This window comes from Halorhabdus tiamatea SARL4B (assembly GCF_000470655.1).
GTDB classification, from domain to species: Archaea; Halobacteriota; Halobacteria; order Halobacteriales; family Haloarculaceae; genus Halorhabdus; species Halorhabdus tiamatea.
Genome location: NC_021921.1, coordinates 2193039 through 2639814 on the forward strand (window position 1 = coordinate 2193039; position 446776 = coordinate 2639814).

At 63.7% G+C, this 446776-nt stretch carries 458 protein-coding genes, 7 tRNA genes and 11 pseudogenes (2 of these 476 only partly in view); 275 read left to right on the forward strand and 201 right to left on the reverse strand.

Translation table 11 applies throughout. From position 1 onward, the window contains the following. Positions 1-700: the 5' end (the start) of a cation:proton antiporter gene (locus tag HTIA_RS10760; protein ID WP_008525905.1), read on the reverse strand. Its footprint begins 1160 nt before the window's first position; only the first 700 of its 1860 coding nucleotides appear in the window; the start codon lies at positions 698-700; its stop codon lies off the left edge, out of view. A gap of 270 nt (positions 701-970) precedes the next feature. Here HTIA_RS10760 and HTIA_RS16670 point away from each other — a divergent pair, with 270 nt between their 5' ends. Continuing rightward, complete coding sequence (locus HTIA_RS16670) at positions 971-1144, forward strand: hypothetical protein (RefSeq protein ID WP_008525904.1); 174 nt, start codon at positions 971-973, stop codon at positions 1142-1144. A 46-nt stretch (positions 1145-1190) separates the two neighbouring features. Next, on the forward strand, positions 1191-2405 hold the full coding sequence (locus HTIA_RS10765) for a tyrosine-type recombinase/integrase (protein ID WP_008525903.1): 1215 nt from the start codon (positions 1191-1193) through the stop codon (positions 2403-2405). A gap of 2 nt (positions 2406-2407) precedes the next feature. Here HTIA_RS10765 and HTIA_RS16675 read toward each other — a convergent pair whose 3' ends face one another. From HTIA_RS16675 to HTIA_RS10790, 7 genes are all read right to left on the reverse strand, one after another. Further along, positions 2408-2557, reverse strand: coding sequence for a hypothetical protein (locus HTIA_RS16675; RefSeq protein ID WP_008525902.1), 150 nt, complete (start codon positions 2555-2557; stop codon positions 2408-2410). A 247-nt stretch (positions 2558-2804) separates the two neighbouring features. After that, complete coding sequence (locus tag HTIA_RS16680; protein ID WP_153802430.1) at positions 2805-2954, reverse strand: hypothetical protein; 150 nt, start codon at positions 2952-2954, stop codon at positions 2805-2807. After that, entirely contained in the window at positions 2951-3259 is a 309-nt protein-coding gene (locus HTIA_RS10770) for a hypothetical protein (protein WP_008525901.1), read from the reverse strand. The genes HTIA_RS16680 and HTIA_RS10770 overlap by 4 nt, the downstream gene beginning before the upstream one ends. Further along, on the reverse strand, positions 3256-3855 hold the full coding sequence (locus tag HTIA_RS10775; RefSeq protein ID WP_008525899.1) for a J domain-containing protein: 600 nt from the start codon (positions 3853-3855) through the stop codon (positions 3256-3258). The genes HTIA_RS10770 and HTIA_RS10775 overlap by 4 nt, the downstream gene beginning before the upstream one ends. Further along, positions 3852-4139 carry a hypothetical protein gene (locus HTIA_RS10780; protein WP_008525897.1) on the reverse strand — a complete coding sequence of 96 codons (288 nt, stop codon included), beginning with the start codon at positions 4137-4139 and terminating at the stop codon, positions 3852-3854. The genes HTIA_RS10775 and HTIA_RS10780 overlap by 4 nt, the downstream gene beginning before the upstream one ends. A gap of 112 nt (positions 4140-4251) precedes the next feature. Then, a complete protein-coding gene (locus tag HTIA_RS10785; RefSeq protein WP_008525896.1) occupies positions 4252-4503 on the reverse strand; it encodes a hypothetical protein in 252 nt (83 codons plus the stop codon). After that, complete coding sequence (locus tag HTIA_RS10790) at positions 4500-4724, reverse strand: hypothetical protein (RefSeq protein ID WP_008525895.1); 225 nt, start codon at positions 4722-4724, stop codon at positions 4500-4502. The genes HTIA_RS10785 and HTIA_RS10790 overlap by 4 nt, the downstream gene beginning before the upstream one ends. A 267-nt stretch (positions 4725-4991) precedes the next feature. On the opposite strand from HTIA_RS10790, the gene HTIA_RS10795 reads away from it, so the two are divergent. Beyond that, complete coding sequence (locus HTIA_RS10795; RefSeq protein WP_008525894.1) at positions 4992-5276, forward strand: hypothetical protein; 285 nt, start codon at positions 4992-4994, stop codon at positions 5274-5276. Here the strand turns inward: HTIA_RS10795 and HTIA_RS10800 are convergent. Then, positions 5273-5818 carry a hypothetical protein gene (locus HTIA_RS10800; RefSeq protein WP_020936354.1) on the reverse strand — a complete coding sequence of 182 codons (546 nt, stop codon included), beginning with the start codon at positions 5816-5818 and terminating at the stop codon, positions 5273-5275. The genes HTIA_RS10795 and HTIA_RS10800 overlap by 4 nt on opposite strands. Before the next feature lie 338 nt (positions 5819-6156). On the opposite strand from HTIA_RS10800, the gene HTIA_RS10805 reads away from it, so the two are divergent. The 6 genes from HTIA_RS10805 to HTIA_RS16415 all read left to right on the forward strand — a co-directional run bounded on the left by HTIA_RS10805 (position 6157) and on the right by HTIA_RS16415 (position 8897). After that, positions 6157-6438, forward strand: coding sequence for a hypothetical protein (locus tag HTIA_RS10805; RefSeq protein ID WP_008525892.1), 282 nt, complete (start codon positions 6157-6159; stop codon positions 6436-6438). Between the two features lie 159 nt (positions 6439-6597). After that, positions 6598-6828 (forward strand): hypothetical protein, encoded by a 231-nt coding sequence (locus HTIA_RS10810; protein WP_008525891.1) that lies wholly within the window; start codon positions 6598-6600, stop codon positions 6826-6828. Positions 6829-6832: 4 nt separating this feature from the next. Continuing rightward, positions 6833-6997, forward strand: coding sequence for a hypothetical protein (locus tag HTIA_RS16685; protein ID WP_008525890.1), 165 nt, complete (start codon positions 6833-6835; stop codon positions 6995-6997). A 3-nt stretch (positions 6998-7000) separates the two neighbouring features. Next, positions 7001-7156: a hypothetical protein gene (locus HTIA_RS16690; protein ID WP_008525889.1), complete on the forward strand. Its 156-nt coding sequence runs from the start codon at positions 7001-7003 to the stop codon at positions 7154-7156. Continuing rightward, the gene (locus HTIA_RS10815) at positions 7153-7377 is read left to right on the forward strand and encodes a hypothetical protein (RefSeq protein ID WP_008525886.1); all 225 of its coding nucleotides are present in this window, start codon (positions 7153-7155) and stop codon (positions 7375-7377) included. The genes HTIA_RS16690 and HTIA_RS10815 overlap by 4 nt, the downstream gene beginning before the upstream one ends. Before the next feature lie 287 nt (positions 7378-7664). Then, positions 7665-8897, forward strand: coding sequence for a hypothetical protein (locus HTIA_RS16415; RefSeq protein ID WP_008525885.1), 1233 nt, complete (start codon positions 7665-7667; stop codon positions 8895-8897). A gap of 502 nt (positions 8898-9399) precedes the next feature. Here HTIA_RS16415 and HTIA_RS15485 read toward each other — a convergent pair. The 6 genes and pseudogenes from HTIA_RS15485 to HTIA_RS17460 form a co-directional block, all read right to left on the reverse strand. Continuing rightward, complete coding sequence (locus HTIA_RS15485; RefSeq protein ID WP_008525883.1) at positions 9400-12396, reverse strand: tetratricopeptide repeat protein; 2997 nt, start codon at positions 12394-12396, stop codon at positions 9400-9402. 244 nt (positions 12397-12640) lie between these two features. Beyond that, on the reverse strand, positions 12641-13294 hold the full coding sequence (locus HTIA_RS15925) for a hypothetical protein (RefSeq protein ID WP_008525882.1): 654 nt from the start codon (positions 13292-13294) through the stop codon (positions 12641-12643). Between the two features lie 6 nt (positions 13295-13300). Next, complete coding sequence (locus HTIA_RS17190) at positions 13301-14431, reverse strand: hypothetical protein (RefSeq protein WP_242401901.1); 1131 nt, start codon at positions 14429-14431, stop codon at positions 13301-13303. 5 nt (positions 14432-14436) lie between these two features. Further along, a complete protein-coding gene (locus HTIA_RS17195) occupies positions 14437-15555 on the reverse strand; it encodes a hypothetical protein (protein WP_008525878.1) in 1119 nt (372 codons plus the stop codon). A gap of 266 nt (positions 15556-15821) precedes the next feature. Beyond that, positions 15822-16361 carry a potassium channel family protein gene (locus HTIA_RS17200; RefSeq protein ID WP_049816600.1) on the reverse strand — a complete coding sequence of 180 codons (540 nt, stop codon included), beginning with the start codon at positions 16359-16361 and terminating at the stop codon, positions 15822-15824. A gap of 222 nt (positions 16362-16583) precedes the next feature. Next, positions 16584-17249, reverse strand: a pseudogene (locus tag HTIA_RS17460) (pentapeptide repeat-containing protein); the annotation flags it as partial. A gap of 118 nt (positions 17250-17367) precedes the next feature. Here HTIA_RS17460 and HTIA_RS10845 point away from each other — a divergent pair. Together HTIA_RS10845 and HTIA_RS10850 are read left to right on the forward strand one after the other, a co-directional pair. Continuing rightward, the gene (locus tag HTIA_RS10845; RefSeq protein ID WP_008524214.1) at positions 17368-18708 is read left to right on the forward strand and encodes an ISH6 family transposase; all 1341 of its coding nucleotides are present in this window, start codon (positions 17368-17370) and stop codon (positions 18706-18708) included. 466 nt (positions 18709-19174) lie between these two features. Continuing rightward, positions 19175-19414, forward strand: a complete 240-nt coding sequence (locus HTIA_RS10850) for a hypothetical protein (RefSeq protein WP_021029503.1) — start codon at positions 19175-19177, stop codon at positions 19412-19414. A 119-nt stretch (positions 19415-19533) separates the two neighbouring features. Here the strand turns inward: HTIA_RS10850 and HTIA_RS10855 are convergent, their stop codons facing one another. Beyond that, positions 19534-19887, reverse strand: a complete 354-nt coding sequence (locus HTIA_RS10855; protein WP_008523844.1) for a hypothetical protein — start codon at positions 19885-19887, stop codon at positions 19534-19536. 178 nt (positions 19888-20065) lie between these two features. On the opposite strand from HTIA_RS10855, the gene HTIA_RS10860 reads away from it, so the two are divergent. Beyond that, positions 20066-21430: a hypothetical protein gene (locus tag HTIA_RS10860; protein WP_008523843.1), complete on the forward strand. Its 1365-nt coding sequence runs from the start codon at positions 20066-20068 to the stop codon at positions 21428-21430. Positions 21431-21555: 125 nt separating this feature from the next. After that, complete coding sequence (locus HTIA_RS10865) at positions 21556-22041, forward strand: hypothetical protein (protein WP_008523842.1); 486 nt, start codon at positions 21556-21558, stop codon at positions 22039-22041. 464 nt (positions 22042-22505) lie between these two features. Here the strand turns inward: HTIA_RS10865 and HTIA_RS10870 are convergent, their stop codons facing one another. Then, entirely contained in the window at positions 22506-22847 is a 342-nt protein-coding gene (locus HTIA_RS10870) for a hypothetical protein (protein ID WP_008523841.1), read from the reverse strand. A 243-nt stretch (positions 22848-23090) separates the two neighbouring features. Here HTIA_RS10870 and HTIA_RS17465 point away from each other — a divergent pair. Together HTIA_RS17465 and HTIA_RS10880 are read left to right on the forward strand one after the other, a co-directional pair. Next, positions 23091-23484: pseudogene (locus tag HTIA_RS17465) on the forward strand (toxin-antitoxin system TumE family protein). 24 nt (positions 23485-23508) lie between these two features. Beyond that, a complete protein-coding gene (locus HTIA_RS10880; protein WP_008523840.1) occupies positions 23509-23958 on the forward strand; it encodes an HVO_A0114 family putative DNA-binding protein in 450 nt (149 codons plus the stop codon). A 387-nt stretch (positions 23959-24345) separates the two neighbouring features. Here the strand turns inward: HTIA_RS10880 and HTIA_RS10885 are convergent, their stop codons facing one another. Then, complete coding sequence (locus tag HTIA_RS10885; RefSeq protein WP_008523839.1) at positions 24346-25179, reverse strand: hypothetical protein; 834 nt, start codon at positions 25177-25179, stop codon at positions 24346-24348. A 181-nt stretch (positions 25180-25360) separates the two neighbouring features. Then, positions 25361-25633, reverse strand: coding sequence for an HNH endonuclease (locus tag HTIA_RS10890; protein ID WP_008523838.1), 273 nt, complete (start codon positions 25631-25633; stop codon positions 25361-25363). A 62-nt stretch (positions 25634-25695) separates the two neighbouring features. Between HTIA_RS10890 and HTIA_RS10895 the strand changes: the two genes are divergently transcribed. The 3 genes from HTIA_RS10895 to HTIA_RS10905 all read left to right on the forward strand — a co-directional run bounded on the left by HTIA_RS10895 (position 25696) and on the right by HTIA_RS10905 (position 27058). Further along, positions 25696-26346, forward strand: coding sequence for a recombinase family protein (locus tag HTIA_RS10895; protein WP_008523837.1), 651 nt, complete (start codon positions 25696-25698; stop codon positions 26344-26346). A gap of 159 nt (positions 26347-26505) precedes the next feature. After that, positions 26506-26781, forward strand: a complete 276-nt coding sequence (locus HTIA_RS10900) for a ribbon-helix-helix domain-containing protein (protein WP_008523836.1) — start codon at positions 26506-26508, stop codon at positions 26779-26781. Continuing rightward, on the forward strand, positions 26771-27058 hold the full coding sequence (locus tag HTIA_RS10905; RefSeq protein ID WP_008523835.1) for a type II toxin-antitoxin system RelE family toxin: 288 nt from the start codon (positions 26771-26773) through the stop codon (positions 27056-27058). The genes HTIA_RS10900 and HTIA_RS10905 overlap by 11 nt, the downstream gene beginning before the upstream one ends. A 108-nt stretch (positions 27059-27166) precedes the next feature. On the opposite strand, the gene HTIA_RS10910 is transcribed toward HTIA_RS10905, so the two are convergent. Further along, positions 27167-27406 (reverse strand): type II toxin-antitoxin system HicA family toxin, encoded by a 240-nt coding sequence (locus HTIA_RS10910; RefSeq protein ID WP_008523833.1) that lies wholly within the window; start codon positions 27404-27406, stop codon positions 27167-27169. Between the two features lie 3 nt (positions 27407-27409). Then, positions 27410-27661 (reverse strand): type II toxin-antitoxin system HicB family antitoxin, encoded by a 252-nt coding sequence (locus HTIA_RS10915; protein WP_008523832.1) that lies wholly within the window; start codon positions 27659-27661, stop codon positions 27410-27412. 591 nt (positions 27662-28252) lie between these two features. Here HTIA_RS10915 and HTIA_RS15495 point away from each other — a divergent pair. From HTIA_RS15495 to HTIA_RS10965, 10 genes are all read left to right on the forward strand, one after another. After that, the gene (locus tag HTIA_RS15495; protein ID WP_008523829.1) at positions 28253-28765 is read left to right on the forward strand and encodes a hypothetical protein; all 513 of its coding nucleotides are present in this window, start codon (positions 28253-28255) and stop codon (positions 28763-28765) included. A 232-nt stretch (positions 28766-28997) separates the two neighbouring features. Continuing rightward, the gene (locus HTIA_RS10925; protein ID WP_008523828.1) at positions 28998-29390 is read left to right on the forward strand and encodes a hypothetical protein; all 393 of its coding nucleotides are present in this window, start codon (positions 28998-29000) and stop codon (positions 29388-29390) included. A gap of 51 nt (positions 29391-29441) precedes the next feature. Further along, a complete protein-coding gene (locus HTIA_RS10930) occupies positions 29442-29834 on the forward strand; it encodes a hypothetical protein (protein WP_020936363.1) in 393 nt (130 codons plus the stop codon). 7 nt (positions 29835-29841) lie between these two features. Then, entirely contained in the window at positions 29842-30645 is an 804-nt protein-coding gene (locus HTIA_RS10935; protein ID WP_008523826.1) for a hypothetical protein, read from the forward strand. A 17-nt stretch (positions 30646-30662) separates the two neighbouring features. Beyond that, entirely contained in the window at positions 30663-32375 is a 1713-nt protein-coding gene (locus HTIA_RS10940; RefSeq protein WP_008523825.1) for a hypothetical protein, read from the forward strand. Between the two features lie 4 nt (positions 32376-32379). After that, positions 32380-32946 (forward strand): hypothetical protein, encoded by a 567-nt coding sequence (locus HTIA_RS10945; protein ID WP_008523824.1) that lies wholly within the window; start codon positions 32380-32382, stop codon positions 32944-32946. Between the two features lie 2 nt (positions 32947-32948). Then, positions 32949-33491 carry a hypothetical protein gene (locus HTIA_RS10950; protein ID WP_020936364.1) on the forward strand — a complete coding sequence of 181 codons (543 nt, stop codon included), beginning with the start codon at positions 32949-32951 and terminating at the stop codon, positions 33489-33491. After that, entirely contained in the window at positions 33488-34306 is an 819-nt protein-coding gene (locus HTIA_RS10955) for a hypothetical protein (RefSeq protein ID WP_008523820.1), read from the forward strand. The genes HTIA_RS10950 and HTIA_RS10955 overlap by 4 nt, the downstream gene beginning before the upstream one ends. After that, positions 34299-35432 (forward strand): hypothetical protein, encoded by a 1134-nt coding sequence (locus HTIA_RS10960; protein ID WP_044950805.1) that lies wholly within the window; start codon positions 34299-34301, stop codon positions 35430-35432. The genes HTIA_RS10955 and HTIA_RS10960 overlap by 8 nt, the downstream gene beginning before the upstream one ends. 277 nt (positions 35433-35709) lie before the next feature. After that, positions 35710-36792 carry a hypothetical protein gene (locus HTIA_RS10965; RefSeq protein ID WP_008523817.1) on the forward strand — a complete coding sequence of 361 codons (1083 nt, stop codon included), beginning with the start codon at positions 35710-35712 and terminating at the stop codon, positions 36790-36792. A 545-nt stretch (positions 36793-37337) separates the two neighbouring features. On the opposite strand, the gene HTIA_RS10970 is transcribed toward HTIA_RS10965, so the two are convergent. The 12 genes from HTIA_RS10970 to xylA all read right to left on the reverse strand — a co-directional run bounded on the left by HTIA_RS10970 (position 37338) and on the right by xylA (position 52144). Continuing rightward, positions 37338-39092, reverse strand: coding sequence for a MarR family transcriptional regulator (locus HTIA_RS10970; RefSeq protein WP_008523816.1), 1755 nt, complete (start codon positions 39090-39092; stop codon positions 37338-37340). Next, positions 39085-39423, reverse strand: coding sequence for a hypothetical protein (locus HTIA_RS10975; protein ID WP_148290953.1), 339 nt, complete (start codon positions 39421-39423; stop codon positions 39085-39087). The genes HTIA_RS10970 and HTIA_RS10975 overlap by 8 nt, the downstream gene beginning before the upstream one ends. Positions 39424-39633: 210 nt before the next feature. Further along, positions 39634-39948, reverse strand: a complete 315-nt coding sequence (locus tag HTIA_RS10980) for a hypothetical protein (RefSeq protein ID WP_008523814.1) — start codon at positions 39946-39948, stop codon at positions 39634-39636. Positions 39949-40050: 102 nt separating this feature from the next. Further along, positions 40051-40368, reverse strand: a complete 318-nt coding sequence (locus tag HTIA_RS10985; RefSeq protein WP_008523812.1) for a hypothetical protein — start codon at positions 40366-40368, stop codon at positions 40051-40053. Next, entirely contained in the window at positions 40365-41150 is a 786-nt protein-coding gene (locus HTIA_RS16960; RefSeq protein ID WP_008523811.1) for a hypothetical protein, read from the reverse strand. The genes HTIA_RS10985 and HTIA_RS16960 overlap by 4 nt, the downstream gene beginning before the upstream one ends. A 62-nt stretch (positions 41151-41212) precedes the next feature. Beyond that, positions 41213-41287 (reverse strand) — tRNA-Glu (locus tag HTIA_RS10995). An 82-nt stretch (positions 41288-41369) separates the two neighbouring features. Beyond that, positions 41370-42731, reverse strand: a complete 1362-nt coding sequence (locus tag HTIA_RS11000) for a helix-turn-helix transcriptional regulator (RefSeq protein WP_008523810.1) — start codon at positions 42729-42731, stop codon at positions 41370-41372. A gap of 106 nt (positions 42732-42837) precedes the next feature. After that, positions 42838-45885: an FAD-binding and (Fe-S)-binding domain-containing protein gene (locus HTIA_RS11005; protein WP_008523808.1), complete on the reverse strand. Its 3048-nt coding sequence runs from the start codon at positions 45883-45885 to the stop codon at positions 42838-42840. 93 nt (positions 45886-45978) lie between these two features. Then, positions 45979-47493, reverse strand: a complete 1515-nt coding sequence (locus tag HTIA_RS11010; protein ID WP_008523805.1) for an MATE family efflux transporter — start codon at positions 47491-47493, stop codon at positions 45979-45981. A 102-nt stretch (positions 47494-47595) separates the two neighbouring features. After that, positions 47596-50133, reverse strand: coding sequence for a beta-mannosidase (locus HTIA_RS11015; protein ID WP_008523804.1), 2538 nt, complete (start codon positions 50131-50133; stop codon positions 47596-47598). Positions 50134-50248: 115 nt separating this feature from the next. Further along, complete coding sequence (locus tag HTIA_RS11020; RefSeq protein ID WP_008523803.1) at positions 50249-50707, reverse strand: universal stress protein; 459 nt, start codon at positions 50705-50707, stop codon at positions 50249-50251. Positions 50708-50827: 120 nt separating this feature from the next. Beyond that, positions 50828-52144, reverse strand: a complete 1317-nt coding sequence (gene xylA / locus HTIA_RS11025) for a xylose isomerase (protein ID WP_008523802.1) — start codon at positions 52142-52144, stop codon at positions 50828-50830. A 311-nt stretch (positions 52145-52455) separates the two neighbouring features. Between xylA and HTIA_RS11030 the strand changes: the two genes are divergently transcribed. From HTIA_RS11030 to xylB, 3 genes are all read left to right on the forward strand, one after another. Continuing rightward, entirely contained in the window at positions 52456-54381 is a 1926-nt protein-coding gene (locus tag HTIA_RS11030) for a HAMP domain-containing protein (RefSeq protein ID WP_008523801.1), read from the forward strand. A 341-nt stretch (positions 54382-54722) separates the two neighbouring features. After that, positions 54723-56693: a methyl-accepting chemotaxis protein gene (locus HTIA_RS11035; protein ID WP_008523800.1), complete on the forward strand. Its 1971-nt coding sequence runs from the start codon at positions 54723-54725 to the stop codon at positions 56691-56693. Between the two features lie 143 nt (positions 56694-56836). Further along, entirely contained in the window at positions 56837-58393 is a 1557-nt protein-coding gene (gene xylB, locus HTIA_RS11040) for a xylulokinase (protein ID WP_021029499.1), read from the forward strand. A 58-nt stretch (positions 58394-58451) separates the two neighbouring features. Here the strand turns inward: xylB and polX are convergent, their stop codons facing one another. Both polX and HTIA_RS11050 read right to left on the reverse strand, forming a co-directional pair. After that, the gene (polX, locus tag HTIA_RS11045; protein WP_008523798.1) at positions 58452-60194 is read right to left on the reverse strand and encodes a DNA polymerase/3'-5' exonuclease PolX; all 1743 of its coding nucleotides are present in this window, start codon (positions 60192-60194) and stop codon (positions 58452-58454) included. After that, positions 60191-60640: a DUF5788 family protein gene (locus tag HTIA_RS11050; protein ID WP_020936371.1), complete on the reverse strand. Its 450-nt coding sequence runs from the start codon at positions 60638-60640 to the stop codon at positions 60191-60193. Before HTIA_RS11050 ends, polX begins: the two co-directional genes overlap by 4 nt. Positions 60641-60759: 119 nt before the next feature. On the opposite strand from HTIA_RS11050, the gene HTIA_RS11055 reads away from it, so the two are divergent. Genes HTIA_RS11055 through HTIA_RS11080 form a run of 6 tightly spaced genes read left to right on the forward strand, consistent with a single transcriptional unit; the run spans position 60760 to position 65604 of the window. Beyond that, positions 60760-61737 (forward strand): rhomboid family intramembrane serine protease, encoded by a 978-nt coding sequence (locus HTIA_RS11055; protein WP_008523796.1) that lies wholly within the window; start codon positions 60760-60762, stop codon positions 61735-61737. A gap of 3 nt (positions 61738-61740) precedes the next feature. Continuing rightward, complete coding sequence (locus tag HTIA_RS11060) at positions 61741-62550, forward strand: endonuclease V (protein WP_008523794.1); 810 nt, start codon at positions 61741-61743, stop codon at positions 62548-62550. A gap of 42 nt (positions 62551-62592) precedes the next feature. Next, complete coding sequence (locus HTIA_RS11065) at positions 62593-63429, forward strand: SDR family oxidoreductase (protein ID WP_008523792.1); 837 nt, start codon at positions 62593-62595, stop codon at positions 63427-63429. Next, positions 63426-64745: a glycerate kinase type-2 family protein gene (locus tag HTIA_RS11070; protein ID WP_008523790.1), complete on the forward strand. Its 1320-nt coding sequence runs from the start codon at positions 63426-63428 to the stop codon at positions 64743-64745. The genes HTIA_RS11065 and HTIA_RS11070 overlap by 4 nt, the downstream gene beginning before the upstream one ends. Positions 64746-64788: 43 nt before the next feature. Then, positions 64789-65091 carry a hypothetical protein gene (locus tag HTIA_RS11075; protein WP_008523789.1) on the forward strand — a complete coding sequence of 101 codons (303 nt, stop codon included), beginning with the start codon at positions 64789-64791 and terminating at the stop codon, positions 65089-65091. Next, a complete protein-coding gene (locus HTIA_RS11080) occupies positions 65092-65604 on the forward strand; it encodes a hypothetical protein (RefSeq protein WP_008523787.1) in 513 nt (170 codons plus the stop codon). Between the two features lie 74 nt (positions 65605-65678). On the opposite strand, the gene HTIA_RS11085 is transcribed toward HTIA_RS11080, so the two are convergent. Together HTIA_RS11085 and HTIA_RS11090 are read right to left on the reverse strand one after the other, a co-directional pair. Beyond that, positions 65679-66377 carry an SDR family NAD(P)-dependent oxidoreductase gene (locus HTIA_RS11085; protein ID WP_008523786.1) on the reverse strand — a complete coding sequence of 233 codons (699 nt, stop codon included), beginning with the start codon at positions 66375-66377 and terminating at the stop codon, positions 65679-65681. A gap of 81 nt (positions 66378-66458) precedes the next feature. Then, on the reverse strand, positions 66459-67496 hold the full coding sequence (locus HTIA_RS11090; RefSeq protein ID WP_008523785.1) for an ArsA family ATPase: 1038 nt from the start codon (positions 67494-67496) through the stop codon (positions 66459-66461). Positions 67497-67616: 120 nt separating this feature from the next. Here HTIA_RS11090 and HTIA_RS15945 point away from each other — a divergent pair. Beyond that, positions 67617-67754: pseudogene (locus tag HTIA_RS15945) on the forward strand (type II toxin-antitoxin system PemK/MazF family toxin); the annotation flags it as partial. A gap of 123 nt (positions 67755-67877) precedes the next feature. Here the strand turns inward: HTIA_RS15945 and HTIA_RS11095 are convergent. Continuing rightward, entirely contained in the window at positions 67878-68165 is a 288-nt protein-coding gene (locus tag HTIA_RS11095; RefSeq protein ID WP_008523784.1) for a hypothetical protein, read from the reverse strand. 63 nt (positions 68166-68228) lie between these two features. Continuing rightward, positions 68229-70667: an ATP-dependent DNA helicase gene (locus HTIA_RS11100; protein WP_020936373.1), complete on the reverse strand. Its 2439-nt coding sequence runs from the start codon at positions 70665-70667 to the stop codon at positions 68229-68231. 128 nt (positions 70668-70795) lie between these two features. Between HTIA_RS11100 and HTIA_RS11105 the strand changes: the two genes are divergently transcribed. From HTIA_RS11105 to HTIA_RS11115, 3 genes are all read left to right on the forward strand, one after another. Further along, positions 70796-71812 carry a phosphotransferase family protein gene (locus HTIA_RS11105; protein WP_008523776.1) on the forward strand — a complete coding sequence of 339 codons (1017 nt, stop codon included), beginning with the start codon at positions 70796-70798 and terminating at the stop codon, positions 71810-71812. 81 nt (positions 71813-71893) lie between these two features. Next, positions 71894-72412: a CinA family protein gene (locus HTIA_RS11110; RefSeq protein WP_008523773.1), complete on the forward strand. Its 519-nt coding sequence runs from the start codon at positions 71894-71896 to the stop codon at positions 72410-72412. 72 nt (positions 72413-72484) lie between these two features. After that, positions 72485-72973, forward strand: a complete 489-nt coding sequence (locus HTIA_RS11115) for a metal-dependent hydrolase (RefSeq protein ID WP_008523771.1) — start codon at positions 72485-72487, stop codon at positions 72971-72973. Positions 72974-72981: 8 nt separating this feature from the next. Here HTIA_RS11115 and HTIA_RS11120 read toward each other — a convergent pair whose 3' ends face one another. Then, entirely contained in the window at positions 72982-73731 is a 750-nt protein-coding gene (locus HTIA_RS11120) for a PHP domain-containing protein (RefSeq protein WP_008523770.1), read from the reverse strand. Between the two features lie 106 nt (positions 73732-73837). On the opposite strand from HTIA_RS11120, the gene HTIA_RS11125 reads away from it, so the two are divergent. From HTIA_RS11125 to HTIA_RS11140, 4 genes are all read left to right on the forward strand, one after another. After that, positions 73838-74146 carry a DUF7565 family protein gene (locus HTIA_RS11125; RefSeq protein ID WP_008523769.1) on the forward strand — a complete coding sequence of 103 codons (309 nt, stop codon included), beginning with the start codon at positions 73838-73840 and terminating at the stop codon, positions 74144-74146. A 53-nt stretch (positions 74147-74199) separates the two neighbouring features. Continuing rightward, entirely contained in the window at positions 74200-74781 is a 582-nt protein-coding gene (locus HTIA_RS11130) for a GNAT family N-acetyltransferase (RefSeq protein WP_008523768.1), read from the forward strand. A 144-nt stretch (positions 74782-74925) separates the two neighbouring features. Continuing rightward, entirely contained in the window at positions 74926-76371 is a 1446-nt protein-coding gene (thiC, locus tag HTIA_RS11135) for a phosphomethylpyrimidine synthase ThiC (protein WP_008523767.1), read from the forward strand. 64 nt (positions 76372-76435) lie between these two features. Further along, positions 76436-76819: a DUF2237 family protein gene (locus tag HTIA_RS11140; RefSeq protein WP_008523766.1), complete on the forward strand. Its 384-nt coding sequence runs from the start codon at positions 76436-76438 to the stop codon at positions 76817-76819. Between the two features lie 22 nt (positions 76820-76841). Here HTIA_RS11140 and HTIA_RS11145 read toward each other — a convergent pair whose 3' ends face one another. Together HTIA_RS11145 and HTIA_RS11150 are read right to left on the reverse strand one after the other, a co-directional pair. After that, on the reverse strand, positions 76842-78194 hold the full coding sequence (locus tag HTIA_RS11145; protein WP_020936375.1) for a D-aminoacyl-tRNA deacylase: 1353 nt from the start codon (positions 78192-78194) through the stop codon (positions 76842-76844). 27 nt (positions 78195-78221) lie between these two features. Beyond that, positions 78222-79589 carry a sodium:calcium antiporter gene (locus HTIA_RS11150; protein WP_008523764.1) on the reverse strand — a complete coding sequence of 456 codons (1368 nt, stop codon included), beginning with the start codon at positions 79587-79589 and terminating at the stop codon, positions 78222-78224. Between the two features lie 151 nt (positions 79590-79740). On the opposite strand from HTIA_RS11150, the gene HTIA_RS11155 reads away from it, so the two are divergent. From HTIA_RS11155 to HTIA_RS11175, 5 genes are all read left to right on the forward strand, one after another. Further along, complete coding sequence (locus HTIA_RS11155; protein WP_008523763.1) at positions 79741-80538, forward strand: shikimate dehydrogenase; 798 nt, start codon at positions 79741-79743, stop codon at positions 80536-80538. Positions 80539-80562: 24 nt separating this feature from the next. Further along, on the forward strand, positions 80563-81162 hold the full coding sequence (locus tag HTIA_RS11160) for a helix-hairpin-helix domain-containing protein (protein ID WP_008523762.1): 600 nt from the start codon (positions 80563-80565) through the stop codon (positions 81160-81162). A 77-nt stretch (positions 81163-81239) separates the two neighbouring features. Beyond that, positions 81240-82736 (forward strand): aminodeoxychorismate synthase, component I, encoded by a 1497-nt coding sequence (gene pabB / locus HTIA_RS11165; protein WP_008523760.1) that lies wholly within the window; start codon positions 81240-81242, stop codon positions 82734-82736. Beyond that, positions 82733-83365, forward strand: coding sequence for an anthranilate synthase component II (locus HTIA_RS11170; protein WP_008523759.1), 633 nt, complete (start codon positions 82733-82735; stop codon positions 83363-83365). The genes pabB and HTIA_RS11170 overlap by 4 nt, the downstream gene beginning before the upstream one ends. After that, complete coding sequence (locus tag HTIA_RS11175; protein WP_008523758.1) at positions 83356-84261, forward strand: aminotransferase class IV; 906 nt, start codon at positions 83356-83358, stop codon at positions 84259-84261. The genes HTIA_RS11170 and HTIA_RS11175 overlap by 10 nt, the downstream gene beginning before the upstream one ends. Before the next feature lie 31 nt (positions 84262-84292). Here the strand turns inward: HTIA_RS11175 and HTIA_RS11180 are convergent, their stop codons facing one another. From HTIA_RS11180 to HTIA_RS11195, 4 genes are read right to left on the reverse strand one after another with little or no spacing between them, the layout of a single operon-like run. Next, positions 84293-85084: an ABC transporter permease gene (locus tag HTIA_RS11180; RefSeq protein ID WP_008523757.1), complete on the reverse strand. Its 792-nt coding sequence runs from the start codon at positions 85082-85084 to the stop codon at positions 84293-84295. Next, positions 85081-86055 carry an ABC transporter ATP-binding protein gene (locus HTIA_RS11185; RefSeq protein WP_021029496.1) on the reverse strand — a complete coding sequence of 325 codons (975 nt, stop codon included), beginning with the start codon at positions 86053-86055 and terminating at the stop codon, positions 85081-85083. The genes HTIA_RS11180 and HTIA_RS11185 overlap by 4 nt, the downstream gene beginning before the upstream one ends. A gap of 7 nt (positions 86056-86062) precedes the next feature. Continuing rightward, positions 86063-86764, reverse strand: coding sequence for a DUF7546 family protein (locus HTIA_RS11190; RefSeq protein WP_008523755.1), 702 nt, complete (start codon positions 86762-86764; stop codon positions 86063-86065). Then, complete coding sequence (locus tag HTIA_RS11195) at positions 86761-88194, reverse strand: heme o synthase (RefSeq protein WP_008523754.1); 1434 nt, start codon at positions 88192-88194, stop codon at positions 86761-86763. Before HTIA_RS11195 ends, HTIA_RS11190 begins: the two co-directional genes overlap by 4 nt. Before the next feature lie 127 nt (positions 88195-88321). On the opposite strand from HTIA_RS11195, the gene coxB reads away from it, so the two are divergent. Beyond that, positions 88322-89026, forward strand: coding sequence for a cytochrome c oxidase subunit II (gene coxB / locus HTIA_RS11200; RefSeq protein WP_008523753.1), 705 nt, complete (start codon positions 88322-88324; stop codon positions 89024-89026). Positions 89027-89132: 106 nt separating this feature from the next. Next, positions 89133-89579 (forward strand): MaoC family dehydratase, encoded by a 447-nt coding sequence (locus HTIA_RS11205; protein ID WP_008523752.1) that lies wholly within the window; start codon positions 89133-89135, stop codon positions 89577-89579. A gap of 135 nt (positions 89580-89714) precedes the next feature. On the opposite strand, the gene HTIA_RS11210 is transcribed toward HTIA_RS11205, so the two are convergent. Together HTIA_RS11210 and btuC are read right to left on the reverse strand one after the other, a co-directional pair. Further along, positions 89715-91007: an ATP-binding cassette domain-containing protein gene (locus HTIA_RS11210; protein WP_008523751.1), complete on the reverse strand. Its 1293-nt coding sequence runs from the start codon at positions 91005-91007 to the stop codon at positions 89715-89717. Next, positions 91004-92104 carry a vitamin B12 ABC transporter permease BtuC gene (gene btuC, locus HTIA_RS11215; RefSeq protein WP_008523750.1) on the reverse strand — a complete coding sequence of 367 codons (1101 nt, stop codon included), beginning with the start codon at positions 92102-92104 and terminating at the stop codon, positions 91004-91006. The genes HTIA_RS11210 and btuC overlap by 4 nt, the downstream gene beginning before the upstream one ends. Positions 92105-92165: 61 nt before the next feature. Here btuC and HTIA_RS11220 point away from each other — a divergent pair, with 61 nt between their 5' ends. From HTIA_RS11220 to HTIA_RS11235, 4 genes are all read left to right on the forward strand, one after another. Next, positions 92166-93386: a PGF-CTERM-anchored ABC transporter substrate-binding protein gene (locus HTIA_RS11220; RefSeq protein WP_008523749.1), complete on the forward strand. Its 1221-nt coding sequence runs from the start codon at positions 92166-92168 to the stop codon at positions 93384-93386. Between the two features lie 90 nt (positions 93387-93476). Then, on the forward strand, positions 93477-93755 hold the full coding sequence (gene srp19 / locus HTIA_RS11225) for a signal recognition particle subunit SRP19 (RefSeq protein ID WP_008523748.1): 279 nt from the start codon (positions 93477-93479) through the stop codon (positions 93753-93755). Beyond that, a complete protein-coding gene (locus HTIA_RS11230; protein WP_008523747.1) occupies positions 93755-93982 on the forward strand; it encodes an H/ACA ribonucleoprotein complex subunit GAR1 in 228 nt (75 codons plus the stop codon). Before srp19 ends, HTIA_RS11230 begins: the two co-directional genes overlap by 1 nt. An 84-nt stretch (positions 93983-94066) precedes the next feature. After that, the gene (locus tag HTIA_RS11235) at positions 94067-95134 is read left to right on the forward strand and encodes a presenilin family intramembrane aspartyl protease PSH (RefSeq protein WP_008523746.1); all 1068 of its coding nucleotides are present in this window, start codon (positions 94067-94069) and stop codon (positions 95132-95134) included. Positions 95135-95222: 88 nt separating this feature from the next. On the opposite strand, the gene HTIA_RS11240 is transcribed toward HTIA_RS11235, so the two are convergent. Continuing rightward, entirely contained in the window at positions 95223-95657 is a 435-nt protein-coding gene (locus HTIA_RS11240) for a DUF3054 domain-containing protein (RefSeq protein ID WP_020936379.1), read from the reverse strand. 292 nt (positions 95658-95949) lie between these two features. Between HTIA_RS11240 and HTIA_RS16870 the strand changes: the two genes are divergently transcribed. The 3 genes from HTIA_RS16870 (at position 95950) to fen (ending at position 97882) form a co-directional block, all read left to right on the forward strand. After that, entirely contained in the window at positions 95950-96117 is a 168-nt protein-coding gene (locus HTIA_RS16870; RefSeq protein ID WP_008523743.1) for a DUF7331 family protein, read from the forward strand. 177 nt (positions 96118-96294) lie between these two features. After that, positions 96295-96831 carry a GNAT family N-acetyltransferase gene (locus HTIA_RS11245; RefSeq protein WP_020936380.1) on the forward strand — a complete coding sequence of 179 codons (537 nt, stop codon included), beginning with the start codon at positions 96295-96297 and terminating at the stop codon, positions 96829-96831. A gap of 70 nt (positions 96832-96901) precedes the next feature. Then, a complete protein-coding gene (gene fen / locus HTIA_RS11250) occupies positions 96902-97882 on the forward strand; it encodes a flap endonuclease-1 (protein ID WP_008523738.1) in 981 nt (326 codons plus the stop codon). Between the two features lie 54 nt (positions 97883-97936). Here fen and rpsB read toward each other — a convergent pair whose 3' ends face one another. From rpsB to HTIA_RS11315, 13 genes are all read right to left on the reverse strand, one after another. Further along, positions 97937-98737 (reverse strand): 30S ribosomal protein S2, encoded by an 801-nt coding sequence (gene rpsB, locus HTIA_RS11255; RefSeq protein WP_008523736.1) that lies wholly within the window; start codon positions 98735-98737, stop codon positions 97937-97939. Beyond that, entirely contained in the window at positions 98734-99933 is a 1200-nt protein-coding gene (eno, locus tag HTIA_RS11260) for a phosphopyruvate hydratase (protein WP_008523734.1), read from the reverse strand. The genes rpsB and eno overlap by 4 nt, the downstream gene beginning before the upstream one ends. A gap of 2 nt (positions 99934-99935) precedes the next feature. After that, a complete protein-coding gene (locus HTIA_RS11265) occupies positions 99936-100112 on the reverse strand; it encodes a DNA-directed RNA polymerase subunit K (protein ID WP_008523732.1) in 177 nt (58 codons plus the stop codon). After that, positions 100112-100306, reverse strand: coding sequence for a DNA-directed RNA polymerase subunit N (locus HTIA_RS11270; RefSeq protein ID WP_008523730.1), 195 nt, complete (start codon positions 100304-100306; stop codon positions 100112-100114). Before HTIA_RS11270 ends, HTIA_RS11265 begins: the two co-directional genes overlap by 1 nt. Positions 100307-100320: 14 nt before the next feature. Next, positions 100321-100719, reverse strand: coding sequence for a 30S ribosomal protein S9 (locus HTIA_RS11275; RefSeq protein ID WP_008523729.1), 399 nt, complete (start codon positions 100717-100719; stop codon positions 100321-100323). Continuing rightward, positions 100713-101177 (reverse strand): 50S ribosomal protein L13, encoded by a 465-nt coding sequence (locus tag HTIA_RS11280; RefSeq protein ID WP_008523727.1) that lies wholly within the window; start codon positions 101175-101177, stop codon positions 100713-100715. Before HTIA_RS11280 ends, HTIA_RS11275 begins: the two co-directional genes overlap by 7 nt. Then, the gene (locus HTIA_RS11285; RefSeq protein ID WP_008523725.1) at positions 101174-101524 is read right to left on the reverse strand and encodes a 50S ribosomal protein L18e; all 351 of its coding nucleotides are present in this window, start codon (positions 101522-101524) and stop codon (positions 101174-101176) included. Before HTIA_RS11285 ends, HTIA_RS11280 begins: the two co-directional genes overlap by 4 nt. An 18-nt stretch (positions 101525-101542) precedes the next feature. Then, a tRNA-Leu gene (locus tag HTIA_RS11290) sits at positions 101543-101627 on the reverse strand. Positions 101628-101744: 117 nt separating this feature from the next. Further along, positions 101745-102488, reverse strand: coding sequence for a DNA-directed RNA polymerase subunit D (locus HTIA_RS11295; RefSeq protein WP_008523722.1), 744 nt, complete (start codon positions 102486-102488; stop codon positions 101745-101747). 1 nt (position 102489) lies between these two features. Beyond that, a complete protein-coding gene (locus HTIA_RS11300; protein ID WP_008523720.1) occupies positions 102490-102876 on the reverse strand; it encodes a 30S ribosomal protein S11 in 387 nt (128 codons plus the stop codon). 3 nt (positions 102877-102879) lie between these two features. Beyond that, complete coding sequence (locus tag HTIA_RS11305; protein WP_008523718.1) at positions 102880-103389, reverse strand: 30S ribosomal protein S4; 510 nt, start codon at positions 103387-103389, stop codon at positions 102880-102882. Continuing rightward, a complete protein-coding gene (locus HTIA_RS11310; protein ID WP_008523716.1) occupies positions 103389-103919 on the reverse strand; it encodes a 30S ribosomal protein S13 in 531 nt (176 codons plus the stop codon). The genes HTIA_RS11305 and HTIA_RS11310 overlap by 1 nt, the downstream gene beginning before the upstream one ends. 19 nt (positions 103920-103938) lie before the next feature. After that, positions 103939-104021 (reverse strand) — tRNA-Ser (locus tag HTIA_RS11315). Between the two features lie 164 nt (positions 104022-104185). Here HTIA_RS11315 and HTIA_RS11320 point away from each other — a divergent pair. The 3 genes from HTIA_RS11320 (at position 104186) to HTIA_RS11330 (ending at position 106692) form a co-directional block, all read left to right on the forward strand. After that, on the forward strand, positions 104186-105067 hold the full coding sequence (locus tag HTIA_RS11320) for a hypothetical protein (RefSeq protein ID WP_008523715.1): 882 nt from the start codon (positions 104186-104188) through the stop codon (positions 105065-105067). A 66-nt stretch (positions 105068-105133) separates the two neighbouring features. Then, the gene (locus HTIA_RS11325) at positions 105134-105976 is read left to right on the forward strand and encodes an SDR family NAD(P)-dependent oxidoreductase (protein WP_021029551.1); all 843 of its coding nucleotides are present in this window, start codon (positions 105134-105136) and stop codon (positions 105974-105976) included. Next, entirely contained in the window at positions 105973-106692 is a 720-nt protein-coding gene (locus HTIA_RS11330) for an acetoacetate decarboxylase family protein (RefSeq protein ID WP_008523713.1), read from the forward strand. The genes HTIA_RS11325 and HTIA_RS11330 overlap by 4 nt, the downstream gene beginning before the upstream one ends. 19 nt (positions 106693-106711) lie before the next feature. Here the strand turns inward: HTIA_RS11330 and HTIA_RS11335 are convergent, their stop codons facing one another. Next, complete coding sequence (locus HTIA_RS11335; RefSeq protein ID WP_008523712.1) at positions 106712-107926, reverse strand: alpha-amylase domain-containing protein; 1215 nt, start codon at positions 107924-107926, stop codon at positions 106712-106714. A 96-nt stretch (positions 107927-108022) separates the two neighbouring features. Here HTIA_RS11335 and HTIA_RS11340 point away from each other — a divergent pair, with 96 nt between their 5' ends. From HTIA_RS11340 to HTIA_RS11365, 7 genes are all read left to right on the forward strand, one after another. Next, positions 108023-109069, forward strand: a complete 1047-nt coding sequence (locus tag HTIA_RS11340) for an Mrp/NBP35 family ATP-binding protein (RefSeq protein WP_008523711.1) — start codon at positions 108023-108025, stop codon at positions 109067-109069. A 139-nt stretch (positions 109070-109208) separates the two neighbouring features. Then, complete coding sequence (locus HTIA_RS11345) at positions 109209-109568, forward strand: DeoR family transcriptional regulator (RefSeq protein ID WP_008523587.1); 360 nt, start codon at positions 109209-109211, stop codon at positions 109566-109568. Next, complete coding sequence (locus HTIA_RS11350) at positions 109565-110017, forward strand: type II toxin-antitoxin system VapC family toxin (RefSeq protein ID WP_008523586.1); 453 nt, start codon at positions 109565-109567, stop codon at positions 110015-110017. The genes HTIA_RS11345 and HTIA_RS11350 overlap by 4 nt, the downstream gene beginning before the upstream one ends. 114 nt (positions 110018-110131) lie before the next feature. Further along, a complete protein-coding gene (locus HTIA_RS11355) occupies positions 110132-111169 on the forward strand; it encodes a tyrosine--tRNA ligase (protein WP_008523585.1) in 1038 nt (345 codons plus the stop codon). Positions 111170-111181: 12 nt separating this feature from the next. Next, positions 111182-111826, forward strand: a complete 645-nt coding sequence (locus HTIA_RS11360) for a class I SAM-dependent methyltransferase (protein ID WP_008523584.1) — start codon at positions 111182-111184, stop codon at positions 111824-111826. A gap of 34 nt (positions 111827-111860) precedes the next feature. Continuing rightward, on the forward strand, positions 111861-112049 hold the full coding sequence (locus tag HTIA_RS16420; RefSeq protein WP_148290954.1) for a hypothetical protein: 189 nt from the start codon (positions 111861-111863) through the stop codon (positions 112047-112049). After that, positions 112035-112105: transfer RNA gene (locus HTIA_RS11365), tRNA-Gly, on the forward strand. Before HTIA_RS16420 ends, HTIA_RS11365 begins: the two co-directional genes overlap by 15 nt. Before the next feature lie 475 nt (positions 112106-112580). Here HTIA_RS11365 and HTIA_RS11370 read toward each other — a convergent pair. The 7 genes from HTIA_RS11370 to HTIA_RS11400 form a co-directional block, all read right to left on the reverse strand. After that, positions 112581-112910 (reverse strand): type II toxin-antitoxin system PemK/MazF family toxin, encoded by a 330-nt coding sequence (locus HTIA_RS11370; protein ID WP_008523582.1) that lies wholly within the window; start codon positions 112908-112910, stop codon positions 112581-112583. Positions 112911-112912: 2 nt separating this feature from the next. Then, positions 112913-113269 (reverse strand): MarR family transcriptional regulator, encoded by a 357-nt coding sequence (locus tag HTIA_RS11375; protein ID WP_008523581.1) that lies wholly within the window; start codon positions 113267-113269, stop codon positions 112913-112915. A gap of 169 nt (positions 113270-113438) precedes the next feature. Continuing rightward, positions 113439-113732: a stress response translation initiation inhibitor YciH gene (yciH, locus tag HTIA_RS11380; protein ID WP_004516073.1), complete on the reverse strand. Its 294-nt coding sequence runs from the start codon at positions 113730-113732 to the stop codon at positions 113439-113441. A gap of 85 nt (positions 113733-113817) precedes the next feature. Continuing rightward, positions 113818-116118 carry a transglutaminase family protein gene (locus tag HTIA_RS11385; RefSeq protein WP_020936386.1) on the reverse strand — a complete coding sequence of 767 codons (2301 nt, stop codon included), beginning with the start codon at positions 116116-116118 and terminating at the stop codon, positions 113818-113820. Next, positions 116115-117140 (reverse strand): DUF58 domain-containing protein, encoded by a 1026-nt coding sequence (locus tag HTIA_RS11390; protein WP_008523579.1) that lies wholly within the window; start codon positions 117138-117140, stop codon positions 116115-116117. The genes HTIA_RS11385 and HTIA_RS11390 overlap by 4 nt, the downstream gene beginning before the upstream one ends. A 1-nt stretch (position 117141) precedes the next feature. Beyond that, the gene (locus tag HTIA_RS11395; RefSeq protein ID WP_008523577.1) at positions 117142-118104 is read right to left on the reverse strand and encodes an AAA family ATPase; all 963 of its coding nucleotides are present in this window, start codon (positions 118102-118104) and stop codon (positions 117142-117144) included. 281 nt (positions 118105-118385) lie between these two features. Beyond that, positions 118386-119507 (reverse strand): pyridoxal phosphate-dependent aminotransferase, encoded by a 1122-nt coding sequence (locus HTIA_RS11400; RefSeq protein WP_008523576.1) that lies wholly within the window; start codon positions 119505-119507, stop codon positions 118386-118388. Positions 119508-119832: 325 nt separating this feature from the next. On the opposite strand from HTIA_RS11400, the gene HTIA_RS11405 reads away from it, so the two are divergent. The 9 genes from HTIA_RS11405 to HTIA_RS11445 all read left to right on the forward strand — a co-directional run bounded on the left by HTIA_RS11405 (position 119833) and on the right by HTIA_RS11445 (position 130745). Then, positions 119833-121311 carry an MATE family efflux transporter gene (locus HTIA_RS11405; RefSeq protein WP_008523575.1) on the forward strand — a complete coding sequence of 493 codons (1479 nt, stop codon included), beginning with the start codon at positions 119833-119835 and terminating at the stop codon, positions 121309-121311. A gap of 79 nt (positions 121312-121390) precedes the next feature. Continuing rightward, the gene (locus tag HTIA_RS11410; protein ID WP_008523574.1) at positions 121391-122515 is read left to right on the forward strand and encodes a citrate/2-methylcitrate synthase; all 1125 of its coding nucleotides are present in this window, start codon (positions 121391-121393) and stop codon (positions 122513-122515) included. 164 nt (positions 122516-122679) lie between these two features. Then, a complete protein-coding gene (locus HTIA_RS11415; protein WP_008523573.1) occupies positions 122680-123897 on the forward strand; it encodes an ABC transporter substrate-binding protein in 1218 nt (405 codons plus the stop codon). A 1-nt stretch (position 123898) separates the two neighbouring features. Next, positions 123899-125200 (forward strand): ABC transporter substrate-binding protein, encoded by a 1302-nt coding sequence (locus HTIA_RS11420; protein ID WP_008523572.1) that lies wholly within the window; start codon positions 123899-123901, stop codon positions 125198-125200. Between the two features lie 2 nt (positions 125201-125202). Continuing rightward, entirely contained in the window at positions 125203-126186 is a 984-nt protein-coding gene (locus HTIA_RS11425; protein WP_008523571.1) for an NAD(P)/FAD-dependent oxidoreductase, read from the forward strand. A gap of 2 nt (positions 126187-126188) precedes the next feature. Beyond that, a complete protein-coding gene (locus HTIA_RS11430; protein WP_008523570.1) occupies positions 126189-127343 on the forward strand; it encodes a FecCD family ABC transporter permease in 1155 nt (384 codons plus the stop codon). Next, positions 127343-128251 (forward strand): ABC transporter ATP-binding protein, encoded by a 909-nt coding sequence (locus HTIA_RS11435; RefSeq protein ID WP_008523569.1) that lies wholly within the window; start codon positions 127343-127345, stop codon positions 128249-128251. Before HTIA_RS11430 ends, HTIA_RS11435 begins: the two co-directional genes overlap by 1 nt. 455 nt (positions 128252-128706) lie before the next feature. Further along, the gene (locus tag HTIA_RS11440; RefSeq protein ID WP_008523568.1) at positions 128707-129534 is read left to right on the forward strand and encodes an MBL fold metallo-hydrolase; all 828 of its coding nucleotides are present in this window, start codon (positions 128707-128709) and stop codon (positions 129532-129534) included. 62 nt (positions 129535-129596) lie between these two features. Beyond that, on the forward strand, positions 129597-130745 hold the full coding sequence (locus HTIA_RS11445; protein ID WP_008523567.1) for a coiled-coil domain-containing protein: 1149 nt from the start codon (positions 129597-129599) through the stop codon (positions 130743-130745). 102 nt (positions 130746-130847) lie between these two features. On the opposite strand, the gene HTIA_RS11450 is transcribed toward HTIA_RS11445, so the two are convergent. Beyond that, positions 130848-131837 (reverse strand): glutathione S-transferase family protein, encoded by a 990-nt coding sequence (locus tag HTIA_RS11450; protein WP_008523566.1) that lies wholly within the window; start codon positions 131835-131837, stop codon positions 130848-130850. 133 nt (positions 131838-131970) lie between these two features. On the opposite strand from HTIA_RS11450, the gene HTIA_RS11455 reads away from it, so the two are divergent. The 3 genes from HTIA_RS11455 (at position 131971) to HTIA_RS16875 (ending at position 133741) form a co-directional block, all read left to right on the forward strand. Next, positions 131971-132501, forward strand: coding sequence for a 50S ribosomal protein L16 (locus tag HTIA_RS11455; RefSeq protein WP_008523565.1), 531 nt, complete (start codon positions 131971-131973; stop codon positions 132499-132501). A 43-nt stretch (positions 132502-132544) separates the two neighbouring features. Beyond that, on the forward strand, positions 132545-133414 hold the full coding sequence (locus HTIA_RS11460) for an ATP-grasp domain-containing protein (RefSeq protein ID WP_008523563.1): 870 nt from the start codon (positions 132545-132547) through the stop codon (positions 133412-133414). Between the two features lie 189 nt (positions 133415-133603). After that, positions 133604-133741, forward strand: a complete 138-nt coding sequence (locus HTIA_RS16875; RefSeq protein WP_008523562.1) for a hypothetical protein — start codon at positions 133604-133606, stop codon at positions 133739-133741. Between the two features lie 72 nt (positions 133742-133813). On the opposite strand, the gene HTIA_RS11465 is transcribed toward HTIA_RS16875, so the two are convergent. Further along, on the reverse strand, positions 133814-134212 hold the full coding sequence (locus tag HTIA_RS11465; RefSeq protein ID WP_008523560.1) for an Hsp20/alpha crystallin family protein: 399 nt from the start codon (positions 134210-134212) through the stop codon (positions 133814-133816). 225 nt (positions 134213-134437) lie between these two features. Here HTIA_RS11465 and gap point away from each other — a divergent pair, with 225 nt between their 5' ends. The 12 genes from gap to crcB all read left to right on the forward strand — a co-directional run bounded on the left by gap (position 134438) and on the right by crcB (position 145111). Further along, positions 134438-135448, forward strand: coding sequence for a type I glyceraldehyde-3-phosphate dehydrogenase (gene gap, locus HTIA_RS11470; RefSeq protein ID WP_008523559.1), 1011 nt, complete (start codon positions 134438-134440; stop codon positions 135446-135448). A gap of 66 nt (positions 135449-135514) precedes the next feature. Further along, positions 135515-136738 (forward strand): phosphoglycerate kinase, encoded by a 1224-nt coding sequence (locus HTIA_RS11475; RefSeq protein ID WP_008523558.1) that lies wholly within the window; start codon positions 135515-135517, stop codon positions 136736-136738. Between the two features lie 278 nt (positions 136739-137016). Continuing rightward, complete coding sequence (locus tag HTIA_RS11480) at positions 137017-139599, forward strand: efflux RND transporter permease subunit (RefSeq protein ID WP_008523557.1); 2583 nt, start codon at positions 137017-137019, stop codon at positions 139597-139599. Positions 139600-139679: 80 nt separating this feature from the next. Beyond that, the gene (locus HTIA_RS11485) at positions 139680-139970 is read left to right on the forward strand and encodes a UPF0175 family protein (protein WP_008523556.1); all 291 of its coding nucleotides are present in this window, start codon (positions 139680-139682) and stop codon (positions 139968-139970) included. A 1-nt stretch (position 139971) separates the two neighbouring features. Beyond that, positions 139972-140481, forward strand: coding sequence for a DUF3368 domain-containing protein (locus HTIA_RS11490; protein ID WP_008523555.1), 510 nt, complete (start codon positions 139972-139974; stop codon positions 140479-140481). Between the two features lie 74 nt (positions 140482-140555). Further along, positions 140556-141047, forward strand: a complete 492-nt coding sequence (locus tag HTIA_RS11495) for a metallophosphoesterase (RefSeq protein ID WP_008523554.1) — start codon at positions 140556-140558, stop codon at positions 141045-141047. 60 nt (positions 141048-141107) lie between these two features. Next, positions 141108-142061 (forward strand): aminopeptidase, encoded by a 954-nt coding sequence (locus HTIA_RS11500; RefSeq protein WP_021029548.1) that lies wholly within the window; start codon positions 141108-141110, stop codon positions 142059-142061. Positions 142062-142155: 94 nt separating this feature from the next. Beyond that, the gene (locus HTIA_RS11505; RefSeq protein ID WP_008523552.1) at positions 142156-142803 is read left to right on the forward strand and encodes an HVO_0476 family zinc finger protein; all 648 of its coding nucleotides are present in this window, start codon (positions 142156-142158) and stop codon (positions 142801-142803) included. A 4-nt stretch (positions 142804-142807) separates the two neighbouring features. Beyond that, complete coding sequence (locus HTIA_RS11510; RefSeq protein ID WP_008523551.1) at positions 142808-143491, forward strand: protein-L-isoaspartate(D-aspartate) O-methyltransferase; 684 nt, start codon at positions 142808-142810, stop codon at positions 143489-143491. A gap of 85 nt (positions 143492-143576) precedes the next feature. Next, positions 143577-144314, forward strand: coding sequence for a protein-L-isoaspartate O-methyltransferase family protein (locus tag HTIA_RS11515; protein WP_008523549.1), 738 nt, complete (start codon positions 143577-143579; stop codon positions 144312-144314). Between the two features lie 69 nt (positions 144315-144383). Further along, the gene (locus tag HTIA_RS11520; protein ID WP_008523547.1) at positions 144384-144764 is read left to right on the forward strand and encodes a CrcB family protein; all 381 of its coding nucleotides are present in this window, start codon (positions 144384-144386) and stop codon (positions 144762-144764) included. After that, positions 144761-145111, forward strand: a complete 351-nt coding sequence (gene crcB / locus HTIA_RS11525; RefSeq protein ID WP_008523545.1) for a fluoride efflux transporter CrcB — start codon at positions 144761-144763, stop codon at positions 145109-145111. Before HTIA_RS11520 ends, crcB begins: the two co-directional genes overlap by 4 nt. Before the next feature lie 56 nt (positions 145112-145167). On the opposite strand, the gene HTIA_RS11530 is transcribed toward crcB, so the two are convergent. Continuing rightward, entirely contained in the window at positions 145168-146259 is a 1092-nt protein-coding gene (locus HTIA_RS11530; protein WP_008523541.1) for a CapA family protein, read from the reverse strand. Between the two features lie 126 nt (positions 146260-146385). On the opposite strand from HTIA_RS11530, the pseudogene HTIA_RS11535 reads away from it, so the two are divergent. Further along, positions 146386-146877, forward strand: a pseudogene (locus HTIA_RS11535) (NAD(P)H-binding protein); the annotation flags it as partial. A 52-nt stretch (positions 146878-146929) separates the two neighbouring features. On the opposite strand, the gene HTIA_RS11540 reads toward HTIA_RS11535, so the two are convergent. Further along, entirely contained in the window at positions 146930-148171 is a 1242-nt protein-coding gene (locus HTIA_RS11540) for an RNA-guided endonuclease InsQ/TnpB family protein (RefSeq protein ID WP_008528732.1), read from the reverse strand. Between the two features lie 348 nt (positions 148172-148519). On the opposite strand from HTIA_RS11540, the gene rtcA reads away from it, so the two are divergent. Next, positions 148520-149539 carry an RNA 3'-terminal phosphate cyclase gene (gene rtcA / locus HTIA_RS11545; RefSeq protein WP_008526714.1) on the forward strand — a complete coding sequence of 340 codons (1020 nt, stop codon included), beginning with the start codon at positions 148520-148522 and terminating at the stop codon, positions 149537-149539. Between the two features lie 26 nt (positions 149540-149565). Here rtcA and HTIA_RS11550 read toward each other — a convergent pair whose 3' ends face one another. From HTIA_RS11550 to HTIA_RS11570, 5 genes are all read right to left on the reverse strand, one after another. Continuing rightward, a complete protein-coding gene (locus HTIA_RS11550) occupies positions 149566-150579 on the reverse strand; it encodes an aldo/keto reductase (protein ID WP_008526712.1) in 1014 nt (337 codons plus the stop codon). Positions 150580-150732: 153 nt separating this feature from the next. Further along, a complete protein-coding gene (locus HTIA_RS11555) occupies positions 150733-152322 on the reverse strand; it encodes a glycosyltransferase family 39 protein (protein ID WP_008526711.1) in 1590 nt (529 codons plus the stop codon). Between the two features lie 149 nt (positions 152323-152471). After that, a complete protein-coding gene (locus HTIA_RS11560) occupies positions 152472-153485 on the reverse strand; it encodes a deoxyhypusine synthase (RefSeq protein ID WP_008526710.1) in 1014 nt (337 codons plus the stop codon). A gap of 72 nt (positions 153486-153557) precedes the next feature. Then, on the reverse strand, positions 153558-154142 hold the full coding sequence (locus tag HTIA_RS11565; protein ID WP_008526709.1) for a SprT-like domain-containing protein: 585 nt from the start codon (positions 154140-154142) through the stop codon (positions 153558-153560). Positions 154143-154145: 3 nt separating this feature from the next. Then, entirely contained in the window at positions 154146-154913 is a 768-nt protein-coding gene (locus tag HTIA_RS11570; protein ID WP_008526708.1) for a Nif3-like dinuclear metal center hexameric protein, read from the reverse strand. Between the two features lie 179 nt (positions 154914-155092). Here HTIA_RS11570 and HTIA_RS11575 point away from each other — a divergent pair, with 179 nt between their 5' ends. Continuing rightward, complete coding sequence (locus HTIA_RS11575; RefSeq protein ID WP_044950811.1) at positions 155093-156199, forward strand: outer membrane protein assembly factor BamB family protein; 1107 nt, start codon at positions 155093-155095, stop codon at positions 156197-156199. Positions 156200-156243: 44 nt separating this feature from the next. Here HTIA_RS11575 and HTIA_RS11580 read toward each other — a convergent pair whose 3' ends face one another. The 5 genes from HTIA_RS11580 to HTIA_RS11600 all read right to left on the reverse strand — a co-directional run bounded on the left by HTIA_RS11580 (position 156244) and on the right by HTIA_RS11600 (position 160461). Further along, entirely contained in the window at positions 156244-157017 is a 774-nt protein-coding gene (locus tag HTIA_RS11580) for a hypothetical protein (RefSeq protein WP_008526706.1), read from the reverse strand. Between the two features lie 59 nt (positions 157018-157076). After that, positions 157077-157898: an agmatinase gene (gene speB / locus HTIA_RS11585; protein ID WP_008526705.1), complete on the reverse strand. Its 822-nt coding sequence runs from the start codon at positions 157896-157898 to the stop codon at positions 157077-157079. Then, positions 157899-158273 (reverse strand): translation initiation factor IF-5A, encoded by a 375-nt coding sequence (locus tag HTIA_RS11590; RefSeq protein ID WP_008526704.1) that lies wholly within the window; start codon positions 158271-158273, stop codon positions 157899-157901. A gap of 72 nt (positions 158274-158345) precedes the next feature. Continuing rightward, positions 158346-160088, reverse strand: a complete 1743-nt coding sequence (locus tag HTIA_RS11595) for an ABC1 kinase family protein (RefSeq protein ID WP_020936393.1) — start codon at positions 160086-160088, stop codon at positions 158346-158348. 16 nt (positions 160089-160104) lie between these two features. Then, the gene (locus HTIA_RS11600; protein WP_008526701.1) at positions 160105-160461 is read right to left on the reverse strand and encodes an Hsp20/alpha crystallin family protein; all 357 of its coding nucleotides are present in this window, start codon (positions 160459-160461) and stop codon (positions 160105-160107) included. Between the two features lie 113 nt (positions 160462-160574). On the opposite strand from HTIA_RS11600, the gene HTIA_RS11605 reads away from it, so the two are divergent. The 6 genes from HTIA_RS11605 to HTIA_RS11630 all read left to right on the forward strand — a co-directional run bounded on the left by HTIA_RS11605 (position 160575) and on the right by HTIA_RS11630 (position 169452). Beyond that, complete coding sequence (locus HTIA_RS11605) at positions 160575-161486, forward strand: hypothetical protein (RefSeq protein WP_008526700.1); 912 nt, start codon at positions 160575-160577, stop codon at positions 161484-161486. A 214-nt stretch (positions 161487-161700) separates the two neighbouring features. Then, positions 161701-163557: an ABC transporter substrate-binding protein gene (locus HTIA_RS11610; protein ID WP_021029570.1), complete on the forward strand. Its 1857-nt coding sequence runs from the start codon at positions 161701-161703 to the stop codon at positions 163555-163557. Positions 163558-163616: 59 nt separating this feature from the next. Continuing rightward, a complete protein-coding gene (locus HTIA_RS11615) occupies positions 163617-164627 on the forward strand; it encodes an ABC transporter permease (protein WP_008526696.1) in 1011 nt (336 codons plus the stop codon). Continuing rightward, positions 164608-165759 (forward strand): ABC transporter permease, encoded by a 1152-nt coding sequence (locus HTIA_RS11620; RefSeq protein WP_008526694.1) that lies wholly within the window; start codon positions 164608-164610, stop codon positions 165757-165759. The genes HTIA_RS11615 and HTIA_RS11620 overlap by 20 nt, the downstream gene beginning before the upstream one ends. After that, a complete protein-coding gene (locus HTIA_RS11625; RefSeq protein WP_008526693.1) occupies positions 165756-167966 on the forward strand; it encodes an ABC transporter ATP-binding protein in 2211 nt (736 codons plus the stop codon). Before HTIA_RS11620 ends, HTIA_RS11625 begins: the two co-directional genes overlap by 4 nt. Before the next feature lie 265 nt (positions 167967-168231). Then, positions 168232-169452, forward strand: a complete 1221-nt coding sequence (locus HTIA_RS11630; protein WP_008526690.1) for an RNA-guided endonuclease InsQ/TnpB family protein — start codon at positions 168232-168234, stop codon at positions 169450-169452. Between the two features lie 100 nt (positions 169453-169552). On the opposite strand, the gene HTIA_RS11635 is transcribed toward HTIA_RS11630, so the two are convergent. Then, a complete protein-coding gene (locus tag HTIA_RS11635; RefSeq protein ID WP_008526689.1) occupies positions 169553-169813 on the reverse strand; it encodes a hypothetical protein in 261 nt (86 codons plus the stop codon). 187 nt (positions 169814-170000) lie between these two features. Next, positions 170001-170768 carry a hypothetical protein gene (locus HTIA_RS11640; RefSeq protein ID WP_008526687.1) on the reverse strand — a complete coding sequence of 256 codons (768 nt, stop codon included), beginning with the start codon at positions 170766-170768 and terminating at the stop codon, positions 170001-170003. A gap of 117 nt (positions 170769-170885) precedes the next feature. Between HTIA_RS11640 and HTIA_RS16880 the strand changes: the two genes are divergently transcribed. Continuing rightward, positions 170886-171059 (forward strand): hypothetical protein, encoded by a 174-nt coding sequence (locus tag HTIA_RS16880; RefSeq protein ID WP_008526686.1) that lies wholly within the window; start codon positions 170886-170888, stop codon positions 171057-171059. 80 nt (positions 171060-171139) lie between these two features. On the opposite strand, the gene HTIA_RS11645 is transcribed toward HTIA_RS16880, so the two are convergent. Beyond that, positions 171140-171334 (reverse strand): cold-shock protein, encoded by a 195-nt coding sequence (locus HTIA_RS11645; RefSeq protein WP_008526685.1) that lies wholly within the window; start codon positions 171332-171334, stop codon positions 171140-171142. Between the two features lie 87 nt (positions 171335-171421). Beyond that, on the reverse strand, positions 171422-172612 hold the full coding sequence (locus HTIA_RS11650; protein ID WP_008526684.1) for a lycopene cyclase domain-containing protein: 1191 nt from the start codon (positions 172610-172612) through the stop codon (positions 171422-171424). A 126-nt stretch (positions 172613-172738) separates the two neighbouring features. Here HTIA_RS11650 and HTIA_RS11655 point away from each other — a divergent pair, with 126 nt between their 5' ends. Together HTIA_RS11655 and HTIA_RS11660 are read left to right on the forward strand one after the other, a co-directional pair. Beyond that, complete coding sequence (locus HTIA_RS11655) at positions 172739-173044, forward strand: hypothetical protein (RefSeq protein ID WP_008526683.1); 306 nt, start codon at positions 172739-172741, stop codon at positions 173042-173044. Next, a complete protein-coding gene (locus HTIA_RS11660) occupies positions 173041-173259 on the forward strand; it encodes a DUF7561 family protein (protein WP_008526682.1) in 219 nt (72 codons plus the stop codon). Before HTIA_RS11655 ends, HTIA_RS11660 begins: the two co-directional genes overlap by 4 nt. Before the next feature lie 137 nt (positions 173260-173396). Here the strand turns inward: HTIA_RS11660 and HTIA_RS11665 are convergent, their stop codons facing one another. Beyond that, positions 173397-173561 carry a hypothetical protein gene (locus tag HTIA_RS11665; RefSeq protein WP_158413125.1) on the reverse strand — a complete coding sequence of 55 codons (165 nt, stop codon included), beginning with the start codon at positions 173559-173561 and terminating at the stop codon, positions 173397-173399. A gap of 291 nt (positions 173562-173852) precedes the next feature. Here HTIA_RS11665 and HTIA_RS11670 point away from each other — a divergent pair, with 291 nt between their 5' ends. Continuing rightward, entirely contained in the window at positions 173853-174785 is a 933-nt protein-coding gene (locus HTIA_RS11670) for an alpha/beta hydrolase (RefSeq protein WP_008526680.1), read from the forward strand. 26 nt (positions 174786-174811) lie between these two features. Here the strand turns inward: HTIA_RS11670 and HTIA_RS11675 are convergent, their stop codons facing one another. Then, entirely contained in the window at positions 174812-175168 is a 357-nt protein-coding gene (locus tag HTIA_RS11675) for a DUF5811 family protein (protein ID WP_008526679.1), read from the reverse strand. Between the two features lie 94 nt (positions 175169-175262). After that, complete coding sequence (locus HTIA_RS11680; protein ID WP_008526678.1) at positions 175263-175742, reverse strand: pyruvoyl-dependent arginine decarboxylase; 480 nt, start codon at positions 175740-175742, stop codon at positions 175263-175265. Positions 175743-175936: 194 nt separating this feature from the next. On the opposite strand from HTIA_RS11680, the gene HTIA_RS11685 reads away from it, so the two are divergent. From HTIA_RS11685 to HTIA_RS17055, 8 genes and pseudogenes are all read left to right on the forward strand, one after another. Next, positions 175937-176974, forward strand: coding sequence for a 4Fe-4S dicluster domain-containing protein (locus HTIA_RS11685; protein WP_008526677.1), 1038 nt, complete (start codon positions 175937-175939; stop codon positions 176972-176974). Continuing rightward, positions 176967-177827 (forward strand): FAD/NAD(P)-binding protein, encoded by an 861-nt coding sequence (locus tag HTIA_RS11690; protein WP_008526676.1) that lies wholly within the window; start codon positions 176967-176969, stop codon positions 177825-177827. Before HTIA_RS11685 ends, HTIA_RS11690 begins: the two co-directional genes overlap by 8 nt. Further along, the gene (locus tag HTIA_RS11695; RefSeq protein ID WP_008526675.1) at positions 177824-178684 is read left to right on the forward strand and encodes an NADH-quinone oxidoreductase subunit B family protein; all 861 of its coding nucleotides are present in this window, start codon (positions 177824-177826) and stop codon (positions 178682-178684) included. The genes HTIA_RS11690 and HTIA_RS11695 overlap by 4 nt, the downstream gene beginning before the upstream one ends. Further along, on the forward strand, positions 178681-180000 hold the full coding sequence (locus HTIA_RS11700; protein ID WP_008526674.1) for a Ni/Fe hydrogenase subunit alpha: 1320 nt from the start codon (positions 178681-178683) through the stop codon (positions 179998-180000). The genes HTIA_RS11695 and HTIA_RS11700 overlap by 4 nt, the downstream gene beginning before the upstream one ends. A 33-nt stretch (positions 180001-180033) precedes the next feature. Further along, positions 180034-180456: pseudogene (locus HTIA_RS17215) on the forward strand (hydrogenase maturation protease); the annotation flags it as partial. 129 nt (positions 180457-180585) lie between these two features. Then, the gene (locus tag HTIA_RS11705; protein WP_008526673.1) at positions 180586-181728 is read left to right on the forward strand and encodes a CBS domain-containing protein; all 1143 of its coding nucleotides are present in this window, start codon (positions 180586-180588) and stop codon (positions 181726-181728) included. A gap of 260 nt (positions 181729-181988) precedes the next feature. After that, the gene (locus HTIA_RS17050; protein WP_008526672.1) at positions 181989-182189 is read left to right on the forward strand and encodes a hypothetical protein; all 201 of its coding nucleotides are present in this window, start codon (positions 181989-181991) and stop codon (positions 182187-182189) included. A 69-nt stretch (positions 182190-182258) separates the two neighbouring features. Then, complete coding sequence (locus tag HTIA_RS17055; protein WP_008526671.1) at positions 182259-182408, forward strand: hypothetical protein; 150 nt, start codon at positions 182259-182261, stop codon at positions 182406-182408. 277 nt (positions 182409-182685) lie between these two features. Here HTIA_RS17055 and HTIA_RS11715 read toward each other — a convergent pair whose 3' ends face one another. From HTIA_RS11715 to HTIA_RS11725, 3 genes are all read right to left on the reverse strand, one after another. Beyond that, entirely contained in the window at positions 182686-184914 is a 2229-nt protein-coding gene (locus HTIA_RS11715) for a CDC48 family AAA ATPase (protein WP_008526670.1), read from the reverse strand. Positions 184915-185029: 115 nt separating this feature from the next. Then, a complete protein-coding gene (metX, locus tag HTIA_RS11720; protein ID WP_008526669.1) occupies positions 185030-186253 on the reverse strand; it encodes a homoserine O-acetyltransferase MetX in 1224 nt (407 codons plus the stop codon). Further along, positions 186250-187548 (reverse strand): O-acetylhomoserine aminocarboxypropyltransferase/cysteine synthase family protein, encoded by a 1299-nt coding sequence (locus tag HTIA_RS11725; RefSeq protein ID WP_008526668.1) that lies wholly within the window; start codon positions 187546-187548, stop codon positions 186250-186252. The genes metX and HTIA_RS11725 overlap by 4 nt, the downstream gene beginning before the upstream one ends. A gap of 129 nt (positions 187549-187677) precedes the next feature. Between HTIA_RS11725 and HTIA_RS11730 the strand changes: the two genes are divergently transcribed. Continuing rightward, entirely contained in the window at positions 187678-187893 is a 216-nt protein-coding gene (locus HTIA_RS11730; RefSeq protein WP_008526667.1) for a hypothetical protein, read from the forward strand. Positions 187894-187926: 33 nt separating this feature from the next. On the opposite strand, the gene HTIA_RS11735 is transcribed toward HTIA_RS11730, so the two are convergent. Continuing rightward, on the reverse strand, positions 187927-188901 hold the full coding sequence (locus tag HTIA_RS11735; RefSeq protein WP_008526666.1) for an aldo/keto reductase: 975 nt from the start codon (positions 188899-188901) through the stop codon (positions 187927-187929). A 166-nt stretch (positions 188902-189067) separates the two neighbouring features. On the opposite strand from HTIA_RS11735, the gene HTIA_RS11740 reads away from it, so the two are divergent. The 5 genes from HTIA_RS11740 to HTIA_RS11760 all read left to right on the forward strand — a co-directional run bounded on the left by HTIA_RS11740 (position 189068) and on the right by HTIA_RS11760 (position 193853). Next, positions 189068-190180 (forward strand): pyridoxal-phosphate-dependent aminotransferase family protein, encoded by a 1113-nt coding sequence (locus HTIA_RS11740; RefSeq protein WP_008526665.1) that lies wholly within the window; start codon positions 189068-189070, stop codon positions 190178-190180. A 71-nt stretch (positions 190181-190251) separates the two neighbouring features. Beyond that, entirely contained in the window at positions 190252-190485 is a 234-nt protein-coding gene (locus tag HTIA_RS11745; RefSeq protein WP_008526664.1) for an antitoxin VapB family protein, read from the forward strand. Next, the gene (locus tag HTIA_RS11750) at positions 190482-190856 is read left to right on the forward strand and encodes a type II toxin-antitoxin system VapC family toxin (RefSeq protein WP_008526663.1); all 375 of its coding nucleotides are present in this window, start codon (positions 190482-190484) and stop codon (positions 190854-190856) included. Before HTIA_RS11745 ends, HTIA_RS11750 begins: the two co-directional genes overlap by 4 nt. Before the next feature lie 59 nt (positions 190857-190915). Then, complete coding sequence (gene ligA / locus HTIA_RS11755; RefSeq protein WP_008526662.1) at positions 190916-192997, forward strand: NAD-dependent DNA ligase LigA; 2082 nt, start codon at positions 190916-190918, stop codon at positions 192995-192997. Between the two features lie 103 nt (positions 192998-193100). Then, a complete protein-coding gene (locus tag HTIA_RS11760; RefSeq protein WP_008526661.1) occupies positions 193101-193853 on the forward strand; it encodes a pirin family protein in 753 nt (250 codons plus the stop codon). Positions 193854-193888: 35 nt separating this feature from the next. On the opposite strand, the gene HTIA_RS11765 is transcribed toward HTIA_RS11760, so the two are convergent. From HTIA_RS11765 to HTIA_RS11800, 8 genes are all read right to left on the reverse strand, one after another. Then, complete coding sequence (locus HTIA_RS11765; protein ID WP_008526660.1) at positions 193889-194725, reverse strand: ABC transporter permease subunit; 837 nt, start codon at positions 194723-194725, stop codon at positions 193889-193891. Between the two features lies 1 nt (position 194726). Then, positions 194727-195632 carry an ABC transporter ATP-binding protein gene (locus tag HTIA_RS11770; protein WP_008526659.1) on the reverse strand — a complete coding sequence of 302 codons (906 nt, stop codon included), beginning with the start codon at positions 195630-195632 and terminating at the stop codon, positions 194727-194729. 51 nt (positions 195633-195683) lie between these two features. Then, the gene (locus tag HTIA_RS11775; protein ID WP_008526658.1) at positions 195684-196514 is read right to left on the reverse strand and encodes an ABC transporter permease; all 831 of its coding nucleotides are present in this window, start codon (positions 196512-196514) and stop codon (positions 195684-195686) included. Next, positions 196511-197422 (reverse strand): ABC transporter ATP-binding protein, encoded by a 912-nt coding sequence (locus HTIA_RS11780; protein WP_008526657.1) that lies wholly within the window; start codon positions 197420-197422, stop codon positions 196511-196513. Before HTIA_RS11780 ends, HTIA_RS11775 begins: the two co-directional genes overlap by 4 nt. Positions 197423-197523: 101 nt before the next feature. After that, on the reverse strand, positions 197524-197751 hold the full coding sequence (locus HTIA_RS11785) for a DUF7123 family protein (RefSeq protein ID WP_008526656.1): 228 nt from the start codon (positions 197749-197751) through the stop codon (positions 197524-197526). Further along, positions 197748-198020 carry a hypothetical protein gene (locus tag HTIA_RS11790; protein WP_008526655.1) on the reverse strand — a complete coding sequence of 91 codons (273 nt, stop codon included), beginning with the start codon at positions 198018-198020 and terminating at the stop codon, positions 197748-197750. The genes HTIA_RS11785 and HTIA_RS11790 overlap by 4 nt, the downstream gene beginning before the upstream one ends. A gap of 103 nt (positions 198021-198123) precedes the next feature. Further along, complete coding sequence (locus tag HTIA_RS11795; RefSeq protein WP_008526654.1) at positions 198124-198387, reverse strand: hypothetical protein; 264 nt, start codon at positions 198385-198387, stop codon at positions 198124-198126. A gap of 157 nt (positions 198388-198544) precedes the next feature. Continuing rightward, on the reverse strand, positions 198545-199753 hold the full coding sequence (locus tag HTIA_RS11800) for an RNA-guided endonuclease InsQ/TnpB family protein (RefSeq protein ID WP_008526653.1): 1209 nt from the start codon (positions 199751-199753) through the stop codon (positions 198545-198547). A gap of 258 nt (positions 199754-200011) precedes the next feature. On the opposite strand from HTIA_RS11800, the gene HTIA_RS11805 reads away from it, so the two are divergent. The 4 genes from HTIA_RS11805 to HTIA_RS11820 all read left to right on the forward strand — a co-directional run bounded on the left by HTIA_RS11805 (position 200012) and on the right by HTIA_RS11820 (position 203966). Further along, positions 200012-200644, forward strand: coding sequence for a hypothetical protein (locus HTIA_RS11805; RefSeq protein WP_008526652.1), 633 nt, complete (start codon positions 200012-200014; stop codon positions 200642-200644). 73 nt (positions 200645-200717) lie between these two features. Beyond that, entirely contained in the window at positions 200718-202457 is a 1740-nt protein-coding gene (locus tag HTIA_RS11810) for an excinuclease ABC subunit C (RefSeq protein WP_008526650.1), read from the forward strand. A 270-nt stretch (positions 202458-202727) separates the two neighbouring features. Continuing rightward, the gene (gene msrB, locus HTIA_RS11815) at positions 202728-203141 is read left to right on the forward strand and encodes a peptide-methionine (R)-S-oxide reductase MsrB (protein ID WP_008526647.1); all 414 of its coding nucleotides are present in this window, start codon (positions 202728-202730) and stop codon (positions 203139-203141) included. 48 nt (positions 203142-203189) lie between these two features. Then, a complete protein-coding gene (locus HTIA_RS11820) occupies positions 203190-203966 on the forward strand; it encodes an RNA-binding protein (RefSeq protein WP_008528699.1) in 777 nt (258 codons plus the stop codon). 19 nt (positions 203967-203985) lie between these two features. Here HTIA_RS11820 and HTIA_RS11825 read toward each other — a convergent pair whose 3' ends face one another. Both HTIA_RS11825 and folP read right to left on the reverse strand, forming a co-directional pair. Next, positions 203986-204690: a 6-hydroxymethylpterin diphosphokinase MptE-like protein gene (locus tag HTIA_RS11825; RefSeq protein ID WP_008526639.1), complete on the reverse strand. Its 705-nt coding sequence runs from the start codon at positions 204688-204690 to the stop codon at positions 203986-203988. A 35-nt stretch (positions 204691-204725) separates the two neighbouring features. Next, a pseudogene (gene folP / locus HTIA_RS11830) lies at positions 204726-205565 on the reverse strand (dihydropteroate synthase); the annotation flags it as partial. Positions 205566-205740: 175 nt separating this feature from the next. Here folP and HTIA_RS11835 point away from each other — a divergent pair. From HTIA_RS11835 to HTIA_RS11865, 9 genes are all read left to right on the forward strand, one after another. Beyond that, positions 205741-206787: a VWA domain-containing protein gene (locus HTIA_RS11835; RefSeq protein WP_008525824.1), complete on the forward strand. Its 1047-nt coding sequence runs from the start codon at positions 205741-205743 to the stop codon at positions 206785-206787. A 140-nt stretch (positions 206788-206927) separates the two neighbouring features. Next, positions 206928-207260 carry a hypothetical protein gene (locus tag HTIA_RS15950; RefSeq protein ID WP_158413126.1) on the forward strand — a complete coding sequence of 111 codons (333 nt, stop codon included), beginning with the start codon at positions 206928-206930 and terminating at the stop codon, positions 207258-207260. A gap of 1 nt (position 207261) precedes the next feature. Beyond that, positions 207262-207525, forward strand: coding sequence for an HAD family hydrolase (locus HTIA_RS15955; RefSeq protein WP_008525820.1), 264 nt, complete (start codon positions 207262-207264; stop codon positions 207523-207525). A gap of 5 nt (positions 207526-207530) precedes the next feature. Further along, entirely contained in the window at positions 207531-207968 is a 438-nt protein-coding gene (locus HTIA_RS11840) for a hypothetical protein (RefSeq protein WP_008525818.1), read from the forward strand. Then, a complete protein-coding gene (locus HTIA_RS11845; RefSeq protein ID WP_148290958.1) occupies positions 207965-208417 on the forward strand; it encodes a hypothetical protein in 453 nt (150 codons plus the stop codon). Before HTIA_RS11840 ends, HTIA_RS11845 begins: the two co-directional genes overlap by 4 nt. 72 nt (positions 208418-208489) lie before the next feature. Beyond that, positions 208490-209794, forward strand: a complete 1305-nt coding sequence (locus HTIA_RS11850) for an IS4-like element ISHti13 family transposase (RefSeq protein ID WP_008528742.1) — start codon at positions 208490-208492, stop codon at positions 209792-209794. Between the two features lie 141 nt (positions 209795-209935). Then, a complete protein-coding gene (locus HTIA_RS16425) occupies positions 209936-211090 on the forward strand; it encodes a hypothetical protein (RefSeq protein ID WP_148290959.1) in 1155 nt (384 codons plus the stop codon). A 1720-nt stretch (positions 211091-212810) separates the two neighbouring features. Then, positions 212811-213344: a hypothetical protein gene (locus HTIA_RS11860; protein WP_008527173.1), complete on the forward strand. Its 534-nt coding sequence runs from the start codon at positions 212811-212813 to the stop codon at positions 213342-213344. Further along, positions 213341-214054: an RNA methyltransferase gene (locus HTIA_RS11865; protein WP_008527172.1), complete on the forward strand. Its 714-nt coding sequence runs from the start codon at positions 213341-213343 to the stop codon at positions 214052-214054. Before HTIA_RS11860 ends, HTIA_RS11865 begins: the two co-directional genes overlap by 4 nt. Here HTIA_RS11865 and HTIA_RS11870 read toward each other — a convergent pair. Both HTIA_RS11870 and gatE read right to left on the reverse strand, forming a co-directional pair. Continuing rightward, positions 214051-214500 (reverse strand): hypothetical protein, encoded by a 450-nt coding sequence (locus tag HTIA_RS11870; protein WP_008527171.1) that lies wholly within the window; start codon positions 214498-214500, stop codon positions 214051-214053. The two genes, HTIA_RS11865 and HTIA_RS11870, sit on opposite strands and share 4 nt — an antisense overlap. A 31-nt stretch (positions 214501-214531) precedes the next feature. After that, positions 214532-216427: a Glu-tRNA(Gln) amidotransferase subunit GatE gene (gatE, locus tag HTIA_RS11875; protein WP_008527170.1), complete on the reverse strand. Its 1896-nt coding sequence runs from the start codon at positions 216425-216427 to the stop codon at positions 214532-214534. A 253-nt stretch (positions 216428-216680) separates the two neighbouring features. Between gatE and HTIA_RS11880 the strand changes: the two genes are divergently transcribed. Next, on the forward strand, positions 216681-217394 hold the full coding sequence (locus HTIA_RS11880; RefSeq protein WP_008527169.1) for a hypothetical protein: 714 nt from the start codon (positions 216681-216683) through the stop codon (positions 217392-217394). 61 nt (positions 217395-217455) lie between these two features. Here HTIA_RS11880 and HTIA_RS11885 read toward each other — a convergent pair whose 3' ends face one another. Then, entirely contained in the window at positions 217456-218868 is a 1413-nt protein-coding gene (locus HTIA_RS11885; RefSeq protein WP_008527168.1) for a class II fumarate hydratase, read from the reverse strand. Between the two features lie 207 nt (positions 218869-219075). Here HTIA_RS11885 and HTIA_RS16430 point away from each other — a divergent pair, with 207 nt between their 5' ends. Next, positions 219076-219606, forward strand: coding sequence for a hypothetical protein (locus HTIA_RS16430; RefSeq protein WP_021029506.1), 531 nt, complete (start codon positions 219076-219078; stop codon positions 219604-219606). Here HTIA_RS16430 and HTIA_RS11890 read toward each other — a convergent pair. Next, positions 219603-220868: a hypothetical protein gene (locus tag HTIA_RS11890; RefSeq protein ID WP_020936402.1), complete on the reverse strand. Its 1266-nt coding sequence runs from the start codon at positions 220866-220868 to the stop codon at positions 219603-219605. The genes HTIA_RS16430 and HTIA_RS11890 overlap by 4 nt on opposite strands. A 271-nt stretch (positions 220869-221139) precedes the next feature. Between HTIA_RS11890 and HTIA_RS11895 the strand changes: the two genes are divergently transcribed. Then, positions 221140-221769 carry a DUF7437 domain-containing protein gene (locus HTIA_RS11895; RefSeq protein WP_021029507.1) on the forward strand — a complete coding sequence of 210 codons (630 nt, stop codon included), beginning with the start codon at positions 221140-221142 and terminating at the stop codon, positions 221767-221769. Further along, the gene (locus HTIA_RS11900) at positions 221762-222106 is read left to right on the forward strand and encodes a hypothetical protein (RefSeq protein ID WP_008527165.1); all 345 of its coding nucleotides are present in this window, start codon (positions 221762-221764) and stop codon (positions 222104-222106) included. Before HTIA_RS11895 ends, HTIA_RS11900 begins: the two co-directional genes overlap by 8 nt. Here the strand turns inward: HTIA_RS11900 and HTIA_RS11905 are convergent. Beyond that, positions 222094-223329: an RNA-guided endonuclease TnpB family protein gene (locus tag HTIA_RS11905; RefSeq protein WP_008527164.1), complete on the reverse strand. Its 1236-nt coding sequence runs from the start codon at positions 223327-223329 to the stop codon at positions 222094-222096. The genes HTIA_RS11900 and HTIA_RS11905 overlap by 13 nt on opposite strands. Positions 223330-223383: 54 nt before the next feature. On the opposite strand from HTIA_RS11905, the gene HTIA_RS16885 reads away from it, so the two are divergent. After that, a complete protein-coding gene (locus HTIA_RS16885; protein ID WP_008527163.1) occupies positions 223384-223521 on the forward strand; it encodes a hypothetical protein in 138 nt (45 codons plus the stop codon). A 95-nt stretch (positions 223522-223616) separates the two neighbouring features. Continuing rightward, complete coding sequence (locus HTIA_RS11910) at positions 223617-223874, forward strand: hypothetical protein (RefSeq protein ID WP_008527162.1); 258 nt, start codon at positions 223617-223619, stop codon at positions 223872-223874. Between the two features lie 11 nt (positions 223875-223885). Here the strand turns inward: HTIA_RS11910 and HTIA_RS11915 are convergent, their stop codons facing one another. After that, the gene (locus HTIA_RS11915; protein ID WP_008527161.1) at positions 223886-224167 is read right to left on the reverse strand and encodes a transcriptional regulator; all 282 of its coding nucleotides are present in this window, start codon (positions 224165-224167) and stop codon (positions 223886-223888) included. Positions 224168-224263: 96 nt separating this feature from the next. On the opposite strand from HTIA_RS11915, the gene pth2 reads away from it, so the two are divergent. The 13 genes and pseudogenes from pth2 to HTIA_RS11980 all read left to right on the forward strand — a co-directional run bounded on the left by pth2 (position 224264) and on the right by HTIA_RS11980 (position 232277). Further along, entirely contained in the window at positions 224264-224602 is a 339-nt protein-coding gene (gene pth2, locus HTIA_RS11920) for a peptidyl-tRNA hydrolase Pth2 (RefSeq protein ID WP_008527160.1), read from the forward strand. Between the two features lie 118 nt (positions 224603-224720). Continuing rightward, on the forward strand, positions 224721-225458 hold the full coding sequence (psmA, locus tag HTIA_RS11925) for an archaeal proteasome endopeptidase complex subunit alpha (protein WP_008527159.1): 738 nt from the start codon (positions 224721-224723) through the stop codon (positions 225456-225458). Further along, the gene (gene psmB / locus HTIA_RS11930; RefSeq protein ID WP_020936404.1) at positions 225455-226159 is read left to right on the forward strand and encodes an archaeal proteasome endopeptidase complex subunit beta; all 705 of its coding nucleotides are present in this window, start codon (positions 225455-225457) and stop codon (positions 226157-226159) included. The genes psmA and psmB overlap by 4 nt, the downstream gene beginning before the upstream one ends. A gap of 92 nt (positions 226160-226251) precedes the next feature. Next, positions 226252-227610 carry a tRNA pseudouridine(13) synthase TruD gene (gene truD, locus HTIA_RS11935; protein ID WP_008527157.1) on the forward strand — a complete coding sequence of 453 codons (1359 nt, stop codon included), beginning with the start codon at positions 226252-226254 and terminating at the stop codon, positions 227608-227610. Between the two features lie 94 nt (positions 227611-227704). Beyond that, positions 227705-227894: pseudogene (locus HTIA_RS11940) on the forward strand (transcriptional regulator); the annotation flags it as partial. A gap of 61 nt (positions 227895-227955) precedes the next feature. After that, positions 227956-229329, forward strand: coding sequence for an MFS transporter (locus HTIA_RS11945; RefSeq protein WP_008527154.1), 1374 nt, complete (start codon positions 227956-227958; stop codon positions 229327-229329). Between the two features lie 66 nt (positions 229330-229395). Continuing rightward, on the forward strand, positions 229396-230115 hold the full coding sequence (locus tag HTIA_RS11950; protein ID WP_008527151.1) for a DUF2103 domain-containing protein: 720 nt from the start codon (positions 229396-229398) through the stop codon (positions 230113-230115). 82 nt (positions 230116-230197) lie between these two features. Further along, positions 230198-230482 carry a 50S ribosomal protein L37ae gene (locus tag HTIA_RS11955; RefSeq protein ID WP_008527149.1) on the forward strand — a complete coding sequence of 95 codons (285 nt, stop codon included), beginning with the start codon at positions 230198-230200 and terminating at the stop codon, positions 230480-230482. Position 230483: 1 nt separating this feature from the next. After that, positions 230484-230618: a DNA-directed RNA polymerase subunit P gene (locus HTIA_RS11960; RefSeq protein ID WP_008527148.1), complete on the forward strand. Its 135-nt coding sequence runs from the start codon at positions 230484-230486 to the stop codon at positions 230616-230618. Continuing rightward, positions 230619-230858, forward strand: coding sequence for a KEOPS complex subunit Pcc1 (locus tag HTIA_RS11965; RefSeq protein ID WP_008527144.1), 240 nt, complete (start codon positions 230619-230621; stop codon positions 230856-230858). Between the two features lie 45 nt (positions 230859-230903). Further along, positions 230904-231521, forward strand: a complete 618-nt coding sequence (locus HTIA_RS11970; RefSeq protein ID WP_008527143.1) for a hypothetical protein — start codon at positions 230904-230906, stop codon at positions 231519-231521. 82 nt (positions 231522-231603) lie between these two features. Next, positions 231604-232008, forward strand: a complete 405-nt coding sequence (locus HTIA_RS11975; RefSeq protein WP_008527142.1) for a prefoldin subunit beta — start codon at positions 231604-231606, stop codon at positions 232006-232008. Continuing rightward, the gene (locus HTIA_RS11980) at positions 232005-232277 is read left to right on the forward strand and encodes a DUF3194 domain-containing protein (protein WP_008527141.1); all 273 of its coding nucleotides are present in this window, start codon (positions 232005-232007) and stop codon (positions 232275-232277) included. The genes HTIA_RS11975 and HTIA_RS11980 overlap by 4 nt, the downstream gene beginning before the upstream one ends. 30 nt (positions 232278-232307) lie before the next feature. On the opposite strand, the gene HTIA_RS11985 is transcribed toward HTIA_RS11980, so the two are convergent. The 3 genes from HTIA_RS11985 to HTIA_RS11995 form a co-directional block, all read right to left on the reverse strand. Continuing rightward, positions 232308-232559: a hypothetical protein gene (locus tag HTIA_RS11985; RefSeq protein ID WP_008527140.1), complete on the reverse strand. Its 252-nt coding sequence runs from the start codon at positions 232557-232559 to the stop codon at positions 232308-232310. Positions 232560-232641: 82 nt separating this feature from the next. After that, positions 232642-234450, reverse strand: a complete 1809-nt coding sequence (infB, locus tag HTIA_RS11990) for a translation initiation factor IF-2 (protein ID WP_008527139.1) — start codon at positions 234448-234450, stop codon at positions 232642-232644. A 149-nt stretch (positions 234451-234599) separates the two neighbouring features. Then, entirely contained in the window at positions 234600-235775 is a 1176-nt protein-coding gene (locus HTIA_RS11995) for an MFS transporter (RefSeq protein WP_008527138.1), read from the reverse strand. A gap of 210 nt (positions 235776-235985) precedes the next feature. Between HTIA_RS11995 and HTIA_RS12000 the strand changes: the two genes are divergently transcribed. Then, the gene (locus HTIA_RS12000) at positions 235986-236225 is read left to right on the forward strand and encodes a PRC-barrel domain-containing protein (protein ID WP_008527137.1); all 240 of its coding nucleotides are present in this window, start codon (positions 235986-235988) and stop codon (positions 236223-236225) included. A gap of 4 nt (positions 236226-236229) precedes the next feature. Further along, positions 236230-236694 carry an NOB1 family endonuclease gene (locus HTIA_RS12005; protein ID WP_008527136.1) on the forward strand — a complete coding sequence of 155 codons (465 nt, stop codon included), beginning with the start codon at positions 236230-236232 and terminating at the stop codon, positions 236692-236694. Here the strand turns inward: HTIA_RS12005 and HTIA_RS12010 are convergent. Next, a complete protein-coding gene (locus tag HTIA_RS12010; protein WP_008527134.1) occupies positions 236691-236888 on the reverse strand; it encodes a hypothetical protein in 198 nt (65 codons plus the stop codon). The genes HTIA_RS12005 and HTIA_RS12010 overlap by 4 nt on opposite strands. Before the next feature lie 60 nt (positions 236889-236948). After that, positions 236949-237719, reverse strand: a complete 771-nt coding sequence (locus HTIA_RS12015; RefSeq protein ID WP_008527132.1) for a CPBP family intramembrane glutamic endopeptidase — start codon at positions 237717-237719, stop codon at positions 236949-236951. 104 nt (positions 237720-237823) lie between these two features. Between HTIA_RS12015 and HTIA_RS12020 the strand changes: the two genes are divergently transcribed. Next, positions 237824-238369, forward strand: coding sequence for a hypothetical protein (locus tag HTIA_RS12020; RefSeq protein WP_008527130.1), 546 nt, complete (start codon positions 237824-237826; stop codon positions 238367-238369). A 31-nt stretch (positions 238370-238400) separates the two neighbouring features. Beyond that, positions 238401-238865: a DUF5812 family protein gene (locus tag HTIA_RS12025; protein WP_008527128.1), complete on the forward strand. Its 465-nt coding sequence runs from the start codon at positions 238401-238403 to the stop codon at positions 238863-238865. An 18-nt stretch (positions 238866-238883) separates the two neighbouring features. Here the strand turns inward: HTIA_RS12025 and HTIA_RS12030 are convergent, their stop codons facing one another. Further along, the gene (locus HTIA_RS12030; protein WP_008527127.1) at positions 238884-239948 is read right to left on the reverse strand and encodes a guanosine monophosphate reductase; all 1065 of its coding nucleotides are present in this window, start codon (positions 239946-239948) and stop codon (positions 238884-238886) included. 131 nt (positions 239949-240079) lie between these two features. Here HTIA_RS12030 and secF point away from each other — a divergent pair, with 131 nt between their 5' ends. The 6 genes from secF (at position 240080) to HTIA_RS12055 (ending at position 246075) form a co-directional block, all read left to right on the forward strand. Continuing rightward, entirely contained in the window at positions 240080-240940 is an 861-nt protein-coding gene (gene secF, locus HTIA_RS12035) for a protein translocase subunit SecF (protein ID WP_008527126.1), read from the forward strand. Beyond that, a complete protein-coding gene (locus HTIA_RS12040) occupies positions 240937-242460 on the forward strand; it encodes a preprotein translocase subunit SecD (RefSeq protein WP_008527125.1) in 1524 nt (507 codons plus the stop codon). The genes secF and HTIA_RS12040 overlap by 4 nt, the downstream gene beginning before the upstream one ends. 62 nt (positions 242461-242522) lie before the next feature. Further along, a complete protein-coding gene (locus HTIA_RS16890) occupies positions 242523-242687 on the forward strand; it encodes a hypothetical protein (RefSeq protein ID WP_008527124.1) in 165 nt (54 codons plus the stop codon). Between the two features lie 60 nt (positions 242688-242747). Beyond that, a complete protein-coding gene (gene lysA, locus HTIA_RS12045; protein WP_008527123.1) occupies positions 242748-244007 on the forward strand; it encodes a diaminopimelate decarboxylase in 1260 nt (419 codons plus the stop codon). Then, a complete protein-coding gene (locus HTIA_RS12050; protein ID WP_008527122.1) occupies positions 244007-245098 on the forward strand; it encodes a M20 family metallopeptidase in 1092 nt (363 codons plus the stop codon). Before lysA ends, HTIA_RS12050 begins: the two co-directional genes overlap by 1 nt. Positions 245099-245163: 65 nt before the next feature. Further along, the gene (locus HTIA_RS12055; protein ID WP_008527121.1) at positions 245164-246075 is read left to right on the forward strand and encodes a glycosyltransferase; all 912 of its coding nucleotides are present in this window, start codon (positions 245164-245166) and stop codon (positions 246073-246075) included. A gap of 90 nt (positions 246076-246165) precedes the next feature. Here the strand turns inward: HTIA_RS12055 and HTIA_RS15960 are convergent, their stop codons facing one another. From HTIA_RS15960 to HTIA_RS12070, 4 genes are all read right to left on the reverse strand, one after another. Beyond that, on the reverse strand, positions 246166-246360 hold the full coding sequence (locus HTIA_RS15960) for a hypothetical protein (protein ID WP_148290960.1): 195 nt from the start codon (positions 246358-246360) through the stop codon (positions 246166-246168). A gap of 707 nt (positions 246361-247067) precedes the next feature. Further along, positions 247068-248522: a proline--tRNA ligase gene (proS, locus tag HTIA_RS12060; protein ID WP_008527120.1), complete on the reverse strand. Its 1455-nt coding sequence runs from the start codon at positions 248520-248522 to the stop codon at positions 247068-247070. Between the two features lie 65 nt (positions 248523-248587). After that, on the reverse strand, positions 248588-249406 hold the full coding sequence (locus tag HTIA_RS12065) for a M14 family metallopeptidase (RefSeq protein ID WP_008527118.1): 819 nt from the start codon (positions 249404-249406) through the stop codon (positions 248588-248590). A gap of 74 nt (positions 249407-249480) precedes the next feature. Further along, positions 249481-249969 (reverse strand): hypothetical protein, encoded by a 489-nt coding sequence (locus HTIA_RS12070; RefSeq protein WP_008527116.1) that lies wholly within the window; start codon positions 249967-249969, stop codon positions 249481-249483. A 257-nt stretch (positions 249970-250226) separates the two neighbouring features. On the opposite strand from HTIA_RS12070, the gene HTIA_RS12075 reads away from it, so the two are divergent. Beyond that, the gene (locus HTIA_RS12075; protein ID WP_008527114.1) at positions 250227-252149 is read left to right on the forward strand and encodes a beta-CASP ribonuclease aCPSF1; all 1923 of its coding nucleotides are present in this window, start codon (positions 250227-250229) and stop codon (positions 252147-252149) included. A 54-nt stretch (positions 252150-252203) separates the two neighbouring features. On the opposite strand, the gene HTIA_RS12080 is transcribed toward HTIA_RS12075, so the two are convergent. Both HTIA_RS12080 and HTIA_RS12085 read right to left on the reverse strand, forming a co-directional pair. After that, complete coding sequence (locus tag HTIA_RS12080; protein ID WP_008527113.1) at positions 252204-253007, reverse strand: alpha/beta fold hydrolase; 804 nt, start codon at positions 253005-253007, stop codon at positions 252204-252206. Between the two features lie 91 nt (positions 253008-253098). Next, positions 253099-254580, reverse strand: a complete 1482-nt coding sequence (locus tag HTIA_RS12085) for a glycoside hydrolase family 43 protein (protein ID WP_008527112.1) — start codon at positions 254578-254580, stop codon at positions 253099-253101. 86 nt (positions 254581-254666) lie between these two features. Between HTIA_RS12085 and HTIA_RS12090 the strand changes: the two genes are divergently transcribed. Together HTIA_RS12090 and HTIA_RS12095 are read left to right on the forward strand one after the other, a co-directional pair. Next, complete coding sequence (locus HTIA_RS12090) at positions 254667-257021, forward strand: glycoside hydrolase family 95 protein (protein WP_008527111.1); 2355 nt, start codon at positions 254667-254669, stop codon at positions 257019-257021. Between the two features lie 93 nt (positions 257022-257114). Further along, positions 257115-258092, forward strand: a complete 978-nt coding sequence (locus HTIA_RS12095; protein WP_021029508.1) for an aldo/keto reductase — start codon at positions 257115-257117, stop codon at positions 258090-258092. A gap of 28 nt (positions 258093-258120) precedes the next feature. On the opposite strand, the gene HTIA_RS12100 is transcribed toward HTIA_RS12095, so the two are convergent. The 5 genes from HTIA_RS12100 to HTIA_RS12120 all read right to left on the reverse strand — a co-directional run bounded on the left by HTIA_RS12100 (position 258121) and on the right by HTIA_RS12120 (position 263739). Continuing rightward, positions 258121-258966 (reverse strand): endonuclease III domain-containing protein, encoded by an 846-nt coding sequence (locus HTIA_RS12100; RefSeq protein WP_008527109.1) that lies wholly within the window; start codon positions 258964-258966, stop codon positions 258121-258123. A 72-nt stretch (positions 258967-259038) separates the two neighbouring features. Continuing rightward, positions 259039-259452, reverse strand: coding sequence for a DUF371 domain-containing protein (locus HTIA_RS12105; RefSeq protein ID WP_008527108.1), 414 nt, complete (start codon positions 259450-259452; stop codon positions 259039-259041). Positions 259453-259542: 90 nt separating this feature from the next. Next, the gene (locus tag HTIA_RS12110; protein ID WP_020936408.1) at positions 259543-260685 is read right to left on the reverse strand and encodes a DUF373 family protein; all 1143 of its coding nucleotides are present in this window, start codon (positions 260683-260685) and stop codon (positions 259543-259545) included. Positions 260686-260749: 64 nt separating this feature from the next. After that, the gene (locus HTIA_RS12115; RefSeq protein ID WP_008527106.1) at positions 260750-261640 is read right to left on the reverse strand and encodes a coiled-coil protein; all 891 of its coding nucleotides are present in this window, start codon (positions 261638-261640) and stop codon (positions 260750-260752) included. A gap of 248 nt (positions 261641-261888) precedes the next feature. Continuing rightward, positions 261889-263739, reverse strand: coding sequence for a glycosyl hydrolase 2 galactose-binding domain-containing protein (locus tag HTIA_RS12120; protein ID WP_008527105.1), 1851 nt, complete (start codon positions 263737-263739; stop codon positions 261889-261891). Positions 263740-263918: 179 nt separating this feature from the next. Here HTIA_RS12120 and HTIA_RS16895 point away from each other — a divergent pair, with 179 nt between their 5' ends. Together HTIA_RS16895 and HTIA_RS12125 are read left to right on the forward strand one after the other, a co-directional pair. Next, positions 263919-264071 carry a hypothetical protein gene (locus HTIA_RS16895; protein WP_008527104.1) on the forward strand — a complete coding sequence of 51 codons (153 nt, stop codon included), beginning with the start codon at positions 263919-263921 and terminating at the stop codon, positions 264069-264071. Positions 264072-264133: 62 nt separating this feature from the next. After that, entirely contained in the window at positions 264134-264856 is a 723-nt protein-coding gene (locus HTIA_RS12125; RefSeq protein ID WP_008527102.1) for a diphthine--ammonia ligase, read from the forward strand. Positions 264857-264884: 28 nt separating this feature from the next. Here HTIA_RS12125 and HTIA_RS12130 read toward each other — a convergent pair whose 3' ends face one another. Next, the gene (locus HTIA_RS12130; protein ID WP_008527100.1) at positions 264885-265082 is read right to left on the reverse strand and encodes a hypothetical protein; all 198 of its coding nucleotides are present in this window, start codon (positions 265080-265082) and stop codon (positions 264885-264887) included. A gap of 330 nt (positions 265083-265412) precedes the next feature. Between HTIA_RS12130 and tnpA (HTIA_RS12135) the strand changes: the two genes are divergently transcribed. After that, on the forward strand, positions 265413-265844 hold the full coding sequence (tnpA, locus tag HTIA_RS12135; RefSeq protein WP_008527098.1) for an IS200/IS605 family transposase: 432 nt from the start codon (positions 265413-265415) through the stop codon (positions 265842-265844). After that, complete coding sequence (locus HTIA_RS12140) at positions 265841-267169, forward strand: IS200/IS605 family transposon protein TnpB (RefSeq protein WP_008527097.1); 1329 nt, start codon at positions 265841-265843, stop codon at positions 267167-267169. Before tnpA (HTIA_RS12135) ends, HTIA_RS12140 begins: the two co-directional genes overlap by 4 nt. A 47-nt stretch (positions 267170-267216) precedes the next feature. On the opposite strand, the gene HTIA_RS12145 is transcribed toward HTIA_RS12140, so the two are convergent. Continuing rightward, positions 267217-268185: a sugar phosphate nucleotidyltransferase gene (locus HTIA_RS12145; RefSeq protein WP_008527096.1), complete on the reverse strand. Its 969-nt coding sequence runs from the start codon at positions 268183-268185 to the stop codon at positions 267217-267219. Between the two features lie 173 nt (positions 268186-268358). On the opposite strand from HTIA_RS12145, the gene HTIA_RS12150 reads away from it, so the two are divergent. The 7 genes from HTIA_RS12150 (at position 268359) to HTIA_RS12180 (ending at position 275326) form a co-directional block, all read left to right on the forward strand. Then, a complete protein-coding gene (locus tag HTIA_RS12150) occupies positions 268359-268988 on the forward strand; it encodes a helix-turn-helix domain-containing protein (RefSeq protein ID WP_008527095.1) in 630 nt (209 codons plus the stop codon). A gap of 115 nt (positions 268989-269103) precedes the next feature. Further along, positions 269104-270018 (forward strand): cysteine synthase A, encoded by a 915-nt coding sequence (gene cysK / locus HTIA_RS12155; protein ID WP_008527094.1) that lies wholly within the window; start codon positions 269104-269106, stop codon positions 270016-270018. A gap of 102 nt (positions 270019-270120) precedes the next feature. After that, positions 270121-271692, forward strand: a complete 1572-nt coding sequence (locus HTIA_RS12160) for a DUF1508 domain-containing protein (RefSeq protein WP_008527093.1) — start codon at positions 270121-270123, stop codon at positions 271690-271692. Positions 271693-271799: 107 nt separating this feature from the next. After that, a complete protein-coding gene (gene dcd, locus HTIA_RS12165; protein WP_008527092.1) occupies positions 271800-272387 on the forward strand; it encodes a dCTP deaminase in 588 nt (195 codons plus the stop codon). A 58-nt stretch (positions 272388-272445) separates the two neighbouring features. Then, the gene (locus HTIA_RS12170; protein ID WP_008527091.1) at positions 272446-273345 is read left to right on the forward strand and encodes a thiamine-phosphate synthase family protein; all 900 of its coding nucleotides are present in this window, start codon (positions 272446-272448) and stop codon (positions 273343-273345) included. Between the two features lies 1 nt (position 273346). Then, positions 273347-274012, forward strand: a complete 666-nt coding sequence (locus tag HTIA_RS12175; protein WP_008527089.1) for a class I SAM-dependent methyltransferase — start codon at positions 273347-273349, stop codon at positions 274010-274012. A 78-nt stretch (positions 274013-274090) separates the two neighbouring features. Further along, positions 274091-275326, forward strand: coding sequence for a hypothetical protein (locus HTIA_RS12180; protein WP_008527086.1), 1236 nt, complete (start codon positions 274091-274093; stop codon positions 275324-275326). A gap of 23 nt (positions 275327-275349) precedes the next feature. Here the strand turns inward: HTIA_RS12180 and HTIA_RS12185 are convergent, their stop codons facing one another. The 5 genes from HTIA_RS12185 to HTIA_RS16900 form a co-directional block, all read right to left on the reverse strand. After that, positions 275350-276273, reverse strand: a complete 924-nt coding sequence (locus HTIA_RS12185) for a sulfide-dependent adenosine diphosphate thiazole synthase (RefSeq protein WP_008527083.1) — start codon at positions 276271-276273, stop codon at positions 275350-275352. Between the two features lie 95 nt (positions 276274-276368). Beyond that, a complete protein-coding gene (locus HTIA_RS12190) occupies positions 276369-276992 on the reverse strand; it encodes a trimeric intracellular cation channel family protein (RefSeq protein ID WP_044951167.1) in 624 nt (207 codons plus the stop codon). A 113-nt stretch (positions 276993-277105) separates the two neighbouring features. Further along, positions 277106-277753, reverse strand: a complete 648-nt coding sequence (locus tag HTIA_RS12195; RefSeq protein WP_008527079.1) for a chemotaxis protein CheC — start codon at positions 277751-277753, stop codon at positions 277106-277108. A gap of 58 nt (positions 277754-277811) precedes the next feature. Beyond that, entirely contained in the window at positions 277812-278561 is a 750-nt protein-coding gene (locus tag HTIA_RS12200; RefSeq protein ID WP_020936411.1) for a 4-phosphopantoate--beta-alanine ligase, read from the reverse strand. 115 nt (positions 278562-278676) lie between these two features. Continuing rightward, positions 278677-278814 (reverse strand): hypothetical protein, encoded by a 138-nt coding sequence (locus HTIA_RS16900; RefSeq protein ID WP_008528727.1) that lies wholly within the window; start codon positions 278812-278814, stop codon positions 278677-278679. A gap of 53 nt (positions 278815-278867) precedes the next feature. Here HTIA_RS16900 and HTIA_RS12205 point away from each other — a divergent pair, with 53 nt between their 5' ends. Beyond that, the gene (locus tag HTIA_RS12205; protein WP_008528728.1) at positions 278868-280145 is read left to right on the forward strand and encodes an IS200/IS605 family transposase; all 1278 of its coding nucleotides are present in this window, start codon (positions 278868-278870) and stop codon (positions 280143-280145) included. Positions 280146-280194: 49 nt separating this feature from the next. Here HTIA_RS12205 and HTIA_RS12210 read toward each other — a convergent pair whose 3' ends face one another. Continuing rightward, complete coding sequence (locus HTIA_RS12210; RefSeq protein WP_008527499.1) at positions 280195-281076, reverse strand: pantoate kinase; 882 nt, start codon at positions 281074-281076, stop codon at positions 280195-280197. A 97-nt stretch (positions 281077-281173) separates the two neighbouring features. Between HTIA_RS12210 and HTIA_RS12215 the strand changes: the two genes are divergently transcribed. Continuing rightward, entirely contained in the window at positions 281174-281476 is a 303-nt protein-coding gene (locus tag HTIA_RS12215) for a UPF0175 family protein (protein ID WP_008527500.1), read from the forward strand. Then, positions 281473-282006 carry a hypothetical protein gene (locus tag HTIA_RS12220; RefSeq protein WP_008527501.1) on the forward strand — a complete coding sequence of 178 codons (534 nt, stop codon included), beginning with the start codon at positions 281473-281475 and terminating at the stop codon, positions 282004-282006. Before HTIA_RS12215 ends, HTIA_RS12220 begins: the two co-directional genes overlap by 4 nt. Positions 282007-282049: 43 nt before the next feature. On the opposite strand, the gene HTIA_RS12225 is transcribed toward HTIA_RS12220, so the two are convergent. Together HTIA_RS12225 and aspS are read right to left on the reverse strand one after the other, a co-directional pair. Next, a complete protein-coding gene (locus HTIA_RS12225) occupies positions 282050-282463 on the reverse strand; it encodes a hypothetical protein (protein WP_008527502.1) in 414 nt (137 codons plus the stop codon). Between the two features lie 292 nt (positions 282464-282755). Beyond that, positions 282756-284060, reverse strand: coding sequence for an aspartate--tRNA(Asn) ligase (gene aspS / locus HTIA_RS12230; protein WP_008527503.1), 1305 nt, complete (start codon positions 284058-284060; stop codon positions 282756-282758). A 122-nt stretch (positions 284061-284182) separates the two neighbouring features. Here aspS and HTIA_RS12235 point away from each other — a divergent pair, with 122 nt between their 5' ends. The 3 genes from HTIA_RS12235 to HTIA_RS12245 all read left to right on the forward strand — a co-directional run bounded on the left by HTIA_RS12235 (position 284183) and on the right by HTIA_RS12245 (position 287570). Next, a complete protein-coding gene (locus tag HTIA_RS12235; RefSeq protein ID WP_008527504.1) occupies positions 284183-284653 on the forward strand; it encodes an Lrp/AsnC family transcriptional regulator in 471 nt (156 codons plus the stop codon). Positions 284654-284984: 331 nt separating this feature from the next. Then, positions 284985-285383 (forward strand): NAD-binding protein, encoded by a 399-nt coding sequence (locus HTIA_RS12240; RefSeq protein ID WP_242401902.1) that lies wholly within the window; start codon positions 284985-284987, stop codon positions 285381-285383. Between the two features lie 6 nt (positions 285384-285389). Continuing rightward, a complete protein-coding gene (locus tag HTIA_RS12245; RefSeq protein ID WP_008527506.1) occupies positions 285390-287570 on the forward strand; it encodes an amino acid permease in 2181 nt (726 codons plus the stop codon). Positions 287571-287601: 31 nt separating this feature from the next. Here the strand turns inward: HTIA_RS12245 and HTIA_RS12250 are convergent, their stop codons facing one another. After that, a complete protein-coding gene (locus HTIA_RS12250; RefSeq protein ID WP_008527508.1) occupies positions 287602-290136 on the reverse strand; it encodes a DNA topoisomerase I in 2535 nt (844 codons plus the stop codon). Between the two features lie 179 nt (positions 290137-290315). After that, positions 290316-290483, reverse strand: coding sequence for a hypothetical protein (locus HTIA_RS12255; protein ID WP_008527510.1), 168 nt, complete (start codon positions 290481-290483; stop codon positions 290316-290318). 86 nt (positions 290484-290569) lie between these two features. Here HTIA_RS12255 and HTIA_RS12260 point away from each other — a divergent pair, with 86 nt between their 5' ends. Next, positions 290570-291169 (forward strand): DUF5789 family protein, encoded by a 600-nt coding sequence (locus tag HTIA_RS12260; protein ID WP_008527511.1) that lies wholly within the window; start codon positions 290570-290572, stop codon positions 291167-291169. A gap of 9 nt (positions 291170-291178) precedes the next feature. Here HTIA_RS12260 and gatB read toward each other — a convergent pair whose 3' ends face one another. After that, positions 291179-292666 (reverse strand): Asp-tRNA(Asn)/Glu-tRNA(Gln) amidotransferase subunit GatB, encoded by a 1488-nt coding sequence (gene gatB / locus HTIA_RS12265; protein ID WP_008527512.1) that lies wholly within the window; start codon positions 292664-292666, stop codon positions 291179-291181. A 144-nt stretch (positions 292667-292810) separates the two neighbouring features. On the opposite strand from gatB, the gene HTIA_RS12270 reads away from it, so the two are divergent. Genes HTIA_RS12270 through HTIA_RS12280 form a run of 3 tightly spaced genes read left to right on the forward strand, consistent with a single transcriptional unit; the run spans position 292811 to position 297590 of the window. Beyond that, positions 292811-293080, forward strand: a complete 270-nt coding sequence (locus tag HTIA_RS12270) for a DUF7518 family protein (protein ID WP_008527513.1) — start codon at positions 292811-292813, stop codon at positions 293078-293080. Between the two features lie 54 nt (positions 293081-293134). Then, positions 293135-296701 (forward strand): chromosome segregation protein SMC, encoded by a 3567-nt coding sequence (gene smc / locus HTIA_RS12275; protein WP_008527514.1) that lies wholly within the window; start codon positions 293135-293137, stop codon positions 296699-296701. 10 nt (positions 296702-296711) lie between these two features. After that, a complete protein-coding gene (locus HTIA_RS12280) occupies positions 296712-297590 on the forward strand; it encodes a segregation/condensation protein A (protein ID WP_008527515.1) in 879 nt (292 codons plus the stop codon). Between the two features lie 229 nt (positions 297591-297819). On the opposite strand, the gene HTIA_RS12285 is transcribed toward HTIA_RS12280, so the two are convergent. From HTIA_RS12285 to HTIA_RS12295, 3 genes are all read right to left on the reverse strand, one after another. Beyond that, entirely contained in the window at positions 297820-298788 is a 969-nt protein-coding gene (locus HTIA_RS12285) for an AEC family transporter (protein ID WP_008527517.1), read from the reverse strand. A gap of 77 nt (positions 298789-298865) precedes the next feature. Next, positions 298866-299324 (reverse strand): hypothetical protein, encoded by a 459-nt coding sequence (locus HTIA_RS12290; protein WP_008527518.1) that lies wholly within the window; start codon positions 299322-299324, stop codon positions 298866-298868. Positions 299325-299358: 34 nt separating this feature from the next. Continuing rightward, positions 299359-300054: a phosphoribosyltransferase gene (locus HTIA_RS12295; protein ID WP_008527519.1), complete on the reverse strand. Its 696-nt coding sequence runs from the start codon at positions 300052-300054 to the stop codon at positions 299359-299361. Positions 300055-300170: 116 nt separating this feature from the next. On the opposite strand from HTIA_RS12295, the gene HTIA_RS12300 reads away from it, so the two are divergent. The 4 genes from HTIA_RS12300 (at position 300171) to HTIA_RS12315 (ending at position 304219) form a co-directional block, all read left to right on the forward strand. Then, positions 300171-301343: an alpha/beta hydrolase family protein gene (locus HTIA_RS12300; protein ID WP_008527522.1), complete on the forward strand. Its 1173-nt coding sequence runs from the start codon at positions 300171-300173 to the stop codon at positions 301341-301343. Between the two features lie 158 nt (positions 301344-301501). Continuing rightward, positions 301502-302404 (forward strand): PhzF family phenazine biosynthesis protein, encoded by a 903-nt coding sequence (locus tag HTIA_RS12305; protein ID WP_008527523.1) that lies wholly within the window; start codon positions 301502-301504, stop codon positions 302402-302404. An 81-nt stretch (positions 302405-302485) separates the two neighbouring features. Next, positions 302486-303535 carry a tyrosine decarboxylase MfnA gene (gene mfnA, locus HTIA_RS12310; protein WP_008527524.1) on the forward strand — a complete coding sequence of 350 codons (1050 nt, stop codon included), beginning with the start codon at positions 302486-302488 and terminating at the stop codon, positions 303533-303535. Positions 303536-303595: 60 nt separating this feature from the next. Continuing rightward, entirely contained in the window at positions 303596-304219 is a 624-nt protein-coding gene (locus HTIA_RS12315) for a YqaA family protein (protein WP_008527525.1), read from the forward strand. A 333-nt stretch (positions 304220-304552) separates the two neighbouring features. On the opposite strand, the gene HTIA_RS12320 is transcribed toward HTIA_RS12315, so the two are convergent. Further along, positions 304553-304627, reverse strand: a tRNA-Glu gene (locus HTIA_RS12320). Positions 304628-304757: 130 nt separating this feature from the next. Here HTIA_RS12320 and HTIA_RS12325 point away from each other — a divergent pair. Further along, positions 304758-305204: an NYN domain-containing protein gene (locus tag HTIA_RS12325; RefSeq protein WP_008527526.1), complete on the forward strand. Its 447-nt coding sequence runs from the start codon at positions 304758-304760 to the stop codon at positions 305202-305204. Positions 305205-305262: 58 nt separating this feature from the next. Continuing rightward, complete coding sequence (locus tag HTIA_RS12330) at positions 305263-306105, forward strand: TatD family hydrolase (RefSeq protein ID WP_008527527.1); 843 nt, start codon at positions 305263-305265, stop codon at positions 306103-306105. Between the two features lie 21 nt (positions 306106-306126). On the opposite strand, the gene HTIA_RS12335 is transcribed toward HTIA_RS12330, so the two are convergent. Continuing rightward, positions 306127-306840: a metal-dependent hydrolase gene (locus tag HTIA_RS12335; RefSeq protein ID WP_008527528.1), complete on the reverse strand. Its 714-nt coding sequence runs from the start codon at positions 306838-306840 to the stop codon at positions 306127-306129. A gap of 126 nt (positions 306841-306966) precedes the next feature. Here HTIA_RS12335 and HTIA_RS12340 point away from each other — a divergent pair, with 126 nt between their 5' ends. Further along, positions 306967-308085, forward strand: coding sequence for a S1C family serine protease (locus HTIA_RS12340; protein ID WP_008527529.1), 1119 nt, complete (start codon positions 306967-306969; stop codon positions 308083-308085). 65 nt (positions 308086-308150) lie between these two features. Here the strand turns inward: HTIA_RS12340 and HTIA_RS12345 are convergent, their stop codons facing one another. The 3 genes from HTIA_RS12345 to HTIA_RS12355 all read right to left on the reverse strand — a co-directional run bounded on the left by HTIA_RS12345 (position 308151) and on the right by HTIA_RS12355 (position 310820). Then, the gene (locus HTIA_RS12345; RefSeq protein WP_008527531.1) at positions 308151-309086 is read right to left on the reverse strand and encodes a hypothetical protein; all 936 of its coding nucleotides are present in this window, start codon (positions 309084-309086) and stop codon (positions 308151-308153) included. 19 nt (positions 309087-309105) lie between these two features. Beyond that, the gene (gene priS, locus HTIA_RS12350; RefSeq protein ID WP_008527533.1) at positions 309106-310266 is read right to left on the reverse strand and encodes a DNA primase small subunit PriS; all 1161 of its coding nucleotides are present in this window, start codon (positions 310264-310266) and stop codon (positions 309106-309108) included. Positions 310267-310334: 68 nt separating this feature from the next. Then, positions 310335-310820: a GNAT family N-acetyltransferase gene (locus tag HTIA_RS12355; protein ID WP_008527534.1), complete on the reverse strand. Its 486-nt coding sequence runs from the start codon at positions 310818-310820 to the stop codon at positions 310335-310337. A 200-nt stretch (positions 310821-311020) separates the two neighbouring features. On the opposite strand from HTIA_RS12355, the gene HTIA_RS12360 reads away from it, so the two are divergent. The 4 genes from HTIA_RS12360 to HTIA_RS12375 all read left to right on the forward strand — a co-directional run bounded on the left by HTIA_RS12360 (position 311021) and on the right by HTIA_RS12375 (position 316096). Next, entirely contained in the window at positions 311021-311833 is an 813-nt protein-coding gene (locus tag HTIA_RS12360) for a DUF502 domain-containing protein (RefSeq protein WP_021029816.1), read from the forward strand. Then, on the forward strand, positions 311830-312240 hold the full coding sequence (locus HTIA_RS12365; protein WP_008527536.1) for an archease: 411 nt from the start codon (positions 311830-311832) through the stop codon (positions 312238-312240). Before HTIA_RS12360 ends, HTIA_RS12365 begins: the two co-directional genes overlap by 4 nt. 157 nt (positions 312241-312397) lie before the next feature. Beyond that, entirely contained in the window at positions 312398-314566 is a 2169-nt protein-coding gene (gene katG / locus HTIA_RS12370) for a catalase/peroxidase HPI (protein WP_079980327.1), read from the forward strand. Positions 314567-314635: 69 nt separating this feature from the next. Then, entirely contained in the window at positions 314636-316096 is a 1461-nt protein-coding gene (locus HTIA_RS12375; protein WP_008527539.1) for an RtcB family protein, read from the forward strand. A gap of 12 nt (positions 316097-316108) precedes the next feature. Here HTIA_RS12375 and HTIA_RS12380 read toward each other — a convergent pair whose 3' ends face one another. After that, positions 316109-316561, reverse strand: a complete 453-nt coding sequence (locus HTIA_RS12380) for a type IV pilin (protein WP_008527540.1) — start codon at positions 316559-316561, stop codon at positions 316109-316111. A 134-nt stretch (positions 316562-316695) separates the two neighbouring features. Here HTIA_RS12380 and HTIA_RS12385 point away from each other — a divergent pair. The 5 genes and pseudogenes from HTIA_RS12385 to HTIA_RS12405 all read left to right on the forward strand — a co-directional run. Beyond that, positions 316696-317064, forward strand: a pseudogene (locus HTIA_RS12385) (mechanosensitive ion channel family protein); the annotation flags it as partial. Between the two features lie 86 nt (positions 317065-317150). Continuing rightward, positions 317151-318491 carry an ISH6 family transposase gene (locus tag HTIA_RS12390; protein ID WP_008524214.1) on the forward strand — a complete coding sequence of 447 codons (1341 nt, stop codon included), beginning with the start codon at positions 317151-317153 and terminating at the stop codon, positions 318489-318491. A gap of 21 nt (positions 318492-318512) precedes the next feature. Further along, positions 318513-319181: pseudogene (locus tag HTIA_RS12395) on the forward strand (mechanosensitive ion channel family protein); the annotation flags it as partial. A 244-nt stretch (positions 319182-319425) separates the two neighbouring features. Beyond that, a complete protein-coding gene (locus HTIA_RS12400) occupies positions 319426-319626 on the forward strand; it encodes a dodecin (protein WP_008524040.1) in 201 nt (66 codons plus the stop codon). Positions 319627-319711: 85 nt separating this feature from the next. Continuing rightward, positions 319712-320293, forward strand: coding sequence for a DUF2150 family protein (locus tag HTIA_RS12405; RefSeq protein WP_008524041.1), 582 nt, complete (start codon positions 319712-319714; stop codon positions 320291-320293). Here HTIA_RS12405 and HTIA_RS16435 read toward each other — a convergent pair. After that, positions 320234-320491: a hypothetical protein gene (locus HTIA_RS16435; RefSeq protein WP_148290961.1), complete on the reverse strand. Its 258-nt coding sequence runs from the start codon at positions 320489-320491 to the stop codon at positions 320234-320236. The two genes, HTIA_RS12405 and HTIA_RS16435, sit on opposite strands and share 60 nt — an antisense overlap. Here HTIA_RS16435 and HTIA_RS12410 point away from each other — a divergent pair. The 3 genes from HTIA_RS12410 (at position 320468) to hmgB (ending at position 325799) form a co-directional block, all read left to right on the forward strand. Then, a complete protein-coding gene (locus HTIA_RS12410; RefSeq protein ID WP_158413127.1) occupies positions 320468-322258 on the forward strand; it encodes an Ig-like domain-containing protein in 1791 nt (596 codons plus the stop codon). The two genes, HTIA_RS16435 and HTIA_RS12410, sit on opposite strands and share 24 nt — an antisense overlap. A gap of 18 nt (positions 322259-322276) precedes the next feature. Continuing rightward, positions 322277-324388, forward strand: a complete 2112-nt coding sequence (locus HTIA_RS12415) for a PKD domain-containing protein (RefSeq protein WP_008524043.1) — start codon at positions 322277-322279, stop codon at positions 324386-324388. A gap of 76 nt (positions 324389-324464) precedes the next feature. After that, the gene (gene hmgB / locus HTIA_RS12420; protein ID WP_008524044.1) at positions 324465-325799 is read left to right on the forward strand and encodes a hydroxymethylglutaryl-CoA synthase; all 1335 of its coding nucleotides are present in this window, start codon (positions 324465-324467) and stop codon (positions 325797-325799) included. A 148-nt stretch (positions 325800-325947) separates the two neighbouring features. Here the strand turns inward: hmgB and HTIA_RS12425 are convergent, their stop codons facing one another. Then, the gene (locus tag HTIA_RS12425; RefSeq protein WP_008524045.1) at positions 325948-326658 is read right to left on the reverse strand and encodes a helix-turn-helix domain-containing protein; all 711 of its coding nucleotides are present in this window, start codon (positions 326656-326658) and stop codon (positions 325948-325950) included. Between the two features lie 128 nt (positions 326659-326786). On the opposite strand from HTIA_RS12425, the gene HTIA_RS12430 reads away from it, so the two are divergent. Next, positions 326787-327449, forward strand: coding sequence for a metal-dependent hydrolase (locus HTIA_RS12430; protein WP_008524047.1), 663 nt, complete (start codon positions 326787-326789; stop codon positions 327447-327449). A 2-nt stretch (positions 327450-327451) separates the two neighbouring features. On the opposite strand, the gene HTIA_RS12435 is transcribed toward HTIA_RS12430, so the two are convergent. Next, positions 327452-328699 (reverse strand): ABC transporter permease, encoded by a 1248-nt coding sequence (locus HTIA_RS12435; RefSeq protein WP_008524049.1) that lies wholly within the window; start codon positions 328697-328699, stop codon positions 327452-327454. Next, entirely contained in the window at positions 328696-329667 is a 972-nt protein-coding gene (locus tag HTIA_RS12440; protein ID WP_008524051.1) for an ABC transporter ATP-binding protein, read from the reverse strand. Before HTIA_RS12440 ends, HTIA_RS12435 begins: the two co-directional genes overlap by 4 nt. 300 nt (positions 329668-329967) lie before the next feature. Here HTIA_RS12440 and HTIA_RS12445 point away from each other — a divergent pair, with 300 nt between their 5' ends. Further along, positions 329968-330501: an Rrf2 family transcriptional regulator gene (locus HTIA_RS12445; protein WP_008524053.1), complete on the forward strand. Its 534-nt coding sequence runs from the start codon at positions 329968-329970 to the stop codon at positions 330499-330501. 123 nt (positions 330502-330624) lie between these two features. Further along, on the forward strand, positions 330625-331788 hold the full coding sequence (locus tag HTIA_RS12450) for an NAD(P)/FAD-dependent oxidoreductase (RefSeq protein ID WP_008524054.1): 1164 nt from the start codon (positions 330625-330627) through the stop codon (positions 331786-331788). Between the two features lie 69 nt (positions 331789-331857). Here the strand turns inward: HTIA_RS12450 and HTIA_RS16905 are convergent, their stop codons facing one another. Continuing rightward, positions 331858-332031 carry a hypothetical protein gene (locus tag HTIA_RS16905; protein WP_008524055.1) on the reverse strand — a complete coding sequence of 58 codons (174 nt, stop codon included), beginning with the start codon at positions 332029-332031 and terminating at the stop codon, positions 331858-331860. 301 nt (positions 332032-332332) lie between these two features. On the opposite strand from HTIA_RS16905, the gene HTIA_RS12455 reads away from it, so the two are divergent. The 3 genes from HTIA_RS12455 to dinB all read left to right on the forward strand — a co-directional run bounded on the left by HTIA_RS12455 (position 332333) and on the right by dinB (position 334872). Beyond that, entirely contained in the window at positions 332333-332707 is a 375-nt protein-coding gene (locus HTIA_RS12455) for a DUF555 domain-containing protein (protein ID WP_008524056.1), read from the forward strand. A gap of 89 nt (positions 332708-332796) precedes the next feature. After that, positions 332797-333339, forward strand: coding sequence for a CBS domain-containing protein (locus HTIA_RS12460; RefSeq protein ID WP_008524057.1), 543 nt, complete (start codon positions 332797-332799; stop codon positions 333337-333339). Between the two features lie 300 nt (positions 333340-333639). Continuing rightward, positions 333640-334872: a DNA polymerase IV gene (dinB, locus tag HTIA_RS12465; RefSeq protein WP_008524058.1), complete on the forward strand. Its 1233-nt coding sequence runs from the start codon at positions 333640-333642 to the stop codon at positions 334870-334872. Positions 334873-334879: 7 nt separating this feature from the next. Here dinB and HTIA_RS12470 read toward each other — a convergent pair whose 3' ends face one another. Further along, the gene (locus HTIA_RS12470) at positions 334880-335233 is read right to left on the reverse strand and encodes a hypothetical protein (protein ID WP_008524059.1); all 354 of its coding nucleotides are present in this window, start codon (positions 335231-335233) and stop codon (positions 334880-334882) included. A 150-nt stretch (positions 335234-335383) separates the two neighbouring features. Here HTIA_RS12470 and HTIA_RS12475 point away from each other — a divergent pair, with 150 nt between their 5' ends. Further along, a complete protein-coding gene (locus HTIA_RS12475; RefSeq protein WP_008524061.1) occupies positions 335384-337123 on the forward strand; it encodes a helicase HerA domain-containing protein in 1740 nt (579 codons plus the stop codon). A 25-nt stretch (positions 337124-337148) separates the two neighbouring features. Here HTIA_RS12475 and HTIA_RS12480 read toward each other — a convergent pair whose 3' ends face one another. Further along, complete coding sequence (locus tag HTIA_RS12480; protein ID WP_049816601.1) at positions 337149-337556, reverse strand: type IV pilin N-terminal domain-containing protein; 408 nt, start codon at positions 337554-337556, stop codon at positions 337149-337151. A 258-nt stretch (positions 337557-337814) separates the two neighbouring features. Further along, positions 337815-338660, reverse strand: coding sequence for a sulfurtransferase (locus HTIA_RS12485; RefSeq protein ID WP_008524066.1), 846 nt, complete (start codon positions 338658-338660; stop codon positions 337815-337817). A 163-nt stretch (positions 338661-338823) separates the two neighbouring features. Here HTIA_RS12485 and HTIA_RS12490 point away from each other — a divergent pair, with 163 nt between their 5' ends. After that, positions 338824-339840, forward strand: a complete 1017-nt coding sequence (locus HTIA_RS12490) for an SGNH/GDSL hydrolase family protein (RefSeq protein WP_008524068.1) — start codon at positions 338824-338826, stop codon at positions 339838-339840. 25 nt (positions 339841-339865) lie between these two features. Here HTIA_RS12490 and HTIA_RS12495 read toward each other — a convergent pair whose 3' ends face one another. After that, the gene (locus HTIA_RS12495; protein ID WP_008524070.1) at positions 339866-340450 is read right to left on the reverse strand and encodes a permease; all 585 of its coding nucleotides are present in this window, start codon (positions 340448-340450) and stop codon (positions 339866-339868) included. Beyond that, complete coding sequence (locus HTIA_RS12500) at positions 340447-340959, reverse strand: hypothetical protein (RefSeq protein WP_008524071.1); 513 nt, start codon at positions 340957-340959, stop codon at positions 340447-340449. Before HTIA_RS12500 ends, HTIA_RS12495 begins: the two co-directional genes overlap by 4 nt. A 210-nt stretch (positions 340960-341169) precedes the next feature. On the opposite strand from HTIA_RS12500, the gene HTIA_RS12505 reads away from it, so the two are divergent. Beyond that, on the forward strand, positions 341170-341469 hold the full coding sequence (locus HTIA_RS12505) for a carboxymuconolactone decarboxylase family protein (RefSeq protein WP_008524072.1): 300 nt from the start codon (positions 341170-341172) through the stop codon (positions 341467-341469). 229 nt (positions 341470-341698) lie between these two features. On the opposite strand, the gene HTIA_RS16440 is transcribed toward HTIA_RS12505, so the two are convergent. The 3 genes from HTIA_RS16440 to HTIA_RS16695 all read right to left on the reverse strand — a co-directional run bounded on the left by HTIA_RS16440 (position 341699) and on the right by HTIA_RS16695 (position 342583). Next, positions 341699-341873, reverse strand: a tRNA-Trp gene (locus HTIA_RS16440). 41 nt (positions 341874-341914) lie between these two features. Next, positions 341915-342142 carry a DUF5795 family protein gene (locus tag HTIA_RS12515; RefSeq protein ID WP_008524074.1) on the reverse strand — a complete coding sequence of 76 codons (228 nt, stop codon included), beginning with the start codon at positions 342140-342142 and terminating at the stop codon, positions 341915-341917. 297 nt (positions 342143-342439) lie between these two features. Beyond that, positions 342440-342583, reverse strand: a complete 144-nt coding sequence (locus tag HTIA_RS16695; protein ID WP_008524075.1) for a hypothetical protein — start codon at positions 342581-342583, stop codon at positions 342440-342442. 42 nt (positions 342584-342625) lie between these two features. Here HTIA_RS16695 and HTIA_RS15965 point away from each other — a divergent pair. From HTIA_RS15965 to HTIA_RS12530, 3 genes and pseudogenes are all read left to right on the forward strand, one after another. Further along, a pseudogene (locus HTIA_RS15965) lies at positions 342626-343018 on the forward strand (RNA-guided endonuclease TnpB family protein); the annotation flags it as partial. A gap of 143 nt (positions 343019-343161) precedes the next feature. After that, on the forward strand, positions 343162-344244 hold the full coding sequence (locus tag HTIA_RS12525; protein WP_008524077.1) for an ABC transporter ATP-binding protein: 1083 nt from the start codon (positions 343162-343164) through the stop codon (positions 344242-344244). Continuing rightward, a complete protein-coding gene (locus HTIA_RS12530) occupies positions 344241-345101 on the forward strand; it encodes an ABC transporter permease (RefSeq protein ID WP_008524078.1) in 861 nt (286 codons plus the stop codon). The genes HTIA_RS12525 and HTIA_RS12530 overlap by 4 nt, the downstream gene beginning before the upstream one ends. 9 nt (positions 345102-345110) lie before the next feature. On the opposite strand, the gene HTIA_RS12535 is transcribed toward HTIA_RS12530, so the two are convergent. Further along, positions 345111-347813: an ATP-binding protein gene (locus HTIA_RS12535; protein ID WP_008524080.1), complete on the reverse strand. Its 2703-nt coding sequence runs from the start codon at positions 347811-347813 to the stop codon at positions 345111-345113. A gap of 122 nt (positions 347814-347935) precedes the next feature. Here HTIA_RS12535 and aroA point away from each other — a divergent pair, with 122 nt between their 5' ends. Next, on the forward strand, positions 347936-349222 hold the full coding sequence (gene aroA / locus HTIA_RS12540; protein ID WP_008524082.1) for a 3-phosphoshikimate 1-carboxyvinyltransferase: 1287 nt from the start codon (positions 347936-347938) through the stop codon (positions 349220-349222). 51 nt (positions 349223-349273) lie between these two features. Beyond that, positions 349274-349855, forward strand: a complete 582-nt coding sequence (locus HTIA_RS12545; protein ID WP_008524084.1) for a hypothetical protein — start codon at positions 349274-349276, stop codon at positions 349853-349855. A gap of 15 nt (positions 349856-349870) precedes the next feature. On the opposite strand, the gene mutS is transcribed toward HTIA_RS12545, so the two are convergent. Beyond that, the gene (gene mutS, locus HTIA_RS12550) at positions 349871-352564 is read right to left on the reverse strand and encodes a DNA mismatch repair protein MutS (protein WP_008524086.1); all 2694 of its coding nucleotides are present in this window, start codon (positions 352562-352564) and stop codon (positions 349871-349873) included. Positions 352565-352654: 90 nt separating this feature from the next. Between mutS and HTIA_RS12555 the strand changes: the two genes are divergently transcribed. Continuing rightward, positions 352655-355309: a CARDB domain-containing protein gene (locus tag HTIA_RS12555; RefSeq protein WP_008524087.1), complete on the forward strand. Its 2655-nt coding sequence runs from the start codon at positions 352655-352657 to the stop codon at positions 355307-355309. Here the strand turns inward: HTIA_RS12555 and thiD are convergent. Next, a complete protein-coding gene (gene thiD, locus HTIA_RS12560) occupies positions 355248-356636 on the reverse strand; it encodes a bifunctional hydroxymethylpyrimidine kinase/phosphomethylpyrimidine kinase (protein WP_008524088.1) in 1389 nt (462 codons plus the stop codon). The two genes, HTIA_RS12555 and thiD, sit on opposite strands and share 62 nt — an antisense overlap. A gap of 102 nt (positions 356637-356738) precedes the next feature. On the opposite strand from thiD, the gene HTIA_RS12565 reads away from it, so the two are divergent. Further along, positions 356739-357059, forward strand: coding sequence for a cupin domain-containing protein (locus tag HTIA_RS12565; RefSeq protein WP_008524089.1), 321 nt, complete (start codon positions 356739-356741; stop codon positions 357057-357059). A gap of 12 nt (positions 357060-357071) precedes the next feature. Here the strand turns inward: HTIA_RS12565 and HTIA_RS12570 are convergent, their stop codons facing one another. Then, positions 357072-358109 carry an AIR synthase family protein gene (locus tag HTIA_RS12570; protein ID WP_008524090.1) on the reverse strand — a complete coding sequence of 346 codons (1038 nt, stop codon included), beginning with the start codon at positions 358107-358109 and terminating at the stop codon, positions 357072-357074. Between the two features lie 125 nt (positions 358110-358234). Here HTIA_RS12570 and amrS point away from each other — a divergent pair, with 125 nt between their 5' ends. Then, a complete protein-coding gene (gene amrS / locus HTIA_RS12575) occupies positions 358235-359281 on the forward strand; it encodes an AmmeMemoRadiSam system radical SAM enzyme (protein WP_008524091.1) in 1047 nt (348 codons plus the stop codon). Between the two features lie 45 nt (positions 359282-359326). Here amrS and HTIA_RS12580 read toward each other — a convergent pair whose 3' ends face one another. The 8 genes from HTIA_RS12580 to HTIA_RS12615 form a co-directional block, all read right to left on the reverse strand. Beyond that, entirely contained in the window at positions 359327-360670 is a 1344-nt protein-coding gene (locus tag HTIA_RS12580) for a hemolysin family protein (RefSeq protein ID WP_020936425.1), read from the reverse strand. A gap of 47 nt (positions 360671-360717) precedes the next feature. Next, positions 360718-361680 (reverse strand): L-lactate dehydrogenase, encoded by a 963-nt coding sequence (locus HTIA_RS12585; protein ID WP_008524093.1) that lies wholly within the window; start codon positions 361678-361680, stop codon positions 360718-360720. Positions 361681-361825: 145 nt separating this feature from the next. Further along, positions 361826-363097, reverse strand: a complete 1272-nt coding sequence (locus tag HTIA_RS12590; RefSeq protein WP_008524094.1) for a geranylgeranylglyceryl/heptaprenylglyceryl phosphate synthase — start codon at positions 363095-363097, stop codon at positions 361826-361828. Positions 363098-363181: 84 nt separating this feature from the next. Continuing rightward, positions 363182-364726: a hypothetical protein gene (locus tag HTIA_RS12595; protein ID WP_008524096.1), complete on the reverse strand. Its 1545-nt coding sequence runs from the start codon at positions 364724-364726 to the stop codon at positions 363182-363184. 83 nt (positions 364727-364809) lie between these two features. After that, a complete protein-coding gene (locus HTIA_RS12600; protein ID WP_008524098.1) occupies positions 364810-365298 on the reverse strand; it encodes a hypothetical protein in 489 nt (162 codons plus the stop codon). A 1-nt stretch (position 365299) separates the two neighbouring features. Continuing rightward, on the reverse strand, positions 365300-365776 hold the full coding sequence (locus HTIA_RS12605; protein WP_008524100.1) for a hypothetical protein: 477 nt from the start codon (positions 365774-365776) through the stop codon (positions 365300-365302). 76 nt (positions 365777-365852) lie between these two features. Next, on the reverse strand, positions 365853-366779 hold the full coding sequence (locus tag HTIA_RS12610; RefSeq protein ID WP_008524101.1) for a polyprenyl synthetase family protein: 927 nt from the start codon (positions 366777-366779) through the stop codon (positions 365853-365855). 72 nt (positions 366780-366851) lie between these two features. Further along, on the reverse strand, positions 366852-368108 hold the full coding sequence (locus tag HTIA_RS12615) for a hypothetical protein (RefSeq protein WP_008524104.1): 1257 nt from the start codon (positions 368106-368108) through the stop codon (positions 366852-366854). Between the two features lie 211 nt (positions 368109-368319). Here HTIA_RS12615 and HTIA_RS12620 point away from each other — a divergent pair, with 211 nt between their 5' ends. The 3 genes from HTIA_RS12620 to HTIA_RS12630 all read left to right on the forward strand — a co-directional run bounded on the left by HTIA_RS12620 (position 368320) and on the right by HTIA_RS12630 (position 371418). Further along, complete coding sequence (locus HTIA_RS12620) at positions 368320-369693, forward strand: geranylgeranyl reductase family protein (protein ID WP_008524106.1); 1374 nt, start codon at positions 368320-368322, stop codon at positions 369691-369693. Between the two features lie 66 nt (positions 369694-369759). After that, positions 369760-370593, forward strand: a complete 834-nt coding sequence (locus HTIA_RS12625) for an aldo/keto reductase (RefSeq protein ID WP_008524107.1) — start codon at positions 369760-369762, stop codon at positions 370591-370593. Positions 370594-370680: 87 nt separating this feature from the next. After that, entirely contained in the window at positions 370681-371418 is a 738-nt protein-coding gene (locus HTIA_RS12630) for a hypothetical protein (protein WP_008524109.1), read from the forward strand. Between the two features lie 33 nt (positions 371419-371451). On the opposite strand, the gene HTIA_RS12635 is transcribed toward HTIA_RS12630, so the two are convergent. Further along, on the reverse strand, positions 371452-372207 hold the full coding sequence (locus HTIA_RS12635; protein WP_008524113.1) for a hypothetical protein: 756 nt from the start codon (positions 372205-372207) through the stop codon (positions 371452-371454). A gap of 114 nt (positions 372208-372321) precedes the next feature. On the opposite strand from HTIA_RS12635, the gene HTIA_RS12640 reads away from it, so the two are divergent. Then, entirely contained in the window at positions 372322-373473 is a 1152-nt protein-coding gene (locus HTIA_RS12640; protein WP_008524115.1) for a DUF63 family protein, read from the forward strand. Between the two features lie 26 nt (positions 373474-373499). Here the strand turns inward: HTIA_RS12640 and HTIA_RS12645 are convergent, their stop codons facing one another. Together HTIA_RS12645 and tbsP are read right to left on the reverse strand one after the other, a co-directional pair. Further along, positions 373500-375212 (reverse strand): YcaO-like family protein, encoded by a 1713-nt coding sequence (locus HTIA_RS12645; RefSeq protein ID WP_008524116.1) that lies wholly within the window; start codon positions 375210-375212, stop codon positions 373500-373502. Between the two features lie 37 nt (positions 375213-375249). Further along, entirely contained in the window at positions 375250-376068 is an 819-nt protein-coding gene (gene tbsP, locus HTIA_RS12650) for a transcriptional regulator TbsP (RefSeq protein ID WP_008524121.1), read from the reverse strand. 154 nt (positions 376069-376222) lie between these two features. On the opposite strand from tbsP, the gene glyA reads away from it, so the two are divergent. Beyond that, complete coding sequence (glyA, locus tag HTIA_RS12655; RefSeq protein WP_008524123.1) at positions 376223-377470, forward strand: serine hydroxymethyltransferase; 1248 nt, start codon at positions 376223-376225, stop codon at positions 377468-377470. Positions 377471-377554: 84 nt separating this feature from the next. Further along, entirely contained in the window at positions 377555-378448 is an 894-nt protein-coding gene (locus HTIA_RS12660) for a bifunctional methylenetetrahydrofolate dehydrogenase/methenyltetrahydrofolate cyclohydrolase (RefSeq protein ID WP_008524124.1), read from the forward strand. 16 nt (positions 378449-378464) lie between these two features. Here HTIA_RS12660 and HTIA_RS12665 read toward each other — a convergent pair whose 3' ends face one another. Continuing rightward, the gene (locus HTIA_RS12665; RefSeq protein ID WP_008524126.1) at positions 378465-379187 is read right to left on the reverse strand and encodes a DUF7117 family protein; all 723 of its coding nucleotides are present in this window, start codon (positions 379185-379187) and stop codon (positions 378465-378467) included. Between the two features lie 520 nt (positions 379188-379707). On the opposite strand from HTIA_RS12665, the gene HTIA_RS12670 reads away from it, so the two are divergent. Further along, a complete protein-coding gene (locus HTIA_RS12670; RefSeq protein WP_008524128.1) occupies positions 379708-379983 on the forward strand; it encodes a PadR family transcriptional regulator in 276 nt (91 codons plus the stop codon). 27 nt (positions 379984-380010) lie between these two features. Here the strand turns inward: HTIA_RS12670 and HTIA_RS12675 are convergent, their stop codons facing one another. Next, a complete protein-coding gene (locus HTIA_RS12675) occupies positions 380011-380340 on the reverse strand; it encodes a hypothetical protein (RefSeq protein WP_008524129.1) in 330 nt (109 codons plus the stop codon). A gap of 105 nt (positions 380341-380445) precedes the next feature. Between HTIA_RS12675 and HTIA_RS12680 the strand changes: the two genes are divergently transcribed. The 3 genes from HTIA_RS12680 to HTIA_RS12690 all read left to right on the forward strand — a co-directional run bounded on the left by HTIA_RS12680 (position 380446) and on the right by HTIA_RS12690 (position 383188). Continuing rightward, the gene (locus HTIA_RS12680) at positions 380446-381378 is read left to right on the forward strand and encodes an HhH-GPD family protein (protein WP_008524130.1); all 933 of its coding nucleotides are present in this window, start codon (positions 380446-380448) and stop codon (positions 381376-381378) included. A 170-nt stretch (positions 381379-381548) separates the two neighbouring features. Beyond that, positions 381549-382382 (forward strand): type IV toxin-antitoxin system AbiEi family antitoxin domain-containing protein, encoded by an 834-nt coding sequence (locus HTIA_RS12685; RefSeq protein WP_008524131.1) that lies wholly within the window; start codon positions 381549-381551, stop codon positions 382380-382382. Next, positions 382379-383188 (forward strand): nucleotidyl transferase AbiEii/AbiGii toxin family protein, encoded by an 810-nt coding sequence (locus HTIA_RS12690; RefSeq protein ID WP_008524132.1) that lies wholly within the window; start codon positions 382379-382381, stop codon positions 383186-383188. The genes HTIA_RS12685 and HTIA_RS12690 overlap by 4 nt, the downstream gene beginning before the upstream one ends. Positions 383189-383231: 43 nt before the next feature. Here HTIA_RS12690 and HTIA_RS12695 read toward each other — a convergent pair. Further along, a pseudogene (locus HTIA_RS12695) lies at positions 383232-383924 on the reverse strand (ABC transporter ATP-binding protein); the annotation flags it as partial. 30 nt (positions 383925-383954) lie between these two features. Between HTIA_RS12695 and HTIA_RS12700 the strand changes: the two are divergent. The 4 genes from HTIA_RS12700 to HTIA_RS12715 all read left to right on the forward strand — a co-directional run bounded on the left by HTIA_RS12700 (position 383955) and on the right by HTIA_RS12715 (position 389327). Continuing rightward, complete coding sequence (locus HTIA_RS12700) at positions 383955-384533, forward strand: NADPH-dependent FMN reductase (protein ID WP_008527273.1); 579 nt, start codon at positions 383955-383957, stop codon at positions 384531-384533. A gap of 191 nt (positions 384534-384724) precedes the next feature. Next, positions 384725-385309, forward strand: coding sequence for a YIP1 family protein (locus HTIA_RS12705; RefSeq protein WP_008524211.1), 585 nt, complete (start codon positions 384725-384727; stop codon positions 385307-385309). A gap of 73 nt (positions 385310-385382) precedes the next feature. Next, positions 385383-387560: an OB-fold nucleic acid binding domain-containing protein gene (locus tag HTIA_RS12710; protein ID WP_008524212.1), complete on the forward strand. Its 2178-nt coding sequence runs from the start codon at positions 385383-385385 to the stop codon at positions 387558-387560. A gap of 84 nt (positions 387561-387644) precedes the next feature. Beyond that, the gene (locus HTIA_RS12715; RefSeq protein ID WP_008524213.1) at positions 387645-389327 is read left to right on the forward strand and encodes a tRNA uridine(34) 5-carboxymethylaminomethyl modification radical SAM/GNAT enzyme Elp3; all 1683 of its coding nucleotides are present in this window, start codon (positions 387645-387647) and stop codon (positions 389325-389327) included. Here the strand turns inward: HTIA_RS12715 and HTIA_RS12720 are convergent. Both HTIA_RS12720 and HTIA_RS16445 read right to left on the reverse strand, forming a co-directional pair. Further along, positions 389324-390664, reverse strand: coding sequence for an ISH6 family transposase (locus HTIA_RS12720; RefSeq protein WP_008524214.1), 1341 nt, complete (start codon positions 390662-390664; stop codon positions 389324-389326). The genes HTIA_RS12715 and HTIA_RS12720 overlap by 4 nt on opposite strands. A 270-nt stretch (positions 390665-390934) precedes the next feature. Further along, positions 390935-391705, reverse strand: coding sequence for a helix-turn-helix transcriptional regulator (locus HTIA_RS16445; protein WP_021029783.1), 771 nt, complete (start codon positions 391703-391705; stop codon positions 390935-390937). 207 nt (positions 391706-391912) lie between these two features. On the opposite strand from HTIA_RS16445, the gene HTIA_RS16450 reads away from it, so the two are divergent. The 9 genes from HTIA_RS16450 to HTIA_RS12765 all read left to right on the forward strand — a co-directional run bounded on the left by HTIA_RS16450 (position 391913) and on the right by HTIA_RS12765 (position 400793). Then, positions 391913-392458, forward strand: coding sequence for a hypothetical protein (locus tag HTIA_RS16450; RefSeq protein WP_148290964.1), 546 nt, complete (start codon positions 391913-391915; stop codon positions 392456-392458). Between the two features lie 12 nt (positions 392459-392470). Beyond that, positions 392471-393259, forward strand: coding sequence for a hypothetical protein (locus HTIA_RS16455; protein WP_148290965.1), 789 nt, complete (start codon positions 392471-392473; stop codon positions 393257-393259). Between the two features lie 89 nt (positions 393260-393348). Continuing rightward, complete coding sequence (locus HTIA_RS15970; RefSeq protein ID WP_080503705.1) at positions 393349-394455, forward strand: outer membrane protein assembly factor BamB family protein; 1107 nt, start codon at positions 393349-393351, stop codon at positions 394453-394455. 104 nt (positions 394456-394559) lie between these two features. After that, positions 394560-394787, forward strand: a complete 228-nt coding sequence (locus tag HTIA_RS12740) for a hypothetical protein (RefSeq protein ID WP_020936432.1) — start codon at positions 394560-394562, stop codon at positions 394785-394787. 130 nt (positions 394788-394917) lie between these two features. After that, positions 394918-397041 carry a ribosome rescue protein RqcH gene (gene rqcH, locus HTIA_RS12745; protein WP_008528073.1) on the forward strand — a complete coding sequence of 708 codons (2124 nt, stop codon included), beginning with the start codon at positions 394918-394920 and terminating at the stop codon, positions 397039-397041. 49 nt (positions 397042-397090) lie between these two features. Next, entirely contained in the window at positions 397091-397933 is an 843-nt protein-coding gene (locus HTIA_RS12750; protein ID WP_008528074.1) for a carotenoid biosynthesis protein, read from the forward strand. Between the two features lie 90 nt (positions 397934-398023). Further along, positions 398024-399091, forward strand: coding sequence for an mRNA surveillance protein pelota (locus HTIA_RS12755; RefSeq protein WP_008528075.1), 1068 nt, complete (start codon positions 398024-398026; stop codon positions 399089-399091). Positions 399092-399164: 73 nt separating this feature from the next. Next, positions 399165-400325 carry a sensor histidine kinase gene (locus HTIA_RS12760; RefSeq protein WP_008528076.1) on the forward strand — a complete coding sequence of 387 codons (1161 nt, stop codon included), beginning with the start codon at positions 399165-399167 and terminating at the stop codon, positions 400323-400325. A gap of 63 nt (positions 400326-400388) precedes the next feature. Next, a complete protein-coding gene (locus HTIA_RS12765) occupies positions 400389-400793 on the forward strand; it encodes a PPOX class F420-dependent oxidoreductase (RefSeq protein WP_008528077.1) in 405 nt (134 codons plus the stop codon). A 16-nt stretch (positions 400794-400809) separates the two neighbouring features. On the opposite strand, the gene HTIA_RS12770 is transcribed toward HTIA_RS12765, so the two are convergent. Next, on the reverse strand, positions 400810-401592 hold the full coding sequence (locus tag HTIA_RS12770; RefSeq protein WP_008528078.1) for an MBL fold metallo-hydrolase: 783 nt from the start codon (positions 401590-401592) through the stop codon (positions 400810-400812). Positions 401593-401701: 109 nt separating this feature from the next. Between HTIA_RS12770 and leuS the strand changes: the two genes are divergently transcribed. After that, positions 401702-404395: a leucine--tRNA ligase gene (leuS, locus tag HTIA_RS12775; RefSeq protein ID WP_008528081.1), complete on the forward strand. Its 2694-nt coding sequence runs from the start codon at positions 401702-401704 to the stop codon at positions 404393-404395. A gap of 7 nt (positions 404396-404402) precedes the next feature. Here leuS and HTIA_RS12780 read toward each other — a convergent pair whose 3' ends face one another. Then, on the reverse strand, positions 404403-405014 hold the full coding sequence (locus HTIA_RS12780; RefSeq protein ID WP_008528082.1) for a TetR/AcrR family transcriptional regulator: 612 nt from the start codon (positions 405012-405014) through the stop codon (positions 404403-404405). 307 nt (positions 405015-405321) lie between these two features. On the opposite strand from HTIA_RS12780, the gene HTIA_RS12785 reads away from it, so the two are divergent. Further along, positions 405322-406662: an ISH6 family transposase gene (locus tag HTIA_RS12785; protein WP_008524214.1), complete on the forward strand. Its 1341-nt coding sequence runs from the start codon at positions 405322-405324 to the stop codon at positions 406660-406662. Here HTIA_RS12785 and HTIA_RS12790 read toward each other — a convergent pair. Further along, positions 406633-407448, reverse strand: coding sequence for a polyprenyl synthetase family protein (locus HTIA_RS12790; protein WP_020936433.1), 816 nt, complete (start codon positions 407446-407448; stop codon positions 406633-406635). The genes HTIA_RS12785 and HTIA_RS12790 overlap by 30 nt on opposite strands. A gap of 217 nt (positions 407449-407665) precedes the next feature. On the opposite strand from HTIA_RS12790, the gene HTIA_RS12795 reads away from it, so the two are divergent. Further along, the gene (locus tag HTIA_RS12795; RefSeq protein ID WP_020936434.1) at positions 407666-411274 is read left to right on the forward strand and encodes an MMPL family transporter; all 3609 of its coding nucleotides are present in this window, start codon (positions 407666-407668) and stop codon (positions 411272-411274) included. Between the two features lie 27 nt (positions 411275-411301). On the opposite strand, the gene glmU is transcribed toward HTIA_RS12795, so the two are convergent. Next, positions 411302-412483 (reverse strand): bifunctional sugar-1-phosphate nucleotidylyltransferase/acetyltransferase, encoded by a 1182-nt coding sequence (gene glmU, locus HTIA_RS12800; protein WP_008528488.1) that lies wholly within the window; start codon positions 412481-412483, stop codon positions 411302-411304. Between the two features lie 112 nt (positions 412484-412595). On the opposite strand from glmU, the gene metG reads away from it, so the two are divergent. Continuing rightward, positions 412596-414716 (forward strand): methionine--tRNA ligase, encoded by a 2121-nt coding sequence (metG, locus tag HTIA_RS12805; RefSeq protein WP_008528487.1) that lies wholly within the window; start codon positions 412596-412598, stop codon positions 414714-414716. Between the two features lie 64 nt (positions 414717-414780). Next, positions 414781-415062, forward strand: coding sequence for a DUF7312 domain-containing protein (locus tag HTIA_RS12810; protein WP_008528486.1), 282 nt, complete (start codon positions 414781-414783; stop codon positions 415060-415062). Positions 415063-415149: 87 nt separating this feature from the next. Here HTIA_RS12810 and HTIA_RS12815 read toward each other — a convergent pair whose 3' ends face one another. Beyond that, positions 415150-415500, reverse strand: a complete 351-nt coding sequence (locus HTIA_RS12815) for a helix-turn-helix transcriptional regulator (RefSeq protein WP_008528485.1) — start codon at positions 415498-415500, stop codon at positions 415150-415152. A gap of 119 nt (positions 415501-415619) precedes the next feature. Between HTIA_RS12815 and HTIA_RS12820 the strand changes: the two genes are divergently transcribed. The 4 genes from HTIA_RS12820 (at position 415620) to HTIA_RS12835 (ending at position 420640) form a co-directional block, all read left to right on the forward strand. Beyond that, positions 415620-416699, forward strand: coding sequence for a thiamine ABC transporter substrate-binding protein (locus HTIA_RS12820; protein WP_021029766.1), 1080 nt, complete (start codon positions 415620-415622; stop codon positions 416697-416699). Position 416700: 1 nt separating this feature from the next. Next, complete coding sequence (locus HTIA_RS12825; protein ID WP_008528478.1) at positions 416701-418494, forward strand: ABC transporter permease; 1794 nt, start codon at positions 416701-416703, stop codon at positions 418492-418494. Then, entirely contained in the window at positions 418487-419542 is a 1056-nt protein-coding gene (locus tag HTIA_RS12830; RefSeq protein WP_008528476.1) for an ABC transporter ATP-binding protein, read from the forward strand. The genes HTIA_RS12825 and HTIA_RS12830 overlap by 8 nt, the downstream gene beginning before the upstream one ends. A gap of 75 nt (positions 419543-419617) precedes the next feature. Then, positions 419618-420640: an AIR synthase-related protein gene (locus HTIA_RS12835; protein WP_008528474.1), complete on the forward strand. Its 1023-nt coding sequence runs from the start codon at positions 419618-419620 to the stop codon at positions 420638-420640. A gap of 27 nt (positions 420641-420667) precedes the next feature. Here the strand turns inward: HTIA_RS12835 and HTIA_RS12840 are convergent, their stop codons facing one another. From HTIA_RS12840 to HTIA_RS12855, 4 genes are all read right to left on the reverse strand, one after another. Further along, positions 420668-422164 carry a class I adenylate-forming enzyme family protein gene (locus tag HTIA_RS12840; RefSeq protein WP_008528472.1) on the reverse strand — a complete coding sequence of 499 codons (1497 nt, stop codon included), beginning with the start codon at positions 422162-422164 and terminating at the stop codon, positions 420668-420670. A gap of 84 nt (positions 422165-422248) precedes the next feature. Continuing rightward, on the reverse strand, positions 422249-423268 hold the full coding sequence (locus HTIA_RS12845) for a mandelate racemase/muconate lactonizing enzyme family protein (protein ID WP_008528470.1): 1020 nt from the start codon (positions 423266-423268) through the stop codon (positions 422249-422251). Beyond that, positions 423268-424221 carry a 1,4-dihydroxy-2-naphthoate polyprenyltransferase gene (locus HTIA_RS12850; RefSeq protein WP_021029765.1) on the reverse strand — a complete coding sequence of 318 codons (954 nt, stop codon included), beginning with the start codon at positions 424219-424221 and terminating at the stop codon, positions 423268-423270. The genes HTIA_RS12845 and HTIA_RS12850 overlap by 1 nt, the downstream gene beginning before the upstream one ends. A 363-nt stretch (positions 424222-424584) precedes the next feature. After that, positions 424585-425484, reverse strand: coding sequence for a 1,4-dihydroxy-2-naphthoyl-CoA synthase (locus tag HTIA_RS12855; protein WP_008528466.1), 900 nt, complete (start codon positions 425482-425484; stop codon positions 424585-424587). 105 nt (positions 425485-425589) lie between these two features. On the opposite strand from HTIA_RS12855, the gene HTIA_RS12860 reads away from it, so the two are divergent. Then, positions 425590-425901, forward strand: coding sequence for a PRC-barrel domain-containing protein (locus HTIA_RS12860; protein ID WP_008528465.1), 312 nt, complete (start codon positions 425590-425592; stop codon positions 425899-425901). Positions 425902-425912: 11 nt separating this feature from the next. Here the strand turns inward: HTIA_RS12860 and HTIA_RS12865 are convergent, their stop codons facing one another. Beyond that, on the reverse strand, positions 425913-427370 hold the full coding sequence (locus HTIA_RS12865) for a DHH family phosphoesterase (protein ID WP_008528464.1): 1458 nt from the start codon (positions 427368-427370) through the stop codon (positions 425913-425915). A gap of 141 nt (positions 427371-427511) precedes the next feature. Between HTIA_RS12865 and HTIA_RS12870 the strand changes: the two genes are divergently transcribed. Further along, positions 427512-427585 (forward strand) — tRNA-Lys (locus HTIA_RS12870). Positions 427586-427877: 292 nt separating this feature from the next. Here HTIA_RS12870 and HTIA_RS16700 read toward each other — a convergent pair. Both HTIA_RS16700 and HTIA_RS12875 read right to left on the reverse strand, forming a co-directional pair. Then, positions 427878-428036, reverse strand: coding sequence for a hypothetical protein (locus HTIA_RS16700; protein ID WP_008528463.1), 159 nt, complete (start codon positions 428034-428036; stop codon positions 427878-427880). Beyond that, positions 428033-429052 (reverse strand): LolA family protein, encoded by a 1020-nt coding sequence (locus HTIA_RS12875; protein ID WP_008528462.1) that lies wholly within the window; start codon positions 429050-429052, stop codon positions 428033-428035. The genes HTIA_RS16700 and HTIA_RS12875 overlap by 4 nt, the downstream gene beginning before the upstream one ends. A gap of 220 nt (positions 429053-429272) precedes the next feature. Between HTIA_RS12875 and tnpA (HTIA_RS12880) the strand changes: the two genes are divergently transcribed. The 4 genes from tnpA (HTIA_RS12880) to HTIA_RS12895 all read left to right on the forward strand — a co-directional run bounded on the left by tnpA (HTIA_RS12880) (position 429273) and on the right by HTIA_RS12895 (position 431747). Next, entirely contained in the window at positions 429273-429665 is a 393-nt protein-coding gene (gene tnpA, locus HTIA_RS12880; protein WP_020936439.1) for an IS200/IS605-like element ISHmu5 family transposase, read from the forward strand. Between the two features lies 1 nt (position 429666). Then, positions 429667-430923: an RNA-guided endonuclease TnpB family protein gene (locus HTIA_RS12885; protein WP_020936440.1), complete on the forward strand. Its 1257-nt coding sequence runs from the start codon at positions 429667-429669 to the stop codon at positions 430921-430923. A gap of 162 nt (positions 430924-431085) precedes the next feature. After that, positions 431086-431409 carry a helix-turn-helix transcriptional regulator gene (locus HTIA_RS12890; protein ID WP_008526785.1) on the forward strand — a complete coding sequence of 108 codons (324 nt, stop codon included), beginning with the start codon at positions 431086-431088 and terminating at the stop codon, positions 431407-431409. Then, on the forward strand, positions 431406-431747 hold the full coding sequence (locus tag HTIA_RS12895) for a hypothetical protein (protein WP_008526783.1): 342 nt from the start codon (positions 431406-431408) through the stop codon (positions 431745-431747). The genes HTIA_RS12890 and HTIA_RS12895 overlap by 4 nt, the downstream gene beginning before the upstream one ends. A 206-nt stretch (positions 431748-431953) precedes the next feature. Here HTIA_RS12895 and HTIA_RS12900 read toward each other — a convergent pair whose 3' ends face one another. After that, a complete protein-coding gene (locus HTIA_RS12900; protein WP_008526781.1) occupies positions 431954-432685 on the reverse strand; it encodes a DUF1028 domain-containing protein in 732 nt (243 codons plus the stop codon). Between the two features lie 175 nt (positions 432686-432860). On the opposite strand from HTIA_RS12900, the gene HTIA_RS12905 reads away from it, so the two are divergent. The 3 genes from HTIA_RS12905 (at position 432861) to HTIA_RS12915 (ending at position 435667) form a co-directional block, all read left to right on the forward strand. Continuing rightward, complete coding sequence (locus HTIA_RS12905) at positions 432861-434117, forward strand: Glu/Leu/Phe/Val family dehydrogenase (protein WP_008526780.1); 1257 nt, start codon at positions 432861-432863, stop codon at positions 434115-434117. A gap of 79 nt (positions 434118-434196) precedes the next feature. Next, entirely contained in the window at positions 434197-434688 is a 492-nt protein-coding gene (locus HTIA_RS12910; protein ID WP_008526778.1) for an SRPBCC family protein, read from the forward strand. A gap of 70 nt (positions 434689-434758) precedes the next feature. Continuing rightward, on the forward strand, positions 434759-435667 hold the full coding sequence (locus tag HTIA_RS12915; protein WP_008526777.1) for a DMT family transporter: 909 nt from the start codon (positions 434759-434761) through the stop codon (positions 435665-435667). Positions 435668-435672: 5 nt separating this feature from the next. Here the strand turns inward: HTIA_RS12915 and HTIA_RS12920 are convergent, their stop codons facing one another. After that, a complete protein-coding gene (locus HTIA_RS12920; protein WP_008526776.1) occupies positions 435673-436470 on the reverse strand; it encodes an RIO1 family regulatory kinase/ATPase domain-containing protein in 798 nt (265 codons plus the stop codon). 103 nt (positions 436471-436573) lie between these two features. Then, positions 436574-437107, reverse strand: coding sequence for a GNAT family N-acetyltransferase (locus HTIA_RS12925; protein ID WP_008526775.1), 534 nt, complete (start codon positions 437105-437107; stop codon positions 436574-436576). Between the two features lie 133 nt (positions 437108-437240). Here HTIA_RS12925 and nth point away from each other — a divergent pair, with 133 nt between their 5' ends. Beyond that, complete coding sequence (gene nth / locus HTIA_RS12930; RefSeq protein ID WP_008526774.1) at positions 437241-437927, forward strand: endonuclease III; 687 nt, start codon at positions 437241-437243, stop codon at positions 437925-437927. Positions 437928-437961: 34 nt separating this feature from the next. On the opposite strand, the gene HTIA_RS12935 is transcribed toward nth, so the two are convergent. Beyond that, entirely contained in the window at positions 437962-438459 is a 498-nt protein-coding gene (locus tag HTIA_RS12935; RefSeq protein ID WP_008526773.1) for a DUF7321 family protein, read from the reverse strand. Between the two features lie 158 nt (positions 438460-438617). On the opposite strand from HTIA_RS12935, the gene HTIA_RS12940 reads away from it, so the two are divergent. From HTIA_RS12940 to HTIA_RS12975, 8 genes are all read left to right on the forward strand, one after another. After that, a complete protein-coding gene (locus HTIA_RS12940) occupies positions 438618-439367 on the forward strand; it encodes a DUF7319 domain-containing protein (protein WP_008526772.1) in 750 nt (249 codons plus the stop codon). Positions 439368-439460: 93 nt separating this feature from the next. Continuing rightward, positions 439461-440093: a halocyanin domain-containing protein gene (locus HTIA_RS12945; protein ID WP_008526771.1), complete on the forward strand. Its 633-nt coding sequence runs from the start codon at positions 439461-439463 to the stop codon at positions 440091-440093. Continuing rightward, positions 440090-440488: a DUF7318 family protein gene (locus HTIA_RS12950; protein WP_044951190.1), complete on the forward strand. Its 399-nt coding sequence runs from the start codon at positions 440090-440092 to the stop codon at positions 440486-440488. The genes HTIA_RS12945 and HTIA_RS12950 overlap by 4 nt, the downstream gene beginning before the upstream one ends. Before the next feature lie 2 nt (positions 440489-440490). Beyond that, a complete protein-coding gene (locus HTIA_RS12955) occupies positions 440491-441360 on the forward strand; it encodes a Rieske (2Fe-2S) protein (RefSeq protein ID WP_008526769.1) in 870 nt (289 codons plus the stop codon). Between the two features lie 4 nt (positions 441361-441364). Continuing rightward, the gene (locus HTIA_RS12960; RefSeq protein WP_008526767.1) at positions 441365-442168 is read left to right on the forward strand and encodes a cytochrome b; all 804 of its coding nucleotides are present in this window, start codon (positions 441365-441367) and stop codon (positions 442166-442168) included. 2 nt (positions 442169-442170) lie between these two features. Further along, positions 442171-442971, forward strand: coding sequence for a cytochrome b family protein (locus HTIA_RS12965; RefSeq protein WP_008526764.1), 801 nt, complete (start codon positions 442171-442173; stop codon positions 442969-442971). After that, on the forward strand, positions 442968-443339 hold the full coding sequence (locus HTIA_RS17360) for a DUF7315 family membrane protein (RefSeq protein ID WP_008526762.1): 372 nt from the start codon (positions 442968-442970) through the stop codon (positions 443337-443339). The genes HTIA_RS12965 and HTIA_RS17360 overlap by 4 nt, the downstream gene beginning before the upstream one ends. Beyond that, entirely contained in the window at positions 443332-443595 is a 264-nt protein-coding gene (locus HTIA_RS12975) for a DUF7314 family protein (RefSeq protein WP_008526760.1), read from the forward strand. The genes HTIA_RS17360 and HTIA_RS12975 overlap by 8 nt, the downstream gene beginning before the upstream one ends. Before the next feature lie 70 nt (positions 443596-443665). On the opposite strand, the gene HTIA_RS12980 is transcribed toward HTIA_RS12975, so the two are convergent. Next, entirely contained in the window at positions 443666-444103 is a 438-nt protein-coding gene (locus tag HTIA_RS12980) for a DUF7313 family protein (protein WP_008526758.1), read from the reverse strand. Between the two features lie 118 nt (positions 444104-444221). Beyond that, positions 444222-445010: an NAD(+)/NADH kinase gene (locus HTIA_RS12985; protein ID WP_008526756.1), complete on the reverse strand. Its 789-nt coding sequence runs from the start codon at positions 445008-445010 to the stop codon at positions 444222-444224. A gap of 217 nt (positions 445011-445227) precedes the next feature. Here HTIA_RS12985 and HTIA_RS12990 point away from each other — a divergent pair, with 217 nt between their 5' ends. The 3 genes from HTIA_RS12990 to trpB form a co-directional block, all read left to right on the forward strand. After that, complete coding sequence (locus HTIA_RS12990; RefSeq protein WP_020936446.1) at positions 445228-445857, forward strand: halocyanin domain-containing protein; 630 nt, start codon at positions 445228-445230, stop codon at positions 445855-445857. Positions 445858-445972: 115 nt separating this feature from the next. Continuing rightward, positions 445973-446425, forward strand: coding sequence for a type IV pilin (locus HTIA_RS12995; protein ID WP_008526751.1), 453 nt, complete (start codon positions 445973-445975; stop codon positions 446423-446425). Positions 446426-446542: 117 nt separating this feature from the next. Further along, positions 446543-446776, forward strand: the 5' end (the start) of a protein-coding gene (trpB, locus tag HTIA_RS13000) for a tryptophan synthase subunit beta (RefSeq protein WP_008526750.1). 930 nt of this gene lie beyond the right edge of the window; the window shows 234 of its 1164 coding nt (coding positions 1-234); the start codon lies at positions 446543-446545; its stop codon lies off the right edge, out of view.

A 446776-nucleotide genomic window follows, 5' to 3' on the forward strand; every position in this document is an offset into this window, starting at 1 on the left:
TGACCAACACGATCAATCGCGCGTTCTGTGGGCCGTTGTCCGAGCGACTCAACCGTGTGAGGGCGACCCGAGCGAGACCCGCGATCACGAAACCGATCGCGATGCCTGCCCCGAACCGGAGGAGGAACTCCCCAACAATCATCTCGACGCCGCGCCGGGTGAGGACGACGTATTCGAAGGTGACGACGGCCAGGATCGCAGCCGTCACGTCGTTGACGACACCCTCGATCTCGAGGGTCGAGGCGACCCGCTCGCGCACCATCACGACGTCCATGATCGGTGTGATGACCGTCGGGCCGGTCGCGACCAGCAGTGACCCGATTAACAGCGAGACGTCCCACGGCGCACCGACGAGATAGTGGACGATCACAGTCGCTCCGAGCAGCGTCGCCGCTGCGCCGATCGTGACCAGTCGGAGCGTACTCCGTGGCGCTTCCTGTATTCGCTCGATTTCGACGGAGAACGCCCCCTCGAAGACGATGATGGCGACGCTCAGGCCGACGATCGCGGGAAGTGCCCCATCGGGGCCGCCGAACACCTCGGGCGTGACGAGTCCGAATCCTTCCGGGCCGACGACGATACCTGAGAGGATAAGGAACAACACGCTCGGAATTTGCAGCCGATCTGCGAGGATTTTCGAGCCGACGCCTAACCCAACGATGGTCGTGACGACGGCGATAATTTCGACCGGGGTGCTCACGCGCGTACTACCAGGCCGATTTCCATCAATATGGCGCTCACCCCGGCGGCGGACTGTGATATCCATTCGATTCGTCTCTGAACGCCGAAAAGACGCCCGTCGAAAGCCGACGCGTGGAATTCTGTATCGAGTCGCGATCGCTGTCCAGTCCTTCGTTGTCTGTCGACAACGGTCTTTGAGTACTAACAATGCAAAATTATCTTACACAATGGAATGAACCGGTATTTAGTGGTGAAAATTACGCTCGACTGGATCGTTGGTTGTATTGCGATGACAGAGGACGATTCACCACCGATGTCCCCAGCCCGTTTCTTCGAGGTCGTCCGATCGGCCGTCAACGACGGGTTCGAGGAGGCGATCGCCCAGCACGAACGCCGGCCGACGCCGTCGAAACTCGCTGAATTGCGAGCGACAGAAGTGCTCCGGCAGGGACCTCTACACTGAGTTCAATGCCATACATATAAATGGCTGGCTGGTATACGGACCGTCCATGTACGACGAGACTGATAAGTACGAAAACCTCCGCGAGCGTATCCACGACAGCGCCGACATCAGCGATGCCGATGCGGAGGCACTCGACGCCTTCGCGGAACGTCTCGATCTCCTCAACAGCGAGTACTCGGTCGCGCGGAAGGCCAAGCTGCTGAACCATCTCGTCATCATAGCAGAGTCCCACGGCGACCTCGCGGCCGTCCTCGAGGATCGTGACGCTGCCGAGAGTGCCGTCGCCTGGATCAACCGCCGCTACGACAACGAGGAGACCAACCGGGACTACCGCGTTGCACTCCGCGTGTTCGGCCGCCACGTCACCGACGGCGACGACGTGCCGCCGACCCTGGAGTGGATCCCCTCCGGTACCCCCTCGACGCACGACCCGACGCCCGACCCCAGTCAGATGCTCCGGTGGGAGGCCGACGTCCAGCCGATGCTCGAAGCGGCGGCGAACGATCGTGATCGCGCCGCGGTCGCGTTGCAGTTCGACGCGGGCCTGCGCGGCGGGGAGTTCGCCGGACTGTCGGTCGGTGATCTGACCGACCACAAGCACGGCCTCCAGGTCACCGTCGAGGGCAAACAGGGCCGCCGGACGGTCACGCTGATCCCCTCGGTCCCGTACGTCGAGCAGTGGCTCGCCGAGCATCCTGCCCCCGAGGATCCGGAGGCCCCGCTGTGGTGTCGCCTCGACCGCCCCGATGACACCTCGCAGGCCTTCAAGATCAAGATGCTCAAGCGCGTGGCCGACCGCGCGGGCGTCGACAAACCGGCGACGCCGACGAACTTCCGCAAGTCCTCGGCTGCCCACCTCGCCTCGAAGGGGATGAACCAGGCTCACCTCGAAGATCACCACGGGTGGGTCCGGGGGAGTGACGTCGCCTCCCGCTACGTCTCGGTGTTCGCCGAGGAGAGCGACCGGGAACTCGCTCGCGTCTACGGTGCCGATATCGAAGAGGAGGCCTCCGACGACGAGATCGCGCCCTTGGAGTGTCCCCGCTGTGGCGAGAAGACGCCCCGCGAAAAACCGCTCTGCGTGTGGTGCGGGCAGGCGCTGGAACCCGGTGCGGCCGAGCGGGCCGACCGCCTCGAAGAGATCGTCGTCGAGGAGGCCGCCAAGGCCGATCCCGCCGATGCCGAACAGTTCCTCGACCTCCGCCGGCAGATCGCCGACGACCCCGAGGCCCTGGCCGACGCGATCGACGAGCTGCGCTGAGGTCATTTTCCCTCCCTCTTCGCGTGCCGGTGGAGTGCACGCACGACCCGCTCGCCGTCCTCGGTGGCGGTGCCGTTTTCGAGGATTCGGGCGGTGAGCGCTTCGAGACTCTCTTCGTCGTCGGTGTCGCGATCGCGTGCGCTGGCGCTCACGGGCGACCACCCCCCGCATGCGGGTGGGGGGTCGTGACGTCGATCACGCCCGCCCACCTCCGCAGGCACTGTAACCACACTCCGGACACCACTCACAGCCAGCTTCGGGACGAAGCCGAGTGCTACCGCAGTTGGGACACGTCACTGTTGCTCACCTCGTGGATCGTTGAAACTGGTCAAGCTGTCCTGTCGATCTTCGCCTCGGCCCTTCAATGCCCGGAATGAGCCAATCTCACGCTCAGTGAACTCACTCACCTTCATCACCCCCGAGTGCCCGCGCACACACGGGACAGACCGGCGCTTCGCGGACGGCACAGTAACCCGCGGCCTGGCGACCACAGGCACACTCGTCGGGCGCGACCGCGACCGTGCGACGCTGGGGTGCGCGCCGGCTCACGCGTCGGCACCTCCGTTGGTGGCGAACAGCGATCGCCCGGCCAGCGCCGGGACGCCACACTCCTCACAGACGGCCAACTCCATCGTCTGGCTCGTCCGGTAGACGGCCGTGTGGGTCGCGTCCTGGCCGCACTTCTCGACCTCGTCGTCGGTCCACACCCAGTGCTGGCACGACTCGGCGATGGGCTCGGCGAAGACGCCGACGAACTCGGGTTCCTCGTCGGGCGTCGCCAGCCACGCCCAGTCCTCGTACGGCGGCTGCTCGCCGTCGGGGGCTGTCTCGGGAGCCGGCGTCTGGCCCCTCATGACAACATCGCCTCCTTCGCGCGCTTCACGCGCTTGAACGCCTCGCTACTCCCGCCGACGTCGGCGTGGGTCTCCTTGGCGCGCTCGCGGAACGCCTCGCGAACGGTCGCGGGATCGGCGTCCGGCTCGACGCCCAGGACTTCGTTCGGTGGCTTCTGGCCCGCGATTGCGTCTTCGTCACCGGAAGGAAGCCGCGCCGTTGCGAACTCGTCCTGGCCGGTCACGACCGGTCGGGATGCCATCTTCCGCTTCTCACGGACGTACAAGCCAATCGCGCGGGCGTTGTCCCGCCAGTCAGTGTAGTGATCGCAGGCGACGGCGTACTGGTCGCCATCCTTCGTCCATCGCACGACAACACTCGGTTCGTCCGGGTTCGCGTCCGCATAGGGCCGACCGTCGCTCTTCCGGTGTGGGGCAGCCGTCGAAATTCGGACATCGTCGGCATCGACGCGCTCGAGAAGTTCGTCCTCGAGTTCGGAAATGGCGTCGTGGAACGTGACCGAGAACTTCGACGTTCGAACGCGATCGGCGGGGTCCGTGCGCTCGAAGCCGGCCGGCCAATCGATCTCGCCCGCCGTGCAGTCAGTCGTGCTCATACGAAGGTCACCACCGAGCCGTTCACCAGAAACTCGTAGGGGTTACCACACTCGGGGCAGTCGAGCGGTCGCCCGGGCAGATGCAGGCGGTGCTCGTCGTCGACGTAGGCGGGCTCATCGAGCGTGATCGTCTCGGGATCGTGCTCACAGATCGGCTCGCCGTCAAACTCGACATCCCGGGCAGCGGTGGCACACTGCCACTCGATTTCGGTCTCGCCAGCGATCTTCTCGAACGGATCTCGGTAGGTCCGGCCGTCCGGGCTGGCGGTCTCCTCGGTACTCACGCCGATGCACCTCCGTCGAGATCACTGCGGTCCACACCGCAGGCGGGACACGTCGCCGACAGCGCCGGGATCTCTGTGCCGCAGGCTCGACACTGGACGGTCGTGGCCTCAGTCATGCTGTCTCACCGTCCTCACGGACGCGATCGAGCGCGACCTGCGCCCGCGCGACCTCGCCGCCGGCGTGGGCGATCGACTTCCGGATCTCTTCGAGGCGGTGGTTGACGCCCTCGATCGCCTCGGCCGACCACTCGCCCTCCGCCTCCAGTTGCGGGATCGACTCTTCGAGTTCGGCGAGCAGGACGTAGGCTTCGTCGACGCCGTCGTAGGCCTCCTCGATCGCGGGGTCAGAGTCGACGTCAGTCATCGCTGGCCACCTCCCAGGCCGGGCGTGGGTGGTTGCGATGGCGTCTGTGGCCCGTAGATCGCGGGCCGGGACAGTTGCTCGTCGACGTGTTGTCGGATGCGTTCGCTGCCTTCGTGGAGACACCACAGGCAGAACTCCCGGTCGGGATCGTACTGCCGGCCGCCACAGCCGGGGCACTCTACGGTCGGAAACTCGAAGGTCGTCGTGGGGTGGGCACCCATACGTGGGAGGGCGTCTGGGCGTCCCTTAGGGCTCGGCGTGTCGTTTCCAGGTTTCTGGAAGCCCCGTCGATCACCATCTCGTCTGGCGGTTCGAGGGGGTTCCGGGTCCGTTTCCGCATTGTGAGACACCCGCATGCGGGTGGGGGGTGTGGCCCGTGGTTTCGGGTGGAGGTGAACGATTCTACAGCAGTCCCAAGCGGCCGCACCTCCGCGACACGTGGCGGGTGGGTTTTTCACCCTGCCGGGAGTCACGCCGCCAACGGATCGATGTTCGGCGACGACCCGCCCAAGGTTCGACTGAGCCGGTGGTTCCACTCCGAGAGCTTCGCGAAGACGGCCGCCGCCGCGGTCGTGAAAATGGCCCTGGGCTATCTGCTGTGGATCTCGGTGCTCGGTGTCGTAACCACGATCGCGATCGTGGTTCCTCTCCCTCTCCTCGGTAATGCGCCGTTGTTCGGTCTCACTCACCTGGTAGCGGCGAACGCCACTGCGTGGACGGCCACGGGAGTTGGATTCTGCATGTTCACGTTGTCGGCTGACGACCTCGATTAGCTGATGACCGCGACGAGACTGCCGTCGCCGACGACGTCGAGGTCGATCCCACGGACCCCGATCGTTTCGAGGGCCGCGACGAGGCCCCGGATGAAGAGGAACAGTGGGGAGTGGCCCGTGAGACTCACCAGCGCTTTGTCGACCATCGGCACCAGCAGCGCGACGAGGACGCTGGCGGTCGGGACGAGGACGGCCGCCACCACGCCGGCCAGCAGCTGCAGGTTCATGTAGGTGGCCATCACGAAGAGTAGGGCCAGGAACTCTCGGGGGGCAAGGTCCGCCGACGTGTCCTCGTCGCTGTACTGCCGTTCGAGCAGTTCCTTGACACCGATGACGGTCCCACCGAGATACACGCCGAACAGCGCCGGGAACGCGATCGTCGGGCCAATTCCTTCGGCCAGGATGGCCCCGCCGAATGTGGGCAGGGTCACGATCGGCAACCAGATTAGTCCTGTGACGGCACTGACTGTCACCACGGCGAGGATGTCCCTGAGCGTCCCCGCGAACGTTCGGGGTGGCTCGGACTCGATCGCCGTGGCCATGACGGTTGTGAGTAGGGTGTGCATGGCTGAAAAAGGTACGGCTGGGGGTGGTTCTACAGCGATGCGACCTGTCTTTTCCCGCAGTCGTGTCGTGGGTCATGTGTGGTCGTGCGAGAGCGCGCCCACCCGGCCCGTGCGGCCGGGGTCACTCGTTTTGGCGACGTCGCGTCGGACAGGGGCGGGTGGGGCACTTCACATTCTAGTCGCAAACTAACGGAAATACTAATAACTTTGGTATAGTTATTGGAAATATGCGAGTAAAAGCCGAGAACTCGAATAGCTGTATTAAGATTGAAGATTCCGGTGTAAATATACGGGCGCGCCCGGATGGGGGAGGTATGACCAAAGAGGACCGCCGCCGGCAGGTCCTGGCGTTCATGAAGGATCACCCGCTGGCACTCTCTCCTCTCCTCCTTTACCGGAACATGAGGCTTCACCAAACAGTCACGTTCAGCGTCGACAGCCTCCGGAACTATCTCGAAGAGTTCGCCGAGGAGGGGCTGGTCCTGCGCGTAGAGAAAGAACCACTTGACGACGGACGGATTGTCGAAGCCGATTCCGGGACACGCGCCTACTACGTGATCTCCGACGAGGGCCGCGAGTATCTGGATGACGGTTGATTACCATTGATATCGTAACTTTACTATAGTTATGGTAAATATTAAGTACCTCCAGTCGTTACTGTAGGATGGAAACACCGGTCCCTCGGGGCGATTCGTGACGTAGAATCGCCCGCCTGCTGGAACAGGCGGGCCGGGTTCCGATGGAGTCCAGAACCCATGGCAACCAACGCAACCGACCGCCAAAACGCTGACGCACCGCCCGCTGACAACCGCACGCGCGTCCCCGTCGACGGGGGCGTGCTCGTCTACGAAGCGCGCGCCCTCGGCCGCGAGTTGATCGGCTTCGAGGACGTGGATTCGTGGGACGCACTCGCCGACGCGCTCGCCGCACGGGGCCACGATCGCGGCGCTGCGTTTCACAAGCCGGAACTCGACGCGGAGGTCTGAGACGATGACACAGACACTCCTCGATCACCTGGAGGTTGAGGACCTCCTCGGTGCGACCGTCATCGCCGATTCGACCGGCCGGGCGACGGTCTACGCCTGGAACGAGTGGCTCCACCCGGGCGACACTGCGGTTCACGATCTCGCCCGCGCGGTAGGAGCGGAGGCCTGACCGATGTACAAAGACACCGTCCACATCGAGTCGGTCCTGGGCGCGGAGATCCTCGTCGCCGAGTCCGGCGTGATCGCGATCGATCACTGGAGTGACTGTACGCACCCGTGCTCGCCCGCAGCCCGCGATCTCGCCCACGCGGTGGGGATCGAGGCATGACCGAGGGCGTAACCGTGACCTACCGCCCCGCTGACGACGCGAACCGTCGCGTCCGCTTCGAGCCACTGGCGCGGCCGGCCCACTCCGACGAGTGGTACCGCCGGGTCACCGAACGCTACGTCGACGGCGGCTGGCGCAAGGAGGGGAGCGAACCCGTCCGGCAGGTCGAGATCGAAGCCGGCGACGGCGAGAGCGTGGCGACCGTTTTCTCAGGCCCGTAGGCGCGATCGGGCGCTCGCCCGTCGTATTATACGCGCTCGCGATCGCGCGACTGTCCGTCTGGGAAGCGCGACCGCGCGGGACGGACTATCACGTGGTTGCGGGCGTGTGAGTGTCTGGAAATTCGTCTTCCTTCCAGAGGCTGTTCAGTATTATTCTGTCGAAGATGTAGATTGGTAGCGCCGTGCTGAATACAACGCGCATATCTCCACGAGAAAGTGTCGGTCCCGAATAGTTGAATCAGTCAGTACAGATAAAATATAACCGACAGCCAAGCAAAACCCTAAGCGTGACTAAAAAATGCCGTCTCTGCGGAGACCAAGCCACCCTTCAAAACAGCCACGTCATTCCCCGATTTGTATTTAGGTGGGTTAAGAAGACCGGTGCTACCCCGTTTCTGCGAAACTCAGAAAATCCAGATACGCGAGTCCAAGATTACCATGAGAAACTACTCTGTGAGGATTGTGAGCAGAGCTTCTCGGATTACGAGAGTAAATTCGCATCTAACATTTTCTATCCATTCATTGATGGAAAGTCAACGTCATTTGCATACGACGAGTGGCTCCAACGATTCATTATCTCTATCTCGTGGAGAGTGATTGTTTCCGAGCAGACCGACCTCTCTGAATTTGATCATATACATGCTGAGGCTATTCGAGAGGCTAAGGACCTATGGGCAGACATTTTGAGGGGAAACCTACGGCTGAGTACAGATGTATATACGCACTACATCTTCTTCCTCGATGATTTAGCTGACGCCAGTAATCCAGACGAGGTACCCGATAACTGGGAATTCTATATTGATCGAGGAATTGATGCAACCCCAGTCCACGGCCCTGGTACCACAGCTATCTATTTTAAATTGCCCCAGATGCTATTCTTCTCCTGCATCCAACCACCGTCAGATCCCCAACTGTCTGATTTAGAAGTAGAACGTAGTGGAGAAATTGGTCCGCCTCAAACACTGGGTCCTGATTGGGGAACCTTCTTAATTAACAGAGCAGATCGCGTCTCTAGTCGGTCCGTCTCTGAATCTGAGCAAGAGAAAATTAAAGAACGGATTCTGGAAAACCCCAAAGAAGCCCTCCAGTCCAATTCAGTTGAGGCGTTTAAGAAGCAGATGGAGAGAAAGATAGAGAACCACGACCCAACTAAACATTTTGGGGAAGAATGTACAGTCTGTCATACCCATCATCGAATTATAGAATTTCTGCCCAATCGTCCATTGAAGAAGCCAGAAGTTGAAAGAATGGCTGTGAAGAATCCGTTCCTCTCTGGGATCTACCTTGATGGTGAATTAGCTGTAGCAAACCAACCGGAGGACGTTGCTCCGTCATTTGTTCTTTCGTCGGCTGATGAAACGATCATTGTCACGTTATACCCCGATGAGGGATGGGTTGTGGAGCGGGAGATTCCACACCCAGAAGATTCGGACCCAGAAGAAATCGGTCAAATGATCGCTGAGGGCCACCGCCAGAATCTTGTCAAATGGGCTAAAGAGCAACGCGCGAATTCAATCTAATTGGTGTTTGATGAGAATCATGGAACTACAGTTGGCAATCTGATGTTCATTCAGAGCACTGGGTGAAAACAACCGGAGGGTACGCACGTTCAGCAATCATCTGGTTCGCCAGTTTCAGCACGGAATAATCGAGATTATCGTGATTAACACACACCCTATATTCAGCACGGTCTGTCTAACAGACTCTCGATATATCGACTTAGCATACAGCGAACCCCAGGCTATCACCTGACTCCCGGGGCTTGGAGACCTCCTCTCTCATCGAAACTCGCGAGCACGTTCAGGCGGTTTGTGGCCGCGATCGAGGCGCACCCGCGTTTGCGGGCGTGGACGTACTCGCGCCCGGTGTGGGTCCGCCTGGACGCTAGAATGCACGCTCACGACGGACACGTGCCCGCCCGGTGTACTGCGCGCGTTTGCGATCGCGCGGTGTCTGTGCGAGAAGCGCGGCCGCGCGACACCGGGTAACATGTTGTCGAGGGCGTGTGAGTGAATTGAACGATTATGACTTGCTGTCGGGCAACTCATTCAACCATGATTCGACAGTATCTGCTTGAGGATGGTCGATATCGCGGAAAATGAACAAACTCTGCTGGAGGTACTCATGGGCCTGCTCGTACTCACCTTGGCCCCGGGCGACTAGACCGAGATTCCCGAGGCTATTTGCTTCAGTCCAACGGTCACCCATTTCGCGTGCAAGTTTTAGACACCGTTGGTGGTACTCTCTAGCCTGATCAACCTCGCCAAGACTTCCGGCAACAAGTCCGAGATTCCCGAGAGTTTTCGCTTCATTGTTGCGGTCACCTAGTTCGCGTGCGAGTTGCAAACTTTGTTGAAAATATTCCCTGGCTTGTTCGTACTCTTCTAGTTCTAGAGCAACACTTCCAAGATTATTTAGGGTACTCACCTCGCCTGGTTGGTCGCCAAGTTCACGTTTAAGTTTCAGACTCCGCATGTGATACTCTCGGGCCCCCTCAGACTCACCTAGTTCATCACTGACTAGTCCGAGATTCCCGAGACAAGTCGCTTCGAGTCGACGGTCGCCAACTTCGCGGGTAAGGTCTAGACTCTGTTGGAAGTACTCGCGTGCCTGTTCATACTCGCCCAATTTTTGGGCAATAGATCCAAGGTTATTGAGAGTCTTGGCCTCGCCCTGACGGCGATCCAGTTCGCGTGCAAGGTCAAGACTACGCTGGTGGTACTCTTTGGCCTGATCGAATGCTCCAAGATTCCCCGCGATTATCCCGAGGTTACTGAGACTTTTGGATTCGCCCTTGACGTCGCCCAATTCACGTTCGAGTTCCAGAGCCTGCTGAATGTACTTTCTGGCCTTCTCGTACTCGCCCCGCATTTCCGCGACTATTCCCAGATTACCTAGGCTGTTGGCCTTGAGCTGGCGATCCCTTGTACTCTGTGCATCCTCCAGTAGACGTTCGTATTCTCCTCGTGCTTTCAGGTAAGTTCCATAGTCGAGTTGAGCATGGCCACGCAAATACATAACTAGCTGACACGTCTTATCCGAACAAGCCGTCGGCAAGTCGTATCTCGCAGTCGTTTCTGTACCGGCCAAGGGGGCCAACGTTGACCACCGCCTAGTCAATCCGAAGACCAATTTCACGTATTCGTCAGCTTTCGCTTCCAAGTTACGCTCAACAATCTTCAACATTGAAGACTCAGGGAACTCCTGTGATAGAGCCTCTCGGTGTGCCTCGTCGTCGAACAACGCAAAGAGCGAATCCATACAACGAGCCGCACGTGGCTCGGATCGCTCACGCCGCCGACTGTTCGCCCTTTGCTCCAGATAATCCCGGGCCACCGCCCGCAGATACAACGTTGACCAGAGGTCGTGGGTCGTTCGCACCTGCTCACTGTCGTCGTCTACCGGAAACAGGAACCACCCTTCCAGGGCCTTACGAATCCCCTCAATCTCGTCGTGAGTCTCGACGTCGTGGCCGTACTCGTACCCCAGCGCGTGGACTAACTCCGGATAGATGCCGATCCCGCTGGCGTTCAACAGATTGACCATCACACCCACGTCAGCCAGCAGATCCGCGTCGAAGCGCGAGAGATCACGCAACGCCTCCTCGCTCCCTGGATTCATCAGCGTCCGGTATCGCGACCGAACGTGGGTCTCCAGCCCGCTCTCGTTTTCACCCCGCTCTACGGCTCCGTCACCGAACGGGAGGTGGAACGAGAGCAGCAAGAACCGCCCGATGCCTTCGCCGCCCTCCGCACGGATTTCCTCGTACAACTCACCGGCCGACCGGTCGACAGTCCGGCCGGTCGCGCCCTCGAACGCGGCGATCGTCCGCTCGACGTCGGCCTCCGAGATCGCGGGTAGATAGTATCGCTCGATCGAACCCGCAACGCGAAGCTGTCGCCGTTCACCACTCTGGTCCAGCGTCTGGGCGTCGGAATCGCTGTCCAACTCCTCGGTCCGGGCGTCCAGCAGGAACGTCACGTCCGCGACGGCGTCGTACTCCTCGATCACGTCGAAAATCGCCCGCGCGTTCGCCCGGATCGCATCTTCGACGACCACCAGGACGTGCCCGTCCCCCCGATCGATAGCCTCTCGCAACGCCTCCGTACTCTCGAAGCCCCCACCTGCATCGCTGTCCCGATACAACACCTCTCCTAACTCGGAATGCTGGTACCACGCGACCGCGACCTGCTTGCAGAGCGTGCTCTTGCCAGCGCCGGCCCGGCCGACGACGAGCCGATCCTCTCCTTTCCGCAGCGCCGCCAACAGCTCCTCGTCGGCATACTGATCGTCGTGGCCATCCCGCCGTGCCGGAATGCCCGCCTCGACATCCGCCAGTGTGAACGTGGTCCGCCAGGAGGTCTCCGGGGTCGGCGTCGCCCGTTCGAAATACACCGGCGACAACTGGCGGAACCCTTCGTTCCGGGCGTCCTGTGTCAACAGTGCCGAAACGTCGGCCCCGATCTTCCCCACCCGTGCTTGGAGATCGCCGAGTACCTCGCGGATGTCCAGCTGTAGTTCCTGCTGAAACACATCGGCGAGATCCGTCTCGGCGATCCGTCCTTCGAAGGCGACGATCGCCTCCCGATAGGCGTTGCGGACCGCCGCGACGAGTTCCTCTCGCAGCTGGGGTGTCTCTGCGAGATCGAACCCTTGCACGGTGGCGATCGCGTCGGCGATGTGGATGGCGGCGTCTTCCTCGTCGGCGAAGAGATGGCCGACGTCGTCACGATCACAGTTGTCGTCGCCGATCTCTTCGGCATCCGATCCGATCACCTCCGCGACGACGGCCTCCCAGTCGTCGGTGACGCCCGCGAGTTCGTTCGTGTCCCGCCGGTCGTGTTCGGCCTTGATCGCGTCCTGCAGCTCCTCGGCGAACACCGACGCGACGTGTTCCCGGTCGTCGTCGTACTGCCGCCGCCGGAGCACGTCTCGGACCTTACCCTCCGTGACGTTGGCCCCCGCGGCGATCCCCGTTGCGAGTAGGTTGATGCCCAGCGATGTCGTGAGGGGATCCATCGATACGAGCGTCTTGACGTGTCTCGTATTTGAATATATGGGACGGTCCGGACAAACGCACTCGAAGTTACAGGCGGGGGCGTATTTACCCGCAGAGGGGACCGAACGACCTCTGGATACTCTAAGCCATGCTCACGACGCGAATGGGTGCCTGTCTGGAGTATTCTATCTAAGTAAGATCTGGTCTCTACCCACTCATATTGGTAGATCCATCAAGTAATTGCAATCTATAACTATCGCCCGTCTATGATTCTTGAGTGTCGGAATCCCCTTTCTCTGCTTCGTTATCATACTTCTTGTAAAGGATATAGTAAGAGATCCCCAGCATCACCAGTACTGAGCCAATGCCGATTACAAGGGCGCTTTCTCGACTTGGTGTCGTCACCAATAGTCCAACACTGGTAGAGAAGGACACAAGACCTACGATCAGGAAGTTGTACGTATAACGGAGTTTATCTGCCTTTGAAGAGAGGACACGATTGTTCTTTTTAATGTTCTTTGCCAAGTTCTTGGACACTATCCCAGGATATGATTCCCGACTAACATCACCTTCAGTCAATCCGTCTGAAAGGTGCGTCCCAGGACCATACCCCACTTTCACGTTGAGAATGCTGACTGCGGCGAAAACCAGTGATACCAGCAGCGAGACAACTCCTATTGTGAGGAAAAATATTACAGCAGGAGATAATGTTACATCGTTTCCCTTCCCCTGTGCTACAATTGAGAACCCAGTCAGGAGAATTCCAAGTATAATCCCGATCAGACGGGCCGCTCGCCAAGCGTTCGTGTCGATATTAGTAAGAGCACGTAACTGACTTTCAACCATTCGGTCATATTTCTCTGCCAAGTGAAGGTGGGGTTCCAAACCATCATTCTCTGGAGAGTCATTGCCGGTCATGACCAGTCAGTACTCTCCGATGGTAGGCTGTGTATAATCCTTTGAGTCGGTGTCATCGTCTGGACTCCCTGGTTCAGTCAGCTCTTGTAGATCGTCCGTGTCGAGTTCGACTTCGTTCTCACAGTGCCATCCTGCAAACAGCATCGCCAGGTCTGAAAACTCTCCACCACGAACGATGACGTCCTTGTACTCTCGGCGTTTCTCGCGGAGATTACGGAAGTCGATTTGGTATCGATTATCAGTCAGCTTCTGAGCTGTTTCGACAACACAAAGATATTCTAAGGTTTCTTCAACCCATTCCGAACTGACAGATCCATTAGGAATGTAGTCGTTATTGAGATTGTCCGTTAGAGAGTTGACCTCTACTTCGAATGTGAGTGTTTGGTCTGGATCCTCACGTTGCCATTCAATGCGCTGACTATCGTTGAGTTGGTCATAGAACACCCGATCCCACATATGGCAGGCGAGATAGAGACTCGGGGGTTGTTTGTTGCAGAGTACGCCAGTCGCTTTATTCCGGTCAAAATCTGAGATTGGAATTTGAATACTGGCTAAGCCCCCGTCTGAAGACATTTGGGTACTCATCTGAGAGTGATCTGGCAGCGATCCATCCCGAAAATTCTCTCCAACCAACGACATTCTCTCAAACTTATACTTTGGTATGGTGTCTTGGTCAATAAGGCTAAATTGTAATGGGACGAGATGAGGATCCCGAAGAAACTCATCGTCAAAAGAGTTGAGGTGAACTCGTGCAGATTGGGCTTGTTCATCTGTGATGTGCAGACAGATGTCTATGGTCTCTGGCGAAGTACCATTATGGGAGATATCACTCGTCTCAATAGTGGTGAATGGGGCTAATCGCTCTCGAAAAGCCTGTGCATCACTGGGAACCTCCTGTATCACATCAGCCACAATGCTGTACTCTGGGGTGAGCGATGCAGTGAATGTCGGCGTTCGTTCAGAGCCAGAGTCGCTCGTAATTGGTTTCGGAAACCATCGGAATTCGAAAGCGGATGTTATGCTGATATCACTTAGAAACTGCTCCCAAGCGGCCACAATATCGACAACTTCGTCATAGGAAGAGAACTCAGTGAATGCTTGCTCGACACAGCGTTCGTACTTGTCCTGTCCCTTCACTACGGTCACCCCTGAACGAAGTACTTTTCGGGGTCCTTACTGCGTTCCTTCCCTTCGGAGACAGTCCCTTCAAGAAACCCTTGGTTGATCCGGTTACAGATCCGGGATAGGGCCTTTCGGGAAGCATTGAACCCTGGGACAATACTCACACGACGGTCTGAAGTGAGGAAGACGTCAGCGTTTGTCCCATCTTCGTAGTCCAAGACTGACGCATGCATATACGGATTCTTATGATAAACGGTAATCGACGAGCGTTTCAGGCCCTCAAGTGCGTTAATCAAGCGAACGTTTTCTTCCCGCCCTTTGATCGACCCTTCCTCATATGTGATTTCTATCGTCTCAGCCTCTCGGGAACCGTATTCTCGTGCTTTATCGTTGAACAGGTCTCCCTTTTCCGAGAGAAGTGTCGCAAAGTTCGGGAGAATTTTATTGAAGTAGATACTTTCGCTACCACTCACGTAGCGCGAGGCCCCCTTCCGAGAAATCTGGCCCTGGAATTCGTGATTGGCCTGTCGAAGTTCGAACTCAATTTTATCAACGTAGTAGTTTTGCTGACTGACTTCCTCGGTGTTGAAAAGTTCGAAATACCGGCTGTTATCGAAGTATTTGACCTCGGTGTCGCCGCTTGGGGATTTCGTCACCCCCTTTGTCACGTAGAGGTTGCCGTTGATCTCATCATTGAGCTTATTCAATAACTGTTGGAGTTCATCGGTGGAAAGAAATGACGTCGAAATGGACGGTGGGAGGGCTTGGATGTATCTGCGGACTGCTTGGTTGAAGAATTCTCGGTCAGAGACTGAGAACGCTGTGTAGGCTTGCGTTTTGTTGTGGTTAAAAATATAGACTGAGCCCGACAGGAACTTGTAGCCGTCTTCATTGTACTCCTCGCCCGACCCTTTGATTCGGCGGGTCAAATCAAGTCGAAAAAAATCCTCACGATCCTCAATTTCAACAGAAAATCCTGTAGGGGCATCGCTCGCGAAAATCTGCTTTGGCTTCTCTTCTGCAATGAATGTGAGCGATCTGACCGGGTTCTCCTCCTGCTCGATTGCCTCACTGGCCCATGCGTACAGCGTTTCAAGGCTTTCGAGATCGGTGAACTGGTACAGATTGGTGTCTTGCACGGTCGCCCTCTTCTATGATTTGGGTTGGTTTCTGAATTCAGCGGCTCCCATTAGTTTCTTGCGCCTTAGGTGGATATAGAGTGTGCAAGAGTATCAAGGTGGGGTAACCATAGTGAAAGTGAATATGGAGCTGACATTTACATCGCCCGGGTTCAAGAAATCTGAGCAGCAAATACAATGGAGAGTATTGGAAAATGATTACCCTATTCGGTCTCTTCCTTCAGAATCTCGGCTACCTTTGATATTTAATATCATACGGCCCTGTGCTACCGCGCCACCCGCCGCCCAAGCACGAACACCAACAGGGCAACGAGGATCGCCCCGACCAGCGACTCCCCCGCGACGAGTACCCGCGACCACGCACTCGCGGGCGAGAGGTCCCCGTACCCGATCGTCGAGAACGTGATCACACTGAAGTAGACGTTCAACAGCACGTCACTGACGCCGGCCCACGTCCCCAGCTCCCCAAGCGACGCGATCGCGTGCGTCGTCCCGTCGGGCTCCTTGACCCCGCCGACGAACGGGAACGTCAGCCCCGCCAGGACGATCACACCAACCCACCACGCCAACAGGCGCTTGACGCTCTCACCGTGTTTCGACAGCGCCCACATGAGTGTCTTCACGTGCCGGCGCGGGTCGCCGCGCTCTTTCAGCAGCTTGCGTTCGGCTTCTTCCTTGCTGATGTGGTAATCTCGTGCCTCTTCCGATAATGCGTTCTCCTCGTGTAGTGCTTCGAGGCGACGGTAAACCCATCTCGAAGCAGCGAACCGGTTGACGCCGTCGGGGAGCGATTCTGATTTCGGCACCTTTTCTTTGGACTCGGTGCCTGGATTTTCTTCATAGACACAAGTCGGGCGCGAAGCGAACGACGAACCCCTCCCGAGTGCAGATTTCACTGACTGACCAATACGTGAAATTCGGGAGAGAGACTCACTGGAGTCATAGAACGTACTTTCACGGTCAAAAAATGTAGTTTGAGAATTGATGCGCGTGTCCTTAAAGACAGTTTCATAGAGTAGTGTGCTCGTGAATGTGGCATAACGACAGTCAGTATCCGCTAAAACGGTGTCTTGTAGGTTAGCATGCCGAAAGACTGCTCTACTCGCATTGGCATCGGAGAGATCGGCTCCCAGAAGATTACTGTCAGTGAAATCTACGCTTCGGATGTGGGCATTGAGGAACTTGGCATACCGGAGGTCGGCATTATGGAAGTTTGCGCTTAGAAGGTAGGCATTGAGGAAGCGGGCGTTCCGGAGTTTGGCAATGGGGAACTCAGCGTTCATGAGGTTGGCATCTGGGAACTTGGCGTTCCAGAGGTCGGCATCGGGGAACTCAGCGTTCATGAGGTTGGCATCTGGGAACTCGGCGCGTCGGAGATTAGCATCGGGGAACTCAGCGTTCATGAGATTGGCATCTGGGAACTCGGCGCGTCGGAGATCTGCAGCAGGGAATTGAGTTCTTGTAAGCGCTGCCCTCCCAAAATCAGCACCCGGGAGAGCCACTCCTTCAAATGTGGCTCCAATCAGTCCACATTCTACGAACGAAACCGGAGTGTTTGTCTCAGTCCCACGGAGGATTGCCCCATCCAGTCGTTCCGGTCCGTCTACTCGGTGAATGCGGAGTTCTTCACCGGTTTTGTCATTAATATCCGCATGCCAGAAACACCGGCTTGTCTCCTCATGCTCATCCCACACAGGCCGCCAGCAACTGACGGCCTCAATATATTGGTCGTGTCGCAAAGTCCTCTAGAGTTCAGTAACTGACTCCCCTGAGGAAGGGGACGCCTCTGGTGTCCACTCCGAGAGGTGCCCCATGCACGCCACAATCGACGTGCGGTTGACCGTTAGCATCGACGACGACAAAACGATACCGCTGGCCACGCTTGCCGAGTTCATCACCGATCAGAACATCGAATCAGTTCTTCTCGAAGGACTCGTCGAGAGCCTCGACGCGGCTCGCGTCGAGGCGCTCTGTGGTGAAAAACACGCCCACGGCAACGGTGACCAGCGCTACCAACGCGCCGGTACCGATACCCGCACGGCCGTCACAACCGCCGGTGAGCACGAATTCGACCTTCACTACGTCGAAGATACCGCCGCTGACCACGACGAACCCAGCTACTTCCGCCCCGTCGAAGATGTTCTTAGCTTCGACGGAGAAAACCGTTATCAGCAGGACATTGCGGCCAAGAGCGTCGATCTCGCTACCTCGCTCAGCTATCGTGACGCCGCTGACCACGGCGACGGCATCCTCTCGGAGATGCCGTCGCCGACCACGATCAACCGCCGCGCCAGAGAATACGGCAGCAAGCTCAAACAGTTCCTTCCAGACTGTGTCGCTGACACAGACGCTGATGCGGTTATTCCTGACGCCACGAAGTGTCACAGTCAAGACGACGACCGCTCGTACCACTCCGTCCAAGCCACGCTCGGCAAAGATACTGCCGAGGAGTCCCGCTCCCTGCTGGATCTCTCGGTCAACGCTGACTGGGACGAGACAGCCGCCGACCTCGACGACATCGACGCAGTCACTGACGACGCGACGGTCGTCAGTGACGCTGAGGAGGGTATGGTCACGGCCTTTACCGACGAAAATCGCAATCACCAACTTGATCTCGTCCACGTCGGCCGAACACTGGACTACAACCTCTGGGACGACGGCGTGTTCTCCTTGGATCGACGAAACGAGATCGTCTCGGAGGTGATCGACGAGGTGTTCCATCTGAAGAATTCGGTCGCCAAGCACCGGCCGGAAGAGGAGTTCGCGGCGATCCGCGAGCGGATCGCGCGAACGACCGAGCGTATCGAGAAGACAGCGTGGCAGTTGGATCAGTACGGGTCAGAGAAGGCTGCGGGGTATCTTCGGCGGTGGGTGCCGTCGATCGTGACGTTTGCCGAGCAGGCTGTCGAGGGGTTCGAGGTGCCGTGGACCTCGAACCCCGTCGAACGGCTGATGGGCGAAGTCAGCAAGCGATGCAAGAACCAGTGGATGCGCTGGACAACGGAGGGATTAGAGGCGATACTCCAGCTTCGGCTGGTGAAGTACGCTGATCCAGAGCACTACCAGGCGTTCCTTGATGAACTGCTCCAGCGATCGACCAAAACAGCAATGAGCTGTGACCTCTCAATTGAGAGTACCAGAGGCAAACTCTAGACCGCTTTGCGACACGACCAATATATTCATACCACGCAGATAGGGCATTATAATCATCTTCCGCACCAACATCCTCCGGCTGCAGAGTAAACCCACACCGGCCGTCGGGAACGGCCGCCTCGTCCGTGGCCATACCCCCTGCGTTCCACCGCCGGGGTAAAGAAAACTCTCCTCACCTTCAAAGACCAGCATGCACCCCAACCCTCGTCGATGCCCACCACTGACGATCTCCACCCTCGATACTGGCTGTAAATCGTCCAGACCCTCGACGAACTCGCCGATACCACACCCACGTGGCCGCTACCACCACGCGTCGTTCATGCCAAAACACTCATCGGCCGGATCGTCGCCAAGCAAAGCCTGCCCTGCGACGTGATCCACACCCAGCTCGATCGGATCTGGAGCGGCCCGACACCCACGAACCCGATACCGGACATACCACCAAAACACAACCACCTTTAGCCCCGTGCCGGAACCAGCACCCACGTCCCACGCCCTCCCAACCTTGGAAGTCGTCACCGGGACCGTCCTCGCCCTGCTGACGTACGGCCTTGCGACGACGGCCAACTACCTCAATGAATTCGCCTTCTTCGGCGCGATCTTCGTGGTGGGGCTGTTCGTCGCGATCCACGGCCTGTTTCAAGGCATCAAGAGTGCGGTCGCCACCGCCACGGCACCCGACGAGCAAGCAGCCGACCCCGAGTGATCGCAGCGACGCCCTCACAGACGCGTCCGCCCGGAGTACTACACGCGTTTGCTGACGCTCGGCTGCATGTCCAGGAAGTCCGCATACCGTAGGCAACCATCTGATCGCGAGCGTCGAAGCTACGCGGCCTCGGCTGTCGCCCGATACTGTTCGACGCCGTTCGCAGGCGAGAATGAGAAATCGACTCGACGACTGTTGTCGCCCTCGATCTCGACGGTCTGCTCGTGGCGGTTGATCGTGTTCCCGTTCGCGTCTTGGGTTTCGATTTCGACGGTCACGTCACCCGTGTCACCACGGTTCTCGACGAGCACGTACACGTCGACCTCGCCACCAAGCGCCCCGCTGAGACCAGCATTCGACTCGGTATCGACGACTTCTGGATCTGGCCCTCCCATAACCCCGTTACACCCGGCGATCACGCTCACACCGGCGGCGACACTGGTACCGAGGACGTCACGTCGTGTCACTCGCATACGCGAATAGGCATTCTTCTGTGACAAATAGCTGCCGAAGACTCGCCAACGGCGTGCGGACGCACTCGCTGACGCGATCGCGGCCAAGGCACTCAGACCGACCGACGACTGGCCCGCCGACGCCGAGAACCTATAGCCAAGACTTGAAATACACGGCCAGAGAACCCACCGCCTATCGATGCGCCGACGTGCCCTCCTGGCTACGCTCGCGACTGGCCTACCGACGCTGGCCGGGTGTCTCGACGATTCCGCTACGCCTGAACCGAACGAACCGACACGCGCCGAAGACGCGACCGCAGCGTGGTCCGAGGCGTACCTCGACGACGGGTATCGCGTGACGGTGACGATCGCCCTCAACGACAAAGCCCGTGCTGAGATCGAACGGCTGGGGGAAGGTACGATTCGGACGATCACCCAGAGTGGGACGTATACGGTCGCAGGCCCCGACACAGATCACGGCGTAGCCAAGGCGAGTGAGATGTTCACGCTCAAAACACCAGCGAGATCCTTCGACGGCATGATGTCGGCCTCCTCTTTCGTGGTTGGTTCACAGGTGACGCCCGACATCTCGGTCCCACCGATGCATCTGCTCGGTGTCAGTGGGAGTACGGATCCGGACCTGGAAACGGCCGATACGATGATCAAGACCTACACGCAGGAGTCCGTGGCTGGCCCTTCGTCACTCGTCCTCGAAATCCCAGAAACGCTCCACACGTACTACGAGAACCGGCGGCGCGTCCCGCAATACGGAGCCTACGTCTCGGACTCCTACGACGACCCGTATCTCGACAACCTCGTCACGGAGTTCGAAGACTTCGCGGCCCAACAAGGGACCGACACCGATATGGCCGTGATCGAGCACATGATGTCCTTCGTCCAGCATCTCGAATACACGACAGACGAGGTCGGCACCGGATACAACGAGTACCCGAAATACCCGATCGAGACGCTGGTCGACAAGGACGGCGACTGTGAAGACACGTGCATTCTCCTGGCGTCGCTACTGGAGCAGTTCGACTACGGGACGACCCTGCTGATTTTCCCCAACCACCAGCACATGGCGGTCGGTGTCCTCGGCGAGGCAGGGCTCGACGGCACCGCCTACGTACACGACGGCCAGCACTACTACTACGTCGAGTCGACCAACCCGGAGTGGGGTCTTGGCGAAGCGCCACCGGACTTACAGAATGCGACGCCGGAGTTCGCACCCGTCAACTCCAATCCCGTCTTCGTCTTTTCGTATGCCGTCACGATTTCGGACAAACGCCTGCAAGTCGAGGTGAAGCTGAAAAACGTGGGGGATGCACCGGGCCAGCCCACGGTCGAGACTCTCATCGAGGATAAATCCGAAACGGTGGTCGCCTCGGACCGAGTGACTGCCTCCCGGCTCGCCCCAGACGCTGAGACCACGAGCCAGTTGCATCCGGAACCACCGGATGGCAAACCGCTTCGTGTGAAGGTGCGGATTTCCAACGATGGCACCCCACACGATATGCTGACCAGCGAGTACCAAGAGCCGATCCCCGTCGACAGCTCGTCGTGAGACTGGCGTCGCTAGCGCCATCGCTTCCCGCCTACGCTGTTTCGAGAGGCGTCCGAAGACCCCTCTGTGAGCGAGCAACCAACCCACCACACAGATTTACGTCCCAGCCGCCCAACCGCTCCGCCATGGCCTCTATCCTGTCGGGGGTCGGGTTGGACGACTACCTCCACGATCGCGAAGAAGTCTATCACCGGACGGAGACGTACAATGCGGCCGTATCGGGCGAGTACATGGATTCGGTCGACCTCGCGTGTACGTCGCACCGAGTCGTGTTCACGACCGGCTCCAGAGTCGTCGATATCGACCTCCACAGCATCGATGCGATCGAGTACGAACCGCCGACGATCCCGCTCGACTACCTCGTCGGTGCGCTCGTAACCTTCGTCGCCGCCTACGCGTACTCGACGACGGAGATCTTCCCGGACCTGCTCCCGGATCTCGTCGACGTCGGCCTCTCGGCTCTGTTGTGGGTCGCTGGACCGGCGTTGATCGTCGGCGCACTCCTCACCTACGGCCCGACGCTGCTCCTCCGGACGTCGAGTAACACGTACACATTCAAACGCGGAGACTTAGAAGAGGTTCCACACGCGATCAGAGGCGCACAGCAGTGAGCACTGGCAGCAGGGCAAACTTCTCGTCCTGAAGCTACGCGTTCGGTTTACATACACGCCCCTCGACAGGTACTCTTGGGTCGGGGCGTGCCCCCGTTACCGGCCCGGCGATACGTTGCGATCTGCCCGGCCGGTCTCCCTGGCCGGTGCAATCAATTGCCAGTCTCCGGGTCCCCCGACCCGGTATTTTCCCTCCCCCGCATGCGGGTGCTCTGTCGACACCGTCCAGCCATGCGATTCGGCCACAAGATTCTTGCCGCTGTCGCCGGGACGTGGCGATGGACCGGAAGACTTCCACCCCCCACCCTCTCCCCAGAGGGACCCGAGTGGACCGGACGTTGTTTGAGTATACTCCGTTCGCGGTCCACCATTCCCGGTCCGTCTTTCATTACGACCAGCGGTGTGAGACACTCGTCGGCAGTCGCGGACGCGCCCAACAGAAACACGAGTTATACCGCCACTGATCAGACGCGCTCGACGTGAACCCCGCCACAACTCCGGCACGTATCGATCTCCGTCGACGGAGTCGTCCGATACGTCTCTCCACAGGACTTGCACACGTGGCTGACGTCTCCCTGTCCAGCTGCGCCGGCACTTCTGGGTTGGCTCGTCCGCCGGGTCGATGTCTCGCGACCCGGTTTGTCCCGCCCGACCAGGACGTAGATCAACACGCCGAAGATGCCGCCGATGAAGACGGCCAGTCCCCAGAGAAACCCACTCTGAGAGCTGTTGATACTCGCGTCGATCCCCACTGCGATCCCCAGCACCACCCAAAGCACCAGGATGAATCCGAGGAAACCCGCCATAGTGTGGTACTCGGCGAAACCCAGTTTAGAAGTTTCGAATTCCTATAAAGTGTCTGCGCTTGCCATGCACGGTGCTGTGTCCGACCGGCTCTTTCGCCATACCGCATGCGGGGGCCATTGTATCTGCGAGTGATCTGCCAATCACCATCGCGCGTGAGCTGCCGCAGGCCTCGCCAACGTGCCTTGGAATTGGTCTGCTGACCAATACTCTTATGCCGTTGGTCTGCGTACCAATGGTTGAGGATGGCCGCACCGACCGACGACGACCTGGATGGCGTAAGCGAAGCGAGGAAGTACCCCGATGGGACCGTCGTCCGCGTGTTCTGCATGCGGACAGATCGTGACGCGTACCCATCTGGGTGGGCCTACAAGCTCCACTACGGCGCGACCGAGCCGGATCCACCTCGCACGCTTGCCGATGGGACGATTCGTCGGTATCTCGAAAATCGAAGATTTTCGACGACTCGTCGAAACGGCGCTGCCGTTTCGAGACGACAACTCCCACGAAGACACTAAGGGACACGAACTGCACGTCGCACCGGATCCCGACCCGGAAATCATCGACTTCCCCGGGATGGTCGAACTCTGGGAACGGTTCTGGAGCGAGATCCCGAAGTCCGAGTTCGACGTCGAGTGAGGCCACTACACCACGGTGATCCCCATGAACGATACCACGCCGCCGCTGCATCCGATGGAGCGCGAACAGCTTCGAGCCGAAACGACCCTCATCGTGACTGTCAAGTCGGCCGACGAGTTCCACGACGACGTCACCGATGGCATCGAGGGACTCGAAGAAGGTGACGCGGTGGAGGCCACGCCGACGATCTCGTTCACGAGCTACGACGACCTGATGGCAACGCTGACGCCGCGCGTCCTCGATCTCATCGAGGCCATCCGCCAGGAAGAGCCAGCCAGCATCAACGAGACTGCACGCGTTGTCGATCGGGACGTGAAGAACGTCCACGAGGAACTCAGTCGACTCGCCCAGCTGGGCATCATCTTCTTCGAGGAGGACGGCCAACGGAAACGACCAATCGTCTGGTTCGACGAACTTCTCATCACTCTCCCGTTCGATCCAGCGTCTGGCGATACAGCTGCCGCAGCGCCGTGACTCTGGAGGATCGACGATAGCTGCGTAGTCGGCGTTCTGCAATCCATTCCGCCTCAATCCCACCCACGGTCACGAGAACGGGTCCGACCGGCATCGGCCCCTACTCGCTGACCCGTGCTACACGAGGTCGGCGAACCAGTCCGGCGCTCCCGTTTGCTCTGCCCAGCAGTGCTTGTGACACGGCTCACCCCGCGGGGTTCGGGATCACCTCGTCGAGATCGATTTAGTCGTCACAGAGAGCCTGTCATAGGACTGTTTTACAGGACCGTTTGTTCTATGCGAGGAGTGAAACAACTGTTCAGTGAGTATGCCCATCGATCATGGGATTCTGGCGGGACTCTGAATAACGAAATTGGATTAGCAACGACACGTACCCTGCATTACGGGTTAATCCGATACGCTCTGACCGAGAGTAAGTCGATAGACTTCGGCGTCGTACCCGACATACCAGCTGTGACCGTGTTCTTTCGATTCCCCGAGTAGATCACGAACCGTCTCATACTCGTCGGGCGGAATGTAGTAGCGCTCTGCGATTTGATTCTCCTCCCACCTCGGGATACCCTCAATCTCGTCGCTGCAGCCTGCGATCGTGAGTACTTCTCCGAGGTGCTCGTGTTCGTTGAGGTCCGTTTCGACGGCATCGATCACGACCGCGTCGTCGGGGACGGACTCGACGGCGTAGATATTGATCCATGCATGCTTCGTCGCGTCATAGTCGTAGCCGATGCCGAGTTCGAACGGGAGCGGACTCGCTCCGAGCGAGAGTCCGTAGACGTCGCCCTGGTATGTTACGTACCATTTCGGGCTGAGGCCCACGGTTTCGATCGATTCGTACTCGTTGAGCGACTCCTTGACGTTCGCGTATCTGTCTCCGTTGCCGAGTTTGACGCTTCCCGTCTGCTGCATTTCTCCTTCTTCGTCAATCTCGCTGATCCGGTCCTCAGCCTCTGAGCGAGTCTCTCTCGCGTGCTCCATCTCGGCTTCGATAGCGTCGTACTCGATGATACCCATTTCCTCGATATCGATGACTGCTGCGTCGTCGGGGACGGCCACGGGGACGCCAACGGTGAGTATCCCGAACTTGCCCTTGTAGGGCTCGCAGTCGAGATCGATCGGTTCGTTCGAACCGCCGTCATTCGTTCCGTCGAGGCTGCCGAGACAACCACTCGATCCGAGAAGCAAGCCCGTACTGCCCGCAACGAGGAGATCCCGTCGCTTCATAGTGTCTGATTGTTCGAATGATACAAATAACTACTCCAGAGTCAAAGAGCGATTTTGAGCTATCATGGGTTGTTATCTACACACTCTATATTGAGCACCGCTGATCGCATACACCCCTCTCCGAAGACACTCGCAGCCAGGTGACAGTGCTGTACACCGAGGTGTTTTTGACCTGCTGGTCTCACTCGGAGCCCCAAATTTCGTTGGCCTCTTCATGCAATTCCTCCTCGCTCATCTTTGCTTGTTCTGGCTCACGGCGAATGTCCCGTTTTTCGACGAGTTCCCAGAACGACCGGTCGTAGATATTCTCAAGGGCTTTGTGACAATTCGGGCAGACGGTTACTAAGTTCTCGTCGCTATCGGGCCCATTTCGACGAGCCGGAATGAGGTGGTGTTCTTCGAGTATCGATTCGTTCTGGTGGCCGCAGATCTGACAGGACTCGCTAGTGGGCATTGACTATAGTATGTGCCCATCTGGGCATTAACCTTTTCTTTAAATACTGTGAACTGGTGGGCATGAACGTCGCGACCTATCACCGCGTGTCGACCGCAGACCAGAACCTGTCTCGGCAGACGGATGCAACGGCTGAATACGTCGAAGCGAACTTTCCAGAGGCCAACGTGATGACGTTCGCTGATGCTGATACTGGTACCGACACTGACCGGGAGGCGTATCAGGACCTCATGGCTGCTGTCGACGAAGGCGAGATTGACGTGGTCGTCGTTACAGAGATGTCTCGGATCGCTCGATCGGTTCGGGATTTAGTGCGCACGGTTGAGCGGGTGCGCGAGAGTGACGTCGAACTCCATTTCATTGACGATCCGGTCGAAGTGCGTGCCGACGACGACGACCCAACTCAAACACTCATCTTGCAGGTGTTGGCTGCCGTCGGGGAATTCGAAGCCAAAATTACACAACGGCGGGTGCGTGACGGGATTGCAGCACGGAAACGGAACGACGAATATCACCATGGGCCGGCCCCACTCGGTTTCGAGAAAGACGATGGGAGGTTGATCGAATCGGTAGAGTATGATCGCGTCTGTGCCGTGCTTGATATGGTCGATGTAGGCGAACTGAGCCAGCGTGAAGCCGCTGACCGACTGGACTGTGGCCGGAGAACCATCCGTCGGGCACTCGAAGACCGGCGCGAGTTGTACGGGCTGTAGCCGCCACCAACGACTACATTGAGTACACCGGTCGGCAGCTGGCCGAGGAGGCCGACGACGTCTGGGGCTGATGACCTCTCTCTTGGGCCCGCTGCGTCTGCCTGATGATGGTTTGCTCCCCAAAACAGCTATTTGTACGCGCGATAGACACACGTACGTATGTCAGAAACCGACGCCAACGACCCCGATCCCGAGATCGACCGGATCAACCTCCGGATCTCGCGGTCGTTTCTCGACGTCGTCGACGAGTCCTGGCGCGAACGGGGGTTCAACAGCCGGAGCGAGTTCATCCGATATGCACTCCGCGACGCGGTCAACAACCCAGAAGGCGCGGGCTTCTGGAAGGACCTGGCGATCAGTGAAGCCGATCTCACCGATGGCGACGTGATCTCCAGCGAGGAGATGCGGGCGACCTACGGCCACGATGACGAGTGACGACGACGCGTGGGACTGGGCGTTCTCCCCACGGGCGGAGGATCAGTTCGCCCAACTCGACGACGACACCCAGGAACGCATCATGGACAAACTCGACGAAGTGGTCTCCTCGGAGTGGCGCGAACCCGGCGATTACCTGGAACCGCTGACGAACTCGCCGTTCAAGAAACTCCGCGTCGGTGACTATCGCCTCGGCTGCCGTCTCTTACACGACGAGCGTCTGCTTCGCGTCGAGAGTGTTCGCTCCCGAGGCGGGGCGTACACGGCCGACGACTAACCCCTTCCCGCTACCGACCCCTTCTCGCCGATCTCCCCAGTGCGAGCGACTACATCGAGTACACTGGTCGGCAGCTGGCCGAGGAGGCCGACGACGTGTGGGGGTAACTCACCGGTTCTTGTCGATCCACTCGCAAAACGCCGCGAAATCGTTGGCCCCACACTGATCAGCGATACTGTGGAGCGTTCCAGTATCGAGTTCGTCGTGCAGCGGCACCGTCACGTTCCGCACCTCGCCGTCGTCGGTCACATCCCGCATCTGAATATGACTCCCGGTCCGGGTAACGAACTCGTAGTCGTGTTTGCGGAGCACCTTCACGACGTCTCGTCCGGAGAAGCGTGCCGACATCGATCACTGCATGAAATCGGGAAGCTCTTTCGTCGGCTCGACTTCGTCGGGATCGATCCCGATCTCCTTGAGGAACGCTTCCTCGTCCTCGATTGGTTCCCCGATCTCACCCTTGTGTAGGGCCACAGCCTCGTCGAGGTTTTCCAGTGCCGCCTCACGACTCTCACCCTGACTGGCGACGCCGGTCTCCTCGTCGACCGCCGACCACCAGCCGGAGTCTTCTTCGATCAGGCGGATCTCTCGGCCCGTACTCATGGGTACAGATACGCGAACGGATCGGATAAGCGTTCGGCCCATCTCGCTACGGGCTTTCACAGCTTGAGAGGACGACATCTGAACACAAGCCTACCATACGCTCACAGGTTGGCGTCAACCGAACAGTTCCAGAAACTGCTTGATGAGCCAAACGACCGGCCGCACCAGATCAGCAGCAACATCTTGATAATCGGGGAAGAATAGCTGGAGCAACATCGCTGCGAGGAACTCAGCGGGGAAACTTATGCCGAGAACGACCGCCAACAACAACCCGTAGTTCGACTGTTCGAGTTGGAGTGCGACCCATCGAGTCCCCCACGTTCTTCGATGACCTCTCCGGTTTTGGTCCCTGGATTGAAGTCGTGGGTTTCGTCGCCGCCACTGTCTGGAGGGGATAGGAACTCACTGTCGTTCACCTATTGATACGCCCATGGCCACTACCGGGGACACATTGTGGCCTGATACCTTCAATTGCATTTTCTATTGATAGAAAAAAGCGTTCGGCATACTTGCAGAGTGAGCAGATGAACCGTGTTCAATTCAGAACCCGTAGCAAACTATTACAGTGCTACCGGACTCTCGTTCTCATAGATGGTCACTAAGAGAACGGCGAGATACTTCGCGAAGATTGGGTTTTACCTCCATTACAAACCACCACTCCGAGGGATCGTGCGGGGGGTTGGTGGGTTGGCAGAGCGCGGTCGCCAAACCGTCTCACAACTGGCCAAGCCGGTTGCGAAGCGTGCCGCACCGCGTCCGATTCAAGAAGACGAGTACGCCGGGACGATCGACAAGTCGCTAGACGAAATCGAGACACTCCTCAAAAAGCGTGGCTTCATCCGAAATCTCTTGTCCCGACTGAAAACGCGTGACGGCGATCCGGAAGTCGGTTCGTGGGTTTATCGAGAGGAACCACGAGCGGAGTACCAACTACACGTGATGCTGTTCCCTGGTGAAGGAGACACCGTCGACGTGTACGCCCACCATGAATATTCAAGTGTAAACTCGGACGTCGCGTACAAACATTTTAGCGGGCAAGCACTCGATCCTAAGCGGGGCGTCGAGATGGCTCGCGAAAAGCTTCCAATCGGCGGGGAGGGGTGACACACTACATTAGTCGATCGGGCACCCAGACCAGTGACGATTAACTGATCACCGGCCTCCCACGCCCGCCCGCCGGCCGACCTGTCTTTTACCGGACTAGCATCCAGCCCCGGGTATGCAGCACTGCAAGTGCTGTGGCACCCGACTGAACCGGTTCAAGGTCCGGGTGTTCGGCTCGACGTACTGTACCGACTGCGCACCGCTCTCGGCCGTAACGGGGGTGACAGCGTAGATGGCGTTCGGTAAGATCGATCTCAACGACGCGGTCGTGAGTCCGTTCTTTGTCCTCGCGAGTGGCGTCAGTGTCGGTCTGTTCGACCTGACGCTGTTCGGGTTGGACTTCGCCGACCCGCTGTTCCGGCTGGGATCGGGCACGACGCTGGACTTCTCGTTCGCGGCGCTGGTCGCGATCCTCGCCGTCGGGATCGCGTACCTCACGAACGGCCCCGAACTCGACAATCTCGGCCTGGTCGAGACGTGGACGGTCGCGATCACGGTCCTACTCGTGCTGGGCCAGCCGTTCGTCCCGCTGCTGGACTCGATCCTCCAGTCGAGTCCAGTCGTCGGTCTGGTCGCGCTCGTGATTCAGGCAGGTGGATTCTACACGCTCAGTTACCTCGGGTGATCCCATGCATGCCAGATACTCACACATTCACAGTTCGCGGAGGGATCACGCGTGACCCAGATGACCGTCGACGTCGAGGACTTGCTGGCGCTGCCCGTCTTCATCGCTGGGAATCTCGCCCAGTTAGACCTCTACGCCGCGGACCTGGGCTTGATCGACCTCGGCGCTCCGTTCCACACGGTCTCCGCTGGCGGCTACACGACCGAGCTATCGCTGGGCCTGGTCGTGGCGCTGGCGGCGCTGGGCTGGGTCCTGTACACGAACGACGTCGGCTTCTCCGGGTGGTCGGCCATGCAGTCCTGGCTGATCATCACCGTGGTCTGGCTGACGATCTCCCCACCGTTCGTCCCGTTCATGGGGGCACTGCTGGGGATGGAAGTCGCTGCCACGGCGGCGATCGCCGTCCAATCGATCGGCTACATCGCGCTGCTGTACATCGGGTGATTCATTCATGAAACTCAACTCCAAAAACGGTACGACACTGCGGTACGGTATCGGCCTCGGAACGCTCACACTCGCGCTCGTGCTCGTCGGCGCGATCATCGCGGGAGCGGCCGCAGGCGCGGTCGCGACGGACACGATCGCGGTCGACGACCCAGGCAACCAGTCCGTCGACGTCACGCTGGACTTCTCGGCGGCCACGAACGCGACGGTCGCCCTGGAGTCCGGTGAGACGACGTACGATTCGACGACAGTCAGTGGGTCGGCTGGCGGTACCCAGACGGTGACACTCTCCGCGGCGACCGCGCCCCAGGGCAACGTCACGCTAAACGTCACCGCGACCAACGAGACAGCCGTCTCGGTCAACCAGACGACCCTCGTCACCGAGCGGACGGTCTCCGTCGCGAACGCGACCACCGAGACCGTCGACGTCGACGTCGCCTACCAAGCCAACGGCACCACCGACGTCACGGTCCTCGACGACGCTGGGACGACGCTGCTGACGGACTCGATGACCTACGATGGAAGTGACGACGACGGCGTTCTCTCCCGGTCGTTCAACGATAGTGACGGGATTCAGAGCGGCAACCTAACGGTTACGCTCGCGACAAGCCCGGCGACAGCCCACGACTCGGTCGCAGTGGATGTCTCGCCGGTCAATGACGCCCAGACCGGCGGTGGCTGGGTGCCCGACGTGGGTGGGATCAGCATTCCCGCACCGAGCGTCGATCTCGTGCCTGGTGGAACGGCCACCCTCGCCGGCGGCGCGATCGTGCTCGTCCTGATCGGGGCAGCAATCCTCGGGCGGAACTAACGGGGTGATCTGATTTTATGAGCACACGCAGACACATTGCGGCAGTCGCGTTGATCGCGCTACTCGTGCTGTCGCCCATCGCCTCGACGATGTCGCCGGTTGGCCCGGTGGGAACCGCGACGGCGGATTCGGATGGCTGTTCGCTCATCGAGCAGATCTTCAATCCCGCGACCTGCACTGCGGCGGAGGCGATCAACGACTTCGCCCCGAGTGAAGAGTTCGCCAACAAGCTCGACGCGTACAACAATCTCCAGCAAGCCGAATCCTACATCGACAATGGGTTGACGTCGGCCGAGAACAGCGTCTACGACGCGGAAAACCAGGGCTGGCTCGAAGCCGAGTCCGCGTTCTTCGAAGCCTACCAGGCCGGCGACAACTACACCGAGGCCAAAGAAGCCGGACTTGACGCCCTCGCCGATCATTACGCGACCCGCCAGAAGCAGTTGATCGAACTCCAGAACAACGTCGTCACGGATCTCTACACCACGCTCAACGAGTCCAAGCACTTCTCGATGCCTGGTGACGTCAGCGCTCTCGAATACGGCATTCACACCTACTCCTACTACCCCCAGGTGGTGCTGTACACGACCGATCACGGTTATGGCTACACGCACAATTACCCGACGACCAACACGTACACGATGTCGATCGATATCGTGGGCGTCCAGGCACAGCCCCGTGAACTCGTCGACGGCACGACCAAGCAGACCACGACGTTCAAATTCGGCTCACCGAACGAAACCTACTACGGGCTGAATAGCGACGGCACGTGGCAGGAGATTTTCTACGACAGCAACAACGAATTCTCCTACTGGAGCCAATCGCACTACTCGCTGCTCGAGGGCGAGACAGAGGTACGGATCGCCCCTAGCTCTGGAACCGATTACGACGATATGTATTGGGCGAACATCTCGTCAGTGCGAGCGCTGCACTACCCCGATGACTACCCGCTGAAAACCGCCAAAACCAACGGGATCACGGATCCCTCGCGGTGGCACGACATCTGGACTGACTACGAGGAATCCTATCAAGAGCAAAAGGCCGCCTTCGAGACCTTCGCGAACAATAGCTATCACGAACTCGAAAACGGAGGGTCGGACTTCGCGATTACGGATCTCCTCTCACGACTCTCCCAGATGAACGAGTACAGCCTCGATCTGGGTGGCAACGCCACCTTTAACGAGGGTGTGATCGCGCTCTCCTCGCAGGGGCTCGCGGCTCCCGGAGCGAATACCAGCTACATGAACATCACCTACCAGACGAGTCCCGGTGGCAATCAGACCACCGTCGACGGGATGCTGATGTCTCAGGAAGAGCCCATCGGCGGGTGGGAGACCGACGTCTGGTACAACACGACGGACGTGCCTGGTGCGCAGATCGTCGTCGAACTCGACGGCAGCCAGCACCTCGTCCGCGGGGACTTCCGCTTGAACGGTGTCTTCGATTCCCAGGGTGTTGAGATCTCCGACCCGAATCTCTCCTCACCGGATCGCGATTTCCAGGCGACGAATCTCAGCGGCCTCCGCCAGGACATCCGGAACATGAGCGATCGCATCGCCGATATTCGCAACCAGACGGCGACACCAGGCGGTGGTGGCGGTAGTGGCTCGTTTGCGTGGCCGTCGATCGGTATTCCCAATCCGTTCGCCGCGCTGGGTGCCCTCGGCCAGTGGATCGTCCTCTTCGTGGTCGCGCTGGGCGCACTCTTGCTCCTCTCGGTGGTGAACTGAATCCATGTATCGCCGAGAGACTGGCATCGTAGCAGTACTCGCGGCTGTCCTGCTACTCATGGGGACAACGGCCGCGGTCCTGCCGGCGACGGGTGCAACGGCGACGACAGTGTCGTTAGACGGTGCCCTGTATCAAAACGAGCCAGGATCGGGAGAGTACCTGGTGAAGGCGAAACTCAACAACACGGGATCCGAGGCTCGGACTGTCACGGTCAACTGGACCATCGGTGGCACTCAGATCGCCGAGAAGACGGTCACCGTCAACGCTGGAGAGGATACCTATTACTCAAAAGCGCTGAACTGGACTCAGTTAGAGCCTCACGCTGGTCTCGATGGGACGTTCGTTGCCCATCTCGAGGGGACGGCCCAGAGCCACGAATTCGCCTATGAATCGATCCCGTACGAACCCTCGACGACGGAGTCACCGGGCGAAACGACCACGACCGAATCAAGCGTCGAGACGCCCATCGGTAGTACTGGCGCGATCCTCCCCGCGTCAGGAGTTCCGCTGTGGGCTCAGATTGGCGCGATCGCAGTTATCGTACTCCTGCTGCTGTCGATTCTCACGTAACCATGATCCGACATACTACTCTCACCCTGGCGGTGCTCGCGGCCGTCCTCCTCGTTGGACTGACGGGCCCCGTCGCCGCACAACAGGGCACGACGACACCCAACGCGACCGACGCGACCGAAACGGAACGCATCGACGCCCAGACCACACTGCTCGACTCGAGATACAATGCCACTACCGGGATGGCCTACGTCGAGATTCAAAGTGACGCCCTCCAAGAGATCGCCGTCACCGACGGGTCGTATCTGATGCAGGGTGGTGAAGCCACGACCCGGTCGGTAATGGTCAAACCAGGCGAGACCACGACGATCGAGATCCCTGCGGACATGGTTCGCGGGTACGTCTCGCTGTCGATCGGCACGTCCCAGACATTGTACGGTGAACTCATCGAGACCGGGCAAGGATCACTATTCACGGGCGAGGCCACGTGGGGGACGGCCCAAGCCGCGGGCGCGGCCGGATTCGCGGGCGGGCTTTCGATCGTGGTCGTACTCGCGTACTGGCGCGTTCGCGGGGGCAAGCAGGAGGTGGAGCAAGTCGTATGACCGACTCGAAGAACCCGCTGGTGGACGACTCGCGACCGGCCTGGCTCGAACTCGCGATCGCCTACCGCTACTGGATTGGCGGTGGATTGACGGTTACGTTCTTGACGCTCCTTCTCGGCGTCGTGGTCTTCGGCCTCGAACTGCCCGAGATTTCTCTCAACCAGCCGACGAAGGTGTTCCTCTTCGGCGGCCTGCTCGCAGCGATCAGCGGCGCGCTCCCAGCGGCGAAGATCATCGACTGGCTGTACGACCCACCGAAGCGGTACGTCGTCTCACTCGGCCTCAAAAAGTCCGAAACCCCGGCGATCTACGAACTGACACCGACCGCGTGGGAGTCAGTGTGGGTCGAAGAAGGCGATCTCTACCAGTGGGAGAACACGAACCACCCGGTCTACGAGGCCGAGAGCTTTGATCCCGAGAATCTGATCGCCGAAGGCACGTGGCGCGGATCGAAATCCGACCGTGAACTCCTCAGAGCCGAGAAGAAAGTCGAGGAACTCCGCGAAGAAATCGAGAAAGAGGCCGATATGTCCATCGACCTCGAACTGTCGATCGCCAGCCGGGTTCGCAAAGCGACGAAGGCGATCGGCCAGGTCATCATCGAGGACTACGCGGCCACGTCCACCTACGAGGGCGAGCGCGTCCGGGACGTCCTCAGCGACCTCCGCCAGGACGTCGAGGACGATACCGGCGATGGACCACACACGACCGGTGAGAAGCCAGTCGTCGGTGAGACCGAGCTGGAAGCGGCTGTCGACGGGCTCCAAGCGGCGGCCGCAGAAGCTCGGCCGGATGGGGGTGAAGAAAGTGGCTGACGCCGATTCGACGAAAGTCAGCGAACAGGTCACCTACGCCGCGGGCCAGTTGCGCGAGCGCCTGGGCGAGATCGACGAAGCGCTCCCGCACGCGGGCGTCGTCCAAGACGACGACCGGCGGGCGCTGCTGTCCTGGCTTGCAACGATCTACGGCGACGACATCACCGAGACGGAACTCTACCGGGACCTCGTCGCTACCGAATCCACCGACTCGCTGACCGAGGCCGTCCAACACGGGAACGTGAGCCAGATGCAGTACGCGGTCGGTCTTGTGAACGGCGACGACGACGCGAGCGAGACGAACACCCAGGCGTGGATGCGCGACGCTGTACTCGACGAGGCCTACGTTGGAATGGTCGTCGGCGGCATGGGCACGGGCAAGACCGCGTTCGCGGCCGACCGCGCGGACGACTGGCACATGGCCACTCGGGGCCGCGTCGCGACGAACGTCCGGAGTCTGGCCGAACGCAACGATGTCCCGGAGTTCGTCGACGACTGGGACGGCCTGGAGGCGTTCTTCAAAGAAGCGCGAACGGACGTGCTGTTCGTCCTCGACGAGACCGACCAGTATCTCTCGGGGAAGGGCGAGAACCAGCAGCGCGGGGACGCGCTCGCGAACGCGCTCAAACTCGTCCGCAAGGGCGAAGCGCCCGAAGGGACCCAACGCGGCATCCTGCTCGTCGGGCAGTCGATCAAGGGTGCGACCAAGGAACTGCGGCGGCTGGTCTCGATGAACGGACACCTCTGGCGGAAGACCGCCAAAACCACCGTCGAAGTGTACGACGACGTTACTTCGGGCGAACTCGACCGGATGCACCCCGTGAAAGTGATCCAGGGGGTGCAGGACGCCCGCTGGGACTTCCACAGCGGCGAGGAGTCGACGTTCGACTTCGACGGTGCCCTCGACGACGGCGACGGCGATCAGGACGGTAACGCCGGTGAACTCACGCGAGACCAGGCGATCGCCCAGGTGATCCGGGCCTACAAGCCCTGGAGCGATGACACCGGTGTCACGATGCGCGAGGCCGGCACTATTGTCGACAAGTCGGCGGGCTGGGTCTCCGATCGGATCAACGAGTGGCGCGGGGGCCAACACCGCGATCTCGTGAACGACCCGACCGCCTGAAAGCGCCCGCCCGCGTGGGTGTGGCTGTCGCGTTCACGTTCGTCGGGCGAGCATATATAGTATATAACACGGGCGCATGGGCGAAATTCTGAACGCCGGGGGTCCCGATTCACCGGATGGGGGAGGTCAGCTGCGATCAGCTGGCGATTGGGTGGGTTGGCCACGGCGATCGCCGTGATCGTGCCGCTAGGGTAGGATGAGTGTCGGCCAGATCCCGTCCGGGTCACCGTCGTGCCGAGCATAGCTTTTTCACCTCTCCTTATCAAATTTGATCACTATGGATTCGGGGCGATTGTCGTATCTGTTCACAGCGGTCGGCGTCGGGTTCGTTGCACTCGCGCTCACGCAGTTCCTCACGGCCGATCTTTCGACGATCCCTCGATTCCACATCGTGAGCAACCTCCTCGTTACCGGCGGCGTCGGTACTGGCCTGATCTACACTGGCTATTGGCACTCTCAGCGATCGTTCGAGCCAGCGCAAATCCGCCGTATCCTCGGCTGGACAGTCGGCGGGTGTGTGGTTCTCACTGCGGAAACGATCATCACTCAGCCCCTCGTGCAAGAACGGATAACTCGAAGCGAACTCGTCCATATTCTCCAGGTCAACGTCGGGACGGGCTTGCTGTTCGGCGCGATCGCCGGCTCCTACGGCGCGCGAGCACTCGCCAACGCGGAGACGGCCGCACGGGCCGAGGCCCGTCTCGAAGCACTCGAGAACGAGCAAGAGTACTGGAATCAACTGAATACGGTCCTGCGTCACTACATTCTCAACTCCGTGACGGTCATCAACTATCGCATCGACCAGCTCCGCTCAGCTGTTCGGGACGATGCACACCTCCATCTGGATACGATTGCAGATCGCATGCAAACGATCGCGACGATCGGCACGCACGTCGATCGCCTCGGGCCGTCTCTCCGGGAGGAAGAAGATTCGTGTTCGACTGTCTCTGACTTACAAGCCGTGTTCGAGGCGGCGATAGCACGGGCAGAGATCAGCGCGCCGGTCACGATCGATACACCGCCTGCGGGCAAGGTGGTCTGTGTTGGCGATGGCATCGAGAACGACCTTGCACTTCTCGTCGAGGCACTGGCGTCAGTGATGCATGAGGACGGCACGATCACGTGTACGTGTACTTCGACGGCTGACACGATCACGTGCCAAGTGACCGCCACCCCTGCGGAACTCCCACCAGCGGTCGAAGCCGCAATCTTCGAACCGATCGAGCGAAAGAGTGGCCTCAAACTCTACCTCGCCAAGGTGTCGATGGATACCTACGCTGAGCTGGAGTTGCGGCAAAACTGCGACGAGACCGTCCAGTTCGAAATTATCTTCGACAAGGCGACGGACGCGGAAACGTGAGAAGACCGGGATCAACGGCCGATCGAGCGGGTTCTAACCGACAATCGCCACAATCGTGCCGATACCGATCGTCAGCTCGAGTTGCGGACCTACCGTAAGGCCAGCTGGGACAATCCGCCCCCGATTGCCCCCACCACCGCATCCCCACGTTCACTACGTCTACCGGACACCAATACCGTTTGACCGGTCCACGAGCGCGCCGAGCGGTATGCGAGGCGCGCAATTGGACCTGCCCCTTAGGGGCAACTACCCTAAGGACAGGTGGGGACCGGGTGGCCCGGATGCAACGCCGAATTGCTGAAAAGAAGTCCTGACGACCGAGAAAACAGGCGCGTTGGGAAACGACCGCGAAGCGCAAAACCTGGCGATCGCGACGATCGGGTCGCCTCGAGGGCGCTGGCCAAGTAGAATACACGGCAAAATGATAGACAATATGAACACACAAGCAGAGATTAGAAAACAAACTGGTACGAACGCCGAAAAATCGAAGAACAGACGAGTGCAGCGGCTATCGACCCCGGGCGATTCCAGGGGGAAGACGATCGTCAACCGATCCAGTCGTAACCGTCGACGCGGATCTTTGCGTCCGTCGCGTCGATGTCGCCGCGTTCGAGGTACCGGCCGATATCGGCGGCCGAATAGACCAACTGATCGACGCGCACCCAGCGATCGCGATCGGCCTGCTCGTCGCTGGCCGCCTGGTCGCGATCGTCGTTCCCATCGGGAGCCTCACTGTCCTCGTCGGCCTGGGCCTGCTGCTCGCGCCGCTGTTCGCGCCGCTCCTCGGCAGCCTCGCGGATGTCCTGGAGATCACGATCGGGGTGGACTTCCTGCAGTTTCTCCCGGGAGTTGAGTCGTAACTCCTCGTTGTGGAAGACGACCAACCGCGGGTAGGTGGTCCGCCGGAGGACGTCTTCCTCCTCGAACTCCCGGACGATCTCGCGCACGTAATCGCGCGAGTAGCCGGTGGCCTCGACGAGCTGGTCGTAGGTCGCGCCGTCCTGGGTTGCGACCACCCAGAGGACGTCCCAGCGGGCCTTCGTGAGGCTACTGTAGCAGGTCTTCAGAATCCGACGCTCGCGTTCTTCGTTGGCTTCCTGCATGGCCTGTCGCCAGCCCGTCGGGACGACCGTCTCGATCATCTCCCGCTCGTCGGGCTGGTAGTAGTCGTCGGGCTGCAGGCGGTAGTGCTCGATCCCGCTGCGGATCGCGACGGTGTTGACCAACTGCCGCAGTGTCGCCCGCAGCGCCAGCCACTCGTCGACGTGGGGCAACTTCGTGCCGTCGTCCGTGCCGGCGAAGAAGGCCTCGAGCTTCGGCTCTGCGAGGCGACTGTCCCGTGGCGTCCCGGCGACGCGATAGACCTTCAGCCCCAGCTTGTAGCCCTCGCGCGCGGCGAAGCCGGCGAAGCCGATCCGGTCGAACATGTCCGAGACGACCCGTTCCTCGACGGCGGCCCCGTTCCGGTAGCGCCCGCCACCGTCGGCGTCACCCGACCCACCGAACTCGATTAGCGTCCGCATCGAGCGCAGCCGACTCACGACGGCACTCATCATCTCTGAGGGGATGCGGTGGTGAACCTCGCCCTTCCAGACTCGCCAGGAGTCTCGGTTCATCGTCTCCCACGCGGGCGACTCACGATCGAGCGCGGCCATCGCGAGCGTGACGATCTGGATCGTCCGGACGAGGGCCTCGTCGGCCTCGGCGTAGGTGGTCTGGGTCCGGAACTTCGTCCCCTCGCCGTACTGGCAGATCAGTGGGTTGCCGTCCTTGTGGACGAGAGCCTCGTTCTGGGGCTGGATCCAGGACTGGAAGGAGACGGGCGTGCGGAGCCCGTCGTCGATCGCGGCGGCGGGATCCGCGACGTCTGCCTCGGGATCGTAGCGGGCGACCTGCAGGCTGTACTCGTAGCGTTGTCCTTCGACGCCGTCGTCGCCGGCGCGCTCGCCGACCTTCCAGCCCTTCGATTTGAGCACGAGATGGGCTGGGAAATCGTCGTGCAACCAGTCAACCCGCTCGTGGACGTCCTCGAGTAGGACGTACGGCTCATTGTCGGGTTCGCCGACATGCTCGCGCCAGGCCCGCCACAGTCGCTTGTACGCGGAGTCCTCGCGATCGTCGGTGTGGTCGTTGATGACCACCTCGACACCCTGGCCGTGGGCGATCGGATCGGGGTAGTCGAGTTCGTCGTACGTGCCGGCGGCACAGGCGGGCGGCTCGTCGCCTTCGGTGGCGAGCGTAGTCTGTCCGGCCGGCCCGATGTCCTGTGTAGAGCCTGGGGTCGACGATGCCCTACTCATCGTCGATCACCGGCGGGAGCGCCACGGTCAGTTCGTCGACGCCGTCGAGAGTGGCCTCGACACGGCGGTAGGACTCCGGCGCGATCACGGCGGGGGCCGGGACGATCACGTCCTCGCGTCGGTGGTGCGGACACCGGTAGCCGAACACGGGGACCTCGTCGGCTTCGAAGGTGGGCGCGAGGAGTGTCGTCGGCACGCGGGGCGTCCCCCACTCCTCGAGTGCCTGCCCGCACAGCGGACAGTAGACGGCGAGGGTGTCGTACACCTCGACGTCGGGCGCGACGACCGCGACCCGCGGGAGCGCCTGCGGGTTCGACTGCGAGATCGTCACGCCAGCCACCCCCCAAGTCCGGTGGATTTACGGGACAACGGCTCTAAAACGTCGATAGCGAGCGTCATGGCGCACCCCCTCCTCCTTCGGTTGGAGGGAACGTCCACTGGACCGACACCCGCTCGCCCTGCTCGACATCGTAGAGTTCGGATGCGCGGACGAAGGTAGGGCTTCGTCCACAGTCGCCGCGGCCCGACTTTGGGTCGCGGGTCACGACTCGACACCTCCAGCAGCGGCGAATCTATCGAGCCCGGTCTGGACGTCCTCCGGGTCCATCGACGCCTCCGTCCCGTCGGACTGGAGTTTCAGGAACGCATCACAGTCCCAGTTCCAGCAGGACGTCCATGACGGCGATTTCGCTGGTGGAACGTAGATCCCGACATCCTTGGACTTGCCACAGACGGGGCACGCGACAGTCACGCGCTCGCCGAAGGGCAGCTCGATCACGGCGTCGACCCGTTCCTCGCGACGGCGGCGAGTCAAGGCGCGCGCGTCCTCGGGGATCTGGGTACTCTCACTCGCCACGAGAATCACCTCCCGAGCGTCGCAATCGTGCGGCAGCCTCGGCCCACGTCTCGCCCTCGCCGTCGGGCACGCCGATGTCGTCGAGATCGACGTCGTAGTGGCTCACCGCTCATCACCCCCCGCATCATGGTGGTTCTCCCCGTCCGCAGAGTGCGTCCGCTGAATGTACGCCGGATCGAGATCGTCGCCGATGTACCCCTGCTGTTGGAACCAGCGGTAGCTCTCGGCGTCCATCACCCCGGTCTCGTACCAGAGTCGATAGACGCGATCGGGCGTGAGCCACCGGAACGGTGCGAGATACGCGCGTTTGACGACTGCCAGCCGCCGCAGGACGGGCGCGGGGAGATACCGCTTGGAGACCTCGATGAGGGCCACGAACGCCAGCGCGTAGGCCAGTCCGATCACGAGACTGTCGATCACCGCTCACCACCCCCCGCATGCGGGTGGGGGTCAGACGGCCCGATCGCGCCCGCGAGCGGCCCCTGGTAGTATGCACTCGCTTGCTCGTCCCAGACCAGCCACCCGGCGGCCCGGGCGTCACGCAGGCCACGTTGCAGCGTTCGCTCACCGCTGACGTCGAGACGATCGGCGACGACCCTACTCGTCACCGGTGTCTCGCCGGTCAGCGCTGCGACGACGGCCCCGTGGTAGCCACGGACGCGTCGTGACGGTGAGGTAACACTATCGCGCCAATATTGTCGACCCCCCGGGGTGTGATCGTCGAAGAGTGCGGTCAGTGGCCCGGACTCGTACTGGTGGGCGCGTGGCCCGCGAGCGAGCCACCCCAGCGCCAGGGCGTCTTGCAACCCGCGCTGGATCGAGCGCTCGGTCGACTCGACGGCGAGCAGCGCGTGGACCTGCCGGCGCGTGAGTGGCGGCTCGTAGAACGACAGGTAGGTCGCCGCGATGTGGAAGGTCTGGATCCGGAGTGGCCGATTTGCGAGCGGCCCGTGCCAGAGGTGGCGTGCCGTGTCGTCGCGACGGCCGAAGCACTGCGGGTTTCCACACGGCCGGTAGTGTGGCGTTACGGCACTGACGGCGACGTCCCGGTACTCGTCGGCCTGCGCAATCTCGGCCTCCTGGCAGGCCGGCCGGGGATCGTCACTGTCGGGATCGGGTCGGTGGACACGATCGGCGTACTGTGACCGGGCGACGACACCACGCTCGGCCCGGATCTCGCCGGGCTGGACGGCCCGACTCACGCCGACGCACCTCCTGCGCCGACACCGGCGTTACTACTGCCGGATTTGAACAAAGAGGGGTATGCTCCGGCAGGGATTTGAACCCTGGTCCTTGCCGTGAGAGGGCAAGATGATTGGCCGGACTACACCACCGGAGCGCATTCTACTGTTGCGATGAAACGGGTTTAACGGTTCCGCTTTCGATCGATTACGCCACTCGATCCCACGCCCGTCTCCGTCTCACTTTTCGTCGTCGAGGTCCTCGAACGGCGAACGCGCGGCTTCCGGCTCGGACCCGGGAAGACTCACGATGTTCTCCCGGCCGACCCGGAGCTTCGTGACCTTCCCCTCGTCTTCCATCTCCGAGAGCAGCATGCTCACCTTGGACTTCGACCACTGGGTCGCCTCGACGATCTCCGTCTGTTTCATCCGGCCGCCGTTGTCTTCGAGCAGTTGCCGAACCCGGTCGTCGTCACTCACCAGCGCGGCGTCGGTGACTGCCGATCCGCCCGCGTCGGCCGCTGCTCCACCGTCTCCCGAGCCACCGTCGTCGGTTCCGGCGTCGCCGGCCGACCCACCGCTTTCCTCGCCGACGTCGAAATATCCCAGCCGCCAGGTTCCGATCACGACGACGAGCGTGATCGCCACGAGACCGACGACCATCCAGTCGACTCCGATACCACCCATCCCGTCGGCAGCGACCGTCGTCCCGTCGGTGTCAGCGTCAGGGCCGTCAGTGGTCGCGTTCGACGAGGTCGTCGTCCCGGTGTGTTCGCTAGTCGTCCGGTCTGTTGGCTGCTCTTCAGCCCCAGCCGTCGTCGTCACTGCGCTGGTGGCGGTCGTCGTCTCCGCGGCGACGGGATCGAACGCCACGCGCGGCCGCTGGTCCGCGAAGACGTACTCGCCGACCCACTCGACAGCGTCCGCTCCGGTCAGTGTTCCCGCGGTGGTGTTCGACGGCAGCGGGTCGACGCTGTCGCCGTCGATCGTGAGCGACGGGCCAGCCACGATGCGGAGTCGCTGGTCCGCGTTGATGGCGAGTCCCCCCTCGAAGACGTCGCCGACGACGCTGCCCCCGTTTCGGGGCTCGGCGAAGTTCGTCCAGACGAACGACATCTCGACGACCCCGAGGTTGTCGAAGCTCCCGGTGTAGGCGTCACGCGAGAACTTGGTGGCGTTCATCTCCCGTCCAGTCACGTTCGTCCCGGTCCGGGTCAACTCCTGGGCGCTGGCGACGAATCCCCGGTAGAGTTCCGTCTCGTTTTCGCGGAACTCGGCCGCGTAGGCATCGAAGTCCGCCTCGTTCGTGTCGTTTAGCTGCTGGGTGAACTGAAAACGCCACCGGGCCGAGCGGTTCTCGTAGACCGTGATCTCGAAGAGTGTTCGATCGAATCGGTCGTCACCGATGGCAAGTGGCGACTCTGTGGCCAGGGGGTCGTCCCGACTGTTTGCGTCCGGACCGGATTCAGGGACGGCGACGTTCTCCGTGGCTGCATCGACTTCCCCCGATTCGACCCCGAGCGACCCGCTCGCGATCACGATCGGGGCCGTCAACCCGACGATCACCAGCAGAGAGACAACCGCCGCTGCCCGTTCAGACATCTACCTCGAATTGACCCCACGACAGCATAAAAACACTGTGTCTCCGCCGGTCGAGACGGTATCTCGCCAACGTTTCAGAAGAGGTCGGTTTGAATCGACGGTTCTCTCAGGCTTCGAGGCCTTCAGCGAGTACTTCGATGGGGTGTGGCGGGTCGTCGCTTGCCCCCTCGTGTTCGCCGATCTGATGGCGACAGGAGGCCCCGGGAGCGATGACGCGCTCGCCGGAACTGTCTTCGATCTGGTCGAAGAGGATGTCGGCCATCGACTGGCTGAGCGAGTAGTGTTCGGCTTCGTAGCCGAACGACCCGGACATCCCACAGCAGCTACTGTCGAGTTCGTCGACGGTGAACCCGACGGTGTCGAGGACGTCGGCGGTGTAGTGGTCCTTCTTGATTGCCTTCTGGTGGCAGTGACCGTGGTAGGTCAGCGGGCGCGCGTTCGGATCGACGTCGAGGTCGCCGACGAGGTCGTGGGTGTCGAGGTACTCGAAGATCCCGTAGGTGTTGTTCGCGACCGTCTCGGCGTCGGGGCCGGACAGCAGATCGAGGTAGTCGAGCTGGAACATCACGGCGACCGAGGGCTCGACGCTGACGACGTCCCATCCCTCCCCGACCTTCGGGGCGAGCGTCTCGACGTTGTCCTCGGCGTGTCGCTTGGCCTTCTCGAGGAAGCCCTTCGAGTGGGCCGCACGACCGCTGTCGACGACGTCGTCTGGCACGTCCACGTGGACACCGGCCGCTTCGAGGACGCGAACGGCGGCTTTCCCGGCCTGCGGGCGGTTGTAGTTCGAGAACGTGTCGGGGAACAGCAACACCTTCTGGTCGGCCTCGGCTACCGAGACTGCTGGCTCGTGACTCGCGAACCAGTCGACGAACGTCTCCCGGTAGAAGGTGGGGAACGACCGCTCGCGGGCGATCCCGAGAACCTTCTCCTGGATGAGGCCCTGACCTGGCAGTCGCTGTGCCCAGTTGGAGATCGGAGCCAGCGCGCTTCCCAGCGGGAGCAGTCGGTCGACGTTCCCGAAGACCTTGTCCCGGAGGCTCGAGCCGTGCTCCTGGTGGTGCTGGTGGCTGACTTCCGCCTTGAGTTTGGCCATGTCGACCTCGCTCGGGCAGTCCTTCGCACAGCCCTTACACCCGACACAGAGGTCGAGCACCTCCGTCATGAACGCCTCGTCGGTGACGTCGTCGGGGAGGTCGCCGCTCATGGCCTGCCGGAGCATGTTCGCCCGGCCGCGTGTGGAGGTGATCTCCTCCTCGCTGGCCCGGAAGGTCGGGCACATCACCCCGCCGGTGGTGTCCTGGGGGCCGCGACAGCCGCCACACCCGTGACAGAGTTCGACCATGCCCTGCATGCCGTTGTCGTTGTCCCATTCGAGAACCGGATCGAACCCGAGTTCGAAGTCGTACTCCGGGCTGAACCGGAGGTTCTCGGTCATGTCGTGATCGCCACAGACGTTCCCGGGGTTGAGCAGCCAGTCTGGGTCGAAGGCGGTCTTCAGGTCCTCGAAGGTCCCCCAGAGGTCCTCGCCGTAGAGCTTGCGGTTGAACTGCGAGCGAGCGCGACCGTCGCCGTGCTCGCCGGAGACGCTGCCGCCGTACTCGACGACCAGGTCGGTCGCCCCCTCGGCGATGGCCTCGAACTGTTCGATGCCCTCGGTCGTCTTGGTGTTCACGAGCGGGCGGATGTGGAGACACCCTGGGCCAGCGTGGGCGTAGAAGGCCGCAAACGTCCCGACGTCTTCGAGGAGATCCTGGAAGTCCGCGACGTACTCGGGGAGGTTCTCCGGCGGGACGGCGGTGTCTTCGATGAAGCTGATGTGTTTCGCGTCGGTCGTCCGCCCCAGGAGGATCGGGTTGCCGCTCTTGCGGAGTTTCCAGAATCGCTTGCGTTCGTCGTCGTCGTGGGCCTCCTGGGCGTCGAATGCGTAGTGTGGGTCGTCGGTGATTTCGCTGGCCCCCTCGCTCGGATCCAGCTCGCTCTCGCCGTCGGGCACCCGATCGGCGATCAGGTCGGCGACTTTCTGGCGGCCTTCCTCGTCGCTGTCGGCGTAGAACTCCACCAGCAACATCGCGCCGGTCCCCTCGGGCACCATCTCCGCGACTAGCGGGCCGAACTCCTCGGTCTTGCCGGCGAGTTCCAGCAGTGTGTCGTCGAGCACCTCGAGTGCGGAGGGGTCGTGTTCGAGAATGATCGAGACGTCCTCCATCGCGTCGATGAGGTCCGCGTACGCCAGCAGCGCGATCGACTTGGTCTCGGGTACTGGCTCCAAGGAGACCTCCGCCTCGGTGATCACGGCGAGGGTTCCCTCGCTGCCTGCCAGCAGGCGTGCGAGGTTGACCGATCCGTCTGCGGCCTCGTCGACGAGTCGGTCGAGGTTGTATCCAGAGACGTTGCGCTTCAGATCCGGGAAGATCTCGTCGATGGTTTCGGTCTCTTCGTCGAGGATGCGGCTCACCTCGGCGTAGATGCGGGCTTCGAGGTCGCCGTCGGGGTCGGCTTTGTCATCGAGTTCCGCCAGCGTCACTTCGCCGAACTCCGTCACGGTGCCGTCGGCGAGGACGACCTCGACCGACTCGACGTAGGCGTCGGTTTTGCCGTACTTCAGCGAGTGTGACCCGGTGGAGTTGTTGCCGATCGCACCCGCGACCGCGCTCTTGTCGCCGTAGGCGGGATCCGGCGCGAACTTCAGGTCGTGCTCGGCGAAGGCCGCGTTCATGTCGCCGATGTAGGTTCCGGCCTGGACGCGAGCCCGGGCGGCGTCAGGATCCGTCTCGAGCACGTTGTCCATGTACCGGGTGAAATCCAGGACGACGGCCTCGTTGACCGTCTGGCCGGCGAGGCTCGTGCCGCCGCCGCGTGGGAGGACGGGGATCTCGCGGGCGGCGCAGTATTCGACGACGCTCGCGACGTCGTCGGTCGAGCGCGGGAAGACGACGCCGATCGGTAACACTTCGTAGGCACTCGCGTCAGTCGCGTACAGTTGCCGGGAGTACTCGTCGAAGCGAACGTCGCCAGCGATGCGCTCCTCGAGGTCGCTGACGAGGCCCGGCCGCTGGACGTCGTCGCTGACGTAATCGTACGTGGCCCGACTGTCGGCGGCCGGATCGATTCCGCCCGGCACCCCGGGTCCGACCTGGTCACTGGTTCCCATGGTCCTACACTGCGACCCGACCGAGATTAATGTCACGCTCTCTGTGCGAGGCGGTGGGGACGCCGACTTCGTCTCGAGGAAGGAGTGGAGTGGTCAGCCTGTCTCGACTGCGTCGGCCTCTCCGGGCGGGGGTTCGCCGTCGTCGGGACCGGCCTTCTCGATGACGGCTTCCTTCCAGGTCCCGCGAGTGAACCACAACACGGCGACGATCCCGCCGATGATGTCGCCGGCGGCGAACCCGATCCAGATGCCCAGTTCGTTCAGGAATCCGGGGTTGACCGCCAGCAGATACACCAGCGGGACACGGCCCAGCCACAGCGCGATGATCGAGAGGACCATCGCCGTCCGGGTGTTGCCCGCACCGCGGAACGCCCCGAGGATGACCTGGAACAGCCCCATGAAGCCGAACTCGACGGCCCTGACCTGGAGATACGTCGCGGCGAACGCGAGCGTGATCGCCGCCTCCTCGGTGCCAGTCCCGAGGAACACGCCGACGATCGGCTCGGGGAAGACGAAAGCGACGACCGCCGCGATCAGGAGCACGGCGACGGCAGCCTTCGCGGCGACCCAAGTGGCCCGCTCGGCGCGATCGGGCTTTTCGGCCCCCAGGTTCTGGCCGACCATCGTGTTGGTCGCCCGGCCCAGCCCCATCGACGGCAGGAAGACGATGGTCCCGATCCGGTTGGTGAGGCCGTAGGCGGCCACGACCGCGGGCGAGAACATCGACACCATCGCAGTCATCGTGATCTGGCCGAGTGCGGCAGCCGACTGTTCGGCCGTCGTCGGGAGGCCGAGGTCGACGATCTTCCGGATGACCTCGAGGTCCGGCCACAGGTGCTTGATCCGGACGTCGGGACCGTATCCGCCGAAGAACAGCAGGCCGATGCCGACGACTGCCGCAAGCCCCCGCGAGGAGACCGTCGCGAGTGCGGCCCCGCCGATCCCCAGCCCGCTAAAGCTCGTCAGGTCAGCGAGTGTCGCCCCGATCACGTCCAGTCCCGGCGGTGCGAACAGCGGGTTGCCGGCGAACCCGAAGATGAGAATCGGGTCGATCACGACGTTGAGGGCGACGCTGCCGGCCATGACGTACATCGGCGTCTTCGTGTCGCCGTACCCGCGCATGACTGTCGAGAAGACGAAGAAGGTAAACAGGAACGGCAGGCCGAGGTAGAAGATCTCCATGTAGTCGTTGGCCATCGGGATGATCCGCTCGGTCGTCCCCGCACTCGATGGCAACAGTGCGAGCAACTGACCAGAGAGCAGAAAGCCGAGGACGCCCAGAATCGCGGCCATACCGATGACGAAGGTTAGCTGATTGCCCGTCACCTTGCCCGCCGAGCCTTCGCTGTCCGCACCAGTGTACTGGGCGACCAGGATTGCGCCCGCGGAGTTGAACCCGCCGGCGACCGAGATAAACAGGAACACCAGCGGCCACGCGATGCTCAGCGCGCCGACTGCGTCGGCCGAGTAGTGTCCCAGCCAGATCGTATCAGTCACGTTGTACGCGACGTTCAACAGCTGAAAGACCACCAGCGGCCACGCGATATCGAGCATCGGGCGGAGCAGTCCCCCTTCCGTCACGTTCGTCTGCGGCCCGGAATCGTCCACGAAGAAATAGTTCAGCCGCTGTGGTCTAAATACCCTTCGAAACGCACGGCGGGCGAGCAAACCGCGGTTGGACGCAGTCACAGCCCCTCGGCGAGGACTCGGCTAGTACGTCTCTCTGAGGTGTCTCGTCGAGAGGTGTTGCCGGAGACGCGCTTCGATCAGGCCGTCGCGGTGGTTCTCACGCGCCTCGAAGGCGAGGGTCCGCGTCTCGCCGGGCCGCAGGTGGACGTAGTTGTCTGTGAACCACCCCGCGAGTGGTCCGGCGTCGAGCTCGACGAACAGTGCGGCCCCCTCGGGCGCGCTGACTGTCACTTCGTCGCCGTCGATCGTCACGTCGAGGTCGACAGTCGGCAGATCCAACGCCTTGTAGTCCTCGAAGAAGGCCGTCGCCGGATAGGACTCGCCCGGCCCGTCGTACTCGGCCCGGATCATCACGGAGGCGGGGTCGACGTCGTCGGGGAGGTCCGCCCGTTCGACCGTCGCGAGTGGCGTGCTTTCCTGTGGCTCGATGTCCACGTCGACGGCCCGTTCGTCGACGACCTCGCCGTCGAAGGTGACCACCTCGAGGTCGATCTCGCCGGCGAGCGGCCGCGGCTCGTCGCTGGTGAGCCACAGCGTCTGCGCACTGACATCCCCGAAATCGCGTTCGTCTTCGTCGTCGGCCTGGGCGTTCTCCCCGCCGGTGTCGTCCTCGAACTCGGGATGGAACGAGACGAGGACCGGTGCGAACTGCCGGCGGGCGGCGTACTGCTGGGCCTTCCACTGTCCGTCGTATTCGATGGACGCCCAGGAGGCGACCGGCCAGAGGTCGTTGAGTTGCCAGTACAGCGCGCCCATCGTCTTCGGCTTGCGCCGTCGCCAGTGTTCGATCGCGGTCGACATCGCCTCGGCCTGGAGAATCTGTGAGAGATAGACGAAATCTCCGAAGTCGAAGGGCACCCGGAAGTACGAGGCCAGTCGGGTGAGGATGGTCGCGTTCCCGTCGGGGTTGCGCTGGTGGTGTTCCATCAGCGGGGCGGTCGGGTTCAACTGGTCGTCCGGCAACACCGTCCGCAACGAGTCGACCGACGGGAACGACTGATAGCCGAACTCCGAAACGAACCGGGGCTCGGTCGTGTAGTAGTCTTCGAAGGGCTGACCTTCGTGCCAGACGTCCCAGTAGTGGACGTCACCCGACCCGAACGCGTAGGGATCGTCACTGTCGGGGCCGCTGGAGGGTGATCCGGGCCAGAAGGTCCGCGAGGGGTCCTCTTCGCGGCAGGTCGGCCCGACGGTCTCCTCGTAGAGCGCCTCGTAATCGTCGACGTGTTCGTCGTGGGCCGGGTGGTCGACGAACCAGTTGTAGAGGGCCTCCTCGTTCTCGTTGTTCGCACACCACACCGCGATCGAGGCGTGGTTCGCCAGCCGACGGACCTGATAGCGGACCTCTTGCTCGACGGTCTCCAGAAAGTCCTCGTCCGAAGGGTGGAGCGAACATGAGAACATGATGTCCTGCCAGACCAGCAGGCCGTGTTCGTCACACAACTCGTAGAAGGCGTCGTTCTCGTAGTAGCCGCCACCCCAGACCCGGAGCATCGTCATGTTCGCTTCCGCGGCGCTCTCGATGAGGTGCTCGTACCGGTCGCGGGTCACGTCGCCGTACATCGGGGCGATGGGGATCGTGTTGGCTCCCTTCGCGAAAACAGGGGTGTCGTTGACCTCGAACTGAAAGGACGCCCCTTCGGCATCGGGTTCGACCACGAGTTCGAGTTCCCGAAAGCCCAGCCGGTCGGTCACGGTGTGGCTGGTCGGATCACCGGCTCCATTTCGATCGGTGACCGTCACCGCGAGGTCGTACAGCGGCTGGTCGCCGTAGCCGTTTGGCCACCACAGCTCGACGTCTTCGACGCCGAGCGTGAGTGAGACGTCCTGCTCTCCTTCGTCCAGGTCGACCGTCTCGGTCGTCTCGCCGTCGGCGACCGACGCCGCCAGTTCGTACTCGCCCGCTCTCGGCGCATCGACGCCGACTCGGACGGTCAGGTCGACCCCCTCGCCATCGTGGTCTTGCTCGGTCGTCGTGTGGGTGATCCGTGGACTGGAGTACGCCACCAGCGAAACGTCCCGGTAGATTCCCATCGTCGGCAGGCTCGGCCCCCAGTCCCACCCGAAGTGACACTGGGCCTTCCGGACGAAGGGCCGACCCGGCTGTTCGACCGGGTAGTGGGTATGGGGAACCTCGTAGGGAGTGGACTCTTTCTGTTCGAGCGCGTACTCCACCGGCGACTGGAACTCGACTCGGATCTCGTTGTCACCCGGTTGCAGTACCTCGCCCACGTCGAACTCGTGGCCGACGTGCATGTTGACCGACTCGCCGACCACCTCGCCGTTGACTCGAACGGTCGCGACCGTGTCCAGGCCGTCGAATTGCAACAGGACGCGATCGTGCTCGAGCATCGACGGCTCGACCTCGAACGTCCGGCGATAGGTCCAGTCAGTCCGACCGACCCACTGGACGTCGAGTTCGTTGTCGGCCTCGAGCGGATCGTCGATCACGTCGTTCGCGAGCAGATCCGTATAGACGCCACCGGGAACGGCCCCGTCGCGCCATTCGCCGCCGGTTTCGCGGAACTCCCAGCGACCGTTGAGGAATTTTTTCTGCATATTTACACGGGTTCGATCCCTGACACCATGAATGTTGGTGCGTGAGACGCGACGGCTGCTCTCGGGAGAGACGAGCCTCTCTCGACGGTGACGCAGGCCGAAAAAGACCTCTCCGTCACTGGAGGTTGACCGTGACTTCGCCGTCGAAGTCGAGCAGGACAGACTGGACCGTGTCGCCGAACAGCGCTTTCCCGGTCGGCGAGCGCTTGCGGCCCGACAGGAAGATGTGCTCACACTCGAACTTCTCGGCGGCCTCGATGACTTTCGACGCGCGGTCGCCCTCGCCGGCGACTGCGCCGACGGTCTCGTACTCGAAGTCGGGTTCGGTGAAGACCTCCTCGATGGTTTCGTTCAGCGAGTTGTGGACCGTTTTCAGGATGTCCGAATCGGTGTAGGACGTGTTCTCGACCTCGCCGATCGTGTCGAGGGTCTCTCTGGCCTCGTCGAACTCCTCGGGATCGAGAGTCCCAAAGAGGTACAGCTTCGCGCCGAGTCCCTCGGCGATTTCGCCGGCCTTCTGGAGCATCTCAAGGCTCGCTTCGGTGTCGTCGACGACAACTAGTGCTCGTTCCATACGCGTGTCATCGTACAAAATACACTAAAGTGTTGCCCTCGCCGATTCGGACCGGCGTCTTCCCCGGCGTGTGAGGCCGCAAAAACAAACGACGTCGCAGATCAGATCGCCCGTGACCGCTCAGGATTCGAGGATGTAGCGGTTGAGGACCGACTTCAGCTTCTCCTGGCGTCCCGACTCCAGGTCGATACCGTCGTTGTTCAGGGCGTACTCCGCGAGCGACTCGAAGTCGGTCGACTCCGCGGCGATCTCGGCACCGATACCCTCGTCGTAGCCGTAGCGGTCGTCGAGGACGTCCTCGAAGACGTTGTCCTCGCGGAGTTCGTGAGCGACTTCGAGCCCACGGGCGAAGGTGTCCATGCCGGTGACGTGGCCGTAGAAGAGGTCGACCGGCTCGAAGGATTCACGCCGGACCTTCGCGTCGAAGTTGAGGCCGCCCGGCGCGAGCCCGTCGTTCTCGAGGACTTCCCACATCGCCAGCGTCGTCATGTAGACGTCGGTCGGGAACTCGTCGGTGTCCCAGCCGATGAGCTTATCGCCCTGGTTTGCGTCGACGCTGCCGAGCGAATCGTTGATCCGGGCGTACTGGAGTTCGTGGCGGAAGGTGTGGCCCGCAAGCGTCGCGTGGTTGGCCTCGAGGTTGAGGTTGAAGCGATCTTCCAGACCGTACTCACGCAGGAACGCCAGGACGTTCGCGGCGTCGAAGTCGTACTGGTGTTTGGTGGGCTCTTTGGGCTTTGGCTCGATGAGCAACTGGCCGTCGAAGCCGATGTCGTCGGCGTAGTCGGCGGCCATCCGGAAGAACCGACCCATGTTGTCGAGTTCCCGGCCCATGTCGGCGTTCAGCAGCGTCTTGTAGCCTTCGCGGCCGCCCCAGAAGACGAAGTTCTCGCCGCCGAGGCGCTCGGTGACCTCCATCGCTTTCTTGACCTGGCCCGCGGCGTGAGCGAAGACGTCAGGGTTCGGTGAGGTTGCCGCGCCGTGCATGAATTTGGGCTCCATGAACAGCTGGGAGGTGCCCCACAGCAACTCGACGCCCGTCTCGTCCATCTTCTCCTCGACGTGGTCGACGATCTCGTCGAGATTTTCGTTAGACTCGGCGAGGTTCTCGCCCTTCGGCGCGATGTCGCGGTCGTGGAAACAGAAGTACGGGACGCCGAGTTTCTCGAAGAACTCGAAGCCGGCGTCGACACGGGCGTGGGCCTTCTCCATCGGGTCGTCGATGTCGTCCCAGGGCCGCTGCATCGTCCCCGCCCCGAACGGGTCCGAGCCGTCCTCGGTCAGCGTATGCCAGAACGCCACCGAGAACCGGAGGTGCTCGGCCATCGTCTTCTCGCCGACCTGTTTGTCCGGCTGATAATAGCTATACGAAAGCGGATCTTCGGAATCCGGTCCCTCGTACGTGATCTCGTCGATTTCAGGGAAGTATTCAGTCATAATGTCACCTGTGCCGTGGTACAGACACACTAAAAATCCACGAAGTGGATACTTGAATATTGCGGTACTCTGTGATTCAATAGGTCGTTGACAGTGTTGCCACTGTCGCCCGGAATCGTGAGTCTTCTAAACGAGGTTTCGTCTCTACTCCCGGAGGGAATCTTCGCGCGCTGAATCTACCCCCTGCTCTTTTTTATTGATGCGAGTGGAGTAGAAATGTCCACGACGATAGTCGAATCTGTAGTATTGAGAATAAAAACAATGAATATAGCAGGCACCATCAGTACATAACAGGTAATTTATAACAAACTATGAGTGACGATCCAGACACTGAATCTACGGATGACGACGCAGGGGGTAGCGCAATCGGCCGTCTCTTGGCGACGGCCGTTCCGGACGTCATCAGGAAGCGCTTCGCGCTGAAGTTCGCCCTGGTCTTGGCGATCATGGGGTTGCTTCTTGCCGGGATCGGGTTCACGGCGACGGGTACCCTCTCCGAACAGGTTGAGGACAACGTCAACCAGGAGTACGAAGAGTTGGCGAACCGGCAGGCGACGATCGTCGAGGAGTGGGTAAAACGGAACACCGTTTCGGTCCAGTTGGCCTCCCAGAACAGTGGGTTACGGGAGGATCCCCAGCAGGCAGAACTGACGTTGAACCAACAGTCCGCACCGCTCACCGGTAGTGCTGAGAGCATGCATCTCGTCTCCTTCGCGGGCGACCAACCGCAAGTCATCGCTCGATCTACCGGGATGGCAGCGACTGACCTGCCGATCTCACTCTCAGAGACGCCACAATCCTGGATCCTGGACACTGACATCCAGAACGCGGACGCGGAAAGCGTCTCCATGTCAGACGTGTATCGGAAAGACGGGGACACGATCATCGGCTTCGCCAGTCGTGTCAAGAACTCAGGCAATCGGTTTCTGGTCGTCGAATATTTTGTCGATGAAGTAGGCGAGTCGATCGAGAACAGCCCGCGAACGAACCACTTCGCACAGGCCATCAACACCGACGGCACGGTCCAGATCGACTCGCGCATGACTGGGGAGAACGCCGACGACTCTCGCGTGGGAAGCGAGTACGGCAACAGCGAGACGGTAGCGCTGGCGTTCGAGCAGGCGACAGGAGATGACGACCGACGGTCCGGCGTCCGGATCATCGAGAACAATCCGTCTGTCATCGACGAGGAGTACGCCGTCGGGTACGCTTCAATCGAGGTTCGAGGGGTCGAAACGCAGTGGGCGATCGTTACCCACGCCCCGACCAGTGATCTGTTCGCCTTGGTCAACAGCGTCACGACAGGTGGGCAACTCGTCGTCGGCGTCGGGGTATTGCTGATCGTTCTCGTCGGCGCGTCGCTGGGGTACTCGACGGCGAGCGCACTCGACCGCCTCCGCGCGAAAGTCGAGGAGATGGAAGCGGGGAACCTCGACGTGCCGATTCACTCTACCCGGATCGACTCGATCGGCCGGCTCTACGACGGCTTCGCAAACATGCGAGATTCACTCCGCGAGCAGATCTCCGAGGCCGAGCAGGCCCGGAAAGAGGCCGAGGTCTCCCGGGCCGAAGCCATGGAGATGAGCGAGTATCTCCAGGAGAAAGCCGAGGAGTACAGCCAGACGATGGAGCGGTGTGCAGCCGGGGACCTGACTCGCCGGATGGACATCGACGGGGAGAACGAGGCGATGGACCGGATCGCCAGCGAGTTCAACGAGATGATCGACGAACTCGAGAAGACTACGGGCCAGCTCAAGAGCTTCGCCGACGAGGTCGAAGAGTCCAGCGAGATCGTGCTCAACTCCGCCGATAGCGTCCAAGAAGCCTCAGAGCAGGTGGCCGACTCGGTCCAGCGCATCTCCGACGACGCCTACGAGCAGCAAGAGCGTCTCCAGGATATCTCCGAGGAGATCGACGCGATCTCCGCACGGCTCGACGACTTCGCTGCTGAGCACCCCGATATCGACTTCGAAGACCAACTCGCCCAGATCGACGAGGTGGCCCGGACGGTCGCGGCGGTCGTCGATCTCGCCGAGGAAACGCTCGAAGAATCCGAGAGCGTCGCGGGTGCGGCCGAAGAACAGGCCGCGGAACTCAACGAAGTCTCACAGCGTGCCGACGACCTCATCCGGTACGCCGGGCCGTTGCACGACGTGCTGGATCGCTTCGAGACCCAGTCCGAACACGAGTTCTACTTCCCGACCGGGCCGCGTGACGAGGAGGAGAACGGCGAGTAAGGACATCAGGGAGAACGGAGCCCCTCCCACTCCCCTCGGTATCGTTTGATCGGCTGTTTTCGACCGACTGTGGCGGCTCGTATTCTTGCTCGGCCGTCTGGATGAGCGCAACGACGCCCGAGTATCGTTACTTGGTCACTTGACGGGTTCGACCACTGAGGGTGCTCGCGAGAGGGCAGCCTCTTCGCGCGCTGAATCGACCTCTCGACGCTTGTTTATTGCTGCGAGTGGGGGAGGGAGTAGATATATTAACAATGATTTTCGTATTTGTAGTACAGAGAATAAAAACAATGAATACGGATGGCATTATCGGTTTACAACAGCTCGATTTTTGACAAACAATGAGCCACGAATCAGACATCGAATCTACGGATGACGACGCAAGGGGTAGTGCAATTGGCCGTCTACTGGCGACGGTCGTTCCGGACGTCATCAGAAAGCGCTTCGCGCTGAAATTCGCTTTGGTCTTGGCGATCATGGGGATCATCCTGGCCGGGATCGGGTTCACGGCGACGGGCGCACTCGCTGATCAGGTCGAAGACGACACCCAAGAAGAGTATGAGCGCCTTGCTTCACAGCAGGCGTCGATCGTCGAACAGTGGGTGCAACGCAACGCGGTGACGGTCGACCTCGCCTCGACGAACGACGGACTGGGCGCTGATCTCTCCGAACGGGGGACGCTCAACCGTCAGTTGGCGCGGCCACTGTTCTCGGAGCTAGCTAACGGGTCACATGCAATATACCTCCTCTCGCCGAACAACCAGACCGAGATCGTCGCGATGCAGTACGCGGGTGACTCCATCGAGGAGGTCAACCGGGGACTTCTCCAGTCAGAGACCATCTCCGTCGCGGAGACGAGCCACCCATTGCTGAAAGACCTCCAGCTCGGTATCGGCGAGTATCCGCAGGTTCAGATGACCGAGGTGTATGAAGTCTCGGGGGAACCGGTCGTCGGCTTCATCAAGCGCGTCGAGCACAACGTCGCCAACCGGTATCTCTACATGGAGTTCCGCGTCGAGGACCTGGCCAGGGCCATCAAGAACGAGGGGCTGACGGAAGGCGACGCCGACACCCACTTCTCACAGGTGGTCAACGCCAACAACTCCGTCCAGGCCGACACTCGAGGGCCTGCAGACGGGGCAGCGTCGAACGTCCTCGGCACCTACGGCAACAGTGAGACGATTCAGAAAGCGATGGCTGCACCCGCCGACGGACAACAGCGGACGACCGGCGTCCGGATCGTCGGAAACGACCCCAGCGTCCTCGACGAGGAGTACGCTGTCGGGTACGCGTCAATCGACGGTGACGTGATCGACCCGCCGTGGGCGATCGTGACCCATGCGCCGACCAGCGACCTCTTCGGATTCGTCCAGACGATCTCGCAGTGGGGCAACATCGTGACGGTCCTGGCCGTGGTGTTGATCGGCGGCGTCGGAGCCATTCTCGGGTACTCGACGGCGAGCGCTGTCGATCGGCTCCGCCGGAAGGCCGAGGAGATCGAGGAGGGGAACCTCGACGTGCCGATTCACTCTACCCGGATCGACTCGATCGGCCGGCTCTACGACGGCTTCGACAACATGCGTGACGCGCTGCGCGAGCAGATCTCCGAGGCCGAGCAGGCCCGGAAAGAGGCCGAGGTCTCCCGGGCCGAGGCCATGGAGATGAGCGAGTATCTCCAGGAGAAAGCCGAGGAGTACAGCCAGACGATGGAACAGTGTGCGGCCGGAGACCTCACCCGTCGCATGGAGATAGACGGGGAGAACGAGGCGATGGACCGGATCGCCAGCGAGTTCAACGAGATGATCGACGAACTCGAGAAGACCACCGGTCAGCTCAAGAGCTTCGCCGACGAGGTCGAAGAGTCCGGCGAGATCGTGCTCAACTCCGCCGATAGCGTCCAGGAGGCCTCAGAGCAGGTGGCCGACTCGGTCCAGCGCATCTCCGACGACGCCTACGAGCAGCAGGAACGCCTCCAGGAGATCTCCGAGGAGATCGACGCGATCTCTGCCCGACTCGACGACTTCGCTGCTGAGCACCCCGATATCGACTTCGAAGACCAACTCGCCCAGATCGACGAGGTGGCCCGGACGGTCGCGGCGGTCGTCGATCTCGCCGAGGAAACGCTCGAAGAATCCGAGAGCGTCGCGGGCGCGGCCGAAGAACAGGCCGCGGAACTCAACGAAGTCTCACAGCGTGCTGACGACCTCATCCGGTACGCCGGGCCGCTGCACGACGTGCTGGATCGCTTCGAGACCCAGTCCGAACACGAGTTCTACTTCCCGACCGGGCCGCGTGACGAGGAAGGGGAGTAACGCCAAGCGTTCGGTTTCGAGGGTCGCTCGCCTGTTTTCGCGGGTTTCAGTCCGGTGGTCGTCTCTGCTGGCCGATTTCGAGTCTCGCCGACGCGAAGAACAGCAACATTTAACCCTAGAAATGGCGAGTACACAGACGTACAATGAGCCTTTTGATGGGACTCGACCTGGGGACCTCAGGCGTAAAGACCCTCGTCGCGAACGCCGACGGGGAGGTTCTCGCGACGAATACCGAAGCGTACCCGCTCTATCAGCCCGAAGTCGGCTGGTCCGAGCAGGACCCGGCCGAGTGGTGGGAGGCAACGCTCGACGGCATCGAGGCCGTCCTCGAGGATCCCGCCGTCGATCCGGCCGAGGTCGAAGCCCTCGGCCTCACCGGCCAGATGCACGGGTCGGTCTTCCTCGACGACGAGGGCGATGTCCTCCGTCCGGCGATCCTCTGGAACGACACGCGAACCTCCGCGCAGTGTGACGAGATCGAGGAGCGCGTCGGCGAGGATCGGATCATCGAACTCGCATCGAACCCGCCGTTCGAGGGCTTTACCGCACCGAAGATTCTCTGGGTCCAGCAGCACGAACCCGAGGTCTACGACCAGACCGAGTGGATCCTGCTGCCCAAGGACTACATCCGGTACAAACTGACCGAGGCGTTCGCCACGGACGTCAGCGACGCCTCGGGGACGCTCCTGCTCGACGTCGGCGAGCGCGACTGGTCGCCCGAAATCCTCGACGAACTCGACATCTCGCGGGACCTCCTGCCGGATGTCTACGAGTCCCCGGAGGTCACCGGTTCGATCACGGATGCCGTCGCCGAACGGACGGGACTGCCGGCCGAGACGCCGGTCGTCGCCGGTGCCGGTGACAACGCCGCGGGCGCTGTCGGGTCGGGGGTCGTCGAGGACGGCGACGTCTGGGGCTCGATCGGCACGTCCGGCGTCATCTTCGTCGCGACCGACGACGAACGAACGGACCCCGAGGGGCGGGTCCACACGTTCTGTCACGCTGTCCCGGGCAAGTGGCACGCGATGGGCGTGATGCTCTCGGCCGGTGGCGCGTTCAGCTGGTTCTCCGACACGCTCGGCGGGCCAGAGGCGGTCGTCGCCGACCAACTGGGCAACGATTCCTTCGAGGTGCTGACCGACGAGGCCGCGACCGTCGAGCCGGGGTCGGAGGGACTCATCTTCCTGCCGTACCTCAACGGCGAGCGGACGCCCCACCGCGACGCCGACGCCCGGGGGGTCTTCTTCGGGCTCTCGACCCGCCACGACAAATCCCACGTCGTCCGGTCGGTGCTCGAGGGCGTCACCTACGGCCTGCGTGACTCCTTCCGGATCGTGCGTGACGACCTCGGCGTCGACACCGGCCAGCTCAAGGCGGCCGGCGGTGGCGCCAAGAGCCCGCTGTGGAAGCAGATCCAGGCGGACATCTTCGACGCGGAGATCCTGACGCCGAACGTCGACGAGGGGCCGGCCTACGGCTCGGCACTCCTTGCCGGCGTCGGGGCTGACGTCTACGACAGCGTCGAAGACGCGACCGAGCGGGCGGTCGACATCGTCGACAGCGTCGAACCGATCGAACAGCACACCCGCGTCTACGACGAGTACTACGACATTTACGAGTCGCTGTACCCTGCGCTGGAAGACTCCTTCGCCAAGAACAGCGCCGCGATCGAATCCGCCCAGGACATCCTCGACGAGTGATCGCCCCGTAACCGTTGTTTTCTGGCACTGTCGAACCCGTCTTTTGGGCCGGACGGAGTCAGTCGAGGAACGCACGGAGGCCGTCAGCCGAGCGAGCATTGAGTACGTCACCGTCTTCCGCCCAGCCGCGCCGCGCGGTGTGGACGCCAAAGCGCCTGTAATCGAACGATTCGGGTCGGTGGGCGTCGGTGTCGATGGCGATTGTCGCCCCCGCTTCGATGGCCCGCTTGACCTGGCCCCCTTCGAGATCGAGTCGGTACGGGTTGGCGTTGACCTCCAGGGCCGTGTCGTGCTCGGCCGCCACCTCGGCGACGGCGGGCACGTCCACGTCGAGTCCGGGGCGGCGATTGAGCTGTCGACCCGTCGGATGGCCGATTACGTCCACCGCGGGGTGGCGTGCGGCTTCGATCAGACGATCGGTGCCGTCGCCGTCGAGGCCGGCGTGTGGCGAGGCGACGACCAGATCCAGCGTTTCGAGCACCTCGTCGCCGACCGAAACCTCTCCGGTCGCGCTGATGTTGGCTTCGACGCCGGCCAGCACTGTGATATCGTCGCGCGCCTCGTCGACTCCCTCGATTGCCGCACGCTGGTCACGGAGTTCGTCGTCCGAGAGGCCGACGCCGCCGACCATCCCCGGCCCGGTCGCGTGATCGGTGATGCAGACGTACTCGTCGCCCCGCTCGGCGGCGGCCGCGGCCATCTCCTCGATCGTGTTGTTGCCGTCCGACCAGTCCGTGTGGACGTGGAGATCGCCACTGAGGTCGTCTATCTCGACCAGTTCGGGGAGGTTTCCCTCGGCGGCGGCCGCGATCTCGCCGCGGTTCTCCCGCAACTCCGGTGGGATCCAGGACAGGTCGAGTGCGTCGTAGACGCCGGCCTCTGACTCGCCGGCGACGCGCTCGCCCGCCCGCTGATCGTCCGCGTCGTCCGCGACCGCCGAGACGTCGAAGACGCCGTACTCGTTGAGTTTCAGGTCCCGGTCGATCGCCCGGTTGCGCAGGTCGACGTTGTGGTCCTTGCTTCCCGTGAAGTACTGCAACGCCGCGCCGAACTCCGAGGGGTCGATAACCCGGAGGTCGATCCGGACGCCCCCCGACCGGACGCTCGCCTTTTGGTCGCCGGCCTCGATCACCCGGTCGGCCCCGTCCCAGTCGGTGAACGCCTCGACGACGGCGGGGCCCTCAGTGCTCGCGACCAGCGCGTCGACGTCGCCGATCGTCGGCTTCCAGCGGCGGAGCGATCCGGCGAGTTCACACTGCTCGACGGCCGCCACGTCCTGGAGATACTCACGCACGCGCTCGCCACGCGGCCGGGCCTCGCCCAGCAACTGGCGTTCGTGGGCTTCCCTGGCGAAGTCGATTCCGCCCAGGATGTTCTGCTCGGTCTTCGCGCCGAACCCGGAGACGTCCTGAATTTCACCCGCCTCGGCGGCCGCTTCGAGGTCGTCGAGGGTCTGGATTCCGAGTGCCTCGTAGAGCGTGCCGACCGTCTTCGGACCGACGCCCTCGACGCTCGTCAGTGCGTCCATTTCGACAGGTAACTCCTCGCGCAACGCTTCGAGTTCCTCGATCGTCCCAGTCTCGACGTACTCGACGATCTTGGCGGCGATCGCCTCGCCGACGCGGTCGATTTCTTCGACGGCCTTGACGCCCTCCGTGGCGAGGTCGGCGACGTCCTCGGGGTACTCGGCGACGTTCTCGGCCGCCCGGCGATAGGCGCGTGGCTTGTACTCGACGTCGTTGGCTTCGAGCAGGTCGGCGAACTCCTCGAGACGGTCGGCGAGTTCGGCGTTGTCCGTCATGGGCCACCTCGCGCCCGCCGGTCGCCCGACTCGCCGTCCTGGCCGAGTGCGTTCTGGAGGAACCGCATCCAGCGCTTGCGGTCGGCCGTCTTCGCGGTCTGTCGCTCAGCCTCGACGTCTGCAGGTTCGAGGTCTTCGAGCGCGCCCAGCGCGCGGTCGATCCCCACGATCGACTCGGCCAGGGTCTCGCCTTCGTCGTAGTTCAGTGCGTCCGTTTCGAGCCGTTCGACCCGTCGATTGCGCTCACGGCGAAGTTTCGTCTTGACGGCCTCGACCCGCTCGCGCTGGTCCGGCGGGACAGTCTCCTGGCGTCGGGTCTCGAAGACGAACGCCGACAGATCGAGGGATTCGCCGTCGATCTCGATCGTGTCGGGGATCGTCGCGCCAACGGTCGCGGCCTCGCGCCCGACGCGTTCGAGGAGCTGTTTGCGTTCGTACTCGTGCACGGTCGCCTCTCCGGGGCCGACGGACAAAAATCCACGTCAGGTGGACGAAGCGTCGGCGAAGGCCACTCGGATTCGGCCAAGCACAATCTCTTTGCCCACGGATCCGTTATGCGATGGCAATGACGACCTGTGACGTGTGCGGCACGGAGACGAATATGCCGTATCACTGCAATCACTGCGGGGGAACGTTCTGTGCGGAACATCGCCTCCCGGAGAACCACGACTGTCCGGGGCTGGACGACTGGAACGATCCCGAGGGGGTCTTCGACAGCGGGTTCGACGACAGCGTCTCGACGGGCCGCGATCCGAGTTCCTCGAAGAGCCTCCTCGATCGGATCGGGATCGATACCGGACCCGGCGGCCCGCTGGCGTATTTCCGCGGGAACATGACGTACGTCTTCTTGATCTTGATGGCGGTCACCTTCTTCGCCCAGGAGCTGTTCAAAGCGCTGTTCATCGGCTTCGATGTCAATGAGTTCGGGAGGGTCGTGACGACGACACCCGAAATGTGGGAACTCTATCGCAGTATCTTCATTCTGCAGGCCGAACACCCCGAGTACGTCTGGACGTGGTTCACGTCGATATTTTCCCACGGCAGCGTCAGCCACATCTTCCTCAACGGGATCGTGATCTTCTTCTTCGGCCGGCTGGTCGAGGACTACGTCGGTTCGCGTGATTTCACGCTCCTGTTTCTGGCCAGCGGTGTTCTCGCCGGCCTCGGACAGATCGTGATCATGCTCGTCCAGAGCGATATGGGGGGTGTCCTCGGTGCCAGCGGCGCTGCACTGGCGATCCTGGGCGTCTTGACGATCCTGAACCCCGGCCTGCGCGTGTATCTGTACTTCGTCATTCCCGTGCCGATCTGGTTGCTGACGATCGGGATGGTCGCGATCAACGTCCTCGGCATGTTCGGTACTGGCGGCGGTGGCGTCGCCAACGCTGCCCACCTGATCGGCCTCGCGATCGGTCTCGCCTACGGCCAGCACGTCCGTGACCGGATTCGGCTTCCCAACCAACTCCAACTCGGCGGCGGCGGTCGCGGCCCCGGCGGACCGGGTGGCCCGGGCGGTCCGGGTCGCGGTCGCGGGCCGTTCTGAGCGATGGAGCCAGTCTGCCCCGAATTCGTCCCCGATCCCTCGCTCTCCCGCGAGGAGATGGAATCTCTGCAGCGTGAAATCGCCGACGTTGCCGTCTTCGAGGACGCCTTCGCCTTCGATCCCGCAGCGATCGAGTTTGATTCACCAGTCGATTTGGGGGACGACGATCAGCACCGACTCACCGGCGACGGCCCGATCGTCGCGGGTGTCGATCAGGCGTTTCTCGACGATGGCGATCGAGCCCTGAGCGCCGTCGTCGCCCTGCAGGACGGACGTATCGTCGATCGGGCGTACGCTGTCCTCGACACCGAAATTCCGTACATCCCTGGATTGCTGAGTTTCCGCGAGGGTGGGGCGATTCTCGCGGCGCTGTCGAACCTCACTGTCGAACCTGACTTGCTCGTCGTCGACGGCAGCGGGCGTATCCACTTCCGGGAAGCCGGCCTGGCGACCCACATCGGCGTCGTGGTGGACGTCCCCGCCATCGGCGTCGCAAAGAACCTCCTCTGTGGCACGCCGGCCGAGCCGATCCCCGACCGGATGGAAGCGGGCGCACGCATCCCGATCGAGGCCGACGACAGTGTCGAGACCACCGAGTCCGGGACCGTCATCGGCCACGCGGTCCAGACCCGCCAGTACGACTCCGGGTCGACGTCGATCAACCCGCTGTACGTCAGTCCGGGCCACCGCGTGAGCGCGGAAACGACCGCAGACATCGTAGCCCAATGCGCTGGTGGGTACAAGCTACCCGAGCCCACGCGGCTGGCCGACCGGGCCGCCGATCGCCAAAAGCGTGCGGGCAGTCCGGACTGATCGACCGCCAGGGCTTACTTCTCCCCGCTCGACGGCGACCGTATGGAAGACCACATCGCACTCATCACCGGCTGTTCGTCTGGCGTCGGCCGAGCGAGCGCCGAACGCTTTCTCGAAGAGGACTGGACAGTCTACGCGACCGCTCGGGACACCGACGATATCGCCGACCTCGCCGACGCCGGCGCGAAGACGGCTGCCCTGGACGTCACGAACGCCCGCGCAGTCGAGCGGGTCGTCGACCGGATCATCGACGAAGAAGGCCGGATCGACTGTCTGGTCAACAACGCCGGAACCGGCCAGTTCGGCCCGGTCGAAGACGTGCCGACCGACGCACTCCACGACCAGTTCGACGTCAACCTCTATGGCCCCCACCGACTCATTCGAGCCGTCTTACCCCACATGCGCGAGCAGGCGGCGGGGACGATCGTCAACGTCTCCAGCCTCCAGGGTCGGCTTGCCGTCCCCGGTATGGGTGCCTACGCGGCTTCGAAGTTCTCCCTCGAAGCGATGAGCGACTCCCTCCGGGCCGAGGTCGGCCCCCACGGCGTCGACGTGGTCGTCGTCGAACCGGGCGTCGTGGAGACGTCGTTTGCCGACCGGACCGACGCGAGTCGCGAACGGCTCGAACAGTCCGGGGCGTACGACGCGATCTACGAGGGCCAGGACGACCGGCGGGCGATCGAGTACGACGGCGTCTTCGGGATCTCACCCGCGGAGGTCGCGACGGTGATCTACGACGCCGCGGCGATGACCGACCCCGATCCACGCTACGTGGTGGGTCACGGCGCGAAACTGATCCTGGCGTTGCGATACCTTCCCGATCGCTGGCGAGACGCCGCATTCGGTCTATTTCAGCGAGTGACCCGGCTCGGACGATGATAGCCGACCGCGATCGGCTGGCGACGACGCCGGCCCACGACGTCGCGCTGTCCTGCGTCGAAGCGGGGATCGAGGCGGCGACGCCCGAGCGCGTCCTCCGGGAGTCGATCTCGGTCGAGGAGGACGTCTTGACCGTCGCTGACAGCCAATACGACCTCGCGGCCTACGACTCGGTGGTCGTCCTCGGCGGCGGGAAGGCCGCCGACGTCGTCGCCCGCGAACTCGAACGCCACCTCGAGGGCTACCTCGATCGGGGGCTCGTCGTCTCGACGAAACCAGTTGCGACTGACACCGTCGAGACAGTCGCGGGAAGTCATCCGATCCCCGACGCCGACAGTCTGGCGGGTGCCCGGCGGATCTTCCAGCGAGCCCAGGGACTGGGCGAGGGGACGCTCGTCCTCGCGCCGATCACGGGCGGCGGGAGCGCGCTGCTGGCGTTGCCCGCCGGCGACATCACCCTCGTCGACCTCCAGGCCACCACCGAGGAACTCGTCGAGAGCGGCGCGTCGATCAACGAGATCAACGCCGTTCGCAAACACTGCTCGGCGATCAAGGGCGGCGGGCTGGCCCGGGCAGCAGCCCCGGCGACAGTCGTCGGCCTGCTGTTCTCGGACGTCGTCGGCGACGACCCCGGCGTGATCGCCAGCGGGCCGACCGCACCCGACGCGACCACCTACGAGGATGCCCTCGAGATCCTGGATCGCTACGACGTGGCTGTCCCCGCTGTGGTCCGCGAGCACCTCGAAGCTGGTGTGGCCGGCGAGCGCGCGGAGACGCCCACCGATCCGGCCGTCCTGGGCCACGTCGACAACCACGTCCTCGCCGACGCCTGGACGGCACTGTCGGCTGCTCGCGACATCGCCAGCGAGGCCGGGTACGAACCGCTCGTCCTGTCCTCGCGGGTTCGCGGCGAGGCGACCGAGGCAGCCCTTTCTCAACTCGCCATCGCTGAGGAGTCTGCAGCCACCGGAACACCCGTCGAACCGCCGACCGTGCTGCTCTCGGCTGGCGAGACGACGGTCACGGTCATGGGTAAGGGCGACGGCGGCCCGAACCTCGAATTCGCGCTCCGGGTCGCCGTCGAACGGTCTGAGGGGATCGTCTGTGCCAGCGTCGACACTGACGGCGAGGACGGCGGCACCGAAGTTGCCGGTGCGATCGTCGACGGCGAAACGCTCTCGAACCCACAGCGTGGTCGGGCCGCACTGCTGGAGAACGACGCACTGCCGGCGCTCGAAGAATCCAACGCGGTGATCGAGACCGGGCCGACGGGGACGAACGTCAACGATCTGCGGGTGTTCGTGATCGAGGCGTGACTCACCTCAAACGCTAAGTGGTTTGGCTCACATTGTACACATAATGAGCAGCGACAAGAAGCGCGTCCAGTTCAGAGCGCCGCATCGACTCGTCGATCGGACGGACGCACTCGCGGACGTTCTCGGCGAGGACCGGACGGACATTCTCGTGACGGCGCTTCGGGAGTACCTGCAGGACGCGACCCACGACGACGCGCTCACCCAGGAGATCGCGGCCGCCTACTACGACGACGAGATCTCTTTCGACCAACTCAAAGCACTCGTCGGTGCCGAAGAGGCCGCGAACCTCCGGGTGTTGAAACAGCAACTCGACCGGGACTTCGTCGACGAGGTCGCGGACGCATAGATGTCGGTCCTCGTCGCCGATGCCTCCGCACTCGTCAGCCTCGCGATCGTGGCGAAAGCGGATCCCGATCCACTCGCGCTGTCACTGGATCGATACGCGGTCGTCGTCCCGACGGTAGTCGTCGACGAACTCCGAGAGATCGCCGCTTACGATGACGAGCACGGTCGGGCGGCTACGGCCGTCCTCGACCGAACTGACGCGTTCGAGACGCGATCGGTCGATCTCGACGCCGACTTCCCGCTCGATGACGGCGAGAACGCCGCCGTCACCCTGGCGAACGATCTCGACGCGGCGCTGTTCCTCTGTGACGAGTTCAACCAGCTCGGGCTGATCCACGCGTCGCTCGCCGACACCCGGCTCGTCACGACCCCGACGCTGCTTTCGGTTCTCGTTCGGTCCGGACAGCTATCGTCGACGGCTGCACAGGGGCTCCTCGACGAGATCAGTGACGCCCGGAGCTGGGACGCCAATAGCTACGTCCAGCGCGCTCGCTCGCTGCTTGAAGAGCCATGACACAGACTCTGTCGTCTTCTTCGTCGCTTTCAACCACGAATCGAAGGGCAGACGACGGACCGTTTCCCGCTCGCTCAAAAGTCGATGACTTGCTTGTCTTTCCAGAAGAGGCCGCTCGGCGACCCCGGACCGAAGCGTGACAGCCAGATCGGCGTCTCGGCCCCTTTCTCGGGTTCGCGCGGGGCCTCCTCGCCGCCGAGGTCGGTCGCCACCCAGCCGGGATCGACGGAGTTGGCGATGAGTCCGTCTTCGCCGTGGGTCTGATCAAGCGAGACCGTCAGGGCGTTGATGCCAGCTTTCGAGATCCGGTAGGCCGGCATTTCGGATTCGATCGGGTCGGCGAGAATGCCCACGCCGGAGGAGACGTTCACGATCCGTGGGGCGTCCGTCTCCAGCAAGTGCGGAAGTGCGTACTTACTCAGTAGTGACGGCCCGCGGAGATTCACGTCCAGGATTCGATCGAAGGCCTCGCTGTCGACGTCCGTGAGACCTGCACCGGCCCCGCCGACGCCGGCGTTGTTGACGAGGACGTCGAGCTGGCCGCCGGCGGTGACTACCTCTTCGACCGCGCTCTCGATCATGGATTCGTCGGTCACGTCGATCTCGACAGCCTCGACACCGTCCGGAAGGGCCGCCGTCGGATCACGGACACCGCCGTAGACTGTCGCGTCGAGTTCGACGAGGCCGCTGGCGATTTCGCGACCGATACCTCGATTCGCTCCCGTGACGAGGGCAACCTGTCCATCGAGTGTTTCCAGCAGATTTGGCTCCATCGTCGGACGTTGGTCGTGAGTCGGTTTGGATGTTGTCACTGGCGGCTGCAGAGAAGGCGGATAAATCGACAGCGCGGCCGGCTACTCCTCGAGACAGGCGGCGACGACCCGCAGCAACTGCTCGCCACGGACTTCGTCGGCGAACAGCGGCACCCGCCGGACGTCGTGGCCCCGGAAGACGTCCTGGGAGCGTTCGAGCGCCTTCTGCTGGACGTCCCAGCGCCGCTGGCAGAACTCACACGTCTCCAGGTTCGGCGAGACGTACCAGTCGGTCTCGACGTCCGCGACGTCGGCCAGGTCTTCCATCACGCGGTTGACGACGATCGTCCCGACGGGGATGTCGAAGGCGGCCAGTCGCTCAAGGAGGCGCTCGGACTCCATGACGCTCAACTCCTCGGGCACCATGACGACCCGGAAGTCCGTCTTCTGGGGGTCCTGAAGGATCGTCCGGAGGCGCTCGATCCGCTCCCGGAGGACGCGCAGGTCGTCGAGGCCCTCCTCGATGTCCTCCTCGTCTGCGTCGCCGAACATCCCCGTGATGGTGCCCATCATCCCGCTCAGGCGCTCGCGGAAGGACAGCAGTTTCCCGACCATCGTGTCCATCACTTCGGGGAGTTCGAGCAGTCGGAGTGTGTGGCCGGTGGGAGCCGTGTCGACCACGACCCGGTCGAAGCGCTCGTCGTCGAGATACCGGATGAGCAGTCGAATTGCAGCCGCTTCGTCCGTGCCAGGCATCGCGTTCGTAAAGGGGTCGGTGACGTCCTCGCCAAGCAGTTGACCGAGGCCACCGAGTCCACCGCCCTCGAGGCCGAGCGGGTCGTCGCCGAGGGCTGCTTCGGGATCTATCTCGGCGGCGTAGAGGGGGATGTCCTCGCGGATCTGGGCCGGCTCGGCGGGGATGTCCGTCTCCAGCGTATCCGACAACGAGTGGGCGGGGTCGGTCGAGACGACCAGCGTGGCGGTCCCGTCGCGGGCGCTGGCGAGTGCCGTTGCCGCCGCCATCGTCGTCTTGCCGACGCCGCCCTTCCCGCCGTAGAGGACGTACTCCGGCCCCTCGATTCCGCTCGGGACGACCGACTCGTCGATCTCCTCGACGGCCTCGACGTCGATGTCGTTCATGGACGGTCTTTCCTGCCCGGCCTTACGAACTTCCCGGTCGTGGGACGCGCGTACGGGTCGACTTCGTCTGCTGTCCAGTACTCACCACCATGAGTTCGACGCCTGAATTCGAGTAGATACTCGGTCGCGCTCTGTAGTCAGATCCGGACGATCTCGATCGAGCACCGAGTCCGTGAGAACCTCGGGTCGATCCCGGCCGAGCGCATGGCGGAAGTGGATACCGCACTCGAATACAGCCTGGGTCTTGTCGAGATTTGATCGATCGCACTGACTACTTGCCGTGGGGTGGTATCGAACGGTGCATGAGTTGCTGCGGTGCAGTTTTGGTGAATCCGATCGAGATCGAGATGTACACGGACGGCACGACATTCCGAGAGCGCTTCAGCGGTGTTCGTTCGGATCGTAATCTTCACCGGGTTCGATCGGCGTGTCCGACTGAACCTTGTACGTTCGGGCTTTTTGATGACGCTTGTAGAAGTACACAAGGGGAAACGGGAGCACAAGCAGCGTCAACAGGTATCGTTGTCGGGCGAACGTATACCCGACAAGCGCAGTGGCGAGGAGGATTGACAGGTGGCCGTACACCCAGAGACTGTGAGAGACGGATTCCCAGTCCCCGTACAGATACGCATAAAAGAATTCCTCGATCCATCTCGTCAGCTGGGGCATACCGAAAGACGATAGTTCGACCATCTTAGGTGTGTTGGACGACTGAACGCAGCGATCGCCGACTCACCGCTCCGCCCAGAACCGATCGATCTGGTCGGGCAGGAACTCCGGACTCATGGTGACGAACTCCTCGCGTTCGGCCGGCGAGAGATACCCGTAGACCGAGTGGCGGGCGTCGGGTGTGTACCGCGCCCCGACGAAGGCCCGGACGCCGACCTCCTCAGCCCCGCGGATCACCCGGCCGATCGCCTGGCGGGCGCGCCTGACCGCCGGAATCGTCAGCGCGTACTCGAAGGCGTGGTCCTCGCCGAAGACGTCGCCGTAGGCGCGCTGGACGGCCCGGACGCGGGGCGAGCCGATGTTGACTAAGGGGACGCCGACGACCGCCGCCGCCCGGAGCTTCGCGCCGTCGTAGTCGACGCCCTCGGTGAGCGTCCCGCGGGTGCTCGTGACCAGCACCTTCCCCTCGCCGGCGAAGAACGATCCTTTGAGGTCCTCCGTCGCTTCGTTGCTGGAGGACTCGTCGACGAGGACGGGCTTCTCGACCGCGCCGTCGAGATACGCGCCGGCCCAGGTCGCCTCGCGGTAGTTCGGCATCGCGATCAGGACGTTGCCCGGGTTGCGAGCGATGGCCCGTAGGACGTGGGCGTACTCGTCTCGGGTCGAGTTCCACTCGTTGCCGAGCGGTTCCATCGTCGCTGGATCGCCACGATTTCGCGCGGTAAACGGCGTCGCGTCGACGATCCAGCTTGCCCGGTTCGCCGGCGGAAAGGAGAGGCCATAGGAACGGGTCAGGACGGAGCGACCGTCGTCCTGGTCTCCGGCTGGCTGGCCAGCGCCACCGCCCCCATCGCCACCCAGCGCGTCGAGCCCGGCCACGCGCGTGAACACGTCGAGCGGGGCGAGCGTCGCACTCATCAGGATCCCGCCGCCGACGTCGTCGAACGTCGACGCCAGCGATTCCGCCGGCAGACAATCGAACAGCGTCAGCCCGGCGGTGTACGTCGATCGCCAGCCTTCGATGCGCTGGTCGTCTCGTGGGGAGTGATCGAGTTCGATCTCCCGGAACGTCCTCGCGTGGTCGCGCTCCCACCACCGGCGGGCGATCACGCCGGCAGCGGCGACGACGGGCGTGCGCCCGATGCCGAGTTCCTCGCTCGCGTCCTCGACGGCCAGGCCGATCGTATCGAGTTGCCGGAAGAGTCCGCCGTCGTAGCCCGCCTGCTCGGCCCAGCGCGTGAGTTCGTCGGGTTCGGGCTCGTCGGGATCGCGGAGCGGGATCTCCAGGTCGTGGGCCGGCAACGCCGTCTCGTCGGCCCGCCAGCCTCGCCCCACTGCGTCGTCGAGATGGTCGGCGATCCGATCGTCGAGCCAGCCCAGCAGGTCGTCGTAGAAGTCCCGGGCACGCTCGACGGCCTCCAGGGGGACGTCCTGGCTGCCGAGGTGGGCCCGGACCTCGCGTTTGTGATCCCCGCTCTGGCGGGAAAGCGAGAGCAACTGGTGGCAGTCGTTGCGGGCCTGGACGATCGTCTGGCGACCGAGTCGGTCCGACAGCAGGTCCCGGACGCGCTCCTCTACGCGGTGGGCCTCGTCGACGATCACGAACGTCCGCTCGTCGAGGATGCCCTCGATTAACCCCCTGGAGGCGGGATCGAAGAGGTGGTTGTAGTTGCCGATCACCACGTCGGCGGCTCCGACGAGCGTCTGCATGGCGCGGTGGGGACAGGTCCCCCGTTCGACGGCCCCGGGCAGGTACTCATCGGCGGTGACGACCGATTCCGCGCCCGCGTCGAAGCCGATCGGTGAGCCCCGATTGCGGGCGTACCAGTCGGCCTCGAAGGGACAGTAAAGCGGCGGGTCCTCGCCGCCGATGTCGTCGGGGGCGGTCGGCTGGGTTCGGCGATAGGGCGACTCGGCCCCTGCTGTCGACAGCGCGCCCGCGACCGCCTGCTGACCGATCCCGCCGGGTCGGGCCGCTTTCGCCAGGTCGCTGCCCGTCTGTGGGTCCCACCAGACGTCGTCGTTCCGCGGGCGGATTACCGCGTCGGCGACGGGGCGATCGTCGCTCGATCCGTCGCTCTCGACGAGTTCAGCCGTGTTCTCTCGGAGGTCCTCACAGCGATCGTGAACCCCTGAATCCGGTGGAAACACGTCTTCCCGGCCATAGGGACAGAGGTCGCGCTTGCCAACGAGAGCGACGCCGGCGAGCGGTTCGTCGAGGCCGGCGTTGAGCTGTCGGAGGTCGGCGACGAACTGGCGGCGTTGCTGTTTGACCGGCGTCACCACGAGCAGGCGCTCGTAGTCGTCTTCGCGGACGAGTGTCGCACCGGCGGTGAGGGCGGCCATCGTTTTCCCGGTCCCGCACGGGCCTTCCATCGCGAGAAAGCCCTGTCGGCGACCGGCCGCGATCGCCGTCTCGATCGCGTCGGCCTGGTCGTCGTAGGGCTCTTCGAAGCCGAATCGCTCCCGCCAGGTCGCCTCCTCGTGTTCGCCCGTCCCCATCGATACGGGTACTGGACCCCGGTCGGGTTTGAACCCACGGATTCACGTGGGCGTCGCCTGTCACTGTGACCGCACTGGGCCCACACCGATAGGGATTTTTATACCGTGTGCCCTTCTACCCCCCATACGTGTCGTCGGCCGACGAGATCATCGAAGCCATACTCGCAGAGTCCGGGCCGGACTACGAGTCGTTCTCCTTCGAGGAGACACCGGGGGACACCCGGACCGACAGTCACTTCGTTACCGTCGAGTATCGCGGCGAGTCCTACGAGGTGGTCGTCAAACTCGCCCCGGAGGTCGATTCGACCTTCGCTGTCGAGCCGTTCCTCCACGAGTACGTCGCCGAACGGACCGACGTTCCACTCCCCGGTATCCTCGTCTTTAAAGAAGACCCAGAACAGGACGTTCCACCGTATTTCATCACCGAACGCATCCACGGCGACAACCTCGACGAACACTTCGAGGGGCTCTCCCTCGAGGAGCGGGGCCAACTCATGCGCCAGATCGGCGCGATCCTGGGTGACCTGCATTCGACGATCGCATTCGAGGGATACGGTCGGTTGGATCTCGAGAATGGCCGACTCGTCGTCCGAGACCTCTCCTGGGACTGGCAGGACTACTTCGAGGGGTTGACTGAGGGCCACATCGAGAAGCTAGGCGGGACGACCTTCGAGGACCTTCAGGAGACTGCTCGCGAACGCCTGGTCGATCGACTCTCAGCCGTGCCCCAGCAGGGCGTCCCGCGGCTCGTCCACGACGATTTCCGGCCGGGCAATCTCCTGATCGAACCAGACGGCCCCGAGATCACGGCAGTCCTCGACTGGGAACAGTCCCTGGCCGGCGATCCGGAGTATAACCTCGCGCAGGTCGAACTTCTCTTTATCGACTCGATCTTCCGGGACCGTGACGAGCGCGAGACTCTCCGAGAGTCCCTGTACGAGGGTTATCAGATCGAGACGGACTTCGAGGTAACGGAGAGCTACGAGGCCGTCAGGCCGCTGTATCAGTTCTCGACGCTCGTCTGGCGGATGGCCGGCTTCGATTCGATCTACGCCGACGCCTCGCCGCTGGCTCGAACCCGGGCCGAAGCCTACTACCGGGAACAGTTCACGACCCTCGCGCGGCGACTCGAGTCCGACCGGTAGGACCGTCGGAACGACGGGAGGGTCGATCGGAGCGACAATTCGGTGCGTGTGTTTTTCACCTGGGCCACCCACTGACCAGCCATGTCGAACGAGACCGAACGGCCGATCGAGGAGCGCGTCGGGACGGCCCTCGGCGAGCGCGGGGAGACCGTCGCGGTCGCCGAGTCCTGCACGGGTGGATTGATCGGCTCGCTGCTGTCTGATATTCCGGGGTCCAGTGACTACTTCGATCGATCGCTGGTGACGTACTCCTACGACGCAAAGCGCGCGGAACTGGCCGTCTCCCGGGAAGCTCTCGACGAGGAAGGGGCCGTCAGCGACCCCGTCGCGCGACAGATGGCCCAGGGCGTTCGCGACCGCGCGGACGTGACCTGGGGCGTCTCGACGACCGGCATCGCCGGCCCGACTGGCGGCACCGAGGACAAACCCGTCGGGACCGTCTTCATCGGTGTGGCCTACGCCGCGCCGTGGGACAGTGGCGAGTCGGCGACGCGGGTCCGCCGGTACAGCTTCGATGGAACTCGAACCGAAATCAAGCGACAGATCGCCGAGCAGGCACTCGCGGACCTGCTGGACGCGGTCGATGCAGGGCGTCTCTGATGGGTGGGTCGGTGACCAGCATCTCGCCGACATGAGAAACGCTTTCGGGGCCGGCCCCCGTCGCTTCGGTCGATGAACAAACGCGGACACGTTCTCAATGCCCTGCTTTTGAGTATCGGTCTCGGGTACGTGCTCGAACCGTCCGGTGACGTCGTCACCTTCGAAACGATCGCGGCCGTCACCGTCCCGGTCGTCCTGGGTGCGATGGTCCCGGACATCGACACGGCCTTTGGCCGCCATCGCAAGACGTTGCACAACCTTCTCGTCCTGGGAGTCGTCGCGGCCTATCCGGTATACTTCGGGAACCTCCAGTACGTCTGGATCGGGGTTTTGAGTCACTTCGTCCTCGACATTTTGGGATCGCGTCGCGGCCTCGCGCTGTTGTATCCGCTCTCGGACAACGAGTTCAACCTCCCGGTCGGCGTCCCGGTCGACAGCAAGTACGCCGACGCTGTGATGGCCGCCGTCACGGCTGTCGAACTCGCGACAGCGGCCGTGATCGTCTATCGAGTCCCTCAGTCTGCCCTCCAAGCCGGACTTCAGGCCGCCGGACTCGCGTGAGTGGCGGGTCAATAGACGCTCGCGTCGTCGAAGCGACCGTCGTAGACTGACTGTTCGGGGTGGGTCGCTTCCTGGCCCGACAGCAAGAGCCGATCGACCTTCTTGGCTGAGTTCTCCCAGCCCAGGTGTGCGAATTCGAGGGCCCGCCGGGCGTAGTGGTCGACACTCGATCGGTGTCGGGGCCTTCGGGACGCCCCATTCCGGAGGACTTCGACGAGGTCGGGCGCGTCGTCGATTTCCCGGTCGAAAGCCGTCCAGACTTCGCCGACGGTTCCCGGCAGGTGAGCGTACGACGACCCGAACGCAGGCAACTCGAACTCGCGTGCGATCGATGTCGCGCGGCGGTTGTGCTGGGGCCAGTGTTTCGGGTTGTAGGTCTCGACGGCGTCGATCACGTCCCGATGGCGCTCGATCTGTTTCGCTTCGAGACTGACCGTCAAAAACGAGGGATGAGGAACCAGCACGGCCGCGTTCTGGCGGTCGAACTCGGCCATCGCGGCCTCGAGCGTGATGAAGTCCGGGACTGGTTCGTCGAGGCCGATCGCGAGGACGTGCCGGCGATCCCGCCAGGTGCCGGTGAACACTTCGCGGCCGGGGACGACGAGCAGTTCGTCGTCGGAGTAGCGCTCGGCCGTCTTCTCGATGTCTTCCAGTTGCGTGAAATGTGGCGCGTAGACGAGGACATCCAGGCCACTGGCTTTGGCGCGTCGGACGACCGTTTCGTCGAGCACCTTGACGTGGAGATCGACGGCAGTCACGCCGTTGGGTTCTCTGCGGTCGAAGAAATCCGTTCTGGTTCGGCCGCGTCCGGTGGGTCGGTGTCGAAAGGTGGCTTTATGCCCCTCTCCCGATATACGTCAGGGTATGCCACGCTGGGAGTGTACGATCGAAGGCTGCGGGGAGACGTTCGATCGGGTCGAGGATCTGATCGTCCATCAGTCGACGGCTCACGAACGCATCGAGTGTGCGGTCTGTGGGACGGTCCTGCCCGACGGTTACTTCGCGATCCGTCACGCCTTCGAAGAGCACACGCGCGCGGAGTACGTCCGGTCGTACGACGCCAGCGCAGCCGACGTCCGCCACCGCGAGACCGTCAAGGAGACCATCGAGGAGGCGGCCGACATCCGCGAGGTCGTCGATCGGCTCGAAGGCGGCGACGGGCGGAGTTTTTGAGTCCTGGCCTCGGCCTGCAAATACTTTTGCCCCCGGCGGCGTAACCCATCGTCATGTACGTCCGGGACGCGAAAAACCGAGACGAAGTCTGGTTGTTAGACCGGATCGAGGAGATGGGCCTGGACGAGACGGCCTTTCGATCTCGCGATTACGTCATCGCGGTCGACGAACGCTCGAACGACCGGGCTGGATTCGGCCGGATCCGTCTCCACAAGAGCGACGACGGAGACGTCTGTGAACTCACGAGTATCGGGGTCCTCGAGTCCTGGCGCGACCAGGGTATCGGCGCTCACGTCGTCGAGCGACTGGTCCAGGAGGCCAGCGACCAGGACTTCGAGACGGTCTACTCGTTGACCGACGAACCTAACTTCCTCGTGCAGTTCGGCTTCGGCCCTCTCGATGCCGAGGATCTGCCGCCGTCGCTGCAAGACCGCCTCGAGACCAAACGCGAGACGATCGACGCCGACGTCGTCCCCGTCGAACTCGCTATCGAGGAATTCACGATGCCCGAACACCTCCGTGAGTCCTTCAAGTCCGCCGCCGAGAACGACGGCCCTGACGAACCCGAGGAGTCGGCCGAGGACTTCGGCATCGACCCCGACGAGGCCACGTACAAATACGACACCAGTCGGTAACGCGTCTGCTCCCGTGTGGCTGTCTTTCGACTGAGTTCTTCTCCGCTCTATTAGCCTCCCCAGACGCTGGTTCTGAAGCCAGTCGCTTGTCGTCTACTGTGCCACCACTAGATTATATAACCCGGTAGTACAATGATACACTCGATGACGGCAACCCAACTCCAGCGCGCACGCGACGGCGAGATCACGCCAGCGATGGAACGTGTCGCAGAGCGGGAGAACCGCGATCCAGTGTTCGTCCGCGAGCAAGTCGCATCGGGCGAGGCAGTGATCCCGACCAACCACGAGCACGACTCGTTGGACCCGATGATCATCGGGAAAGAGTTCTCGACGAAGATCAACGCCAACATCGGCAACAGTGAACCCGAGAGCGACGTCGAGACCGAGCGGGAGAAACTCCACACCGCGATCGAGTACGGGGCCGATACGGTGATGGATCTCTCGACGGGAGGGGATATTCCGGAACTCCGGGCCGGCCAGATCGAACACTCGCCGGTCCCGCTCGGGACAGTTCCAATCTACGAGGCGCTCAAGCAAGCGGGGTCGCCTGAGGAACTCACGGCCGACCTCCTTCTCGACGTGATCGAATCCCAGGCCGCCCAGGGCACCGACTACCAGACGATCCACGCGGGCATCCTCCGGGAACACCTGGCGCTGACCGACGGGCGAATCACGGGGATCGTCTCCCGTGGTGGGTCGATCCTCGCCGAGTGGATGGAGAGTCACGGCGAGCAGAATCCGCTGTACACCCACTTCGAGGAAATCTGTGCGATCCTCGCCGAGTACGACGTGACGATCAGCCTGGGCGACGGCCTCCGACCCGGATCGCTCGCCGACGCCAACGACGACGCCCAGCTGGCGGAACTGGAGACGCTGGGTGAACTGACCGAGCGCGCCCAGGCCCAGGGCGTCCAGGTCATGGTCGAGGGGCCGGGCCACGTCCCCTTAGACGAGATCGGCGAGCACGTCCGCCACCAGCAGGACGTCTGTGACGGTGCGCCCTTCTACTTGCTGGGGCCGCTGGTGACCGATGTCGCGCCGGGGTATGACCACATCACGAGTGCTATCGGCGCGACCGAGGCCGCCCGTCACGGTGCGGCGATGCTGTGTTACGTCACGCCCAAGGAGCACCTCGGATTGCCCGACGCCGAGGACGTCCGGGACGGTCTGGCGGCCTACCGGATCGCCGCTCACGCGGGCGACGTGGCAGCCGGGAAACCGGGCGCTCGCGACTGGGACGACGCCCTCTCGCAGGCCCGGTACAACTTCGACTGGCGCGAGCAGTTCACCCTCGCACTCGATCCCGGTCGCGCAAGGGAGTATCACGACCAGACCCTACCGGAGGACAACTACAAGGACGCCCGCTACTGCTCGATGTGTGGCGCGGCGTTCTGTTCGATGCGGATCGACCAGGATGCGAGAGACGGCGAAGAGATGGACGGACTGGACGCGGACGTTGATCTCGCAGACTCGCCCGCCGCTGAGGTGAACTTGCCGCCGACGGGCACCCACGACACCAGCGGTCTCCCGACCGTGCCCGAGGCGCTGTGTGACCACGCCGGGGGCGCGAGCGCGTCCGGAGACGACTGAGCGAAATCACGGCAAAACCCGTTCCGAAACCAACCGTTACCCGGACCTCGTGGTAATCACCGGTATGTCACAGAGCGATCCCGACGCCCAGCGGAACGTGGTGGGCGAGCCACTCGAACCCTGTAGCAACACACTCTCGACCGGGTATCAGCGCGACGGCCACTGCACCGCGGTTCCCGGCGACCGCGGTAGCCACCATCTCTGTGCGAAGATGACTCAGGACTTTCTGGAATTCTCGCGAGCGCAGGGCAACGACCTGATCACGCCGCGGCCGGAACTAGACTTCCCAGGATTGAATCCCAAAGATCACTGGTGTCTCTGTGTCGGCCGCTGGCTGGAAGCTCACGAAGCCGGCGTCGCCCCGCCGGTCGTCCTCGAAGCCACGAACGAAACAGTGCTGGAAGCAATCGATCTGGAGACACTGGAAGCCCACGCGATCGAGGAGTGAGGGGCCGACTGGCCGTTTCCAGTCAGACCGAGAACGTCGCTTCTCGCTCCCGACTAACTGCCTCGGGTTCGACGGTCTCGCCGTCGATTTCGACCGGTCGTCCGCTCGCGAGTTTGCCGAACTTCGGTCCCTCCGGGACGCCCGCTTTCGCTGCGAGTTCGGGGTCGAAGGCTTCTTTCCTCGCGACGACGCGCTTCTCTCCGACGGTCACCTCATCGTAGTCCGACCGTAGGACGTCTGCGAGCGCTTCGATCAACTCGTCGAGGTCGTCGCTGTCGGCGATAGCGGCACGGTCTCCGACGAGCGTGGCGCTCTGCTCCGTGGTGAACGCGAGCGCGACGCCTTCGACGGCCTCGCGGGTCGCCTCCCGGTCGATCCCCTGTGCTTCGTCCAGCAGATCCTTGGCCATCTCGATGACTTCGAAATCACCGTCGAACCCGCGGGCCGGGTCGCCGAATCGGAGTCCGTCGTCGACGGCTGTCAGTCGGTCCTCGACGCGGCGGGCGAAGGACAGCGGGACGCCCTCGACCGCTCGGAGCCACGTCTCGCCGACGATTTCGTAGCCAAGTTCGTCGATCGCTCGCTCGAGACGTGGGCGGTCCCCATCGATCAGGGCGTATTCGGCCCTGCTCTCCTCGAAGGCCGCCCGGAGGACGTCCTCGTTGTCGAGCGGATCGCCGAGTTCGTCGAGTCCCCAGTCGGCAGCGATGTGGCCCACGACCCAGTCGGTCTCGCGGACGATCCGCTCGAAGCGCGGGACGTAGTGGTTCCCGTCGAACCCGACGAGGTGCCGGCGGGCGCTGTCGTCACTGTCTTCTTGAGGCGCGTCGACCTCGACGCCACGCAGGTCGAGGATCGCGCGAGCGACCGCCCGGGCGGCGTCGGGGTCGTCCCACTGGTCGGGCCCGCTGCCGACCTCGACGAACATCGACGGTACGCCCACGTCGGTCGGGCCGTGGTGGGTACACTCCATGCCGATTTCGTAATTCTCCGGCGCGTGCTCGGCGAGCGCCTCGAGAACCTGGCTGTGTGCGTTCGGGGCGGCGCGAGCGAGGTCCCGGTCCGCGCCGCCGTACTCGGCCGGCCCGACGTTGCCGGTGTGGTGGGCGGTCAGCAACGGGCCGGTCTCCCCGGAGTGCCGGGACGCGAAGACGACGAGGTCGGGATCGTCGAAGGCCGCGGCGACGCCGTCGAGTTCGAGATGCCATTCCTCGAAGACGCGCATCTCGACGCCGTCGATCCGGTAGACGTCACCGCCGCCTTCGCCCGGAGATCGACTCTCGTCACGGCTTGTCGTCCAGTCCGTCACGTCGAGCAGCTGCTCGAAGATGTGTTCCGAGGCGCGATCCGCAGTCGAGACGACGACGGCGATCATGGATAGTCCTGCTTCGAGCGTCTTCCTTTACTCGATGTCGAAGTCGCTCCGGCGACCCAGCGCCGTCTGGACCACCTCGGCGGTCATGCCGAGCATCTCCCTGACTGCCTGGCGGCGACGGATGAACATCGCCAGCCCGACGAGGAGGTAGACGGCTGTGTACCCGAGCAGGATCTGGTGGCTGAGTGCTTCAGGGTGGGCCAGCGAGAGGACGTTCAACACCAGGAACTCGGCGACAACCTGGCTGACGAATAGCACGAGCAACGCCACGGCCTCACGGAGGCTGATGTTGAAGTTGACCAGGATCGCCAACGCGAAGAACGATTGGGCGGCCGTGATCCAGATCTCCAGGCTCTGCTTGTAGTCGAACTCGAGGACGCCGACCCCGCCCGCCGCGATCGAGTAGACGACCGCGAGGGTTCCGATCAACAGCGTCCACTGGTTGAGCTTCGAGGAGATCAGGGCGTTGAACCCGGCCGAAGACCGGGCTTTGTTGACCAGATAGACCACGACGATCAGCTCGGGGGATTCGCTGGCCAGCGGGGCGATCCACTGGATCATGAAGAAACTCGGGACGCCGTACTGGAGGCCGAGTTCTTCGAGGCCGTGGGCGAAGGGCTCGACGGCGATCAGGATCATGATGCCCGAGTAGACGAACAGCCCCAGCACGGTCGCGATCCGCTTTGGCTTGCGGTAGGACTGGAGGTAGCCCGGGACGCCGATCTGCTCTTCTTCCGTTTCGATGCCCGAACGAATGATGATCAGGATGTAGCTCACGTACAGGCCGACGAGGACGACGGTGTCGATCAGGTCGATGCCGCCGCCCAGCGGGACGAGAAACGCCCACAGCGTCGCCAGCCAGAGGAACGTGATCTCGGTCGTCAGCGCCTTGTCCAGGGTCACGACGTCGGCGAGGAAGCCGGATCGCTTCTCGACGTTGTCGTCCCGGACTGAGTAGGCGCGATAGACCGTGAACAGCGCGATCCCGGACCACCCCAACCCGATGAGAATCCGGTTGGCCCCGGTCATGTTCGCGATGGCGAGGTTGCCGGCCTCCGCGCCTGCGGCCGTTCCGGCTCCCGCGCCGGCGTTCCAGGCGTACAGTGCGTCGACGGCGTACTCCGGGGCCACCGCCAAGACTGCGAGGACGGCGAGTGCGAACGCCCGTGGGACGTCCTTCTCGGCCGTCTCGGCTCCCCACGCGAGCAGGAACGACGCGCCGACGACGGCCAGCCCGGTCACCAGGACGGTGAGGGCCGTCGAGAGGGCGATCCCCGACTCGATCGGGACAGCGTCGAGTCCAGCGGCGACCCGTGACAGTTCGACGACGACCCACGGCAGCGTCAGTGCGAGTGCAGCGGCGACTGCCGTCAGCGGATGGCGTAGACGAGACACACTGAGAGCTTACCCCTGCGAAAATAATGTCTTGCGGTGTCGAGTGGCCGTGTCACAGGGTGACACACTCGGTCGAAGTCGTCGCCCGACTCCTCCCCAGAGCCTCCCGTCAACCGTCGTGGTTTTGACGCTCCCGGTCGTCGGCCCCGCCATGGACGTCTACGGACTCCTGGGCAATCCAGTCGAACACTCGCTGTCGCCGCCGATGCACGAGGCGGCCTACGACGAACTCGGCATCGACGCACGGTACGTCACCTTCGAGCCCCCGGTCGACGCGGCACGCGAGGCCGTCGCGGCGGCCGAGACGCTCGGTGTCTCTGGACTGAACGTCACGATCCCGTTCAAACAGGACGTCCTCGGGGCGGTCGAGGCCGACGACCTGGCTTCCCGGATCGGCGCAGTCAACACCATCGACTTCTCGGGCGAACGGCCGACGGGGCACAACACCGACGCGCTCGGCGCGGTGCGGGCCTTAGAGCGCCACGACGTGGCGCTCTCCGGGCAGGCGGTCGTCGTCGGAGCGGGCGGGGCCGGGCGGGCGATCACCTTTGGCCTCGCCGACGAGGGCATGGACGTCGCGATCGCCAACCGGACCGTCGAGACGGCCCACGAACTCGCCACAGAGGTTCCGGGAGCGAGCGGCCACGGGCTCGACGCGCTCGACTCCCTTCTCGCAGACGCGGACGTCCTCGTCAACGCGACCAGCGTCGGCATGGACGAGGACCGATCGCCGGTCCCCGCTACGGCACTCCACGCCGGCCTGGCGGTCCTCGATGCGGTGTACAGCCCGATCCAGACGCGGCTCCTCCGGGAGGCGGCCGCAGCGGGTTCGACGACCGTCGATGGCGCGTGGATGTTGTTGTTCCAGGGCGTCGAGGCCTTCGAGCGCTGGACTGGCCGAGATGCGCCTGTCGACGTGATGAATGCGGCGCTGCGTGAACGCCTTTAAGTCCTGGCGTGTGTATCTACCCGTATGGCACTCTTCGACCAGATCAAGGAACTTCTCGGCCTGGGATCGGGGGGATCCAGCGCGGGGACATCGGAACAAGGACCAGGTAGTCGTGACGACGTCGCCGTCACGGTCGAGCACGAACCGGACACCGAAAGCGAGGACGCCGTCAAAGGAACCGGCCCGGAACCGACGAGTGAGACGGCCGGGGACACGTCGAGTGCGGGCGCGACGACCGACGGCGAGGCGGACACCGAGGCGGACGTGACGACCGACAGAGAGGCAGATACCGAAGCGGACGCGACGGAATCGACGGAGGGCGACGGAGACGAATCCGAGGACACTACCAAGACGGCGTCGTCTGGGGAGCCTGCGGCGGAGACAGCAGAGACCGAAGCACACACGGACGAGGCGGCAGAAACATCTGCGTCTGAACCGGCGTCGGCGAGTACCGAGGACGTCCAGTCGATCAATGGCATCGGGCCGGCCTACGCCGAACGACTCGCGGAGGCGGACGTCGAGACAGTCGGGGACCTTGCGACCGCTGACGCTGACGCCGTCGCCGAGACGACCGGTATCGCTCTCTCCCGGGTCGAAGGCTGGATCGAACAGGCCAGCGAGTGAGCCTTCGGATCTAGGTAGTCCAGCGATTCCTGCCCCGATCGTAACACGATTAGTGGCCCTCCGTGTGTGTTGGCGCAATGACGACCCCGGAACTCGTGACCGACCTGGCGACCTTCCGCGAGCGTGCGGCGGGAGCCGATCCCGGCGATCGTGTCCCGGTCGAAGCACGGGTCACAGTCGCTGATCCCTTCGAGGCCTACCGGCGTGCGCGCCAGGTATCGGGTGGTTGTTTTCTCGAGACCAGCGGCGGTACCGACGGCTGGAGTTACTTCGGCGTCGAGCCGTTCGAGTGGCTGACCGTCGATCCGGGCAGTGACACGATCGGGACGCTCGTCGATCGACTCGACGAGGAGCACCTTCACCGGCGGGGAACAGACGTCCCCTATCCGTGTGGGACCATCGGGTGGCTCTCGTATGACGTCGCCCGGGAGATCGAGGACCTCCCCGGGTCGGCCGAGCGCGACCGGGATCTGCCGCGGCTGCAAGTGGCCTTCTACGACACACTCGCCGCCTGGCAAGAGCCCGCCGAATCGCCGGTGACACTCCGCGTGACGGCGTGTCCGAGGGTCGAGAGCGACCCGGACGCGGCCTTCGAGCGGGGACGCGAGCGCGCACTCGATCTGGCCCGGCGGGCCGTCGACGGGGATATCGACGTTCAGGACCCGCCATCGGCGGGGACGGTCCGCTTCGAGAGCGATACCGGCCGGAATGCCTTCACCGACCGCGTCGACCGCGTCAGGGAGTACATTCACGAGGGCGACACCTTCCAGGCCAATATCTCCCATCGCCTGACTGCCCCGGCGGCGGTCCACCCTGTCGACGCTTTCGAGTCGCTTCGTGCCGGGAACCCGGCTCCATACTCGGCGCTGCTGGAATTTCCGGCCGCCGATCTGGTGAGTGCGAGTCCCGAACTCCTCCTCCATCGCGAGGGCGACCGGCTCGTCACTGAACCCATCGCCGGGACGCGGCCGCGGGGAGAGACGCCCGCGGAGGACCGCGATCTCGAGGCCGACCTCCGCGCGGACGAAAAAGAGCGGGCCGAACACGCGATGCTGGTCGATCTCGAACGCAACGACCTGGGGAAGGTCAGCGAATTCGGGAGCGTCGACGTCCGGGAGTACCGGCGGGTGGATCGCTACTCCGAGGTGATGCATCTCGTCTCGCTCGTCGAAGGACAACTTCGGGACGACCGGGATCTGGCCGACGCGATCCGCGCGGTGTTCCCCGGGGGGACGATCACCGGCGCGCCGAAACCACGGACGATGGCGATCATCGACGAACTCGAAGCGACCCGTCGCGGCCCCTACACCGGCAGCATCGGGATCTTCGGCTTCGACGACCGGGCGACACTGAACATCGTCATCCGGACGCTGGTCCGCCAGTCAGAGGCATACCACCTCCGGGTCGGCGCGGGGATCGTCCACGATTCGGTGCCCGACCGGGAGTACGACGAGACGCTCGACAAGGCCCGGGCGCTGGTGACGGCCGTCGGCGACGCGCTCGATCGGGACCTCTCGGTGGACGGCGTTCGTCCCACCGATCGAGGCGACCCCACTCCGGAGGGATCTGAATGACTGGTCCGATCCTCGTCGTCGACAACTACGACTCCTTTGCGTACAACCTCGTCCAGTACGTCGGGACGGCGCTCTCGAGTGGCGTTTCCCCCCACCTGCGACCTGCGGACCCCCGCGAAGCCGTCGTCGTCAGGCGCAACGACGAGATCGACGCAGCCGGAATCCGCGACCTCGATCCGGCCGGGATCGTCGTCTCTCCGGGGCCGGGGACGCCAGCGGATGCCGGTGTCTCGAAGGCCGTTTTCGAGCTCAACTATCCGGCGTTCGGCGTCTGCCTGGGCCATCAGGCGCTGTGTGCCGCCCGCGGTGCCGCGGTCACGCACGCCCCCGAGGTCGTCCACGGCAAGCCATCGACGATTACCCACGACGGCCGAGAGCTGTTCGCCGACCTGCCGGCGGGGATCGACGTCGGGCGGTATCACTCGCTGGCGATCGAACGCGAGGGACTTCCCGATCGCCTCGAAGAGACGGCCTGGACCGACGACGAGTCCCGCGTGGTCATGGGCGTCCGCGACCGCGAGCGGCCACACGTCGGCGTCCAGTTTCACCCCGAGAGCATCCTGACGGACGCGGGCCAGCAACTGGTGACGGCCTTCTGTGAACGCGCACTCGGGGGTGAGTGGGCGTGAGCGATTCTCCCGACGAGCGGCGATATCACGTCGACGGGGAACTCGTCCCGGCCGAAGAGGCGACCGTGAACGTGCGCGATCGCGGGTTCATGTACGGCGACGGGGCCTTCGAGACGCTCCGGGCCTACGGCGGCGAGGTCCTCGCCTGGGACGCCCACGCCGACCGCCTCGAACGCACCTGCGAGCGGCTGGGATTCGCTCGGGCGATCCCGCCACGGGACGACCTCCGTGATCGAATTGCTGAGACGCTCGCGGCCAACGACCTCGCCGACGCGTACGTCAAACTCTCGATCTCCCGGGGCGTCCAGGCCGGGAAACTCACCCCAGACCCCGCGGTCGACCCGACGATCGTCGTGATGGTCGATTCGCTCCCCCGGGGCGGCATCGACGGCGACCCGGTCTGGGACAGTCCGGCGACCGTCCGGACGGCCGAGACTCGGAAGATCCCCGACGATGCGTTGCCAGCGGCTGTGAAAACGCACAACTACCTCAACGGGATCCTCGCCCGACTCGAACTCCAGCAGGGGATCGACGGCGACCCGGCCGACGAGGCGCTGCTGTTCGACACCGACGAGTATCTCGCGGAAGGAGCGACGAGCAACGTCTTCTTCGTCGCGGGTGGCGTCCTCTACACGCCGACGGCCGACCAGTCGATCCTCCCCGGCGTGACTCGCTCGATGGTCCTGGACCTCGCCCGTGAGGAGGGACTGCCGGTCGAGACGGGCCGCTACGAGCGCGAAGAGCTGCTTGGGGCTGACGAGGCGTTTCTGACGAACACGACCTGGGAACTCCGCCCGATCGAGGCCGTCGACGGCGAGTCGATCGGTGCCGGCCCGGTGACTCGCCTGCTCGCCCGACTCTACGATCGGCGCGTCGAGCGATCGTGTTACGAGTAACGGTCTCGAACGGCGGTGCAGTCACGGTCGCTCAGTCCGTCCGGGGCAACGTGAACGCGCCGAGCCCGAACGTCACAATCGCGAGCACCGACAGGATCGCGAGGTTGACGGCCGGATCGGGGCCGGCGGGCCAGACGGCGACGACCGTTCCCTCGACGCCTGCGCCGGGGTCGGTCACGACCGCTCGGACACCTCGTGAAAAGTACGTGAGCGGCGAGAGCTCGATCAGCGGCCGGAACCACTCCGGGAGGAGTTCCGGCGGGACGAACGTCTCCGAGAGGAAGAGCAGCGGGAGCGCAAGCGTATTCGACGCGGCGATCACGCCGTCCTGAGAATCGGTGAAACTCCCGAGCAACGCGCCGATACCACAGAACAGCGCGACGCCGATGACGAGGAACGGAACCAGCCACGGCGAGGGGACGATCGTCGCGCCGGTGACGGCCACCATCACCGCGAGGACCAGCACGGCCGCGACGCCGATGATGGCGACGTTGACGATCGTCTGGGCCAGCAACCACTCCGCCCGCGACAGCGGCGTGGTCGCCAGCTTCTCGAAGCGACGGCCGTCGCGGTGGCGCGCGACCTCACTCCCCACCCTGGAGAGCGGTGTAAAGAGGACGACGACCGCGAGATACCCCGGGACGTAGTACGCCGGCGGTTCGGTGAAGAGGCCACCGCCGGTGGGCTGGGTCTGGACCAGCGCGCCGAAGATGAGGACGATCAGGAGCGGAAACAGGAACGTAAAGAAGACCGCCGTCCGGCGACGGAGAAACGCCCGCGTCGCCGCGCGGGTCTCGCTCGCGATCCGACCGAGTCGGCTCACGACGATCCCTCCGTGGGGGTTGCTGACGCGCTCGGGTTGTCGGCCCCCGTTTCGGTCTCGTCGTCGAGTCGCCGTCCGCCGCGGCCGACAGCAGTCCCCGTGAGTTCGAGGTAGACGTCTTCGAGGGCCGGCTCGCTCCAACTTAGCGACTCGGTTTCGATCCCCGACTCCGTGAGCGCGTCGACGACGTTGCCGATCTCGGTCGGGGCGACGTCGAACACCCGCAGATCCCCATCGGTGATCGCGGTTCGGTAGCCGAGGGTGGGCGCGTCTGCTTCAGCGAGCGGCGTGGGCGTCTCGATCGTCAACCGACTCTCGCCGCCGTGGGCGTCGATAAGTGCTGTGGGCGTGTCCACGGCGACCACCGACCCGTCGGCGAGCAGTCCCACGCGGTCGGCCAGCCGGTCGGCCTCGTGCATGTCGTGGGTCGTCAGAAAGATCGTCGTGCCGTCTGCGGCCAGCGCTTCGAGGAGATTCCAGAGCTGACGTCGCCCGGCAGGATCGATCCCCGTCGTCGGCTCGTCGAGGACGAGCAGATCGGGGTCGTTGACGAGCGCGCTCCCGACGCAGACCCGGCGTTGCTGGCCGCCCGAGAGATTTTCGTAGTAGGTGTCGGCGCTCTCGACCAGGCCGACGTCCCGGAGGACGCGCCCGGGTGCGAGGGCGTCGTCGTACAGCCCGGCGTAGTATTCGAGTAGCTCACGAGCCGTCAGGCGCTCGTGGGGCGAGAACGACTGGGGAAGCGAGCCGAGTCGCGACCGGTCGATCGCGCGCGGGTCCTCGCCGAACAGCGAGACTGTACCCTCGTAGTCGGTCGTCCCCGTGATCGCCCGGGCGAGCGTCGTCTTGCCCGCGCCGTTTGGCCCGACCAGTCCGAATATTTCACCAGCGTCGACCGACAGCGAGACGGAATCGAGTGCAACAGTGTCGCCGTAGGTTCGCCGGACCTCCTCGATCGCGATGGCACTCACGCTTCGATCACCACCGACCACTCCTATAGTCGATTCGGTTCCCGACAGTCGGTCGCCACGCGAGCAGGACGACCGAGACGACGAAGATCGCCGTCGAGAGGTCGTAGCCGCCGCCGAAGACGACCGTCGCGAGCGCCGTCGATCCACCGATCGTGCCGGCCAGCGGGACCACGACGGCGGCCCAGACGCAGGAGACACACGAGAAGAGTCCGAGGATCGCGGGCAGCACGCCGGCGGCCTCGACGACCAGTGTGTATACGAGGTAAGACAACGTAATGTATCCCAGGACCTTGTAGGGCAGCAGCGTCACCGAGAGGCCGGCGAGATCAGCTGAGACGACTGGGGCCCAGCCGGGCGGGAACACCAGCGGCCGGATCGAGAGGGTGGCGGCGTCGGTCATGGCCGTCGAGACAAGGCCACCGAGATATGTGAGGAGGAGGGCGTAGCCGGTAGCGACCGCGCCCCCGAACAGTTTCCGCCATCGTGGGGCGTCCGGTGGTCGGACTGTCGCGAGCGCCCACAGGGAGACGTTGATCCAGACGAACGGGTAGACGTACAGCCTGGACGACGCCAGATCGAACACCTGGGCGTCGGCGACGAAGAGATAGCCCAACAGGAGGAGTATCTCGACGTTGATCAGCGTCGCCCACCGGAGGACGCCACGCTTCGAGACCGTCGGGAGCCGTCCGGGGAGGGTGGCCGTACTCATATCGCCATCGCGTCGATCACGACCGCGACCAGCAGTGCCCCGAGGAAGGCGTTCGAGGCGTGAAAGGCCCGGAAGGCCGCGTTCGTCGTCCGTTCACGATGCAATCGGATAACTGCCCACAGGAAGACGGCCCCGACGGCCGCGACCGTCGCCCCGTAGAGGACGCCGAGGTTCGCGAGCGCGGCGAGTCCGCTGGCTGCCAGCAGCGTCGCGCCGAGATACAGCAGGATGTGCTTGTGAGTCTCCGTCTCGCCGCGGACGACCGGCATCATCGGGAAGCCGCCGCGCGCGTAGTCCTCGCGGTAGGCCAGCGCCAGGTTGTAGAAGTGCGCCGGCGTCCACAGGAAGATGATCCCCGCAAGCGCCAGTCCGGGGACGCCGATCGTCCCCGTCACGGCGACCCAGCCGATGAGTGCCGGTAGCGCGCCCGCAAAGCCGCCGATGACCGTGTTCTGGACGGTGTTTGGCTTGAGGACGAGCGTGTAGACGACGCTGTAAAAGAGGATCGCCGCGAGTCCCAGCGCAGCGGCGAGCAGGTTGATGGTGGCGAAGACAGCAAGCGAGAGGACGGACAGGGCGAATCCGAAGGCGACTGCGTTCCGGATCGGAATTCGATCCGTCACCACCGGCCGGTCGGACGTTCGCTGCATCCGCTTGTCGACGTCGCGTTCGAGGACGTGGTTGAAGGTTCCGCTGGCACCGATCGCGAGGACGCCGCCAGTCAGCGTGGCGAGGATCGTCCCCACCGTCAGCGCCGGCCCCGCCGCCAGTGCCATTCCGGCGGAGGCGACCAGACACAGCAGCCACATCAGGCGTGGCTTGGTCAGTCGAACGTACGCTCGCACCGTCGCGAGCAGGCCGGTCTGCCCGCCCGGGGGAGTCGCCCCGGCTTCCTCACTGCCGGCCGACTCCGTCACCTCCGGCGGCTGTGGGACGCCGTCCGGTCGGTCCGTCGGATCGCCGTACTCCGTCTCGAGGTGCCAGGCGAGTGCGAGGACCAGCGTCGTAAAGAGCGCCATCGCGGCCCCGAGGTGGACAATCGGCGCGATTCCGGTCCCGCCGGTCACCGTCACGACGGCTCCGAGGCCGACCTGGGCCGCGAACAGGACGACGGCGACCGCGAGCGCCACCCGGACGCGCCGGTCCTCGAGCCGTTGTATGCCGATCGCTGCAGTCCCGAGGACTGCGAGGCCGACAACGGCTGCGAGCAGGCGGTGGCCCCACGCGACCGCGAGCGCCGGCGAGTCGGCGGTCGGGAGTCCACAGGCCGGCCAGCTCGAGCAGGCGGCCGCGGCGTCGGTGATCGCGGCCGTCGCGCCGGCGATCACGAGCAGATAGACGCCGACGATCGTCCCGGCCAGCAGCGTCGACAGCGGGACGCCGTCGGTTTGGTTTCCTACCACTGTTCTGTGACTCTCCGTGGCGGGCATTAGTTAGGCTTCGCTCCGCTGCAACACTTGTCGGGTTCGAGCCCCGGGGTTCGTGTGCGGGTCGAAAGAATCGCCGAAATTCGCCGGATGAACGCTCTTTATGAGCAGCTACCCCGAAGCCCGAGCCATGACTGAGACGCGCAACGGCCTGGTGGCGACCCTGGTGGTGGTCGGGCTGGCGACGCTCGTCCCCTCCGTGGCCGCCCAGACCGGGGGATCCTCGACGACGGACGGCCTGATCTGGGGGCTCAACACCGAGTTGCTGGCGGTCGCGATTCCGATTACCATCCTGGTCGAAGCCATCCTGTTCTATACTGTCTGGCGCTTCCGTGCCGCCAAGAGCGAGGGGGCCAAACCGACCCAGGAGAACCGCCGACTCGAGGTCACCTGGACCGTCACGACCGCGATCGTCCTGCTGTTCGTCGGCGTCGCCTCCTACGGCGTTCTCGCCCAGGACCACGTCACCGACACAGGGCCGTCCGAAGACGCCCTCGAGGTCGACGTGATCGCCGAGAAGTACAGCTGGACGTTCCACTATCCCGAGCAGAACGTCACGACGATGGACACCCTCGTCCTTCCGGTCGATCAGGAGGTGCGGCTCAACGTCACCTCGACGGACTGGATTCACTCGTTTCACGTCCCCGATATGGGCCTGAAACAGGACGCCTTCCCCGGTGGGTCGAACCACCTGACGACAGAGCCGACCGAGACGGGGTCCTACCAGCTCTACTGTGCGGAGTTCTGCGGTGTCGGCCACTCGAGCATGCTCGGGACTGTCGAGGTCAAGAGCCAGGAGGGCTTCCAGGACTGGCTCGATCAGCAGTCCGAGTAAGGGCTCCCGGCTGAATTGATGAGTAGCGACTGATTTCTCCGGTTCAGTTCTCGCGGTCGATCGCGCTTCGGGGTTGTTTTGGGTCGCGGGTCACAACCTTCTCACGATGGTTCGGTACTACGAGGACTTCGCCGTCGGTGATTCCTGGACGTTCGGGACGCGAGACGTCACCGCCGCGGAGATCACGGACTTCGCCCGCCAGTTCGACCCCCAGCCGATGCACGTCGACAGCGAGGCCGCGAGCGATGGCCCCTTCGACGGCCTGATCGCGAGCGGGTGGCACACCGCCGCGCTGTCGATGCGCCTGCTCGCGGACGGCCTCTTTCTGGACGCCGCCGGCCGTGGCGGGCTGGGCGTCGACGATCTGGAGTGGCGGACGCCACTGCGGCCGGGCGACGAACTCACTGTCGACGCGGAAGTCGTCGCTCGTGAACCGCTCGACGACGAGCGCGGCGAGGTCGACTTCGCCGTCCGGACGACGAACAGCGACGACGAGGAAGTCCTCTCGATGGTCGTCAAAGGGCTATTTGCGCGGCGGGACGCCGAAGACTGATTTTCCCCACTCGATCCCACTCTCTCATACGGACAGTTGTAATTCGTTACCGCCCTGGGGATACCAGATGACGGGGTTCGAGGGGCGATCGGACGAGTATTCCATACATGCCGAAAATAGTTACAACTGTCCGTATCAGTCGTCTGCGGGCACTGCCTGTGGACTCGTCGCCTCGGCGATCGCCGGCACGAGCCCGTGGATCGACGCCGTGAGCGCCCGCGATTCGAGGTCGCGATAGCACGCTCTCGCGTCTGGGCCGGCGTGGTTCCGTTCAGTTGGCGGGCGCGTCTCGACCAGGATCGGGCGCGCGCTCGATTCGGCGAGGTCGAGGACGGTCGAATCGGGGCCGACGACGGGATCGGCCAGGACTGTCGCCGCGGCGCTCCGGCAGTGCTCGCGGGCCGCTTCGAGCGCCGCTTCGTCAGGGCTCGAAAGCGGCGGGACGGCGATCGCCTCGACACCGAGTTCCTCGGCGACCGACAGCGCGGCGTCGCCGCTGGGAAGCGGGCCGGCAGTCACCTCGAAGCCGGCCTGCCAGAGCGTCGTGATGACGCGGGCAGCGGTCGCGCCGTTGCCGAGGACATGAACCTGGGCGTCCCGGTCGCGTCGCGGTTCGGCGATGGCGGTCACGCTGGGGGTGCCGGTGACGGCGTCCGGCGTCACGGCCGTCCGGGTGTCGAAGGCGGGCTGGAGGTGCTCGTCCGTGAGGACTGTCTCGGGGTCGCCGACGGCCTGGACGTCCCCGTCGGCGAGCAACGCCAGGCGGTCACAGTACCGCGCGGCGAGATCGAGGTCGTGGATCGCCGCGATGGCCGTCTTGCCCCCCGCGACCAGATCGGCGACGAGTTCGAGGACCCGGACCTGGTGGTTGATGTCGAGGCTGGCGGTCGGTTCGTCCAGGACGAGCGCCGGCGTGTCCTGGGCGAGCGCGCGAGCCACGAACGCCCGCTGGCGCTCGCCGCCGCTGACGGCTGTGATCGGCCGGTCTCGGAGGGCTACCATTTCGGTCCGTTCGAGGGCACGATCGACGGCTTTCCGGTCGGCTTCGTCACCCGTCAGGTCGGTCCGGCCCCGGTAGGGTGTCCGTCCCATGCGGACGACATCCTCGACGGTGAACGCGAAGGAGACGGACGTATCCTGGGGGACCGTCGCGACACGGCGGCTCACGCCTCGGGGTCCGAGGTCGGCGACTGGGGTTCCGTCGAGGCGAACCGTGCCACCGGCCGGCTCGAAGACCCCGTTGATCGCCCGGGCGAGCGTCGTCTTGCCGGCCCCGTTCGGGCCGACGAGGCCGAGGAACTCGCCGGACGCGACCGAGAGCGAGACGTCTTCGAGGACATCGAGATCCCCAAACGAGACACTGATGTCCTCGACAGCGATCGTCGCTTCCGTGTCTGTGCGATCGGCGTGTGTTCGTTGTCCGGTCATAGTTCGTGTACCTCCCGGCGACCCAGCAGATAGAGGAAGAAGGGCGCACCGAGCGCCGCGGTAACGATCCCGACGGGCAGCTCGGCGGGGCCCGACCGCGCGACGGTGTCCGTCGCGACGAGGAAGGTCGCGCCGGCCAGTGCGCTCGTCGGCAGCAGAATCCGGTGGTCGGGACCGACGAGCAGGCGCATCACGTGTGGGACGATCAACCCGACGAAGCCGATGACGCCCGCGACGGCGACCGCCGCGGCCGTGAGGACACTCGAGAGCGCCAGCAGGATTCGTTTGGTCCGCTCGACGGCGATACCGACGGTCTGGGCGTCCTCCTCGCCCAGCATGAGTACGTTGAGGTCTCGGGCGTAGGCGAACAGCCCGACGAACGTCACCACCGCCACGGGGAGGGTCACCTCGACTTCGGCCCAGGAGCTGTTGTGAAGATGCCCCATCAGCCAGAAAACGGCCCGATCGAGACTCTCACCGGCTTCTAACAGGAGATAGGAGATCACGGCACCCAGGAACGTCTGGACGGCGACGCCGGCGAGCAACAGCGTCGCGACCGGCGTCCGACCGTTCTCGGTCGCGATCGCGTAGACGGCGAAGGCCGCTACGAGCGCGCCGACGAACGCAGCCCCCTGCAGTCCAAAGGGGACAGCCACTGGTACGGCGATGGTCGCCACGGCCCCGACCGCCGCGCCGGCCGAGACGCCGATGATCGACGGGTCGGCCATCGGGTTCCGGAAGAACCCCTGCATGACCGCCCCGGCACTCGCGAGCGCGAACCCGACGACTGCGCCGAGTGCGATCCGCGGCAGCCGGATCTGTCGGACGATCGTCTCGGCCGTGCCGGGGACGCCGAACGAGAACGGGTAGGTGTAATGGACGTCGACAACCGGGGCTGGCATCGACAGTCCGAGGACCGACGCCTCGCTGATTCCGACATCGAGGCCCGCCGGAATCCCGACAGCGTTGAGCGAGGCCTTCGCGACGGTCGATACGTCTATCGCGACCGGCCCGACGGTCGCACTCACGACTGTGACGACGACGAGTGCCACCGTCAACCCGGCCGTCCAGACGCCGATTCGGAGTCCGATCCGCATTGACGACAAGTTGAGTTGCATTAGATAAATATTTATTGGATAAGGCCGGACGCCGGAGTGCATGTCACGAACCATCGCCGGATTGTTTGCCGTGCTGTTGGTCGTCGGCGGCGTCGCGGGTGTCGCCGTTTCCCCCGCCGTTGGGGGGCCCGCCGCGACCGAGACGACTGTCGACTGTTCGTTCCCGATCACCGTCACCGACGCCAGCGGGGCGAACGTGACCGTGAGCGAGGAGCCACAGCGAGTCGTCACGCTCGCACCGAGTGCCTCCCAGGTCGTCTGGGAACTCGGTGCCGAAGACAGGGTCGTGGGGATGCCCGTCAACCCCTACACGAGCTACCTGAACGGATCGAGCGAGAAGACGAACGTCGTCGATGAGGAGGGCCAACCCCAGGTCGAGACGATCATCGGTCTCGAGCCCGATCTGGTGCTCGCGCCGAACGTCATCAGTCCAGATGCGGTCGGACAGCTCCGGGACGCTGGCGTGACGGTCTATCGCTTCGAGAGTGCGAGTTCGATCGGAGACGTCGTCGAGAAGACGCGACTCACCGGGCGACTGCTCGGCACCGACGAGACAGCCATGGAAGTCAGTGCCCGGACACGAGCGACCGTCGAGGCCTACCGGAACGCAACCGCGAGCCAGGAACGGCCGACGGTCTACTACGCCATGGGCGGTGGCTTCACCGCCGGCCCCGGCACCTTCATCGGCGACGTGATCGACGCTGCCGGCGGTGACAACGTCGCCCTTGCCGCAAACATCAGCACCTACGACACCATCAACACCGAAATCCTCGTCGAGGAAGACCCCGACTGGATCGTCGTCTCGGGGGAGTCGCCGATCCCGTCCGATCCCGCGCTCTCGAACACGACGGCAATTCGGGAAAAGCAGACAGTCCGCGTCGACGCCAACTTCATCAGCCAGCCCGGACCGCGGGTGACCCAGCCGCTACGGACGCTGGCGACGACGTTCCACCCCGAGGCAGCAGCCGACGTAACCGTCGATCCCGCAACGGTGTCGGCTCCGATCTGTGCGGCCGACGCCACGGAGCCGACGACGACCGAGTCAGTAGCGGAACCGACGACGGAGCCAACGACCGAGACGACGACTGCGTCACCCACTGAGACGACGGCCGAGCCGACGACGATCGATACGGTCACCCTCGACACGAACCAGACGACGGGTTCGACCACCGAGACCACGACCGCCACCGGTCCCGGATTCGGGGTCGTGACGGCGATCGTCGCCTTGCTCGGTTCTGGGCTGTTCGTCAGACGGGATTGACTCGCTTTTGGCTGCCTGTCGACACCTGGAGTCGGTGTCTCCCGACGGCGACCAGTAAGGGGTTTACCCCTGGGCCGACGACCGGGACACATGGTCGAAAACGTCATCTGGCCGGCTGCCCTCGACGCCGAGTTGACGCGCAGCGAGGGGCGACGGGTGCCCCAGGATCTCGCGGTCGAGGAGCCGACAGTCGACGAGATCGCACAGGCGGTCCAGCAGGTCGGCTACGACGCGGTGATCGAGCGCGAGAAGACCTACTCCCGCGAGTACGAGGCTCGCGGGCGCGTACTGGTCAAGGACGCCGACGACGCGACCAAGAGCGACCTCCTGGGAGCCGTGGCGGCCTACGTCGCCGCGCTCCGCGAGTGATGCGCCGGGCCGGGGAGGTTCGGGGGATCGCCCAGAGTGTGGCCGTCGTCCAGTGCCCCGAGGAGACTCACCCGGACATCGGGACGATGGTGATCGACGAATCGCTTGACACCGTCGGTCGCGTGGTCGACGTCTTCGGACCGGTCGAGCGGCCGTACCTCGCGGTTTCGCCGGTCGACAGCGTTCACCCGCCCGCCCTGGTCGGTCAGCCGCTGTACTATCGGTGAGGACTACGACAATCACTTGCCGGCCTGGACGGCCCGCGTTGCCGGACCGAAATCGCTTTTCCCGACGCCTCCCCCACGAACTGTATGGCTCGCGACCGCGGACTCACGCTCTCGATCTCGGTGATCGTCTCGATCTTCCTCGCCGTCCAACTCGGCGCACTCGCGCTGGTCGATCCCTTCCAGACGGCCGGGCTCCAGCCGGTCGAAGACCCACAGAACCCACTGAACACGCTACTGTACATCGGGGCGATCCTGGTGATGACCGGCGTGATGCTCGCCGCGTTCCGATACGACGTCCAGTGGGCGATCCGTGGACTCATCGTCGCGACCAGTGTGTACATCGCCCTGATCGTCTTCTCGATTCTGCTGCCGCCCGTCGTGACGATTCCCGTCGCCGGTGGGCTCCACGGCCCCGCCTGGCTCGGCGCGATCGGCCTTGGGATCGCAGTGTTCGCCTATCCCGAGTGGTACGTCATCGACGCCGCGGGGGCGATCATGGGCGCGGGGGCGGCCGGGCTCTTCGGGATCACGTTTGGCGTCTTCCCGGCGCTGGTGTTGCTTTCCGTCCTGGCGGTCTACGACGCCATCAGCGTCTACGGCACCGAGCACATGCTGACGCTCGCCTCCGGCGTGATGGACTTACAGGTCCCCGTCGTGCTCGTCGCACCGACGTCGCTCGGCTACTCCTTTCTGGACGACGACGGACCGATGGTCGACGATTCGAGCGAATCCGGCTCGGAGGCCGACAGTGACGAGGCCGATGTCGCTGCCGAGACTGCGGCCGACGAGGACAGCGACGACAACGAAGACGCGACCGACGAGAGCGACGACCCGCTTGAGGACCGCGACGCGCTGTTCATCGGCCTCGGCGACGCGATCATCCCCACAGTGTTGGTCGCCTCGGTCGCCTTCTTCGCCGGTCCGGCGGTCCCGACCGTCGGCCTCGGCGGTCTCTCGGTCGCGGTGCCCGCCGCCACCGCCGTGATGGGGACGTTCATCGGGCTGGCCGTGCTGTTGCGCATGGTCCTCGCCGGGCGAGCTCACGCCGGGCTCCCGCTGTTGAACGGCGGGGCGATCGCCGGCTACCTCGTCGGCGCACTCGCTACCGGGATGGGCCTGCTCGAAACACTTGGCCTTACGCCGTATCTGTGAGATCACGAGTCACGTTCCGGCATCCGACCGAAAGCAAACGAATCTCAGCTGAAAGTCCCCGCGTCGTTGCCCAGCCGACCGCCGTCCGTCACCGTAGCGTGCCACCGCCGAGCCAGTATGCCACAACCGCCCGCCAGGACGCCAACAGAACCAGTCCGATGACGATAGAGATCAGCAGAAAGCTCGGTGAGAACGACCCGTGGAACAACGACGATGCCCGGAGAAGCTGGCCGATCAGCGCCGCGGTGATCCAGGCCGGAACAGTCCAGGAGACCGCCCTCAGGACGGATCGACGTGCGTCAATCGTATAGAGGCTGCCGAGCATCGCAGCGACGACCCAGCCGACCAGAAAGGGGGCCATCGTGCCGACATGTCGCCCAACGTTCGTGAGTGATTCGCCATGGCCGAGGACTGCCCCGACGAGGACGAACGCCGCGATCGCGACGACGTCGCCGGCGGCGAGGATCGCGGTCGTCCCCGAGCGGTCGACCCGCTTTCGGAGCGTCGCGGTCACAGTACTCATACCTGCTTCGAGCGCGGCCGGAAACTTGGGCGTTCCCGTTTCGATCGATTGTTCGCCGCTGGGACGATAGCTCCCACGTCGTGAGGGCGCTACGATCGTGTAGACAGATTTCACACGGTTCGATGCCGCTCGGTCGTGGGACAGTTCCTCTTCAGCGCCGTCCTGTACCCCTCCGATTTTACTCCACGAACCGGGTTCTCCATTTTGATAATTTGAAAGATGTGTTTATATTTCTCGGTAGGAGAAACCTACCATAGCGTCAAGAGGTGCCACCAACGCCACCGTGATTCCCATGAGTGTAACGCCGGCAGACGAGACGTCAGAGTGCCAGCCCGAACCGTTAGCAGACCGTTACAGTCAGTTGCTCCTCGACGACGAGGACCCCATCATTTACGATCGTGAGAACCACGCTGCCTGGGTGCAGTCGTCTGGAGCGGTATCTCTCCTGGAGTACCGGTAGGATCCCGGACTCGACCGGTTGCGCCGGCAGACGCATCGGTCTCGTGCCCTCTCAATCTGACGCCGCCGAGTCGGGACACGAATGGACGGTAACCAGTTCTTACCGGTCCGGTCGACTGGCTTCCGCCGGGCGGCGTTCGGCGTCAATCACTTGTCGCTCCGCATCGGACATCCGGCTGTGGAATACTCGTTGCTCGGCTGGCCCGCCGACGCCCCGACGCTCGACCTCCATCACGAACGGTTCGCGTACGCGGGGAAGTTCGTCGTCTCCAGTACCGGAAAGGCCGTCGTGCGAGCGGACGGCTCGATCGTCGCGGCGGCCGCCTTCGATCCCGACCGAACCGACGAGGACTGTCTCCGGATCCGGTACGTGACTGTCCGCGAAGACCGACGTGGTGCGGGAATTGGATCCCGACTCCTCCGGTTCGTCGTCGTTCGAGCCCACGAACGGGGCTTCAACGAAGTGAAAGCCGGCGTCAACAATCCGCTGGCCTACGAGGCCTTCTACAAGGCCAGCCTGGCCTACACTGGCGAGCAGACGGGGCTGGCCGAACTCGTCGTCTCGACAGCCGCTGATCGGGACGCCGAGCGCTACCGTGCGGGACTTTCCACCTACCGAGACCGAGATCTCACCGAACAGGCGAACGCGTTTCTCGACGCCCGCGAAGACGGCGATCCACCGGCCGTCGTCGACGTGCCCAGCGTAGAGTCCTGACACAGTGCCGGTGACTGCCGACTCTGTCGAGGCGGGGGATTCAAACCCGTTTGGCGTGTTACTCCGGCTAATGGGAAACGCTGATCTCCGGGACATCGCCGTCATCAAGGACGTCTCCTTCGAGGAACTGGGCGGCTCGATCGTCGCCGTCGACGCCCACAACTGGCTGTATCGCTACCTCACGACGACGGTCAAGTGGACCAGCGACGATATTTATACCACTGCCGACGGTGAGGAAGTCGCCAATCTCGTGGGAGTGATCCAGGGCCTGCCGAAGTTCTTCGAGGCCGACGTCACGCCCGTGTTCGTCTTCGATGGCGCGGTCACCGACCTCAAAGACGACGAAGTAAAGCGCCGGCGCGAACAGCGCGAACAATACGAGGAAGACTTAGAAGCCGCCCGCGAGGAAGGTGATGCGATCCAGGTCGCCCGCCTCGAATCCCGAACCCAGCGACTCACCGACGTCATCATCGAAACGACTCGTAAACTCCTCGGGCTACTCGACGTCCCGATCGTCGACGCCCCGGCGGAGGGTGAAGCCCAGGCCGCCTACATGGCTCGACGGGGCGACGCCGACTACGTCGGCACGGAGGACTACGACGCCCTGCTCTTTGGCGCACCCTACACGCTCCGGCAACTCACCAGTTCGGGCGACCCTGAATTGATGGACTTCGAGGCGACGCTCGCCGAACACGATCTCTCCTGGGAGCAACTCGTCGACGTCGCGCTGCTCTGTGGGACGGACTTCAACGAGGGTGTCCGGGGCTACGGTCCCAAAACCGCGGTGAAAGCCATTCGCGAGCACGGCGACCTCTGGGGCGTCAGCGAGGCCGAGGACGTCTACGTCGAGAACGCCGACCGGATTCGGGATCTCTTCCTCGACCCGGCGGTTACTGACGAGTATTCGCTCGAGACCACGATCGAACCTGATCTGGCGGCCGCCCGCGCGTTCGTCACCGACCAATGGGAGGTCGACACCGACGAAGTCGCTCGCGGATTCGAGCGGATCGAGTCCTCTGTCGTCCAGACGGGACTCGACGACTGGACCTGACGGAAAATCGAGTCGAAACGCCGATTACTGCGAAAATCCGAGACTGCGTCAGACCTAGATCTCGCTCTCGAAGTCCGACAGCGAGTAGGCCGGCTCCGCACCGCGGCGATCGAGCGTCTCGTTGGCGAGCAACCAGTAGACGACGCTCAGTGCCTTGCGACCCTTGTTGTTGGTCGGGACGACCAGGTCGACGTTGCCGGTCGTGTTGTTGGAGTCACACATCGCGATGACCGGGATGCCGACCGTGATGGCCTCCTTGACGGCCTGGGCGTCGCCGATCGGGTCCGTGACCACGACGACGTCCGGTTCGATGTAGCCGTCGTAGTCCGGATTGGTCAGCGTCCCCGGGATGAAGCGGCCGGTCCGGGCGCGTGCGCCGACGGCGTCGGCGAACTTCTCGGCCGGGAAGCGACCGTACTGCCGGGAGGAGGCCACGAGGATCTGCTCGGGGTCGTAGTTGGCCAGGAAGTCCGCAGCCGTGCGGATGCGCTGGTCGGTCATACTCACGTCGAGCACGTACAGCCCGTCGGTCCGGACGCGGTGGATGAACCGGTCCATGTCGCTGGTCTTCTGCTGGGTCCCGATGTGGACACCGGCCGAGAGGTAGTCGTCGACCGGGATCAGCAGGTCTGCCTCCGACTGGGCGTCCGGCATGACGTTCTCGTCGAGCTGGGCCGGACTCTCTTCGGCCGCGTCGTTCGTTCCAGCGTCGTCCTGTGCCCCGACCTCGTCGTCGCCCGACGGCTCCTCGCCGTCCGCCTCGGGCGCGCTCTCCTCGGTTACCACGCCGGCGTCGTCGGGCTCCGAGGCGGCCTCGGTCTCGTCTGCCTCGATGTCACTTTCCTCGTCGCTCATGCGTTCTCTTCGATCCTGATGAGTTCGTTCAGCTTGGCCGTCCGCTCGCCGGCCACCGTCCCCGTCTTGATGTAGGGGGCGGCCGCGCCGACGGCCAGGTGGGCGATCGTCGTGTCCTCGGTCTCACCCGAGCGGTGGGAGACGACCGACTCGATACCGTTTCGCGAGCCGAGTTCGATCGCGTCGACCGCGTCGGTCAGCGTCCCGATCTGGTTGGGCTTGATGAGGATGGAGTTCGACGAACCCAGGTCGATGCCTTCCTGGAGGCGCTCGACGTTCGTCACGTAGAGGTCGTCGCCACAGATGAGCGTCTGGTCGCCGACGCGCTCGGTGAGTTCGGCGAAGGCCTCGAAGTCGTTCTCGTCGAGGGGATCCTCGACGTACGCGAGGTCATACTCCTCGACCATCTCGACGACATAGTCGATCTGCTCCTGGGTCGAGCGGTTGGGCTCTCCCTCGTAGACGTACTCCTCGCCGTCGTACATCTCGGCGGCGGCCATGTCCAACCCGAAGCTGATCTCGAAGCCGCGCTCGTCGCTAATGCGGTCGGTCGCCTCGGCGACGACCTCGAAGGCCTTGTCGTCACCGATCGGCGGGGCCCACGCGCCCTCGTCGCCCTTGTTGACGGGCACGCCGCGCTCCTCGAGGATCGAACTGATCTCGGCGTGGACCTCGGCGTTGGCGAAGACGGCTTCCGTCACGCTCGGTGCGCCGACGGGTGCCGAGAGGAACTCCTGGATGTTGGTCGCTTCTTCGGCGTGTTCGCCACCGCCGACGACGTTGCCCAGCGGAGTCGGGAACCGGTCGCCACGGAAGGTGCCACCGAGGTGCTGATAGAGGGGCGCACCCAGGACGTCGGCACCGGCCTTCGCGGCGGCCATCGAGATGGCGACCGCGGAGTTCGCGCCGATCTCCGAGAAGTTGTCGGTCCCGTCGGCGGCGTGCAGCGCCGCGTCGACAGATCGCTGATCGCCGGCGTAGACCTCGCCCTCGAGTCGGGGGACGGCCAGGTCGCGGGCGTTCGCGATCGCCTCGCTCGGCGGCAGTTCGATCGCTTCGTGTTCGCCCGTGGATGCGCCACTCGGTGCGGCGGCACGGCCGAAGCCACCGCTCTCGGTGGTGACGTCGGCTTCGACAGTCGGGTTTCCTCGTGAGTCCAGTACGCGTCTTAGTGTTACGTTCGTGATTAGCGTCATCGTTAGTTACCTCGATTGACCGTAAACGGCAGGACACCAGCGTCGTACTCCTCGGCCGCGATGAGGATCGGCTGGGTCTGATCGGTGTCGATCAGTACCGGTGCTCCGTATGCCACCTGCAGCGCTCTGGCACCGAGAATCCGGGCCTTTTCGTAGCGGTTGTATTGTTCGTTCGGCATTATTGGTAGGGGGAAACCACGTCGACCAGGTCCTCGTGGGAGACGAGCATCCGGCGACAGCAGTGCCGTTCGACGCCGAGGTCGTCTAGGACTTCCTCGGGATCCTCGTCGCCCTCGCGGGCCCGTTCTTTGAATTCCTCCCACTCGCTGCCGATCACATTGCCACAGGTGAAACATCGGACCGGTATCATCATGACGTATGATCACCTCAGCGGTAAGATTTTTGGTATCGAGCGCGCGCACCCGGGCCGCCCCACTTCTTGGGTTCGCTCTGGCGCACGTCGTTGACCAGTAGCGACCGGTCGAACTCCATGTACGCGTCACGGAGTTCCGCGTCGTTGGTGTGCTGGACGAGCCCGCGAGCGATGGCCGTCCGGGCAGCGTCTGCCTGTCCCATGACGCCGCCGCCCTCGAGGCGAACCTCGATGTCCACGCCCTCTCGCAGGTCGTCGTCCGCAATGCGGAACGGCTCGAGCATCTTGAGCTTCGCCAGCTCCGGGTCGACGAGTTCGACCGGGCGGGAGTCGATCCGAATCCGCCCGTCGCCGTCCGACACTGTCGCGCGGGCGACTGCCGTCTTCTTCTTGCCTGATGTATTCGTTACCATGTTACGTTTGCTCCGAGGTCTTCCGAAAGCTCGCCCAGCTGGACGAACTTGATGTTCGACAGTCGATCCAGCGACGTGCCCTCGAGGACCTCCGTCTCGACGGGGTCGCCGTTTCTGTCCTGGCCCCCCTCGTAGGGGTTGCCCAGGTACACACGGACGTTCTCGAAGGCCTCGCGACCGCGGGGCTTCTTGTACGGAAGCATCCCGCGGATGGCCCGCTTGAAGATGCCGTCCGGGCGGGTGGGATAGGCCGGCCCCCGGTCGGAGCCGACGTCGGTCCGGGTCTTGTACGTCTCGTAGACGTCCTCGTCGCTGCCGGTGATGACTGCACGCTCGGCGTTGACGACGGCGACCGTCTCGCCGTCGAGTGCGCGTTCGGCCACCTGGCTCGCGACGCGACCCATGATGCAGTCGCGGGCGTCGACGACGACGTCCGCGTCGATGGTCGCGATACTCATCGAATCACCCGTACGTTCGAACCGTCCGGATTGTCTTCGAGTGCCTGTTCGACGTTCAGTGTCTCGCCGACCTGGTCGATCTTCCGCTCGGCCGTCGACGAGAAGTCGACGGCGGCGACGGTGACGTCCTTCTGCAGGACGCCGCTGCCGAGAACCTTCCCGGGGACGACCACGGTTTCGTCTTCCTGGGCGTATCGCTCGATGCGACCCAGGTTGACCTCCGCGTGGGTGCGTCGGGGTTTCTCTAAGCGCTCGGCGACGTCACTCCAGACGTCACCGCCGCCGTCGCGGGCGACCGACTTGAGGTCGGCGATGAGACTACGCAGTCTCGGATTACTCTTACTCATGACGTTCCTCCTGAAAAGTGCAGGGAGCAGGATTTGAACCTGCGGACCCCTACGGGACAGCGCCCTGAACGCTGCGCCGTTGGCCAAACTTGGCTATCCCTGCGAACATTGTTCGGTTCTGTCTGGCCCGTAAAACCCCTTTCGGTCGAACCGATGGACGCCGCGCTCGCACCGCGAGGGGCAGGCGACGTCGTCGTGGGGGTTCGGGGCACGGTCATCGTTATAGCTGAATCGTTTCGGTCAGTTCCTCAGCGCGTCGCCGGAGCGTGCCGACGCCCTCCTTGACCAGCGTGTCCACGTCGAAGGAACCGTCGGTCTCGACGTGGAAGACGAAGGCGTCGGTCACGTCCTCGATCTCGACCTGCGTGTCGGGGTATCGCTTCGTCAGGTCGTGATCGAAGTCCTCGGTCGGGACGAGTTCGCCGTCGTCCTCGATGACGCCCCGGACGATCTCGGCGTCGTCGTCGGCGAACTCCTCGCGCTCGCCCTGAGGCTCGACACGCTGGAGGTGTCGGTAGGAGACGGCCACGCCGCCCTGGTGTTTGGCGTGCTCCCGTCCCGTATCGAGGACGGCATCGGCTTCGAGTTCCAGCCGCTGGTCGTCCTTGAGTTCGATGATCGGGACGTCCGGTTCGGCTGGCCCAACCATCTCGTCGTTTCCGACCAGGTCGCCGGAGTAGGCCGTATCGGGGCCTTCGACGTCGAGCGCCAGCGTGACCTCCTCGCCGATCTCGAACTCGCCGACGGGCGTCGTCAGCGGAACGAGCCCGAGTCGAAGCCCGATCTGCTCGTCGAACATCACGCTCGAGTTCTCGATGACCCGGACGGTGTCGATGCTGAACGTCGGCACGTCCGCGACCATCGCCCGGCGGACGCCGTTCGCGAACGCAGGGGTCACTCCCCGGACCAGAAACCGGGCCTCGCGTTCCCCGCGCTCGATGAACGTGACGTCGTATTCGGCCATGTTAGAATCCGCTGGATTTTGGGCTGCGGGTGCCGTCGTGTGGGATCGGGGTCACGTCCTCGATGCGACCGATTTCGAGGCCGGCGCGAGCCAGCGCCCGGATGGTCGCCTGTGCGCCCGGTCCGGGGTTCTGCTGCTGGTTGCCACCGGGACCACGCACGCGGACGTGAACGCCTTCGACGCCCTGCTGGAGGACGTCCTCGGCGACGGTCTCGGCCATCTGCATCGCGGCGTAGGGCGAAGCCTCGTCGCGGTTCTGCTTGACGACCGTCCCGCCACTGGACTTCGCCAGTGTCTCGGCACCGGTCTGGTCGGTGATCGTGATGACCGTGTTGTTGAACGATGCGTGCACGTGGGCGATGCCCCACTTGGATTGCTCTCCGGACATGGCTTATCGTTCCTCCGCGCGTTCGGGGTGGAGTTCGTCGGCCAGCGGACTGTTCTCGTCGAACTCGATGGCCGCTTCCTCCTCGACGGCGACTGTCTTCGACGGGATCGACACCCGCTTGCCGTCGACGGTGACGTGGCCGTGGGTGATGAACTGGCGGGCCTGCTCGGCCGTGTTGGCCAGTCCGTTTCGGTAGGCAACCGTCTGGAGGCGACGCTCGAGGACGTCGGTCACGTCCAGCGAGAGGACGTCGTCCAGTGCGTCACCCTCGTCTAAGATGGCGTAGCGTTTGAGCCGTGCGATGAACTCCTCGCTCTCCTCGGCTGTCCCACCGCTGCCCAGCAGCTTCCGGGCCTCACGACGGTAGGAACGAAGTTCCGACTGGGCGCGCCAGAGTTCCTCCTTGTTCTTGAGGCCGTACTGGCCGATGAGACTCTGCTCGTCGGCGATGCGCTCGCCCTGGAAGGGGTGGTTGGGCGTCTCGTAGAACTTGGTGTTTGAACCGAGTGCCATTATTCTTCATCCTCCTCGGCGGCTGCCGCTTCCTCGGCCTGCTCTTCTTTGATCGCCTCGACGTTGACGCCGATGGTCCCCTCGGTCCGGCCGGTGGACTTCGTCCGCTGGCCGCGGACCTTCTGGCCGCGCTTGTGACGAACGCCCTTGTAGGCGTTGACCATCTTCATGCGGTTGATGTCCTGGCGGCGGGTGAGGTTGAGATCGTTGCCGATCTCGTGGGTGGTCTCGCCGTCGAAGAAGTCGTTGCGGTGGTTCGCGAGCCACTCGGGCACGTCGTCGGCGAAGCCTTCGACGCGCTCGACGATCGCCTCGATCTCGTCGTCTTCGAGCCGGCCGAAGGTCTCGCGCCGGTCGATGTCGGCGTCGTTGGCGATGATGCGGGCCGCGCGTTGGCCGATACCGTTCATGTCTGTCAGGGCTCGCTCGACGGACTTCGTGCCGTCGAGGTCGGTCTGTCCGATGCGGACGAAATAGCGGAGGTCCTCGTCGTCCTCCACTTCGGCCGCGTCTGGGTCTTCTGCGCTCATATGTGGTGATCTCGTGAAACGTCGTGGCGGGGATTCGAACCCCGGAGGCTTTACGCCACATGGTTAGCAACCATGCGCCTTGGGCCGCTTGGCTACCACGACTCGCGGTCACGTACTCGCGCCCTCTCGGACTCGGGGCCGACCCCCTACACGATGCGTACTCTTCCGTACCTGTCGTCGGTATATAAACGCAACGAAAGGGTCGCCGACGTGATGTGAAGGTGTATCATAGCACTTATGCTCATCTTGGTACGATTATTGCTTATATGAGTGATCGGTCCGTCGACGAATCGGACGGTGGGTGGTCAGGCGACGGGTCAGATACGGCGCGGGAGGCTACTGAATCCAAGACTGGGTGGTCCGAGGACGGATCCGAGACGGAGACCGAACAGCAACGGCTCCCCGGCCGTCACATCCTGGCGACGCTCCGGTGGGCAGTGGGTGTCCTCCGTGCGTCGCCACTCCTGGTCGTGGTGGCGCTCGTAGCCAGCAGCGTGGAGTTGTTCATCTTTCAAAGCGAGATGGAACTGTTCGTCGCATTCAGTGGCCTGCCCCGGTGGGGGATATCGTTTTTCGGCATCGTGGCGGTAGGGGCCGTCGCAGGGGTGGTCGCCGTAGATGCGCTCGAGGATCGCCACCGGACCGTCGTCGCACGGCTCGGCGCTTTCTTGGAGTCGCTCCCGGCCGTTTTGTTCACGGCGATCATATTTGCGTTCCCGATACTTTTCGGCGTCTCTTTCCTGATTTCGGACGGCTACCTGCCCTATAAGCTGGTCATAGCAGTTCTCGGTGGGTATCTGCTGGCTGAGTTTCTCGTTGTCGTTCCCGCTGTCGTCCTCGACCGATCGATGAGACAGGGACGAACAGCGTTCGCCGAGTCGAGACTCGCTGCACTCGGGTTGCTCCTCGTCCTCACGCTCGGACATGCGCCGATTGTGCGTCTCTCACCGACGCTTGCCGAGCCGGTCCTTGCGATAGTTCTCGCCGTGTGGGCTGGGGTGGTGACCGCTGTCGTAACCCTCGCGTATACCCGGATATACGTCATCTATTGCCCCAAGAAGCAACGTCAATCCGGCCACCAAGGAGGCATGCCGCAGGAGATGGAGGGTCGTCACGGCATGTGGCAACAGCAAAGCGACGGAGCGTGATTTTGTCAGCTACTGTCCTCGCTTCGAGCGGAACGACTTTCGGCCAGGGCTGTGATCCCTGTCCCGATGGAAACCGTTCTCGTCACCGGCGCGAGCTCCGGGATCGGCCGGGCGACAGCCCGCCGGTTCGCGTCGGCTGGCTGGCGGGTGTACGCTGTCGACATCGATGCCGACGGGCTCGGCGACCTCGACGGGTGTGAGACCACCACCCTGGACGTGACCGACGGTGCGGCTATCGGGCGGCTCTACGAACGGATCCGCACCGAGGCCGGGGGCCTCGACTGCGTGGTCGCCAACGCCGGGTACTGCCAACCGGGACCGCTCGAAGACCTGCCGGCCGAACGGGTCGAGCGGCAGTTCGCCGTCAACGTCCAGGGGACGCTTGGGACGATCACAGCCGGCCTGCCGTTGCTGCGGGAGCGGGGCGGATCCGCTGTCGTCGTTTCCAGCACGCACGGTCGCGTCGTCACGCCAGGCATGGGCGCGTACGCGGGGTCAAAGCACGCAATCGAGGGAATGGCCGATGCCCTCCGGATCGAGGTCGCCGGGGGGTCCGTCGACGTGACGCTGGTTGCACCCGCCTGGGTCGACACCGGATTCAGCGCCGAATCAGATCGCCATCTGTCCGGGTTCGAGCGCTCGGCTCGGTACGCTGACGTCTACGACGCACTCGAGGGAGGGGCGCTGCTCGGTGGCGGGCCGCTCGCCGTTACCCCGGATCGCGTCGCGGCGACGATCCACGACGCGGCGACCGCAGAGACTCCGGCGGCCCGGTATCCCGTCGGGCTTCCTGCACGGCTCGTCCTCGCGACGCGGTGGCTGCCACGGCCCGTACAGGACCTCGGCCAGCGCGTGTCGATCCGAATGCTCGCTGCGCTCGAACGCGTCCGGGGGGCGATCACCGAATGACCGAGTCGATCACTGTCTCGACGGGTCAGACGTTCGAGCTTCCGGTCTCGCTTTCGGCGACGATCGCAGGGGCTGTCTTTCCCGCCGACCGGGCGGCCGTCGAGGAATTACTCCCCACTGGGCTGGAACCTGTCGGAACGCGAGCCGACCGTGCCGCGATGACCGTCCTCGTCGTCCGGTACGACCGCGTCGGCAGGGAGACGATCCCGCCCTACGACGAGGTCGGCGTCCTGTTTCCGGCTGTCGAAGCGGGAACGCGGACCGTCCCCTACGTCTCGTTGCTGCGGCGACCGGCCAGCGGCTACGTCCACACCTTGCCGGTGACGACTGAACCCGCCCGGGCGTTCGGCGTCGACGTCTGGGGCTATCCCAAACTCGTCGCAACTATCGACGTGACCGACGAGGGACGGACGCGACGGGCAACCGTCACGACAGCGGAGGGGACGCTACTTTCGGTCTCTATCCGGCGGCCGCCGACCGTCCCGGCGCGGCTCTCGGGCTACAATTTCACCATCAAGGACGACAAACGCCTCCGGGAACCCACGACGTTGCGGGGTCGCGTCGGGGGGTGGTTCGGCGGGAAGGGGGCGTCGCTGTCGTTCGGCGAGCACCCGACCGGCCGGCAGTTGGACGACATCGGTGTCGGCACGGAACCGCTCTTCCGGCTGGCCGCCGACTGCGAGTTCACGATCGGCGCGGGCGAACCGCTCGGCTGATTCGGGCGGCGGCGTCCCTTCAGGACCTCGACGGCGGCGCGTAACAGATCCATTCGGTGGGTGGAATCGAGAGTTCGACGGTTCCGTCGGCGTCAGTCGTGACGTCCTCCCCGGTGTCGGATCGCTCGCTGAGCTGCGTCGCCGCCCAGGACGTCTCGACCGTGACCGACCGTCGCTCCCTGGCGCGGTTGAGTCCCACCAGCAGGTTGCCCTCGCGCTCGAAGACGTACGTATTGCGGTCGACGTGGCGGGTGTGTGCGGGCCCCACGGCGAGGGTCCGGCGGATCGAAAGCAACCTCGCTATCGTGTCGTCTTCCGGGTCGAAGCGGCCGCTGTAGACTCGCGGATATCCTTCGTACGTGAGGATGAACGCGTGTGCGAGTGCCTCGTACTCGGGTGGCGAGCTGTCGTGATTGGAGACGAACGTCACCGTCCGCCCGGGGTGTCGATCGACGAGTCCGGCCCCGTCCAGGGCGCGGAAGTCCCCATCGCGGTGAAACACCTCCTCGTGCATGGTGAAATAGAGCGGGTAGTCCATGACCGTCATCCCCGTTTCGAGGTATTCCTCGCAGGTGTCGACCGAGCCGTGGAGGACTTCGCCGAGCGTGAAGAGCCCTCGCTCGCTCGCCCAGGGGTTCGCATGGTCCCGGAAGAACCATGCCGGGACGTGCTTGACTGCGTCCCAGCGGATGCCGTCGACGCCCAGCCGTGCGTACTTCTCGACGTACGCTTCCAGCACCTCCCGGACGTGTTCGGATTCCTGGCGGAGATCCGGGAGTCCCTCGAGATCGCGGTGCTTTAGTTCCCACTCGTCCGTATCGTCCCTGATCGGACCGCCGTGCCGGAAGTCGCCCCAGCCGAAGTGCGGGAACTGCGCGAAATCGACGCCCTCGGCCATGTGGTTGACGACCGCGTCGGCGATGACGGCCAGCCCCTGCTCGTGGGCGGTCTCGACCATCTGCTGGTACTCGCTCTCGGTGCCGAACGCGCTGTCGAAGTCCAGGTGGTCGATGGGCTGGTAGCCCCGCGGCTCCGGGTCCGCCCAGGTGCGCTTGCTCCGCTGGGCGGGCGGCACCTGGATCGCGTCGTATCCCGCCGCGGCGACGGCGGGGAGTGCCTCGCGGATCGCGTCCCAGGGCGTGTGATAGAACTGGTAGACGCCGCCGGATCCGAGGTCGATCGCGTCCTCGTTACGTGGTTTGCACCCGGTCGCGGGTGCACCGTAGACGGACATTGCCAGTCGTTCGTCACGGAGGACCGAAGAACTTCCGACCTTTCGCGCGCGGACGGGTCACAAGTCTTTTCGATCGCTGGTTGCCTATCTCGACACATGGACGAAGCCGAGTTGCGGGAACTGCTTGCATCGGTCGAAGACCCGGATCTCGAGGGAGACATCGTCTCGCTGGGCCTGGTCAACGACGTCGCCCTGGAGAACGGGAGCGCCCACATCGACCTCGCGCTGGGTGCGCCGTTCTCGCCGACCGAGACGACTATCGCCGATCGCGTTCGCGAGGTCATCGGCGACGCCGCGCCGGATCTGGCTGTCGAGCTCACCGCGTCGATCGACCGCGACACCGAGGGCGACGTCCTGCCGGGCGTCAAAAACGTCGTCGCGGTCGCGAGCGGGAAGGGTGGCGTCGGCAAGTCGACGGTCGCGGTCAACCTCGCGGCGGGACTCGCCGACCGGGGCGCGCGCGTCGGGCTGTTCGACGCCGACATCTACGGGCCGAACGTCCCGCGGATGCTCGACGCCCACGAGCGCCCCGAAGCCACCGAGGACGACCAGATCATCCCGCCGGAGAAACACGGCATGAAACTCATGAGCATGGACTTCCTGCTCGGCGAGGACGACCCTGTGATCTGGCGTGGGCCGATGGTTCACCAAACCCTGACCCAGCTGTTCGAGGACGTCCAGTGGGGCGACCTCGATTACCTCGTCGTCGACCTCCCGCCGGGGACCGGCGACACCCAGCTCACCCTGCTCCAGACCGTCCCGGTTACGGGCGCGGTGATCGTCACGACGCCCCAGGGCGTCGCCCTGGACGACGCCCGCAAGGGTCTGGAGATGTTCGGCAAGCACGAGACGCCCGTGCTGGGCATCATCGAAAACATGAGCTCGTTCAAATGCCCGGACTGCGGGAGCGAACACGCTATCTTCGGCGAGGGTGGCGGTCGGGAGTTCGCCGACCAGGTCCAGATGCCGTTCCTCGGCGAGATCCCACTCGATCCGGAGATCCGCGAACGCGGCGACGAGGGCCGACCCGCGGTCCTGGCTGATGATCTCGACGTGAGCGGTGCCTTCCGGAATTTCGTCGCCAACACGGCGAACAACCAGGGGATCGTCCACCGAAATCGACTTTCAGAGCAAAGCGAGTGAACGGGATTTGCCGTTCTGTTAGGTGTCCGGGACAGCCTCTTCCGCTGATTTCGAGAGTGATTCGGAGGACTATGACCACATTGGAGTGCCAACATGGCGTATCAACAAGACTTTTGCCAGATGGTGAGCAAAGACATGTATGAGCAACCGAGAACGATCGGACTCGGGGGAGTTCGTCGAGACTATCTCACGGTCCCGCGTATTGGACGTCTTTCGCTCCGTGAACGGGCCGGTTGTCACCTCCACAGATGTCGCCGAGCACTTGGAGTGCTCCACCGAGACGGCCCGGCGGAAACTCAGGGAACTCCACCGGGACGGCGTCGTCGATCGTCGAAAGAGCGGACGGACTGTCGTGTGGTGGATCACGGAGGAATACGACACTGACCCGGAGCCCGTCGATCCAGACGACCCGCTGTTCGCCGACAGGCCGTCGTTCGCGTCGGGACGTGAGGACCTCTCCGAGAGTGTCGACGACGTGTTGTACCGTAACGAGGCATGAGTCAGGTCTCTCGGTCGACGCCGCTGTTCGTGGATACGAATGCCTTCGTTGCGGTATTCAACGAGGACGATACACATCACGACGCGGCCACTGAGTTACTGGATGGGATCGGAGCAGGCGAATACGCCTATGGGCCGCTGTACACGAGTCGATACGTCCTCTCGGAGACGGCGACGACGCTGCTGTACGGTGTCGGCCACGCCGAAGCGGTCGAAGCCGTAGCGACTGTCAGAGACTCGTCTTCGATCAACCTGATCGACGTCGATCCGCACCGCTTTGACGTGACTGTCAAGCAGTTCGAACAGTACGACGATCAGTCGATTTCGTTCATCGATCACATGAACGCGACGCTTGCCGAGGAGTACGATATCTCGCATATTTTCGCGTTCGACGATGACTTTGCGACGCTCGGGTTGACTCGTGTCCCAGTCGATACTGGTGAAGTCTGAGGCGCATGCGTCGGTCGGAGCGCTCTATCGAGGTGGACAGACAACGGTGACGGCGACAAGCACGCTTCGACTGGGAAACGAATCGTTTTAGGGACGGACTTCGGACGAAGCCGTATGGACACGGACGAGCGAGTCGACCTGGCGACCCGCAACACCGCCGAGGTCGTCACCGAGGCGGAGTTACGCGAGCTGTTCGAGGACCGCGAGGAGCCGTCGGTCTACATCGGCTATGCCCCGACCGGCGAGATGCACATCGGTCACTTCACGACAATCCGGAAACTCGCCGACTTCCTGCACGCCGGGATGGACGTGACGGTGCTGATCGCCGATCTGCACGCCCACCTCGACGACGCAAAGAGCCCGTTCGATCTGCTGGAGGCCCGCACTGCCTATTACCAGGAAACAATCGAGGCGATGGTCGAGGCCGCCGGGGCCGATCCCGAACAGATTACGTTCGTGCGCGGACGTGACTTCGAACTCGACTCCGAGTACACACTCGAACTCCTGCGGATGACTGCCGAGACGACGATCGCCCGCGCCCAGCGGGCCGCAAGCGAGGTCGTCCGCGAATCGGACTCCCCGAACTTGGGTGGACTCGTCTATCCGCTCATGCAGACTCTTGACGTCGACGCTTTGGACGCCGACGTAGCTTACGGTGGGATCGACCAGCGCGGAATCTACATGCTCTCCCGCGAGATCCTGCCCGAACACGGCGGCGAGGCCCCGACCTGCGTCTTCGCACCGCTGCTCTCTGGACTGACGGGTGGGAAGATGAGTGCCTCCCAGGAGTCCTCGAAGGTCGCACTCACGGACGACCCAGCGACAGTCCAGGAGAAGATCGGCGATGCCTACTGTCCGATGGGCGAGGTCGAGGGCAACGGCGTTCTGGAGTACGTCCGCTATCTCGTGTTCCCCATCCTCGAGGAGCGCGAGGAGGCCTTCGTCGTCGAGCGGCCCGAGGAGTACGGCGGGAACCTCACCTATGACTCCTACGAGGATCTGGAGGGTGACTTCACCAGCGAGGAACTCCATCCCCAGGACCTCAAAAACGCCGCAGGCGAATACATCGGCGATATCGTCGATCCGATCCGGCAGCGTCTCGAATCCCAGCCCCAGTTGCTGGCCGAGGCCTATCCCGAACAATACGACTGATCGAGGCTCACGATGGATCGCTCCCGCGCGGACGTGCGTGAAACGTACGACCATATCGGCGAGCACTTCTCGAAGACGCGAGTCAATGCCTGGCCGGAAGTCGAGTCGTTCGTCGCCGACGCGGCCGAAGTGGATCTGGCGCTCGACGTCGGCTGTGGCAACGGCCGCCACGTCGAGACGCTCCAGCAGCGGGCCGATCAAGTGGTCGGCGTGGACGTGAGTCGATCGCTGCTCGACGCGGCGACCGAGCGCGTCCCGGATGGTCGCTTCGTGCTCGGTGACGCCTCGCACCTTCCGATCGCGACCGATCGCGTCGATCTGGCCGTCTACATCGCGACGCTGCATCACCTGCCATCCCGAGAAGCGCGCATTGCCAGCCTCGACGAACTCGCGCGAGTCCTGTATTCCGGCGGAGTGGCGCTCGTCAGCGCCTGGAGTACGGCCCACGACACCTTCGACACCCCAGCCGACGCCGAGACGGGCTTCGACACGACTGTCGAGTGGACGCTGCCCGGCGGCGAGACAGCCCCGCGGTTCTATCACATCTACGCGCCGGCGGAGTTCCGGGCCGACGTTGAATCGAGTGCGCTCTCGCTCGATGCGTTCGAGGTCTCCAGCGGAAACTGCTATGGGACCGTCAGTCCGGCGTCGCGCTGAAAGGAAACGCCCTTAACCTGGGACGGAGTTAGGTTTGGATGCGAACGTGGGACTCGACGCCGACGGATTGGCAGTCCCGCCGAACGAGCGCCGGTGTCCTGCCGAGCGAAGCGAGCAGGGCTCGGCAGACGAGCAACGCGAGTCTGCCGGTGGTGAGCAAATCCGGAGGATTTGCGAGCCTCGGCGCGCGAGGAACGCAGTGACGAGCGCGCTGGTGGTCTAGTGGTATGACAAGAGCCTTCCAAGCTCTCGACCCGGGTTCAATTCCCGGCCGGCGCATTTTGCTGCGAGCAAATCGCGAGCAGCAAATGCAACAAGAAAGAATTGAACCCTGCGAGTCGCAGCGCGAACGAAGTGAGCGACCGTCTGGCTCCGGTTCAATTCCCGGCCGGCGCACTCCCTGCGGTCGTGCGCCGCCCGTAGATCGCGAAGCCTTCGGCTTCGCTCACTCCCGGCCGGCGCACTTCTGGCGCTCGCAAATCCGCGAGCGCCGAATGGGTTTTGAGGGAATTGAACCCTGCGAGTCGCAGCGCGAACGAAGTGAGCGACCGTCTGGCTCCGGTTCAATTCCCGGCCGGCACACTCCCTGCGGTCGTGCGCCGCCCGTAGATCGCGAAGCCTTCGGCTTCGCTCACTCCCGGCCGGCGCACTACCTCTTTTTACTCGTTCGGGTGTCCTCGCTCACTACGTTCGCTGTGGACACCTCTCACTCGCAAATCCGCGAGCGCCGAATGTGCTTTTGCGGCAGTCCGATTTACAATACCCGAGTGAACGCCTGAATCTGGTCCGCCACCGTTCGCATTGTCCCCGTATCGACCTGCGCAACGCGTTTGACGATGTCTTGCTCAGGGAAGACGTGTAGCGACCACGGACTGACGTAACTCGGATCGGTCTTGAGTTCGCCTTCCGTCAGCGAGCGTTCCGCAATCGGGACTGCGTCATCGCGTTCAGTCGACGTGATAACAGCCACAGTGTATCGGTCGCCGACGAACGGTCGATCGGCGTTCGAGACGACGAGATACGGTCGTCGTCCGCGTTTGAACGTCGCTGGTGCGATGACCACGCTTCCCTGGGCGTAGGCCATTGCTACGCGTTGTCCCCGAGATCGGGGGCGTCCGCTACCCATTCATCGTCACCGTAGGCGTCGTCGCCGTACGTTTCCTGAATACTCTGGAGACTAACGGCGGAGGCAACTTCCGAAGCTGCCACATCGTCGGCGACCGCCCAGTATGAGTCGATCTTCCGGACGAGCCCACGTTCTCGCATCCGCGAAAGTGTCTTTTGGACGCTTGTGTGTGGGACGTCCGTGAGTTCCGAGAGTTCCTTCGGGCTGAAACCCATGTCCGGATGATCGAGGAGGACAGCCAGGAGTTCCTGGGCGTTTGTCCCCGGCTTGACCGGTGGTATCTCTGCGTCGTCGTCCGGATCCAGTTGAATCGGCATGTGCTGTCCGTCACTGTCAGTGTATGTCCGCAATCGTCATAAACATACTCCTCACGCGGCCGACTGTGGGCTCGGCTACGGGTCTGCGGAGTTGAGCTGGCCCGTCACGTTTTATCCGAAAAGAAAGATACGACTGGTCACCGACACGACACGTAAAACCGAGAGTCAGTTAGGCGACGTTGAATCCCTTATCACGGAGGAAATCCTCGACGCGGCCGGTGTGGTTGCCCTGGAGCTCGATCTGGCCGTCCTCGACAGTCCCCCCACACGCGAACTTCGATTTGAGGTCCGAAGACAGACTGTCCATGTCGACGTCTTTCGGATCGAACCCTTCGATGATCGTTACCTCTTTCCCGTAACGGCGCTCGTCGATGCGGATGTTGATCTCCTGGGACTCCTTGGCGACGTCTTCACAGACGCAGAGCTCCTCAGGCAGCCCGCACGTCGAGCAGACTTCCGACATTACAGTTTCCTGTTGGGAATCTTCCTATTAAACACTGTCGGGATTTTGCACGCAGATCGGCGCGAAAGCCCGGTTGATTGGACGTTCAATCGCCGCCGACGAGTTCGTCGACTAGCTCGATCGTCTCGTCGGCGGCCGCTCGATCGACGACGCCGGCGTATCGCATCTGCTCTCGGATTTCCGCGACCCGTCGGGCGCGCTCGTCGGCCTCCACAGTCGAGAGGTAGTCGTTGACTGTCTCGCCAGGACGCCGCTCGCGGTGGCGTCGTTCGAGGACGTACTCCAGGCGCTCGAAGGCACGGTCGACGTCCGTCGCCGGGTCCTCGCGGGGCTGCCAGCGGAGCCAGACTGCGCGGTAGGTCCGTTCCGCGAGACCGCTCCGGCGGACGACACTGGCGAACCCGAACACGACGAGTGCGGCGAGCGTCAACTGTTCGATCCCTGGAATCACTCCGTCGCTGTCTTCTCCGGGTCGCTCTTGGCTTCCGTTTTCGCTCGCGGTCGTCGTCGAGTTTTCGGGAGTGGACACGGTCACGTTCCCCCCTGTCGCGAAGTCGTCTCTGGTGAACGCGCTGTCCGGGCCGTAGTAATCCGGGATCGACATGTCCCTCTCGTCGAAAGACGGCTGGTCGCCGCCTCCGGTCGCCGTCTCTGTCTCGGTCGGGGTCGGCGTCCACTCGCCACCCCGGCTTCGGTTGGTGTCGACGTCGGTCTCGTTGGCTTGCCGGGCGGACTGGAGGTCCTGCTGGGCGGTCGAGTCCCGCGGGCTGGCCGGCGTCGGATCGAACCGGATCCAGCCGACCTCGGGGAAGTACACCTCGACCCAGGCGTGGGAGTTGTGTCCACGGACGACCCACTCGTCCTCGGCGACGCGCTGGCCGGACGTGTATCCGACGACGAACCGGGACGGGATGTCCTGGGTCCGCAACATTGTCGCCATCGTCGTCGCGTAGTAGGTACAGTACCCTCGGTCCATCTCGAAGAGGAACGAGTCGGCGACCGACCCGGACGGTTTCGAGACGTTCAGCGAGTACTCGCGGTTTGACTCGAGCCACTGCTCGATGATCCTGGCGGTGTCGTAGGGATTGTCCGCGTTCGCCGTCAGCCGTTCAGTGCGCTCGGCAACGCGTTCAGGTGTGCTGTCGGGGAGCTGGAGGTACTGGTTCGTGATCGACTCGGGATATTCACGGCCTGCGTTCCGAAGTTCGGTACCTGTCGCGATCGGCACCTCGCTGGTGACGCGATAGGTGTCGTTGGCGTCAAGTGGCGTCGACGGCTGAAGCCCGCCGAGTCTCGTCACTCGAGCGTTCTCGGCTACCGGTCCAGCGACGTCGCTAGGCCGCCAGACGGCCGGCATGGTTCCGATCGGCGACATCGCTCGATACGTCTGCTCGACGGTCCGTGACCGGCCGGCTGGCGAGCCGAGTCGTCGATCGAGTGGCCCTGTCTCGCCTCGCCTGACCCAGCCGTCGCCGGTATAGAGGTCGTAGGCCCCGACCCGCCAGTAACTTTCCTCGTCGCTTTCGACGAGGTACCGGACCTTCGAGGTGAGCTCCAGACTCCCCTGGATCGAGAGGTCTTCGCCGGCACTGAGAAGGCTCCCCTCGAGTGTCCCGTCACCGCCCGCGCTGTCCGCACTGATCGGGGCCGGTTCTGCCAGTCCTCCGTCGGGCGAAAACGAGAACGCGGCCCCGGCCGGAACGATCGTCACTGTCGCCGAGGCGACGATAGCGACGGCGACGACCGTCGCCACGACGTCCGCCTCGCTGACAGCGGCGCCGAGTCGGCCGAGTTCCCCAGCGCCGACGAGCGTCACGACGCCGACGACGCCGACCAGCGTCAGGTCCGTGCCGGCGTCGCCCGTGAGGACGAAAAACAGCAGCGTCCCACCGCCGACGATCGCGCTCGCGACGTGGTGGCGACGGACGGCGAGATACCACGCGAGGAATATCGGCGCGGGCGTCACGGCGATCACCCACGACTCGAGGTTGACGATCCCCAGAATCGAGTTGCCCGCGAGCAGGGCGATCGTATACTCGATGTGTGGCCACGGCGACAGCGTCGCCCCGGTGAGTCCTGCGAGGTACCACGCGAGCCCGCCGGTCAGCAACGCCCCCGCGACGACGACGGCGTTTCGGACGGTGAGATACCGGGCGGCGACGGTCGCGCCGACCAGCGTCGCCGCCACCACGAGCTGTAACGTACTCGGGTCGGCGATCACGTCGACGACATCGTGGACGACGCCGACGAACGACCCGATCACGAGGGCTGCCCCGCCCAGCGCGAGGAGCCGAAGGACGCCCACGTCAGACTCCCGATCGAGGACGCCCACGTCAGACTCCCGATCGAGGACGCCCACGTCAGACTCCCGATCGAGGACGCTCACGCGGTGGTCACCTCCGTGCGTTCGGATTCCAGCGACGCGACGGTGTTCCCATCACGGCCGTCGCCCGCCCGGATCTCTTCGAAGGTACTGTTCCGGCCGTCGACGTCGAGGGTAACCGTGCCGTCCTCGCCGGCGACGCGGACGTCAGCGTCGGCCCAGGTCTGCTCAGATACTGTGCCAGCCCCAGTTTCAGCCAGCAATCCCAGAAGCTCGGTCCGGTGGGCCACTCCCTGGGCGGGTTCGAGTGCTCCGTCGGGCGTATGCACCCCAACTTCCAGGCCAGCCCGTGCGAAGAACAGGGCGACACTCGCGACCGCGCTCGCGGTCGCGTCCGCGGTATCCCGATCGGCGCTCACGGCGATCCGGATCGCTCCCGTGACCTCCCGGCCGACGAACTCCGTGACGATGAGGTCGGGGAGCCGCTTGGCGGAGGACTTCCAGTCGATGTCCCGCAGGCGGTCGCCGGGGACGTACTCGCGCAACTGGTCGATCTCCTGGCGCTCCGGGCGACGCGCGCGCTCGAGTTCGGCTGTCAGGACGGTCGACCCCCCGACGTCGTGGATCGCCGGGTAGACGAGCACGTTCGTCGGGTCGCCGACCGTGACTTCGTGGGTGACCAGTCCGAACACGTCCCGGAGCGTGACCGCGAGCGGGCCGACCTCGTGTTTCCCCCGTTCGGTCAGCGTCAGTTCGTAAGTGTGCGTCGTCGGAAGGCTTCCCGAAACGGTGTTGTCCGTACTCGAGAGGCCGGCCGGATGCGGGTCCGTCGCCTCGACGATCGTGCCACGTGAGCCGGTGATCGAGACGGTGACCTCGCGGGTCTCATCGGGGAAGCCCGCCGGCAGGTTCGAGCGCTCGGCCGATGGCTGATCCGCCAGTCGAACCTGGGCGACCGCGGCGACGACAGCGACCACTGCCGGGACGGCGACGGCGTTCAGCGAGCGGGCCCCGAACAGCCACGCCATCACGACCGCGGCGACGGCGACGGCGAGGGTCACGCGACCGCGCGTTGTCAGTCTCATATCACTCGACCGGGATGGCCTCGATCGCGTCCGCGACTAGCTCCGCCGACGAGCGTTCTGTCGTCCCGCTCCGGACACGATGGGGCAAGACCACCGGTGCCTCTGTCTGGATGTCGTCCGGAACGACGTACTCCCGGCCGTGTAGCACTGCGCGACCCTGTGCCGCACGGAGCAACAGCAGCGAGGCCCGCGGACTCGCGCCGAGTTCGGCGTGATTGCGTGTATACCGAGCCAGCCGCGTGACGTAGGTGCGAATCGGATCCTCGACGGTGACGCCGGCGGTCACCGTTCGGATCGCCTCGAGGTCGGCGAGCGTGGCGACGGGTTCGACGGTCTCGATCGGGTGGGTGCCGACGACGTTCTCGAGCATCGAGGACTCCTCATCGGCGGTCGGATACCCGAGTTCGAGCTTCTTCATGAACCGGTCGAGTTCTGCCATCGGCAGGTCGTAGGTGCGGTCGCGTTCGACGGTGTTCTGGGTCGCGATAACGGCGAAGGGATCGGGGACGGCATGGGTCTCGCCGTCGATCGTCACCTGGCCCTCTTCCATGGCTTCCAGCAGCGCCGACTGGGTTTTCGGCGGCGCGCGGTTGATCTCGTCGCCGAGGACGACGTTGGCGAAGATCGGCCCCTCGCGGAACTCGAAGGTCTGGTCGCGCTGGTTGTAGACGTTCGCCCCGGTCACGTCTGAGGGCAACAGGTCAGGGGTGAACTGGACGCGCTTGAACGAGCAGTCGAACGACTCCGCGATGGCTCGTGACAGCATCGTCTTGCCGACGCCGGGGACGTCCTCGAGCAGGACGTGCCCGCGGCCAAACAGCGCCGTCAGAATGTGCTCGATCGCGTCGCGATGGCCCACGATGACGCGCTCGACGTTCTCGAGAACGTTGTCGGCGATCTCGCCGACGTCGTCGACGTCGAGTTCGTGCTGTACTCCCGTCGGTGTCGATTCGATATCTGTCATTGATAGGAGACTGCAATCCGGGAAGCGACGGGCGTGGTTGTCCCCCCAGTGAATTCCCTGTCGGTTGGTTCAGTCGCGACGACGGTCGAACGTCGCCGTGCAACCGTGGCGATGGGAACTATCCCGGGCACCCGACGGCTGTGAGCAAGTCCCATGATTGTACGTGATTCGTTATGGGGGTTAGCTACTTGGGGCTCACGGTCGGAGCGATCCGTGCGAACGAGCGCCCGTGCGGCCAATAAAGGCTGAGTCGTCCCGGCGATGACCACCTGCCGCGACCGTCACTGAACGGCAGCTGTCGCCGCTCGCATCACGTCGATCGCCTCCCGGAGCTGTTCGAGGTCGGTCGCATAGGAGATGCGGGCGTACCCCTCGCCGCCGTCGCCGAAGGCCCCGCCCGGCACGACGACGACGCCGCGGTCGATCACTTCCTCGACCCATCCCTCGGGCACTTTCGGCATCGCGTAGAACGCGCCCTTCGGCGTCGGCGTCTCCAGGCCCATGTCTTCGAGCCCGTCGAGCAGCACGTTTCGGCGCTCCTCGAAGGCCACGACCATCTCGGTGACGCGATCCTGTGGTCCCGAGAGCGCGGCCTCGGCGGCGTACTGGGCGGGTGCGCTCGCACACGCCTGGGCGTACTGGTGGACGCGCAGCATGCGCTCGATGCGGTCCTCGCTGCCCGTGATCCAGCCGAGTCGCCACCCGGTCATCGAGTAGGTCTTCGAGACGGCGTTGATGGCGACGACGTTGTCACTCTCGGTGAACTCGAGTGGCGAGCGATGCTCGCCCTCGAAGACGATGTGTTCGTAGACTTCATCGGAGATACAGAGCACGTCGTGTTCGTCGGCGATGCGGGCGAACTCGCGCATGTCCTCGGGCGATTGGACCGCGCCGGTCGGGTTGGCGGGGCTGTTGACCACAAAGGCGGCAGTGTCGTCGGTGATCGCCGCTTCCACGTCGGCCGGATCGAGCGTGAGGTCGTCCCGGAGCCCGACCGGTGTGGGCGTCCCGCCAGCGAGGTGAGTCAGCGCCTCGTAGGAGACGAAGCCGGGGTCGGGATAGATGACTTCCTCGCCCGCATTCACATGTGCTTCCAGGGCGAGGTGCAACGCCTCACTGCCGCCCGACGTGGCGATGACGTGCTCCGGATCGATGTCGAGGTCGTTGTCGCGGGCGTGTTTTGCGGCGATGGCCTCGCGCAACTCGCGGGTGCCCTTGTTCGAGGTGTAGGCGTCGGCCTCGCCCGCTCGGATCGCCTCGACGGCTGCCTCGCGGGCGTGCTCTGGGGCGGGGAAGTCAGGCTGGCCGAGGCCGAGGTTGATCGCGTCCTCGTCCGCTGCCTCGAAGACCTCGCGGATGCCCGAGATCGACACCTGCTCGACACGGTCGGAGAAGTGGGTCATACACGTCTCGCGGAACGCGGGGGCGATAATCCTTGCTACTGGGCACAGACGCTGTCGGTATTTGTACCCGAAACCTGGACGCAGCCCTCCGCGAAGTGACGAAAGGCCTATACTCCGTGTCGGCGTTGGTCGGCATAGCTCTCATGTCTGCCGCCCTGTGACTGGGCCTGACTGTCCAGGCCCACGGCCGGTTGCCCGCCCGGAAGCCGTTGCTTCCAGGCGCGTTCCCAGCGACGGGCGCGTATCCGACCGGGTGCCTGGGTGTCTGTCTCCGTAGCGTCGCGATTCGACCACCGATACGCAACGACACCCCCAGTGCATCTCAATGACACAGACGACGGACGATCGCTCCGATCGATTCACAGACGGTTCGATCCTGTGGCCACTGCTCGCGCTCGCCGGCCCGCTGACCGTCTCGCAGTTGCTACAGGTCGCGTACAACCTCACAGACACGTTCTGGGTCGGCCGCCTCGGGGCCGACGCCGTGAGCGCCCTCGCGTTCGCCTGGCCGCTGATCCTCCTGTTGATCAGCGTCGGCGGCGGCATGACCAACGCCGGGACGATCCTCGTCTCACAGCACGTCGGCGCTGGCAACGACGACCGCATCGGGTCGGTTGCCGGCCAGACGCTGGCGTTCGTGGGCGTGCTCTCGATTGCCATTGCGGCTGTCGGTGCCCTGGCAGTCCCATACGCACTCGATATCATCGGGACGACACCCGGTACGGCGATCCACGCCCAAGCGGTCGCCTACGCCCGGATCGTCATCCTCGGGAACCCGTTCACTGTCGGGTTCTTCGTCTTCATGGCACTGCTTCGCGGCTGGGGTGACACGAAGACGCCGATGTACCTCATGGGGTTCAGCGTCGTGCTCAACATCCTGCTCGATCCGGTTCTCGTCCTCGGCTTCGTCGAGAATCCGCTGTTCGAGTGGCTCGGGGCCGGATCCGTACAGGAGACACTGTACTCGATCACCGGGTTCGCTGGCCACGGGGTCACGGGCGCGGCCGTGGCGACCGTGTTTTCACGGGCCGTCGCCGCCGCGATCGGGCTCTGGCTGTTGTTCGGCGGCCGCGTCGGTCTCCAGCTTTCGATCGACGACCTGCGATTGCACGTCGAGACGGTCGGCAAGATCGTCCGTCTGGGCGTCCCGGGTGCCATCGATCAGAGCACGCAGTCGGTCGCCGCGATCGTCATGACGGCACTGATCGCCACCGTCGGGACCGACGCCGTCGCCGCCTACGGGATCGGCAACCGATTCGTCTCGCTGGTCTGGCTACCGACCGTGGCGATGGGGATGTCAGTCGAAACCGTGGTCGGCCAGAACCTCGGCGCGGGCCACCGCGATCGGGCCCGCCGGACGGTATACGTCGCGATCGCGATCCTGGCGGCTGCCTTTCTCCTCGTGGGAGCCGTCACATTCGTCTACGCTCGGCCGATCGTGGGGCTGTTCATCACTGGCCCGGACGCCGCCACGATCGTCGATCACGGCGCGACCTTTCTCCGCGTCGTCACGCCCACGTGGCTCGCCATGGCGTCCTATCACATGATGAACGGCGCGTTCTACGGTTCGGGGTCGACGCGCCTGGCGATGGGCGTCGGCGTGACCACGCTATGGGGTGCCCGGGCGGCGTTCGCGGCCCTGTTCGTACTCGTGCTCTCACTCGGTGCGATCGGCGCGTGGTCCGCCATTGCGCTTTCGAACGTCACGGCTGCAATCGTCGCGGCGATCGTGTTCTTCCGCGGCGATTGGCTGGCTGACGTGATCAGCGACGCAGGCGGGAGAAAGGAGCCAGACCAGCCATAGACGAGGTAATTCGACCGGACGACGGCGCGCGACATCGATTCGCCCACAGTTTTACCCCCCGGGCCAGTAGAGGTGAGCAATGAGTGACGAGGAGATCCACCCTGGACTCGCGGACGTGACGGTCACCGAGACGCGGCTGAGCGACATCGACGGCGAGGCCGGCGAACTCTGGATCGCGGGCTATCCCGTCGGAGAACTCGCGGCGAATGCCACCTATCCCGAGACGGTGTTCCTGCTACTGCACGACCGCCTGCCGGACGCCGAGGAACTCGCCGACTTCGAAGACGAACTCTGCTCGTATCGCACGCTGCCCGAACCCTGCTACAACGCCGTCGTCGAGGCGGCCGAACGCGGGGCCGGCCCGATGGCCGCCCTCCGGATGGGTGCGGCGACCGCGACCGCCGTCGAGCCCAACGACCCCGAGGCCGATGCCCTCCGGCTCATCGCCCGTCTCCCCACGATCACGGCGACCTACTGGCGTGTGCTTCAGGGCGAGGAGCCGATCGACCCCCGCCTCGACCTCTCGCACGCCGCGAACTACCTCTACATGTTGACCGGTGAGGAACCGACCGCGGCACAGGTCGCGGGCCTGGAGACGTACCTGACTACCGTCGTCGATCACGGCCTCAATGCCTCGACGTTTACCGCCCGGACGATCGTCTCGACGGAGTCGGAACTCGTCTCGGCGATCACCGGCGCGATCGGCGCGCTCCGCGGTGATCTCCACGGCGGCGCGCCGGACCTCGTCCTTGTGATGCTGGAGGAGTTGATGGACGCCGAGGACGCTCGCGCCGAACTCGAGGGTCGTCTCGAGGCCGGCGAGCGACTGATGGGCTTTGGCCATCGGGTCTACGGCGCGCGCGATCCACGCGCGGCGGTGCTTGAGGACGCCGCGGCGGCCTTCTACGACGGTGACGACGATTTCTTCGCGGCGGCAACGGAAATCGAGTCGATCGCGACCGACCTGCTCGCAGAGCATCGCCCCGACCTCGACCTGGAGACGAACGTCGAGTTCTACACCGCCGTCCTGCTCCACGGCGTCGGGATCCCGCCCGAGCTGTTCACGCCGACGTTCGCGATCTCGCGGGTCGCCGGCTGGAGCGCCCACTGTCTCGAACAACTCGAGGACAACCGGCTGATCCGGCCGCGAAGCTCGTTCGTCGGCGAGCACGACCGCCAGTGGACGCCCCTCGAGAAGCGATAGCACCGCCACCCTCGCTGGCGAAGTTGCGACGCCGCCCGCCTCCACCCCCAGCCGCTCTCTCGCCCCTGGACTCGTCACTGTTCCCACAGATCTGTCCTCCGTACTGCTGTTTAGGTCGTCCTAAAATCGTAACGCACTTAATTATTTAGGCTAGCCTAATCCCTATGGGTCGCGAATCACGGAGCGATGAAACGCCGACGCGTCGCGAGTATCTCACGTACGGCAGTGCACTCCTCGGGAGTGGATTGTTCGCTGGTTGTCTCGGAAACGGGGAGGAGACACCGTCTGGGTCAGGCGGTACCACGTCAACGACGGACACAGCGACAGAAACCGCATCGACGACCGAAGGGCCGACGACGGAGTCGACAACTGAAACCGACACTCCACGAGAGACGTCGTATTCAGTGTCGATGGTTCCGGTCGGCGACGTCACCTTCGAGGCGGTCCCCGAGACCTGGGTCGCCAACAACGGCAGCTGGGCCGACATGGGGATCGCGCTCGGCCAGGAACCGCCGGCGGGCGTCTGGTTGCCGAGTCGGTATCACACCCACTATTACGACGAGATTCCCGGTGTCTCGGTCGATACGTCCGGGATCGAGCGCCTGTCACAGGACGGCGTGAGCAAGGAGCGCTTCTTCGCGATCGACGCCGACGTCCACGTGATCGATCCGAACTTCATCACGAACCGCTTTCGGTGGACGGACGACGACGTCGCGGAGATCGAACGGGAGGTCGGCCCCTTCTTCGCCAACAGCAGCTTCTCTCGAAGCTACCCCTGGCACGACGACTACCGCTATTATACGCTCATGGAGGCATTCGAGAAACTCGCGGCCGTCTTCGACGAGCGCGAGCGCTTCGAGGCCTTCGAGGCGATCCACGACGACTTCCAGGCCGCCCTCGCACCCGTCGTCCCCGGACTCGGCGAACGGCCTGCCGGCGCGGTCCTCTGGGCCGGCGGCGACGAACCCGAGGAGTTCTACCCGTATGTGATCGACGAGGGAACGAGCTTCAAGCACCTGCGTGACCTCGGTGTCAGGGACGCACTCGCGAGCGCGGACGTCAAGGACTTTCACACCTCCCGGGGGGCGATCGACTTCGAAACCCTGCTGTCGGTCGATCCCGAGGTCCTCCTGCTACGAGGCCAGGAGGCCAAATCCCGCGACAAGTTCCGGGATTCCGTCGTCTCCTTCATGGCGGAACACCCGGTCGCAAGTCAGCTGACCGCCGTCGAGAACGGCGACGTCTACCGCGCGGGACCGCTCTACCAGGGCCCAATCACGAACCTCGTCGTGACCGAACGGCTCGCCGACGAGCTGTACGGCGTCGACGGGGTGCTGTTCGACCGCGAACGCGTCGCGAACGTCGTCAACGGGGCGTTCTGAGATGGCCGACGAGCAATCTCCGACGGACGGGGACGCCGGGCTGACCAGGCGGGCCTGGCTCGCGAGCGGCACGGCGCTGCTCGGTGGCGGCCTGGCCGGCTGTCTGGGCGGCGGGGACGGCACCGAGACGCCGCCGGAGAGCACCCCCACGGCGACCGATAACGCAGTGGATCCGACGGCGACCGCCACGCCGACCGAGACAACGCCGACTGACGAGGCCCAGACGCAAACCGAACCGGAGGACGGCGACGCCGCCGGTGCATATTCTGTCTCGATGGCACCGATGGGCGAGGTGACCTTCGAGGAGACGCCCGAAGACATCTTCACGATCATGAGCCCCTACGCGGAGATGGCGCTGGCCCTCGGTCGGGGCGACGATGTCAACGCCGTCTACGCCGTCGAGTACACGAACTCGCTGATGGACGCCATCACCGCGCCACTCGATGGCGTCTCCGTCGACTGGCGCGACTGTTTCGACTCCTGGAACCCGAGTCCCGAGAAACTCTACGACTTAGAGAGCGAGGTCCACCTCGCCGATCCCGCTCACGTGACCACGATGGGCAAGTGGGAGCCCGACGACGTCGAGGAGATCAGCGACCGCGTCGCGCCGTGGTTCGGCAACAAGTTCAGCGCCGAACACGGCCAGCCGCCCGAAGCCTACGCCCAGGACTACGAGTATTACACGCTCTGGGAGACCTTCGGGTACGTCGCCGCGGTCCTCCGGGAACGGGAGCGCTACGAGGCCCTGCGCGCCGAGCACGAGGCGCTGGTCTCGACGATCCGGGAGGGGCTCCCGCCGGAATCTGAGCGCCCGACGGTCACGATGGTCCTCCCCTCGACGAGCGACGACACGATGTGGGTCTACGACGTGAACGGGCCGGGGTATCACGCCGCCCACACCCGGCCGCTGGGCGCGGTCGACGCCTTTGCCGACGACGACGGTGTCACCAGTGGCACCCAGATCGACTACGAGGAACTACTCGAGGCCGATCCGGACGTCCTCGTGATCCTCGGCGGTATCGTCGACACCCACGACATGCCCGCGATCCGGGAGGCCCTCGCGGACGATCCCGTCGCGGGTTCGGTCTCGGCGGTCGAGAACGGCCGGATCTACGCTCAGGGCGGGCGACATCAGGGTCCCCTGTTGAACCTCTTCCAGCTCGAGATGGGCGCGAAGCAACTCTACCCCGAGGCCTTCGGCGCGTGGCCGGGCTACGAGTCCGGGCCGTACCCGGACCTCTCGGCCGACGAACAGCTGTTCGACCACCGGCGGGTCGCCGAGACGATCACCGGGGACAGGTAACGATGACCGAGAACGAGGCATCGAGTCACACGACGAGCGCCGAACGCGACGGGCAGGGCGGCGCGGCGACCACCGACCACGACGTGATCGTCGTTGGCAGCGGCCCGGCCGGTTGTTCGGCCGGCGTGTTCACGGCCCGGTACGGACTGGACACCCTCGTCCTCGACCGCGGGCAGTCGTCGCTCGGGCAGTGTGCCGTCGTCGAGAACTACCCCGGATTCCCCGCCGGAATCGGTGTGGAAACGCTGTCGGCACTTTTCGAGGATCACGCCGCCGAAGCCGGCTGTGACGTCGTCCCGGAACTGGTCGAACGGGTCGATCGCCCGGACGACGAACGGGTCGATCAGCGCCCGGAGGGTTCCGGATTCCTCGTCGAGACGGCGGCTGGAAACACCCACACCGCCGACCGGGTCATTGCGGCGACGCGCTACGGCGGGGCGTATCTCCAGCCTGTCCTCGAAGTGGACGCCTTCCAGACGCCCGACGGGGACGATGGCCGGACCAGACTCGATCGTTCATTTCCGGATCGTGACGGCGGGACGCCCGTCGACGGTCTCTTCGTCGCCTCGCCCTCGAAGGCGGCGGATCGCCAGGCGATCGTGGCCGCCGGCCGGGGCGCACGCGTCGGGATCGCGGTCGTCGAGGCCGTCCGCCGCGATCAGGGGTACCCGCCCGCCCTCGCCCCCCACTACGACTGGGTCCGTCCCGAAGAGAGGCGCGCTGAGGAGTGGGGCGAACGCGAGACGTGGCGGGAGGTGTTCGCCGAGCGATGGCCCGCTGATCGCGACGGTGACCGACGCCGCTACGTCGAACTCCGCGAGCGGGAGATCGACCGTCGGCTCGCAGCCTATCGATCCCCCGGCGAGATCGAAGCGACGGCCGAGCGTGGCCAGCGCCGGTTGCTCGAGCATCTCGACGAGGACCTCGTCCTCGAACGCGCCACCGAGATCGCGGCCGACCGGGACACCGTGGAGGTGGACACCTGACCATGGCGGGCGAACCGACGACGCGCGACCGGATCGCTGCGCGCCTGGGCCGGCTCTCCCGGGTCGATACCTCGCTGGTCACGCTCTGTCTGGCCAGCGTGATCGTGGTGCTGGTCGCCGGCTTCGTCCAGATTCGATACGGCGACTTCGCGATGACGTGGGGGGAGGCGTGGGCGGCGGTCTTCGACCCGAACGTCCTGTTCAGTCTCCAGGCCTGGCAGGGGTTCCTGCTCGGCGGCGAGTTGCCCGAACTGTCGAATCAGAGCCTGATCGTCTGGAACATGCGCATCCCGCGGGTGATCGTCGCCGTCTTCGTCGGGATGAACCTCGCCGTCTCGGGGGCGATTTTCCAGGCCGTGACGCGCAACGAACTCGCCAGCCCGTTCATCCTCGGGGTCTCCTCGGGGGCCGGGCTCGCAATCCTGCTCACGCTCGTCGCGATCCCGGCTACGACGATCGTCGTCCCGCTGGCCGTCGCCGAATTGCACGTCAGCACGTCGATGCTGTTGCCGGTGTTCGCCGCGGTCGGGGGCGTCCTCGCGTTCGTGATCGTCTACGCCATCGCCTGGAAGAACGGGACCTCGCCGGTCCGACTGGTGCTCGCGGGCGTGATCGTGAGCACGGTCTTCGGCAGCCTCCAGCGGGCCATGTTCTTCTTCGCCGACGATCTGGGGGTCGTCCAGTCGGCCATCGCCTGGATCACCGGCTCGCTGACCGGCACCGACTGGGAGCAGGTCCGCATGGTCCTGCCGTGGTCGGTGATCGCCCTCGCGCTGGCGGTGCTCGCCGCGCGGCAGCTGAACGTCCTCTTGCTCGGGGAGCGCACGGCGAGTTCGCTCGGCATGCGCGTCGAGCGTGTCAGATTCGCGCTCTCGGGGGTGGCCGTCCTCGCAGCGGCCGCAAGCATCGCCGTGGCGGGCATCGTCGGGTTCGTCGGGTTGATCGTCCCGCACATGGTCCGCAACATCGTCGGCAGCGACTACCGGAAGCTGATGGTCGGGTGTCTGTTCGCCGGGCCGGCGCTGATGGTCGCTGCCGACGTCGGGGCCAGACTCGCGTTGCCGGCTCAGATCCCCGTCGGCATCGTAACCGGGTTGATCGGCGGACCGTACTTCCTCTATCTGATGCGCAGACAGGAAGCCATGGGTGAAATCTGATGAGCGACACACCGCAGACGGACGGCGGAAGCCAGACGGTACAGCTTCCTTCGGGAACTCCCGGCGAGAGTGCCGACGTCACCGAGGACGGCAACAGTCACGGCGAGCCATCGCCGGATGCCAGCGAATTCGTCGGCGAGGACGTCGTTGTCGGGTATCCTGGCAGCGAGGAGCCGGTGATCGACGGCGTGACGATTCGCCTTCCGCCGGGGGAAGTGACGGCATTGATCGGCCCGAACGGCAGCGGCAAGAGCACGCTGTTGAAGGGGCTCGCCGACCAGCTCGCCATCGACGCGGGCACGGTCCTGCTGGATGGAGAAGACGTCCACACGCTCGAGACGAGAGAACTCGCCCGCAAGCTCGGGTTGCTCTCCCAGGAGAACGTCGCGCCAAACAGCCTCACCGTCGAGGACCTGGTCAGTCACGGTCGGTATCCCCACCGTGGCTTTTTCGACTCGCTGTCGGACGCCGACCGTGAGGCGATCGACGAGGCGATCGAACTGGCCGGCGTCGATCACCTGCGCGACCGTTCGGTCGGGAGCCTCAGTGGCGGCCAGCGCCAACTGGTCTGGATCGCGATGGTGCTCGCCCAGGATACGGATGTCCTCTTGCTCGACGAACCGACGACGTTTCTCGATATGCACCATCAACTCGAAGTCATGGAGATCGTCGAACGCCTCCGGGACGAGAGCGACGTGACGGTCGGACTCGTCTTACACGACATCGAGCAGGCCGCCCGGTACGCCGATCACGTGGTCGCGTTAAAAGACGGGACTGTCCGGGCCAGCGGAGATCCCGAGGCGGTGCTGACCGAGTCACTCCTCAGGGACGTCTTCGCGGTCGACGCGTCCGTGGCGACGACCGACCGAGGGCTCCAGATTACGCCAGTACGCCCGTATCACGGATGACGTCTCGAAGAAGTATGGGGTGGTGATTAGTGGAGACCACGACTCCATCGGGGGTTTGGGGGGTAGGGGGTTACTGTGAGTCACCAGACCGACTGAACGCCGGGTCACGTGACAGACGACGATGTACACGGTGCGCGGCGTTCCCTGGGAGACCCGTATCCAGGCAGACCGTCTCCGCCCGCGGGACAACGGCTAGGTGACCCGGCATATCGTTTCGAGGTCCAATGACCCATCTATTTAAATACGCCACGTTCTTATAAATGTTGTCCCCGGTGTGTCGAATACCGGTAGCGAAAAACTCGAATCGTCTTATTTGTGCGTAATCCCTGGATATCGGCCGCTCATTTATATTCTCACGCACTTAAATGGGGTCGGGACGCGTTCAGGGAGGTACCCAATCTCGAACGAGTAGACCGCGGCACAACGCTTACTCCGGCAAGCGCCGAAGGTGGCGTATGGTCTCTTCAGACTGGGGCGAGTGGTTGCCGGCCGCCATCGAGGGGTCGGCCCCGGACGGTGTCGCGATCTGGTATCTGGGCTGCAACGGGTTCGTTCTGAAAGGCGAGGGAGGGACGACACTGTTCGTCGACCCGTACCTCGGGACGGGTGACCCGCCGCGGACCGTTCGGATGATCCCCGTCCCTTTCGATCCCCGCGACGTGGCGGCGGCCGACGCTGTCCTGGCGACTCACGAGCACGTCGATCACGTCCACGGCCCGAGCCAGGCCCCGATCCTCGAAGCGACCGGCGCTGATTTCTACGCGCCAGAGGCGAGCCTCACGGTGGCCGACGAGGAGAACTGGACCGACGAGTGGGACGTGACTGGCGACCAGCTTTCGGCGGTCGGGATCGGTGACACTGTCGAGATCGGTGAGTTCACGGTCCACGTCGAGGACGCCGACGATCCCGACGCCGAGCAGCCCGTCTCCTACGTCGTCGAACACGATGCGGGAACCTTCTTTCACGGCGGTGACGCCCGGCCAGGTGCCTTCGAGTCGGTCGGCGAACGCTACGACATCGACCTGGGGGCCCTCGCCTTCGGCAGCGTCGGCATGGTCCCCGAGGCGATTGGCGAGGAACCCACGCGCACGCGATGGTACAACGACGAGAACACGATCGTCGAGGCGGCCAACGAACTCCAACTCGACGCGCTCGTCCCGAGCCACTGGGACATGTGGAAGGGGATGACGGCCGATCCGACAGCGTTGTACCATCACGTCCGGTCGTTCCCCTACCCGAAGCGGCTCGATGTTGTCGAAATCGGGGATCGAATCGATCTGTAGTCCGACACGCGTCAGTCACTCCGGAAGTAACTTTAATACGGATGGTTGACCCACGTATGAGTATGAGCAACACGCAGGCGTACGAGGAAGTGACGGTGTCGGACGAGGGGGTCACAGTGGTCAAACAGTTCGAGGCCGACGAGTTCCCGGTGCCGGCGATCGCGTTTCGCATCCAGTCCCAACGCATCGAACCCGTGACGGTCAAACTCACCGACGAAGTGCCAGAAGACGTTGCCGTCGAAGACCTGGGCTTTCACCCTGAATACGGGAGCGAGCACTGGACGATCGACGGGCAGACGATCATCTTCGAGCGCGAGATCGACGCCGACTCGGAGTACACGACCGTCTACGGTATCCGCGCGACCGGGACCGACGACGTCGAGAAGTTCCTGACCGAACCGGAGATCGACTCCGTCGATCCGCCACTCGACGACGAAGGGGATCTGGTCGACGATGCTAGCAGCGACGTGGTTCGGGACGTCATCGCCGGTGACAGTGACAGCGTCCCTGGTCTCGAGGACACCGACGACGAGGAGATCGAGACGCTCAACCTCGCCGACCCGAACGACTCCGGCGAGACGGGCGATAGCGAGACGTCCGACGGCGACGAGGGTGACGACGCCGTGGGGCAGGTCCAACCCGGCTCCGTCGCCAAGACCCTCGCCGCCGAAATTCGCCAGGACGCCGTGGATGACGCCGCGCTCAGGGTTCTCAAACAGGAGTTGGATCTCGGTGGGAGCGGGGGCGACACCGACGGGAGCGCCGTCGACGCCCGAATCCAGCACCTCCAGAGCGAGATGAGCGACCTCGCCGCCTACACGTCTGCACTCGAGGAGTTCTTGGCGGAGAACGGTCAGGGCGAGGAACTCATCGAGGAGTTCCAGGGCCGGCTCGACGAATTCCAGGGTGAACTCGACGGGGTTCGGAGCGAACTCGATTCGATGTCCGGCAACGTCGAATCGGTCGAGGAGACGGTCTCTTCGAACGCTGAGACCGTCTCTGAACTCGACGGCGACGTCGATTCCATCGAAGGGACGGTCGAGAGCCTCGACGACGAACTCGACGGTCTTCGGGAGGAAGTCGAATCGATGTCGGAGCAACTCGGCGAGGACGGCGACCTGGCCGATCGCCTCGACGACGTCGAAAGCGAGATCGAAGAACTCAAAGAGTGGCGCGAACAGCTGTCCTCGGTCATCGGCGGCGCTGAATAACGCGCCAACTTGACGCCTGCGATCTCTGATACACTCCGTTGTGACTTTTCCGGGACACGTCGAGCGTCGCTCGCTCGACTCAGCGCCAGTTCGGCGAAGCCGTCACCGCAGGCCGGCGGGCGCGTCGCCGGGGAGTTCGGCCCGGTCGTGGGGCGCTCCGAATTCAGGGGCCGGCCCCGTCGGGACGATCCGCTTGGGGCTCACGTCGGGGTGGGTCGTGTAGTAGTGTTCCTTGATGTGGTCCATGTTCACGGTCTCAGCTACACCTGGGAGTTGGTATACCTCACGCAGGTACGGCCAGAGGTTGTCGTACTCCCGAATCAGCCGGTGGTTACACATGAAGTGCGTGTGATAGACCTCGTCGAAACGGACGAGGGTGGTGAACATCGCAATGTCTGCCTCTGTGAGGCGATCGCCGGCGAGATAGCGCTGGTCGGCGAGCACTGAATCCCAGTGCTCGAGGGCGTCGAACAGTTCGTCGACGGCCTGGTCGTAGGCCGCCTGGGAATCCGCAAAGCCGGCCTTGTAGACGCCGTTGTTGATCGGTTCGTAGATCGCCTCGATGATTCGATCGACGTCCTCACGGTAGCCCTCGGGGTAGAGATCGACGTCGTTCTCGGCGAGGTCGTCGAATTCGGTGTCGAGCATCCGCATGATCTCGGCGGACTCGTTGTTGACGATCGTCTCCTCCTCTCGGTCCCAGAGAACAGGAACCGTCACGCGCCCGGTCATGTCGGGGTCGGCCTCGACGTAGATCTCCCGGAGGTAGTCACTCCCGTTGACCGTATCGGGGGTACAGCCGTCCTTCTCGGGGGTGAACTGCCAGCCGTCCTCGCCGCGGTAGGGATCGACGTAGTCGACGGTAATCGCGTCTTCGAGCCCTTTCAGTTTCCGCGTGATCAGCGTCCGGTGGGCCCACGGGCAGGCCCGGCAGACGTAGAGGTGATACCGGCCGGCCTCGGGCTGGAACCGTGCGTCCGGATCGTCCTCGATGCGATCCCGAAACGCCGTCGTCTGGCGCTCGAACGCGCCGTCCTCGTTGGTGGTCTGGTAGGCGTCGGTCCGCCACTCGCCGTCGACGAGCATGTTCATGATAGCTTTCCGTAGGGCCTACGAAGGGAAAAACGTCGCAGTGACGTCGATGTTACCGCCGTTGGGGTGAGTCTGCCGCCGGGCTTCGAAGCCCTTATTTGAACGCTTTCCCTCTCTTTGACCAAGAGAACTCATGTCTGAGAAACCTGCCTCGATGTACCGGGACATCGACAAGCCGAGCTACACCCGGCGCGAGTACATCACGGGCATCCCCGGCTCGAAGATCGCACAGCACCAGATGGGCGACACCGACGCCGATCCCGAGGACTACCCCGTCCAGATCTCGCTTGTCGTCGAAGAGACCGTCCAGCTCCGCCACGGCTCGATGGAGGCCTCCCGGCTCTCGGCCAACCGCCACCTCATCAAGGAACTCGGCGAGGGCAACTACACGATGACTCTCCGGAAGTTCCCCCACCAGGTCATCCGGGAGAACAAACAGGCGACTGGCGCGGGTGCCGACCGTGTCTCGGACGGCATGCGCCAGGCCTTCGGCAAGATCGTCGGGACCGCCGCCCGCGTCCAGGCCGGCGAGCGACTGTTCACCGCCTACTGTGACGTCGACCAGGCCGACGCCGTCAAGGAAGCCTTCCGGCGCGCGTACAACAAGATCACCCCGCCCTGCCGGATCAAGGTCGAGCGCGGCGAAGAGTTGCTGATCGCCTGAGGCCGGTCCGAACTGTTTTGCCGATCGCTTCCGGAGTGAGCGTATGCTCCGGCTCGCAGTCGCAACGCAGGCCGAGTCCTACGACCGGCTTCGGGAGCCACTCGCCGAGCGCGATATCGACGTCGTTGCGCTACAGACCACCGAACGGACGATCCCGATCGGCGGGGTCTCGTTTCCCGACGTCGACGTCGGGTACGTCTTTCCACCGCGGCTGATGGAGGGCGACGTCGCGGCCGCGGCACTGTCGGTCCCGTGGGTCAACGACCGGGCCGCCGTGCTTCGGTCCCGGAACAAGGCCGGGACGCTGCAACGACTGTCCGACGCCGGTGTTTCGGTCCCCGAGACGGTGCTGATCTCGGACCCGGTCGAACGCGAGGACTTGATCGCGGCGTTCGACCGCTTCGACCCGCCAGTCCTCGTCAAACCCAATTCCGCCTCGCGCGGTGCCGGCGTCACGCTCGCACACGATCTGGACTCGTTTCTGGGGATCGCCGACTACCTCGACCTGGTCCACGACTACCGGGCGGCCGACGACCAGTCGTTTCTCGTCCAGGAGTACGTTCCGGACGCCCACGATTATCGCGTGATGGTTCTCGACGGCGCGGTGATCGGCGCGGTCGAGCGCCGGCTACCCGAGGCAGTCGATACGGACCGCTGGAAACACAACGTCCACCACGGAGGGACGCCGACACCGGTCGAACTCGACGACGAATCCCGGGCAATCGCCGAGCGCGTCGCCGACGTGCTGGAGATCCCCCTTCTCGGCGTCGATCTACTCGCGACTGAGGGTCGAATCGTCGTCACCGAAACCAACGCGCGGCCGACGATCGACCCCGAGCACTACGCGGACGGGTTCTGGGATCGCCTGGCGGCGACGATCCGGCGGGTTGCCGGACGAGACGGTCACCGGTGAGTCTCCTGGCGTCTCGACGCGAGGGTGAGTTGTCAATTTTGGTATGAAAATGGCCATATTTCCATGGTTGTTATTAACAACCAAAGCAAGGCGGAAGCGTGGCACCGCTCGATATAACGGTATTATAAACAACAAGTAACATATTGGTACAAAAATATTATTATTAAATACGTAGAATGTGGTGGTGCCATGTCGGCCTTACAGCTACATCGGTGCCCGGCGTGTGGAAGCGAGCAACGAACGAAAGTCGACCAGCAGGCAGTGCCCGGCGGAACGGACTGGCGGTACTACGAGTGTGGGTCGTGTGGCTACGAGTGGCGCGAGTGAGTGATTCCATTCCCGTACTGCGCGCGCGGAAAACAGTCGATCGTCAAGTGGGTCGGGAGAGTGCTCGCTGCCTCAGGAGAGGTCGATATCGGCCGAATTCCCCGTGGTCTCGAAGGTGACCTCGAGGATGCCGTTGTTGTAGCTGGCGTCGGCGGAGTGTTCGTCGACGCGAGCGGGCAGATCGACGCGGTCGTGATACTCCCGCTGGGTACCGGTCGCGTCGATGGTGAGTGCTTCGCCGTCGCACTTGAGGTCGATCGCGTCCTTCTCGACGCCGGGGAGATCCGCGACGACGCGGAGACGCTCGTCCTCCTCGTAGACGTCGAAGTGGATGTCCTTCGATCGACCGGGGGCATCCGGTTCCCGCCGTTCGACGTGCATATCGAACTCCCCACTCATCATGTCGTTCATCATCCGCTCTAGCTCCGTGAAGAAATCGTCAAACGGATCGTCACGATCGTCTCGTCGCATACGAAACGGTAGGAGAGACCGCGTCAAAAGCCTTCTGACAGCCGAAATATCGACCGGGCCGTCGGTTTTTCTCGACGCTGATTGTACGTTCGTAGATTCCTTGCGGAATATAGTGGTATATACATCCTTCACGACACACAATCGTGAGAGTCTCGTCTTTCACAGCCGCATATCGAAAAACATTTACTCAATACAGACCCATCTTTCGATCGGAGTTAACTAACTATGAGTGCAAGCGATCCGGTCCGAATCGGGATCAACGGCTACGGTCGTATCGGCCGTTGTACCCTTCGTGCAGCCCTGGAGAACGACGACGTCCAGATCGTCGGGATCAACGACGTGATGGACTTCGAGAAGATGGAGTATCTCACGAAGTACGACAGCGCGCTCGGCACGCTGCCGTACGACGTCGATCTCGACGGCGACAGTCTGGTCGTCGACGGCAACGAGATCGACCTCCTGAACGTCCAGAGCCCCGAGGAACTCCCCTGGGACGACCTCGATGTCGACGTCGCGATCGAGTCGACGGGCATCTTCCGGACGAAGGACGAGGCCAGCGCGCACCTCGACGCCGGCGCAGAGAAAGCGCTGATCTCCGCGCCGCCGAAGGGTGACAAGCCCGTTCCGCAGTTCGTCTACGGCGTCAACGACGACGAGTACGACGGCGAGGACGTCGTCTCGGCCGCCTCGTGTACGACTAACAGCGTTTCGCCGCCGATGCACGTCCTGCTTGAGGAGTTCGGCGTCGACGCCGCCGAGATGACCACGATCCACGCCTACACGGGCAGCCAGGCCATCGTCGACGGCCCCAAGTCCAAGACTCGGCGTGGTCGCGCGGCCGCCGAGAACATCGTGCCGACGACGACCGGCGCGTCGACCGCGACCCCGCAGATCCTGCCCGAACTGCAGGGCAAGTTCGAGGCCATGGCGATCCGCGTCCCGGTCCCGAGCGGTTCGATCACCGAGATCGTCGTCGACCTGCCCGGCGACCCGGACGTCGATGAGATCAACGCTGCCTTCGAGGAGTACGCCGCGGGCGAACTCGAAGGCTCGATGGGCGTCACCGACGACCCGATCGTCTCGCGTGACATCGTGGGTCAGCAGTTCGGCTCCGTCGTCGACCTCAAGAAGACCTCGACCGTTCAGGGCGGCAAGCTCGCGAAGATCTTCGCCTGGTACGACAACGAGATGGGCTACACGTCCCAGATGATGCGTCTCGCCGAAGACATCGTCTGATCACCGGATCCACCCCGCCGTCGTGTACAGGGCCGCAATTTCTTCAGCAGACAACACGCACCAACCATGGCTGCATTCAACACACTCGACGACCTCGCAGATGGACAGCGCGTCCTGGTCCGCGTCGACCTCAACTCGCCGGTCGAGGACGGCGTCGTCCAGGACAATCACCGGTTCGACCGCTACGCCGAAACAGTTCGCGAACTCGCCGATCGGGACAACAAAGTCGTCCTGATGGCCCACCAGGGTCGGCCCGGCCGCGACGACTTCGTTTCCCTCGACCAGCACGCCGAGATTCTCGAAGAGTACGTCGGCAAACCGATCAACTTCGTCGAGGACATCTACGGCGACGACGCCATCGACGCCATCGAGGCCCTCGACGCGGGTGAGATCCTCCTCCTGGAGAACACCCGGATGGCCGACGACGAACTCCCGGAGAAGGCTCCCGAAGAACACGCAAAGAGCGACTTCGTCCAGACCCTGTCGCCGTACTTCGACGCCTTCGTCAACGACGCCTACTCGGCGGCCCACCGCGCACACGCCTCGACGGTCGGGTTCGCCTTAGAACTCCCGGCCTACGCGGGCCGCGTGATGGAAGCCGAGTACGAGTACAACACCGGCGTCGCCGAGCGCGCCCGCGAGACTGAGGGGCAGGTCACGATGGTCCTGGGTGGCAACAAGAGCGAGGACGTCATCAGCGTCGTCAACAACCTCGGCGACGCCATCGACACGTTCCTCATCGGCGGCCTGCCGGGCGAGCTGTTCCTCCGCGCGGAGGGCTACCCGGTCGGGATGGACGTCGGCGACATGGACCTGCTCGACGATCAGTGGGAGGAGACCAAGGACACCCTCGAAGACCTCGTCGAAAACCGCCGCGACGAGTTCGAACTCCCCACTGACTTCGCTTACGAGGACGCTGCGGACGAGCGCGCCGAGATCGCGCTCGCGGACATCGAGGAGAAGGAGACGGGCTACCTCGACATCGGTCACGACACGATCGAGTCGTACGTCCCGATCATCGAGGACAGCGAGGCCGTCTTCGTGAAGGGCGCGGTCGGCGTCTTCGAGGACGAGCGCTTCGCCGACGGGACGGTCGAACTCATCGAGGCCATCGGTCGCACCGACTGCTTCTCGGTCGTCGGCGGCGGCGACACCGCCCGGACGCTCTCGATGTACGGGCTCAGCGAGGACAACTACGATCACATCTCGATCGCCGGCGGCGCGTACCTCAACGCGCTCACCGGTCAGGAACTCGAAGCCGCCGAAGTGCTGATCGAGCAGGCGAACTGAGCGCTGAACGCCGCCGACGCCGTTTCCGTCGACGCGAGCTTTTTTTCGCCCCAATCTGCCGAACCGGTAGCGTTCGCCGTCCGTTCTGGAATACCTCTTCGAGAGACTGCCAGTCGACGTCGAGGGAAATATAGTAGGATTCTACAAACACTTAAGACGACGGCGCGAACGTCCTCCAACGACCCGAGCGCGTGGCGCGGCGACCCGGCCAGGGCAGTCCCCGCTTTCCGGGACCGCTATCCCCGCCGGCCACTCGGATCGACAGCCACAGACCACTCATGTCAGACACAATATCCCGCCGATATGCGGACTGGATCACGTCGCACAGCAAACTCGTCGTCGTCGCCGTCCTGGCGCTGACGGTCCTCGTCGCCGCTGGCGCGGCGGTCGGCGAGACGGACAGCGCGGGCGTCGGAGAGTTCCAGGTCGACACCGAGGAGACCGACGCCGCCGAATTCGTCCGGGAGAACTACGGGGGCAGTGAGGGGATCGCTGCACAACTCGTCGTTCGCGACGAGGGTGGGGACGTCCTCACCAGAGACTCCTTGCTCGCCGGGCTCCGATTGCAACAGGCGATTCGAGACGACGACTCGATCAGCGAAACGCTCGCCGAGCCGGGCCTGGTCGGTATCGAGAACGTCGTCGGGACGGCCGCCGTCTACGCCGACGCAACCGAAGGCGGTGGGCCACCACCCGCCGAGCCACCGTCGCTGTCCGCACAGATCACGGCTCTCGAAGATCGGAGCGACGCCCAGGTCGAGCAGTTGCTCGCCCGCGTGCTCGATCCCGAGGGATCGTCACTGACCGAACGTGATCCCTACGCGTTTCTGTCCCGGGATTACGAGCCGGGTGAGACGCGGGCCGAGGCCCGGCTGACCTTCGTCACGCAGGTCGGCGACGGCTCCGCAGACGAAGACCCGCAGGCAGCCTACGACGCCCAGGTCGAGATCGCCGGGATGGTCGAGGAGCGATTCGCGGACGCGTTCGTCTTCGGCCAGGGTATCCAGGACGACGCCTCCACGCGGGCGACGGGCGACAGCTTCACGATCATCACGCCGTTCGCGCTCGCACTCATCATCCTGGTGCTGGGGATCACCTACCGCGACGTGCTCGACATCTTGCTCGCGTTCGTCGGGATCGGCGTCGTGATGGCGTGGCTCGCCGGACTCATGGGCTGGCTCGCGATCCCGATGAACGTCATCCTGATCGCCGTCCCCTTCCTGCTCATCGGGTTGAGTATCGACTACGCGCTGCACGTCGTGATGCGCTACCGGGAGGCGCGTGCGGGAACGCTGGAGGAATCGACCGCGTCCGGTGGGGTCGACGATCGATCCATCCGGACCGCGATGGCGCTCGGGTTCGGCAGCGTCGTCCTGGCGCTGGGCGCGGCGACTGTCTCGACTGGCGTCGGCTTCCTCTCGAACGTCGTCAGTCCGCTGCCGGCGATCCGGGACTTCGCGGTACTCAGCGCGGGTGGGATCTTCGCCACCTTCGTCGCCTTCGGGGTCTTCCTCCCGGCGCTCAAGATCGAAGTCGATTCGTTCGTCGAGCATCGACTCGGCCGGAGCCGGGCCAAACCGGCCTTCGGCGTCGGGGGCGGGAGCGCCAACGCGATCCTGGAACGGCTCGGCTCGCTCACCATGCGCGCGCCGGTGGTGATCGTCGTCGTCGCACTCCTGCTCGGCACTGTGGGGGCCTACGGCGCGACGACCATCGACACGGAGTTCAACGAGGCCGACTTCCTGCCGACTGACGCGCCGGACTGGGCCAAGTCGCTTCCTGGACCACTCGCTCCCGACACCTACACCATCGCGGATGACTTTCAGTATCTCAGCGACAACTTCCAGCTTCGCGGGGAAGGCGGGCAGTCACAAGTGTTGCTACGCGGGGACGGGCTGGCCGAGGGGTCACTCCTGTCGGCACTCGACGATGCGACCGGGTCCGTCTCCGAAGACAGTTCGATCCAGCTCCGGCCGGACGGCCGGGCGGCACTCGACGGTCCTCACACGGCGATCCGATCGGCCGCGAGCGACAACGAGACGTTCGCGGCGCTGGTCGAGCGCTCCGACACGAACGGCGACGGCTTGCCAGACGAGGACGTCGAGGCCGTCTACACCGCACTCTTCGACGCCGACGAGGCGGCCGCCTCGCAGGTCCTGAGTCGGTCGGCCGACGGCGAGATCACGTCGGCACGAATCGTCCTGTCGGTTCGCTCCAGTGAGTCAGCCCAGACCATCGCCGACGACACGCGGACGTTCGCCGAGGGGATCGAAGCCGAGACGACTGGGATCACCGCCGCCGCGACGGGCTCGCCGGTCTCAACCGCGGTGATTCAGGACGCCCTGCTGGAGACGCTGGTCGAGGCCTTCGCAGTGACGCTGGTGGTCATCCTGGTGTTCGCCACCGGGCTGTTCGGCCTGCGCTATGGGTCGTGGTCGCTCGGCGCGCTCGTGCTCGCCCCCGTCGTGGTTTCGCTCGCGTGGCTGCTCGGCGCGATGGCGGCCCTCGACATCTCGTTCAACAGCGAGACGGCCGTCATCACCAGCCTCGCGATCGGACTCGGCGTCGACTACTCTATCCACGCGGGCGAGCGCTTCATGGCCGAGCGTGAGGAACGCGACACCGTCGCGGACGCACTCCGGCGGACGATCACCGGCACCGGCGGAACCTTGCTCGCCAGCGCGGCGACGACGGCCGCGGCCTTCGGCGTCCTGGCGTTTTCGCTCTCGCCGCCGCTGCAGCGATTCGGTATCGTGACCGGGCTCGCAATCATCTTCGCGTTCGTCGCCGTCGTCACGATGCTGCCCGGCCTGCTCGTCCTCCGGGAACGAGCGGTCTCCGGCGGGCTGCGTTCGGACTGAGTTCGTCAGTCCGTTTTGTCGCTCGTTTTTCGAGACAATCACCCGGAAGATTTGTATACATCGTGTGCAAAGTAAACACCATGGGAACGATCTCGGCGCGGGTCCCCGACGATCTCGAGGACGAACTTGAGACATACCTCGACGCGGAGCGCCTCGACCGGAGTACGGCCGTTCGGAAGCTTCTTGCGGAGGGGCTCGAAGACTGGCGACGCGATCGGGCGATCGAACGATTCGAGGCCGGTGAGATCTCCTTTTCGCGGGCGGCCGAACTCGCGGACATGTCGGTGTGGGACTTCACCCGTCTGCTCGAGGAACGGGACGTGACCTGGGTCGCCGACGATCACCTCGCGGACGATATCGACTCTCTCTGAGATGTACGTCTTCGATGCGACGCCGTTGATCTATCTCGCGACTGTCGATCGACTCGGGATGCTCACCGAGTTCGAAGACGATCGATTGGTTCCAGAACGCGTCTACGACGAGGTCGTCACGGTCGGCCTCGACGCGGGTCACGCCGACGCCAGGCGCGTCGAGCGCGCCGTCGAGGACGACGTACTGACTGTCGCGACGGTGGAACGAACGGAGCCCTTCGAACGCCTGGCAGCGAATGACAGTCTCAGCGAGGCGGACGCCGCAGTCCTCGCGCTGGCAGCGGCCCGGGACGGGACTGGCGTCATGGACGAACAGTACGGTCGTGACGTGGCCGCCGCCGAGGGAATCGAGACGCGCGGGACGGCATATCTCGTGCTTCGATCACTCAAGCGAGGCGCGATCACCGCGGAGGCGGCGCGCGAGACCATCGACGCGATGGTCGATGCCGGCTGGTACTGCGCCCCGGATCTGTACGCGAAACTCCTTCGGCGGATCGAGGACTTCGCCTGAGCCCGGTCCGGCGTCGACGGCGGGCATCCTGGTCGCAAACCGTTTTCCCCACCCCTTCCGTACCGCCAGTCGCCATGAAAATCGGCGTCATTGCGGACACCCACGACGCTCGCGACGTGATCGAGCGCGCAGTCGAACGGTTCACCACCGAGGACGTCGCGGCGGTCGTCCACTGTGGCGACATCGTCGCCCCGTTCTCGGCGACGCCCTTCGACGCGGACTTCGACTTCTACGCCGTCCGGGGCAACAACGACGGTGAGTGGGCGCTGGCCGACACCGTCGCGGAGTTCGGCACCTACCTCGGTGAGATGGGCGAGTTGACCTTCGACGGGGTTGACTTTGCGGTCTATCACGGGACCAGCGACGCCATCGTCGACGCGCTCGTCGAATCGGGCACCTACGACTACGTCCTGCACGGACACACTCACGAACGAGTCCGGGAGGAGCGAGACGGGACGGTGCGACTCAACCCCGGCGGGGTTCCGATCCCGCAGGCCCCGGCCCCGCCCGCTGCGGTCGTTATCGACACCGAGACGGGGGAGATAGAGACGTTCGAACTCGATTGACTCCAGCCCGGACGATCCGCGGACGAAACACACTATTTTCCCCCCGTCCTACCGGGGTCCATGAGTAACTCAGAGCTACGGGGTCCGGCCGAGACCGCAGTGACGCAGTGTTTGGCCCTCGATAGCGAGGAGTCGTGTCTGATCGTGACCGACGACGAGCGCCGCCCGATCGGCGAGGCGCTCTATGCGGTCGCGAGCGAGACGACCGACGAGGCGATGATCATCCAGTACCCGCCTGGCGACCAGCACGGCGAGGAGCCACCCGAACCGGTGGCGACGGCGATGGCGAGCGCCGACGTCGTGCTCGCGCCGACGACGAAGAGCCTGACTCACACCCGGGCACGGACCGACGCGACTGACGCAGGGAGTCGGGTGGCGACGTTACCGGGAATCACCGAGGAAGTCTTCAAAACCGGATTGGCCGTCGATTACGAGGAGATCCGCGAGGCGAGCGAGCGATTGCTCGAAGCTGTCGAGAACGCCGAAGCGCTCAGGGTAACGTCCCCAGCAGGAACCGACATCACGCTCCAGCCGGGCGACCGGGAGTGGCAACTCGACACCGGGATCGTCCACGAACCCGGCCAGCTATCGAACCTCCCGGCTGGCGAGATCTTCCTGAGTCCGGAGACTGCCGACGGGACGATTGTCGTCACGGGCACGATGGCTCCCCACGGCCTGCTCGATGCGGGCCATTCGATCCGACTCGAGGTCGAGGACGGCTACGTGACGGACATCGACGACGACACGATTCGCGAGCAGGTCGAGGAGGCGGCCGAGGACGTCGGCCGGGACGCCTACAACCTCGCGGAACTCGGCATCGGCACGAACGTCGGCGTCGCCGAACTCGTGGGATCGGTTCTCCTCGACGAGAAAGCCGGCGGCACGGTCCACTTCGCGGTCGGTGACGACGCGGGCATCGGCGGTGACACCGACGCACCGATCCACTTAGACGGCATCCTCCGGAACCCGACGGTCTACGCCGACGGCGAGGAGATCGACCTGCCGACGCCGTAGCGGACCGCTGGCGGCCACTGCACCGCGCTGACTGGGACCGTCACCCTGGGACGCTGACGGCGACCTTTTACGTTCGCGCCGAGTACCGCCACGTATGAGCGAATCTTCACAGCGAGTCGGGCTCCCCTGTCCGGCGTGCTCGCCGGACTTAGAGACGGTCCACGAGGTGCTCAAGGACGGCGGGCAGGCGACGGTCCGGTGTACGGAGTGCGATCACGTCCACAAGACCGCCCTTCCCGAGGCCCAGACAGTCCAGCGCGACGTCGTCGTCTCCCAGGACGGCGAGTCTTTCAAGGCGACGACCGAACCGCCGGCCGAGGAGACGCTGGCCGTCGGCGAGGAGTTCCTCTTAGAGACCGAGGAGGCGATCATGACCGTCCGGATCACGAGTCTCGAACTCGACGAGGGACGCGTCGAGGAGGCACAGACCGAGGACGTCGAGACGATCTGGACGCGAGCGGTCGGGAACGTGAGCGTCAACGCGACGATCCACCCCAAGTCGGGTGCCCGCGACGAGACTCGCAGCGAGCAGTTGCACGTCCCCGGCGACTACGAGTTCGTCGTCGGCCAGACCGACGACCTCGGCGACCTCTCCTTTACCGTCGAGGGGATCCACCTCCGGGACGACGCCGTCGGGTACCAACACGAGAAACTCGATCACGGGGGCGACAAAGCCTTCGCGAAGGACGTCAACCGGCTGTATCTCCGCGACGAGACCAGCGACGCCTGGTCGGCGTGGTGAGAGCATGGGGTGGTGGGACTCCGAGCGCGGGGGGTCCGACGACAGCGATGGCGAGAGCGACTTCGAGCGCCAGCGCGACGAGTTGATCGAGCAACTCAGGGGGCGCGAGCGCGTCAGCGATCGCGCGCTGGCGGCCCTGGCGGCAGTCCCGCGCCACGAGTTCGTCCCCGAGAACAAGCGCCGATACGCCTACGCCGACCGGCCGCTGCCGATCGGCGAGGGCCAGACCATCAGTGCGCCACACATGGTGGCGATCATGGTCGATCGCCTCGAACTCGAAGCCGGCCAGACGGTCCTGGAAATCGGCACCGGGTGTGGGTATCACGCGGCCGTCACCGCCGAGATCGTCGGCGCGGCGAACGTCTACAGTGTCGAATACCACTCCTCGCTGGCTGAGCGCGCACGATCGCGACTTGCCGAACTTGGCTATGGAGACATCTCGATCACCGTCGGCGACGGCCACGAGGGCTGGCCCGAACACGCCCCCTACGACCGGGCGTACCTGACCGCGGCGGCCAGTTCGGTGCCAGACGCGCTTCTCGAGCAGCTTCGCCCGGACGGGATCTTCCTCGGACCGATCGGGGATCGTCGACAGACGCTCGTCCGGGTTCGGAAACGTCCGGACGGCGAAACCGAACGCGAGACCTTCGGCGGTGTCCGCTTCGTCCGGATGCAGGGCGGGCGGTAGTCTCTGTCGCCGGTGTCGAGGGAGATCGCTCGTGGCATCTCCCCGCGAGCGCGACGTTCATTAGGGTGCGGTCGCAACCTCGCGTATGGACCGTGCGGTGTTGCGCGAGGACATGGTAGACGGGCTCCGTCACCGGAATGAGAGCCTGCTCAGCGAGGCCTCGGTCGCGAGTGCGATGGGATCAGTCCCGCGCCACGACTTCTTCGACGACGACCGCACGGCGTACGCCGATCGGGAGACCGAGCGGCTCGGAACCCGCGTACTCGCGCCCAGCACCGTCGCGCGGCTGTTCGACGCGCTCGCGCCCGATCCCGACGATTCGGTCCTGATCGTCGGAGCCGGGATCGGGTATACCGCCGCTCTCGCCGCGGAGATCGTCGGCCCTCAGCGGGTTGAGGCCGTCGACATCACCCGCCGGGTGGTCTACGAGGCTCGCGAGAATCTCGCCAGCGCCGGCTACGACGCCGTGCTCGTCGACTGCCGTGACGGTAGCGAGGGCCTCCCGGAATACGCCCCCTACGATCGGATTCTGCTCGAAGCCGCGGCGGTGAATCCCCCACGCGCACTGCTGGACCAACTCGCCCCCGATGGCCGGTTGGTCATGCCTCTGGGAGCGCGCGACCAGACGCTCGTGAGTGTCGAAGGTGGCGACGTCACCGAGCGTCACGGCGGCGTCGCCTTCGCCCCGTTGCTCGTCGAGGGCGAGCAAAGCGGTGCCGTCGAACGCAACCGGACCCACCGCGAGGACCGCGAGCGCGCCCAGCAGGCCGCCCAGTCCCGAACCGGCTGGGAACAGGACTGGATCGACTGGGACGGGTACTGACGGTTGGGGCTCGGCGACCAAAGCGGCTGTATCGTAACCTACGTGTATCCACTCGGTGAAGCCCAGCCAATGGCAGGCGAGAGTCACTCGCTCGCGCGCGTCGAACCGCTAGTGTTGATCGCCGTCGGCGGGTTCGCCGGGGCAATCCTTCGATACGCCCTCGCTACGGGGCTGTCAGCGTCGATCTACGGGACGCTCGCCGCGAACGCGCTGGGGAGTTTCGGACTTGGCGTCCTGCTGTACGAGCGTCACCTGGCGAACGCGATCGCCCCCGAAACCCGTCTGCTCGCCGGCACTGGCTTTCTCTCGTCGTTTACGACGTACAGCACGTTCGCCGCCGAGACGGCCGCGCTGTCACCGACCCTCGCAGCCGGAAACGTCCTGGCGAACTACGGCCTCGGCATCGCGGGCGTCCTCGCCGGCAGAGCGGTCGCACGGGGACTCATATGAACCCGGCAGTCCTCGTCGGGATCGGCGGCACGCTCGGCGCACTCGCGCGACACCTGGTCGGCCAGCGGTTCGAGACTGCCTATGCCGATACGCTCGCCGTCAACGTCATCGGAAGCTTCATGCTGGGGACCATCGTGACTGCGCCGGTCGGCGACCCAGTCGCGCTGGCGTTCGGAACTGGCTTCTGTGGTGCGTTCACCACGTTCTCGACGTTCGCCTTCGAGACCGTTCGGCTCTACGAGACTGGCCGGCGGCGACGTGCGGTCGCCAACGCGGCAGTCCACCTCGTCGCCGCGCTGATTGCCGTCGGCCTCGGCTCGCTGCTGGTCGGCGTCCTCACCGGGTGAGCACGTGGACGATCACGCGATCGTGGTTCCCGTCCGGCGATTTCAGTAACGGTTCGTCAGCACGATCCAAGCGGAACGACCACGCCGTCATCGGTCCGTTCGACACCGGTCCCGAACGGTTCCGAGCGCTCGGCCATCGTCTCGTGGACCCATCGGGAAATGTCGGCATCGGCCAGAGAAACCGCTCTGTTCTCGATCTCGACCGGGACGAGACGGAGTTCGTCGAGACGGCCGTCGGTCACGACTAACTCGAACAGCGCGCTGCGCTTGTTCTGTAGCCCGTCCTTGTGAATGTAGTCGTCGACGAAATCGCCGGCGTCGTAGATGATCGGTCGGCCCTGATACACTTCGACGCCCTGGAGGACGTGGGCGCTGTGACCGTGGACCACGTCCACGCCGTGTCTGACGAGCCAGCGGGCAAACCGCTGCTGAGAGGCGCTTGGGAACGCTTCCCAGTTCGGTCCCCAGTGCAGCGACGCGACGACGAGGTCGGGATCGGCCGCGTTTGCGCGGTCGAGGGTGTTTCGGACAAGGGCACGCGTCGCGCCTTCGGACCGATCGAGTGGCGTGTAGGCCGTCCCGGGGCTGTGCTCGCCCGCGGCGTAGGCCGCCCACCGGTCGGTGAGTGAGATAACCGCGACGGTCAGACCGCCCGCGTCGAAGACGGCGGGTTCGAGCGCAGTATCGCGGTTTGGCCCTGCCCCGGTGTGTGCAACGCCCGCTTCGTCGAGGTTGGCGAGCGTCTCCTGGAGCCCCGATTCGCCGAAGTCCAGCACGTGGTTGTTGGCGAGTGCCGCGACCGAGACGTCCGCTGTCTCGAGTGCTGGCACCGCGAATTCGGGATCGGCCCTGAAGTAGTAGGTCTTGCCCGGCCATCGCTCGCCGCCGTCAGAGACACAGCTTTCCAGGTTCGCGACGAGCCCGTCCAGGGACCGGAGGCGTTCGAGGGTGGTCCCCCAGACGCCCGCGGGATCGGCGTCGGTCCAGCGGTCGTTCACACCCCGCCCGAGCATCACGTCGCCGACGAAGCCGATTCGAGCGTCGGCTGATCCCGCGTCCAGTCCACCCCGAGAACGACGGGACGGTGCGCCCAGACACCCCGCCGTGCCAGCGACGGCCGCCAACAAACTCCGGCGCGTCCACGTCATCCTTCGGAGTCACGGGGCCTGTCGATTTGAAGTCTGTGGCGCGACTGCTGGGTTCTTGACTCGCCGTCGATCCGGCGTCGGCACACCGTCCGAACACCCTTGACGTCCCGGCCCGTATCTTCTACTATGCGTGTCCTCGTCGTCGGTGCGACTGGATTCGTCGGCCGCCAGCTCGTTGAGTCGCTGCACTCGGCCGGCCACGACGTCGTCGCCTTCTCCCGGAGCGCGAGCCAGTCCCAATTTTCGGACGACGTCGAGCTATTCGAGGGTGACCTCGGCGATCCGACGTCGCTTGAGGGACTTTGCGACGGGATCGACGTCGCCTACTACCTGATTCACTCCCTGACAGCCGATAACTTCGCCGACTTGGATCGGACCTACGCCCGCCGGTTCCGGGAGGTGGCGTCCGCGGCCGGCGTCGACCGGGTGGTCTATCTGAGCGGGATCAGCGGTGACGAGCGGAACCTCTCGCCACACCTCGCGTCCCGCAGGGAGGTCGAATCGGTCCTGGAGGCCGGGAGCTTCGACCTGACCGTCCTCCGTGCGGCAATCATTATCGGGGCCGGCAGCGTGAGCTTTCGCATCGTCGACGACCTCACCGACCGGCTCCCCGTAGTCACCTTCACCGCCCAGAAGGGCGGAGCTTGTCGGTGGACTCCCGTTCTGACCACTAAACGGTGGTAGGCGTGTAAATGCCGTTCACGTTCAACGTCCCCGACTTCAGGGCAAGATGACTGGTTACCCCTCCAGACCCAGACTTGTGCCAGTTCTGGAGTAGTTTCCGAGCGATGTTCTTCGCGGCGTTGTAGTCGGCGTGGTACTCGCGCCCACATTTTAGACATTCGAACTCGTCGCTGTCTCTGTTGTCGTCGTGCGTGAAGCTACAGTCAACGTGGCTACACCGTTGACTGGTGTACTGTGGCGCGATCTTCTCGACGGCGATACCATACTCAGCAGCTTTGTACTCGGTGTACTCTTGGATACGACGGAACGCCCACTGCTGGAACTTCGACGCGTTCGAGATACGTTTGCGGATATGTTTCAGCTTCTCGAACGCGATGTGCGTACAGTCGTGGGCGAGAGCTTCCTGTACCAGTCCCTTCGAGACACGGTGGAGGTAGTCTTCGCTCCAGTTGGCGAATCGCCCACCGAGTGATTGCATCGTCAAGTGGGCCGACCGCGTTCCTGCCTGTTGCATCTTCCCACGCCGCTTTTCGTATTCTCGGCGTTTGTGGTTGAGGTAGTCGGCGTTGCCGATGAACGCGCCACTCGAAGTGACGGCAAGGTGTCCATCCACATTCAAGTCTACGCCGAGAACCGTTCCGTTCTCGGCATCTTCCGGCTCTGTGTCCGTCTCTTTCACGACAGCGATGTGGAGGTAGTAGTCGCCGTCACGGTGATGCAACGTCGCTTCGCGTTTCTCCCACTCTTTACAGAAGTATGTCGTCGGTGGGACGTCTTCGTCAGGGAGGACATACTCAGCTTCGATACGGCCGTCCACAGTGGCAAGCGTGGCGTAGTCGTCGTAGTAGGTGATTGCGTTGCGGTTGTAGACGACTGAATCCGACGTGAATTGTGGTTTCGAGGGATTCTCGCCGTCTTTGCGTTGTTCGGCACAGGAATCGAGTGCGTCGGCGGCCCGATTCCGCGCGGCACACACGAGGTCAGCGTTGAGTTCGTCGGTCGCTTCGCGTACTGCGTCGTATGTCCGGTCGTGGAGTTCAGTTTTCGACGTGACGATATAGCCGTCTTCAGTGCCGTTCCATCCGTCGTCTGCAGCCATCTGAGCGGCCTGTTTGAAGCGCTCTATCGTCTCTTGGAGAAGGCGGTGAGCATCGTCACCTACGTCAAGTTTCTCGTCACCTACGTCAAGTTTCACGACGGCAGTACGTCGAAGCTCCACAGTATCCATATGTATTTGAGTAAGTATAAAAGTTACTCATATAGTGAAATAACACTGGGGAGTCAGCTGTGGGATAGCCGGTGGATTGCTGTATAGAGCGTACGCGATTCCCTCCAGCCCTGTTCGTTCCTCGGTTCTGACTAGGTCAGAACACTCGTCACTCACGGGAAGGGCGCGATTCCCTCGCTGTATCAAGATGGCCTCGGCACTCATAGGGTTCGTCATCGCCGGGTAGTCACCCCGGCTCGGCCCGGTCGCTCGTCATCGGCCACTCACTCTTTCGCCCGGGCTCGGCAAAACCGTTGCTTACCGGGACGCCGACAATACATTCACGACCCGACCGGCCGAAGACCCGCTATGCTCGAACTCGACGGCAGCGACGGCGGCGGCCAGCTTTTCCGCTCGGCGCTCACGCTATCGGCACTCACGACCACGGATTTCGAGATGGGAGACATTCGTGGCTCTCGACCCGAGCCAGGACTCAACCTACAGCATCTCACCGCCCTCCAGACCGTCGCTGACATTACGAATGCTAGCGTCGAGGGGGCTAAGATCGGCTCCTCGACGGTCTCTTTCGAACCGGAGGAGCCGATGGGTGGCCACTACGAGGCGGCGATCGGGACGGCGGGCAGCGTGACGCTACTGTTCGACGCCGTGCTCCCGCTCGCGAGCGCACTGGATCGACCGCTGACCCTCACCGCAACCGGCGGAACGAGCGTCAAATGGTCGCCGTCGATGCCCTGGTATCGTCGGGTCAACCTCCCCTTGCTCCGCCGGAGTGGTCTCCTGGCCGCGATCGACGTCGAACGACCGGGGTTCTATCCGGCTGGTGGCGGCCAGGCGAGGCTGTCGCTGGCTCCCTCACCCCTGTCGAAACTGTCTCTCCGTGACCCTGGTGAGCCCGAACGAGCGCTCGTCCACTCGACGGCGACGGCGGACCTCGCAGACAGCGACGTCGCCGAACGCCAGTCGAAACAGGCACGCGACCGATTGGCAGCCGCCTCCATCGATGTCGAGGTGACCGAACGGGCCACGCGCTACGTTTCCGCTGACTCGACGGGGACAATCGCCCTCCTCGTCCTGGCATACGATAACGGCGTGATCGGTGCTGACGCGCTGGGCGAGCCCGGCAAACCGGCCGAGGACGTCGCCGACGAGGCTGTCGACGCGGCGCTCACCGCACACGAGACCGGCGCGGCGGTCGACGAACACCTGGCCGACCAGTTGATCCCCTGGCTGGCCACCGTCGGCGGCGAGGTGCGGATCTCTCGGGTCACGGACCACGTCGGGACTCACGTCGATCTCTTCGACGCGTTCGGGTTCGACGTGCGGATCGAACAAATCGACGACGGGCCGATCCTCGTCAGTGATGCCTGAGGGCGCAACTGGATCGGGTGTCCGTCTCAGGCGTTCGTCTGATAGAGATTGCCGTCCTCGTCGTAGCGTGCCTCGAAGATCCGATCGAACTGGTCGCGGCTCAACTCGATTTCGAGAGCACCGAGGTTCTCTTCGAGTTGCTCGACGGTGCGGGCTCCGACGATCGGCACCGTCACGAAGTCGGGCTGGTCGATCAGCCATCGGAGGGCGACCTGTGCGGGCGTGGCGTCGAGTTCGTCGGCGACGGCACGGACTTCCTCGAGGACGTGCCAGCCACGCTCGGAGACGTACCAGTCGGTGAACATCTCGTCGAGTTGGGCGCGGGTGTCCTCGGGCGCGTCGAGTTCGTAGGTCCCGTCGCCGACGCGTTCGTACTTGCCCGTCAGGAACCCGCCGGCCAGCGGCGAGTACGGGACGACCGCCAGATCCTGGTCGGCACAGACGTCTAGGTATTCGGCGACGTCCTCGTAGTAGGCGGCGTGAAAGAGCGGCTGGGTGACCGAGAAGGCCTCGTAGTTGTTGACGTCGGCTTTCCAGAGGCCTTTGGTGAGTTTCCAGGCGTCGGCTGTCGAGAGGCCGACGTAGTTGACCTTGCCCTCGCTGACGAGGTCGTCGACTGTGCGGAGGGTCTTCTCGATCGGCGTCTCGTCGTCGAAACGGTGGAGATAGAGGATGTCGAGGTACTCCGTCCCCAGCCGGTCCAGCGAGCCCTCGACCTCCGCGCGGACGTTCTTCGCCGAGAGGTTCTCCTGGAACCGTGATTCGTTCGACCAGTAACACTTCGAGGCGACGACGTAGTCCTCACGGTCTCGATTCTCGAGCCACTCGCCGATCCACCGCTCGCTGTCGCCGCCGCCGTAGCCATTGGCGGTGTCGATGAAGTTCCCACCCGCCTCCGCGTAGGCATCTAAGAGCTCGTGTGCCTCTTTCCGGCCCGTCTCGACGACGCCGCTCTCTTCGTGTTCTTTCCCGAAGCGCCAGGTGCCAAGGGCGATCGGTGAGACCTGCAGTCCCGTCTTCCCGAGTCGTCGATAATACATACCTTCGAAACTGGGGGCGGCGGAATAATAAATACCGGGTCGTCCGTTCAGTCGTCGATCCCGTCCGTACGCACTCGCCGAACAGGTCGACTTCGAGCCGTTCGCGGCCGCCACGTGCAGGGAGAACGCTACGAGGGGTTCGCGACGACTGGGTCAGGACCCACTCTCGCTCGCAACGGACTCGTACTTGTACACGTCGATATATGTGAACGCTTCGTGACGTGTCGTCGTGAGGCCTGCGTCGTCCATCGATTGGCGGACCGTGGCTCGCTGGGATGCGTTCTGGTGGGTGACGAGTAGCCAGACAGTATCGGCGTCTCTGACTGTCATTGTGACCTCTGGACCAGACGCGCCCGCCGGCAGTGTGGCGTGCGAGAGGTCCTCGCGAGTCGAATAGTAGTCATAGGCGTCGGTCGCCCAGAATGGCGTGACGACGACGAGATCCCCGCTCTCGGCGTTGTTCTCTATCACGCCGACGGCACTGTCGTACTCGTGTTTGTGTGATTCGGTGTACAGACCAGCCAGCGGCACCCCGAGGACGAGCACGATCATCCCGACCGCGAGGATCGTCGCCCTGTCGGTGTCTGCCAATAGTGTCACCGCCCGCGCCAGGAGGATCAGTAGAGCGACGCCTGCCGGGGCCGTGAATCGGTCGAACAGCAGCGGCGTCACGAGTACTGAGGCCGCCGATATCGCGGCGAGCGGGACGATTAGCCAGCACGCCAGGAACGCATCCGGGCGCAGTTGCGCCCGGTCGGGGTCCGCTATCTCGCCGTCGCCGTCGTCCGCTTCATCCCCGGCGAGGACGTGGCGGACGGCGAGAAACGCCAGCAGGGCAAGTGCGGCGAGCGTCACGAGTTCGCCGACGACCAGGAGGCCATCGCCCGCGACCGTCCAGAGACTCGGGCGGTGGAACGTCGATGCCGGTGGGACCGTTCGTCCGACGTGCGAGCCCAGGATCTCCCAGAATCTGACCGGTGTGATCGGCGGAATCCATTCGACTCTCGAAACGAGGCGGCCGGAACCGAGCATATCGCTGAGGAGGATGAGGTAGTACGGAGCGGCGATGAACCCGACCCTCGTCTGCATGTTCCTCCAGTCGACGAACCACTCCCTGGCGTCCGTACGGTCGACGAACGCTAGGACGTAGACGGTCTGGGCGAACGGGATCAGGATGCCGAAGGCGTGTGTGTACACCAGTATCACGGTGGCGATGCCGTAGCCCCACTCGCTGCGCCACCATCCGGGAGCCCCATCGAGCCACCCGAGCATAGCATAACTCGCCCACACCGTCAGGAACGTCATGACCGCGTACATTCGCGCCTCCTGGGCGTAGTAGACGTAGAACGGCGAAAGTGTGAACAGGAGTGCCGAGAAGAGTCCGACCCGGCGGTCGTATAGCCGGCGTGCGATCGCGTACACGAACGGGATGGAGGCGACGCTGGCAAGGAGTGACAGCGCCCGGATCGAGACCGCCGAGACTCCGGTCACCCGGGTCCAGACCCACAGTATGGCGTAATACAGCGGCGGATGGACATCTTCGGTCGGGAGGACGAACACAATGTTTCTGATCCCGCGGTCGAGGACGACTCTGGCCGTGTAGACTTCGTCGTACCAGAGACTCTCTGCGCCGATGGCGTACGCTCGCAGACCGAACGCGACGAGGACGATCCCCGCCAGAAGGACGTGTTCGCGGCGCACCCGATCGAGGTGCGTCTCCAGCGAGGACGCGGGCCGACTCATGGATCGCCTCTCGCACGTTCCCAGGCCACTGGCGGTGCTGGCCCCACCCACGTACGCCTCTCATTCTCGGTTACCACGAGATACCACGGCAGCGACATATCCCGAGCGTTACCCGCCTGTTCCTTAATTCTTCTGCGAATTGAGAGAAATCACTCACCGCTCCGCTCACGGGCGGCGGCGACGAGTAGCGGGAACGTGATTGTCGCGTCGGCGTACACCGAGGCGTTGCGCGCGGCCTTCTCGAGTTTGCCCCACGACCGCGCTTCATCGAGGGTGGCCCCGGAGAGCCCGCCGGTCTGTGGCGGGTCCATCGTCAACTGGACCGCGTAGTCGTAGGCGTCAGGACTGACCAGCATCGTCTGGAGAACGAAGTTCTTCGGGACGCCGCCGCCGACGACCAGCGCGCCCGCCTGCTCGGCTTCGTAGGCGATGTCGGAGATGCCGGTCATGTCCGCCAGCGCGTCGAGCGTGAAGTCGCTGGTCTGGTTGTAGATCCACGACTGGATCCCGAGCACGGAGTCCTGGACGGCTGGACAGTAGATCGGGACGTCGTTCTCGTAGGCCGCGGCGGCGATGCCCGGCCCTTCCTCGACGTCCTCGCGCTCGTTGACCGCGGCGTTCGCCCGGCCGAGTTCCTCGGTCAACCGCTGGATGCTCACTGTGCCCTCTTCTTCGAGCACCGGGAAGACTTCCTCCCGGAGGTGACCCTCGAAGGCGGCGAAGTGCTCCTGGGGGAGGTAGACGTTGTAGATGCGGTCGACGCCCTCCTCGCGCAACTGCTCGTCGTGTTCGCGCATCGATTTACCCTCGGCGTGGTCCTCGCCGTGGTGGTGCTTGCCGCCGATGGCCTCGATGGTGTCGTGGGTGAGGTTTGCCCCCGTCGTCACGAGGGCGTCGACGTGGCCGTCCCGGATGAGGTCGGCGACGATCTGTCGCATCCCCGCCGGGACCATCGCGCCGGCCAGCCCCAGGAAGTTGGTGACGTCGTCGTCGAGCATCTCGCTGTAGATGTCGACCGCCTCGTGGAGCGTACTCGCGCCGAAGCCCCCATCGCCGTACTCCGCAGCGAGTTCGCCCACGGTCATGCCCGCTCGCGCCTCGGCGTGGCCGATCGGATCGTGATGGAACGTCTCGCGGTGATCGTCTTCGTGGTCGTCGGTCATACGTGACTGTCCGCCGGCGAGGCGCTTGAAGCGTACGATCGCGAGACGGGGTCCGAACCGTCTGCTCCTCGACTACTCGGGCTGGCTCCGAACCAGCGCCGCGCCACAGCAGTCCGATCGGTATTCGTCGTATTCGCGGACGAACGCACAGTCGCGATACCGCCGGGCGACCTCTCCCCCGCACGCCGCACACCGAAACAGCCATTTCGGCGTCGCGAACGCCCGACACCGAACGTCGGTCTCGACTTCTCGGGCCCGGCGCTTGAACGCCGCGCCGTGGCCGGTCGTCCCGTCGCGCTGGAACTGCTCGACGTGCAGCAGTTCGTGGCGCAGCGTCGATTCCCACTCCGCCCGCGAGAACGCCTCGAAGGCGTCCCAGGAAAGCGAGATCGTACAGGGGAGCGGTCGACCGTCGCTGTCGGGAACGCGCTCCCACTCGACCGGCTCGCCGACCGTCGCCTCCGGAATCTCCGGCCGCTTGACCGCCGCCGCCCGTCTGCGCGCCCGCGTCGAAACTTCCCACTCGACGAGGTCGAGGCGAACGTCGAGTAGCCACTCCCGACGGGCCTCGCGGGCGTACGCGCTCGACCAGTCAATCAGGTCGTCGTGGCCGGCAATGGCGTCGAACGCGGGCACTTCCGACTCCTCGACAGCCATCGATCAGAGTCCGGTCGGATGGTCGACGAACGTCGTCTCTACGCCCCACTCCTCGGCGAGGCCAGCAAGCGCGCGCACGCCGAAGGTCTCGGTCGCGTAGTGCCCAGCGAGAAAGACGTGGATACCGTGCTCGCGCGCCCGGTGGTAGACCTGCTGTTTGCCCTCGCCGGTCACCAGCGCGTCGACTCCTTTCGCAGCTGCCTCGTCGATCCAGTCGGTGCCGCTGCCGGTCACGACTCCGATGTCTACGATCTCCGCGGGGCCGAACTCCAGCACCTGCACGTCCTCACCGCTGGTGTCGAGTTCGCTCGACAGTCGCTCACGCAATCCTTCGACTGCAAACGGCTCTCGCGCCCGCCCGCGCTGACCGATGTACTCGCCGTCGATCTCGCCGAACGGTGCCCGATTCCCGAGGTCGAGGACGTCGGCCACCCCGGCGGCGTTGCCGAGGTCCTGGTGGCCGTCTAGCGGGAGATGGACGGCGTAGAGTGCCATCTCGGCCTCGAACAATCGCTGGAGACGACGGTATCGCAGATCGGTCACCTGCCCGTCGCCACCCCACAGCAGTCCGTGGTGGACGACAAGCAGGTCCGTCCCCTCGGCGGCTGCCTGCTCGATCGTCTCGACGGCTGCGTCGACGGCGAACGCGACGCGCTCGACGTCTTGATCAGCCGGCCCGACCTGGAGGCCGTTCTCGCTGGCGTCGATCCCGGCGTAGGCGTCGACGTCGAGGCGCTCGTCGAATCGCGAACAGAGTTCCTGACAGTTCATACGCCGGCTTCGTCGGGCCCGGCCGTAGTGATTGTGGTCGACTGGTGGGCGGTCGTCACGCTACTGACAACGGAAATTCGGTGACGGCTGGCCGTTGTCGCCCTCGCTCAGAAGCTGTTCGTTCGATTGGCGAGAGTCGAATCCAAAAATCTATCAATGGCGGAGAAGATATTGAAACGATGCCCTCCCGCCGTTCATACCTCGCAGGCCTGGGCGCAGCCGCCATCTCGGTTGCGGGATGTGCCTCGCTCCCGTTCGTCTCGCCGGTGAGCGAGCGCTGGCGGACGACCGTTGGTCCCGAAAACACCACGCTGAACGCACCGCTCGCGGTCGGTGACGCGACGATCTACGCGACGGACGACGACGGCACCCTGTGGGCGATCGACGCGGCGAGTGGCGACGTCCGGTGGGCCGAACGAATCGTCGATCCAGGCGATCACGTCTCCACTGGACCGGGGGCTGGCGCGGACGTCGTCTGCGCTGGCCGACCGCCCGTCGCGTTCGCGCCCGGCGGCGAGCGGCTGTGGTCCGCGACGACGGACGCGCTGGCCGAGTCGTTGCACGCGGCTCCGCCGGTCGTCGGGTCGGACGCGGTGTTCGTTCGGACGGCCGACGGGTTCACTGCCGGGTTCGACCGTTCCGACGGGCACCGACGCTTTCGCGTCGACCTCGATGCAGATGAATTCGGTGTTCTGGCAGCGGCAGACGGTCGCGTGTTCACGGATACGGACGGATCGCTGGTCGCGCTCGATGCGACTGGTGGCGACCGGCTTTGGGAGCAACCGGTGAGTGCTCCCGACGACCTTGCCGTCACGGACGAACGCGTTCTCGTGGCTGATTCACAGGGCGGTGTCCGAGCGTTCGATATCGTAACTGGCGACGAGCGGTGGCAGTACGATCTTCCGGAGGCAAACGCGGTAGCTGTGGCGGGTGAAAGGGCCGTTGCGGTGGGCGGTTCCCCTGCCGGTAGTGGCCAGTCCGGGCCGACGTCCCACGACGTTCCCGGACCGCTCGTCGCTCTCGACATCGGGTCCGGGGAAAAGCAGTGGCGGGTAACACTCGACCGCTTCGCCTGGTTTCCGCCCGCGGTCGGGTCGGATCGGGTGTACGTCTCGAGGGTCGCCGGCGGTGTGGTGGCATACTCGACCTCGGGAGAACGCGTCTGGACGCACGAGTTCGGTGAGGACGCCGAACCCATTACAGGCCCGGTGATCCACGACGGCCGGCTCTACGTCGGCGTCAGGGATAGCAGTGAGGCGTACGTGGCTGCGCTGGCGGAAACGTAATCTGGCCCTCAGCTTCTTATCGTAGCTATCTGTTACGGAGCTGTTCAGTCATTGCTGTCAGGCCGGAACAGCTGCTCGCCATCGCGTTCAATCACACCGCGATCGACCAGGGCGTCGATGATCGCCTCGGTCTCGCGGCGTTCGATCTCGTAGGCACTGCCGGCGATCGTCGTGATTTCGTCGACGTCGAGCGGAAAGTTGCGGTTCTGGAGCAGTCGGACGACCCGGTTGTACGACGACGTCGAGAAGTCCCGGTCGTCCGTCTCCGTCTCAGCTGTGCTCGCAGTCGCATCGCCGCTGTCGTCGTTGCCAGTCTCGGTCGCCCCTGCCGGATCAGCAGCGTCGGCGTCCGCTGTCTGGTCCTCATCCTCGGTGTCTTCGGGCTTTGGCTCCGACCGCTCGGGTTCGCCCTCGGCAGCAACCCCGTCGACCGCTGTCGACTCGTCGTCTTCCGCTGTCCCCTCCACCTCGATGAGCGACGGCTCGTCGTGGCCGAAGCCCTCGATCAACGAGGAATCCGCCGGCCGGTCGGCACTCGATTCGACGTCTTCCGTCGTCCGCTCGACGTTCTCGGCGTCGGCGCTCCCGGTCTCGTCGGTGTCCGACTCGTTCCCCGAGAGCGTCGTCTGGTCGGGGTCCGCCGTCGCCGCGACCACGCTGTCGACGATCGTCGAGAGCTTGCGCCGACACTGTGGACACAGGACGACAGTCTGCTGGTTTTCGACAGACGGACGTAGATCGCGGGGCACGACGGGGTACTCTTCGAGCGGTGCGTCGACCGCGACGCCACAGAAGTAACACGACGCCAGTCGATCCATGTGGAGTACTCGCGGCCGGGGTGGCAAAAAGCTACGCAGTTCTGACGCTCACGGCGCGATCACTCACTGTCGTCCGCCGCGTGCTCGTAGACGAACGCCCGCAGGAGCTTCGCCGCAAGCGTCGCGGTCTGGCCGTCGTCGCGGTCGTTGACCTCGACCACGTCGAAGCCGGTGACCTGCGGCGCGATCGACCGAACCACGTCGTGCATCTCCCGCGGCGTCAGGCCGAACGGCTCCATCGTCCCGGTCCCGGGCGCGAATCCGGGGTCGGCGGCGTCGACGTCGACGCTGAGATAGACCGATTCGTCCTCGAAATCGGGCGTCCATTCGCTCACTTCGCCGGGCGGGACGACCGTCACGTCCTCGGCGTCGGCGCGGTCCCACTCGGCCTCGCTGCCGGCGCGTGCCCCGAGGATCACCGCGCGATCAGCGACGTCGAGGGCGTGGCGGGTGACCGTCGAGTGGCTCAATGGGTTGCCGGCGTAGGCCTCCCGGAGGTCGAGATGGGCGTCCAGACAGACGAATACGTCCGGGTCGACGCTCTGGACGCCCGCGACGGTGACGGTGTGTTCGCCGCCGACCAGCAGGGGCGTAGTGCCGCCGGCTCGCAGGTCGCCGAGTTCGCCTTCCAGATAGGTGAGATACTCGCCGGCGTCCTCGATCGCCCCGGCGGCCCCGACGTCGCCGTGGTCGTAGACGTCGCAATCGGTGAAGTGACTGTCCGTGTAGTGGTCGTAGTCCTCGAAAGTGGCCGCGAGCTCCCGGACGCGAGCGGGGCCAAAGCGGGTGCCGGGCCGGAACGTCGTCGAGACGTCGAGTGGCGCACCGACGACCGCGTAGTCGGCGCGGTTCCGGTCAGCAGTCGCGCCGGGGAAATACATCTATACGATCTTGCGCTGCTCTTCGAGTTCGAGGTACTCGATCTCGTCGTCGGGCGAGAGACTCTCGTCGTCGGGGACGCGCATCGTGAACGTCTCGTAGGTTTCCAGATCCATGACCTGGGCGTCGTCGCCCGAGACCGAGACGACCTGTCCCTGTTTGCGCTCGATGATCGGAACCCAGATCTTCGCGTCGACCGGCTGGGAGAGGCTGCGCTTTTTCCCGTCGAAGACGCCCTTGCCGTCGATGCGGGCTTTTGCGCTACCGTGTTTTCCGGGTTTAGCCGTACTGTAGGACGTGATCTTGCAGGGCTCGTCGTCCATCATCACGTAACTCCCCTCGTCGAGTTCCCGAACCTCGGTCTGCTGTTTTGCCATGTGCCGGGATTATCCGGGGACGAGTATAAACGGTTTGGAACGCGTCGGGATGCCTTCCGTCCGGTCTGACCCCTACGTCCAGCGATCTTCTTCGGCCACTTTCGCCTCCCCTTCGTCGATCGGTCCGTCGGCCCCGATCGACGGCGGTTCCGACTCCGCGGTTTCCTCGCGCTTGCGCATCTGGTTGCGGGTGAACTGCGGCTTCGCCCGGATCGACCGCCGTTTGCGGAACGACCGATAGAGAGCAAACAGCGACACCGCCGTCACGAGGGCGGCAAGCAGCGTCGCCCGGACTGTCGAAAGCGAGTACAGCACCGACGTCGAGACGAGTCCGCTGGCTGCGATCATTCCCAGGATCAGCCGGGTCGCCAGAATGTCCAGGAGGTTGTCCGAGTCCTCGATGTCCGCCCGGACGTAGAAGTCGTCGCGTTCGATCCGGTCGAGCGTGGTCTCGAGTTTCGGTGGCACCCTGACGGCTGACCGACCGGCGTCTCGAACCTCATCGACGCGATCGGTGACGAACTGCCGGGCGCTCTCTTCGAGGTACCCCTCCTCGCGCAGGAAGTCAGTCGCGACCGAGATGAAGTCGAAATCGGGATCGAGCGTGACGGCGACTCCCTCGACGACGGTCGCGACCCGGAGGACCAGCGCCAGGTTTTCCGGGAGCCGTAGCGGGAACTCGTAGATCGTGTCCTCGACGCTCTGGATGATCTGCTGGACGCGATATTGTTCGATGTCCTCGCCACGCGCGTCCGCGATGGCGAGTTCCATGACGTCGGCCATGACCTGCCGGTCGACTTCCGGGGAGAGTGTCCCCATCTCGATGAGTGCGTCGAGGATGGCGTCGATGTCCTGCTCGGCGACGGCCATGTAGAAGTCGATGATCTTCTCTTGCAGGAACGAATCGACACGACCGCTCATCCCGAAGTCGTAGAACACCAGCGTCCCGTCGTCCTGGACGGCGAGGTTTCCGGGGTGTGGATCGGCGTGGTAGACGCCGTCCTCGACGATCATCTGGAAGTACGCCCGTTCGAGCGTCTCCGCGAGTTGTGTCCGGTCGACCTCCAGCCTGTCGAGTTCGTCGACGTCGCTGATCTTCGTCCCTTCGATGTATTCCATCGTGAGGACGCGTGACGTCGAGTGCGACTCGACGACTGGCGGAATTCGGACTGACTCGTCGCCCGCGAAATTCCCGCGGATCTCGGTCAACATCCGGGCCTCCCGCTCGTAGTCCATCTCCTGACGGATCGTCTGATCGAATTCGTCGGCGAGCGTCTCTAAGGAGAACGACCTAGCGTCGTCGACGAAGTACAGCAGAATGGGGAGGATCCACCGCAGGACCCGGAGGTCGGCCCGAACCAGATCCTCGACGCCCGGCCGACGCACCTTGACAGCGACGGAATCGCCCCCGATCTCGGCGTAGTAGACCTGCCCCAGGCTCGCCCCGCTGATCGCGTCGGTGTCGAAGTCGCTGAAGCGCTCCTCGACGGGGCCGAGTTCGTCCTCGAGGACGTCTCTGGCGTCGTCCCAGTCGGCCGGCGGGACGCGGTCCTGCAGCTTCGAGAACTCGGTGACGTACTCCGGTGGGAGGATGTCCGGCCGGGTCGAGAGCATCTGGCCGAGTTTGATGAACGTCGGACCGAGGGTGAGCAGCGACTGCAACAGTGTCTCGGCTCGTTCGTGGCGCTGGGCCGAGGAGACCGATCGGCTCGACCCGAACAGCAGGAATCGCCGCCGGTCGCGGGCGTACGTGATCGCCAGCGGCAGGAACTCGATGAGCACCGCCAGGAACCGCCGGTAGGAACGGAGGGGCACCGACTCTCCACCCGCCCTAGGCGTCCTCGATCGGGATCGATTCGGTTTCGGTCTCGGACGTCTTCGGGAGGGTGATCTCGAGGACACCGTGATCGACAGTGCCCGAGATTCCGTCGGCTTTCACGTCCGGCGGTAGCGGGAGGTCGACGTCGAGGAACAGCGAGCGCTCCTCGGAGACGTACTCGAAGTCAGTCGGGACGTCCTTGGCGCGGCGGGCTTCGATGCTGAGCCGATGGCCCTCTGTGTGTGCCTCGACCGTATCGGCGGTCGCGCCGGGCAGGTCGATCACGAGCAGATAGGCCGACTCCGACTCCAGGAGGTCGGCGAAGACGGCCGACGGGAGGTCTGAAAGTGCGTCACGGAGTGCTGACATACCCTCCCCTTTGGGCGGTAGGTCCAAAAACACGGTGGTCCCCACAAGGCACATTCCCCTCGAAAGTGACATCACAAAGGTTAGAAGCCCTCGCTCGAAACGTCGGTGCAGTAATGACAGCTAACGCCACGGGAGATGTCGAGTCCCTCGTCGAGCGCGCCGAGGAGGAACCGACGTCTGTGACCGCCGAGGACGTCCGTCCGTTTCTCGAAGCTGACGACGATATCGTCCGCAAACGGGCCCTGGACGTCTGCCAGGCGGTCGGCTACGTCGATTCCGATCGGATCGCTCCACTGATCCCCGATATCCTCACGTTCGTCGAGGACGACTTCCTCGCTGTCAAACACTCGGCGCTCGGTGCCATCGGCCACCTCGTCCCGGACGAACCCGATGCTGTTGCCAAGGGTGTCCAGGCGCTCACCAGGGAACTCACTGGAGAGACGCCACTGACACGGTTTCTCGCGGCGAAATCAGTCGCGTTGCTCGCCTTCGAGCGCCCTGCGGTCGTGGCAGGCCACGCCGAGGAACTCGTTGCGGCCCTGGGTCAGGAGGGGCCAACACTTCCAGAGTCAAAACAGACGACGTTCGCGGACCCGGACGATCCTGTCCGCGAGGAGGTCGGCAAGAACGTCGCCCAGAACGAGAACGCCCGGGAACTCACGGCCAAAGCACTCGTCGCCGTCGCCGAAACCGATCCCGACGCGATCGCCCCACACCTCGAGGCGCTTCGGCCGTACGTTGACGACCAAAACGAGATTGTCGCCGGCCCCCTCCTCGAGATCGTCTCGACGCTGGCGGCTGAGGACTACGCCGTCCCCGATGGGGTCGCCGAGCGCGTCGAGGCCACGCTCCCCAATGGCTCGACGCAACTCCAGGCGCGATCACTTCGAGCGCTCGGCTATCTCAGTGCGACCGACGCCGTCGACACTGTCCGGACGGTCGCCGAGGAGGCTGAGGACGATGAACTGGCGGCCTTCGCCGCGGACACCGCCGAGTGGCTCGAGTCGGTCGACGACGAGTCGTGATCGGCGCTTGTCGCTCCGGTGTACGGTAGCGCCCTGTGCTGGGGAAAGACAGGAAATTTACATTTTCCCCCAGCGGCTGGCCAACGAGTGGTTCGTCGTCTCTGGGATGGCTTAATGGTACCGTATCCAACAAATAGGAGAGTAAAGAAAAACTCCCTTGACATAGTTAGATAACAATATTTATTATGGTGGCCTCTCGATTTATCCCCGGACAATGGCTAGTGAACAGTCTTCAGGGAGTTTCGAAGACGTAGTGAATCGCCGTAATTTCATCCGGCTGGCTGGCGCGACCGGCGCGACCATGCTCGCCGGGTGTCAGGGTGACGAGACGGACACCACAGAATCCGGCACCGGGAACGGTGACGAGAACGGTGGCACTGGAAACGGTGACGAGAACGGTGGCACCGGAAACGGTGACGAGAACGGTGGCGAATCGGACGTCTACGACGTCACGGTCGAATCCGCCGCCGCTCGTGGGATGGAACTGCTCGACTGGAACGCCCAGTTCGCCGGGTGGCCGAACATCTGGGGCCGCTGGCTCGCGTACGAGCGCTATGCTCAGTACAACATGACGGAAAACGAATGGATGCCGCGGCTCATCCAGGACTGGTCAGTCGACGGGACGACCATCACGCTGAACATCCGTGAGGACCACACCTACGCGAACGGCGATCAGGTGACAGCCGAGGACATCAAGGCGAACACCGTGATGAACCTCGCGACGGGGGCTGCGTTCTCGGAAGTCTTCGACTCGTTCAACGAGGTCGACGACAAGACCCTCGAGATCGAGACTACCAAAGAAGTCAACCCGGCGATCGTCGAGTTCACGCTCCTTTCGCAACTCCAGCAGGCGAAGATGGACGCGCCTTACGACGAGCTCTACCAGCGCTACTGGGAGGACGAGGAAGACGGCGTTGCCAGCGACATTCAGGGTCGCGAACCCCAGGTGCCCGACTACGTCTCCGGTATCTTCGGCGCGGAGAGCATGGACGACGAGCAGTACATGATGGTGCGCAACCCCGAGCACCCCGACGCCGGCAACGTCAACTTCGAGCGCTACCGGTTCCCGAACTACCCGGGCAACCAGGGTAATTGGGAGGCCATGATCGGTGATCAGATCGACACGATCATGAGTGCCTTCACCCCATCGAACATCCGGGCAGAAATGGCCGACCACTGGGTGGAATACAACTTCCCCGGCTACTGGGGTGTCGGCTACGTGTTCAACCACGACGAGGAGGCCGCGCCGCATATCTCGAAGCGAGCGGTCCGTCAGGCCATCACCCACGCCATCAACCGGGAAGAGGTCGTCACCGCCGCGGGTGCACAGATCAAGGAGGCCTTCCCGACCCCGGCCGCCATCTCCGCGAACGTCCAGGACGATTGGATCGACGTGGGCGGCGCGTTCCCGGCAATGCAGGGCGGCGCAGAGAAGGCCGCAGAGGTCATGCAGGACGCCGGCTACGAGAAGAACTCAAGCGGGTTCTGGGCAATGGACGGCGAGACCGTCTCGTTCGAGGTCGTCGTGCCGAGTAGCTGGAGTGACTGGGTCACGGCGACCCAGGCTGTGGTCCCACAGCTTCAGGACGCCGGATTCGACGTGGAGATGAACCGTGTCAACAACATCAACACGGTCGTCGGCGAAGGGAACTTCAAGATGGCGGCCCGTCCGTGGTCGCCTGGCAACGCCCGGTCCTCGCACCCGTACTTCCCGCTGAACTGGGTCTTCGGCCGTGCGTACAACAACGCCCACAGTTACCCCGGTGCCGAGGAAGGCGCCGAGATCGAGGTTCCGGCGATGGACGGCGACGGCACCATGTCGGTCAACGTCCAGAAGCGCCTCGACGATCTCTCGACAGCAAGCGGCGACGAAGCCAAGTCGATCGTCCAGGAGCTCGCGTGGGTCTCCCATCAGGATCTCCCGTACCTGCCGGTCATCAACAAGGTAGAGCAGTCCTGGATCAGCGAACGGCGGCTGTCGGCTCCCGACCCCGACGACCCGGCGGGCAACGTCAAGTGGCCGACGTTCTACGCTCCGCGTGTCGGAAAGATGCAGTGGCAGGGCGAGTGAAGCGCGCCCCTGGCGTATCGGCCTGATCGAACAATTATTCATCAAATTTAGAATACCCGATGGTAAACTACTACGTCAAACGGACGGCGAAGGCGATTGTGACGATCTACGTCGTCATCACCCTGAGCTTCGGCCTCACCCGAATGCTTCCCGGTAATCCGGCAAGCAGGATCAGAGGGCGGCTCTCGTCGATAGGGTATACAGAAGAACAGATCCAAGTCGTCCTCTCGAACCTCGGATACAATCCGGACGTACCGCTCCCGCAAAAGTTCATCGACTACATTGTTGGCTTACACCAGGGAAGCCTGGGTTCGTCGATCCAGGTCGCGGGTGGTGGCACACCTGTTACCGAGATCATGGCCACTCGTCTCCCGTGGACGATCATGATCACCTTGGTCTCGATCGTCCTCTTCTTCGCGATCTCGATCACGCTCGGTGCGATCATGGCCTACCGGGAAGGGTCGCGCTTCGACACCGCCAACTCGGCGATCGCGATCTTCGCCAGTGGGATCCCCTTCTTCGTCATGGCGATCCTTCTGGTATTCATCTTTGGGCAGACTCTCGGGTGGTTCCCGACTGGACGACGATACTCGCTCGACGTGACCCCTGGTTTCAACCTGGCGTTTCTCCACAGCGTGATCTATCACGGCACGCTTCCGATCGCGGCGATCGTCATCTCGCGATACGGCGTTCGCGCGCTCTCGATGCGTGGGAACAGTATCTCCATTCTCGGGAAGGGCTACGTCGAGGTCGCAAAGCTCAGGGGCCTTCCCGAACGCGTCATCGCACTCCGATACGTCGGCCGCAACGCCGTGTTGCCGATGTACACCGGGATGTTGCTGTCGTTCGGGTGGGTCCTCGGTGGGACGATCGTCCTCGAGGACGTGTTCAATTACAAGGGACTAGGCTGGATGTTGTTCCAGGCGTACGACTACCGTGATTACCCCGTCCTCATGGGGGCGTTCCTGGTGATTACATTGTCGCTAGTGATCGGCATCTTCCTGGCTGACCTCTCGTATGGGTTCGTCGATCCGCGGATCAAGACGGGTGATGAAAGTGAGTCATTCTGAATCGGAGACGTCGGCAGACGAACTGCAGTGGACCTACGACGCGGAAGACGCTGTCGAGGTGAGCCTCCGCGACAAGGCCCGGGAGTTCTATCGGAACCGCATCTACGAACCGGGCGTCGTCGTCCTCGACGACTGGCGGTTCATCATTGGGGGACTCATCCTCCTCCTGTACGTCTTCGTCGCGACGATCGGCGTCTGGCTGGTTCCCTATCCCGAGACGCATCTCACGCCGGCACTGCGGCTGACACCGGCGTTCGACTGGCATAGTCTATTCAACCTCGGAGGGTTCAACCTCGCGTACCCCACGTTCCACGATCTGTCGTATCCGCTCGGGACGACAAAGACTGGGCGGTCCATCTTCGGTCTCGTCGTCCACTCGACGCCGAAGATGCTGGTCATGGTCATTTCGGGCGGTGTCTTCGCGACGGTCATCGCGACGCTCCTCGGGACGGTTGCGGGGTACAAGGGTGGCCGCGTCGACGGGGCGATCTCGATGTTCATCGACATCGCGATGACGATCCCCGGCCTCCCGCTCGTGATGGTCCTCGCGCTCGCGCTCCAGGACCTGGAAGTCTTCGGGATCGGCATCGGATTCGCCCAGCTCGGTAGGCTCCCGGAGCCGTTGAACGTCCTCCGGCCGGCGACCATCGGGATGGTCATCATGATCAACTACTGGGGCGGCCTCGGACGGGCGATCCGCTCGCAGGTGTTGACGCTGCGCCAGGAGAACTACGTCGAGGCGTCCCGGACGATGGGCGTCAGCTCCTGGAAGATCATCTTAAAGGACGTGATCCCGAACCTGATGCCGTACATTCTGATCAACTTCGTCACCGCGGCCCGGTTCGTGGTCTTCTCGGCCGTCGGGTTGTACTACCTCGGCGTCCTGCCGACGGACGTCGCCAACTGGGGCGTCATGATCAGCGACGCCTACGACCAGGGCGCGATCGCTGGGCTCAGCATCTGGAACTGGCTGTTCCCACCCGTCCTCGCCATGTTGTTCCTGGCGCTGGGACTGATCTTGCTCTCCCAGTCGATGGACCGCGTCTTCAACCCACGGGTCCGGACGAAACTGTCGTCGTTCGACCAAATTGATTCCGACGAGGACGACGTCGAGGAGGTTATGAACGAATGAGTACTGACAACCTGACTGCGGCGTCTGACGAACAGCCACTCGAAGTCGAGAAAGTCGAGAAGCCCGACCCGATCATGCGTCTCGACGACGTTCGGGTCACCTTCGAGATGGATCGGGGGATCTCACGGGTCCTCGACGACATCAACATGGACATCGGCCGCGGCGAAATCGTCGGCATCGTCGGTGAGAGCGGCGCGGGCAAGTCCACGCTGGTCTCAGCGATGATGGACTCCGTCGAGGAACCCGGCGTCCTCGAGGGCTCGATCGAATATCGGCCTTCGGAGGGCGAGGCTGTCGACATTCTCGAGTTCAACGACGAACAGCTCCGGCAGTGGCGCTGGGAGGAAGTCGCGATGGTCTTCCAGGGGGCGATGAGTTCGTTCAACCCCGTCAAACAGATCAAAGACCATTTCGTCGAAACGCTGAAAGCCCACGACGAAAATGTCAAGGAGGGTATGCAGCGGGCTCGCGATCTCATCGCGGACCTCTACATGCAGCCCGACCGCGTGATGAGTGCGTATCCACACGAACTCTCGGGCGGCATGCGCCAGCGCACGCTGTTGGCTCTGGCGATGGTGCTCGATCCCGAGATGTTGATCATGGACGAGCCGACGGCTGCTCTGGACCTGCTGATGCAGCGTTCGATCCTCCAGCTCCTCCGAGATCTCCAACAGGAGTACGACATCTCGATGGTGTTCATCACGCACGACCTGGCGCTTGTGGCCAGCCTGGCCGACCGCCTGGCGGTGATGTACGCCTTCCGGATGGTCGAGGTCGGGCCCAAAGAGAAGATGCTCAGGGATCCCGGCCACCCCTACACGCGAATGCTGTTGAACTCGACGCCGGACATCGACGCCCCGATCGACCAGAACCGCTCGATCGAGGGGTCGAGTCCGGACCCGCTGAACGTCCCCCAGGGGTGTTCGTTCCACCCCCGGTGTCCACTGGCCGAGGACGCGTGCCTCGAGGCCGAACCCAACCAGTTCCTGCTCGATGACGACCACGGCGCCGCGTGTTTCCGCTGGGAGGAGGCCCAGGAGTCGATGCCACTGGTCTACGAGCAGGAGGTCGAGAGCGTAGACAGTGAGGAAGTGGAAACCTCGACCAGCGCCAGGCACTCGCCGGACGAGGTGCCGTTGATTTCCATCAACGACCTCGAAGTCCACTTCGAGCAGTCACAGGGGATCGTCCAGTCGATGTTCGGTGACGATCCGAACGTCGTCCGCGCCGTCGACGGCGTCAACCTCGACATCTACGAACAGGACGTGGTCGCGCTGGTCGGCGAATCCGGCTGTGGAAAGACGACCCTCGGGAAGACGATCCTCGGACTTCAGGAACCCACCAATGGGTCCATCGAGTACCGCGGCGTCGACCTCGTGGAGGCCAAGAAAGGCAACGCCGAGATGTCCTGGGACGAGATCCGCAAGTCATTGCAGATCATCCACCAGGACCCGGGGAGTTCGCTCAATCCCAACCGTCGGCTAAAGTCGATCCTGTCGGTTCCGCTCAAGCAGATCCACCCCGAGATGAGTACCGGGGAGCGCCTCGACCGGATCTACACGCTGATGAACTACGTCGGCTTGACGCCGGCGACGGAGTACGGCGAACGGTATCCCCACCAGCTCAGCGGCGGAGAGAAACAGCGCGTCGCGCTGTGTCGCGCGTTGCTGATGAACCCGGACCTGATCCTGGCCGACGAGGCCATCTCGGCGCTCGACGTCTCCTTGCGCGTCGAGATGATGGACCTGATGCTCGAGCTCCAGGAGGAGTTCGACACGTCGTTCCTGTTCATCTCTCATGACCTCTCGAACGCCCGATATCTCGCCCAGAAGTCCGGCGGCCGCATCGCCGGGATGTATCTCGGCGAGTTCGTCGAGATCGGGCCGGCCGAGCAGATTACGCGGAATCCGTCCCATCCCTATACGGACGTCCTGCGATGGGGGACGCCCAATATCGACCCCGAGAAGGCCGATATCGGCGAGATGCCGATGCGCAAAATCGACATCCCCGACCCGATCAATCCACCTTCTGGTTGTCGGTTCCACACGCGCTGTCCAGAAGCTCGCGAGGCCTGCATCAAGGAGAAGCCTGCGGCCCAACAGATCGACGTCGACGGCTTCCACACCTCGAGTTGCTTCCGGGAGTACGGTGAGGACCACCCCTACTGGGATAGCGAGCCGGTCACCGACGAGATGATCGACGACTGAAGCCGGATCGCTCGTCTCCCCACGACCGTCCGTTTTTGTCCGCGTCCTGCTTTGCTCTCGATTTCGTTGTCCGACAGTCGAACCCACCTAAGTCAGCGAGGGAGTCCCGCCGTCGTCGGGCGAGGCCCGACTGCCTGAGGGATCTCCGATCCCTCTCTGTTCACGGCGGGCGGGAATCGCGTAAGCTCCGAGAATCACACAACAATCAACAACCCGGCCTACTCCCCTGAATTTTTATATACATAGAGCCACAAGTGGCGTATAGATGGAGATTAATCGTACCGCAGTTGTCAAGCTCTCCGTCCCTAGCGACCGCCGTGACGACCTGAAACGGACGATGAACACGTTTCGGGACGCAACACAGTGGTTCGCAGACCGGGGATGGGATGGTGATGACGACGGGTACGTGATTACGTCGGGTAATCATCTCCAGCGCCTTGTCTACGACGACATTCGTGAGGACACTGGATTGCACGCTGACCTGACCGTTGCCGCAGCAGACCATGCCGCGAACGTACTTGATGGGTGCGTTGAAAAAATGAAAGCGGGTGAACGCACCTCAAAGCCGGTGTTCACGTCGAATACAACGGTCTACAACACGAACGCAATCACCTACTTCGACGGTTATTGCTCACTGGCCGCGTATGGTGGCAGTCGCGTTCATGCGGAATACATCTATCCAGACGACTCGATTCAGGCCGAGTATATGGAAAGCGACGAATGGCAGAAACAGGGCGCAAAGCTCCGGTACGACCACCAATCAGATACCTATTATCTCCACGTCTCCGTCAAGAAGGAACGCGAAGATTCGTCGGGAGAAGCCGAGAACCAATCAACCGTTCTCGGCGTAGACCGGAACGTGGACGGGTATCTCGCAGTCACCAGCACAGGCGCGTTCATCGGGAACGCCGACCTGCTGAATCACAAACGCCGCGAGTACGAACGCCGCCGCGCTCGCCTCCAACAACAGGGCACACGAAGCGCACACATCACTATCCAGTCCATCGGTGACACTTTCGCTAACTGGTCAGAGGACTTCTTGCACCAAGCATCGAAGGAACTGATCAAAGAAGCTGTTTCTCAGAACTGTACGACCATTGTCTTCGAGAACTTGGAGAATATTCGTGACTGTATCTCGAACGCCTCGAAGTTCCAGCAATGGGCATTCAACGAACTGAAACGCCAAGTCGAATACAAGGCGAAGGCCGAAGGAATTTCGGTTAGGACAGTGCATCCAGCCTACACCAGTCAACGGTGTTCCGAAACGGGGTGTGGCTTTACGCACGAGGACAACCGTGATGGTGACGAGTTCGCGTGCCAGAAATGTGGCAAAGAGCTACACAGCGACTACAATGCGGCGCGAAACATTGCACACAAATATATCCAGAATCGGCGCAAGTCTGGTTCTGGAGGGGTAACCTATCACCTTGCCCTGAAGTCGGGAACAGTGAACGGGAATGGTGACTACTCACCTTCCACGGTCTAGTGGATAGACCGGGAGTTCACCGACAAACCTCGGCGTCGTCGGCCTACGGCCGACTGCTTGAGGGACGAAGTCCCTCTCCGTTCACGCCGAGGTAGGTGATTTACTCGTCTTGGCGTTCTTCCGGCTGCCATTCACCACGTCGCCGTTCGTTTTTCGCACAGCGCCACTGGAGAAAGACCGTCATTCCGGCCGCGGCCACTACCAGGATCAGGTCGATCACTGCGATGTAGTACGACGCCGAGCCCACCGTCGTAAATGCGAGTGAGAATACCGTCAGGACGAACAGGACGGACAGGGTCGCGAACAGGAACCGGAGACGCGGCACGTGATCACAAACGACGGTCCAGAATTCCTCTTTCATGTACGTACCGAGTGCAGGGTGACAGTGATAACTATTGGCTATTTTTTGCGAGGAGAGAATCCCGCGGCTTACGACGGGGTGGATGTCACCTGTTTCGAGGGAGGGCCGTTCCCGCGGCGATTCGAACGACCGGCGTTTCCTGTGCCCGCTGGCCGGCTTCGATCGGCCCGTGCGGGGCAGTCTCACGTCACACCACCACGACTGCCAGTGCCAGCAGGCCGAGACCGATCGCGACGGGGACGACGCCGAGTTTCCCCACGTCCCAGGCGACGCCGCGCTCGCGGCCGTCGGCGATCAGAAACCGCCGGATTCCATCACCGTCGATGACGACGTTGACCTCGCCGCCGTGCTGGCCTGCCCCGGTGTCGTACTGTGCCCGGCCGTAGACGAAACAGTCCTCACCGGGGTCGAGTCGGCGTTCGATAAACCGCTGGTCGTTCCCCAGTCGGAGTTCAGTGACGCCGAGGTCGACTGTCTCGTCCTGTGCGGTGATGTTCGCGTTCCCGGCGACGAAGTCGGCGAGACGATCGGGGAGGCTCGTCCCGCCGGGGACAGTCACAGTCTGTTCTTCCAGATGCCGAACTGACCCGGCGGGTTCGACCCGACAGCTCGCCGTGTCGTCGGCGAGTCGGAACGGACCGCCGAGAAGTCCCTCGTCGAGGGTCTTCCAGTACGTGTTGGTTCCTTTTCCCGCGCTGGTCGTCCGGCGTTCCTGGACTTCCCACTCACAAATCAGACTCGACGAACCGGAGATCGGCGACTGTACCGTCCCCTCGTCGGGCTCGGCGACGCCCTGGACTTCGACCGGGCCGAGTTCGTTCGGGAGTTCGTAGACGGCGAGGGGCTCGCCACGGTAGATCTGCCACGCGAACCATAGCTCGCGCGCGCCGAGCGCAATCAGCGTCAGGCCAGCGATCCCAAGGAGGCCTGCGAACAGGAGGGCAAGTGACACCATCGACGTCGACTTCTCGGGGCCCCCGAATCAACGTTGTGCTCTGCTCGGCAGATCGAAACGTGCTCGGCCCGTATTGCGGGGTGAAGCTTCTTGGTCGGGCCGCCCGCTGGCTTCCGTATGGAAGCCGAAGCCTGGGAGTCGATCGACGTGATCCACGACAACAAGGGCGAACCCCACGTCCTCCAGCAGAAGGTCGAGGTGTTCACCGCCGGTGTCACCGAGGAGTCAAGTGGCTATACGAAGCCGACGATGGAGCATCGGCTGGTGCCCCTGGCTGATATCACCAAGTGACCACTACTCGGTCACGGGCGAAGCCAGCGGCTCAGTGTGTGAAATAGTGTATTAGGAAATCGCGAGTCGCGTCGAAAGCCTTACTGGCGGACGACGTTGGTCGCGCGGGGGCCCTTCTCGGCCTGTTCGATGTCGAATTCGACTTCCTGTCCTTCTTCGAGGTCCGGGCCGCCGACGTCTTCCATGTGGAAGAACACGTCTTCGTCCGCATCCTCAGTCTCGATGAAACCGTAACCGCCAGTGTCGTTGAAGAAATCGACCGTACCAGTTGCCATTGCAATTCTACCAATGGGAGGCCGATGTATAAGGGTTCCGAGAGATACCGTACCACGGGTCGGTGAGACATGCACCGTGGTTGGAAGTCATTCACATCTGGCGTTTCTGGCGCGCCATCTGTGGAGTGTCTCGTGGATACCGAGTACCAGCGCCGGGACGACGAGCATGAACAGGTGTTCCTCGATCGGAATCCCGAGCAGGTTGACTCCGGTCCGAAGCTCGATGGCGAAGACGCCGACTTCGAGCGTGTACCAGTCCCAGACGTACGCCAGTGGATACAGAACGGCGATTGTTCGGGCGGCATTTGGGATGGCGTCGGCTCGCCACAACAGCGCCAGAGCGAACGCGCCGAAGACGACCTCGGTCGCGATGTAGGTATAGGGGCCGAGCACACCGATGTCGACGGGAAGCGGCCCAGCGAGCGGGCGGTACCACAGCGCGACGAGCAACACCGCGAGGAAGACGTACGCACCACGGACGAGCAGCATTGTCGCCAGGCGTGGCTCGGCCCGGTGGGCGATAGCTGCCACGGCCCCGAACGCGAAGACTGCGAGAATCGTTTCCGTCGGAAAAACGCCGACGGCAGCGAGAACGGCCACACCGAGCAATCCAGCCGCCAGTATCCCCTCCGCCAGTCGGCGTGCGCGCGTCGGACCGAGGACGACGGCTACAGTCCGTTTGTCGATCGAGCGGTCGTACGCCAGGTCCTGGGCGTCGTCGATGATCTTGATTCCCAGGAGGACGGCGAGCAACACGCCCGCCAGTCCGAGCACCGTCCTCGAGACCGTTCCGGCCCCCGCTACGTAGGCACCCAGCAACGACAGCGCGATCCCGGCCGGATACCCGCCCGTCGCCGTCACGGGATGTGTGTCCAACTGTGGTGCGTGGAAGTACCCAAGCGCCCACGTCGGCGCGGTCAGCGCGGCGGCCCCTGCGCCAGCGGTCAAGAAGAGGCCAGCGAGGGCGGCCACGAAGACGAGCCCAGCCGCGAGTAACGCTACTCGACACCCGCCGACCGACAGCGGGTGGTCGTCGTCCTCGCTCCGGACGAAGAAGTCGACGTAGCCGTCCTTGACGTGCGCCGTGTAGACGGCCGCGAAGATAGCCGTCGCGTGCAGCGCGGCGACTGTGGGTGTGAACGAACCCGTCGCCCGGGCGGCGAGTAGCGATCCCGTCAGTGAGACGGCAATCGGCGGGAGCATGAACACCGGATGGACCTGTGACGCCAGTGCCCGGGCCGCCGGGACGCTGCCTGACCGGTGACGGGCGATCGCCATGCGTGTTCCTCGGTATCGATCCGCAAAGACGTGTCGCACCGTTCAAGTGTTGCTGGGAGTCATTTTCGATCTCGGACGCTCCTCGGCGGCGAAAGCGCTTACTGACGGCTGCTCGAATGGTGAACCATGACCGCACATTTTCCCGAGAACCGCAAGCACAACCTCGCGATCGAGTTCACCCGCTACGCGCAATTCGGGATCGGGGACGTCCTCGAAACCCCCGATGGCGAGGAAGTGACCGTCGAGGATTTCGCCTTCCGCTTCGAGATCGACGAGTTCGTCTACTGGTTCGAGGAGTGGGAGGGAAGCTATGCCGAGCCCGAACTCGAAGACTGGGCGCTGGTATCCGAGGGCGAACGCGAGGAGTACGTCGATCCCGGATTCGAAAGCCAACAGATCCCGGACCCCAACGGCGTCGACGAATCGTCATGACGACTGATCCCTGTGACGGCTGTGGCCGCGAGGTGCGGATCGCCGGCGGGATCGGCGACATGTGGGGTGCTGACCACTCGGCCACTGGCGGGATGACCCTCGAACTCGCCGATGGGACCGAGCACTTCCTGTGTTCGGACTGCATCGAGGCGCTGCCCGACCACCGCGAGGTCGAGGCGGCTGACGTGGCCGCACTCGAGACCCGAGACGACTGAGCGGCGCTCCCTCGGCGATCGCTAATCCGTTGATCGCTTGCGGCGGTCACCGGTTTCCTGTCGACCGTCGCCGGATTTGAACCGTTCGACAGGAATGTGGTTCGGATCAGCACTGCCAGGGCACCGTGACACGTCGCCTAGCCAGATTCGTCCGCGTACTCGAAGTAATCGATGACTTCCGCCTCGAGTTGGGTCCACTCACCGTCCTGTCGCTCTTCGGTGACTCGTCTGATGCGGTCTGCGTTCGACCCGTCGAGTACGCGGATCCGGCGCGGCGGGCTTCCGATCGGGTGGTACTCCATTTTGAAGATCACAGCCATGCGATCACTGATGTCCGATCCGCGGGTGAGCAGATAGTTGCCACATCCCTTAGCGGCTGGTATGAGCGTAACGTAGATCTCGGGAGCGCAATTACCGGTACGTGGGTCGGCTTCACGAGGGTGGCTGCGGGTATCTGACGGTGTCCACTGTGGCGATTTCCACACGAATGACAGGGGTTTCAGACCGGCCATGCTGTCTGTCCGGCTCTCTTGGCACTGACGACTGACGGCTTCGCACCACTCTTTTGGCATCGACGCTCTATATCGACCCCAATGCGCGCAGACGAGATGGACCCACAGGCACAGGCCGTCGTCGACCGACGGCTCGGCATCTCGCCGATCGCCGATCACGATCACCGGGTCTTGCGCTTGCTGCAGCGGGTGAGTACCTGGTTCGGCAACCGCGATCCGCCAGCGGTCGGCGCGACCACTGACGGCTCCATCCCAGGGCCCGAAAGTGACCTCCGCGTCCGTCTTTACCGCCCGGATGCGCCCGGGCCGTACCCGACGATCGTCTTCTTCCACGGCGGTGGGTTCGTCCTCGGGAGTATCGGGACTCACGACTGGCTGTGTCGGCAGTTGACCCGCGAGACGGGCGCGGTCGTCGTCTCCGTCGACTATCGGCTCGCCCCCGAACACCCGTTTCCGGCGGCTGTCGAGGACGCCTACGCAGCCACGCAGTGGGCCGCGGACAACCCCGACCGGCTCGCTTCCGACGGGACACTCGCGGTGGCGGGCGACAGCGCCGGCGGGAACCTCGCGGCTGTCGTCGCACTCATGGCCCGGGACCGAGGCGAACCCGACATCGACTACCAGACACTGCTCTACCCCGGGATCGGCATCCACGAGGGCCAGGAGTCCGTCCGGCAGAACGACGGCATCGTGCTCTCACTCGCCGATATCGAGTGGTTCGAAGATTGCTATTACGACGGCGAGATTCACCAGCGCAATCCGTACGCCGATCCGGCGGCGGCCTGTGATCTCGCGGGTGTCGCCCCCGCGACGGTCGTGACTGCGGGGTTCGATCCGCTCCGGGACGGTGGCGTCGACTATGCCGAACGACTTGCGACCGATGGCGTCGACGTCACCCATCGCCACTACCCGGACATGATTCACGGGTTCGCGACCTCGCCGAGGATCGACCGGGCCGAGGAGGTCGTCGGCGACATCGCTACTGATATCGCTGATGCGGTCGATCGGTCGTGAAAATCGTCCCGACGTGGCGAGAAGAGTTACTGCGCCGTCGGCGTGTCGTCGTTGCCCATCGCCTGCTTGACCTGGAGAGCTGCGCTGGCGGCGAGGCCCTGGGCGAGGTCCGTACACTCCTGGTCGTCGATCCGGAGGTCGGTGTCCGGTTCGGGGGTGTATCCGGCACTCACTGGCGACCCGACTGGCGGCTGGACGGCGATCATCGCTTCGGGGCCGCTGGCCCCGCTCGACAGTTCCGAGCCCACGACGAACTCGCCGGGCAGCAACTCCCGCGTCTTGGCGGCGACACGGGAGAGATCGTTCCGGAGCGACCGACGCTCTTCCGGCGTGAGTTCGACGTCAGGCTCCGACTGCCCGGAGACCGGCGAATTTCCATACATGAATCGTTCTCGGATGTATGCGAGGGGCCGGTATAAACGCGCCGACTTGTGTCTTCGAGACGACGTATTTGGCGAGCGGTCCCTGCCACTGCCACTATTCGATCAACGTGTGCGTTCGGCCGTAGACCGCCAGGACGATCGCAGACGTGTATTCGTCGTCGTTCTCGGTGGTCCTCGCCGTCTCGAGTGCGACGTGGTCGTCGCCGAACTCCCATTCCCGGAGGTCGCGACCGGACGCGAGCCCGGCTTCGATGTCTTCGCGCACACGTCGCTCGTTCGACCCGGAGACTTCATAGAAGATGCCCGGGCCATCGGCCTCGCGCGTCCAGCCGATCGCCGCCGCTGCCTCGCCGTCGGCTGTCGTCTCCGCTGCCTGCACGACGTACTGCCCGTGTCCCGCTGGCCCGAGGTCCGGGGCCGTCCCGACGCGCTCGATCGTCGCGTCGGCGGGGATGACCGACGACAGCGTCACGAGGTTGTAGTTGTGGACGCCGGCCTCGGCCAGGGCGGCGTCGTAGGCGGCCGTTGGTGTCGGCCCGTGGCCTGTCCCTGTGACGATCCGAATCGTTCCCATCACCGGAAATTCGGGCGAGCGGCAAGTAAAGTCCGTCGTTCGGGACTTGTGCCTCCGGCTGAATATGCAAGAACGACCATTATAATGGTAGTTTCTCATAAACTGGGAACGGCCGGCAGAACTTACACCGCCACTGACACTCTTGGGGCCAAGAGACGCGTGAGTGACGCTCACACTGTCTCGGGGAGACAAGTATGAAAGTAATCGAGCAATCGGAGTTCGCGACGCTGATCGACGAGTTGATTGCGTCAGATCCACGGGATGTGGTTGGAGTACAGGCGGACGGGGAGCAATACGTCTTCGACCGGTTGGAATCGGCTGCGGACCTCGCCCTGGCACACGATCTCACGGCGTTGTCGCCGAAGAAGTACGTCATGCCACAGCGCGAGACGTTACTGACCTACGATCGGAGTGACGACGACTACGAGATGCGGGCCGAAGCCGATCCGACGGGTCGCATCATCGTCGGCGTCCATCCTTACGACCTGGCGGCGATCGCCCACCTCGACAAGATCTTCATCGATACGCTGCAGGACGAACCATATCGCCGGAAACGGGAGAACTCCGTGCTCATCGGGGTGACTATGCAGGACGTGGCCGACACTTGCTTCGCCGCAAGCATGGGGACGGCGACGGTCGACTCGGGGTATGACCTCATGGTGACCGATCTCGGTGACGCCGTCGCCGTCGACATCGGGACCTTCGAGGGGGATCAGTTGCTGGAGTCAGTGCCGACCCGGAACGCCAGCGCCGAGGAGGTAGAGCGCGTCGCCGAGATCGAGGCGGACCTCGAAGCCGAGTTCGACCGCGAACTCGCGTTCCCGCCGGCGGAACTCCCGACGCTGCTCGAAGCCAGTTACGACGACATGGACTTCTGGGCCGAGTACGCCGAACAGTGTCTCTCGTGTGGCACCTGCAACGTGGTCTGTCCGACCTGCTTCTGTTTCAGCGTGGATATGATTCGCGACCTCGAGGGCGACAGCGGCCGACAGGAACGCCGGTGGGACGGCTGTCTGCTCGAGGACTTCGCGACGGTTGCCCAGGGCGAGAACTTCCGGGAGGAGGTCGCCCAACGCCACCGCCATCGGTTCATGCGCAAGGGCTGGTACGTCTACGAACGATACGGCGACGTCGCCTGCGTCGGGTGTGGCCGGTGTACCCGCCATTGCGTCGCCGACGTGGCCGACCCCTGTGAGGTCTACAACGAACTTCGGGAGGCCCACTATGCGTAGCCAGGCCCGAAAGCGCTTCGAACACGGCGAGAGCGAGTACCAGCCCACCGAGGGCCGGATCGTCTGGATCGACGACCACACGGACGACGACAAGCTGTTCGTGATCGACCTACCCGACGGCGTGAGCCTGGATCACGATCCCGGCCAGTTCGTTCAGCTGTTCGTCCCCGGCGTCGGTGAAGCACCGTTCTCGATCGCGTCCTCGCCGACCAAGGGCGGCCCCTTCGAGTTGTGTATCCGCGCGGTCGGCAACGTCACCAACGCGATCCACGATCTGGAAGCGGGTGACGTGGTCGGCATCCGCGGCCCGTACGGCCAGGGGTTCGACGTCGACGCCATCGCCGGCGAGGATCTGTTGTTTATCGCTGGCGGGATCGGACTCGCGCCGTTGCGCTCGGTGATCAACTACGCCCTGGACCGCCCCGGGGAGTTCGGCGAGTTGACGACGCTGTACGGCTGTACGGAGCCCGCCGAACAGCTGTTCCCGGACGAACTCGAGTCGTGGGCTGGCTCCGAGGAGATGGACTACCGCGAGACAGTCGACGAGGTGCCCGTGGGTCAGGAGTGGGACGGCAATACCGGTGTCATTACGTCGCTCATTCCGCCACTCGAATTCGACCCCGACACGACGGTCGCACTCGTCTGTGGCCCGCCCGTGATGTACCGCTTCGTCATCAAGGCCCTCCGGGAGAAGGGGCTTGCCGACGACCGTATCTACCTCTCTCTGGAACGCAACATGCACTGCGGTCGGGGACTCTGTGGGCACTGCCAGCTCAACGAACTGTACGTCTGTCTCGACGGGCCGGTGTTTCACTATCCGACCGTCCGCGACAAGGAGGAGGCGGAAGTATGAGCGACGCGAGCGCGCCGTCGGACGGCGACGGGCGGCGACCGCGGGACCGACCCCGGGTCGCCTTCTTCGACTTCACGGGGTGTGAGGGCGATCAGCTACAGGTGATCAACCTCGAAGACCGGCTGCTCGACCTCGTCGAGGTCGTCGAGGTCGTCAGCTTCCGTGAAGCCATGACCGACCACAGCGACGACTACGAGATCGCCTTCGTCGAGGGCGGCGTCGCGACGGCCCACGACGAACGTCGGCTGACCCGGATCAGGAACCACGCCGACGCCGTCGTCGCGCTGGGCTCGTGTGCCGCCTTCGGGGGTATCAACGCCCTGCGCAACGACCAGGACTTCGAGACCGTCACGGAGCGGGTCTACGGGGAGGACGCCGATTCGATCACGTCCTATCCGACCGCCCGGCCGATCGGAGACGTCATCGCGGTCGACTACGAGATCCCCGGCTGTCCGATCGACCGCGAGGAGTTCGTCCAGGCGGTCACGGCGCTGGTCAACGGGGCCGAACCGTCGATCCCCAACTATCCCGTCTGCCTGGAGTGCAAGTTCGCGGAGAACACCTGTGCCTTCGAGCGCGGCGAGACCTGTCTCGGGCCGATCACCCGCGGCGGCTGTTCGGCGACCTGCGTCTCGGCTGGGACCCACTGCTGGGGCTGTCGGGGCATGGTCGACCATCCGAACGAGGACGCTTACACGGACGTCCTCGAAGCCAACGGGTTGACCACCGAGGAAGTAATCGAGGAGTATCAACTCTACTGGGGTTGGCAACGCGAGCAACGAACTGTCGGCGACGGTGGGAACCGACCCGTCGCCGACGATGACCACCTACCCATCGGCGACGGAGGGGCACGATGAGCCACACGATCGACGTCGAGGGCGACCTCGTCACCCGGGTCGAAGGCCACGGCTCGATCGTGGTGAACGTCGAGGACGGCGAACTCGAAACCTGCGAGTGGCAGGTCGTCGAATCCCCACGGTATTTCGAGTCGATGCTCGTCGGCCGGTCGTTCCGCGAATCCCATCACGTCACTTCGCGGATCTGTGCCATCTGCTCGGTCAGCCACACCATCGCCTCGCTGCAGGCGACCGAGGCTGCGATGGGCGTCTCCGTCTCCGAGCAGGACCGGCGGCTCCGCAAACTCGCGCTCTACGGCGAGACGCTTCAGAGTCACGTCCTGCACCTGGGCTATCTCGCCCTGCCGGACCTGGTCGGTGAGAAGTCCGTCCTGCCGCTGGCCGAGACCCATCCGGACGAACTCCAGACGGTCATCGACCTCCACCGGCTGGGTAACGAGCTGACCGAAGTCGTCACTGGCCGTTCAGTCCACGCCCAGCGGCTGCTCCCCGGTGGCTTCTCCCAGCTTCCCGAGGAACGCGAACTCGAAGCGCTGCTCGATCGACTCGTCAACAGCTGGGACGCGGTTGCGGACCTCGCCGATCTGCTCGCGGTGCTGGCCGACGAACTCCCCGACTTCGAACGCGAGACCGAGTACATCTCGCTGACCCATCCCGAGGAGTACGCCTTCGCCGAGGGCACGATCCACTCCTCGGACGTCGGCGAGATCCCCGTCTCCGACTACCGGGACGTGGCCAACGAGTACGTCGTCGAGCACTCGACGGCCAAGTTCGCGCGCCACGAACGCGATTCGTACATGGTCGGCGCACTGGCCCGCTTCAACAACAACGCCGACCAGCTTGCCCCGCGGGCGGCGGACATCGTCGATCGCTTCGGCCTGGAGCCGCCTGTCCACAACCCGTACCTCAACAACGTCGCCCAGCTCGTCGAGGTCGCCCACCTGCTCGCCGAGTCCGTCCGGCTGATCGAGGCGGTGCTTGCCGACGGGCTCGCCCCCCAGTCGAACTACCACGTCCCGGAGATCGACCCGACTGCCGGATCAGGAATCGGGGCCATCGAGGTACCTCGCGGCGTGCTCTTCCACGAGTACGCCTACGACGACGCGGGCGAGGTGACCGAGGCAAACTGCGTCATTCCGACCAACCAGAACCACGGCAACATCCAGCGCGACATGGAGACGCTGGTGCCGACGATCATCGAACGACCCGAAGACGACGTCAAACACACCCTGGAGATGCTCGTGCGAGCCTACGACCCGTGTATCTCCTGTTCGACTCACTACCTCGACGTCGAGTTCGTCGGTGAGGCGGCATGATCGGAAGAGCAGCCAGGAGCGGCTAGCGCGATCATGGTTGCTGAACGAGCTATCGTCGCGCTCGGGAACCCCTACCGCCGTGACGACGGTGTTGGTCCCGCGCTCGTCGATCGACTCCGCGGTCGGGAGTTGCCGTCGGTGGACTGTCTCGACCTCGGCGACGCGGGGTTCGATCTGGTGCACGTCGTCGCGGACTACGCGGCCGTCGTGATCGTCGACGCCGTGGACTTCGGGGGTGACCCTGGCGAGATTGTGGTCTTCGACCCGGCGGACGGGATGGAGACCGGCGATCGGCGGGGAACTCACGCCACGGACGCGTTCGAACTCCTCGCAGTCGGCGAGGGGCTGGCGGAGACGCCGACACCGATCCGCGTCGTCGGCGTCCAGCCGGCCGAAACCGGGTACGGTGACACGCTGAGCCCGGCGGTCGCACAGGCACTGCCCGAGGCGAGCGAGACGTTGACGGCGACCGTCCGGTCGCTGTCGGCCGAGGGACGCCTCTCGATTGAGTCCCAATCATCGTGCCATGTCATGTGTATTCAAACCAAGATTGATAATCCCCGGCGACGAAATACAAGTGGTACGATGGATATTGCTGATATAGCCACCCGCGACTACATCGAAGTCGATGCGGACGAGCGCCTGGGCAAAGTCCGGTCGATCTTCGAACGAGAGAACCCGAAAGGAATTATCGTGACCGAGGCGGGTGAGTACGCCGGTGTGATCACCCAAAAGGAACTGGTCCAATCTCACGTCGAGGACCGGGCCAAAGCCAGTGCGCTGATGCAACACGCGCCGAAGGTCAAGCGGACGGGCGACGTTCGCGAGACGGCACGCGTCCTCGTCGAGAGTGGGACCAAGGTCGCACCTGTCTTCGAGGCCAACAAGCTCTGGGGCGTCATCACCGACGACGACATCCTGGAAGCCGTTCTCGACAGCCTCGACGCCCTCACCGTCGAGCAGATCTTTACCGGCGACGTCGTCACGGCCACTGAGGACACTGAAGTCGGCCAGGTGATCAACAAGCTCCGCGAGCACGGCATCTCTCGGCTTCCCGTCCTGAGTGACGACGGGAAGCTGACGGGGATGGTGACCCGCCACGACATCGTCGACGTCGTCGTCCGGGACATGGACAAGGCGACGACCGGCGAGCGCGCCGGCGACGTCGATCGCGTTCTCGATCTGCCCGTCTACGACGTGATGAGCAGTCCCGTCGCGACGACGACCATCGACGAGTCAGTCGAGGACGCCGTCCGCCGGATGCTCGAGAACGACTACGCCGGCCTCGTCGTCACGCCCGAACACGACGACTCGCTGGTCGCCGGAATCATCACCAAGACGGACGTCCTCCGGGCGCTGTCGTTCACCGAGGAGGAACACATGGACGTCCAGATCACGAACATCAAGCTCCTCGATACCCTCTCCCGCCAGGACGTCCGCGTCGGGATCGAAGACGTCGCCGACAAGTACCAGGCGATGCAGGTTCAACACGCCCACGTCCGCTTTCAGGAACACAAGGAGAAACTCCGCGGGACGCCCCTGATCAACTGCCAGATCCGCCTTCGAACCAACAAGGGCCAGGTCGCGGGCACCGGCGAGGGCTACGGCTCGAAGACCGCCTTCAACGTCGCGCTCGATAAACTCCAGCGCAACGTCCTCGAACGCAAGGGCGTCCGGAGCGACGAGGAGTACCGCGGGCAACTCCTGCGGAAACTCGGCGAGTTGTAAGGCTCTCATCTTGGACTCGACCGAACGGAGTGAGGTCGAGCTTTTTCACCCATGTTTTTGCGCAAGTGGTGAGCGCCGTGCGCTCACCCGCAGCGGAAAAAGATGGAGGAGTACCGCGGGCAACTCCTGCGGAAACTCGGCGAACTCTAGCGAGCAGCGGCTTCGAATCTGTAACGGACAGTGCGTTTTATATCCGTTTCCGCCGGGTAGACACCGCAGCACGCCCAATATTTTTCAGCGACCTGGTCCGCTATGAACACATGACCCCTCCAAACCGAGAGCTTCTGGCTGCACTCACCGTCGGTGCAGTGATCGGGGTCGGGCTCCACTGGCTCCTCGGGCAGGTCATCCTCGCGGTCGTGGCGGCCGTCACCTGGGCGGTGGCCATCGGACTCACACTCCACATCCGGCGTGCGTACCCAGCCTTCAGGACGGGCGAGTCCTGGACCGACAAGCGATGAACGGGGCTCGGCGTCGCCGTCGTCTCACTGGCTGCCTTCATCGGTGTGGGACCGGCACTTCCCGTTTCGGTGGACCTTCGGTTCGCACTCGGCCTCCTGGTTCTCGGTGCGTCCTTTACCGCGTATTCGGCCGGAACGCTTGCCGTGCTCGACCGCGTCGACGTTGATTCGAACACGTTACAGTCACCTCGTGTTTCAGACGTAGCGGACGACGATTGAGGGCGGGAACGGGAATGCGGTTCTTGTGCAGTCCTCATTTCGGGAGAACTTCTTCGCTCGTCCTTTGCTGATTCCCCGGTTTGATTCGAGTGGAATCGTTGTTCAGCAAAACCGGCGTTGGTTGCGGTCCTGAGGAACGTTTTCCGGCGCGCGTAGCGCGCCGGTTCACCGCCGGAGCGGGACGCAGTCCCGCGACGGCGGCTTTTTTGGCCGAGCTTTTTGGAGTGAGCGGTGGACGAACGAAGTGAGTCCACCCGAACTCGAAAAAGGTCGTCTCCTACTGGAAGCCGATCCGGTCGGAGCCGCGAGGCTGGCGCGAGTCGGGGCCGCCGCCCTTGAACTGGTCTTCCATCTGCTCGAAGTACTCACGGATGTCGTCGGTGACGGTCGGCCGGACGCCTTCCAGTGCCGACCGGAAGTGCGCCATCCCGATCTCCTCGGCGTCGTCGTTCTCCCGCAACGCCTGGATGGCCGACTCGCGAGCGATGCTCTCTAAGTCGCTGCCGACGTAGCCCTCAGTGATCTCGGCGAGTTCGCGCAGCGAGACGTCGGGCGAGAGCGGGGAGTCACGTGTGTGGATCTGGAGGATCTCCTCGCGACCGTCGACGTCTGGCTCGCCGATGTAGACGAGGCGGTCGAACCGACCCGACCGGATGAGGGCGGGGTCGATCATGTCCGGGCGGTTGGTCGCGCCGATGACCATCACGTCCTCCATGTCTTCGAGACCGTCCATCTCGGTCAACAGTTGGTTGACGACGCGCTCGGAGACGTTCGAACCCGATCCCTGGCCGCCGCGACCGGGGGCAAGCGAGTCGAGTTCGTCGAAGAACACGACCGTCGGGGCGACCTGTCGAGCCTTCCGGAAGGTCTGGCGGATGGCTTTCTCGCTTTCGCCGACCCACTTGCTGAGCAGTTGTGGCCCGCGCACCGAGATGAAGTTGGCGTCGGTCTCGTTGGCGACGGCTTTGGCCATCAGCGTCTTGCCGGTCCCCGGTGGCCCATAGAGCAGGACGCCCGACGGGGGTGCGACGCCCATCCGCTCGAACTTCTCCGGGGTGGTCATCGGCCACTCGATGGACTCCTGGACGTCGTTTTTCGCCGATTCGAGCCCGCCGACGTCGTCCCAGCTAATCTTGGGTAACTCGACGAGGACCTCCCGCATCGCCGACGGTGAGACCTCGTTGAGTGCACCCTTGAAGTCGTCGCGCTTGATGATCATCCGGTCGATCAGACTCGGCGGGATGTCCTCCTCGTCCAGATCGATCTCGGGGAGGTACCGCCGGAGGGCCTTCATCGCCGCCTCCTTGGTGAGGCTCTCGATGTCCGCACCGACGAAGCCGTGAGTGTCCTCGGCCAATCCGGGGAGGTCGACGTCGTCTGAGAGGGGCATCCCGCGGGTGTGGATCTTGAGGATCTCCTCGCGGCCGGTCTCGTCGGGCACGCCGATCTCGATCTCGCGGTCGAAGCGGCCCGGCCGTCGGAGCGCGGGATCGACCGAATCGACGCGGTTGGTCGCGGCGATGACCACGACCTGCCCCCGGGATTCGAGGCCGTCCATCATCGTCAGCAACTGGGCGACGACGCGGCGCTCGACCTCGCCGGTGACGTCCTCGCGTTTGGGCGCGATCGAGTCGAGTTCGTCGATGAAGATGATCGACGGGGACTCCTCGGTGGCGTCCTCGAAGATCTCCCGAAGTTGCTGTTCACTTTCCCCGTAGTACTTCGAGATGATCTCCGGGCCGGCGATCGAGAAGAAACTCGCAGAGGTTTCGTTGGCGACGGCTTTGGCAAGCAGCGTCTTCCCAGTCCCGGGCGGGCCGTGGAGGAGGACGCCGCTCGGCGGTTCGATCCCTAGTTTCTTGAAGATCTGGGGGTGTTTCATCGGCAGTTCGACCATCTCGCGGACGCGCTGGATCTCGTTCTCCAGGCCGCCGATGTCCTCGTAGGTGATCCCGCCGCCGGTCTTGTCGTACCCGGAGATGGGTTCCTCGCGCAACTCGACGTCGGTGTCCTCGGTGATGAGGACGACCCCGTCCGGTTCGGTCTCGACGGCGATCAGCGGGATGGCCTGGCCCGGCGAGCGCATGAACGGATGGTTCGTGCTCGACATCACGGGAACGATGTCGCGCTCGACCACCGGGCGTTTGAGAATCTGGCGTTTGACCATGCCGGCGGCGTCGGAGCCGAACTGGACGCTCGCTTCCTCGGGCGGGGCGAGCACGAGCGAGTCGGCCTTCTCTGCCTCGGCCTTGCGGATCTCGACGCGTTCGCCGATGCCGACGTCGGCGTTCTGGCGGGTGAAGCCGTCGATCCGGACCGTGTCGGTGTTCCAGTCCTGGCGGTCCGCACGCCAGACCTTCGCGGCGGTGGTCTCGGCCCCTTCGATCTCGATGATGTCGCCGGGGGAGAGCTTCAGGTGCAGCAGCGTATCGGGATCGAGGCGCGCGATGCCTCGGCCCGAGTCGTTCGGGTAGGCCTTCGCGACCTCAAGTTGGACTTCGTTCATGATGGGGGTACAGTATGTCACTGTCAGGCATCCTGGGAGATATGCCTTTTGCTAATCGGGGTGTCGTCGCTCGATAGTTCTCTCCCTGAGAGTGGATCGGGTGTCTGCCCGGTCGTCAGGAGAACAGGCCGGTATGCACGGGTGCAAAGTCGCTTTCGGTCGGTTCGTCGTCATCGTCGCTCGTGTCCGTGACGGCCGATCCTGTGACGCCCGCTTCGAGGAAATCGGCAAGTGGCGGACCGACGTTCTCGGGTTCGACGAGGAACGCGTCGTGGCCGTGGTCGGATTCGACGACGTGGTGGGCGGTCGCGGTTCCGGCCTCCCTGAGTGACTCGGCCAGCGATTCAGCCTGGCTCACCGTGAAGTGCCAGTCCGCGGTGAAAGACATCACCAGGGCAGACCCATCGAACGCCGAGAGTGCGTCGGCGTCGGACTCGAAGCCCGCGGCGAGATCGTAGTTCTCGGTCGCACGCGTCATCGTCAGGAAGGCGTTGGCGTCGAAGCGATCGACGAACTTCTCGGCCTGGTAGTCGAGGTAGGATTCGACGTCCCGGTAGGGAAAGAAGGCCGCCGCTGGTTCTTCAGGGAAGGTGCGCTCGGCTTCTCGCCCAGCCGATCGGCGACCGAACTTCCGGTCCATCGAGGCTTTCGAGAGGTACATCACGTGGCCGATCTGGCGGGCCAGGGCCAGACCGTCGGTGGGATCGGGGTGGTCCTCGCCGTAGTAATCGCCGCCGTCCCAGGCGGGATCGGCGGTGATCGCCCGGCGCTTGATGCCGTGGAGCGCGAGCGACTGGGTGTCGAGTCGGGGGGCGGTAGCGATCGTCGCGATGCGATCGACGTGATCCGGGTGACGCTTGGCCCACTCGAGGACGTTCATCCCGCCGACGCTCCCGCCGACGACGGCATGGAGGTGCGGGACCCCGAGTTCGTCGAGCAGGGCGCGCTGGGCCTCCGTCCAGTCGCGCACTGTCACGGGTGGGAAGTCCGTGCCGTAGGGCTCGCCGGTCTCGGGGTTCGTGCTCGCGGGCCCGGTCGTGCCATAGCAGGAGCCGGGGACGTTCGCACAGACGACGTAGTACTCGGTGGTGTCGATGGCCTTCCCGGGACCGACGATGTCGTCCCACCACGCGCGGGCCTGGCCGCTGGTGGCGTCGTCGGCATCGGGATGGGCGGCGACGTGGGCGGAACCGGTCAGGGCGTGACAGATCAGTACCGCATTGTCGCCCTCGAACTCGCCGTAGGTCTCGTAGGCGATCTCGAGTTCGGGAATCGACTCCCCACACTCGAAGTCGAACTCGCCCACCGAGACTGTATCGCGTTCGGCGGTGACCGTCATGTGGCTGTCTCTATCCCGTCTTCGAGGTCCCCAATGATGTCTCTGACGTCTTCGATGCCGACCGACAGCCGGATCATGTCCGGGGCGACGCCGCTCGCCCGCTGTTCCTCGGGTGAGAGTTTGGCGTGGGTCGTCGAGGCCGGGTGGATGAGCAGCGTCTTGGCATCGCCGACGTTCGCCAGGAACTGCGCGAGGTCGGTCTCCTCACAGAGCCGCTTTGCCCCCTCGTAACCGCCGGACAGGCCGAACGTGACCATGCCGCCGTATCCTCCCTGCAGACATTCGCTGGCTTGCTCGTGTGTCTCGTGGGATTCCAGGCCCGGATAGGAGACCCACTCGACGTCAGGGTGGGCATCGAGGAATTCGGCGACGCGAGCGGCGTTCTCGCAGTGGCGTTCCATCCGGACCGCGAGGGTCTCGGCACCCTGCAGCGTCGTCCAGGCGTCGAAGGGCTTCTGACCGTCGCCGACGTTCCGGACCGCCCGCTGGCGGGTCGCGACCGCGAACGCGCGGTCGCCGAAGCGATCGACGAAACTCTCGCCGTCGAGCGCGCCCGCACTCTCGCCCAGCGCGGGGTACTTCTCGGGGTACTCCGCCCAGGGGAAGGAACCGCCGTCGACTACCACGCCGCCGATGGTGGTACCCGAGCCGTGGATCCACTTCGTCGTCGACTCCCAGACCACGTCCGCGCCGTGGTCGATCGGATTGCAGAGATACGGTGTCGCGAACGTGTTGTCGACGACGAGTGGCGCGCCGTGGTCGTGGGCGATCGCGGCGATCCGCTCGATGTCGGGCGTCACGAGGGAGGGATTGCCGATGGTTTCGAGGTGGACGTAGGCCGTCCCGTCGTCGATGGTTTCGGCGTAGGCGTCGTAGTCAAGGGTGTCGACGAAGCGCGCTTCGATCCCCCGCTCGCGGGCGGTCGTCGTCAGATAGGAGTGGGTCCCGCCGTAGATGGAGGCGGCCGAGACGACGTTCTCGCCCGCGCTCGCGAGGACGGTCGTCGTCGCGTCGAGGGCGGCCATCCCCGAGGCCGTCGCGACGGCGTCGACGCCGCCCTCCAGGGACGCCAGCCGTCGTTCGAGCGTCCGGACAGTCGGGTTGTCGAAGCGGCTGTAGACGTTCCCTTCGGCCTCCAAGGCGTACAGATCCGCCGCGTGATCGGCGTCCTCGAAGGCGTAGGACGTCGTCTGGTGGATCGGCGGTGCGACGGCACCGGACTCGGGATCGGGGGACTGCCCGGCGTGGAGACACCGCGTCCCGAAGCGTCGTGGTGGAGGCTCCTGCTCGCTCATGTTTCGTATGCATATACCTCTGGCTTCGTATAACTAAGAGTTACGGCAAAATTGTGTCGTGTGCTGCTTCGGCGGTTCTGCTCTATTCACCGGAATCTATTTTGGCAGACTGATCGGATACACTAGTCGATGAAGACGAACGACTGGTGGCGAGTTCTCGTCTCGACGGTCGGGTTCTGGATCTTGTTGTTTCTCCTTGCGATGGCACTGAAAGAGCTATATTTAAAACCTGCTACGGCGGCGGTTCGGGCATTACTTGTCGCTTTGCCGTGGTTGCTTGGGTTCGTTTTCGCTTGGATTGTCGTTACATCGGAGACGATTCCGTGGCCGGGTGACGAAGACTGAACGTCTCTTTCGCGGTGTTACTGGCTCCATATATCACTCGCCGCGTAGATCCCACTCCTCGAAGCCGAGCGACTCGATCGCGTTCAGGCGTTCACGCTCTTCGTCGGTGAAGCTGATCTCGCTGGCCTGGAGGTTCGCTTCGAGTTGTTCCATCGTACTCACGCCGACGACGGGAATCGTCGGCAGATCGCGGTCGAGCATCCACGCCAGTACGACGGCGTTGCCGTCGACGCCCTTGCGCTCGGCGATGGTCTCGACGACGTCCATCTTGAGGCGGTTCTCCGAGCGGACGTAGCCATCGGGGATTGGGCGGTCGTCGCGGTCGTAGCAGCCCTGCATTGTCGGCGAGTAGGGAAGGACGGTCAGGTCCTCCTGGTCGCAGTAGTCCAGGAGTTCGTCGCTGGCGGGGAGTTGCCCGGCGAAGTCGGCGTCCCGATCGGGGATCATGTACGAGAAGCGCGTCTGAACAGCCTCGAAGCGGGGCCAGCCCTGTTCGGCGGCGATCCGGTTTGCCCGGGCGATCCGCCAGGCGGGCACGTTACTCGCCCCGAGATGCCGGACGTCGCCCGCCTCGACGGCCCCGGCGAGCGTCTCCATCACGTCGACCTGCGGGGTGTCCGGGTCGTCGACGTGGATATACAACAGGTCGATCGTCTCGATCCCCAGGCGCTCGCGGCTCTTTGCGATCTCCTCGTCGATCAGCGCCGGATCGAGACTCCGGGGGACGTCGCCGTAGCTGAACCCGAGTTTCGTCGCGATCGTCATCTCCTCGCGGACGCCGCGCTCCTCGAGCCACTCGCCGACGAGCGGTTCGCTCTCCGGTTCGTCGTAGCCGTCGACCCACGTCGCGTAGATGTTCGCGGTGTCGATGAACCGACCGCCGGCCTCGTAGTACCGATCCAGCAGCGCGAAGGACGTTTCCCGGTCGATCCGGCTGCCGAAGTACATCGCACCCAGCGAGAGTTCGCTCACTGATTCGCCGGTCGTACCAAGCGGTTTGGTGTCCATGCCCGAACTGTCGTCGGGACGGTCGAAAAACGTTCGCGTCAAATGGAGTCGTGTCGAATGGGGTCGTGTCGATCGGGCGGCGGGTTCGTTTGAGGCGGCGGCGCAGCGTCGTATCAAAACTACCATACATCCCGACTGCGAGAGTCCGGATACGAAGGTGGAATCCGTGACCGAGAAACGCGAATATACCGACGATTACCCCGAGAAGACGCTGTACATCCCCGGTCCGACCGAAGTCCGCGAAGACGTCATCGAGGCGATGGCCCAGCCGATGTTCGGCCACCGGATGGATCGGATGACCGACCTCTACACCACGATCGTCGAGGACACGAAGGACTTCCTCGATACCGACAACGAGGTCATCATCCTTACGGGCTCGGGGACGGAGTTCTGGGAGGCCTCGACGCTGAACCTCGTCGACGAGAAGATCCTCGTGCCGACCTGCGGGAGTTTCAGCGAACGCCACGCCAACGTCGCCGAGCGACTGGGCAAGGACGTCGACCGCCTGGAGTACGACTGGGGCGAGGCGATCAAGCCCGAGGACGTCCGGGAGGCAATCGAGGCGAGCGACAACGAGTACGACGTCGTCGCGAGCGTGATGAACGAGTCCTCGACTGGCGTCCGGAATCCGATCGAGGAGATCGGCGACGTCGTCGCTGAATACGAGGACACGTACTTTGTCGTCGACGCCGTGAGCGCACTGGGCGGCGATTACGTCGACATCGACAAGCACAACATCGACGTCATCTTCACCTCGACCCAGAAGGCCTTCGCGATGCCGCCCGGGCTCGCGATCGCCGTCGTCAGCGACGAGGCCTACGAGCGCGAACTCGAGAAGGACTCGGCATCGTGGTACGGTGGCTTCCAGCGCTGTCTGGACTACTACGACCGGAAAGGCCAGACACACTCGACGCCCGCGATCCCGATCATGCTGGCCTACCGCAAGCAAATGAAACACATGCTCGAAGAGGGCCATCACGCCAGGGACGAGCGCCACCGCGAGATGACCGAGTACGTCCACGAGTGGGCACGCGAGCACTTCGATCTGTTCGCCGAGGAAGGCTATCGCTCCCAGACGGTCTCCTGCATCGAGAACACCCAGGGCATCGACGTGGCTGCGACGATCGAGGAGGTCTCCGAGAAGTACGACATGGTCTTCTCGAACGGCTACGGCTCCCAACTCGGCGAGGACACGTTCCGGATCGGTCACATGGGCGAACACGACCTCGAGAGCATCAAGGAGTTGACCGACGCGATCGAGGACGTCGCCGAATTGTAGGGACTCGACGGTCGACCACGCGGACGGCAGTAATTACTATATACACAGCCTTCGAATACACAGATACACAGATGTCGAGCAAGACGATCAGTCTCAAGGAGGAAACCTACGAGCGACTGCGGCGAGCGAAGGGGGACGACGAGAGCTTCAGCGACGCGATCGATCGGTTACTCGGCGGTGACGACGGGCACCCGCTGTTCGATCTCGTCGGACTACTCGACGATGCGGAAGCCGAGCGTGTCCGTGAGCGGGCGGACAAGTTTCGCGAGAACGTCGACGAGCGAGTGGGCGAGGTCGATCAGTGATCCTCGATTCGTGTTTCCTGATCGATTTGCTCGATAGCGAGGCGGCCGCGGTCGCCAAACTCGAGGAGATCGACGACGAACTCCTCGTGGTTCCGACGCTCGTCTACACCGAGGTCGCCGTCGGGATCGGTCCGGAGACGTCGACGGGCGAGCGATTCGAGGCGATCATGGACGACGTCCCGCTGGTGGCCTACGACGGCGAGGCTGCTCGCCGGGCCGTCGACGTCCAGCGGGACCTCCAGGCAGCCGGCGAGCGGATCGGCGCTATCGACGCCATGATCGCCGGGATCGCGCTGGCCCGGGACGAATCCGTCGTGACGCGCAACGCCGGGGAGTTCGCCCGGACGCCGGTTCGCGTGAGTCCGTATTGAACTGGAAGCGACGGGACTTATCGAACCTTCAAAGAGGGTGTGGCCGCGATGGAACGGTAATGACAGCCGAGGCCTCCGAAGACAACTCCTACGTCGAGGACCCACCGACGGACTTCGAGCCGGTCGAAGATATCGACGCCGAAACCGCCCGCCAGCAGGCCCAGCAGTTACGTGAGGCGATCCGGTATCACGACCACCGTTATTACGTCGAGAACGATCCCGTGATCGGTGACCGGACCTACGACGCGCTCTTTGCCCGCCTCGAAGCCCTCGAGGACCACTTCGATCTCGATCGTGAGGACAGCCCGACCCGGCGGGTCGGCGGCGAACCGCTCGACGAACTCGAATCCGTCGAACACGTCGCGCCCATGCAGTCGATCGACCAGGGTGGCGAGGAGACTGACGTCCGGGAGTTCGACGACCGGGTCGCCCGTGGACTCGCAGACGCAGGCTTCGATCCGGCCGAACGCGCGTACTTCTGTGAGCCGAAGTTCGACGGCCTCTCGGTCGAAGTCGTCTACGAGGACGGCGTCTACCAGTGGGCAGCGACCCGGGGAGACGGCGAGGTGGGGGAGGACGTCACCGAGAACGTCCGGACGATTCCGAGCGTTCCGGGACGCTTGCGCGGCGACTATCCGGACTTTCTGGCGGTCCGTGGCGAGGTCTACATCCCGACCGAGGACTTCCAGGCGTACAACCGCGAACGCATCGAGCGCGGCGACGACCCCTTCGCCAACCCCCGGAATGCGGCCGCCGGGACGCTCCGCCAACTCGATCCGTCGATCACCGCCGAACGGCCACTCGCAATCTTCTTCTTCGGCGTCCTCGATGCGAGCGTGGACTTTGCGACCAACGCTGCGGTCTACGACCGGCTCCCAGAGTGGGGACTGCGCGTCACCGACCTCGCCGAGGAAGTCGACTCGATCGAGGAGGCTATCGACTACCGCGACCGCTTGCTCGACGAACGGGACGACCTCCCCTTCGAGATCGACGGGGTCGTGCTCAAGCTGAACGATCGGGCGGCCTGCGAGGCGCTCGGATCGACAGCCCGCGCACCGCGGTGGGCCTTCGCCTACAAGTTCCCCGCCCGGACAGAGCGGACGACGATCCGGGACGTGGTCGTCCAGGTCGGCCGGACCGGGCGGCTGACGCCCGTCGCGCTCATGGATCCGGTCGAGGTCGGCGGCGTGACGGTCTCGCGGGCCTCGCTGCACAACCCCGCCGAGATCGAACGCCTCGGCGTCGACGTCGGCGACGAAGTACGCGTCCAGCGCGCCGGCGACGTGATCCCGGAAGTCGCGGAAGTCGTCGAGGCGGCGAGCGACGGAACCTTCGACTTCCCCGAGTCTTGCCCCGTCTGCGACAGCCCGGTCGAGCGCGACGGTCCGCTCGCGTTCTGTACCGGTGGATTGGCGTGCCCGGCTCAACTCGAACGGGCGATCGTCCACTACGCGAGTCGCGACGGCCTCGACATCGAGGGACTCGGCGAGGAGCGGGTTCAGCAACTCCTCGATGCGGGGCTGGTCGAGGAACTGGCCGACCTCTACGAACTCGGCCAACTCGATCTGACCTCGCTCGAGGGCTGGGGCATGCAGTCGGTCGCCAACCTGCAGGAGGAACTCGAAGCCAGTCGGGAACCCCCGCTCGACGACTTCCTCGCGGCGCTGAACGTCCCCTCGCTCGGCGATGCGACGGCGACCGCCCTCGCCCGGGAGTTCGGCACGTTCGAAGCCGTGATGGACGCCGACCGCGAGCAGCTTCAGGCGGTCGACGACGTCGGGCCGAAGGTAGCTGCGGAGATTCGGGACTTCTTCGAGACCGAGCGCAACCGCGAGGCGATCGAGCGGCTGCTCGAACACGTCGATCCACAGCCCTACGAAGCCGAGGGTGGCGACGAACTCGACGGGCTGACGTTCGTCTTCACCGGGACGCTCTCGAACTATACACGGAGCGAGGCCCAGGAACTCGTCGAGGCCCACGGGGCGTCGGCGACGAGCAGCGTCTCGGGCAACACGGATTATCTGGTCGTGGGCGAGAATCCGGGCCAGCGCAAGCGCGAGGACGCCGCGACCAATGACGTTCCAATCGTCGACGAGGACGAGTTCGAGTCTTTGTTGGCCGAACGTGGCGTCCTGGACTAATCCGGGAGTGCCCGGAACCGTTTCCGGACCGTTTCACTACCGACTCGACGCGTTTTGACGCATCCCGCGCCCATATGCCTGTCCGGTCCGAATACTATCTACAATGAGTCTCGAATCGACGGGCACCCTCTACAAGGCCTCACGCACGGACGTCTCACAGAACCAGGGGAAGTTTCGCACTCGCTTCAATTTCCCCGGGCGGAACCTTCCCGACCACGACGACCACGGATACGGCCCGCTCGCGACCGTTGTCGAGTCGTTCATGGACCCGGACACCCTCATTTCGATGCACCAGCACCGTAACGAGGAAATCATCTCCTGGGTGCCCGCGGGCGTGATGCGCCACGACGACGGCGAGGGGAACAAGCTCGTCACCGATCCCGAGCATCTCATGGTGATGAACGCCGGCAGCGGGTTCTGGCACGAGGAGCGAACCCTCGCCGACGATCCACCGCTGCGGATGCTCCAGATCTTCGTCCGCCCGCACAGCCTCGACCTCGAACCAGAGATCCAGCACGAGCCGATTCCCGAGCCAGTCGAGGGTGAGTGGCGACATCTCTTCGGCCCCGAAGGATCGGACGCACCGCTGTTCGTCCGTAACGACGTTCACTTCTACGACGTTCGCCTCACTGAGGGCGAACGCATCGACCTGCCGACCGAACCCGGGTGGGACACGTACTTCTACGTCTTCGACGGGGCGGTCACGGCCCGGGATACACACTTCGGAAAGACGGAGAGCGGTTTGCTCGTCGATGGGAATGAGACGACAGTCACTGCCGAAGCTGACACGCTACTCGTTGCGTTCACCATCGACCCCGACGCACCGATCACCCGTCAGGGGACGATCGGCCGCTGAACAGACCAGCAATCCACGCTTCGGACCGTCGCGTCCTACAGATCTGACGTCTGGAATCGCCAGTAGCCGATCGCCAGCGGCAGGACGATCCACGCGAGCACGACGACGCCGGCGAAGGCGGGTTCCTGATACCACGGGAGTCCATCGCCGACACTTCCGGCCGCGAGCGGGAACGAACCGACGATCTCTTCGAGGACCGGTTCGGCGAGGTTCCGCAGGGCGGCGAACGGCGATAGCTGGACGAAGACGGCCGCCCACTCCGGCTGTGGCCCGCTCGGCATCGAGAGACCGTTGAGGAGATACCTGACTCCGCTGGGGATGACCGTCCACAGTTGCATGACGAACAGGAGGAAGACGCCGAAGGAGCCCCCGGCAGAGAGCGTCGTCGATCTGGTGAACGTCGAGATGCCGAGCGCGATCGCGGTGAACACCAGCGACAGGAGCCAGATCATCGCGAAGGCACCGGCCAGTGCGACCGGATCGACCGGCGCACCCCGGACGGCCACCACGAGTGGCGCGAGGACGAACACCGGGACGAGGACGACGGTCATGACGGCCATCCGTCCGACCAGACTCCCGAGGACGATCGTCCGCCGGGAGAAGGGCAGACTCAACAAGACGGAGAGTTCGCCGGTGGCTCGCTTCCCGACGACGTCGGCCTGGCTGATCGTCAGTGCGACGATCGGGGCGAGAAAGGCAAACACCGAAAGCAGGATCATCGCCGTGTCGCCGCCGGAGACGAACTCGGGATTGTCGCCCACGAAGTAGCCGATCCCGAGGGCAAACAGCCCGAGCAGCGCGAGCAGGTAGTAGAGCTGTCGATCGCGACGGGAGTCGGCGAAGTCCTTGCGGGCGATCTGCAACCAGCGCATCTCAGGCACCCCCCGTGTAGGCGGCGAACAGATCCTCCAGGCTCGCCTCGCTGGTCTCGATGTTCTCGACGGTCGCGCCCGCTTGCTGGCACGTCCGGACGACGCTCCCCTTCGCGGGGTTCTCACAGCCGGCGACGATCGCATCCCCGTCTGTGCGGACCGATGTGACGCCCTCGATCGTTTCGACGTCCTCGGCCAGCCCATCGGGGACGCCGTCGAGCGTCACGGTCATCTCGCCGGTCGTCCCGGCAGCCTCCCGGAGCCCGTCGATGGAGTCGACCGCGACGAGGTTGCCGTAATCGAGGATGCCGACCCGATCACAGACGGCCTCGACCTGCTGGAGGATGTGGCTCGAGAAGAACACGGTCGCGCCGCGTTCGGCCTCCGCCCGGACGATTTCGCGCATCTGTCGGGCACCGTTGGGATCGAGGCCGGTCGTCGGCTCGTCGAGGATGAGCAAGTCGGGCTCGCCGACCAGCGCCATCCCGAGCATGAGCCGCTGGGTCATCCCCTTCGAGTAGCCGCTTGCGGGTCGATCGGCCGCGTGGTCGATGCCGACCCGCTCGACGATTCGGTCCGGATCGTCGGCGGCGTCTTTGGCCTCGACAGTGAATTCGACGTGCTGGCGGCCGGTCATCTCGCCGAGCGGACCGAAGGTTTCGGGCAACACGCCCGTCCGTTCCCGGACGGCGACGGTCTCGTCCTGTGCGTCCATGCCGAGCACCGCCGCGCGACCGGCCGTCGGGCGAGCGTGATCGAGCAGGATGTCGATCGTGGTCGACTTCCCCGCCCCGTTGGGGCCGAGAAAGCCGAACACCTCGCCGTCTTCGACGGTGAGGTCGACTGACTGGAGGGCAGTGACGTCACCGTACGTCTTGGTGACGTCAGTAAGGTCGATGGCGACCATGCCCGCCCTTCCGAAGGGGCCGCCATAATTCTTGTCGTTTCGACAGCGGGCCTACAGATCCGCCGTCGAGAACCGCCAGTAGCCGATCGCCAGCGGAACGACGAGCCAAAACGCGAGCATGGCGACGCCGACCCAGGGCGTCGCGTAGAACGCCTCGAAGTCGGGGGTGCCCACGCCGGCGATGTCACCCGGCATGAGTGCGGTGAGTCCGGTCGTGAAGGCCGCACTCGGCGGGACCTGATTCACGAGGTAGACCCAGTTCGGGAACTCAGTGGGGAGCGACAGGCCGTTCGTGAGCCAGACAATACCGATGCTGACGACGCTCCAGAGAATCTCGAAGACGAGGAAGAAGCCGATCGTCAGCATCGACGCACGCGAGGTCGAGCCCGCCAGAGCGGAGATCCCCACCATGATACTGATGTACGTGACCACGAACAACAGTGACATGACCAGCAACGCGGACAGCGAGACAATCGCGAACTCGCCCATCAGCACGCTCCCGAGGGCCGCGCCCGCGACCAGTCCAATAAGCGTCGGAACGGCCAGTGTCGCACTCCGACCGAGCACCTTCCCGAGCAGCACGTCCTGGCGCGTGTGAGGCAACGACAGGAGAATCTTGATCGAACCGCTCTCGCGCTCGCCCGCGATCGCCTTGTACGCGATCACGATCGCCGTGATCGAGACGAACAGCCCGATCTGGCTCGCGAGGAAGTACGCCAGTCCCTGGGCAGTCTGTTCTTCGACCTCCATCATCGCCGTGAACTCGGCGAACACATAGGCGATGAGTAACGACAGCAGGATGAACACCACGGACAACCCCCACAGGGCCTTCGACCGCAGCGCATCCTGAAAGTCCTTCTTCGCGACGGCGAGCGTGCTCATCGTGATCCCTCCGTGTAACTCATGAATATCTCCTCGAGTGAGGTCTCCTCCGTGCGGAAGTCAGTCACCTCGTATCCGGCGTCTTCCAGTGCCGAGAGGACCCGGGTCTTCGAACCGTTGCCGACCGAGACAGTCAGCCCGCCGTCACGTCGCTTTACCTCGGTGACCCCGCTGACGCTTTCGACGACCGCGATCGCGTCGTCGGTGACCGTCGCGAGTTCGACCCGCAGCGTCGCGCCGTCGCCGGCGGCCTCTCGGAGGCCGTCGATGGAGTCCACGGCGACGAGTTCGCCCGCCCGGAGGATGCCGACGCGGTCACAGACGGCCTCGACTTGCTCCATGATGTGGCTGGAGAAGAACACCGTCGCACCGCGCTCGGCTTCCTCGCGGACGATCTCGCGAATCTCGCGCGCGCCGGCAGGGTCGAGCCCCGTCGAGGGCTCATCAAGGATGAGCAACTCGGGCTCGCCGACCAATGCCATCGCCAGCGTGAGCCGTTGTTTCATCCCCTTGGAGTACTCGCCGGCCTTCCGGTCTGCGGCCTCCGGGATGCCGACTCGTTCTAAGAGCGCGTCGGGGTCGTTGTCGACGTCTTTCGAGTCGATCACGAACTGGACGTGCTGGCGACCCGTGAGTCGGCCGTACACCTGATACCCTTCCGGAAGGACACCTGTCCGGCGTCGGATCTCCTGGGACTGGTCCTGGGCGTCCATTCCTAGTACCGTCGCCGATCCGCTCGTCGGCCGGACGAAGTCCAGCAGGATGTTGATCGTCGTGGACTTGCCCGCTCCGTTGGGGCCGAGGAAGCCGAAAATCTCCCCCTCATCCACACGGAGGTCGACGCCGTCGAGGGCGAGCACGTCGCCGCCAAACCGCTTTCGTAATCCGTTCGTTTCGATTGCTGGCATGTCTCGACCGGCGATACGCCGGATTCCCTCTTATAATCACGTGTCAGGTTTCAGGGTCGGAAGGTCACCTGCGATTGCAGATGTCGACGGGAGACTGGCTGTCAACGCCGCTCGACGCGCCAGGTCGTCGCGCTCGAGTAGGCCCACCGCTCGACGTCGAGATCGTCGGCTTCTTTTCTGAGATCCGCGAACAGCTGGCCGATCTCGCGAGTCGTGAGGTCGAGATCGCGGGCGACGAACTTGCTCTTCAGATAGCACTCGCCCTCGGCCGTCCGGCGGTGGAGGTACGCTCTGAGTTGCTGGCGCTTCGTCTCGGTCTGGGCCGTCATCGGGATCCCTCCCCGACTGGGGGACTCTCCCGGGACGCCGTACCCCACCTGGCCGACGGTTCGTGGCGTTGGCCGACCACGAGACAGACGACGTTGGCGACCAGCCCGAACGCGACGACGTCGGCCGTCGCGGGGACGACCGCGAGCACCGGGAGCCCGACCAGCGGCAACGCGATCGCACCCCAGAATCCCGTCACCAGGATCGCCCGGCGGACGGTCGATTCGACGCTTCGAATTCGGCTTTCGACTGGAGGACCAATCCAGGTCATGCTTGCGTGTACGGACGCCCCGTTTCAAAACCCCACGGTGGTTCAAACTGTCGTTTGAGCGGGTCCGGTGTCGGTCCGCGGCGCTGTTGGGCGTGCCAGTCGGTCACACCGGGTCGTCCGGGTCGTGTCGGTCTTCCATCCGCTCGGCTTCGCGGGCGTATCGGTCCTGTTCGGCCTCTTCGACGGGTTCGAGTCGGTCGGGTTCGACGTCGATGGCAGCCGTCACCTGCTTTTTCATCAGTAGTGCGCTCGATCGCTGCTGGGTGACGTGTCGTGACCCGTCGGGGGTCGCGTAGACGAGCGTCACCAGGTCCTCGTCGTAGACGTCGCGTTCGACGAGCCAGCACCGCACGGTCTCCTCGGTCATGACACAATGTTGATCGGGTGGCGGGTTGTATCCTCCGACCGACCGTCGTCCGCCCGAAGTGGGTCTCGCCAGCCAGTAAACTACCCTACCCTACTTCGCTCGGGGGCAATCGCCCCGCTCGCTCGTTGAGGGGAGGGCTTTCGCGTGGACTCCCGTTCTACGCCTCAGATGGGGCGGGAAGGTCGTACTCTCCACTCACGTTCAACGTCCCGCGATTCAAGCGCACGTCTACGGGTGCGCCTCCGTCGTCTGCGTTTTGCCGACGCCGGAGATACTGTAGGCCAATATTCTTGGAAGCGTTGTAGTCGGCGTGGTTCTGGTAGCCGCAATCCAGACACTCGAAGTCCTCGCCGTTGCGGTTGTCGTCGTGGGTAAACCCACAGGTCGAACATCGCTTCGACGTGTTCTGTGGGTCCACTTGGACGGCTTCGACACCGTGTTCTTTGGCTTTGTATTCGACATACTCGTAGAGGCGACGGAACGCCCACAGATGGTGCCACGACGCTTCTGGAACGTTCTCACGAATGTCTGTCAAGTCCTCAAACACGATATGCGAACAGTCGTGAGTGAGGGCTTCGGTGACGATTTCGTTGGCGACACGATGCAGGAATATCTCGAAGCGTCCGTCCTCTTTGCACTCGACGCCTGCTATTGCGTCGTGTGCCGCCCGTGTCCCACACTTCTGAAGGTCGCCACGCCGTTTCTCGTACTCCCGCTTCCAGTGGTTGAACTCGTCTGCCGACCAGAACCGTCCGGTCGAAGTAACCGCGAGTTGGTTCACACCGAGGTCCACACCGAGGACTGTTCTGTGCCCGGTAGTGGTGTCGGTGTCGTCGTCCTCTTTGAGCATCGACGCATGAAGATACCAGTCGCCGTCACATCGATGAAGTGTCGCCCGCCGAAACTCGAAGTCCTCGTTGGCGACGTACTTCGTCGGCGGTGTCTCGGGATTCTCAGGGAGAATATAATCGCACTCGATGCGCCCGTCCGGTGTCGATAGGGAAACGTGGTCACGGTGGAACGTGGCGCTTCGCTTGTCGTAGATAGCGGTGTCTGCCGAGAACGTCGGACGGGACATATCTTGGCCGTTTTTGAGCCGTTCGACGCCGCTCTTGATGGCTTCGACGGCCTGATGAATCCCTTTCTGGACGAGATTCGCGGTCAACTCCGTGTCCTCACGGAGCCGGTCGTACAGTGCATCTTCGGCCTTGGCTTTGGATGTAACGTGGTAGCCGTCGTCGCCGTGCCAGCACCACTCACTCGCGGTGTTGGAACAGTATTTGAATTGCTCGATAGTCTCCCGCAGGTGTTTATCTGCGCCTTCGGGCGTGTCGAGTTTGATAACGGCGGTTCGACGGTACTCCACGATATTTTCATATATGTGCTTGTAGTTACCTAATGGTTGGGAGTAAGCAGGCAACAGTCTGGCGGCTGGTCAGTACCGTGTCGGCTTCCTCCCCACCCTACTCGCTTGTGCTTCCGCCGGGGCCGGAAGCCCGGCGTCGTCCGAAAATCTCCGATTTTCGGGATCACGAGAATCTTCGATTCTCGAACGACTCCTTGAGGGTGGGACCTCCGCCTCGAATTAGGTGACTTCTTGTGACCTGGCCGCGAAGGTCCGGTGATGGCCGACTGGAGCGATCGCGTCGAGGAGCTGCTCTACGAGGGTGAGGAGGTCACTGAACGCGTCTCGGCCGGCGACGCCAACGTGATCGTTACAACTCATCGCGTACTTGCGTTTACTCCAGAGATGGACGGTGAGAACTTCCGGCAGGTCGAGCGCCCCAACGTCACGGAGGTCGCCGTCCGAAGCGACGGCGAGACGCGGTTTCTCATGACCGGCTTCCGTGCCGGACTCTTCGGTGTCGTCCTCCTCGGCGTCGGGATGGCCGTCGACTTCGGGGCGCTGATGGGCGACATCGACCTCACGGACACCTCGACCGGCCAGCTGGGGATCGGCGGCATCCTCGGGATGGTCCAGGGGATGATCTCGATTATCTCGAGTCTCGACGACTACATGCGCATGCTCGGCGCGCTGTTGCTGCTGGTCGCGCTTGTCCCCGTCGCGGTCTATCTGTACTCCCGGGAAACCCGACTCGTCCTGACGATCGCCGGCGGTGCGGATTTGCCGATCGCGACCTCGCCGGACGACGCCGAGGAGACGGTATCCCGACTCCGGGAGGCGATTCTGCCGGACGGGGCTTCCGCGGGGGCCAATAGTCGGCGGTCGCTCGACGTGCTGGATCGCATCGGCTGAGCGTGAGGTCCACTTCTCTCGACCGCGAGCCACGACGCCACGTTCAATTCGCTCCGGACCCTACGCCGAACCGATGGACTCAGGCGAGGTTCGATCTCGCGCTGGCGATCTGCCACCGGAGCCCGGCGTCTATCAGTTTCTCGACGACACGGGCGAAGACGCGACCGTGCTGTACGTCGGCAAAGCCGTCGATCTACCCGATCGCGTTCGATCCTACGCTGATCCGCGCGGCGATCGAATCCGGCGGATGGTCGAGCGTGCCGTCGACGTCGAGGTGGTCGTCACCGATACCGAGACCCAGGCGCTCCTTCTGGAGGCCAACCTCATCAAGCGCCACCAGCCGCGCTACAACGTCCGGCTGCGCGACGACAAGTCCTATCCGCTCGTCCAGCTTACCGACCATCTCGCGCCACGGATCGAGGTCACGCGCGATCCCGACGAGGGCGCGGACGTCTTCGGCCCCTTTACCGAGATGGGACACGTCGAGACGGTGATCAAGGCGATCCGGGAGACGTTCGGCCTCCGTGGGTGTTCGGACCACAAGTACGCGAACCGCGACCGACCGTGTCTGGATTACGACATCGGTCTGTGTTCGGCCCCGTGTACCGGCGAAATTGACCCGGACGCCTACCGCGATGACGTCGAAGCTGTCCGTCGGTTTTTCCGCGGTGAGACGGGCGTGCTCGCAGAGCCGATCCGAGCAGAGATGGATCAGGCTGCCGAGTCGGCGGCCTTCGAGCGGGCGGCGAACCTCCGGGACCGACTCGATGTCGTCGAGTCTTTCCATGCGGGCGGTGGCGGGGCCGTCGAGTCGACCGACCTCCGGACGACCGACGTGCTGGCGGTCGCCCGGGCGGACGAGGCGGCGACAGTTGCCCGACTCCACAGCGACGAGGGGTCGCTGGTCGATCGAGAGCGCCACACAGTCGAGACGCCCGACGGCACGCGAGCCGGCGACGTACTCGCCGCGTTCGTCCCGCAGTACTACGCCGAGCGAGCGCTCCCCGACCGACTGCTACTCTCGGATCGATTGACTGACGACGACGTCGAGTCCTGGCTGGCCGAGGCCGGCGTCGACGTGGTCGTCCCCGGTGCGGGACGAGAGGCGACGCTCGTCGATCTTGCGCTGAAGAACGCCAGACGAAAGACAAGACCTGACGACGGCGTGGCCGCGCTCGCTGACGCGCTCGGTCTCGATGCTGCCGATCGCATCGAGGGCTTCGACGTGAGCCACACCGGCGGTGGGGGTGTCGTCGGAAGCGACGTCTGTTTCGTCGACGGCTCCCCGGCGAAACCGGACTATCGCCGCAAGAAGCTCCCCGAGGGTAACGACGACTACGCAGCCATGCGGTCGCTGCTCGGCTGGCGGGCCGAGCGGGCGGTGGCGGGGCGTGACGACCGGCCCGCTCCGGACCTCCTGCTCATCGACGGTGGCGAGGGACAGCTCTCGGCTGCCCGCGAGGCACTCGACGCCGCAGGGTGGGACGTGCCCGCAGTCGGGCTGGCGAAAGCCGAGGAGCGCGTGATCACGCCAGAGCGAACCTACGACTGGGACGGGGACGCACCGCAGTTGCGCCTCCTGCAACGCGTCCGCGACGAGGCCCATCGGTTTGCGGTTCAGTACCACGAGACTCTTCGGGACGACGTCTCGACGGCACTCGACGACGTGCCGGGGGTCGGTCCCGAACTACGTCAGCGGCTCCTGGGCCGGTTTGGCAGTGTTGCGGGCGTCCGCGACGCTTCAGTGGCGGAATTACGGGACGTCCCCGGCGTCGGAGAAGCGACGGCGAAAACGATTCGACGGCAGCTCTAGTCGCCGTTCGCGGCCGCTCTGGCGACCGAACCGACGTCCGTACCGACGCCCAGCCACGCCGAAGCCGGGCGGCCGAGCGGAATGTGAACCCCGGCGTTGTTGGCGAGACTGTGGGCCAGTATGTACAGCCCCAGACGAACAGCCAGCGGAAGCGCACGCCGGCGGACGATCCCGCGAACGCGAAGAGATTTCCCGTTCGAATTCGTCGGGGATCGCGGTACGGTTTCCCGTCTCCAGTGGGTCTTTATCCGCGGAGAACGAACTACTGGTATGAGTGATTCACTGAACGACAGTGTGCCGGCATCTGACGAGGAGTGGCGCGAGGTTCTGACCGAGGAGGAGTACCACATTCTCCGCGAGCGCGGGACCGAACCCAAGTTCAGCGGCGAGTACCTCGACGTCGACGACGACGGCGTCTTCCGGTGTACCGGCTGTGGCGCGGCGCTGTTCGACACAGACTCGCAGTTCGAGTCCGGCCACGGTTGGCCGAGTTTCACCGAGGTCGTAGAGGACGGCAACGTCGAGACGGAACTCGACACGCGCCACGGGCGCGAGCGGACTGAAGTGCTGTGTGCCGAGTGTGGCGGCCACCTCGGGCACGTCTTCGACGACGGGCCCGAACCGACGGGCAAGCGCTACTGTATCAACTCCGCGGCACTCGACTTCGAGTCCGACCGCGAGTGAGTCTACCCGGCCGGAGGTTTTTTGCACGTCTTCGAAGTCAATGCGAGTGTGTCACGAGACGATAACGCGGCGGAGACGAACGCGAGTACGTCACGAGACGATAACGCGGCAGAGACGAACGCGAGTACGTCACGAGACGATAATGCGGCGGAGACGAACGCGAGTACGCCACGAGACGATAATGCGGCGGAGACGAACGCGAGTACGCCACGAGACGATACCGTGGCGGAGACGGACGGACTGCTCGCCGAGGACTGGCTGGCTGATCTCCGGGACGTTCCGTGGATCCCCGGCGTCGTTGCGGGCGGGGTGGCGTGGCTGTTCGGCTACCTTCTCATGGCCGCGCTATTCTTCGTCGGCCCGGCTACGCTGAGCGCCGGGTCGACTGTCGAACGGCTCCGCGGCATCGGGGTGATCTTCTACAACGCACAGTTCGTCAACGGCGCTGAGACCCTCTCCGGAGGGGGTGTCCAAGAGACTGTCCGGTTCAATCTCATCCTGGAACAGACCGTCACTTCGGTCCCCACGCCGGTGTATTTCGCCATCCCTGTCGTCGCAATTCTCGCCGTCGGGACGGCGGTCGGGTACCTGGCACTCAAGGCCGACGCCGAGTACGTCACGGTCTCACTCCTCGGCGTCGTGATGGCGGCCGGCTATCTCTTGTTCGCCGTTGCTGGGACTTTTCTCATGGAACTACCCGTCAGGTGGACCCTGGGGACGCTCGTCCTGGAACCGGATCTGCTGGAAGCAGCCGCGTTCGGGTTCGCCTATCCCTTCGTCGTCGGGTCTGTGGGTGCGCTACTCGGCTACGCTCTTCAGCAGTGAGTCCCACCGCGATTGGCCATCACGAGAACGGGAGCGGCCCGGTCACGATCGCGTCGCGACGTCCGTCCAACAACCTGAAAACCTCGTCTCTACGCTGTTCCAGCCAGTGTAGCAGGCGCTCTGCCCACTGGAGTTTCTGCCGCTTCTCCGCGCCCAGCGAGTCGTCTTCGAAGTCCCAACCCGGGAAGACGAGCTCCCCAGCACCCAGATGGTCAGCCAGGAACGCCGCCCGGTCCCCGTCCGTGAATCCGCCGTAGTTCGCGACTGGCCCGCTCGGGGCGGCCTGTGTCGTCGGGACGACACTCGCCAGGTCGAACGTCGGGACGTACTGCCGGAGTGTGTCTACGTTGTCGCCGTGGGCGTGGACGGCCACGGGGATGCCCTCGTTCGTAAGTTTCCGCACCGTTTCGGCGTGTTTGTCTAGGTCGGTCACCACGAAATCGAGGTCGAAACCGACGTCTCTGAGTCGGCCGGCGGCCGTCGAGGCGGCGACGATCGCGTCGGCGTCGCGAACCAGTTCGGCGTCGTCCAGCAACGACGGCCCGGCCCCCGCGATGGCGACGGTCTCGCCCGCGAACGCACCGGAGTCCGGTGCGTATGGCTCGACCGCTCGCCGCTCGTACACCGACGCCAGCCAGTCCCGCGCCCGCTCGTCGCCCGCCCGGTCGTAGCCGAAGTCCGCGAGGATGGCCTCGTAGACCGGCTCCCAGGTGGCAAAGTCCATCACTCGAACGCCTCGGGACCGACGCCCAACTCGTGGCCGATTATCGCCGCGTCTCGCGTCTCCGCCACGTCGTGGGTCCGGATCACGTGCGCCCCGAGTTCGACAGCCAGCGCGGTCGCGGCGAGGCTGACTGGCAGTGCTTCCTCGGTCGATCGTCCGACGAATTCCCGGAGGAAGTTCTTGCGGTTGATCGAAACCAGCATCGGCCGGTCGAGCTCGCGGAACTCTCCCAGCCGCCGGAACGTCTCGCGGTCGTCTTCGAGGGTCTGGGCCTCGCTCCACCCGCCAAAGGCCGGGTCGACGATCGTCTTCTCGGTGAACCCGCCCTGTTTGAGCGCCTCGTAGACCTGATCGACGTAGTTGGCATCGGCCGCCCACTCGGGATCGCAGCGTTCGGTCCAGTCCGTCTCGCCGACGGCTCCCGGCCGTTCGAGGTCCGGTGGGCTGGCCATCTTCACGACGGCGGCATCGTGGGATTCACAGACGGCGGGCATCTCCGGGTCGGCGAAGCCACAGACGTCGTTGACCATGTCGAAGCCACGCGAGAGGGCCTCGTCGGCGACCTCGCTGTAGCGGGTTTCGATCGAGAAGACGGCGTCACCGTCGACGGCGTCGATGGTCTCGATCGCGGTGTCGAGGCGCTCGCGTTCCTCCTCAGCCGAGAGCACCTCCAGGCGTTTGTTGGCCGATTCGAGGCCGACGTCGATGATGTCCGCGCCGGCGTCGATCATGTCCTCGACGTAGGCGGCCGCCTCCTCCGGGTCGGCGAAGACGCTGGGGTCGTACGGCGACTCCTGGCTGATGTTGAGCACGCCCATGATCCGGGGTGGGTGGTCGTCGCCGATCCCGAGCCCTGCGGCGTCCACGTTGTGCATAGTGGGAGCGACGACCGGGACGGCCAAAAACGGTTGGTCCCCGGCGAAGGCGTTTGATCGAACAGTGTTGTTGGGGCCCGGGATAGAAATCTCTGAAAAATTCAAGTAACTCTATCAATATGAGAATGGATTATGGCCAAAAATCATTTTAACTCAGTATGCAATTTCGGAAAGTATGTCTGCAAGTGGTGGGCAGCGGCTGTCTACAAACGTCTGTTCCACCATCAATTATCTCGTCTCAGCCTGTAACGACACGCGAGCGAAGGTCGCGATCCTGTTGACCGACGGCCAGGGCTCGGGCGGCCGGGCTCAGGCGCGGACGGCCGCCGACCGGAATATCACGATCCACACGATCGGCTTCGGCGGTGCCGACGGGAACAAACTCTCGGATATCGCGACGATCACCAACGGGACGTACAATTACGTTGAGGACGCCTCGGAGTTGCCGAACGTCTTCTCACGGGTCACCGAAGAAGTGGAACCCGAAGATAGTGATGGTGACGGACTGCCGGACGTCCTCGAAGAAAACGGGTTGCCGATCGGTCACACTGGCTCGGACCTTCGACAGCTTCCGACCAATGCAACCGACAAGCACACTGACGGCGACGAGCTCACGGACGGCGAAGAGGCCGAAGAGTATCGAGAGTACCCGATCGACTTCGTCGTCAACGACCTCGAGCACGAGTACATCGTCTCGTACTTCGAACTTGACGAGCCTCACGACCTGTATCTCATGGCTGGTGGCTCACCGAGGGATTTCCTCCCGAACTCGGATGCAACAGGTGTGAATATCCAGGCCATCCTCAGAACGCACGACGAAGTGCCAGGCTGGGCACGTACCATCGCCAGCGAAATCACTGACGATGCACTCATGGTCTTCACGGAGAACATCAACGCAGGTGCGTTCGCAGACCCGAGCGATTACAACCAGACCCCATACACGAGCGAGTTACAGCTAGTCTCGGCTGGGGTGGGACTGCACGAGCTTGGACACTCCTTCCACATCGGCGAAGCTGATGACACCGTGCCGCTTCCCGGTGGTGAAGTGTATACTGCCGATGAAAATGATGGCACATTGGAAAGAGTGAAGATAAACGGGGATGAACGGCTCGCATGGAGTCTGATGCGATCTGGGTGGAGGCCTAGAATGCTATTCCAATCCAACTCCGCCGCGTATCATGTTTTCAGCCTCGAAGAACTGTCGACCATCCAGCGACCATGACAATGAAAAACCAACTGCATCTACTGCTGGCCATTGGTCTGATCTTGTTCTCCGGGTGTACATGGTACACGTCGGGTCCTTCCCAAGAGGCATCGATCGAATTTTCCGGATCGATCAATGCCTCCGAAGGTGGATTTGTGATGGATGGGGAGTTGGTCAACTATGGTCAAGAATCTCATCAATTCAGAAATGTCACGGTATACCTATATGATGAAAATAAAACCCTCGTCTCAGCAACTCCTCTTGGTGCCCTCCAAGACGACCCACTTTCTACCACAGTGCAATCCGATCGTCTACCAAAGTATGTTATCATATACTCAGAAGAATTCTGGGACGTTGACGAATTCCAGGTTTATTACTTCGTTCAAACAAATCGAAGCGACACGAGCTATCGTGAACACGTAGCTGGCTCGATAGAAGACCTGCCTGTCATACCCGGAACTGAAATGAATACGACAACAGGACGTTCATAGAATGAGACTGGAAGCGACCGAAATCCACGCACTCGGCCATTCGTGCGGCATCGGCGAAGCCGAAGACACCGGGGCGCTACCCGGTGGCGAAGTGTATAGTGGAGATAACGACGACGAAACACCAGAGAATCTATACACGCTGTCAGCTGATGATTGGAGTATTATGCGTTCTGGTTGGGAAGACGACCTCCTCTTCACCCACAATGGGACTAAATTTCACGTCTGCAGTATTGAAGAACTCACAACGGCCTCGGAGCCCAGATAAGAACTATGGCGTCTACTCGAAAGATCGTCCTCCTCGTCTGTGCGGCGCTACTAGTCTTTGGAGCAGGCTGTGAGCAACTTGATCACACACCAGACCCGAGCGTCAAATTCGATGGCAACATCACCGCGTCAGAAGGAAGCTTCGAGATAGAGGGCCACTTCTACCGATCTGTCGGAAACGAGTATGTTTACGAGAACGTGATGGTGCACTTGCTGGACGAGCGTGAGGAACGGATCGAGTCAGTCCATCTCGGGACGCTCGATGAGCGACTCCCTGTCTCGGTCTCGTCTTCGAGCATTCCAGCGTATGTCATCGTCTATTCGCCCGACTTTTGGCAGCAAAACAACTTCGCCGTGGAATACTTCGAATACAAGGACTGGAAAGGGGTGTCCTACGATCTGCAGTGGGCCAGTAACCGATCGGAGCTCCCGGCCCAACCGTGATACTGGCCATCATATCCCGATCCAGCCAATCAGATCCAAATCCGATGTCGTTCTATCAGAAGTTCTTAATCCGTACCCCATTGACGGGGGCGCTTGAGTTCGCTCGCTGCCTTCTCGAGAGCGAAGTGTATAGCGGAAATCTTGATGATGGCGACCTGACGGATTACGAGGAGAAGAAATTCACGCATACGGATCCGAGTGATCCTGTGACGTATGGGATTACTGCAGAGCAAGCCGACATGATCGACGTGATCGAGGCGGATAGAGGGGTTTCGAGATTCCGCTTCGGCGCGGAAGCCCCTGGCATTCCAGAGCGGTTGGCGACAGAAGGAATCAGGGTCGGGCCGAACGGGTTGAACGATGCGACGAGTGACTTTGATTTCGTCACTGACGACTCTCTCGATTGGAACTACGCCTCACGTAATCGCGAACTATTCATGCGTCTTTAGCTAAGCGAAGAACCGCCTGACAGCAGCGGCTTATCGAGGTACCTTTGCAGGAGGATTGAGGAGGTTGCGAGTGTGCACAACGCTCCCTCCTCAGATCAGATTGAACGTCGGCTCACTACCCTCTTTCCCTCTGCTGCGCTGGAAGATCACGCCGAGGCTGTCGGCGTGATCGAACGAGACGGAAAGCTCCAGATCCCGCCGCTCGTGTGGTCGTTTGCGTTCGGCTTCGCCACTGGCGAGAGCCGAACGCTCGCAGCCTTCCGTCGGAGCTACAACTCCACAGCTGACAAACCGCTGTCTCCCGGTGGGTACTACCAGCGATTGACGCCGACGTTGGCAGAGTATCTCCACGACCTCGTCGAGTACGGCCTCGACGAGGTCGCTGTCCCCCACACTGTGACCGACCAGTTCGACCGATTCAGAGACGTGATGATTGCTGATGGGACGGTGTTGCGCCTGCACCAGTTCCTCTCCGATGAGTTCGAAGGACGCAACGAGGAGCAGGCTGGAGCACGGCTCCACCTGCTCCACAACCCGAGCGATCAGATGCTGGAACGATTCAGCATCACCGACGAGAAAGCCCACGACAGCACGGAGTTCAACACCGGCTCGTGGCTCGAACAGCGGCTGGTACTGTTCGATCAGGCGTATTTCAAATACCGGCGGTTCGCGTTGATCGACGAGAACGATGGCTACTTTGTGAGTCGGCTGAAACCCGACGCAAATCCGGTTGTAACGGACGAGTTACGGGAATGGCGTGGCGACGCCATTCCCTTGGAAGGAGAGAAGATCCACGATGTCGTTGAGGATCTCTACCGGAAATACATCGATGTGGAAGTCGAGGCTGAGTTCAAGCGCGGGCCGTACAACGGAACACGGTCGCTGGACTCCAAGCGGTTCCGCGTCGTCGGCGTCCGCGACGAGGACGCCGACGACTACCATCTGTACATCACGAATCTGCCGCGTGAGGAGTTTCTCCCGGAAGATTTAGCGACGATCTATCGGTGTCGGTGGGCTGTCGAGCGGTTGTTTCGGGAGCTCAAGACGCAATACGGACTGGATGAGTTCGACACAACGAAAGAGCACGTTGTGGAGATTCTGGTGTATGCGGCGTTGTTGTCGCTGTTAGTGAGTCGTGAGTTGCTGTCGCTGGTGACAGAGTGCGCCGATGATGAAGCTGTCTTCCCTCCAGGGCGTTGGGCGGCGACCTTCCGGTCGCACGCCCAACTCATTCTCAACGATTTGGGTGAATTCCTCGGCTACTCGCCACCTCCGCTGTTGGAACGGCTGATCGAAGATGCACAGAAAATCCATAGCCAACGACCGATACTACAGGAGACGCTCGCTACCGCTACACAACCGAGGACTGAGGCTTAGCTAAAGACGCATGGCGAACTATTCAACCGGATCACGTTCACTGCTCTGGATGGAACCAAGCGGACGGACACCTGGCTGTCAAACACTCGTGAATTGGAGGAGGGAACGGACCCATGGGATCCCGACTTTGACGACGATGGATTGACCGATGGACAAGAACTGAAAGGGATCTCGAAAGTCACCCAAGGGACCACCGGTGGTTTTGTATCGTTCACGGAATTCAACGTCAGAGAGGCGAACATACTAGAAGAACCGACTGATCCACTGAATCCAGACACGGACGACGACGGCTACTGGGACGGCTGGATCGGCGTCCATGGTGTCGAGTATTCGGACAACGTGATTCTGTATCGGGAACACCTGCGAGACGAAGACGACACACGCACGAATCACGCAGGTAATACGATTTACGGAATCCGTGGTGCGGAAATTGTCGAAGAACAAGTCGGACTTCATGAAGTGAGTTCCAGTCAACAGGCTGCCCCCTGGGCATCAGCCAGAATCGATGGGAAACGATATCATTCGAACATTCATGTTGGTGAATTACACTGGGGCACCGATCCAAATAGCAATGGGGTACGTGGATCTGGCTCAACCCCTCATCCATCACTAAGTGTGGAAGTCGATTTCTCAAGTCGCTCCCGGCTTGAGCTAAACCGGAGCGAGTGGGAACGAGGTATTGAGCAGAATTATCGGCTCTATGGGATCGATGTCGACATTATGAGAGACGAGATAATTCCGCGCTTTGATTCGGGACTGGATTCGCTCGGGCTGGAAATCTTAGCGAAGACGGAGAGTTCACCGGAAGCAACGGATTATCTGTTTGTCGCTGAAAAGGGAGATGGTATGTTCACGTCTGACAGTGGTGGGATTAATCTTCCAATTGATCGTGCAATGGCGCTCTTCACCGACGGAGAAGGAAATACCGTGAGTAAACTCGAAAATGGCCATACCGATTTAGTGAAGAAGTCCACATATACGAACGGTTGGCAATTACGGATGGCAAACCTCGCCCTTCACGAAATCGCACACTCTCTCCAGATCGGACGGGCAGATGATGATTATTCACGAGCTGCCCTAAATAATGGAGAAATATATAGTGGAAGAACAGACAGTGTCAATGATAAAGGAGATGATGGACTGGAAGATAGAACACCAGAGAGAATTCAACGGAATGGCGATGCATGGTGGAGTATAATGGTAAGCGGTTATAATCCTAGTCTGATTCACGAAGATAGCGGGGTGGTTTTCTACGCCTTTTCAATAGAAGAACTATTGACAACAAGAACACCATGAAAGTCAAAACATACACTGTAGTGGTGGTCTTGGTAATCTCTCTCTGGCTGTATTTTTACTGACTATCCTGAAGACTCGGTAGTGGATTTAGATTTTTACGGAGACATCAGCGACCCAAAGGAAGGTGACCTGCGGATAGAGGCTTGGATCAGCTCTCGCTCGTCCGGGACGGACGTACGTGTTGATAATTTTAGTGTAATTGGCTATAGCTCGGAAGGAGAGGCGATATTTCTCAAAAACAAGGGGACGTATAACACTACTGAGGAAATCAAGATAAACATCTCACATCCACAAAGACCGAAGTATATCTTGTTTTCCTCCCCAGATATTTGGAGTAATCGTAATGTCAGGATCCAGTATTTAACCAAAGGGTCGGATGGATACTACGGGCAAAACTGGACCAATACAGGGGACACATTACCACTCAATGTAAGGAATGATGTGTTGAATCGAACACCACAGTGATATACGCATTGATTTTGATCTAAGGACGGGGCATGAAGTTGCGACTAGACGTGTAGCCGGCCGGAAAGTGGAGAAAGTGGGACTTCACTTCATTGACGGCTTTTTTACCCACTGAGCCGCTTTTTATGTGATGCTGTACTTCTCATCCAATTTCTTTGCGAGTATTTTTGCCATCAATTTTGGCATTGTTTAGACGTTTGATTTCACCGCGTTCACGGCCGCTATTGTGGAGCGGTAGAAAGCCCTAACCCGCTTGCGTGTCGTCACTGCGTTCCTCCCGCTCGCTCGGTTCGTTGCCTCTCGTCGGTCGGAAACGTGGCTCGCGGACGCTGCGTGACATATTCTCGCTTCGCTCGAATAGAGCAAGTGTGGCGGCCGCGAGGCGGTTGCACCGCCTCGAATGAAGACGGCGACGCCGTCTCCCCGCCGCCACGTTATAAAGCGGTCGGTGTTCACTGACTGCCCAGGTTGCGAGCCGAAACGGTGCAAGCACCGGAGCGACCGAACGAAGGGAGAGTGAGGAGCGCAGCGAGTTGCAGGCTGCCAGCAGTCCGAGGGCCTTCTGCAATATTCGAATAGAGGCTCTATACCGCCACAATTTGAGCGTCTAAACAAGGCCAATGAAAATAAAAGTGTTACAAAGGAGATCTTTGGTGAGAACATAACAATACTAGGAGAGACACATACGGTCAATACAACGGTCCCAGAGGTACCGCTATATGTGACTGCAAAATGGAAGGGTGGAATACCCCTGGTATGAAACTAATCTATATTTCGGGACAAATGTACAATCCTAATGAAAGGAGTCGACCGCCGGTGTTCAGATAAGAACCGGTCAAAGAGCTACTTTCTGCCGGCTACTCAGCCGAATCCTGGTGGATTGAAAGGGCGAGCCAGTTTCGGGAACCCCGACGACGTAAGCACTGCAGGGCGCGTAGTGCCCGAAGCGCGCAGCGAGCGCGAGACGCGAACAGAGTGAGCGTCTCGGATCTCTCGAACGGCGACCGTGGGAGCCGTGAGAGTCGCGGGACCGAAACTGGCGAGGGCTTTCAGAGTGGTTCCATCATTTCGGGTCCTTATCTGATAACTACACGTCGACCATACGAAATGAATAATAAAAGTAACTTCACACACAATAGATCCTCTGGCTAGATTCTTCTAACACCCTCCCCAAAATCTGCCGGCTCAGAACCACAGCCTCAAACAACCGTCCCGACAGCGCGCTCTTTTTGGTCGCCAGGCGAGTACCCCGCGTATGGCCAAGGTTTCGATCGGGTTGCGCGGCTGGCGCTTCGAGGAGGACGACGTGTTCGACGACGATGGGTCGCTCAAGACGCTCGTCGAGATGCCGCCGGACACACGGAGTCGGATCCTCCGGCTCACCGCGCTGGTCGGCGAACCGTGTGACGCCTGCTACCTCGAGCACGGCGAGGCAAACGTCGCCGAGTGCAACGTCGGCAGCATCGTCTACGGCGAGCCGACCGGGACCGTGTTGCTGTGTGGCCCCCACGAGTCGGACTTCCTCTACTGGTATCGCGAGGAAGGCGGCAGCGACCTCGCCGGCGAGCCGGAACTCGCCAACGCCTTCCAGGCGTGGTTCGACAGCGGCGGGCGCGCCCCGGCGGGCTACGGCGGCCTGGAGCACGTCGAGGAGGATCGCGACGAACTTCCCGACGTGAATCCGGGCGCGCTCGAATCTTTGGAGGACGAACTCTGTGCGATGGACGAATCCGAACGGGAGGAACTCGACGCCGACGTCGAGGATCTCGACCTCGATATCGACGAATGAACGTGAGCGTCGCCGTCGTCGATGCCCAGACGCCGGGCAACGTCGGGACGATCGCCCGCGCGATGAAGAACTTCGGCCTCTCGGATCTCAAACTGGTCGACCCGCCCGAACTCGATCCCGACGGGGAAGCTTACGGCTACGCCGGCCAGGCCCGCGATGACATCATGCCCAGCGCCGACGTGGTCTCCTTCGCGGAGATCGTCGACAACTACCACACCGTCGCGACGACGGCGATCACCAACGAGGACGCGACCAAGCACGTCCGGTATCCGTTCGTGACGCCGCGGGAACTCGTCGAGGAACTCAAGGGGATCGACAGCGACGTCTGCCTGGTCTTTGGCCGCGAGGACGTCGGCCTCTCCAACGAGGAACTCGCCGAAGTAGATCAGATCTGTTCGATCCCCGCCAGCGAGGACTATCCCGTCCTGAACCTGGGCCAGGCCGCCACGATCGTCCTCTACGAACTCCGGGCGCTGACCGTCGAGGAGACCCAGCTGCCCGACATCACTGATCGGGCCGATCAGCCAGCGATCGAGGGATTGCACGATCAGTTCGAGGGCTTCCTCGCGGCGATCGACCATCCCGAGGAGAAACGGGCGAAGGCCGGGCGGCTCTTCCGGCGGGTGATCGGCCGTGCCCATCCCACGGGCCGGGAGGTTCGGACGCTGCGGGGGCTCTTCCGACGGGTCGAGCAGAAACTGGAGGACTAGGGTCGGGTTTTGTCGGCCGGGATCGTCTCGAAGTTCCGCATATCGGCGAACAGATCGGCCAACAAGTGCGCATAGAGGACTGCCGCCGAGAGAATGCCGAGGAACGGATCGACCGCCAGCCAGACGCCGGGCACCAACACGCCCGCGATGACGACGTGGCTGATCAGCCGGTGGTAGGGACCGAGTTCGTCCGCTTCGAATATTGTTGAGGGATCAGTGACCACAATCCAGGGTGCTCGGAGAACGCGACGGAGTGGGTCGAGGCTGCCAGAGAGCGCCCACGCCAGCACGAAGTGATCGAGGTCGATCAGCACGCCCAGCGCCACGCCGTAGGCCACTGCAATGGCGGGGGCGACCGTCGGCTCGCCAGCCAGAACGACCGACTCGGCGAGGACGATACCGCCAGCGACGAGAAGCGAGATGACGGCGTGGGCACGGGAGTACATTGGGAGAGGGTCGTCTGGTCGGGCAGGGTGATCAGGCGCGCTTCTGGATCTCCTCGCGGAGCACGTCGCTGACGACGTCGCCGTCGGCCTTCCCGCGGAGTTCACCCATGCATTCGCCCATCAACCCGGAGAAGGCAGCCATCCCCTCTTCCTCGATTTGGGCTTCGTGACGCTCGACGACGGTGACGACTGCCTCCCGGACTTCGTCCTCGCCCGCACTCCCGAGGTCCTCCTGCTCGGCCGCCTCTTCGGCACCCAACTCGGGGTTCTCCGCGAGGGCGGCGAGCAGGTCCGGCACACCCTCCTTGGCGAGTTCCCCGTCGGCCAGCAGTGCGAACAGTTCCCGGAAGTGGTCGTCGGTGAGGTTCTCCACGGGTGCGCCGTCCCGCCGGATCTCGGTGACGGTCGACTCGACCGTCTGTGCGGCCAGCGTCGCGTCGACGCCCGACTCGACGGCCTCCTCGAAGAGGGCCCAGCGCTGCCCGTAGACGACCTGTTCGGCCAGTCCGGCGTCGAGATCGTACTCGCGCTGGTAGCGTTCCGTCTTCGCGGTGAGGAGTTCCGGCGTCTCGACGTCCGTTGGGTCGGGGTCGACCGGCGGGACGTCCGTCTCGGGGTACATCCGCGCCGCGCCGGGGAGCGGCCGAAGATATCGCGTTGTCGCCTCCTCGGTAGCGTCCCGAGTTTCCTCAGGGACGCCCTCCATCGCGGTCTCGGCCCGTTCAGCGACGGCTTCGATCGACTGCTCGGCAACGTCGGGCGCGTCGGCGACGATGGCGACTGCATCTTTGGCACCCTCGCCAGTGACTGCGCCGGGATCGAGGCCGACGGCTTCGGCCAGTGCCTCGACTTCACCCTCGGTGACGCCGTAGGCCGGGAGTTCGTCGGTGTGGAAGATGCCACCCGCTCCGTGGCGCTTTGCGTGGTCGGAGAACTCCGTTCCCAGGCGGCGATCGGGCTGGATCTCTCGGCCGACGAGGCCGCCGAACCCAGGCAGGGCGACGGCCCAGACCTCACCGCCGTCAGTGAGTGCGCCCTGGATGACGCCGCTGTCTGTTTCCTCGAAGACCGCGCTCACGTCCTGTGGCTCGCCGATCATGGCGTCGCGTTTGGCCAGTTCGTCGGCGATGTCGAGCAGTTCGACCTGCCGACCCACTTCGTTGCGGACGATGTCCTCGATGTCCTCGAGGCTCTGGACCCCTTTGATCTCGACGCGGGCACCCTCGGCGATCGAGACGTTGACGTCCTGGCGGATCGTCCCCAGTCCACGGCGGACCTGACCCGTCGAGCGCAGGAGCATCCCGATGCGTTCGGCGGCCTCCTGGGCCTGTGCCGGCGAGCGGATGTCCGGATCGGTGCCGATCTCGACGAGGGGGATGCCGAGGCGGTCGAGGCTATATCTGACGCCCGAGTCGGTCTCCTCGACGCGCTGGGCGCTCTCCTCTTCGAGCATGAGGTCCTCGACGCCGACCGGCCCCTCGCTGGTCTCGATCTCGCCGTCTGTCGCGACCAGCATGGTGCGCTGGAATCCGGAGGTGTTCGAGCCGTCGATGACGAGTTTGCGCATGACGTGTACCTGGTCGACGGCACGCATGTCCAGCAGCTGAGCGATCTCCAGAGCGACGGCCAACGCCTCGTCGTCGACTCGGTGTGGCGGCTCGTCGTCGGCCTCGACGAGGCAGGTCGTGTCGTAGGTGAGATACTCGAACTCGCGTTCGACCTGACTCTCCTCGAGGGCGGCTTCGTCGAGTTCCCCGAGTTCGCTCTTCGTCGGGTGGAGGTACCGCGTGATCGTCGTCGTCGATTCGGCGGGCTCTCTGAGCGTGGTCGGGCAGTTACAGAACAGCTTGCTTTCGGTGTCGAGTTGCTGGTGGATCTCCAGTCCGGCGACCAACCCGAGGGCCTCGTAGTCGAAGTCGGCAGTCATTACTGGCCAGTGACGCCGCTTCGGGGAAAAACGCTCCGTTGTGTTCGGCGACGATCCGCAGTCGTATGCTACCGCTTACCGCGACCTTATTTGTGTGGCGGCCGTGGTGCTCGTAATGCGGTGGCGAGTCTTGGCGGTTGCTACATTGCTCGCCCTGTCCGGGTGTACTGGCCTTCTAGGCGGTGATACGTCCGCCCCGACGGTCACACCAGCACCGGTTCCCACGGACGCTCCCGACGCAGGTCCAGGGGCGATGGTCGTCCCAGGGGTCTACGCCGATGGGGACATCGAGACAGATTTGCTCGTCGACGCACACCGGGAGGCCCTCCGCGAGACGTCCTTCGTCTGGACAGAGACAGAAAACCGAACCGGTCGGGTTGCGAACGTCACCGACAGCACGACGTCCTATCGGACTGTCAGGTTTGCGAACGCCACCCGCTACTACTTCGATACGAACGGTCGCACGGACCGCTATCAGGGTCGGCGCGTTTATTACCCGGTGTACAACGAATACGCTGACGGCGAGGACGTCTACGTCCGCGCGCTGTCGACGTCGTGGGCCGACTACCGTTACGATCGCGTCACGGCCAACGGAATCCGAAGCCGGTTCGTCCGGTCGGTGACGAACTCGGTCAAACGCTATCTCCCAGTTGGATCGGTCAGCATCGAACAGATCGAGTCGGCCGCGGGATCGCGTTATCGGCTGACGTCGACCGTCCCTTCCGAGACGCTCGCGCCGTTTGTCGAGGACTACCGGGTCTCCGCCGTGGTGACCCAACGCGGGCTCGTTCGAAACCTGACAGCCACGTACACGACCGAGCGGTCGACTGCCACCGACACGATCACGTTCACTCACCGGTATTCGTCGACCGTCTCGGACGTCGAGAATGTGGCCGTCTCGCCGCCCGCGTGGCTCCCGGCGGCCCAACGTCATCTCGCGAACGGGACGAGACTCTCTTCGCCGTGACGGGCGCGACGGGTGTCGTTGCGGCCGAAAGCTGCCCGTCTCTATCCGCGTCGCCGGCCGCTCACTCGTCGCCGAGAATGACGCGCTCGGTCATTTTCGCCGGATCGAGGACGTCGTCGGCCTCGTCCTCGGTGAGGTACCCCTTCTCGATGGCGACTTCTCGGATCGTCTGGCCGGTCTTCATCGCCTCCTTGGCGACCTCGCTGGCCTTGTCGTAGCCGATCGCGGGGTTGAGTGCCGTGGCGAGGGCCATGCTCTGTTCGACGCGCGCTTCACAGTGCTCGCGATCAGCTTCGAGTTTGGCGACGAACTTCGTCGCGAAGGCACCGCTGACGTTGGCGATCAGTCGGGCCGACTCCAGGACGTTCGCCGCGATCACCGGCTTGTAGAGATTGAGGTCGATCTGGCCGTTGGCCGCGCCGGTCGAGACGGTGGCGTCGTTGCCGACGACCTGGGCGTACACCTGGTTGACTGACTCGGCGACGACGGGGTTGATCTTCCCCGGCATGATCGAGGAGCCGGGCTGGTTCTCGGGCTGGTCGATCTCGCCAAGGCCGTTGCGCGGCCCGGAGGCCAGCAGTCGGAGGTCGTTGGCGATCTTCTGGAGCGATCCCGCCACGGTCCGAAGCGCGCCGTGGACCTCGCTCATCGCGTCGTGGGCCGCCTGGGCCTCGAAGTGGTTGTCGGCCTCCCGGAAGGTGAGTAGCGTCTCCTCGCTGATGTACTCGGCCGCGAGTTCGGGAAATTCGGGGTGGGTGTTGAGCCCGGTCCCGACGGCTGTCCCACCGAGTGCCAGTTCGGCCGCCCGCTCGCGCGTCTCCTCGACGCGGGCGATCCCCTTCTCGATCTGGGTCCGGTAGCCCGAGAACTCCTGGCCCAGCCGGATCGGCGTCGCGTCCTGGAGGTGGGTCCGGCCGGTCTTGACCACGTCGTCGAATTCCTCCTCCTTGCGTTCCAGTTCCTCCCGGAGCGTCTCCAGTCCGGGGAGGACGTCGCGTTCGATCGCCTCCAAAACGGCGACGTGCATCGCCGTCGGGATGACGTCGTTGCTCGATTGGCCGTAGTTGACGTGGTCGTTCGGGTGGATCTCCTTCGAGCCGATCTCGCCGCCGACGATCTCGGTGGCTCGATTGCCGATCACCTCGTTGGCGTTCATGTTCGTCGAGGTGCCCGACCCCGTCTGGAAGATGTCGACCGGGAACTGGTCGTCGTGATCGCCGGCGATGACCTCGTCGGCGGCCGCGACGATGGCGTCGGCTTTCTCCTCGTCCAGCAGCCCGAGATCGCGGTTTGCCTGTGCTGCACCTTTCTTGACGACGCCGAGCGCCCGGATGAAGCGTCGTCCGAAGCGCCGATCGCTGATCGGGAAGTTTTCGATCGCGCGCTGGGTCTGTGCCCCCCAGTAGGCGTCGGCTGGTACTTCCATCTCGCCGAGGCTGTCGGCTTCGATCCGGTAGTCCTCGCTGTCGGTCATTGCGTCCGGGGACACTCACGCCAGGGAGTTAAGTGTCCGCGTGACGGTGACGGCGGAACGCCTGCTCGGAGCTACCTTTCATACGGACAGTTGTAATTCGTTACCGCCCTGGGGATACCAGATGACGGGGTTCGAGGGGCGATCGGACGAGTATTCCATACATGCCGAAAATAGTTACAACTGTCCGTATCAGCAGGTGAAAAGCCAGTGGACTCCACGAGCGGGCCGCTTCGCATCGAAGCCCAATGCTACCTCGGAGACCAAAACAACGACCCACGGCCAACCAATTCAGACAACATACAGAACGCCTGGAACAACATCACTTACGGCGTGTTCAACCCGGTGCAAATACCATCCCGGACCGGCGTCAACCAAGACCAGTACACCTGTGAATTCGGATTCAGCCAGGAGATCAGAGACATCAAAGAAGAAACATTCTACCAGTACCGATACTTCACCCCTGAACTGAATTACTGGCCTGACAACTACACCGCATACCAGAAACAAAAACCGTTGACCATCTACGAAGGCCGCGACCCAAGCGGAAGAATACGGACAAGAATAGAACCAGGCGGGGTAACCGGGAGCGGAAGCTACAGCTCAGTCCAAGCCCGACTAGCAGACCAACCAATGCACCACACCACCACCAACCTCTTCCAAAACTACCCAGTACCATCAGGGCGTGGGAGTCCTATTTCTGATAGATGTCCAGTTTCCCCAAACATTCCCTGTTCTTAATTTTCGTCTGAATATTTTGGGAAGTTTTCCCGGATGTTCTCTTCGTGAGTCTCATGGTCTACTGAGCTAAATGTGAACTCCTCTTCATCATAGTTCACCTGCATATATGCGTCTTCTCCTTCCACATGACTGTAGAAGAAGACTGACGCATCTTCGATCAGTCTACGGGCCTCTGTACCGTATTCAGCAGGATTCTCATTAATGTTCTGCACGTCGAGGATTTCATCAATCCTTTGTCTTGCAGCAGGTTCATAGCTAACCTTACCATCATCACCCCCCATCAAATATCCCAGGATTAGATCATCGTTTTCACTGTCTATACTATTCCATCCATCAGGATCTAAAATTTTTCCTCCAAAAGTAGATTCGATTTGTTTTTTCGCACCATCAAGATCGAATATACTAGATACCCCATCCGGTTCGTCGCTGCTCCATGCGTCGATGATGGTTTGTTCGGTGTTGGTGGGGTTTTGTTCGTTGGGTTTGAGTATGCGGTCTTCGTATTCGGATTTGCCCCAGGGGAACACCGTGGTGACTTGTGTTTCCGGGTTGTCGGTGTCCGGGTTGGGCGTGGTGTAGACTGAGGCAGTGTGTTGTGGTGCGCCGGTCATGATGTTGCGTGCGTCGACCATGATTTCGTCGACGCTGTATCCGAGTTTGTCGTGGAGTGCGTATGCGAGCCCGGTGGCGACGTTTTCTGCCCGTGTTTCGCCGTCGATCTGCATTGCGAGGTCTTCGACGAGGTCCGGTAGTTCGTCGTCGCTGTAGTTTCCGTCTAACTGGTTTTGGATGTGGTCCCAGTTTTGATCTACTGCCTGTTTTCCGTCTGGTTTGGCTTCGATCATCTGTTCCCGGTAGATTTCTTCCAGGGTGAGGCTGTCTTCCTGGGGTGTGGTTGTTGGTTCTTCAGTCTCTGTTGGTTCCTGGGTATCGGTCGGTTCGTCGGTTTCAGTCGGCTGTTCTGTCTCTGTTGGTTCGTCCGGGTCTTCGCTGGGTGTCTCCTCTGGCGTATCAGTTGGCGCGTGTTGCGTTGTGTTTTCAGGTGTTTGTGTCGATGTTTCTGTGGTCTGTCTGTGGGTCGCGGTGTCGTTGGTGTCCGTGATAGTTATGGGCTGATTGTCACTTGGTGCGTCGGAATCTGTTGCACTTGTGTCCTCTCCACATCCTGCGACGAACGCTGTGCTAGCTGCTACTGCCGCTATCAGCTTCCGCCGAGTGAGCTTACCTTCGTCTCCGTCCAGAATATTGTCTATCGAATTCACAGTTTTTGATATACTCCTTTCTTGGTCGGATCTTATTTCTGTTCTCTCTTACTCTTCAAAAAAGTTTCCACCACGTTGAGCAACGCTATACTGATTTTTCACGGACTACTGATCCGAATAACACTCCGCGTGACCCTGCATGGGTATGTTTTCCTCTGGGATGACTGATCGTCGCACATCACTGACCGAATACAAAAAGCATAGAGAACACTCCCGGCCTGGATACAACGCTGCCGAAACGCTTTAGATCATAGTTCGCGTACTATGGACTATGTCGAACGCATCCGCCAACAATGCATCACGGGCGACTGGAGATACAGCCCGGCGGTTTTTCGTGGTGCAAGAACTGCTGACTTCGCCCGAACTCGCGCAGTTTTATACGGATGTATTGCTCAACTCGCCGACGACCATCACTGCAGTACGCGAACGCCGGGGGCTTTCGAAAAGTACGGCGTATAAGTATGCCAACAAACTGGCAGAGCTTCGCATCGCCGAAGAACTCGATGCCTACGAGGATGGGTCAGCACTCTGGCGGGCAGACGCTGTGAGTGGTGTCTGGAGTGGGGAAGCCACGGTTGAATTCGGCCCAGTCCTGATCGCGGTCTTTGGCGCAACCACCGCCAACGACGACCTCCAGTTGTTCGTCCAGCGGCACGGTAAAGCAGCGCTTGCCCCGGCAGTCATGGGAACCATCGAGTACCTGCTGGGGAAGACGACACGTCGTGGCGTTGCCGAGGAATTGAACGTCTCGGCTGTCGAGGGGATCGCCGTCACGCAGGCAATCGAGGGGATCGTCGCACTGGTCAAAGATCACGATCCGACGCTTGATGACATCTCGTTCGAGGTACCAGTACACGAACGTGCCCTGGAGCAAACACCGTACCAGCGCGCCGATGACTGACGGACACGTCTTACCGTTTCCGAGCGCTCTCGTACTCGATACCAGCTTTCTTCGAACGATCGGGGGCACTGACAGCGATCCATATCAGTCCTTCGTTCAGTATGTTCGGGACAACGGTGTCGAGTTGTATCTGAGTGGGCGGGTCGTCGAAGAACTCACCGAACAGCAGGGCTACCTCAGCATCGACTGGATCGACCGCGCGGAGACGACAGCCTGGATTTCGATCGTGGATTCCATCCAGCCAGGGGTGAGGGTTCATGGTGACATCCTCCCCGCCGTGAACGGCGGGGCTTCCCCTACGAGGGGAATCCGGGCTGGCAGGTTTCAGTCCGAGTAGGCCGCGAGCGTCATCTGTCCGGTTCTCGGACTCGTCTCTCGGTGGACTGTGGCGCTGTCACGGGCGCTCCCACCCCGAGGCGAGTCATCGCGTCCGGGTTCCCAACGGACGCTCTCTCCCCACGGGTTAGCGCGACGGGCGATATTCGCCGCCGCGTTTATGTCTGCTTGGAACTCTGTTACGTGGCAGTCGTCGTGTGGACACACGAACTCCGCTTGTTCGGCCCGCCGACCGAGACGGCCGCAAGCGTGGCACGTCTGTGACGTGTACGCCGCGTTGACGTACTCAACTCGAATCCCTGCCTCGGTCGCTTTGTCTTCGATTCGACCCTGTAGCCGAGCGAACGCCCACGAGTGAAGCCGCCTGTTCATCCACTTGCCGTAGTCGAGATTTTCACGGATGTACGACAGGTCTTCCAACACGATGACTGGGTTCTCGAAAGACTCAGCATATTCGACGGCCCGCCGAGACGCCTTCTCGACAATATCCGTTAGTGCGTTCTGGTAGTGGTCGAATCGTTCGTCCACGCGCCACTCAGCGGCGTCTCTCGACTGTAGCCGCCGGAGCGTGGTGAACATCTCTTTGCGGAGGTGTCGCGCCTGACTGCCACTGACGAGCATCGGCTTCCGTGGTACGTCGCGTTTGAGGGCACAGCCCGTTATCAACGCGCTCTCACCTACGTCGAAACCAATGTACGTCGCGTCGTCCGATTCGGTCGGTTCATCGACCGGGTATTCGACGGTGACGTGCAACTCCCACGACGTTCGGTGGCGCTGTAGGCGCAACTCGCCTGCCGTCGCGTCTTCGGAGAGCAGGTCGAACCACAGCGATTCCTGTTCAGGGTTAATCCGAAGCGGAATCCAGAAATTCGTCCCGCGTCCGGGCATCGGAACCTGCCAGACGAAGCTGTGTTCGCGCTCGTCGGAGTAGTCGAACTTCGCGGCCCGATTGACGAGCCGAAGCGGATGCTGGTCGTCTAACTCCTCGGCGTTGTACGTGTCTCGGAGTTTCGGGACGTAGGACTTGAGCGCGTCCTTGGCTTGGTACGGCAGGTCGTAAGGCGTCACAATGTCGTTGACGGCAGACATTGTGTTTGCCCGGTTGTCGAAGGCGTCGTGGAGTGCTTCGCGGTAGGTGTCCAAGAGCCGCTGTAGGCGTTGCTCTTTGCCCGTTGTGGGCGTGGCGAGCGAAGCCTGTAGCGTCTTCGTCACCGTCTCGGACACACTACCCGGCAGGCGACCGACACACATAGATGTAACGTTGGTGTAACACCATGCATGAAGTACGTCAAGATAGAGTTCGAGGACGAATCGCAGTACGAGGGCTTGAAAGAGACAAAGAAGCGCCACGGGCTGACATGGCGGGGGATGCTACTCCACGCTCAGAAAGAGTTGGATTCCGGCAGTGCCGATTGAGCGGTGAACAGCGTAGTCAAGTGACGCGATTCCCCACCCGGCTAAAGGCCGGGGTTCCCTCGCTGATTAAAGATGGCCCCCGTGCTGGCGAGTTGATGGATCGTGTCCACGAACGGCTGGCAGAATACGAGCAGACGGACCCGGACGAATTGCGGAAGACGGACTCAGAACTGCCTGCTGTTGCCGTGACACTGCTCGGGTCGACGCAGCACGAATCTGTCGGGATCGTGATGGACGACCGGAATGCCGAACGATCGATTTCGGGCGTCATCAAAAACACATACTACGAGGGACGTATTCGCGTACTCAATCTCTGGGAGACGATCGACTACATCGAATCCCGCAACATATAGGGGCCGCTTTCTCACTCGATCCGAAAGATCGGCGGCGAAAGGTTCTCGCTGTGACACTCGGGGCAGCGACTCGGCTCGTTCAGCCGGTCGTCGAACCTGTCGAACCCACAGTCTTCACACGCCGGGGGCGCGACCAGCAACTGCTCGTCAGTATCTTCGAGCGACCGGGCGATGTGCTCGACGTGATCGATCACCGTCGTCGTCGAGAGTTCGAACGCCGCGGCGAGTGCCGTCGCGGACAGCGATTCCCCCCGTAACCGATCGGCGATCCGCTCGCGCGTGGTCCGCTGCATATCCGTCGTTGTCGGGGCGAGAATAAATACCAATAGCCTCGCAGTCGGGAACAGACGGAACAGTACGCCTTTACCAGCCCCGGTCCTGGAACTGCCATGAAGCAGGCGATCGTCGCACGTGCGGATCTGAACATGGGTGAGGGGAAACTCGCGGCCCAGGTCGCCCACGCCGCCCTGATGGCCTACGAAGATGCCGACAGACAATCCCAGTCGGCCTGGAAGGGCAGCGGCCAGAAGAAGGTCGTCCTCCAGGCAGACGGCGAGGCGGCGCTGTTCAAACTCGCCGATAAAGCCGAACGCGAAGGACTCCCCCACGCTATCGTCCGGGACGCCGGCCACACCGAACTCGAACCGGGGACCGTCTCGGCGCTCGCTATTGGTCCAGCCAGCGAGGGAGCTATCGACCGCGTCACGGGAGACCTTTCGCTGTATTGAGACAGACTGGCCGGTCGGCGACGGATGTACCGCATTCAATCGACCTATTTATCTCTTACTGAAAGGTTTATGTGGTATCTGCCCTAACTCGGGGTGAACACATTACGAGGCTACGAGTATGCAAGGGAACCAACAACAGCAGGCCTACGATCGCGGGATTACGATTTTCTCGCCGGACGGCCGGCTCTATCAGGTCGAGTACGCACGGGAAGCCGTCAAACGCGGAAGCGCAAGCGTCGGTGTTCGCACCGACGAGGGCGTCGTCCTGGCGGCGGACCGACAGACGCGCTCGTCGCTCATCGAGCGCGACAGCATCGAGAAGACACACAAGATCGACGACCACATCGCCATCGCGAGCGCCGGTCACGTCGCCGACGCGCGCAAACTCATCGACTTCGCGCGCCGACGGTCGCAGGTCGAGCGCCTGCGATACGACCAGCCGATGGGTGTCGAAGCGCTGACGAAGTCCATCACCGACACGATCCAGGAGTACACCCAGACGGGTGGCGCGCGCCCCTTCGGCGTCGCGCTGATCGTCGGCGGGATGGAGAACGGCGAGCCTCGCCTCTTCGAGACCGACCCGTCGGGGACGCCCTACGAGTGGTCGGCGCTGGCGGTCGGCGGCGGCCGTGAAGAGATCCAGGAGTACTTCGAGGACAACTACGAGGACGGCATGACCTTAGAGCAGGGTGTCGGTCTCGCCCTGGAAGGATTGGCCGAGCCGAACGACGACGGACTCGATCCCGACGGCGTCGACCTCCAGACGGTCGACGAGGAGGGCGTCCTCGGCGTGAGCCAGGACGTGATCGAGGAGCACCTCGAGGAGAGCGACTTGCTCGGAGGTGACGACGAATGAACCCGAATCTAAACATGAACCCACACGATAGCGGACGGACAGACCCCTACGAACCCGAACTCGGTTCGATCGCGACCGACGACGACGACGCCGAGAACGTGACGAAGACCGGGACGACGACTGTCGGTCTCTCGACCGCTGAGGGCGTTGTGATCGCGACCGACCGTCGTGCGAGTCTGGGCGGTCGGTTCGTCTCGAACAAGAACGTCGTCAAGGTCGAGGAGATTCACCCGACTGCGGCCATGACGCTGGTCGGGAGCGTCGGCGGTGCCCAGTCGTTCATCCGAACGTTGCGCTCGGAGGCCAGCCTGTATGCGACCCGGCGCGGCGAATCCATCAGCATCAGCGCGCTGGCGACGCTTGCGGGCAACTTCGCCCGCGGCGGTCCCTTCCTCGCGATCCACCCGATCCTTGGTGGTGTCGACGACGAGGGCACGCACGTCTACACGATCGACCCCGCCGGCGGCGTCATGGAAGACGACTACGCCGTCACCGGCAGCGGGATGCAGGTCGCCTACGGGACCATCGAGGGCGAGTACGACGCCGAGATGTCCGTCGACGACGCGCGCGACCTCGCGACGAAGGCGGTCCAGGCCGCAAGCGAGCGTGACACCGGCTCCGGCAACGGTCTCGTGATCGCCGAGATCACCGACGAGGGCGTCGAGATCGAGGAGTTCGACGCGCTCGAAGACGCGCTGTAGACGCCAACAGTTCGGTTTTCGATCTGCGTTCTTTTCACGCATCGACCAGCACGCTCTTTTCCGGTGACAGTGTAGGACACCCAACTCTCGATATGCGCCAGGCACATCCCGTCGAGCGAGCGGTCGGCATGGAGTACTACGTCAGCGGCAGCGACGGCGTCGGCGGGCACCTCCGTCGGGAGCCCGCAGCCTTCGGCGTCCGTGAGATCGAAGCTTTCGATGTCGAACCGATCGACGCCAAACAGGGCGCGTATCCACACGTCGTCTTCCGGGCGACGCTCTCGGGCTGGGACACCAACGACTTCGCGAGCGTCCTCTCGGATTCGCTGGGTATCAGCCGCGAACGCGTCTCCTGGGCCGGGACGAAGGACAAACACGCCCGGACGACACAGCTGTTCTCCGTGACGAAAGTCGATCCCGCAGAACTCGACGCGATCGACCTCTCCGAGGTCGAGATCGAGCTCCTGGGTCGGAGCGGCCGGCCGATCCTCTTCGGCGACCTGGCCGGCAACGCCTTCGAGATCGAGATCAGCGAACCCGACGCGCCCGGCAATCTCGATGCCGTCCTCGACGAACTCGCCGCGTTCGCCGGCAGCGCGTCCGGCGGTGGCGAGGACGACGGCTCGACCCGCATCGGCGTGCCGAACTACTTCGGCCAGCAACGCTTCGGCAGCCAGCGCCCGGTTACTCACGAGGTCGGCCTCGCCATCGCCCGCGGCGACTGGAAGGACGCCGTCCTCTCGTACGTCGGGAATCCACACGAGCGCGAGCGCGAGGACACGCGTGAAGCGCGGCGGTATGTGACCGAAACCGAGGACTGGCAAGGCGCGCTCGATCGGCTCCCCAAGCGCCTGGGCTACGAGCGGTCGATGTGCCATCGTCTCGCCGAGAACGGGACCGACGAGTCCGAAGACTTCCAAGAAGCGCTAGCGGCGGTCCCGACGAACCTCCAGCAACTGTTTGTCAACGCTGCCCAGTCGTACGCCTTCAATCGGATTCTCTCGGCACGGCTTGAGCGCGGGCTTCCGTTCGACGAGCCGGTCGCCGGCGACGTGGTCTGTTTCGCCGACATCGACGCCCCGGACGGTCTCGAACTGCCGGACACCGGCCGGACGCAGCGTGTAACCGCGGACAACGTCGGGACGGTTCGCCGCCACTGCGAGCGCGGGCGGGCGTTCGTGACCGCGCCGCTGCTCGGGACCGACAGTGAACTGGCGGATGGTGAGCCGGGTGAAATCGAGCGGGCGGTCTTTGCGGATCTGGGGATCAGCTCGGCGGACTTCGATCTGCCGGGAGAGTTCCACTCGGAGGGGACGCGACGGGCGATCCTCCTGCGGACGGACCTATCGGTCGAGCGCGATCCACTGACGCTCTCGTTTGCGCTCCCGAAAGGCTCGTACGCGACAGTTGTCCTCCGGGAGATCACGAAGAGCGATCCGGCGGACCTCTGAGCGCTCACTTACTGTTCTCTGACTTCTCTCATCGCTCTATAGCGATTCGTAATTGAGCGAAATGCTCTTGAACGAATCAGTTGAACGATAAGACATGGGAGAACGACCGAGCGACCTCGAAACCGTCCGGAGTCGGCTCAACGTCGTCACCCAGGAGACGCGGTTCTCGCTACTGCAGGATATCCTGGGCCACCCCGATGGGCTGGACGCTGAAGGAGCTCGACTACGTCAAACCGTCGAAGAGCAGGACGACGATTCGCCAGCACCTCGCGGAACTGGTCGACGACCCGGCTTCGTTCGCGTATAGTAGGTGGTTTTTAGCGACTAGCGGTGAACAGTCCGGATATGCCAGACGAACGGGCCGAAGCAGCCGGACCGATCGACGCCTTCCGCTCCTTTTTCGCCCTCCGGCGAGACGTCCTCGTGCTCTCGCTGGCGATGTTCGCGTTCAGCCTGGGCTTTCAGATGACCAGCCGTTATCTCCCGGAGTACATGACCGCCCTCGGGGCTTCGGGGTTCGTCGTCGGCCTCTATGGCACGTTCGGCAACGTCATCTCGGCGGTGTTCCCCTACCCCGGCGGGGCAATTTCGGATCGGATCGGCTCGCGCTATGCGCTGACGCTCTTTGGCTTTCTCTCGACGCTCGGATTCGCCGTCTGGCTGATCGCGGGACAGTTCGACGCGGTCACAGTCGCCGGACTGACGATCGAACCCTGGGTGTGGATCTTCGTCGGCCTGGTTCTCGCACAGGCATGGAAGTCCTTCGGCCTCGGGGCCTCCTTCGCCGTCGTCAAGCAGGCCACCGATCCCTCGCGGCTGGCGGCCGGGTTCGCAAGCACGGAGACCTTCCGCCGGGTGGCCTTCCTCGTCGGGCCAGTGCTCGCGGCGATCCTGATCGACCTCCAGTGGAACGTCCCCATACTCTCGCCGATCCTCGGGACGATGGGCGACTCGTTCGCGACGAACTTCCAGTACGTGTTGTTGGTGGGGGTCGTCTTCGGCGCGCTCGGCACCCTCCTCCAGCACTGGCTCTATGACGCGAGCGAGGACACCATCGGGAGTTCCTTCGCGGGACTCGAGCAGATTCGGGCGGACCTCCGAGAGATGCCCGAAGAGTTGCGACCGCTGTTGATCGGTGACACCCTCGTGCGGTTCGCCAACGGCATGGTGTACGTCTTCTTCGTCCTCGTCGTCACGCAGTTCCTCGAAGTCGGCTTCGACGCCTCCGTCGCTCTCTTTGGAACGTCCTACAGCGTCAGCCTCTCGCCGCCGGCGTTCTTCGGCTTCCTGCTCGGCGTCGAGATGCTGGTCGCGCTGCTCGTGATGGCCCCCGCGGCGAAGGCCGCCGAGTACGTCGGTCTCAAACCCGTCGTCGCGCTCGGCTTTACGGTCTACGCGATCTTTCCGGTCGTGCTCATCAATGCGCCAGCAACGTCGGCGGCGATGGTCGCTGTCTTCGCCTTCTCTGGGCTCCGCTTTGCCGGCCTCCCGTCCCACAAGGCATTGATCGTCGGCCCCGCGGAGGCCGACGCCGGCGGCCGAGTGACTGGCACCTACTACCTCCTGCGGAACACGATCGTCATCCCGAGCGCTGCAATCGGGGGCTACCTCTGGGACTACGTGAGCCCCGAGGTCGCGTTCACGCTCGCCGCTGCAGTCGGCGTGCTCGGGACCGGCTACTTCCTCGTCTTCGGCGAGGAGTTCGAAGCGTATCGATAGTCGCCCCCGTTCGACCGCTCCCCCGGATCGCCCCGCTTATTCGGCGCGAGTTCCGACAGTACGATAATGCAATGCCGGCAGTGCGCCGCCGAACTCGATCGCCCCGGCGACTACTGCCTGGTGTGTCACACGCGAAACGCCGACGTGGTCGTCCTGGAACTCGACCGCGAACGCGCCCGGGTCACGACGATCGACGACGGGGAGATTCTCGGGCGGCGCGTCGTCACGACGACACAGGAGGACGGCGAGTTGAGCGGCGTCGAGTTGCGGAACTTCGCCGGCCAGGTCGCCGACGAGGTCCACCGCAAGCGCCCCGAAGAAGTGTACGTCACCGGCGACCGGACGGTCATCGACGCCGTCCGCGCCCAACTGCACTACGAGTGTTACCGCGTCGAGGGCGAGAACCCCGTCGAGCGCGTCATCGAACGCCAGGGCGAGCCTGCCCTGGAGGTCGTCGAGGCCAGCGCGGCCGAGAAGATCGGCGGCACTCACTCGACGCTGATCGGCGATCGCGACGGGATGCGCGCGATCGAGACGGTCGCGGGTCACCCCCACGTCAAGAAGATCATCCCCGGACCGATCGACGCGAGCGGATCGAGCGCACGTGGCGGCGTCCGTGCGAAGGCCACGCGGGCCGACCAGGGCGGCAACGTTCGACTCCTGATCCGGGACGGCTCCAGCGTCCAGGAGAATCGCGTCGTGACGACGGCAAACAATCGGGAACTCGGCGAGCACGTCCGGGCGGACCTGAACGAGGCGCTCGCGGACGCCGACCTCGCCGAGTGAGCGACGCCCGGCGGTCTCCGGCACCATCCACTGCCCGCAACTCAACAGGTTTATCAGCCCGCTGCCGTCATATTCTACCACTATGGCTGACGATCGTACCGGCAGTGCCGGTCGGTTCGGCGCGCGATACGGGCGGGTCTCCCGCCGTCGCGTCGCCGAGATCGAGGCGAACATGAACGACGATCACGAGTGTCCCGAGTGCGGCCGCGACCGCGTCTCCCGCCAGGGGACCGGCGTCTGGGAGTGTGGCTACTGTGGCTACACCTTCACGGGTGGCTCTTACAGCCCGACGACCCCCGGCGGCCGGGCCGCCACCCGGTCGATCCGTGCGGCGCTCGCCGAGGAAGGCGAGGAGACGGAGGCCTGAGATGGCATATAAGTGCTCGCGCTGCAAACGCGACGTCGAACTCGACGAGTACGGCGGCGTCCGCTGTCCGTACTGCGGTCACCGGGTCCTGCTGAAGGAACGGTCCCGCGACGTCAAAGAAGTCAGCGTCGAGTAGATGGACCACGAGGCGGTTCTCGATTTCGCGTACGACGACTCCGACAGTGCCTCGCTCGTCGAGCGAAGCGTCGCTCAGGAACTCGACGAGATCGACGGCGACCGGACCCGGGCCCGAATCGATCGAGACGACGAGACGCTCTCGATCACGATCGAAGCCGCCGACCCGGTCGCACTCCGGGCCGGCGTGACGACCTGGACGACGCTGGTCGAGGTCGCCGAACGCGCCGGGGAGATTTGAGCCGTCACCGGCACGTTTATCGGTCGAGTTGCCGTCCGATGTAATATGGCAACCAGACAACAGGGGCATCGGATCGACAGCGATTCGATCGCGGATTCGGTTTCGATCGGCGGTGGCCTGATCGGTGGCGTGCTCGCGTACGTGCTCGGGTACGGCGTGATTGCGCTGTCGAAGTCCGACGCGATCGACGGCGTCTCGGGCTTGTTCGGGGTCTTGAGTCAGTTCGGGGGCGAATTCGACTACCCGGCGGGCTGGAAACTCGCCGGCTGGGTGTTCTATCGGGCGCACAACGTCGACGTGCTGATCGACGTATCTGGCTCGGACTCGCCGAACCCCGTCGCGCTGACCGAGAGCGTCTTCTGGGAGCCGTGGTTTTTCGCCGTTCCGGTGGTCGCACTGGTCGTTCTCGGTGCGGTCGTTGCCTACGCAACTGCTGCCCGGTCCGCAGTGGCGGGTGCCGTGGCCGGCGGCTCGGTCGTGTTTGGGTACGTCCTCGTCGTCGCTGTTGGTGTGGTGGTCACCGGCTGGTCGACGTCGGTGCTGGGCGTCGAGGCGTCGGCGGGTCCGGATCTCGTCGTCGCGATTCTGCTCGCCGGGATCGCCTATCCCCTCGTAATCGGAGGAATCGGCGGCACGATCGGCGGGCTGATCCGCGGTCGTTGAGGGAGTGACCGACGGTGATCGGCTCGCCCCTGGCGAGACCACAAAAGGTGGGTTTTTCCGTGCTCGTCTCGACGTAGCGGATATGCAGGGAAATCTGCCACCTGAAGCACAGGAGAAGCTCGAAGAACTGCAGGACCTCCAGGAGACGGCCCAGCAGGTCGCCCAGCAGAAACAGCAGGCCCAGACCCAGCTGACCGAATCTCAGAACGCCCTCGAGGCCCTCGAAGACATCGACCCCGATTCGACGATGTATCGCGAAGTCGGTGAACTCCTCGTCGAGACCGAGTACGACGAGGCCGAAGACGACCTCAGCGAGACGGTCGACAACCTCGAAGTCCGCGTCGAGTCCCTCGAGAAACAGGAGGAGCGCGTCGAAGAGCAGTTCGAGGAGCTCCAGAGTGACCTCCAGGAGATGCTCGGCGGTGGCGGCGGTGGCGGCGCACTCGGCGGCGGTCCGGACGTCGGTCCGGGCGCTGGCGGTGCATGAGCGACGACGTGAGTGAGGCGTCCGACACAGACACACCGTCCGACGAAACCGTCGTCGAGACGGCTGCAGCGGCTGCCGAAAAAGTCGTGTTCTCGCGACTCGATCAATCGACAGTCGCCGATCTCGACGTGACGGTGACCTTCGAGGACCAGGTCCTCGAGGTCGACGTCTACCTCAACGCGCCCGACGCGCGGGCCGACCCCGAGACGATCGCCGACGACGCCGCGCTCGCGGCTCGATCGGCGGTCGACGACCTCTTAGAGGACTGAGGCGACCGGCGTCGAAACGTTCTGCGTCTCTCACTTTCCACGGTCGACAGTTGAGGTGCCCGGTCGCTCGCCAGTTCGATCGCTGATGAACCCCGTCCGGAAGCCGATCCACGCGAGGGCGCTGATGAACAGGATCGGCGGCAGGATCATGAATCCCCACAGCGGGTCCAGCCCCCACCCGAGCAACAACAACAGGTCCGCGAGTCCGAGCGCGAGGAACGGCGTGACCGCCTTCAGCGCCTGCACGCGGTCGTACTCGGGGTCCGGACGGGGATCTGTCATTGGCTGTTGTTGGGCGCTCGCTCCCAAAAGCGCGCCGTTCACCCGCGGTGATTGCCTCTGAAACGGGCTGAACTCGATCTGTCTACTTCCCCCAGAAGGGATCCCTGTTTCGCCGCTTGTCCAGATACATCGACAGCGCCTCGCGTTCGTCGGCGGGGATCTCCTCGGTGAGTTCCTGTTCTAAGATCTTGGCGTGTTTCTCGGGGAGCTCGATCCAGAGTTCGTCGCCTTCCTCGATGTCCCGGCCGACGGTCGGGCCGTCGATCGAGACGGCGACGCGCTCGCCCGCACGCGCCTGGTCGACATCCTCGCCCTCGTCCTGAATGCCTTTGAGCTGGCCGACGCGTTCGGGTTCCGAGCCATCGAACCGGGCGACGTTGGAATTCCGGACGATCGTCCCCGAGAGGATCTCGACGCCGACGACGGCGGGATCAGACTGTCTGAAGGTGTGGTCGTCGAGGATCTGGAATCGCGCGGGACGGGTGATGTTCTCTAAGATCTGTTCCTGCTGGGATTCCTCGATCGCCGTGACGTGCTCGCTGTAGTCCTCGATCAACTGGTAGATGACGTCGTGTTCGAAGATCCCGACGTCCTCCTGGTCTGCGAGTGCGACGGCGTCGTCGAGGATGTCCACGCCGAAGGCGAGGATCGCCCGGTGAGTGGGCTCGTTCGCGGTCTCAGCGACTCGAATATCGCGGGGCGCGACGTCGCCGACTTCCGCGCGCATGATCGGGATCTCCTCGTCGGCAAGCGTACTCGAGATCGCTTCGAGACTGCCGAGCGTGTCGGCCTTGACGACGATGCCCTCCTCTTCGGTCTGGACCTCGACTGCCGCGAGTTCGGCCTCGACCTCGGCGATGACCTCTTCGACAGGCCGATCGCGCACGACGCGAACGGGCGCGCCCGCCATCGCGTCGTCGAGATCGGGGGCCGCGATCTTCACGCCAGCGGCGGCCGCTACCGAGTCGACCTTCTCGAACTCCTTTTCGGTGCGGATCTCCGCGAGCGGGCGGGGCTGGAGCAAGGCCCGAACCTCGGTCACGATCGGCTCTTCGAGTCCGCCGACGACGATCTGATCGTCCGCACGGATCGTCCCGTCGTAGACGACGGCGTCGATGGTCGTGCCGAACCCGCGTTCGTCGGTGACCTCGAGGACTGTCCCCGCGCCCGGGCCGGCCACGTCGATCGCCATCTCCTCCTTGAGGTATCGCTGGGAGAGCCCCATCAGTACGGTCAGCAGGTCCGGGACGCCCTCGCCGGTCAGCGCCGACAGCGGGACGACGCCGATGTTGTTCTGGAAGTTCTGGACGCGCCAGTAGAAGTCCGCCGAGAACCCCTCGTCGCTCAAATGGCCGATGAGTTCATACAGGCGTTCGTCCAGATCGGACTGGACGCGGTCGGGCTGGCGATCCTTACTCGCCTGGATGGGCTGGTCGTCGTTGGGGTTCCAGCCCGGGATCGTGTCGACCTTGTTGGCCGCGACGATAAAGGGGGTCTGGGTCCGCTTGAGGATGTCCAGGGCCTCCTCGGTCTGTGGCTGGAAGCCGTCGGTGACGTCGACGACGACGATCGCGATGTCGGCCAGGGCCCCACCCCGAGAACGGAGCGTCGAGAAGGAGTGATGGCCCGGCGTGTCGATAAAGAGGAGGCCGGGCAGGTCGAAGTCCGTGGGATCGACGAGGTCGCCGGCCATCTCGCCGATCACGGACAGTGGCACGGCGGTCGAGCCGATGTGCTGTGTGATCGCGCCGGCCTCGCCCTCGGTGACGGCCGACCCGCGTATTTTGTCCAGTAGCGTCGTCTTGCCGTGATCGACGTGGCCCAGGACCGCGACGATCGGGGTCCGGAGCGACGACGACTCGTTCGTGTCGTGTGGTGTGTGTTCGGCCATCCCGTCTCACCCTGAGAAGTTGTCCGATTTCGGCGTTCTCGCCATTTAAGAAGTTCGTATTGACGGCGGGTGGCGTGTGCCTGCTCACGTCGGCTCGCGAGCGAATCGCCGTCGTTGTCGACTCAATCCTCCAGGCGGGGCCGTCGTCCTCACCGCCTGTTTGCTCGACTCAGGACGCGTCGAAGTGCCGTTCGGACCGATCCGAGGAAGAACCCGAGACTGAGGACGGCCCCGATCCCGGCTGCGGCCGCGAGGTAGAGGTACATCCCCTGGACGCCGATCACGTCGGCCAGCCAGCCGCCGGCGACCTGCCCGAACACGCGACCGGTGCCGAGTCCGAGCGCCGCCAGCAACGCCTGGGCCGAGCCACTCAGCGTGTCCGGGGCGTACTCGTGGGCCAGAGAGACGGACGCGAGCGTAAAGAGAGCAAAGCCCGCGCCCCGGGGAAGCTGTGCGAGGAACGTGACCGGGAGGGTCCCCGGAATCACGTAGAGCAGGAAACTCACGGCGGAAAGTACCGCGCCGACCACCAGTTGCGTTCGGTGTTCGAGTCCGAGATGCACTGCCCAGACAAAGATCGCGGCCTCGGCGAGCGTCCGGACGAACCAGGCCGCGCCGGTCATGGCGTCGCCCGCCTCGATGGCCCGTATGTATACCGAGAAGAACGCGCCCCCGGTCGTGGTCGCCGCCCCGAAGAACACGCCGACGATCAGCAGCAACACGAACCGTGGATCGGTGAGCAATCGGAGCGAATCCTCCCTGAGATCAGGCGAGAGGTCCGCAGACGAGGGTTGTGGCACGCCCCTGATCGAGAGGACGAACACTGTCATTCCGAGTGCGTAGACGACGAAGATCGAGACCGTGCCGAACGTCCCGACCAGCGGCCCCATCGCGAGGATGCCGATACCGAAGGCGATACTCCCGAACGCCCGGACGTTCCCGAAGTCGATCCCCGCCGAGAGGACCATCGCGTTCGCAAGCGGGATGATCGGTGCCCGGAACGCCGAGTAGATGGCGGCGGCGATCAGCATGAGCAGATACGGCGATTCGAGTATCGTCCCGATCGGGAACAGCAACCCACCGACGATAGAGACGATCGCTCCCACGGCCATCACCAGCTTGGTCCGCCCGTAGGCGTCCGCGAGCACTCCCCACAGCGGCTGGGCCACGATCCCCGCGCCGATCAGGACGGCCCCGATCATTCCCATCTGTGACTCCGAGAGGCCGATGTCCTCGAAGAAGACGTTCCGGTAGCCGGAAATCCCGTTCGCTGCTGCGTACAGCACGAGATAGATAAACTGGTAGCGCCGCTCGTCGCTGATCACGTGCGCTCACCGTCCGCTCTCTTGACGTCCATTCTCCCGTTGTTCTATCTGTGAAGAAAAAAGGCTTCATATTTGCCGTTCGACGAGCCCCGGTCCCCTCACAGAGACAGCTGGGTCACCACGTTTTCGGTCGGCCACGCCCAGGGGAGCGTCTGCCGGACGTCCGACGACCCCGTGGAGTTTATGTAAGTGGACCGGGTACACCGCTGTATGGCCGACATACTCGCCGAGAACCTCTCCGGGAAAGACGTCATGGGCTCGGACGGGGCCGAACTTGGCATGCTGTACAACATTACGATGGACCTCGAATCGGGCCGACTCGAAGACCTCATCATCGAACCCGACGAGACGCTCGGAGAGACGGCGTTCGCGCGGGACGACGACGGCCGCCTCCGCGTCCCCGTCAGTCGCGTACAGGCTGTCAAAGACCACATGATCATCGAACGCTAACTAAATGAACGTTCTCGACGCCTCGGCTTTCATCAACGAGTATCACACTGACGAGCAACTCGCCACGATCCCTCTCGTTCGCGAGGAACTCGAAGACGAGAGCGCCTATCGCTTCGACGCCCTCGAGGGGTCGGGGATGCACCTCCACATTCCCGACGAGGAGACCGTCGAACGCATCCGTCGGGCAGCCGACGAGACCGGCGACCACGAGGCCCTCTCGACGACGGACATCCGACTGATCGCCGCGTCGTTCGAACTCGATGGCCGACTCGTCACCGACGACTACGCCATGCAGAACGTCGCGGAGAAACTGGAGATCGATGTCGAAGTGATCGACCAGGACGGGATCGAAGAGCAGCGCGATTGGCACTTCCAGTGTCAGGGGTGTGGTCGCGAGTTCGACGAGAATCACGACCGCTGTCCGATCTGTGGCAGTCCGCTCTCGCGGAAGAATCCATCGAGTGCCTAGGGATCGGCGTCGGTTTTCCCGGTTACGTCGCGTTCGGGCCGGCCCCCGACCGGTCGGTCTTCCTCGAGTGCTTCGAGCCCAAGTGTGAGCAACTGGCGGAGCACTTCCTCCTCCGTGAGATCGTGCTCGTGGGCCAGGTGTTCGATGTCGTGGGCCCGATCGTCGTCGACGACGATCGAAAACCGGGTCGGCATACTTTGATGTGAGACGTTGTCACGGTATAAATCTGCGTCAGACAGGTGTCCGACCGGCCATCACGACAGCAGGCCCGTCCCCGTTGCCAGGTCGTTGACTTCGACGAGATACTGGTAGAGGAACTGGACGGCGTTGAACACAGCGTGGATGAGAATCGGGACGGTGAGGTTGCGGGTTCGGCGATAGCTCTCACCGAGCACCAGCGCGAGGACGAACAGGAAGGGCAAGGTCGTCAACAGCGGTCCGAGGCCGTTCGTGAGGTACACCGGAATGTGGATGAGCGCAAAGAGGCCACTGGCGATGACGACGGCCTGGCGGGGAGAGAACGTCTCGTAGAGCGATTTCTGGACGATATTCCGGTAGAAGAGTTCCTCGACCGGCGCGATCACCAGGAAGGACAGTACCGCCAGGACGAGATAGATTTCGACGCTTCCGGACTCTTCGACGATCTGGGTGACATTGTGGTCGGCCGTCTGGACGCCCAGCGCCTGGGTCAGTAGGCTAACCACGATGAGTGCTCCAAACAGGGCGAGGAACCCGAGGACGCTGTATCCTATCTCCCGAAGACTCGGCCATTTCACATCGAGGTAGTCTACGGTGTGGTCGTGCAACCAGAAGTACGCGCCGGCGAGAGCGACCATCCCGATCCCGCTCGCGACCATCGTCACTGAATAGTAGACTGTATCGGAAAGGGGGCCGGCCACGAACAGGACAGTCCCGATCAGCGGCACCGCGAGCAGTTCACTCCCGAGAAGCCCAACCAGCGACCACCCCCCGGCGAGGATCACTGCCCGAAGGCGCTGGTTGTCCGTCACGCGTTTCGATGCCATACCTGAACGGACGGTCACCAACCCCAAAGGCGCTACGTTTCCGGGGGTCTCGGCTGGCGCTCGAACCGCGGCGTTTATGCGCGATCCAACAGAAGCGTCCGCCCATGTCGGACACGACGAACGAAGCGGCCTACGACGGCGTTCTCGGTGCGTTCCCCTACGCGTTCCGGGCGACCGACTCGCGGCTCTGTCGGGCCTACGTGGTCGTGGGCGGACTCGTCGCCGCGCTGGTCGCCATCGTCTTCGTCCTCGCGGTGATCTCGCTCATCGGGGCGACTGTCGGTACGCCCGGCGGGTTCCTGACGAGCGCCCGGGCGTTTTACGTCCTCGTCGCGTTGCTGATCGTCGGTCCACTCCTCGCGCCGACGTTGCTCGTCGCCCGCCGCCACCGCCGGGGCAAGAGCGACCGTCGATACGACCGCGCCCTCGCGGCGAGTGGCTTCGCCTTCGTCCTCTCGGTATATCTCGGTCTCGTGGCGTCGATGCCGCCGTCGTTCGTCCTCGACGGCGAAACCGTCACGCGACCCGCCGCCGACGGCGTGTTCGCACCGCTCGTCGAGTTCCTGTACGCGATTCCCGAACCCGCTTCGCCCGCCGTCCCCGGACTCGCCGCGGTGATCATGCTCGTCGTACACCGCCGCTACCGGTGAATCAAAGAGGGTCGACCGTCATTGTTCGCGCATGAGCGAGAAGACGGGGACGTTCGTGGTCACGCACGTCGACGCGGAGTCGGCCGTCTTGACGAACGTCGCTGACGCACACGTTCACACGCTGTCGGCCCACCCCGACTTTTCGGAAGGCGAAGTACTCGAGGCGACTGTCCGGGCCGAGCCACCGATGGAAGTCACCTGGGAGGTCGTCGCCGTCCACGACCGCCGCACGATCCCGGTCGAACGCAGCCCCGAACGCCCGACGAAACTGGCCCGCGATATCGCCGGTGACCAGTCGATCGGCGAGGTCACGCGCCGTGAGCGGGAGGGTGTGGGAGAAATACACGTTCTCACGGTCCCGGAAGACCAAACTGAACAGGCCGTCGAGGACGTCATCGACGACGACGAGACGCGCCGGCGGGCCGCCCGACTCGGCGTCGATCGTGTCGAAATTCGGGCGGACGCGGGGTGTGTCAGCGTGCGATACTTGCCGTGAGACGGGCCACCCGTTCGATCAATCGCCGCCGTCGCCGATCACGCTCTCCCAGTCGTGATCGAAGTGTGCCCCTTCGCGCTCGCGGGCACTGGCTTCGACAGCCATGAATTCGGCGCGTTCGCGTGCTTCTGGAATCGTGTGGCCGCCACAGTAGCTCAGTCCCGACCGGATGCCCGCGGCGAATCGGTCCACGACGTCGGCGAGGTCGCCGCTGTAGGGCGTCAACGCCTCGACTCCCTCGTCGGCGTCCGCCGCTGCGCCGTCCTTGTCCGTCCGGGCCTCGTTGGCGGCGGTCGTCGCCATCCCGCGTGAACGCTTGTACCGGTCGCCGTCGACCTCGACCACCGCACCCGGCGCTTCGGTCGTTCCGGCGAACAGCCGTCCGAGCATCACTGTGTCTGCGCCCGCCATCAGCGCTTTGACTGCGTCGCCGGAGCTCTGGATACCGCCGTCGGCGATGATCGGGACGTCGAGGTCCGCACCGGCGTCGACACACTGATCGACCGCCGTCAACTGCGGGACGCCAGCCCCGGCGACGCGCCGGGTCGTGCAGTGCGAGCCGGGGCCGATCCCGACCTTGACGGTGTCCGCGCCGGCGGCGTAGAGATCCCGGACGCCCTCGGGCGTCGCGACGTTTCCGACGACGAGGTTCGCGGGGTCGTACTCGGCGACGAGCGTTTCGACCGCGTCGAGGGCCCGTTCGAGGTGAGCGTGTGCGACATCGACGACGACGGCGTCGGCCCCGGCGTCGAGCGTGCGTTCGGTCCGCTCTAGGTAGTCGTCGGCGATCCCGACGGCCGCCCCGACACGCTCGCCCGCCTCGACGACAGCACGCACCTCGGCCACCTGTTCGTCGATCGCAAGAAACCGGTGGATCGTGCCGAACCCGCCGGCCGCAGAGAGCGCGATGGCCGTCTCGCGTTCGGTCACAGTGTCCATCGGCGCGCTCAGGAGTGGGCGATCGAGTCGAATGTCCGGTGAGAGTTGCGTCGAGAGATCGACGTCGTCGCGACTGTCGACCGGCGACCGCTGTGGGACGAGCAAGACATCCCCGTAGGATCGCCCCGTCGTGAGGTCTTTCATGCCGCCACAATCCGACGAGTGCCAGCCACAAAAGCCCGTCGTCGGCCGCGAGCGTCTGGGCGGCCGCCGACGGACTGGGGCCCAAGGACGCTTTAGGAAGGCTTATTCAACGCCGTGTCACATCCATGAGCATGGTTGAGTTCGAGGTACCGAAAGTCGATTATACGAAGTATTCGAACCGTCAGCTCGCGGCCGTTCCGCTGGCCGTCCTGGCGATAGCTATCGCGGTCCTGATCGGATCGTGGTGGCTGACCGGGTCACCGGCCGCGCTCGGCATCGATTTCACCGGCGGTTCGGAGATGACCGTCGAAACAGGGATGTCCGCGGCTGAACTACAGGGGACGTTCTCTCCGGAACCGGTCTCAGTCCAGGCTGTCCAGGCTCAGGAAGACCGGTTCGTCGTCACGTTCGACGTCTCGAATATCGGTGATCTCCGCGAGCAGGCCATGGCGGCCGATATCTCCGTTCTCGGGAGCGGTTCGACGCCACCGTCGTTCGGAGCGGACAGTACGCGGATCGCTGTCATCGGGATCGCGATCGCCTTCCTCGGGATGAGCATCCTGGCGTTCGCCCTCTTTCGGACGTTCGTCCCGAGCATTGCGATCATCGTTTCGGCGTTCTCTGACCTGGTGATCCCGCTGGCTGTGTTGAGTCTACTTGGTGTCAAACTCTCCTTGGGAACTGTTGCCGGCCTCCTCATGCTGATCGGGTACAGCGTCGACTCGGACATCCTGTTGAACAATCACATCCTCAGGCGTCGCGGTGAGTTCTACGAAAGCACCTACGCCGCGATGCAGACTGGTGTGACGATGACGCTGACCTCGATCGTCGCGATGGCCGTCATGGCGATCATGGCGACGTTCTTCAACATCCAGATTATGGCACAGATCGGGTTCGTCCTGGTACTGGGGCTTAGCGTCGACCTGATGAACACGTACATGCTGAATCTGAGTCTGCTACGCTGGTACCGATTCCACGGGGTGAACCGATGAACGTTCGCGAAAACTGGCAGATCGTCTTGCTCGTCGTCTTCGTCGTCGGGAGCGGGATTGCTCTATTCGCGCCCGTTGCCGGCGGAGCCGACGACGGCGGGTTCACGAATCTCCAATACGGGATTCAACTCGACGGGGGGACCAGCCTTCAGGCACCTGCGGTCGGCATCACAGCCGAGGGCGTCAACGTCAGTGCTGAAGACCAGACCCCTCTCGCCCAGGACATTTCCGAGACGCTCTCGCTCGATCCGATCGACGTCAGGACCTCCGCGGGGAGCCAGACCGTCGAGGTCTTCACGCGAAACGTCACACAGGACCAACTCCGTGACGCGCTCGTCGAGGCGGGCTATCAACCGGAGAGGGTACGTGACGGCGTGACGTCCGCGACTCGCGAACAGATGGTCCGGGTCATCCGAGACAAGATCAGCGAGTCCGCACTCAGCGGCGGGAGCGTCTCGACGATTCAGTCGATCGAGGGGCCGACGTTCATTTCGATTACGGCCCCCGACCGCGATCAGGAGGAACTTCAGGCGCTACTCGACGAGCGTGGCGTCGTCCGGGTCTACGCCGTCCATCCGGACGGGAACGGGTCGTGGGTCCGCGACAATGTCCTGAGCCAGGAGGACTTCAGCCGGATCAGTCCGGCACAGCGAAATTCCGACGGGAATCCGGTCGTCCCGGTGACGATCCGCGACTCGGTCGCCGACCGCTTCCAGGACGACATGGTCGAGTACGGGTTCGGCCAGGCGCGCCAGTGTCAGGCAAGTACTGCTGACATCACGAACGTCTCGGAGATCGAAGGGTACTGTCTGGCCGTGACGTTGAACGACAACGTCGTCTTCGCCGGTGGCGTCCAGGCGAACCTCGCCAGTTCCTTTGCATCCGGTGACTTCGCGACCGACCCCCGGTATCAGATGATAACCGGGAACATGTCCGAGGCCAACGAACTCGAGATCAGTCTCCGGGCCGGTCGCTTGCCCGCGCCGCTGGACTTCGAAAACGCACGAAGCCAGAGCCTCGAACCGTCGATGGGTGAACAGTTCCGGACGGATTCGCTGCTCACGGGAATCATGGCTGTCTTCGCGGTCAGCGGCATGATCTACTTCCGGTACCGTGACGCCCGGGTCGCGCTGCCGATGATCGTCACGGCGATGTCTGAGGTGTTCATCCTCCTGGGGTTCGTGGCGCTCGTTCAGTATCCGCTGAACCTCTCGCACATCGCCGGGTTCATCGCGGTCATTGGGACCGGGGCCGACGACCTCATCATCATCGCCGACGAGATCCTCCAGCGCGAGGAGATCGCTACCGATCGGGTGTTCCAGAACCGCTTCCGGAAGGCGTTCTGGGTCATCGGCGCGGCCGCGGCGACGACGATCCTCGCGATGAGTCCCCTGACAGTCCTCTCGCTTGGGGACTTAAGCGGGTTCGCGATCATCACGATCGTCGGCGTGTTGATCGGGGTGCTGATCACGCGTCCGGCGTACGGTAACTTCCTCCGTCGGCTCGTCCTCGACGCCTGAGGCGCTTCGACGGCCGAATCTGGAGCGGCGGGCTTTTGGCGTCCGGACGTGAATCTCGTCCAATGTCCGAGGATACGTTCTACTGTGAGACTTGCGAGCAATCAGTCGCCCGCGAAGACGTGATCCGTACGGAGACGATCGGTGGACTCGACCCGGAGAAGTGGCAGACCTTCTGCTGTCCGGACTGTGGCAACCGCCTGGAGACGGTGTTCGTCGGCGAGGAGTGACCCTACCTTTCGCCCGGGGAAGCACAACGCTTGTTAGCCGCCGAACCCGTCTGTCTTCCAATGAGTCACTCGCCGCCGGTCCGTCGCCTCGCTGACTGGGACCACACGCAGTTGCTCGATCTCGCGGCCGAACACGACACGCCGCTGTACGTCCTCGATCCCGACCGTGTCGCCGAGAACTACCGCCGCTTTTCCGCCGCCTTCCCCGACGCCGACGTGATGTACGCCGCGAAGGCCCACACTGGCCGGGCGGTCCTCTCGACGTTACTCGAGGCCGGCGCGGACATCGAGTGTGCCGCCCGCGGGGAGCTACAGCGCGCGACCGAAGCCGGCGCAGACCCGAACACTCTCCAGTACACGGCCGTCAACCCGCCCGACGCCGACCTCGATTACGCGGTCGAACTCGCCGGCGACAACCCCGGCCTCACGATCACCGGTGGGGCCGAGGACACCTTCGATCGTCTCGAAGCGCGCGGGTACGACGGCCGCGTCGCGATCCGGATCAACCCCGGCATCGGAACCGGCCACCACGAGAAAGTCGCGACGGGCAAGGACGCCAAGTTCGGGATTCCGGCCGAGCGCGTCCCCGATCTCGCCGACGAACTCCGGGACCGATTCGATTTGGTCGGACTCCACGCCCACGTCGGCAGCGGCGTTCTGACTGACGAGGTCGAGAAGCACGCCCAGGCGCTGGGAACCGTCGCCGATCTCGCTCGAGAGGTCGGTGACGACAGTCTGGAGTTCGTCGACTTCGGCGGCGGGTTCGGCGTCCCGTACCACGAGGACGAACCGCCACTCGACATCGAGGCCGTCGCCGAGACGGTCCGGGAGGCGGTGGGCGACCTCGACGCGACGCTGAAGTTCGAACCCGGCCGCTACGTCGTCGCCGACGCCGAGGTGATCCTCACGACGGTCAACACGATCAAGGAAACGCAAGCGGCGACGGTCGTCGGCGTCGACGCCTCGCTGTCGACGCTCATCCGCCCGGCGATGTTCGATTCGTACCATCCGATTCGGAGCGTCTCCGCGCCTGATCGGGCGGACGAACCGGTTTCTGTCGGCGGCCCCTGCTGTACCAGCGCGGACGTCTTCGCCACCGATCGACCGATTGCCCGGCCCGAACGTGACGACATCCTCGCGATCGGCAACGCCGGCGCGTACGGCTACGAACTCGCGAACAATTTCCACTCCCAGCCCCGCCCCGCCGAGGTCGCGATCGACGGCGACGACGCGCGGGTCGTCCGCCGTCGGGAGCGGATGGCCGACGTTACGCGCGTCGAGGACGAGGCCCCCGGCGCGCCCGATGCGGAGCGCGAGTGATGGCCTTCGATGTCCTCGCGTTCCACGAGCGCGCGGTCCGGACACCCTCCCACGAGTCGGTCGCGGACATGCGATCGCTGCTCGTCGACGTACTCGAAGATGCGGGTGTGAACGCTCGCATCGACGAGGCGGGCAACGTCGTCGCGCGACGAGGCGTTGGCGAAAATCCTGACGACACCTCCCATCTCCTGCTCAACACCCACCTCGACACCGTTCCGCCACACGTCCCGTTCGAGCGCGACGGTGATATCGTCCAGGGACGGGGTGCCTGCGACGCGAAAGGGCCGCTGGCAGCGATGGTCGGGGCGTTCCTTGGGGCTGACCTCGATGACGGCAGCGTCACGCTGGCGGTCACGCCCGACGAGGAGACGACCCAGACCGGCGCGGCACACCTCGCCGAGTCCCTCGACACCTTCGACGCGGCCATCGTCGGCGAACCGACCGGACTCGACGTCTGTTACGCCGCTCGGGGCCAGTTCGAGGGCCAGATCACGCTCCATGGCGAGAGCGCCCACGCCAGCGATCCGAGCGACGGGACCAACGCCGTTCGAGCAATCGGCCCGACGATCGAGGCGATGGATCGCTATGACGCGGAGAACGGGACGGCGGCCCACGACACACTGGGATCGCCGACGCTGACGCCGACGATGGTCGAGGGTGGCGAGGCCCCGAACCAGATCCCGGCCGAGGTACGGATCACCTTCGACCGGCGGAGCGTCCCGCCCGAGCGCAGCGAGGAATTCCCGGCGTCACTGGAGTCTCACCTTCGGGAGGAACTTTCTGCTGATATCGGCGTCGACGTCTCTCTCGTCCGCCCGGACACACCGTTCCCCGAGGCGTTCGAGACGGACCCAGACGCTCAAATCGTCGAGGTGCTGCGGGAAGCAGGCGGCGGTGCTGTTCCCCCCTTCGGCGCGGCGACCGAGGCGGCTCAGTTCGCCGTGAGCGCGCCGACGGTCGTCTTCGGTCCCGGCGTGCTGAGCGACGACGAGGGACCGGTCGCGCACTCGCCACGGGAATACGTGGATCGGCGCGACGTCGAGCGTGCGGCGGACGTGCTGACCGGGACGGTCGAGACGATGATGGCGTAGGCCGCGCAACCGGCAGCAAGTGAGGGTTCCAGTAGCTACTGACAGACGGTCTTCGTTTCTCGACTATGGAGCGCCCGCCGATCTCGGTGCTGTTGCCGACGACGACCTGGACGTCGGCCTGTCGACAGGTGGCCGAGCAACTTCAGGACGACGACGAACTCTTGCTCCTCTGTGATCACGAGAGCGATCCAGTCGCGGAGCGAACTGATCTCACTCCGGCAGTGTCAGTGATCCCCGCAGGCGACCCCGATGGCTGCTCGGGCAAGGCCAACGCGGTCGACAGAGGCATGGATCGAGCCAGTCACGATCGGATCGTCTGGACGGACGACGACTTCGACCATCCACCGGACTGGCTGGACACCCTCTCGGCCGACTACGATCGCCACGGCCCAGTCTCGGAGGTGCCGTTCTTTCGCGGAGAGGATCCGCTTTCGGTGTTCCTCGAACCGACCAACGTCTTCGGCGGGACGCTTACGACGTGGCTGGGCGACATTCCCTGGGGCGGGAGCGTGATCTTCGAACGCGACGACCTCGACATCGAGGCCTTCAGGGCCGACCTCCGGCGCACGGTCAGCGACGACGGGACGCTCGGCGAGCATCTGGAGATGACGACACTCAAGCGCGTCCGCGAGGTTTCGGCCGGCGGCACCGTCCGTGAGTCCCTCGAGCGGTTCGTCAGGTTCATCAAGATCGTCCGGTTTCACGGTCCGGCGATCACTGCTTTCAACGCCCTCGCGCTGCTCGCCATCACGACGGCGCTCGTCTCCTTCCCGCTACTCACGACCGTCGGAGTCACGCTTTCGTATGGCCTCGTCTACGCGGCCTTCGGCATCCGGCGGTGGACGTTCCTCCTGGCGGTCCCGGCGACGGTGGTGAATCTTCCGCTGTTCGCCTACGCACTGGTTCGCCGGACCTTCGTCTGGGGCGGGCGGCGCTATCGCTGGCGAAGCATGTTCGACGTTGAGATCGTCGAGTGAACGGCCGTTTCGAGGGAAAGATAGTATCGGTGCGTGTCATAGAAAACGTTTCACTGTGCTACAATAGTGTTTGTCGGGTTCGTAATCCGATTAGTTACGCCATTCGTTGATGAATGTCGGGACGATGACGCCAACGCCGAGGAGCACGGCGAAGTGAACCCATTGCGTATCAGTTACAGTTGTTGTGCCGTACACCGATACGAGAGCGAGTATGACGAAAACTGCTGTAATCTTGGTTTCTGTGCTGACCAGGCTATTCGACCTCGTGGAGGGCTGTTCTGACACGTCCACTCATTCAGCTGCATAATTCATATACTTTTTCTACAATTTCAGAGCCAGCAACTACCGCTGACCGAGCCCAGAGCAAGAACCAAAACCGTCTACTGAGCAACTACAAACGATTCTATGACGCGCTCTCGGAGAAGTATCCGCGCGAACGGAATGAGCGCAGTTCACCGATGGCGAGACCGGCGGTCGAGCCGTCGGCCATTTACACCACCGGGAGAGCAAGCTCTCCCGAGCCCACACTCTCTGCGTTCGCGTGGACCATGTTTTTCGAGGAGTGGGTTGCGGGCCTATAGTGAACCAGAGAACGATTGAATAGAATGAAGAAATTGAAAGCCCCGGCTGGCTCCAGTCGAGGGGCTCGCTGCGGTCCTCACTCACTCCGTTCGTTGCGGTCCTTGCGTCGCCCGTCTTCCCGGAGCCAGCCGCCCCTTTCAGTCCCACCCGAACCGCCTGACTAAGCGGCCGAGACGGGCGGGAATGGAAGGGGACGCCCGCTCGGGGACGGCGGACGAAGTAAGCACCGCAACGGAGTGAGGAGCGCAACGAGTCCCCCGAGCCGAGCGGGCGTGGGCTTCCCACTCTCAAATATTCAACTCATGTGTGAAGTACTATGGTCCCGCAACCGAATGCCGTGGCGACTTCGTCGCCACGCGGTTCCCGCAGCGCCCGGTGGGCGCGAGGAAACCCGACTGGGAAAAGATGGTTTAGTAGGTTTTGGCGAAGTACGCCGTCTCCTCGGCTTCCTCTCCGCAGATGGCGCACTCGTCGTGGATCGGTTCCTCGTCGCGGTCCTTGGGGACCATCACGATCTCGGCGGCGATGGCGTCCTTGATGGGTTCCTCGCACTCCTCGTCGCCACACCAGCCACACTTAACGTAGCCGCCGTGCTGGCCGATCGTGCCCAGAATCCCCTCGCGGGATTCGGCCTCGCGGATCTCCCCTTCCAGGGTCTCCTCGGCGCTCGCGTACAGTTTGGCGAAGATCGTATCGAGGTGGTCGGAGACGGTATCAGCGACGCCGTCGCGCTCGACCGTGACTTCCTCGCCGTCGGGACGGTGGACGAGCGTGAGTTCGTCGTCCTCGACTTCGTAAGAGCCGATCTCGATCCGGAGCGGGACGCCGTTGAGCTCGTGTTCGTTGTACTTGAACCCGGGATTGCGGTGATCGCGGTCGTCGAGTTCGACCCGGACGCCCGCTTCCTTGAGGTCCGCCTCGACATCTTCGGCGTATGCGAGAACGTCGTCCTTGCTGTCCTCGTCCCAGATCGGGACAATGGCGACCTGGGTCTCGGCGAGCGTCGGCGGCAGAACGAGTCCCTGGTCGTCGCTGTGGGTCATGAACAGCGCGCCCAGCGCACGCCAGGACAGCCCCCAGGAGGTCGTGTGGGCGGTTCGTTCTTTCTCGTCCTCGTCGACGTAGGTCACGTCGTAGGCTTCCGCGAAGGAGGTCCCGAGATAGTGGGAGGTCCCACCCTGGACGGACTTGCCGTCGGGCATCAGCGCCTCGACGGACGTCGTCGTGTGCGCGCCGGGGAACTTGTCGTGTTCGGGCTTGCGCCCCGAAAGCACCGGCATCGCCAGCACGTCCTCGTAGAGACGCTTGTACTGCTCTAGGCGGGTCTCCATCTCCTCGATAGCGTCTTCCTCGTCGTGGTGGGCAGTGTGGCCCTCCTGCCAGAGGAACTCCTTCGTGCGGAAGAACGGCTTTGTCTCGGTGGCTTCCCACCGGACGACGCTACACCACTGGTTGACGCGGATCGGGAGGTCCCGGTGGGATCGGGTCCATTGGGCGAGGAAGGGCGTGATGATACTCTCGCTGGTGGGCCGGACGGCGAGCCGTTCCTCGAGTTCGTCGTAGCCACCCTGGGTGACCCACGCGACTTCGGGGTCGAACCCCTCGACGACGTCCTTCTCCTTTTCGAGGTAGCTCTCGGGGATGAACAGCGGGAAGTAGGCGTTCTGCACGCCGGTCTGCTTGAACCACCCGTCGAGGTAGTTCTGGAGTCGTTCCCAGATAGCGTACCCGCGGGGCCGGGTCACGATGAACCCGCCCATGGGGGCGTAGTCGGCCAGGCCGGCCTTCTGGACCAGTTCGGCGTACCACTCGCCAGTCGCGTGCTCTTTGCTCTCGGTGATGCCGAGCTCTTGCTCGCCGCTCATATCTCTACGTGCGTGAGCGATGGCATAAACCCGCCGTGTTCGACCCGCCACCGGTCAGCGTGCGATCAGTCGGCAGTCAGCGTCGCCGTCCCGTCCTCGGTCGTCTGGAGTGTCCCCGCGAACGATCCCGTATAGCCGAAGATGTTCTCGTAGCCATAGGCCGAGAAGAGGACCGGATAAAACCCTTCCTCTGCGGCCAATCCTTCGCCGTCGGCGGCCGCGTAGGTCTCGCCGGCGTCGACGTGGGTGAAGTTATCGGCGAAGACCTCGTACTCGTCGGCCGGTGGCTTCTCGACGGGTTCGCCGAGGTCGTAGACCGAGAGGTCACTCGAAACAGTGTATCCCGGCAGCGCGCCGGTCGCCGTCAGGAACTCCAGGGAGATCCGGTAAGCGTTCTCGGCCGCTTCGACCGATCGCTGGTATCCTGTCTCGACCTCGATGATGGTCGCGTCGGTCGCGAACAGCCGCCCCTCGACGTCGTGGCCCGTCCGCACCAGCGCCGCCACCGAAAGCTGCGGGACGATCGCCCGCGTCGAGTCGTCGAGTCCAGGACTGATCGCAAAGGGTCTGGCCGAGGACTGCGTCGAGTGCAGCGACAGCACCGTACACCCCTGGACTGCGTCGGCGAGTTCCCGCGCGAGCTCGCGCTCGTGAGCGTCTTCAGGCACGTCCTCGTCGAAGGCCCGATTGAGGTCCGCGTCGAGATACCGCTCGCCCGCTTCCAGTGCCTGCTCGTTCGCAACGATCAACTTCACCGGCCGCTCGACGTTCGCACCGTTCGAACGTAGCCGATCGATCGCCTCGACGCCACCGGGTTCGTCGCCGTGGATCGCCGCCACGATCGCCAGATCGGCCTTCCCATCGCCTAGCTGCTCGACGCGCATATCCCACAGTTCAGCATCGATCCTCAAGAGCGCGTCGGGTTACGTCGGGACCGACGCCGCGTCTCGATCGTCCCTCACTCGGGGTCGACACCGAACGGACTCTCCGTCGCGGTCCAGTCCCATCCGGGCAGGCGAGTCTGGAATCCGGCCGCAAGCGCGGCGTCGAGGTCGTCGAGCCCAGCGTTGTCCTCGTCACTGCCGTGGGTCTGGATGTCTGCGTAGTGGAAGGTCGCTTCCGCGAGCGTTGCACGTGGTTGCTCGCCGGCGATCGTGGCAGCGAGTTCACGGCCGAGCAGTTCGTCGACGACGAACCCGGGATAGTCGCCCTCGACGTCGAGTTCGCGAAGGAGGCCGACCAGCGCGGCGACGTTGACCGCCCGGTCGCCGTCGGCGAACACCCTGGTGACGGCGTTGCGATACTGGTCGCCAGTGACTGGATCGACGTCGGTGTCGAAGGCATCCCCCAGATTGCTCCGGAGGCGATTGATCAGCGCCACGACGACAGTTGCCCGATCTCTCACCCATGCTCGTTCCGATTCGACGCGGGCCGGTGTCACCTGCATGGGTGTGTTTCGGAGGACGGGACCCTCAACGTTTCCGAAGGTTTTTATTAACCGAGGGGAATAGGGAGGTACGGATATCGGTTTTCCGCGTTCCCTCCGCTAGTACTACGGGACCGGACCGATGCGGATGCATCACTGTCGTACCATGACATTACTAATCAGTCGTCGTCGTTGCCGTCGGCCGTCGCCACGCTCCGTGCCCCAGTCTGGTACGGGTGCGCCGGTCGATCGGGAAACGACGGGGACGTCTCGCAGCTATGAGTAACGTAGATCAGCAACTCGAGGACACGAGAGAGACGATTGTTAGCGAAGTACCGAACGACATTACGATCACTGACGTCACCTACGAGGGCCCGGAACTGGTCATCTACACGCGCGATCCCAAGTCATTCGCGGAGAACGGCGACCTCGTTCGCCGACTCGCGTCGAAACTCCGCAAGCGGATCACCGTCCGGCCAGACACCGACGTTCTCGCCCCGCCCAGGGAGGCACGCGAGGAAGTCCTCTCGGTCATCCCCGAGGAAGCCACCGTCACCGACCTGGATTTCCACGAGGATACGGGTGAGGTCGTCATCGAAGCCGAGAAGCCGGGGATGGTGATCGGCCGACACGGCTCGACGCTTCGGGAGATAACTCAGCAGGTCGGGTGGACGCCGGAGGTCGTCCGGACCCCGCCGATCGAGTCCTCGACGGTCAGCAACGTGCGGAACTTCCTCAAGCAGGAACGTGAGGATCGCCGGGACATCTTAGAACGGGTCGGCAGACAGATCCACCGCGAGGAGATGTCCGACGACGAGTGGGTCAGGATCACGACGCTCGGGTGCTGTCGGGAGGTCGGCCGTGCGGCGTTCATCCTCTCGACGCCCGAAACCCGCGTCCTCATCGACGCCGGTGACAAGCCCGGTGCGGAAGACGAGTACCCGTATCTTCAGGTACCCGAGGCCCTCGGCGTCGGAGCGAGTTCACTCGACGCCGTCGTCCTCACCCACGCCCACCTCGATCACTCCGCGCTCATCCCGCTGCTGTTCAAATACGGCTACGACGGCCCGATCTACACGACTGAGCCGACCCGCGATCTGATGGGCCTGCTCACGCTTGACTACCTCGACGTGGCGGCCAAGGAAGGACGCTCGCCGCCCTACGACTCCGAGATGGTCAGAGAGGCGATCAAACACACCATCCCGATCGAGTACGGCGACGTGACGGACATCTCGCCGGACATCAAGCTCACGCTGCACAACGCCGGCCACATCCTCGGGTCGGCGGTCTCGCACTTCCACATCGGCGATGGCCTGTACAACGTCGCCTTTTCGGGTGACATCCACTACGACGACACGCGGCTGTTCAACGGCGCGGTCAACGAGTTCCCCCGCGTCGAGACCCTCGTCCTGGAGTCGACCTACGGCGGACGCAACGACTACCAGACCGACCAGGAAGATTCAGAACAGCGGCTCAAGGAGATCATCCGGGACACCTACGAGCAGGGTGGCTCGGTCCTGATCCCTGCCTTCGCCGTCGGGCGCTCCCAGGAACTCATGCTCGTCTTAGAGGAGGCGATGCGGGAGGGCGATATTCCGGAGATGCCCGTCCACCTCGACGGGATGATGTGGGAGGCGACGGCCATCCACACCACCTATCCCGAGTACCTCCGGGACGACCTGCGGGATCGGATCTTCCACGACGACGAGAACCCGTTCCTCGCCGACCAGTTCAACCACATCGACGGCGGCGAGGAGGAGCGCCAGGAAGTCACCGACGGCGAACCGGCAATCGTCCTCTCGACGTCGGGGATGGTCACCGGCGGCCCGATCATGTCCTGGCTCGAACACTTCGGCCCCGATCCGGACTCGACGCTCACCTTCGTGGGCTACCAGGCCCAGGGGACGCTCGGGCGCCGGATCCAGAACGGCTGGGACGAGATTCCGATCGGGAACAACGGTCGCGGCCGGGGCAACACGCTCTCCCTGGAGATGAACGTCGAGACCGTCGACGGGTTCTCGGGCCACGCCGACCGCCAGGGCCTTGAGAACTTCGTGAAGACGATGAACCCCCGCCCGGAGAAAGTGCTCTGTGTCCACGGCGACGAATCCTCGGTCCAGGACCTCTCCTCGGCACTCTATCACGAGTACAACATGCGGACGTTCGCGCCGAAGAACCTCGAAACCTTCCGGTTCGTCTGATCTCTTTCTGTCCGTGTCCTCCCCGTCGATTCGATATTCGACGCCACGAGGCCGCTACGGATCGACCCGTCGGAGGAACGTCCGGATCTCCGTGAGTGCGGCGTCGAACCTGTCACGGATCACGTAGTGGCCTGCCTCCGGGACGTGGACCAATCGACCGGACTGGAGGCTTTCGGCCGCGTCGAGGTCGGCCGCCCGTACCTCGATATCTCTGTCGGACCGCAATAGCAGCGTTTGGCAGGAGATCTCCGGGAGCTTCTCGGCGAGTGGGGCGGGGTATCCCTCACGCGCGAGTTCGGCGATTTCGGGGCCACTTTCCAGATGACCCGTGGCGAGACGGCGGGCGTGGGTTGAATCCATGTCCGGATACTGTTCCTCGACGATCTCTTCGACAGTCCGTTCGTGGCCGTTCCGTAACCGCTGTCGTGATTCTTCGAAGAGTTCCTCCGGGTCTCTCTCCGGCAGGTCGTGGAAACAGTCCGGGTCGACGAGGATCGCTCCTCGGGGAAGATCGGGATGCCTTGCGGCCAGCCACCCGACCGTTCCCCCACCGATCGAATGGCCCAGAAGGACCGGCCGCTCGACGTCCAGTTCATGGATCAGTCCACGCAAGTCGGCCACGCGGTCCGAGATACTGTATCCAGTCTCGGGTGCGTCCGACTGTCCGTGGCCGCGTGCATCGTACGTTATCACGTCGTATTCCTCGGCGAGTTCTTCGGCGAGTGGGACCCATCGTCTGCCGGTGTCGCCGAACCCGTGCACGAGGACGATCGACGGGCCACTTCCGACTCGATAGTACTGGAGGTCGATCCCGTTCGCCGAGACGGTTCCGTGCGTCCACTCCGCGGGGAGGTCCATGCTGCGTACGTTATTTTCCACTGCAAAAGTAGTTCCCATCACGTCGGCGGACGGCGTTCGGCACCGACCGAAACGGTCGGTTAGTCCGCGCTCAGGATTCGTAGACGAACCGCTCGACCACTGCATTCGACTCGCAGGTCCGCCCGCGGCCGGTCGCGTACGGCCCGATCATGACGCCGGTGAAGCCGTCCGCGACCTCCGTCGCGAGATAGCGCGTCGATGCGGTCGCCACCTCTTCACCGTCCACGAGGAAGCGATACGTCTGCGTGTCGGCATCCACAGCGAGGTCGGCGGTCGTCCCGACCGGAGTGCGACCAACTACTTCTGTCGCGTCGCCGATGCGGAGGCGAACGACGGCCTCCCGGCGACCGTCACGCCGTGTCACGCCGACCTGGTAGTGGTGGTCCTCGTTCATCACGAGGGCGAGGCCGGCCTCTTCTCCCTCGTCGGGATCGAAATCGAGCGTCACCTCGGCGTGACAGTCGAAGGCAGTCTGTCGGCGGCCCACGAACGTGGCTCCCGGTTCGTCGAGGGTCTCCGGGCCGCCGTGGAGGGTGAGTCCGTCCGGACCCGTCTCGTAGCGCTCGCGGTCGGGATTGCGGCGGAACTCCCACTCCACGCCGAGGCCGTCAGCGAACGTCGTGTCGGTGCGGTCGACCGACGTCGACTCTTCTCGGTGTTCGCTCGGGAGCGGGGCATCCATCTCGACGGTGACCGGCTCGCCGTCGTTGACGACCGGCCAGCCGTCCTCCCAGGAGACGGGCGCGAGGAAGGTCTCGCGGCCGAGGTGGTGAAACCGCGGCCACATGCTGTGCTGGCGGATGCCGAGGAAGACGAGCCACCACTGCCCCTCAGTGTCGACGGTGAGGTCGGCGTGGCCAGTGGCGCGGATTTCGTCACGCGGGCGACCCCAGTGAGTCAGGACCGGATTGTCGGGACAACCTTCGTAGGGACCGGCCGGGTCGTCGGCGCGCGCCGCGACGACCATGTGACCCGCGTGGGTGCCACCCTCGGCGACGAGCAGGTAGTAGGTCCCGTCGCGCTCGATGACGTGCGGGGCCTCGGCGTAGGGGTCGCGAAACCCCTCCCAGACGGGGTATGGGTCGCCCAGCTCACCGGTCGCCAGGTCGAGTTCGGCCTGCTTGATGGGCGCGTCAGGGTCGTCGGCGTGGTACGTGAAATAGCAGGTGTCGCCCTCGAAGAAGAGGTCCGGGTCGATGCCCGGTGCGTCGACCCACGTCGGGTCTGACCACTCACCAGCCGGATCGTCAGCGGTGACGAAGAAGTGGCCGCCGTTGCTGACGTTCGTGGTGACGAGATAGAAGGTGCCGTCGTGGTGGCGCAGCGTCGGCGCGAAAATCCCCATCGAGGAGCGCGCTCCTTCCAGGGGCAGCTGGGCGTCGCGGGTGAGCGCGTGGCCGATCGGCTCCCAGTCGACGAGGTTCTGGCTCCGGTACAGCGGGACGCCGGGGAAGTACTCGAAGGAACTGGTCGCGAGGTAGAACGTTTCGCCGACCCGGCAGATCGTCGGATCGGGGTGAAAGCCCGGGATGATAGGGTTTTCGTACTGCATACCCGGGCCATCTCGAAGGGAAATATTAGTCCTGTTGATGTCCTCGCTCCCTCCGGTTTTATGTGCGTTCTCACGCTTGGCGAACCATGACTCTCGACTTCGATCCGCGCACCACGACGTGGTACGACGCCCCGGCGTCGGCGTGGCTGGAGGCGGTGCCGATTGGGAACGGCCGCCTCGGCGCGATGCTCTTCGGCCGCCCCGGCACGGAACGGGTGCAGTTCAACGCCGACACGCTCTGGGCGGGTGGCCACGAGGACAGCACCAACCCAGACGCCCGCGAACACGTCGAGGAAGTCCGCCGTCTCCTCTTCGATGGCGAGGTCGAGCGCGCACAGGCCCTCGCCGACGAGCACCTCATGGGCGACCCGTTCCGTCTGCGCCCGTACCAGTCCTTCGGCGACCTCTCGATCGACGTCGGCCACGACGCCGTCACCGACTACCGCCGTGAACTCGACCTCTCGGCCGGCGTGACGCGCGTCCGCTACGACCACGATGGGACCACCTACGTCCGCGAGTACTTCGCCTCGGCCCCGGACGATGCGATCGTGATTCGGCTCGCGACCGACAGCCCAGGGTCCGTGACCGCGACGGTCGGGCTCGACCGAGAGCGGGACGCGCGAGCGGACGCCCGGGGCGACACCCTCACCCTCCGTGGCACTGTCGTCGACGACCCTGACGACGACCGTGGCGCTGGCGGCGAGGGGATGGCCTTCGAGGCTCGCGCCCGCGTGACCGCCGACGGCGGGGACGTACAGCGAGTGACCGGCGCGGACGCGCCGGCGGGGTCGAGCGTCGGCCTTCGAACGGAAGCAGCCGACGCGGTGACGATTGCGCTGACCGGGTTCACGACCCACGAGACGGACGATCCGGGCGAAGCATGCGAGGCGGTGCTGGACGCGTTGGCAGATCGCCCATACCACGACCTACGGGAGACCCACGTCGCCGACCACCGGGAGCTCTTCGATCGCGTGGAACTGGATCTGGGCGACCCGGTCGACCGACCCACCGACGAGCGCCTCGATCGCGTGGCTGCGGGCGAGGAAGACCCTCACCTCGCGGCGCTGTACGCCCAGTTCGGCCGCTACCTCCTCATCGCGAGCTCCCGGCCCGGGACCGAGCCAGCGAACCTTCAGGGGGTCTGGAACCAGGAGTTCGACCCGCCGTGGAACAGCGGTTACACGCTGAACGTCAACCTCGAGATGAACTACTGGCCGGCCCTGCAGACGAACCTCGCTGAGTGTGCGGCCCCGCTGTACGACTTCGTCGATGACCTGCGCGAACCGGGACGGCGCGTCGCCGAAGCTCACTACGACTGCGACGGGTTCGCCGTCCACCACAACTCGGACCTCTGGCGGAACGCTGCGCCCGTCGACGGCGCTCGCTGGGGCCTCTGGCCGATGGGTGCGGCGTGGCTCTCCCGGCTGGTGTTCGACCACTACGCGTTCACCAAAGACGAAACGTTCCTCCGCGAGACGGCGTACCCGATCCTCCGAGAGGCGGCGGCGTTCGTGCTCGATTTCCTCGTCGAGCACCCTGCGGAAGAAGGGGAGGCAGAGGATTGGCTGGTGACCGCCCCCTCGATCTCGCCGGAGAACGCCTACGTCACTGACGACGGCGAGGAAGCGACGGTGACCTACGCGCCGACGATGGACGTCCAGTTGACTCGGGACCTCTTTGAGCACACCATCGACGCCGCTGAGATCCTGGACGTCGAGAGCGCGTTCCACGACGAGCTGCGGGCCGCGCTCGATCGCCTCCCGCCGATGCAGGTCGGTGCACACGGCCAGCTACAGGAGTGGATCGAGGACTACGAGGAGGCCGATCCGGGCCATCGCCACATCTCACACCTCTATGGCGCACATCCGAGCGACCTGATCACGCCCCGGGAGACCCCGGACCTCGCGGACGCGGTCCGAACCACCCTCGACCGACGCCTCGAACACGGTGGCGGCCACACCGGCTGGAGCGCCGCGTGGCTGGTCAACCAGTTCGCCCGACTGGAGGACGGTGAACGGGCCCACGAGTGGGTCAAGACGCTACTCGCCGACTCGACGGCACCGAACCTCTTCGATCTCCACCCGCCGTTCCAGATCGACGGGAACTTCGGTGCCACGGCGGGCATCACCGAGATGCTGCTTGGGAGTCACGGTGGCGAAATTCGCCTCCTGCCGGCACTCCCCGAGGCGTGGACCGAGGGGTCGGTTTCGGGGCTCCGGGCTCGCGGCGACTTCGAGGTCGACATCGAGTGGTCAGGTGGCAGTCTCGATAGCGCGACAATCCGGTCCGGTTCCGGCGAGCGGTGTCGCTTGCGGGCGACACCGGACGTTCGCGTCGCGACGGCAGACGGCACGCCGGTCGATGCAGAACGCGACGACGGCACTGTCGCCTTCGAGACGACGGCTGGGGAGCGCTATCACGTGATTGCACTCCCGGAGTGACTCGGCCACGATCGGACTCCCGTGGGGGGCGGGTCGGAACACGGTACGAACTATCACATCGAACTTATGCATGTGGCGTTCGATTCCTGGTATATGGAGTACGTCAGACTCGGAGAGACTGGACTCGAAGTATCGCCGATCGCACTCGGGACGTGGCGCTTCGGGATGGAACACGAGGAGACGGGCGTCGTCGAGACGGACCGCGAGGACGCACACGAACTCTTAGACGCCTACGCCGAGGCCGGCGGGAACTTCATCGACACCGCCAACGGCTACGGCGGCGGTGACAGCGAGCGCTGGATCGGCGAGTGGCTCGACGACCGGGATCGTGAGGACTTCGTGATCGCCTCGAAGTGCTACTGGTCGGACGTCTCGCGTTTCCAGGAGAACCTCTCGGCGAAGAACGTCCGCGCCGAGGTCGAGGGCTCCCTTGAGAAACTCGACACGGACTACCTCGACATCCTCTATCTCCACCGCTTCGACGACGAGACGCCGATCGAGCGGACCCTGCGGACCATCGACGACCTGATCAGCGAGGGCAAAGTCAACTACGTCGGCCTCTCGACGGCCGACGCCTGGAAGCTCACCAAAGGGCTCTGGAAAGCAGACGTCAACAACTACGAGGCCTTCACCGTCACGCAGCCGCAGTACTCGGCAGTCCACCGCGAACCCGTCGCGGAGTATCTGGACGTCTGTGCAGACCAGAACCTCGCTGTCTGTCCGTACTCGCCGCTACATGGCGGCTTCCTCACGGGCAAGTACGAGCGCGTCGGCGAGGACGAGGTCGAGGCCCCCGACGGCTCGCGTGGTGACATCGACGAGCACTTCGCGGACTGGTACCTCCGGGAGGAAGCCTGGGACGTCCTCGACGAGATCCGTGCGGTCGCCGAGGAAGTCGAGGTTTCCCCCGCCCAGGTCTCGCTGGCCTGGCTGCTGGCTCACGAGGATCTCACCATCGTCCCGATCATCGGCGCGCGGACGCCCGACCAGCTCGAGGAGAACCTCGGCGCGATCGAGGTTGAGCTCACCGACGAGCAGTTCGAACGCATCGACGTCGCGATCGAGAACTGAATCGCGGCCGATTTCTTTCCACGCGCTCTCAGCTTTCGACGGCCTCGGCCGGATCGACGACCTCGCCGCTCGTGGGATCGACGCCGACTCTATCGCATAGATCGTCCAGCGGGCACGCCTCGGGGCCGTCGAGACAGGCCGGCTTGCGTGCGCTGCAGTACTCCCGGCCGAACTGGATGGTCGCGGTGTGGCCGAACCCACACTTCTTCTCGGGAACCGTCTCCTCGAGCACCGCACGGACCGCCTCGTGATCGGCGTCCGGCGGGGCGACCCCGAGACGGCGATAGATCCGGTGGACGTGCGTGTCCACTGGAAAGACGCCGTCGCGTCCACCGGCAAAGAGGAGCACGCAGTCGGCGGTCTTGGGACCGACGCCGGTCATCGCGAGCAGCGTCTCCCGGACCGCCTCGGCGGGTTCCTCGCGGACGAACGCGTCGAACTCGTCCTCACCGCCGTACTTCTCGCGGACGCGCTCGGCGATCTGGCTGATTCGGGCGGACTTCTGGTTGTACAGTCCGGCCCCGGAGATCGTCTCGGCGAGTTCGGCCTGTTCGGCGTCGGCGAGTGCGTCGACGAGGTCCGTCTCGCTCTCCGCCGCGTCGGCGTCCTCCCCATCCAGGGACCCGTATCGCTCCAGCAACGCGTCGTGGGCCGGTTGGCTCGCCGTATCTGTCGTGTTCTGACTGAGGATCGTCCGGACGAGACTCTCGAAAGCGTCCTGGCCGCCGTAGGTCTTCTGCCAGTACAGCTCGCCGAGGCGGTCGACGACCGCGGCTGCGCGCGTCTCGCGATCGCTGGGTTCGAAGGTCGTCACCGAGCCGCCGCTGCCCGGGCCGCCGCTGATATTCTCAGCCGGTTCGGCGTCGTCGCTCATGGGTCTATGTGGGTCGTGGATCGTGAAAAACGGCCGCCTCCCGCTGGCTGTTCCCTCTCGCTCGCCCGCGCCTCACTCGACAGTGAGACGCATCGTCACGTCGACTCCCGAGGCGAGTGCGTCGACGAGGTCCCGGTAAAGATCAGTTGCCGCGGCGTCGGCATCGACCATCACTGTCCGATCGTCGACGTACTCGCTGGTCCGGACCACTAGCGAGCGGTCGTTCTCGAAGGTGAGATCCGGGTGGCCGCGACCCGTGATCTCGACCTCGTGATCGGCTGTCGAGAGCGTGGCCGTGATCTCGGCGTCTCGGTCTTGACACGCCGAAACGAACGCCGAATCGAACTCAGCGGGAACCCGATCGGCCTCGATGCCCACGATGCAGTCCCCGGCTGGGGTGAGGTAGTCGTCGCTCGTGAGCTCGAGCGTGCTCTCGTGGGCTGCGGTGACGTGTTCGTGGCCGACGGCGTGGATCACTTCGTCCATACACGCCGGTTCGGCCGGTCGCACTTCAGCCGCCCGGTTCTTGCGGTTGCTCGTCGCTGTGCGGACGAGTTGTCTTGCGGTGACAGCGCTTCACTCGGCTGGGGTCTCGACGAGTTCCTCTTCGATGTTCGTCTCGCTGAAGTAGGCGGCAAACCGGACGCCGACCAGGCTGACGACGATCCCGGCCAGCAAGAAGATCGCGAGTCTCGTTCCGGGTGCCAGCGTGAACCCCTCGACGCTGACCACGCCCAGATCGATCTTGGAAATGGTTAGCGATGCCAACACGTTGGCCCGTTCGAGGAAGTAGCCGGTTACGCCTCGCACGACCAGCCCGATGGCGACGACGGCGAACGGAAGGTTGAGGTAGGCGTTGCGCACTCCTTCGTGGCGGAGCAATTCGTCGAGCAGCCGACCGGTGCTCGCCGCCAACGCGGCCGCCGTCAGCCAGGTGATCGCGTCGAATCCGAAACGCATCGCCAGAATGAGGACGCTGTTCGACCCCGTTGTGGACATTCCGAGCGCGCCCACGAACAACCCGATCAGGGCCAGGCCGACGGCGACGACGTAGGTCACCAGCGATACCTGCCCGGAGTACAGTGCGCTGTGTATCTGGCCGGGGAGCGTCTCGACGTACTCGTCGATGCCGAGGCCCTTATACAACAACAGGAGGCCGATGGCGGCGGCAATCGCACCCAGTGCCATCGTCACGCTGTTGACGACCAACAGGAGGATCGGCATCGCCAGCAGCGCGGCCCCGATCGGGACCAGGACGGTCTCGCGGAGTTCCTCGTCGGCCAGGAACTGTTTGAGCAGGTAATACGTCGACTCGATGTCGTGAGCCTGCCGCACCACGACCCGGTCGACGGCGTCGACGGGGACGCGACTCTCGATGATCGGGACGAGGCGCTCGTCCTCTGTGCTATCGGTGATTACGATCGCCGAGTCGGGTTCGTGCTCGTCGAGCAGCTGTTCGGTCTGTCTGGCGACCGCTCGACTCACGCCAACGGTCTCGCCGCGCCCCGAGATGACGGCCATGACTGCTTCCTCGCCGTCGGACTCGAGGTCGCGGGCGACCCGCAGGCCTTCGAGCAAACAGTTCACCCGACTGTCCTCAGGGTCGCCGACGCCGAACTCGGTGACGAGAGATTCGACTGCCTCGACCCCGACGATCGGCGGATCCGCGACGCTCGTGAAGTCGCCCCCACGGTCCAGACACACCACCAGCGTGGTCACGTCTCACCAGTGGCTGCCGATCCATAAAAATCCCAAGTAAGGGCTGCAGATCCGGATACCGAACTTAGAGCAGGCCCGTCTTCTGGAGTTTCATCAGGTCCTCGGTTTCGAGCGTTTCGCCGTCCTTGAACTGCTGGTAGATCTCCTCGGCCTCCTCGCGGGCGGCTTCCTGTTTCTCCTCGCGGCGCGAGCGCTCTTCCTCTTCTTCTTCCTTGTCGAGTTCACGAAGGCGCTTCTGGACGCGCACGAAGTCCTCGTGGTGCTGGTCGGCCGCTTCCTGGGCCTCGACGAACTTCTCGTGCATCTCGTCGGCCTCGTCGCGAATCTCGTCGGCCTCGCGATAGGCCTCGATCATGTTGTTGTGGTGTTCCTGGGCCTCGTCGGCGAGCTTGGTCACTTCCTGGTGGTGTTTGCTCGCTTCCGAGCGGATCTCCTGAGCCTCTGCTTTGATCTCGTCGATGTCACCGGTCTGTTCGAGCTTCTCCTTGCGCTCGGCGAGTTGCTCGCGCTTGTCTTCGATCTTCTCGATGAGTTCCTGCTCGTCCTCGGAACTCAGTACCTCGGTCTGCTGTTTGAACTCGAGGTCCTCGATCTCGTCTTCGAGCTGGTCGACGCTTTTGCCCTCGTCGAGCTCCATCTCCGCTTTCTTGTCTTCGACCTTCTCGAAGAGGTCGTTGGCCTCCGCGTTGAGCTCGTTTCGCTTCTCCTTGTGTTCCTGGACCTGCTCGTTGAGTTCGTCGCGGCGCTCGCGGTGCTCCTGGGCCTCGTCGACCTTCTCGCGAGTCTTGGCGTTGAGATCGTCGCGCTCGGAGGCGCGCTCGCTCGCCATCTGGTTGAGATCGTTCCGTCGATCCCGTAACTGCCCGGCGAGCTTGATGAGCTCCCCCTTCGATTTGGTTTCGAGGTCCTCGTCCGTTACCGATACGTTCTTTGATTCATCAATCGAGTCTGTCATGATTACTCCTCTGTGCCATTCCCGCTCCGACGTTCGACAGTACAGCCGCTACCGACTTGCTTGCGCCTTATAACTAGATTCCCTGTCATTTTGGGCGTCGCACGATACTGCCGAACGCTCGGGGCGTTCAGGTATCTGGTATTACAGGAGACACTCATTTAAATATTCCGGTGGTTGCGGTCCATGGTTCGACGTATCACACGTTTCAGCCGCCGTCCCGGGTGAGTGTGAACCACTCACACAAGAATTTATAAGCGATACGTGTTCGAGACGGACCCATCAGACAACGATAACGAAATCGTCTCGGCGTCGGCGGGGATCTCGAGTGTGGTGACTGTTTCGTGGGTTCCAGCTTCGACGGAGACGTCGGTTTCGCCGGCCTCGCCGTCGACGTCCCAGGTGAGTCGGTCGGAGACGTCTGTCGGCAGGTCGTTGCACACGACGACGTCAGACTCGACGCCCGGAGAGGGGTCAGCCAGCATTGCCTGGACTGGTTCGAAGGCGTCGGCGAGAGCGTCGCGTGCCTGTTTGGGCGTGCCATCGCGAGCGAGGACGCCCATACCTGCGTTGGCCAGGTCCCGGAGCGCGGCGGCCACGAGGACGTCTGTCTCTCGCAGACGAAGGCGTTCGGTGACTGTCTCGATTACGGACCGCTGGTAGGCCTGAGAGTCATCGAGGCCGCCAGAGACGCGATAGTCGTGAACAGACTGGTCGAAGCCGGCCACGTCGCTGGGGTTTTCGACGCCCAGGGAACCGGCCCCGTACTCGCCGACGATCGAGCCCAGTTCCGGATTGCGATCGAGGAGACGATCGACGTCTGCCGCCTCGCCGTATTTCCAGCCGGGGTAGAGCGCGCTCGCGTTGGGGTCGATACCGGGCGGGCCGACGACGGGGACCGTGACGAGGTCTTCGGGAATCTCGGCGGCGACCGTTTCCGCCGGGTCGTGATCGTATTCCATCCGGAAGCGCCGCCACCGAAGCCGCAGTCGATCGAGGAGTCCGGGCCCCAGCGGCCCCTTGTTCAGCGCGACCGGATCGTCGTGGACGCTGATCGCTGCCAGCCCAGGGTGGTGTTCGTACGCCGAGACGAGTCGGCCGACGAGGTCCCGCCCGCGTTCGATGTCGAACGGCCCAGGCCCGGTCAAGGGCAGGTCCTGCCAGACGAGCACGCCGGCGTCGTCGGCCGCCTCGTAGACTGCCGGCGACGGGACGTGAGCGTGCGCCCTGACTAGGTTTGCGTTCAGCTCGGCCGCCCGCTCGACGTCCTCAGGTTCGGCTGCGAGGACTCCGACTCCACGGGCAGGCATCGGCGTGTCGTTGACCCGCAGCCCCTCGCTGTCGTCGTAGGTGATCGAACGCAGCCCCGTCGTCAGGGTGCGTTCGTCGTCGCCGAGTTTCGCCCGGATGACGTAGCGGTTCTGCTCGCCGAGGCCCCGGGGCCACCACAGCGCGGGATCCCGGATGTCGATCGTGTATTCGACCGTCGTTCGCTCGCCGGCGCTCGCCTCGACTTTGGCGCGGTCCATCATCCCGCGGCCCCGTCGTGATCCTTCAGGTTTGACGGAGAACGTCACTCGATCGTCGATGTCAGTCTCGGCGAGGACGCTCGCCCGGACCGCAAAGCGCGCGCCGTCGTCGTCGACGCGCGGTCGCGCCGCCAGGTCGAGGACGTGACGATCGCCGTACGTCTCGATCTCGGCCTTCCACCAGATTCCGGGGACAGCGAGTTCGTCCGGAACCTCGCTGGTCTCGTAACTCCCGCCGAAGCGGTCGTCCGGTCGCCGACACTCGACGACGAGTTCGTTCTCCCCTTCGAGTGCGCCGTCGAGCCGAAGTCGAAGCGGCTCGAAGTACGCGTCGTGTTCGCCCAGGAACGCCCCGTTGAGCCAGACGCGGGCGTGGGCGTAGACACCTTCGAGGACGACCATCGCATGCTCATCGCTGTCGGCACGAGGATCTTCGAACGTCGATCGGTAGGCGACGGCGTCGCTCCCGGCGAATTCCGCCGGGCGACCCGGCACCTCGACTGGCTCCCAGGTCGCCGGGTCGGGCTGATCGCCACCCGGCTCGACCGGTGCCGCTCGCCACTCGTTCATCATACGTGTGGCGGGGGCCGCCGCGGGCATATCCTTTACGTACCGCTGGTTCCCGTGGTGTGCGCCGATACGTGTGCCGGCTCCAGAGGCGTGATCGCGACGAGGACGCCTCGTGTCCGTCACTTTCAGTTTCACTCCGGGGTTGGAGCGCTTTCATGTCCCCTGGGAACCAACCCGTAGCTATGCTTGAATCACTCACGCCGACCTGCGAGGCCGAGGGCTGCGAGCGGACGCTTCGCCCCGAGGATCGCCAGATCGTCTACGAGTCGCCGGGCGGAACCCGTCACGTCTACGAGTGTGCGTGTGGGACCGTCACAGTCACTGTAACTCGATAGCGGACTGCTGAGAGGTCGACACTGACCGCAACACTCAACCACCCGGTTCGACTAGTCGACCCATGACCGACACCGCCGACGGCGCGTGGGTGAGCCTCTTCTCCGGCGGCAAGGACTCGTCGTGGGCACTCTATCGCGCACTCGAAGACGGACTGGCCGTCGAGCAACTCGTCACCGTCCATCCGGCCGGCGATTCGTACATGTATCACGTGCCGGCGACGGAACTCGCTCGCCTCGCGGCCCATAGCATCGGGATTCCACTTCTCGAGGTCGAACCCGAGGACTTCGCGGCGGACGAAGTGACCGATACGAGCGCCCAGGGCGACCGCGAACTCGAACCCCTCGAGGCTGCCCTGCGGGAACTCGCTCTCGACGGCGGCGTCGCCGGCATCGTCGCTGGTGCCGTCGAGAGCGAGTTCCAGACCAGCCGCATCGAGGGGGTGGCCGATCGTCTCGGGGCGGAGTTGTTCGCCCCGCTGTGGCAGCGTGACCCGGTTTCCCTCGCCGAGGCAATGCTCGAGGCCGGCTTCGAGATCCGGATCGTGGCCGTCTCGGCGGCCGGCCTCGACGAGTCGTGGCTCGGCCGACGACTCGACGCCGACGCGCTGGCCGAACTGCGCCAGCTCAACGACGAATACGGCGTCCACGTCCTGGGCGAGGGTGGGGAGTTCGAGACGCTCGTCACCGATGGCCCACACATGAATCGATCGATCGAACTCGAATACGAGACCGAGTTCGACGGGACCAGAGGATCGATCCGAGTCACGGACGCGTGGCTCGGGTAGCTGACGTGATCCGGGCCCGTCAGTCGACTCACTCCCAGATTTCCGGGCCGTATCCGGTTCGGACGATCGCGACACGGTAACCGAAGAAGACGACGATGATGACCGCGAGTTCGACCCAGAAGTTGAGCGATCCGACGACGTTGTTCGCGACCGTAATCGTGGCGTATGCCAGGACGACCATCACGACGTAGTGCGGGGCGAGGTCGCGGAGTAGGTCAGTGTCCATCGACGTCCCCTTCGACAAGGAACCCTATCAAGGTTCGCTCAAGCGTCGATCGCTGTCGCCGGTGTGGTAGCGGCGCGACCGTCCGGTTACGGAAAATTCGAGGCGAAAGCCTCGCCCTTCAGGGGCATGGCGAGAGCGAAGCTCTCGCTGTCGTTCGAGAGACGTACGTCTCTCGTGATGACGAGACGCTCCGCGTCTCGAACCACAACCGAAAAGCTTCGCTTTTCGAGGACGGGGATGAAGCCGACCAACAGTATTCAACCGCCGTCGATGGCATAGACGGGGTTCAAACGCAATCTTTAACCCCTCCGACCGTGATAGTATGCATAGATGGTGAAGAGTACCCGTCACGCGAAATACGAACTCTACTACCACATAGTGTTCGTGCCGAAATCGGGCGGGACCGAAGGTCCCGCTGACCTCGCGGAACAGGGTTCCGCTCAGTATCGGCGTTCGCACCTGCCGGGGAAGACGAAGGAACGTCTCGAATCCATCTTCGCGGAAATCTGTGAGGACAAGGGCCTCGAACTGGCCGAGTCCGAGGTTATGCCTGACCACGTACACCTGTTCATCGGGAGTCCACCGAAGAACGCCCCGTCACTCATCGTCAACTGGGTGAAGGGCATCTCCGCTCGCAAGTACAACCAGCGGTACGACGACCGCGTGAAGTGGACTCGTTCGTACTACGTCGGTACGGCGGGTAGTGCCTCGAAGGGCGCTGTCGAACGCTACATCGCTGAACAGGAGGGTGGCGACGCATGAAGCGCGTCAACACCTTCGAGGTGGTTCCACAGACCGAGAACGACAAAGAGTGCCTTCTACGGCTACTCGACGCCTCCGCCTCTCTGTGGAACGAACTGACCTACGAACGTCGTCAGAACTACTTCGGTGACGGCGACGTGTGGGCCACTTCCGAGTACCGAGGACGCTACAACGGTGTCGTCGGAAGCGCGACTGTCCAACAGGTCACGCGCAAGAACAGCGAAGCGTGGCGGTCGTTCTTCGCCCTCAAGGAGAAAGGCGAGTACGCCAACCCACCGTCGTACTGGGGCAACGAGGATGACGGACGCGAACTCCGTACCTACATCCGATGCAACCAGTACACGATTGAGTGGGGGAAACGTAGTCGTCTCGAAATCCCTGTCGGGCAAGAACTGAAAGACGAGTACGGACTCGGCTACCACGAACGACTCCGCCTCGAAGTCCGAGGCAACCCGAAGTGGGACGGCAAACAGGGTCGTCTGGAACTTGAGTACGACGAGGTTAGCGACACGTTCAGGGCTTTTCAACCAGTCACCGTACCTGATTCTCGACTGGATTCACGGAAAATCGAAGATTTTCCTGAAGTCGAAAACGCGAAGCGTTTTCGGAATTCACCACTGGCTTCTCACGAAGCCGCCCTCGACGTTGGCGCAAACAATCTCGTCGCGTGTTCCACGACTACTGGGAACCAGTACCTCTACGACGGTCGTGAGTTGTTCGGACGATTCCGCGAGACGACAGACGAAATCGCCCGCCTACAGTCGAAACTCCGAGAGGGTCGCTACTCCTCGAATCGGATTCGACGGCTGTATCGACAGCGGACGAAGCGTCGTGACCATGCACAGAACGCACTGGTGCGCGACCTCGTTGAACGGCTGTACGACGAGGGCGTGGCGACAGTGTACGTGGGCGACCTGACAGACGTGCTGGAAACGCACTGGTCGGTCAGGGTGAACGAGAAGACGCACAACTTCTGGGCGTTCAAGAAGTTCATCCACCGTCTCGCGTGCGTTTGTGAGGAGTACGGCATCAGCCTCGAAGCCGAGTCGGAAGCGTGGACGAGTCAGACGTGTCCCGAGTGTGGCGACCACGAGAAGACGGTTCGCCACGAGGAGACGCTGACGTGTCCGTGTGGATTCGAGGGACACGCCGACCTCACGGCGTCAGAGACGTTCCTTCGAGAAAACAGCGATTGCGAAATCAGGCCGATGGCACGGCCCGTGCGATTCGAGTGGGACGACCACGACTGGTCGGGGAAACCATACTCTCACGAAAGTCCCAAAGAAGTGCGCACAAACCCGCAAGTTGCCTCCGTGGGTCGGTAGTCGAACCCCCAACGGAGGAATCCTCGCGCTTTAGCGCGGGGAGGATGTCAACCGCCGTTGGTGATCTCGGTGTGTGCGCCGATGAGTGCCCCGGCGAGGTCGAGGTTCTCGACGTGGGTTTCCCGGTCGATGATCGAGTTTCGGAGCTCACAGTCCCGAACCGTCGCGTCGGCGAAGACGATCGAGTCCTCGACGGTCGAATCGACGATCTCAGCCCCCGGCAGGACGTGGACGTTCTCGCCGATCTCGGTGTTCTCGACGGTCGCGGAGTCGGCGACGACGCTCTCACCGTCGAGTGCCCACCCGATCGCGTCGAGATAACTCTCGGGCGTGCCGATGTCGAACCACGCGTCGTCGAAGGTAAAGGCGTAGACGTCGCTGTGATCGACCAGCCACTCGATGAACCAGCCCGGTTCGTCCGGGTTGTTGTCGTCGGCGAGGTACTCCTCGAAGCGGACGTCTGCGGCCGGGAAGGCGTAGCAGGCGATCGAGACCAGCGTGCTGTCGGGATCGGCTGGCTTCTCCTGGAAGTCGACGACGTGCTCGCCGTCGACGTTGATCAGCCCGTAAGCCTTCGCCCGCTCGCGCGAGCCCACGTCGTAGGCTGCAAGGGTCGGTGCGTCCTTTTCCGCGAAGGTATCGAGGAACTCGCTCACGTCGAAGCTGATGAGGTTGTCGCCGGCGACGACCAGAAGGTCGTCACCCGCCAGCCCCTCGCGATCGACGAGCTGGGCGAGCGCGCCGACGACGCCGAACTTCTCGTCCTCCTCGACGGTCTCCTCGACCGACAGCGTCGGTTTCTCGAAGTCGGTCCCCTCGATGTGATCCAGGAAGTCCTCGGCGAAGCGTTCGTTCGTCGAGACGTAGACGTCTTCGATCCGGTCGTCGGCCTCGAGTTCCGCGAGGACGCGATCGATGACGGTCGTCTCACCGATCGGGAGGAGCATTTTCGGGCGGTTGCGCGTCACTGGCCAGAGTCGCGTCGCGTAGCCCCCGGCGAGTACCACGGCTTGCATACCCGTCCTCTCGTGGCGCTCGTTGTAAGTTCTTTTTCCCTCGTACCCCCGCCGTGTGGTGTGTTCCGGTCGGCGTTGCCGGATTCCCGGTGGCGGCATTCGTTTTCACTGGGTGGGAATGGGCCGGTGGATTATGCCGGTCGTCGCCCTACGTCTGGGTAGTTATGCCCGGTATGCGTGCGGAGATCGAAGTCCTCTCCCCGGAAACCTGCCCCGTCGCCGGCTTCTCCGAGCAGGCCGAGGGGCCACTCACGTCTGTCTCCCGGGCCGGTAACGCCGAGGGCAAGATCACCGAGGAGTTCACGGTCAGCGGCGACGCCGCCCTCAGCGACGACCGGCTCAGCCAACTCTTCGAGTACCGGTCGGCCAGCGTCTATCGCTTTCATCACGAACCGCTCGATTGCGTCTGTGAGTTCGTCGAGGACCACGACCACCCTATCTCGGAGATTCGTGCCCAGGACGGCTCGCTCGTCCTTTCGCTCCATCTGACGACGATTCAGGACCTCCGTGACCTCGTGACTGATCTCCGGGAACGCTACGGGGGCGTTCGGATCCGGTATCTCCTCCAGGTCGAGAGCGACGAGGAGGGGAGTACCGACGTGATCCCGATCGACCGCAGTCGACTCACCGATCGCCAACAGGAGGTCCTGGAGACGGCCTACCGGATGGGCTACTTCTCCTATCCCCGCGACGCCAACGCGACCGACGTCGCCGAGGAACTCGGTATCGACGGCTCGACGTTCACCGAGCACCTCGCGGCCGCCCAGTCGAAGCTGATGGACGAACTCCTCGCGGAGATGTGATCGACCGCTGGGCTGGCGTGCGCCAGTCCTTTCCGACTCACCCGCATATCCGGATTCTCGAAGGCTGAAAGTTTCGGCCGGCCTTAACTATACCGACAACCCATCACCGGTTACGATGCACGTTGCAGACGACGTCACGGCGTTTATCGGGGAGACCCCGTTGCTCCGGCTCGACGACGGCACCGGGACGGCGGTCCTCGCCAAAGTGGAATCGTTGAACCCCTATTCGGTCAAGGATCGGATCGGCAAGTCGATGATCGAGGCTGCCGAGGAGCGCGGCGAGATCACCGACGAGACGGTCGTGATCGAACCGACCAGCGGCAACACCGGGATCGCGCTCGCGAGTGTCTGTGCTGCCAAGGGCTATGACCTCGTGCTCACGATGCCCGAGTCGATGAGCGAGGAGCGCCGACAGTTGCTCGCCGGCCTCGGGGCAGGACTGGAACTCACGGACGCCGACGGCGGCATGGGGGGCGCGATCGACCGGGCCCACGAACTCGCCGACGAACACGACGACGCCTTCGTCCCCCAGCAGTTCGAGAACCCCGCGAATCCGGCAGCCCACCGTGAAGGGACCGGGCCGGAACTCTGGGAGGCCACCGAGGGTGAACTCGACGCGTTCGTGGCCGGGATCGGCACCGGCGGCACGATCACCGGCGTCGGGCAGTTCCTCACAGAGGACGTCGAGGCCGACGTGGACGTCATCGGCGTCGAGCCTGCGGATTCGGCCGTCCTCTCCGGCGAGGATCCCGGCAGCCACGGCATCCAGGGGATTGGGGCAGGGTTCGTCCCTGACATCCTCGAGACGGACCTCCTCGACGACGTCGTGACTGTCACGCGCGAGGAGTCGATCGACGAGGCGCGCCGGATCGCCAGTGAAGAGGGACTGGCAGTTGGGATTTCCTGTGGCGCGGCGGCCCACGCGGCCAGACAGGTCGCCGCTGACTACCCCGAAGACGCCGTCGTGGCGACGCTCTTGCCCGACACGGGCGAGCGCTATCTCTCGACGGACCTCTACGCGGAAGTCTAACCGCCGCTCGTTCGGATTCTCGCGATACTGTGGGCGTTTCGCGTCCGGCAGTCTGCACAAATTTATAAGTATCTTCCATGTATCTAATTAAACGGATATACTATGTCAACTGACCTCTCACAGAACCGTCGACTCAACGAGTGGTACGAACGGCGGATCGGCCAGCCCGGGACCGACGACGAGGTGACTGGCTATTGGATCTTCGTCCTCGGGCTGTTGCTCGGGATCCTCGGGATCTTCATGGTGATCATCAGCGAGCCGGCCTCGGCGCTCCGTGGCTGGGGGATCGTCGCCGGCGCGATCGCACTGGCCTTGCTCGTTGCTGGTCCACTCGTTCGCCTCCCCTTAGATCAGTACGCCTCGATCCTGATTATCGTCGGGCTGTTCGTCAGTATCGCCGGCGTCCTGTGGTTCACGATCGAATACCCGGCCAACTGGCGACCACAGTCGAGCCCGATCATCGCCGTCTACGCGGTCGGGCTGCTGATCATGGCTGTCGGTGGCGTCTTCGCCCCGCTGTTGATGACCCGTTCTGAAGCGGAAGCGAGTCAGCTCCGGCTCGATCTCGCCGACGCTATCGCCGACGAGACAGATCTGGCAGGTGTCGTCGACGACCTCCGGGCGGCACTCGAAGACGCCGACGCCGACGAGGACGATCTCGCGAGGGAGATCGACCGGCTACAGTCGGAGTTGACCGACAGCACCGCCGACGAGGCCGACCTCTCGGCTCAACTCCGGACACTTCGAACCAGCCAGTCCCGGTTCGAACTCTACGAGGACACCGGCGGGCAGTGGCGCTGGCGACTCCGCCACCGCAACGGTAACATGATCGCCAACGGCGGCGAGGGCTACACCCGCAAACACAACGCCCAGAAAGGGATCGCGGGTGTCCGCCGGGACGCTCTCGGCGCGGAACTCCTGTTGATAGAATCTGAGGACCAACTCCCCGCGGCGGAGGAGACCTTCGAACCAGTCGAGGAGGTCGAGAGCCAGGCGGCCTTCGAGGTCTACGAGGACAACGCCGGGGAGCATCGCTTTCGGCTGCGTCACGACAACGGGAACGTTCTGTGTGACTCCGGTGAGGGCTATGACTCCCGGAGTAACCTCACGCGGGCAATCGACCGGCTCCGGGAGTACGTCGGCCCGGCGGCGTACCTCCGGTTCGATCCGACCGGCTTCGAGATCTACGAGGACGCGGCCGGCCAGTACCGCTGGCGGCTCGTCCACCGCAACGGGAACGTCCTCGCCGACGGCGGGCAGGGCTACTCGCGGTATCACGACGCCCGCCGTGCCGTCGACCGGCTCCGGGAGAACCTCGACGACTACGAGTTCGAGGTCTACGAGGACGCGGCCGGCGAGTTCCGCTGGCGGTTGCAGTCGAGCAACGACCGGATCGTCGCCGACAGCGGCGAGGGATACAACGACCGCGACGGGGCCGAGACAGCCGTCGAACGCGTCGAGAAATACGCCCCCGACGCCGACGCTCTCGACGTCGGGCCGGCCGCCTTCGAGATCTACGAGGACGCCGGCGGGGCCTCGCGCTGGCGGCTGCGCCACCGCAACGGCAACATCCTCGCCGACAGCGGGCAGGGTTACGACGACCGCTCGGGTGCCCGCGACGGGATCGAGAGCGTCAAGCGCAACGGCCCGAACGCCGAGATCGAAGACGTCTGATACCGGGTCGACGCCGGTGGGTCGTGACCGGCTCAGGCGACATCTCTTTTCACGGTTGACCGAACCAGACCGTGGTGTTTTATTCGCGTCGGCTCCGAGACGCGGGTATGATCCTCTCGGACGCGGACATTCTCGACCGGCTCGAAGCGGGCGACCTCGTGGTCGAGCCACTCGACGAGCCGGACCTTCAGATCCAGCCTGCCAGCATCGACCTCCGACTCGGCCGTGAGTTCCTCGAGTTCCAGCACGCCAACATCCCCTGTATCCATCCGACGAGCGAGCAGGAAGTCGCCGAGTACGTCGAGGAGACTGTCGTCGACGACGACGGCGAGTTCATTCTCCATCCCGGCGACTTCGTGCTCGGGACGACCGTCGAGACCGTCGAGATCCCCGACGACCTGATCGCCCACGTCGAGGGGCGCTCGTCGCTCGGCCGTCTTGCAGTTGTGGTGCACGCGACAGCGGGGCTGGCAGACCCCGGGTACCGGGGTCAGATCACGCTCGAACTCTCGAATCTCGGCACCGCGCCGGTCGCGCTCACGCCGGGCATGCGCATCTCCCAGTTGACCTTCACCGAGTTGAGTAGCCCCGCCGAGCGCCCCTACGGCGAGGAGCGCGGCTCGAAGTATCAGGGCCAGGAAGGGCCGCAGGCGTCCCGGATCCAGGGGGACAGGGAATTCGGAGGCGACCAATGACGACCGCCTTGGCTGTCGGGATGTCGCCGAGAAACGACCGTGAGTACGGGGGTGACCGATGAAATTCGTCGAGGAGGTCGTCGTCGAGGAGTTCCTGCCGACGTTCCGGTCGATGCTGGCCGAGCGCCTTCGCGATCGCGGACTGACACAACTCGAAGTCGCCGATCTGCTGGGGATCAGTCAGAGTGCCGTCTCGAAGTACGCTCATGGCGAGGTCGAACGTAACCAGCGGTTGCTCGAGGACGACCGACTCCAGGAGCTGACCGACCGGCTCGCCGACGGGCTGGCAGAGGGTGACGTCAGCCCCGTCCAGGCCCTGGCCGAAGCGGAGGTCTTCGTCCGGGAACTCGAGCAGGGCGACCTCCTCGCACAACTCCACGAGGAAGCGTTCCCGCCGCTGGCCGAACACGCGGGGACGCTCGCGATCCACGATCCCGAGAGTCGGGTGCGCCAGTCCGAGGAGGTCCGGTCGTCGGTCCGGCGCGGCCTGGGGATGCTCGAAAACACGAGCGGCTTCGCCCGGCTGATCCCCGCCGTGGGCTCGAATCTCGTCGAGTGTCTCCCGGACGCCAGCGGTATCGACGACGTCGTTGCGGTGCCGGGTCGAATTCTCGACGTCAAGGGCCGGGCCGCGGTGCCCAACGACCCGGAGTTCGGCGTCAGCGAGCACGTCGCGAGCGTGCTCCTCGCCGCACGCCGCCGGGGAAACGACGCGCGAGCGACGGTGAATCTCGGCTACGAACCGGCCGTCGTCGACGCCGCCGAAGCCGATGGTCTCCACGCCGTGGAGTTCGACGGCGAGGCGGACCTCGACGCCGCCTTTGACGCTGTCGACGCCGCCGACGCCGACGTCCTCTATCAGACCGGCGGGTTCGGCGTCGAACCCATCGTCTACGTCCTCGGGCCGGACGCGCCGACCGTCGTCTCGCGGGTTCGGAACATCCTCGATCAGGTGTAGGATGGTCGACTTCCGGGTAGTACAGCAGTTCTACGGTCGGTGGGCGCGGTACTACGATCTGCTCGCCGATTCGTCGCTCGTGGGCCCCTGGCGCGAGCGAGTCGTCGAGAGTCTCGCTCTCGAACCGGGGGACGTCGTCGTGGAGATGGGGTGTGGCACCGGCGTAAATTTCCCGCGATTGCGTAATCGCGTCGGTCCCTCGGGCACCGTGATCGGTGTCGACCTCACGCGCGGCATGCTCGCGGAAGCACGAGAGCGCGTCGGGCGTGCCGGGTGGTCGAACGTCCACCTGCTGCAGGGCGACGCCACTCGCCCACCAATCACTACCGGCGTCGACGCCGTGCTCGGGACGTTCGTCGTGGGGCTGTTCGACGATCCGGCCTCAGTGATCGACGGCTGGCTCGATCTGCTGGCCCCGGGCGGCCGTCTCGCAGTCCTCGAAGCCGGGCCGAGCGATCGACCGATCGCGACGCCACTGAACCTGGCGTTCCGGGCGTTCACTCGTCTCTCGGCACCGTCGAGCCGGCGGAACGCCGTGTCGCCGGCGGTCGCCCTCGACGAGCGGATTCGAGTGGCCTTCGACCGGATCGACGCCCGGACCGCCGAGACAATCCGCGACACGCTCGGGCTTGGATTCGTCCGTCTCTCGGCCGGCCGTCGACCGTGAATACGTTCGCTTCTGGAACCTGACCGACGCGTTCGCCACCTGAACGCTTATCCGGATTGCCCGCCGACATACGGGACGATGCGTTCCCGTGGGTTGGTTACGCTCGCCGTCGTGATCTTACTCGTGACGGCGGGTTGTACTGGAGTCGACGAGGAGACAGAGGGCCCGACGCTCACGCCCGCCCCGGTGCCGGCAGACGAGAGCCACGAACAGGTCGTTACGCCCTCGATCCCGACGGAGTCGCTTGCGACGTTCACACCCGAGAACACGTCGGCGACCGGGCCGCTGGGACTCCGCGATCAGCACTCGGTCAGGACTGCGCTGTGGCGACTCCGAACCGTCCTTGCCGTCGAGGCTATCGAACCGTCGGTGACCAGGCAGTTCGGTCTCTCCGATTCAGTCGATTCAGGCCCGCTCGGGCTTTCCGAGGCCGTCACTCGATCGCTCGGCGTTGCCACGGAGGCTGGGGGCACACCACCCGGCCGCGTCGACAGCCCGAACGCGACGATTTCGCTCCTGCGAGGCATGTTCGACCCGGCGCGCCTGGAATACAACCTCGCGTATCTCCACTCACGATTGCTCGTGGACCGACTCGGCTGGTCGGACGCACTCGCGACCCAGGAGAACGGGACTGTCGACGATCGGCTGGTCGCCGTTGGGTTAGGTCGCGGTGGTGCGGCGTTCGCGGCAGACGCCTACGCCGAGCAGTACGGGCTGTCGGTGGATTCCCCCGTCCGCGAGTGGGGCTTCGGTTGGCTCGAATCCCCTCGATTCGCCCGGGCTGGGATCGCTGCCGGCGAGGCGTACGCTCGCAGTACCGCCCGTTCGCCAGGTGATCTAAGGCGGGTGTACGTCGAGCCACCGAACACGACCGAGCAACTCCTCCACGGATTCCCGCCGGGCAGCGAAACGCCCCGACCACTCGACGTGACTGTCGCGGGCGATACCGACTGGACTCGGACAGCCACAGAACAGTTCGGTGAACTCGGCATTCGCACAGTGCTCTCCTCACGACTCGACGCCGACGTGGCCGACCGCGCCGCCAGAGGCTGGGGCAACGACCGTTTGCTCGCGTTCGAAGACGGGGCCGCCACCGGCGTCGTGTGGGCGACCACCTGGGATCAGGCCAGTTACGCGGAGCAGTTCGCCGCCGCCTTCGACGCGTACGCTGGGGCCGGCGACACGCTGCAGGCGACCGCGATCGAACGTCCGGGCGCGAAAACAGTCGTCGTGGCCGCCGGCCACCCGTCGTTCGTCGACGGCGTCTCCCTGGCCGGAGAGAACGCGTCGGTCTCGATCACGCTCTCGGAGTGAGTCCGGCCAGCCGCGTTCGGCGCTCAGTCGTCGGCCGGCGCGGGCGTCGTCATGTCGACCGGATCGGCGTCGACGCCGAGTTCGTCCAGTGCGACCTGCGCGCCGCGCTTACCCGAGAGCAACATCGCGCCGAAGGTCGGCCCCATCCGCGGGAGGCCGTGAGCGGTAGCGACGGCCATCCCCGTCGCGATGAGGCCGTCGTGGACCAGCCCGGTGTGTTCGACGACGGCGTCCTCGCTCTCGGCGACCCACATCGAGTCGTGACCCGGCGAGTCGTGGCCCGGCGCGCCGTAACTCTCCTCGTCGGTCGCGTCCATGCCGGTCGCGCCTTCCTCGATCCCCTCGGCGTCCAGGACGCCGCGTTCGTCGAGTTTCTTGATCGCCAAGGCCTCGTGGCCGGTCGCGTCGATCACGAGGTCGGACTCGACGGCGATCGGGTCGACGCAGGTGATCTCCCGTGGCAGTGCGTGGACGGGCGTCCAGTTCATCACGATCCCGCCGACGCGATGGTCTTCCCGGACGACGATGTCGGTGAACTCCGTCATGTTCTGCATCTTCGCGCCGGCGTCACAGGTGGCCTTGATGAGCCCCGAGGTCGCTTCCGGGCCGTTTGCGACGTAGAGTCCGTCGTCTTCCTCGGACTGGGTGTACTCGACGTCGAGTTCGTCGAGGACGTACTGGGCCGGGTCACGGACGGTGACCTTGTTCATCAGGAAGCCACCGAGCCAGAACCCGCCGCCGAGGTAGTTGTTCTTCTCGACGACCATCGTCTTGACACCGCGCTCGGTGAGTTCCTTGGCGGCCATCAGCCCCGAGGGCCCACCGCCGATGATGATGACGTCGCTTTCCGTGAAATCCATGAACTCGTCGGTCCACTCCTGGGTGATCGCGCGGGTGACCGTTGCTTCGCCGACGTCGCTGAACTGATCGAACTCGTTCGCGTGCATACCACCTAGTTGTACTACTAACGTATAATAAGTGTTACGAACAAGACACTCCTGCGTATGACTGGGCAGTCCCGTTCGGCAGGGGGTCGTGAGTTCTATCGGGAGTTGCCCACGTCACCCGCCAGCCCGAGCATCTGGGCCGTCGGGAGGTGCCACCCGCGGGTGACCGCCAGCAATCGCGTGCCGACAGTCATTGCTGCGCACGCGGCGGCGGTGAGGCCGCCCGCCGCGCCGGCAACAGTCACCAGCCAGTAGGTGCTCCCGCCGAGGACCGCCGCGGTCGCATAAAAGTCCTCGAAGAGGATGAACGGGGACCGATCGAGGAGAATGTCGGCGTAGGCCCCGCCGCCGACGGCATTGATCGTCGATACCGTGACGATCCCGAACGGCGAGATCCCGGCCTCCGTCGCGACGATCGCACCGGCAGTCGCGAACGCGGCGAGGCCGATCGCGTCGGCTACCAGCGTGATCGGATGGTCGTCCGGCGACTCGAGCAGGACGCTGAGGAGCAATGCCAGTCCGACGCCGAGAAATCCGAGGCTGACTTCACCCATCGACTGGAGCGCCAGCGGCGTCCGCCCGACCAGCACGTCGCGGGTCGCGCCGCCGCCGAAGGCCGTCACCAACCCGACGACGCTGATCCCGAAGACGTCGAACTCCTCGCGGATGCCCTTGGCCGCCCCGACGAGGGCGAACGCGACAAGGCCGATCGTATTCATGACCGCGAAGGGGTCGATCAGTACCTGTTCGAGGAACGCTGCAACCACTGACTGAGATCACGGTGAGCGGGGTCTTGAGCCCTCCGTTCTCCGAGAGTCGTCCGCCTGGGCCGTTACAATTCTTCGGCGATGTCCGCAGAAACAACGGTGTCCTCGCCGACGACCGTCGAGACGTCGATCCCCTGGATCAGTTCGACGAGGTCGACCAGTTTCGGGAACGTATAGATCGTCAGCGAAACGTCACCGTCGCCGGCAGTGATCTCCGAGTCGATGACGAAGGCAATGTCCTCGTCAGGCCACCCACCCATCTTGTCGACGATGCCACCGGCTGGCCCGTAGGCGAAGGAGGGGGTCGACATTTCGATGGTCGTATCGAGGACGTTCGCCCACCCGTCGATGTACCCGGAAGTCATGATGTTGCCGACCTCTTGGATCGCCGAGCGTTCCATATCGCTGAACCCTTCGGTGTCGTCGCTCCCACCGCCGACCAGCATCCCGGCAAGTTCCTTCGCATCGCGGGGTTCGAGCATGAAGAGGACGTACCCATACGGGGCCTCGGTCAGCTCCACGAAGATGCCGACCCGGTCGCCGTCGCCCATGTGGGTCCGGACGTCTTCGATGTCGAGGAAGTTGATCTTCGAGACGGCGATCTGGGTGGAAAGCCCCGCCATCTGGTTGAGGTGATCCGAGACCCGTTCGGATCCCTCCTTGGCGATCTTGTTGAACAGATCGAGTTTCCGGACGTCGACTTCGAGACTCATGTCGGTCTCTTCCAGGCGCGTTCACGTAAGTACTCCGCTGCAATGCTCCTGGCGTTGTTCAGGCTACCTCGCCAGTCCTGATCGCTTCCTCGGCGGCAGCGAGCGTTTCGTCAGGATCGAATTCGTCGATCATCTCCTGCAATTCGCCCGTCGATCGATCCCGCAACGACTGGGCATGTTCCGTCATGTTCGGGACGGCCCGGAGCACGTTGTCGACGATCGGCACGGCGGCGACCTGCGCCGATCGCGAGAGCGGGTTGAGGTCGATCACGATCTCCGTCTTGCCCATCTCGCCGAGCGCTTCGGCGCGGTCGCCGTCCTCGAGGGGAACGACGACAGTGTCGGCGTCGCCGATTCCGTCAGCGTCGACCTTCGCCCGTTCGTGATCCAGCCCGGGGATGCGGGCGTCGGCAGCCATCCCTTTGACTTCGCTGGCTCCGTGTTCGCGGAGGTGCTCGGCGATCGCCTCGATCCGCTCTTCGGTACGATTGAATAGGTTGACTTCCAGGTCTGCTCCCGTCACTTCGGCCAGTTCGACGATCTCTCCGGGGACGAGCGCGGCGACGTTCCCGTTGACCGAGATCACTGAATGGTCGGCGACCAAGAGGTGGGCCGCCGCGACGCGCTCGGCCCGGTCGGCGCTCTCGATGGTCCGCTCGCCGAGGAGATAATCGAAGGCTTCGCCTCGCCCCTGGGCGATGAGCCCCTGTTGGCTGGTGATCCCCTTCTCGACGCCGTCTTCGATGCGATGGCGGGTCAACAGCGATTCGTACCGCGGGTGACTCTCCGGGACATCCACGTCGCTCATGGGATCCTGTCCGGGCGGGGCGGTGAAAAGCGTCGCTACCTGACTCAAGGAGAGAGTCCCGCCCTTTAGGGCGGGCGTGAATCCGACACACCACTTCACAATCCACGCTTGACGATTACTCCGGGGTATCCTCTCGGACTTTCTTTTCGCCCTCAAGGAGCAATCCCTTCCACGTTAACCCACGGTGCGTCTTCAGTTCTTTCAACCGCTCGTACTGCTCATCGTCATCGAACTCGATGCGAACTTCGACCATACAGTAACACACAAACCACATCTTTATGTGTGTTCCGATACAAACAGTAGTCGATGAAGCGAGCCAACACGTTCGAAGTGATTCCGCAGTCCGACGAGGACGAGGAGTTGCTTCGACGCCTGTTGGACGCTTCTGCCGCTCTCTGGAACGAAATCAACTACGAGCGCCGCGAGAACTATGCTGACCCAGACGGAGACGTGTGGGACATCAGCGAGTATCGCGGTCGCTATGGTGGAACACTTGGCGCATCCACGGTTCAGCAAATCGAACGCAAGAACCGCGAAGCGTGGAAGTCGTTCTTCAGCCTCAAGAAGAAGGGCGAAGCCAACGGCAAACCCGGATTCTGGGGTAACGCAGACGAAGGTCGAGAACTCCGCACGTACATCCGTAACACGTCGTACTCCGTCGAGTGGGGCGAATACTCTCGCCTCGAAATTCTCGTCGGTCAAGACCTGAAAGACGAATACGGGTTGGGACACCGCGAACGTCTCCGCCTCGAAGTTCGAGGTGAGCCCAATTGGAAGAAGTACGAGAAGCAGGGCCGGTTGGAGTTGTTCTACGACGAGCAAGCACAGACATTCAGGGCCTTTCAGCCAGTCACCGTCGATGATTCTCGACTGGCACAACCACTGGCTTCGGAAGAAGCCGCTCTGGACATCGGTGCGAACAACCTCGTCGCCTGCACCACCACAACCGGCCAGCAATACCTGTACGAAGGACGCGACCTGTTCAAACGATTCCGCGAAACCACGCGAGAAATTGCCCGCCTCCAATCACTCTTGGAGGACGGTCGATACAGCAGTCACCGAATCCGACGCCTGTACGAGCGGCGCACCAAGCGACGTGACCACGCTCAAGACGCACTCGCGCGTGACCTCATCGAACGTCTGTACGACGAGGGTGTTTCGACAGTGTACGTCGGGGCGCTGACGGACGTGCTTGAGACGCACTGGTCGGTAGAGACGAACGCCAAGACGCACAATTTCTGGGCGTTTAGAGCGTTCGTGAATCGACTGGCGTGTACCGCTGAGGAATACGGTATGTCGGTGGAAGTACAGTCTGAGGCGTGGACGAGTCAGGAGTGTCCGAACTGCGGTTCGATAGAGGACACGACACGTCACAGAGACACTCTGACGTGTCCGTGTGGCTTCGAGGGGCACGCCGACCTCGTGGCGTCAGAGACGTTCCTTCGGCGGCAGACAACGGTAACACGGTCGATGGCACGGCCTGTATGCCTCAAGTGGGACAACCATGAATGGTTGGAGTCATCACGCTCTCCCCGTCCCAACGAGGAGCATACGAACCCGCAAGTTGCCTCCGTGGGCCGGTAGTCGATACCCCCAGCGCGAGGAAACCCCGCCGTTCACGGCGGGGAGGATGTCATTCCGACCCGTCCGCCGATCGGCCGGTAATCTCTCCGTCCACATCTCTATCGTCGACCAGTGTCGCCCCTGCCGGATCGACCTGGCAGACCTGGGGCTCGTATCCGGCGCTCGATAGTCCGTCCCCGAGCGCGAAGACCGTCTCGCCGAGCATCGCCATCGACGCCTCGCCGTTGGCCGCCGAGACGTCCGTGATCACGTCCCGCACCTCGGCAGTCAGGAGATTGGCTTCACGGGCGAATTTCCGGGCGGCGTACATGAACTCAGACACCGTCGGCTCGGCGACGACTGTCGAGAGGGCCTCCTCGCCCGCCAGCGTCAGCCGGTCGGTGTCGCCACTGATGACTGTCGCGGTGTCGAGTTCACCGAAGGTGACGTATTCGACGCGGGAACGGGCGGGGATCGCGTCGAGGCGGTTCTCCATCGGGCCGCCCGGTTCCAGCCGGAGGGTGATGCCGCCGGCCGCCTGCGCAACGACGTCACCGAGTCCGGTTCCGGCCTGAACCTCTGCCCCGTGAGCGATCGTGACGAGTTCGTCCCGCAAGAGTCGCCGATCGAAGACGGCGTTTCCGGCCAGGGCCGTCCCGAGCGCCATCGCCCCCGAGACGCCGAATCCCGCGCCAATCGGTAGATCCGTCTCGCCGATTACCGTGGCTTGGGCCCCGAGCGCGTCGAGGACTCGGTCGACGGCTCCGATCTCGACGCCGACGTCGTCTAAGACGACTGTCGTCTCTTCGGCCGGCCGGACCGTCACGCGAACCCCGTCGGTGAGTGCCAGGCCGCCGCCACGTGACCCGGTCGTCGTCGGATCGTCGGTCCGCTCGACGGAGAAAAACCCCGTCACGTGGCCCGGGACGAAGGCACTCGCTTCGTCGGTCATCGCCTGCCTTTCGGCCGCCTCCCGGTAGAACCCTTCGGGACGTGCCCGGGCAGCCGCCAGATTGATGCGTGTTTACGCTGTCTTCGGACGTATACACATGCCCACAGTCAGTGTCCGGCTTCCCGACGAAGAGAAGGACGAACTCGAAGCTGTCGCCGACCTGCTCGAGGAGGATTGGAGCACGATCATCCGGAAGTCGTTGCGTGATGGTCTGCATGATCTCAGGGTGCGCCACGCAGTCGAGCGCTATCAATCCGGCGACGTCGCGGTCACCGAGGCGGCCCGACTCGCGAACGTCACCGTCGCCGAATGGCTCGAGATCGCCCGCGAGAAGAACCTGACCGTCCAGTTCCGTCGCGAAGACCTCGAACGCGAGGTCGAGGCGGCCCACGAACTATGACTCGGATCTACGTCGGGCCGGGCTCGCTGGTCGGCCTCGGGACAGTCGGCGAGACAACGTTGCTGAAAACGTTCGACGGCGAGATCGTCATTCCCGAGATCGCCGCCAGTGAAGTCTCGACCGAACCGGCGAAGACGAACATGGAGATACTGGTCGCCGACGGTGGGGCGACCCGCGAGGCGATCGAGACTGACCACGCTGAGCGGGCGATGGGCATTCTCGGTATCTCCGAGCCAGTCGTCGAAAGCCGTTTACTGGAGTCCGTGCTGGCGGCTATGGACGACGACCAAGCGGCGGACACTGGGGACGACGAGCCAGTGGTTGGGCTCGTCACCGACGATCGCCGCCTGCGGACGGTCGCTGAGGGATTGGGGGCAACAGTGACCGGCACGTTTGGCGTGGTCGTCCGGGCCGCGAGCGAGGACAAGTACCTCAAGACTACCCAGGCCAAGCGGATCGTCCGCCGGATCGACAGCCACGGCCTGCATTTGACGGGCGAACTACGAGCGCAGGCGATCGGTGACCTCTGAGTAAGCAACGTTCCGCCGTTCGCTGTCGCCGGAACCGTCTCGGTCACTTGTGGTTCGGTGGCTGGAGCGTGAGTTCTTCATCGCTGCTGAGTCCGAGGCCGTGTGAGACTTCCACTACTAGCCACCCGAAAAAGCCCACAGCCATGATCACTGTCACGGGCCCGAAGATGTCCCAGCTGTAGGGGTCACTAATAACAAATCCGAGAACTCCCGCGGCGGCCACCCACAGCCCTGCGCGAACGGTTCGGCCCTCGAGGCCGGTCGTTCCGGCAGCGCTGAGGAAAGCGAATGAGAATGCCGAGAGCGCCAGTACTGCGGTTGAAACACCGTCGAATACGACAACGTTCAGGAGGCTTGACACGGCGAGGATGCCGCCACCGAGTACGAGAATCCGATATCCGATTCGGAGGACTGAGAGCATACGGGGATCGATCTCGCGTTGTTCTTCTGGACTCATCTGACATAATGGTCGACACGCTGATACCTTAATGATTGGTGGTTCCCGTCAACTGTTCTGGTACCCCCATATCAATTACCGTGGCCACAACGGTCGACACACGATCTCCGGGAGTCGGTCACGCCACGGAGTCAGAGGCAGTCCATCGCAAAGAGACGGACGTCTGGACTCGGAAGGCCACGGTGATCTTTCGTCGCTCGCGTACCGTTGCTCGCTTGCTCCCCGAGACTATGCCGCTCGCGTGTCGCTTCGCTCCCGCTCGCGTTTCGAGTCCCCGCTTCGTTCGGCCTCGCTATGGGCTCAGCCGTTGTCGATCTCGCGGGAAGATAACCGCTTCGCGGATGTTCTCCAGGCCGAGCATCGTCATGACGAGGCGTTCGCCACCGAGTCCCCAGCCGGCGTGGGGCGGCATCCCGTACTTGAACATCTTGGTGTAGTACTCGAAGGCACCCGGGTCGAGACCCTGCTGTTCGAACCCTTCGACGAGGTGGTCGTGGCGGTGTTCACGCTGGCCGCCCGAAACCAGCTCCATCGAGGGGTGCATCATGTCGAAGCCCGTCGAGAGTTCGGCGTCGTCGTCGTGATCCTTGATGTAGAAGGGCTTGATCTCGCTGGGCCAGTCGGTGATGAAGTAGTGCTCGCCGACGTCCTGGCCGAGGGCGTGTTCGGCCTCCGTCGAGAGGTCGTCGCCCCACACCAGCACGTCATCAAGCTCGCCCGTGGCGTTGATCCGTTCGATGGCCTCCTCGTAGGTGAGTCGTGGGAAATCGCCCTCGGGAACGGTGAATGCCTCGTCAAGACCGAGCGTTTCGAGTTCGTCATCGCAGTTCTCGGCGACGCCCTCGTAGGCGGCTTTCACGACCGTCTCGCAGGCGTCCATCGCCTCGGTGTGGTCGTAGAAGGCCGACTCGAAGTCGATCGAGGTGGCCTCGTTGAGGTGCCGTGGCGTGTTGTGCTCCTCGGCGCGGAAGATCGGGCCGATCTCGAAGACCCGCTCAAGCCCGGAGCCGACCATCAGCTGCTTGAACAGCTGTGGGCTCTGGTTCATGAACGCCTCGCGACCGAAGTAGGTGATCGGGAACAGCTCAGTTCCGCCCTCCGTGCCCGTCGCGACGATCTTCGGCGTGTTGATCTCCGTCGCGTCCAGCCCGCGGAAGGCCTCCCGGACTGACCGCAGGACTTCCGCGCGGATCTCGAAGATGGCCTTGACCTCGGGCTTGCGGAGGTCCAGCGTCCGGTTGTCCAGTCGCGTGGGAAGTTCGGCGTCGACCTTCCCGGAGGGGTCGAGCGGGAGTTCGGGGTCGGCCGGGGCGATCACCTCGATGTCGTCGGGCGTGACCTCGACGCCCGTGGGTGCGCGCTCCTCTTCCTCGACGTCGCCCTCGACCCGGAGGACGCTCTCGCGGTGAACGTCGAGTGCGGTTTCGACGAGGGCCTCGTCGAGTTCGTCCTTCTCGATCTTGACCTGGATCTTGCCGGTCGTGTCACGGAGGATCAGGAAGGCGATCCCGCCGAGGTCGCGGATCTCGTGGACCCAACCCGCGACAGTCGCACTCGTCCCGGGGTCGGCATCAGCAGCGTACGTACGTTCCTGCATACCCCGCTGTTTTTCGCCCGGGGATTAAACTCCGTTTATTCCGGTCGCCGGTTGCGCTCTGTGCGTCGGCGACTCCGGGTGTGACCACAACGCTTCTGTCGCGTGGCTCACAACAGCAGTCCATGGCCGTACGCGAACTCGACGACCTCGACAGGGCGATCGTCTACGCGTTACAGGAGAACGCCCGCAAGACCTCGACGAGTACGATCGCCGAGCGCATGGACGTCGCCCCGAGTACAGTCCGCACCCGGATCCAGGCGCTTGAGGCCGACGGCGTCCTCACGGGCTATCACGCCGAGATCGATTACGAACGGACTGGGCTCCAGTTGCACACGTTGCTGGTCTGTACGGCACCTGTCCCCGAGCGGGAGGAACTCGCCGAACGCGCTCAAGAGGTCCGTGGCGTCGTCGCTGTCCGGGAAGTCATGACCGGCCAGGAGAACGTCCACATCGAGGCAATCGGCCGTGACGGAGACGATCTGAGCCGGATCGGGCGTGAACTCGACGAGATCGGCCTCACCATCGAGGACGAGGACCTCATCCGAAACGAGTACGAGACGCCCTACGACGGCTTCAACGTTGCATCGGAGTGACTGGCTGTCGGTCAGTCCCCGTCGTCATCCAGTCGTTTTCCGTCATTTTGCCCCACCGTCGAACCACCTCGTCCAGACCTTTGCACGCATCGGGTCGCTTCGGGTGCTGCCCTCGGTCGCTGGTGTCTCCCCATCTTTGTTGACATCTATGACTATTTTGCCGCATTTTGATGACGTAACGTCAAACTAAACGACTAGTTTATGACGCTCCGTGAATTACGGGGCGATGTATGGAAGAGTTTCGTCCGTACGTAACGGCCTGCTGTCGCATGGAGGGATCGAAGGATCTGTCGCCGATCTCAGGGGGGTGTGCCCCGGGATGAGCGACGACATGACTTCACGGGTCGACGTGGTAGTCATCGGGAGGACCAGCGACGTCAGAGCGGTGGCGGAGGAGCTCGCGGCGTCCCAGACCGTCGTCTTCGTCACGGATCGACACGACCAGGCGCGAGCGGCCGAGCGTGCTGGGGTTTCGACCCATCGGACGACCTTCGAGACCGGCCTCGGTCGGGAGGGGGTGGCTGCGGAGGCCGCGCTCGTCGCGACCGAGGAGGACGCGGTCAATCTACTCCTCACCCAGCACCTGCGGGTCCGCGGTGACGTCGACACCGTGATCACCAGGATCAACGACGAAACCCGGCGAGTCGCCTTCGACGACGTAGCCACGGAGACCCTGACGCCTGCTGAAACGGACGTACGAACGGTTCGAGATACCCTGGAGGCTTCCTGACCCACGATGCCCAAGGAACTCGAACGCGATCTGGGCCTGTTCTCAGTGCTGGCGATCAGTATCGGCGCGATGGTCGGCAGCGGCATCTTCATCCTGCCGGCGCTGGCGCTGAAGATGGCCGGTCCGGCGGTGATCCTGGCGTACATCCTGGCGGCGCTGGTCGTGCTGCCGGCCGCCCTCAGCAAGGCGGAGATGGCGACGGCGATGCCCGAAGCCGGCGGAACCTACCTCTACATCGAGCGTGGGATGGGGCCACTGCTGGGGACGATCGCGGGTATCGGAACCTGGTTCGCCCTCTCGTTCAAGGGCGCGCTCGCGCTGGTCGGCGGCGTCCCGTACCTGCTTTGGTACTTCGAACTCCCGATCAAGCCAGTCGCGCTCGCGCTCGCCGCCATTCTCATCCTCGTGAACCTCCTCGGGGCCAAACAGACAGGTCGCCTCCAGGTCGGGATCGTGGCGATCATGCTGGCCGCGATGATCTGGTTCGTCGGCGGCAGCGCCGGCTCGCTCCAGGTTGCTTCCTTCGACGGGTTCTTCGCCTCAGGCGCGGGCGGTATCCTCGAGGCCACTGGATTCGTGTTCGTCTCCTATGCGGGGGTGACGAAGATCGCGAGCGTCGCCGAGGAGATCGAGGATCCGGATCGTGTGATACCCCGGGGGATGATCTGGTCGCTCGGGTTCACGACGTTGCTTTACGTCCTCGTCGTGATCGTGATCGTCGGCGTCGATCCGTCGGGGATCGTCGGCTCGAACACCCCCGTCGCCGACGTGGCCGAAGCCACGATGTCGGCCCCTGGCGTGGCCGCCGTCGTCGTCGCCGCGATGCTCGCGTTGATCAGCACTGCCAACGCCGGCCTGCTCTCGTCGTCGCGATACCCCTTCGCGATGAGCCGCGACGACCTTGCCCCGCCGACGTTCGCGACCGTCAGCGACCGGTTCGGCACGCCGGTCACGGCCATCACGTTGACGGGCCTCGTCATGCTGGCGCTGATCGCGTTCGTCCCGATCATGAGCATCGCCAAACTCGCGAGCGCGTTCCAGATCCTCGTCTTCGTGTTGATCAACGTCGCGCTCGTCGCGTTTCGGGAGAGCGACATCGCCTACGATCCCAGCTACCGGTCGCCGCTGTATCCCTGGATGCAGGGCTTCGGCGTCGTGGGTGGGCTGCTCCTGCTCACGCAGATGGGACTGGTCCCGATGGTCGGGGCCATCGTCATCATCGTGGGCAGCGTCGGCTGGTACTTCGCGTACGCCCACCGCAACGTCTCTCGGGAGGGTGCCGTCACGGACGCGATCCGTCGCGGCATCGATCAGCGCGCCGTCGAAGAAACCCGCTCGGTGTGTCACGACGCAGCCGACTCGGACGTGCTCGTGGCGCTTACCGAGGAAACGTCGGCGGCCGCCGAGGAACGCCTCCTCGACGTGGCCGTTCCACTGGCCGATGCCGGGGACGGGACCGTCACCGTCGTCCAGTTCGACCAGGTTCCCGACCAGACGCCGCTCTCCTACGCCGAAACGACACTCTCGGAGGCGGACCAGGTGTTCGAGGAGCGTACGGCGGCGCTCGCCGAAGCCGCTGACGTCCCTATCGAGTACGGCGAGATCGTCAGCCACGACGTCGAGCGCGCGATCGCGAACGTCGCCGACGTCCACGGCTACGACCTGGTCGTCGTCGACGAGTCCGGCCCCACGTTCACCGAGGGGCTCTCCGACGTGATCATGGGTCCGAACCGGTCCTTCGACGTGCTCGGGGTCGACGCCGGGCGTCTGGACGACAGCGACCGTCTCGCCCTGGTCGACGACGGCGGACCGTTCGACCCGCTGAAGGTCCGAATCGCGAACGCCCTGGCGATCGACCGTGACGCTACCGTCGAATTCGTCCACGGGATCGCACCGGACGCGACTGACGAACGCCAGACGTCCATCGAGGAATACCACGCCGAACTCGCGGACCTCTGTGCCGTCCCGACCGAGTCGGTCATCGTCGAGAGCGACGACGACGCGGCGGCACTGAGTCGCGTAGCGCGGGACGCCGATCTGACCGTGGTCGCGGACGCCGGCGGTGCGATCCTCCGTGACGGTCCCGGCGACGAGATCGCAAAGCAGGGTGGCGCGCTCGTGTTGCATCCCGGCGGCAACGGAGAACCCGGGCTGTTGGGTCGAGTCCTCGAGCGGTTCGTCTACTGATCGCGACCGCTCTTGCTCCCGTCGAGGGACGTCAGGCAGCGATCTCCTCTTGCCACTCGCGGATTCGATCAGCACTGACCCCCTGTACCTCACCCGCGACCGCGTCCGGGTCGACGTCCCTGAGGTCGCCGGGGGCCCCAACACCCGCGTCCTGCAGTTTCTCGGCGGTCGCTGGACCGACCCCGTCGAGATCTTCCAAGTCCTCGACAGCGTTGCGCGCCTGGAACTCCTCGTAGTTGCAGATCGGACAGCCCAGCTCCCAGGGCTCGTCGTCCCCGTCGTCGTGGATCTCGATGTGTGGCAGATCGTGCTCCTCACACCGCTGGTCGGTCACGACGATCTCGCCGCGGCGGGGCAGCGGCAGCGAGTAGTCACACTCGGGATAGCGCGTACAGCCGACCAGCCGCGAGCCCGATCGGAGGTGTTTGATCGCGAGTTCGCCGCCTCCCCCTTCGGCGGCTTCGCCGCCTTCGTTTCGCTGCCCCTCCGGCGCAGCGCTGTCGCCACATTCAGGACAGTCACCGATCACTCGGTCCTCGCTCTCGTCGGCCTCCTCGGCTTTGCAGCGCGGACACCCGTGGACGAACGTGTCTCTCCCGGCGAGCATCTTGACTTCTCGAAGGTCGTGGTCCTCGCAGGTGTCGTCCATCACCTGTGGCTCGCCGGTGCTCGGCAGCGGGAGTGTAAACCGACACTCGGGAAAGCCGTCACAGCCGACGAAGTACGAGCCCTGTCGACTCCGGCGGATCAACAGGTCCTCGCCACACTCCGGGCAGGGACCGAGCGTCCGATCGGCTTTCAGGGACTTCTGGAGGAACTCGCCGATCTCCTCGCGCGATTCGCGCAGTTCCTCGAAGATCTCGCCGAGCATCTCCCGGGATTCCGCGGTCACCTCCTCCAGAGTCGCCTCGCCCTCGGCGATGGCCGTCATGTCGGCCTCCAGTTGGGCGGTCATTTCCTCGCTGACGACGTGATCGGCGTACTCCTCGGCGGCCGTGACGACGGCCTCGGCGAGTTTCGTGGGCCGGGGCGGGTCGTCCTCGACGTAGCCCCGATCGTAGAGTTTCTCGACGATGTTGTGTCGCGTGGCCTTCGTCCCGATGCCCATCTGCTCCATGTGCTGGATGAGCCGTGACTGGCCGTACCGGCGTGGTGGCTGGGTCTGCTTGGCCTCGAGTTCGACGTCGTCGATCGACAGCTCCTCTCCTTCCTCGACAGCGGGAACGACAGTTTCGCCGGCCGAAGAGTAGGGGTAGACCGCGTGGTATCCCTCCTCCAGCAAGCGTTTGCCGTTGGCCTTCAGCGACCGCCCCGCCGCCTCGGCGACGACCCGCAGGTGAGCCCAGGTCGCCGGCTCGGCCACCGTCGCGAAGAACCGACGCACCACGAGCTCGTAGATCTCCCAGGCGTCCGCGCCGATCTCGTCGCGATCCGGCAGCTCGCCGGTGGGATGGATCGGTGGGTGGTCAGTCGACTCGTTATCGCCGCGCGTCGGCTCGATCTCCTCCTGGGCGAGCAAGGACTCGGCGTCGTCGCCGAACTCGTAACTGCCTTCGAAGGCACCGAGCAGTTCCGCGGGGTCGAGATCCTCGGGATAGACGGTGTTGTCCGTCCGCGGGTATGTCAGGTAGCCGTCGGTGTACAGTTCCTCGGCCAGCGACATCGCGCGCTGGGCGGAGTAGCCGAGCGAACTCGCCGCGGAGATGAACGCAGTCGTGTTGAACGGCGCGGGCGGGTCGTCGGTCCGCGTTCGCCGCCGAACTTCGGTGACGGTGGCCGTCCCGGATTCGGCGAGGTCCGCGTAGGCAGCCTCGGCGGCTGACTCTTCCCAGACCCGCTCGGCCTCACTGCCGTCGTCGTCGTAGAAGTACTGGGCCTCGAAGCCCTGGCCGTCCTTCGCGAGGTCGGCCACGATCTCCCAGTAGTCCTCCGGGTCGAACGCCTGGATCTCGCGTTCGCGGTCGACGATCAGCTTCAGTGTCGGGCTCTGGACCCGGCCGACGGAGATAAAGTCGTTACCGAGCTGTTTGGCGGAAAGCGAGAGGAAGCGGGTCAGCGCCGCGCCCCAGATCAGATCGACGATCTGGCGTGCTTCACCCGCGGCGGCGAGGTCGAAGTCGATCTCGTCGGGGTTCTCGAAGGCCTTCTGCACTTCTCGGTCGGTGATCGAGGAGAACCGGACGCGTTCGACCGGCGCGTCGGTCTCCTCGCGGATCAACTCGTAGGCCTCCTTGCCGATGAGTTCGCCCTCGCGGTCGTAGTCTGTCGCAATCACGACCTCGTCGGCTTTGCGGGCGAGGCTGTGCAGTGTCGCGACGATGTTCTCCCGCGTGGGTTGGGTGACCACGTCGGCGTCGATCAACTCGATGGGTTCGACGTCGCGCCACTCGGAGTATTCCGGCGGGAAGTCCAGACCGACGACGTGCCCCGAGAGGCCGACGACCCGCTGGCCACCCCACCGGTAGACGTTGACGCCGTTCCGTCGCTCCGCGCTCGCCGAATCGCCGCTCAATATCTCGGCGATCCGCCGGGCGGCGTTGTCCTTCTCGGTGACGATCAGGCGCATACCCGATCACCACCGACGGATTGGGAACTCATTGTCCCCTGCTACGCGGAGAGCGTCTCATATGTCTTTCGGCGCGAAAATCGCAAGACGGAAGCGGGGCAAGACGCGCACGCGTCGCCCGTACGTGCTCGTGTCGTAGACGCGTCGGCAGCAGTCGTTGAATCGCATGGCCCGTCGCATCACTCCCCGATATCGTCCGCACTCATCCCTCGCCGAATGGCGTTTCTGTGTTTCCTGGCGATCGGCACGGCATCCTCATCGAGTGAGACGGTTCTCTCACGTCCGGGACTCGTGTTTGCGACGAGCCTGTCCATCCGCTCGATGATCTCGTCAGGTACGGTTGTCATTTCCTCTCGCTTCTATCGCATGTCTATTCAATCTGACGTAATATTCGAGCAATAAGTCTATCCGCCTGGGGATCCAACAGTTAGGAATGGCAGACGACAAACGAGGCCGGGACAAACAGGCCCACGACGAGGAGCGACGACAGCGCGAGCGCGACCTCGAAACGGCACTGGAACGTGGTGACGAAGCCGAACCGCCGATCCCCGCGACCGAACTCGGTGAACTGGAGGACGAACTCGAAACGCTGTCGTTCCCGACGACCGCGGCCGACGTGGTCGAGACGGTCGGCGACCGCGAGATCGAATCGCCGGACGGTACATATCGGCTCGAAGAACTGCTGCCCGAGACGGATGCCGAGATATTCGACTCTCCGGCGGCGGTCAGCGTCCAGGTCCAGCGGCCGACCGTCGCCGCCGCGATGAAGCGCATCATCGAAGCGAGTGACGTACTCCAGGACGCCGATTTCGGTGGCTCTCGCCGCGATGCGTATAAAAAGACCCTCGAGGCACTCGCGGCGATCGAGGCGGACGACGACGACGAAGGGATCGACGTCATCACCGATTGGATCGTCGAGCGAATCGACGAGAAAGGTAAACTCCCTGGCTCCCGGGCGGTTCGCCGGGAAGCCGCGAAGTTCTGTCGATCCAACGGCTACGAGGTCCGCGTCGACGAGTGGCTCGGGATCTGATCCGCAATTCTACTCCTCTAGCTCGGCCCGCAGCAACTGATTGACGTCACCGGGATCGGCCGATCCACCCGTCTTCTGCATTACCTGGCCGACGAGGAAGTTGATCGCGCCGCCTTCGCCCTCGTGGTAATCGTCGACGGCGTCGGGGTTCTCCTCGATGGCTTCCTCGACAGCACTCTGGAGTTCGTCGCCGCCGGTCTTGCCCAGCCCTTCGCGCTCGACGACCGTGTCCGGGTCCGTCCCGTCGTCGAGCATCCCGCGGAGGACCGTCTCGCGGGCGTTCTTGGCCGTGATCTCTTCAGTCGCGACGAGTTCGACGAGGCGTTCGATCTCGTCGAACCGGTCGGTCACGTCGGTGATCGCCATGTCGCGGTAGTTGAGTTCCCCCAGGAGCTCGTCTGCGACCCACGTCGCCACGAGGTCGGGGTCGAACTCGGCAGCCAGGTCTTCATAGAAGTCCGCCACTTGCTTGGTGGTGGTGAGCTTCGAAGCGGCCTCCTCGTCGAGCCCGTACTCCTCACCGAAGCGCTCCCGGCGGGCGTCCGGGAGTTCCGGGATCGACAGTTCCGCTTTCCAGTGGCTAACCTCCAGCGGCGGGAGATCGGCCTCCCGGAAGTACCGGTAGTCCTTCTCCTCTTCCTTCGAGCGCATCGAAACGGTGATCCCCCTCGACTCGTCCCAGTGTCGGGTCTCCTGTTCGACCTCGCGGCCGCGCTCGACGGCGTTTTTCTGTCGCTGGGCCTCGTAGGCGAGGGCCTTCTCTGCGCCCTTGTGACTGGAGATGTTCTTGACCTCCGTGCGGTTGGCGTCGGCCAGGACGGCGTCGTCGATCTCTCCGCGGTCGCCGACCTCGCTTGCGTCGACCAGCGAGAGGTTGGCGTCGATCCGGAGCGAGCCGTCCCGCGTCGCGTCGAAGACGCCCAGGTATTCCAGGACCTCTTCGAGTTTGGCGAGGAAGGCCCGGACCTCGCTCGCGTCCCGGAAGTCCGGTTCGGTGACGACCTCCATCAGCGGGACGCCGGCGCGGTTGTAGTCCACCAGGGTGTAGTCGGCGGTGTCGATGTTCCCGCCGGCGTGCTGGAGGCTGCCCGGGTCCTCTTCGAGGTGAGCGCGCTCGATCCCGACCGTCCGGCGCTCGCCTTCGACACTGAATTCCAGCTCGCCGTCCTGACAGATCGGCGCGTCGTACTGGCTGATCTGGAAGTTCTTCGGCAGGTCGGGGTAGTAGTAGTTCTTCCGGTGAAAGCGGGTTTGCTCGGGAATGTCGGCGTCGATGGCCTTCCCAACCCTGACGGCGGCCTCGACGGCCCCCTCGTTAAGTACCGGCAACGATCCGGGGAGGCCGAGACACACCGGGCAGGTGTGCGTGTTCGGCTCGGCGTCTTCGAGATCAGTCGAACAGCCACAGAAGATCTTCGTCGCGGTTTCGAGCTGGACGTGGACTTCCAGCCCGATCACGACGGCGAGATCGCGCTCTTGGATGGCTTGAGCGGTCATTATCCGAGTATCCGGCGCGCCGCGATTAAATCCCTCGGTCGCACTCGGATCGCGCTGTCGCGGCCGTCCCCAACCGGGAGACGTATCAGACAGAATGTGAATGTCTGACGTAGGTTTAAGCAGGGCGAGACTGGCTTTGGAGGTATGAGCGACAATCGCGTGGAGGAACTCGAAGCGAAAGTCCGCGATCTGGAAGCGACCGTCGAAGGCCTCACGGACGAACTCGTCGAGTCGAAAGTCCGGCTGCGCGAACTCGAGAACGCCGTCGACGACGAGCTCGGCTTCGAGAAACCGGTCACGATCGAGACTGACGTCGAAGACGAGACGGCATCGGCCTCGGCCGAAGCCACTAAATCCCAGGAGGTCGAGGACACGGACGACACGGAGACCGAATCGGACATCATCATCGCCTGACGGCCACCGGGTGCCCACGACCGTCGAGGCGAAACAGCCGTCGAACCCCACCACATGTACATCACAGAGGTCGTCCTCGACAACTTCAAGAGCTTCGGACGAAAGACGCGCATCCCCTTCTACGAGGACTTCACGACGATCAGCGGCCCGAATGGCTCGGGCAAGTCCAACATCGTCGATGCGATCCTCTTCGCGCTCGGGCTCGCCCGCACCTCGGGGATCCGCGCCGAGAAGTTGACTGACCTCATCTACAATCCCGGCCATCAGGACGGCGAGTCGCCGGATCGTGAACGCGAGGCGAGCGTCGAGGTCGTGCTGGACAACGCTGATCGCACCCTTTCGCGGTCTCAGGTCGTCAGTGCTGCCGGTAGCGAGAACGTCGGCGACGTCGAGGAGATCACGATCAAACGTCGGGTCAAGGAGACCGACGACAACTACTACTCCTATTACTACATCAACGGTCGCTCGGTCAACCTCGGGGACATCCAGGATCTGCTCGCCCAGGCCGGCGTCACGCCCGAGGGCTACAACGTCGTCATGCAGGGCGACGTCACCGAGATCATCAACATGACCGCGGGCGCTCGCCGGGAGATCATCGACGAGATCGCGGGCGTCGCGGAGTTCGATCAGAAGAAGGCCCAGGCCTTCGAGGAACTCGAGGTCGTCGAGGACCGGATCGAGGAGGCTGAACTCCGGATCGAGGAGAAGGAGACCCGCCTCGAACAGCTCGAAGACGAGCGCGAGACGGCCCTGGAGTACCAGAAACTCAGAGACGAGAAAGAGGAGTACGAGGCCTACCAGAAGGCCGCCGAACTCGAGGACAAGCGCGACGATCTCGACGCGGTCCGGGAAGAGATCGCCGATCTAGAGGAGACCCTCGAGCAGCGACGACGTGAACTCGACGAGCGTGAGGGCAAAGTCGTCAGATTGGAGGACGAACTTGCCGAGTTGAACGCCGAGATCGAACGCAAGGGCGAGGACGAGCAGCTCGCGCTCAAACGCGACATCGAGGAGATCAAAGGCGAGATCGCCAGGCTCGAGGACGCTATCGAGAGCGCCGAGGAGAAACGCGACGAGGCCGAAGCCAGGCGGCGCGAGGCGTTCGTCGAGATCGACCGCAAGCAGGAGACCATCGACGATCTGGCGGCCGACATTCGCGAGACAAAGGTCGAGAAGTCCTCCGTGAAAGCCGAGATCGACGACCTCGAGGTCGATCTCGCGGCCGTCGAGGAGGAGATCGAGGAAGTCGGCGCGGAATACGAGGAAGTCCGGGCGGAACTCGAAGACCAAAAGTCGAGCCTCGAAGAGGCCAAAGAGCGACGGAACGACCTGCAACGCGAGCAGGATCGCCTCCTCGACGAGGCGCGCCGTCGCTCGAACCAGCAACGTGACCTCGAATCGACCATCGAAGACCTCGAGGACTCGATCCCCGAACTCGACGCCGAGATCGACGACTTACAGGAGGAGCGCCGGAAAGCCGAGGCGAACCGTGAGACGATCACGGACGTCATCGACGACCTCGCGGCGGAGAAGCGCGATCTGCAGGCCGAAATCGAGGCGATCGACGACGATCTGGAGGCCGCCCGACAGGAGTACGCTGAACTCGAAGCCAGGGCCGCGGAGTCCGGCGACGCCTCCTACGGCCGGGCAGTCACGACAGTGCTGGACGGCGATCTCGACGGCGTGCACGGCACGGTCGGGCAACTCGGCGGCGTCGATCCGACCTACGCGACGGCGTGTGAGACCGCGGCCGGCGGACGACTCGCGAACGTCGTCGTCGACGACGACGGCGTCGGCCAGCGGTGTATCGAGTATCTCAAGAACCGCAACGCCGGGCGGGCGACGTTCCTTCCGCTGACGGAAATGGACAATCGGTCACTGCCCTCGCTCCCCAGCCACGACGGCGTCGTCGACTTCGCGTACAATCTCGTGGACTTCGAGGCGGCGTATTCAGGCGTGTTCAGTTACGTCCTCGGAGACACGCTTGTCGTCGAGGACATGGCCACGGCCCGTGAGCTGATGGGTCGGTATCGCTTGGTCACGCTCGACGGTGAACTCGTCGAGAAGAGCGGCGCGATGACGGGCGGTTCCTCCAGCGGCTCGCGCTATTCCTTCTCCGACAGCGAGGGCCAACTCCAGCGCGTCGCCGAACGCATCACCGAACTCGAAGACGAGCGCCAGGCGTACCGCGAGGAACTCGGCGACGTCGAGGAGCGACTCGAAGACGCCCGCGATCGCAAGTCCGAGGCCGCCGATCAGGTCCGGGAGATCCAGGCCGAGATCGAGCGCCGCGAGCGCGAACGTGAGGAGACCGAGGAGCGTATCGAACAGCGTCGCGAGGAACTCGACGAGATCGAAGACGAACGCGAGGCCGTCTCCGCGGAGATGGACGAGATCGAGGCTGACATCGAGTCGGTCGAGAGCGAGATCGACGATCTGGAGGCGGAAATTGCTGGGTTGGAAGCCGAAATCGAGGATTCCCGGCTCCCGGAGTTGACCGACGAGGCCGAGTCGCTGGAGAGCGAGATCGACGAGCGCGAGGACGAACTCGACGATCTGGACGCGGCGCTGAACGAGCTCCAGCTCGAAAAACAGTACGCCGAGGACGCGATTGAGGATCTCCACGACGAGATCGAGACGGCACAGAACCGCAAGGCCGAACAGGCCGAGCGCATCGAGGAACTCAACGAGCGCGTCGCCGAGGAGGAGTCGAAACTCGCCGACAAACAGGACGCCGTCGCCGAACTCGAAGCCGAACTCGCCGATCTCAAAGGGGATCGCGAGGACCTCCGGGCGGAACTCCAGGCTGCTCAGCAGGAACGCGACGAGCAGAAGGAGCGAGTCAACGAGATCGAGTCGAACGTCGACGGGAAACGCGAGACCGAGTCCCGCCTGGAGTGGGAGATCGACGAACTCGAAGACGCCGTCGGCGAGTACGATCCCGAGGAGATCCCCAATCACCACACGGTCCAGACCCGGATCGGCCAACTCGAGGCGGAGATGGAACGACTCGAGCCGGTCAACATGCTCGCGATCGAGGAGTACGACGAGGTCGAGGCCGACCTCGCGGATCTAGAAGACAAGCGCGGGACACTCGTCGAGGAAGCGGAGGGGATCCGTGACCGGATCGACTCCTACGAGGCCAGAAAGAAGGAGACGTTCATGGAGGCCTTCGAGTCCATCGACGCCCAGTTCCGGGACATCTTCGAGCGACTCTCCAACGGGACTGGTCGCCTCCACCTCGAAAACGAGGCCGATCCTTTCGAGGGTGGGCTGACGATGAAGGCCCAGCCCGGCGACAAGCCGATCCAGCGACTCGCGGCGATGAGCGGCGGCGAGAAGTCCCTGACGGCGCTCGCGTTCATCTTCGCGATCCAGCGACACAACCCGGCCCCGTTCTACGCGCTGGACGAGGTCGACGCGTTTCTCGACGCGGCCAACGCCGACCTCGTCGGCGAGATGGTCGACGAACTCGCGGGCGAGGCCCAGTTCGTCGTCGTCTCCCACCGCTCGGCGATGCTCGAGCGCTCAGAGCGCGCCATCGGCGTCACGATGCAGGGCGACAACGTGAGTAGCGTGACGGGGATCGATCTGACCGAGGAGGTGCCCGCGGATGACTGATGGAGACTCCATGGTGAACGAACAGGAAACCGAACCCGAACAGCAGCGAACACGGCCGGACGGCGGGACAGACGTGCTGACGCAGTCCGGCGGTCCCACCGAGCCATCACTCGACGACGACGGCGAGGTCGAACCAGTCGAGGTGCTGGTCGGCCTGGCGGCGGACGACGAGATCGACCCGTGGGACATCGACGTGGTGCGAGTGACCGACAAGTTCCTCGAACGCCTCGACGAGGCCGACCTCCGGACGTCCGGGCGGGCGTTGTTCTACGCCAGTGTCCTGTTGCGGATGAAAAGCGACGCGCTGCTGGCGGACGACGAGCCCGACGACGAACCTGGGGCAGCGGACGAACCGACTGATCCGTGGGCCGACGATCTTCCGGCGGGTGAGGACGATCCATTCGACGCGCTGGAAGACGAGATGGATCGACGACTCGACCGCAAGCGTGCCCGCGGGACGCCCGACACGCTCGAAGACCTCGTCCGGGAACTCCGGGAGGCCGAACGCTCGGCCGACTGGAAGGAGTCCAGGGAGTACGACACCAGCGACTCCCCGCGTGGATTCCGTCGGGGGACCCAGGAACTCGACTACCGGATGGACGACGACATGCGCGACGATTCGGAGCCGACCGTCGAAGACGTGACCGGGACGGCCCACGCTGAGAACGTCGACGAACTCGTCGAGGCCGTCGCCACGGAGGTCGAGCGGCACTTCGACGCCGGGCGCGACGCGGTGTTGTTCGCCGAGGTCGACGATTCCGCCGGCTCCCGTATCGAGACGTTCCTCGGCCTGCTCTTTCTGTCCAACCAGGGCCGGATCGTTCTCGACCAGGACGAGTACTTCGGTGATCTCTGGATTCAACCGCCGGACGCGACCTCGGCCGCGTGAGGGCCTCCCTCTGGTTTCCGTACCTGTCTGCCAGTAGCGACCACCGTCGACCGCCATTCTAAAATGATAAACCATTATGGTAGTGCGGCACAAACCTTCACATATGACGCCGGAGCGAATCAGCGAGCGCATCGCCGCGAGTGAGGACCGGTTCGATCGGGACCGGTACTACACGGCGTTGCAGTACGTCCACGACGACGGCAGGAAGCGACGTCGCTGACCGACCCACTCAGATCACGACGCCCGCCTTGAGGAGTGCGATCAGGACCGTCAACATCGGGATACTCAGGAGTGTCGACGTCAGGATGGCGGTACTCGCGAATTCTGCCGGGCCGATCGGCCCGTCGCCACGCTCGCTGAATTCACCGAGTAGAATGATCGGCGTGACCGCGGCGGGGCCGGCGGATTCGAGGACGAACACGCGCGCTACTGTCTGATTTTCGAACCCGAGGACGAGCGCGACCCCGACGGCGACGACCGGCGCGACCGCGAGTTTGAGCAGGTTCGAGAGCCCGACCTGGCCGATGGCTGCGCCGTAATCCGTCCCCGAGAGTTGGATCCCCAGGATGAGCAGCATCACCGGGATCGAGGAGTCGCCGACGAGCTGGAGGGTCTCCATAGCCGCCGAGCCGGTCGGCGGGGCGAGCCCGAGCCAGCGGACACCCAGCGCGACGATGACCGCGTACACCAGCGGGATCCGGGCCGCGCGACGGACACCCGCCAGCGCTCCGCCGCTGCCGCGTGCTGCGACATAGGTGCCGAGGGTGTACAGAAGGACGCCCTGGACCGCCGCATAGAGGACGGCCGTGCTCCGACCGGTCGCGCCGAAGGCGAACTCCGAGAGTGGAATGCCGAAGTTCCCGGAGTTGGCGAAAGCAGCCGTCAGGAGGAACGCGCCGAGTAAGGGTTCGGTCCGGCCGGCGAGTCGCCCGACTCCGCCGGCGATGGCGAGCATGACCACCGTCACCGCGAGGACGCCGACCGCCACGAGAACGACGGTCTCGCCGCTCATGGGCGTCGTCACCAGCGTATGAAAGACCAGGGCCGGTACCAGCACGTAGACCGTGATCGTGTTCAGCGGCCCGGCGTCGACGTCTTTGGCCCGCCCGAGCGCGAACCCGGCGGCGGCGATCGCGATAATCGGGAGGATGGCCGTTCCGAAGATACCCACGAGCGACGACAGTTCGAGCGCGGACACGATCAGGCGCTTGGCCGGGGTGGGTCACAATCCCTTCGGAATCCGATTCTTCCAGGAGAAGACGTTCCCATCAGTCGTCACCGGAACAACCCGATCGTCAGCTGGTCGTCGATCGACTGGTCGGTCCAGTCGGCCACGCGGGCGGCCGTGTAGCCGCCGACGAGAAACAGGAACGGGGCGACCACCGCGAACACCGGCCCCTCGAGCGCCACGACCAGGAAGATAACGTCCAGGCGATGCGCGATCGGAACGCCGTCAAGCAGGGCTGCTTTGACCACAGACCACCCGAGGATACCGATGGCCGTCCCGCCGGCAGCAGCGAAACCCCCCTCGATCAGGTGGCGGTCGTAACTGCCGCTCCAGACGCCGACGACCACGCCGGCAGGCACGGCCGCGATGCCGACTGCCATCACGAGCGTGTTCGTCGTCGCGGCGGTGATGGTGCCGGTGCTGGTCGAGACGTGGACGAACGAGATCGCCGCAGCCAGCAACGCGGCGATCCCGACCGCTCGACGATCGACGTCTCGGAGGGCCACTTTCCCGATAAATAACACGACGGACTATTAAGTTTTACTCGGCAAGCGTCCAGGAATCGTCGCCGGCGTACTCGATGACGCCGCGGCGTTCCATCTCCGTGAGTACTTCGTCCATTCGGTCGGGTTGGGCGATCTCCATCTCGATCGGGTCGATCTCGTGGTAGGAACGCAATAGCGATCGGACCTCACCTTCGCTGAACGTTTCGTCGTCGGCTTTCGCCATGACGTCGCTGATCAGGTCGACCATGTCCTCGATGAAGTTCCAGGGGTAGACGACCCACGTCCACTCCTCTAGGCGTTCGCCGACGAAGTCGGGCTCGAACTCGCTGGTCTGGAGCAACTGCAGCGTGGCGGTCCGGACGGCGTTGGGATCGCGTTCCTGGACGTATTCGTAGGCGTGTTCGAGTGACTGACCGGTGTCGGCGATGTCGTCGACGATCAGGACGTCCTTGCCTTCGACCGACCCCTCTGGCATGGGGTAGCGAACTTCTGGTTGCTGACTCTTGGCTGCGGTCCCGACGTAGTGTTCGATCTTGAGGCTCGTGAGGTCGTCGAGGCCGAGAAAGTCACACAGGGTTCGGCCGGCGAACCAGCCGCCACGGGCCAGCGAGACGACGACGTCCGGCTCGAAGTCGTCGGCCTTGACGTCGTCGCTGACGTCCCGGCAGAGGCCGTAGATGTACTCCCAGTTCGTGACGGTACAGGGAAACTCCTCGGGCAGATCGGCCATTCAGGTGGTCACCGGACGAAGCCAGGGGACGGCGACAATTAGGGTTTTACATGCGCGTCGACCGCCCTTCTCGGGCCGGGAGTGCGCTTTTGGTGGCTGGTGCCGATATGGTCCGTATGCGAACCCGCCGACGCTTCCTCCAGGCAGCCCTCACGCTCTCGATCGGCGCGCTCGCCGGCTGTTCAGACGACGAGGGGACGACGGCCGCCGATAGACCGACCGGAACCCCGTCGCCGACGGCGACGCCGGGCCTCACGACGACCGAAACCCCGCCCCGTCCGGAAACGACGACTGCGACTTCACCGGAGACGCCGACAACCACGCCGCCTGAGACCACGACACCGAAACCGGGGTACAAACCACCCGAATACGTCGATCTCGCCTCGTACTCGGAGCAGACACTCTCGCTGTCTGCGACCGACAGCTGTGAGCTGGGCGCGACGCTATCGCTCCCTGAGGAAGGGAACGATCTGCCGGGAGTCGTCATCGTCCACGGCTCGGGCGGCCACGATCGCAACGGTACGTACGGCCAGGTACAACCCTATCGCGACCTGGCTCTCGGACTCGCGAGCGAGGGGGTCGCCGTCCTCCGGTACGAGAAGCGCACGTACGCGTGTTCACTCTCGGTCGACGCCGCGTCGCTGACGATCGACGACGAGGTGACGGCGGACGCGCTGACGGCAGTCGATCGGCTGCGGGAGCAAGACTGTGTCAACGCCGGGAACGTGGTCGTCGCCGGTCACAGCCTCGGCGGCATGCTGGCCCCACGCATCGCCGAGCAGGACGGGGACCTGGCCGGGATCGCCATGCTCGCGGCACCCGCCCGGTCGCTCCCGGAGATCATCGTCTATCAGACCCGCTATCAGTTCGAGCGCGACGGCGACCTGTCCGAGGAGGAACGTGCCCGACTCGAACGGATTCGGACGATCGCCGACCGAGTCCGGGCCGGCGAGGTCGGAGAAGACGAACTCGTCTGGGGCGGTGGGCGGGCGTACTGGCGGAGCCTCGCCGCGTACGATCAGATCTCGACGGCGAAAGCGCTGGACCGTCCGATCCTCCTCCAGCAGGGGCAGCGCGACGACCAGGTTCCACCCGAGACCGAACTCACTCGGTGGCGTGAGGCGCTGGGCGGCAGCGAGTCGGTGGCGATCCGCACCTACGGCGGGCTGAACCACTTCTTCGTCGACGGTCCCGGCCCGATCGCGACGGGCGAGTTACCGGGGCCAGGACACGTCGCGGAACCTGTCGTCACCGATCTCGCCGACTGGATCTCTGGAGTCACGAACTGACGACATCGCCGACTGGCCCGCCGAGGTCACGGACTGACCCTTCTCGAACCGCCACCGTCACGGACTGGCGACGGCTCTCGACGGACGCGTCCGACCTGTCGGTGGGACGCTTACCGTCGGTCGGTAGGCATATTCGGCTGGTCCACCCAGGGTGTGGTATGACCGACCACGAGCGACGCGAGGTCCACCTCGTCGACGCGTTCACGACGGACTCGTTTTCCGGAAATCCGGCCGGTGTGGTTCCCGACGGCGACGACCTGACCGACGACCAGATGCAGGCCATCGCGGCGGAACTCGGCGCGAGCGAGACGGCTTTCGTCCGGGAGAGCGACGAGAGCGACCGTCGACTCCGGTATTTCACGCCCGAAGACGAAGTCGATCTATGTGGGCACGCCACGATCGCCGCCCACGCCCACCTCTTCGAGCAGGACGTCATCGCGGCCGGCGAGCACACCCTCTCGACGAACGTCGGGACGCTCGCCATCGAGATCGAACCCGACGGCACGGTCTGGATGGAAGGCGACGAGCCCGCAGTGGCGGTGGCCGACGTCGGCTACGACCGACTCGCAGAGGTCCTCGGACTGACCGAAACGGCATTCGCAGGTGTGGGCGTGGATCTCCCGGTCGCGCGGGCCTCCACGGGCATGCCGTTCCTGATTGTCCCCGTCAACTACTTCGAGCAACTGGGCGACGTGAGGCCCGACCTGGGCGCGATCGAGCGGCTCTGTGACGACCACGACGCCGCCGGCCTGTACGCGTTTACCTTCGACACCCTCGACCGGGAGTCGACGGTTCACGGTCGCCTGTTCGCGCCGGGCGTCGGTGTCGACGAGGATCCGGTGACGGGGACCGCAAGCGGCGCGGTCGGCGCGTATCTCGATCGGTTCGGCGAGATCGACACCAGTACACTCCGGTGTGAACAGGGTGACTTCCTCGACCGACCCGGTCGTGTTCAGGTTCGCGTCGAAGACGGCGTCTTCGTCGGTGGAGAAGCCGTGACGACCGTGACTGGCGATATTGCCGTGCCGGACGTCGAGAGCGGAGACATCATCGAGGTTTGAGACGACCGTCGCGATCGACGGTTCGCTGGCAGAACTGTCGCGAGCGGAACGGATAAACCGATCCAGTCCTTCCTTTCACCCATGCAGCGAGCCGAGCCGCAGGACTTCGGACGCGTTCTCTCCTCGATGTGCACCGAACCACATCCAGCGGCTCGCGAGGCGGCAGAGCGGTTCCTCGCGACGAACCCGGGCGATCCCGGGACCTACCAGACGGTCAGCAATCTCGAACGCCAGGCCGTCGAGCTCCTCGGGGAGATGACTGGACTGGGCGACCCCGCTGGCTACGTCACCAGCGGCGGGACCGAGGCCAACATCCAGGCGGTCCGGATCGCACGAAACCGTGCCGAGACCGCGGATCCAAACGTCGTCGTGCCCGACAGCGCCCACTTCAGCTTCAGCAAGGCCGCCGAGATGCTCGACGTCGAGTTACGTCGCGTCCCGACGGTCGACTACCGGGCGGACGTCGAGGCGATGGCCGACGCGATCGACGACGACACCGTCGCGGTCGTCGGCGTCGCCGGCACGACCGAGTACGGCCACGTCGATCCGATTCCGGCACTGGCTGACCTGGCGCAGTCTGCCGACGCGCTGATGCACGTCGACGCCGCCTTCGGCGGATTTTACCTCCCGTTTACCGACTTCGCGTGGCACTTCGGTCACGCCGAGATCGACACCATGACGATCGACCCGCACAAGGTCGGTCAGGCAGCGGTCCCCGCCGGCGGCTTTCTCGCGCGTTCGAGCGACCTGCTGGACGAACTCGCGATCGACACGCCGTACCTGGAATCGCGCTCACAGGTGACGCTGACCGGTACCCGTAGCGGCGCGGGCGTCGCCAGTGCCGTCGCCGCGATGGAAGCGCTGTGGCCCGATGGCTACCGACAGCAGTATCACACCTCGATGGACAACGCCGAGTGGCTCGCCGACGCGCTCGAGGATCGGGGCTATACGGTCGTCGGTCCCGAACTCCCGCTTTTGGCGGCCGATGTCTCGCTATCGTTGATCGAGCAGTTACGCGAGCGTGGCTGGCGGGTCACCAAGACCGGGGCCGGCGAGATGCGAGTCGTGTGTATGCCCCACGTCACGCGGTCGATGCTCCGGTCGTTCGTCGCCGATCTCGACTGGTATTGACGCGGGGAGTGCCTGACCGGAATATGAAGGTTTACGACACCCGGGCGGTAACGACACCGCGTGATTGCTGCCCTCCCGCTCGTGATCGTCGGTGATCTCCTCCTCGTTGTCTTCGGTTGGCTCCCGGACGCCTTCGCGGCCAGTAGTGGTCTTTTCGCCGGATTTTACACAGTCCTCGAGGACATGGTGCGGTCAGCGACTGGTCCGCTCGGACTGGCCGTGATTGCCGTCTATTCGTTTCTGATCGCGTTCGTGTTACCGCTCCCGAGTGAGGTCGTCTTGGCTCCAGCCGGCCACATGCGACTGGGCGTGCCCGACGACGTGACGCTCGCGCTCATCATCCTCGTCAGCGGGCTCGGGAAGGCCGCCGGGAGCGTCTTCGCCTTCCACATCGGCCAGGAGGCTAAAGAGTACGGTCCGCTGGTCAGACGGATCAAGGAGTCCCGGTTCGACGTCATCGAGTGGTCCGAGCGCAAGACCGTTCAGCTCGCCAGGGAGTTCGGGTACGTCGGGCTGGCGCTTGCGCTGTCGGTCCCGTTCTTCCCCGATACGATCTCCATCTACGCGTTTACGATCCTCGAACGGGACTACGGCAAGTTCGCGCTGGCGACCTTCGTCGGCAGCGTCGGCCGACTGCTGGTGACGATCGGGCTCGTCGGCGGCGGTGCTGTCGTCTTCTTGTGAATCGTCGCCACTGGTGCCGAAAAATATCGGGCATCTTCAGCACTGGCCCATCGACACAACGCTTCGATGATATCGACCGCCATCAAGTCCTTCAGCGGCTGGGTGTCGACGTCAGTATCCCGGGCGACGAACGTTGCGCCGGCTTCACGGACAGTTGCAGCATGCAGGAGGTCCCCGAACGGGTGTGAAACGCTCTGCTCGCGAATTTGCTCGCCGTGAAATGCTCGGTCAGGGATTTGAACCCGATGCCAGACCTCGCTTCGCTCGGTCTGCCGTGATTCAAATCCTTCGTGTGCACAGCAGTCGCTCGCGAAGTTGCTCGCGATAGAACAGTGCTCGGTCAGGGATTTGAACCCTGGTCCTCGGCTCGAAAGGCCAAGATGATTGGCCGGACTACACCAACCGAGCGTGTCCGAACTACAACCGGATCGACGGACTGCACCCTAATAAATGCCGTCAATTCGTCCCGGCGTGGGAGACAGACTCAGGAACGCACAGAGTCACAACCCCCAAGTCGCCGCCTGCCGTCGATGGTGATATGAGCTTGCTGGGCCGTCTCCGGGGCGATGGGAACGGGGGCGTCGGACTCTACGTCGACGGACCGAACGTCTTCCGGGAGGAATTCGACGTCGACCTCGACGACCTGCGCGCGATCGCCGACGAGTACGGCCGAATCGCGGCGGCACGACTCTACCTCGACGAGCACGCGACGCCAGGGCTGATTCAGGCCAGCGAAGCCCACGGCTTCGAGGTGATCACTACCAGCGGCGACGTCGACGTCAAACTCGCCGTCGACGCGACGCGGGCCGCAAGCGAGGGCCGCATCGACACACTGGTGATCGCCTCCCGCGATACTGACTTCAAACCCGCGCTAGAAGTTGCCGCCGACCGGGGCTGTCGAACGGTCGCGATCGCGCCGGGTGAATACGGCCGCTCGGACGCACTCTCGAATACAGCCCACGAGAGTCACTCGCTCGAAGACTGACGCGATCTCAGGCTGCGGAGACGAACCCCTTTTGGCTCGAACGCCACTACCTGTAGCCATGACTGCCGAACTCGACACGCCGATCCTGGATAATCACCTCCATCTCGATCCCGACCACGGCCGTGGAATCGACGCCGTCGAGGACTTCGCCCGTGCCGGCGGGACGCACCTGCTGGTCGTCAACAAACCGTCCTGGATGCTCGAGGATGTCGGCGACGACGAGGCGGTCTTTCGGGCGGTCTTCGAGACGACCATCGACGCCGTCGAGCGGGCCTCCGAGGTACTCCCCGGTCGCGCCTGGCCGGTGCTGGGCGTCCATCCCGCACTGATCTCGAAGCTGACGGGCCGCGGCTATACGCCGCCAGAGGCGCGCGATATCATGCAAGCCGGCCTCGACGTCGCGGCGGAGTACGTCGCCGACGGCCCGGCGCTCGCGCTCAAATCCGGTCGGCCCCACTACGACGTCGGCGACCCGATCTGGGAGGCATCCAACGACGTGATGAAACACGCCTTCGAGCTGGGTGCCGAGACTGGCTCGGCCGTCCAACTCCACACCGAGAGCGGCCAAGACTTCACCGAAGTTGCCGAGTGGGCCGAAGAACGTGGCCTGCCGGCTAAACGCGTCGTCAAGCACTACTCGGAGGGGCGTCTCGACGGCCCGACGGCGAGCGTCCTCGCCGACAGGGACGAACTGGAAATAGCGGCCGAGGAAGCTGAACCGTTCCTGATGGAGACTGATTTCATCGACGACCCCGACCGTCCGGGGGCGGTGCTCGGCCCGAAGACCGTCCCCCGACGTGTCGAGTGGATGCGCGAGGAAGGATACGACGACGCGATCCGGACGGCCCACGTCGAAACGCCCGCCGCAGTCTACGGAATCGACCTCGAAGCCACGCTGTGAGGTCGCGATGCCAGGGTTCGCTCAGAGTTCGAACGTCTCGTCGCCGCCGAGAGCGTGTACCTCGGCGTTACTGCCGACGGCTTTCACTTCGCGAGCGAACGCGTCGGCGTTCTGTTCGATCGGCGGGAACGTGTCGTAATGCATCGGGAACGCGTGATCGACGTCGAGCCAGTCGACGGCGACGGCGGCCTGCTCGGGTCCCATCGTGAAGTGATCGCCGATCGGGATGGCCGCGGCGTCCGGCTCCAGGAACGGCGCGATCACGTCGCGCATCTCCGTCATCAGCCCGGTATCGCCGGCGTGGTAGAACGCCGTCGTCTCGACGTCGCTCTTCCGGGTCGGCTCGGCGTCTGAGATCACGAACCCGGCGGGCATTCCTGCCGACCCGATCTCGTAGCCCGTGTTGATGCCGTTGGTGTGATCGGCCCGGTGCATCGTCACGAAGGCGTCGCCGACCTCGACGGTGCCGCCGAGGTTCATCCCGATCGTCTCGTTGCCGTGCTCGCTCTCGATATAGCCGGCGAGTTCCGGCGTCGCGACGACGGTCGCGTCCGGGAACGCACCGACGTCGGCGATGTGGTCGCCGTGGCCGTGAGTGAGGAGCACGAAGTCGGGACTCTCGACGTCTTCGGCCGACAGCGACGTCTTCGGGTTGTCGAAGAACGGGTCGATCAGCAATCGGGTGTCTCCACGTTCGACGCTCCAGGTCGAGTGACCGTGCCAGGTGAGTTGCATGCGTCCGTCCTACGTTCGAGAGACACTTAATGCTCCGTGGCTCCGGCAGACTCTCCGTCCAGTCGTTGCCGTCCAGAGACGGACCGTCAGCCAAGCGTTTATCCACGCTAGCGACTAGATCTTCCCATGCCACCGGAAGAACTGTCCCGCCGACGGTTTCTCGGCCTGCTGGGTGCCTCGACAGCACTCGGCGCGGCCGGGTGTGCGGACTCGCCGTCGGCCGAGACGGTCGATCCAGTGCCGTCTGACACCGGGACTGACGACAGTCCGGAACTGACGACAGACACCCCCGATGTGGACGCCCAGTCACGATACACGGACGTCTACCGGTCGGTCAGCGATTCGGTCGTCCAGATCAGGGTCATTACGACCCTCGGCTCCGCCGGGACCGGGAGCGGGTTCGTCTACGACGACACCCATCTGGTGACGAACGAACACGTCGTCGCGGACGCCCAGGAGCTGTACGTTCGCTACCCCTCGACCGGCTGGCGGCAGGCATCCGTCGTCGGAACCGACCTCCACAGTGACCTCGCGGTCCTGTCCGTCGACGCCCATCCGTCGGCCGCCGATCCGCTGTCCTTCGTCGACCGTGAGCCCGCGATTGGCACCGAAGTAGTTGCCATCGGGAATCCATACGGGCTCTCGGGTTCCGTCTCGGCGGGCATCGTCAGCGGCGTCGACCGGACGCTGGCGGGGCCCAACAACTTCTCGATCCCCGACACGATCCAGACGGACGCGGCGGTGAATCCGGGCAATAGCGGCGGCCCCCTGGTCAATCTGGGCGGCGAGGTCGTCGGCCTCATCAGCGCCGGTCGTGGCGACAACATCGGGTTGGCGATCTCCAGCGCGTTGACTCGCAGAGTCGTCCCGAGTCTGATCGAGACCGGTTCCTACGAGCATCCGTATCTCGGGATCGGACTCCGGGACGTCACGCCCGCCGTGGCCAGAGCCAACGACCTCCCGGAGATCTCCGGCGTCTACGTCACGCAGGTCCTCGAGGGCAGCCCGTCGGACGGGGTTCTCCAGGGGGCGACCGGCGAGACGACCGTCGATGGCCGCCCGGTCCCGGTCGGCGGTGACGTGATCACTCACATCGAAGGTGAGCCGACGCCGATCAGCCAGCAGCTGGCGAGCGTCCTCGCCCTCCAGACCGAGGTCGGCCAACCGGCCACGATCCGTGTCTGGCGCGACGGGACCGCCGAAGACCTGCAAGTCACGATCGGGTCCAGAGACGACGCGAACTGAGACGGCAGGCGACCTCCGGTGGTTCGGTGTCTCTTGAAAATTGCTGCATGGACAGCCACAGCGACCTACTGCAGCGACTCCGCAACGCCGCGCTCGAGAAGCGGTTCGGCGTTGGTCGCCGGCAGGGTTACGACGTCTTCGGCCACGAGATCGTACGTCCGGTCGTCGACGCCGAGGATCTCCCCGACGTCGCTGGTGATTCGAACGGTCGTCCGTTCGACGTCGTCGCCTCCTGACGAGACCGTGTCTGCTTCGACCACTGCCGAGCCGGGTGGCCCGCCGTCACGCCGCGTCGCCGGCTCGGATCCGTCGTCGGTCGCCCCGGCTGCTGGCGCTTTCCCGTTTTCAGTCGCCGCCGACGGGCCCCCTCGGTCCGGGCCCGTTGGACGCTCCTCGGCCGCTGAGTCACTGCCCATGAGATCCGCCGCGGGCACCTCCTCAGCGTCGGGCGAGACGGCGTCTGCGTCGGGTTCGGCGGGTGGCACGGGCGGCTCCGAGTCGGCCCCGGCTGTCTCGGGTTCGGCGGCGTGGTCGGTGTCTCTCCTGTCAGTCGCATCCGTCGGGACGCCCTCGCCCGAGGAGGCGGCTTCGGTAGTGCCGGCGACGGCCATGGACTCGCCGTCGAGGACGTCGAAGACGCGCTGGCGATTCGATTCGATCGAACTCACGAGGTCGTCGAAGAGGTCCCGTTCCTCGGTCGTCAGCCCCTCCTCTTCGGTCGGCATGTCCGCCGCCGCGAGTGACGCCATCTTGACGACCTTGCCGACGCGGCGCTCGTAGATCGCCTCCAGGGTCTGCTCGGCGGTGTCGATGTCGTCGCTGAGCCGGGTGACCTTCGGCGAGTCGAACGGGTCCTCGGCGGCCTCGGCCGCGCGCTCGCGCTCGGCCCGCAGCGAGCGGACGAACTGGCCGGCCTCCTCGTAGAACGAGTCGCGAAGCTGCTGGAGGCTGTCGGTCTGGCGCTCGCGACTCTGTACCGATTGGATCTCGTCTAGGTCCATGGTTGTCGGCCTTTCCGGCTCACTCCTGGCCCTTCTCGGCGCGCCCGCGACTCATGAGGAACACGCCGAGGTACTCCGGAACGGAAGTAACTCCCTCCGGGAGTGTAAAGCTATCGCCACCGAGGGAAACCTCACCGGGATCTGTCACTTCGACGGTGATGTCGTGACCGACAAACGTCTCCGGGACGGCGTCGACCAGTGGGTCGAAGTCAGCGAGTTCCTCGCGTGTGAGTTTCCTGACAGCGAGCCCGCTCCCGCCGTGGAGGCTGCCCGGAAGTCGGATGAGTCGGTTCGTATCGGTCGTGACCGGTTCGTCGATTGGGGCGTTCTGCTCGTCGACGACGTCGCCCGTGATCGCCTCGACGAGTTTGCGAATCCCTGGCCCACCCGCCTCCATGTTTCCGTCTTCGATCGCCGCGCGATTGGCCTCGATCGCGCCGTAGATCGTCTTCGCCCGCCCCTCGCCGATCCCCTCGAGTTCCTGTAGTCGCGCCATCGCCTGGTCTTCGGGTAGCGACTCGACGTCGTCGACGAACGCGAGCAGTTCGTCGTGGACGCGCTTGCCCCAGCCCCCCTCTGTCCGGAGCGTTCGAGCCGTCACGTTCCCGCGCATCTCGGTGGTGACGAGGCCGTCCAGGTCGAGGCCGATCCCGCGGACGTAATCGACGATTTCCCGTCTGGCCTCGCGCTCTAGGTGTTGAATCCCGTCGTCGCGAACGTGGACGTGATAGCCACGACCGCCCGAGAACACGATCGTCAGGTCATCGAATCCGAAGTCGTCCTCGAGGAAGTCAAGCAGCCGAACGAGTGCGTCCTTGCAGGCGGCGAGCATCTCGGCGTAGGTGGCTGCGGTGGGATCGACCGACGGCAAGTGATCGGCGTCGAGATCGAAGACGACGTCAGAGCCCCGCCAGTCCTTTGCGCCCATCGACCCGGCTCCCGGGTCGGTGTATCGGCCAGCCGAGAAGTAGACGTGGCGGGGTCGCTCCCTGGCGAGGAACGATTCGAGGTCGCCCAGATCCAGCAGCGACTGGTGGCGAACCATCGTCTCGCCGGGGCTGTCCGTCCACGGGATGTACCCCCACTCGCGTTCGTGGGCGTCCGGCGGCGGCAGTGGATCGGTCCGTCGATAGTGGTCACCGAACCGGCCGCGGAGATACGCGCGGGTTCGCTCCTCCATCGCTCCCGGATTCGCGGAGCGAAGGAAAAGGATTGTCGGTCGGGAGCCTGGGAGTCGAGTGCCAGGAGCTATCGCGAGAGCAGCCCCTGCAGCCGGTCGATGATGCCGTCGTCGTCACCGAGCGAGAGGTAGTAGGCGTCGCCGCCGTCCTCGTAATAGTTGTCGATGCGCCGCTGGACCTCGAAGCCGATGTGGCGATAGAACTGCATGGCGGACTGGTTGGTCGTCCGCGCGTGACAGGAGACGGACTCGTAGTTCTCGACGGCTCTGGCGATGAGACGCTTGCCGAATCCCTTGTTTCGATAGGCCGAATCGACCGCGAGAAAGAGCATGTACCCGTCACGTCGAACTGCCGCGAACCCGATGAGGTTCGGGTCGTGTCCTCGGTTGTAATAGACGTAGACCGTCGAGCGACGATAGGCGTCTTCGAAGAAGCGTCGTCGCTGGCGCAAAATCCCTTCCTCTGCTCTGATGTCTTCTTTGAGCTTCCAGGCGGCGTCGACGAACTCGTCGTCGCCGCGTTCGACCCGTGTCGCTTCGACGGTGACGCTCACTGCATCGACGTATGCCCTTGACCCATTTAACTTTTAAGGCGCTTCACGAATCGGTCCGGACCGCGCCGCCGGCGAACAATCGCCGGTGTCGAGACCAGGATGCACGCTTCGAGGCGGCCCATCGACGTCTTTTCCAGGCAGGGATACTCGATCGGATCGAGGCCACAACGCTTTCAGTCAGTGCAGTTGATTTGTCCTGTATGCCTGGACGAATACAGCCGCCTCATCGGGGGGACATCCACGACCGGTTGAAACAGGCACTGGTCACCGGACTGACGCTGACTGTTCCGCTTTTGATCACCGTCGTCGTGGTGAGTTTCATCTGGGGGTTCATTTTCGGGACGCTCCAGCCATTGACCGGGACACTCCAGCGCGTCCTCGGTATCAGTGGCGATACCCCGGAGATCCTGCTCCAGATCGTCTCTTTGCTCGTCGTGGTTGTACTCGTCGTAATCATCGGCTTCCTCGCGGACTCGTACTCCGGCGCGAAAGCCGCCGAACAACGCTTCGACCGGGCGATGGGGGCCATCCCGGGTATCGGCAGCGTCTATCAGACGTTCAACGAGATGAGCGAATTAGTGTTCGACGCCGACACCGAGAGCTTTCAGGAGATCAAACTCGTCGAGTTCCCCACTGAAGGATCGTACGCGACCGGGTTCGTGACGGCCGAAACTCCCGAAGACATCCAACGCCAGACCGGCCACGAGGACATGTTGACGATCTACGTTCCGCTGGCTCCGAATCCACTCATGGGTGGCTACGTGCTTCACGTTTCTCCAGACCGGTGTATCGACGTGGACATGAGCGTCGAAGAAGGGCTCAAGACGATCATGACCAGCGGCGTCGCCATCGGCGATACGGACACGGTCGAGGCGGCCCCGCTGGAGTATTCCGATAGCCTGCCCGACGGGATCGTCCAAGCCGGGTGGTTCTCCAGTGGTGACAGGGATGACGAAGAACCGTCTGGAGATGCTACGTCATCGGCCGAGGACAGACAGGGTGAGGGGTCGTGAGCTTCACACTCCGGGAACATACGGCTGACGTCGCCGTCGAGGCGACCGGCGAGACGCTCGGTGACGTCTTCGGCGCGACGGCTGACGGCATGGCGGCGGCGATGTACGAGGGGGACGCCCCCGAGGGCGACCGCTTCGATCTCACGGTCACGGCCGAGAGTCGGGAGCCTCTCCTGTTCGATTACCTCGACGAACTCATCTATCAGCGTGACGTCCGCGGCGTTCTCCCCGTCGACAATCGGGCAGCGGTCTCTTCGTCGGGCGACGTCTGGACCGTCGAGGCCACCGCTCAGGGCGTGCCCCTACAAACGATCACTGCCCGGGAGGTAAAGGCCGTCACCTACTCCGAGATGGTCCTCGAGCCGACTGAGGAAGGGTGGCACGCTTACGTCGTCCTCGACGTCTGAGATTTTCCCGGTCGTCTCCCCACACTGGAACGCTGCGGTCAGCACGGTTCGATCGGGCGAAGTCACGATCAGTCCGGTTTCACTGCCGAGATGGGTTATTCGATCGAGATTTAATTTTTGCCTTGCGGCGAAGACAATTTCCCCCAAGCCAAAATTGATGTGTGGAAGGCCCCTCTCGGTGACCATGCGAGAGCGCAATCAAAACTGGTGGCCCAACCAGTTGGACGTCGGGGTTCTCGACCAGAACGCCCGCGACGACAGCCCGTACGAGGACGACTTCGACTACGCCGAGGCGTTCCAGCAACTCGATCTCGAGGCCGTGAAGGCGGATCTCGAGGCGCTGATGACCGATTCGAAAGACTGGTGGCCCGCCGACTACGGCCACTACGGCCCGCTGTTCATCCGGATGGCCTGGCACAGCGCCGGCACGTACCGGACGACGGACGGCCGGGGCGGTGCCGCCGGCGGGACGCAGCGCTTCCCGCCGCTCGACAGCTGGCCGGACAACGCGAATCTGGACAAGGCGCGACGGCTCCTCTGGCCGATCAAGCAAAAGTACGGCCGGAAGCTCTCCTGGGCCGACCTCATCGTCCTGGCTGGCAACGTCGCCATGGAGTCGATGGGCTTCGAGACGTTCGGCTTTGCCGGCGGCCGCGTAGACGACTTCGCCCCGGACGAGTCGGTCGACTGGGGGCCCGAAATGGAGATGGAGTCCTCTGAGCGCTTCGAGGACGGCGAACTCGAGAACCCGCTGGGCGCGACCGTCATGGGGCTCATCTACGTGAACCCGGAGGGCCCGGACGGCGAACCCGCCCCTGAGGCCTCGGCGGAGAACATCCGCGAGTCCTTCAGCCGCATGGCGATGAACGACGAAGAGACCGTCGCGCTGATCGCCGGCGGCCACACCTTCGGGAAGGTCCACGGTGCCGACGACGGCGATCACCTCGGGCCGGAACCGGCCGAGGCCCCGATCGAACAGCAGGGGCTGGGCTGGGACAACGACTACGGCTCGGGCAAAGGGAAGGATACGATCACCAGCGGGATCGAGGGGCCCTGGAACACCACGCCGACCGAGTGGGACATGGGCTACATCGACGGGCTCTTAGAACACCAGTGGTGGCCCGAGAAGGGCCCCGGCGGTGCGTGGCAGTGGACGACCCAGAACGGCGAACTCGACGAGGCCGCACCCGGCGTCGAGGACCCCGACGAGAAGGAGGACGTGATGATGCTCACGACCGACATCGCGTTGAAGCGCGATCCGGACTACCGTGAGATCTTAGAGCGCTACCAGGAGAACCCGATGGCGTTCGGGATCAACTTCGCGAAGGCGTGGTACAAGCTGATCCACCGCGACATGGGTCCGCCTGAGCGGTTCCTCGGCCCGGAGGTCCCCGACGAGGAGATGATCTGGCAAGACCCGCTGCCGGACGCTGACTACGATCTCATCGGAGACAGCGACGTCGCCGAACTCAAAGAGGCGATCCGCGAGTCGGACCTCTCGCGATCGCAGCTGGTCAAGACCGCTTGGGCCGCCGCCTCGACCTACCGCGACAGCGACAAGCGCGGCGGTGCCAACGGGGCTCGCATCCGACTGGAACCCCAGCAGAGCTGGGCGGTCAACGAACCCGCAGAACTGGAGTCGGTCCTCGCGACGTACGAGGACATCCAGGCCGAGTTCAACGACGCTCGATCCGACGACGTCCGCGTCTCGCTGGCGGACCTGATCGTCCTGGGCGGCAACGCAGCCGTCGAGCAGGCCGCTGCGGACGCGGGCTACGACGTGACGGTGCCCTTCGAGCCTGGTCGCACCGACGCGACAGCAGACCAGACCGACGTCGAGTCCTTCCAGGCGCTGAAGCCCGCAGCCGACGGCTTTCGCAACTACGTCGGCGAGGAGGCCGAGCGCAAGCCCGAGGAGATCCTCCTCGACAGAGCCGAGTTGCTGAACCTGACCATCCCCGAGATGACGGTCCTTCTCGGCGGGATGCGCCAGCTTGGCGCGACCTACGGCGACTCGGACCTCGGTGTCTTCACCGACGAGCCCGGCACGCTCACGAACGACTTCTTCGTGAACGTCCTCGACATGGGCTACGAGTGGGAGCAGACCGACGACGAGAACGTCTACGAGATCCGGGACCGCGAGACGGGCGACGTCGAGTGGACGGGCTCGCGCGTCGATCTCATCTTCGGCTCGAACGCCCGACTGCGTGCCGTCTCGCAGGTCTACGGTGCCGAGGACGGCCAACAGCAGTTCGTCGACGATTTCGTTGCGGCCTGGCGAAAGGTCATGCAACTCGATCGTTTCGACCTCAAGCACGCGAACTGAATCGCGACCCCCTCCAGTGACGTCCCGCAGTTCGAACCTTACTTTGTCTCCGGGTGCGAATTAGCGCGTATGACTACCTACGACGCCGGCGAGTTCACCTTACAGAAGGTTCGGGAGTACGTCTGGGAAATCCCTCAGGAAGACGAGATGCGCGTCCCGGCCCGCGTCCTCGCCAGCGAGGAACTCCTCGACGAAATCAGCGAGGATCTCTCCTTGCAGCAACTCAAGAACACGACCCACCTCCCGGGGATCCAGAAGTACGCCCTCGCGATGCCCGACGCCCACCAGGGCTATGGGTTCCCGGTCGGCGGCGTCGCCGGGATCGACACCGAGAACGGCGTCATCTCGCCCGGTGCGGTTGGTTACGACATTAATTGTGGGGTGAGGATGATGAAAACAAACCTCACGTACAGTGATATCCAGGGGCGCGAGCAAGAACTCGTCGACGCGCTGTTCGAGGCGATCCCGAGCGGGCTCGGCGGCGGTGGCGTCGTCCAGACGGACGTCGACACCTTAGCGGAGATTTTAGAGCGTGGTGTCGAGTGGGCACTCGAGGAGGGATACGCCGTCGAAGACGATCTCACCCACTGCGAGGACGAGGGTGTCCGGCCGGGGGCCGACGCCGACGCGGTCTCGAAGAAGGCCAAAGACAGGGGTCGCCAGCAACTCGGGAGTCTCGGGAGCGGGAATCACTTCCTGGAAGTCCAGCGTGTCACGGACGTCTACCGCGAGGACGTCGCCGAGCGCTTCGGTCTCGAGGAAGACCAGATCGTGGTTCTGATTCACTGTGGCTCGCGCGGGCTGGGCCACCAGGTCTGTACCGACTACCTTCGGGAGATCGAAAAGACTCATGAGGGACTGCTCGAGCAACTCCCGGACAAGGAACTCGCGGCCGCGCCCGCAGGCAGTCACCTCGCCGAGGAGTACTACGCCGCGATGAACGCGGCGATCAACTTCGCGTGGGTCAACCGCCAGCTCATCATGCACCGAACCCGCGAGGTCTTCGCCGACGTCTTCGATCGTGACTGGCGCGACATGGAGATGGAGTTGCTCTACGACGTCGCCCACAACATCGCCAAGAAGGAGACCCATACCATTGGGGACGAGGATCGCGAACTCTTCGTCCACCGGAAGGGCGCGACGCGGGCGTTCCCGGCCGGCCACCCCGAAGTCCCGGCGGCCTACCGCGACGTCGGCCAGCCGATCATCATCCCCGGGAGCATGGGCGCGGGGAGTTACGTCCTCCGCGGTGGCGAGAACTCCTTGGCGGAGACGTTCGGCTCGACGGCCCACGGCGCGGGCCGGCTCATGTCCCGGACGGAAGCCAAGAACACCTACTGGGGCGAGGACGTCCAGGACGACCTCCGGGAGACTCAGGAAATCTACGTCAAAGCTCAGAGCGGCGCGACTGTCGCCGAGGAGGCCCCCGGCGTCTACAAGGACATCGACGAGGTCGTTCGGATCTCGGACGAACTCGGGATCGGCGACCGGGTCGCCCGGACGTTCCCGGTCTGCAATATCAAAGGCTAGTCGAGCGGGCGTTCAGATGCCTGTGTCGCCGTTCCATCGCGAAATCACGGCTGATTGGTTCAGCGACGCGTTGTGGAAGACGAGTTCGAGGCGACTACTCGAGCGGACTGGCTCGCCGAAAGCGCTTTGCTCGCTGACCTGGACGGCGTCGCCCGGCGTGACGAGTGCTGATTCGTTCGATCCGGCCAGGGCGGCCCAGGTAACGTTGCTGTCGGATCCGCTGACGTAGAGGTCTCCGCTGGGAATCTCGTCACCTCTGTCGTGGGTGATGAGGAGTGCGCTGGTCTGGTCGATGTACTCGTAGGTGAAGTTGGCCTGTGGCGGGCCGGTATCGCCCTCCGAAAACATGATCGCGCTGATCCCGACGCCGGCCACGAGGACGAACGCGATGGCGACGAGTGTCACGACGGCCGTCATCTCAGAGACGCCGCGGTCGTCGCTGTCTCCGGGGGTGGCCGGATCCATTGCTCGTCGGTAATTATGCCCGGAGCGATAAAAGAGTGGTCGCTTCGAAATTCGCGCCTCGGGATCGGCCAGTTGTCGGTTACAGCGCAGGGCTCAACACAACCCTTTTGAGCGGTCCGGGTGTCGATTTGCGCATGCAACCGCTGGCGGTCGGGTGGATCGACGTGGTCGGGGCCACGACCACCGAGGCCGCGAATCCGATTCAGGCGGCGGGATGGATTCCCACGTGGATCCCTGACTGGTCCCTCGATATCTTCGCTGTCGTCGTCGTGCTGGGGCTTGCCTGGGTCGCCAGCCGGTTGCTCGTGAGTCTGCTCGGCCGACGGATCGCCCGCCAGTTCAGCCGCCCCAGCTTGACCCGAGCGTTCATCCGTGGGCTTCGCGTCGGCGTGTTCGTCCTCGCGTTGCTCGTCATCCTCCGGATCTTCGGCCTCCAACTGGGCGACATTGCTCTCTCGGTGACGGTTTTCACCGCCGTGGTCGGTGTCGTCCTCGCACCGATTGGTCGTGTCGCAAAGTCCTCTAGAGTTCAGTAACTGACTCCCCTGAGGAAGGGGACGCCTCTGGTGTCCACTCCGAGAGGTGCCCCATGCACGCCACAATCGACGTGCGGTTGACCGTTAGCATCGACGACGACAAAACGATACCGCTGGCCACGCTTGCCGAGTTCATCACCGATCAGAACATCGAATCAGTTCTTCTCGAAGGACTCGTCGAGAGCCTCGACGCGGCTCGCGTCGAGGCGCTCTGTGGTGAAAAACACGCCCACGGCAACGGTGACCAGCGCTACCAACGCGCCGGTACCGATACCCGCACGGCCGTCACAACCGCCGGTGAGCACGAATTCGACCTTCACTACGTCGAAGATACCGCCGCTGACCACGACGAACCCAGCTACTTCCGCCCCGTCGAAGATGTTCTTAGCTTCGACGGAGAAAACCGTTATCAGCAGGACATTGCGGCCAAGAGCGTCGATCTCGCTACCTCGCTCAGCTATCGTGACGCCGCTGACCACGGCGACGGCATCCTCTCGGAGATGCCGTCGCCGACCACGATCAACCGCCGCGCCAGAGAATACGGCAGCAAGCTCAAACAGTTCCTTCCAGACTGTGTCGCTGACACAGACGCTGATGCGGTTATTCCTGACGCCACGAAGTGTCACAGTCAAGACGACGACCGCTCGTACCACTCCGTCCAAGCCACGCTCGGCAAAGATACTGCCGAGGAGTCCCGCTCCCTGCTGGATCTCTCGGTCAACGCTGACTGGGACGAGACAGCCGCCGACCTCGACGACATCGACGCAGTCACTGACGACGCGACGGTCGTCAGTGACGCTGAGGAGGGTATGGTCACGGCCTTTACCGACGAAAATCGCAATCACCAACTTGATCTCGTCCACGTCGGCCGAACACTGGACTACAACCTCTGGGACGACGGCGTGTTCTCCTTGGATCGACGAAACGAGATCGTCTCGGAGGTGATCGACGAGGTGTTCCATCTGAAGAATTCGGTCGCCAAGCACCGGCCGGAAGAGGAGTTCGCGGCGATCCGCGAGCGGATCGCGCGAACGACCGAGCGTATCGAGAAGACAGCGTGGCAGTTGGATCAGTACGGGTCAGAGAAGGCTGCGGGGTATCTTCGGCGGTGGGTGCCGTCGATCGTGACGTTTGCCGAGCAGGCTGTCGAGGGGTTCGAGGTGCCGTGGACCTCGAACCCCGTCGAACGGCTGATGGGCGAAGTCAGCAAGCGATGCAAGAACCAGTGGATGCGCTGGACAACGGAGGGATTAGAGGCGATACTCCAGCTTCGGCTGGTGAAGTACGCTGATCCAGAGCACTACCAGGCGTTCCTTGATGAACTGCTCCAGCGATCGACCAAAACAGCAATGAGCTGTGACCTCTCAATTGAGAGTACCAGAGGCAAACTCTAGACCGCTTTGCGACACGACCCACCGATTGTCGGTAGCGTCATCAGCGGGGTCTTCCTGCTGGCCGACCAGCCCTACGAGATCGGCGACATGGTCGAGCTGGCTGATACTGGTCAGCGTGGATTTGTCGAAGATATCACACTGCGATACACCAAGATATTCACGCTCGACAATACGTTCCTGGTGATCCCGAACGGAACCATCAGGGAACGCGACGTCATCAACTACTCCGCGGAGGACACACGCGTCCGGGAATCGATCGAGGTCGTCGTCACCTACGAAGGGGATCTCACGACGGCTCGCGAGCGCTTCGTCGGGGCTGCACGGTCAGTCGATGGCGTCATCGGCGGCGGACCGGACATCAGAGTCGGCGCCGCTCGCTACCCTGCGGGGCCAGTATGCCATGTCGCCGAGTTCGGGGACCACGGTATCGAGTTGACGCTTCGCTACTGGATCAATGAGCCGTACAAGATGCAGGCAAAGCGGTCCCAGATCCAGACGGCGATCTGGGACGCAATCGAGGATCTGGACGTCGAGATCGCCTACCCGCATTCCCAGCTGGTTTTCGACGACACGAGCGGCCAGTTGCGCGTCAGTTCCGGCGAGCAGACGCCTGATTCGGTCGAGCGACCATCCTCCGAGGGGGGCACTGTCGACGGCGAACGATCAGGGGCGGACAACATCTCCAAGTGAGGTCGCCGTCCGTTTCGGCGAGTATCGTCGTGTGAGGGGCGCTTCTTATGGACTCTTTTTGGTTGTGGGGACGCCTGAACGTTTCATCACGGACACGCCCCGAGTTTGGTGATCCTGTCCACTCGGATCGTCTTCGGCGGACAAGGCGCTGGGTAAGTATTAGGGGCCATGGATCCGTCGTCCATCTTACGGGAACGCTCCATGGCCGTCGTGAACGTTCTCGCAATACGGGCCGACAACTACGATGGTATTCAAAAAAGTGACCCTCGTCGGAACCAGCCCCGACGGGTTCGACGCGGCCGTCGACGACGCGATCGACCGGGCGAACGAGACACTCGACGGCGTTCAGTGGATCGAGGTCGACGAACTGGGCGTCGAGGTGGCGTCCGTCGCGGACCGCGAGTATCAGGCAGAAGTCACCGTGGCGTTCGAACTCCAGGACTGAGCGACGCCCAGTCCAGGCCGCCACGGTCATCCGGTGTCGTGATCGGTAGCGAAAGCCATATCCCCCGAGACACGAACGGGGAGGTATGAGCACTCCGCCGGGGGAATACTACACAGCAGAACGGTGGCAAAACTGGATCGAACGGATCGAATCAGAAGACATCGATCCCGAGCAGGAAGACTCGGCTCGTCTCCTGTTGAACCTCCAGGACGATACGGCGATCGCGGTCGCGAAGATCGTCACTGACTACGACGACGGCGAACTCGAAGCCGAGCGCGCCCTCGAAGAGCTCGAGGGCGTCCGTGAGATCGTCCTCGACGACGTCGCCATCGACGACGAGGAGAAGCTGATGGTCGTCGACGGCGTCCAGACGTCACTGGTCTGTGTCTTTTACGCCGCCGAGGAGTACGTCGCCGGCGGTGTCGCCGAGGCGCCGATCGCGGACCTCATCGAGGCGGCGAGCGAGGCCGAGGCCGAGGAGAACATGGACGCCGCGCTGGGGTACTGTGCCCAGGCCGGGACGCGGATCATCGCCGACGAGGCGGAACTCCCGAGAGACGTCGTCGACGACCTGGAGTTCGGGCTGGTCGCCGAGTGGGTCAACGGGTTAGACAGCCTGCAAACGGCGATGAGCGATCCCGAGGTCGTCGAAGAAGACGAGGAGTAGCGCCGACACACAGACTTTTACCCCCGGACGCCGGAAGGACGGGTAATGGAGTTTCGGGCCGACGAGCGCGCGCAGGCGATCCAGATCGGCGCAGTGTTGCTGTTCGCCGTGCTCGTGATCGCGTTCTCGCTGTATCAGGCGTTCGTCGTCCCGAACCAGAACGAACAGATCGAGATGGATCACAGCGTCGAGGTCCAACAACAGCTCCAGGACCTCCGGAATGCGATCGTTTCGATGCCGGGACGCACGTCGGGCACAGGGACGACTATTTCGCTCGGAACGTCGTATCCAGCCCGCATCATCGCCCTCAACCCGGCTCCGCCATCGGGCCGATTATCGACGGACGGCACGGCTGATCCACGGGTGAACCTGACGATCACGAACGCGACCGCTGTCGGCGAGACTGGCGACGTCTGGAACGGATCGACGCGGTCGTACAACACCGGCGGAATCGTCTACGAGCCGAACTACAACCGCTATCGCGATCCGCCGACGACGATCTACGAGAATTCACTGCTGTACAACAGCTTCGACAACGCGGATCTGACGCTCGCCGGTCAGTCGTTGCTTTCGGGCAATCGCATCTCGCTGGTCACGCTCAACGGGTCGCTCAGTCGGTCGAGTAGTGCCTCGACGACCGTCGATACGCGGCCGATCACTAGCTCTGATCGGACGGTACTGGTTGCAGGGAACGCCACGTCGCCGATCACGCTCAATCTGACGACCCGGCTCTCGGCCAGTCGGTGGACGACGCTACTGGAGGACGAGGCAAGCGTCGATACCGTCACGCCTGCGCCGAATGCCGACGCCGTTCCCGGGCCGTTTACGCGCGTTCAGGTTACTCTTGATCCGGGCCAGTATCGCCTGCAGATGGCGAAAGTCGGTGTCGGGACGGGGGCAACGCAGGAGTCGGCGAGCTATTTGACGGATGTTTCACTCAGTGACGAGACGATTACGTGGGGTGAGAACGCGACCGTTGTATTGGAAGTCCGAGATGCGTACAACAACCCGCAGTCCGGGATCACCGTCAACGGGAGTGCTAATCAAGGTTCGATTCATCCGTCCTTGATGACTTCCGATTCCGACGGACGGGTGGCGTTCACCTACAATTCGACTGGCGCGAATGGATCGACGGACCTTAACTTCAGTCTTGACGCGACCGGTTCAGGATTCGATGCCTCGACCCCAGAGAACGGTTCTGTGACTGTCGAAGTTACGTCTCCGCTTCAGTCTGGTGGCGGTGGTGGCGGACCGTTCGATCTTGAGTGGACTGATCCAGGTACGGCAGATTACACGTACGAATTCAATCTCACTGAAAGCCCGAACGCCAACGAACGGACATTCACTGTCCAGACGTTGCTTGAAAACGAGTTGGCGAATATCCGAGATTTGGAGGTGGACTTTGTGGTCGATGATCCCGATGTCGATATTTCGCCGTCCGACACCTTCACCGACGAAGGCGGTGAAGCGACGGTCGATTTCAGCGCGGACAGGAACAAGACTGTCAAACTGTGGGCGATCGGTGGAGGTGGGTCCGATCTCGTGAATGTGACAATAATCAATACTACTAGTGAGGGATTCGCTGGGGACACGACACCACCATCGATTATGAATTGGACAGGAGTAGGTGCTTATGATCGGGGAGATACTAACCAGAATAGTGCAGATGTAGCTGAATTTGATGTCGGCGTTAGTGATGATGCCTCGCTTGACAGACTTGAACTGACCGTCACTGATGGGGGGAACACAATTGGACAAGACACGGTCAATTTGTCAGGTAGCTCTGACCAGATCAATGCTTATGAAATATCGCTCAATCCCGCGCCAAATTTATCGGGAAATAATCAAATAGAAGTGACTATTACTGCAGTGGACGCTTCTGGGAATAGCATGACTTGCACAGGAATAATTGACACTATAAATTCAAATATCACGAAGGGAGATGGCGACTTCCAGTGTAGTTGAAATAATTAATATTTATGGATGAATGAAGTCAAAGATGGCGTTCATGCCCAATCTGAAGTAACCGGCGTAGTCCTCTTGACTGCTGTCGTCGTCATTCTCTCGGTCATCGTAGGCGGGGCAATTCTCACAAACATTGATACGCAGGACGAACCCGTAGCAAATCTCGAAGCGACTGTCGACGCGACGAACGTCACGATCAGTCATCAGGGCGGAACCCAACTGTCCACTGACGAGGTCACCGTCTACTTTCGATCCGGGAATACGGAACGCCACTCGCTGAGCACTATCGAGGAACTACAAGGGAATTTCGATCCCGGAGAAACCGTTCGTCACACCCACAACGCAACAGGGGTCGTCACCGTCTTCGTCGTCCACGAACCGTCGAATACCCTGCTTTACGACCGTGATTTCGATGTCCCTCTACCACTACAGGACACTACAGCCCCAATCGCAAACCTATCTATAACTCCGACAGTTCCGACAGTCGGCGAAGCAGTGACTCTTGACGCGAGCGATTCCGTTGCTTCGAACGATTCGATCATCGGCTATGCATGGGATCTCGACGGCGATTGGAACTACGAACAGTCCGGCAATGCGACGATCACGAAACAGTTCACTGATCCAGGAAATCAAACGATAAGAGTACGAGTGGCTGATAGTAAGGGGGGTACAAATACGACCTCCCAGCAAGTTCGTATCAATGCCCCCCCTGTGGCCGCGTTTACCTCCAACCCGCGGCCGGCTATCGTCAACAAGACAGTTTTGTTCACTGCGTCGAATTCAATAGATCCCGACGGTTCGATCACCAGCTACGATTGGGATTTCAACAACGATAGCAACTTCGAAGCGAGTGGTACCACATCCACGCAGACGTTCGATGCTAGTGGTGTCTATCCGGTAACACTTCGGGTAACTGACGCCGATAACGAGACAAACACGACGTCGACAACGATCACAGTCACGGACGAACCGCTCGCTCGCTTCACCTACAGCCCAAATGCGCCTGGAACTGGCGAAGGAATATCCTTCGACGCAAGTGCTTCGAACGATCCCGATGGTTCGATTCTCAGCTACGACTGGGACTTCGATGGCGACGGCACGGTCGACGGAAGTGGCGAGTCTGTCACCCATACCTACTATGCGCCGTATCGGTACAACGTGACGCTGAACGTGACGGACGATTCAGGGGCGAGCAACGTGACGACGCAAACAGTACTGGCCAATAGCCCACCGGACGCTAACTTTACGTCGAACTGCGAAGGAAGTGAGTGTGGGTTCGATGCGTCGACGTCAACCGACGACGGCACGATTGCAAACTACACGTGGACGTTCGACGACGGCAATACGACGACCACGAACGACCCCGTTCTTAATCACACCTACGCCCAGAGTGGTACTTACAACGTCACGCTCACGGGGACTGACGGCTTCGGGGCGACGAACGCAACCTCACAAACTATTTCCGTAGACACGGAACCGCCAACAATTGAGAACGCAACGCTGCAAGATGGCGACGGCAACGCATTCGTCACCAATGGTGATACCGTTTCGATCTCAGCGACCGTCTCTGATTCATTCTCGGGCATTTCGACGGCAACAGCCGACGCATCGTCACTGGACGCTGGGACGGTCACGCTCACTGATCCTGACGGTGATGGAATCTACAACGCGACTATCTCGGTTGGGGCCTCGCCCACAGAGGGGTCACAGTCAGTGACAATTACCGCGGTCGACAATGCCTCGAACACGGCGAGTGCGATGACCAACACGTTGACCGTGGACATAACGCCACCGAGCATTACGAACTTCTCGGTCGTAGACGAGAGTGAATTCAATTTTATCGTCATCTATTGGGAGTTTATAGAGTCGTTCGGGGTCGAGTGGGAAACAACGGACGACCACCTCGTCCAAACAACGGTTTACGTCAATCGGTCCGGAACGCTTCAAGACACGTATCCCGGCCAGTCGGGGGATGAAACGTATGAAAATACGCGAATGTACGAAACGTCCGGACGCGAGCACACCGTCACTATAGTTGCCGTCGATGAGGCTGGAAACGAGGCCTGTCGGACTGTGACGGACACTGCCGACGGAAGTGATCCACCCGATTCGGCGTATAAATCATGTTGAGGGGGTCGATTTCGACAGTCGACGAATTCACAGTCGACAAAATCATAAGGCACCTCCACGTCACCACGGACGAATCATGACTACAGTGGGCATCGACGCTGTCGAGATCCGCACTGGCAACCTCAAACTCGATCTGCCGGAGACGTTCGCTCCCGAGAAGGGCGAAGACCCCGAGAAATATACAAAAGGGCTCGGCCTCCACGCGAGTTCGTTCCCGGACGTCTACGAGGACATCGTCACGATGGGTGCGAACGCGGCCAAGCGCCTGATGGACCGAAAGGGGCTGGAACCCGACGATATCGGCCGGATCGACGTCGCGACCGAGAGCGCGTTCGACCACTCCAAGCCGGCCTCGACGTACATCGCCGGGTGTCTCGAAGACGTCTACGAGGGGGACTTCCATCACGCCAACAAGGGCGAGCGGAAGTTCGCCTGCGTCGCGGGCACGCAGGCCGTCGACGACGCGGTCAACTGGATCCAGGCCGGGAAGAATCGAGGACGGGCCGCACTCGTGATCGCTACCGACACTGCACTCTACGAGCGCGGCGACTCCGGCGAGGCGACCCAGGGTGCGGGCGCAGTCGCGATGTTGATCGACGAGGATCCGAGCCTCACGTCGGTCGATCCCGTCCAGGGCTTTGGCAGCGCCGACGAGACGGACTTCCTCAAGCCCAACCAGCAGTTCCCGAGCGTCGACGGCAAGCGCTCGATGCAGGTGTATCTCGCCCGGATGCGCGAGGCTCTCCAGGACGTCGAGAGCCAGCGTGACCTCCATCCCGACGACTTCGCGGTCGTCCCGTTCCACATTCCGTTCCCGGGCATGGTCCGGAAGGGTGCAGCACTCGGCTTCCGGCACATCTCGCGTGGCACGGACGTCGAGGAGGAACTCGCCGAAGAGATCGGGATGCAGCCCCGGCGTGAGGACTTCGAAGACGACGAAGCCTTCCGTGATGCACTCACGGAGTACACCGACGATCTGACCGGCACCGACCGGTATCGCGAGTGGTACGACCGGACGGTCGAGCCGACACTCGGCATCTCCCGACACGTCGGCAACTGGTACACTGGCTCGGTCCACCTGGCACGGGCGTCCGCGCTCAAAGAAGCCCGTGAAGGGGGCCGTGACCTCGACGACGCCGAGATGATGGTCTGCTCGTACGGCAGCGGGGCGCAGGCCGAGATCCACATCGAGACCGTCCAGCCCGGCTGGGAGGAAGAGATCGCCCAGCTCAACGTCGACGAACAGCTCCGAGCGCGCAAGGACATCACCTTCGCGGAGTACGAACAGATCCACGAGGTTCACAACTACGACGAGACGACCGACATCGACGCGTTCACCACGCCCGAAGAAGAGTTCGTCTTCGACGGCTGGGGTCGCATGGGCGAGCGCAAGTACACGTACGTCGAATAGCCGCTCGGTCGCTACCACTCCGTAGACGGCCGTTGCGGAGCAGCATGGAGGCCGCCTCGCCGGTCCGGACCCGGACCGACAGCGGGAACGGGATGTGGCCGTGGCTGGCCCATCGTGTTCGCGGCCGCATCCCCTCGCTGTCTTTCTCTCAGAACTGTGTTCCGAGTCGATCGAGCATCGCGGCTAACTCCTGGGTCGTCGCTCCCAGCGCGAACCCGTCGACACGGGCCAGATCGGCCGCGCGGTCCCAGACGTCTTCCGGCTCGATCCCGTGGAGCACGACCGCGTTCGGCGTGGGGTTGACGACCCGCATCGCGACCAGCGGCGACTCCCCGCGGGTGACGTTCGTGAACACGAGCGCGCGGTTCGAACTCTGGCCGTACAGCCGATAGAACTCCTCGCTTGAGAGCCGCGTGATCGCCTCGATACTGTCGATGACGGTGTGACCGACGACGGTCTCCTGGCTCCCGGGTGCGAGTTCCGTCGCGTCGATCGCCTCGAAGTACCGTTCGATCGGCACTGCCGCCGAGAACTCCCGGAGGTCCGAGACAATGTCGTTGTCGAAACCGGCCGAGATGACCCGGGCGTGCTGGCGGATGTGTCGCCCGCCGCGGCGCTGGTCGATGGCGAGCAGCGCCGAAACCATCCGGTTGACGACCCCGATTCCGGGATTGTCACGCCGGCCACTCTCGTAATCGGAGACGACTGACGGCGAGACGTCGAGTTCGGCTGCGAGGTCCGATTGAGCGATCTCGAAGTCCGTCCGCCACTTTCGGATGGTCTCGCCCGGTCGATCACTCGTCGCAATTTCGCCCGCGATCTGCTTCGCGAGGCGGTCGCGACCCGATCCGCTGTCCATACGTGTCCATGTAGATACGCAGGGATAAATCCCGTCGAAGTCCGATTCGACAAAAGACGAATTTCGGTGTCTGGAGACCGCGCTGGAACCGACACAACCCATATTTTCGTCCGGCCCCATTCAGCTGTATGCCCTCGACGGTGGTACATCTGGCTCTCGCGGGGCTGATCGCGGCGGCGTTGCTCGGGCGAGCGTTCGACTGGCGTGCACTCGCCGTCGTGCTCGGGCTAGTGGTGGTCCCCGACCTCGATGCCTTTGCCGGCCTCGTCATTCCAGGCGGACACCGGGCACTCCTGCATACGCTGTTGTTCCCGGCCGCACTCGCCGTTCTGATTTACTACGACACCCGGATCCGTTCGACGTCCTGGCTTGCGGCCCGATTCGACGGGTACGGCCCCCGAGTCGCGTGGGTCGGAGTCCTGGCGATCGTCTTCGCGGGGATCGCCCCGGATCTGGTCGGGGCCGGCGCGAACATCCTCTACCCGATCCACGATCAGTTCTACGCGTTCAACGGGAAGCTCGAACTTTCGACCCAGCGCGGACTCGTCCAGACGTTCGTGGATCTCTCGCCGACAGCGACTGACGGTGGTGGGGCTGCGGTCGGATCGACTGCTGACGTTCACGTCAGTTCGGGTGTCGACCCGACTCGTGGACCGGAATCCGCAGACGTCGACCGGGTTTTCCCGGTTGCCCGGTCGGGCACCCAACTCCTGCTCGTGGTCACCAGTCTCGTCGTCGTCGGCGTCCGGCTGGTCGAGTCTCGGCTGTCGGGGCGTCGGCCAGCCGAGTGACCTCACCCGCCGAAGTCACGCCAGCGCGTCAGTCGGACCGCAAGCGCTACGAAGACGACAGCCATCCCGCCAAGCATCGCGAACGCCGGCCACACTCCGTCAGTCGTGCCGACGATCATGAGTCGGCGGAGTCCCCGGTGGAACTGATAGAGCGGCATGAGTCGGCCGATCGTCTGCAGCGTCTCGGGCATGATGTCGATCTCCCAGAACACGCCCGAGAGGAACATCATCGGGAATGCGATCGAGCCGCCGAGGCTGCTCGCCGCGTCTGGATTCGGCAGCAGACTCCCCAGGGTCATTCCAAGCGCGGAAAAGGCGATCGCCCCGAGCAAAACGAGCGCGATCGAAAGCGGGCCGGGAATCACGGTCACGCCGAACAGGACGGCCGCGACGACGAGCATCACCCCCGAAAGCAAGAGCGCGAGCAGCGACTGCTGGAGGACGTTCGCGACGATCCAGTCGCGCTTTCGCAGGGGCGTCGCCACGAGTCGCTTGAGTGTGCCGTCCTGATGGAACCCGGCGATGACGCCGGGCACGGTCATCACGCCGTTGATCAACACCAGCGTCGCGATGAACGCGGGGAGGTAGTAGTCCGTCGACGTCAGCCCCGCCGACCCGATCGTTCCCGACTCGAGACTGACGGGCGGTTCCTCGACGCCGATCGACCGCTGGTTGAACTCGGCGACGACGGTCGAGAGGATGCCACGAACGACGGCCGCAGACTGGTCGTCCGGCGGGGCGTAGAACTGTAGCCTCGCGCCGGTTGCGTTCGCGGGCACTTCCTGCTGGTCGGCCTGATCCAGCCCCGACTGGACGGTGGCCCGCTCGCTTTCGTTCAGGTCGTCCTGAACACGCCTAACGGTGTCTCGGATGATGGCTATGCGAACTCGACCGCTCTGGGCGCGGACATCTTCGGCGAACCCTTCGGGGAGGACCAGCACGCGAGATCCGTCTCCGTCGCCCTCCTGACTCCACTCCGTCAGATTTCGATCGGCATCCAGGTGCCGGACGTTCAGCGGGTCGATCCCCTCCAGGTTCTCGACGAACGTCGCCGAGAGGTTCGTCGCCTCGCCGTCGGTCCCGACGTCCTGATTCTGGACGACGAGGCCGAACGACGGCGCACTCGCCGCAAAGACCGTACTGAATATCATCAGCAGGATGATCGGGAACAGCACGACGAAAAAGACCGTCTCCCGCGAGCGCGACCAGTCGCGCAACAGCGCGCCAAGCAGGGCGGCGATCCGTCTCATTGTAGATCTCCCCGAGCGTCCGGTGTCCCACCGGCCAGTCGCAGGAACACGTCTTCCATCCCGGCGCTAATCAGGTCGATCGCCCGACCGTTCCCCTCCTGGTGGAGTCGGCTGTAGGTCTCCTGGGCGCGGTCGCGGTCCTCGAACAGCCCGACGAGATCGCCACTCTCGGTGTGATAGACCTCCGTTGCGGCGTCCTCGAGGATCGGTCTGACCGATTCGTCTGTCTCTGGCTCACTGTCAGTACCGCCTCGCCTGACGACGACCTTGATCGCCCCGCCGTAGCGCTCGATCAGGTTCGGGACGGTGTCGATAGCCTCGATCCGCCCGTCGAGAAGAAGTGCGGCCCGGTCGGCGAGGCGTTCGACCTCTTCCATGTAGTGGGTCGTGAGGACGACTGTTGTCCCGTGATCCGCGAGCCCCTCGATCTGCTCCCAGGTCCTGCGGCGGGCGTCGGGATCGAGGCCGGTCGTCGGCTCGTCCAGAAAGAGCACCGTGGGATCGCTGACGAGCGCCATCGCCATCCCGGTTCGGCGCTTGAGTCCGCCCGACAGGGAGTCAAACGGTGTTCCCGCCCATTCGGTGAGATCGAGTTCTTCGAGGATCGCGTCGACGGCGTGTCCCTCGTCGTACAGCCGCCGAACGAGCGCGACGTTCTCCCGGACTGTGAGGCGATCGAACGTGTGAAACGACTGCGGGACGACGCCGATGTCGGCCTTTATGGCACGCGAGTCGGTGCGTAGATCTCGTCCCAGGACGGTCGCCGACCCCGCTGTCGGGGTCCGGAGACACTCGAGCATCTCGACCGTCGTGGTCTTGCCCGCGCCGTTAGGCCCGACCAGCGCGAAGACCTCCTCGGCCCGGATGTCGAAACTCACACCGTCGACGGCGACCGTCTCGCCGTAGGTCTTCCGAAGATCGGAGACCCGAACGACTCCCTCGTCTGCGTCCGATGGTGGGGAACTCATTGATGGATATGCGACCTTCTGGCCCATGTTTAATAAAAGTGCATTTTAATAAAAGTATAGCAGAAATGAAGTTATCGCGTTCGAATCTCGGTGGTCACGCGGTGGGTCGAAGTGCCTTGGCTCGGTCCGATCGATATCGAGTCGTTGGTCTCGACGATTCACGACCTCCCTGTCGTCTCCGGGCGGTCGTAGTTCCCGCTCTTGCAGTCGGTATCGGCGGCTGCTTTTCCGACTGTCCAGCCGATCCAATCGGCGTCATCCACCGCCGCATTTAATACAGGCTATCACGAAAAATAACTCATGTCATCGATCGAACTCACGCCGAGTCAGCAAAACATCTTGCAGGAACTCGTCAACCTCTATCGCGATTCGGAAAGTGCGGTAAAGGGCGAGGAGATCGCGGAGCGAGTCAACCGTAACCCGGGCACGATTCGCAACCAGATGCAGAGTCTGAAAGCCCTCCAGCTCGTCGAGGGGGTTCCCGGACCAAAAGGTGGGTACAAACCGACGGCGAACGCCTACGACGCCCTCCAGATCCAGGACATGGATCACGCCGCGGAGGTCCCGCTGTTTCACAACGGCGAGGAGATCGAGGAGGCCAACGTCGCCGAGATCAACCTCGCGAGCGTCCATCACCCGCAGAACTGTCGTGCGGAGGTCACGCTCCAGGGCTCGCTCGCCGACTACGACGAGGGCGACAGCGTCACGGTCGGCCCGACGCCGCTGTCGAAACTTCAGATTGTCGGCACGCTCGACGGCAAGGACGACACCTCGAACAAACTCATTCTGACGATCGACGACATGGTCGCGCCGGCCGAAGCGCCCGAACACTGACGCCGTTTTCTGCGTTCCCTGTCGTTGGCCTCGCTGTCGACGTGAACCGTGTGCTACGGTCCCATGCACCGCCGATCGGGTGATTTCAAAGGGTTTGTAACCGGGCCTCGCTGACGAGCGAGTATGACTGAGTCGGTGGTCGTTCTCGGTTCCGGGTACGCCGGCGTGGGCGCGATTCAGCGCCTCGAGTCGGCGCTCGGAGACCGGGCCGACCTCACGTGGGTGTCCGATCGACCGTATCACCTCGTCCTCCACGAAGTTCATCGCTGTATTCGCGAACCCACCGTCGAGGAGCACGTCACGATTCCGATCGAGGAACTCAAATCGCCGTCTACCACGTTCGTCGAAGGCCACGTCGAAACGATCGACGTCGACGATCGGTCCGTCGAACTCGCCGACAGCGAGCCGATCGAGTACGATTATCTGCTGGTAGCCATCGGCAGTCGAACGGCGTTCTTCCGCATCGACGGCCTCGAAGCACACGCGCTGACACTCAAGGGCCTGGATGACGCGCTCGCGATCCACGACGCGGTCGAATCGGCTGCCGAGACCGCATCCACAGCTGATCCGGCGCGGGTTGTCGTCGGCGGGGCCGGCCAGACCGGCGTCCAGGTCGCCGGTGAGGTGGCCGCCTATCGCGAGGAGACGTCCTCGCCGATCGAAGTCGTGCTGGTCGAGGGACTCGAGTCGGTCCTGCCGGGGGAAAACCGGTCGTTCCAGTCGGTGATCCGCGAGCGCCTCGAGGAGCGTTCGATCGATCTCCGGACGGGCAACTTCGTGAGCAAAGTCGACGACGAACGGGTCTACTTCGACGACGGTGACGACCTCGCTTACGACGTCCTCGTCTGGACCGGCGGGATCACCGGACAGAGCGCGATGGCCGACGTTCGAGTCGGGAAGGACCACAGGAGCAACCGGCTCAAAACCGCGACGACGTTCCAGACGGACGACGAGCGGGTCTTCGCGCTGGGGGACGCGGCCTTGGTCGACCAGCCGGGCGAGGAGCCGGCACCACCCAACGCACAGGCTGCCTGGCAGGCGGCCGACGTCGCCGCCGAAAACATCGCCCGGTCGATCCGCGGGCAACCACTCTCGGAGTGGCGCTACGAGAACAAGGGAACAGTCGTCTCCGTCGGTGACGAAGCGGTCGCCACCGACGTGATGTACAGTCCCGTCGAGACGTTCAACGGGATGGCAGCCGAACTCCTGAAGAAAGTGATCGCAACCCGCTGGATTGCCGACGTGTCCTCGATTTCCCGGGCCGTTTCGGCCTGGTCCGAGATGTAATTCTGGCGTGGCCGTCCCGTACGAATCAGTCTCCGTCGGAGTAATCAGCCATTTCGATACGTCTCGGCGTTAGGCTTCGGTCGTCCGATCGTAGGCGTCTTTCAGCGATCCCAGGAACCGGTGGTACGGGAACCCGACGCCGATCCGACGGGCGACGAGCGCGACTGGCAACAGCATGATCCCGACGAGCAGCGTCACCTGGTACACCACGGCCAGGCCGACTCGTTGCAGGTGCGTTTCCATTGGTCCTCATCTGAGCCTCGCCCGTGACAAGTATATAAGTGTTATTGATATGTGGATTATGAATGGGTAGATTATTATAATTCGATACGCTCCTGTCGGGCGGTTCAACCTGGGTTGTACTATACTCAACGAGACAGGATATTGGCGGGCCCGAAACATACGAGGCTCGTTGGGTCGAGGCGACGTAGCCATAAGTTATCGCCATTATTGGCGTGACGTGCGCAGGTGGCTGTCTCAATTTCGAGCGGAGCGACATCGGGAAATCAAAACACACGAGTAGGCCCGCGGGTAGAGTGCAACTATGAACTACCTCGTGGCGATGGAAGCAGCCTGGCTGGTTCGTGACGTAGAGAACATCGACGATGCGATCGGCGTCGCCGTTAGCGAGGCTGGCAAGCGCCTCAACGACCAGGACATGGACTACGTCGAGGTCGAAGTCGGTGCCACGACCTGTCCCGCGTGCGGTGAACCGTTCGACTCGGCCTTCATCGCAGCCGACACCGCACTGGTGGGTCTCGTCCTGGAGATGAAGGTGTTCAACGCAGAGAGCGTCGAACACGCCCAGCGGATCGCGAAAAGTGAGATCGGCGGCGCGCTGCGGGACGTCCCGCTGAAGATCGTCGAGACGATCGAGTACGCCGAGGACGAGGAGCCGCCGACCGAACCCAGCGAGTGACGTCCGTCGGGTGAGTTCCGGATTCGGGTCGTGGCCAGTTGACCTCGAGAGCCGGTGGCTTTTTGTATTACCTATGGTTATCGCGTCGTATGGAACTGCCGACTCCAGCGGACTTACGCGAGCGCCGGACGGGCCTCGGACTCACCCAGAGCGAACTCGCCGATCGCGCGGACGTCTCCCAGCCGCTGATCGCCAGAATCGAGGGTGGCGACGTCGATCCGCGACTCTCGACGCTCCGACGGATCGTCAACGCGCTTCAGGAGGCCGAAGGTGGGATCCTCCGGGCGGCGGACCTGATGAACAGCCCGATCGTCAGCGTCGCGCCCGACGACAGCGTCCGGGAAGCCAAACAGCTGATGGACCGTGAGGGCTACTCGCAGGTTCCGGTCATCCGCAACGGGCGGCCGGACGGTCTCATCGGGAACTCGGACATCCGCCAGCGCCAGGGGGACAACGTCGGGGAACTCCCCGTCGCCGAGGTGATGCACGAGTCGATCACGACCGTCGAACCGGACGCGACCTTAGAGGAGATCGACGCGTACCTCGATCACCACGACGCCGTCCTCGTGGTCGAAGGCGGCGAGACCGTCGGCATCATCACCGACGCCGACATCGCTGCCAACGTGAGCTAATCTGTGTCGGTTTGAGCCAGTTGTCGACTCCCCTCGGGTTGGTTTTCGGGTTTCCTTGCTGAGTCTGGCCGCTTCCAGAGAAAGCGTTAAGTATTACCATGTCTTTTGTTAGCGTGGAACCGCGCCGGGTGGTTCCCGACGGGAACGACCGTCGTGAACGTCCGGGAGACGCACCGTGCGCAAACGACGATTGCCTCCGCCGATTATTCGGCGGAGTTTCCGTTTTCACTCACTCAACAGTCTCGACTGTCGATCTGCCGGTGTGAGAACGTTCGTATGGCTCCGGGACCAACCGTGGGTATGGCCAGGCCCGGCCGGTTGCCGGTCGAGTCCACTGGAGAGGACCGACTCGTCCTCCACGTCGACATGGACTGTTTCTATGCGGCCTGCGAGCGACGCCGCGAACCCGAGCTCCGGGGCGAACCGGTGATCGTTGGGATGGGATACGAGCCGGGGGAGACGTCGGGCGCAGTGGCGACCGCGAGCTACGAGGCACGCGCACACGGCGTCGAGAGTGCTCAATCGATCGAGCGGGCGCTCGAACTCCTGGCCCGACGCGAGACTGCAGACCCTGACGCCGAGCCGACCGCCTACTACCGCCCCGTCGATATGTCCTACTACGAGGACGTCAGCGAACAGGTCCGGTCCGTCCTCTCGGCATACGCAGATGTCGTGCGCGCTGTCAGCATCGACGAAGCGTACCTCGACGTAACCGAACGGACCGATTGGGAGTCGGTCGAAAACTTCGCTGCCGATCTGAAAGACGAGATCGCTGAAACAGTTGGCGTCGAGGCGAGCGTCGGCGTCGCGCCGACGATGAGCGCCGCGAAGATCGCGAGCGACCACGACAAGCCTGACGGACTCACGGTCATTGAACCAGGTAACGTCCGGTCGTTTCTGGCCCCCCTCGACGTCGAGGATATCCACGAAGTCGGTCCGAAGACGGCCGCAGAACTCGCCGAGATGGGGATCGAGACGGCGAGCGATCTCGCGGCGGCCGATCCGGCGGCGCTCACCGATCGCTTCGGCGAACGCGGCCGGTCGATCTACCGGTACGCTCGCGGCGAGGACGACCGCGAGGTGACGCCGGTCGGAAAGCCCAAGAGTCTCTCCCGGGAGACCTCGTTGCCGGCTGCCCAAGGGGATAGGGAGACCGTCCGCGAGCAGGTGCGCACGCTCGCCGAAGCGGTGGCCGATAGAGCGAATCGTCGCGACGCGCTCTATCGGACGATCGGGATCAAGGTCGTCACCCCGCCCTTCGATATCCACACCCGCGAACGATCGCTGTCTGGCCCGGTCGACCGACCCGCCCTCGTTCGCTCCGTCGCGCTCGATCTCCTCACGGAGTTCGCCGACTGCGAGGTTCGGAAGGTCGGCGTGTTCGTCTCCGGGCTCTCCTTTTCGGCGGGCGATCAGGCCAGTCTCGGTGAGTGGGACGACGGAGGCGACGGTACGGGGGCGCGGTCGGACTCTCGACCGCCCGCCGACAGCCCCCGACTGTCCGGCCAGACGACGCTTGCGGACTTCCAGTGAGTCGGGCTCACTCCAGGCCGCTGTCGAGGTTCTCCAGCAGTTTCCCGGCGAACAACCCGAGCCGTGGCGAAATGGCGTCGGGATCGTCCGAGGGAGCCTCGACAGGATGGGTCGCGAGCGCGCGGACGAACTGCTCGCCGTGGGTCATCGCGGCCATCATGTCGACGACGTCGACGGTCAGTCCCTCGTCGGAGGTGTCCATCTCCGGGTGGCGCTCTTTTTCCTCGGGCGTGTAGGCGATGGTCCAGGACGGCCCGCCGACCAGATCGAGGACGGCATCGACGCCGCCGACTTCGACGCGATCGCCGTCGCTGGCGACGTAGACGGTCCCGTTCTCGACGATCGTCTCGTACCGGGCCATTGCTGGCGGTCTTCTCCCTGAAATGAGGGCCTACTCGGATATATACCCTCACGTCCAGTCCCGCAGAAATACTTTCGCGCGGCGCTCGCGTCGGACCCGCGTCTGACGATGAATTATGGGTGTCGAGGTCATCGATTAGAAAAGAAACGTATGGCTGACAGCGACCAGCGGACGATCACCGTCGCAGAACGCAGCGGCGGGCACGGCGGGACTGGTGACGTGGGTCGGCCGGTTTCGCTGCCAGTCGTCGAATTGCTCACCGGACGCGGGTTTATCACCGGCAAATCCGGGAGTGGGAAGAGCAACTCCGCGTCGGTCGTCGCCGAGAAGTTGCTCGACAACGGGTTCGGGCTACTCATCGTCGACATCGACGGCGAGTATTACGGCCTCAAGGAGGAGTACGAAATCCTCCACGCCGGGGCCGACGACGAGTGTGACATCCAGGTCACGACCGACCACGCCGAGAAACTCGCCGCCCTCGCCTTAGAACAGAACGTCCCGATCATTCTGGACGTCTCGAGTTACCTCGACGAGGAGAAGGCCCGGGAGGTGCTGACAGCCGTCGCCCGACAGCTGTTCGCGAAGGCCAAGAAGTTCAAACAGCCGTTCCTCCTGCTGGTCGAGGAGATCCACGAGTACATCCCTGAGAAAGGCGGCGTCGACGAGTGCGGGAAGATGCTGATCAAGATCGGCAAGCGGGGGCGCAAACACGGCCTTGGCATCGTCGGGATCAGCCAGCGACCCGCCGACGTCAAGAAGGACTTCATCACCCAGTGTGACTGGCTGGTCTGGCATCGCCTCACCTGGAACAACGACACCAAGGTCGTCAGTCGCATCCTCGACGGCCAGTACGCCGACGCCGTCGAGGACTTAGCCGACGGCGAGGCGTTCCTGATGACCGATTGGGCCGAAGCAGTCGAACGCGTGCAGTTCTACCGCAAGCAGACCTTCGACGCCGGCGCGACGCCCGGTCTCGACGACTTCGAGCGCCCGGATCTGAAGTCGGTCAGCGACGACCTGGTCTCCGAACTCCAGTCGATCACCGACGAACGCCAGGAGACCGAAGACCGGATCGCGGAACTCCGGGAGGAACTCGACCGCAAGAACTCCCGGATCGCGGAACTCGAACGCGAACTTCAGGACGCCCGGGACATGAGTCGGATGGCCGACCAGTTCGTCGACGCGCTGGTCGAGCACGTCGACGGGGCGAACCCGGGACGGACCGAGCAGGCGAAACTCCGAGAGAGTCACGCCCGAACGCAGGACCAGACCGCCAGTGACACTGACGACGGCCAGGCCACATTCGGCCCCGACGTCGCGACGGCAGACGGCTCAGGGACGGCCGCGTCGGACGCCGCTGGCGGAAACGGTACGGAGGAGGCGGTCGCCGAGGCCTTCGAGTCCTTCGGGGATTTCGTCCCCGCGGAAGCCTCGGTCGAATCCACTCCCATCGCCGATGCAACCGACACTGTCTTGGAGAACGGCGATTCCGCTGGCGACGACCAAGCAGACGCCAACGAGGGGGACACGCCGGCGAACCCGGAAGTCTCCATCGACGAAGTGCCCGACTTCGTGGGGCGACTCCGCGCAGAAGTTCGGTCGCTCGAACCCAAGACTCAGAAGATGCTGTCCTATTACCGCGAGCAGGGGCCGGCATCGCCGCTCGACGCCCACTTCGTCGCCGGTGGCTCGGGCGACCGCACCCACGCCTACGCCCGCAACCGGTCGCTCCGGACGGCCGAACTCATCGAACACGTCGGCCAGGGAGCCTACGATTACCGCCTGCCCGACCTCCTCGAAGAACGCGCCGAGCGCGCCCCCGAAGACGTCGACGACGAGGGCCTCGACGCCTACGTCGACGTCATCGAAGCGACTGTCGACGAGTTCTGAACAGCAAAAAACGGCGATTTCGACGTTAGTTCTCCCAGGTCGTCAGCGGCTGGGTCTGGGTGGACGTCGAGGACTCCCAGATGAGTCGGACTTCTTTGACATCATTGATACTTTCACCGGTAGAAATAGATGGTGGGCCCGATGAGCCTGTAAAGTAGATCGTAAACGAGTCCGTGGCGGTGATCTTGTCACCGGCACTGTACCCACCGTCCGTGAATGTGATGCGGTCGTTACTGATACTGGTGCCTGTATAGCTCACCACCGCGACGAGTTCCTCTGCACTCGCTGATTCGCCCCCATCGTGCTCGATGATCACGGCATCGGTCCCTTCCGAAATGTCCCAGCTCGCGCTGGGCGGCTGATTCTCCGGCATGTCCATATTCATCACGAACGTGCCGACGACGGCCGCAAGCAACACTGTGACCGCGACCATCAGAATCACCCCGATCACTGGCGATACCCCCCGATCTATTCTTCCCCTATGCGCTCGCATGGCAATTGTTATGTTCAACGTACTAATACAAATACGTTTATGTTTATTTATGTATATTCTGGTTAGATAACTATCTCGATGGCACGGCAGACCGATTCGTCGCCTGGACTCGACGACGATACGTCGTGATCTCTCGATCGGGCCTCCCCTTCGGTAACTGCCCGCACTTTGCATACCAGATTTCGTCCGGCCGACGTTTCACTCCCAGCAGTAGCGGTTCAGTGGGGCGTCGGGATCCTGAGTCCATTCCTGGGCAGCCCCGTTGTAGACCCGGGCATTCTCGTAGCCGAGGACTTCTTGCATCACGTACCGCCAGGACTTCGAGAACGGCGAAGCCCCGCAGTAGAGGATCATCTCCTGGGATCGGTCCGCACCGACGAGTCCCTCGACGAGCGCTTCGAACTCGTCGGGTGACTTGAACGTTCCCTCGTCTGTCCAGATCCATGCAGCCGGCAGGCAGGACGCGCCGGGGATGTGTCCGGGCCGGTCGGTGAAGTCCTCTTGCATGGCCCCGAAGTAGGCCTCGGGTGAGCGAGTGTCGAGCAACGTGACGTCCGCCAGGCGCGAGGTGACCTCGTCTTTCATCACGAACATGCTCTGGTCGAGTTCGCCAGCATACTCCGTGGCTGTCGGTACGACTGCCCCTTCCTCGGTGGGGCGATCCTCCCCAACCCACTTCGTGTGCCCGCCGTCGAGAATAGCGACATCGTCCAGACCCGCGTAAATCAATGTGTCGGCGGCGTTGGCGGCGTCAGCGAGGTCGAACGTGTCGCCGGTGCTCCCGACAACCACTACCCGGGAGTCCGGAGCGATTCCAAGCGACCCAAGCGTCTCGAAGAGGTCATCGGCGTCCGGGAGCGTGAGCAGCAGGTCGGCCTCGGCGTCCATCCACGTCCACTTCGGCGCGTTGACCGCACCGGGGATGTGCCCGTTCTCGTAGGCCGTCGGACCACGGGCGTCGACGACGACGAGGTCTTCCTCGCTTCGGTGGTCAGCTACCCACGCTGTCGAAACAATCGGTTCAATCGATCTTGCGTCGGTCATTTCAAATCTGCTCCACAGACATATACTGTCGGAATACATATAAATAGACCCCTAAGACACGACAAATTAACTGCCCTGAAGCGCTGTTCCAGTCAGCTACGTTTGCGAGTGCGAACGGTTTCAACACATCCATGTGAGTGCGCCGCGACCGGTAATCCGACATATGGAATTCGACCAGTATCCGTCGGTTTCGCTACATAACGTCGCGGAGATCGAACCCGCCGAGTGGGATGCAGACGGCGACCGCCTGCATCGTATTCCGTCGTCGGTCGGTGCAGAGCTAAACGAGATGGCCCAGGATCGAGTTCGCCATCCCACCGCCAGCGAAGTCCGCTTCGTCCCCACTGAAGAAGATGCCGAGATCGAAGTGACGCTCTCTGCGGCCGAGGAGACGGAGTTTCGGGCCTTCTGGGGCGTCCACCAGCCCTGGGAGCCGACAGAGGTCGGCCCGACACCGGAGACGTACACCTTCAGCGTGCCCGAACGACTCCGCGAGATCACCGGAACCGACGAGACCGGTCGATTCGACCCGCAAGTCTGTCGGCTCCGCTTCGAACGCCGGACCGCTATCGCCATCCACGACGTCTCCGGCGATTGTCGACCACCTCGGGATTCGGAACTGCCCGACCAGCGTTATCTCACCTACGGGACCTCGATCACGGAAGGCGCGGCCGCCTCGGCACTGCACATGGACTACGTGACCCACGTTGCCCGGGAGAGAGGGTACGACCTATTGAACTTTGGCACCTCCGGGTCTGCCTATGCCGAGGCAGCAATGGCCGAGTACATCGCAAGCCGCGAGGATTGGGACGTCGCGACGCTCGAACTCTCGGTGAACATGGCCAACGCCGAGTTCACCCCTGTGGAGTTCCGTGATCGCGTTGAGTTCTTCCTGAACACTATCGCGGACGCACATCCGGACAAACCCATCGCCTGTCTGACGCTGTTCCCGTACTTCGACGATCTCACGGAATCCGGTGACAGAGCGCACGCCAAGGCATTCCGCGATGCAGTGCGCGACATCGTGGCCGAATCGCCACACGAAAACCTCCACGTCGTCGAGGGGGCTGACCTCAACGACATCACCGGGTTAACGGCTGACCTCCTCCATCCAGGGGACGCCGGTATGGAACGGATCGGAAACGGCCTGGCGAGCCATCTCGCGGAGATCATCGACTGAAAGAGTATAGCGAAGGGGCGGCGCTCTAGTCCTCGAACGAAAGTACTCGGCCACCGATGTCGGTTTGGGCGACCGCATAGACGAGCAGCGAGAGTACCACCGTCGCCCCGACTGCGATCACGAGTCGGGCGACGACGATTTCGATCCCGAAGAACGCGAGTCCGAAGGGCACACGACCGAGGCCGATCAGGCTGTACCCGATCAGCATCATCAGCATGGCGGGATAGCTCGCGCCACGATCGGCGACGCCCCGAATGATCGGGTACGTGGCGTAGGGGCCGCCCGGGAGAAGCCCACCGATCAGCCCGGACAGCACCACGCCACGCGCTCCTGCGGCGTCACCGATCCACCCGGCGAGTGCATCCCGGGGGAGGAGCGTCTCTATCGCACTGGCGATGAGGAGCGACGCGAGGATGAGCGTGAACATCTGCACGAAGGTCTCGACCCCCGAGACGGCGCTCGCCCGTGCGGTGGCAGGATCGCGAAGGGAGAGCCAGGCGTAGACGACGATCGCACCGATCACGACGACCCGTTGACCCCATTGCCGGCCGAAGAGGAGACCAATTACGTCAGAGAGTTCCGTGCCGTCAATCGTTTCGCGAAGACTCATACGGTCAGATACACCCCCGCGGCGATCGTCATAGTGGTCGGCACGGCGATTGCGAGTCTGAGCGCGATCGTCTTCGTGTCGAAGAAGACGAGACCGTACGGGACTCGTCCGACCCCGATCATCCCGTAGCCGATCAACAGTGCGAGGACGGCGGCGATCCCGGCACCCGCCGCCTGGACGCCGCTGACGATCGGGTAGACTGCGTAGGGGCCACCCGGGAGACCACCGCCCATCACGCCAGCGACAATCGTCCCGCCAATACCCGCCGTGTCACCGAGGAGCTGTTGGATCGTCGCGGCCGGGATCAGCGCGCCGATCGCCGACGCGAGCAACAGGGCGGCGAGTATGAGTGTGAACATCCGAGCGAACAGCTTCAGTCCGTTCTTGACGGCTTCGATCGCATCGGTCGGGCGTTTCACGAACAAATAGAGGTACATGACAACTGCACCGAGGACGACCACGCGCTGTCCGGGGCCGCTACCGATCAAGAGATCCAGTGCTGACGCCATCCTCGTGTCGTACGAACAGTGGCGGGTAAAACGACGCGATATGCTGATCGGTCCGCCCTCGTAGGCAGGAGACGCGACGCTGCTAGCGAACGTCCGGACTTGCCAGTTGAGTCTGGTGTTCGAAGATATCTGCCAACTGGAGCGCCCAGTTTTTCAGAGATACACAAAAGGGGAAAGATATTTTCATCACATACCCATCAAACCGTCCTGATGTCTGACGAAGCGCCAGAATTTCTCGAACAGTTGATCGAAGCTGATCCGGAATTCGGTGAACCAATTGGCGAGGCCTTCGAACAGGCCCTCACTAACGGTGAACTCCCTCCCAAAATGAAGCTCCTGATCATGATGGCCCTCGACGCGGCGGCAGGTCACGAGGAAGGCGTCGAGAATCTCGCGGAGCGAGCGCGGTCGGCAGGTGCTTCTGATACAGAGATTCTGGAAACGATCGAGGTCGTGACGATGACGAGTGGGTTCCAGGGACTCGCGACCGGTAGTGCGGCCTTGAAGTAATCGACACCTATCGGAGTCATAGAACCCTTCGGATAGTCTGTTTATCCACGCTTTGTCACGGCTCGCGTGGTAGTGTTCAGATACGGATCCGAGACGATGGGAACCACTCTGAAAGCCTTCGCCCTTTCATTCCGCCAGGATTCAGCTGATCAGCAGGGAGAAGCAGGCTTCTTTTTCAGTGCTTATCTGAACACCGCCAGCAAAAGGTGGAAAAGGTTAATAATCCCAATGGGGTCGGAGGGATTTGAACCCCCGATCGACTGATATCTCCGGTAGCGCCTCGGAACTCCAGAGGGTCATCAGTGCGACGGTGATCAGCCGGTCGCTCAGTATATCAGTCTGGAGTGTCGTCCCGGGCGCGTGCCTCTGGAGTCAGTCGCCATGCCGGACTTGGCCACGACCCCGCGGATATTCGTTAGGATATTTGCCCTAAAGGGATTTCGATTCACTCTCTGTCGGTCGTCGCCCACTCACAGTCCTGGCACTTCATCCCAGTCACGAACTCGGTAATCGAGGGCATATACCCGACTTCGAGGACGTCGCCACCACATTCGGGACAGTCCCGGTCGGCGTCTACGATCGACTCGGCATCCATGACGTCTTCGCCTTCGATGAGTTCTGCGAGGCTAACGGCGGTGACCATCCGTCCCTCGACGACCCGGTTTTCGGCCATGTCCGTGCCAGGGCATCGATACGCCTAAGCCTTCCCGTCGTGGCGAACGTCGCCCGAAATTACGTCCTACCTGTAACAGCGCGAGAATCCCGCCCTTCCCGTGAGCGACGAGTGTTCCGACACTTGGTCGGAATCGAGAACCGAACAGGGGCATGGCAAGACCTTCGGTCTGGCTGTCGTTCGAGAGACGAAGTCTCTCGTGATGACGAGACGCGTAGCGTCTCGAACCACAACCGAAAATCTTCGATTTTCGAGGACGGGCGTGAAGCGCGTAAGATCAGGTAAGAAACCGCCGCGTTACTGCTGGTCCTGTGTCTCCAATGCATCCAGACCTGCCTCTAAAACCGCTGTATAGGCTTCCGAGAGGTCCAAATCGTTCGCTTCCGCGTAGTCTTTGACTCGCCCGCCGAGCGTGTGTGAAATATCGATGTTAGGCCTCATGACGAATGGACTTTAAGACTTAAAGTATAACAACCTGTCGTCGTGAAGCGGACCAACACGCTCGCCGTGCGACCGCTCTCCGATGCCGGAGAGCAACTGCTCCGGGACTTGTTGGACGCTTCCGCCGCTCTCTGGAACGAAGTCAATTACCAGCGCCTCATGCGGTACAACAACGAGGACGGTTTCGAGGGCGAAGACGTGTGGGACGCCGATACCGGCGCTCTCGAAGGTCGATACAAAGACGTTCTCGGTGCGTCCACCGCCTAACAAGTCATTCGCAACACGTCGGACACCGTCGAATGGGGCGAGCGGTCCCGGCTTGAGATACTGGTCGGGCGCGAGTTGAAAGACCGATACGACCACACCGGGCGACTCCGGCTGGAAATCGCTGGCGACCCGAATTGGCCTGACTACCAGAAACAGGGCCGGTTAGAATCGTCGTCAGTTTGTGTCAACCGCTGTCGAGACCTCGCACGATTTGGTCGCATATGCCGGACAATGCCACAATCGTAGGTAATACTTTTGATTGACTATTCAATAAATATGTTTATGTACGTCACGACGTTCCCCAGAGATAGATGAGATCGAACCAGGTTGACCGATCTGTCGAACAACCACCGGACGGTCGTCGGTACGCGATCGAGGCCGAAGACCTCGAACTCACCTACGCCGACGGTACAGAGGCTGTTTCCGGCGTCTCGATGGCTGTCCCGGAGGGAGAGTTCTTCGGGTTTCTCGGGCCGAACGGCGCGGGGAAGACGACGACGATCAAGGTGCTGGCCACGCTGTTGAATCCGACGGCTGGAACGGTCCACGTCAACGGCTTCGACGTCAAGACCGACCAGCAGGCGATCCGCGAGTCGATCGGATACATGGCCCAGGAGACGAGCGTCATCACGGAGATGACGGCCCGTGAGAACCTCCGGTTCGCCTGTGACGCCTACGGCGTGCCAAGGGGTGATCGCGCCGACCGGATCGAGGAGTTGCTCGACCTCGTGGATCTGGCTGACGTCGCCGACAAGCAAGCTGAGGGGTTCTCGGGCGGGATGAAAAAACGGCTGGACGCCGCGATGGCGCTGGTCCACCGGCCGCCGCTGGTGTTTCTCGACGAGCCGACGACGGGTCTGGATCCGAAAGCACGGAATCGGCTCTGGGACTACTTCGAGGAGATCAACGACCGCGGGACGACGATCTTCCTCACGACGCAGTATCTGGAGGAGGCCGACCACCTCTGTGATCGACTCTCGGTCATTCTCGACGGCGAGATCGTCGCGGAGGGGGCTCCCGAAACGCTCAAACGTGAGGTCGGCGGTGAGATCCTCGACGTCGAACTCGAGGACGGTCCCGCCGCTCGCGAGCAAGCCGCCGGGATCGTCAGGGAGGACCATATTTTCGAGGACGACCCGACCGTCGACGTCACCGACGACGGGATCACGGTCACCTCGCGGGAGTCCAGAAAGCGCGGCCCCGACCTCCTGGTCGCGCTTCGGGACGCCGGCATCACCGTGACGGGATTCAACGTCCGCTCGCCCACGCTCGATGACGTCTTCCTCGCGATCACCGGTGAACACCTCGACGACGAGGGTTCGGCGGCGTCGAACGGCGAGGCGGTCGAGTCAGCTGTCGAGCGGCCGGCCGCCGCTGACGGAGGTGACCCATGAGTACCGAGACGAGGCCGGACCGCGAGGTCTCACGCACATCGAACTCGTTTCTGGGCGACGTCTGGACGAACTTCATGCGCTGGAACATCAACGCGATCCGCAACCCCTTCGTGGTGGTCTCCTCGCTCCTCCAGCCGATCATCTTCCTCGTCCTTTTCACCCAGGTGTTCGGGAACATTGCCGGTGGGGCTCTCCAGACTGGCGTCAGTTACGAGACGTATCTCCTGCCGGCGATCGCGGTCCAGATCGCACTGATCGTCGCCTCCTCTTCCGGCATCGGACTCGTCGACGACATCGAGAGCGGCGTCTTCCAGAAGACGCTCGTCACGCCCATGAACCGCGCCGCCGTCTTCCTGGGCAAGACCCTCTCGGAGTTGGTCCGGATCGTCGTCCAGGTAACGATCATTCTCGTCCTCGGCGTCGTTCTCGGGGCGGAGGTCGCCACCGGCGTGCCCGGTGCGCTGGCGATTATCGGGATCGCGATCCTCTTTTCGCTCTGGTTTCTGGCGTTCTCGAATACGGTCGCGCTCATCACCCGCGATCAGGAGTCGACGATCATCGCGGCCAACATGCTTCAGTTACCGCTGCTGTTCGTCTCGAGTGCGTTCCTGCCAGTCTCGCAGATGCAGCCCTGGATCCAGACGGTCGCGACCTACAACCCGATCACGTACGGTGTCGACGCCGCGCGGGCGATCATGCTCAACAAAGACGTCATGGAAGTGCTCGACGTGACTGCCTTCGGCGGGATCTGGAACACACTCGTCCCGTCGCTTGCGATCCTGATCGTCCTCGACGTGATCCTGGGTGCGGTCGCCATCTACATGATCAATCGCGCCTCGAGCGCCAGTGTGCAGTGATCGGGGGGCTCAATCCAGTTCGACGCCGGTGAACTCGAAGCGCGCGCCTCCCTCACGACTCTCGGTCACTGAGACCTCCCAGTCGTGGGCTTCGGCGATCCGCTCGACGATCGTGAGTCCGAGCCCCGTCCCCGGCGTCGTCGTCGTGTAGCCCGGCTCGAAGACGTCCGCGCGTTCGTCTGCGGGGATCCCCGCCCCGTCGTCGGCCACGTAGAACCCACGACCGTCGAACTGGTCGATACGGACGGTAACGTCACCTTCGGCCGCCGACGCCTCCCCCGCCGCGTGATCGACAGCGTTCGAAAGCAGGTTCTCGAAGAGGTGTTTGATCCGGTCAGGGTCGCCTCGAATCCGGAACTCCCCGCTGACTTCGACTGTAGCAGTCTCGGCGTCGATCATCTTCGCACACTCCTCGACAATCGAGTCGACGGGAACCGGTTCGGTCTCACCGACAGCCTCTCCCTGGCGCGCCAGCGTCAGCGTGTTGCCGACGATGTCTTCCATGCGACCGAGCGCGTCTACCAGCGGCTCGATATGGGCGCTCTCACACTCGTCGGCGAGGAGTTCCGCCCGGCCGAAGGCGACGTTCAGCGGGTTCCGAAGGTCATGAGAGATGACTTCGGCGAACTCGTCGAGGCGTTCGTTCTGGCGTTCGAGTCGACGCTCGTACTCCGTGAGTTCGGTCACGTCGGTCACCGTCCCGACGACCCGGGGTGAGTCGCCTTCCGTGAGTACATCGGCCTGTTCACGGACCCAGATTCGCTCCTCGTTGGGCTCGACCGGATACGTGATATCGTAGCCTGTCCCGGCGTCGATCGCCTCCTGAATGGTGGCCTTGACTCGGTCGGTGTGCTCCGGAGGAACGATCTCGAAGAAGGCGTCAAAGACCGGCTTGACCGCCGCCGAGTCGATACCGAAGACGTCCTCGAAGGTCGGGTATCGCTGGATGTCGCTCTCCACTGGCCGCCAGTCGAAGGTGTAGGCGTTTGTCGTTTCGAGAGCGAGTTCGAGTTGCTCACGGATCGTTTCGAGCTGGTCGTTCATCGCTTCGAGGTCCCGCTCGTGCTCGCGGCGGTCGGTCACGTCCCAGTACAGCCAGAGGTTGCCCTCGCCGTCGGGCAGCGAGAACGGCACGAAACTCCGCGAGAGCGTGCGGCCGTCAGCCATCTCGAGTTCCTCCGCGAAAACAGGTTCGCGTCGGCCGAGAATCTCCTCGATCCGGTCGAGGAACCCCTGGGGATCGGCGAACTGTTCGGCGACGTTCTCGGCCGTCGTTGCACAGTCCGATCCAAGCAGCTCCTCACAGCTTCTCTCGACGTCGAAGACCGCACAGAACGCCGGGTTCGCGGCCGTTATCTTGCGGTCTGACCCTTCGACGAGGACGCCGAAGGGCAGGTTCTCGAGTAGCGCCGACAGCAACGTGTTGGTCTCGGCCAGTTCCTGCTCGTGTTCGCGCTGTTCGGTTACGTCGAAGAAGGTCGTGACGAAGCGCCCCTCGCCCAGCGGGAACGCTGTGATCGAATAGCGCCGGCCGAGGGACGCGGCGTGGTGTTCGAACGCTGTCGGCTCGCCTTCCAAGGCGACCTCGCCGTAGGTCTCGACGAACGTCGGGTCGAGGTCCGCCAGCACGTCGGTCGCGCGCTCGCCGACGATTGTCTCACGGTCGAGGCCGGTCGCCGCCTCGAAGGCCTCGTTGGCGTCCAGAAAGACGTAATCGACCGGGTCGCCGTCCTCGTCGGTCAGGATCTCGTGGACGGCTATCGCGTTGATCGACTCCTCGAAGAGCTGTCTGTACTGTCGCTCCTGTTCGAGACGGTGGAACGCGTGGCCGAGGTCGCCGCCGAGTTCCCGGAGCAGGTCTTTTTCGGTCTCGTCGAAGGGCGCTACCTCGCCGCTGTAGACGTTCAACACGCCGTACTGTCGGTCCTCGAAGGAGAGCGGGACGGCAGCGCTGGCAGCAAAGCCCCGTTCGCGGGCGGCCTCGCGCCAGGGGTCGAAGTTGTCGTCCTCTTCGATCGACTGGGCGACGACGAGTTCGTTCTCCGCGAGTGCCCTGGCGGTCGGTCCACGAGCGCGCGGCCCTTCCTCGAGCGCGATCGATATGTCCGCCAGATAGCTGTCTCCGGCCCCGGCGCTCGCCCGCGGGAGGACGGTTCCCGCGTCGGGATCAGGCTCGCCGATCCAGGCGAACTCGTAGGGCGGGCCGTCCGTGATGATCTCACAGACTCGACTCTCGAGTTCGGCCTGGGATCGCGAGCGGACCAGTTCCTGATTGACGTCCCGGACGGTACTTCTGATTCGATCGAGTGTTTCGGCCCGGCGCTCGGCCCAGTACTGTTCGACGGCATTTTCGATCCGGTTGGCGAGGACGGTGTACTGTTCGGTCCCGCCGGCCTTCTCGAGGTAGTCAGTCACGCCGGATAATATCGCGTCACTCGCGATTGACTCGGATCCACGGGCGGTATAGAGGATGAAGGGCAGATTTGGGTACGTCTCGCGGACGACCTCTAGCAGTTCGAGACCGTCCCGGCCGGGCATCTCGTAGTCGCTGACGAGACAGTCCACGTCCTCGTCGAGCCGATCGAGTGCCTCGCTCGCTGTCGTCGCCGTTTCGACGGCGAACCGGTCGCGCTCGGATTCGAGCATCGTCGCGACAAGGTCGAGGAAATCCGGCTCGTCGTCGACGTGGAGCACCCGGATAGGGTTGCCCATACTGTCGTCTCGTTCACACAGGGGATAAATGTGTGGTATGACCACTCATTGTTGAAGTCATGGAGTCCGACCGCAACGCACACACCGGTATCCTCATGTCGTCGCCTCACAACCACACCCACATGGACGTTCACGTCTCCCCGTCGACCGTCACGGGTCAGGTCCAGGCCCCGCCGTCGAAGAGTTACACGCACCGCGCGATCCTCGCCGCCGGGTACGCCGACGGCGCGACCGTTCGCGATCCGCTGGTCAGCGCCGACACCGAGGCGACGATGGGTGCCGTCGAGGCATACGGCGGCAGCGTGGATCGTGGTGAAGACGCCATCGACGTCACCGGGTTCGACGGCCGACCTGCCGTCCCCGACGACGTCATCGACTGTGCCAACAGCGGGACGACGATGCGCCTGGTCACGGCGACGGCCGCACTCGCCGACGGGATTACCGTGCTGACCGGCGACGACTCCCTCCGCTCGCGACCACAGGGACCGCTGCTCGACGCCATCGAGCAACTCGACGGACGCGCAGAGAGCACGCGCGCGAACGGGCAGGCCCCGCTCGTGGTGGACGGCCCCGTCGACGGGGGCACTGTCTCGATTCCCGGTGACGTCTCCTCACAGTACATCACCGCCCTGTTGATGGCCGGTGCGATCACCGAGGCGGGGATCGAGATCGACCTCGAAACCGAACTCAAGTCCGCGCCGTACGTCGACATCACGATCGAAGTGCTCGACGCCTTCGGCGTCGACGTCGAGTCGACGGCCGATGGTTTCGCAGTTGCCGGTGGACAGACCTACGACCCAGAGGGCGGCGAGTACGCCGTCCCAGGGGACTTCTCGTCGATGTCCTACCTGCTCGCGACCGGTGCACTCGCCGCGCCCGAGGGATTGACGGTCACCGGCGCTCGGCCCAGCGCGCAGGGCGACTCGGCGATCGTCGACGTCCTCGAACGAATGGGGGCGAACATCGAGTGGGACCGTGATGCCGGCGAGATCACCGTCAGCCAGTCCGCCCTCTCGGGCGTCGAGGTCAGCGTCGCGGACACGCCCGACCTCCTGCCGACGATTTCGGTCCTGGGTGCAGTCGCCGACGGCGACACCCGGATCGTCGACTGCGAGCACGTCCGTTACAAGGAGACTGACCGGGTGGCCGCGATGGCCGAGGAACTCACGGCGATGGGCGCGAGCGTCACCGAGGAGCAGGGCGTGCTGACGATCCACGGCGACGATACCGACCTCTCGGGGGCGGTCGTCGACGGCCGGGCGGACCACCGTATCGTCATGTCGCTTGCTGTCGCCGGGCTGGTCGCCGACGGCGAGACCACGGTTCGGGGCGGCGAACACGTCGACGTCTCGTTTCCGGACTTCTTCGATGTCGTCGAGTCGATCGGCGCGTCCGTTCATCGGGACTGACCCACCTGGTTCCGGGTCACGTTCATGTACGGGGCGACGGAACGTCGATCCATGAGCATCTTCGACGGGCTCAACGCCGAAGAGCCGTCTAGCGAGCCCAGCGTCGCAGATCTGGTCGAGGAACTCGACGCCTTGGAGGAGACCGTCGATTCACCCGAGGAGCGTGCGAAGGTCGACGCAGTCAGGGAGACCGCGTTCTCGGTGAGCCAACAGGGGTCGTTCGGCCGCGTCATCTCGGGGTTCGATCGCGCGGACGCCTCGGAGGCACTGCTGGGGAGTGTCCTGTTCGGCATCCCGATGTTCGTCGAGGGTGGGACGAGCGAGGTCGGCGCATATCTCGCGGCACACCCGCCCTTCCTCGTCGGAACCGCCGGGTTCACGCTTGCGCTCGTCTTCGGCATCCTCTACGTCGCCGAGATTCAGGACGTCCGCGTCGTCGATCCGTACCTCGGGTTCATCCCCCAGCGCTTCGCCGGCGTGCTGGTCATCGCGTCGGTGACGGCATTCGTCCTGATGGCGATGTGGGGGCGACTCACCTGGGGAACACCGCTGATCGCCGTCGGGGAACTCGCCGCCGCAATCTTGCCGATGTCAGTGGGCGGCGCGCTGGGTGACATCCTCCCGGGCTCGTGAGTGTCCAGCAGGCGGTCACTCCAGTCGTCGCTGCCACTCCTGGACTTCCGCGAGCAGGTCGACCGGCGACATCGTTTCGACGTCGAGATCGGCGAGCGTTTCGAGGACGTCCGGTGCGTCCTCGCCGAAGCGGTCAACGATCGGTTTGCCGTCCGTCGTTGCATCTCCCGTCTGCCCATCGTCGCCACCCGCCTCTCGCATCTGTCCGGCGTCGAGGTCGAAGACGACCTGGCGAGTCCCGCCGCCCGTCTGTCCGTTCTGCACCTCGATCGCCTCGTCGGCCCGGAGCCTCTCGAGGACGTCCCGCGCCCGGGAGACGACGGGGTCCGGGACGCCGGCGAGTTCAGCCACGTGGACGCCGTAGGAGCGATCTGCGGGGCCGTCCCGGACGGTTCGCAGGAACGTCACCGCGTCGTCGCTGGCGGTGCCCGCCCCGCTGCTCGTTGCGGGTTCGCCGTCGACGGCGACGTGGACGTTCTCGACGCCAGCGATGTGGTCGGCCAGCGACGTGAGTTCGTGATAGTGCGTCGCAAAGAGCGTCTTCGGCGACGGCGAGGCCGACTGGGCCGAAGAGAGGTACTCCGTGGCCGCCCACGCGATCGAGACGCCGTCGTAGGTCGCCGTCCCGCGCCCGACCTCGTCTAAGATGACCAGTGACTCCTCGGTCGCCGAGTGGAGGATGTTCGCAAGTTCCTGCATCTCGACCATGAACGTCGAACGGCCCTGGGCGAGTTCGTCGAGTGCGCCGACCCGGGTGTAGATGCCGTCGACGATCCCGACGGCCGCCGATCGAGCGGGCACGAACGAGCCGATCTGGGCCAGCAGGACGATCAGCGCCGCCTGACGCATGTAGGTGGACTTCCCGCTCATGTTGGGGCCGGTCACGATCAGGAACCGCCGGTCGTCGTCCATCCGGAGGTCGTTGGGCACGAACTCGGTGGTCTGCTCGACGACCGGGTGGCGACCGGCCTCGACGTCGAGCGCGCGCGTGTCCCGTAATTCGGGCCGGGTCCAGTCGTTGCGGACCGCGTGGGTCGAAAGCGCCGCCAGCACGTCGACCGCCGCGAGGGCCTGACCAACGCGCTGGAGGCGGTCGGCGTGCTCGGCGACGCGTTCGCGAAGTTCCTCGAAAAGTCGGTGTTCGAGGTCGTACCGCCGCTCCTCGAGTCGGAAGATCGTCCGCTCGCGTTCGGTCAACTCCGGGATCGTGTAGCGCTCGGAGTTCTTCAGCGTCTTGACGTTCTCGTAGTGGTCGGGGACGTTCTCGACCTCGCTTTTGCCGACCTGGATGTAGTAGCCGTCCGTCTTGTTGCGATCGACCGAGAGGTGCGTGATGCCGTGGTCGCGCTGCTCGCGCTCGGGGAGGGTTTCGATCCACTCGAGGGCCGCCTCGTGCTCGTCGATCACGGCGTCGAGTTCCTCGTCGTAGCCCGATCGGATGATTCCGCCTTCCGTGACCGTTCCCGGCGGGTCTTCGACGATCGCCGCGTCGAGTTCGGCGGCGAGTTCTGCGATGGCGTCCGGGTCAGGTTCGTCGAGCCACTGCGAAAGCGGCGACTCGGCAAGTGACGGTGTCTCGGCAACGATCTTCCGGACTGTCGCGAACAGCTCTAAAGTGTCGACCGCGGCCCGGAGGTCGCGGGCGTCGGCGCTCCCCGAGGCAGCCTTGCTCGCGAGCCGTTCGAGGTCGTAGGCGTCCCCGAGCACGTCACGCAAGCGTTCGCGGGCCATCGCCTCGGTCGTGAGCGCTTCGACGCTATCTGCCCGCATTTCGAGCGTCTCTCGCGACCGCCGGGGGCGCTGGAGCCACGCGCGCAACGTTCGGGTGCCGGCACTCGTGACCGTGTGATCGATCGTATCGAGGAGCGATCCACTCGCTTCCCCGCGCATCGTCTCCGTGAGTTCGAGGTTGCGCTGGGTCGTCGCGTCGAGTTCGACGTGGTCGCTCGCGCCGTAGCGCTGGAGGCGGGTCATCGACGCGAGCACACCCTGGCCGGTCTCCTCGACGTAGCTGAGGACAGCCCCGGCGGCCGCGATGGCCGCGTCGGCGTCCTCGATTCCGACGCTCTCGATCGTCTCTGGGCCGAAGTGCTCGCGGAGTCGGTGACGGGCGCGTCCTGGCGCGAAGGCCTCGGTCGCGTGTAGCGACACCGCAGCGTCCGTCCGCTCGCGGAGGCGTTCGATCGTCTCGTCGTCAGCGCGAACCGTCGGCCCGGGCAGCATCTCGGCCGGGTCGAAGCGGTAGAGTTCGCTGAAGACGGCGTCGCGGTCGTCGACGTCCGTCACGAAGAACTCGCCGGTCGTGACATCGGCGAACGCGAGTCCCCACGCCTCCCCCTCGACGATTGCCGCGAGATAGCGGGCGGACGCGTCGGTCCTCGACAGCAGCGTCCCCGGCGTGACGACCCTGGTGACCTTCCGAGCGTGGCCGTCCGCTGTCTCGTGTTGGTCAGCGACAGCGACGTCGTACCCGCGTTCGACCAGCGCCGTGAGGTACGGTGTGAGTTCGCCGACGGGCACACCGGCCATCGGATACGACGATCCGTGGCTGGATTTCTTCGAGACCTGCAGATCGAGTTCGTCGGCGACCGTCTCGGCGTCGTCGCCGAAGAACTCGTAGAAGTCACCGACCTGCATCGCCAGCAGATCCGCCTCAGCCCCGTCTTTCAGCGAGAAGAACTCGCCCACGATCCCCGTCGCTTCGGTCATGTCTCTCCCTGGGTGCGAAGTGGGTTAAAACGCTACGGGACGCGACCGGTGGCCACTGCACTCAAATACGCCGGCCTGCAACTGCCTTCCATGCACCGCCGGTGCGCCAGTGCCCTGGCGCTTCTCGCGGTCATCACCGTCGGGACAGTCACTGCTGTCGGTTTGGCTGGCGCGGCCACTGTCGAAGAGCCCACACAGGCGACGACCGAGTGGAAGAACGTCACCATCACCCAGGAGTACCGGCTTCAGCCTGACGACCCCGGGCAGATCGAGGTAACCGCAACGGTCTCGTTCCCGGATATTGTCACCGAGTTCGAGGTTGCGGTTCCCTGGCAGGGGACAGTCACGGATACCGACGGGTTCGAATCGACCGTCTCCCGGCGATACGAGTGGACCGGCGAGTCGAAGGAAGCGACGATCACCTACGATCTCGACGCCAACGAGACGGTCAGGGGAGACGGCCCCGAGCGCGGCAGCGGTCGGTTCCTGTACGCCGATACGGGCTCGTGGGCACTCGTTCGGCCGCCGGATCTCGAATTCGTCACCGGACGGTTCGAAACGACTGACGGCGATGTCGATGTCGGTATCGACCACCGACGCACTGTCGCCGGCGACGGGGCTGTCGGTGATCTCGTCGCGTACCTCGGCCCACACGAGACCTACACCCGGACGGCTCACGGACAGACCTTCGAGTTGGTCGTCCCCGAGGCAGCGTCGATGGCGGCCGAACCCGAGGCGGTCCTTGCAGCGTTTGCCAACGCCTCCGACGAATTTCGGGTCGGGGACCGTGACGAGCGAGTGTTCACGGTAGCAGCACCGACGTCGGTCGAGTGGGCCGTCCTGGGGTTACAGACGTGGGACAGCGACATGTGGGTGCGAGCGGACGAACCGATCGAGACCGCCGACAACACCTGGCTCCACGAGTACGTCCACTCCCGACAGCAACTCAACACGACGAACGCGACCGAGTGGCTGATCGAGGCCACTGCGACCTACCACGCCGCCGCCCTCGCCCTCGAGGACGACCTCGCCGACTTCGACAGCTTCGAAGGCGTCCTCGACCGGGGGACCCGAGATCGCTACGACGAGGTCGTCCTGGCCGAGCAGTCGACCTGGACCGGTAACGCCGAATACGACAAGGGCGGACTCGTCGCCGGCGAACTCGACCGACTGATTCGACTCGCGACGACCCGATCCAGTCACTTCGAGACGGTGCTCGGCGACCTCAACGACGACACCGTGATCGACCACGACCGGTTCCTCCAGACGGTCGAACGAATCGCCAACGAGTCCGTCGCAGCCACGGCCGATCGCTACCTCACGAGCGAGGCGACACCGACGACGTGGACTCGCACCCAGCACGAGGCCGCCTTCGGGGCGACACCGGCCGAATTTACCACCGAACTCGCGTCGGGCTCGGACGCCTATCGCATCGCGGGCCCGTACCGGAACGTCTCGAGCGGCGACATCGGTCGGCTGGCGGTCAACGAGACGGTGACAGTCCCGCTCACGGTCACGAACGTCGGGGGATCGGCTGGAGCGTTCGACATCCCCCTGACTGTCGACGGGACGGTCGTCTCCCGCGCGACAGGGCGTCTTGACGCCAACGAGTCGACCACGATCGAATTGTCCCATACCTTCGAGCAACCGGGGACATATTCGGTCGGTACCGGCGACGACGTGACGACCGTCGAGGTGACGGAACCAGTCGCGGCAGTCGTCGAATCGGTCGCCGCCGATCCGTCGTCACTCGATACACCCGGGAACGTGACGCTTGAAGCGACGGTCGCCAACAATCGGGACTTCCCCGCCGCAGCGACGCTGTCGTTCACTCGAAACGGGACGATGGTCGCTGAACGGACCGTTTCGATGGGTCCAGGGGAAACTCGCACCGTCGAGGCGACCGTGTCGCTGTCGGACGCCGGCCGGTACGAACTCGGCGTGAACAATCGAACGACGACGGTTGTCGTCGATCCGGCGCGGTTCGAGTACGCTATCGACGAGACGACAGCGATCACCGTCGACGGGGAGTACCGGACGCTTTCGGCGACCGAGATTCCGCCGCTGGTCGTCGGCGAAACGGTGACGATCCCGGTCACAGTCGTGAACCACGGCGGACTCGCCGGGCAGTACACGGCAAAGCTTTCGATCGACGGTGACGTCGTGACCCACTCCAGCGGGCGACTCGCGGCCGGCGAATCGCGGAGTCTCACACTCTCGTACCAGTTTAAGCGTCCCGGAACCTACCGGCTCGGCGTCGGTGATCACCAGCAGTTCGTTCAGGTACGCGATCCCGCGACACCGACGGTCCGATCGACCGACCTCGATCCGGATTCGCTTTCGGAACCGGGGGACGTGACGGTAACGGCGACCGTCGACAACGAGGCACCGATCCCCGCATCGGGCGAGGTTCGGTTCACTCGCGATGGGACGACCGTCGCCGCGGAGACTGTCACGCTCGGGGCCAACGAGACGGGGACCGTCTCGAGGACAGTGAGGCTATCGAGTCCGGGTACGTACCGGATCAGAGCCGGCAGCGTGGCCACGTCGGTGACTGTTGAAGCGACCGGCGACTCCGCGTCGGAAGATGAGAGGGCGGACGACGGGTCGACTGTCACCGCCAGCCCCGGAGGGGCGACATCTACCGACAGCGCCGAACCGACGACGGCGTCCGGTCCTGGATTTAGCGCCGTGGTCGCGATGCTCGCGATCGCGTTGACGGCGATTGGATGCCGTCGGTGCTAACGAGATCATCGACGGCGTCGAGCAACTGGCTCGTGCGATTCAGGAGAGTTTCGCGATCACGCACCAGCAGAATCGTCACCGGCACGCGCCCATCGCCACCGGGATCGACGACGGCGACCGGCCCCTCGGCGTCAGCGAGTGCAGAGACGACGCCGGATTCGAGCGTCGGGTGGCCATCGAGTTCAACGACGTCACCGTTCAGGGTGTCGAGTGCGTCGGCCACCGCGTCGTCGTATCGCCAGTTGGTGGCAAATCGGAAAGTAGCGTCGACTTCGCGGGCGTCCAATAGGTAGCGAGCGACGTGCGTCGACGCGCCAAAGCGGACGCCGCGGTTCGGGGCCACCCCGTCCATCGTTCGAGTGATCCGTCCCTCGACGGCCGCGACCTCCTGGATGCGCTCGGCGAAGGGCGTCGCGCCGACGACGTTGGTTCCGATGTCGGGGACCAGCGGTGCGACGTCGCTGTCGATGAGGTCGTCGACCAGTTTCTCGACTGCTTCGGCAGTCTCGGTCCTTGCCGCGCGCTCACGGGCCTCGACGAGGTGGTGGACCGCGCCTGCCCCCTCGCCGACGTCGAGGTTGTACCGGACGGCACGGGCGAGCAGGTCGATCCCCGCGCTGACGCTGTCGGCCAGCGACTCGCCTTGCGCGATGTGAGTCGCGATCGCTGCCGAAAGCGTACAGCCTGACCCGTGAGTCGCGTCGGTATCGATCCGTTCGTGACGGAACGTTCGGACGTCTTCGGCAGTAACCAGCACGTCGAGGACGTCGTCGCCGGCGATGTGTCCGCCCTTGACCAGCGCGGCGTCGGCACCCATCTCGACGAGCGTCTCACCGGCCTCGAGGGCGGTCTCCTCGTCGGTCGGTTCGATGCCTGTCAAGACGACCGCCTCGTCGGCGTTCGGCGTGACGAGTGTCGACTCGGCGACGAGTTCTTCGTAAGCGTCCTCGGCGTCGGGTTCGAGGAGGCGGTCGCCCGAGGCGGCGATCATCACCGGATCGACGACGAGTGCGGGGAGGTCCTCGGCGTACTCGACGACCGTTTCGATGACCTCGCCGGTCGCGAGCATTCCAGTCTTGGCTGCCCTGACGTCGAAATCCTCGAGCACGGCCTGGATCTGGGCCTCGATGTCGGCAATCGGCAGGAGGTGGCTGCCCTGAACGCCGGTCGTGTTCTGAGCCGTGACACTCGTGATCGCGCTCGTCCCGAACCCGCCCACTGCCTCGATTGTCTTGAGGTCGGCCTGGATCCCCGCGCCGCCGCCGGAGTCGCTGCCGGCTATCGTCAACACGGCCGGGGGCTCGTGAGGGGCCTCGTTGCGCGTCATAGCCAGTGTTATTCAGTGGTTGTATAAATTCGTGATGCTCGCAGGGTGGCATTTTCCGGTTGGAAACAACTTTTCGTCCCGGCGCTCGAACGTCGATTCGTGATGGCATACACCAAAGTCAATTACGAGGATGTCGATCCGGTCGCGGAGTCGATGCACTTCCTGCGGGACGCCCTGGACTGTGAGACGGTCGGCGTGACGGTTCTCGAGTGCGAACCCGGTTGGTCGGGGAAAGCCCACGATCACGCTGAAGAGAATCACGAGGAAGTGTATCTGCTCGTCGACGGTGAGGCGACCGTGACAATCGAGGGCCAGGACGTCGCGATGGAGTCGGGCGATGCTGTCCGCGTTGCGCCCGAGGCGACACGGGAGATTCACAACGGGGACGCCGAAAGCAAGTTCGTGCTGGTCGGCGCGCCCTGACGCGGCGTCAGCTTACTCCTCGGCGGCCTGAAGTTTCCCCATGTACTCCTCGAAAGCCGCCCAGTAGGGGTCCTTTCCGGGATGGTCGACACTCTCGCCGTCGACAGTCAGTCCGGATCCCTCGACGACGCGGCCGGCGTCAGCGGCGGGGATCCCCTGGCTTTCGAGCGCCGAGAGCACGTCACTCGCGCCGTCGGGATCGACCGTCGCCAGGAGCGTCCCCTCGCTGATCGATATCCAGGGGTCGATGTCGAAGAACTCGCAGGCCGCTTGGACGCCGGGCTGGATCGGGATGCGATCGCGTTCGATCTCGAAGCCGACGCCCGCCGAGCGCGCCATCTCGAAGAGGCCGCCGTAGACGCCTCCCTCCGTGGCGTCGTGCATCGCGGTGACCGGGCCGGCCGTGGACGCCACCATCGCCTCTTTGATCGGGCTCATATCGTAAAAGCGGTCCTTCGCGGCCTGAATCTCGTCGTCAGGGACGGCTCCCTCCATCAGGGAATCGAAGTGAACCGACAGCAGCCCAGTCGCCTCGATTGCGGGGCCTTTCGTGACGATCACGTGATCCCCGGGTCGGGCACCGTCCGGCGTCACCAACTCCTCGAAGTCGCCGACCGCAAGCGAGGTCGCGCCGCCGACCATCGGATAGTTCACGCCAGCGTAGCGACCGGTGTGGCCGGTGACAATCGAGACACCCAGGTCTGTGGCTTCTTCGTCGAAGGTCTCCCAGACGGTCTCGAATTGCTCGTCGGTGATCTCCGGTGGCAGATTGAAGTCGACGCTGAGGTACGCGGGGTCGAGTCCCGAGACCGCCACGTCGCTGAGGAGGATGTGGAAGGCGAACCAGGCTGCCCGTTCGAAGCCAGCCGCGGGGACGACGAACACGGGATCTGTCGCCATCGCCAGGGCCTGGCCGCCCACGTCGGCGACGCCGAAGTCGACGCCATGTTGTGGTTGCAGCCGGACGTCGTCACGGTCGGCCCCCAGACGCGGATAGATGTACTCGTCGAAGAACTCACGATCGGCCTTGCCGAGTTCGGGGTCGGACATATACGGAGTGGTATATCCGGGTGGTACTTAGATTGCCCGTCTTCAGGAACCACACGGATGCCGTCGAGGCCTACTGATCACGCGAGGTAGCCTTTTGCCCGTCGACGCCCTATACTCAGACAGTCATGGCCAGCACCAACACCATCGGCGAGGGGGTGGCTGCGGATCTCGTCGAACCGGCCGACGGCGAGGATGTGACGTGTACCGCCTGCGCCCACCGGTGTACGCTCTCGCCCGGCCAGCGGGGGATCTGTGACGTCCGGGAGAACGTCGACGGCGAGTTGCGTCTGTTGACCTACGGAAAAGTCCACGACCCGACGCCCGGCCCGCCGGGGACGGTCGACCCGATCGAGAAGAAGCCGCTGTATCACTTTCACCCGACGACGCGCGTACTGAGTTTCGGCGGGGCCTCGTGTAACTTCGCGTGTCAGTTCTGCCAGAACCACCACATCGCCTTCGCCGCGCCCGAGGACATCCCGCTGCGAGACGTCACTCCCACAGAGGCGGCGACGAGTGCGACCACCCAGGGCTGTGCGGGCGTCGCCTGGACGTACAACGAGCCGACGATCTACGCCGAGTACGTCCGTGACGGCGCGAGCGAGGCCCACGAAGCGGGGCGATACACCGCAATCGTCACGAACGGCTATTTCACCGCGGAGTTCGTCGAGGAAGTCGGCCCCTACCTCGATGCCGCCAACGTCGACATCAAGGGCTTCCGAGACGGGCCACACGTCGAGTACATGGGTGCCCGTCTGGAGCCGACGCTACGCGGTGCCGAGTTGCTCCACGAGACCGACACCCACCTGGAGGTTACGTACCTCGTGATTCCCGACCTCAACGACGACCCGGCGGAGATTCGCGCCTTCGCCGAGTGGGTCCGCGACGATCTCGACCGGTCGGTGCCGGTCCACTTCACCCGGTTCCACCCGGACCACCAGATGCAGGACCGGCCAGCGACGCCAGTCGAGACACTCGAAACCGCCGCCGAGATCGCCCGCGAGGTGGGCATCGAGTTCGTCTACGTCGGCAACGTTCCCGGTCACGCCGACAACGACACGCGGTGTCCGGACTGCGGGCAAATCTGGATCAGGCGCAACGGGTTCCGGGCGAGCGTCGAGGTCGATCTCGATGGGGCGTGTGACTGTGGACGTCAGATCGACGTGGTGAGCTGAGAGTACCGGCCTCCGGGGTTCCCCTGTTCTCCCTGCTCCCGATCGTCACGCGTCTTTGGCGGCCCCGCTTTGGTCTTCGCGCTTCGATAGATCGACCCGAACCTCCAGCACTCGGTTGTTCGCGACCGTCTCGGCGACGAGGACCACGCCGTCGTAGGTCACGCGGTCGCCCTCGTCGACGAGACGGCCGGTTCGGTCCATGATCAGACCGGCAATCGTCTCGAAGGTGCCGCTTTCGGGGAGTTCAGTGCCGGTCGCTTCGTTGACCTCGTGGACGTTGAGTTCACCACGCACGATGGCGGTGTCGTCTTCGAGCCACCGGATCGGCGTCGCCTCCTGCTCTGTGAGTACCTCCCCGATAATCTCCTCGACGATGTCCTCGATAGTGACGATCCCGGACGTCGTTCCGTACTCGTCGACGACGATCGCCATGCGACGTCGCTTCTCGCGAAGCTCGGTCAGCAACTCGTCGACGTCCTTCGTTTCCGGGACGACGTGGGGCTCGCTGGCGACGGCGCGGAGTGACACCGTCTCGCCGCGAAACTGTGCGTCGACCAGGTCCCGGACGTGGACAGTCCCGACGACTGTATCGAGGACGCCCTCGTAGACGGGCAACTCGTTGCGGTCGTGCTCCAGGCACGTCTCGATGGCCGTCTCGAGGTCCGTCTCGACTTCGATCGCGACGACGTCCAGCCGGGGGACCATCGTCTCCTTGACGATCCGGTTGTGAAACCGCAGCAGGCGCTGGAGCATCTGGTGTTCGGCGTCGGTGAAGACGCCGGCCCGCTGGCCAGCCGTGATCACCTCCTCGACCTCCGATCGCGTGACGTAGACTTCCTCGAGGGTCCCCTCGCTTCCCATGAGGCGATTCACGCCGTCGGTCAGGACGTCGAAAACCGCCACGAGCGGATACATGAGTTGTTGCATGAGACGCAGGGGCCGGGCGATTCGGAGCGCCCACGACTGGCTGTGTTCGACGGCGTAGGACTTCGGTGCGCTCTCGCCGAACAGCAATACGAGCGACGTCACACCGAAGGTAGCGATCAACACCGATTGGCCAGGGTCGAAATACAGCCCCAGGAGTCCGGTCGTGATGGCGGACATGCCGATGTTGGCGACGTTGTTCCCGACGAGGATCGTCACCAGTAGCCTGCGCGGGTCAGCCTTCAGCGTCGAGAGCGTCTCCGCGCCGGCAACCTCGTCCTCGACGAGCGTCGCGATGCGATGGTCGGCCAGCGAGAAGATAGCGATCTCAGAGGACGCGAAAAACGCCGAGAACGCGACGAGAACCACGACAGCCAGGATACCAACACCGGTAATCGTTCCCTGGGACACGTCGAGCATCGCCACCAGCCCCTCAAGTATCGAAACCGTACCAGGCGTGTACATACACTGAGATGGGGGAGAGTCCTGAAAAGGTCGGGGTCCGTCCCCGATCAGATGTCCAGCTTCCCGATCTCTTCTTTGAGCATCTCGCCGGATTCGACGAACTGCTCGCGTTCGCGCTCGTCGAGGTCCAGATCGACGACGCGCCGAATCCCGCCGCGGTTGACGACAGCGGGGAGACTGAGGTAAACGTCTTCGAGGCCGTACTGGCCGTCCAAGAGGGTCGAGACCGTCAGAATCGAGTTCTCGTCGCGGATGATACTCTCGACGATCTCGGTCGTCGCCAGTCCGATCGCGTAGTAGGTCGCGCCCTTCCGGTCGATGATCTCGTAGGCGGCACCCCGGACCTCCTCGGCGATCACCTCGCGGTTTTGCATGTCACAGTCCAGGTCACAGACCGGACAGTAATCGTCGAAGGGGACGCCGGCCATGTGGGTCGCGCTCCAGACCAGGACTTCACCGTCGCCGTGCTCGCCGATGACGTAGGCGTGGACGTTCCGGGCGTCGATGTTGCAGTTCTCACTCAGGACGTTCCGGAACCGCGCCGTGTCGAGGACGGTGCCGGTCCCGATGACACGGTGGCGAGGCAACCCGGAAACTTTCCAGGTGACATACGAGAGGACGTCGACGGGATTGGCGACTACCAGGAGGACAGCGTCGTCGGCGAGCCCGTCGGTGATCCGCGGGATCATGTCGTGGAAGATGTCGACGTTGCGGCCGAGCAACTCGAGTCGAGTCTCGCCGGGCTTCTGGCTCGCGCCGGCGGCGATGATCACGACGTCGGCGTCGTGGGCGTCTTCGTAATCGCCGGCGTAGATGTCGACGGGCTTGACGAACGAGGCTCCGTGGCGCAGGTCCATCGCCTCTCCCTCGGCCTTCTCGTGATCGATGTCGACGAGCACGATCTCGGAGACCGAGCCACTCATCATCAACGCGTAGGCCGTCGTCGCGCCGACGTCCCCCGCACCGATGATCGCGACTTTGCCCTTGATCGCTTGCTCCGATATTGTCATGGGCCCGCTTGTTGGCAGACGGACATAAAGATTCGGAGCCAGGACGACGGAGCCGGTCGTCGCCGAGCGCATCAGCCACCAGAAACAGCGCCTGCGGTAGTGAGCGTGTGCCGGGAACGCTACTGACGTCTGGTCGCCCAGTGATTCAAGCGACGCTGATGTGCTCGACCGGGAGTCGGTCGGCGTCTATGTCCAGCCGGTCGACGAGCAGTCCAAAGACGAGTTCTCGCGGGAACGACTCTGGCCCACCGTCGAGAACGCTGTCGAGTTCGACTTCACCCGGAAGTTCCCGGTCGTCGAGTGCGGTCTGGAGTTCGTCGGCGGTCGTGACTTCGCCCTCGAGTGCACCCGCTAACTCCTCGAACGCCAACGTGGCCTCGATCGTCGCGACGAGGTACTCCCGCGCCCGGGCAGTCGGGTTCGACAGCGACGGGATCGTCGAGAGGTACTCGGCGGCACTGGACTCCTCGACGTCGATCGCCGTCGAGACCCAGTCTTCGACGTCGCTTCGCGTCGCATCGGGCGATAGCTCCTCGACGGCGTCGGCACACAGTTCGGCCTCTTCGTCGGCGATCTCGTGGAAGACGTTGCCGACGACGACCGCATCAGCGCCGGCTTCGAGGACGGCTTGGACGTTCTCTCGGGAGTCGAGCCCGCCGCCGTACCAGAGTCGCGACCACGAGAGCGCCTCAGATACGTCCTCGAGGATAGCTTCGGCCTCCTCGCCGCCGAAGGTTCCGGAGTACTCCAGGTAGACGATCTCGGATTCGAGGACTGTCTCGGCGACCATCGCGCGCTGTTTGGCCGCTCGCGGACTGAGGAGGTCGTCTTCCGTCACCGAGGCCTCCCGGGCGGCCGCGCTGTCAAGGTTCATGATGATGTACGCCTCGAAGACGGCTTCCTGAAGCGTCCACGCCGAGAACAGCGAGACGATGCGTCGTTCGAGCCCGTCTCCCAACGGGATCGGGAGTTTGTCTTCGAGGTACGACGGCCCGAGTTCCTCCCGGAGATACTCGATCCCGGACCCCAGCGTCCCGACGATCGCCTCGGTGTCGCCGTTGAGCACCTGTGGGACGGCGAAGTAATCGGCCTGTTCGCGGGTCCGTTCGGTGACCTGCCGGACGCCGCTCGGTTCCTGGATGGCCGGACGGGGCCGCCCGGCGACGAGTTCGAGGGTTTCCTCGGTATTCTGGCCCGTGACGTCTTTCGAGCCGCCGACCTCCAGCGCGCCGGTGTGTTGGAGATAGAGCGGAAACAAAAGCGGGAGCTTCTTGTCTTCTTCCGGATCGATCTTCGTGACGTGATCCCACGCCGCCGGCACCGGGTTGGTGTCGACGGGCAGGACGGTCCGTCCGGCCAGCGAGAGCGTTCGCGTCGCCGACTCGAACGTCGTAGCGATATCGTCGATACTCGGCATTGATAGGTGATTGTGGTCGCCCCGCTAATATAGCCCTCGCTCTCGACTGTCTGGCTGTCCGGACGACAGGTTCGACGCCGTCTGTCAAAACAGGACGTTCGAGACCGGGAACAGGAGCGGAAAGACGTTCGATGAAAGGAGACTGGCCATCTTGTTGACCTCAAGCGGCCAGGTCGGTGCGTCCTGGAGAGCCGCCCACTCGGGGCCCTCGGAGTTCTCGAAGGAGTCAATGCGGTCGCCCGCGGCTGGCGTCCGGTCGATGTCGACCTCACGCGCCGTGCCCTGGTACTTCCGGGCGATCCGATGTTTGTCCCGGACCATCTTTGCGTGCATCGACCAGAAGGAGTAATAGCCCCACGCGCCGGCCCCGAGCGCGTAGCCGACGACCGGACCGACGAAACTGATGAGCCAGACGGCCGTCGTCAGCGGGTCGCCGATCGCCATGACGCCTTCGGGCGGGATTGCTCGCCCGCCAACGACGTACAGCCGATAGACCAGATAGAGCCCCGCCATCGTGAGGATCACGTTGATCCGGATGGCGAAGCGGCCGAGGTCACGGAAGCCGCCGTAGCCGTCGACGTGGAACGGCTCGTAGGTCAGATCGACGTCGCTGTACTCACCGTTTGCGTTCAGCAACCGGTTGAAGTACCGGACGACGACGAGAAACTGGAAGGCGGCCACGCCGAGGACGGCGTTGAGCGTGGTGTTGACGACGAGTCCGAGCCCGTAGGCGAGTTCCTGGGGGCCGTTTCCGATCAACCAGATGATGGCGAACTGGGCGGCGACGAGCACGCCGAACACGCGGGAGGGTGAGAGCCCGTAGACGGACAGTCGGAGGCTGTCGTGCAGGTCCGTCAGGAAGTGCCGGTAGGCCAGTTCGTCGCCGACGATATCGTTCGTCCGCGTGCCAAGCGTCACGAAGAGATGCTCGATCCGGAGCGTCGCCTCGTAGAGGAACTGACCGGCGACGAGCAACAGCAGGAGATACCCCGAGACGAAGACCACGTTCGGATCGATTGCGCTGGGATGATCGGCGGTGACGGTCAGAAATACCGACGTTCCGACGCCGGCCACCAGGGCCCCGACGAGTCCGTAGATGGCGAGTGCCGACGGAAATTCGCGGTACTCGACCACGTCGACCGTCGACAGCAACCACAGCAACACCGGCGTGATGGCGATGTAGAGTGCGAACAGCCCCGCGTCGGGTCCCGCGATCGTCGGGAAGAGGTCAGTGATCGGGCCGACGGACGGGTCAACCCACGCGCCGACCGCGAGAAGCACGGTCGCCACCAGAATCACGAGCGGGGTGTGTCGCAGGAGTTGTCGGGGGACGCCGTCGATGAACGCGAACTGGGCCTCCTCGCCGGTTTCACGATAGCCCCCGTCTGAATCGCGTTCGACCCGCTCGAACGTCGGTCGGTCGCCCGTCTCGGGTTCGATTGTGAGATACGGGAACGACTCACCTCGCGTCACCTGGGGGACGATCTCACAGATCCGGTGGAGATGGAGGTCGGTACCCCCATCGGTCCAGCGAATCCACAGCGATCCGAGTAGTTCGTCGTCTTCGGGCCGGTCGGCCCGCCAGTTCTCTCGTGTCGTCGCGGTTTCGGTCACGTCCGCCTCGCCCATTCGTAGCCGGCAATCCTGCGTGCGATGTGAAAAAAGTTCCTATAAACCAACCGATGTACACCGGTTGTGAAATATAGATAGCTCTACAGGAACTTCCCGGAGTCGAAGTAATGGGCGAGGACGTACCCGCCGAGAAACATGCCGCTACCGACGTTGCCGAGCAGGTGGTTCTCCATCCGGACGTACCACGCCAGGATCGCGATTCCCGCGACGAGGATCACGATGCCGGCGAGAAAGCCGAAGGCGGCGGGGCCATCCGGCAGGATCGCCCGAAGTTGCCCGAGGACGCCACCGGCTCCCTGGCCGCCCGTGTCGGCGGCCCCGTTCATCGTCGGGGCGTCCGTGCTTTCCCCCATGTCGTCGACGAAGACGCCCTCCTCGGCGTAGTGAGCGACGAGATAGCCCGACCAGGACGTGAACCCGGCGACGTAGACCAGCAGCACCTCGCCCTGGCTGGCCCAGATGAAGCCCGAGGACATCGACCCGGCCGTGATCGCCAACCCGAGGATCAGGCCGACAGCGCTTCCGACGCGTGCGATCGGTGAATCGGTCGACTGGGACTGGCGTGCCATCTCAGAGCGTCACCCCGTTGATCCCGATGTGGCCGAAGATGTACCCGCCGATACAGACCACACCCGCGGCGACGCCGAGGGTCGCGTCCCAGGACTGGATCGTGAGCGCGAACAACCGCATCCCCGCGCCGAGCCCGACGACGCCGACGAGGACGAACCCGCCGCGGGCCAGGAGTACGCCGTCGACACCACCCGAGTCAGTCGCGCCGAGTTCGTGCGGCTGGTCGTCTGGAACCGGCACGAACGCCGAGGCGAACGACTCGTCGGGATCGAGGTAGGTCCCGACCTGCGTGAGGTGATACCCGGCGAAGAAGAACGCGAACCCGATCGAGACGACGCCGACCCTGATCGCCGGGTTCGACCCGTCGAGCAACGGGAGCGACGGCGAGAACGCCGACAGCGTCGCGGTTCCCGCGCCGAATCCGACCACCAGATTCCCGGCTACCGCCCAGAAGAGTTCCCGCAACTCTGGAAGCATGCCCGATCCACGCCGGCAGAATCACATAAAGCCACCGCTCCCCCGAATTTCGGCCGGTGGTCGTCGAATCGACAACTCAGACGTCGCGTTCGGTGATGAAGCGCCCGAGCGCCTCGAGTTTCTCCCGGCCCGGCGAGTCCGGAAGAGCGGCGATAGCCGCGCGTGCCTCGTCGATGAGGTCGTTCATCTGCTGTTCGGCGAAGTCCATACTTCCCTCGGCTTCCAGGATCTCCATGACTTCCTGGACGTCCTCGTCGGTGGTCTCCTCGAAGGGTTTGTCGAGGATGTCGTAGACGCGGTCGTCGTCGGCGTGGACCACCATCAGCGTCCGCTTGCCGGCCCGGACGTCGTTGCCGATCTTCTCGCGGCCCTTGCCCTCCTGGAAGTCGAGCAGGTCGTCGCGGATCTGGAAGGCGGGACCCAGCGACGTGAATCCGTCGAGGTCGAGGTCCGTCTCGGCGAGCGCGAGCGGCGCGTCGACACAGAGTTCGAGCAGCGCACCAGTCTTGCGTCGGACCATTGTCATGTACTCCTCGACGGTGATGTCCCGGCGGTCGGCGAAGTCGATGTCCATCTGCTCGCCGTTAGTGACTGTAATGACGGTATCGAGCGCCAGGTCGCGGGTCTCGGGTGGGAAACACAGGATCGCCTTCGCGAACATCATGTCGCCGAGATTGATCGCGCTGCCCTCGCCGTGTTTGGCCCACAGCGTCGGCTCGCCACGACGGTACTCGTCGCCGTCGATGATGTCGTCGTGGACGAGCGTGAAGTTGTGGAGGAGTTCGACCCCGGCGGCGATGTCCAGGGCGTCCTCCCGTGGGACATCGACTATCTCCGAGACCAGAAACACCAGCCCCGGCCGGATCCGCTTCCCACCCGTCGCGACCGGATACCAGAGTCGTTCGGCGTACTCGAACTCCTCGAGCCACTCCTGGATGCGAGCGTCGACCGTCGGTTTGACCTCGTCCTGCAGCCACGCGAAGACGTCGTCTTCGTCAGTCATTACCTCCACTCTCAAGCGCAGGGAACCTCGGTCTTTCGGTCGGTGACCGTCGGCGTCTCGCGCCGGTGGCGTTTACGCCGAGTCGGTGGCGGCGGCACCGGGTAACACACCCGGATCGCCGGAGCGATAGATGTACTCGGTGGCGATGCCGGTCAGCGGCGAGTCAGTCTCGGTCGCGAACTGCTCGGCGAGATCGAAATACTGCTCGCTGATCGCGACGACCTGATTGTAGGCTGTCGTGGGATCGTCGGCGAGGACGTACTCGGCAGTGACGGGCGTGAGTTGGCCCTCGAGACGGTCGTCGGCGTAGTCGTCGAGGTCGTCGAGCCAGATCTGTGCCCCGATGATCGCCAGCACGATCGAGCGCTTGAACGCCTCGTCGACGGGGAGGCCTGCGCGGCGGTACATCTCGATCATCCCGTCGTAGATCACGCCGACGCGGGCGTACTGGGTCTTGAGATACGGCAACGTCTCGACGTCTTCGAAGAGCGTGATCTCCGTGTCGAATGCAGACAGCGACGCGTCGCGGTACTCCGTCCGTATCTGCTCGCGCGCCGCCTGGTCCCCGTCGCGTGCGGCTTCGAAGAGGTCCCGGAAGTGCGGGTCGCGGTCCTGATGGCGTTCCGAGAGGTCGACGGCCCACTCGTAAATGTTCCTGACGTCCGCGGGCAACCGCTCGAAAGTCGCTTCGAGTTCCGACGCTAAGGTCTCCTGGGCGATCTCGGCGACACGGCGACGCTCCTCGGGCGTGACCTCGAATCCGACGGCGAAGTCGTCGAACTCGGCGTCGTTGATCGCGTCGCGCATGTCGCCGTCGATCAACGCTGCCAGCACCAGTCGGGTGAGGTAGTCCCCACCGTCGACGAGGTCCTGGGGTGAGGACGGTCCAGTCTGCCACTGCTCGTCGGTGATCGCGCGTCGAAAGCTAACGGGGCCAGCCGCGTCGTTCTCGGCCAGATCGTCGTCGGGAACGCCGTCGGCCCACATGCTCAACGCCACAGGGTCGGCACCGTCGTCGGCGCGTCGTCTCGCCGTCCGGTAGATCTGTCCGAGCGTCAACTCGGCCGGCATCGTCAGTTTGGTGTCGTAGCTGAACGCGACTTCGGCAGGATCGACGTCGAAGTCCGCAGCGATGGCCGTTTCGACCGGTCCGAACGCGTCCTCGATCATCGCTTCGGTCCGCTGATCGACGATACGCTTGAGCTGGATACTCTCCCGATCGAACACGCCGGAATCAGCGTAATAGCTCAGGACAGCCTGCCCCGTCGTCGGGATCGGGTCACGCTCAGCCAGCCAGCCGGCGAGTCGCCTGGGAAGTGTCGTCTTCATCGCGAGATCACCGTTGGAACCCGGTCCGATCGTCGCCGGCGCATTGACGGGTTTCCGGCCGGTGTGATTATGATCCTTTCGTCCCAGCCTCTGCCCTGTGGATGAATTTCACCACGGCGACGGATTTTGAACGGATCTCGGTGTAGAAGTAACCCTCTCTTCCTGCCGCTACACGGCAGTTTTTTGTGAGCGCCAGGTTTACCCACGGTCAATGTCGACAGACGCGTACGACATCGTCGTCGTCGGCGGTGGGACGGCCGGGGCGTTCGCGGCCGCCAGCGCCGCCCAGCAAGACCTCGATGTCGTTCTCCTGGAGCGAAAGAGCGAGGACGAAGCGGGCCACATCGCGTGTGGCGACGCCATCAAAGGCAAGAGTACGTTCCCGGAGGTGATCGATCTCGATTACTTACGTGAGGAGGCGTTCACGAACGAGAACATCCAGCGGGCCGTCTTCGAAGTACCGGACGGCGGGACGATCGAATATCCCTTCGAGACGGGTTCGGGAGCGATCGTCGACCGGAAGCGCTACGGCGAAGTGTTGCTCGAGGAGGCCGACCGCGTCGGCGCGGAGTTACACTTCGATACGGTCGTACAGGACGTGCTCCAGGCTGAGGACGGTCAGATCGAGGGAGTAACCGCGACCCGGAAAGGCGACCAAAAACGCTACGACGCCGAGGTCGTCATCGACGCCGCTGGCGCACTCTCGATCTTACAGGACAAGGCCGACCTCGCCGACGCGACCTTCGATACGAACGTCAACTTCCAGCAGTTCTGCTCGGCCTATCGGGAGGTCCTCGAAGTCGAGGAGCCTGTCGAGTACGACGACGCCATCGTGTTCAAACCCACCGAAGAGCTGGGTTACCTCTGGTACTTCCCGCGGACCGCGACGGAGATCAACGTTGGACTCGGTTTCCAGATGGACCAGGAACCGATGGAACTCGTCGACGAACTCCGCGACGATCTCGAAGACCGCGAAGAGTTCGAAAACGCCGAGGTCAAGGACAAACTCGGCGCGGCGTTGCCGACTCGCCGCCCCTACGACTCGGGGACTGCCCCCGGATTCATCGCCGTTGGTGACGCGGCCGGCCACGTCAACCCGACCACCGGCGGTGGGATCCCTGGCGCGGCGAAAGCCGGCCACTGGGCGGCCGAGGTCGCCGGCGACGCCATCGCCGAGGGTGACCTCAGCGAGGACGCGCTGTGGGAGTACAACCACCGCGTGCTGACGGACTTCGGGAAGCGCTTCGCGGCGATGGATCTGTACAACATCTTCGGGACGACGCTCACGGTCGACGATATCGCCGACGTCATCTCGGCGATGCCCGCCCAGCAACTCATCGACATCCTGGGTCGCAGTGGAACCTCCTCGATGGGGTGGGGCCTGAAGCTCAAGACGATGGTCCAGACGTTCGGTCACTGGGGCACGCTGTACGACGCGTACAAGGTCAACCAGCGCGCCTCGGAGCTCAAAGAGATCTACGACGAGTACCCGACCGCACCCGACGGGTTCGGGGACTGGCGCGAGCGGCGAGACGCCTTCATGGAGGACTTCTACGCCGAGTTCGGGGCGGATCCGAAGTACTGATCGTCCGGGCGGGGTTCCGGACCTGGATCCGCACCCTTTTTTCGCCGTGCTGTCTACCTGGACTCGATGACATCACAGCCGACAGCCGACGACGTGCCACGCCTCGGTGACATGCCGATGCTCGGGCTCGGAACCTGGGAGAACGAGGATCCTGAGCAGTGTGCCGACAGCGTCGCGACCGCGCTGGAGATGGGGTATCGCCACGTCGACACGGCGAAAGCCTACCACAACGAAGATGCCGTCGGCGATGGGATCGCCGCTGCCGACGTCCCGCGCGAGGACGTCTTCGTCGCGACGAAGGTCTGGGCCGGCGACCTCGCGTACGACGACGTCATCGAGAGCGCCGAACGGAGCGCCGACCGGCTCGGCGTCGAGACGATCGACCTCCTGTACATCCACTGGCCCTCCCACGCCTACGAACCCGAGGAGACCCTGCCGGCCTTCGACGAACTGGTCGATCGCGGTGTGATCGACCGCGTCGGCGTGAGCAACTTCACGCCAGACCAGATCGAGCGCGCCCGAGACGTGCTCGAATCGCCGCTTTACGCCAACCAGGTCGAGATGCACCCCTATCTCGAGCAGGCGGAACTCCGGGCGTTCGCCGCGGAGACCGACCTCAATCTCGTCGCGTACTCGCCGCTCGGGCGAGGCACCGTTCTCGACGACGAGACGCTCGCCGAAATCGCCGAGAAACACGACGCCAGCGTCGCTCAGGTCAGCCTGGCCTGGTTGCGCGAGAAGGGGGTCACCGCGATCCCGAAAGCGACCAGCGAGGCCCACATCCGGGACAACTTCGAGAGCGTCGGCCTCGATCTCGACGCCGAGGACGTCGCCACAATCGACGACATCGATCGGACTGACCGCCAGATCCATCCTGACTGGGCCCCGGACTCCTGGTAACTGGCCTCGAACACTCGGTGCCGTCTCGGGGGTGACGACGAACGGGGCTCGTAGCAATTATACGCCCTCGTACCCAACTCCGGATACATGTCGGGCGGGACTGCGTCGGGAATCGTCGCCGGGATTCGTATCGACTTACAGCGGCTCCACGAGACCTGGATGGAGATCGTTTACCCACGCCAGCGGGACGCGGCAGACACCGTCCTCGGAAAGTGGACGCCCAACACCCAGACTGGCTGGATCGCCTATCGGCTGTGGGGGGCGCTCGGCGCGCTCCTCGTCGGGATCCTCTACCCGCTGGTGTTGCTCGGGTACGTCTTCCGAGCCCAGACCAGTCGCATCGACCTCGCGGCGGCCCGGATCGGTGCCATCGGGGTGTTCGTCGTGCTGGTCGTGCTCTGGGGGGCATTGAGCGCGTTCGCGAGATACCAGTTCTCGACGAGCGGGTTCATCGCCGTCCTGGCGGCAAGCGTCGTCGCCGTCGTCGCCGGCCTCCTCGCCTACGCCTTCTCCCGTGTCGGCGGACGACTCACGACTGTCGTCTTTGCCTACCCCTTCGGCGTGACCGCACTTCTGCTCCCGCCGGTCGTCGCCGCGCTGTACTCGCCGACGCTCGCCGAGACGGTCTTCTCCCGGAGTACGGCCATCGCCCGCTGGATCAACGACAATCTGCTCGACGTCTACAACATCAACCAGCGTCTCCGGCGGTCCTACGACCTTCGGGGAATCGCCCACGCAGCCATGTGGTTCGCCATCTCGATCCCCGTCGGGTGGCTGGTGGGAACCGTCGTCACGCTGGCGAACTACGTCCGACCCGGCCGCTGAGTTGACCTCCGGACCTGCCCTTCGCTCCTCCCGTTACTGAGTCCCAACGCGAACCGACTCCGGATCGACCCCACCCCCGCCGATCGTGACCGTCGCCTCGCCGCCGACCTGTATCGTCCCGCCCGCGACCAGCGGCGCGAGAATGCCTCCGACGACGGACCCCGGCTCGGAGAGCGGGGCGTCCGGTGTGACGGTGTCGCCAGCCGCCAGGTTCTGGCGATCGACGAAGGTCTCGGCCGCCTGGAGCAGCCTCCGGTGATCGACGGAATTCTCGCCGGTCGTGAGGACGGTGGCGTCCGGTTCGACCGTCTCGGGCGGCGCGATCGGTGTCTCGCTCCAGACTTCCGACTCGAAGTGGACGACGTCGGGGTCCTCGGGCGGCCCGCCGTAGGCGATCGTCGTACACGCCGCTCCCGGTTCGTAGGCGTCCATCCAGGCGGCCGGCCCGACGAGCGCGTCGACGGCGCAATTTCGGGGCGGATCGAACCGCACGGTCGCGCCGAGCAACGCCGCCCCGAGAAACGTGAAGACGACCTCGGGAACCGGCGTTCCGTCCGCCCGTGACGGAGTCGTCCCGGGATCGAAGTCGGGGTGTTTCGGTGCGTCGACAATCCCGACCTCGGATCCTTCGTGGACGCCGTACAGACGGAGGAGGTTCGCCGTCTTCCAGGTCGACGTACAGACGCTGTCGTCGGTGTGTGATCGCGCCGGGTCGCCGGCGACGCGATACGCGAGGCCGTCGCTGCGTCGTGCCGGGGCGACGAGATCGCCGATGACCGTCGCGTCCATATATCGACGTTGCAGGCAATCGCCAAAAGCGTTCGCGCCGAACCGGGAGGAGGTGACTGGCGACCGGCATCCGCGACCGAAACGCTAACCACGACGGCTGACGGCTGGGTGAACATGGACGAGACTGGGTTCGATCTCACGCCGGGACGTGCGTGGCTCGCGGTGTTCGCGGCCGGCGTCGTCGCGGTGGTCGGCGGGTCGATCGCGTTCACACGCACGGTCTGGGACGAGTTCATCTGGCAGTACTTCTGGGGGCCGGTGTACGCCGACGCCTACAACGCCGGGTGTGCGATCAAGGCGGGCGGCGAGACGCTGCTGGGCGGTAGCGGTTTCGCCGAGAACTGCGGGATTGCGGCCCAGCAGGGCCATATCGTCGCCGAGCCGGGCTATACACTCGTCTCGGAGGCAGGCTACATGATCGTCGGGCTGTTCTTCCTGATCGGCGTCTACCTCTTGCTATCGAATCTCGACATCGACCTCGACAAGGCGTTCTTCTACGCGCTGTTCCCGTTCATGCTGTTCGGCGGCGCGCTCCGGGTCCTCGAAGACGCGACCGACGCGGCCGTCGACGCCGGCGTCGAGCCGGTCATCTCCTACCCGTTCAACACGCTGTTCATCAGCCCGATCATCTACTTTACCGTCTTCGGGATCGCGATCGCCGCCCTCGTCGGCAGCCTGCGACTGGCCGATCGGGGCGTCGTCGATTCGGCCGACCGGACGCTCGGGACGGTCGGGGGCGTCGCACTCGCGATCACCCTCGGCTACCTGGTCGTCCTCGGGCTCACCGTCGAACACGTCGCTTTCCTCCCGCACGTCCTGCTCATCATCGTCGGACTCGCGACGGTGCTGGCCTACGGCGTCTACGCGCTCGCGGACCGCTTCTACCCCGAGATAAACAGCGGGACGGGCTACGTCGGCCTGCTCGTCATCTGGGCGCACGCGATCGACGGCGTCGCGAACGTCCTCATCACCGACTGGGCGGACGTGCTTGCCCTCCCCGTCTCGTATTACCCCAAGCACCCGGCCAACGAGATCATCATGAACGTGACCGAAGCCGTCCTGCCGGCGGCCGTCTTCGAGGCGATCGGGAGCGCGTGGCCGTTCCTGCTCGTGAAACTCGGGGTCGCCGTCGCCATCGTCTGGCTGTTCAACGAGGCGTTTATCGAGGAGAATCCACGGTACAGCTACGTCCTCCTGGTCGGCGTCACTGCCGTCGGGCTCGGGCCGGGGACGCGGGACATGCTCCGGGCCGCGTTCGGTATCTAAGCGCTTTCGGCCGGCGACGTCGATTTTCAGGGGAACGGATGAAACGCCCGGTCCGGCCGTGCCTCGAATCCGAGACGGTCCGAGACGGCTTCGAGGCGGTCGCCGAAGTACGGCTCGCCGAGGAACAGCGGCTGTGCGTCCGGCACGAGCACCCGGACAGCCTCGAAGCCCATCGCCTCGACGTCCCTCGGTGTGAGTCGGACGGCGTACGGCGTGAGATCCGCGTCGGCAACTCGCTCGACGACAGCCGACAGGGCTTCGGCCCCTTCGATGGCCACGTCAGGTGCGACGTCAGCCGCCGACACAGCGCCGTCGGCGTCGACGAATGTTTCGACAGCGTCCGGGAATGCGGCGTACTCCCCGATCGCGCCGCCGGCGTCCGCGGCTCCCTCCCGCCCCATCTGACGGAGTTCGAACCAGTTCTGGACCGCCTCGGCGAGCGCCGACCGGGCGGCCGCCGCGGGATCGAGATGTGCGCCCGATCCCAGAGCGAAGCGCGGCCACTCGCCGCCTTCCCGGTGGACGGCGACGGCGACGACCGGGACGTCGACGTCCTGGGTGAGGAGGAGCGGCGTGACCGACAGCCCTTCCGTCCGCACCCGCCGAGCCAATGTTTCGAAGCGCTCGTCCTCGACGGACAGCTCGAGTGGCTCGAACGTCGAATACCACGACAGCATCGCCGCGTCGCGCTCGATCACCTCGTACAGTCCTGACAGCAACGCCTCGACCGTCGCGTTACCGAACCCGAGTCCGGACGTGGTCGCGGGCCGGAACCGGTCGCCGGCGGGGGGATAGACGGTCACCGACGCCGGAACCTGAACAGGCTGGCCACTCGCCAGATTCTCACCCTCGATCCAGTCGTAAGGGCCGTCCTCCGGAGGCTCCGGCGTCACGAACGACGACGGCGCGACGGGATTGTCCAGTTCGTCGACGGCCGCCGTTGTGAAGTTCTCCGCCCGATAGACGCCGGCGCTGTATCGCTCGTAGGCTTCCCCGAGGGCCTTCATCAGCGCGGCGTTCCAGTCGACGTCGACGCCCGCGGCCGGCCCGGTCGAGGAGACGTCGCTGAACCCCGCGGTGTCGCCGTTCCGGGCGAGATAGTACGGGGCCGGAAACGACTCGATCTCGCCGACTTCCTGGACGATTCCGACCCGGTCGTCGAGTCCGGCCTCGGCCATCGCGATCGTCGTCTCCAGGTCGCGATCTGCCGTCGTTTGCTCGATTGCTCGGGAGGTGTCAGACCCACACGTACAGTGGGGGACGGGGAGCAGTTGCCGTGTCGCGTCGGGAATCTCCGTCACGAACCCGAAGATATCGGGCCCCTCGACCGATGGGTCGAGCGTACTCGCCGCCGCCCGGCCGGCGATCGCACCGGCGAACCGGGCAGTCGTCGGCGGCGGCGCTTCGGTCGGCTTCTCGGTCGGGTCGACGTTCGCGCGGACGCGCTTGCGAAGACACGAATAGCAGGCTGTCTCCGGACCGAACCCCGTGATCGCGGCGTCGACGACTGGAACACCACCGACCCCGCCGAGTTCGACCGCGATCCAGGCTGCTCCGGTCGTCAGGGCGTGCTCGTTCGCGCGCTCGAACGCGTTCGCGCCGGCCACGTCGACGACGACGCCGAGTTCGAATTCGCCGATTGCGTCGGGCGCAGCCGTCGTCACGTTCTCTCCGACGTCTGCGAGCGCCGATTCGACCGCTTCGGCCGCCGGCCCGGAACCCACGAGACCAACAGTCATGCTCCCTCGTGGATGCCCGACGGGCAAAAAGGTCGCGCTAGTTCTCGACCAGGTCGAGAGCGACGTCGACGAGTTCGTCCGCGGCCGCGTCCTGGAGCCGCTCGTCGCCGAGTAACAGCCGTAGCCGTGGTCGACCGACGTCGATCGGGACTTTCTCGGTGTCGAGCAGTCCCTGGTCTTCGAGTTGGGTCTTCGTCCGGGAGAACGTCGCCTTGCTCGCCAGGCCGACGTCCTCGCCCCACTTGCTGATGTCGTAGAGCAATTCGTGGTTCCGAGCGGCCACCAGAAGGCTGATCGTCACTTCGTCGAGGTCGTCTCCGTCACCGCTGGCAGACGAGACCGAATCGAGCACGGCGTCGAAGTCAGTCTGTGCCTCCTCGCTGATCTCTGTGGCAAGCGTCGAACGAACGCGCGACAGCGGTGGCGTTCGGAGCGTGAACTCGCCAGCCGTCTCCCACATCTCGTCGTAGAAGGCAACCGTCTCGGCGACGAACGCCTCGTCTGCGGTCGACAGTCCGGCGGTCGCGTCGCTCGCGGTCACGAGCGAGACGACGGCGTCGTCGGTCACGACCAGGGAGTTGACCGGGCGGTCGTCCAGGACCCGCAAAAACAGGGTACCTGCCTCGATCAGGTCGGCGGCGGTACTTGCCACGAGGAAGTCGTCCATGACGTCCTTGAGCGGGCGTTCGGGCGCGAGCAGCCGAACGACCGGCGGCGAGTCGAGGTCTTCGAGGGTGGCGACGAGCGCCACGATGGTCTCCCGGGAAGGGTTGACGACGTAAACGTCTCCATCGGTCGGCACTGTTTCTTCGAGGACGTCAGCGACGTCGGGAACAATGAGATTTTCTGCTGTCATGACTGCAAGGTAGTTGACACCACTAATATTTAAGGTTATCGACGGTGAGATATACTGTTCATCAAAGGCCGCAAGCGGACGAACATTTGCGTCGGTCGGGAGAGATTCGGCGTCGAAAGATAGATTATTCAAGACGGGACTGCAGAGGTGACATATGGACTTAGAGAGCGTCCGCGAGACGGACCCGGCCGTCGCCGACGCGCTAGTTGGCGAGCGCGACAGACAGGAAGACACCCTCGCGATGATCGCAAGCGAGAACCACGTCAGCGAAGCCGTCCTCGACGCGCAGGGCTCGACGCTGACGAACATCTACGCCGAAGGGTATCCCGGCAAGCGCTACTACGCCGGCTGTGAGTACGCCGACGAGGTCGAGGAACTCGCGATCGAGCGCGCGAAGGAGCTGTGGGGGGCCGACCACGTCAACGTCCAGCCCCACTCGGGCAGCCAGGCCAACATGGGCGTCTACCTGGCCGTTCTCGAACCCGGCGACAAGATCCTTTCGCTGGATCTGACTCACGGCGGCCACCTCTCTCACGGCCATCCGGCGAACTTCGCCGGCCAGGTCTACGAGGTCGAACAGTACGAGGTCGACGCCGAGACGGGCTACATCGACTACGAGGGCCTCGCTGAGACGGCCGCGGACTTCGACCCAGACATCATCGTCTCGGGGTACTCGGCGTATCCGCGCGAGGTCGAGTGGGAGACGATCCAGGCTGTCGCCGACGACGTCGACGCCTACCACCTCGCGGACATCGCCCACATCACCGGCCTGGTCGCGGCGGGTGTCCACTCCTCGCCGGTCGGCGTCGCCGACTTCGTGACCGGGTCGACCCACAAGACCATCCGGGCCGGCCGGGGCGGTATCATCATGTGTGACGAGGAATACGCCGACGACGTCGACTCGGCCGTCTTCCCTGGCATGCAGGGCGGCCCGCTGATGCACAATATCGCGGGCAAGGCTGTCGGCTTCGGTGAGGCACTCGACCCCGAGTTCGGGGAGTACGCCCAGCAAACGGTCGACAACGCGAACGCACTCGCCGACCGTCTGCAGGAACACGGCCTCGAACTCGTCTCCGGCGGCACCGACAACCACCTCGTTCTCGTCGATCTCCGTCCCTCACATCCGGACACACCGGGCAAGGACGTCGAGGATGCCCTCGAAAACGCCGGGATCGTCCTCAACGCCAACACGGTCCCCGGCGAGTCCCGCTCGGCGTTCAACCCCTCGGGCATCCGCGCCGGCACGCCCGGGTTGACGACCCGCGGCTTCGACGAGGAGGCGACGCGGGAAGTCGCCGACCTGATCTACGAGGTCGTCGACGCCCCCGAGGACGAGCGTGTCATCGAGAACGTGAGCGAACGGGTCGAGGAACTCACCGACGAGTATCCGCTGTACGCGTAGCGAATCGACCATTTTACGTAAATTTTCTCGTGAAAACATCGGCAGTCGGGACGTTCAAGAGGCATGCGGACGCTCACCTACTCGATGACCGAGATTATCGACGGGAACAGAGTGGCACAGTCGATCCGGGACGACCTCAGTGAAGCGATCGACGAACTCGAAGACGCGGACGTGACACCGACGCTGGCGACCGTGCTGATGAGCGACGATCCGGCCAGCGAGACCTACGTCTCGATGAAACAGGACGACTGCGCGGAGGTCGGCATCGAGGCGATCGACGTCGAGATCGATCCCGACGCGCCCGCCGAGGAGTTGTTCGACGAGATCGACCGGCTCAACGACGACGAAAACGTCAACGGTATTCTCGTCCAGATGCCGGTCCCGGATCACGTCGATAAGCAGTCGGTCCTTCGCCGGATCGACCCCGCAAAGGACGTCGACGGCTTTCATCCCGAGAACGTGGGTCGGCTGGTGGCGGGTGACGCCCGGTACAAGCCCTGTACACCCCACGGCATCCAGAAGCTTCTCGAGGACGCCGGTGTCGATCCCGAGGGGAAAGACGCTGTCGTCGTCGGCCGGTCGGACATCGTCGGCAAGCCGATGGCGAACTTGCTCGTCCAGAAGGCCGAGGGCGGCAACGCGACCGTGACAGTCTGTCACTCCCGGACCGACGACCTCGCGGCGAAGACCCGCGAGGCGGACATCGTGGTTGCGGCGGCGGGCGTCCCCGAGATGATCGACGGCGACATGCTCACCGACGGCGTGACGGTAATCGACGTCGGGATCAACCGCGTCGATGCGGATACGGAGAAGGGCTACGAGCTCGTCGGCGACGTCGATTTCGAGAGTGCAAAAGAGAAGGCAAACGCGATCACGCCGGTCCCAGGCGGCGTCGGGCCGATGACGCGGGCAATGTTGCTGTATAATACCGTCAAGGCGACTGGCCTTCAGCACAACGTCGACGTGACGCTCCCCTGAGAAGCCGCGGTCAATTCTACGCGTCTGGATTCGGATCGAGCGTCGCGAGGTGCTCACGGGCGCGGGCCAGTGCGTCGTCGTCCTCGATGAGGGCGGTACCGACAGCGCGGGCGGCCTCGATCAGGGTTTCGGCGTGTCCGGGTGGAACGTCTCCGTCGAGGGCAGCCACCCGCGTCCGGTGATCCTCGACGCTCCCGAGAACTGTTCTCGCATCCTCGTCGGGTTCGTCCTCGAGATACTGCCGAAGGTCGCGCCGGTAGGCCTCGACCGCCGCTGCGGCTGCGAGGCCGCGAACGCTCCTCATCGATTCGGGGACCGACGACGGGTCCGGTCGCGTTCCCGATTCTGCTCCTTCGAGAAGTGCGAGCAGATACCGCTGTTCGTCGTCACTGACGTCCATCGACCGGGCGAGCGCTCGGCCGACGTGTTTGAGTTCCATCGCGGCGACGAACGTGCCCTCGAGCGGGCGGAGTTCGCCGGCGTCGATGAATCCGCACCGGCGGACGAATGCCCCTGCCTCGTCGGCTGCGCGTTCGGCCGCAGTCGCCAGTGACTCGTTACTGACCGCCTCGCGAGCGGCCGTCAGATCGAGTTCGACTGGAGTGGCAGTGTGGCGCGTCCGCTCGTCGACGCCCACGCTACGCAGGCTGCCACAATCGGGACATTCCACGTTGGCTGTCTCGTAGTACGTCCACCGGGCACCGCAGTTCTGACACTCCCGTTCGCCGCGGATCCGCATACCTGAGCCATAGACGGCCGAACATAAAACGAGTCTGTTATCTCGGCCGTGGTGACTGCTGGCAGGCCCGCCCAGGTATCCCATCAGTCAGAGCAAAGACTGCAAGGAGGTCGGTACTTTTAAGTCAGTCCATCGGTGATGTAGTGATGACGCTTCGCTTGGAGGGCCGAAGCGTCAGCGGGGACCAATTCAGGGCGGCAAGCGTTCACGCGGGCTTTTCCCCGCGTGGATCGCTTTCCACTCTTTCGTGTACTCGACAACGGTGTAACTATCCCTGCCAACCGTTCTGAACGCAACTCGTTCGCCCGGGATCCGTATCCGGTGAAGAAACTTACCAGTCTGCATTGAGGAACGGTATCGTTGTGAGTTTATCGGTCGATTGTCCAGACTTCCCTCATCTGGATTATTTATCGGTTTGGCGGGATTCATCGGTCACAACATGGCGAAATACGGCACTTCTGGGTACACGAAGCGGTATATTTATATTTACTCGATAATAAACTTCGTACGTACTTTACCGATGTACGACCTGACAGGATTCCAGCGTGACCTCCTATATGTCATCGCGGGAGAGGAGGAGCCACATGGGCTGGCGATCAAAGAAGAGCTCGAAGACTACTACGAGAAGGAGATCCATCACGGCCGACTGTATCCCAATCTCGATACGCTCGTCGACAAGGGCCTCGTCGAGAAGGGCCAGCGCGACCGTCGGACGAACTACTACAGTCTGACGCGTCGCGGCCGCCGTGAGATCGAGGCGCGACGTGACTGGGAAAGTCAGTACGTCGACCTTTGAAAAACGGCACTGCTTCGTTTCTGGCGTTCAAAACTGGTAGCGTCGATCGTCCGGATCGCCCTGCTGTGGGAACTGGTTTGTGCCCGTCATCTCGTCGAACGTCATGCCGGAGAGGTATTCGTCGTAGGTCACGTCGTAGCCGCTTCTGAGGTGAAAGTCGAGTGTGCCAGTCTCGACGGTGCTCTGAAAGAGCATGTGGACGGCACGCCGGAGCAGTTCGTCGGTCGATTCCGGTCCGAGAGCCGTCACGAGCATCGCGAGTTCGTTGCGGGTCTCGCGGTCGAGATCGACAGCGATCTCCCCGCCGAGTTCCTCGTCTGCCTGGGTTACGTCCTCGGATAGCGCGTCGAGAGTCATATCGGAGGCAAACGACCCGCGCGCAAACTCCTTTCGACTCGGTGGCCGACGACGGACCGCCCCCACCAGCGGCGGCTGCCGGAGTCACCAGAGATAAACCCCCGAATGGCCTACGGCGCGGCGATGAGCGAGGCCGCCGTCGACCTCCCCGATGAACGGGACGCCATCCGGCGTGCACTGATCGAGTGGTACGAGGACGATCACCGCGAGTACCCCTGGCGGGAGACGGATGACCCCTACGCGATCCTCGTCTCGGAAGTGATGAGCCAGCAGACCCAGCTCGACCGCGTCGTCGACGCCTGGGACGACTTCCTCGAACGCTGGCCGACCGTGGGGGATCTGGCGGCCACCGACCGGAGCGACGTCGTCGCGTTCTGGTCGGCACACAGCCTCGGGTACAACAACCGGGCGAAGTACCTCCACGAGGCCGCAACGCAAGTCGTCGAGGAGTACGACGGCGAGTTCCCCGAATCACCCGACGGACTCTCCGAACTCATGGGCGTCGGCCCCTACACCGCCAACGCGGTCGCGAGTTTCGCGTTCAACAACGGCGACGCCGTCGTGGATACCAACGTCAAGCGTGTGCTGTATCGGGCGTTCTCGATCCCCGACGAGGACGCAGCCTTCGAGGATGTCGCCAACGCGCTCATGCCCGACGGCGAATCCCGGGTCTGGAACAACGCGATCATGGAACTGGGCGGCGTGGCCTGCGAGAAGACGCCTCGCTGTGACGAGGTGGGCTGTCCCTGGCGGGAGTGGTGTGACGCCTACGAGACCGGCGACTTCACCGCGCCCGACGTCCCGACCCAGCCGAGTTTCGAGGGGAGTCGACGACAGATGCGCGGGCGCGTGATCGGCGCGTTGAAGGAACACGAGAACCTGACGCTGGACGAACTTGGGCCGAAAGTTCGGGTGGACTACGCGCCCGAAGGCGAGTACGGCCGCGAGTGGCTTCGGAACCTTCTCGAAGACCTGGCTGATGACGGGCTCGTCGAGATCGAGGAGCGGAGTGATCAACCGATCGCTCGACTCCGATAGCCGGCTGAGTGATCTGTCGGACGACACCTGACGACTGGAAATATAATTTTCCACATAGTATTTAGAGTCTATGTACTGTGAGCGACCAGGGAAGTGACTTTTGGCGAACGAACTCTCAATAGGTGTCTTTATTTCCGTTCGGATTCATATCCTATGTACGCTGAGCGGCTATGGAGCCCACAAACAAGGAAGAGACTCAAAGAAAGAGTCTGTCGACGCGTGAGTCCCAGGCACTGTCACGGCTTGCGAGCCAGGGTCGACAAATCATCACTATTAGTGACATCGCAGACGCAATCGAAGGTCCACGGAAGCCAGCAAAGGATATGGCATACGCGCTCAAGGAGAAAGGCTGGCTTGAGCGGATTGCCCATGGGAAGTACCTCATTTTGCCACTCGCTGCCGGTGAGGACTCAGTGTATACCGTACACGAGTTCGTGATCGCGTCCGCACTCGTCGAGCCGATGTACATCGGGTACTGGAGTGCGATGAACCATCACGGGCTTACAGAGCAGTTGTCCCGTACTGTGTACGTCGTGACGACAGAACGCGCCCAAGGGCGTGAAATCCACGGAGTTACGTATCGACCGGTGACAGTCACTGAGAAGAAGTTCTTCGGCTATCAACCGACTGCAGTCGGGTCGAACCAAGTGAACGTTTCGAGTATCGAAAAGACGCTGGTCGATTGTGCTGACCATCCGGAGTTCTGTGGCGGCATCGACGAGCTTGCGAAGGCGATGCAGAACGCTGGCAACACGCGATGTTCGTTCGAGCGAGTCGTCGAGTACTTGCGGCGAGTCGGGAACGGTGCCGCGACGAAACGAATCGTCTATCTCGCTGACCAGTTAGACATCGATCTTCCGAAGTATCAAGACCTCGTCGAAAACTTCACGACTGGGTACCCGCTACTCGATACGACGAGAGAAGCGACGGGGACTCGCGATAGCAAGTATCAACTCCGCCTGAACGTCGACCCCGAATCGTTCCTTCCGGGGGACTTCTCGTGATTTCCGAAGCCCAACTCCGACGGCTGGCCAGAGAACTGGATGTTCGCCTCGGCTACGCGGAGAAGAACTACGTCAATTCGTGGATTCTGTGGGCGATCTATACGAGTTCCTACGGCGATAACCTGCTGTTCAAGGGCGGCACTGCGCTCAGCAAGTTGTACTTCCCGGAGACGTGGCGCTATTCGGAGGACCTCGATTTCGGTGTCGAGGGAGCGTACCGGGGGAGCGAAACGGGGTTGCAAGACGCACTGGAAGACGCTGCCAGAACATCCGGTATCGACTTCGAGGTGACCAAACACCGCGAACTGCAGAAGGAAGCGTATCCAACGCACTACGTCGATATCGATATCCAGTACACCGCTGTTCTCGGTCAGAAGAACACGACGAGTCTGGACGTGATGATCGACGAATACGTGGTGTTCGATTCGGTAAGCCATCACCACAGCTACGAAGATGTCCCCGAATTCGAGCTGACCGCGTACAGCCTGGAGGAGATTTTTGCAGAGAAGTTGCGAGCGCTCTATCAGCGATCACAGGCTCGTGACTACTACGATCTCTATCGGATGATTACCGAGGCTGACGTTGCTGACTCGGGTATCCTTTCGGCATTCACGCAGAAGTGTGAACACGACGGGCTGGACATCGACCTCCGAGATGGTCTTCCCGGAGACAAACGGGCAGAGATCCGTGACGGCTGGCAGAATACGCTCCCCGACCTTGTTGCGGATCTCCCCGGGTTCGGTCCTGTTTACGATGTCCTCGAGGAATATGTCGATTCGATGTCAAGCGGCGGATCACTTCGGTGAGAATGTATCCGCCATCGATGGGATCACTGTAATCCGGTCACTCTCACTCAGTATCCAGTCCCTGCTGGGCGACGCGCTGGCTCGCCTCCTCGAGGAATTCCGCCGGCAGCGCGCCGATCTCGCCGGCCTGGACCCGCCAGAGGTTCGCGTAGAGGCCGTCGGCGTCGATCAGGTCGTCGTGGGTCCCACGTTCGACGATCCGACCGTCCTCGACGACGAGGATCGTGTCGGCGTCCCGGACCGTCGAGAGGCGGTGAGCGATGACGAACGTCGTCCGGTCGGCGGCTACGTCGTCGATTGACTGCTGGATGAGCAGTTCCGTCTCGGTGTCGACCGCGGAGGTCGCCTCGTCGAAGACCGTGATCGCCGGCCCCTGGAGCAGGGTCCGGGCGATGGCGACGCGCTGGCGCTGACCACCGGAAAGTTTCACGCCGCGTTCGCCGACTTCGGTATCGTACCCCGCTGGCATGTTGGTGATGAACTCGTGAGCCTGGGCGCGTTTCGCGGCCTCGACGACTGCCTCGCGGTCAGCGTCGAACGCGCCGTATTTGATGTTCTCCGCCACGGTGCCGTCGAACAGGAAGTTCTCCTGGCCGACGTAGCCGATGGAGTCTCGGAGACTCGACAGCGTCACGTCCCGGACGTCGTGGCCGTCGACGGTCACCGCGCCCTCGTCGACGTCGTAGAGCCTGAGCAGGAGCTTGACGAACGTGGTCTTGCCGGCGTGACCGTCGGGTCTTTCACGTACCCGGTTGTGGGCTCCGGTATGGCCGAGACACACGTCGTCGCCATCTCCGGGAGCTTACGAGACGACAGCTATACGAGAAAATCGCTCCGAATTGCTCTCGACGCGGCCGAAGACGCCGGGGCAAGCACCGAACTACTCGACCTCCGGGAGTGGGAGTTGCCGGTGTTCGACGCCGACACCGAGAACGCGGGGGACGCCGAAACGTTTCGTGAGCGAATTCAAGCGGCGGACTCGGTACTCTTGGGGACGCCGGTCTATCACGGCTCGTTCAGCGCGCCGCTGAAGAACGCCCTAGATTACTGTGGCTTCGACGAGTTCGAGCACACGACGATCGGCCTGCTCGCGGTCGCCGGCGGGCGCTTCCCGATTACCGCGCTCGAACAACTCCGGACGGTCGGGCGTTCGCTCGACGCCTGGGTCATCCCCCTGCAGGTTGCGATCCCGCGGGCCTCGAATGCCTACGAGGACGGCGAGTTAGTCGATGAGGAACACCGGGAGTTGATCGAAACGCTCGGCAGGGAAACGGTCCAGTACGCCCACATCGAACCCGATCCGGCGTCCTTCGAGAGCGGCGAGAACGTCGGTGCAGACGACTGATACGGACAGTTGTAACTATTTTCGGCATGTATGGAATACTCGTCCGATCGCCCCTCGAACCCCGTCATCTGGTATCCCCAGGGCGGTAACGAATTACAACTGTCCGTATGATCGGGCCGTCCGGCCCGAAGTTCCCAAACCGCGTTGACGGGAACCAAACCGACAAACCCCTCGGTGAATAAAGGCTGGTCGTGACGCAGTGGGTCGATCCGGCGGGACGTGGCCGTGAACGCGGACCGATCGGTCTATTTCGGGCGTGGATCGGCGTGATGACCGCACCGCGCGAGTTCTTCCGGCAGGCTGTCGCGCCGGGGGATCAGGCACCAGGACTGGTCTTTCTTTCCGTCGTCGTGGCGATCGAAGAGAGTCTGCGGTACGTGCTAGTTCCCAGCGGAGCGCCCGTATTTGGCGGTCGTCCGGTGGCGTCGGCGGTGCTCGCCGTCCTCGTGACGGTCGTGTTGATCGCGCCGACCGGACTCCACCTTCTCGCGGCGATCCAGACGATCCTGCTGTGGCCGATCACCGAGGATCGGGCGGGCATCAGCGAGACCGTCCAGGTGCTCGCGTACGCGACTGCCCCGTGCGTCGTGTCGGGGGTGTCATTGGCCCCGCTCCAACTCCTGGCGGCCGGGTACGGATCGGTGTTGTTGATCGTCGGGCTGTCGACGGTTCACGAGGTGAGCTACTGGAAGACCACACTCGCCGGAGCGACCCCGGCGGCGCTGCTGTATGGCGTCGCCTTCGGTGGGTTCGATGCGCTCGGAGCGCTTGTCTGAACCGCGGCGCTCGTCTCTCCGGGCCAGCGACGTTTCGACAACCGTTTTAGGCCGGACCCGTTTGCTCACATCAATGGGTTCGTGTATCATCTGCGGTACGTCTGTCGAAGGGCACATCTGTGACATCCACGAGGAAGACGCGGTCTTCGAGTTCCGCGGGAGTACACCCGAGCAGTTGACGCCGGGTCGATACTACCGCGGGACAGTCGACGGCTTCGCCGAGTTCGGCGTCTTCGTCGACATCGGCGATAGCGTCACTGGACTGTTACACGAGAGTGAACTGGATAGTCGACTGGAGAGCCTCGACTGGCAACCCGGCGATACCGTCTACGTGCGCGTCACGAACGTGCGCGACAACGGCAACGTCGACCTCAGCTGGTCGATCCGCCAGGCCGACGAGGAGTTCCGCGGGGTCCTCATCGACGATCCTGACGAAGACCACGAGTTGTTGCCCGAAGAGACCGACGAACCGGTCGAAGACGAATCGACGCCCGACAGCGCTGAATCGGCCGAGACCGAATCGACGGCGTCCGAACAGACTGAAGCAACGTCAGCAGGGGCTGTCCGAACGCGCGAGGACTCCCAGACTGGCGGTGGAACCGTCGGCGCGGAAGAGACGGAGTCGGAGACAGTATCGGCGACAACGGAAGCGACTACCGATACTGCTGAGACGACGGACGACGAAGCCGACGCGACCGAAACCGAACGGACGCCCGAACCGCCGAGCGTCGACGTCGGCGACCTCGACGGCTGGATCGGTGACACCGTTCGAATCACCGGCGAAATCGTCGACGCCCGCCAGACGAGTGGCCCGACGGTGTTCGAACTCCGAGATGGTACCGGAACCGTCGACTGCGCCGCGTTCGTCGAGGCCGGCGTCCGCGCGTATCCGAGCGTCGAGGAAGGAGCCGTCGTCGAGATCGACGGCGAAGTCCGGGAACGCCGCGGCGAACTCCAGGTCGAGACTGAGGAACTCGAACTGTTCGAGGGCGAGCAACGCGAGGCAGTCCTCGACGAAATCGAGTCGACGCTCAGCGAGCGCGCCCGGCCCGACGAGATCGAACTCCTCGTCGACGACGAGGCGGTCGCCGCCGAGAGCGAGTCGATCCGGGACGTCGTCGGCGAGATCCGCCGAGCAGTCCTCGAAGACCGCCCCGTGATCGTCCGCCACAGCGCCACGACCGACGGGTACGTCGGTGGGGCGGCGATCGAACGCGCTGTCCTCCCGCTGGTTCGCGATCGTCACGACCGTCGTGACGCGGAGTACCACTACATCGACCGGCGACCGCTGGAGGGTGACGTCTACGGCCTCGACGACGCGACGACCGACGTGACCCGCATGCTCGGCGACCGCGAGCGTCACGACGAGAACCTCCCGCTACTGGTGTTCGTCGCCGTCGGCGGGACCGAGGAGTCCCTCGACGGCTTCGAGTTGCTCGACGTCTATGACGCCCAGCGTGTCGTCGTCGATACCGTCGTCGAGCCGGCCATCGCCGGGGCGGTCGACGCCGCACTCGCCCCCCATGCCGACGCGACCGCGGTCGACATCGCCGACGGGACGACCCGCGGCCCGACCGCGAGCGCACTGGCGGCGACAGTCGGCGCACACGTCGAGGAAGATGTCCGCTCGGAACTGCGCCACCTGCCGGCTGTGAGCTACTGGGGCGAGGTTTCCGAGGCCTACGCTGAGGCCGCCGCTGACGCCGGCTACGACGAGACCGCCGTCAGCGAAATCCGCGAGGCAGTCGCCCTCGAGGCCTACTACCAGTCCTACGAGGACAAGCGCGAACTCGTCACGGACCTGCTCTTTGGCGGTCGCGAGACGACCGACGCCGACGTGCGCGGGCTGGCGAGTCACGTCAGCGAGCAGTTCCGTGAGAAACTCGACGTCGCCGTCGAGACAGCGCAGGCGAATCTCGAACGCCGAACCGTCGATGGCGAGACGATCGGCGTCCTCGACATCGATCGCTTCACCCACACCTACGACTTCCCGCCGGCAACCCTGTTGCTCGACGAACTCTACCGTCGGAGTGACGGCCTGACGGCGATCGTCGGCGTCGAGGCGGACGAACTCCACGTCCGGAGCGGCCACGAACTCGACGTGCGTGAACTCGTCGAGACGGCCGACGAGACCGTCGAAGGGGCCGACCTCGAACCGCTCAGCACCCGTTCACACCGCATCGAGTTCCTGGCTGGACAGCGCTCGACCGTCGTCGACGCCGTGCTTGAGGCGATCGTCGACAGCATCTGAGCGGACTGCGGTGGATTTTCAGCCTGCTCGAATGCCAGTAGCGACACGCTTATTCGAACGAAACAGCGACAGTGAGCCACTGCAATGAGTACCGATGCGCCCGATGCGGTCGAGGATCCGTTCGAACGCGCCTGCGAGGAGTTGATCGACCGGATTCTGAACGGCGACCTCGACCGCGACGGCCTCGAAGCTGCCAAACGCGACGTCTGCTCGAAGCACTCCTCGCCGACGGTGCCGAAGAACTCGGACCTGCTCGATCGGGCACCCGACGGCCGACGCGAGGAGCTGGCGGCTGTCGTGCGGCGCAAGCCGATGCGAACGGCCTCGGGCGTCTCCCCGGTCGCGATCATGACCTCGCCCGAGCGATGCCCTCACGGGAAGTGTCTGTACTGCCCAGGTGGGCCGGACTCGGAATTCGAAAGCTCACAGAGCTACACCGGCCAGGAGCCCGCCGCGGCTCGTGGGGTCCAGAACGACTACGACCCCTACGGACAGGTGACGCTCCGACTCCACCAGCTCCGGAAGATCGGCCACCCCGTAGAGAAGGTCGAACTCATCCTCATGGGCGGAACGATGACCGCACGCAGCCACGACTACCAGGAGTGGTTCGTCAAGCGCGCCCTCCAGGCGATGAACGAGTACGATCCCGACTGCGATCCCCAGCCCTCCGAGACCGAGAACTTCGCCCAGGACCCCGACGAATACGACTTCCGGTACCTCGAAGACGTCATCGCCGACAACGAGACCGGCGACGTCCGCAACGTCGCGACCACCTTCGAGACCAAGCCCGACTGGTGTGGCCCCGAACAGGTCGACCGGATGCTTCGCCTCGGCGGGACGAAGGTCGAGGTCGGCGTCCAGACCACCTACGAGTCGATCAACCGCGAGATGCACCGCGGTCACGGCGTCGACGCGAGCATCGAGGCCAACCGTCGGCTGCGCGATGCGGGGTTCAAGGTCGGCTTCCACATGATGCCGGGTCAGCCAGGTATGACCGAGGAGATGGTCCGGGAGGACTTCCGGCGACTCTTCGAGCGACCCGAGTGGCGACCGGACTATCTGAAGATCTATCCCACGCTCGTCGTCGGCGGGACCGTCACCTACGACATGCACCGCCGCGGGGAGTTCGAGCCCCTCACGAGCGAGGAGGCCGCCGAACTCGTCGCCGACGTCAAGCCGACGATTCCCGAGTACACGCGCCTCCAGCGAGTGCAGCGTGATATTCCGGCCCCACTCATCGAGGCCGGCGTCCAGAAGTCGAACCTCCGGCAACTCGCCCGACAGCGCATGGAAGCACGCGGCGAGTCGTGTTCGTGCATCCGGTGTCGTGAAGTCGGCCACAGCGACGAGGAACCCGAGGACGTGACGCTCGACGTCAAAAAGTACGAGGCCGCGGGCGGCACAGAGCACTTCATCAGTTTCGAAGATCGCGATCGCGATCTGCTGGTCGGGTTTTCACGCCTCCGGTTCCCTGGCGAGGTCGTCCGGCCGGAACTCGAAGACGCGGCCGTCGTCCGGGAGTTGCACGTCTACGGCAGCGAGATTCCGATCGGCGAGGCGGGCGACGAGGGAGAGGACTGGCAACACCAGGGCTACGGGAAGCAATTGATCCAGCGCGCGGAAGAACTCGCCGTCGACGCCGGCTACGGCAAACTCGCGATACTCAGCGGGATCGGTGCCCGGGAATACTATCGGGAGCAACTCGGGTACCGACAAGACGGCCCGTACGTGAGCAAGATGATTTGGTCGTGTCGCAAAGCGGTCTAGAGTTTGCCTCTGGTACTCTCAATTGAGAGGTCACAGCTCATTGCTGTTTTGGTCGATCGCTGGAGCAGTTCATCAAGGAACGCCTGGTAGTGCTCTGGATCAGCGTACTTCACCAGCCGAAGCTGGAGTATCGCCTCTAATCCCTCCGTTGTCCAGCGCATCCACTGGTTCTTGCATCGCTTGCTGACTTCGCCCATCAGCCGTTCGACGGGGTTCGAGGTCCACGGCACCTCGAACCCCTCGACAGCCTGCTCGGCAAACGTCACGATCGACGGCACCCACCGCCGAAGATACCCCGCAGCCTTCTCTGACCCGTACTGATCCAACTGCCACGCTGTCTTCTCGATACGCTCGGTCGTTCGCGCGATCCGCTCGCGGATCGCCGCGAACTCCTCTTCCGGCCGGTGCTTGGCGACCGAATTCTTCAGATGGAACACCTCGTCGATCACCTCCGAGACGATCTCGTTTCGTCGATCCAAGGAGAACACGCCGTCGTCCCAGAGGTTGTAGTCCAGTGTTCGGCCGACGTGGACGAGATCAAGTTGGTGATTGCGATTTTCGTCGGTAAAGGCCGTGACCATACCCTCCTCAGCGTCACTGACGACCGTCGCGTCGTCAGTGACTGCGTCGATGTCGTCGAGGTCGGCGGCTGTCTCGTCCCAGTCAGCGTTGACCGAGAGATCCAGCAGGGAGCGGGACTCCTCGGCAGTATCTTTGCCGAGCGTGGCTTGGACGGAGTGGTACGAGCGGTCGTCGTCTTGACTGTGACACTTCGTGGCGTCAGGAATAACCGCATCAGCGTCTGTGTCAGCGACACAGTCTGGAAGGAACTGTTTGAGCTTGCTGCCGTATTCTCTGGCGCGGCGGTTGATCGTGGTCGGCGACGGCATCTCCGAGAGGATGCCGTCGCCGTGGTCAGCGGCGTCACGATAGCTGAGCGAGGTAGCGAGATCGACGCTCTTGGCCGCAATGTCCTGCTGATAACGGTTTTCTCCGTCGAAGCTAAGAACATCTTCGACGGGGCGGAAGTAGCTGGGTTCGTCGTGGTCAGCGGCGGTATCTTCGACGTAGTGAAGGTCGAATTCGTGCTCACCGGCGGTTGTGACGGCCGTGCGGGTATCGGTACCGGCGCGTTGGTAGCGCTGGTCACCGTTGCCGTGGGCGTGTTTTTCACCACAGAGCGCCTCGACGCGAGCCGCGTCGAGGCTCTCGACGAGTCCTTCGAGAAGAACTGATTCGATGTTCTGATCGGTGATGAACTCGGCAAGCGTGGCCAGCGGTATCGTTTTGTCGTCGTCGATGCTAACGGTCAACCGCACGTCGATTGTGGCGTGCATGGGGCACCTCTCGGAGTGGACACCAGAGGCGTCCCCTTCCTCAGGGGAGTCAGTTACTGAACTCTAGAGGACTTTGCGACACGACCGATGATTTGATCGTATGTTGGATGAAGCACCGTACTTCCAGGCGTCGGCCTAAGCAATCCTATCGACATTAGTCGTATTATTAACATTAGATGCGACTCATTACTTCTTTAGCTCTATAGTGGACATTAAAAATCAACTACACAGCATATATAAATCACGCGGCAGAAGTATATAACTGTTGAGTCATGGAGGAACCCGTTTTCCCTGTGATCTGAATCTATCAATGGTGTCCGTTGCCCATTCAAGTAATGAATAGTTATTATTAACAATCGCTCCTTTCAGTCCTCCATGGCTATCATATATCCCAACCCAAACCCATTTTTCATCAATAATTATCACTCCATAATTAGGAGTTCTCTCAGTTTTATGCACATCTGTGTGTTTAGCCTCAAGTACTTCCTGAAATTCTGACGGAGATGAAGTAAGGAGATGTTTAACAACATTATCATCTAAAACCAGCTCAGTTTCTACACCTTTATCTATAATATGGTTATAGAATAGTTGCTGAAATATTGGCAACAAAACCGGGGAAAAACCAATAATTGAATCACATCCATTCAACAGACATTCTAGTCGATCGATTGGTGCATGGGGCGCATGTTGTTTAGATAAGATAATGTCAGAATTATATATTTCCGATAATTCGAGTGGTGGTCTGGGATCGAATGTTTGGAAAAGTGGTCTTGCTTCGGAAATTTTCTTGTATATTTCACATAGATTTTGATATGCGTCAAGTGCAAGTAGCCCATATTGAGTTAGTACATACTTTCCATCTTGATAGTCAAGGACATTTTCGTTCCTAAGGTGACGGATCGCACGATCTATGGTTGATCTTGAGATGTCTAAAGAAGATTCAAGGTCATTTTTATCCATATTCTCTTCACGAATTTCTTGAAGAAGCGTGGCACGTCGGGCGATACTATTGAGAAGCGGGGGGTCAATCGCTTCGCGCATAGACGTTCTATTAACTGAGATGAATGGAAATAAATGTTATCCTACCTAACACTATAGATAGATTTATTATATATTAGCCAGGTCTTGACCATCATTCGTTTAATACACATATCCCAGTATCTTGTCTGGAATCCGTGTTATGAGAAACTAATCATTAGTTAATGTTAATATGTGTGTACTATTCATGGCAAATGTAGGTGTGAAACGATGAGAAAATACGAGAATTCCGCAATCACAAAGAATAGCCGACGCAGGTTCATAAAGGGAATTGGCGCTTTAAGTATAGGGGGATTGGGTATTGCCCAAACAGACAAAGTTGCAGCTAAGAATGGTGTCAAAAAATTCGTTGGTCACACTTATGATCCGGTTACTCATGAGATCTTTGGACCCGCGACAGCCAAACTCAATCGAACGCCAGTTGGGGTTCGGGGAATTTTGAAAACACAAGACCGGAAAATTCAGCTAAAGCTCAATAACCCAAATATTTCTTCAGCCCCAAAGGAAATGGTTGAACACAGTCCTCATAATCAACCACTGACCTTCAAGACAGTACATAAATATAAAAATAAACCAGATATAACGGTAAGTCTGTCCTCCGCAAACGGCATTACCGGATATTACAGCTTATCAACTGAAAAGACTCAAACCGCGTTTAAGCTCTCAAAGGTCGAGCGTCATGGCTCAGTAACTGCTACGGACAAAGCTGCAACAAATGGAATTCAAATGAAAAAAAATCAAACAAACATCCCATAAGGGTGATTTCCAATGAAAGACGTTGGTGGAATTGAAGGTTTTGAAATTGCGCCTGTTTTAGAATGGGAACATGCTGGCCACACCAAAACAGACCAATACTGGTACGCAGCTGGTACCCATGGTCGGAATGACTTGGGAGATCACGGCTATGACGAAATTAGCAATGGTGGTATTAACCGGTGGCATACTCAGAGTTGGTTTGGTGAATGGACCGGGAGTTCTTGGCGACCGGACCGTCCACGTGATCCTACTGAATCTGGAACAGATTCACATACTGGGTTCAGAGGGAGTCATTATCGGGTAGAAGTCAAGAAGACTAATACTCCTGATGGCGATAAAGATAAGCTAGTCCGATTCACCGATCCAGAGCCAGAATATACCACTTCCTCCGATTATACGTTTTCAGGGAGTATAGGCGTCGGTATCGGCCCGTTCAATATCTCAGCATCTGGGGAACCACTATCTATTGAGTTCGGGTCTGGTGGAACTACTATAACTATGGATGACGAAACTAACCCTGATACGCCCGACCAGGCGTACGATTATATAAGCTGGGATATAGAAAGTGATGGTGCTTCATGGTATAACTATGCAACCAGTCAAGAACAAAGTCCTGGTGTGAAGTTCAATATCGAAAGTAATGGAATTCAACATACTGATTACGACGATCCTTATAGCGATAAGGACTTCACTATTCAGGCAGAGGCCCAGGGCAAATATATGTATGTAGACCAATACATGGATTATATCTTTACCGAGACACCAAATCTTATCTGGTACAACGGTGTTAATGTTGTTTAGAAATTAATAACCCAAATCATTTGTATTTTGGAGTATAAGGAAATATCATGTCCCCACTGTCTCGGCGGTCCACCCTCCAGCTCAGCCTGATGTCACTTGCTACCGTGATAAGTGGGTGTTCGGTTCTCAGCCGCGGGTCCGAGCAGATTGACTGGACAACAGATAGTATGAATGATGATATAGCATCACCACCCGTACTCGGAGACGACCGTGTCTATGTCGCTGTCTCTGAAGGAGATGTTCTTGCGCTTGATGCCAACAGCGGCGAGGTGGACTGGCAGCGGCCCTGGAACGAGTTCATGGCCACCCCTGTCATGTCGGACGGTCGTCTCGTTTCCAGAACGAGATGGGGTGATCTAGTCTGTCTCGATGCGGCTACAGGCGCAGTCGAGTGGAAACGATCGATGCCATCCGCCGGCGGGACCCTACCACCGCCAGTGGTTGAAGACGGGACTGTCTATACTGTCACTTCCGAGGACAGTCGTGCAGTATCACTAGAGGACGGCGAGATCCGTTGGCAACAGTCGTTTTCGGAAGCCCAATCAGCCGACGCGAGTGATATTGTGGCCAATGGCAGGCCGCTCGTGTCCGATGGTGTCCTCTATCAGAAGACTGGGCCCACTGACGGCGGGGAATTCAGCGCCCTCGATGCTACGAGCGGCGAGGTCCTGTGGACGGCTACGACGGATACACAGGAGGCCAGGTACAGCATTCGGTACTCGCCAGCTGTCGATTCCTCGCACGTGTTTGTGGGCACGGAAGGCGGCACGCTTCACGCGTTCGACCGCGACACTGGCGACGAAGCGTTCACCATCGAGGTCGACGGCCCGACGACATCTCCGACAATCGCCGACGGTCGCCTGTTTTTCGGGTCAGGGCCGACAGCAGCCCCAAGCACACTCTATGCCGTTAATCCAGCCGATGGCTCTGAGCACTGGAGCCGATCAGTGTACGGGACTCAGTGGTATGCAAACCCGACGGTGAGCGATGGCACGGTATATATCGGTCACTGGGCCGGGGACGGTCCGGACAAACCGCCGCGTGTCGTCGGATTCGATGTGGCCTCGGGAGCGGAAATCGGGGCGATCCCGGTGGGTGCGAACGTGACTGCGAAGCTCACAGTCGATGACGAACACGTATACGCTCCGGCAGGAAACCGACTTGCAGCGATCAATGTGACCGCATTCCGGGGATGACTAAGCGAATGCGAGAATTGCGTCTGCCCACGTCATGAACCGTCGCTGGCGGGAAAACGCATATACTGCGTGTGCGCGTAGGTGCATGCACGGGTGGTAATGCCATGCCAAACATGACGATCCGCGTCCCCGACGACCTGAAGGACTCTCTCGACGAACATCCTGAAATAAACTGGAGTGCAGTAGCCCGCCAGTCCATGCGGGAATATCTCGCCCGGCTGAACGTCGCCAACGAGATCGCGTCCCGAAGTGAACTTTCCGAAGAAGACGCCCACGAACTGAGCGAGGACGTGAAAGCTGACATTGCAGCCCGGTACCGTGATGGCGAATGAAGATAGTCTGTGATACGAACGTCGTCTTCTCGGCGTTGATTGCCGGTGGCAAGACTCACGAACTCGTCGAACGTTTCGACTGAGCGGCCGCGAGCGACACGCTTACGGCGCGCGCCCGACCAGTCCCGGCATGGACCGCAAGCGGGAACTCACCAGCGTGGACTGTGCCGCACTCGCCGGGGAACTCCGGGCGTTCGTCGGCGCGTACCACGAGAAATCCTATCTCTACGACGACGATCTGCTTCGCCTCAAGCTGAGCGGCCCGAACTTCGGTCGGATCGAGTTACTGATCGAAGTCGACGATCCCAAACGCGTGCACACGGTCGCCCCGGAGCGAGTCCCGGACGCGCCCGAGCGCCCGCCGAACTTCGCGATGATGCTGCGAAATCGACTCGAGGGCGCACAGCTCGCGAGTGTCGAGCAGTTCGAGTTCGACCGCATCCTCCAGCTTCGCTTCGAGCGGAGCGACGACCACACGACGATCATCGCCGAGCTGTTCGGCGACGGCAATCTCGCCGTCCTCGACGAGACCGACACCGTCATCGATTCTCTGGAGACCGTCCGGCTCCAGTCCCGGACGGTCACGCCGGGCTCGCGATACGAATTCCCGTCGGCACGGTTCAACCCACTCACCGTCGAGTACGAGACTTTCGTCGAGCGAATGCGCCAGTCAGACGCCGACGTGGTCCGGACGCTCGCCACCCAGCTCAACTTCGGCGGGCTCTACGGCGAGGAACTCTGCTCGCGGGCCGGCGTTTCCTACAATCAGGCCATCGAGGAGACCACCGACGTGGAGTTCGAGGCGCTGTACGACGCCGTCAGCGATCTCTCCGAACGCCTCCGCGAGGGCGATCTCGACCCGCGACTCTACGTCGAGGCCGACGACCAGGAGACGCCCGTCGACGTGACGCCGGTGCCGCTGGTCGAGTACGAAGACAAGCCGAGCGAGGCCTTCGACTCGTTCAACGACGCCCTCGAGGAGTATTTCCTCGGCTTAGAACAGGAACCCGACGAGGAAGAAACGGGTTCGAATCGACCCGGCTTCGAAGCGGAGATCGAGAAACAAAAGCGGATCATCGCCCAGCAGGAGGGGGCCATCGAGGACTTCGAGGAGGAAGCCGCGGCCGAACGCGAGAAGGCCGAACTCCTCTATGCGAACTACGACCTCGTCGACGAGGTCCTTTCGACGATCCAGGACGCCAGAGCGGCCGACACTCCCTGGGCGGAGATCGAGGAAACGCTTTCGGCCGGCAAGGACCAGGGGATCCCGGCCGCCGAGGCCGTCAGCGACGTCGACGGCAGCGAGGGGACGGTCACGGTGCAGATCGACGACCACCGGATCGAACTCGACGCCGATACCGGTGTCGAAAAGAACGCAGACCGCCTCTACCAGGAGGCAAAGCGCATCGAGGACAAGAAGGCCGGTGCGAAGGAAGCGATCGAGAACACCCGCGAGCAACTCGAAGCCGTCAAACAACGGCGCGAGGCGTGGGAGGCCAGCGACGGGAACGATGGTGGCGACGGGAGCGGAGACACCGACGAGGACGACCAGGAGGACATCGACTGGCTCGCCCGCGAGTCGATCCCTATCCGGACGAGCGAGGAGTGGTACGAACACTTCCGGTGGTTCCACACGAGCGATGGTTTCCTCGTGATCGGCGGTCGGAACGCCGACCAGAACGAGGAACTCGTCAAGAAGTACCTCGATCGGGGCGACCTGTTCTTCCACACCCAGGCCCACGGCGCGCCGGCGACGATCCTGAAGGCGACCGGACCGAGCGAGGCCCCGCCGGACGACATCTCGATCCCTGAGTCCAGTCGCGAGGAGGCTGCCCAGTTCGCCATCTCCTACTCGACGCTCTGGAAGGACGGGAAATATGCCGGTGACGTCTACTGCGTCGAACACGATCAGGTCACCAAGACGCCCGAGAGCGGCGAGTACTTAGAGAAGGGGAGTTTCGCCATCCGGGGCGAGCGGACCTACTACGACGACACCCCGGTCGGCGTGGCCGTCGGGATCACCTGCGAACCCGAGACGCGCGTGATTGGCGGCCCGCCGAGCGCGATTTCGGGGCAGGCAGAGACTGCGATCGAGGTCGAGCCGGGCCGGTACGCCCAGAACGACATCGCCAAGCGACTCTATCGGGAGTTCAAGGGCCGGTTCGCCGACGATACCTTCGTCCGAAAAGTCGCCAGCCCGGATTTGATCCAGGAGTTCCTGCCGGCGGGTGGCAGCCGGATGGTCGGGGAGTGAGTGCGGCGGAAGCGATGAGCTTTTGTCGTATCGCAATCCTGTCACAGTCATGGTCGAGTGGGTCTACCCCGCGTTCACGCTTTTTGGCGCGCTGATCTTCGGGCTGGCACTGTCCCACGCCTGGCCCGACCGACGTCGAACGACGATGGTCGTGTCCGGACTGGCCTACGGGCTACTCTTAGAGCAGTTGACGATCCTCGCCTACGACGCCTACAGCTATCCCGTCGGGGAGTACCTCGTCACGCTGGCCGATGTGCCGCTGGCGATCGGCTTGCTGTGGGCATCCGTCCTCTACGCTGGCTATGTGACCGCGCGGAACGGTGGACTGACCGGAATCGCGGCCGCGCTGTTCGTCGCACTGTTCGCATTGCACGTCGACCTGGCGATCGACGCCGTCGCGATCCGCGTCCCCTACTGGGAATGGGGCCGATGGGGCGAATGGTTCGGCGTCCCGCTTGGCAACTTCGTTGGCTGGTTCTGGGTCGCCGTCGCCTACGGGGGCTGGTGGTGGTTCGTCGAACGTCAGTGGCCGGATCTCAGCCGGATGGCCACTGGGGCGGCCGTCGTCGGTGGCGTCGTCGTGCCGACAGGTGGGCTGATGGTGGCCCTGGCAGTGTACGACGTCCTGGTGTTCCCGACAGCGGGGCTCCTCGTCGGGACCGCCGGGACCGTGGCGCTGGCGATTGCCATCGTGATGCGAGCGGGCTGGCAGCCCCACGCCCCGCCGACACCGATCGCTGCGATTCCTGTCGTCACGCACGTGTTCTTTCTCGGCGTCGCCCTGTGGCTCGGGTACGGACAGCCACTGATCGCCATGGGCCTCGTCATGCTCTCGGTCTCCGTGCTCGTCCACCTGCCGCCCGAACCGCTCGACCGGCTTCGAAACGCGTGATACAGAATCGCCGGTCATTGTGGGTGGGCCAGGCACAGCGTTGCATGACGAACCAGCAGGCACTTACTCGACGCTCGCCGACCCGAGTACATGCGCATCGCCGAGCGGGAGCGCGTCGAGGGCGGGCGCGAGCGCCTGACGCTCGTCCCCGAGAGCCTCGACGACCTCTGGCATCTCACCTACGTGATCGAGCCGGGCGATCGGGTCGCTGGCGATACGACCCGACGTATCCAGCGCAACGACGACCAGATGCGGGACACGGGTGGCGAGCGAGAACACATCTGGGCGGCCCTCGAGGTCGACGACATCGAGTTCGCCCGGTTCGCCGATCGCCTCCGGGTCAGCGGCGTGATCGCCGACTGCTCGCGGGAGGACCAACTCGGGCAGCATCACACGATCAACGTCGAGCAACACGACGAAATCGATGTCGAGAAGGACTGGAAGCCCGACCAGCTGGATCGGATCGAGGAGGCGGTCGAGGCGACCGACGTCCCCGACGTGGCGATTGTCACCGTCGAGGAGGGCCAGGCCTACGTCCACACGGTCGCCCAGTACGGGACCGAGGAACGCGCCTCGATCTCGGGGCCGACCGGGAAGGGGGAGTACGCCCGTCCGCGCGAGGAGTTGTTCGGGGAACTCACGGAGGTCCTGAAGCGAACTGACGCCGACGCGATCATCCTCGCCGGGCCGGGGTTCACCAAACAGGACGCCCTGGAGTACATCCAGGACGAGGCCCCGGACGTGGCCGACTCGATCCGAACGGTCGATACCAGCGCTGTCGGCGATCGGGGCGTCCACGAAGTGCTCAAACGTGGCGCGGTCGAGGACGTCCAGGAAGAGACTCGCATCGCCGAGGAGGCGACGCTGATCGACGAGTTGATGGAACGGATCGCGACGGGCGCGAAAGTATCCTACGGTCCGAATTCGGTGGCCGAAGCGGCCGAGTACGGCGCAATCGAGCACTTGCTCGTTCTGGACGAACCGCTCCGGCGGGCACGTGACGAGGGCGACCAGTGGGACATCGACGTCGATCGCGTCATCGAGCGGACCGAACAGCAGGGCGGCGACGTAACGGTATTTTCACGCGAGTTCGACCCCGGTCAGCAACTTTCGAACCTCGGCGGAATCGCCGCGCTGTTGCGCTACCGCCTCGAGTGACTGTCAATGCACTTTCCAAAACGGTTTTTTGATGTGGGTATGATGTTCATGGGACGGAGTATACTCACTGTAGATGTCCTTCGAGAAACAGCCAGATTTCGCCAGCCAGGTCGCCGATCTGAACCGGTACGGGCAAGCGCTCAACAGCTGTGAAAGCGTCGACGAGGTCGTCTCGCTCACGCTGGAAGCGGTGTCACTACTGTTTGACTTTCCCTACGCGACGTTCGTAGAGGTCCGCAACGGTGACCCGGAGATCGCCGACAGTACGAACCCGAACCTCGATCCCGAGGAGACGGCGACCGACGTCGTGAGTCGGGCCATCGAAACCGGCGAGACGGTCCGTCAGACTGGCCCAGCGGCCGGCGCTACCGATAACTCAGACGTGACTGCCACGCTCGCGGTTCCGGCGAGTATCGTCGACGAGGTCATCGTCGTCCTGGTCACACGAGCGACATCTACCGACGAGATCGGCGCAGAGCACGCCGAACCCCTCGAGATACTGGCTTCACACGCAGCGACGGCGATCAGTAACATTCGATCGCGCGAGGAACTCGAACGCGCCCGACAGGACCTCGAGACGCGCAAGGAGATGATCGAACTGTACGACCGACTGCTCCGACACGATCTCGGAAACGATCTCCAGGTCATCACCGGATTCACCGACTTCGTGGCTGACAACGTCGAGGACGACGACACGGTGGAGTACGTCGAACGCATCCAGCGCGCGGCCGAGGACGCCGCTGATCTGGTCGAACGCGTCGGCGATCTCGTCTCCACGCTGGAGGAGGCCGACGAACCGGAACCCAAGCCCCTCCGGCGCGAACTCGAAGAGACTGTCGAGGGGGTCGATACGCAGTACGACGATCTCGTGGTCGAGTTCGATCCAGGAGACTTCGAGTATCAGGTCTACGGCGGCGACCTCCTCGATTCGGTGTTCACGAACATCCTCTCGAACGCGGCGATTCACAACGACGACCCAGTGACGGTCTCGATCTATCCCGAACAGCCGGATCCGGGGACGGTCGTCGTCGGCTTCGCGGACGACGGGGATGGCGTTGCCGAGGAGGTCCGCGACGAAATCTTCGAGATGGGTCGAAAGGGACCGGAAAGTGACGGGACCGGCCTCGGACTCGGGTTCGTGCGGGCGCTGACCGAATCCTACGGCGGGACGGTCGAACTCCGAGAGAGCGGGTCTGGTGGGGCCGACTTCCGGGTCGTCCTCGACCGCGCCTGAGAAGTGTGCAGTTCCGTTCAGCCGGGCGGTAGTATTATTCTCCGGGCACCATACTACACAGATATGCCAGCCATCCCCGAGACGTTTCACGATCTCTTCGAGAAGCAGACGTTCGCCCACCTGACGACGATGACTCCCGCGGGAGAGCCACACACGACGCCGGTCTGGATCGACTACGATGCCGAGGCCGACCGAATTCTGGTCAACACCGAACGTGGACGACGCAAGGAGCGAAACGTGGCCCGCGACCCCACGGTCTCGGTGAGCATGACCGACCCGGACAACCCCTATCGGTTTCTGTCGGTGACCGGAGAAGTCGACGCGACGACGACCGACGGCGCGCGCGAACACATCGACGCCCTCGCACAGCGGTACCTGGGCGAGGACGAGTACCCGACACCGATCGAGACCGAGCGGGTCAACCTCCGGATCAGGCCCGACGACGTGATCACTGGCGACGTGGAGTAACCCTCGGTCCTGGGGCCTACAACTCGACGGTCAGCCCGTCGCTAGCCACGGCGACCTTGCCGTCGTAGTGCTCGCGAACCGACGCGATCATCTCCTCGTGATGGCCGTCCGTATGCGGATAGAGGTGTGTAAGATAGAGCGCCCCGACATCGGCGTCTGCGTCGGCGAGCGCGTTCCCGAGCGAGGCAGGCGTCGCATGATTGTCGGTCTCGACGTCGTCGGGGAACGAGCAGTCGTGGACCAGCACGTCGGCCCCGTCGGCCATCGAGAGAATTCCCGGGGACGCCGCCGTATCGCCGCTGAAGACGATCGCTGGCTCGTCCGTCCCGGCCGGCGAGAGTCGGTACCCGAAACCGGCCATCGAGTGTCGTGTCTCCCCCGCCGCCACGTCGAACCCGGCGAGGGTCGTCTCACCGGCCTCGATGTCGGTGACGTCCGGATCGACGTGTTTTCGGAGATAGACGTGGACGTCGAGTAGTTCGTCGAGCAGGGCTTCGGTTCCGGGCGGTCCGGCGATGCTGATCCGAGGCGCGTCCGACAGCCAGCGGGCTTTCAGGAGGGGAAGCAGGTCGGCGACGTGATCGAGATGGTGGTGAGTGAGGATAACGGCGTCGAGCTTGGTGTAGCCGGGTTCGGTCGCCGAAAGCGCGTCGAGGACGCCGCTCCCGCAGTCGAGCAGCAATCTGTCTTCAGTATTTTCGAGCAGCAATCTGTCTTCAGTATTTTCGAGCAGCAATCCGGTCTGATTGCGCTCACCGGTCGGCATGGCGCTGCCGGTGCCCAGGAACGTCAGTCGCATAGAGCGGTGTGTGTTCTCCGGGGGGCAAAAACCTTCTTCGGGAGTCCCGACATCGGCCGCGACCCTCCCGCAGGTTTTTGTTCTGACTCCGGTAAGTACGGCCCAAGTAATGTCCCATCGAGATCGGTATTCGTCCCAGGCAGTCCAGGAGTACTGGCAGTTCGAGTGGGATCGGGCCGACGTCTACTCGTGTCCGGACGACGCCGCGGATCCGACGTACGTCCTTGGGATGTTCCCGTACACGTCGGGGAATCTCCACATGGGCCACGTCCGCAATTACGCGATCACCGACGCGTACGCCCGGTATCGGCGGATGCGTGGCGACGACGTGCTCCAGCCGATGGGGTGGGACGCGTTCGGACTCCCCGCCGAAAACGCCGCCGAACGCCAACTCACTGACCCACAGTCCTGGACGGAAACGTGCATCGAGGACATGCGCGAGGAGATGGACGCGATGGGTTTCGGGTACGACTGGAGTCGGGAATTCACGACCAGCGACCCCGAGTACTACCAGTGGAATCAATGGTTCTTCGAGCAGTTTTACGAGGAGGGCCTCGTGGAGTACGAGGCCGCCGCCGTCAACTGGTGTCCCAACTGCGAGACGGTGCTGGCCGACGCCCAGGTCGAATCAGTTCCTGACGACGCGGACACGACTGGACACGACCACGACACTCCCGCATCGAGCCAGGGCGTCTGCTGGCGGTGTGAGACGCCCGTCGAGACCCGTGAACTCGATCAGTGGTTCTTCACCATCACCGACTACGCCGAGGAGTTACTCGACGGTCTCGAGGACCTGGACGGGTGGCCCGAGAGCGTCCGGGAGATCCAGCGCAACTGGATCGGCAAGCAGGAGGGCGCAGGCGTCACCTTCGAGATCCCGAACTACGGCAACGTCGACGCCTTCACGACTCGACTGGACACGATCTACGGCGCGACCTTCCTCGCGGTCTCGCCGGGCCACGACCTCGCCCGGGAGCTGGCCGACGACGTCGACGCCGTCGCGGCATATCTCGACGGCGCGCGCGGCCGATCGGACGAAAAGCGACGGTCGACAGCCAGTGGCGTCGACACCGGCGTCCACGCGATCCATCCGCTGACCGGCGAGGAACTCCCGATCTACGTCGCCGAGTACGTCCTCGACGACGTCGGAACTGGGGCCGTCATGGGCGTGCCCGCACACAACGAGCGCGATCACGCCTTCGCGAGCGAACACGACCTCCCGATCGAGGCGGTGGTGAAACCTGCAGACGCCGAGGAACACGACGTCACGTCGAGTGCGTACACCGGTGGTGGCACACTCGAAAACAGCGACGACTACGACGGACTCGATGCCGAAACGGCCCGCGAGCGGTTGCTCGCCGACCTCGCGTGTGCCGAATCGTCGGTCACCTACCGGCTGCGTGATTGGCTCATCTCCCGCCAGCGCTACTGGGGGACGCCGATCCCGGTCGTCCACTGCGAGGAGTGTGGCCCTGTTCTGGTTCCCGAGGCGAAACTGCCGGTCGAGCTCCCCGAGTACGAACCGACGGCCGGGAACCCGCTGGCCGAGAACGACGAGTTCGTCGAGACGACGTGTCCCGAGTGTGGCGCGGACGCCCGCCGGGAGACCGACACGATGGACACGTTCGTCGACTCGTCGTGGTACTACCTGCGATTCCTCTCGGCCGTGGCGAGGGACGCACCGTTCGACACAGACCAGGCTGGCGAGTGGCTCCCTGTCGACGTCTACGTCGGCGGCGAGGAACACGCCGTCCTCCACCTGCTTTACATCCGGTTTTTCGCGCGCGTCCTGGCCGATCTCGGCGTCCTCGAGGCGCGCGAGCCAGTCGAGCGACTCGTCAACCAGGGGACGGTGCTACACGGCGGCGAGAAGATGTCGACAGCGAAGGGCAACGTCATCACACCCCACGAGTACGGCCCGGAGACGACACGGCTGTTCGTCCTCGGAGCCGCTCACCCGCGCCAGGACTTCGAGTGGACCGCCAAGGACGTGAGTTCGGCATACGATCTCCAGCAACAGCTCTACGGGATGGTGCAGGCCTTCACCGAGCGCGAGACAGACAGGAGTGAACGCGAGCCCAGAGACGACTACCTCGACCGGGAGATCGACCGAACGATCGCCGCCACGACCGCGGAGTTCGAGGCGTTCCGGTTTCACCGCGCGATCTCCGAGATTCGTTCACTCGCGGGCGTCCTCGGGCAGTACGCCGAGGCGGGACCGGTCCACGATACCGTCTATCGTCGCGGGCTCGAGACGATCACCGCACTGATCGTGCCGATCACGCCGTACCTGGCCGAGGAACTCTGGAACCGGCTTCGGTGTGACGGCCTGGCCGTCGAGGCCGACTGGCCCGAGCCGGCGGCGACGGTCGGTGACTACCGGATCGAGCGCTCGTTGATCGAGACGACCCGGGCGGACGTCCGGGACATCTGTGAGGTCGCCGGAATCGACGATCCCGGCGAGATTACGCTCGTCGTCGCCCCGGCGTGGAAGTATCGCGCTTACGAAACAGTTCGACAGGCCGATCCAGAGGGGGCGGTCGTGAGTCAGGCCCTCGAGGACGACCGCGTCGCCGATCACCGGGACGCGGCCGGGCCGTACCTCGCCGACCTGGAGGAACGTCGCCGGTCGCTGGAACCAGTCCTGGAACCGGCTGAAGAGCGCTCCATCCTCGAACGGGCGGGGTGGCTCCTCCGTGAGGAGTTCGAGGCACCAGTCAGCGTCCACACTGCCGAGGAGATATCCGACGACGAACTGGCCGAGCGAGCCGAACCCGGCAAACCCGCGATCCACATCGGGTGAGTAGCTGTTATTCCGACGCCTCAACGGTCAACAGACGAGTCTCGATGTAGCGATCGAGTTCCCGTCGAGTCTGTGCAAGCGAGTCCCACTGGCCTAATGTGACACATCGATCGAGCGCGCCGTACAGCGTCGAATAGATGTACTCGGCCGTCTGCTCGGCCGCGACGGTTTCGAAGACGCCCTCCTCGATGCCTGCCTCGATCGTTGCTGTAATATCATCTACGATGAGGGCGTCCGAGCGTTCGAACTGCTCGCGGTAGACGGGTTGATGCGGCGTCTGGGCGCGCATCTCCAGTAACGCCTGGAAGAACTGTCGGCGTTCCACGTCCGGATCGACGGGGGCGAGTTTGTCGAGCAGCGCCTCGAGCCGTTCTCGCGGTTCCGTCACTGTCGTCGCTCGCAAGTCCGCCTCGAGTCGATCGAGGAGATAGGACAGGAAGTCCGCGAGCAAGTCGTCCTTGTCGTCGTAGTGGTAGTAAAGCAGCGACTGACTCTTCTCGAACTCCTCGCCGATCCGGGAGATCGTCGTCCCGGCGTAGCCGTGGGCACGGAGTGCCCGGTAGGTCGCCGCCATGATCGCTTCCTCCGTCGTCTCTGTCGTCTCGAACCACTCAGTCATCGTGGATCAATGTCTGACGGAGCGGCCAATGCCGGTCGCCACTGGCTGGCCCGGCGGTGTTTCGTTCCCAGCCACACGACGGTGTGGCGTCCCTGTCACCGGGTAAACGATGCACGCTCGCGTGAACAGTAGTTCCGCGCGGCGGACGCTTATTCATGGATCACCGGGTGGCGATCGACAGCGTCTTCGAACAGCCTCTCGGCGAACGACTGTAACGTTTCGGTCGTGTCGCAAAGTCCTCTAGAGTTCAGTAACTGACTCCCCTGAGGAAGGGGACGCCTCTGGTGTCCACTCCGAGAGGTGCCCCATGCACGCCACAATCGACGTGCGGTTGACCGTTAGCATCGACGACGACAAAACGATACCGCTGGCCACGCTTGCCGAGTTCATCACCGATCAGAACATCGAATCAGTTCTTCTCGAAGGACTCGTCGAGAGCCTCGACGCGGCTCGCGTCGAGGCGCTCTGTGGTGAAAAACACGCCCACGGCAACGGTGACCAGCGCTACCAACGCGCCGGTACCGATACCCGCACGGCCGTCACAACCGCCGGTGAGCACGAATTCGACCTTCACTACGTCGAAGATACCGCCGCTGACCACGACGAACCCAGCTACTTCCGCCCCGTCGAAGATGTTCTTAGCTTCGACGGAGAAAACCGTTATCAGCAGGACATTGCGGCCAAGAGCGTCGATCTCGCTACCTCGCTCAGCTATCGTGACGCCGCTGACCACGGCGACGGCATCCTCTCGGAGATGCCGTCGCCGACCACGATCAACCGCCGCGCCAGAGAATACGGCAGCAAGCTCAAACAGTTCCTTCCAGACTGTGTCGCTGACACAGACGCTGATGCGGTTATTCCTGACGCCACGAAGTGTCACAGTCAAGACGACGACCGCTCGTACCACTCCGTCCAAGCCACGCTCGGCAAAGATACTGCCGAGGAGTCCCGCTCCCTGCTGGATCTCTCGGTCAACGCTGACTGGGACGAGACAGCCGCCGACCTCGACGACATCGACGCAGTCACTGACGACGCGACGGTCGTCAGTGACGCTGAGGAGGGTATGGTCACGGCCTTTACCGACGAAAATCGCAATCACCAACTTGATCTCGTCCACGTCGGCCGAACACTGGACTACAACCTCTGGGACGACGGCGTGTTCTCCTTGGATCGACGAAACGAGATCGTCTCGGAGGTGATCGACGAGGTGTTCCATCTGAAGAATTCGGTCGCCAAGCACCGGCCGGAAGAGGAGTTCGCGGCGATCCGCGAGCGGATCGCGCGAACGACCGAGCGTATCGAGAAGACAGCGTGGCAGTTGGATCAGTACGGGTCAGAGAAGGCTGCGGGGTATCTTCGGCGGTGGGTGCCGTCGATCGTGACGTTTGCCGAGCAGGCTGTCGAGGGGTTCGAGGTGCCGTGGACCTCGAACCCCGTCGAACGGCTGATGGGCGAAGTCAGCAAGCGATGCAAGAACCAGTGGATGCGCTGGACAACGGAGGGATTAGAGGCGATACTCCAGCTTCGGCTGGTGAAGTACGCTGATCCAGAGCACTACCAGGCGTTCCTTGATGAACTGCTCCAGCGATCGACCAAAACAGCAATGAGCTGTGACCTCTCAATTGAGAGTACCAGAGGCAAACTCTAGACCGCTTTGCGACACGACCAACGTTTCGGTCGCCGGATTCTCGGCCAACGGTTCGAGAAGTGCGTTGATTCCGTCCGCTCCGAGAGACTGGACGTCGGCCGGCGACCACTCGACGGGAACCGCCTCGGCGATCACCGCTGCCGACCCTGCGTCCAGTGACGACCTGTCCGCCGTCCAGCGGACGATTCCGAGGGCAGCCCCCGCCTTTCGGAGCGCTGCTCGACCGTCCGGGTCGTTGTCCCCGAGTAATCCGGCCAGATCGCCCGCCGCCCCCATCACGACCGGGCCAATAGGAACCGGATCGTCCGAGTCGCCGGGTCGCGTTTCCTCCACGTTCGTCCACAGCGAGGCGAGTCGCTGACTCGCACTCGAAAGCGAGTCGAAGCAAGCCTCCAAGACGGAGACGTCGTCGACTGCCCCCAGCGTCGCGTACGCGAGCGAGTGGAGATAGTCGCTCGTGAGCAACGCGGCGTCACGAATGTCACACTCCGTGGCGTCTGTTGCCCGTGCGTTAGCCAGCGCCTGTGTGTGGAGCAGTTCGACGCTCGTCGCCGCCGGGAGGACGTCGACGGTGTCTCTCTCGGCCGCGCCGGTCTGTGCGCCGATGACGAGCCACTGCCCGCGAACGCGCGGACGCCCTGACAACATTACGGGGACGTCCGCTGTGAGCGTCTCGGGCGCACTCGAGAGCCGCGACCGGAGGCGCGCTTCGATCGCCTCGCCGATCGCGTCCGGATCGAGCGGATCGGACAGTATCGTCGAACCCACTGGCGTGTCGCTCCCCATGCGGGTTACTGAACAGTTAGTCAACAATCAATCTTTGGATTAGGGTTGGAGACGACGATCGGCCCTTCGAGTTTGTGGGCCGGTCTGGGGTAGCCAGGACGATCGAACCGGCAGTATTTGAACGAACATTCAGTAAATTCCGGAAAGCCTATAACTGCCTCGCCCGGACAATCGGTACCAGAATGACCGGTTTTGCATCCGCTCCAGGAGGGACGCGATGAGTCTGACCGACAGGGTCGTCGACGCGATCACTGACTACAGCAAGGCCGCTATCGCGGTCATGCTGGTCGTGACCGTGCTCGTCGGCGCGGGGGCTGCTCAGGTCGAGCAGACCTCCTCGCTCGATCAGTTCCAATCGGACACGCCGGAGGCTGAAGACCTCGATTACATCGACCAGCATTTCTCGACCGGATCGGACAATACGACGACCGCACAGATCATCGTCCGCGGCGAGAACGTTCTCAGTAACGAGACACTGATCGAGACGTTAGAGTATCAGCAGGCACTCAGGGACAACGAAACGATCAATGGGACGCTCGCCGCCGACCGGCCGACGACTGGCGTCGCAAACGCGATCGCGACGGCGGCGATCCAACAGGAGCGTGGCGCGGCGTTACAGGCCACGCTCGCCGAATTCCGACAGCTAAACGCGACCGTCCAGGAGCAGCGGAGCCAACTCGAAGCAGAACGCGCCGCACTCCAGGAAAACCGGACGGAGTTCAACCAGACGCGTGAGGCACTCGCCACACGAGCGAACGAACTGAACGCGACGGCCGAAAGCCTCCAGCAGGCGCTCACCGCGCTCCGTACGGATCCGTCGGCGAGCATCCGCGAGGAGTTCGATACGGTCGCCCAAAGCGCGGCGGTCGAACTCAACGAGTCCCACTACGCGACGTTCCAAACAGCTGCCAAGAACCTCCGAAACGCGACCGACCAGGAGTCGGTTCAGGCAGCCTACGAACTCGGGACGCAAGGCGTCCTCTCGGCGGAGTATCAGGCGCTGATGGAACGCCAGCAGTCCCTCGAAGCCTGGGGAGCGGCCCTACAGGAACGCGGGGCGGCGCTGCAAGAGCAGGCGGCAACGCTTCAGGAGCAGGGCCAGCGCCTCGAAGCACTCGGAGGACAGTTACAGGACCAGCGGGCGGCCCTTGAGAACGTCTCTGCGATCGGTCTCGACGAGCAGATCGACCAACTCGCGTCGATGAACGAGAGCCAACTCGAGGCGACGATTGCACTCGTCCTCGGCGACGGCGACAACGGTGGGGGCAACCGCGTCCTCGGGCTCATGTCCAGCGAGTACGAACGCGGATCGACGTCCGCCAAGGCGACGATGCTGCTGGTCACCCAGCAGACTGACGAAGCCGTCGCACCGGGCGGCACCGTCTCCGATCGGATCGTCGACTCCCAGCTCGCGATGCAGAATCTGGGTGAGTCCTTCGACGGCGAGTACCTGGTGTTCGGCAGCGGGCTGATCACTGACGAGATCAACCGCTCGATGACCGACAGCATGTTGATCGTCGGACCGCTGGCGCTGCTGTTCGTCCTGGCTGCGCTGGCGATCGGATACCGGGACATCCTCGACATCGTCCTCGGCCTGTTCGGTATCGGTGCCGTCCTGGTCTGGACGTTCGGGTTCATGGGCTGGACGGACATCAGCTTCAACCAGATCTTCATCGCCGTGCCCGTGTTGTTGATCGGGCTCTCGATCGACTACGCGATCCACATCTTCATGCGCCATCGCGAGCGACGTTCCGACGGGGACCGTGGCCCGCGTGAGGCGATGCGGGTCGCCCTCGGCGGCGTCGGCGTCGCGCTCACGCTGGTGACGGCGACGACGGTCATCGGCTTCCTCTCGAATCTGACGAGTCCGGTCCCGCCGATCCGGGAGTTCGGGATCGTCAGCGCCGTCGGGATCGTCGCGGCGCTTTTGATCTTCGGCGTGTTGATCCCGGCGCTGAAGGTCGAACTCGACGAGTTCCTCGAAGGACACGGGATCGACCGGCACAAGCGAGCGATCGGGACTGGCGGCGGGCGTCTGAGTCAGGCACTCAAAGTCGGCTCGATCGGGGCGCGTAAAGCGCCGTACGTCATCATCGCCCTCGCACTCCTGTTGTCGATCGGCGGGGCTTACGGTGGGTCACAGGTCGACACCAGTTTCGCCCAGGAGGACTTCCTCGCGGAGGACCCGCCCGGGTGGATGGAGGACCTCCCCGAACCGTTCAAGCCCGGGGAGTACACCGCAAAGAGCAACCTCGAGTACGTCAACGAACGCTTCGTCCGGGAGGACTCCCAGGCGCAGTTGCTGATACGCGGTGACGTCGCCACGGCTGACGGAATTGCCAACCTGGCCGAGGCCAGAGAGACGATCCGCGAGACGGACGTCACTCAGAAGCTCCCTGGCGGCGAACCCGACGTCCAGTCGCCGCTGTCGGTCATCTCGACTGTGGCGGCCGAAAACGAGACGTTCAACGCGACGCTCGCCGCGGCGGACACCAACGGGGACGGCGTCCCCGACGAGAACGTCGCCGGCGTCTACGACGCGCTCTACGAGGCTGCCCCCCAGCAGGCCCAGTCTGTCCTCTACCGGGATGGGGGAGATTACGCGGCCGCCAGAATCGTCGTCTCGATCCAAGGGTCGGCGTCGAGTTCGGACGTGACCGAACAGATGCGCTCGGTGGCAGACTCCATCGACGGTGGCGGTCTCGAGGCGAGTGCCACGGGCCAGACGATCATCTTCGAGATCGTCCAGGACCAGCTGCTCGAGACGGTCATCCAGAGCCTGCTGATCACGCTCGTGGCCGTCTTCGCGTTCCTGATGGTCGTCTACCGGATCAGCGATGACAGTGCGACCCTCGGGTTCGTGACGCTGTTGCCCGTCGTCCTCAGCGTGGCGTGGATCCTGGGGACGATGTACGCCTTCGACATCCCGTTCAACGTGATGACGGGGATGATCACGAGCCTGACTGTCGGACTCGGGGTCGCCTACAGCATTCACCTCAGCGAGCGGTACAACCAGGAACTCGAACAGTCCGGGTCAGCCTGGGAAGCATTGGATCGGGCGGTGACGGGAACCGGCGGTGCCCTACTCGGGAGCGCCGCGACGACCGTCGGCGGCTTCGGCGTCCTCGTCTTCGCCATCCTGCCGCCGCTGAAGCAGTTCGGGCTGATCACCGGGCTGACGATCATCTACGCGTTCCTCGCGAGCGTGCTCGTCCTCCCGAGCCTGCTGGTCGTCTGGACCCGGCTGTTCGGCCCCGAAGACGCGTTCGACGACGGGTCGGGTGGGTCTTCCGACGAGGACGGCGACGACGGGCCAGCGGGGGCTACTGACGCCGTAAAGCCCCGCGTCGAACGTGACCTCGCACCCAGCCACGTCGCGCCGGGCGGTGTCGTCGCCGTGACGGTCGCCGTCGAGAACCCGCCGGAGCGACTCGCACTCAGAGAGCGAGTGCCCGACGCGGAGCTCACGATCTACGCCGTGACGCCAGAGCCGACTGAATACGTCGCTCACGGCTCGACGGTAGTGGCGGTCTTCGAAGACGTCACCGACCGGATCGTCCTCGAGTACGATGCGGCTGTCGACCCGGAGACAGCCGACGGGACGACGCTTTCGTTCGATGGGCGCGTTCTCGCCGACGAGGCCGTCTCGATCGACGGGGCGGCGTCAGTCACGGTCGTGACGGACGTCGTCGATCGCGTACTTGCGGCGGGAGAAGTCACCGACGAAGACCTCCAGGTGGCCGCCGATCACGTCGCGACTGGGCAGCTTTCGGCAGACGCCTTCGAGCGAATCTGTGAACTGTGGGTCGACACTGACGAACAGTGACCACCGAGCGAGTCGATCGGTTCCGCCTCAGCGGTCTCGGCGGACGCGTTCGCCCGGCTCGGTGGTGGCCCCGCCCGAGAGCGTGACGCCGGGTTCGAGACTCGTATTGATCCCTGTTTTGACGCCGTCACCAGCGACGACGCCGAACTTGCGTCGCCCTGTCGAGACACGTTCGCCTTTGACGGTCAGGGACACGTCAGCGCCGTCGTGACGGAGGTTAGCGACGTTCGTGCCGGCCCCGAAGTTGACGTCCTGGCCGAGGACGCTGTCGCCGACGTAGGAGAGATGCGGGACGTTGGTCCCGCGGCGGAGGACGCTGTTTTTGATCTCGACGCCGTTGCCGACGTGGACGTCCGGGCCCAGATAGGTCGCGCCGCGAACGTAGGTGTTCGGGCCGACCGACGCGCCTGCGCCGACGTAGACTGGCCCCTCGATCACGACGCCCGGTTCGATCGTCGCGCCGTCCGCGACGACGACCGTCCCTCGGAGTTCGGCGTCGTCGCTGACCGTCCCCTGGATGTTCCCGTCGAGTTCCCCGAGCAGTGTCTCGTTTGCTTCGAGCAACTCCCAGGGGCGGCCGACGTCACGCCAGCGGTCGAGGGTGACTGGCGTCACCTCGTGTTCGTCGATCATCTGGGCGACGACGTCGGTGATCTCGTACTCGCCGCGATCGCTCTCGGGGACGTCGAGCCACTCGATGGCCGCTTCCGGGAAGACGTACGCGCCGGTGTTCGCGAGGTTCGTCGGCGGCTCTTCGGGTTTTTCGACGATGTCGGTGACGACGCCGTCGGTGACGGAGACCACGCCGTAGTTCGAGGGGACCTCGACCTCGTAGGTCGCCAGCGCCGGCCCGTCGGCGAACAGTCGTTCGATCGCCGCCGGATCGTAGAGGTTGTCGCCGTTCAACACCGCAAACGCGCCATCGAGTTTCGAACGCGCGGCCCGCACGGCGTCTGCGGTGCCAGCCTGTTGCTCCTGGACGGCGAAGGTGACCGGGACGCCGCGATACGAGTCGCCGAAAAACGACCGGACCGCCTCGGCCTCGTAGCCCACCACGACGACGAGTTCCGAGGCCCCGGCGTCGACGGCTGCATCTGCGACGTGGGCGACTAGCGGCCGCCCGGCGACGGGGAGCATCGGTTTCGGTGTCGATTCCGTCAACGGCCCCATTCGGGTTCCCTGGCCGGCAGCGAGGACCACGGTTTGCATGCTCGATATGTTCACCGGCCCGTCATTAACAGTGTCGGCTCGTCTTCGCAACGCCAGTCAGTCCTGACCGCAAACCATCGCGTTAATGAGTCCACTGGCGTTACCTCGTCGTATGAGCCACGAGGAGTTCCCCACGGACAACCCCGCTGTGGTGACCTGCGGGTTGCCATACGCGAACGGCGATCTACATATCGGTCACCTGCGGACGTACGTCGGTGGCGACGTACTGACTCGCTCCCTGGAGAAACTCGGCCAGCAGACGGCCTTCGTCTCCGGATCGGACATGCACGGCACGCCGATCGCCGTCCAGGCGATCCAGGACGACATCGACCCCGAGGCGTTCGCCCTGGAGTACCACGAACAGTACAAGCAGACGTTCCCGCGCTTCGACGTCGACTTCGACAACTACGGCCACACCCACCAGGAGACCAATCGTGAGCTGACCCACGAGATCGTCGAATCGCTCGAACGCGAAGGCTACGTCGAAGAACAGGCGATCAAGGTCGCCTGGGACCCCGCCGAGGATCAGCCACTCCCCGACCGCTACGTCGAGGGGACGTGTCCGTACTGTGGCGCGAAAGCGCGCGGCGACGAGTGTGACGAAGGGTGTGGTCGTCACCTCGAACCCGGCGAGATCGAGGACCCGGTCTCGAAGATCTCGGGCAACCCTGCGGAGTACCGCGATCGAACCCACAAGTTCTTCACCGTCTCGAAGCTGGCCGACTATCTCTCTCAGTTTCTCGACCGTCTGGAGGGGACGCCGAACGCCCGCAACCAGCCCCGGCAGTGGATCGAAGAGGGACTACAGGACTGGTGTATCACTCGCGATTTGGACTGGGGCTTCGACTATCCGGACGACGAGGAGACCGTCGCGCCAGCCGAGCAACGAGAGGGAGCCGGTGAAACCGGCGAGCAGGACCTCGTTCTGTACGTCTGGGTCGACGCGCCGATCGAGTACATCGCCTCGACCAAACAGTACACCGACCGCGTGGGTGCCGAGACCTTCGACTGGGAAGACGCCTGGACGGACAGCGGCGAACTCGTCCACGTCATCGGACGGGACATCATCCAGCACCACACGATCTTCTGGCCCGCGATGCTCCATGTCGCCGAGTACAACGAACCCCGGGCCGTGGTCGCCAGCGGGTTCATGAGTCTCGACGGCGACGCCTTCTCGACCAGCCGAAATCGAGCGATATGGGCGCGTGAGTACCTCGAGGAGGGATTCCATCCCGACCTCCTCCGATATTACCTGACGACCGTCGGCGGGTTCCAGGACGACATCGACTTCTCGTGGAATCGCTTCCGCGAGCGCGTCAACGGCGAACTCGTCGGGACGGTCGGCAACTTCGCCTACCGGTCGCTGCTCTTTGCCTATCGGAACTACGAGGGGACGCCAGAAGCCGAGGTCTCCACGGAAGTCGAGGACCGCATCGAGGACGCCATCGCGGACTTCGAAACGAGCGTCAACGATTACTCGATCCGAAAGGCAACCCAGGCGGCCGTCAAACTCGCGAGTTTCGGCAACGAGTACATCCAGCGCCACGAGCCCTGGAACCTCGCCGACGACGAAGCCGCGCCGGTCATCCGTGACTGTGTCCAGATCGCCAAGGCTGTCGCCGTGTTGCTCCAGCCGACGACCCCCGAGACGTCCCGGCGACTCTGGGAGCAACTCGGCGAAGACGGCGACGTCGCCGCCGTCACGCTCGACGCTGCCCTCGAAGCACCGCCGGCTACCTTCGGCGAGCCGACGGAACTGTTCGAGAAGATTCCCGAAGAGCGAGTCGAGGAACTCAACGAGAAACTCGAAGAACGCGTCGCGGAGGCGTCGAGCGATACCGACGCGGACGAAACCGAAAGCGACGACTCCACGGAAGATCAGGAGACAGACATGGACCTCGAAGCACTCACCGAGGATCGAATCAGTTTCGACGACTTCCAGGAACTCGACATTCGCGTCGGCGAGATCGTCGAGGCCGAACCGATCGAGGACAGCGACGACCTCGTGCGTCTGGAGGTCGACATCGGCCTGGAGACTCGCCAGGTCGTCGCCGGGATCAAGCAACTCCACGACGTCGAGACGCTGCCGGGGACACGCGTCGTCCTGCTGGCGAACATGGAGAAAGCCGAGTTGTTCGGCTACGAGTCAAACGGGATGGTCCTGGCTGCGGGCGAAGAGGCCGATCTGCTGACGACGCAGGCCGACGCGCCGCTCGGATCGAAGATCCGGTAACTACTCCATTCCGACCTGTCGTTGCTGTCCAAGCCCTTTAGACGCGTGGTCCGGTAGAGACGGTATGGCCGACGACGAGTGGAACGACGACGCGGTCGACGTCGCGGCGGGGGCGGGACCGTCCGACGACAGCACCGACGAGGACGCAGACGACGCCGAGGGGTGGCGTTTCTCCCTCGACGACCTCGAGGATGATGGAGGCGGCGACACAGACAACGACAGGGAGGCGAACGGCTTCTCACTGTATGGCGAGATCGAAGCGGGATCGCCCTCGGCGGAGAACGCGCTGTTCGTCGCCGTCGGTCTCGCGCTCGGACTGGTCGTCGTCGCGGGACTCTTCTTGTAAGTCGCGTCCGACAGCGACAGCCGCGGCTGATCGCCGGATCGCACCACGAAACGAGACTGGGCGAGAGCCCGATAAAGACGGCCCGACCTACTCTTCGTAGGCGAGGTTCATCAGCCACTGGGTGAACTGGCCGCTCTGTGGGTCGACTTCGTCGTCGCCGACGAACGGCGAGAGCATGTCACCGGCCATCAAAAGTGAGAAGTTCAGATCTTTGGCCGTCGGCGTCAGATAGTACGTGTTGTGGCCGTTGTAGACGGTTTGGGTCCGTTCGATGAACTCTTCCTCGGCCAGTGATTCGACGATCCGCGAGCCCTTGCGTGAACTCACGTCGAGTTCCTTCCAGAAGTCGCTCTGGTGAATGCCACCGGTCGAGCGGACGAGTTCGAGGCCACGTCGTTCGTCCTCCGATAGGTCGGACTCCGACGATTCGGTGCTCATGTACGTACCTGGGGCAGGTCGGCGCTTAAACCTGACCTTCGATCACGTCTCTCCCTTCGGCCACGGAAGGGGCGGCCCGACACGAGAGGTTTAATACCACTCAGTCAAACAACCAAGTGGTGAAACGACGCGCGTTCCTTCGAACAGCCGGGGCCAGTGTCGTCGGGGCGACGGCGCTGGCCGGCTGTGCAGGCGAGGAGAGTACAGACACGACACCGAGCAGTTCGGGCGGATTCGCCGGCACCCTGCGGGTAGCGACGTACTCGTCGTTCACCGGCGAGGGGGCCGCCGGGAACTGGCTGAAATCTGTCTTCGAGGCGGCCCACCCGGAGGTCACCGTCGAGTTTATGACCCCCGAGAACGGCCTCAATCAGTATATCCTCCGCCAGCAGAACGGGGCCGACATCGACGCCGACCTCTACGTCGGCCTCAACACGGCCGAACTCGTCAGGGCCGACCAGGAAATCGAGACGCCGCTGTTCGAGTCAGTCGAATCGGACCTCGAACGCGCCGGTACCGTCAAGTCGGGGCTCCAGATCGACCCCGACGGCCGGGCGATCCCCTACGACACGGGGTACATCTCGCTGGTCTACGACGAGGGCGAGGTCGAGAATCCGGGGACCTTCGACGCGCTGACGAGCGACGCGTATCAGGGCGATCTCATCGCCCAGAACGCCCAGCAGTCCGACCCCGGGCGAGCGTTCCTTCTCTGGACCATCGCCGAGAAAGGACCCGACAACTACCTCGAGTACTGGCAGGACCTCCTCGAGAACGACGTGACGATCCTCTCGGACTGGGAGCCGGCCTACGACGCCTACATGAACGAGGAAGCGCCGATGGTGGTCTCGTATTCGACCGATCAGGTCTTCTACCACGGCGACGACGTCGACATCCAGAAACATCAGGTCGGGTTCCTCAACGACCAGGGCTACGCGAACCCGGAGGCGATGGCGCTGTTCGCCGACGCCGACTCACCCGACCTCGGGCGGGCGTTCATGGACTTCGTCCTCTCATCTGAGGCCCAGGCCGAGATCGCTGTCCGGAACGTCCAGTTCCCGGCCGTCGAAGGCGTCGACCCCGGCGAGGAGTTCTCACAGTACGCCTACGAGCCACCCGAACCCGTCACGTTCGCCTACGACGAACTCGCCGGCAACGTCGACGGATGGATTGAAGACTGGGCGCGCGAAATCGCGAACTGAGATGGAACGCCCCTCGGTCGACCGTCTCGCGCTCCCGGCTGGCCTGGCAGTGACCCTCGCCGTCATCGCAGTCGTGTTCTACTACCCGGTCTCGCGGGTGCTCGTGGCCGCGGTCGATCCAGGCGGGACCGCCTTCGGGCCGATCCGGGCCGTTCTCGTCGATCCGTTCTACCTGGGTATCGCCCATCACGCGTTTGCCGATCCACTCGGGGTTCCGGCGGGCGTTCTCGCCTGGTTCCGCGACGGCGTCCCGCTGTCCGCGGCGGACGGCGGTCTGTTCGGCTTTACGGCCTACCAGGCCGGACTCTCGGCGCTCGCCAGTGTCGTGCTGGGTCTCCCTGGCGCGTACGTTCTCGCGCGTTACGAGTTCCCCGGCCGGAAGACGCTCCGGTCGCTGACGCTCGTCCCGTTCGTGTTGCCCTCGATACTCGTGGCAGTCGGCTTTCAGGCGATGTTCGGCGCGACCGGTGTCGTGAACGACGTCCTCACGGCGGCCGGACTCGGTCGCATCGACGTCATGTTCACGCTCCCGATCGTGATCCTCGCTCACGCCTTCTACAACGCGCCGCTGGTGACGCGACTGGTGACGGCTGCCTGGGAGGGAATCGACGCCCGACAGACCGAGTCCGCGCGGGCGATGGGTGCGTCGCCGCTCCGGGCGTTCCGGGACGTCGTCGTCCCGCAGTTGGTCCCGTCCGTGCTGACCGCCGGCTTGCTCGCGTTCGTCTTCTCGTTTATGTCCTTTCCCATCGTGCTGGCGCTCGGCGGCCTCGAACTCCAGACCGTCGAAGTCTGGCTCTACGCGAAGGTCCAGTCGCTGGCCCTCGAGGAGGCAGCGGCGCTTGCCGTTCTGGAGACGGTCGTCTCACTCGGGCTGATGTACCTGTATCTCCGATTCGAGGCGGGACAGATCGTGGCTCGCGGGGATGGATCCCACAAGTCTCGCCGACCCTTACTCGCCGGTGTGAAGACGCTGACCGATCCGCGTCGACTCGCGATATTCGGGTACGGGATCGTCGCCGCGATCGTCTTTCTCGGCCCGGTCGTCAGTCTGGTCCTCGAGAGCGTCACCGGCCCGGACGGCGGGTTCACTCTCGCGTACTACGAATTTCTGCTGGCCCAACAGGCATCGGCCGCCGTCGGAACGGTCAAACCGCTCCCGGCGATCCAGAACTCGCTGCTTTTTGCCGTCGGGACGCTACTGCTCGCCGTGCCGATGGGCGTCATTGTCTCGATCGTCGCCACCCGCGAGGGGCGCGGCGGCCGACTGGCCGAAGCCCTCCTGAGCGCGCCGATCGCCGTCAGCGGGATCGTCGTCGGCCTCGGGTTGTTACAGACGCTCGTCTTCGGCGTCGAGATCCTCGGCCAGCGGTGGACTGTCACCGGGCCGGTCGCCGTCGTCGCGGCCCACGCCGTCGCGGCCTATCCGTTCGTCTCCCGGACCGTCACCCCGGCGCTCGCGGGCCTCGACGATCGACTCGCCGAGGCGGCCCGATCGCTCGGTGCGTCGCGCCTGCGGGCGCTTCTCACCGTGACGCTCCCGCTGATCGCCGCTTCTGTGCTCGCGGGTGCTGCCTTCGCCGTCGCGATCAGCATCGGCGAGTTCGACTCGACCGTGCTGCTCTCGGAGGGCGGCGGCAGCTACACCATGCCCGTCGCACTCGAACGATACATCGGCAACCGGTCGCTCGGGCCGAGTCTCGGTCCCGCGACTGCGATGGGGACCGTCCTCCTTGCGGTGACGGCCGTCAGCTTCGTCGTGATCGACCGTGTCGGGGGCCGATACGATGGCTGACTCCACAACGACGCCAGGCGTCGAACTCGACGGCGTCTCCGTCTCCTTCGGCGACGTTCCCGCCCTGGCGGACGTGCGCCTGTCGATTCCGGAGGGCGAGTTCTTCACGCTCGTGGGTCCCTCCGGATGTGGGAAGACGACGACGCTGCGGACGCTCGCCGGCTTCGAGACACCGGCGTCCGGCACAGTTCGGATCGGGGGCACCGACGTCACCGACCAACCACCGGAGGACCGCGACGTGGGCATCGTCTTCCAGAACTACGCACTCTTCCCCCACATGACCGTCCGGGAGAACGTCGCCTACGGCCTTCGGTACCGGTCACCGCCCGGAGACGTAGACGGTGACGAACGGGTCACCGCGATGCTTGAACTGGTCGATATGGCCGAGATGAGAGCCCGGCAACCGACGTCGCTGTCCGGTGGCCAACAACAGCGGGTCGCCCTCGCTCGCGCGCTCGCTCCCGGGCCGGACGTCCTCCTGCTCGACGAACCGCTGTCGGCGCTCGACGCCCGATTGCGCGAACGCCTCCGGGTCAAGATTCGGGAGATCCAGCGGGAACTCGACATCACGACGGTGTACGTCACCCACGACCAGGAGGAGGCCTTAGCGATCAGCGACCGGATCGCCGTCGTCAACGACGGCCGCGTCGAGCAGATCGGGACGCCCCGGGACGTCTATCACAATCCGGCGACCCGCTTCGTCGCGGCGTTCATGGGCGAGAACAACGTCTTCGAGGCGAGAGTCGAGAGCCGTGACCCGCCACGTGTCTCGGTCCACGGGACGACGCTGCCGTTGGAAGCATCGCTCCCGGACCGGGAACAGGTCACCGTCTGTGTCCGCCCCGAAGACGTCTCTCTCGGCGGTGGCGACGTCACCCTCTCCGCAAACGTCGAACACGTCGAGTTCCTCGGGGACGCCTCTCGTATCCACTGTACGTGGAACGGCCAGTCCATGCTGGTGAAGGGGCGGCGTGTGCCCGACGGCGGGACCGTCTCACTCGGCATCGACGCCGCGGACGTGACCGTCGTTGGCCGCCGGGAATCGTGACGGTCAGCGCCGTCTCGAACGACAGACCGCCGCCGAAATCACGGGACACTTGTCCGGCCAATCCCCAGAAACGGTATGCCCGAGCGCGGAAAGATAGACACCGAGACGTTCGATGCCGTCATCGCGTCCAACCTCGGAGCCGACCGCAAGGACGTAGAGATCGGCCCACAGCACGGCGTCGACTTCGGCGTGCTCTCGATCGACGATAGCGCACTCGTGGTGGCGACCGATCCCATCTCGATTCTCCCGTCCCTCGGCTTCGAGCGGGCCGGCCGACTGGCGCTCGACATCGTCCTGACGGATGTCGCTGTCTCCGGAGTCGCCCCAACCCACGCCACGGTCTCGCTGTCGTTGCCGACCGAGATGACCGACGGGGAACTCGAACGCACCTGGCGTGGGATGGCCGACCACGCCGCTGACCTCGGCGTGAGCATTGTCTCCGGACACACGGCGCGCTATGAGGGTGTCGAGTACTCCTGGGTCGGCGGCGCGACCGCCCTTGGCGTCGGCGACCCCGACGATGTCGTGCGACCAGACGGCGCGAACCCCGGTGACGCGATCGTCCTCGCGACCGGGCCGGGCGCGGAGACTGCGGGGCTGTTCGCGACGCTGTTCCCCGACGCGCTGGACCTGCCGGCCGAGACAGTCGCGACCGCTCAGGAGCGGGTCGCGGACATCCTGGGCGTTGCCGACGCCACGACAGCGTCAGCCGCGGGCGACCTCTCGGCGATGCACGACGCCACGGAGGGAGGGGTTCTCGGCGGCATGGCCGAGATGGCAACGGGTGGCGGCGTCCAGTTCGTCGTCGAGCGCGACCGCGCACCAGTTCAGCCAGGCGTCCACGCCGTCTGTGACGCGATCGACGTCGACCCGTGGACAGTCACCAGTGCCGGAAGCCTGATCGTCACGGCCCCGCCAGCCGCTGCAGAAGCGGTCGTTGCTGCCCTCGAATCACGTGGTACGCCAGCGGCGATCGTCGGTTCGGTTCAGGCGGCCGGCGAGCAGCAGTCGGGCGTCGTTCTCGACGGCGAACGCGTGGAACCGCCTGCAAGCGATCCAGCCTGGGACGCGATGGCGCGTCTCCAGCAATCCGAGTGAGAACACAGACGGAAGTCCGGGAAGCGATTACGCCTGGCGAATCCGTTCGATGACGCCGTCGCGGTCGACGGTGCCCGAGACCGTCCGAGGGATCGACTCGGCGACGGCGATCGACTTCGGGACTTTGAACGCCGCGAGTTCGTCTCGGCAGGCCGTTTCGATGCCGTCGACGTCCGGATCGCTCCCGTTCTCGGGAACCACGAGTGCGCCGACGCGTTCGCCCCACTCCTCGTCGGAGATGCCGACGACGACCGACTCCGCGACGGCCGGATGGGACTCGATGACCGACTCGACTTCGCCGGGGTCGACGTTCTCGCCGCCGGTGACGATCTGGTCGTCGATCCGCCCCACGACGTAGAGCCGTCCGTCGGCGTCACGATACCCCAGGTCGCCCGTGTGGAGCCCCCGTTCGTCGAAGACTTTCCGGGTCTCCGCGTCGTCGAGGTAGCCTGGTGTGACGGTCGGGCCGTCGATGACGATTTCACCGGTCTCACCCGGCGCGGCGGACGCCTCGTCGTCGATAATCGCGACTTTCGTGAACATGAGCGGCTGTCCGACCGTCCCCGGGTTCCCGAAGGCCTGGGTCGGCGTGGCGGTCGCGACCTGTGAGGCCGTCTCGGTCATCCCGTAGGTTGGGAACGCAGGGACGCCGGCGTCCTCACTGCGTTCGATGAGGTCGCGTGGCGCGGCGGCCCCGCCGAGCAACACGAACCGGAGTGACTCGGGCGGGGACCACTCCGTATCGAGCAACCGGGACAGCATCGTCGGGACGAACGAGACGCCGGTCACGTCGAAGTCGATCATCGTCGTCGCCGTCTCGGCCGGCTCGAACTCCCGCTGGAGGACGACACTCGTCCCGTACAACGTCGATCTGATCAGCGGAGCCAGCCCGCCCATGTGGACCATGGGCACCGAGACGAGCCACCGGTCCTCGCGGGTGAGCCCCAGCCGGAACGCCGACGCGATCGCACTCGCAAAGAGGTTCGTCAGCGTGAGTTTCACGCCCCTGGGTTCGCCAGTCGTCCCCGAGGTGAACATGATCAGGTGTGTATCCGAGGGGTACCGTGCCCGTGGGGTCGTGCCGCCGTCGTAGGCCGGGAGCGATTCGACGCCGGCGACGTCGGTCTCGTCGACGGTAAAGAGCGGTGGCCCCTCGATGTCGGCGATCGCCCCGGCCGTCCGGTCGGTCGCGACCACGGCGTCGACTGCGGCCTTCTCCGCGAGAAACTCGAGTGTCTCGGCAGGTTCCCGTGTATCGAGCGGGACGATCGCCGTGCCGAGTCGCCAGGCTGCGTGCGTCGCGCGGACGAAGTCGATCCCGGTCTCCATGGCGATCCCGAGTCGGTCCGGCCGTCCCTCACAGACGGCGGCGATCCGACCAGCCAGCCAATCGGCGTCGTCGAACAGTTCCTCGTAAGTCCAGGTCCGTCCGGTCTCGGATTCGATGACTGCCGTCCGGTCCGGCGTCGAACTCGCACGGGCGGTCAGTGGATCGACCTGCGGCCAGGCGTCGAGCGTTCGCATTTGACGGTATTGTGCGCCCGCCACACAAAAACGGCGTTACGATTCTCAGATTCTTCGAAGGTGTCGACCGGTCGCCTGCCGGCACTACTCGAATTCGACGCCGATTCCCGGCCCGTCTGGAACGGCGATTCGTCCCTCCTCGACTGGCGCGGGGTCGGGTGCGAGGTCCTCGCGAAGTCGATCGGCTGTCGCCAAGCCACAGGCCCGCTCGATCCCCAGGCTCGCCGCCAGGTGGATGGCGGCCGTCCGGGCGACGACGCCGTCTACCGTCGTCGTGATCACCGGGTCGATCCCCCGCGCTCGCGCCTCGAGTGCCAGCGACCGCGTCCGGCGGACGCCGCCGAGTGCCATCGGCTTTAAAACCAGGACGTCCGCAGCGTCGGCAGCGGCGATTGCGTCGAGGCCGGTCGCTCGAAGCGATTCGTCGAGGGCGATCTCGACGTCACCACCCCGAAGCGCTGCGTGGCCCGGGAGATCATCGGCGGCCAGCGGCTGTTCGACGTAGGAGACGTCCACCGTCGCCAGTTCCTCGATCGCCCGACGCGTTTCTGAGAGTCTCCAGGCGGCGTTCGCGTCGGCGCGGATCGTCGCCGCCGGGCCGATCGCGTCCCGGACTGCCTGGATTCGAGAGACGTCCGCGTCGACCGATCGAGCGCCGACCTTGACCTTGACCGTTCCAAAGCCCGCGTCGACGGCCGCTGTTGCACGTTCGGCGGTCTTTTTGGCGGGTGCATCCCCGACAGTCGCGTTGACGGGGACGGACTCGCGCGGTGTCTGGCCCAGATATCTCGCCAGGGACTGTCCGGCCACACGTGCCCGGCGGTCGGCGATCGCGAGGTCGAGTCCGTGTCGCGCCGCCGGCGTCGCCGTCGGGTCAAGATCGTCGAGTGCCGCCTCGACCCCACAGTCGCTGACTATCGACGTCGCCGTCTCGAGAGCGTCCCGACACGCTTCGAGAGACTCCGTCCAGCCGGGGAGTGGCATCGCCTCGCCGATTCCTGGCGGCTCTTCGAGCGTGATCAGAAACCCCTCCCGGCGGTCGATCGTCCCTGCAGCCGTCGAGAGTGCGGACGAGAGCGGCAGCGAGACGGGTTCGACGTCCATCAGATCACCGCCGGCACCGCGAGACCGACCGCGAACAGCGCCGCGTGGGCGACCATGACCTGCCCAGTCCGTTCGAGTGCCGGATCGAGGACGTCGCCGCCCGATTCCGTCAGGACGGTCCTCGTCACCGAGACGGCAAGGGGCAACGTCACGAGCGGGAGCAACGCCGGCAATCCGAAGTCGACATCGAACGCGAAGACGACCGGAACGACGTAGGCCGTTCCCATCATGAAGACGTATTCGAGGCGACTCAAACGGTCGCCCAGAATGACTGCGAGCGTGCGCTTGCCCGCCTTGCGATCCGTCTCGATGTCCCGGACGTTGTTCACGTTCAGGATGGCCGTCGAGAGCGTCGCAGCCGGAAGACTCGCGACCACGGCCGCGAGGCTGATGGTTCCGCTTGGCACCCACAGTGGAAAGAGGCCGGCCGTTGCCGTGGCTGCCTGGACGTAGTAGGTTCCGACGACGGCGAAGACGCCGAAGTAGACGAACACGAACAGGTCCCCGAGGCCGTAGTAGCCGTAGGGGTACGGGCCGCCAGTGTAGAGGATCCCGGCGGCGATTCCGGAGAGCCCGATCAGGAGGATCGGCACGCCACCGATCGCCACGAGGTACAGCCCGACGACGATCGCCAGCCCGTAGGTGAAGACGATCGCGCGCTTGACCTCCGCGGGTTCGATCAATCCACTCGAGGTAACGCGAGTGAATCCTTCGCGTTCGTCCGTGTCGGCCCCCTTCACGGCGTCGAAGTAGTCGTTGGCGAAGTTGGTCCCGATCTGGATCAGGAGTGCGCCGACCAGTGCCGCAAGCGTCGGGAAGAGTGCGAAGACGCCGTCGTGGACGGCGACCCCGACGCCGACGATGACCGGGGCGGTTCCCGCTGGCAGGGTGTGCGGCCTGGCGGCCATCACCCACGCTTTTCGCTTCGAGACGTCTGCCGCTGGCCTACTCATCGTCTGGATTTGGGGCCTGTGTCCGTTTAAGGTATCGGAGACAGTCACTCGACAAACACGCAGATAGTCATACTGCCGGCTGTACGTGCTAAAGATATTCGCCACACCAGGGTGGCGAATTCCTTCAGTCTGTTACAGCCGGCAGTATCAGCCCTGAGCATACGGCTCGCCCTGGCGAGCCGTTTCACTCGACCGAGCGATAGCGAGGCCCGAACGAAGAGAGAGCCTCGGAAGTGCGAACGGCGACCAACGGGAGCCGTGAGCAGCGAGGTCGCGGTGTTTTTGGTCCAGCTTTTTGCAAGGTGCCTTCCCGCAGGCCGCCAACGGCGGCCGAGGAAAGGCACCGCAGTAAAAAGGTGGTCTTCAGTAGTGCCAGGGGTACTCGTCGAAGTTCGGTTCCCGTCCCTCGTTGAAGGCGTCCCGACCCTCTTTTGCTTCGTCGGTCATGTACGCGAGGCGAGTCGCTTCCCCCGAGAACACCTGCTGGCCGACCATGCCGTCCTCGGGGAGGTTGAACGCGTACTTGAGCATCCGCATGGCGGTCGGGGACTTGCCCTCGATTCGGCTGGCCCATTCGAGGGCAGTCTCCTCTAACTCCTCGTGGGGGACGACGTCGTTGACCATGCCCATGTCGGCGGCTTCCTCGGCGTCGTAGGTCTTCCCGAGGAAGAACACCTCGCGGGCCTTCTTCTGGCCGATCTGGCGGGCGAGATACGCCGAGCCGAACCCGCCGTCGAAACTTCCGACGTCGGGGTCCGTCTGGAGAAATTTGGCGTGTTCCTCGCTGGCGAGTGTCATGTCACAGATCACGTGCAGCGAGTGGCCGCCGCCGACCGCCCAGCCGGGCACGACCGCGACGACTGGCTTTGGCATGTGGCGGATCTGGCGCTGGACCTCCAGAATGTGCAGGCGAGGGGCCTCCTGGCCGTCACGTGCGTCCGCGTCACCGTCCTCCGCGTACTCGTAGCCGGCATCGCCGCGGATCGACTGGTCGCCGCCTGCAGAGAATGCCCAGCCGCCGTCTTTCGAGGACGGGCCGTTGCCGGTCAGCAGGACCGTGCCGACGTCGGTCTGGCGTTTGGCGTGATCGAGTGCGGCGGCGAGTTCGTCGACCGTCTCCGGCCGGAAGGCGTTGCGAACGTCTGGCCGATCGAACGCGATGCGGACAGCCCCGACGTCGCGTGCTCGGTGATACGTGATGTCGGTAAAGTCAAAGGACTCGATCGGATCCCAGCGAGCTGGATCGAACAACTCCGAAACCATACCTGGGCTCCGGGCGTCCTGGAGAAAAGCGTTCCCCGATCCTCGGGACGCCGGGCGTCTGACGTTCTGCCAAAAGTTAAGGGAGCCCCTCCCTACGGTCCGTGTATGTCCATCGATCGAGACGCGACACCGCAGGAGATCACGTCGCTGGTGGGGCGAGAGGTGTATTCGAGCAACGGCGTCTACGTCGGCGAAGTCGAGGATCTGCGCCTCGATCTCGACGCCGAGGCCGTTACCGGTCTTGCCCTCCACCAGTTGAACAAGGAACTGTTCGACGCCGAGACGGCGAGTGCTCGTGGAGCGATCGTCCCCTATCGGTGGGTCCAGGCCGTCGGTGACGTCGTCATCATCAACGACATCGTCGAGCGCGTCCACGGGACCGAAGCCGACGAATCGGGCGAAGACATCGTCGCCTGACACCGCGTTGCTCAGTTTCCGTTGGAGCCGTCGCTGCCTTCGACACCCATGGCCTCGAACAGCTTCGTTCGGACCGCTTCTTCAGTAAGCTCGAGCAAGGTGTCTCGGTTGCCATCGTCGGTCTCGATGCCGGTGAAGATCCCGAGTGGGATCTCGACGCTGGCGTCCGTCGAGTGGCCGGCAGTATCGCCGATGTCGCTGAAGGCCTCCGCCAGAACGTTGCCGATGTTCATCCGGATGTCTTTCGACCGGGCAGCCAGATAGATCGTGTCGTCGGCGATGGCGAAGACTGCGGTGGTGGTGATCCCCTCGAGGTTGAGGAGCTGTTGGGCGGCCTGGGTGAGCGCCTCGCGATCCCGGATGAAGCCGGCGTTCGAGACGAGGTGGCTCCCGCGTACCTCTCGGTTGCGGATCGCCTCCGCGAGGACGTCGAGCGTCTCCGGACTCATGCTCGGCGATTCGACCTGTTCTAAGGTGTCGTGGTCCGCGAAGGGATAGAGGTAGGCCGCCGCGGTCAGATCGGCCGGCGTCGTATCGCGCTTGAAGTCCAGTGTTTCGGCCCGAATGCCATACAGCAACGCCGTCGCGACTTCCTGTTCGAGACTGAGATCGTACTCCTGGACGTACTTGGTGAGAATCGTCGACGTGGCCGAGACGTTCGGCCGTACATCCGTGAATTCGGCTTCAGCCTCCGTCTCGACCTCATAGTGGTCGATGACGATGTCGATTTTCCCGTCGACGTAAGCGGAGGGATCACCGCTTTTGGCGTAATCGACCAGCGCAGTGGTATCGTACTCGGCCAGGTCGACTGATTGACTCGAGACGAGTTCCAGACCGAGCAGATTGACGAACGCTCGGTTCTCGTGGTGGCCGATCTCGCCCTCGTAGATGACGTCCGCTTCGACGTCGCGGTTCGCGGCGATCGCCTGGAGGGCGACGGCACTGGCGATCGAGTCCGGATCCGGACCGCGGTGGATCAAGATTGCCATGCGTTCGTCGGTGGCGTCGATGACGGCGGCGAGTTGTCGAGCCTTGTGTTCGAGCTCGCCGGTCTCCAGTGCCCGAAGTGCCGAGTCGGCGATCACGGCCGAGGGATTGATGACGACGTTCGCGCCGAGTTCAGAGAGGTCGTCCGCGGAGACTGGATCTGACGCGCGGGCGACGATAAACTGATCTTCGTTGTGTGCCTGGAGGTTTTCGACAGCGACCTCGTTGGCCGAAACGTCCGAGGAGAGGATCAACACGACGTCTCTGTCTGCCAGATTATCGACGATCGACTCGTCGCGAATATCAGCCGTTTCGGCGTTTAAGTCTTGGTCGCGGAGGGCCTCGACGCGACTTTCGTCGCGGTCGAGGATCAGGACGTCTTTGCCCTCCCGTTCGAGTTCCTCGGCTACGGCGTGGCCGACACTCCCACACCCCAAGATCGCATACGAAGACATCGTCGCCGTCGTGATGCCGCTGCTCATAGTGACGAAACCGAGGGATTCCAGACCCTTATATTGCCGCGGTCGTTCTCGCATCCGAAAACTACCATCCCCGAGGGCGATACTCGGCGAGCGAGCCGAAAGGAAACGTATTTGAATCGCCCGACGAAATCAGTGATGTCAGGGCCGGTAGCTCAGTCCGGCAGAGCGTCTGACTCTTAATCAGACGGTCAGGGGTTCAAATCCCTTCCGGCCCGTGATATTCTCGCGCCGCTCACTTTCGAGCGGCGCGTGTATTCATACTGCCGGCTGTAACAGACTGAAGGAATTCGCCACCCCGGTGTGGCGAATATCTTTACGAACTTACAGCCGGCAGTATCATCAAGCGGAAGGGATTTGAAGTAGACGAGTCACAGCCCGGGAAGCGAGCGGAGCGAGCGACCCGGAATGTCTCGGCGTAGTTCACATCTCTTCCGGCCCGCTCATTCTGACGCTCGCAAATCCGCGAGCGCCTGTTGTGCGTCAGGAGTCACGTCCAGCGCGAGCGGTTCAGGAATCCGTTCGCGCAACGGAGTCAGCGACGTCGAGTAACGTCGATTTCGCGATACCGCTCCCGGCGACCGAGTAGCGCGCGTTCGACGTCGTCCAGGAGACGCGCAGTTCGGTTCCAAGATTGCGTAGCGTTGCGTTCTGGTCGCCTACCGTCACGACTTGGCCGTCCGTGCGTGGTTCGTACCAGGTGAGATTACTCTTCGAGATCGAAAGGACAGCCGTCTCGTTCTCGTATTGAAGTCCGATGCTCCGGACTTGCGTGGTCCGGTTCGGGTCGCCTGCACCAGTTTGAGCAATTCGGGGACGTCAACGTCCGGGACCGAAAACGACGCGACAGCGCGAAGCCCGGCGATGTCGACGAACTGTTGCTGGCGCGTGCTGTCGGCATCCGCGACCGTCACGTTCGCCGGCGGATCGAACGTGAACGTCTCCGCCGCGATCCCAGTATTGAATGACACGTTCCGGTAGGTGGTCGTCACCGAAACGGGATCGCCGTCACGGACGTACTCGGTCGTCCGCTTGAGTGGGAGATACCACTCCTGATCGATCCACAACGTCTGCTCGAAGTCCTGAACGACGCCGGCGGTCGTCGCGTTGGACTGGAGGTGAATCACGTGCGTTTCTCTGCCGTCGACGGTCTCGGCCCCCTCGTAGCTCACAGTCATCGACCCGGCGATTCCCCCCGTGCGGTCACTGCTTTCGGGCACGAACGGCAACGGGTCGACGTCGTGGGAGCCACTTGTCTCTCCTCCGCGCTCGACGATGGCGAACAGACGATCGAGTCGAGACGGGAGCGATCGGGACGTGTTCACACCTTCGACTCGTTTCGCTTCGGCACTGTCCGGCCGGTAGATCCACAACGTGTCTCCGTCCGCAATTCGAATCTCTCGACCACTCGCGCCCTCCGTGACGTCTTCGATGCGATACTCACCCGTCCCTGGTCGACGGGCAACCTGGTCCAGCGAACGGGTGGTGCGATCGCCACGCTGAATGACAGTCAGTCGCTGCGCTTCGAACCCGTCCAGCGAATCGTACCGATCACTGACCGACTCGGTGAATTCTGGGGTCGCCCGGTCGCCGCTGAGCAGGACGCCGACGGCAACGCTACTCCCGATCAGCAAGACTGCAAAGGCGACGATCCAGGCGAGTCTCCGTGGCCGGGCGCGATCCATGTACGTGTGAATGAAGTGCTAGGAGCGGCCCAATAGTCGTTTCGATCGGGTCAGAAAACACAAGACCGTCGGCGCTGTCGAGTCCGCGAGAGAATCCCGCCGTTCACGGCGGGCGTGAATCGCGTAAGCGCGGTTTGACAGTCCACGCGGTTCTGCCCGACCGAATACCCAACGGCACAAGAGTTATTGAGATTGGGTGTCTTGTATTTGGTGAGGCCAAATGGAGTGTCACCTGCAATCCGGGTCGCACACGGTCTACGCGCTTCAATATCACTTCGTGACCGTCACGAAGTACCGCGCCGACATCCTCACCGATGAGCGGCTGGAGCGCGTGGCTGAAGTCGCTCACGAGATTGCAGAGGACTTCGAGGCCGACATCAAGAACGTGGACGGGGGCACCGACCACGTTCACATCCTGTTCACGACCAAACCCACCACCGACCTCACGAAGTTCATCAACTCGCTCAAGGGCGTCACATCCCGCCGGATTCGGCAGGAGTACCCTGAGGTGAAACAGACGCTCGAAGATGCGTTCTGGCAACCGGGGTATTTCCTCGCCACGACCGGTCAAGTGAGCATCGACGTGCTGATGGACTACGTGGAAAACCAGTAGCATGACCGCAACAACCACGAAAACGCTGGAGGCCACGCTCGCCCCGCCGACAGCCCACAAAGAGCGCAAACTGTGCGACCTGCTCGACACCTACCGCGCAGGACTCCATGAGGCGTTCGAGGCCGGGTGCGAGACGATGACCGCCACCAGTGACGTGGTGACGCCCTACGACCTGCCGTATCAGGCGAAGGCGGCCCTGTGTAACTACGTTCCGCAACTGCACGGAACCTACGATGCACAGGAGTTGGACGACGACCACCCGGTTCGACTCACCAACCAAGCCGCTGAGTTCGACCACTCGGCGGAACGCGACTACGAGTTTACGTGGTGGGTACCACAGCCCGGTCGCGGCACCAACTTCTGGATACCACTCCGTATCAACCCCGCTCAAGAAGAACTGTGGCACGACCTCGTGGACGGTGACGCGTCGGCAGGGCAACTCCGCCTGCAACGTCACCGCACGTCGTGGACGCTTCACGTCACCGTCGAGTTCCCGGTTAAAGAACCGGGCTATGAACCGACAGACAACCATGTAACACCAGTCGGCTTCGACATTGGCGAAGCACACCTGCTCGCGGGCTGTGCCTGCGAGCAGGGCACGCCGACCGACCCACTACTCATCAACGGTGGCCGCGCTCGCCACCTTCGCAAAGAGATGTTCACGACGCTCAAGCGCCTCCAAGAGCGCGAGGCCGCCGAGTGGCGGATTGACGAACGGTTCGACCACTACCAGAACGCACTCACAGACATCATCGAGAAGGCGTCTCGGCAGGCAATCGAGTACGCCTGCCGATTCGAGAAGCCTGTCGTCGTGCTGGAAGACCTCTCGGACATCCGCGAAGACCTCGATTACGGCGAGTGGATGAACCGACGCCTCCACGCATGGGCGTTCGCTCGCTTGCAGGAGCGCATTGAGGACAAAGCGCGAGAGTCTGGCATCCCGGTCGAATACGTCGAGCCGTCCTACACGTCGCAGACGTGTCACGAGTGCGGCCACGTCGGGTATCGGGACGGCGACGAGTTCCGGTGTACGAACGAGGAGTGTTGGGTGTCGGAGTACCACGCAGACATCAACGCGGCGGTCAACATCACTGACCGCCACGACCCGTGGGGTGAGAGCCTGCCGCTGAAACCGGCGGGCGATGACATCCCACGGGATGGGAGCGCCTGTGACAGCGCCCCGACCCCCACCGAGCAGAGCCAACCACGGCAGATGACGCTCGGAGAGGTCGGGTCGGAACCCTCTGCCGGTAGTTAGCCGGTATTCCCATGTAGGGAAGCCGCGCCGTTCACGGCGCGGAGGATGTCACACTGAGCACTCGGAGGTGACTCCCCTCGGAAGAGATGCCGTGCAAGATACGCACGATGAAAAGATCATCTCACCGAACGACTTATTACATTTTACAACGATATATTACACATGCCGATCAACATCGATCGATTCGAGAGCGGTCCCGAGGACGCCCTCGATATTCAGGAGGGGACACAGCCACACACTGTCCTCACATTCCTGGCAACCAACGACGGGCAGGCGTTCACACAGACCGAGATTCACGAAGCGACAGACATCCCCCGCGGGAGTGTCGGGGTCGTCCTGTCCCGTCTCGAAGACCGCGGACTCGTCCGACATCAGGGACGCTACTGGGCGATCGGGGACGATGAACGCCTCGCCTCGTACGGGGCACAACAGGCTGCCAGCTCCGCCTCGACGACAGACGACTATTACGGTGAGGCCGAGGAATGACGGAGCGTCAGTATGCTCGTGGGACGGTCGTGAAAGGACCGGACCTCCTGGGATCCCACGAGTATCGACCCTACGTCTGCTTGAGTACTGATACCCCGCCGTTTCGAGACGAAGAAGCCGTCTATGCAGTCGTCACGACGACACGACGCTCGGCAGCGATTCCACTCGCCGACACGGACTTCACGAGTGGGGGACTCCCCCGGGAGAGTTACGTCAATCCGTGGGTCCTCGTCACGATCAAACACGCTGACATTCACGAGATAGAAGGCCAACTGGTAGCGGACACTGTTGAACAGATTGCACGTGAAGCAGCGACTCACCTTGGTGAGCTGGACTGATAGTTCAGTTCGCTCATTGTAATTTCCAAACCCTTGAATTCAATCGTCTCACGCCCTAAAGGACGATCTGTTCGACAGTCGGACGAGAGCCCTTCGCGCCCGTATGCATCCGAGGGGAAGAGCGGTCACCGGAAACAGGCACATGCCGGTTCCGTGTTTCTAGATCATCCAGGGTTCGAGGGTGCCAAATACGCGAATCGACTCGTTCACTCTTCTTGTGCAATGTCGTCCTCGTCGTACGCGTCCTCGTATCGTTCGCGAGCCATCTCGAAGCCGCGCTCGGCCTGCTCGAACGTCTCCCGGAGGGCTTCGATCGGTGTCTCGGTCGCGTCCACCCGGAGGTCGTTGTAATACGGCTCCATCGACCGGTCCTCCGTCGATTCGACGATCAGCGCGGCACTCTGGACGGGTAGATCCTCACGCTTGTCCCCGCCTTCAGCGTGGCCAGCCGCCAGTGCGTCGATCAAGCGTGCCGCGAGGGCTTGATCGACATCGACCTCGGACTCGAAAGCGGGCGCGCTGTCTTCGTAGGTCGCGGCCACCTCTCCGATCACCGACTTGCCAGTCAGAAGGTTCCCGGCGACGGTGTAGTTCTCACCGACGCGATCGCCGTACCACGGTTTGCATTCCTCGCCCGAGAAGGCGAACTCGCCGTCTGTGCCGACGCCGTGGAGCTGGCGCTGTGGACGCCCATCGTCGGCGTCGAGCAGCGCTTCGAGGGCATCATCGACGGCAAGGCCGTCGCCGAGATACGACACGCCTTTCCGCCCGAGTTCGACGTTGACGAGGCTCTGGGTCGCGACGGCCCCGTTCTCGCTGGCGAACGGACACAGCGTTCCGACCCCGGGAAGGCGGGTCGTCACGGCGACGCCGAATCTCGTCTGTTCGTTCCCGTCCTCGTCCGTATAGCGCTCGCGAACGCAGATGCTGAACGTCATGGCTAAGTGCTGTGCCGGCAGCGACGTCAGTGTTCGGTCCCGTGGACAGTCACGCGCCCGGCCGGTCGTGTTCAGGGCTTTCCGTCCTCGAACAGTTGACGATTCGGAACATGAGGATCCATGCGAATTACACGCATAACGATGGACTTAACAATACCCTCTCGGAAGTGGACGTATGTCAAATTCGGTCAACCCGTACGAGAGCTTGCAGTCACAGATCGACGACGCGTCGGCGTACCTCGAGGCCGGCGACGACGTTCTGGAGAGCCTGAAACAGCCCCAGCGCGTGCTGGAGACGACTCTCACCGTCGAGATGGACGACGGCAGCTTAGAGACGTTCAAGGCGTTCCGATCGCAGTTCAACGACGCCCGCGGCCCGTACAAGGGCGGTATCCGATACCACCCGGGCGTCAACCGCGACGAGGTCAAGGCGCTGTCAGGCTGGATGGTTTATAAGTGTGCGACGGTCGGGATCCCGCTCGGCGGCGGCAAGGGCGGCATCGTCATCGACCCGAGCGAGTACTCAGAGAGCGAACTCGAACGCATCACGCGGGCGTTCGCGGTGGAACTCCGGCCGCTGATCGGCGAGGACCGTGACGTCCCCGCGCCGGACGTCAACACCGGTCAGCGTGAGATGAACTGGATCAAGGACACCTACGAGACCCTGGAAAACACGACCGAACCCGGCGTCGTCACCGGCAAATCCCTCGACAGTGGCGGCAGCGAGGGTCGCGTCGAGGCGACCGGTCGCTCCTCGATGCTGGTCGCCCGCGAGGCCTTCGAGTACCTCGATCGTGACATCAGCGAGGCGACCGTGGCCGTCCAGGGCTACGGCAACGCCGGCTGGATTACCGCCGATCTGCTCGAGGATCTCGGGGCCTCGATCGTCGCCGTCTCCGATTCCTCGGGTGCGATCCGGACCGACGACGAGTTCGATCCACGCGCCGTCAAGGATCACAAGCGAGAGACGGGCAGCGTCGTCGGCTACGACGGGGCCGACGAGGAACTCACCAACGACGAACTCCTGACGCTGGACGTCGACATTCTGGTGCCCGCCGCACTCGAGAACGCTATCGACGAGGAACTCGCGCAGGCGGTTTCGGCGGACGTCATCGTCGAGGCCGCCAACGGCCCGCTGACGCCCAAGGCGGACGAGGTTTTGGCCGACGAGGACGTCCTGGTCATTCCGGATATCCTGGCGAACGCGGGCGGCGTCACCGTCTCGTACTTCGAGTGGGTGCAGAACCGCCAGCGCAACTACTGGAGCGAGGAGCGCGTCAACGAGGAACTCGAAGACGTGATCGTGACTGCCTTCGACGACCTCGTGAGCGCCTACGAGAACGAGGACCTGCCGACGCTTCGGGTTGCCGCCTACGTGGTCGCACTCCGACGTGTCCTCTCGGCGAGCGAGCAGGCCGGCTACTGGGGCTAAGTCGCTCTTTGGACGCGACCGTCGTCGGACTGACTGCCGACGCCCGTGCCGTTTTCCCGATCCGTCCCTTACCAGCGATATGGCAGTCTACGAGCGCTCGGTCCGCGTCGACGCCCCCTTCGAGGACGTCTGGGACTTTCACTCGACGATCGACGGACTGGACGCCCTGACGCCGGGGTGGGTGAATCTTCGCGCCGAATCCGTCCGCGGCCCTGACGGCGAGGACGATCTCGATGAGATGATCGTTGGCACGACAGCGACGGTTTCACTGCGTCCGTTCGGCGTCGGGCCACGCCAGGAATCGACGACGCGGATCGTCGAGCGCGAGCGGACCGACAGCGATGGTCGAAAGACGGGCTACTTCGTCGACGAGATGTCCGGCGGCCCCTTCGCCCACTGGCGACACACCCATCGGTTCGAGGCGGTCCCGGGCGGAACGGAGATTACCGACCACGTGGAGTACCAACTGGCCGGCGGTGATGTCGGTCGACTCGCGAGCCCGTTTGCCGTGGTCGGGTTCGCCCCGATGTTCCGGTACCGCCATCGAATGACGAAAAAGCTCCTGGAGTGAGTGCGCTCGGCGGGCCGTCCTCGGCGCTGGCGACCCCAAGGGGTAAGCAGGTCCGAGCCGATCACCCGCCGTGACGCGTTCGTTCGTCGACCGAATCGAGAGAGTCCCGCCGCTCGCCGGGCTGGCGGTCGCCGTGTTCGCGGTCTCGACCAGTGCCATTTTGATCCGGTGGAGTTCCGCTCCCTCGATCGTCGTCGCGTTCTACCGTGTACTCTTCACGACGCTGTTGCTCGCGCCTGTCGTGATCTGGCGAGAGCGAGGGTCGTTCCGGAAACTCGCATGGCGTGACCTTGCCGGCGCGGCTCTGGCCGGGATCGCGCTGGCGATCCACTTCGCCGCCTGGTTCGAGAGCCTGGCGTGGACGAGCGTGGCTGCCTCGGTGACGCTCGTCCAGGCCCAGCCACTGTTCGTGGCCGCCGCCGCGCCGCTCGTCCTCGACGAGCGGGTCGGCCCCAGGACTGTCGCCGGGATCGTCGTCGCCGTCGCCGGAATTGCCGTCATGTCGGCGGCGGACTTGCTCGGCGCGGGCGTCCTCGGCCCGAACCCGCCCTACGGGAACGCACTCGCGCTGCTCGGTGCGCTCGCGATGGCCGGGTACGTCCTCGCCGGGCGGTCGATCCGCCAGCGACTGCCCCTGCTCCCGTACGTGACCGTCGTCTATACGGTCGCCGCAGTCACACTGCTCGGAATCCTTGGCTTTCAGGGTGCGCCGCTGGCCGGCTATCCGCCACGGGAGTGGCTGCTCTTTCTCGGCATGGCGGTCGGGCCGGGGGTGTTCGGCCACACGGTCGTTAACTGGGCGTTGGCCCACCTCGAATCGAGCGTCGTCAGCGCGTCGCTGCTGGGCGAACCCGTCGGCTCGACCCTGCTTGCGCTCGTGCTTCTCGGAGAGGTTCCGGGGGTCGCGACGGCCCTCGGTGGTGTCGTCGTGCTCTCGGGTATCGTGGTGGTCGCGCGTGCCCGTCAGCAGGAGTCCTAGAGGGGTCACCCGGTGGCGACTTTCTCGATCTCGCCTTTCACGGCCGCTGCGTCGAAGTCGTGATCCGGCCGGATCGTGACGAAATCCAGGAAGTCACGGGCGGAAAGTAGGGTCTCTTCGTCGAAGACATCGACGGCGACCCCCACGCTCTCGGCCGGGCCGATCAGGGGTGCGAGGACGCCCAGCGCACACGCGACGTCGTAGGCTCGTGCCTCGGCGATGTCGCCACGGACGTTCGTCGCGTCGATGAAGTACAGTTCTTCGCCGACCACGAGGACGTTCTCACTCCGGAGGTCGCCGTGAGCGAGTCCCGCCTGATGCATTCGATCGAGGGCGGCAAAGAGATCGGGGGCGAGTTCGTCGACCGTGGCGACGTCGACGTCTTCGAGCGTCCGGAAGTCGGGGACGTATTCGAGGACGAGCACGCCAAAGCCGTCGACCTCGAAGGCCTCCTTCGGTTCCGGCACGTTCACGTCGACCGACTGCATCCGCCGGGCCGCCTCGAATTCGTGCTCGGCCATCTCCAGGGGCGTCCCGAAGTGCTCGAAAAACCCCTCAGTCCCGCTGGTGAACGCACCGAGGTTCCGGCCGGTCGTCAACAGTGCGTGGACCAGCGAGTGCTGTCCCGAGATGACCTTCACGAAGTACCGGTCGTTGACGACCAGTGGCACCGAAAGCCAGTTGTTGGCGTCCAGAAACTCGACCCGGCCCGCCGACTCGTCGTAGCGATCCAGGACGGCCTCGACGATGGTTTCGAGCTGTGGCCAGGCGATCTGCCCGCGCAACAACCGACGGACGGCCATACTACAACGCAGTCACCCAGGGCCAAATGCTTTCTGTCGGCGCTCAGCGCTTACCCCGACTTTTTGTCGGCGCTCAGCGCTTACCCCGACTTGCTGTCGGCACTCAGCGTTCAGCGTCGAACTCCTCGGCCAGCAGCCCGTATCGATACACGTCGACGCGTTCGCCACGGACGTGTGCGTGGTCGCGGAAGACACCCTCGCGCTTGAATCCGACGGATTCGAGCACCCCCTGGGAGGCGTCGTTGCCGGCGTAGACATTCGCGTACACTTTCGCCAGGCGGTGATCCTCAAAGCCGTATCGAACGATCCGTTCGGCGGCGTCACGCGCGTAGCCGTTCCCCTGGGCGTCGGGGTGGAGGTAGTAGCCGAGTTCGGCGGTTCCCCAGACGTCGTTGATCCCGTTGAGACCGACTGTGCCGACTGGTTCGTCCTCGGCACAAACCAGCAGGTGGACGTCGTCGCTCTCGCCGAGGCTTTCGATCCACTCGCGTTCCTGGCTGTGGTTGAGCGGTTTATAGGCCCCCAGCGACGGCCAGACGTCAGGGTGGTTGATCGTCTCGGCGAGGAACGTGGCGTCGTCTTCCTCGATCGGTCGCAGCGTCACCGCCTCACCACGGAGGAAGGTGTGGCCCGGCATACGTGCGATCCTGCGTCGGAATTATACATGTCTTGTGATTTTGTTCAGAGAGTCTCGAAGTACACACCCAGCGGCTGCCGGCAGGACGACCCGGACCCGACACGCAAAAAGGGAACGCAGTCCGAGTCGACCCATGGGGACGCCACTGGAGTCGCGCCCGGAACAAACCCAGACCGTGATCGATCGGCTGCACGAGGAATACCCCGACACGACTATCTCGCTGAATTTCTCGAACCGACTGGAGCTACTCGTCGCCGTCGTGCTTTCGGCCCAGTGCACTGACGAGCGCGTCAACGAGACGACGCCTGAACTCTTCGAGAAATACCAGACGCCCGAAGACTACGCCACAGCCGACGAGGAAGTACTCGCCGAGGACATCTACGGCGTCACGTTCCACAACAACAAGGCGGGCTACCTGAAAGGGATCGGTGAGCTTCTCGTCGACGAACACGATGGCGACGTGCCCGATACGATGGACGAACTCACCGATCTCCCCGGTGTCGGGCGCAAGACCGCGAACGTCGTCCTCCAGCACGGCCACGACGTGGTCGAGGGAATCGTCGTCGACACGCACGTCCAGCGCCTTACGCGCCGCTTGGGGATTACGGAGGCCCAACGCCCCGAAGCAATCGAGAAAGACCTGATGGAAATCATTCCAGAAGCGGAGTGGCAGGACTTCACCCACCTCATGATCAGTCACGGGCGGGCAGTCTGTACGGCGCGGAATCCAGACTGTGCGGATTGCGAACTCGACGATGTCTGTCCGTCGTCACGACTCGACAGCGACGTCGACCTCGCGAGCGGCGAGCCCTGGGAGTGACTGTCGACAGGGCGGGTCACTCCGGACGGCGAGGTCACCCCAGCGGCTGGTATTTGATCGCGTATCGAACGATCCCAGTCAGGAACGCGAGCAGCCAGAAGACTGTATAGCCGACGACGCCGATCCGGAGGCGAGCGCGCCAGTGCCCGAGATCCAGGTCCGCGGTCTCCGCTTCGAGATCGTCGAGGTCGAAGCTCGAGGCGCGACGGTAGGCGTCCGACGCCCACTTCGCCCGGAGGATGCGGACGATTCCGGTCGCGGCCAGCCCGAAGAAGGCGTAGGCCTGGAGTCCGAGAAAGGCGTGGACGACCGCGAAGCCGGTCAGCTGGCTCCAGAGCTTCGGGATCATCCAGCCCACGAGCGGGACGGTCGTCAGCGCGAGACCGAGACCGACGACCGCGAGATGTCGCCTGAGTACGCGCCAGGTGATCGGATCGTGGACGATCATCAGCCACGCGCCGTACAGAAAGCAGGGAAGACTCAACGAGACGGCAACTACCACCAGCGTGGCGGTCGTCCCATCGGTGACCATCGGGCCGTCCTTCGGCGGGCGGGGCTTAAAACGCGTCGGAGCCGGGAAGGCGGTCGGCCGTCCACAGGAGGCCCATCTGGTGCGCGCGAACGAGTGGGAGGCGTAGACGATGCCGTCAACAGAAATCGTAAGCGTCCGCGGGTCCTACGCGGCGGCGAATGGCCCCGGCCGAGTCAACGAACGAAGCCACGGACGGTGACGAGGAGCCGTCGCTGTCAGACCTCCGTGAGCAAGTCGAGGAGAAATACGACTTCGAGGCCTTCGGCCCGGCCGAGATGGACGAGATGGACCGCGAAGAGTGGGAGGCTGCCTTCGACGCGGAGACGTGGATCACCGGCGAGAAACTACTCGACCGCCTCGAAGCCGACCTCCGCCAGCGCATCGCCGACCGGGACGTCTTCGCCCGGATCGAGCGCGAAGACGACCGGCTGGTGGCCTATTCGGACGAGAGTTACGCCGTCGTCTACCCGGACGGCTCCGTCGAAGGCGAGGGGACGGTCCGCCGGGACGTCGAACCGTCTGTCGCACTGTGTTCGATGGCGTCCTACGAGGTACCCGAGTCACCGGACGGTGACGTGCTCCCGGACCCCGACGAGGTTGCGGCAGGCGAGGGCGAACTCGGCAACGTCATGGTCCAGTTGCTCTCGATCGCCCAGCTGCTCGCGGGCGTCGTGTTGCTCGGATACGGCTTTCTCGGCAACGGGATCGCGCTGGTGGCCGGGTTGTTCCTGTTCGTCATCGGCCTGTTCCTTCTCGTGGTCGTCGCCAACGCTCGCCTCTCGGAGACGTTCCGCGCCGACGCCTACCGGACGCGACTCCAGGAGATGGGGGCACAGGGTGAGGACCGACCGGCGTTCGTCCCGGATCGGGCGGGCGAGCACGACGCCGAGCGACCTGACGGGGAGTGACCAGGTGACACCGTCACGATTCCCCGAAGGCAACCGGTAAAAGGCACCGTAATTGGCGCTTTTATGCGAACCCGAGCCCGAAGGCCGGTAGAGATGCACAGACGGGACTTTCTTAGAACAGCCGGGACAGCCGCCGGCGGGGCAGCGGCCGCGGGGGCAGTCGGCTCCGCTGGGGCCCAGGAGGGCGGCGGTGCCCAGCCTGACTACGGCGGGTGGTTTTCCGACGTGAGCAACTTCTCCTCGACGGTGGACCGCCGCGGTGAGGACGAAGTCACGATCGAGGTCGGCGTCGAGGCCAACGGCAACTACTGGGGCTTTGGCCCGGCGGCGGTCTGGGTCGACCCCGAGACGACCGTGATCTGGGAGTGGACGGGCCGGGGCAACGCCCACAACGTCGTCGCCGACGACGACTCGTTCTCCTCGGGGTCACCTACTGCCGAGGCCGGCACGACCTACGAGCAGACCTTCTCCGAGGCCGGCATTCAGAAGTACTACTGCAATCCACACCTCTCGGCCGGCATGAAGGGCGCTGTCGTCGTCGGCGAGGACGTCCCCACCGTGGCGGCCGACGCGGCAACGCCGGTCAACCCCGAGCACATGGGCGTTCCCTTCCAGCCCCACTACGTCGGAATCGCCACGTTGCTCGGGATCTCCTCGACGCTGGCGTTCACGTTCTACCTCCTGAAATACGGCGAGTCCGCACACACCAGCGGGGGGAACAACTGATGTCCTCCGGGAGCACCTACGGTGACATTCACCGGTACGAACCGCCACGCGAGAGTGCGGCCGCGGCCGTCGCGATCGTCTTGCTGACGCTCGTCGAAATCGCGCTGGTCGGCGTGTTCACCTTCGGCCTCATCAGCGGCTGGGGGATTGCAAGCAACGACGGCGGGTTCGGGAACATGTTTCTCGGAACTGTCCTCGCGACGATGTTCGTCAACCTGGCGTTCATCCTGCTGCTGTATCGCAAGGAGTTCCTCCCGGACGTGATGATCGTCAAGAAGCGACGTCGCAAGTGGGAGGACCTCTACGTCCGCCAGGAGGACGAAGACGGCGAGTCGCTGACCGACGGCGCAACTGAGAGTTTCAAACGCGCGATCTACCCCTACTACAAACGATAACCATGGCACACGAAGACAAATATCCGGACGAATCAGGCCGCCGGCGCTTCGTCAAGGGCGTCGTCGGGTCGGCCGTCCTCGGAAGTGTCGCGACCGGCGGCGCGACTGCGGTCGGGCTCGCAACCACGCCCTCCGGCGTCGGTGGCGGGATCACGCCGTATATCGGCATCGCAAACACCGACGGACCGGCTCCACGAGGGATGCCGATCATCCCGGTCGAAATCCAGGACGACGGCACGATCGCCGGCGTCTGGCCGGACACTGAAGAACGCACTGTCCAGGGCCAGACGGTCACCGTCGCCGAGATGGACATGGGCGGGACGACCTACAGTTCGACGTGGTTCCAGTACTGTGGCGTCCAGACGTACGCGGGCATCAGTCCCGACGCCGACCAGGACAACGTGTTTCGGTCTTCCTCTGGCACCTACGAGTGGCAGGACGACCTCGAGGACGGCCAGGCGCTCACCCTCGAAGACTTCGACGATTACGAGGAGTGGGGCAACGACATCGGCGATTCCGGCGTCGGCAAGCCGGCCTCGGCGGGCTGGCGTTCGGAGGGCGACAACGTCCAGACCATTCCCGTTCAGGTGCTTCGTAGCCCGGAAGTCTCGAAGATGATCGACGGCGAGGGCGAGTACAGCGAACTCTCGGGTGACGTCCGGTCGTTCCTCGACGCCGCGACCGACAACGACGTGATGGCCTGGCTCAACAAGTGTACGCACTTCTGTTGTGTGCCGGGGTTCAAGGCCTACGGCGGGAGCGAACGCTTCGGTGCGGAAAACGAAGTCTACTGTCAGTGCCACCAGTCGGTGTACGACCCGTTCCAGCCAGTCCAGCGACAGTTCACGGCGCTGCCGCGCCCGGAGGAATGACCTGATGAGTCTCGAACGTCCCGACGATCACGACCACGACGCCTGGATGGACAAGCGGGACTTCTCCCGGGTCGAACGCATGTACCTGACAGTACTCATCTGGTTCGACAAGCGTCTTCGGATCGTCGATTACCTCGAGATCCTGGAGGGGCTCTATTACAAGGTCAACATGCAGATGCCAAAGAGCCACACCGAGCAGTACGGGCTCGACAACAAGTTCTGGTACTGGTATCCCTTGTATGCGCTTGGCTCGTTCTCGACGCTCGCGTACATCGTCGCCGCGATCTCGGGAGCGCTGCTCGGCTTCTACTACACGCCGGGTGCGCTGAGTGCGTCCGGCGATCCGTCGATGGCCTACGAGTCGATCACGTTCATCATGACCGATCTGAACTTCGGGTTCATGCTCCGGAGTATCCACCGGTGGGCAGCCCAGGTCATGGTCGCCGCCGTCTTCCTGCACATGCTGCGGGTCTACTTCACTGGCGCGTACAAGGAGCCCCGCGAACTCAACTGGCTGCTCGGCATCGTCCTGATCAGCCTGACGCTGCTGTTTGGGTACTCCGGGTACCTGCTACCCTGGGACCAGCTCGCCTTCTGGGCCGGCCAGATCGGCGTCGAGATGTCGCTGTCGATCCCACTCATCGGTGAGTGGGCCGCCCAGTTGATCTTCGGCGGGTTCACGCCGAACCCGTCGACGCTCCAGCGGATGTACATCCTCCACGTGTTCTTCCTGCCGTTCGTGGTGACGTCGTTGATCGCCGTTCACATCGCTATCGTCTGGATGCAAGGCATCGCCGAACCGCACTAATCATGACTGAACACGATTCACCTGACGACGGAGTCAGCCAGCAACGGACTGCGGACGGTCCCGTCCGAGTCGACGGCGGCGAGACGGGGATCGTCCCCCCCGACGACGAGACGCCGACCTGGAGCGAGCGCAAGGAGCGTCGCCAGGGACTCGCCCGGACGACCTACGAATACTTCGAGCGCTCGCGCCGCGAGGACCAGGACCTTCGTGAAGAATCCGACTACGTCGAACGCGACGTACTCGGCTTTCCGACCTGGCCCCACGAGGTGGTCCGCAACCTCGCGCTGACGAGTTTCTTCGTCGGCATGTTGCTGTTCCTGGCGGCGGCACTCCCGCCACACATCGACGCACCGGCCAACTCCGGGGTCACGCCCCCGACGATCCTGCCGGACTGGTATCTCTACTGGTCGTTTGGCCTGCTGAAACTCGGGCCGCTGAACCCCGACCTGGCGCTGCTGGGCGGCCAGAAACTCATGGCCGATCGGACCTTCGGCGTCCTGGCGAACCTTGTCGTCGTCGGCGCGATCGCCGTCGTGCCGTTCATCAACAAGGGCAGCGCCCGCCGCCCGGTCGAACAGCCCTTTTGGGCGGCCGTCGGCGTCTTCGGCGTCATCCTCTCGGTGACGCTCGCGGCGCTGTCGATCAAGAACCTCCTGCCGCTGGACTCCCATCTCCTCTTTGACCTGACGTTCCTGTTGCCGTTCGTGGGGGCGACGATCACCTACGCGGCGCTGAAGTCGATGCGGGAGGGATACATGTTCGAACTCAACCGCCGGTACTACCGGCTTCGTCCACCCAAATGACAATGACGTACGCAACTAACTCCGCCGGCAGGGCGACCGAATCGACGGCTCCAGAATCGAGTGCCGAAAGTGATCACCTCGAGGGCGCGGGAACCGACGACGCGGGCCGCCGAGACGTCGTCGTCCCGTTGCGGGTGTACAAGGCCGTGACGGTGTTCTCGACGCTGTTTGCGGTCCTCGCGATCGTCATCGGGTTCGTCGTCCTCGACGCGGCGACCAACCGTGGGATGGCTCCCGTCTCCGCCATCGACCCGCTGCTCTCGTTGCTCGGCCTCGGTGCGATCCTCTTCGGCGCGGTCGTCTACGCGTTCTCGACGCGATTCCGGACTGCAGGCATGGCTGACGAAGGAGGTGAGACCGATGGCTGACGAGTTCATGAAAGGGTTCGGGATCCTGGTGACGGCCGGGCTCGGGTGGCTCGTCGTAGCCGGGTGGTACAAGACGCCATCCTTCCAGGGACCACAGCTGCTGGGAACGTACCCGGAGGACCCCGGTGTCTACACCCAGATCGCGATCGCCCTCGGCGAGGGGCTGTTCTACTTCGCCATTCTCGGCGCGCTCGCGTTCTGGGTCCTCATCCCCGTGATCAATCAGGCCCGCGAGGCCTACGCCGAACGGAAATGAGTCGCCTACAAAATCAGAGTGGGAGATGCTCTCGTGACTATCGGTTCGAGAAATGTAGCCGCGAATTCGTTCAGATGACAGCGTTCCAGGCCGGTGCGACGACGAAGAACAGCCCCTGGTAGCTGACGTAGCCGAGCACGAGTAGCGACGCCGTGATCGCCCCCTTCGGACGGTCGAGGGTGACCTCCCTGCGTGCCTCGGCCTTTCGGGCCTCGAACTCGAAGAAGTCAGTGAGAAAGAGCCCAAGTACGAGGATCGAGGTGACGAACCCGCCGTGGTGGTGCAGTGTCAAGTAATAAAACGACGCCAAAACGAGCAGAATGTTCGAGACGACGTGGGGCGTGTATCGTGACATCGCGTCGGCACCGCTACGGTTCACTTGCTCGACGTGGTGCTTGTGCGCCAGCAATCGCGTGACGATGTTCAGAACAGCGAGTCCCAGCAGGAGATACACGACGGTACTCCCCAGGAGTGCGTCCAGTGGCCCAAACAGCGAGACGGATGGCATGTCCGAGGCCACGGGAGGTGTTCATTAGAGTGTTTTCAAACCGGCACGCTTGGCGGCAAATGCAAGCGTCCGAACGTCCCGGGTGCCGTCTCCGATCGAGTACGTCGCCGCATTGTCGTCACTGCGTGTCTCGAATCTGTTCTGAGTTAGCGTTGAACGGCAGGTCGCTCTCCGGCAGCGAGATCACGGGCAGTGGCTCGCCACGAACGAGCGAGAGTCGGTCTGTCGGGTCGAGGTGCCCGTACGTCCGATCGTCGATCAGCAGCGACACCGGGGCTTCCTCGCGCTTGATCGACGCTGTCACAGCCGGGTCTCCCTCCGGAAGTGAGATTGTCCAGTGACCCTTCGTCGTCGAGAACATGCCGACCGGAACCACCGAGAGAGCCGCAGCCCCGGAGTCGAGAACTGCGCCGCCGACCCGTCGCGCGTAGCCACGACTGCCCGCCGGCGTCGCAATCACGACGCCGTCAGCCCGGAACGTGGCCACCTCCCCTCTGGGCGTCGAAAGCGTATACTCCGAGATGTGGGCCGGCTCGCTCGTCACGAGCATGACGTCAGCCAGCGCCGTCTCGACGGAGTCGCCGTCGACGTGGACGTCCAGTGTCGGGGTATCCCGACGGACGTACTCGCCATCGCGAACCCGTTCGACGGCCGATTGCAGGCTGTCTGCCGGGACGCTCCCGAGTCCGCTGTCTACGGCGACCGGGAGAACCGGCGTCGTACATCCGTGCCGGACGAGATCCAGGACGGCGTCCTCGCCGACGGCGATCACGGCTGTCGCCGCCTCGTCGATCTCTGCGGGCGAGCCGGGGACGACCTGGACACCTACCGATCTGACAAGTTCGACGACCACACCTGCGTCGTCGCCGACGACAGTGACTGGCCCCTCGTGGCGCTCCTCGCTCATCACCCGAACTCTCGCCGGTCGGGGGCAAAAACCCTCCGCACGAGGGGAATCTCTCGGCCGCTCCGTGGTCGCTGATTCGATCTGTATGCACGCGACCAGAGCGGTGTCCGAACTACCGGTCCCTCCGTCTCGGACCCACTGGGTGGACGGGCGAGCGCCAACCGGCGACTATTGTGGGGGCCAACATATATACTACCAGTGGGAGCAAACCGCCGCTATGACCGACGACAGCGTCGAACTCTCGCGCCGTGGACTCCTCCGTGCCGGCGGGGTAGCCGCCGGCGGGGCAGCGGCCGCAGGGGCAGTCGGCTCCGCCGCGGCACAGGAGGGCGGCAGCGGCCGGATCGATTACGGCGGGTGGTTCTCGGACGTGAGTAACTTCTCCTCGACGGTCGATCGGCGGGGTGAGGACGAGATCACTGTCGAGGTCGGCGTCGAAGCGAACGGCAACTACTGGGGCTTCGGCCCGCCGGCGGTCCGCGTCGATCCGGACACGACCGTGACCTGGGAGTGGACGGGGCGGGGCAACGCCCACAACGTCGTCGCCGACGACGACTCGTTTTCCTCGGGGTCGGCCGTCGCGGAGGCAGGATCGACCTACGAACGCACGTTCACCGAAGCGGGCATCCACAAGTACTACTGCAATCCGCACCTCTCGGCTGGGATGAAAGGCGCTGTCGTCGTCGGTGACGACGTCCCCACTGTCGAAGTCAGCGGCGACACGGGCCCGACCGTCCCCGAGAGCGCGAAGCTCGTGGGCGTGACCTCCGGATTTGCGATGACGGGCGTGCTCGGCCTGGCGTATTTCGTTATGAAATACGGCGGCGACTACGGCGACGTCGAGTGACGAGGGCGTTTTCACAGCCGATAACCCGTCGCGAACCTTTATACCGATTTGAACCCGATATACGCGTAAGCGCCGTCAATCGGGAGAATCCACAGGGGTTCGTTCGGTGACGGCGATGCAGATCAACGACCACAACATGAAACTCAAAACCTTCCTCTTCGACGACGAATCGGGCGTCTCACCAGTGATCGGCGTGATCCTGATGGTCGCCATCACGGTCATCCTGGCGGCCGTCATCGCGACGTTCGTCCTCGGCCTGGGCGAACAGATCAGCGATACTGCGCCGAGTGCGACGTTCACATATGACTTCGACGATAGTGTGAATCCTAACACACTCACAGTCACTCACAATGGTGGTCAAAGTCTTTCCAGTTCTAATCTTAAAGTGAACGTAAATGGCACACAGATCACAAACGCAGGCGGTGATTATGGATATGATACCAATTGGCCTTCAGACGTATCCGCTGGGGGTTCTGCCGTTCTTCAGGGCATCCAACAAGACGATGATGTCGAAATAATCTGGAGTTCGCCCGATGGCGACCAGAGCGCCATTCTGAGCGAGTGGTAAACACCGACTGACGCCCAGTCGATTTTCTTGATTTTCAGGTCAACTAGCGACAGTTCTCTGTCTCCAATCGCCACCGATTCCGGTACTCATATTATCGTCACCACGAACCACACACCAATGTCGAACGACTCCGACGATCCGGGGGCATTCGGCGACTACGGCGGTCGCCACGTGCCCGACCCGCTGAAAGAACCGCTCGCGCAACTCGCCGCCGCCTTCGAGGACGTCGCGCTCAGCGACGAGTTCCAGGCGGAGTTCCGCACGCTGCTGGAACACTACGCCGGCCGACCGACGCCGCTGTATCACGCCGAACGCCTCTCGGAGGCCTACGGTGCGGAGATCTACCTCAAA

What these genes read in the sequence shown, in the direction of transcription:
- HTIA_RS16670 (WP_008525904.1), top strand. Translation starts at nt 971, where the DNA reads ATGACAGAGGACGATTCACCACCGATGTCCCCAGCCCGTTTCTTCGAG.
- HTIA_RS10765 (WP_008525903.1), top strand. Translation starts at nt 1,191, where the DNA reads ATGTACGACGAGACTGATAAGTACGAAAACCTCCGCGAGCGTATCCAC.
- HTIA_RS10770 (WP_008525901.1), bottom strand. Translation starts at nt 3,259, where the DNA reads ATGAGGGGCCAGACGCCGGCTCCCGAGACAGCCCCCGACGGCGAGCAG.
- HTIA_RS10775 (WP_008525899.1), bottom strand. Translation starts at nt 3,855, where the DNA reads ATGAGCACGACTGACTGCACGGCGGGCGAGATCGATTGGCCGGCCGGC.
- HTIA_RS10785 (WP_008525896.1), bottom strand. Translation starts at nt 4,503, where the DNA reads ATGACTGACGTCGACTCTGACCCCGCGATCGAGGAGGCCTACGACGGC.
- HTIA_RS10790 (WP_008525895.1), bottom strand. Translation starts at nt 4,724, where the DNA reads ATGGGTGCCCACCCCACGACGACCTTCGAGTTTCCGACCGTAGAGTGC.
- HTIA_RS10795 (WP_008525894.1), top strand. Translation starts at nt 4,992, where the DNA reads ATGTTCGGCGACGACCCGCCCAAGGTTCGACTGAGCCGGTGGTTCCAC.
- HTIA_RS10800 (WP_020936354.1), bottom strand. Translation starts at nt 5,818, where the DNA reads ATGGCCACGGCGATCGAGTCCGAGCCACCCCGAACGTTCGCGGGGACG.
- HTIA_RS10805 (WP_008525892.1), top strand. Translation starts at nt 6,157, where the DNA reads ATGACCAAAGAGGACCGCCGCCGGCAGGTCCTGGCGTTCATGAAGGAT.
- HTIA_RS10810 (WP_008525891.1), top strand. Translation starts at nt 6,598, where the DNA reads ATGGCAACCAACGCAACCGACCGCCAAAACGCTGACGCACCGCCCGCT.
- HTIA_RS16685 (WP_008525890.1), top strand. Translation starts at nt 6,833, where the DNA reads ATGACACAGACACTCCTCGATCACCTGGAGGTTGAGGACCTCCTCGGT.
- HTIA_RS16690 (WP_008525889.1), top strand. Translation starts at nt 7,001, where the DNA reads ATGTACAAAGACACCGTCCACATCGAGTCGGTCCTGGGCGCGGAGATC.
- HTIA_RS10815 (WP_008525886.1), top strand. Translation starts at nt 7,153, where the DNA reads ATGACCGAGGGCGTAACCGTGACCTACCGCCCCGCTGACGACGCGAAC.
- HTIA_RS15485 (WP_008525883.1), bottom strand. Translation starts at nt 12,396, where the DNA reads ATGGATCCCCTCACGACATCGCTGGGCATCAACCTACTCGCAACGGGG.
- HTIA_RS15925 (WP_008525882.1), bottom strand. Translation starts at nt 13,294, where the DNA reads ATGACCGGCAATGACTCTCCAGAGAATGATGGTTTGGAACCCCACCTT.
- HTIA_RS10845 (WP_008524214.1), top strand. Translation starts at nt 17,368, where the DNA reads ATGCACGCCACAATCGACGTGCGGTTGACCGTTAGCATCGACGACGAC.
- HTIA_RS10855 (WP_008523844.1), bottom strand. Translation starts at nt 19,887, where the DNA reads ATGCGAGTGACACGACGTGACGTCCTCGGTACCAGTGTCGCCGCCGGT.
- HTIA_RS10860 (WP_008523843.1), top strand. Translation starts at nt 20,066, where the DNA reads ATGCGCCGACGTGCCCTCCTGGCTACGCTCGCGACTGGCCTACCGACG.
- HTIA_RS10865 (WP_008523842.1), top strand. Translation starts at nt 21,556, where the DNA reads ATGGCCTCTATCCTGTCGGGGGTCGGGTTGGACGACTACCTCCACGAT.
- HTIA_RS10870 (WP_008523841.1), bottom strand. Translation starts at nt 22,847, where the DNA reads ATGGCGGGTTTCCTCGGATTCATCCTGGTGCTTTGGGTGGTGCTGGGG.
- HTIA_RS10880 (WP_008523840.1), top strand. Translation starts at nt 23,509, where the DNA reads ATGAACGATACCACGCCGCCGCTGCATCCGATGGAGCGCGAACAGCTT.
- HTIA_RS10885 (WP_008523839.1), bottom strand. Translation starts at nt 25,179, where the DNA reads ATGAAGCGACGGGATCTCCTCGTTGCGGGCAGTACGGGCTTGCTTCTC.
- HTIA_RS10890 (WP_008523838.1), bottom strand. Translation starts at nt 25,633, where the DNA reads ATGCCCACTAGCGAGTCCTGTCAGATCTGCGGCCACCAGAACGAATCG.
- HTIA_RS10895 (WP_008523837.1), top strand. Translation starts at nt 25,696, where the DNA reads ATGAACGTCGCGACCTATCACCGCGTGTCGACCGCAGACCAGAACCTG.
- HTIA_RS10900 (WP_008523836.1), top strand. Translation starts at nt 26,506, where the DNA reads ATGTCAGAAACCGACGCCAACGACCCCGATCCCGAGATCGACCGGATC.
- HTIA_RS10905 (WP_008523835.1), top strand. Translation starts at nt 26,771, where the DNA reads ATGACGAGTGACGACGACGCGTGGGACTGGGCGTTCTCCCCACGGGCG.
- HTIA_RS10910 (WP_008523833.1), bottom strand. Translation starts at nt 27,406, where the DNA reads ATGTCGGCACGCTTCTCCGGACGAGACGTCGTGAAGGTGCTCCGCAAA.
- HTIA_RS10915 (WP_008523832.1), bottom strand. Translation starts at nt 27,661, where the DNA reads ATGAGTACGGGCCGAGAGATCCGCCTGATCGAAGAAGACTCCGGCTGG.
- HTIA_RS15495 (WP_008523829.1), top strand. Translation starts at nt 28,253, where the DNA reads ATGGTCACTAAGAGAACGGCGAGATACTTCGCGAAGATTGGGTTTTAC.
- HTIA_RS10925 (WP_008523828.1), top strand. Translation starts at nt 28,998, where the DNA reads ATGGCGTTCGGTAAGATCGATCTCAACGACGCGGTCGTGAGTCCGTTC.
- HTIA_RS10935 (WP_008523826.1), top strand. Translation starts at nt 29,842, where the DNA reads ATGAAACTCAACTCCAAAAACGGTACGACACTGCGGTACGGTATCGGC.
- HTIA_RS10940 (WP_008523825.1), top strand. Translation starts at nt 30,663, where the DNA reads ATGAGCACACGCAGACACATTGCGGCAGTCGCGTTGATCGCGCTACTC.
- HTIA_RS10945 (WP_008523824.1), top strand. Translation starts at nt 32,380, where the DNA reads ATGTATCGCCGAGAGACTGGCATCGTAGCAGTACTCGCGGCTGTCCTG.
- HTIA_RS10950 (WP_020936364.1), top strand. Translation starts at nt 32,949, where the DNA reads ATGATCCGACATACTACTCTCACCCTGGCGGTGCTCGCGGCCGTCCTC.
- HTIA_RS10955 (WP_008523820.1), top strand. Translation starts at nt 33,488, where the DNA reads ATGACCGACTCGAAGAACCCGCTGGTGGACGACTCGCGACCGGCCTGG.
- HTIA_RS10965 (WP_008523817.1), top strand. Translation starts at nt 35,710, where the DNA reads ATGGATTCGGGGCGATTGTCGTATCTGTTCACAGCGGTCGGCGTCGGG.
- HTIA_RS10970 (WP_008523816.1), bottom strand. Translation starts at nt 39,092, where the DNA reads ATGAGTAGGGCATCGTCGACCCCAGGCTCTACACAGGACATCGGGCCG.
- HTIA_RS11000 (WP_008523810.1), bottom strand. Translation starts at nt 42,731, where the DNA reads ATGTCTGAACGGGCAGCGGCGGTTGTCTCTCTGCTGGTGATCGTCGGG.
- HTIA_RS11005 (WP_008523808.1), bottom strand. Translation starts at nt 45,885, where the DNA reads ATGGGAACCAGTGACCAGGTCGGACCCGGGGTGCCGGGCGGAATCGAT.
- HTIA_RS11015 (WP_008523804.1), bottom strand. Translation starts at nt 50,133, where the DNA reads ATGCAGAAAAAATTCCTCAACGGTCGCTGGGAGTTCCGCGAAACCGGC.
- HTIA_RS11020 (WP_008523803.1), bottom strand. Translation starts at nt 50,707, where the DNA reads ATGGAACGAGCACTAGTTGTCGTCGACGACACCGAAGCGAGCCTTGAG.
- xylA (WP_008523802.1), bottom strand. Translation starts at nt 52,144, where the DNA reads ATGACTGAATACTTCCCTGAAATCGACGAGATCACGTACGAGGGACCG.
- HTIA_RS11030 (WP_008523801.1), top strand. Translation starts at nt 52,456, where the DNA reads ATGAGTGACGATCCAGACACTGAATCTACGGATGACGACGCAGGGGGT.
- HTIA_RS11035 (WP_008523800.1), top strand. Translation starts at nt 54,723, where the DNA reads ATGAGCCACGAATCAGACATCGAATCTACGGATGACGACGCAAGGGGT.
- xylB (WP_021029499.1), top strand. Translation starts at nt 56,837, where the DNA reads ATGAGCCTTTTGATGGGACTCGACCTGGGGACCTCAGGCGTAAAGACC.
- polX (WP_008523798.1), bottom strand. Translation starts at nt 60,194, where the DNA reads ATGACGGACAACGCCGAACTCGCCGACCGTCTCGAGGAGTTCGCCGAC.
- HTIA_RS11055 (WP_008523796.1), top strand. Translation starts at nt 60,760, where the DNA reads ATGACGACCTGTGACGTGTGCGGCACGGAGACGAATATGCCGTATCAC.
- HTIA_RS11060 (WP_008523794.1), top strand. Translation starts at nt 61,741, where the DNA reads ATGGAGCCAGTCTGCCCCGAATTCGTCCCCGATCCCTCGCTCTCCCGC.
- HTIA_RS11065 (WP_008523792.1), top strand. Translation starts at nt 62,593, where the DNA reads ATGGAAGACCACATCGCACTCATCACCGGCTGTTCGTCTGGCGTCGGC.
- HTIA_RS11070 (WP_008523790.1), top strand. Translation starts at nt 63,426, where the DNA reads ATGATAGCCGACCGCGATCGGCTGGCGACGACGCCGGCCCACGACGTC.
- HTIA_RS11075 (WP_008523789.1), top strand. Translation starts at nt 64,789, where the DNA reads ATGAGCAGCGACAAGAAGCGCGTCCAGTTCAGAGCGCCGCATCGACTC.
- HTIA_RS11080 (WP_008523787.1), top strand. Translation starts at nt 65,092, where the DNA reads ATGTCGGTCCTCGTCGCCGATGCCTCCGCACTCGTCAGCCTCGCGATC.
- HTIA_RS11085 (WP_008523786.1), bottom strand. Translation starts at nt 66,377, where the DNA reads ATGGAGCCAAATCTGCTGGAAACACTCGATGGACAGGTTGCCCTCGTC.
- HTIA_RS11090 (WP_008523785.1), bottom strand. Translation starts at nt 67,496, where the DNA reads ATGAACGACATCGACGTCGAGGCCGTCGAGGAGATCGACGAGTCGGTC.
- HTIA_RS11095 (WP_008523784.1), bottom strand. Translation starts at nt 68,165, where the DNA reads ATGCCCCAGCTGACGAGATGGATCGAGGAATTCTTTTATGCGTATCTG.
- HTIA_RS11100 (WP_020936373.1), bottom strand. Translation starts at nt 70,667, where the DNA reads ATGGGGACGGGCGAACACGAGGAGGCGACCTGGCGGGAGCGATTCGGC.
- HTIA_RS11110 (WP_008523773.1), top strand. Translation starts at nt 71,894, where the DNA reads ATGTCGAACGAGACCGAACGGCCGATCGAGGAGCGCGTCGGGACGGCC.
- HTIA_RS11115 (WP_008523771.1), top strand. Translation starts at nt 72,485, where the DNA reads ATGAACAAACGCGGACACGTTCTCAATGCCCTGCTTTTGAGTATCGGT.
- HTIA_RS11125 (WP_008523769.1), top strand. Translation starts at nt 73,838, where the DNA reads ATGCCACGCTGGGAGTGTACGATCGAAGGCTGCGGGGAGACGTTCGAT.
- HTIA_RS11130 (WP_008523768.1), top strand. Translation starts at nt 74,200, where the DNA reads ATGTACGTCCGGGACGCGAAAAACCGAGACGAAGTCTGGTTGTTAGAC.
- thiC (WP_008523767.1), top strand. Translation starts at nt 74,926, where the DNA reads ATGACGGCAACCCAACTCCAGCGCGCACGCGACGGCGAGATCACGCCA.
- HTIA_RS11140 (WP_008523766.1), top strand. Translation starts at nt 76,436, where the DNA reads ATGTCACAGAGCGATCCCGACGCCCAGCGGAACGTGGTGGGCGAGCCA.
- HTIA_RS11145 (WP_020936375.1), bottom strand. Translation starts at nt 78,194, where the DNA reads ATGATCGCCGTCGTCGTCTCGACTGCGGATCGCGCCTCGGAACACATC.
- HTIA_RS11155 (WP_008523763.1), top strand. Translation starts at nt 79,741, where the DNA reads ATGGACGTCTACGGACTCCTGGGCAATCCAGTCGAACACTCGCTGTCG.
- HTIA_RS11160 (WP_008523762.1), top strand. Translation starts at nt 80,563, where the DNA reads ATGGCACTCTTCGACCAGATCAAGGAACTTCTCGGCCTGGGATCGGGG.
- pabB (WP_008523760.1), top strand. Translation starts at nt 81,240, where the DNA reads ATGACGACCCCGGAACTCGTGACCGACCTGGCGACCTTCCGCGAGCGT.
- HTIA_RS11170 (WP_008523759.1), top strand. Translation starts at nt 82,733, where the DNA reads ATGACTGGTCCGATCCTCGTCGTCGACAACTACGACTCCTTTGCGTAC.
- HTIA_RS11190 (WP_008523755.1), bottom strand. Translation starts at nt 86,764, where the DNA reads ATGAGTACGGCCACCCTCCCCGGACGGCTCCCGACGGTCTCGAAGCGT.
- HTIA_RS11195 (WP_008523754.1), bottom strand. Translation starts at nt 88,194, where the DNA reads ATGCCCGCCACGGAGAGTCACAGAACAGTGGTAGGAAACCAAACCGAC.
- coxB (WP_008523753.1), top strand. Translation starts at nt 88,322, where the DNA reads ATGACTGAGACGCGCAACGGCCTGGTGGCGACCCTGGTGGTGGTCGGG.
- HTIA_RS11205 (WP_008523752.1), top strand. Translation starts at nt 89,133, where the DNA reads ATGGTTCGGTACTACGAGGACTTCGCCGTCGGTGATTCCTGGACGTTC.
- HTIA_RS11210 (WP_008523751.1), bottom strand. Translation starts at nt 91,007, where the DNA reads ATGACCGGACAACGAACACACGCCGATCGCACAGACACGGAAGCGACG.
- btuC (WP_008523750.1), bottom strand. Translation starts at nt 92,104, where the DNA reads ATGCGGATCGGACTCCGAATCGGCGTCTGGACGGCCGGGTTGACGGTG.
- HTIA_RS11220 (WP_008523749.1), top strand. Translation starts at nt 92,166, where the DNA reads ATGTCACGAACCATCGCCGGATTGTTTGCCGTGCTGTTGGTCGTCGGC.
- srp19 (WP_008523748.1), top strand. Translation starts at nt 93,477, where the DNA reads ATGGTCGAAAACGTCATCTGGCCGGCTGCCCTCGACGCCGAGTTGACG.
- HTIA_RS11230 (WP_008523747.1), top strand. Translation starts at nt 93,755, where the DNA reads ATGCGCCGGGCCGGGGAGGTTCGGGGGATCGCCCAGAGTGTGGCCGTC.
- HTIA_RS11235 (WP_008523746.1), top strand. Translation starts at nt 94,067, where the DNA reads ATGGCTCGCGACCGCGGACTCACGCTCTCGATCTCGGTGATCGTCTCG.
- HTIA_RS11240 (WP_020936379.1), bottom strand. Translation starts at nt 95,657, where the DNA reads ATGAGTACTGTGACCGCGACGCTCCGAAAGCGGGTCGACCGCTCGGGG.
- HTIA_RS16870 (WP_008523743.1), top strand. Translation starts at nt 95,950, where the DNA reads ATGAGTGTAACGCCGGCAGACGAGACGTCAGAGTGCCAGCCCGAACCG.
- fen (WP_008523738.1), top strand. Translation starts at nt 96,902, where the DNA reads ATGGGAAACGCTGATCTCCGGGACATCGCCGTCATCAAGGACGTCTCC.
- rpsB (WP_008523736.1), bottom strand. Translation starts at nt 98,737, where the DNA reads ATGAGCGACGAGGAAAGTGACATCGAGGCAGACGAGACCGAGGCCGCC.
- eno (WP_008523734.1), bottom strand. Translation starts at nt 99,933, where the DNA reads ATGACGCTAATCACGAACGTAACACTAAGACGCGTACTGGACTCACGA.
- HTIA_RS11265 (WP_008523732.1), bottom strand. Translation starts at nt 100,112, where the DNA reads ATGCCGAACGAACAATACAACCGCTACGAAAAGGCCCGGATTCTCGGT.
- HTIA_RS11270 (WP_008523730.1), bottom strand. Translation starts at nt 100,306, where the DNA reads ATGATGATACCGGTCCGATGTTTCACCTGTGGCAATGTGATCGGCAGC.
- HTIA_RS11275 (WP_008523729.1), bottom strand. Translation starts at nt 100,719, where the DNA reads ATGGTAACGAATACATCAGGCAAGAAGAAGACGGCAGTCGCCCGCGCG.
- HTIA_RS11280 (WP_008523727.1), bottom strand. Translation starts at nt 101,177, where the DNA reads ATGAGTATCGCGACCATCGACGCGGACGTCGTCGTCGACGCCCGCGAC.
- HTIA_RS11285 (WP_008523725.1), bottom strand. Translation starts at nt 101,524, where the DNA reads ATGAGTAAGAGTAATCCGAGACTGCGTAGTCTCATCGCCGACCTCAAG.
- HTIA_RS11295 (WP_008523722.1), bottom strand. Translation starts at nt 102,488, where the DNA reads ATGGCCGAATACGACGTCACGTTCATCGAGCGCGGGGAACGCGAGGCC.
- HTIA_RS11300 (WP_008523720.1), bottom strand. Translation starts at nt 102,876, where the DNA reads ATGTCCGGAGAGCAATCCAAGTGGGGCATCGCCCACGTGCACGCATCG.
- HTIA_RS11305 (WP_008523718.1), bottom strand. Translation starts at nt 103,389, where the DNA reads ATGGCACTCGGTTCAAACACCAAGTTCTACGAGACGCCCAACCACCCC.
- HTIA_RS11310 (WP_008523716.1), bottom strand. Translation starts at nt 103,919, where the DNA reads ATGAGCGCAGAAGACCCAGACGCGGCCGAAGTGGAGGACGACGAGGAC.
- HTIA_RS11320 (WP_008523715.1), top strand. Translation starts at nt 104,186, where the DNA reads ATGAGTGATCGGTCCGTCGACGAATCGGACGGTGGGTGGTCAGGCGAC.
- HTIA_RS11325 (WP_021029551.1), top strand. Translation starts at nt 105,134, where the DNA reads ATGGAAACCGTTCTCGTCACCGGCGCGAGCTCCGGGATCGGCCGGGCG.
- HTIA_RS11330 (WP_008523713.1), top strand. Translation starts at nt 105,973, where the DNA reads ATGACCGAGTCGATCACTGTCTCGACGGGTCAGACGTTCGAGCTTCCG.
- HTIA_RS11335 (WP_008523712.1), bottom strand. Translation starts at nt 107,926, where the DNA reads ATGTCCGTCTACGGTGCACCCGCGACCGGGTGCAAACCACGTAACGAG.
- HTIA_RS11340 (WP_008523711.1), top strand. Translation starts at nt 108,023, where the DNA reads ATGGACGAAGCCGAGTTGCGGGAACTGCTTGCATCGGTCGAAGACCCG.
- HTIA_RS11345 (WP_008523587.1), top strand. Translation starts at nt 109,209, where the DNA reads ATGAGCAACCGAGAACGATCGGACTCGGGGGAGTTCGTCGAGACTATC.
- HTIA_RS11350 (WP_008523586.1), top strand. Translation starts at nt 109,565, where the DNA reads ATGAGTCAGGTCTCTCGGTCGACGCCGCTGTTCGTGGATACGAATGCC.
- HTIA_RS11355 (WP_008523585.1), top strand. Translation starts at nt 110,132, where the DNA reads ATGGACACGGACGAGCGAGTCGACCTGGCGACCCGCAACACCGCCGAG.
- HTIA_RS11360 (WP_008523584.1), top strand. Translation starts at nt 111,182, where the DNA reads ATGGATCGCTCCCGCGCGGACGTGCGTGAAACGTACGACCATATCGGC.
- HTIA_RS11370 (WP_008523582.1), bottom strand. Translation starts at nt 112,910, where the DNA reads ATGGCCTACGCCCAGGGAAGCGTGGTCATCGCACCAGCGACGTTCAAA.
- HTIA_RS11375 (WP_008523581.1), bottom strand. Translation starts at nt 113,269, where the DNA reads ATGCCGATTCAACTGGATCCGGACGACGACGCAGAGATACCACCGGTC.
- yciH (WP_004516073.1), bottom strand. Translation starts at nt 113,732, where the DNA reads ATGTCGGAAGTCTGCTCGACGTGCGGGCTGCCTGAGGAGCTCTGCGTC.
- HTIA_RS11390 (WP_008523579.1), bottom strand. Translation starts at nt 117,140, where the DNA reads ATGAGACTGACAACGCGCGGTCGCGTGACCCTCGCCGTCGCCGTCGCC.
- HTIA_RS11395 (WP_008523577.1), bottom strand. Translation starts at nt 118,104, where the DNA reads ATGACAGATATCGAATCGACACCGACGGGAGTACAGCACGAACTCGAC.
- HTIA_RS11400 (WP_008523576.1), bottom strand. Translation starts at nt 119,507, where the DNA reads ATGACCCACTTCTCCGACCGTGTCGAGCAGGTGTCGATCTCGGGCATC.
- HTIA_RS11405 (WP_008523575.1), top strand. Translation starts at nt 119,833, where the DNA reads ATGACACAGACGACGGACGATCGCTCCGATCGATTCACAGACGGTTCG.
- HTIA_RS11410 (WP_008523574.1), top strand. Translation starts at nt 121,391, where the DNA reads ATGAGTGACGAGGAGATCCACCCTGGACTCGCGGACGTGACGGTCACC.
- HTIA_RS11415 (WP_008523573.1), top strand. Translation starts at nt 122,680, where the DNA reads ATGGGTCGCGAATCACGGAGCGATGAAACGCCGACGCGTCGCGAGTAT.
- HTIA_RS11420 (WP_008523572.1), top strand. Translation starts at nt 123,899, where the DNA reads ATGGCCGACGAGCAATCTCCGACGGACGGGGACGCCGGGCTGACCAGG.
- HTIA_RS11425 (WP_008523571.1), top strand. Translation starts at nt 125,203, where the DNA reads ATGACCGAGAACGAGGCATCGAGTCACACGACGAGCGCCGAACGCGAC.
- HTIA_RS11430 (WP_008523570.1), top strand. Translation starts at nt 126,189, where the DNA reads ATGGCGGGCGAACCGACGACGCGCGACCGGATCGCTGCGCGCCTGGGC.
- HTIA_RS11435 (WP_008523569.1), top strand. Translation starts at nt 127,343, where the DNA reads ATGAGCGACACACCGCAGACGGACGGCGGAAGCCAGACGGTACAGCTT.
- HTIA_RS11440 (WP_008523568.1), top strand. Translation starts at nt 128,707, where the DNA reads ATGGTCTCTTCAGACTGGGGCGAGTGGTTGCCGGCCGCCATCGAGGGG.
- HTIA_RS11445 (WP_008523567.1), top strand. Translation starts at nt 129,597, where the DNA reads ATGAGCAACACGCAGGCGTACGAGGAAGTGACGGTGTCGGACGAGGGG.
- HTIA_RS11450 (WP_008523566.1), bottom strand. Translation starts at nt 131,837, where the DNA reads ATGAACATGCTCGTCGACGGCGAGTGGCGGACCGACGCCTACCAGACC.
- HTIA_RS11455 (WP_008523565.1), top strand. Translation starts at nt 131,971, where the DNA reads ATGTCTGAGAAACCTGCCTCGATGTACCGGGACATCGACAAGCCGAGC.
- HTIA_RS11460 (WP_008523563.1), top strand. Translation starts at nt 132,545, where the DNA reads ATGCTCCGGCTCGCAGTCGCAACGCAGGCCGAGTCCTACGACCGGCTT.
- HTIA_RS16875 (WP_008523562.1), top strand. Translation starts at nt 133,604, where the DNA reads ATGTCGGCCTTACAGCTACATCGGTGCCCGGCGTGTGGAAGCGAGCAA.
- HTIA_RS11465 (WP_008523560.1), bottom strand. Translation starts at nt 134,212, where the DNA reads ATGCGACGAGACGATCGTGACGATCCGTTTGACGATTTCTTCACGGAG.
- gap (WP_008523559.1), top strand. Translation starts at nt 134,438, where the DNA reads ATGAGTGCAAGCGATCCGGTCCGAATCGGGATCAACGGCTACGGTCGT.
- HTIA_RS11475 (WP_008523558.1), top strand. Translation starts at nt 135,515, where the DNA reads ATGGCTGCATTCAACACACTCGACGACCTCGCAGATGGACAGCGCGTC.
- HTIA_RS11480 (WP_008523557.1), top strand. Translation starts at nt 137,017, where the DNA reads ATGTCAGACACAATATCCCGCCGATATGCGGACTGGATCACGTCGCAC.
- HTIA_RS11485 (WP_008523556.1), top strand. Translation starts at nt 139,680, where the DNA reads ATGGGAACGATCTCGGCGCGGGTCCCCGACGATCTCGAGGACGAACTT.
- HTIA_RS11490 (WP_008523555.1), top strand. Translation starts at nt 139,972, where the DNA reads ATGTACGTCTTCGATGCGACGCCGTTGATCTATCTCGCGACTGTCGAT.
- HTIA_RS11495 (WP_008523554.1), top strand. Translation starts at nt 140,556, where the DNA reads ATGAAAATCGGCGTCATTGCGGACACCCACGACGCTCGCGACGTGATC.
- HTIA_RS11500 (WP_021029548.1), top strand. Translation starts at nt 141,108, where the DNA reads ATGAGTAACTCAGAGCTACGGGGTCCGGCCGAGACCGCAGTGACGCAG.
- HTIA_RS11505 (WP_008523552.1), top strand. Translation starts at nt 142,156, where the DNA reads ATGAGCGAATCTTCACAGCGAGTCGGGCTCCCCTGTCCGGCGTGCTCG.
- HTIA_RS11510 (WP_008523551.1), top strand. Translation starts at nt 142,808, where the DNA reads ATGGGGTGGTGGGACTCCGAGCGCGGGGGGTCCGACGACAGCGATGGC.
- HTIA_RS11515 (WP_008523549.1), top strand. Translation starts at nt 143,577, where the DNA reads ATGGACCGTGCGGTGTTGCGCGAGGACATGGTAGACGGGCTCCGTCAC.
- HTIA_RS11520 (WP_008523547.1), top strand. Translation starts at nt 144,384, where the DNA reads ATGGCAGGCGAGAGTCACTCGCTCGCGCGCGTCGAACCGCTAGTGTTG.
- crcB (WP_008523545.1), top strand. Translation starts at nt 144,761, where the DNA reads ATGAACCCGGCAGTCCTCGTCGGGATCGGCGGCACGCTCGGCGCACTC.
- HTIA_RS11530 (WP_008523541.1), bottom strand. Translation starts at nt 146,259, where the DNA reads ATGACGTGGACGCGCCGGAGTTTGTTGGCGGCCGTCGCTGGCACGGCG.
- HTIA_RS11540 (WP_008528732.1), bottom strand. Translation starts at nt 148,171, where the DNA reads ATGGATACTGTGGAGCTTCGACGTACTGCCGTCGTGAAACTTGACGTA.
- rtcA (WP_008526714.1), top strand. Translation starts at nt 148,520, where the DNA reads ATGCTCGAACTCGACGGCAGCGACGGCGGCGGCCAGCTTTTCCGCTCG.
- HTIA_RS11550 (WP_008526712.1), bottom strand. Translation starts at nt 150,579, where the DNA reads ATGTATTATCGACGACTCGGGAAGACGGGACTGCAGGTCTCACCGATC.
- HTIA_RS11555 (WP_008526711.1), bottom strand. Translation starts at nt 152,322, where the DNA reads ATGAGTCGGCCCGCGTCCTCGCTGGAGACGCACCTCGATCGGGTGCGC.
- HTIA_RS11560 (WP_008526710.1), bottom strand. Translation starts at nt 153,485, where the DNA reads ATGACCGACGACCACGAAGACGATCACCGCGAGACGTTCCATCACGAT.
- HTIA_RS11565 (WP_008526709.1), bottom strand. Translation starts at nt 154,142, where the DNA reads ATGGCTGTCGAGGAGTCGGAAGTGCCCGCGTTCGACGCCATTGCCGGC.
- HTIA_RS11570 (WP_008526708.1), bottom strand. Translation starts at nt 154,913, where the DNA reads ATGAACTGTCAGGAACTCTGTTCGCGATTCGACGAGCGCCTCGACGTC.
- HTIA_RS11575 (WP_044950811.1), top strand. Translation starts at nt 155,093, where the DNA reads ATGCCCTCCCGCCGTTCATACCTCGCAGGCCTGGGCGCAGCCGCCATC.
- HTIA_RS11580 (WP_008526706.1), bottom strand. Translation starts at nt 157,017, where the DNA reads ATGGATCGACTGGCGTCGTGTTACTTCTGTGGCGTCGCGGTCGACGCA.
- speB (WP_008526705.1), bottom strand. Translation starts at nt 157,898, where the DNA reads ATGTATTTCCCCGGCGCGACTGCTGACCGGAACCGCGCCGACTACGCG.
- HTIA_RS11590 (WP_008526704.1), bottom strand. Translation starts at nt 158,273, where the DNA reads ATGGCAAAACAGCAGACCGAGGTTCGGGAACTCGACGAGGGGAGTTAC.
- HTIA_RS11600 (WP_008526701.1), bottom strand. Translation starts at nt 160,461, where the DNA reads ATGTCAGCACTCCGTGACGCACTTTCAGACCTCCCGTCGGCCGTCTTC.
- HTIA_RS11605 (WP_008526700.1), top strand. Translation starts at nt 160,575, where the DNA reads ATGACAGCTAACGCCACGGGAGATGTCGAGTCCCTCGTCGAGCGCGCC.
- HTIA_RS11610 (WP_021029570.1), top strand. Translation starts at nt 161,701, where the DNA reads ATGGCTAGTGAACAGTCTTCAGGGAGTTTCGAAGACGTAGTGAATCGC.
- HTIA_RS11615 (WP_008526696.1), top strand. Translation starts at nt 163,617, where the DNA reads ATGGTAAACTACTACGTCAAACGGACGGCGAAGGCGATTGTGACGATC.
- HTIA_RS11620 (WP_008526694.1), top strand. Translation starts at nt 164,608, where the DNA reads ATGAAAGTGAGTCATTCTGAATCGGAGACGTCGGCAGACGAACTGCAG.
- HTIA_RS11625 (WP_008526693.1), top strand. Translation starts at nt 165,756, where the DNA reads ATGAGTACTGACAACCTGACTGCGGCGTCTGACGAACAGCCACTCGAA.
- HTIA_RS11630 (WP_008526690.1), top strand. Translation starts at nt 168,232, where the DNA reads ATGGAGATTAATCGTACCGCAGTTGTCAAGCTCTCCGTCCCTAGCGAC.
- HTIA_RS11635 (WP_008526689.1), bottom strand. Translation starts at nt 169,813, where the DNA reads ATGAAAGAGGAATTCTGGACCGTCGTTTGTGATCACGTGCCGCGTCTC.
- HTIA_RS11640 (WP_008526687.1), bottom strand. Translation starts at nt 170,768, where the DNA reads ATGGTGTCACTTGCCCTCCTGTTCGCAGGCCTCCTTGGGATCGCTGGC.
- HTIA_RS16880 (WP_008526686.1), top strand. Translation starts at nt 170,886, where the DNA reads ATGGAAGCCGAAGCCTGGGAGTCGATCGACGTGATCCACGACAACAAG.
- HTIA_RS11645 (WP_008526685.1), bottom strand. Translation starts at nt 171,334, where the DNA reads ATGGCAACTGGTACGGTCGATTTCTTCAACGACACTGGCGGTTACGGT.
- HTIA_RS11650 (WP_008526684.1), bottom strand. Translation starts at nt 172,612, where the DNA reads ATGGCGATCGCCCGTCACCGGTCAGGCAGCGTCCCGGCGGCCCGGGCA.
- HTIA_RS11655 (WP_008526683.1), top strand. Translation starts at nt 172,739, where the DNA reads ATGACCGCACATTTTCCCGAGAACCGCAAGCACAACCTCGCGATCGAG.
- HTIA_RS11660 (WP_008526682.1), top strand. Translation starts at nt 173,041, where the DNA reads ATGACGACTGATCCCTGTGACGGCTGTGGCCGCGAGGTGCGGATCGCC.
- HTIA_RS11665 (WP_158413125.1), bottom strand. Translation starts at nt 173,561, where the DNA reads ATGGAGTACCACCCGATCGGAAGCCCGCCGCGCCGGATCCGCGTACTC.
- HTIA_RS11670 (WP_008526680.1), top strand. Translation starts at nt 173,853, where the DNA reads ATGCGCGCAGACGAGATGGACCCACAGGCACAGGCCGTCGTCGACCGA.
- HTIA_RS11675 (WP_008526679.1), bottom strand. Translation starts at nt 175,168, where the DNA reads ATGTATGGAAATTCGCCGGTCTCCGGGCAGTCGGAGCCTGACGTCGAA.
- HTIA_RS11680 (WP_008526678.1), bottom strand. Translation starts at nt 175,742, where the DNA reads ATGGGAACGATTCGGATCGTCACAGGGACAGGCCACGGGCCGACACCA.
- HTIA_RS11685 (WP_008526677.1), top strand. Translation starts at nt 175,937, where the DNA reads ATGAAAGTAATCGAGCAATCGGAGTTCGCGACGCTGATCGACGAGTTG.
- HTIA_RS11690 (WP_008526676.1), top strand. Translation starts at nt 176,967, where the DNA reads ATGCGTAGCCAGGCCCGAAAGCGCTTCGAACACGGCGAGAGCGAGTAC.
- HTIA_RS11695 (WP_008526675.1), top strand. Translation starts at nt 177,824, where the DNA reads ATGAGCGACGCGAGCGCGCCGTCGGACGGCGACGGGCGGCGACCGCGG.
- HTIA_RS11700 (WP_008526674.1), top strand. Translation starts at nt 178,681, where the DNA reads ATGAGCCACACGATCGACGTCGAGGGCGACCTCGTCACCCGGGTCGAA.
- HTIA_RS11705 (WP_008526673.1), top strand. Translation starts at nt 180,586, where the DNA reads ATGGATATTGCTGATATAGCCACCCGCGACTACATCGAAGTCGATGCG.
- HTIA_RS17050 (WP_008526672.1), top strand. Translation starts at nt 181,989, where the DNA reads ATGACCCCTCCAAACCGAGAGCTTCTGGCTGCACTCACCGTCGGTGCA.
- HTIA_RS11715 (WP_008526670.1), bottom strand. Translation starts at nt 184,914, where the DNA reads ATGAACGAAGTCCAACTTGAGGTCGCGAAGGCCTACCCGAACGACTCG.
- metX (WP_008526669.1), bottom strand. Translation starts at nt 186,253, where the DNA reads ATGACGGTCACCGCCGAACGCGATACAGTCTCGGTGGGCGAGTTCGAC.
- HTIA_RS11725 (WP_008526668.1), bottom strand. Translation starts at nt 187,548, where the DNA reads ATGAGCGAGCAGGAGCCTCCACCACGACGCTTCGGGACGCGGTGTCTC.
- HTIA_RS11730 (WP_008526667.1), top strand. Translation starts at nt 187,678, where the DNA reads ATGAAGACGAACGACTGGTGGCGAGTTCTCGTCTCGACGGTCGGGTTC.
- HTIA_RS11735 (WP_008526666.1), bottom strand. Translation starts at nt 188,901, where the DNA reads ATGGACACCAAACCGCTTGGTACGACCGGCGAATCAGTGAGCGAACTC.
- HTIA_RS11745 (WP_008526664.1), top strand. Translation starts at nt 190,252, where the DNA reads ATGTCGAGCAAGACGATCAGTCTCAAGGAGGAAACCTACGAGCGACTG.
- ligA (WP_008526662.1), top strand. Translation starts at nt 190,916, where the DNA reads ATGACAGCCGAGGCCTCCGAAGACAACTCCTACGTCGAGGACCCACCG.
- HTIA_RS11760 (WP_008526661.1), top strand. Translation starts at nt 193,101, where the DNA reads ATGAGTCTCGAATCGACGGGCACCCTCTACAAGGCCTCACGCACGGAC.
- HTIA_RS11765 (WP_008526660.1), bottom strand. Translation starts at nt 194,725, where the DNA reads ATGCGCTGGTTGCAGATCGCCCGCAAGGACTTCGCCGACTCCCGTCGC.
- HTIA_RS11770 (WP_008526659.1), bottom strand. Translation starts at nt 195,632, where the DNA reads ATGGTCGCCATCGACCTTACTGACGTCACCAAGACGTACGGTGACGTC.
- HTIA_RS11775 (WP_008526658.1), bottom strand. Translation starts at nt 196,514, where the DNA reads ATGAGCACGCTCGCCGTCGCGAAGAAGGACTTTCAGGATGCGCTGCGG.
- HTIA_RS11780 (WP_008526657.1), bottom strand. Translation starts at nt 197,422, where the DNA reads ATGCCAGCAATCGAAACGAACGGATTACGAAAGCGGTTTGGCGGCGAC.
- HTIA_RS11785 (WP_008526656.1), bottom strand. Translation starts at nt 197,751, where the DNA reads ATGACGGCCCAGACCGAGACGAAGCGCCAGCAACTCAGAGCGTACCTC.
- HTIA_RS11790 (WP_008526655.1), bottom strand. Translation starts at nt 198,020, where the DNA reads ATGACCTGGATTGGTCCTCCAGTCGAAAGCCGAATTCGAAGCGTCGAA.
- HTIA_RS11795 (WP_008526654.1), bottom strand. Translation starts at nt 198,387, where the DNA reads ATGACCGAGGAGACCGTGCGGTGCTGGCTCGTCGAACGCGACGTCTAC.
- HTIA_RS11805 (WP_008526652.1), top strand. Translation starts at nt 200,012, where the DNA reads ATGGCCGACTGGAGCGATCGCGTCGAGGAGCTGCTCTACGAGGGTGAG.
- HTIA_RS11810 (WP_008526650.1), top strand. Translation starts at nt 200,718, where the DNA reads ATGGACTCAGGCGAGGTTCGATCTCGCGCTGGCGATCTGCCACCGGAG.
- msrB (WP_008526647.1), top strand. Translation starts at nt 202,728, where the DNA reads ATGAGTGATTCACTGAACGACAGTGTGCCGGCATCTGACGAGGAGTGG.
- HTIA_RS11825 (WP_008526639.1), bottom strand. Translation starts at nt 204,690, where the DNA reads ATGGACTTTGCCACCTGGGAGCCGGTCTACGAGGCCATCCTCGCGGAC.
- HTIA_RS11835 (WP_008525824.1), top strand. Translation starts at nt 205,741, where the DNA reads ATGTCTGCAAGTGGTGGGCAGCGGCTGTCTACAAACGTCTGTTCCACC.
- HTIA_RS15950 (WP_158413126.1), top strand. Translation starts at nt 206,928, where the DNA reads ATGGATGGGGAGTTGGTCAACTATGGTCAAGAATCTCATCAATTCAGA.
- HTIA_RS15955 (WP_008525820.1), top strand. Translation starts at nt 207,262, where the DNA reads ATGAGACTGGAAGCGACCGAAATCCACGCACTCGGCCATTCGTGCGGC.
- HTIA_RS11840 (WP_008525818.1), top strand. Translation starts at nt 207,531, where the DNA reads ATGGCGTCTACTCGAAAGATCGTCCTCCTCGTCTGTGCGGCGCTACTA.
- HTIA_RS11860 (WP_008527173.1), top strand. Translation starts at nt 212,811, where the DNA reads ATGGCCAAGGTTTCGATCGGGTTGCGCGGCTGGCGCTTCGAGGAGGAC.
- HTIA_RS11865 (WP_008527172.1), top strand. Translation starts at nt 213,341, where the DNA reads ATGAACGTGAGCGTCGCCGTCGTCGATGCCCAGACGCCGGGCAACGTC.
- HTIA_RS11870 (WP_008527171.1), bottom strand. Translation starts at nt 214,500, where the DNA reads ATGTACTCCCGTGCCCACGCCGTCATCTCGCTTCTCGTCGCTGGCGGT.
- gatE (WP_008527170.1), bottom strand. Translation starts at nt 216,427, where the DNA reads ATGACTGCCGACTTCGACTACGAGGCCCTCGGGTTGGTCGCCGGACTG.
- HTIA_RS11880 (WP_008527169.1), top strand. Translation starts at nt 216,681, where the DNA reads ATGGTCGTCCCAGGGGTCTACGCCGATGGGGACATCGAGACAGATTTG.
- HTIA_RS11885 (WP_008527168.1), bottom strand. Translation starts at nt 218,868, where the DNA reads ATGACCGACAGCGAGGACTACCGGATCGAAGCCGACAGCCTCGGCGAG.
- HTIA_RS11895 (WP_021029507.1), top strand. Translation starts at nt 221,140, where the DNA reads ATGTCGAACGCATCCGCCAACAATGCATCACGGGCGACTGGAGATACA.
- HTIA_RS11900 (WP_008527165.1), top strand. Translation starts at nt 221,762, where the DNA reads ATGACTGACGGACACGTCTTACCGTTTCCGAGCGCTCTCGTACTCGAT.
- HTIA_RS16885 (WP_008527163.1), top strand. Translation starts at nt 223,384, where the DNA reads ATGAAGTACGTCAAGATAGAGTTCGAGGACGAATCGCAGTACGAGGGC.
- HTIA_RS11910 (WP_008527162.1), top strand. Translation starts at nt 223,617, where the DNA reads ATGGATCGTGTCCACGAACGGCTGGCAGAATACGAGCAGACGGACCCG.
- HTIA_RS11915 (WP_008527161.1), bottom strand. Translation starts at nt 224,167, where the DNA reads ATGCAGCGGACCACGCGCGAGCGGATCGCCGATCGGTTACGGGGGGAA.
- pth2 (WP_008527160.1), top strand. Translation starts at nt 224,264, where the DNA reads ATGAAGCAGGCGATCGTCGCACGTGCGGATCTGAACATGGGTGAGGGG.
- psmA (WP_008527159.1), top strand. Translation starts at nt 224,721, where the DNA reads ATGCAAGGGAACCAACAACAGCAGGCCTACGATCGCGGGATTACGATT.
- psmB (WP_020936404.1), top strand. Translation starts at nt 225,455, where the DNA reads ATGAACCCGAATCTAAACATGAACCCACACGATAGCGGACGGACAGAC.
- truD (WP_008527157.1), top strand. Translation starts at nt 226,252, where the DNA reads ATGCGCCAGGCACATCCCGTCGAGCGAGCGGTCGGCATGGAGTACTAC.
- HTIA_RS11945 (WP_008527154.1), top strand. Translation starts at nt 227,956, where the DNA reads ATGCCAGACGAACGGGCCGAAGCAGCCGGACCGATCGACGCCTTCCGC.
- HTIA_RS11950 (WP_008527151.1), top strand. Translation starts at nt 229,396, where the DNA reads ATGCAATGCCGGCAGTGCGCCGCCGAACTCGATCGCCCCGGCGACTAC.
- HTIA_RS11955 (WP_008527149.1), top strand. Translation starts at nt 230,198, where the DNA reads ATGGCTGACGATCGTACCGGCAGTGCCGGTCGGTTCGGCGCGCGATAC.
- HTIA_RS11960 (WP_008527148.1), top strand. Translation starts at nt 230,484, where the DNA reads ATGGCATATAAGTGCTCGCGCTGCAAACGCGACGTCGAACTCGACGAG.
- HTIA_RS11965 (WP_008527144.1), top strand. Translation starts at nt 230,619, where the DNA reads ATGGACCACGAGGCGGTTCTCGATTTCGCGTACGACGACTCCGACAGT.
- HTIA_RS11970 (WP_008527143.1), top strand. Translation starts at nt 230,904, where the DNA reads ATGGCAACCAGACAACAGGGGCATCGGATCGACAGCGATTCGATCGCG.
- HTIA_RS11975 (WP_008527142.1), top strand. Translation starts at nt 231,604, where the DNA reads ATGCAGGGAAATCTGCCACCTGAAGCACAGGAGAAGCTCGAAGAACTG.
- HTIA_RS11980 (WP_008527141.1), top strand. Translation starts at nt 232,005, where the DNA reads ATGAGCGACGACGTGAGTGAGGCGTCCGACACAGACACACCGTCCGAC.
- HTIA_RS11985 (WP_008527140.1), bottom strand. Translation starts at nt 232,559, where the DNA reads ATGACAGATCCCCGTCCGGACCCCGAGTACGACCGCGTGCAGGCGCTG.
- infB (WP_008527139.1), bottom strand. Translation starts at nt 234,450, where the DNA reads ATGGCCGAACACACACCACACGACACGAACGAGTCGTCGTCGCTCCGG.
- HTIA_RS12000 (WP_008527137.1), top strand. Translation starts at nt 235,986, where the DNA reads ATGGCCGACATACTCGCCGAGAACCTCTCCGGGAAAGACGTCATGGGC.
- HTIA_RS12005 (WP_008527136.1), top strand. Translation starts at nt 236,230, where the DNA reads ATGAACGTTCTCGACGCCTCGGCTTTCATCAACGAGTATCACACTGAC.
- HTIA_RS12010 (WP_008527134.1), bottom strand. Translation starts at nt 236,888, where the DNA reads ATGCCGACCCGGTTTTCGATCGTCGTCGACGACGATCGGGCCCACGAC.
- HTIA_RS12015 (WP_008527132.1), bottom strand. Translation starts at nt 237,719, where the DNA reads ATGGCATCGAAACGCGTGACGGACAACCAGCGCCTTCGGGCAGTGATC.
- HTIA_RS12020 (WP_008527130.1), top strand. Translation starts at nt 237,824, where the DNA reads ATGTCGGACACGACGAACGAAGCGGCCTACGACGGCGTTCTCGGTGCG.
- HTIA_RS12025 (WP_008527128.1), top strand. Translation starts at nt 238,401, where the DNA reads ATGAGCGAGAAGACGGGGACGTTCGTGGTCACGCACGTCGACGCGGAG.
- HTIA_RS12030 (WP_008527127.1), bottom strand. Translation starts at nt 239,948, where the DNA reads ATGAAAGACCTCACGACGGGGCGATCCTACGGGGATGTCTTGCTCGTC.
- secF (WP_008527126.1), top strand. Translation starts at nt 240,080, where the DNA reads ATGGTTGAGTTCGAGGTACCGAAAGTCGATTATACGAAGTATTCGAAC.
- HTIA_RS12040 (WP_008527125.1), top strand. Translation starts at nt 240,937, where the DNA reads ATGAACGTTCGCGAAAACTGGCAGATCGTCTTGCTCGTCGTCTTCGTC.
- HTIA_RS16890 (WP_008527124.1), top strand. Translation starts at nt 242,523, where the DNA reads ATGTCCGAGGATACGTTCTACTGTGAGACTTGCGAGCAATCAGTCGCC.
- lysA (WP_008527123.1), top strand. Translation starts at nt 242,748, where the DNA reads ATGAGTCACTCGCCGCCGGTCCGTCGCCTCGCTGACTGGGACCACACG.
- HTIA_RS12050 (WP_008527122.1), top strand. Translation starts at nt 244,007, where the DNA reads ATGGCCTTCGATGTCCTCGCGTTCCACGAGCGCGCGGTCCGGACACCC.
- HTIA_RS12055 (WP_008527121.1), top strand. Translation starts at nt 245,164, where the DNA reads ATGGAGCGCCCGCCGATCTCGGTGCTGTTGCCGACGACGACCTGGACG.
- proS (WP_008527120.1), bottom strand. Translation starts at nt 248,522, where the DNA reads ATGAGCGGCGAGCAAGAGCTCGGCATCACCGAGAGCAAAGAGCACGCG.
- HTIA_RS12065 (WP_008527118.1), bottom strand. Translation starts at nt 249,406, where the DNA reads ATGCGCGTCGAGCAGCTAGGCGATGGGAAGGCCGATCTGGCGATCGTG.
- HTIA_RS12070 (WP_008527116.1), bottom strand. Translation starts at nt 249,969, where the DNA reads ATGCAGGTGACACCGGCCCGCGTCGAATCGGAACGAGCATGGGTGAGA.
- HTIA_RS12075 (WP_008527114.1), top strand. Translation starts at nt 250,227, where the DNA reads ATGAGTAACGTAGATCAGCAACTCGAGGACACGAGAGAGACGATTGTT.
- HTIA_RS12080 (WP_008527113.1), bottom strand. Translation starts at nt 253,007, where the DNA reads ATGGACCTCCCCGCGGAGTGGACGCACGGAACCGTCTCGGCGAACGGG.
- HTIA_RS12085 (WP_008527112.1), bottom strand. Translation starts at nt 254,580, where the DNA reads ATGCAGTACGAAAACCCTATCATCCCGGGCTTTCACCCCGATCCGACG.
- HTIA_RS12090 (WP_008527111.1), top strand. Translation starts at nt 254,667, where the DNA reads ATGACTCTCGACTTCGATCCGCGCACCACGACGTGGTACGACGCCCCG.
- HTIA_RS12095 (WP_021029508.1), top strand. Translation starts at nt 257,115, where the DNA reads ATGGAGTACGTCAGACTCGGAGAGACTGGACTCGAAGTATCGCCGATC.
- HTIA_RS12100 (WP_008527109.1), bottom strand. Translation starts at nt 258,966, where the DNA reads ATGAGCGACGACGCCGAACCGGCTGAGAATATCAGCGGCGGCCCGGGC.
- HTIA_RS12105 (WP_008527108.1), bottom strand. Translation starts at nt 259,452, where the DNA reads ATGGACGAAGTGATCCACGCCGTCGGCCACGAACACGTCACCGCAGCC.
- HTIA_RS12115 (WP_008527106.1), bottom strand. Translation starts at nt 261,640, where the DNA reads ATGACAGACTCGATTGATGAATCAAAGAACGTATCGGTAACGGACGAG.
- HTIA_RS12120 (WP_008527105.1), bottom strand. Translation starts at nt 263,739, where the DNA reads ATGATGAACGAGTGGCGAGCGGCACCGGTCGAGCCGGGTGGCGATCAG.
- HTIA_RS16895 (WP_008527104.1), top strand. Translation starts at nt 263,919, where the DNA reads ATGCTTGAATCACTCACGCCGACCTGCGAGGCCGAGGGCTGCGAGCGG.
- HTIA_RS12125 (WP_008527102.1), top strand. Translation starts at nt 264,134, where the DNA reads ATGACCGACACCGCCGACGGCGCGTGGGTGAGCCTCTTCTCCGGCGGC.
- HTIA_RS12130 (WP_008527100.1), bottom strand. Translation starts at nt 265,082, where the DNA reads ATGGACACTGACCTACTCCGCGACCTCGCCCCGCACTACGTCGTGATG.
- tnpA (WP_008527098.1), top strand. Translation starts at nt 265,413, where the DNA reads ATGGTGAAGAGTACCCGTCACGCGAAATACGAACTCTACTACCACATA.
- HTIA_RS12140 (WP_008527097.1), top strand. Translation starts at nt 265,841, where the DNA reads ATGAAGCGCGTCAACACCTTCGAGGTGGTTCCACAGACCGAGAACGAC.
- HTIA_RS12145 (WP_008527096.1), bottom strand. Translation starts at nt 268,185, where the DNA reads ATGCAAGCCGTGGTACTCGCCGGGGGCTACGCGACGCGACTCTGGCCA.
- HTIA_RS12150 (WP_008527095.1), top strand. Translation starts at nt 268,359, where the DNA reads ATGCGTGCGGAGATCGAAGTCCTCTCCCCGGAAACCTGCCCCGTCGCC.
- cysK (WP_008527094.1), top strand. Translation starts at nt 269,104, where the DNA reads ATGCACGTTGCAGACGACGTCACGGCGTTTATCGGGGAGACCCCGTTG.
- HTIA_RS12160 (WP_008527093.1), top strand. Translation starts at nt 270,121, where the DNA reads ATGTCAACTGACCTCTCACAGAACCGTCGACTCAACGAGTGGTACGAA.
- dcd (WP_008527092.1), top strand. Translation starts at nt 271,800, where the DNA reads ATGATCCTCTCGGACGCGGACATTCTCGACCGGCTCGAAGCGGGCGAC.
- HTIA_RS12170 (WP_008527091.1), top strand. Translation starts at nt 272,446, where the DNA reads ATGAAATTCGTCGAGGAGGTCGTCGTCGAGGAGTTCCTGCCGACGTTC.
- HTIA_RS12175 (WP_008527089.1), top strand. Translation starts at nt 273,347, where the DNA reads ATGGTCGACTTCCGGGTAGTACAGCAGTTCTACGGTCGGTGGGCGCGG.
- HTIA_RS12180 (WP_008527086.1), top strand. Translation starts at nt 274,091, where the DNA reads ATGCGTTCCCGTGGGTTGGTTACGCTCGCCGTCGTGATCTTACTCGTG.
- HTIA_RS12185 (WP_008527083.1), bottom strand. Translation starts at nt 276,273, where the DNA reads ATGCACGCGAACGAGTTCGATCAGTTCAGCGACGTCGGCGAAGCAACG.
- HTIA_RS12190 (WP_044951167.1), bottom strand. Translation starts at nt 276,992, where the DNA reads ATGAATACGATCGGCCTTGTCGCGTTCGCCCTCGTCGGGGCGGCCAAG.
- HTIA_RS12195 (WP_008527079.1), bottom strand. Translation starts at nt 277,753, where the DNA reads ATGAGTCTCGAAGTCGACGTCCGGAAACTCGATCTGTTCAACAAGATC.
- HTIA_RS12200 (WP_020936411.1), bottom strand. Translation starts at nt 278,561, where the DNA reads ATGAGCGACGTGGATGTCCCGGAGAGTCACCCGCGGTACGAATCGCTG.
- HTIA_RS16900 (WP_008528727.1), bottom strand. Translation starts at nt 278,814, where the DNA reads ATGGTCGAAGTTCGCATCGAGTTCGATGACGATGAGCAGTACGAGCGG.
- HTIA_RS12205 (WP_008528728.1), top strand. Translation starts at nt 278,868, where the DNA reads ATGAAGCGAGCCAACACGTTCGAAGTGATTCCGCAGTCCGACGAGGAC.
- HTIA_RS12210 (WP_008527499.1), bottom strand. Translation starts at nt 281,076, where the DNA reads ATGACCGACGAAGCGAGTGCCTTCGTCCCGGGCCACGTGACGGGGTTT.
- HTIA_RS12215 (WP_008527500.1), top strand. Translation starts at nt 281,174, where the DNA reads ATGCCCACAGTCAGTGTCCGGCTTCCCGACGAAGAGAAGGACGAACTC.
- HTIA_RS12220 (WP_008527501.1), top strand. Translation starts at nt 281,473, where the DNA reads ATGACTCGGATCTACGTCGGGCCGGGCTCGCTGGTCGGCCTCGGGACA.
- HTIA_RS12225 (WP_008527502.1), bottom strand. Translation starts at nt 282,463, where the DNA reads ATGAGTCCAGAAGAACAACGCGAGATCGATCCCCGTATGCTCTCAGTC.
- aspS (WP_008527503.1), bottom strand. Translation starts at nt 284,060, where the DNA reads ATGCAGGAACGTACGTACGCTGCTGATGCCGACCCCGGGACGAGTGCG.
- HTIA_RS12235 (WP_008527504.1), top strand. Translation starts at nt 284,183, where the DNA reads ATGGCCGTACGCGAACTCGACGACCTCGACAGGGCGATCGTCTACGCG.
- HTIA_RS12240 (WP_242401902.1), top strand. Translation starts at nt 284,985, where the DNA reads ATGACTTCACGGGTCGACGTGGTAGTCATCGGGAGGACCAGCGACGTC.
- HTIA_RS12245 (WP_008527506.1), top strand. Translation starts at nt 285,390, where the DNA reads ATGCCCAAGGAACTCGAACGCGATCTGGGCCTGTTCTCAGTGCTGGCG.
- HTIA_RS12250 (WP_008527508.1), bottom strand. Translation starts at nt 290,136, where the DNA reads ATGCGCCTGATCGTCACCGAGAAGGACAACGCCGCCCGGCGGATCGCC.
- HTIA_RS12255 (WP_008527510.1), bottom strand. Translation starts at nt 290,483, where the DNA reads ATGACAACCGTACCTGACGAGATCATCGAGCGGATGGACAGGCTCGTC.
- HTIA_RS12260 (WP_008527511.1), top strand. Translation starts at nt 290,570, where the DNA reads ATGGCAGACGACAAACGAGGCCGGGACAAACAGGCCCACGACGAGGAG.
- gatB (WP_008527512.1), bottom strand. Translation starts at nt 292,666, where the DNA reads ATGACCGCTCAAGCCATCCAAGAGCGCGATCTCGCCGTCGTGATCGGG.
- HTIA_RS12270 (WP_008527513.1), top strand. Translation starts at nt 292,811, where the DNA reads ATGAGCGACAATCGCGTGGAGGAACTCGAAGCGAAAGTCCGCGATCTG.
- smc (WP_008527514.1), top strand. Translation starts at nt 293,135, where the DNA reads ATGTACATCACAGAGGTCGTCCTCGACAACTTCAAGAGCTTCGGACGA.
- HTIA_RS12280 (WP_008527515.1), top strand. Translation starts at nt 296,712, where the DNA reads ATGGTGAACGAACAGGAAACCGAACCCGAACAGCAGCGAACACGGCCG.
- HTIA_RS12295 (WP_008527519.1), bottom strand. Translation starts at nt 300,054, where the DNA reads ATGGCCGATCTGCCCGAGGAGTTTCCCTGTACCGTCACGAACTGGGAG.
- HTIA_RS12300 (WP_008527522.1), top strand. Translation starts at nt 300,171, where the DNA reads ATGCGAACCCGCCGACGCTTCCTCCAGGCAGCCCTCACGCTCTCGATC.
- HTIA_RS12305 (WP_008527523.1), top strand. Translation starts at nt 301,502, where the DNA reads ATGACCGACCACGAGCGACGCGAGGTCCACCTCGTCGACGCGTTCACG.
- mfnA (WP_008527524.1), top strand. Translation starts at nt 302,486, where the DNA reads ATGCAGCGAGCCGAGCCGCAGGACTTCGGACGCGTTCTCTCCTCGATG.
- HTIA_RS12325 (WP_008527526.1), top strand. Translation starts at nt 304,758, where the DNA reads ATGAGCTTGCTGGGCCGTCTCCGGGGCGATGGGAACGGGGGCGTCGGA.
- HTIA_RS12330 (WP_008527527.1), top strand. Translation starts at nt 305,263, where the DNA reads ATGACTGCCGAACTCGACACGCCGATCCTGGATAATCACCTCCATCTC.
- HTIA_RS12335 (WP_008527528.1), bottom strand. Translation starts at nt 306,840, where the DNA reads ATGCAACTCACCTGGCACGGTCACTCGACCTGGAGCGTCGAACGTGGA.
- HTIA_RS12340 (WP_008527529.1), top strand. Translation starts at nt 306,967, where the DNA reads ATGCCACCGGAAGAACTGTCCCGCCGACGGTTTCTCGGCCTGCTGGGT.
- HTIA_RS12345 (WP_008527531.1), bottom strand. Translation starts at nt 309,086, where the DNA reads ATGGACCTAGACGAGATCCAATCGGTACAGAGTCGCGAGCGCCAGACC.
- priS (WP_008527533.1), bottom strand. Translation starts at nt 310,266, where the DNA reads ATGGAGGAGCGAACCCGCGCGTATCTCCGCGGCCGGTTCGGTGACCAC.
- HTIA_RS12360 (WP_021029816.1), top strand. Translation starts at nt 311,021, where the DNA reads ATGCCTGGACGAATACAGCCGCCTCATCGGGGGGACATCCACGACCGG.
- katG (WP_079980327.1), top strand. Translation starts at nt 312,398, where the DNA reads ATGTGTGGAAGGCCCCTCTCGGTGACCATGCGAGAGCGCAATCAAAAC.
- HTIA_RS12375 (WP_008527539.1), top strand. Translation starts at nt 314,636, where the DNA reads ATGACTACCTACGACGCCGGCGAGTTCACCTTACAGAAGGTTCGGGAG.
- HTIA_RS12380 (WP_008527540.1), bottom strand. Translation starts at nt 316,561, where the DNA reads ATGGATCCGGCCACCCCCGGAGACAGCGACGACCGCGGCGTCTCTGAG.
- HTIA_RS12390 (WP_008524214.1), top strand. Translation starts at nt 317,151, where the DNA reads ATGCACGCCACAATCGACGTGCGGTTGACCGTTAGCATCGACGACGAC.
- HTIA_RS12400 (WP_008524040.1), top strand. Translation starts at nt 319,426, where the DNA reads ATGGTATTCAAAAAAGTGACCCTCGTCGGAACCAGCCCCGACGGGTTC.
- HTIA_RS12405 (WP_008524041.1), top strand. Translation starts at nt 319,712, where the DNA reads ATGAGCACTCCGCCGGGGGAATACTACACAGCAGAACGGTGGCAAAAC.
- HTIA_RS12410 (WP_158413127.1), top strand. Translation starts at nt 320,468, where the DNA reads ATGGATCACAGCGTCGAGGTCCAACAACAGCTCCAGGACCTCCGGAAT.
- HTIA_RS12415 (WP_008524043.1), top strand. Translation starts at nt 322,277, where the DNA reads ATGAATGAAGTCAAAGATGGCGTTCATGCCCAATCTGAAGTAACCGGC.
- hmgB (WP_008524044.1), top strand. Translation starts at nt 324,465, where the DNA reads ATGACTACAGTGGGCATCGACGCTGTCGAGATCCGCACTGGCAACCTC.
- HTIA_RS12425 (WP_008524045.1), bottom strand. Translation starts at nt 326,658, where the DNA reads ATGGACAGCGGATCGGGTCGCGACCGCCTCGCGAAGCAGATCGCGGGC.
- HTIA_RS12430 (WP_008524047.1), top strand. Translation starts at nt 326,787, where the DNA reads ATGCCCTCGACGGTGGTACATCTGGCTCTCGCGGGGCTGATCGCGGCG.
- HTIA_RS12435 (WP_008524049.1), bottom strand. Translation starts at nt 328,699, where the DNA reads ATGAGACGGATCGCCGCCCTGCTTGGCGCGCTGTTGCGCGACTGGTCG.
- HTIA_RS12440 (WP_008524051.1), bottom strand. Translation starts at nt 329,667, where the DNA reads ATGAGTTCCCCACCATCGGACGCAGACGAGGGAGTCGTTCGGGTCTCC.
- HTIA_RS12445 (WP_008524053.1), top strand. Translation starts at nt 329,968, where the DNA reads ATGTCATCGATCGAACTCACGCCGAGTCAGCAAAACATCTTGCAGGAA.
- HTIA_RS12450 (WP_008524054.1), top strand. Translation starts at nt 330,625, where the DNA reads ATGACTGAGTCGGTGGTCGTTCTCGGTTCCGGGTACGCCGGCGTGGGC.
- HTIA_RS16905 (WP_008524055.1), bottom strand. Translation starts at nt 332,031, where the DNA reads ATGGAAACGCACCTGCAACGAGTCGGCCTGGCCGTGGTGTACCAGGTG.
- HTIA_RS12455 (WP_008524056.1), top strand. Translation starts at nt 332,333, where the DNA reads ATGAACTACCTCGTGGCGATGGAAGCAGCCTGGCTGGTTCGTGACGTA.
- HTIA_RS12460 (WP_008524057.1), top strand. Translation starts at nt 332,797, where the DNA reads ATGGAACTGCCGACTCCAGCGGACTTACGCGAGCGCCGGACGGGCCTC.
- dinB (WP_008524058.1), top strand. Translation starts at nt 333,640, where the DNA reads ATGGCCAGGCCCGGCCGGTTGCCGGTCGAGTCCACTGGAGAGGACCGA.
- HTIA_RS12470 (WP_008524059.1), bottom strand. Translation starts at nt 335,233, where the DNA reads ATGGCCCGGTACGAGACGATCGTCGAGAACGGGACCGTCTACGTCGCC.
- HTIA_RS12475 (WP_008524061.1), top strand. Translation starts at nt 335,384, where the DNA reads ATGGCTGACAGCGACCAGCGGACGATCACCGTCGCAGAACGCAGCGGC.
- HTIA_RS12480 (WP_049816601.1), bottom strand. Translation starts at nt 337,556, where the DNA reads ATGGTCGCGGTCACAGTGTTGCTTGCGGCCGTCGTCGGCACGTTCGTG.
- HTIA_RS12485 (WP_008524066.1), bottom strand. Translation starts at nt 338,660, where the DNA reads ATGACCGACGCAAGATCGATTGAACCGATTGTTTCGACAGCGTGGGTA.
- HTIA_RS12490 (WP_008524068.1), top strand. Translation starts at nt 338,824, where the DNA reads ATGGAATTCGACCAGTATCCGTCGGTTTCGCTACATAACGTCGCGGAG.
- HTIA_RS12495 (WP_008524070.1), bottom strand. Translation starts at nt 340,450, where the DNA reads ATGAGTCTTCGCGAAACGATTGACGGCACGGAACTCTCTGACGTAATT.
- HTIA_RS12500 (WP_008524071.1), bottom strand. Translation starts at nt 340,959, where the DNA reads ATGGCGTCAGCACTGGATCTCTTGATCGGTAGCGGCCCCGGACAGCGC.
- HTIA_RS12505 (WP_008524072.1), top strand. Translation starts at nt 341,170, where the DNA reads ATGTCTGACGAAGCGCCAGAATTTCTCGAACAGTTGATCGAAGCTGAT.
- HTIA_RS12515 (WP_008524074.1), bottom strand. Translation starts at nt 342,142, where the DNA reads ATGGCCGAAAACCGGGTCGTCGAGGGACGGATGGTCACCGCCGTTAGC.
- HTIA_RS16695 (WP_008524075.1), bottom strand. Translation starts at nt 342,583, where the DNA reads ATGAGGCCTAACATCGATATTTCACACACGCTCGGCGGGCGAGTCAAA.
- HTIA_RS12525 (WP_008524077.1), top strand. Translation starts at nt 343,162, where the DNA reads ATGAGATCGAACCAGGTTGACCGATCTGTCGAACAACCACCGGACGGT.
- HTIA_RS12530 (WP_008524078.1), top strand. Translation starts at nt 344,241, where the DNA reads ATGAGTACCGAGACGAGGCCGGACCGCGAGGTCTCACGCACATCGAAC.
- HTIA_RS12535 (WP_008524080.1), bottom strand. Translation starts at nt 347,813, where the DNA reads ATGGGCAACCCTATCCGGGTGCTCCACGTCGACGACGAGCCGGATTTC.
- aroA (WP_008524082.1), top strand. Translation starts at nt 347,936, where the DNA reads ATGGACGTTCACGTCTCCCCGTCGACCGTCACGGGTCAGGTCCAGGCC.
- HTIA_RS12545 (WP_008524084.1), top strand. Translation starts at nt 349,274, where the DNA reads ATGAGCATCTTCGACGGGCTCAACGCCGAAGAGCCGTCTAGCGAGCCC.
- mutS (WP_008524086.1), bottom strand. Translation starts at nt 352,564, where the DNA reads ATGACCGAAGCGACGGGGATCGTGGGCGAGTTCTTCTCGCTGAAAGAC.
- HTIA_RS12555 (WP_008524087.1), top strand. Translation starts at nt 352,655, where the DNA reads ATGCACCGCCGGTGCGCCAGTGCCCTGGCGCTTCTCGCGGTCATCACC.
- thiD (WP_008524088.1), bottom strand. Translation starts at nt 356,636, where the DNA reads ATGACGCGCAACGAGGCCCCTCACGAGCCCCCGGCCGTGTTGACGATA.
- HTIA_RS12565 (WP_008524089.1), top strand. Translation starts at nt 356,739, where the DNA reads ATGGCATACACCAAAGTCAATTACGAGGATGTCGATCCGGTCGCGGAG.
- HTIA_RS12570 (WP_008524090.1), bottom strand. Translation starts at nt 358,109, where the DNA reads ATGTCCGACCCCGAACTCGGCAAGGCCGATCGTGAGTTCTTCGACGAG.
- amrS (WP_008524091.1), top strand. Translation starts at nt 358,235, where the DNA reads ATGGCCAGCACCAACACCATCGGCGAGGGGGTGGCTGCGGATCTCGTC.
- HTIA_RS12580 (WP_020936425.1), bottom strand. Translation starts at nt 360,670, where the DNA reads ATGTACACGCCTGGTACGGTTTCGATACTTGAGGGGCTGGTGGCGATG.
- HTIA_RS12585 (WP_008524093.1), bottom strand. Translation starts at nt 361,680, where the DNA reads ATGACAATATCGGAGCAAGCGATCAAGGGCAAAGTCGCGATCATCGGT.
- HTIA_RS12590 (WP_008524094.1), bottom strand. Translation starts at nt 363,097, where the DNA reads ATGCCGAGTATCGACGATATCGCTACGACGTTCGAGTCGGCGACGCGA.
- HTIA_RS12595 (WP_008524096.1), bottom strand. Translation starts at nt 364,726, where the DNA reads ATGGGCGAGGCGGACGTGACCGAAACCGCGACGACACGAGAGAACTGG.
- HTIA_RS12600 (WP_008524098.1), bottom strand. Translation starts at nt 365,298, where the DNA reads ATGGCACGCCAGTCCCAGTCGACCGATTCACCGATCGCACGCGTCGGA.
- HTIA_RS12605 (WP_008524100.1), bottom strand. Translation starts at nt 365,776, where the DNA reads ATGCTTCCAGAGTTGCGGGAACTCTTCTGGGCGGTAGCCGGGAATCTG.
- HTIA_RS12610 (WP_008524101.1), bottom strand. Translation starts at nt 366,779, where the DNA reads ATGACTGACGAAGACGACGTCTTCGCGTGGCTGCAGGACGAGGTCAAA.
- HTIA_RS12615 (WP_008524104.1), bottom strand. Translation starts at nt 368,108, where the DNA reads ATGAAGACGACACTTCCCAGGCGACTCGCCGGCTGGCTGGCTGAGCGT.
- HTIA_RS12620 (WP_008524106.1), top strand. Translation starts at nt 368,320, where the DNA reads ATGTCGACAGACGCGTACGACATCGTCGTCGTCGGCGGTGGGACGGCC.
- HTIA_RS12625 (WP_008524107.1), top strand. Translation starts at nt 369,760, where the DNA reads ATGACATCACAGCCGACAGCCGACGACGTGCCACGCCTCGGTGACATG.
- HTIA_RS12630 (WP_008524109.1), top strand. Translation starts at nt 370,681, where the DNA reads ATGTCGGGCGGGACTGCGTCGGGAATCGTCGCCGGGATTCGTATCGAC.
- HTIA_RS12635 (WP_008524113.1), bottom strand. Translation starts at nt 372,207, where the DNA reads ATGGACGCGACGGTCATCGGCGATCTCGTCGCCCCGGCACGACGCAGC.
- HTIA_RS12640 (WP_008524115.1), top strand. Translation starts at nt 372,322, where the DNA reads ATGGACGAGACTGGGTTCGATCTCACGCCGGGACGTGCGTGGCTCGCG.
- HTIA_RS12645 (WP_008524116.1), bottom strand. Translation starts at nt 375,212, where the DNA reads ATGACTGTTGGTCTCGTGGGTTCCGGGCCGGCGGCCGAAGCGGTCGAA.
- tbsP (WP_008524121.1), bottom strand. Translation starts at nt 376,068, where the DNA reads ATGACAGCAGAAAATCTCATTGTTCCCGACGTCGCTGACGTCCTCGAA.
- glyA (WP_008524123.1), top strand. Translation starts at nt 376,223, where the DNA reads ATGGACTTAGAGAGCGTCCGCGAGACGGACCCGGCCGTCGCCGACGCG.
- HTIA_RS12660 (WP_008524124.1), top strand. Translation starts at nt 377,555, where the DNA reads ATGACCGAGATTATCGACGGGAACAGAGTGGCACAGTCGATCCGGGAC.
- HTIA_RS12665 (WP_008524126.1), bottom strand. Translation starts at nt 379,187, where the DNA reads ATGCGGATCCGCGGCGAACGGGAGTGTCAGAACTGCGGTGCCCGGTGG.
- HTIA_RS12670 (WP_008524128.1), top strand. Translation starts at nt 379,708, where the DNA reads ATGTACGACCTGACAGGATTCCAGCGTGACCTCCTATATGTCATCGCG.
- HTIA_RS12675 (WP_008524129.1), bottom strand. Translation starts at nt 380,340, where the DNA reads ATGACTCTCGACGCGCTATCCGAGGACGTAACCCAGGCAGACGAGGAA.
- HTIA_RS12680 (WP_008524130.1), top strand. Translation starts at nt 380,446, where the DNA reads ATGGCCTACGGCGCGGCGATGAGCGAGGCCGCCGTCGACCTCCCCGAT.
- HTIA_RS12685 (WP_008524131.1), top strand. Translation starts at nt 381,549, where the DNA reads ATGGAGCCCACAAACAAGGAAGAGACTCAAAGAAAGAGTCTGTCGACG.
- HTIA_RS12700 (WP_008527273.1), top strand. Translation starts at nt 383,955, where the DNA reads ATGGCCGAGACACACGTCGTCGCCATCTCCGGGAGCTTACGAGACGAC.
- HTIA_RS12710 (WP_008524212.1), top strand. Translation starts at nt 385,383, where the DNA reads ATGGGTTCGTGTATCATCTGCGGTACGTCTGTCGAAGGGCACATCTGT.
- HTIA_RS12715 (WP_008524213.1), top strand. Translation starts at nt 387,645, where the DNA reads ATGAGTACCGATGCGCCCGATGCGGTCGAGGATCCGTTCGAACGCGCC.
- HTIA_RS12720 (WP_008524214.1), bottom strand. Translation starts at nt 390,664, where the DNA reads ATGCACGCCACAATCGACGTGCGGTTGACCGTTAGCATCGACGACGAC.
- HTIA_RS16445 (WP_021029783.1), bottom strand. Translation starts at nt 391,705, where the DNA reads ATGCGCGAAGCGATTGACCCCCCGCTTCTCAATAGTATCGCCCGACGT.
- HTIA_RS16450 (WP_148290964.1), top strand. Translation starts at nt 391,913, where the DNA reads ATGAGAAAATACGAGAATTCCGCAATCACAAAGAATAGCCGACGCAGG.
- HTIA_RS16455 (WP_148290965.1), top strand. Translation starts at nt 392,471, where the DNA reads ATGAAAGACGTTGGTGGAATTGAAGGTTTTGAAATTGCGCCTGTTTTA.
- HTIA_RS15970 (WP_080503705.1), top strand. Translation starts at nt 393,349, where the DNA reads ATGTCACTTGCTACCGTGATAAGTGGGTGTTCGGTTCTCAGCCGCGGG.
- HTIA_RS12740 (WP_020936432.1), top strand. Translation starts at nt 394,560, where the DNA reads ATGCCAAACATGACGATCCGCGTCCCCGACGACCTGAAGGACTCTCTC.
- rqcH (WP_008528073.1), top strand. Translation starts at nt 394,918, where the DNA reads ATGGACCGCAAGCGGGAACTCACCAGCGTGGACTGTGCCGCACTCGCC.
- HTIA_RS12750 (WP_008528074.1), top strand. Translation starts at nt 397,091, where the DNA reads ATGGTCGAGTGGGTCTACCCCGCGTTCACGCTTTTTGGCGCGCTGATC.
- HTIA_RS12755 (WP_008528075.1), top strand. Translation starts at nt 398,024, where the DNA reads ATGCGCATCGCCGAGCGGGAGCGCGTCGAGGGCGGGCGCGAGCGCCTG.
- HTIA_RS12760 (WP_008528076.1), top strand. Translation starts at nt 399,165, where the DNA reads ATGTCCTTCGAGAAACAGCCAGATTTCGCCAGCCAGGTCGCCGATCTG.
- HTIA_RS12765 (WP_008528077.1), top strand. Translation starts at nt 400,389, where the DNA reads ATGCCAGCCATCCCCGAGACGTTTCACGATCTCTTCGAGAAGCAGACG.
- HTIA_RS12770 (WP_008528078.1), bottom strand. Translation starts at nt 401,592, where the DNA reads ATGCGACTGACGTTCCTGGGCACCGGCAGCGCCATGCCGACCGGTGAG.
- leuS (WP_008528081.1), top strand. Translation starts at nt 401,702, where the DNA reads ATGTCCCATCGAGATCGGTATTCGTCCCAGGCAGTCCAGGAGTACTGG.
- HTIA_RS12780 (WP_008528082.1), bottom strand. Translation starts at nt 405,014, where the DNA reads ATGACTGAGTGGTTCGAGACGACAGAGACGACGGAGGAAGCGATCATG.
- HTIA_RS12785 (WP_008524214.1), top strand. Translation starts at nt 405,322, where the DNA reads ATGCACGCCACAATCGACGTGCGGTTGACCGTTAGCATCGACGACGAC.
- HTIA_RS12790 (WP_020936433.1), bottom strand. Translation starts at nt 407,448, where the DNA reads ATGGGGAGCGACACGCCAGTGGGTTCGACGATACTGTCCGATCCGCTC.
- HTIA_RS12795 (WP_020936434.1), top strand. Translation starts at nt 407,666, where the DNA reads ATGAGTCTGACCGACAGGGTCGTCGACGCGATCACTGACTACAGCAAG.
- glmU (WP_008528488.1), bottom strand. Translation starts at nt 412,483, where the DNA reads ATGCAAACCGTGGTCCTCGCTGCCGGCCAGGGAACCCGAATGGGGCCG.
- metG (WP_008528487.1), top strand. Translation starts at nt 412,596, where the DNA reads ATGAGCCACGAGGAGTTCCCCACGGACAACCCCGCTGTGGTGACCTGC.
- HTIA_RS12810 (WP_008528486.1), top strand. Translation starts at nt 414,781, where the DNA reads ATGGCCGACGACGAGTGGAACGACGACGCGGTCGACGTCGCGGCGGGG.
- HTIA_RS12815 (WP_008528485.1), bottom strand. Translation starts at nt 415,500, where the DNA reads ATGAGCACCGAATCGTCGGAGTCCGACCTATCGGAGGACGAACGACGT.
- HTIA_RS12825 (WP_008528478.1), top strand. Translation starts at nt 416,701, where the DNA reads ATGGAACGCCCCTCGGTCGACCGTCTCGCGCTCCCGGCTGGCCTGGCA.
- HTIA_RS12830 (WP_008528476.1), top strand. Translation starts at nt 418,487, where the DNA reads ATGGCTGACTCCACAACGACGCCAGGCGTCGAACTCGACGGCGTCTCC.
- HTIA_RS12835 (WP_008528474.1), top strand. Translation starts at nt 419,618, where the DNA reads ATGCCCGAGCGCGGAAAGATAGACACCGAGACGTTCGATGCCGTCATC.
- HTIA_RS12840 (WP_008528472.1), bottom strand. Translation starts at nt 422,164, where the DNA reads ATGCGAACGCTCGACGCCTGGCCGCAGGTCGATCCACTGACCGCCCGT.
- HTIA_RS12845 (WP_008528470.1), bottom strand. Translation starts at nt 423,268, where the DNA reads ATGGACGTCGAACCCGTCTCGCTGCCGCTCTCGTCCGCACTCTCGACG.
- HTIA_RS12850 (WP_021029765.1), bottom strand. Translation starts at nt 424,221, where the DNA reads ATGAGTAGGCCAGCGGCAGACGTCTCGAAGCGAAAAGCGTGGGTGATG.
- HTIA_RS12855 (WP_008528466.1), bottom strand. Translation starts at nt 425,484, where the DNA reads ATGGTTTCGGAGTTGTTCGATCCAGCTCGCTGGGATCCGATCGAGTCC.
- HTIA_RS12860 (WP_008528465.1), top strand. Translation starts at nt 425,590, where the DNA reads ATGTCCATCGATCGAGACGCGACACCGCAGGAGATCACGTCGCTGGTG.
- HTIA_RS12865 (WP_008528464.1), bottom strand. Translation starts at nt 427,370, where the DNA reads ATGAGCAGCGGCATCACGACGGCGACGATGTCTTCGTATGCGATCTTG.
- HTIA_RS12875 (WP_008528462.1), bottom strand. Translation starts at nt 429,052, where the DNA reads ATGGATCGCGCCCGGCCACGGAGACTCGCCTGGATCGTCGCCTTTGCA.
- tnpA (WP_020936439.1), top strand. Translation starts at nt 429,273, where the DNA reads ATGGAGTGTCACCTGCAATCCGGGTCGCACACGGTCTACGCGCTTCAA.
- HTIA_RS12885 (WP_020936440.1), top strand. Translation starts at nt 429,667, where the DNA reads ATGACCGCAACAACCACGAAAACGCTGGAGGCCACGCTCGCCCCGCCG.
- HTIA_RS12890 (WP_008526785.1), top strand. Translation starts at nt 431,086, where the DNA reads ATGCCGATCAACATCGATCGATTCGAGAGCGGTCCCGAGGACGCCCTC.
- HTIA_RS12895 (WP_008526783.1), top strand. Translation starts at nt 431,406, where the DNA reads ATGACGGAGCGTCAGTATGCTCGTGGGACGGTCGTGAAAGGACCGGAC.
- HTIA_RS12900 (WP_008526781.1), bottom strand. Translation starts at nt 432,685, where the DNA reads ATGACGTTCAGCATCTGCGTTCGCGAGCGCTATACGGACGAGGACGGG.
- HTIA_RS12905 (WP_008526780.1), top strand. Translation starts at nt 432,861, where the DNA reads ATGTCAAATTCGGTCAACCCGTACGAGAGCTTGCAGTCACAGATCGAC.
- HTIA_RS12910 (WP_008526778.1), top strand. Translation starts at nt 434,197, where the DNA reads ATGGCAGTCTACGAGCGCTCGGTCCGCGTCGACGCCCCCTTCGAGGAC.
- HTIA_RS12920 (WP_008526776.1), bottom strand. Translation starts at nt 436,470, where the DNA reads ATGGCCGTCCGTCGGTTGTTGCGCGGGCAGATCGCCTGGCCACAGCTC.
- HTIA_RS12925 (WP_008526775.1), bottom strand. Translation starts at nt 437,107, where the DNA reads ATGCCGGGCCACACCTTCCTCCGTGGTGAGGCGGTGACGCTGCGACCG.
- nth (WP_008526774.1), top strand. Translation starts at nt 437,241, where the DNA reads ATGGGGACGCCACTGGAGTCGCGCCCGGAACAAACCCAGACCGTGATC.
- HTIA_RS12935 (WP_008526773.1), bottom strand. Translation starts at nt 438,459, where the DNA reads ATGGTCACCGATGGGACGACCGCCACGCTGGTGGTAGTTGCCGTCTCG.
- HTIA_RS12940 (WP_008526772.1), top strand. Translation starts at nt 438,618, where the DNA reads ATGGCCCCGGCCGAGTCAACGAACGAAGCCACGGACGGTGACGAGGAG.
- HTIA_RS12945 (WP_008526771.1), top strand. Translation starts at nt 439,461, where the DNA reads ATGCACAGACGGGACTTTCTTAGAACAGCCGGGACAGCCGCCGGCGGG.
- HTIA_RS12955 (WP_008526769.1), top strand. Translation starts at nt 440,491, where the DNA reads ATGGCACACGAAGACAAATATCCGGACGAATCAGGCCGCCGGCGCTTC.
- HTIA_RS12960 (WP_008526767.1), top strand. Translation starts at nt 441,365, where the DNA reads ATGAGTCTCGAACGTCCCGACGATCACGACCACGACGCCTGGATGGAC.
- HTIA_RS12965 (WP_008526764.1), top strand. Translation starts at nt 442,171, where the DNA reads ATGACTGAACACGATTCACCTGACGACGGAGTCAGCCAGCAACGGACT.
- HTIA_RS17360 (WP_008526762.1), top strand. Translation starts at nt 442,968, where the DNA reads ATGACAATGACGTACGCAACTAACTCCGCCGGCAGGGCGACCGAATCG.
- HTIA_RS12975 (WP_008526760.1), top strand. Translation starts at nt 443,332, where the DNA reads ATGGCTGACGAGTTCATGAAAGGGTTCGGGATCCTGGTGACGGCCGGG.
- HTIA_RS12980 (WP_008526758.1), bottom strand. Translation starts at nt 444,103, where the DNA reads ATGCCATCCGTCTCGCTGTTTGGGCCACTGGACGCACTCCTGGGGAGT.
- HTIA_RS12985 (WP_008526756.1), bottom strand. Translation starts at nt 445,010, where the DNA reads ATGAGCGAGGAGCGCCACGAGGGGCCAGTCACTGTCGTCGGCGACGAC.
- HTIA_RS12990 (WP_020936446.1), top strand. Translation starts at nt 445,228, where the DNA reads ATGACCGACGACAGCGTCGAACTCTCGCGCCGTGGACTCCTCCGTGCC.
- HTIA_RS12995 (WP_008526751.1), top strand. Translation starts at nt 445,973, where the DNA reads ATGCAGATCAACGACCACAACATGAAACTCAAAACCTTCCTCTTCGAC.